The organism is Roseburia hominis (assembly GCA_040702975.1).
Classification (GTDB): Bacteria; Bacillota; Clostridia; order Lachnospirales; family Lachnospiraceae; genus Allocoprococcus; species Allocoprococcus hominis_A.
Window position 1 is genome coordinate 3517543 of sequence record CP159990.1, and the last position, 461373, is coordinate 3978915.

Below are 461373 nucleotides of genomic sequence, written 5' to 3' on the forward strand. Positions count from 1 at the left end.
GGTGAACGCGCCGGTCTTCACCACTGCGACCGCATGCAGAAGAGCCGTCACCGGAGTGGGCGCCACGCCTGCCTTGGGAAGCCAGGAAGAAAACGGCCACATCGCGGTTTTCACACTGAATCCACAGAAACAAAGTACATATATTAATAAAATCACATTCATCTTATCGCCGATTCTGGCCAGATCAAACACGCCGCCCGGCACAAAATCAAGCGTTGTTCCGTAGATCAAGACAAAGATCATTCCGATAAAGGCGAAGGCCGCGCCGCCTATCATATAGTAAAAATAGGTCCGGCTCGCCAGAATCGCCTCACGGCTTAAGGTATGCATGATGAGCGGCAGCGTCACAAGACTCAGCATCTCAAAGAAGAAATACATCGTCAGGATATCCTCTGCCAAAGCAATACCAAGTGTTACTCCAAACGTAATCGTATAGAACATAAAGAAATATTTCTCATGCCCTTCGTGCTTCATATATTCAAAGGCGTAGAGCGTCGCGAGGGGCCAAAGCACGGAGACCATTCCCGCGAACACCGAGCCCAATCCATCGAGCTTAAAGCTGACACTTAGATTTCCGGTGAACCGAAACAGGGTAAACGCCTCCTGCGGACGATTCATCAGCATCGCAAAGACCAAAATGGAGTTAAGAAGCACCATAATTTCTATATAAATCGTCATGTGTCTTCTGTTCCTGAACGGGATCAGGGGAACAAGCACGCCCGACAGCATCGGCAGGAGAACCACGATCATCATAATCATTGCATTCATCTTATCTCCCCCTTTCTACATACAGGCGGAAGCAATCTGCTCCGCATATCTAAGAAGAGCGCCCGGCAGAATTCCCAGAACTACCGCTAAAACGGCCAACACTGCGATCGGAAGTAACATCAGAAGAGGCGGTTCCTTCTTCCCTTCCACAGTCACTGCCTTCTCACCCGGGAAAAAGCCGTGCATCGTGATCGGAAGCAGATAACCCGCCGTCAAAAGTGCGCTCACCAAAAGAACGGCAGGCCCGAACCAGCCAAACGTCCCCACGCCCGCCTCCAGAGCGCCCTTTGCCAAATACCACTTACTCACAAAACCGCTCGCCGGCGGAATTCCAATCAGCGCCAGGGACGAGAAGGTATAACACCACAAAAGAACCGGCATCTGTTTTCCAATCCCCGCCAGCTCGTCGGCACGCCGACATTTACATTTTACCAGAAATACGCCGGCAATCAGGAACAGGCTGCATTTGATAAACGCATGAAATACCGTGTGCAGGATCGCGCCCGTCATCGCCGTCTGAGTCATAAGCGCCAGACCGAACAGGATATAGGATACCTGGCTCACGGTGGAATACGCCAGCCGTTTCTTGAGCACCGGCTCCCGGTACGCCAAAAGCGAACCCATGAACACAGTCAAAAGGGTCAAAACGATCCATGCAGTCTGTACCCAGGTACCGCGCAAAAACTCTGTTCCTACCATATAGTAGACCGTCCGGATCACAGACAGCACTCCGGCTTTTACGATCACGCCGGAAAGCACTGCTGACGCCGGAGACGGTGCCACAGGGTGTGCCGCCGGAAGCCAGGCGTGCAGGGGGAACATACCCGCCTTCGCGCCAAATCCGATCAGCATACAGAAGATGGCAATCAGCAGGATCCCCTTATTTTCCTGGGCAAGATACGGATTTAAACTCCCTCCCGGAAGGAAGTTGAGCGTACTGCAATAGCGGTACAAAAAGAAAATACCGAATAAGCCCATATATGCGCCGCACATCGAATAAAACAAATACTTAAGTCCCGCCATGATGGCTTCCCTGGAACCGTTGTGCAGGACCAGCGGCATTGATGTCAGAGTGAGCAGCTCGTAAAACAGGTACATCGTCACCAGATTTCCGGAAAAATCCAGCCCAATGAGGACCGAATAGACCAGGAGATAAAATCCAAAAAAACGTTTTTCTTCGCCCTCATGCTTCATATACTCAAAAGAATAAAAACCAGCCGCCACCCAGACGATACTTACCATTGTCACGAACAGCCTTCCCAGCTTATCTATGTTAAAATAGACCGGGACCTTCTCCATCAGGTAAAATAAAACCAGCTCTCTCTCACCGCTCCACGCCGCAGCGATGCCGAGCGCCGCGGTGACCACCAAAACGACTCCCACCAGAATGTGCAGCGTCCGCAGGTCACCTTCTTCTATTATTTGCACCGGTGCATGCTCCTTGATTCTCTTCGTCATTCTCAGATGTGTGAGGAACGAAGACACCAAAAGCGCGATTCCGACGACTGCCGGCAAAAGCATCGGCAATATGATCCATCTATCCATGAAATCTTCCTCCTATGCAAACATCTCAAGCCCATTTTGAATCAACCGGATCAGCGGTTCCGAGCTAAGTCCCAGGGCCAGGTTCAATATGATAAAAAGTATCAGCGCCACCGATTTAAACGGCTGCTGCCCCATCGTTATTTCGCAGAATTCCTCCGGCTTACGGCTCATTTTTTCCGTAGATACATACCGGATCGGCGTGTAAAGACGGATCACCGTTTTGATGAAGTAGAACGCATTGAGCACCGTACTGATGGCAAGAGCGATTAAAGTCGGCAGCATCTTATGTGTACTTCCCACCGCCGCCTGCGCGAAGAGCAGCTTGGAAATGAACCCGGAAAACATCGGGAATCCCACCATGGAGAGGGAGCCGACGGTAAACGCCACCCCGGCCAGCTTATTCCGGTACCCGCTTCCGGTCAGATCGAAGAATCTGGTGCTCTTTGCAGACGCATCAGTAATCCCGGACGCCGCCACGAACAGCAAAGACTTGGTCGCCGCGTGGGAGATCACATGATAAATGCTGGCGATCACGCCCGCAGCCGTTCCCAAGCCAAATCCCATATAAATATATCCGATCTGGGCCACAGAGGAATACGCGATCATTCTCCTGATATTGTTCTCCTTGATCGCGTTGACGGAACCCATGATCATGCCCGCCACGCCAAATGCGAACAATACATTGATGACCTTGCTGTCTCTTACGATGTCAAATCCGATCACCCGGAAGAAAATCTTGATGAGCAGGAAAATATATCCCTTTGACACCAGAGAGGACAGGATCGCCGCAGAGGATAAGGTCGAATATCCATAAGCGTCCGGAAGCCACGCGTGGAAGGGATACAGCGCACTCTTGATGGCAAGTCCCACCGACATCAGCCCCAGAGAGACCATCAGCGGAATGTGGTAACTGCCCGTGTCGTGAAGCACCCGCACGGCTTCCTGGATATTGCTCATGAGAAGATGCCCGGTCAGATCATATAAAAAGCAGATGCCCAGAAGCAAAAGTCCCGACCCAAGAAGGCTCATGATCATATAACGTGTCGCCGCCTCAATGGTACGCCCGTTCTGCCGGATCATAATCAGTCCACATGCGGAAATCGTATTGATTTCCACGAATACATAGGCTGTGAATAAGTCGTTAGTATAAATAAGCGCCAGCAGAGAACTGAGCAGAAGATTTACCATAATATAGTAAAGATTCTGTTTGGTGTCTTCTATCTCCGCCTCCCTCTCCTTTTGACCGCCAATCATACTGAGGAGCATGATCACGCAGAAAAACAGAGCCATAAATGCTTCCAGAGGACCCACCCGAATCTCATTTCCCCAGGGCGCCGGAAAATGGCCCATGGTATAAATATACTCCTGACCGGTTCCCAGCACATAGACCAGCACTGCCGCAGACATGGCTCCGATCACGGAGATGACCGCCGCATTAAGAAGCCTCGCCTTCTTTCCACTTAGCACCGAGGAGAGCGGACCCGAAAAAAGGGACAGGATAATGGAAATAAAGGGAAAATTCTGCACAAAATCCATTTACAATCCCTCCTTCTTAAGCCGCGTGGTAATCTCATCCAGATCCAGAGTATGATATCTCCGATACAGACGGATCGTAAGAGAAAGCATAAGCGCCGTCACCGACACCGACACCACAATACCGGTCAGTACAAGACCGCTGGGGATCGGGTTGATATAGGCCTCAACGCTTCGAACCCCGTCCACCACGATAGGTGCCTTCCGCCCGGCAATATAGCCTTTCAATGCAAGAAACAAATAAGTTGCTGTGTCCATAATATTAAGTCCTATAATCTTCTTAATCAGGTTCTTTTGCAGAAGAAGATTGGAGAATCCGATACCAAAAAGAATCATGGCCACAGCCTCTTCATAATTATTCAGCAAATTTGCAAGATTCATTCTAGTATCCTCCTTTCCTGAAAATAGCATAAAATGTATACATCGTTCCGGCTACCACCACACCGACGCAGATGTTCAGAATCAGGATCAGGCCGCTGCTCAAAATGGCTCCCGGCGTTCCCAGTGGGATCATACTCTCGATATGATTGGCTCCGGTATAGAACGAATAGCTCTTTGCCAGCGCATAGCACGCCAGCGCACAAAAGCTCATTCTCTTGTAAATCTTCTCGGTAAAGAACCGCTCCGTCTTTGCAAATCCAAACGCATTCAGATACAGGATCAGTCCCGCACCGATCACCGCACCCCCGGAGAAGCCTCCCCCCGGTCCTAAGTGCCCGCATAAGATCACATAAATTCCAAAAATAAAAATCGGCGGAACCAGGATTCTTGCAACCGTCTGCAGGATAATGTCGTTCTTCGGCTCATGTATCCGGTCATTCGCTTCCATATAATCCTTGCTGTTTTTCTTATCGATCCGAAGCAGGATCAGGACCGTGCAGGTCGCAATGAACAACACATGTGATTCGCCCAGCGTATCAAAGGCCCTGTAATCCAGAATCATACCGGTCACAATATTGACGGCTCCCGTTTCCTCCAGACCGTCCTCAATGTAGCGCCCGGCCACCTCATTATTTACCGGCCTTTCGGCGGCTCCCAGCGTCGGCAGATTGGACACTGCAATGAGCAGCATCAGGACCAGGCTGACGCAGAATATCACGCTGAACACCCGGTAAATTCTCTGGAAAATCCGCATTTCCGCATTGTGTTCCAGATCGTAGACCTTCTCCAGCCGCTGTTCCTTCTCCCTGCTGCGCTGCCGCGCCTTCTCCGGGTCCTCCACAAATTCCTCCTGCGGCTTCATTTCCACCGTGTCGAGGAAGGGGTCCTTCGTTCCGTCAAGCCATTGTTTCAAACGAAAGGATTTCGTTTTCTCATACTGCTCTTTGGACAATTTCCTACTCATGACTCTCCCCCTCCTCTTCCTCATTTTTCATGATCGCATGGATCTTCTTGAGGGTCACAAAAAACAACACAGAGGTCACTCCGGCGCCCACCGCAGCCTCTGTGATTGCCAGATCCGGTGACTCCAGAAGAATCCAGATGATCGACATGATCAAACTATAAGACATAAAAATCAAAATGGAATTCAACAGATTTTTGGAAAGACTCACCGACACGGCGCAAACTACCAGAAATCCTAACAATATACAGGTAAAAAACTGCATCGTCTACGCCTCCTCCTTTTCAAACTGCCCGACTTGCTCTTCCTGCCGGGCGCTCTCTCGCATATCCATTTCCTGCTCTTCCCGCCAGGCGCTCTCTCGCAGGCTCATCTCCTGCTCTTTTCTCTCAGCGTCTCTTTCTTCTCTTAGTTCCTGCTCGAGATCATCAAGCATCACCATTCGATAATGCTTTTCCCTCTCTTCGTCTGTCGTCGCCTCAAGACGGGCGATCAGATGAGACGATGCCGGGGAAGAGAACCACAGGAACACGACCACCAGAAATAATTTCAGCGATGTAAAATTGAATCCGCTCATGATAATAAGCCCCATAAGAGAGAACCCGATTCCCAGAGTATCCCCCATGGCTGCCGCATGCATACGGTTCAGCACATATTTAAACCGAAACACGCCGATCATTTCTATGGCAAATATGGCAAGACCGCAAAGCAGAAGAAATGCGCCTGCCAGAAAACGAACCCACTCAATTACTGCCATTCTTTTTCTCCTCCTCTTCCTTCTTCTCCAAGTACACTCCCATGTATACCTTCGTCAGCACGATAACTGCAAGAAAACTGATCATCGCATAGATCAGACAGATATCCACCAGATACCCTTCCTCCAGCATAAGCGCCAGAATCGCAATGATGACCATGACCATCGTTCCCATCATGTTGACGGACACAATGCGGTCCGCAATCCTCGGCCCGATGATCGCACGAATCAGGCAGAGCACCACCATGACCGCAAGAAAAACCAGCGCTCCCACAAATATTCCGTGATACAGCATTTCCAGTCTCGGAATTCCTCTTCCCATATTTTCGCCTCCTAATCCTCTTCCAATTCCTTAATCTTCTTTACGAACACCGAATCCGCCATTCCCTCTGCCAGACTCTCATCAAGACAGTGGACCACATACTGCGAATCCTTGAGAAGCACGGTGATTGTCCCCGGCGTCAGGGTAATCGCATTGGCCAAAAGAGCCTGTCCCGCCGGCGTCTTCATATCGGATTCAAAACTGACCAGTGTAGGTTCGATCTCTTCTTTTTCAGAAAGGATCATATGAATCACCGCAGCATTAGCTTTTACAATCTCAATCACAAGAACCACGATATACTTCAAAAACTGAAAAGTCTTCTTCAGATTGTGTTTCTCCTTCTCAACACTATAATCCATAAATTTACAGGTAAACGCAAAAATGACTCCTGCAATAATAAGGCCAAAAATACAAATCTCCAAAGTGAAATTTCCATTAAAAATAATCCATAGTAAAAAGTATAGAAGATACATGATTCATTCCTCCATTTTCTCCAAAGTTTTTACCCACAAAGCCAATATCCGGAATTCTTCCTTCCATAGCGCCTGGTTTCTTTAAAAAAATCGGTTATATTGTAACTCTTTCTTTTTATAAAGTCCAGCATTAAAAGAAAAAAATACCCCTTGGGTCCTGTGATACCAGTTCCCAAAGGGTATTCTGCACTTCTATTCAAATTTCTATTAGTGGTGGAACAGTCTGAGCCCTGTAAATGCCATCGCCATTCCATATTTGTTGCAGGTCGCAATTACATTGTCATCTCTCACGGATCCGCCCGGCTGAGCCACATATTTAACACCACTCTTATGTGCACGCTCAATGTTATCTCCAAACGGGAAGAATGCATCTGAGCCCAGTGCTACGTCCGTCATCTGATCCAGCCATTCTCTCTTTTCTTCTCTTGTAAATACGTCCGGTTTAACCGTGAAAATGTTCTCCCAGGCGCCGTCTGCCAAAACGTCCATATACTCATCACCGATGTAGAGATCGATCGCATTATCCCGGTCCGCTCTTCTGATGCCCTCTTTAAATGGAAGATTTAGAACCTTCGGGCACTGTCTCAGCCACCAGTTATCTGCCTTCTGACCAGCCAGACGTGTACAGTGGATTCTGGACTGCTGGCCTGCACCGATACCGATCGCCTGTCCACCCTTCACATAGCATACAGAGTTGGACTGCGTATATTTCAGCGTGATCATAGAAATCGCCAAATCAATCTTCGCCGACTCCGGAAGCTCTTTATTCTCCGTAACCACATTTGCAAAGAATTCATCGTTAATCACCAGCTCATTTCTTCCCTGCTCGAAGGTGATTCCGAATACATCTTTATGCTCGGTCGGCGCCGGTACATAATTCGGATCGATCTCGATCACATTGTAATTCCCGTTTTTCTTCTGCTTCAGGATCTCGAGTGCTTCCGGCTCATATCCCGGAGCGATCACGCCGTCAGAGACCTCCCGTTTGATCAGTCTTGCGGTATCCACGTCGCAGACATCAGACAGGGAGATAAAATCACCAAAGGAAGACATTCTGTCTGCACCTCTCGCACGTGCATATGCACTTGCAAGCGGAGAAAGCTCACCGAGATCGTCCACCCAGTAAATCTTAGCCAATGTCTCAGTAAGCGGAAGCCCTACTGCCGCTCCTGCCGGTGATACATGCTTGAAGGACGTCGCTGCCGGAAGCCCGGTCGCCTTCTTTAGCTCCTTCACAAGCTGCCAGCCATTGAAAGCATCAAGGAAATTGATGTATCCCGGACGTCCACAGAGAACCTTGATCGGAAGCTCGCTTCCATCTTTCATATATATGCGGGACGGCTTCTGGTTCGGGTTACAACCGTACTTTAATTCTAATTCGTTCATAATATTCTGCACCTCATTTTCCAAAAATTGATTATTGATTCTTATTCACGATGCGGCTCTCATATTTTCCGGTCGCAATATCAATGTATCTGACGAACAAAGATACCTTGTTATCAGCATTTAAGCTATTCCAAAGTTTCTCAGTAAACTCGTTCATGTCGTCTGGAATACTGATCAGTTTCGGTTCGCCCTCAAAACTCGGAAGCGGATTCCCATCGCACATATAAGTATGAATGAAATGCCCCTCGCCTGCTGCCGGATTCTCGTACGCAAAGGTATAGCGGTTGCAGCTTTCCGGATTTCCATTGTTACTCTTTAAAATAGACATTGCATAGTTATATTTTCCGTTTTCAATATGCATGATGCCGGAAATACGAGGCGTATAGTTCGGTCCGTCCGGCTCGAACTCACGACTTCTAAGGGACTGCTCAAACGTCAGCTGCTTGTCCATTCCTTCATAGATCGTGTCGGTCTGATCGCCATTTGTAACGATCGTCTTGTTGCCAAGTACCCGCACCGGGGCGTAAATAATAAGGCTCGGGTCCGTCAGCTTGGACTCATCAAATGCCTGTGTACGGATTCCTTCTCCTTCTTCCACAAAAATACGGTTACGGCTGTTCTCGCTTCTTCCCATAATGAAATAAGCGGTCACTGCCTTACTTCCGTCGGCTGACTTGCCGATGATGATTCCTCTTCCCGGATAAGAATTGTTCTGCAGTTCTTTTTCAATACATAACATTTCCATGCCTGATTCTCCTTCTAAATATGTAATAAGGGTATTTAAAAAATTTAACAATACGATTATAACCCGAACATAGGTCAGATTTCCACCCTTTTAGTAGAAAATTTGAAAATCTTGTCCTGATCTTTTTATTATGCCCGCAATCAGGGGACTTGCACAGCCACACTTCCCTTATATATCCCCAAAGGCAGCCAAACACAAATACCTGTCAAAGCCGCCAAAATGCCTCCCATGGCCGCATACGGAAACAGAAAAACAAAGTACGCTGCCTGTGCTTTAAGATAAATGGATAGTAAATACAAAATCCCCGTCCCCAAAGAACATACCAGGCCGGCGGTAGTAAGCGCATATCCCAATCCTTCCGCCAGAAGCATCACCTTTAGCTGCCGGGCCGTCATTCCGATGCTGCGAAGGGCAGAAAATTCCAGTTCCCTGGCAGTAAGGGAGGTCGCCATGATGTTAAAATAATTCATGATTCCCATGAATATAAGCGCCGCACTCAAAGCGCCCATAATGATCCGATTTGTCTGAATCGTCCCCTTCGCTTCGGACATAAGCTCAGATTTTGCAGTCATATGGACTCCCTTTTCATTTCCCGTAAGCAAAAAGGAACTGTTCTCCTCTTTGATCAGCTTTTGCAGAGCCTGCTTCACAATTGGCTCTTTCCCTTTCCTGGCATCAAAAGAAACGGAAAATGTCTTCACACTCTCACCAAGTTTCTCAAAACCTTTCCCGCTCACAAGCAGATAAATCGGAAGACGTTCTTCATCATAATAGCATTCTTCCACGGTTAGCGGTGGGAAATCCTTCCTGCGCGTATCCAGATACCCCGCCACCTTCATCGTCACCGCATTTTCCCACGCCTCCTTTTCTTCAGCTTCCCACTCGTCCTGGTGCCGGTTATCCCAGTCTGCCAACTCCCCCGGCGTCAACCGCTCGATCAGCTCCCGCCGCTCGTCCGCTTCCTCCTTAGACCTGAGCGGGCGAAAGGATAATGGTAGCCCCACCGCCTGATTCCCCAGCTTCTGTGCCTCGGGCGAGAGCCTGTGATCGTGAATCAGAAGGAATCCTTCCCCATCACGCAGCAGATCCATTTCTATATGAAGAGAATGCTTCTTTACAAATTTTTCTAATTTCTCTAAATACGCCTCGTCCGCAATCTGCACGGTCACTCCGTTTCCCCAAATTCCTTTTTCTTTATATTCCTGATAGGCCTTTTCGTCCAAATTTTCAGCACTTGCAAATGGATATAGCGCTGTCCCAAAATCTCTTATCTGAAAATATGCTCCCTGTGTTAATTTTATTGTTTCTTTATTCACTCCATTCATACTTTCAATACTATTTAGCAGATTTTCAGAAATAGGAGAAAACTGATTATGACTACACAAGGTCCAATCCACTCTTGTCTGCGACATTTCATTTGCACTCACCGAGCTGGCAAGTGCGAAGTCCGGCTTTGCCTGAATCTCGTTCGTTTGATCCAGTCCATTTCCGATCACACTTGTGCCAAGAGCCGTAGTAATTCCAAGGAACAGAGAAAAAATGGTAAAGGCAAAACGCCACGGATACCGCAGGAGATTCCTCCCGGCCATGCGCAGGACCTCGCCATATGCTGCTATATGTTTCTTCCTGTTCCTTTTCCCGGCACCGGGAAATGCTCTGCGACGATATGCTTTTTTGCGCGCCCGTCCTGCCTCGCCGATGTAGTGCATCGCCTCCACCGGCGCCAGATGCAAAAGCCTGCGCAGTGTCCACCCGGCGGCGATCCAGATCGTCACTGCCACAAAGAGAATCGATGCGGCCAGGATTTCCGGCCGAAAAATGTAAAGTTCTTTCGCCTTTCCAAAAAACTGCAGATACAGCGCCCCCAAAATCTTTGTAAGCGCCGTCTGAATCAGGAATATCGAAATCATTCCACCCAGCGTTCCCGCGATGACCACGACCCGAAGGACCTGCCGCATAAATATGACCCTTAGCTGCCTTGGCGTCGTGCCGATCGTCTGCAATAATCCATACTGGCGTATTTCCTTCTGCATGGAAAAATGCATGACATTCTGAATCAGCAAAAATACACTCACCAAAATCAATATACCGCAAACAATCGCTATTTTCCAGCCTCCGGTAAATTTTTCCATTGCTTTGTAAGTGAATGTATTTCCTCCAACAAACCGCTGTCCCTTGTCCTGAGTATCAATATCCGCATACAGGCGCTGTTCAATCGTTTCACCGCTGATTCCGTCTTTCTGCAGAATCTGCAGATAATCCGGCCTGTCAAAATCTCCACCCAATTCTTCGGCAAATACCTGCGACACATACCCCAGAGGCTGGCTGGTATCCGGATTCAAATAGTCCGTAAAATATCCCGAAAGCGTAAAGACCTCCTTCTTTTCATAAAACAAACGGTACTCAATCTTAAGCGGGATCTCCATTCCTAGGGCAGGCTCCTCAATCCCTATGGCAGCCAGCGCACGCCTTGAGAGCATAATCTCCTTCCCCTTTTTGGGATATTCCCCCTGTATTTCGGTATAAGCCGGAACCGTCAGCTTTTCCCAGGCCGTCTGATCCAGCGCCCTGATCTCGCCGCAAAACGTTTCCTCAAAATAGGCCCCTCCCACGTCAATTTCTTTTCCCACCTCACGGATATAATCCAGATTTTTAAGCGCACAATACTGCTCCTTACTTCCCCGCTCCAGATATGTCGTTGCGAGACCGCCATTTTCCCGGGCGGCTTTCAGGTATTCTGCCTCCACCTTACCGAATGCTATGGTGAATACGGTGCACAGAACCACGATTCCGCATATGGCAGCCCCGGTAAGAATACGGTTTCTCCCACGATTTGCCTGGTAATATGCCTTTGCCAGTTCTTTTATAATCTCCGTATTTTTATTTGAAATATTTCTGCCTCCAAACATTTTTCCTGCTCACCTTCTATCCATGAAACTGGCAGACCTCTCCGTCCTCGATCCGAATGATTCTGTCGGCCATCTGGGCAACTTCCTCCTCGTGCGTTACCACGATAATGGTCTGATGAAATCTTCTGGCGCTGCTTTTTAACAGAGCCACCACCTCCAGCGTCGTATGCGAATCCAGGTTCCCCGTCGGTTCATCAGCAAGAAGAAGGGCCGGTTTGGTCATAAGTGCCCTGGCAATCGCCGTCCTCTGCTGCTGCCCGCCGGAAAGCGTTCCCGGCATCTTGTCCAGCTTTTCCCGGATTCCAAGCATCTTCACCACTTCCTCAAAAAAATCCTCATCTATCACAGTTCCGTCCAGCTTAAGTGGAAGTAAAATATTCTCGCGCACGCTTAAGACCGGAACCAGGTTGAATTGCTGGAATACGAAGCCGATATTCCTCCTTCGAAAAATGGTAAGTTCTTCACTGTTCATATCTTTTAGGCTGTACCCCCGAATCCATACGCCGCCTGCCGTCGGTACGTCAAGGCCGCCCAGAAGATTCATCAGCGTTGTCTTCCCACTGCCGGAGCTTCCCACCACGGCTACAAATTCTCCTTCCTCTACTGAAAGCGTCACCTTCTTCAGCGCACATACCTGATTTTCTCCACTTCCGTATATTTTTTGCAGAGCTGCCGCTTTTACTATTTCCATGAAAACACCTTCCTTCTTTCCACTATTATACAGGGCAAATCTAACAAACCTCTAACAAATATAAAAATGGCAGCACTCACGCGCTGCCATTCTCATACCTTATGAAACGGCCGAATGGCCATACGGGATGCCCTTTGGGTATACCTTATGAAACGGCCGAATGGCCATACGGGATGCCCTTGGGTATTATAACTGAAACTCTTTAAGCAACTGTTTTTGATACTCCGGTTCATTTGTTGCCCTCACCATATCCTCTATCCGCCCTTGCCTGATCAGTAATGCATTCAAATCATTGATTCTGCTTAAGCCTTCTTTTCTACCTTCTTTTCTACCTTCTTTTCTACCTTCCTCACGTCCCTCTTCTCTCGTCTGGAGCATATGCCGTTCTTCATCATACTCATAAATACTCATATTCTTCGCCTCCGTTCGATATTTTCTCAGAAACTCTCCCAAAATCCCTTCGTTTATACACTCAGTGATTGCCTTTTCCACAGCCTCGGCAAGCGGGATATCCTCCGCGTATCTTCGCACCCGTGCGGTATACTCCGCATAATCTGCCAACGTTTTACACGTTTCCATAATCCCACGATTATAACCCGGATTGATATTCAACATCACCACCCTCACTTCCAACGCCGGGTTTTCTTCCGCTATCGTAAAAGCATCTGATAATTTCAGCTCCACCCTCTCCGGCTGCTCCTCTTCACCATTATAAAATATTACAAACTTTGGAGTAGCTAACCGAATCAACTTTCTTCCATACAGATTATCGTCCCTCGTCAGACCGGAATACAGATCCGACACATACATCAAAAATCGCAACGGCAAATTAGGATTATATGTCGATTGATGCTCGTAAAGTGACAATCTGGAGTCAATAATGAACGAAATGTCGTTGTGCATGGACATATATATTGCATTTTTCAAAGTATTGATTTCTAATAATTCCGGGTCTTTATAAGAGGTCTGATTAATTGCATTATATAGTCCCAACAATTCTCTTTTCTCGCTGAATATCATCTCAAACAGGCGAGATTTATATGTACGGTTTACTGTTATCTCTTTTTCATCTAAATGTTCAGCCATAACGTATCCTCCTGCTCTCTGTGGTATATGCATTCGGATCTCATGGACTTAAGCTAAACCGAATAGCTGAACTTTGTATCACAAACTACTATATCTTGATTTTAACACACTTTCCAAACGCATTCCACAAAAATGTAAATCTAAAATGTCATCAAAAGGAAATCTACGACAGAAAATGTCTTAGAACTCCGAAACTCCCGAAATAGGGTTACCTCAATATACAGCCAGAATTGTGCGAGCAGGCTGTTTTGAAATTGGGGTAGTTCCAGTATACCGCGGAATATCGAAGTATTCAATGTGAAAATACATTTTTTAATCAATTCTTGTAAAGCTTTTATCCATTGACTTTGCCATATCCATGAAGTAATATTTTATATGGACGATTTAAGATAGCTGGATTACCCGGTAATATAAGATAATCCACCATTATCATTAGAATACAGAAATTAAAATGGAGGTACTCCTATGCAAAAGGATTTGACACAGGGCAGTGTGATCCGTAACCTGCTCTATTTTTCTCTGCCCTATCTTCTTTCCTGTTTTTTACAGACTTTTTACGGGCTCGCAGACTTGTTTATTACGGGCCAATTTAACGGGGCAAATGTCATCTCGGCGGTTTCCATCGGAAGCCAGGTGACACATATGCTGACGGTCATTATCGTCGGGCTTGCCATGGGGACAACGGTGACCATCAGCCACGCCATCGGCGCAAAAAAACCGGAGCAGGCGGCAAAAGGAATCGGAAATACCGTCTCCCTTTTCGCAGTATTTTCTCTGCTCCTTACCGTAATCCTGATTCTTTCGCTGGATCAGATCATCGCGGTGATCTCCACCCCGCCGGAAGCGGTTTCCCAGGCGAGAGATTATCTGCTGATCTGCTTTGTCGGCGTTCCGTTCATCACCGCATACAATGTGATCAGCAGTATTTTCCGGGGTCTCGGCGACAGCAAAAGCCCTATGTATTTCGTAGCGATTGCCGGCATCATCAATGTCGTACTGGATTTTTTATTCATCGGTCCTATGAAAATGGGGGCTGCGGGCGCTGCTTATGCGACAGTGATCGCCCAGGCGCTCAGCGTCGTCTTCGCACTTTTGGCCCTGACGCGCCGTAAGCTTGGAATCCCCTTAAAAAAACAGGATTTTCACTTTGACCGCAGTGCGCTTTCTTCTATATTAAGAGTAGGTGTCCCGATTTCCGTCCAGGATGGATTCATTCAGGTATCCTTCCTCGTCATTACCGCCATTGCCAATAGCCGGGGCGTTGTCGCGGCGGCAAGTGTGGGAATCGTGGAAAAGATCATCAGCTTCCTTTTCCTTGTTCCCTCTGCCATGCTCTCCTCCGTATCGGCGATCGCGGCGCAGAATGCCGGGGCCGGGCTGCATGCTCAGGGGCGGAAGGTGCTCAGATACGCTGTTGAAATCTGCGTGGTATTCGGCGGGATCGTAGCAATCATCTGCCAGTTTTGGTCTGAACCGATTCTTGGCCTCTTTGTCCATGACAATCCTGACGTCATCATCATGGGCGGCCAATACCTGAGGGCCTATGTATTTGACTGTATTGTTGCCGGAATCCATTTTTGCTTCAGCGGGTATTTCTGCGCATACAACAAGGCATACCTCTCCTTTATACATAACCTGGTCTCTATTTTGCTGATCCGGATACCGGGGGCTTACCTGGCTTCCGTACATTTTCCGCACACCCTGTATCCTATGGGTCTTGCGGCGCCGCTGGGTTCCCTGCTCTCCGCACTCATCTGTATCAGCGTATTTTTCATACTCAGAAAAAAGGGGCAAATGAAGTGATCCGCTTCATTTGCCTGGCTATTTGGCGCCTGCCGGGAGAACGATTTCAAACATACTTCCAGGGTTCATCATCTTCACTCTTACCAGCCCGCCGTGCCTGCTGACGATTTCCCTCGTCAAATAAAGCCCCAGACCAAATCCCTCCTGATTCGTCACATTTTTGCCGCGATAAAATCTTTTAAATATCTCATTTACTTCCTCTTTAGCAATTCCAATCCCATAATCCCGAATACCAATTCGATAGGACAACTCATTTTTGTCTGTACAGATCTCTATCACACTACCCATTTGACTATATTTCACTGCATTGTCAAGCAGATTGTAAATGGCCTCGCCCAGCCAGTTCTCATCATGGGGAAGTTCTGTCTTTGCTCCCTCGGAATGCCAAATACGAAACTCAATGTCCTTTTCCTTTGCGCGTGTCCGGATACGATCCGCTGCTGCAGACAGCGTACCCTGGATATCATCGCTATTCTTCCGGATCTGAATGATCCTCCCCTCCAGGCGCGCCATTTTCAGGAAACTTTCCGTCAAAAACTGCAACTTCTTCCCGGAATCCGCCACGGCGTTCAGATATTCTCTCTGCTCGTCCTCAAGAGAAGTATCCTCCAAAAGCTCCAGGTAGGTCTGCACATTTGCAAGCGGATTCCTCATCTGATGTGCGATTTCGGCAATCAGTTTCCGAATCTCGTCATAGTCTTTCTGAGATTGCTGCTCAATTCCCTCATACATTTCCTTAAGTCTGGCAAACTGATACCGAATTTTTGACAGCTCTGTATCTGAAAATTCCGCCGGAAAATTCTCCCACTTCGCCTTTGCGCTTTCTGGATTCACAGTACATTTTTTCTTTTGCGCATCATTTTGCCCACTCTTCCATTCTTCTGCAGGGGTACCTTCCCGGTACTTTTTTCTATTCAACATTTCACCCAATATCTGCGAGACAGCCTCCAGCTCACTCTGGCGACGCCGATGTTGAAAGGCCCAAACTATTGCATCATTTATAATCAGTAAAACTGCTCCCGCTATAATCCACTTCAACATACTTTATCTACTCCCCAAAACGATACCCGATTCCAAATATATTCTGAATCAATTTTTCTCCCTCGGGCGCCAGTTTTTTGCGCAGGCGGTTGACCGTCACGCTCACTGTATTTTCTACTACGAACACTCCCTTTTGATCCCAAATATGGTCAAGAATCTGTTCTTTCGTCAAAATCTGTCCGGCATTTTCCACAAAATAGGAAAGAAGGGCGTATTCCTTTGGGCTAAGGCTGATCAGACCGCCCTGGCAGGTCACTTTCCCTGCCTGTAGATTCACTTCAACTTCGCCATATTTGCGGATATCCGATTCCTTCCCGCCTGCCGCCCGGTATCTTCCCAGAACCGCTTCGATCCGCTTAATCAGCACCTTCATGGAAAATGGTTTCACCACATAGTCATCCGCCCCGGCCTCAAAAGCTGACATCATCTCTTCCTCTTCATCCAACGCCGTCAAAAAGATGGCAGGGATTTTCCTCTCTCTCGCAATTCTTGTAAGCAGTTCCCTCCCGTCGCCGCCGGGCAGGTTAATATCTATAAGCAGAAGATCCGCCATTTCCATTCTCCCGTCACAGGCCTCACTGCAGGAAAAAGCGGAGACTGTTTCATAGCCGGATTTACCAAGTGCTGTTTCGAGGGCTTTATTTAATAGTCTGTCGTCTTCTATCAGTCCTATTCTGGCCATAAATCAATCACCCCTTTCGTCTGTTAGCTAACATATATCTCTTTTAAATGTTTTGACAAACCAAAATCTCCTTTTACGCTACACTGCTCAACTACCAGTATACCGTACTATCTATAAAAAGCAATCTTATAGAGATAATCACCAAGAACAAATAAAAAAATCCGTCTGTTCCAACGTCAATCGCCTCATATCTTCCCACCTCACTTCATATTTCCTCTTCCCGCCGCCAAAATTTCATGTTAAAATAATAGCTGGTAGATAAAGCCATAAGGAATGAATCAGAGCATATCCCATCAAATGAAGGATTCTCTATCAAATTTTTCAAACATAAGACAAGAAAGAAGTGACCCGTCTATGAGATCGCAACAGGTAGATTTCGGAGGTGCGAATGTACGGCGCAATATTCTCGCCGTAGCGGCTCCCATGCTTACCGCACAGATTCTGAATCTACTCTACAATATTATTGATCGTATTTATATAGGAAAGATTCCCGGTGAGGGGACCATCGCTCTGGCCGGACTCGGCCTTTGTTTCCCGGTGATCACCATGGTAACGGCATTCGCCAATTTATTCGGAAGCGGAGGGGCTCCGCTATGCTCCATCGCGCGCGGGAAGAAGGATATGGCCGGGGCGCAGAAGATCATGACTAATGCATTTTTTATGCTGATTGTGACCGGACTTGTTCTCACCGTGTTCGGAATGCTGTTTCACCGCCCGATCCTCTATCTGTTCGGCGCGAGCGATACCACCTATCCTTATGCTTCAGGGTATATGATGATTTATCTGATAGGAACCGTCTTCGTCATGATCTCCCTGGGCTTAAATCCGTACATTAACAGCCAGGGATTCGCAAAGACCGGTATGAAGACGGTCATATTGGGAGCCGTAAGCAATATCATTCTGGACCCGATCTTCATTTTCGGGCTGCACATGGGCGTGCAGGGGGCGGCGATCGCGACCGTTATCTCCCAGCTTTTATCCGCTATGTGGGCGCTTCTTTTTCTGACCGGAAAAAAGGCGGAGCTTACTTTATGTTTCAAAGGATTCCGCCCGGATTTTTCCTGTATCGGTCAGATTGTCCGGCTCGGTATTTCCACCTTCGTGATGTCCTTTACCAACGGGCTGGTCCAGGTGGCCTGCAACAGTATGCTGCAGACCTTCGGAGGGGACCTGTACATCAGCGTCATGACGGTCATTAACTCCGTCAGAGAGATTGCAAGCGCGCCGGTCATGGCAATCTCTGACGGCTCTACTCCAATCATCAGCTACAATTATGGAGCGGCCAAATATGATCTGATGAAAAAGGCGATCCGCTTTATGACGCAGCTTGGATTTACATATACCGTAATCATCTGGGGACTGATTTCAGCCTTTCCGGAATTCTTTATCCGGATATTCAACCACGATGCCAAACTGATTCAGACAGCGGTACCGTCCATGCATATTTACTTTTTTGGTTTTTTCATGATGGCGTTTCAGTTTACCGGACAGAGCGTGTTCAAAGCACTGAACAAGGCAAAACAGGCCGTATTTTTCTCCATACTGCGCAAAGCCGTCATCGTGGCGCCGCTTACTTTTATTCTGCCACATATCGGCGGCCTCGGAGTCACAGGCGTCTTTCTGGCAGAACCAATCTCCAATTTTATCGGCGGACTGGCGTGCTACATCACCATGCGGCGGACTGTACTTTCCAAACTATAAAAATGGTTGCTGCAGATATACATTGACACAAATGAACATGGTAAACGAAATCATTTCTTACATACTATGATTCACGTAAAATAAACATATACGAAAGAGGTTTAACACTATGAAACGACGTGATTATTTGAAAGCCGGGCTGCGGGACGGATTCCCGATCGGCCTGGGATACCTGGCGGTTTCTTTTACGTTCGGCATTATGGGAAAAAACGCCGGCATTTCCGCGTGGGAAGCGGTACTCATTTCCGCCACGAACGTGACAAGTGCAGGGCAGTTTGCCGGCCTGTCACTCATGACGGCCCAGGCTTCCTATCTGGAAGTCGCGGTGACACAGTTCATCATTAATCTGCGGTACTGCCTGATGTCCTGTGCCCTGTCGCAAAAACTGGACGCGAAGATGCCCTTCTTCCATCGGTTCCTCATCTCATATGGCGTCACCGATGAGATCTTCGGTGTGACCGTATCCACGGAGGGGAAGCTAAGCCCCTTCTATTCCTACGGCGTCATCGGAATCGCGGTGCCCGGCTGGGTACTCGGTACGTTTCTTGGAATCATTTCCGGAAACATTCTGCCGGCACGGGTGATCAGCGCTTTAAGCGTGGCGCTCTACGGTATGTTCATCGCCATCATCATTCCGCCATCAAGGGATAATAAAGTAGTTGCCGGAATCGTACTGAGCTCCATGGCGCTTAGCTTTGTATTTACCTTTGCGCCTCTGCTTAAGGAGATTTCTTCCGGATTTCGGATCATCATTCTGACGCTTCTGATCGCAGGTGCGGCGGCCGCCCTTTTCCCGATCAAAGATGAAGCAAAGGAGGGACCATCTTATGGAGCATAATATTTACATCTACATTCTGATCATGGCCGGGGTGACCTACCTGATCCGTATGCTTCCGCTGACTCTGATCCGAAAAGAGATCAAGAGCACCTATATCAAATCCTTCCTATATTATGTGCCATACGCGACGCTGGCAGTGATGACCTTTCCCGCGATTCTTAGTGCGACCGCAAATATCTGGTCAGCCGCAGTGGGATTCGCCGTAGCCCTGATTCTGGCTTATCAGAAAAAGAGTCTTATTAGCGTTTCCCTGATTTCCTGCGCCAGCGTATTTCTGGTGGAACTGATCACAGGAATATAAGGGAGTATTCTATATGAGAGAAAAACATGACAATGACCCCAGTCAGATTTTGCTGATCAGTGTCTGTGTTATCATCGGCGCCCAGATTAACATGAATCTTTTTATTGACGATTTTGTGATTTCCATCGGTATCCTTGTGATTCCGGTGACGTTCATTCTGACCGGAAAATATCCTGTGCTGCCCGTTACCTTTCTGTCGGCTGCCGGTGTACTCGCATCGCGAGTACTGGCGCATTGGTTTCGTTATGAAACATTGAATGTGCGCGGCTATTTTCCGGAAATGATCTTCTATCTGGTCTACGGACTTTTGTTTTATTTGTATTGCAAAAGAAGGGAAAACGTAGTAAATGGGCAGGCAATTCCCTTCCTCTTTTTCTTTGATTATTTTTCCAACCTGACGGAATTGCTCCTTCGCCTACACGCGGACGCATTTACCTCGAAAACACAGATCAGCATTCTCCTGATAGCGTTTTCCAGGGCACTGATTCTCTGGGGCACGTTCACAGTGCTCGACCACTACAAATTCAGTCTGTTAAATCGCGCCCACGCTCAGCGTTACCAGCGTCTTCTGCTGCTCATTACCAAACTGAACGGCGAGGTTCTATGGATGAAGAAGAATACCGGGCTTATCGAGGAAACCATGAATTCCTCCTACCGTCTCTATCGGGAGCTTGACGGATATGAACTCCCGCCGGAGCTTTCCAGGGACGCCCTGAGGGTCACCAGAGACATTCACGAGATCAAAAAGGAATATGCCCTGATCCTCCGCGGCCTTTCCGATGCATTAGACCTGAATATGAACGACGAAGGAATGTATTTGGAAGACATTTTAACTGTTTTAAAGAACAGCCTGACGCGCTCATGCCCCGAGGGCAAACAGCTTGAAGTGCATACTGACATCGAGGAAAATCTGTATACCAGAGATCACTATTTTCTCATGTCCATTCTGCGCAACTTGTTCAATAACGCCCTGGAGGCCGCCGACGAGCCGCTTATTTCCCTGATTTTTCGTCAGCGGCAGACTGACGAGCGATATCTCTTTGAGGTGGAAGATCACGGGCCGGGAATTGATCCGGAAGACTTAAGCGAAATCTTCTCTCCCGGCTTTTCCACGAAGATCAACTATGAGACCGGAGAGGTAAATCGCGGTCTGGGACTTGGCATCGTTCAGGATATGGTGGAGAATCAGTGGCACGGCGAGATTTCCGTCACTTCCCACCCGGGACAGACGATTTTCAGGATTCAGATACCCAAAAAATATTGGAGAGGACACAGCGAATGAAATTCTATTTGATTGACGATGACAGAAATGTATTAAACCTTTTAAAAAGAATCATACGTGACCGCGGGTTAGGGGAAATCTGCGGCACCGCGCTAAACGGGCAGGACGCGCTGGAAGACATCGCCACCTTGCGCCCCGACATCATAATCGTGGATCTTTTGATGCCGGAAATGGACGGAATTACCTTTGTCAAAAAAGCGCGCACCCTTCTTCCGGATACCGCCTGCATCATGCTCTCTCAGGTCGTTTCTAAGGATATGATCGGAAATGCCTACGAATGCGGCGTGGAATTCTACATTCAAAAACCGGTGAACAGCATTGAGGTGGAATCCGTGATCAAACGAGTCAGCCAGTCCCTTACAGCAAAGCGCACGCTGGAAAAAGTACAGAATATTTTTATGGAACAAAAGCCAGTTTCCTCCCCCTTATCCCCACCGGAGCCGACGGAGAAACCGCATGTGATCCGCCTCAGGGGTATTCTTCAAAAGCTGGGGATCATCGGAGAAAAAGGGAGCAAGGATATCATAACTCTCGTCGATTATCTGATCGAGCACGGCGAGAAAATGCAGGACGCGACCCTTGAGGAATTGTGCAGGCGTTTCAGCGACAGCCCGAAGACCATGGAACAGCGTATCCGCCGCACCGCCATAAGCGGTATGGTCAATCTGGCAAACCTGGGACTTGAGGACTATTCGAACGATATTTTTGTCACATATGCGAACAGCCTGTATAATTTCGAGCAGGTCCGCCGGGAAATGGACTATATTCGCGGAAAAAGCGAAAAGCATGGCAATGTAAAGATTAAGAATTTTCTAAATTCACTGATGCTTGCCTGCATGGATTCATAATTATTGATATTTTCTATAACAGGTGGTAATTCATTGGCACTTTCGCACAATAGACCACTTGTTTTTTTGTAACTTTTATAGAATAAATTTTCTATTTTGAAACGATTCGTATTTTTTTGAAACCTGCTTCTTATGATATTGTCATCAAAAAAAGAACATGTGATAACAATATTATCGAAGGAGGTTTTTTCTATGATGACTATTCTTTCCGGAGTCGGACTATTACTCGCTACACTCGCAGGGTTCTCCCTGTTCAGTATGAAGATGCCTAAAGGTCAAGAAGCCATGGGTGGTATGGCAAATGCCGCCATCGCTACTTTTCTGATCGAGGCAGTGCATCGCTATATTACTGGCGACCTGCTTGGTCTTGAATTTTTCCAGACACTTGGCACTACTTCCGGCAGCCTTGGCGGCGTCGCAGCGGCAATCACGGTTCCCATCAGCATGGGCGCCAATCCGATATTCGCAGTAGTCGCCGGAGTTGCTGTTGGGGGTTACGGCATACTCCCCGGCTTCATCGCAGGATATCTGGTAGGACTGATTTCTCCGATCCTCGAGCGCAGGCTGCCGGAAGGGTTAAATATCATCGCAGGTGCGCTGATCATTGCCCCCTACGCCAGAATCATCGCTATTTTAGTTGACCCCGTTGTAAATTCTACACTTTTAAAGATTGGCGGAACCATTTCCGCAGCCGCAGAGCAGTCTCCGCTTGTCATGGGCTTCCTGCTTGGCGGTATTATTAAAATGATCTGTACCTCTCCGCTTAGTTCTATGGCGCTCACTGCCATGCTGGGACTTGACGGACTGGCGATGGGAATCGCAGCCATCGCATGTGTGGGCGGCTCCTTTACGAATGGACTTATCTTCGCACGCCTGAAACTCGGCGCCAGAAGTAACGTGATCGCGGTCATGCTGGAGCCTCTGACCCAGGCAGATATTATCACCTCCAACCCGATTCCGATTTACTGCTCCAACTTCTTCGGCGGAGGGCTGGCAGGAATCGCAGCAGCCACACTTGGGATCGTAAATAATGCGCCGGGAACTGCATCCCCGATTCCGGGACTTCTGGCCCCCTTCGCATTCAATCCGCCGCTTACCGTACTTCTGGCTCTGGCACTCGCGATCCTGGGCGGAACCACGGCAGGTCTTGTGGGCTCCATCATTTTCAAAAAGCGATTCACCAGACAAACAGCAGAAGCAGCCTTATCCATTCCGGCCGATGCCGTTCTGGAATAATTCCATAACTTCTTGTCATATGCATGACGCCAGGCTGAATGTTCACCGGACCTTCAGCCTGGTTTTCTCTCTCTACTTAATTGCATAAAAAAAGAACATCACCCTCGATGTCCTCTTTTTTCTTCCTTCTATTCTTTACTTCCCGACTCCGATCCGCTCCCCCATCTTCACATAGGTCTCAAATCCCCGGCGTGTATTTTCCAGAAGATCCGCATCGATCTGTACCGCGTCTTTCTGCAGCATCAACACGACAGTCGAACCGCCGAACTCAAATCTTCCCTTCTCCTGCCCCCTTTTCACCTCACATGCACCGTGGTAGTTCGTGATCTTTCCCACCATAAGCGCACCGACCTCCATCATAAGTATTGTCTTAAAATGGTCGCTTTTAAGCAGGGAATATTCTCTCGTATTCTCTTTATAAATCGGATATACCGCGTTCGCTGCCGGATTCACCGTATGGAAAAATCCCTGAATACGCCGGTTTCTTGATTTCCGGCCGTTGGCCGCATAACAATAACGATGATAGTCGTCCACCGTCAGCCGAAATACGCATACATATCCTCCCTCAAACCTGTCGGCAAGGTATTTAGAGCGCAACAGGGACCGGACCGTATATTCCGTATGCTTAATACAAAATCTGCCCTTTTCCGTCCCGCTACCAATCGGATACACGCTCAGCTTGCCGTCACACGGACTGACCAGCACCCGCTCATCTGCCGGAAGACAGCGCTTCCCTTCCTTTAATTTTCTTGTAAAAAACGCATTATAGGAAGGATATATTTTCTTTTCATAACAACTCATATTAATATGGTTTCTTTTGATAAACGGGCTGATCAGACAGGTGGACCAGCGCTGACCAAGCAGGCGTCCCGCCAGCTTCGACACGCCCGGCCTAATCAAAATACGAATAATCCCCCGTCCCGCGTGATGCGTATACAACCATTTCAGCAATCTGTCCTGCCCGGAATCCTCTATCGTAATATTTCCCTCTCTGTCAATATACTTCATCGGCCTATCCTTCCATACTCTTTCTTCATTTCTGTTATACACCCTTATCTGCCAAATTTTCTGACTTTCCCCATTACACGACCAGCTTTTTCATTCCAAGCCACGGCCACCCCGGATGGAAGCTGATGCGGTAACGGCTGAACATAAAGATCACCATCACTGCCGCCCCTACGATCACAACAAGAAGCGCCAAAGTAGAGTTCTTCGGTTTTTTCAATTTAAAATCAAGGATAAACAGCATACCCACGATCAAAAGCGCCAAATGCAGCAAAACGCGAAATACAAAATCCGGCACAACAAATTGCAAAAGAAACGTCATCGGAAGGACGATTGCCATGGACGTGATCGGAAGTCCCCGGTAGAATTTCTCGCCAGTCTCCGACACAAGCGCATTCTTCGCCTCCATCACATTAAAGAATGCCAGCCGGATCACCGAATTGACACAATACAGCGCGATCACTGCGATTCCGATTGGTCCGCGCACTCCGAGAAGGTAGCAGATCAGAGCCGGAAACGCTCCAAAACATACCACATCACACAAGGAGTCGATCTGAATTCCGAACGCCTTCTCGTCCTCCGTCCGGTTCTTTTTCGTTCTGGCGATCTTTCCGTCAAACATATCACACAGTCCCGAAAGCGCCAGACAGAAAATTGCTGTCCTGAAATAGCCGTGAACTGCCTGCGTCATCCCAAACATGGAAATCGCAAGGCTGATATAGGTCAAAACCACTGTATAATCATAAAATCCTATCATAATCCTTCTCTTCCTTCCAACTGTACTTCCTACTGAACCTCCACCATCATCCTCTATCTTCTGCAACACCTCTCATCCGCCGTTTCCTTTATCGTCAAATGCAGGAAAGCCGTCATCACAGCACTGAATAAAAGCTGCACATAATATGCAATTCCTCTGCTCAGGACCATTCCCGGAAGAAGGAGTCCCCCGGCAAAGACGGTACGGAAAATAATCAGAAACAGATTCTCACTGATTCCCATTCCGCCCGGAAGCGGCAGCATATCAACCGAGACCGATACAATAGCCTGGAGCATCACCACATCATACATACTGGTTCCGTGAAGCCCGAACGCCAGATACACGAACCAGGTCACAAAAAACAGCGCGAACCTCTGAAAAAAGGTAATCAGCATCACGTGGAAAATCACCCTTCCGTGGCTGCCAAGATAGGCCGCGGTGGCATTATACTGATCCATGGATGCCGCAAGCCTTCGCCCTCTCTCCGGCTTTTTCTTCAAAATATGAAAGTGTTCTAATAACGCAAGCCCTTTCAGCATGATCCATTTCGCCAGGGACGAGTGAAATACCAATACCGACATCGATATACAGCACGCCACATTGAGCCCCACCCCCAGGTAGAAGATCGGCAGGATCCCTTCCAGATACCGATGCACAAATCCCCTCTGGAACAAGACCACAAACAATCCGATAAACACAAGGACCATTTTATATGTAATCGTAACGATCATCAACACCAGCGTCGCCACCGGCACCGGTATTTTTTTCTTTCTCATATAGTAGATCTGCATCGGCTGCCCGCCGCTGGCAGAAGGTGTGATCGCACTAAAGAAAAATCCCACACACGAATACTGGAAGCAGGTCCATTTCCTCGTATAAATATCCAGCGTTCCAAGCATATAGTGGATAATGATCGACTCACCCCAGATGAAAACGATCACTCCCGCCACTGCCGGGAGCAGATACCATGGATTCACCCGCGTGATTGCCCGAAGGACACCCCGCAGATCCTCTCCTCTGAATACACTGTACAAGGTAAGAACGAATACGATCGCCAAAAACACGGCATTTAAGATTCTCTTCTTCCTGTCCGGGTAACGATTGGCCGTCTCTTCCTGCTCTTCCCGACTGCTTACCGCATCTGCCACCTCAAGTTCACCCGGTACAGTCAACCTTTCTTTTTCCTGCGCCCTCTTTTTTGCAACACCAGATACGCTCTCACTAAACTTCTGAATTCCATTTAGAATCCCGTCAAACACTCTCTCAAAATAGCGGTACACTCCCGTATGATTGGCCAGATAGTACATCGCTTCCGCCAGGAACACCCCGCCAAACGTATCCACCAGGTAATGCTGCTTCGTCACCAAAGTTGAGATGCAGACCAGAAGCGCGAACACGCAGGAAAACCAGCGATACGCCTTCGGGACATTCTTCCGCCCGCGGATTCCGATATAGCAGAACCAGCTCACCAGACAGTGAATCGAAGGGAACAGTCTGGTCGGCGCGTCCATTTGATAGACAAAATCCAGCATCCGGGTCCAGACATCCGTTCCCGCAAGTGCCGGACGCACATTCGTCGTAGGCAGCACCAGAAAAAATACCGCACACACGATCCGCGACAAAATGTCCGCCGTAATAAAACGCATACAGTGCTCTCTTCCCTGTCTCGCAATCAGAATATAATTCGCGATCCAGAACAAATAGCACCCCAAATAAATAATAGTGAATACCGGTATCACCGGTATCATTCGATCTATCGATAACGTGAGATCGTAATGCCTCCACGTCTCCGTCATTTTCTCAGTTCCAATATAAACTCCGAAATTTACGACCACACACGCCAAAAGCGGTATAATCGCATAAACGGGGATCAAATTCCCTGCTGCTCTCTTCCGTCTCTCCATGAAGCCCTGCTCCTCGTTTGATACATATTTCACACAAGTCTATTATAACAGGGTTTTAGAGACTTGTATCAATTCTTAGCATTTCTTTAGAATTATTAAGAAATTATTTAACAATCTGCTATGAAACCAGGTTTTTCCTGCTCCATCTGCCAGTCAGGTACCAGACGAAAGAAATCATGTAGTTCGCCGCCCATCCCATCGGGATCGCATACCATACTGCCTGCACGCCCCAGATCGGCGCACACACATTTGCCACCACCACACGGATCAACAGATTCACCAGATTGGCAATCATATAGACTCCCACATCACCGGCGCCCCGCAGTACTCCGTCCGTAATGGCCTTCAGTCCGATCAACACAAAAAACCAACAGATAAATGTAGCATACGCATTTCCCACATCAAACGCTTCCCCGCCGCCGGACTCGATAAATGCAGATATGATTTCGTTGTGGAACAGCTTCACCACAAGAAAAATCAGTACATCAAATCCAATGATGATCCCATACGCCGCACGATATCCCTGTTTGGCCCGCTCAGGCTTTCCGGCACCCAGGTTCTGCGCCGTAAATGTGGAAACCGCATTTCCCACAGCGATCATAGGCACGATACAGATCGATTCCACCCGGGTTCCTGCAGAATATCCTGCCAGCACGGAAGAACCGAATCCGTTGACTACCGACTGCACCAGCAGCATACCGATACTCACGATCGACTGCTGCATAATAGAAGGAATCGCGATTCTGGTGCCGCTTTGAAGCATCTTCATATCATACAGCCGCACCTTCTCCGCTTCCTCCACCACATAATTTTTCAGTTATTTTCGGCATCCTGTATAAAAAATACCTATACGATATCATACCCTTTTTTTCGTAAAAAATCAAACTATAGCAACAAAAAAAGCTGAAAGCCATAACACACTCCGCCTCTGGCTTCCAGCTTCCCTTTTTAATTCTTATGAATACTTTCTAACGATCGCCTGCATCTGGTCCCATTTCTGCTCCATGTCTTCCACGAGCCTTAACTGCGTCCGGCAGCGATCCAGATTATGACCTTCTCTGTGAACCTTAAAATAGGTATCCCCCTGCAGATAATCCGTCAGGAAACGCATTCCACATTCATAAGTCATACACTTCGCTCCCATAGGAAGAAGCTCAATCTCCTTCTCGGTCAGCCGTCCCTTACAGCCTTCCAGGAAACCTTTCGTGTAAAGTTCGAACAACTCCATGCTGCACGATACCTTACTCAAATCCTTCTCGTCCTCAGCCGCGGTACTTGCCCCAAACCGAATGGAATCCCCAAAATCATGTACAGCAAGCCCTGGCATAACCGTATCCAAATCAATAACACAGATGCCCTTTCCGGTCTCATTGTCGATCATGATATTATTCAACTTCGTATCATTATGCGTTACTCGAAGAGGAATCTCTCCAGCCGCCTGCAGATCGGAAAAATAATTTGCAATATCTTCCCTGTCGAGAACAAATTGAATCTCTTTCTGCACGGACGCTGCTCTGCCCGCCACATCTTCCTCTACAGCCTTCTTAAATACCGCAAATCTTGCCTTCGTGTCATGGAATCCCTTGATCGTCTCATGCAGCGTCTCCGCCGGATAATCCGCCAGAAGACACTGGAAATTACCAAAGGTTACTGCACTCTGATAAAAATGCTCCGGCTTCTCCACCTGGTCATAACTGGTCGCATCCGTGATGAACTTATAAGAACGCCAGTAATCTCCTTGTGAATCACGATAATAAGATTTTCCGTCCAACGCCTGAATCACATTCAGCGTCTCTCTCTCCGAGTCCCCGCCATTTTCTTTAATCTTATCACGGAGATACGTCGTGACCCCCATAATATTCTCCATAAGTTCCACCGGCTTCTGGAAAATACTTTTATTCATCCTCTGCAAAATGACCTTAATCCTACCCATATCGGCAATCTCAAATATCAGAAGATAGGTGTCGTTGATATGACCGCTTCCATAAACGCCGCCTTTTACCAATCTTCCTTCATAACGAAAATTCGCAATTACCTCAGCAATCTGAATTGGTGATGCCTGATCCATTCCTGTCCCTCCTTAACCCTTGATACCGCCGGTTACGCCACCGATAATCTTCTCGGACAAGAAGAGATATAAGATAAATGTCGGAAGAAATACGATGATAACTGCCGCAAACATTCCGGCCCAGTTGCCTGTGTACTGCATAGACTGCAGCATTCCGTAAAGACCTACCGCTACCGGTCTAAGCTCATTGCTGTTCGCAAAAATAAGTGACAGGAAATACTCATTCCAAATATTAATGAAATTGAAAATGGTTACCGTGACCAGTCCGGACTGTGCCATCGGGAACATGATCTTCCAGAATGTCTTCGTCGGAGGACAGCCGTCAATCGCCGCAGCCTCCTCATAGGTACGAGACAGGTTCGAGAAGAATGTCAAAAGGAAAATCGTCGTATACGGAATGTTGATTCCGATATACAGGAAAATCAAAGTGACCTTACTTGCCGCTACATTGTTCAGAATTCCCATGTTCGCCACAACGCAGAAAAGCGGAAGAACGATCATGGTGATCGGGATACCCATTGCAGATACAAAGCTTGTCTGAATCACTTTATTTCCCAGGAACGTAAATCTGGCAAGTACATATGCTGCCGGCGCACAGATTATGATCAAAAGTGCACATGACGTCAGGGAATACAGAAGTGAATTCATAAAGAATGTTGCAACACCGCCGGAGCCCCATGCCTGAGCATAATTCTCAAAGTGCAGTCCCGTAGGGAATTTCAACGCTTTTCCTGCAAAAATATCTGCCGTTGTAGAAAAGCTCGCCGCAACGATCCACCCCAATAACATAAAGGTAAAGATAATCCATAAAATAATGATGATATATCCAGGAGCCAGTTTCAGTTCTCGTTTCCAGTTAATTTTATCCTTTACTTTGTTTTCTTTTTCTTTCGCCATAACTGTTCCTCCTTTCTAGAATTCCAAATCATCATCTCTGATCAACTTGTTACAAATCGTGAATATAAGGACCACGCACAGGCAAAGAATCAGACCGATTGCCGCGCCGTATCCTGCATTACGCTCTGTTACCGCATTACCTGCGCCGAACGTATGCATATACATGTACTGCACCGGAACGATCGTCGCCTCGTTCGCCGTAACGCTCGAGAACAACTGCGACCAGACGAAGAACGCTGCCGAACTAACAGACCACATGGTAATATTGGTCTTAAATACGCCCTTCAAAAGCGGAAGAGTCATATAACGGAACTGCTGCGGAAGGTTCGCTCCGTCAATGGTAGCCGCTTCGTAAAGCTCCGGGCTGATTCTCTCGATTCCGCTCATCCAGATCAGCATATGATATCCGACCATACCAAAACAATATGCAAATAACAATGCCCAGAACTTATGATCCGTATCCAGCCACGGCGTATCCGCCAAAGAATGAAGTCCCAGAGCATCAAAAAATGTTTTCAGAAGTCCAAACTTCGGGCTATATACATATTGCAGCCACATCGTTGCAAGAGCTACCGCACTTACAATATTCGGCAGATAGATGATAGCACGGAAGAATTTCTTTCCTCTGATTCCGCTTGTAAGAATAACTGCAAAAAGCAGTGATAACACCATTACGACCGCCCCACCGATCGACCATATTCTGAAGATGTTAAACATTGCTTTCCTAAAAATTGCCGTTGTGAACAATTTCTGATAGTTGCCAAGACCAATAAATGTCCAATTCTCCATTGCGTCAGTTACTGAATCAATCTTGAAAAGACTCATCATAATTGTACGGACAATCGGATATAAAAATACGATGAGGAAGATGATGACTGCAGGCGCCAAAAAGCCAACGATCATTTTCTTATTCTTCTTCATGATTTGCCCTCCTTTTCTTTCCGTGAGAAGTGCCTCTCTTAATGCACCGTCCTACGCACCATGAATACCGGGATGAACGTCCACTGGACGTTCACTTAGGCATGCCTGGCAATTAAAAATATGGCGGCAGCGTTTTCATACCGTCCTGCCGCCATATTCATAATTCTTCTACTTGGCAGTGCCGGTTACTATTATTGACCTGCTGCCTTCTTCATTGCTGCAACGAATCCTGCTGCGTCAAGCTTGCCGCCTGCAAGTTCAAGTGTGCTCTCTGACAATGTCGGTGTAAGGTCGTTGTTGCTCTCAACGCCTGCTGCCCAATCATAATAGGTAGTTGTTGAATTGAACGGTCCACTAACTTCCTTCAATTCTGCCGGCCAGTCGGTGTTTGACTTATCAGTCGGGATACACAGAGCCTGCTCTGTCATCTTCTTATCGAACTCGCCTGTTGTAATGTAAGTAATCAGTTCAAACGCCTGCTCAGCCATCTTGGAATCTTTGTTGATACCAAATACCTGGTTTGCAATGTTGTTTGCAGTGTTGTCATCGGTTCCGTTCGGAACTGACGGATAGTTGAAGTATCCCCATTCAAGATCTGATGCTACAGACTCTTTTGCTTCGTTCGGAAGCCAAGAACCACAGATTACCATTGCTGCATCGCCAGGAGCGAATTCCTGATTCTGTCCTGTCGGATATGCGTTAGTAGCGATATTTGCTGAGAAATATCCTTTAGAAGCGAAATCTGCAAAGCTCTCTGCTGCTGCAAGTACTCTCTCATCATCCCAGGTAACTGTTACGCCGTTAACTTCCTTGCCTGTAACAAGAGACTTAACGCCATCCTGTCCGATGTACCTTGCAAGATGATATCCGATGAAGGATGTCATATAAGCGTCATCTGCGGTAATCGGTGTGATGCCTGCTTTTTTTAATTTAGCACAAGCCGCATCAAGCTCTTCCCATGTCTGCGGAGCTGCTTCAACGCCGGCCTTAGCAAATAAGGTCTTGTTGTAGAAGAAACCAAAGATAGACGGCTGATACGGAATAGTATGTAAGGTTGCATCTCCGTCATGAGTCTGGCCATATGCATTACGAGCAATTGCAAACAGGATTTCATTACCATACTTGCTCTCGTAATCTTTTGCAAGTTCTTCCAGATCCAACAGGTAAGCGCCCCATGTACCATTTACACGGTTAACATCTTCATCGAAAAGGTCGATCTGCTGTTTTGCATCAAGTGCCGGCTGAAGACCTTCTCTCTGTCCATTACGTCCCTTGAACTGTAAGTCAACCTCAACGCCGGTGTCTTCCGTATACTTGGCAACTGCTTCTTTGATAACGTTGGCCTGCGGCTCGTTCTCACTCCACATAGCCCAGTACACCAGCTTGTCGCCGCCCTTGCTGTCTCCATCACCGGATTTTCCACCGCATCCAACCAGTGTGGCAGCAATCATTGCTACGCATAATAATGCGCACATGAACTTCTTTTTCATAACTTTTTACCTCCTTAATGTAATTTAACTTTATAGTTATTCTAGTACAAAGTTGCACAAAAATCTTTATCATATCCTCCCCTTAATTTGCACTATATTCGTAAAAATATTGCTTTTTAACAAAAATCAGGTTATAATATTGTATAATATAACCAAAAGCCATTTTTACCATATTTACCGTCTGAAAAAGGAGGGCGCCTAGTGGGTTATAAAGGAACGCTTTTTAAGAATTCTATATCCGTAGGAAAAATATACAGTATCCACTATTTTGAATATATGAGTGACTTTTCTTTTGAGGGAGAATCTCATAATTTCTGGGAGTTTATTTTCGTAGACAAAGGAGAAGTGAAAGTAACTGCCGGTATGAACCAGCTCGTGCTGAAAAAGGGCGAGATTGCTTTCCATCAGCCCAATGAGTTCCACGATGTCAATGCGAACGGAACCGTCGCGCCGAATCTGGTCGTCATCTCGTTCGACTGCAATGACAAGGCAATGGATTTCTTCCGGAAACGCGTCCTTCACATTGACGAGACCGGACGGGAGCTTCTGGCAAATATCATCATAGAGGCACGGCGCTGTTTCGACTGCCGGCTTGACGATCCCTATTTGCAGAATATGCCGCAGAAGGAGCCGGATATGTTCGGAGCTGAGCAGCTGATCCTCATCTACCTGGAACATTTTCTGATTCATATGTTCCGCAAATATTCGACCCCTCTTCCTCAGCATAAATACCCTCCCAAGTACGAGAATTCCAAATCCATCAAGAGAAAAAGCGACACGGAGATTTTCAACCGGGTAACCAATTATCTGGAAAGGCGACTGGATTCTTCCGTCACCATCGATCAGATTTGCCGGGATAACCTGGTCGGGCGCTCCCAGCTCCAGAAAATATTTAAAGAGCGCTCCGATCAGGGGATCATCGAATATTTTTCTGCTATGAAGATCAGTGCCGCCAAGGAAATGATCCGGACGAAACACCTGAACTTTACTCAGATTTCCGAACAGCTTGGCTACTCCTCGATCCATTATTTTTCCCGTCAATTCAAGAGTGTGACGGGTATGACGCCTTCCGAGTATGCGTCCTCCGTGAAGGCAATGGCGGAAAGAGTCCGCGAATGACCGAGATGCCCTATTTACACTTTATACCAGATAATTTCATTCGCTTTCAGATCTACATCAAATTTTGTTCCGTCGCCTTTATATATGGTGGTCTTCTGCGGTTCATAGGTGTTGTTTACCACGCAGTATTTTCCATTTTCCACATATGCGTGAACTTCCACATTATAATTCGTGCTGTACCAGCGATACAGCTCTTCCTCCGAACTGGAAGCCCAGAGTATCGCACGATACAGGAGCCGGCTGTTCTCAAAGCTGTACGGAAGTCCGCTGATGTAGACGCTGCGGCCTTCTCCGAATTCATTGACGGCAAGCTGTACCTCCTGATCGATCTGCCCCAGGATCGTAGCGTCCGCCAGTGCAAAAATATTCTTCTTACCCTCGCCGAAATCGATCTCTCCCTTGCAATCCTCAGTGATAAAATGCTCATGCTCTTCCCAGTTATACTTATCCACATTCAAAGTGAAGCCGGTCTCTTTTTCCACGCCCAGCACATTTGCGAGCTGGAAAAATCTACCCTGCCACTGATATGCCGTCGGCTCACCCACGCCGATAAAGCCGCCGCCCTGGTAGATGAAACGCTTGATCGCCGTCAGTACCGCCTCGTCCTTCCAGTTCTCTCCTCCGGTATATGCAGTGTAGGCATCTCCCACATTCAGAATCACATCTATATCGTCCAGAACTTTCGGATTCTCTCTGATATCGTCAAAGGAGATGTATACCACGTCGAAGGGAGCTCCGCTCAGCGCTTCTATAATCCCGGCGTAGGAATAATTCTGTTTATGGTAAATCGCATGGTGCACCATATGATTCCCCCATGCACGCATCTTGCCCCAGCTATTAAGAACTGCCACCTTCTTGACGCAGTAGGGAACGGTTCCCTTGATATTGTCGTACAGGGTGCGGAATTCCTCACACACCTCTTCCACATAATCGATGAACTCCGGAAATTCCATTGCCAGCTTCAGGTAGCCGCCGTAGCCGATCCGGTCGATCGGTTTTCTAAGAATCGCTCTTCTTGCCGTCACCCAATTCACCTTCGCCTCCCTCACGGGATCGCCGCCCTCGTGGAAGGTATCCGGGAAGAAATACGGAAGGAAACGGCCCTCGATGTATTTTACTCCTTCAATATCACTGAGCAGCCGAAGGGTCGCACCATTTCCCACACTACCCACAACTGCGTCAAGGCCGATCGTCTTGAATTCATCCATGAAAGGCTCCATACCGATCCAGTGGTCACCCAGGAACATCATCGCCTCTTTCCCGCACTCATGGGTAAGATTCACCATCTCTTTGGCGAGCTTTGCCACCTCCCGTCTCTGGAACGCCTGGAAATCACGGAATTCTTTTGTCGGTACACGATAGGTATTGTTCATATAGCCCTGGTCGATAATGTATTCAGGGCGGAACTTATATCCGGCTTCCTTCTCAAACTGCTCCAGAATATAAGGGCTTACCGATGCGGAATACCCATACCAGTCCACGTATTTTTCTCTGGCAAACTCGTCAAAGATCAAAGTAAACTGGTGGAAAAATGTCGTATAACGGATCACATCTATATGCGGATTATCCTGAATATAATTTTTCAAACGCTCCATGGAATACGCCTTCGTCTTCGGCTGGCGCACATCAAAGGTGATCTGCTTCTCCACGTCCTTCCAGCCGTTGGTCACTGCGTTATACATATGTACCGGGTCCCACATGATATAGGCCAGAAAGCTTACCGTGTAATCATGAAACGGCTTCACGCCCGGAATCGTCACGTTGCCCGTCTCCTCGTTATATTCCCAGTCCTCGGCAGGCAGCGGCTCCCCTGTCGTGCGGTCCATGACCTCCCACCATCTTTTGATGTCATCACGGGAATTCACCGCCAGCATATCCGGATACAGATGATTCATCAAATGAATCTCAAGCGGTTCGTCCTTAGCAGTATAAAACGGAGTCATGACGTACATCTGCTGAATCTCGTCCGGATTCGCCTTCGCCCATGCATTGTCTTTTCTCGTCGTATAGTAGGTCGAATATACCTTCGCATCTACCTTTCGCAATGCCTCCGGATACTCCGTTCCGTCACAATCACGGATTGCATCTGCTCCCCAGCGTTCCATCAGTTCCAGAGTTTCCGGAACCACATCTACATCCGTTGGAATCGTTACACGTCCTTTTCTGTGTTCGTTCATCTTTTTCTCCCTTTCTTTTCTCTATTCATTCTTAAACCTCGCAGAACTGTGCTTCGGCAAAAAATTCCGGCCTGTGGAAATCCGGCGTATCCGTGTCTACCAAAGCATAGGAGGCATAATGCTCTATTTCCTTCGTCTCGGATATCTTATAAAAATTGCACCGAAAAAAAGTGCCCGGGCCAAACTTTAATGGTCCATACACATTTTCCAGAATCACAAACGGAATACACAGGCTGACGCTCCACCTTTCTTCCTCGATCCGCGCCTTACATGCGAACTTCCTGCATTCCTCTTCTGTAAAATAAACCCGGTCCGTTCGCCCCTTCCCGTAAGCTGCCAGCAGCGCTCCATTCGCATTCATCTCAAAATTCAGATATATCTGCTCCCCTGCTTCCTTCCGGCCGCCAAACTGGAAAAAAGCTTCTACTGCGCTGTCCCGATACACCGGCTCCTGGTCATTCTGATAGCGTCTCAGCGGATCTTTCTCCTCACACACCAGTTCAAGATAAAGAGCTTTCCCCGGTACATATCCAAGATATCCATAGGTCCTGGGAATCTCTTTGGTCCCCCACAGCAAATGACCGATCCGAAATGCCGCGGCAGCTTCCAGCTCCCAGGGCCCCTTGATCTTCTGCACTTGCAGCCCCATGATCCGTCCCTCCTCCTTTCCTCTTCCGTTCCACATCGGATCCATGTTCATTGACTTTCCTCTGAGTATATCAATTTCGCAAATGGTTGTAAAGCGGTTAATTTGCCCTGCGGCCCTGTTTTGTCTAAAATTCTATTCTGAATTCCGCCCCTATTCCGAATGTACTTTCCTGACGCTGTAAAAACATTTTCAAAAAAAAGAAATGATATCTTGATTTTTAACACTCTTCATGCTATACTGATTCAAGTGTTTTGGATAAGATATAGATTTTCACGTATTTTTGTAAATCATCAATATCCACTGGGCTGATGATTTACAAAAATACGTGATTTTTTCTTTTTTTACCCGTATCACAATCTATATGAAGGAGGTAATCCTTATGAACAAAGGTACTGTAAAATGGTTCAACGCTCAGAAGGGCTATGGATTCATCACAAACGCAGAGACCAATGAAGATATCTTCGTACATTTCTCCGGAATTTCCGGCGAAGGTTTCAAGACTCTTGAGGAAGGTCAGAACGTGACTTTCGACATCACAGAGGGTAATCGTGGTCTTCAGGCAGTGAATGTAACTGTAGCATAATTGACCAAAGACAGCGAGAGGCGGCTTATGCTAACCTCTTATAAGATAAGACGGGTAGGAATGAGGGCGTTCAGCTTTTCATTCAGATATGCTTAAGCACCTAAAAGGGCAGATGCGTTCATCGCACCTGCCCTTTTTTCAATATATCCACTGTATGCGCTCCTGCCCCCATCAGCTCCGGGCGTTCGCAGGTAGTAAAATGATACTGCATGAAAGTCCGGAAGGTTTCCTCGTCCATGGCATTTAACACCGGCCGCATATAATTTGCCGGGCCGTCTGCCGAAATGATCTGTATACGTGACAGTCCCGCCGCCTGATTGTACGCCTCGATGTCCTCCATTCTGACATAATCGTACAGATCCTCCGGCTCCGATAAGACATGAAAATTCTCCGTCAGCTTCCCCTTTTCTATAGATTCCAGCATATGATCTTCCTTAAAGCCATAGGTGAGCACGCTGTATTCGTTCATACAATACGCCACAAAGATAACTCCTTCCGGCCTTGCGACCCGCTTCGCCTCACAGAGGGCTTTTACTTTATCCTCAAAGGTGTACAGGTGGTACATCGGTCCGAAAAGCAGGACCACATCAAAGGTATCCTCCGGGAATCGGCTAAGATCCAGCGCATTCCCCTGGTAAGCCTTCACGCTGCTGTGCTTGGTCTTTAAAATTCCCAGATTATATTTTACCAGTTCCACCGCCGTCACATCATGCCCTTCCCCAGAGAGCGACACGGAATACCTTCCGGTCCCTGCCCCGATATCAAGGATCTGCGCCGGGCGATCCTCTGGCAGATATCGGTGGATATACCGCATGGACGTCAGGAATTCCACCTGACCGTGACGACTGTTCAGGCGTTTTTCCTCATTAAATTTGTTGTAGTATTTTTCCAATTCTGTCTGCTGTTTTGCCATAATCTCTACCTGTTAATGATGCTCCTCATGAAATTCCTGCAGAAAATTATCCAAGATTTCTGCCGCATCGCGGACTGCGCTGATGCATGGGCGGCTGCGATAATACTCCTCCGTGCGGACAGCCGGCTCCGGCAGATCCTCTCCCTGCTTTAATTTCAGCATATCGCGGCAAATGATCGTTCCCTGCCTTCTCTCGAATTCCGCCGCCAGTTCCTGAACGATGTGGTAGAGGGCGATCTTCCCCTCTCTGTCAGTCGGTTCGCCGTAGCCTGCCACATATCCAACTACCATAGTCATACCACTGACCGCGCCGCACACCTCGCGGAGCTTGCCAAATCCTGCCCCAAAGGGACTGGCATGGCGCATGGCCGTCTTAAGCTCCAGTCCCGTCACATCGGTAAATGCTCCGAAAACGGACTGGCAACAGTTGTATCCTTCCCGAAATAGTTGTTCTGCTCTATCTGCTCTTGTCATATTGTACTCCTCTAAATGTATTCAAAGCTTCTTATCTGATATTATACATTATACTCATTTCCAGTCAATGATCCAATGGCCTTTTACAGAAATACAATTTCTTTTGCACCTGTACATGCTCTGATATCCCGTTCCGTCTTTTTATAGAAATCTCGGAATTGTATGTGGGATTCTTCGCCTACGGCGAATCGCTTCAGCGACAAAAAACGCCCTAAGCAAAATGCCCAGGGCGAACTATACATATCCCAACACTCCTTTATCTCAATAATTCCAGCGCAACCTGCAAGGAATCCTCCCCGTAAGGCACTTCCACATCCGGCCGCAGTTGTTTCTGGTCCGCCTCCGCATCAGGCCGTGTCCAACGTCTGCAGGACACATACCCGCTTAGCTCTGTATTGGGTAGTTTAAATGGAAGAATGTCGCCATAGGCACTTGGGCTGTTGCTGCTCCCCTGTCCAACGACGCGTCCCAGTTTTCCGTCCTGCACCCATACGCAGAGCATATTCGCGGAACTATACGTCCACTCATCTGATAGCACAATAAGGTCCACATCTGGATTTGCTACCGCGTCTGATGCATTACCGTCAAATTCCTCCACTTGTGAAACGCTATAGTCTTCATAGTACTCAGGGTACGTTTGCTTTGCAAGCTCTGACACGCGAACCACCATACCAAAACTCGGCGGGGTCATCTGCATGGCCTGCAAGATCTGCCCACAGGCTGCGGAATTTCCTCCTGGATTCCCCCGTACATCGTAGATGACTTTCACCGTTCCCTTCGCGACCGCCTCATTAAGAGCCTCACAGACCTCTTCCAAATTCGGATCCTCGACATCGCACTGGTCCTGATCAATATAAAAGACATCACCTATCATCTTCCAGGAAAGATTTTCCGTCTCTTCTGCGCCTTCATTGGAATCCTTTCTCTTCACCCACTCCACTTTTCTGTCGCTTCCGTCATCTAATGACAGGATAAGCTTACTGTCAAAATCGCACTTTACGCCCGCGCGCTCCAGATAATACACTAATCGTGATCGCGATCGATACATGAGATTCACCGCGGATTCATTTTCCATCGTACAGTACTCTTCAATCGTCCGAAAAACATCCTGAACGTCAACGCCGCCGATTTTCTGCACCTTTCTTTCCGTCGGTTTTCCATTTTCATCGCACAAATACAGGGCCTTTCCATCGGAATACCACTCTACTTTGAGCACATAATCCCCCAATACCTCCGATTCGTCCAAAAATATGTGCCCGTCTTTCAGAGAACAGCAGTATTTTAAACAGATTTCATAAAATTCCTCTTGGTTCTTGACCACTTTCGCCGCTTTCAAATATGCGGCTTTTGCCTCCTTATATCCTTCCGGTATATCATCCAGAACGAAACACGGGTGGGTATTCTCCATAGTCTCAACCAGATACTTGGCGTCCTGCTCATAAATACTCGGCTTATTGTCAAAACTACAACCTGCAAGCAATATCATAGCCACTATGAGTGGCAGGCTTCTTTTCACTATATTCTTTCTCATAAAAACCTCGTTGGTCCCTTCATTTTCGGTTCCCCGATTCGTTCCCGTGCCTTCATTGTCTGTTCCGGGAATATTCCAATACTCCCATCCGGTTTAACGGCCAGACAAGGAAAAATATTTTGCCTATAATTTGTTCCTGGGCTATACATCCCACAGCAGTATTTCGGGAATCCACTGATGTGGCCCGATGGTCCCCCATAACAAAATATCTGTCATCCGGAACCTGATAAGGTAATCTAATATTACAGTCGCCCAACGCTTTTTCTGTGAGGTATGGTTCCTCCAGCCGGGTCTCGTTAACATAGACCGTACCGTTCTCGTCAATATCGATCCAGTCCCCGGGACCGCAAATGATCCGCTTTACCAAAACCTTGTTGTTATGGTAAAAGGCGGCAACGTCACCAGGTCCAAGCTCCGAGGTCTTTAACGTAAGAACAATCTCCCCGTCCTGTAATGTGGGAGTCATGGAAGTGCCGCTGATCTGCAGCACCGGTAACCATAGTGTCGCTATCAGAATGGCGATAGCCGCCACGACAATCAGGGCGTAGACCGTGCTGCGCAGTGCAGAACGATAGCGGCGCTTATATTTCACCCGTTTCAGTTCGGCCCTCAATTGAGAGGCAGTCGGCATCTCCTGAATCCTGTTTTTCTTCATGCTGTCCTCCCCCTTCACCGCTGAGCCGCTGAATATTTTCCAGATATTGCGCGGCAGCGGCCTCTGCCGCCTGAAACACACCGTTTAACTGCATAGCCGCTTCCGCAATGGAGCCGGCCTTGTCAATCATGATCTGTCTGTTGTCAAGCTGCGTCTGCATCTCCTCAATCTGTAGTTTCAGTTTTTCATTTTCCTCCACCTGCACAAGAAGCATTTCCAATAGCTCTGCGCGGCTTAAACGCCTTAATTCTTTATCCGTCATACTAATCTCCCTGCCGCAACTGTATATTCGTTACAGCTATACATCTATTAATAGGAAAAAACAAGATTCGCATATTAAAAAAACCAGTACTTCTGCTGGTCCTAAATCTCAACGCTCCTGCCGACATCCACGGATCTTCTTATATACATTGTTTCAATATTCGCCGCCCTTTGACAGGTTCGTATATTCCTATCCTTTTGTAAATTTGCTACATGATTTGTGTTATGTAATACCTTATAAACAAAACATTATAAATTTTGTTCTGGTTATATTAATATCATATGAGTAACTGCCTGGTTTGTCAAGGAAATGGCCATGAATTGGCCATGAATTTTGGGGCTTTTCTCGAATTGGCGCATAAAATTAAAACCTTGTTGGTTGTTTTCCCAAAAGGTTTTGTTTCATATTGTTCAAATGCGCGTTATCAGTTGCATATTTATCGTTTTCTTCTATGATTTTTCGTGGTATTTGTTGTTTCCATCGTAATCTCCTCCTGAAAGTTCATTTGCCTGTTTTTTTAAACTATCGGCATATATTTATACTATTCAATCTTTCAGGAGGAAATCAAAAAATTTTTTAAAAACATATTCTCATTCTTATGCGGTATGAGTTTTCACCTTGCAGCTGCTTTATACCGGCCCTGCGTCCGTTTTTCTCCTTTGAGATAAACGTCGTAATACCACTTCAGAAATTCACCATATATACGCTCTTCCGCCTCTTTTCGGGCTTTTACGGCATCCTTGATTTCTGTATAGGAACCAAGATAGTACGTTTTCCCTTTAAATGTGATCTGTGCCGCCCATTTTCCGCTTTCTCTTTTCCTGTAAACACCGCTATAACCGCTTGAATTGGTACTGATCAGACGATGGCTGCAACTGGCTTCCAGCATCGTAACGGACGTGCCATCGACCAGCTTCAGGTTCTCTCTAAATACGGTTTTCTGACGACAGCCACAGCTTTTCGTATGCCCTAGAAGCAGATTGTTCTGCCGGACCACCGTTTCGTTTCCGCATTTGCACCGGCAGCGCCAGAAATAGGTTCCCTCCCGGTTGCCATCGTAGGCCACGACTGTCAGATCCCCGAACTGTCTTCCTAAAATATCCTTCGCCGGTGGATTTCCCAGACAGCCGCAGCTTTTCGTCTTTCCGCTCTGCAAAGCGGTCTGACCTACAACTGTCTGATTTCCACAATCACAAATACACAGCCAACGATGAAGTCCTCCCCATTTTCCCGCATACTTCTGCACTACGAGTTTTCCAAACCGTTTCCCGACAAAGTCTTTCAGAGGTGGTCTGCTCAGGCAGCCACAGCTTTTCCGGTAGCCGGCTCTGAGCTGGTGGAGGGGTGTATCCACCTCTCCTCCGCAGTCGCACCTGCAATGCCAGATCAGACTTCCGTCTCTTCCCCGCCCTCCGGTGGGATAGAGCGCCGTCAGTTTTCCGAACTTCTGGCCGGTAATGTCCCGCTGACCGGGCTTTACCGCTGTTTCACAGCCACAGTCCCGGACTGTGCCACGCTGGAGTGTTCTGGTATCCAGGCAGATACTCCCACCGCATTCACAGGTGCAGCGCCATACCTTATATCCGTTTTTCCGCTCCGGGGTCGCCTCTTTGACAGTCAACTTGCCAATGCAGAACCCTGGTTCGATCTGAGATTTTTTGCTTCCTTTCATTTCTTCTATCCCTTCATATCAGAGAGATTTTCTTTTCTTTATCAGCAATCCGATCAGCACGAGGAGTAGTATGGCTGCCGCTCCCCCAACTCCTACAAAAACGGGCAAACGACTCGCCTCTGCTGTACCTTCCTTGCTATTCTTCTCGGAATCGCTCAGATCCAGATTACTCATCGGAGTTTCCTCGTCATCCAGATCATGAAGACTGGCTGGCACCTCTTCATCTTCAATGGTCGTGGTACCACCTTCATCGGTTCCTTCGTTTTCTGTTCCCGTACCCTCATTATTTGTTTCAGGAGTCGTTCCTGTTCCCCCATCACCGGTCGTTCCCGGAGTCGTTGTTCCGGTCTGGTTCTCGCCCTGTTGCGGGGTCTGAGGCGCCACCGGCTCGGTCGTAGTCTGTTCCACATTTCTCGTATATTCAAATACCCAGGCGTTCTCCTGCCCGCGTCTTAGTGTACCCGTTATTGCTTTGTAAACCGGCGTATACCCTTCAAAATACGGCGCGGACACCACCGGTTTTTCTCCGGCTACCCCATAGAAGGTCTGTGCTTCGCTCCCCGGCACCGGATTTGCCGTCCCTGCCAGCACATAGCTGACCGTATACGGGACCATCTTCCCCGGAACTCCATAGGTCACGACGAAGGTCCGGTCGCTCGTCACTGTATAGATCCGGCTCGGGCTGGTCGTGTTCTCCTTGTCAAACGCCTCACTGTTGTCACGTCCGCTCCGCCTGGTTCCCGTTGGCTGGTATTTTCCGCCGTCCTCCGGGTTCAGGTTAATCGCCCCGTTCGTGCTGGACACGTTGATGCTGATCGTGTCCCCGTAATGCAGGCCGGACACCACAATCGTATCCGCTCCCTGAAGCGACGCCTTTCCGGCTCCGGATACACAGCCGGTCCCGTTGAAGGTTCCTTTGTCTCCAGAATAGATCATTACTTTATAGGTAGTCTCATAATCATCTGCCGCTTTGGTCTCCATAGGCCCAAACTGGGTCACTGCAAGAACTACCGCGCAGACCGCTGCAAAGCCTTTCGCAAATCCTTTCCCCGGAGCCCCTTTCAGAAGACCTTTCCGCAGTTGTCCTCCTGCTCTCTGGTCGAGACGGCCTTTTTGTAATACTTCCTTACTCATACGTTCTTCGGCCTCCCTTCCTGTTCGCTCCCCTTTTCCTCTTCTTTTCCTCTTCACCGCGCTTCTTCAGACGCAGGAACACCAGCACGATGCATACGATCCCTGCAACGAGCGCCATGATGGAGAACAACATCACATGGGACGTGTCTCCCGTCTTCGGCGTTGTGACCACATTCCGGTTGGTGTTCGGCGTTGCCGGCGTATTGACAAGCTCCGCTGCAAACCCGAGCTCCACTCTCGCCAGGGTATCCTGGTAGTTATTTCCCTGGGTCTCCCCGTCCAGTCCGATCTTCAGTGTCAGCTGCGCCTTCGCACCTGCCTCCAATGTATCCAGATAAATATATTCCTCATCATCCAGCGCCACGGTCGCCTGCTCAAGACCCTTATTTCCGTCTACTACAGAGCCTTCACCACTCTCCTCGCTTCCGCCGACTGCCTCGCTGTCATATAGCACCCGCGTCTCCTTCGGGCCGATGTAAGTCAGCACGTAGGTGTACGCTCCGCCTTCCGCGATGGACTGCTGGCTCTCCAGCGTCTGCAGCACCTCATTCCTCATGTACCATGCTGTTGTATCTGAAGAACTGTTCCGAAGACTCACCTGAAAAGCCATGGTGTCCCCCGGCTGCAGGTCATTCCTTGCCTCATCCGTGATTCCCCTGGCCGTAAAGCTGTCGGTCATCTTATGGTTCTTCGTGAACTCCACCCAGTTGTCCTGGCTGCTGGTCATATCCTCCGCGCACACACTCCACGGAATCATCAGGAAGATCAGCAGCATGGCGGTCAGACATCTCATACATTTTCTCATACCCTATCCTCCTAATCGATATAGCCCGGATCCACGCCCCAGGCACTGCGGATCGCATCCTTCGCATTATGGTTCTGCACCGCATCCGCATCCACTTCCAGGACGAACTTCCTGCCTTCATAGTCATACGTCGTCTTCACGACTCCATTCCCGACTTCCGTCTTCGTCACCTTCGCCACCGCATCGTCGATGGTGATGCTCTTACAGAAGGTGGCCGCTTTGCCTGTCGGCAGCTCCGAGCGGTAGTACAGCACCGTACACTCATCCGTGCACTCTGCCTCATTTTTCCACCAGCCGCTCTCCTCTAATTCCAGCTTGATCCACTCGGGATCCATGGTGGTCACCTTCACCTCGTTACCGTCCTCATCCTTCCCGGACTCCGGGTCCACCCAGTAGCGGTAGATCCGGACACGCACATACTCCGGGATGGAGCCGGAATTTACTACGGACAATTCCTCCTGATACTTCCGCTCCGGGACCAGGTGTCCATCCGATTCATCCAGCATATGTTCCAATAACGCGCCTTCCTTCGTCGTCCAACCGGTGCTTTTCTCGCCCTGAGCCATCTGGTTCGCATAATCACGGACTGCGATCTCCTTTCCGTTCTCCATCAGGGTGATACCGATATCGTACATACCGATACGCGCTTCGTAGTATTCACTGTAGATCTGCAGCGCCGCACGGGTGCTTCCGATTCCGCTCCCCAGCAGGCATGCCGCCGCGAGCCCTAACAAAAGGAACGTTCCTGTTCTTCCTTTCAGGGCTTTTCTGATCTTCCTCATCATTCATCAGCCCCCTCTCCGCTCACGTCTTTCACTGCCATCGTCCAGTCAACCTCCGGGCTGGTCGGCTCCAGAGAATTTCCGTCCGCATCCGCCTGCACCGGCACACACTCCTGAACGACTACTACATCAAAATCATAGGCATAGCTGTACTCGCCATCTACGCCGAACATATCCTTCGTACCATCCTTTGCCACGATCTGCATCCCCAGCCTGCTGGTCAGGTCCGCGCCGTCCGCCGTTCCTTTGGGCTGCAGGACTTTGGTGTAATACCAGTAATCATCCTCTCCCTGCACCCAGCCGTCTGTCTGGGTCGGCGCCAGGGCAAACAGCTCCGTCCCGGCAAAATACTTCACCCTCACATAACAGGGGTTCTCTCCCGTATTCTGCACCTGCACCTGCTTGATGCGGTTCACCACCTTCTCCTCCTCGATGGTGGTCGTCGTGTCAAAGGATATCTCATAGCCTCCCTTTGCCGTCACATAGGTCGTAAAATACGCCATCGCACTCTTGATGGAAAGGCTTCCCACCAGTACCAGCGCAGCCCCGGACAGCACGAGCGTTTTCTTATTAATTCTGTTCTTCATTCTCCTGCTCCTCCTTTACTGCGCACTCTGCTCTTCTTCCTCCGGCACAGAGCCCTTTCCCGTGGGCCCGCTCTCCGACTCCGCCTCCACGGAATCCGGGAAACATTTCTCCCACTCGTAATGCCCCTTCACTACCAGGTTGCCATCCTCATCCGTATAGGCCTCATCGCCCACAAAATCAAAATGGTTCACAATGCCGTAACCTTTTTTCAGCTTATCGTCATAATCATTTACAAAACTCACCGGCTTCGTCTGGGAGACCCCGTCCTTCGTCGGCTCGATTGTGGTCGTATAGTTTCCGGACACCTCCGTATAGCTCCCGCCGTTATAGATCTCCTTCACCGTCACAATGGTCCCCACCGGGAGCCCCGTGATCTTCACAGTCTGGGTGCCGTTAGGAGTCCCATCGTCGAAATTCATCGAAACAACATTGCTATACACCACTTCTCCGGTGACCGGGTCTGTCCCTGTCACTTCAAAGACAAAGGTCACTTCCCCGAGAGATTCGTTATACGTATTTAAGGTTTTCCGAATCTCCATATCTCCTTCCAGCGGCTCCCTCGAAGGCTTCAGTCCCACCGTCACATCGTAAAGCCACTTGTCGTCTCCACTCCCCTCACCCATGCGGTATTCACTGGTAGGAACAGAGATAAGATAGGGGCTGAACGTGTATTCATAACCGTCATGCCGTACCTTCTCCGCCTTTACCAGATACAGGCCCGGCTCTAAATTCTCTGCCGTTCCACTGCTATGTGCTTCGCCTGCACCGGTAACCGGATGCATTGCTACGGTTGCATTCTCCTTGATGCTGCTTCCCTCTGCCTCAATCTTCTCCGTGATCTTCTGTGCCAGGTCCTTCCACTGCTGGGTCCATGCGGCCCGGTCCTGACCCTTATCTTCGATCACAATATCACTGCCGTAGTTTTTCGTGTCCACCATATAATTTGCCGTCTCATCTATAGAAGCCACCTTATACAGCTTCACCGGAATCTCCCTTACTTTAGACAGCTCCTTTGCGAACTCAATCCCCGTCGTCTCCAGGGTAAGTGAGCAGGTATGATTTTCCAAATCCAGAGCACCTGCCGCTCTCGCCGCCGCAAGATGCATTCCCGACACGGCAAGAATGAGCGCCAGCACTCCGGCTACATATCCTTTCTTTATCCTAGTCCTATTCATCCTTCTCCCTCCTTGATGGGTCTGCTATTTTCTCATGTTTCCTTGTGTCTGATGTTTTCTTCTATCGGATACTTCTTCATATTCCTTTATATCTGATGCCTTCTCATGGTTTCCTGCACCTATCATTACTTGCCATGTTTCCTGTTATATAATGCGATCCGTATCTTCGACAGGAGCAGAATCATCAGTATGATGAACGCCGCCATCATCAGATACAGCATATAGTAGCTCTTTACCGATTCCACCATGCTGTCCACCGGCGCCAGCACTCTCTCATCATCCTCGCCGTTATAGGGAACCCGGGTTCCCCAGCAGCATGCGGTGGCTGTTAATCCCGTAAGGCGTACATGTGAGAAGTGTCATGTAATCCTTCCCTTCCACGATCTGCATCGCATCCGTAAGCGCATCCAGGTCATCCTTATCCACCATCGGAAGGATCTGATCGATCTGGTACGCCAGCACCTCATCCAACACATGGATATAAAATTTATCTCCCACCACCATCTGATCCGCATCCGATAGGAGTTTCGCTGATGGCAGCCCCCGGTGGGCCGCTATGACGCTATGGCAGTTTTCCCCGCCAATGGGGAGCTTCGTCCCCGGAAGGTGTCCTCCCGCAATCTGCAGCACTCCTTCAGAAGTGCCATGGTAGATGGGAAACTTCTGATTAATCTTCGGTATAGATAAATAACCCATGATTCCAGTCTCATCGACATTCAGGACCTTCCAGTATTCGGTGTCTTCCAGCCTGATCTCATCCTTCCGGCTATCTTCGGAAATTTCCTTTTCAGCTGTATTACCTGCCTGATTGCCCCCGGCAGTCTCTATTCCAAAGGTATCTCCGTGAAATGTATTTTCAGTTATCTTAGCGTTATAGGTCCTCGCATCCTCCCAGATCCGGCTGTAATCCTCCTCATTCAGATCCTGTACCGCATCATCATAGGTCGATATCGCCCGGCTTTGGTGCAGCGTATTCCATTGATCCGCTACCTTCGGGTAAGCAAAAATTGCAAGCCCCGCCAGAAATACCAGGGCGCACAGGATACCCGGCAGTCTTTTCTTCATCGAAATCCTCCCTTATTTTTCCATTCCTCCGGCCCTGATCCGCTCCACCACTTCTGCGGCGTCCGGTTTTTCCTTCGCCTTTTTCTCACTCTTTCGCTGATCGATCAGCAGGATGATGAGCAGGATAAATACCATCGGGATCGCCAGTGCGATGGAAACAAGAGTGGAACTGACCCGAGTCGCATCAGCAGGAATGTAAGCTGTCACCTGGCCTTCCGTCCGTATACCCCGGACCAACAGGCGGTGCGAGTTGATGCCATAGGGCGTACACGTCATCAGGGTACAGTAATCCTTGCCGGCATCAATCTCAAGCTCCTTCACCTCTTCCGGAAGAACAATCCTGATCTGGTCTACCTCATAGGTGACCGTCTGGTTCAGAACGGTAATGGAAAATGTATCACCCTCCATCATTTCGTCCAGGTCACTGAAAAGCTTCGCTGAGGGCAGTCCTCTGTGGGCGGAGATCACTGCATGGGTACCGGTGCCTCCCACCGGGAAGCTGGACCCCGCCAGATGTCCGACTGCAACCTGCAGCACCCCTTCATCTGTTCCGTGGTAAATCGGAAGCTCCACACCCAGAATCGGTATCGTCACATACCCCATGATTCCGGTCCCGCTGATGTCCAGTATTTCTTCATAATTCCCGAGGCTCTCATATTCCGTAAAGGGGAAATCCAAATCCAGAAGCGCCCTGTTAAATGCATTCGCTTCCTCAAGCAATGTCTCACAATCTGCTTCGTCCATCTGCGCGACCATGTCACTGTACGTAGCGATAGCCCGGGACTGTGTCCTGGAGTTCCAGTAATCGCTGATAAACGGATACAGCACCACGGAGAGACCAATGAAAAAAATAAAGACTAAAATGGTAGATCCTCTGTCTTTTTTCATCTGTTTTATTAGTTTCATAAGCATCTCCCTAAAGCTGTATTATCGCGGTCTCACGCTTTTTAAACGGGACTTGGCGGTCCAAAGACCGCCCCGTCCGCTTCTTTTATAACAGCATGCCGTTATTCAGACATTCTTTTTCTTGTAACAAGCATCACACCTGCACCAATCATCAGAACTGCACCAACGATATAGAAGATCGTGGTACCGATACCACCGGTGGAAGGAAGAAGAACTCCTGCCTTGTTGACAATTTCTACAGCCTCTGCAGCCAAATCAGTGTAGTTTTTAACAACCGTCTCAGTCTTAGCTGCAGCAGAGGACTCACTTACAAGATTACCGTCGGCATCATAATATCTTGTGCCAGATGTCTCATAGATGGTTTCACCAAGTTTCTGAGGCGTAAGGTCTGTGGTTCCAGTAAGCTTATTATATCCATCAGGAGCCTTAGACTCAGTTACCTTCAGTGTGACACCCTCTTTAAGACCGATAATGTAAAGCTGGCCATCACTGTTAGTGCTCATAGCAGTACTTGGAGTTTCACTGTTTTTATCGTAGGAAACAACTCTATATACACCCGCTTCACCTGCAATGGGCTCTACGCTAAGCCCTGCAACAGTGAATTCCGCACCAGCCAGAGCCTTGGTTCCATCAGTTTTCTTCAACGCTGCACCGTAAGTCTTAACCACCGCTTTATCAGAGTAACTATCCTTAAAAGGCTCACCACCGTTTTTATCCTTATTAGGTGTGATAGTGACTGTATTGGTGTTTCCATTACCATCAATATTAACTGTAGAAGTAATCTTAGCTGTATATTTCATAGTAATCGTGGAACCATTTTTATAAAGGTTTGCACCATTATCGTCAACCCACGGTATAGTGATCTTCTTGTTTGTAAATTCCTCGTAAGAATCTGAGAGATTAACATCCGGATAATGGGGTTTGTCAGTTGTACTTTGAACAATCTTTACTTCTGTAATTACAACTTCTGTTAAAAACTCAGGCAAAGTATCAGAAATTGTATAAGATTTCACCTGCTCCTCGCCAATATAGTTCGCCGTCGTAAACGTCGCTGTATAGGTTACTGTCTCACCAATGCTGGCAGAGCTCACCTTCTCTCCATTGACTTCCTTTTTAGCAGTAGGTGTGGTAACGTTTTTATCAGTGATTTCGACATTAGGCATGGTTGTGTCCACAGAAATCACCTGCTCGCCCTGGCTTGTAGTCACCACATAATAACCGAGATCAAGGTTTGTAAACTTCAAAACCGAGCCGTCACTTACAGCCGTAACAATTGGGGTTTGCGACCCTTTCCATGTAGTAAGAGCGCTCCTCAGACCGTCACTCATACCTTCGCCAGTCCAGTAGTCAGTTGGACCTGTTACCACATTCGTTTTTGCTTCCTCCCCATAATACGTAATTGTTTTGAATGCATCTTTAGTTGCCTGAACATATCCAGAGCCTGTAGATGTCTCTACAAAATATGTTTCAAGTCCTTCCGGCACAGGTCCTTTGTAGGCAACTTTACCGCCTCCCACAGTTGCATCAAAGAGCCTGTAAGCCGAATAAGTCTCACCCTTTGCAGCGTTCTTAATAGTGATTGAACCGGTTCCGCCTTCTTTAGAATCCACATCCTGTGCGAAAGCAGTCATGCTGACCATAGCCAATGCCATGACCATAGCAAGCACCAAAGCCATCATCTTTTTGATTGTTTTCATGGTTTCTCTTTCCTTTCTTAGTTAGATTTGAGTTTTGAAATTAAAACTAATGTTTCTACGCATCAGGAGGATTCGCTCCCCTCCTGATGCATTTATAATATCTTCCCGAAACCCCATTCCTTAAGATTTCGAAAAGTTATATTTTCTATTGATCCAGAACAGGAGCAAGCCTGCACAGATAATCAACAGTCCTCCCACGGTATACGGGATTGTACCGATTCCACCGGTCATAGGCAACTCGTACGTAGCAATAATCACTCCAAGATCCTGATTAGTGTACATCTCCACACCATTGACCAGGCTAACAGTTCCCATTTCGTCAATACTGTGAAGCTTCATGTCAATAGACTCTTTCGAATACTGGATGTAGCAAGCATACTCATTGGGATCAAATGTATCTGCCTCGTTTTTGGCGATTGCCTTGCCGTCGTTGGTGTTGGCATCATTTTGCCCGTTCTGCTGGTAAGTTGTAACGTCAGTGAATTCCTTCAGGGGCTCTCCTTTGAATGCCACGACGTAATCTCCTGCCTCCAGCTTTTCGAAGGAATATGCGCCCGTCTTGTCGGTCGTAACCGTAGAAATTTCCCCTCCTGTCACGTCCTCCTTGCATAGCTCATATTGATCATTCTTGACTTTCTTGAAAAGCGTAGCTGTAACCCCTTCCAGAAGTTCCTCGTCATCGTCTCGGATGCCGTCGAGATTGCGGTCATACCATACGACACCTGATATGCTGCGGGAGATTACCTGCGTTTCCACCTTATTGGAGGTGAGCGGGAGAGTCGCGCTGCCTACAATCCAGCAATTGGCAACGTTTTTGTACCAGTCGTCGGCTTTGTTCCCTTTTGTTTTCACCGTAATCTGCATCTTGATGGTCTGACCCTTTTTCAGATTTTCCACCTTTGCGTACAAGCCGGTGATCTCACTCAGTTCCTTATCCTTGGTCCCATCCAACATCGCCTTAAAAGCTTTGTCATATTCAAACTTACCGTCTGTTACCTTTCCCAGAGGCTGGAAAAGCTTCTCTTCGTTGAGCATATTCTCCACGTTACTCTCATTCATGCCACTTATCTTTCCATTGGCATCCGCAGACCCGCCAAATACCTTCACCTTATCGTAAAGTACCCTATAGTCAGCGGTACTGTAATACACAGTGGCATCTGCCGGAGACGCACCTTCTTCCTCGCTGGATGTAACTTTAACCTCACGGAGCACGACATCCCCATCAAACTTCGAACCACGAATATCATCATTACGGGGAATCATGTCGTAAAAATAGATCTTATCAATCTTGTCGCTACCGCTGTTGGTATATGTGACGTCATAGGTAATTTCATCGTCCAGCTCAATATACCGCGTACTCACGGCCTTGGTCAGATTGGTGCCGCTTCGCATGACAATACCAACAGTGACATTGTCAGTATTGCCCTTTGCCGAATCATACGCTCTGTTATCCCCCGCGCCGCTGATATAAGCGCTGGCTTTGATAGTATCGTTGTTTTTCAGGACAGTTACAGCGGCGAAATTGGCCTGGAAGGTAATATCAGGCAGATGCAGCCCCACCGGAGCGCCCTTGATTTCAAAGGTAACCGACTGGTTATTTTTCTCCGTCCGTGCATAGATTTCGATAGGATACCGCTTGCCATCCGAGGCCACAAATTCAAGCTTAGTAGGATTATTCGGATCAGTGCCAATGGCAATACTTGTTTCCTCGCTCGCCACTTTTCCGTCCGCATCCACTGCATAGCCCATGATTCGATAGGAACCGCCGGAAACAAAGATGCGCTGGGCGTCACCGGTGTAGCCCTCGTCCAGAACCGTCTTGATGGTCAGGGTAGTTGTCGGACTTTTCGACTGACCGGTCAGATCGGAAATTTCTGTTCTGATGTTCTTCAACCGATAGTCCACCACCGTCTCGCCATCGCCCAGGTTGTAGGAACTCATGCCCACCGTATCTTTGTTGTCCACGCCAATGTTGATTCCCGCTTTGTAACTCAAGATCAACAGGCTGTTGCCCGCCAGCGTGCCGCCAGCGTGAGTCCCCTTCACCTGAAGACCATCCTTATACTCGGTCTTTACATAATAGGGAGGGCTATTCTTATTTGAATTAGCAAGTTCGCCGCTATACTGGTCATCCTTAACAGTATTTGTCGGTTCTGGAAATCCTTCCAGTTCATTCTTCCCTGTGCTGGAATTCCATTCGCCATTCTTCCAGCTTATGGCATCCAGATCATAGGACCAGACTCGGAATGTGTTGACTGTAGCGACAGTCTTGCTGACCAACTCCTTATCATTCCCGTTCACCGTGACAGGGATGCGCATGTACTGGTACTTACCGCCCAGCAGATCGCAGCCACGCAGTTCCATCAGTACGCCGACACAGGTATAACCAGCACTTTTCAGTGCCTCTAAACTGGTATAGTAGCACAGATCCTCCTCACGGACGGAATTCATATAAGCCAGTACACCCTCCCTGTTAGTGTCATATCCCCCCGGATACTCCGGGTCCGCGGCATAAAGGAATTTCGCCGTTCCCGGTTTGTCATACTTCTCATCCCAATTCTGATAGACACCGGGCTTCCCTCGAATGCTCAACGCCCTGCTGTCGAACAATTGGAGCAGGTTCATGGAGCGGGTACGATAATCGCCGCCGGAACTCACCATGCCATAGCTGGTGATCCAGATCTCATCCCCGGCAAAGGTACTGCAGTCATAGGATGTGGTCCAATACTCTGTGCCCAGGAAGCCCTCGCTCGTAGTTTTGGGGTCATTTTCCTTATATTTCCCGTTAAACGCGCTGCCCTTAGTCAGGCTTCCGGGTTTGTATAGAACGATCTGGTCACTCAGGGTATTGTCTTTACTGTACACTTCATGATTGATTTTGGTCGTATCATCATCCAATGCCTTCAACTCCTGCCCGGCACGGGTATTCAGATGTAAATTGCTGACCGTCGTGTTCAGGAAGACTTCCACTTCGCTTACCTCCTGCACCATCGGGAACACGCTGAGCACCTGTACGCACCCGGCGGAGAAACACCTGGCATAGGTGTCATAGCCTTCTATATTTCCGGAATTACCTGCATCCCTGGTGGGAAAATGTTGTTTGTCAAAGTCAAAATCATAATCTCTGATCGAGAAGTGATAGGTCGTATCCGCACCAGTTCCCGTCACAACGGTGGGATTTGCAATCTCGTTGAGTTTCTCAAGTGAATCAACTTTCACGCCTTCTCCATTCACCATGGACCAGTCACCGCCATAATAGCAGCCGTCGTGATAAGCAATATAGTTGCTGGGGCCGCCACCCTTGGCGTAGGGTGAACGGGTTTCACCGTCCCAGTAGATGTTGCGCCCGCCGTTACCCTTGCCATCCTTTAGCGTTGTCACCGTCCCTCTGCCTGGATCGGCATAGTTATAGGTATAAGCGGTATTCGCGGGTATATTCTCGTTGTAATCCCACAGGATTGCCGTGTATTCGTCCGGATCAATTTTCTGTCCTTTCACATCGGATTTGGTCTCGGAGGAGAAATTCAGATCGAAGGTGATATCCCCCACCGGCAAGGACAGACCCCTGAGCCCCTTGGCTTCCCGGTTCTTTTCCGGCTCATTGTCCGTATCGTTATAGAGCTGCAGTGTAATACCGTAGCAGGTGAGCCGGCCATAGCGGTAATTGGCGTACTGCTTCTGTAACTCCTCTGATAGTTTCTCGCCATTCCGTGTGAACTCGGCAGGGTTGGATTTGCCATGGTTTTCCTCAAGGCTGGCAAGCCGCACCAGCTCGTCGCGAACATTCCCCGTGACTGCCTGACCGGTGGAGAAGTCAAACCAGTCCTTATAACTCATGTCGTTGTTTTTCTTTACCTGGACATTGAAATTTGTTCCCGCAGAAACTTTGACATCTGAAGCCTTTATTACGTTATCCTCGTCAGGCCGGACAGGGGATATTTGGCCTACTCCTTTTCCTTCAGAACCATAGTTATCCGCATTCCCCTCCACCCACATTTTGAAAGTAGGAGCAAAAATCTCTCCGTTGTCAGCATTACGTACCTCCACTGCTGTTGAAAAGCCTTGCGTACCACTCAGGATACTTTCACCGGGATTGGCTTTAAGTTTGGTCCAGCCAACAAGCCTTTGCTTGACAACGCCTCCGCTGGTAACCCTGTAACTGTTCTCTCCATCAGTGCTTCCGTTTACCTGGGCGTTCATCGAAACCGGGTTCTTTGTATCAGCAGACGCAAAACCGTGTTCATCGCGGCAGACGTTTCCACTACCGTCTGTCTGGGGCAAATAGTACTTCCCGTCGCGATCCATGATCATAATGACATTACCACTATTGTCCAAGTATTCTATACTATAGTTCTGACCCAGCCAAAGCATCTTGCTGACGTCAAACCGAGCAGCGGTGGCGGACTTTTCCAATGTCAGTTCAAAATACACATTGACTTCAGTCTCCGTAATACCCTCCTGCCGCGCCCCGAAGGTTGCCTCCAGATTGTATTGAATGGTGTCATAGGAGCGGACGACCTTATTGCTGTCACCGCTGTCATTGCCCGGATTATCCGTCTTGTCAAAGGGAGCGGAGCCGTCAATGATTTTTTTAATATTCAGCGCATCAACATAGCCCTTCGCCAGCTTCTTACTCACAAATACATAAGGGCCGGCCTGACTTGTTTTAAAGGTGAAGCTTGTGTAGCCCTTATTCTCCACCTTCATATCCTCCACCGAATCTGCACCCAATTCCGTCAGGGAGCCGTCTTCGATGTTGAAAACCAGCAGCTTCCTCTCGCCTGCAAGACCAGGCAGTCTTGCGTCTTCTTTCAAATATTCGATTTTGACCTTAACGTTTCCACTCTCGCTCAGAGGCATCGTTTCCGAATCGGTACCATCCTGTTTAATCCAACAGATGGTATAACACTGCCAACCGTTAACCTCGCCTGCTTTCGCTTGAACCGCCTTCTCATCGGGATAGCCATCCTCGCCCGCTTCCATCTCGCGGATGGAAAGTTTATAACCCTCCGGCGCGGATTGTCCCTCCGGCAGAGTGACGGTAGCCTTTACTCTGGCATCGTTTTCATTTTCAGCGTCGTAGGCAACCAAATCTCCGTTATCCTGCGTTCCGTTATCCTGCGCTTCGTCAGTTGGAACTTCCGTCTCCTCCGGCGCGGCAGGACTCGCATCAACAGCTTCCTGCTGCCAGGCAAAGTCACGCAGCCATTCCAGCGCAGTCAGCCTGTCGACATTCGTCACCTTCGCCTGTTCCTCTTCCGTCAGCGCGTCATAAGCCTCATAGGCTTTTTCAATCTGTGTTTTCAACTCGGCCAGGTAAGCGTCACCGCCTGCCTCGTCTCCGTCTTCCTCAAAGGCCGCTATGCGCTCTTCTACGCTCTGCCGGGTGGGCAGTGCTTCAATCAGTTCGATCACGCTGCATGCGGCGCTATGGGTGTGTTCTTCCAAATTGCAGGAGAGCACAGATTCCTTCGCGGTCCGAAAGCACGCTTCTGTATGCTTATGCTCCAACACCTGCGTTTTACCGCAGATTAAATTGTCGTTTTCATCAAAACATTTGGGACTATGTTCGTGCAGAATAATTTCTTCCTTATCGCAGATCAGTTCCGGCTCGGCAGACTTTGCCGGCTCGGTGGACAGCTTGCAGGTCAGGACCTTATTCCAGGCATAACAATCGTCTGTATGCTGGTGGCCGGAAGTTTCCTCTTTCTGACAGATCAGGCTGTCGTCTTCGTCATAGCATCCCAAATCCTCACTATGTGCGTGGGCTCCTTCCCCTTCCGGAATGGCGCAGGCCAATTCACCCCGCTCCGTGGTATAGCACTCGTCTGTGTGTGTATGCGACGGCTTCGCTTCTACCTGGGTGTAACAACTCTGATCATGAGTGTGGGCTTTCACCTCGGTAAGGGAGCACCATAGTTTCCCATCCGAATCAAAGCAGGCACTGTTATGCTCATGAACGACAAAATCGGAATAGCCACAGCAATATTCCCCGTTTTTATCCAGACAGTCCTTCGTGTGTTCATGCAAATCAAGAGTCTTCGGCGTACATACCGGAACGTTCTCGCTCTCATTAGCGGCCTGGACATAACATGCCTCACTGTGCGTATGTTCTGTTTTTTCGCATTTCTGCGTTTTCTCCAAAGTAAGCGCCGGCAGAATCAATGTATATACGGTGCCAAGCACCACAATGCAAGCCAAAGCGCCGATGATCTTCTTCCTTGTCCGCCGACGGCGATTTCGGGCAAGATATCCCGCCGCTTCCTGCTTCCTTTCTCCCTGCATTTAGCATACCTCCTTCCTTAATGCAACATTCCCATCCGGCTAAGCGGCCAGATGCGAAAAAATAATTTTCCTACAATTTGTTCCTGGGATACACATCCCACCGCAGTGTTCCGGGAATCCACCGATGTGGACCGGTGATCCCCCATAACAAAGTATCTTCCATCCGGAACCTGATAGGGTAATTTAATATTACAGTCGCCCAGTGCCTTTTCCACAAGGTATGGTTCCTCCAGCGGAGTCCTGTTAACGTATACCGTACCGTCCTCATCAATATCGATCCAGTCCCCGGGGCCGCAGATTACCCTCTTTACCAAAACCTTATTATTGTAATAGAAAGCGACGATGTCTCCAGGTCCAAAATCCGCGTTCTTAAGAGAAAGAACGATTTCTCCATCCTGTAATGTGGGGGTCATGGAATGACCGCTGATCTGCAGCACTGGTAACCATAGTGTCGCTATCAGGACAGCGATTGCAGCCACAACAATCAGAGCATAGACTGTGCTGTGCAATACAGAACGATAGAGGCTTTTATATTTCAGCCGTTTCAATTCAGACTCTAATTGTTCGGCAGTCGGTATCTCATGAATCCTTTTTTCCATCATGCCGCCTGCCCCTCTTTGCAGCTTGATCGCTTCAACTCTTTATCCGTCATAATCATCTCCCTGGCGTAGCTGTATATGATAGGAAAGGACAGGGCTTTATTCTCCTATCCTTTTGTAAATTTGATACATAATTCGCATTATGTGGTATTTATAAACAGGACATTACATAATCAGCCCTTTCTATAATATTATAATATGGCCAAATGTCCGATTTGTCAAGACGACAATCCCAGGATTTGTTTGGAATCGGACATAGAGATAAAGCCTTACTGACGATTTTTTCAGAAAGGTTTATTTTTAGTGCCTATTTATGTGACAGCACCTCTGCATTTCTGTTTTTTGCAAGTTTTCTTTGTATAATTTCCATATTTCATACCACATAATGCGAATTATGAGGTAAATTCGCCAGGCTGGTGCAGATGTCATAGAAAGGCGTCCGCGCTCTTTTTTTTGCCTCTTTTTACGCTCAAACCACAAGTCCCAGCACATCCAGCCGGCGACGGTGCTCCGCCCCACTGGAAATGATATAAATACGGGTGGTATTGATGCTGCTGTGTCCCAGAATATCCGCCAGTTTGGCGATATCCTTATCAGCCGAATAGAAACACCGTGCAAACAGGTGACGCAGGTTGTGGGGAAATACTTTTTTTTCGTCCACCTCCGCATCCTTGCAGAGCGCTTTCATCATCTTCCAGATATTGCTCCGGTCCAATGGCCTTCCGGTCCGTGTGATAAAAATCGATCCTGTAGCAATTTTCTCCCGGCGTATATAACCTTTCAATATCTTTTGCAGCTTTTTCGGCAGCAAAATCGCGCGGGTCTTCCCCTTTAGCCGGATCACCGCTTCTCCCCGGCAGACCGCCTCCACGGTGATATATTTCACCTCGGATACCCGGATTCCCGTACCGCAGATGGTCTGCAAAAGGAGTGCCAGCTTTTCATTTTTCTTATTCTTTGCCGCCCTGACCAGTCGCAGATACTCTTCCTTGCTAAGCTCCTTTTCGGCAGAACAATAGACACTTCCCTGAATTTTCAAAAATTTCAGTTTCAAATCACTCCGCCCAATAAAAGAAAAGAAGCTGTTCAGGGCTGACAGCTTCGCGTTCACACTGACGGGCTGATATTCCCGCTCCAATTTTTCCTTATAAGAAAGGACCGCCTGTCTGGTCAGTTCTTCAGTATCCAAAAATGAGAAAAAGCAAAGAATATCCCGACGATACTGACTGATCGTGGCAGGGCTGTGCTCCTCATTTCGCAAATTTTCCAGATAATCTTCTAGCTGTACTATATAATTTGTTGTTCTCATCGCAATCTCCTCCTGATGGTCAGTTTTCCCACTTCTTCTCAAAATATCGGAATATCTCCATATTTTCCACCTTTTTATGGGAATATCAGGAAATTTTTCTAAAATGAATCTTCTTTCGTAGGCAATAAAAAAGGTATCGCAAAATTAAATTAAGCGATACCCTTGAAATACTTACCTCCAAGTTATTTATTTGCCGCCCGCCGGGTGGCGAAAAGTAATTCTTTAAAATATCAATAGCTTTCAACGGAAGGAATTGCATCCGTTTTTTCCTCTTCAAGATAAACTTCGTAATACCACTTTAAAAATTCACCATATATGCTTTCTTCCGCCTCTTTTCGGGCTTTTACAGCATCCTCGATTTTTATGAATGAGCCAAGGTAATAGGTTTTCCCTTTAAATGTGATCTGCGCCGCCCACTTTCCGCTTTTTCTTTTCCTGTAGACCCCGCCATAGCCGCTCGAATTGGTACTGATCAGGCGATGCTGACGGCTGGCTTCCAGCATTGTAACGGACGTGCCATCAATTAGCTTCAGGTTCTCTTTGTATACGGTTTTCTGGCGGCAGCCGCAGCTTTTCGTATGTCCCAGAAGCAGATTATTCTGTTGAACGACCGTTTCATTTCCACACTTGCACTGACAGCGCCAGAAATACGTACCCTCCCGTTTACCGTCATAGGCTATGACTGTCAGATCCCCGAACTGCCTTCCCAAAATGTCCTTTGCAGGTGGATTCCCCAGACAGCCGCAGCTTTTCGTCTTTCCACTCTGCAAAGCGGTCTGGCCCGCAATAGTCTCATTTCCACAGTCACAGATACACTGCCAGTGATGCAGACCCTTCCATTTCCCCGCGTACTTTTGCACCACGAGCTTTCCAAACCGTTTCCCGACAAAATCCTTCAGGGGCGGTCTGCTCAGGCACCCGCAACTTTTCCGATAACCGGCACTGAGCTGGTGGAGAGGTGCATCCACTTCACCGCCACAATCACACCTGCAATGCCAGATTAGACTTCCGTCTCTTCCCCTCTTTTCGGTTGGATAAAGTGCTGTCAGCTTTCCAAATCGCTGGCCGGTAATGTCCCGCTGACCGGGCTTTACCACCGTTTCACAGCCGCAGTCCCTCACGATACCACGCTTAAGTGTTCTGGTATCCAGGCAGATGCTCCTGCCGCATTCACAGGTGCAGCGCCATATCGTATATCCGTTTTTTCGCTCCGGGGTCGCTTCTGTGACGGTCAGCTTCCCGACACAGAACCCGGGTCTGATTTGAATGGATCTTTTCTCTTTCATTTTTCTTTCGGATCTCCTTTCAGCGGTGCTGCAATACCGTGCGGAAGAACCGCAATGTCAATCAGACATAGCTGCTTTTACAGAGATTTCCTTCTCTTAATCAGCACTCCAATCAGTGCAAGGAGCAAAATTACTGCCGCTATCCCAATCCCTACAAATACCGGAAAATGGCTCGCTTCCGCTGCATCTTCCTTGTTGTCCTTCTCGGAATCGCTCAGATTCAGGTTACCAGCCGGGACTTCCTCGTCGTCCAAATCCAGAAGTCCTCCCGGTGTCTCCTCCTCCTCTAAGGCTGTGGTATCACCTTCATTAGTTCCTTCCTCATTGGTTTCCGGGTTAGTTCCCGTACCTTCATTATCGGTTCCGGGAGTCGTACCCGTTGCCTCATTATCGGTCGTTCCCGGGGTGGTCGTCGTTCCGGTCTGGTCCTCACCCTGCTGCGGGGCTTGAGGCGTTGCCGGCTCGGTCGTAGTCTGTTCCACATTTCTCGTATATTCAAATACCCAGGCGTTCTCCTGCCCGCGTTTCAGCGTACCCGTTATTGCTTTGTAAACCGGCGTATACCCTTCAAAATACGGCGCTGACACCACCGGTTTTTCTCCGGCCACCCCGTAGAAGGTCTGTGCTTTGCTTCCCGGCACCGGATTTGTCGTTCCTGCCAGCACGTAGCTGACTGTATATGGGACCATCTTCCCCGGAACCCCATAGGTCACAACGAAGGTCCGGTCACTCGTCACCGTATAGATCCGGCTTGGACTGGTCATGTTCTCCTTGTCAAACGCCTCGCTGTTGTCGCGGCCGCTCCGCCTGGTTCCCGTTGGCTGGTATTTTCCGCCGTCCTCCGGGTTCAGATTGATCGCCCCGTTCGTGCTGGACACGTTGATGCTGATCGTGTCCCCGTAATGCAGGCCGGACACCACGATTGTGTCTGCCCCCGAAAGCGACGCCTCTCCGGCACCGGACACACAGCCGGTCCCGTTGAAGGTTCCTTTGTCTCCAGAATAGATCATTACTTTATAGGTAGTCTCATAATCATCTGCTGCTTTTGCCTCCATAGGTCCAAACTGAGTCACCGCAAGAACTGCTGTGCAGATAGCCGCAAGGCCCTTTGCAAACCTTTTCCGTAGTTTTCTGCCACTTATATTTAGAAGGCTTTTTCGCAGTAGTCTTCCCACTTTCCAGCCTGGAATATCTCTTCTAAACTGTTTCTTTGTTTCTTCATTCAGAAGGCCTTTTTGTAATAATTCCTTACTCATACTTTTGCTGGCCTCCTTTCCTGTTCGCTCCCCTTTTCCTCTTCTTCTCATCATTTCTCTTCTTCAGACGCAGGAACACCAGCACAATACATACGATCCCTGCAATAAGCGCCATGATGGAAAAAAGCATCACATTGGACGTGTCTCCTGTCCTCGGCGTCTTGATCACATCCCGATTCGGGTTCGGTGTGTCCGGTTTATTCGGCGTCGTTGACGTACCGGCTGGTGTATCAACAAGCTCCACCGCAAACCCAAGCTTCACTCTCGCCAGGGTATCCTGGTAATCATTTCCCTGGGTCTCCCCGTCCAGTCCGATCTTCAGTGTCATCTGCGCCTTCGCGCCTGCTTCCAATGTATCCAGATAGATATATTCCTCATCATCCAGCGCTACCGTCGCCTGCTCCAGTCCCTTGTTCCCATCTACCACAGATCCTTCCCCGCTCTCCTCGCTTCCGCCGACTGCCTCGCTGTCATACAGCACCCTCGTCTCCTTCGGACCGATATAGGTCAGCACGTAGGTGTACGCTCCGCCTTCCGCGATGGACTGCTGGCTCTCCAGCGTCTGGAGTACCTCATTCCTCATATACCATGCCGTTGTATCCGCCGAGGTATTCCTGATATTCACCCGAAAAGTCATCGTATCTCCCGGCTGCAGGTCATTCTTTGCCTCACCCGTGATCCCGCCCGCCGCAAAGTTATCCGCCATCTTATGGTTCTTCGTAAACTCCACCCAGTTATCCCGGGTACTGACAATGTCTTCCGCAGATACGCTGGCCGGGAATATCAGGAAGGCCAGCAACATGGCAATCAGGCATCTCATTGATCTTCTCATAGCTCTCATAGCCTACCTCCTACTCCATATAACCCGGGTCAACGCCCCATGCGCTGCGGATTGCACCCGCGGCATTATGGTTCTGTACCGCATCTGCATCCACTTCCAGGACGAACTTCTTACCTTCATAATCATACGTTGTCTTTACGACCCCGTCCTCGACTTCCGTCTTCGTCACCTTAGCAACTGCATCATCGATGGTGATGCTCTTACAGAAGGTGGCCGCTCCGCCTGTCGACAGCTCTGAGCGGTAGTACAGCACCGTACACTCATCTGTGCACTCTGCCTCATTCCTCCACCAGCCGCTCTCCTCTAATTCCAGCTTGATCCACTCAGGATCCATGGTGGTCACCTTCACCTCGTTACCGTCCTCATCCTTCCCGGCCTCCGGATCTACCCAGTAGCGGTAGATCCGGACACGCACATACTCCGGGATGGAGCCGGAATTCACTACGGACAGTTCCTCCTGATACTTCCGTCCCGGAATCAGGCATCCGTCGGATTCCTCCAGCATAGTTTCCAATAGCGCGCCGTTCTTCGTTGTCCAGCCGGCGCTCTCCTCTCCCTGGGCCATCTGGTTCGCATAGTCGCGGACTGCGATCTCCTTTCCGTTCTCCGTCAGGGTGATACCGATATCGTACATACCGATACGCGCTTCGTAGTATTCACTGTAGATCTGCAGCGCCGCACGGGTGCTTCCGATCCCGCTCCCCAGCAGACACATTGCCGCGAGTCCTAGCAGAAGGAACGTTCCTGCTCTTCCTTTCAGGACTTTTCTGATCTTATGCAGGGCTTTTCTGTTGTTATTCAAGGCTTTCCCGTTCTTATTCAGGGCTTTTCTGTTCTTATTCATCACTCATCAGCCCCCTCTCCGCTCACGTCTTTCACTGCCATCGTCCAGTCGACCTCCGGGCTTGTCGGGTCCAGAGGATTCCCCTCTGCATCTGCCTGTACCGGCACATACTCCTGAACGACTACTACATCAAAATCATAGGCATAGCTGTACTCTCCATCTACGCCGAACATATCCTTTGTACCGTCCTTTGCCACGATCTGCATTCCCAGCTTGCTGGTAAGGTCCTCACCATTTTCGGAACCTTTCGGCTGCAGGACTTTGGTATAATACCAGTAGCCGTCCTCCCCCTGCACCCAGCCATCCGTCTGGGTCGGCGCCAGATGAAACAGCTCTGTCCCGACAAAATACTTCACCCTCACATAGCAAGGGTTCTCTCCCGTATTCTGCACCTGCACCTGTTTGATGCGGTTCACAACCCCCTCTTCCTCAATGGTGGTTGTCGTGCCAAAGGATATCTCACAGCCTCCCTTTGCCGTCACATACGTGGTAAAATACGCCATCGCACTCTTGATGGAAAGGCTTCCCACCAGCACCAGCGCAGCCCCGGACAGCCAAAGTGTTTTCCTACTAATTTTCTTCTTCATTCGCCTGCCCCTCCTTTACTGCGCACTCTGCTTAGCTTCCTCCGGCACGAAGCCCTTTCCTGTAGGCCCGGCCTCAGCCTCCGCCTCCACGGAATCCGTGAACCATTTCTCCCATTCATAATGGCCCCTTACCACCAGGTTTCCATCTTCATCCATATAGGCCTCATCGCCCACAAAATCAAAATGGTTCACGATACCGTAGCCCTTTTTCAGCTTATCGTCATAGTCATTGACAAAGGTCACCGGTTTCGTCTGGGAGATTGGATTTCCGCTGTCATCATTTATCGACGGCTCTATCGTTGTCGTATAATCACCAGACACCTCCGTATAGCCGGCGCCGTTATAGATCTCCTTCACAGTCACAACGGTCCCCACCGGAAGCCCTGTAATCTTCACAGTCTGAGTGCCGATAGGCGTCCCATCGTCGAAATTCATCGAAACAACATTGTTATACACCACTTCCCCGGTCACCGGGTCAGTTCCCGTCACCTCAAAGACGAAGGTCACTTCCCCGAGGGACTCGTTATACGTATTTAAGGTCTTTTGAATCTCCATCTCGCCTTCCAATGGCTTCCTGGCAGGCTTCAGCCCCACCGTCACATCGTACAGCCATTCGTCATCGCCAGTCCCCTCGCCCATGCGGTATTCGCTGGTGGGAACTGAGATAAGATACGGACTGAACGAATATTCATACCCGTCATGCTGCACCTTCTCTGCCTTCACCAGATACAGCCCCGGATCTAAGTTCTCTGCCGTTCCCCGGCTGTAGGACGTATCAGTTTCTGCCACCGGATGCATCATGACGGTCGCATCCTCTTTAATGGCGCTTCCTTCCGCTTCAATCTTCTCTGTGACCTTCTGCGCCAGATCTTTCCACTGCTGTGCCCATGCCGCACGGTCATCCCTTTTATCTTCAATCACGATATCGCTGCCATACCGCTCTGTGTCTACGGTATAGCCTGCTGTTCTATCCATGGTAGCCACCTGGTACAGCTTTACCGGAATCTCCGGCACGCCGGACAGCTCCTTTGCGAACTCGATTCCCGTCGTCTCCAGGGTCAGTGAACAGGTATGACTGTCAAAGTCCAGGGTGCCTGCCGCCCTTGCCGCCATAAGATGCATCCCTGATACGGCAAGCACCAGAGCCAGCACTCCGGCTATGTATCCTTTCTTTCTCCTAATCCGATTCATCCTTCTCCCTCCTTGATGGGTCTGCCATTTCCTCTTGTTTCCTTGTATCTGCTATTTTCTCTTGTTTCCTAATGTCCGCTATTTCCTCATGTTTCTTTATATCTGCTATCTTCTCTTGTTTCCTTATGTCCGCTATTTCCTCATGTTCCTTTATATCTGCTATCTTCTCACGCTTCCTGCATCTGTTATTTCCTTTTATGTCTTCTGTTATATAACGCGATTCTGAGCTTTGACAGGAGCAGGATCATCAGTATGATAAATGCCGCCATCATCAGGTACAGCATATAATAGCTCTTTACAGACTCGACCATGCTGTCCATCGGCGCCAGCGCTCTCTCATCTTCCTCGCCGTTATAGGAAACCCGGATTCCCCGCAGCAGCATGCGGTGGCTGTTGATCCCATAGGGCGTACACGTAAGCAGGGTCACATAATCCTTCCCCTCCACGATCTGCATCGCATCCGTAAGTGCATCCAGATCATCCTTATCCACCATTGGAAGAATCTGATCGATCTGGTATGCCAGCACTTCATCCAGCACATGGATGTAGAATTTATCTCCCACCCTGAGCTGGTCCGCATCCGACAAAAGCTTCGCCGACGGCAGTCCTCTATGCGCCGCTATGACACTGTGGCAGCTCTCTCCGCCGATAGGAAGCTTCGTCCCCGGGAGGTGACCCGCTGCGACCTGCAGCACCCCCTCAGAGGTCCCGTGGTAAATGGGGAACTTCTGCTTGATCCTGGGAACAGAGAGATACCCCATGATCCCGGTCTCACCCACATTCAGGACCTTCCAGTACTCCGTTTCTTTCAGCTCGATCTCCTCACCCTTCGGGTCCCCCTTTGCAGCCTCCTGACTGTCTCCGGCACCCACCGCTGTAAAAATATCTCCGCCAAATGTATTGCGTATTATCTTATCATTATAGTTTCGGGCATCCTCCCAGATTCGGCTGTAATCCTTTTCATCCAGATTCTGTACCTCGTCATCGTAGTCCGCTATCGCCCGGCTCTGGTGCAGCGTATTCCACTGGTCTGCCACCTTCGGATATACAAAAATCCCCAGCCCTATCAGAAATATCAGGGCACACAGGATGCTCGGCAGTCGTTTCTTCATTAATATCCTCCCTATTTCTCTGCGGCATCCGGCTTTTCCTTCGTCTTCTTCTCACATCTCCGCTGATCGATCAGCAGGATGATGAGCAGGATAAATACCATCGGAATCGCCAGTACGATGGAAACTGCAGTAGGATTGATCTGCGTCGCGTCCGCCGGTACATAGGCTGTCGTTATCCCCGCCGCATCCGTCCGAATCCCCCGGATCAGCAGGCGGTGCGAGTTGATGCCATAAGGCGTACACGTCATCAGGGTACAGTAATCCTTATCGGCATCAATCTTAAGCTCCTCCACCTCTTCCGGAAGAACGATCCGGATCTGGTCCACCTCATAGGTAATCATCTGATTCAGAACGGTGATATTGAAAATGTCGCCCTCCATCATTTCATCCAGATCACTGAAAAGCTTCGCCGAGGGCAGCCCCCTGTGGGCGGAGATCACGGCATGGGTACCGATGCCTCCCACAGGAAAGCCGGAACCCGCCAAATGCACTGCCGCGACCTGCAGCGCCCTTTCGTCCGTCCCGTGGTAGATTGGGAGCTCCACGCCCAGAACCGGTATCGTCACGTAACCCATGATTCCGGTTCCGCTGATATCCAGAATATCCTCATACTTTCCAAGGCTCTCATACTCCACAAAGGGAAAGGATAACCCCAGAAGTTCTTTATTGTACGCATGCGCTTCCTCAAGCATCGCCTCATAATCTGCCTCATCCATCTGTGCGACCGTGTCGCTGTATGTCGCTATCGCCCGGGACTGATTCCTGGAGTTCCAATAGTCGCTGATAAACGGATACAGCACCACGGAGAGGCCGATGAAAAAAACAAAGACTAAAATGGTAGACCCGCGGTCTCTTTTCATTCGTTTCATAAGCATCTCCCTAAAGCTGTATTATTGCAGTCTCCCGCTTTTTTAACCGGACCTGGCGGTCCAAAGACCGCCTATCCGATTCTTTTTTATTTTTTACATGATCCTGTTATTTGGACATTCTCTTTCTGGTAACCAGCATCACGCCTGCACCGATCATCAGGATTGCACCGATTACGTAGAAGATCGTAGTACCGATACCGCCGGTAGCGGGAAGAAGGGCTCCGGTCTTATTGACAACAACGCCCAGGTCTGTAATGGAGATATTTCCCTCTTCATAGGTGACTCTGATATCGCTCTCTACGTCTGTTACATTTCCATCCTCATCCAGATATCTGGTGATCACAGTTGTAGTAGTAGAGGAACCCGTCCGTGCGGCAGGAACAGTAAACGGTCCATCCAGCTTGTTATAGCCGTCGGGCGCCTTGATTTCCGAGAATTCATAGTCGCCAGGCTCTACGCCTTTGATAACGATCAATCCGGTATCTGTAGTGGTCAGCGTGTTAGTGAGGCCTTCCCCTTCCTCAATTCCGGCGTAGATGTAAGCGCCATCAGCGGCTGGGGCTTCCTTCACATAGAAAGGCAGCTGGAATTTTGCACCGGCAAGTGCAGTTCCCTCGTCGCTCACCTTCTTAAAGCCCAAAGCGTAGGTGTAAACCTTCGCGGAGTCTTCCTCGGTTTCTTTGCCAGGGGTAGGATCATCCGGATTCTCCGGGTTATAGTAGCCATAGGTGAAGGTCGCGGTATTCTCATTACCGTCTCCGTCGATTACAGCATTGTCATTAAGTCTGGCGGTGTAATTGACCACCAGATTTGCGTCCGTATTATAGAGACTGTTGCCATTTTCATCAGCCCACTTGATCGTGATGGGGAATCCATTGCCGGTGGGGGTATAATCAACAGGAGTTCTGTCAACCGTCACACTGTTGATCGCAATGAGATCCAGACCGTCGGGGAAGTTATCACCGATGGTATAGTAGGCAATAGGATTATCATTCTCTTTAGTAAAGTTCTGGGTGATGATGGACAGGCGGAAGTTAACAGTATCACCAATGTTGGCTTCATCGATATCCGCAGTGGTGCTTCCGTCAGTCACAATCGTTTTACCACCTTCGGGATCCCAGAAAGGAACCTCGTAGTTTTTATCGTTCATGACCGCATCAGGCTGGGTGCTGTTGACAGCGACCAATGTGCCATGGGTGCTGGTAACCAGATAGTAGCCGTACTCCAGGCCCGTAAAGGTCAGCTTTGAGCCATCCGCTTCAGCGCTGGCAACCGGATCTCCCTTCAAATTATTCATGACCCAATCAGTTGCAGCTTTGTTCAGGAAGCCCTCACTATCCTTCGCAGCATCGGTAGCTGTGATGGCGCCAGTATTGGCATCCTGTACAAAATATGAATTTGCAGGCAAGGTGCCATTATAGGTATAGGCAATGGCTCCCGTATCGTTGTTATAAGTAGCGTCAAAAATCTTATATACTTCGTATGTTTCGCCTTTCGATGCATTATTAATTGTGATGGTAGCGCTTCCGCCCTTTTCGGCATCCACTTTCTGTGCAAAAGCGGTAATGCCCATACTCAAAACCATAACCAGTGTCAGCAAAAGACTTGCTAATTTCTTCGTATGTTTCATGATTCTTATCATTCCTTTCTTAATTTGATTTTATAAAACTTATGAATTGTGTTACTATGCGCCAGAAGGACGCAAAATCCTCCTTTCTGCGTTTTTTATTGCTATACAATAGGAGTAAGCTGCCGCTATGAACAGCAGTCCTCCAATGGTATACGGGGGTACCTGACCGCCGGTTTCAGGCAGCCTGTAGTCTTGCGGCCTTACCCTACCCTCCTTTTCCGCCTGCGTTGTAAGTAAGAGCTACACATAAGCGCACCGGCTATCAGGCAAAGCCCGCTTAATGTAAACAGGGTAGTCCCTGGGCCACCGGTTGCGGGCAAGACATATCCTGCCTGATTAATGACCTGTATTTTCAAAATAGGACCGTCAGCATCTTCCGAAAGAGTAAGTGTAACCAGATGATTCAATTGATCTGCATTCACAAGTTCAACTGTTTGCGTGTCTGTCTCCTCCTCATCCTTCAATATGAAGTGAATATCTGCAGGAAGCAGATTGTATCCGGCAGGCGCAGCAAGCTCTGAAAGAGTATACTCAATGTTTGGATGAAAAACGCCCGGGAAAACAATACATCCGGATTCATCTGTCGTTCCTGTCAGCGTTTCTGTCGGCTCTTCCGGATTTGTGATAGAAAACTGCGCATCCTTTAGCACGGTCTCGTTTGCATCTGTTTTTACCACTTTTACCCGATAGGTATACTCACCTCTATGATTCACAATGACCCACCGACCAGAGCCGTTGTCATTCCCTGTATAACGAAGATTATGAGGGTCTGCCTGATCCTGCCCCAGCAGGCGGTCCCGATCCTTCGTGTAGCATAATGGAACCGTCCACGTGTTGATCTCAGGCACGCTGTAGTGGGCTGGAGGGTTCAACTCCTTTATCACATAGGTGCCATACGGCAGATTCCGGAATCGGCTGATTTCTCCAGCAACTGTTGTTATGGTACAAGGGGTGCCGTCCGGATTCTCCACAGGCGTTGTCCCATCTGATTGATAGATTCCGAAAACAGCTCCCTCAAGGCTTTGCCCCTTCTCGTTTTCCTTGCTGAATGTGATGTTGTACAGCATACCACGCACTTCTGGAACAGGATATGCTACAGTAAAAGTTTCACTTCTTTCACCGCCAACACTCTCCAAAGGCTCTGTATGATAGGAAAGGATCGCCTCGTTGTTAACTTTGTAGCTTTCGTCTTCTTGAATAGAACTCTCTTTGGAATCCAGCGTGTCTGCGCAGCTTATGAAACCCTCTTTTTCAACATTCAGCTTGACACGATAGACCAGCTGGGTGATATTCTCTTCCCATACGCTGCTCATGGAACCCGGATTTACCTGAGAAATGACATCCTCATTGTCGGCCGGTTTCCATATAATTTGCCTTTGGTCGTCATCATAAGTGAAATCGCCATCTGCACTGACCAATTCCATAAATTCCACATAATCCCCAAGTTGATCAGTGACACTTTCAAACACGGTATTGTACATAACAAGTTCGCTGCTTAAAGGAAAAGAGTCCAGGTAGATTTTCAACTCAAATGGATTGCCGGATCCACCTCCGGTATACTTATAATTCACTTCATGTTGAGCAACCATATATCCCAATCCGGGCACATTCAGAAATACTGTACCGTTAGAGCAGTTCGGTGTCTCTCCATAACGCCAGTCATAGTATGTGTAAAGCGGGGCTACGGAATCCTGGTTCTGATAAACCTGGATATTGACGTAATACTTTCGATCAGCTACTCCCTGCTGGTAGTGCGACATCAGTTCAGATGACATTCCTGCAACAGATTGAACTACCGTCCCAACCGGCTCCTTCGCATACTTATTGGTCGACGTAATCAAAACCGATGATTCGTGTAAAAACTGTTCCCACGTCATTTTTTTATCCATACTTAGATAAACCAGGAATTCATTTTCCACATCTGTCGGAACGGCATTCTTTTGAAGATATACATCCATTTCACCATCGTGATTGTCATCAAAACCGGTCTTATTCTCCTGTCCGCGCCCTGCATACGGCTCTTTTGTAATCTGCCATTCGGTGCTGACCGAAGAATCAGGAATCGTTCCGATATAGTCCGGCGCCGGAGTTGGCGACACCTCAACGTTCAATGTGCTTGCATTATTTTCCGCTTCAACCGGCATTCCGAACAGAGAAGAATTTTGCACGGCTTTCTCTTCAGACTGTACAAGCTTCGGATTCTCCGGGAGTTTTCCGTATCCCAAAATATTGGGATCATCGATATTATGTGTAACATACTGGACACAGTTTGGATTATCTCCCTCAATCGTTCTAATCTGCGCCGTTTCTTCCATTCCTTGTGAAACGGTCGACTGGCCATCCTGGGTGCCCTTAGGTATACTCTCTACAACAATGCCGATGTGGTCTGCTCCATCCTTATCGTCATCGTCAGTCTGAAAGAAAACTAAATCTCCCGGCTGAGGTTCATAGGTTCCACGTGAGAAATACTCATAATATGGTTCCCGGTTCAGCGTCTCGATCCATTTCTGACAGCTTGAATCCACCGGATATCCCTCAACATCTGCATAATGCAGGCAGAAGGAGACGAACATGGCGTCCCAGCCGCCGTAAGGCTCACCATACCAGGCTCCGTAGCGAGTGTAGCCGTTTTTGTTCCCTTTTTCGTCTACCGTATAATTCTTTTCGCTTTCCCGATAGCCCAGCTGGCTTTCCGCCACAGCAACCACATCTTTCCGCCAGTCTCCTGTCAGCTTCATATCGGCCATACTGCTCTCCCATTCCTTCGCAGTCTCCAAATCCGCCTCCGGGTCGGAATAGCACTCCAGTTCATGTGTATGCTCCTCCTTCTCACAAATCAGGGCCTTTGTATAGCACTCATCCGTATGTGTATGTCCGGGTATCTTTTCTCCCTCTTTTTTACCGCACTGCAGCACCTCCTCGGCGCTATAACATTTATCCGTATGAATATGTCCTTCTGTCTCTCCTTCTTTAAAACCACAGATATAAGATTCAACCGTCTCATAGCATTCTTCTGCGTGATGGTGCTCCGGATCCATATCCTGGCATACCAGCTGCTGCTCCCTGACAATACAATTCTCCACATGAGTATGGACAGTCGAGTTCTCTTCCTGCCCACAAGTCAATTTCTGCTGTCTGCCATAGCATGCCGAACTATGTTCATGGACAGTATCCTTCGTCTCCTCCTGCCCACAGGTCAGCTTCTCTTCATAGCATTCTTCGCCATGTTTATGCTCTTCAAACCCGCAATAAGCGGTATTTTCCTTAGTAACAGCAGGCAGAATCAGCGCGTAAGTGGTACAAAATACCACAACACAGGCTAAAACCCCGACCATCCTCTTCCATACCTGTCGGCGGCAGTTCCGGGCAAGATACCCCGCTGCTTCCTGCTTCCTCTCTTCCTGCATTTTGCATACCTCCTTTCTCAATCCAATATTCCCATCCGGTTCAGCGGCCAGATGCGAAAGAATATTTTCCCTACAATCTGCTCACGAGATACGCATCCCACAGCAGTATTCCGGGAGTCCACCGATGTGGACCGGTGATCCCCCATGACAAAATATCTGCCATCCGGAACCTGATAAGGTAACTTGATATTACAATCGCCCAGTGCCTTTTCCACAAGGTACGGTTCCTCCAGCTGAATCCCGTTAATGTATACCGTACCGTTCCCGTCAATATCGACCCAATCCCCGGGGCCACAGATAATTCGCTTAACTAACACCTCGTTGTTATAGCGGAAAGCTGCAATGTCCCCCGGCCCGAAGTCCGATGTCTTGGACGAAAGGACGATCTCATCGTTCTTTAAGGTAGGGGTCATGGAGCTGCCGCTGATCCGCAGCACCGGCAGCCATAAAATCTCTATCAGGACGGCAACAGCGGCCACAACCAGCAGAGTATAGGCCGTGCTGTACAGTACAGAACGGTAGAACTTCTTATATTTCAAACGCTTCAGTTCAGACCTTACTTGTCTGTCCGTCGGCATTTCATGAATTCTTTTTTCGCTCATACCGTCTGACCTTCTTTGCCACCGGGCCCTTTTAACTCTTTATCTGGCATAATAAGCTCCCTACTATAGCTGTATATTCGTCGTAATTGTATATGATCAGGGAAAAATCGAATTGCATATTTCTATGCCTTTACAAGTTAGATACATAATTGACATTATGTAGTGTGAAACGCGTAAACCATATGGAGGGACCATATAAAAAAGCGAAATCTATAAATACCCGCACATGTATATGCGTGTGAATCAAGCCTTTCCGGAAAATAACCAGCAAGGCTTTGTTGTCATGCCCAAAGCCACAAAAAAATCCGAAAATTTCAGATATATGTCCTTGACAAATCAAGTATTCAGCAATACTATATAAATATATCAGGGGCTAATTATGTAATATCCTGTTTGCAAGCACCACATAATGTCAATTATGTGGTAAAGCCCGTCAGGCGGTGTGGATTCCAAAAAGAATGGTATCCGCACTCTTTTTTTGCCCCCTTTTTGTTCAGACTACAAGTCCCAACGCATCCAGACGGCGTCGATGCTCCGCCCCGCTGGAAATAATATAAATGCGTGTGGTATTGATACTGCTGTGTCCCAGAATATCCGCCAGTCTGGCGATATCCTTATCTACCGAATAGAAGCACCGGGCAAACAGGTGACGCAGATTATGGGGGAATACCTTTTTCTCGTCCACATCCGCTTCCCGGCAGAGAGTCTTCATCATTTTCCAGATGTTGCTCCGATCCAGCGGCCGCCCGGTCCGTGTGATAAAGACCGGCCCGACAGATATCTTCTCTCGGCGCAGATAACTCTTCAGCGCTCTTTGCAGCCTCTTCGGCAACAGAATCGTTCGGGTCTTCCCCTTTAACCGGATTATAGCTTCCCCCTGGCAGACTGCCTCCGCGGTGATATATTTCACCTCGGATACCCGAATCCCGGTACCGCTGATCGTCTGCAAAAGAAGAGCCAGCTTTTCATTTCTCTTATCCTGTGCCGCCCTGACCAGGCGCAAATACTCCGCCTTACTTATTTCCTTTTCAGCAGAGCAGTAGGCATTTCTCTGAATTTTCAGAAATTTCAGTTTCAGATCACTCCGCCCAACAAAGGTTAAGAAACTGTTCAGAGCGGACAGTTTCGCGTTCACGCTGACAGGCTGATATTCCTGCTCCAGCTTTTCCTTGTAGAAAAGAACCGCGTCTCTGGTCAGTTCTCCGGTACCCAAAAATGAGAAAAAACATAGAATATCCCGACGATACTGACTGATCGTTGCATGACTGTGTTCCTCATTTCGTAAATTTTCCAGATAGTCTTCTATCTTTACCGCATAATTTGTTGTTTTCATCACAACCTCCTCCTGATGCTCAATTTTCACATTTCTTCTCGAAATTTGAAAATGCACCTGATTTTTTTCGGTATAATTATATAATAGCAGAAATTTTTCTAAAATACAGTCTAAATATCTTTTTTTTCATATATAGCCGTCTGCGTTAACAGACTGACCCGGAGGGTGCTTCCTTGCAGGTCAGCAATATGGTCCGGGATGCAATCAAACCGGACTTAACCATGTTTCTCCATTATGAGACCTTGACGGTAGACGGAAAGAAAATCGTCGCGGTTGATATTCAGCAGGGAATGGAGCGGCCTTATTATATTGCGAAAAAAGGGCTGCGTCCCGAAGGGGTCTATGTCCGTCAGGGATATTCCTCCGTGCCGTCAACCAATACGGCGATCCGGCACATGATTAAGGAAACGGATGGCGACCACTTTGAGGAAAGGCGGTCTTTGGAGCAGAATTTGACCTTTGAGAAAGCCGGAAAAGAATTTGCGGACCGGAAAGAATTTGCCGGATCCCTGTTCCAGCAGATGGATGATGTTTATGATTTTATTGATTTCTGCAATCAGACCCATTCGACTTTTGATAAACTGCGCCGTATCGACAGGCGGGACTACCCGGAGGTCGCTGTCAGGGAGGCTCTTTTGAACCTTCTGGTGCACCGTGAATATTCTTTCCGGGCCAGTATCTTTATCAGCATTTATACAGACAGGATCGAATTTACCTCTATAGGCGGCCTGGTAAGCGGAGTGACCTTAAAGGATTTGACGATGGGAATTTCCGTCTGCCGGAATGCGAAACTGGCAAATGTATTTTACCGTCTGGAGCTGATTGAAGCCTCTGGCACCGGAATACTGAAAATCATGGATGCCTACGAAGGAACCGGGATGACGCCGCAGATTGAAACGTCCGATAATGCGTTTAAGATCATTCTTCCCAACCTGAACGCAAAGACTGAACAGAAAGAAGTGAAAAATGCTGGTTCCGTTGTGATCTGCTCCACGTTTCTCGTATATTCAAATACCCCGGTATTCTCCTGCCCGCGTCTCAGTGTTCCCGTTATCGCTTTGTAAACCGGCGTGTAGCCTTCAAAATACGGTGCGGACACCACCGGCTTCTCCCCGGCCACCCCGTAGAAGGTCTGGGCTTCGCTTCCCGGCACCGGCGTCGTCGTATCTGCCAGCACATAGCTGACCGTGTACGGGACCATCTTCCCCGGAACCCCATAGGTCACCACGAAGGTCCGGTCGCTCGTTACTGTATAGATCCGGCTCGGGCTGGTCGTGTTCTCCTTGTCAAATGCCTCGCTGTTGTCACGACCGCTCCGCCTCGTCCCTGTCGGCTGGTACTTCCCGCCGTCCTCCGGATTCAGGCTGATCGCCCCGTTCGTGCTGGACACGTTGATGCTGATCGTGTCCCCATAATGCAGGCCGGACACCACGATCGTGTCTGCCCCCGCAAGCGACGCCTCTCCGGCCCCGGACACACAGCCGGTCCCGTTGAAGATCCCTTTGTCTCCGGAATAGATGATTACTTTATAGGTGGTCTCATAGGAATCCGCCGCTTTAGCCTCCATAGGTCCAAGCTGGGTCACCGCAAGAACTGCTGTACAGACCGCCGCAAGGCCCTTTGCAAACCTTCTCCGCAGTTTTTGGCCATTTATATTTAATAGACTTTTTCGCAGTAATTTTGTCGTTTTACAGCCTGGAATCTCTCTTCTAAACTGTTTCCATGGAGCCACTCCTGCCCTCTGGTCGAGATAGCCTTTTTGTAACAATTCTTTACTCATACGTTCTTCGGCCTCCCTTCCGGTTCGCTCCTCTTCTTCTCCTCTTCATTTCGTTTCTTCAGACGCAGGAACACCAGGGTGATGCCGATATCGTACATGCCGACACGCGCTTCGTAGTATTCACTGTAGATCTGCAAGCGCTGCACGGGTGCTTCCAATCCCGCTCCCAAGTAAGCATGCTACTGCAAGACCCAGCAGAAGGAACGTCCCTGTTCTTCCTTTCAGGACTTTTCTGATCTTATACAGGGATTTTCTGTTGTTATTCAAATCATTTTCATTCTTATTCAGGGCTTTTCCGTTCTTATTCATCACTCATCAGCCCCCTCTCCGCTCACGTCTTTCACTGCCATCGTCCAGTCAACCTCCGAGCTGGTCGGATCCAGAGGATTCCCGTCCGCATCCGCCTGCACCGGCACATACTCCTGAACAACGACTACATCAAAATCATAGGCATAGCTGTACCCGCCATCTATACCGAACATATCCTTCGTACCGTCCTTTGCCACGATCTGCATCCCCAGCCTGCTGGTCAGATCCGCGCCGTCCGCTGTTCCTTTGGGCTGCAGGACCTTAGTATAATACCAGTACTCATCCTCTCCCTGCACCCAGCCGTCTGTCTGGGTCGGTGCCAGGGCAAACAGCTCTGCCCCGGCAAAATACTTTACCCTCACATAACAGGGGTTCTCTCCCGTATTCTGCACCTGCACCTGTTTGATCCGGTTCACTACCTTCTCCTCCTCGATGGTGGTCGTCGTGTCAAAGGAGATCTCACAGCCTCCCTTTGCCGTCACATAGGTCGTAAAATACGCCATCGCGCTCTTGATGGAAACGCTCCCCACCAAGGCCAGCGCAGCAGCAGACAGAAGGAGCGTTCTCTTATTGAACGTTTTTCTATTGAGCATTCTCTTATTGATCATTTTCTTACTGATCCTGTTCTTCATTCTCCTGCCCCTCCTTTACTGCGCACCCTGCTCTTCTTCCTCCGGCACGGTGCCCTTTCCCGTGGGTCCGCTCTCCGATTCTGCTTCTACGAAATCCGGGAACCATTTCTCCCACTCGTAATGGCCCTTTACCACCAGGTTGCCATCCTCATCCGTATGGGCCTCATCACCCACAAAATCAAAATGGTTCACGATGCCGCAGCCTTTTTTCAGCTTATCATCATAATCATTGACAAACGTCACCGGCTTCGTCTGGGAGACCCCGTCCTTCGTCGGCTCGATCGTCGTCGTATAGTCGGCGGACACTTCCTTATAGCTCCCACCGTTATAGATCTCCTTCACCGTCACCACAGTCCCCACCGGAAGTCCCGTGATCTTCACTGTCTGGGTGCCGGTCGGCGTCCCATCGTCGAAATTCATCGAAACAACATTGTTATATACAACCTCTCCCGTCACTGGGTCCTTCCCCGTCACCTCAAAGACAAAGGTCACTTCCCCGAGGGACTCATTGTAAGTATTCAGAGTCTTCCGGATCTTCATATCGCCTTCCAGCGGCTCCCTCGAAGGCTTCAGGCCCACCGTCACATCATACAGCCACTCATCGTCGCCCTTTCCCTCGCCCATACGGTACTCGCTGGTGGGAACTGAGATAAGATACGGCTGAACGAATACTCATAGCCGTCATGCTGCACCTTCTCCGCCTTCACCAGATACAGGCCCGGCTCTAATTTCTCTGCCGTTCCCCGGCTGTAGGAGGTAGACGCTCCCGCCGCAATCTGCAGCACTCCTTCAGAGGTGCCATGGTAGATGGGAAACCTCTGATTAATCTTCGGTATGGATATATAACCCATGATCCCGGTCCCATCGACATTCACGACCTTCCAGTATTCGGTGTCCTCCAGCCTGATCTCACCCTCCCGGCCATCTCCGGAGGTTTCCGGTTCATTCGTATTACCTGTCTGACTGTCCCCGGCATCCACCGTCCCAAAGGCATCGCCATGAAAGGTATTTTCCGTTATCTTAGCGTTATAGGCCCTCGCTTCCTCCCAGATCCGGCTGTAATCCTCTTCATCCAATTCCTGTACTGCATCATCGTAGGTCGATATCGCCCGGCTCTGGTGCAGCGTGTTCCACTGATCCGCCACCTTCGGATAGGCAAAGATCGCAAGTCCCGCCAGAAATACCAGGGCGCACAGGATACCCGGCAGTCTCTTCTTCATAGGAATCCTCCCTTATTTTTTTATCTCCCCGGTTCCGGTCTGTCCCGCCTTCTCTGTAGAATCCTAGAAGCATCGGGCGAACAGGTGGCGCAGGTTGTGGGGAAATACTTTCGTCGCGTCCACTTCCGCATCCCGGCAGAGTGCCTTCATCATCTTCCAGATATTGCTTCGGTCCAATGGACTCCCGGTCCGTGTGATGAAGATTGGCCCGGCAGATATCTTCTCCCGGCGCATATACCCCTTCAGTACCTTTTGCAGCTTCTTCGGGAACAGGACCATGCGGGTCTTTCCCTTTAGCCGAATCACTGCCTCCCCCTGGCAGACCGCCTCTGCCGTGACATATTTCACCTCGGATACCCGGATCCCAGTACCGCAGATGGTCTGCAAAATCAAAGCCAGCTTTTCATTTTTCCTGACCAGTGCCGCCCTGACCAGGCGCAGATACTCCCCTTTACTAAGTTCCTTCTCGGCCGGACAATAGGGGCTTTCCTGAATTTTCAGACATTTCAGCTTCAAATCACTCCGCCCGATAAAAGAAAAGAAACTGTTCAGGGCGGACAGCTTCACATTCACACTGACTGGCCGATATTTCCGCTCCAACTTTTCCTTGTAGGAAAGGGTCGCCTCTCTGGTCAGTTCTCCGGTATCCAAAAACGAGAAAAACAGAGAATGTCCCGCTGGTACTGCCGGATTGTAGTGGGGCTGTGTTCCTCATTTCGTAAATTTTCCAGATAATCTTCTATCTGTATTGCATAGTTTGTTATTTTCATCATAATCTCCTCCTAAAAGTTAGCTTTCCCATTTCTTCTCAAAATATCGGTATACCTCTATATTATCCAGCCTTTCAGAAGGATGTCAGGTAGTTTTTTAATATATGAAATTTTCACTCTTTTCAATAAATAGAAAAGGCAGCAAAAGCTCTTGCTTTCTTCGGGCGCCCTCTGTTATGCCCGGCTCTGTGTGAGCTATTTTAATTCAAGAGTTTGATAAAAATCGAATTTTCCTATTATATAAATAAAAGATGCCACCCATGAAGGGCAACATCTTTTTAATATGCTGGTATAGCTATTGCAGGATTCCCACATCCATCAGGATATCCACGGGTGCGGCATACCCTCTTTTCTTACAAAGCTAAGGGCGTTTCTTTGATTTTTCACCTTATTCCCACTCAATGGTTCCGCACGGCTTCGGTGTCAGATCATAAAGCACACGGTTCACTCCCGGCACTTCGTGAGTGATACGTTCCGTAATATGCTCAAGCAATTCAAAAGGAACATTTTCCACTGTTGCAGTCATTGCATCAACTGTGTTTACGGCTCTTAAAATGACCGGATATGCAAATGTCCTTGCACCTTCCTTTACACCTACAGAACGGAAATCCGGAACGGCTGTAAAATACTGCCATACCTTGCCTTCCAGTCCATTTTTTGCAAATTCTTCACGCAGAATGGCATCCGATTCACGCACAATCTCCAGACGCTCACGGGTAATTGCTCCAAGGCAGCGAACGCCAAGTCCCGGTCCCGGGAACGGCTGACGGTAAACCATTCCGTCCGGAAGTCCAAGCGCTTTTCCTACGACACGAACCTCGTCTTTAAACAGGAACTTAAGCGGCTCTACAAGCTCAAATTGTAAATCCTCCGGCAGACCACCGACATTGTGATGTGCCTTCACGCCATCACTTTCAATGATGTCAGGATAAATCGTTCCCTGTGCCAGGAATTCAATTCCCTCCTGTTTTCTTGCCTCTTCCTCGAATACACGGATAAATTCTGCTCCGATAATCTTGCGCTTCTTCTCTGGCTCAGCAACACCTGCAAGCTTATCGAGGAAACGGTCAACTGCATCTACATAGATAAGATTTGCATCCATCTGGTTACGGAATACGTCAACGACCTGCTCCGGCTCACCCTTACGCAGCAGACCATGATTTACATGTACACAGACTAACTGCTTTCCAACTGCTTTGATTAATAACGCTGCCACAACGGAGGAATCTACGCCGCCTGAAAGGGCAAGTAATACCTTTTTATCTCCCACCTGCGCGCGAATCGCTTCCACCTGTTCTTCGATAAATGCATCTGCCAGCGCTGCTGTTGTAATACGCTCCATACTGTCTGGTCTTTTATTATTTTCCATAACAACCTGTACCTCCAAAAGAATATTGTTTTCTATCATCTTAGCAAATTCGGAAAATTTCGTCAATGTATTAAAGATAATGCGGCGCATTTATATGTTTGATCGATTCCATATCGTTCTCCTCACTACGGGATTTTGTATATTGTTGCAATTTCCCGTAATTAAGTTCTATCGGCATCTTTTTGGGAAGTCAATCCTCATACTTCTATTATACTCCGGGATATATATAAATACGCTATTTTTAAGCTGTTTGTCAGTTACGTGTTAGTTACTAACATACTTCCACACATTCTCAAACCGTTTTATTTCTAAAATTTCCATTGAATCAAATATGCTCTTATGCTATATTATAGATATAAAAGGAACAACCGCCCAAAGTGGTTTGACCAATGTAGAATGTAGAAAAACCACCCTGTCACTCGCCAAAGTTTCAAGGGTGGTTTTTCTATGCGTAACTAATGACTAATCAAATAAATGAATGTCAGTAGTGCCATCAAAAATATTCCGAACTGCATCAAGTCATTAAAACTAAACTTGTTCTTCATGAGCACCACCCCCATCCTATGTAGAATGAAGGTCAAGCCACCCTGTAACACGATTGTTCCGTATTAGAATTTTATCACATTATCTGTATTCATACAATTTTTTATTTTTGTTATAAACATCATTATATCCGCTGCGTACTGTCTTACATAAGATATAACAAAAACTTTTACTATTTATTAGTTACCGTGAAAATTTTGTGTATTTTGAGGCTGTTTCTCATCGTTCTTAATTTAAGAAAACCCCGAAAACAAAGGGCACTGAAAAAGTCTGATTCTAAAAAAGAATTGGGCTTTTTTAATGTATCCATTATAATAGAATCATGAGGAAGGAGGTTCTGCCATGTTGAAAGACCATTCACAGTTGAAACTTTCATTATCACCCTATCAGGGGATTTATGATGCAATCATTCCAGCAAATCATCTTTTGCGTAGAATTAAAGAAAATATAGATTTTAGTTTTGTAAATCCAATGCTCCGTAAACAGTATTGTGAAAATTTCGGGCGGCCGGCGAAAGAACCGGAGATGATGTTTAAACTGCTTTTTCTGAAAAAGCTGTACGATCTGTCCGATGAAACCCTGATCAGTAGTGCTCAGACAGACATGGCATATAAATTTTTTCTGGATCTGGAACCAGAAGAAAAAATGATAGATCCCAGTCTTCTGACGAAATTCAGAAAGACCCGCATCACGGAAGATATTCTGAAGGAAATGCTGAAAGAAACAATCCAGCAGGCTCTGGACAAAGGTCTAATCAAATCGGGAACGATTATCGTGGATTCTACCCACACAACTGCATCCGTCCGAGCGAAATCCCCCACACAAATCCTGAGGGATATGAGTAAACAACTTCGGAAAGAGATTTATAAAAATGCTTTTGAATTATCAGAAAGATTTCCAGAGAAACCATCTTTGGAAGCAGGATTGGACGAAGAGATCGCCTATACGAAGGAACTGCTCCAGGTTCTGGAGGAAGGGATAGAAACCTGTGGAAATCAAAAGATACAGAAAATCTCTAAAGAGATGAAAGAACTGCTTGAGAACGAACAGATCAGAGAGATCCGTTCCAAAGATGATAAAGATGCACGGTTTGGGCACAAAACGGCGACCAGTACGTTTTATGGGTATAAGAATCATCTCGCAATGACAGAAGGCCGTCTGATTGCTGGGATAAGTGTAACAGATGGAGGAGCACCGGATGGTCAGGAATTGCCGAAACTGATAGAAAAAGCACAGAAAAATGGAATAAAAGTAACAGAAGTTATCGGAGATATGGCATATGTCAGTGATGATAATCTGGAAGTATGCGGAAAAGAGATTGCACTGATTGCCCGAACGAATACAGCTGTAGCGGCGGCTGCAAACGGAAACCTTGCGGAGGGGTTCTGTTTCAATAAAGATGCAGGGTTGCTGCAATGTCCTGCCGGAGAGCTTTCCATGCGAGTGGAAAAGAGAGCTGCCAAAAACGGGAACACCTATTTAAGATATATATTTAGCAAAGTTAAGTGCCGGAAATGCCCACAAAGAGAAAACTGCCGTGTAGGAAAATCAAACTCAAAAGAACGAAGTTACAGTATCACGCAGGCAAGCGCGAAAAACATGGAAAGGCTTAAATTTGAAGAAAGTGAATACTTCCAAGAGAGAATGAAAATCCGGCATAGGATAGAAGAAAAGAATGGAGAATTAAAAGAAGCCCACGGTTTGCGCAGAGCAGATTCAAGAGGGTTATTTGCTATGCATGTTCAAATGTATTTTACCGCATTTACAGCAAATGTAAAAAGGATAGTAAGATTACAGGAATTGGCTATGGCTTAAACCATAGCATTATTCTGTAATCTTATCGAAAAAGAACTGAAAATCACGAAAAATTGTCATAAAAGAAAAACTCCCACTTAAAAAATGGAAGTTTTTCAGTGCCCTTAAAACACAAGGTTTTCGGGGTCTGTCGCTCTTTTGAAATTTTCGCTTGAATTAACGTTTGCTGAACTGCGGTGCTCTACGAGCTGCTTTGAGACCGTATTTCTTACGCTCTTTCATACGCGGATCACGTGTCAGGTATCCTGCTGCTTTCAGAACCGGTCTGTAATCAGCGTCTGCCTGAAGGAGTGCTCTGGCGATACCGTGGCGGATTGCTCCTGCCTGTCCGGTGTATCCACCACCGCGAACATTTACAAGTACATCGAATTTGTCAACAGTCTCTGTTGCTACCAGCGGCTGGCGAACAACGACCTTCAGGGTCTCAAGTCCTAAATACTCATCGATGTCTCTTTTATTGATTGTGATCTTACCTGTACCCGGTACAAGGTAAACTCTTGCGATTGATTTTTTTCTTCTTCCTGTTCCGTAGAATTTTGCGTTAGCCACTTTGATTTCCTCCTTTCAAACCTCTGCCTAAAATGTTAAAACTTCCGGTTTCTGTGCCTGCTGTTCGTGTTCCGGTCCAGCATATACATGAAGTTTCTTGATCATGGTTCTTCCCAAAGGTCCTTTCGGGAGCATGCCTTTTACAGCGATCTCTACTACTGCTTCCGGCTTCTTAGCCATCATCTCTCTTAAGGTAGTCTCTTTCATTCCTCCTACATAGTCGGAATGATGATAATATACTTTCTGATCTAATTTCTTACCGGTCACTTTTACTTTTGCAGCATTTACAACGATTACATAATCACCAGTGTCAATGTGCGGTGTGAATTCCGGTTTATTCTTTCCTCTTAAAACCTTAGCAACTTCTGCGCAGAGACGTCCTAATGTCTGTCCCTCAGCGTCAACTACATACCATTTTCTCTCGATCTTATCTGGATTAGCCATGTAAGTTTTCATTGGTTGACCTCCTATGAATATCCTTTTTACTAATTATTTTCATTGTAGATTCTATGGGAAACCAGCTTACTCCGGGGCTTTGGTTTAAACCGGTTCTTCCTCTTGTCATACTTTATCATTATATTATGGCTATTCTAGTCTGTCAACCATTTTTTCAACTTTTGGGAACATTTTTAGGGGCGTTTTTTGTCGTATTCTCCGCTGACTTTTACCACTGTGCCTGTGAGCGCCAGAAGGGCGATAAGGTTCGGAATCACCATCATTCCATTAAACGCATCCGCCATATTCCAGACCAGCTCCACCTTCAGCGCAGACCCCACAACGATCATCACGCATACGATAATCGCATATACCTTTACCGCTTTGGGTCCGAAGAGATATTTCACATTCGTCTCCCCAAAGAAATACCAGCCGATCACGGTAGAAAATGCAAAGAAAAACATACAGACGGCGATAAAAATATTTCCGAAATGCCCGAACACACTGGAAAATGCGGCCTGCGTCAGCGCCGTCCCGATCAGGGAGCCATCCGGCCGCATTACGCCGGTCGTGATTACCACAAGCGCCGTGAGTGACAACACCACGAAAGTGTCGATGAACACGCTGATGATTGCCACACACCCCTGGTCTCCGGGATGCTCCACATTTGCGATCGCATGTGCATGCGGGGTGGAGCCCATACCTGCCTCATTGGAAAAAAGTCCCCTTGCCACGCCATAGCGCATCGCTTTCTGCACCGTCACGCCAATCACGCCGCCTGCAAGAGCCTGCGGCTGAAACGCGCCCACGATGATGCTGTAAAATGCATGCGGGATCTCACGGAAATGAATTCCGATCACGATCAGTGCACCTATAATATAGAAGAAAGCCATAAGCGGCACCATTTTTTCCGTCACCTTTGCGATCCTGGTAATTCCTCCCGCAAAAATGAAAAATGCGATCGCCGCAACACAGACGCCGACCACCACCGGTTGAATTCCAAATGCCGTTGCAAATGCATCTCCGATCGAATTGGCCTGCACTGCATTTCCCATGAACCCGAGTGCAAATATAATGAGGACTGAAAAAATTGCGGCAAGTATTTTTCCAAACCGCCCCTGAAACGCGCCCCGTATATAATAGACCGGGCCTCCGGTCACTTCTCCGTCTTTTACCACCTTATATTTTTGCGCCATCAAGGCTTCCGCGTAAATGGTCGCCATGCCCAAAAACGCACTTAACCACATCCAGAAGATCGCTCCCGGACCGCCCGCCGCAATGGCCGTCGCAGCTCCGGCAAGATTTCCCGTTCCGACCTGTGCCGCAATGGCCGTCGTCAGCGCCTGGAAAGAAGAGATTCCACCCTTTCCCGCCTTATCCCCTTTTCCAATTAATCCGCCAAAGGTCTTATTCCAGCCATCCTTGAATCTCCTCACCTGCACGAAACGCAGCCGTACCGTAAACCAGATCCCGGTTCCACATAGCAGGAACAAAAGTGCATAATCCCACAAAACCTTATTCATCATCTGCACAACGTTAGAAATCCATTCCATATCATGTATTTCCTCTCTATTCCTTCTATGAAAGATATTCAAAATCGCTGGAAAAAATGCAAATATTCTGGTCATACGCCACTTTCTCTGGTACAATAAGGTGTACTGAGCACAAATTTTCAAATGCAGACAAATTTTACAGAAAGCAGGTACTAATCTATGTGGGCATATGAAGGAATTTTTTATCAGATCTATCCGATTGGATTTTGCGGCGCGCCTACTGCCAATGATGGTGTGACCGTTCCGCGAATTCTTAAATTAAAGAAATGGAGCAGTTATCTAGAAAATTTAGGCGTTTCTTCTATTTTATTAAATCCGATTTTTGAATCAGACAATCACGGCTATGACACCCGGGATTTTAAGATCATCGACTGTCGTCTCGGAACGAACGCCGATTTCGCGGAAGTATGCCGCGATCTACATGCACATAACGTAAAGATCGTCCTCGACGGTGTGTTCAACCACGTGGGGCGCGGCTTCTGGGCGTTCAGGGATGTTCAGGAGAAAAAGTGGGATTCGCCGTACAAGGACTGGTTCTGTATTAATTTCGACGGGAATTCCGCATATAACGACGGATTCTGGTATGAGGGCTGGGAAGGTCATTATGAGCTTGTCAAATTAAATCTCTATAACCCGGCAGTTGTCGACTACCTTCTGGACTGCGTGCGCGGCTGGGTGGAAGAATTTGATATAGACGGTCTCCGCCTGGACGTGGCTTACAGCCTGGAGCGCAATTTTATGAAACGTCTGCGCAGCTTCTGCCAGGAACTAAAACCGGATTTCGCGCTGATCGGCGAGGTGCTTTTCGGCGATTACAATTTGATCGTAAATGACGAGATGCTGCATAGCTGCACCAATTACGAATGCTACAAGGGACTCTTCTCCAGCTTTAACAGCATGAACCTGTTCGAGATCGCGCACTCCCTGAACCGTCAGTACGGTCCGGAGCAGTGGTGTCTCTACCGCGGCAAGCACCTGATGTCCTTCGCGGATAATCACGACGTGACCAGACTTGCCAGCATTCTGACGAACAAGAATCACATTCCGCTGGCCTATGGTCTTCTCATGGGCATGCCGGGAGTTCCGTGCATTTATTATGGAAGTGAGTGGGGCGAGGAAGGCGTAAAAGCCCCGAACAATGACTATGCTCTTCGCCCATGCTTTGAAGAGCCAAAGCCGAACGAACTTACAGAGTTTATAAAGAAACTTATTCATGTACGAACCAACAGTGATGCGCTCAGCTACGGCGGTTATCACAATGTGGTCATCACGAACCATCAGTTGATCTTTGAGCGCAGGACAGATACCGAGCGGATCCTGGTGGCGGTCAATGCTTCCGATGCGCCTTTCACCGCACATAACGGGGAACTAGGCGGCTGCGGAACGGATCTTCTGACCGGAGAGGCCGTGGAAATGAACGGGCAGCTTGAGATGCCGGCATATAGTGTGCAATATATCAAATAGTAAAAACTTATGGCATAGGGAGAATCTTTCGCCTTCCCCTATGCCATAAAATTCTATACCTCCAACACCAGGAATTGATATCCCTTCATCGGAATCACGCTGCCATTCCCGGTCTTCATAACATTTCTTTCGATTGCATTCTCATCATAATTGTCGATGACCACCTTCTTCACGGTATCGGAAATCGCAATATCTCTTGCCTCGCTCTGATAATTTGCCAGAACCAGAAGATTCTTCTCCTTCCCCTGACGATAGAAACCAGTGAAATTGGTAAGTTCTGTAAGGGCAGGAGTCTGTTCTCCATACACCACCGCTTCGGTCTTTCAGGGCCTTTTGGAACCATTCGTGCTGATTGGAACAGTGATTGACCACTAGATCCATCACGATGTACATCTCTCTTTTTTTCGCCTCGCGAAGCAGCTCCTCCATATCCTCCATACTTCCAAACGCATCATCAAGTGCGTAATAATCGAAAATATCGTACCCCTGATCCACAAAGGGCGACTTATAAATAGGAGAGATCCAGATGATATCTACGCCCAGATTCTTGAGATAATCTAACTTTTCTATGATTCCCCGCAAATCTCCGATACCGTCTCCGTTGCTGTCCTTATAGCTTTTTGGATAAATCTGATAGGCCACCTTGTCATGCCACCATTTTTTTGTCATAGCTCGTCACTACCGCTTTTCTTTTTTCTATTATTGTGTTATTATACGGCTAAATATTTGCTTTATCTTCCACTAAAACGAGGATTTATTATATTATTCTGCTATCGTGACTGATATCCGCACAGACGTCATGCGAAAATAGTAAAAAACAGGAGGAAGACTGATATGAAACATTCTGACACCACTCTTCTGCGGGAAAAGACACAGCACGGGGACGCACTGTTTCCGTTTCAGCACTATGACACATCCTTCCACGCGCTTGTGCCAGAGCTTACCATACACTGGCATCCGGAAATGGAATTCACCAAAATCACTGCCGGAAGTGCCATTTATTCTGTCAACCTGCAAGAATTCAATGTATCCGAAGGGGATTTTCTTTTCATATCCCCCGGTCTTTTGCACGCTGCCCGGATTTATCCCCGCGGAAGCATGAGCTCTGAAACCTTTGTCTTCCATGCAGATCTTCTGGGAAATTCTTCTGCTGACATCTGTACGTTGCGCTATTTTTCACCACTTGCAGACGGCACACTGAATTTGTCTCCGTTAATTTCCAGGGAGCACTCCTTTTACCAGAAGACCAGTCAGATTTTTGACCGGTTATGTGAGGTCTCCCACGAAAAAGCATTTGGCTATGAACTTAAAGTCAAGGCTCTGCTATTTACACTTTTGCATGGACTTCTCACCCACGAGACCAGCCGTCCGGCAGACCAGCCTGCTGCGTACAGCCAGAGACTAAAACTGATCTTCGACTACATTCATGCCCATTATGCAGAGGACATTTCTGTGGAAAAGCTGGCGCAGCTCTGCTGTATCAGCCCTTCCCATTTTATGCATTTTTTCAAAGAAAAAAGCGGTACCTCCTTTAGCCAGTACTTGACTCAGTACCGCCTCAGGCAGTCCGCCCTTTTTCTCAGACAAAATATGGAGATTGCAGATGCCGCCTTTTCCTGCGGCTTTAACAATCTGCCTTATTATTACAAACGATTCCGGGAGTATTACCACATGACCCCCAGGGAATTCCAGAAGGCCAGTGTCGGATCTCTCCCTACTTCTTAATTAGTCCAGCTTTTGCCCTTCAAGCGGCATTTTCGGACAACCGAATTTTTTCGCCCATAAACTGGTCAAAAATGGTGCCAGAATACAGCTCACTACTACTGAAGCTGCTACTTGTACCGTTGCGGTTGCCACATAGGGCTCCCACGCGGTATCGACAAGAGCGATTGCTGCCGGAACCGCTACAGCATTGCCGGCAGTTGTTGCAACTGCCCACGCAGCATATCCTGGTCTTCTTGTGATAAATCTGTCGCAAAGTAAAATGAATCCACCACCGACAAATACAGTAATAAGTCCTAAGAGGATTCCCGGGAAACCACCCTTAACTACATTTGACAGGTTGATTCCGGTTCCTAAAGCAAAACCAATAAGCGGAATGATCGCAGTGCCCATCGGTGCGAACAATTCTCTGATTCCCTTATCCAGATTGCCCAGAATCATACCTGCAACTACCGGAATAATCGCCGCCAAAAGAGACTGGAACGGAATATCAGCAAGACCAGATGCTCCTAATGCGACCAATGTAAAAAATGGGCCGTCATTTAAAGCAAGAAGAGGGAAGCATCCACAATCTGCCTCATCGCCATAGTTTCCCATAAGTGTTAAGTACACGCTTCCGTTACTATTGGTAACTGCACTGATAATGGCAAGCGTAGTAAGCCCAAAGATACCTTCCGTACCCCAGATCTTTCCCACCAGAATACCAAGTCCTGCCCCGATTACAAACTTGGCAACAAGCAATACTCCGCCTCGTTTTAAGACTTTTGGCATATCTTTGACCTGCAGCGCTGTTCCCATACAGAATAACTGCGCACCTAATAAAGTATTCGTACCTGCGCTGGAAAATACTGCTGCGGTAAGACCGCCGATGTTAAATATGTTCGGGAAAATCGTTGTTATAAGACTTCCAACCAGCAACGGGATTACCATCATACCTGCCGGAACTTTTTTCATAAAATTTAAAATCATATTTCATTTCTCCTTCCTATCTCATACCTTCAACATGTAGCCGTTTCACAATGTCAACACCAATCTCATCATATCCACAGAAACCGCCTTTCACGATTACTGGCATTCCTTCATATTTTCCAAGGATTCTTCCTACATCTACCTGCGCCACGATATTATCGATAGCTTTGATACAGGAAACCCCAATTTTCCTGCATACGCATTCCATTGTGTCTCCTCCGGTCAACATAAGGCCTACAATTGCAGTTCTTCCATACTCTTCCAGAATCTGATCTGTAATGAGTGCCAAACCTTCATTGATCATTGCCGAGCTTGTCCCAGGCAAATAACCATATTTCTTGTCTTCTTCTTTTAGATCCACTACCGATCCGTGTAGTGCTGTTTCCACGATCACCGACTTCGGCCGCTTTACCTGATCCAACAAGTCTTTGATTCTGCCGACCACTTCCGCAACTTCAGCCTGCATCTGACTGCCGCCCGCAATCAATTTATGAGGTGAAACACTGACACAGACATTTTCCCTATCGGACTTGTAAAGGATTTCCATCTGCGTCTTTGTCGAAGGATTAGCACTGCCTGCAATGATCAGCGCAGTTCGGTTGTCCTCCGGCATACTCTTCTCTTCGGTCTGCAGCTCTCCTCTTTGTGCAATGCCTCTGCTGCACGCCAGCTGCATCGTAAATGGTCCCGGGTCAACCGCAAGAATCTTCCACCCCAACGCCGTACACGCTTCAGCGATTGTGCGCACGTGCTCCATGGTAATCGCATCTACAATTAAGATCTTTCCTCCCTGTTCCCGGCTTTTCTTCAGACTCTCCATCAAACCGGCCTGTCCTTTTTTCACTTCCCGTATCGAAAGAAATTTCACCGGTCTTTTTGACTGACACCCGATCAGATCCGGGACATAGCACTCCGACACCGGAGTCTTTACATCCTGAGCGACCGAAGTCTCTGTGAGAATAACACCATCTATCACAGAATACCCGCCCACACAGACCCGTTTTGACTGTGGCATTGCCGTTACCATCACTGCAACAGTCTCTTCTCCTAAATTATCCAGCATCGCATCAATCTCGTAACCAATTCCACCTCGTAAAGTGGTATCAATTTTTTTAGAAAAGTACTGTACCCCGATCTTTTCCAGTACTTTTACTGCTTTCTCTACTTCCGCATATGCACTGTCCGGCGGCAGGCATCTGCTATTTGAACTAACATAAACTGCCTGAAGCTGATCTGTACCATTAAATTCTTCTACCTTCTGCGCATCAAAGAACAGTCCTGTCTCGACCTGGGCCTTTGCCATTAGCATTCCCGAACTGGCTGTTCCGGTAAAATCATCTGCAACCACACCGATTACCGCCATATTTTCGCCTCCTATTCCTCTGCCTGATGCATTGCACTTGCGTATTTTACAGTAGAGCGTATTGCCGCAATCATGCTCTTATTTGTCGCAATACCCTTTCCAGCCTTGTCAAATGCCGTGCCATGATCCACAGAACCTCTGACAAACGGAAGTCCCAGTGTAATAGAGACCGATTCTTCCAAATCCAATGTTTTACATGGGATATGCCCTTGGTCATGGAACAAAGCTAAAATCGCATCAAACTCTCCTGCCTTTCCTCTGGCAAACAGCGTATCCGGCGAAATTGGGCCGACCACGCGAATTCCCATCTCTTTCGCCGATTCTATTGCCGGATTAATTTCCTTAATCTCTTCATCTCCAAACAAACCACCCTCTCCACAGTGCGGATTCAGCCCGGCCACTGCGATCAGAGGCTTTTTGATTCCTGCCCTCTCAAGCTCCTGATGGATACGAATCACATCATTTAATACATGCTCTTTCGTCACGTAATCGATGGCATTACGAAGTGACATATGCCTGCTTAAATGGAATACCCGCATCTTAAAACAATCGAACATCGTCAGCACAAAAGGCGATTTGGTCAGATCTCTGTAGATTTCTGTATGTCCTTCCTGCCGGATTCCCGCCATTTTAATCGCAACTTTGTTGATAGGGGCAGTCGTAACCGCGTCAATCTTCCCTTCCATTCCCAGGGAAATAGATTTGTAAATTGCATCAATCGCAATTTGTCCTGCCAGCTTTTGCTCCTTTCCCCACACAAGCTGGCTAATATCATAGTCTCCGGTCTCAACTAAGTCTACACTTCCTGCCTGATACACCCCTTCCGAAGGTTCATTGATGACATGAATCACCGGACTTGTCATACCGATTGCTTCCGCCGCACGCTCAAGCACCTTTCGACTTCCGATAACCAGCGGTCGGCAAATATCATAAATCTGTTCTTCCTGCAATGCTTTCAGAACAATCTCCGGCCCAATTCCTGACGGATCTCCGATCGTGATTCCCAGTAGCGGCTTATACTCTCTTTCAATCACAACTTTTCTCCTTTCTTTTTTCTTTCAATCGATGTATTTGTATTGTATAATACTTTTCGACAAAAATCAACATTGTTTTCGATTGAATATTTTACAATTTTCAATCGAAAATTTTGTCAGATTTGCATAAAAATAACTTTTCTTCACAAATTATTGACTCATCGTTCTATTTTAGCCTTCCCCGTACTATACCAGTCAAAGTGCTTCCAAGAAGTATTTTTTTCGAGTGAAAAGGCTCTTTTTATATACAAAATTTTAAAAACATATTATAATGAATATAGAATCTATTTTGAGAAACTTATGAGGAACACATATGAAACAAAGCGAGCGTTTAGAAATTATCATAGACATGTTGCAGAAAAATGGCAACGTTAAAGTGGCCGAACTAAGCCGGCTGATGGATTGTTCCGAAGTCACTATTCGTACTGATATCCGAAAATTAGACGAACAGGGAGTTCTGAAAAAAACCTATGGCGGCGCTGTACAAAAAGAAGAAGGCCTGACTGTATCTTTTTCTCCCGGTGAGTTCTTTTTAAATGGCACTGAAAAGCAACGAATTGTCCAAAAGGCATACGAGTATATTGACAATCGTAATTCCATCATTATTGATGATTCCACCACCGGCTGCTATCTGGCAAAATATATCAAAGAACACCCGGAAAAGCATTTAATCGTAGTTACGAATTCCTTATATGCGGCTGCCATTCTGTCTTCCGCTAAACATGTTGAACTTTTTATAGTAGGAGGTCAGCCCGTAGGCACGCCTCCTTCCACATTAGACAGCTTTGCAATACAGGCTTTCCAGAATTTTAACGTGGATAAGGCTTTTGTCGGTGTAAATGGAATTAATCTTAAAGCCGGACTCACCTCCATCGGAACTCCGCAGATGGAAACCAAACGAGCAATGATTAAGAGTGCCGCACAGACTTATGTGATTGCCGACAGCAGTAAATTTGGAAGCAGCAATCTTTTTACTGTTTGCCCGATGAGTGATATCCATCTCATCATCACTGACAACCGGATTTCCAAAGAACTGCTTCAGACAGCACAGAAAAATCAGATTTCCATTGTTACTGTATAGGGACAAAATTGTATAGGAACCAATAAAAAAGAAGCTCCCTTTCATCAGTCTAAGGTATGGGCCTTTTTCTGAAAAAGAGAGCTTCTTCGCTTACCTTTCTTTTTTTAACTCCTGATAAATCCTGGCGATTGGGAGACCGACAATCGTATTATAATCTCCTTCGATTGCCCGGATATGCACTGCAAATCTTCCCTGAATACCGTATGCTCCCGCCTTGTCCATGGGTTCTCCGGTAGCGATATAGCGGCAGATTTCCTCCACGGACATCGGGCAGACCTGCACATTACTGCACTCGTAAAAGGTGTTCTCCTCCATTTTGCCATCCTGGTAAGACAAGAGTGTAACGCCTGTATATACCTGATGCACCGCATCTTGAAGCATGGAAAGCATGTGATATGCTTCCTCTTCATCTTTGGGTTTTCCCAAAATCTCCTCTCCTACTGATACGACCGTATCGGAACCAATAATCAGGAAATCCTCTGCCGGGTGGGCCTTTTGATATTTCGCATATACGTCTAAGGCCTTCTGCCTGGAAAGATCCATCACCACCATGCGGGGCGAGGAGGAGGTAATCTTTTCCTCACAGGTCGAGGGAATCACGATATGTGCGATCCCCGCCTGTGCAAGAAGCTCTGTTCTCCGTGGAGAGGCCGACGCCAGAATCACTGTTCTGTCTTCAAACATTTCTTAATCCTCTTTGACCAGCACTTTTACAATCTCGCCCATGTACATGGTGTGAAAATCTTTATCTGCATACCATTTATCCACATTTTCCTTGCAATCAAAATTTTCTTCTCCCATGTACTGATGATACACTTTCCGGCATACCAGAACAAGCCGTGCCTCCTCAAATGCTGTTGTGCCGTCTGTGTAGTATGGGGTCAGTCCGGCGTCTTTGATCTTATCCGTGTCCCGTCCGGAAACGGTTCCGCACAGGCTCAAGGCTTTGCGGTAGGTTTCGTCGAATATGGAAAGGGTGAAGTATTCGCTGTTGTCCACAAATTCTTTTGTGTATCTGGATTGTCTGATATAGGCTGTGGCCGTGGGTTTGCTCCACATGATGCCGACTCCGCCCCAACTTGCGGTCATGGTGTTGCATTTCTTTTCATCTCCTGCAGTGATCAGCATCCACTGTTTGCCGATGAGATTGAAAGGGTTGTCTTTTAGTTCCTCTGGGTTGATTTCTTTAAAACTCATTTTATTTGCCTCCTGGGTTTCTTGTTGAATGATTTACTCCGCTGTGCGCAAGCTAACGGACTTTCGTCCGTTCGCTCGCGGGCATTCGCCCTATGAAAACAGATAATAGCAAAGGGTTCTGCAAGCAGCCCCCTTTGTTATTATTCTGTTTTCGCACAGCTCATTACCTTCCGAAAGTTTTTCTTCCCCCGTCTCACCACTTTGCCTTCGCCTTCGAAGTCCTCTTTAGCATAGACAGTAGCGATGTCGCTGACTTTTTCGCCGTCTACGGCTGCTCCGCCCTGCTGTACGGTACGTCTTGCTTCTGATTTCGAAGCAACGAGACCGCTTTTTACGAGGAGGTTCAGGATATCGATTTTTCCATCGACGAAATCTTCTTCTGCCAGCTCTGCGGTCGGCATGTTTGCGGCATTGCCTGCGCTGAATAGTTCTTTAGCGCTTTTCTGGGCTTTTTCGGCCTCTTCTTCGCCGTGAACCAGTTTTGTAAGTTCGTATGCAAGAATTTCTTTTGCCTTGTTAAGCTGCGCGCCTTCCCATGAATCCATCTTGTCGATTTCCTCTAACGGGAGGAAGGTCAGCATACGGATGCATTTTAATACGTCCGCGTCGGCTACATTTCTCCAGTACTGGTAGAACTCAAACGGAGAGGTCTTCTTGGGATCGAGCCATACTGCTCCGGACTGGGTCTTGCCCATCTTTTTCCCTTCTGAATTGAGCAGAAGGGTGATGGTCATGGCGCTTGCGTCTTTGCCCAGTTTCCGGCGGATCAGTTCGGTTCCGCCAAGCATATTGCTCCACTGGTCATCGCCGCCGAACTGCAGGTTACAGCCGTATTTCTGGTATAACATGTAGAAATCGTAGCTCTGCATGATCATGTAATTGAATTCCAGGAAACTAAGTCCTTTCTCCATACGCTGCTTGTAGCATTCTGCCGTCAGCATCCGGTTTACGCTGAAATGTGCGCCGACTTCGCGCAATACTTCAATATAGTTAAGGCCCAGTAACCAGTCCGCATTATTTACCATCAGAGCTTTTCCCTCTGAGAAATCAATAAAGCGGCTCATCTGCTTTTTGAAGCAGTCGCAGTTGTGCTGAATGGTCTCCGTTGTCATCATCTGACGCATATCGCTTCTGCCTGAAGGATCGCCGATCATAGCAGTTCCACCGCCGATCAGTGCGATCGGTTTATTCCCCGCTTCCTGAAGACGTTTCATCAGACATAATGCCATGAAATGTCCTACGTGAAGGCTGTCCGCCGTCGGGTCAAAACCAATATAAAATGTTGCTTTTCCATTGTTTACCAAATCACGAATCAATGGTTCGTCTGTTACCTGAGCGATCAGGCCTCTCGCCTGAAGTTCTTCATAAATTCCCATTCTTTCTTCCTCCTTAATTTCGCGTAAAAAGCCCCGTCCTTACCGTTTGTTATTCGATAAGGACGGGGCGTAATCCCGTGATACCACCTTAATTCACAGCCGGCTCACGCCGTCTGCCTCAGTCAGTAACTCCGTCTCCTTCATTACTGCGGCAGGATAACGTCTGCCACTCCGTCACAGCCTACTCGCCCGCGATGCTTTCGGTGTGAAGCTCCGGGATGTATTCGCAGCCGACTCTTCTTGCACCTCTCATCAACCGGTCACTTTCTGTCTGAGCCTTGTCAGTTGCTACTTCTTCCTTTCACAGCTTTTCCTGATTCAGTTTTAAGCTATGCTGTCATACTAGACTATATTTGAATTTTTGTCAAGTATGCATTTGAATTTTTCCCAATAGGTCAAATACCTCTAGCACTCCCCGATCTCTATTTCATCTTCCCCCTTGAAGCGTGAACGATAGAACACCTCCATCACCCGTTCCATATAAAGCGTATCCTTGATACCTGCCGTCTCATAGGCCGAATGCATCGCAAGCTGGGGAAGCCCGATATCTACCGCCTTTAAAGAAACATGTGCTGAAGAAAGATTTCCCAGCGTACTTCCTCCCGCTTCATCTGAACGATTGGCAAAAAACTGAACCGGAACCCCGGCGCGCTCGCATATTTCTCTGAAAATTCCGATGCTTACGCCGTCGCTGGTATATTTCTGCCCTGCATGAGATTTTACCACTACGCCTTCATTCATATAAGCACAGTTCTCCACATCCGTTTTTTCCGGGTGATTCGGATGAACCGCATGTGCATTGTCCGCACTTAACATAAAACTGGATGCTACTGCCCGATAATAATCCTCTTCTGTCTTGCCAAGCCCCGCGTTGATCCGGTGCAGCACATCATACAAAAAGGTAGAGTCTGCTCCCTGTTTTGAGGCCGAGCCGACCTCCTCATTGTCAAAACATGCATATACGTTCACCGTCTGCGGATGGCCTCCCTCCAGAAATCCTTGCAAAGAGGTGTATGCACACTGTAAATCATCGAGATGCGGTGCGGAAATAAATTCTTCCTTTTCTCCCCATATGGAGGGTTCCATGCGATTGTAGAGATACAGGTCATTGCCATAAATATTTTCCTCGGCAACCCCTAATTTCCCGGCAATCATTTTTTTCAAATCCCCTTTGTGGGTATCCTGTCCTCCAAACAGGGGCAGGGTATCGACCTGCTTATTAATAGCATACCCTTCATTGATTTTCCGGTTCATGTGTATCGCCATACTGGGAATCAGAACCAGATCTCTTTCCATATCCACAAGCCTTACATGAAATTTATTTCCCTCTTTTACAAGGACCCGTCCGGCAACGGAAAGCGGCCTGTCGAACCACGTCGAACAAATCATCCCGCCATAGCCTTCTGTGTTGAGCTGGGTATACTTTCCCCTGATCTCCAGCTCGGCATTTTCCTTGACCTTGAACGTCGGCGAATCACTGTGGGAAGCCGCAATGTTAAAACCATACTCACTCAAATCCGTTCCTATGTGAAACGCGATCACGCTGGAGCCATTGCGTGTTACATAGTATTTACCGCCCGGCTCGATCTGCCACTTGCTTTCTTCCTTTAATTCATGGAACTCTGCTTTTTCCAACTCATCACAAATATTACTTACAGCATGAAATGCTGTCGGACTCTTCTTAAGAAAGTCCAGTAATTCCTTCGTAATTTCCTTGTACATCTCGTTTCTCCTCTTCTTTTGGTTACTATGCATACCTAAATAAAAATCCGGCGAACCTTATCACATCTTTGCTCTCTACAGCTCAAGTATGGCCTAACCACTCCCACTGTCATTAGCGCTATAGGCGGCATACTATTTACCACCTCTGTAAATCAATCCGCTGAATACATCCCCATTATACAACAAATGGCATCAACAGTAAAATACCATATCCAAAAACTTTGTAATTAATAATTTGAGCATAAACATTTATTTTCGACATTTCCGGAGATAAACTAAATAGCTAAGCTGTATGAGCGGATACTGTTTTACTATTTTACAGATTCAGATGAGGCTTTCATTCTATACTCTATATTTTTGGACCAAATCATGCTATACTAATCCAGGACGGAGGATATAGAAAATGCCTAAGAAAAAAGAGATTTTGTTAAAACTATTTACCTCGACCTTTTACCTCAGCATGTTCACATTCGGCGGGGGCTATGTAATCGTGTCTCTGATGAAGAAGAAATTCGTAGATGAACTGCACTGGATTGACGAGCAGGAAATGCTGGACATGGTCGCGATCGCCCAGTCCTCTCCCGGCCCGATCGCAGTAAACGGAGCGATCGTCGTAGGTTATAAATTATGCGGAGCATTAGGAGCACTATCGGCTGTGATCGGCGCTGTACTGCCGCCTTTTTTGATCCTGTCGGCCATTTCCGGCATCTATACACTTGTGAAGGATAACCAGATCGTCAGCGCTATGCTGCTGGGAATGCAGTCCGGCGTAGGGGCGGTCATCGCCTCCGTGACCTACGACATGGCCGCATCTGAGATGAAAGAGAAAAATATCCTGTCAGTCCTCATTATGGTCGGAGCTTTTCTGGCAAATTGGGTCTGGAAGGTAAATGTTGTTTTGATTATTCTTATTTGTGCCGGAATCGGCGTCATACGAACTCTTATCGGTGAGAGGAGGGAGCGTAACGTATGATTTATTTACAATTATTCTTAAGCTTTCTGCAAATCGGAGCATTCAGCTTTGGCGGCGGATACGCTGCGATGCCGCTGATCCAGCATCAGGTCGTGGAACTTCACGGCTGGCTTTCCATGAACCAGTTCACAGATCTGGTGACAATCTCCCAGATGACGCCGGGACCGATCGCCATCAATGCAGCTACCTTTGTCGGGACACAGATCGCAGGGGTGCCCGGTGCGCTTGCCGCTACGGCCGGCTGCGTTCTCCCTTCCTGCATCATCGCGGCAATCCTCGCAAACCTGTACATAAGATACCGGAACCTCAAGGTCATGCAGGGGATTCTGGGAAGCCTGCGCCCGGCTGTCGTCTCCATGATCGCTGCGGCAGGACTGTCCATCTTAATTTCCGCATTCTGGGTGTCCGGTGCATTTAGCCTCGCCGCCTCTAATATCAGGATTCGCTCCGTGATTTATTTTGCAACCGCGCTTTTACTGCTCAGAAAGACCAAACTAAATCCCATCTGGGTGATGCTGCTCTGCGGAGTCGCGGAGGTACTATTTACGCTGGTCGCTACATAATTATCGTATAATTATTTTTCTTTAGGGGTGCAAGAAAATATTTTCATATTTTATAAATCCCCCACAATAATTTGATTGATATAATGGTATAACTTGCCCACAGAGAGGAGGGATACAAAATGCCACAGATCATACCTATTAAAGATTTAAAGAATACATCTGAAATTTCTGATATGTGCCACAAAGCAGATGAGCCCATTTATATTACCAAAAACGGATGTGTCGATATGGTAATTATGAGTATGGAAATATATGAAAGCACTATGCAGCGACTTTCTATATATCGAGATATAGAAATATCGGAAAATCAAATTAAAAACGGGCAGATTAAAAATGCCAGGACTGCCCTGGCAAACATGAGGACAAAATATGGGCTATGATCATTCGGAAAGATACGCAATCCCCACCAGACACAGCCCCCTCGCAGGGGCTGTAACTGCCTCTTTTTTCCGCTCCTTCCCTTCCAGAAGCTCTTTCACCTTCTCAGGCTCATAAAAACCTCGTCCCACACGAATCAACACTCCGGCGATAATCCGGACCATATTATACAAAAATCCATTTCCGGTGACGCGAAGCACGATCTCCTGCCCATCAAACTGCGGCGAAGCAGTAATCTGAATATCCGTGATCGTCCGAACCGTAGTCTTTGCATTCGTCCTGATACAGCAAAATGCCGCGAAATCATGTTCCCCGAGCAAATACTTAGCCCCTTCCCGCATTTTTTCCAAATCCAGATCAAAATTTACAAAACTGGTATAAAGCCGCCTGGTCGGAACCGGCGTTTTGGTATTTAGAATATGATACTCATAGGTCTTCAGGCTGTTCTGATATCTGGGGTGCCAGTCAGTTGGAACCTCCTCTGATGACATCACGATGATATCCTCCGGCAGCCGCTGATTCAGTGCATAGGAAAAACGCTCTGCAGGAATCCGGCTTTCTGTATCGAAAACAGCCACATTTCCCAGAGCGTGTACGCCGGAATCCGTCCGGCTGGCCCCTATGACCGCCGTCCTTGTTCCGGTCAATTTGCTGATGGCGCTATTAAGCACCTCTTCCACCGTGATGCCGTTGGGCTGAATCTGCCAGCCACAGTAATTCGTACCGTCGTATGCGACAATTAATTTGATTCGTCTCATTTTGTTCTCCACTTCGTTGCAATCCTTCTCCGCCCTTATCAACCCTGCAACACTATTTCCCCAAACTAAAATATCCAGATTTTAAACGGTATATATCTCCCCAGAACAAAAGCACCGACAACATAGATTGCCGTGATCAGATACGCGGCGTAATCCCGGCCGCGATACACCAGCGGTTTCATCTTTGTTCTTCCGTCTCCGCCCCGGTAACATCTCGACTCCATCGCCATTGCCAGGTCATTTGCCCGCCGGAACGCCGACACAAAAAGCGGTACCAGAATCGGAATCATAGCCTTGGCCTTCTGAATCAGATTGCCGCTCTCCAGGTCTGCGCCTCTTGCGATCTGCGCTTTCATGATCTTATCCGTCTCTTCCAGAAGGATTGGAATAAAACGCAGTGCGATGGACATCATCATCGCGATCTCATGTACCGGAACACGCAGCTTACTAAGCGGCCGGAGCAGACTTTCCAGCCCGTCCGTCAGTGCATTCGGCGTCGTGGTCAGCGTCATGAGCGAGGAGCCCATGATCAGATAGATGAGCCGTATCGCCATATACACTGCCGTATTCAGTCCCCGCTCCGTCACCTTAAACACCCAGAAATGAAGCAGTAACTTCCCCCCGGGAGTCAGAAAAAGATTGAAGATCACCGTGATCATAAGCAGCATAATGACCGGTTTTAACCCTCTTACAATGTACTTGAACGGTACCTTGGAGAGCCGCACACAGGCTGCCAGAAACAAAGTCGCCAGTGCATATCCGATAATACTTTTAAATGTAAATAATGAAATTAAATACAATAAGGTGCAAACAATCTTCACCCGCGGGTCCAGCCGGTGAATCCTGCTCTCGGCGGGATAGTATTGTCCTATGGTAATGTCTCGAATCATTGTTTTTTACTCTCCTTCGGGCTCTGTGTGAAATGCGCCATGATGGCGTCTGCCGCTTCCTCCACCGTAGTCGCGTCCGTCGCCACATCAAATCCTTTTCCTTTTAATTCGTGCATGATATACGTGACCTGCGGCGCCGCAAGCCCTACTTTTTCCAATTCTTTGTAATGCGCAAATACCTTCTTCGGATCATCGTCAAACATCACTTCCCCGTGATTCATCACGATAATCCGATCCACATATTTTGCGATATCTTCCATACTGTGCGACACCAGAATGACCGTCATATCGCTTTCCTTGTGCAGATAAGCGATCTGATCCAGTATCTCATCTCTCCCCTTGGGGTCCAGCCCTGCGGTCGGCTCGTCAAGCACCAGCACCTTGGGGCGCATGGCAAGAACGCCGGCGATCGCCGCACGACGCTTCTGTCCCCCCGAAAGATCAAACGGAGAATGGTCATAATATTTCTCTTTCAGCCCCACCAGACGCAGCGCCTCTCTTGCCCTCTTCTTGCATTCCTCCGGAGAAAGTCCCTGGTTCTTCGGCCCAAAACAAACGTCCTCAAGGACATTCACCTCAAAAAGCTGATGCTCCGGATACTGAAATACCAGCCCCACCTGATTGCGAAGCTCTTTCATATTATATCCGTCTGCATAAACATTTTCCCCATTGAAATAAATCGCCCCGTCCGTGGCCCTGATAAGCCCGTTCAAATGCTGAATCAGGGTAGATTTCCCGGAACCGGTATGGCCAATCACTCCGATAAACTGCCCATCCAAAATCTCCAGACTCACATCTTTCAGGGCCCTCTTCTCGTATGCCGTTCCCTGGCTGTATACGTAATTTACATGTTCTAACTTAATCGACATAACAACTCCACCAATTCTTCTTTTCTCAAAATCCCCGCCGGTATGTTAAGCCCCCGCTTTCTAAGCTCATCGGCCAGTATCGTCACCTGTGGAACGTCCAGACGGTATGCCTTAAGTTCCTCCACTCGCGAAAAAATCTCCCGGGGAGTTCCCTGCATGACCACATGCCCGTGATCCATCACAATGACTTTATCCGCATCTACCACTTCTTCCATATAATGTGTGATCAGAATAATGGTGATATGCTCTCTTTTCTGAAGCTCCATAACGCTGCGCAGTACTTCCTTCCGCCCGTTGGGGTCCAGCATGGCTGTCGGCTCGTCCAGCACGATACACTTTGGCCGCATGGCCATCACGCCGGCAATCGCCACCCTCTGCTTCTGCCCGCCGGACAGCTTATTCGGCGAATGGTGGCGGTACTCGATCATTCCGACTGACTTAAGGCTCTCCTCCACGCGTTCCCAGATCTTCTCTGTCGGAACGCCCAGATTCTCAGGCCCAAATCCTACGTCCTCTTCCACCACCGTTCCGATGATCTGATTGTCCGGATTCTGAAACACCATTCCGGCGCTCTGGCGTATATCCCACAAATATTCATCTTCCCGGGTGTCTTTTCCGTCTACCCACATGGTCCCTTCCGTCGGCACCAATATAGCATTCATATGCTTGGCAAGCGTCGATTTCCCGGAGCCGTTATGCCCCAGGATCGCGATGAACTGCCCCGGCTCAATATCCAGATCCACCTCGTCGATGGCGCGGCTCTTACCAATCACATTTCCTTCCTCGTCACGCTTCGCATATTCAAATATCAATTTATCTGTTTTTATCATTTTCATGACTGTTCCTCACATTTTCAAAGCACTATTCCAAGTATACAACAAGAAACGGTACATGTCTAACATTAAAATTCATTTACCGGGATAAAGGTCCACCTTTTCCTATTTTGTAGGTTGTTAAGAATCTGGTTTTTCTATCCTTTTTTCTTGATTATAGTGCATTTTCTTCACAATTTCATCACTTATTTGCAGGAATCCCGTGCGTTCTATCCTTTTATTTTCCCGCAGAAACATTCCCTTGGCCTGCAATAACATGAAAGAATCTTAAGTCGTACAAAACAGGAACCCCAGAGGTATACATGCTCCTACTACGCATGCATGCCCCTGAGGTTCCCAAAATCGACTCTCCACTACCGAATCACAATGTCCCCATTTTCACATTTCACACTAATTTGATATGCACCGGCATTCTGTGACTGGAATTTCATGCCGTCGCCGGCGCTTTCCTCGATCGCTCCGTCCGGCAGCACGATCCTGCCATACTCCGTCCCGAGATTGAAGCTATATTCCTCCATTCCTTTTGCCAAGCCCAGCTTCACATCTCCGTACTCGCATTCCGCCATGACCTGGGATGCCTCCACTTCCCCGATCGAAAAATTGCCATTTTCCATCTCCACCGCAAGTTTTTCGCCTGACGCCCGGGAAATCTGAATATCCCCATATTCATTTATGATCTCCGACCGGCCCATCTTGAGCTCTTCGACCCGGAAGTCGCCGTTCGCTGACTCCGCCTGAAGCTGCCCGCCTTCCAGCATTTCAACCTCTGTCCTTCCATATTCATTCTCAAGCTCCACTTTATCCACATGTACCTGCTTCGCACTCACGATTCCATTATCTGTCTTGATCTTAAGCCGCTTTCCACTTAAATTTTCCAGAGAAATGTCGCCGTACTCATTTTCCAGACTGACTCTCTCTGCTTCAAGCGAAGCCAGCTTCACGGTTCCGTTTGATGATTCGACCTTCAGATCTTCAAGTGCAGTCCCCTTCGGCACCTCTATTTTTACAAAATACGACCTGTCCATCTTGCTCCCGATTCTGCCAAAGCCTCCAAAGACTACCCAATAGCGCACGTCCTCTCTTTCCTTAAATGTCAGCTTTCCATTCTCCACCCTGACAACGGGCCTTCCAAACGTTCCGTCCACGCAATACGAAATCGCAAATCGGTCCGACACCGCGATCTCCAGATCTGCACTCTCTAATTCAAGCTCCATACTGGTAAAAGGATCAAGCTCCTTCGCTTCTTCCTCTATGACTGTATCTTCTAACGCTTCATTCGCAGAATGAAAACCATTCCTGTCAAAATAGAATCCCGGCGTACCGCCCAAAAGCCATGCGGCAACCATAAATGCGACTCCCAAACCAACACTAATAAAAGAAAGTATCCAGATCAGTCTCTTATTTTTCACGTTTCTTTCCTCCTACCAGTTTGCCAAACATACGGGTAACTACATTTAAAAACCATTTACTGAGCGCCATGCTGCCGAACACTACCCAGACCCCTACACCCAGACTCACAAGCCCGGCCCCCAGGGTGCCGATTCCGTCTGCAAACGCAACAGTCATCTGGTAAAAGCTCAGCAAAATGCAGGGCACCGAGCATACCATCAGCGCAAATGCCGTGATCCACACGCTGAAGATCAAAGCCCCCACTACGATTACCAGCGCCAAAAGAAGAACGACAACGGCCAGAGCCAGCGGCACCCCGACCGGCACCGCAAACACGGCGAGAACGCCCACCCATACCGCCGAGAGCCCTTTCTTCACACTTGCCGGCGGCTCCTTTGCATTCTCCAGTGCAAATTCCCGGATCAACTGGTCTGCCGCCATCTCCGGCGTCCCAAGATCTTCGATCGCCTGCTGCTCATTCTCCGGTCCGGCATCATCAAAATACTCTTCGTAATATGCCATCGCCTTCTCAAAGTCCTCTTTCGGAAGGCGCTTGAGCCTCCGGGAAAGGCTCTTCATATATTCTTCTCTATTCATTCTGACCTTCTCCTTTCACGATCTCGTCTACGGAAGCCTTATAAGCACTCCACTCCTGTGCCAGCATCTTATAATGCTCGCGCCCGCTGTCCGTAATTCTATAATATCGCCTGTTTCTTCCCTGGAATGGCTGATCGTAAACCGACAGGAACCCTTGCTCCTGCAAACGCTTCAGCACGGGATAGAGCGTAGAATCTTTGGTACTTGCCACCGTCTTGACCACCTGACTGATCTGGTAACCGTAGGCATCTTCCTTAGCCGCAATAGCCAGCACCAGGAGGTCGAACATAGGGGCATTCATAGGAAAAATCATAGCCCATAACTCCTCTCTTATGTTTTTTATGAGTATATTATATTGTATATAGTATACTTTGTCAATACATATATTTCAATTATATATATGAGAACAACCAAAATAAGGTCCACTGGACGTTCACTCAGGTATGCTTGGCAACAAAAAAACTGTCCACCGGCACTATATTTCCGAATGAACAGTTCTTCTATAATTCAACAGTTTCCCCCATCTTACACTATGCTTCCACTGTCTGCCCGATCCGCATCCTTTCTTCCTTCAGAAATACCGATGCATACTGCTCCAGCCCGAATCGTTGAACAAACAATTCACATTTACATAGGAATAAATAATAGGGATTCATACCTTCCCCGTACAAACTTTCAAAATTCCCCTGTCCTTTTGCGAGGACCACATCAGCCGCAAGTAGGGCCTGTCTCGCCTCTTCACTTAAATATTCCAGAACAGTTCCCGGTGCGGCGTTTCCGTTTCCTATACAGGGAACAAGCTCGTCAAGCCCCACCTCCCGGGCGTCCACAAGGGTCGCATCGTTCAGAACACTTTCCCCCCTGACGATCACGGTAATCTGGAGCTTTGGATACCTCTCTTTAATACATTTAATAAACAACTTGTCCAAAACGATTTCTCCACAGTTATCCGTCAAATAGACCAACCGTTCCGCCTTTTCCAAGTCCTGCAGAAAACAGGCATATTCCTCCTCCGAAATTTTCTCCTGCCCTGCTTTTTCCAATAATTGTTCAAACGTATGCTCATTGACATTTTCCACGGCTGAAAAGTCAATGTAGTTTCCCGCACACACATATTTAATACATTCTTTCATCGATTTCTGTATCTGCTTCTCGATTTCCTCTTCCTTTTCCAGCAACAGCCGATTGTATTTTCGTTTCATCTCTGTATAATCGTTAAGCTCTCCCCAAAAATCCCTCTGCAAACAATCAATCTTCTCGGCAAGCTGCGGAGATGACTCACTTTGACCATATTTATATAAAATTTCCAGTACCTGATGCATGTACTCTGATTTTTTATTTTCATCTGAAAAATCTCTTATCATTTTCTCCTGTTTTGCTACAATACAAGAGATACACCTTGCACTTGCACGCATGCACATTTCCCCTCTTTCGTTCAAATTTTTGTTTTCTTACTCTTTACTTGACATATCAGTCTATTTTTCCCTTAGCCTATCAGTCTGTTTTCCTCTGAGTGCGTCAGCCCGTTTTCACTTTAGCCTATCAGCCCATTTCACCTTAACGCGTCAACCCATTTTCACGCATATATAGTCCTACTTTTTTGTAATGGAGCCCGCTGCGGACAAGTTCCGCCTTCTCCTCCTCTGTAAGCTCTCTCTTTACCTTCGCCGGACTTCCCAGCACCAGACTGCCGTCCGGGACTATCGTATGCTTCGTCAAAAGACTCCCCGCGGCTATCAGGCAATTCCTACCAATCTGCACGCCGTCCATGAGAATAGCCCCCATTCCGATCAGACTGTGATCTCCGATACGGCAGCCATGCAGTATCACATTGTGCCCTACCGTAACGCCCTCCCCGATGATGACCGGGTAATCGTCCGCCACATGAATCGTACAATTTTCCTGAATATTGCTGCCTCTGCCGACCACAATCCGATTATGATCTCCACGAAGCGCACTGTAACATAATACCGTGGCCTCCTCCTCTATGGTCACGTCCCCAAGAAGGACTGCCTCTTTCACTACATTTGCCGTTTCGGCAATCTTTATATTATTCTTGCAAAACATACTTAACTCTCCATTCTAAGCACCTGCTCCGCTCCAAAAAGTGCGATCTCTTCCGAATCATGTGTCACAACGATAAGCGTTCTCCCCGCCGTTTTCTCCCTGATATATCCTGCGGTCAGCCGCCTCGTCTCCTCGTCCAGGCCCTTCAAAGGCTCGTCCATCACAATACACTCTTTTCCTGCCAGGACTGCCCGCAGAACCGCTACCCTCCGGCGCATACCGCCGCTCAGCTCCCGCACCGGCTTATGCCCTGCCTCCTTCAGATTCACTGCCCGAAAGGCGTCGCTCAAATCCCGGTCAGATATCTTCTTTTCCGCCGTCAGACGAATATTTGCCGCAGCGCTTAAATTCTCGCAGAGCCGGTCCTCCTGAAATACGACCGCTATGTTTCCCTTCGGTACGCCCTCCACCGTCCCCGCATCGGGCGTACATAATCCAAGCAGAATATTCAGCAGCGTTGTTTTTCCGCAGCCGGACTCCCCCATGATACAGGTAGTCCTTCCCGCCGGAAAACAACAGGAAAAATCCTGCATGACCTGCTGATCACCAAATGCTTTATAAATTGCATTCATTCGGATATCCATCTTTCAAATCTCCTGTATTCTTTCCATTTTTTATCACTTCCGTGAAGCCGCTTCCCGCGTATCTACCGCCGCTCCACGCACTTCACCAGCCAGGTAAGCCCCGCCAGAAAACATTTTTCAAACAAAAAGCTGATCACAATGATCACGATCGTCCATGCAAACAGATCCGGCGTATTCAGATAAATCTTGGCATGATATAATTTCTCCCCGATAGACCCTGACGGAACCCCGATCACCTCGGCTGCTACTCCGGCTTTCCAACAAAGTCCCAGCGCCAGGCGGCAGGCGGTCAGAAGATAGGGCAGAATCTGAGAAAGGTAAATATAGCATATCTTTTTCGCCGGTCCCACGCCAAACACGTCTGCCATTTCCAGAAGTTTCCTGTCAGTTTGCCCGATTCCTTCCAACAAATTGGTATACACCACCGGAAGAACCATAAGAAATGAAATAAACACGGACAGATTCCGGGAGGGAATCCAGATCAGGCACAAAATGATAAAGGACGCTACCGGAGTGGATTTGATCACCGTGATTAAAGGCGCAAGCAAGATCCTCACCACCTTCAGACAACTGGAGAGAACCGCCGCCCCTGCTCCCAAAATAAGGGCCAGCAAAAATCCCAACACGATCCGCGCAAAGCTGAACCAGATCGATTTCCAAAAATCGACTATCATCACCAGATTCCCCAGTTTTTGCATAACAGAAACAGGAGACGCCAAAAGGATCTCCTGTCCCAGCCACTTACTTGCGATCTGCCAGATTCCGATCCAGAATACAGCCGCAAATATCCGCATTCCATATTTTTTTATTCTATCGTTTGTAATAGAATCCTTCATCTGGCTTACTTCCTCCGATTGTCTGCGGGTTCTGTTCCAGCAGCGTGCCCAGATATCCGGAAAGCATGGTCTGCATTTCCTCTCCGTCTATGAACACAATGCTGCACGCAGGAATCGCCTTCACTGCAACTTCCTTTGCCACAATATCATGCGCTCCGATGATCTCAGAAGCCGCCTCCACGTCTTTATTTACGAACTCCACGGACTTCTCATACGCCGTAAGGAAAATCTCCACATCTTCTCCGCGCTCCTCAAGAAATTCCTTTCTCGCAATGACGACGCCTGTCACAAGACGACTGCCATCGTCATTTCCACTCTCCCAAAGCTCATTTAAGTCGAGCGCCACCCGAAGGTTCTCATTCTTCGTCAGCGCCGTCGTCACAAAAGGCTGCGGCAAAAGTCCCACTGCACTCTGATCCGCTGCCAGCGCTGCCACTACCTCTGCGTGTTCTGACTTATACTCAATCGTCACGTCTGATGCCGGATCGATTCCATGTGCCTTAAGCACAGAATTCAGCGCATACTCCGGCGTGGCGCCCTTACCGCTGGCATAAATCGTTTTCCCCTTTAAGTCCTCCACAGACTGAATCGTCTCACCATTCTCGACCAGATACAATACTCCCAGCGTATTGACAGCCAGCACACTTACCTGTTTTTCTGTTTTCTGATACAAAACAGACGCCAGATTTGCCGGAACCGCTGCAATATCCACCTGTCCCTGAACGATCATCGGCACGATCTCGTCAGGCGACGCCACAATAGAAACTTGATAGTTCTCATCATCTAAGATCTGAGCCATTCCCATGGATGTCGGTCCCTTCATGGCGCCGATATTTATCACCTCAGACGGCTTCTTTTCTTCTTCCTTCTCCTCCGAAACCGTCCCGGTCTGCTCTGTCTGCTCTTTCGTATCCTTCTTCTCTTCCCCTGCGCCGCAGCCTGCCAGAAGACTGACACACATACATGCGGCAAGAAGAGATGCCACTAATTTTCTCTTTTTCATAAATCCTTGCTCCCTTTCTGTCTCACTTTGCTGTAAATTCGCCAGAATATCCCGGTCCACTCACCTTTCACCCTGGTTCATCTGCCAAACCCAAGTATAGCACATTTTTCTGCCTTATAAAAGTAGAGAAACTATCGCTCCCACGATAGCAAAGAAATCCAGCATAGAAACAGTAACATGAAAAACCTTTACACTGTCCCCAAATCATGCCATAATGTTCTCGTTAAATCATACGCTGGGTCCAAAAGAACGTACCCCGCAATTTTTATACGCCCGATACGCTGGGCTGCCTCTGGCATGCCTAACAAGCAAAAATTATAAAAATGGAGATTACAATGAGAAAGAAATTATTGAAACCCTTATCTTTCCTTCCCGCCCTCCTCATGCTGGCGCTCATTTTCGGTTTCTCCTCCCAAAATGGAGAAACCTCAGGAAATTTAAGTTCTAAGATCAGCTATAAAATCGTCCAGATCGGCGATGGGCTCCTTGGTGCTCACCTGTCTGAAACAGAACTTGATATCTATGCAGAGAAAATAGAATTCCCCGTCCGCAAACTGGCGCACATGACCGAATACTTCCTGCTCGCCCTCTCCATAGCCCTTCCCTGCCATGTTCACGATTTGAAAGGACGCTCCCTGTTCCTTACCACATTCGCCCTCTGCGTCCTCTTCGCCGCCGGAGATGAGTATCACCAATCCTTCGTTGCCGGCCGCGGCCCCTCCGTCCGCGATGTCCTCATCGACAGCACCGGAGCCGCCCTTGCGCTCATCTGCCTCCATCTGCTCCGGCACCACATACATTTTGGAATATCCAGACCAGGTAAGTCCTAACGTTCAGGGCTTCCTGCTTTTTTCTGGGCGAAGCAGACCCTGATGTTCAGCTTCGCCTACGCCTTAACCAAGAGAAATCTCTTCTATAACACACTGGTGCTTCTTCGTCTTTTTACCGTAATTGCAGAAACGTCAGCCGCCGTGCAGATGGTTGCCAAGCATCTGCACGGCGGCATCCCTTCTCCAATATTCCTTTTTTACACAGTCTCCGGCTCCGGATACTCCTCCCCAAAAGTCTCAACCGTAACCTTCTTCATCCTCTGATCCTCAAGCGGCCTGTCCCTGAAATCTGTGGCCGTCTCTGCGATCTTATTTACCACATCCATTCCCTCAGTCACCTGTCCGAACGCAGCATATGCTCCATCCAGATGAGGAGAAGTCTCATGCATGATAAAGAACTGGGATCCCGCGGAATCCGGGTGCATCGCCCGTGCCATAGAAAGCACGCCCGGCTCATGCTTAAGCTGATTTGCGAACCCATTCTGACGGAATTCCCCTTTGATCGAATATCCCGGTCCACCCATTCCGGTTCCGTCAGGGCAGCCTCCCTGAATCATGAACCCACGAATAACGCGATGGAAAATGAGTCCATCATAAAATCCTTTCTTCACCAAAGAAATAAAATTATTTACTGTGTTCGGTGCAATTTCCGGATACAGCTCTGCTTTCATCACATCGCCGTTTTCCATTTCAAATGTTACAATTGGATTTGCCATATTAAAATCTCCTTTTCTGCCATAATTTCAATACCACTATTGTAACGGAACTTGTCCATTTCGTAAATATATTTCGCAAAATTTCTTGCGCCTTGTTTGCTGATGTGCTATATTTTAAGTAGAAAAGGGAAAACCAGAGAAGCGGCTACCCTAAATAACTTACAACTTTACATCTTTATGATGTCAGCCGTCAGCTACTGCGAATAGTTGGCGGCTACTTTCTATCCTTAAGAATCTGATAAAACAGACTAATAAGGGCAACAATGAATGTACAAAACAAGAAAAAATCCTCATATGTAATCACTGGCAATCCCTCCTTTCTTTCGTCTGGAGGGCAGGCCCTCCAATAAATGAAGGGTAAGCCGCCTGGCTCTCTGGTTTTCCATGCGCCTATCATAGCATAACTTCTCATATCCGGCAATATTTTCTTTTAGGTATTTCTCACCCCGGCCGTTCTATCTACAACATCAAATCAGAAACCCCACAAATTGCAACAGCAATGTTTTACTTCTCTCCATTCTTCACCGTAGAGAGAAACGCCACCCCCAGGATTACGATCCCTCCTATCATCTCGCGCCTCCCCGGTATCTCCCCCAGGAACAGAAACGCGCTCACGATTCCATACACCGATTCCAGACCGGAAATGATCCCGGCAGTCTGCACCCTCACTGTCTTAAGTCCATTAATAAACAGCGAATGCGCCAGAGCCGTAAATACCACACCCAAAACCATCAGCACCGCCAAGTCCTTCCCTGTCATTACCGGTCTCAGCAGAAACATGGTCGGCAACAGTACGACAGAGGCGCTGATCTGCTCATAAAATGAAACCACTGCCGCCTGATAAGTCTTGGTAAATCCCCGATTCATCAGCGACAATACCGCATAGGTAAATGCACTCAGAACGCCCCACAGCACTCCCTGTGTCATCGAATTTCCAAGTTCAAATTCAGGCACGATAAGAACCACTCCCAAAAGCATTCCCACCGCACACGCAAGGTCAAAGCCCCGCAATTTCTCATGGAACACCAAAGGCTCCATAAAAGTAACAAATAGCGGGAAGGTCGAAAATGCCAGGATTCCCACCGCTACCGTCGAGCTCTGGATCGCCTGCATATAACTGGTCCAATGAACCGCCAGGATCACCCCGGCTCCTATCATCAGATAATAATCCTTCCTGTAGCAAAGCCGGATCTTCTGTTTCCTGAAAAACAGAAAACACCACAAAAACGCGGAGGAAAATATCACCCTCCACAATACGATAATGACCGCCGGCAAGTCCACTAATTTGGCAAACAGACCGACTACCCCAAATAATAGTACCGCTAAATGTACGGATATCAGTCCTTTATTCTCACTTTTCTCCATAATATACATTTCTCTCCTGTTTCCTTCAGAAAGCGGCCGCCTACTCCTGCAAACTACTTTCTTGCATCGTCTTTTTGTACGCGCAAAGGCTGGTATTTACGCCTCTTTCCCGACCCGAAAATGCTCCATCAGAATCGGCATATATTCCCTGCTGTACTCCGCCAGCGAATACTCTCCCCGATTCAAACACCAATCCGAGACCAGTGCCCGCTCACAAATAGAATAATACCTGGTGATCTCCCACACCGATTTTTCCCTGCCGATCTGGCCGCGTCTCTGTCCCTCTTCCACGATCCGGTTCACCAGTTTGTAGTAGGTCCGGTTCTGATCCAGCAGATTTCTCGCTCCCTTCGCAATCAACTGGGTAGAATATAAGGAGGCCAGAAGTGACATATCGATCTTCGTCTCCATGAACAAATGTGAATGATAATTCAGATACATCAACTTATCAAAACTATCCATCTCCGGCTGTTTTTCAAGCTCCTTCTCCATCTCGACATACTTCTCATCCAAAATCGTGGCAAGCGTATCAAGCAGAGCATCCTTGCTGCCGAAATAATAATAAAAAGACCCCTTTGACGTATCAGACAGTTTGATAATATCCTCCACCGTCGTATCATCATATCCTTTTTCGTAAAACAATTTCCATGCTGCATCTACAATTCTATTCTTCACACTTGGTTTCCCAGCCATCACTACCTCCTGCTGTAAAAAATACGGCCGCGTGCAAAACGCACCCGGCCGCATAACATTCTCTATCATTTCAAAAGCCTTACCAAGTAGTATACCTTAATTACATTCCTTTTGCAACCCTGGTGCATGCTTCCATCGCCTCAAATACCGCACTTCTAAGTCCTCTGTCTTCCAGCACCCGCACAGCCTCGATCGTCGTTCCGCCCGGTGAACATACCATATCCTTCAGCTCACCCGGATGCTTCCTGGTAGCCAGTACCATCTTCGCACTTCCCAGAACCGCCTGCGCTGCAAACTCATATGCCAGATTACGAGGCATTCCTTCCGCAACCGCCGCATCAGCCATAGCCTCGATAAAAATGAATACATAGGCCGGAGAGCTTCCACTTACAGATACTACCACATCCATAAGCTGCTCCGTAATAATCTCTACCCGTCCAAAACCGGAAAGAATGCGGCATACATAATCAACCTCATCCTTCGTCATGTACTCATTCGGCACTGCTCCGGTCATACCTTCACTCACCATAGCCGGTGTATTCGGCATCGTGCGCACGATCTTTACCTCTTTTGCGAACTGTCCTTTAAGCCAGCTAAGGGTCTTGCCCGGCGCAATCGTGATGATAATCTGCTCCGGTCTTACTACGTCTCTGATATCGGCAATAACAGTCTCATAAAACTGCGGCTTCACAGAAAGTACCACGACCTCCGCTTTTTCTACAACTTCTTTATTACTCTCAGTCACATGGATCCCATAAGTTTTCTGAACATGTTCTCTTCCCTGCGGAAATACATCTGATCCGATGATCTCCTCCGGCTTAAAAATACCATTTGCAATGATACCGCCCATCATTGCGCCTGCCATATTACCACATCCGATAAATCCCAACTTCATACCCTTGTCCTCCTGAAAATATCTTTTCTCGCGCTTTCGATTCGTCTTTAAATTCCATCTTACGACCATCCGAAGAGCCATTTCTATTGTATACAATTTTAAAATTTGTATACAATTCTTTCTGTCTTCAATGTAACACTCCCGCGCTATAAAGTCAACATTTCCAACACAAAAACCTGGGCATTTCTGTCGATAATCCACGTATAATTGTATACAATTTGTCACTGTTAAAATTTCTCAATTTATGATATACTGTTCGCAAAGACGATGTGCCACCACCAATTTTTACAGTAACAAATATATGGAGGAATACCGATGGAACCAAAAAAGACCTCTCTCGCCGACCAGGCATACGCGATTATCAAACAGAATATTCTGAATCTGACCTATCCGCCCGGAATGCCGCTTACCGAAGCCAAGCTCACTCAGGAGCTGGGCATGAGCCGTAATCCGGTGCGCACTGCTCTTAAGATGCTTCAGGCCGAGGGACTGATCGTCAGTGATTTTTACCGTTCTATGAGAGTAAAAGAAATCTCCGACAAAGATATCCGGAACATCTATCAGTTACGCGAACTTTTAGAAGGAGCCGCCTTCAAACAAATCTTTGACAGCGGCAGAGCCGAAGAATACTCCTATCGTATCGAGGAAAAGCTCGTTCACATGTGTGCGGTATCCGGCGACCCCTACGCCTGGGAGATGGCAGATACTAACATGCATCTGGAAATCGTAAGCATTTTCGATAACGAGCGGATCACCAGATTTTACGAATCCAATTTATCCGAACTGATTCGAATCGGACTTTATTCCATAAAGGGCGGCATGCATATCGATTCCACGAATGCCAACCTGAAAAAAATGGTCAAATACATGCGCAAAAATGATTTTGAACATGCATTTGACATTTTAGTAGAAGATCATTTTATGATAGGAAAGGACAGCGCTCTGAAAGAAGAGCGCACCTAAAAAGAACACCTTCAGATTCTTTTCCTGAAAGTGTTCTTCAAATCAACTATTTTTCTATCTCAAACTAAAATAGGAAATTAACAATAAGCGACGCCATCGGAATCGCAATAATCGTTCTCTCTAAGAAGCATACAATAATCTCCCAGAATTTAATCGGTGATTTTGTCGCCATCATAACTGTCGCTGTCTCAGAGAAGAAAATAATCTGACACATAGATACCAGACATACGAACGCTCTTGCCTGCATACCAATCGTCACTGTTGCCGCTGTACTGTTCATAACCAGAACCGGCAGGAACATTTCCGCAATACCAACCGGCATAGACGGAGCGATCGCTGCTGCATCCGGAACCTGACATACCATCAAAATCGGCTGGAAAATATAACCAAGCCACTTAAATACCGGAGTATACTCTGCCAGAATCATAGCAGACACACCGACTGCGGACAACATCGTAAGCACCTGAGGAAGCACCAGAACGCTATCTTTCAGGCTGAGCCCTACATTTTTCGGCACACTGTTGGCAACTGCCGCACGTTTAATGGATCTCTGAATACCTAACGGAATTGTCTTTACAGAATAGCGGGAACCTTCCTTACGTTCCTCTTCTGTCTGTACTTTTCCATTATGATAAACATCTTTCTTCTTAGAAATCGGCGGGATACGCACCGTAACCATCTCAATCAGGAATACCATCACAAAACTAAGTGCATAAATCTTGAAGAAATGACTTCCCATGCCCGCCGTATCAATAACGAGCTGTGCAAATCCAATCGACACTGCGGAGAATCCGGTCATGATTGCTACCATTTCCTTCTCCGTGTATACATTGTTCTTCCACAGACGGTTCGTGATCAGAACTCCAAGTGATGACGAGCTTACAAATGAAGCAGTCGCATCAAGAGCAGACTTTCCAGGAACCTTAAAGAGCGGTCTCATAAGTGGTTCGAGCAATGCTCCGATAATTTCCAGAATACCATAATTCAGCAAAAACGGCATAAATACCGCGCCTGCCAGAAGAATACCAAACACACCTTTTACAATCGGCGGAATTACATTGCCGCCTGTCGCGTCACTTACAATAATCTCCGGCATATTCATACCATGCACTACCCACAGAGTGTAGATCACGATATAAACAACACCTAAACCATATAACACCGTGTGAACTACGGTATCATTTCCATACACATCTGCAAAAGCATTCTTTGTCTTGCCCTTATCGATGTATTTAAAATAGATGTGACAGACAAAATTCCCAACGATTACTGCGGTCAATATCCAGTAGATTGCCTGTCCGAACAAATCTACAAATCCGTTATAAATAAGTCCAAAAATGGTACTTCCATTCACCTGTCCAAAAAAGACTGCAATACCGATGATGGAGCATATCAGGAACAGGATAATCCCCTTCGTCCTGCTGCCACTGTCAAGCTCCACATAGTCAAGCTCGGGCGATGTCATATCCGGATCTGTTACTTCTGCTACGCTAATCATTTTTTTCTTTTCTTCCATTCCACCCTCCATTTCCACACGGCAAAAATGTCATAGTCCGGCACCTTTGCCGTGTCATTCCCCAATACAACCGAATCAAAGGTACCGGGCTTAGTGCTCCTTAAAACCCTCTCTTAAGTACATCTGGCACCAGTCGAAGGCTCATCCGCCCTTCGCTTATGTATGGTGCCAGACAATTATCTTCTCCGGCATATTAACCTACGAAACATGACTGCAAAAGTTTATTTTTTCTTCTTTGCAGCAAGAATGGAAAGATACTCAAATACAATATTTGCAGCAAGGTAAGCTGTCACTTCTCCTGAATCGTAAGAAGGCAGAACCTCAACAATATCAAATCCTACAAAGTTCATATCTTTGATTGCTCTAACTAAAGACAGAGACTCATAAGATGTAAATCCGCCAACCTCTGGTGTACCAGTTCCCGGTGCGTAAGCCGGATCAACAAAGTCAATATCAAAGGTCAGGAATACCGGTTTGTCGCCTACACGCTCCAGAGCCGTCTTAATAAGTGCCTCAAATCCCATCTCACGAACTTTGTGTGCCGGAATCAGGAGCATACCAAGCTCTGCTGCCATCTTGTGCTCGTTCGGATCATAGAGAGATCCACGCATACCAATCTGGATTGAGTGTGCCGGATCGATAAGTCCTTCTTCGATTGCACGTCTGAACGGAGTTCCATGATTGTATTTCTGTCCGAATACTTCATCACACAGGTCAGAATGAGAATCAAAGTGTACCAGAGCTACCGGACCATATTTTTTAGCAACAGCACGAAGCTCTGCCAGTGTAATCGAATGGTCGCCGCCAAGAACGATCGGCACTGCATTCTCTTTCAGAATTCCTGCAACACCTTCTTCAATCGCATCATAAGTCGGATGAATGTAACCCGGAGTTACATTGAAATCACCAATGTCGCCACCTTTCAGATTCTCCATGATGTTTACCTGCAAAATAACATTGTTCGGTTTCATCATCGCAGAGATGTTACGGATTGCATTCGGGCCGAAACGTGAACCGGAACGGAATGAGCTTGCGGTGTCAAAAGGTGCACCTGCGATTGCAAAGTCAAGTCCTTCTGCGGAATCCACCTTCGTCATACGCATAAATGTTCCCATGTTACAAAATCTTGGTGATGATAAAGCACTTGCGGGCTGTTTTACTTCTGCCATATTCAATTACCTCCATTATTCATTTTGGAGAGTCGACTCTTTTGTTAAACCTATTGTAACATGTCTGACAGTTTTGTGGTTATACAGAAAATAGCGGGGGTATGAATGAAATTGTATATATCTATTGCTATGCCTCATTTATTGAAAAAATATATAATTGCTTTTTTATTTATGTCGTATCACTTTCCGCATATTTAGTGACATTTATAAATTTCCTTGATTTTCAGCCAACTACAAAAGAGCAGAAAATTCAAAAAAAATACAGGCTTTATGCAGCCTGTAACGATTATTTTCTCTATTAACCAGTTAAACTCTTAAAGTTTATTTTATCATGTCGAAAAAAGACGTAGTTATACAGGAATTAGCGGGGATATGAATGAAAACACATATGCTTATTCTCTTGATATACTTATTGAAAAAATATATAATAATAAATGGGAAATAGAGAAACGCTATCCTCCATGAAGGAGATGATTACATGAATTTTCACAATCTACAATGTGTTCTGGAAATCTGGAAATGTGGCTCGATCAATAAAGCAGCTAAGAATCTGTTTACCTCACAATCGAATCTTAGCCACTCGATTCGCGCCCTTGAAACGGAACTTGGCTTTCCTCTTTTCGCCCGTAGCAGTAAGGGAATCGAACTTACACAAGAAGGTGAATTGTTCATTCAGTCTGCCCAGATTATCTTGTCGGAACATAACAAGATCAAGAAGATTCCCAGTCAGTTTAAGCATCATGAAAATATTTCCATATCCTGCACAAACTCTGCTCTTTTTATGCAGACCTTCATTCAGTTTTTGAATCAGTCCCCTGCCATCGGATGCCGGGATTCCTTCAAGGAGACAGGACTTATCCAAGTCATACAGGACGTGGTAGAACAACGCTACCGCATGGCTATTTTTTATTGTTTTGAGGACCGTGAGCCTTTTCATCGGCTTACCGCCAACCGCTACCATATGGATTTGGTACCGCTCAGACTACACATTCCGCTGGAAGTCCTTCTGAGCACCTCTCATCCTCTGGCACAGCTTGATTCTGTGTCCTACCAGGATCTTCCGAATCAAAATATTGTCACCTATGAAAACTTTGATCCGGCTGACTGGCTGGAAGTCCTGGGGTTGAACGACGAAGAAAAGATTACTTACATTTTCGACCGCGGCGGACTATTTGACACTGTCAAGACCGGTCAATATATCTCCGTTGTCGTGAAGAATTCCATCTCGATTCCGGAAGGCTCCAAAGTGACCACTCTCCCTTTGGATTTTGACAAATATATTGGGATTTATCTGATGAAATCCCAGTCTTATCAAGTGAGTGTGCGTGAGAAAAAATTCATTCATTATTTGAAAAATCAGCTGAAGATCTGAGCTGATTTCTGGATTTGACGTTATAGTACTACTCTCATATTTGAGTTATAGGCGCTGACACACCTAATACAGATGTCAGCGCCTATAGCATTTTTACAGCCTATTTCCTTTTAAGCAAATACTTCTCCAGCACCTGCCTTGCTCCATCTTCTTCCACCGAAGCCGTGCGGTATTTCGCCGCGGCAAGCGCTGCGTAAGATGCATTTTCCATGGCAAATGAGATGCCCGCGGCCTGCAGCATTTCCACATCGTTATCCCCGTCGCCGATCGCCAGGACCTCCGACATCGGAATTCCCATCTGCCCTGCAATTTCCTTGAGGCCCTCCCCTTTGCATACGCCCTTCTGTGTAAGTTCCAGACAGAACCAAAAAGACCGCGACAAAGATACCAGATCCTTCAGACTTCCCTCCGTCCAAAACTTTGTGACTTCCTCCGCTTTTTCCTTCGTATCGACGACAATCGTAATCTTACTGATAGAATCCCGTCTGATCTTTTCAAAATCAACCTGCGAATACTCCATCTCATCCAGATATTCATCTTCCCCGACTTTGGGGAATGTAGGGCCGGTATAGCCGGGAACCACACAGGTGTGCATGACATTTCTTCCGGAAAACTCAACATAGCATTTAAGGCTCCTGACCTGCGCCCACGCAGCCTCGATGACCGTATCCGGAAGGAGTCTTTCCCGGTACACCTCGTCTTCCCATACAATATAAGCCCCGTTGTTGCAGATAAACGGCCCGGTAAAACCACTTCCGCGTATCAGAGACATCACATGTCCATAATTGCGCCCTGACGCCAGCCCCACGTAGATTCCGTTTTCCACGACCTGCCAGATAACCTCACACAGCTCTGCCGTCATAGTCCTGGATTTGGAAGAATTGACGATCGTACCGTCTATATCCAGCATGACCATTCTGATTCTACGATCCTCTATGTTCATAACGTTTCTCCTAACATACCATCTGCATAACGGCTAAGAATCTCCTTTATCTCCTGCACGGATTCCATCTGAATTACCTGATCCGCCATCTTTATGCAGTCTGCCTCATTCAGGCGCCTTACCAAATACTTAAGACGCGGCAGCGCGGAAGCTGCAACACTCAGTTTCCCCACGCCGCAGCCAATCAAAAACGGCACCATCGGAAGCATTGAAGCCGTCTCGCCGCACACGCTGACAGGAACGCCCGATTTCTTAGCCGTGCGACCGATATGATGCAGCGCGCGCAGTACAGAAGGCTGATATGGATCATACAAATTCTGCACATTTGTATTTCCCCTGTCTGCCGCCATGGTATACTGCACCAGGTCATTCGTACCTACGCTGAAAAAATCAGAATACCTGGCCAGTTGGTCGAGGACCATGACCGCAGACGGGGTCTCCACCATGGTTCCGGCCTTTATATCCTTGTCAAATGAAATCTGCTCTTTAGCAAGCTCCCTCTTGCATTCCTCCAGAACCGCAAGACACGCGCGCAGTTCCTCTGCACCGGTGATCATGGGAAACATGATTTTTACATTTCCAAACGCAGAAGCACGCAGAATGGCACGAAGCTGTGTAGAAAAAAGCTCCGGCCTGTCCAGGCAGATACGAACGGCACGATAGCCTAAAAATGGATTCTCCTCCTCAGGGAGCTCCATATATCCAAGCGCCTTATCCCCTCCGATATCCAGCGTGCGAAATACGACCTCTTTTCCTTTCATCCGCTCTGTCACATCGCGGTACGCTTCAAACAGAGTCTCCTCGTCCGGATAATCATTCTGCTTCATATACAAGAATTCCGTGCGAAACAGCCCTACTCCGTCGCATATGTCCGGATCGAGCGTCTCCGCCGAATCAGAATCACCCGAATTTACTGCGAGATAGACATGGCAGCCGTCCTTCGTACGCGCCTCTCCTTTCGGCTCCCGGTCATAACGCGCTGCCAGCTCTGTCTGTGCTCTTCTTTTTCTTTCAAATTCTTCTTTTTCGCCTGCATCCGCCTGCAAAATGACTGTCCCGTCCGAACCGTCTATGATAAGCTCCATGCCGTTTTCCACACACTTCGTAATTCCCTTCACACCCACGATCGCAGGAATTCCAAGTGTACGCGCCAGAATCACAGCGTGCGAGGTCGTCCCGCCGCTTTCCGTCACAAAGCCTTTCAAATACTTTTTATCCAGTTTCACGGTATCGACCGGAGTCAGGGTATCCGCCACGACAATCGTCGGCCCGGTAAGCTGTACGGCACTTAAGTCTCCTTCCATATGGCCGGCCAGCCGTACCAGCTCCCGGCAGACTTTCTCAATATCCTGATACCTCTCCTTCATATAGGCGTCTTCCATTGCCTCAAATTCAAGACGGCAATTCTCGCATGTTTGAAGAACCGCATGAACGCAGGACAGCTTCTCCTGCCGGATCATCTCTTTGGTTTTACCCCAGAAATGTCTGTCGCACAAGATCATCTGGTAGGATTCTATCAGCTCTGCCGCCTCTTCCCCCGATTCCTCCAGCGTTTTCTCATAAAGCGTCTCCAGCTGCCCCTCCAGCTTCTCCATGCTTTCCTCCAGCAGGGCGACTTCCCCCTCCGGATCTTCTACATGTGCGCCATCTGCTTCCGTGGAAACATTTGAAAAAACGATGTCGTCATCCTTTTTTACGAATGCCACACCCCCTGCGCAGCCTTCCGCACAGCCTGTTCCCTGCATTTTCTTCATAAAATGCTCCTTTCCCGACCTAGTATTCTATGCAAAATACTGTTCCTTTCCCGGCCTGGTATTCTATGCAAAATACTGCTCCATGGCCAGAATTGCCTGCTCCTCATCTTCCCCCTGGGCGCGCACGGTAATCTCATCACCGCACACAATACAAGCCCCCAGCACAGCCATAATGCTGTCTGCGGGAACAATTTTTCCGTTTTTTTCCAACGTCACGTCAGAAGCAAAAGAAGAAGCAAGCTTAATCATTTTCACCGCCGGTCTGGCGTGAAGGCCTTCCTTAAATTTCACTGTAACCTTTACTTCTTTCATACGTTTTCTTCCTTTCTGCTTAATCTTGCATTTACGATGCTTCGAAGCAGATCATGCTCGGAGGTTGCGACCATCGACATGTCCATTGCATGCAAAAGCAGCATAGAAAATGGAATCTCTACGCCGTTATTCTGCGGAGCCATCAGTTTTTCAAATTGAATTCTATGCGCCTCGGCAAGAAATTCCTGCGCCTGGGTCAGCTTTTTATCAGCCATGGCATAATTTTCCGCATTTATCTCATCAAGTGCCTCAAATACGATCGCTCTTCCTTCCCCTGCGCTTGCGATCATCTCCATACAGGCACTGTTTAGTTCTTCCATCGTCATCTTCATATGCATTTCCCCTTTCGTCTGCCATTTAGAGTTTTCCGGCCTCTTCCAATGTTTTCAGCATCATATCCAGAACCGCTTCCCCTTTGGCCAGCCCGTATTCTCTCATGGGAATCAGCATGAACGGCAGATCCTGATACCCTTTTTCTGCCGCAAATTTTTTGATGTCCTGCATCTGTCCCTTGATCTGCGGTGCGATCAGGACGATATCCAGCCCGCCGAAATCAAAGGTTCTATAACGAAGACTCGCCGAACAGCTGACTGTAAGATTAACGCCCTTCTTCGGCGCCACCTTCTTGAGGGCCTCCACGATCATACTTGATGACATAGCCGATGCACAAAGAATCACTGCATGTAGTTCTCTCATAACGATTTCCTCCTTTTCACGGGCTTAAGGCCGGACAACCTCCGGCCACAGCCCTGTTTGGTCTTTTTTCTATTATTCCCACACCTGAAACGAATATGTGAGCAGACTATTTATCGCCTTCAGCTTCAAGATTTGCCTTTTCTTCCTCCACACAACGCTTCTCATATAGTTTTGCAAACGGATACCAGATAATTCCCATAAGCACGATCAAAATTGCCTGTGCAACCACATTTCTCCAGTCGCCGCCGGTGGACAGGTACGGCTGCAGAAGCGGCGGCGTCGTCCATGGAATCTGCACATAGGCAGGACTGATCCAGCCGATTGCTGTCAAAATGTAACCATACATTGTTCCTAATAATGAAGTTAAAAATACAAACGGAACAAACATCAGCGGATTTAATACGATCGGAACACCGAACATTACCGGCTCATTTACACAAAAGATACCCGGAAGGAAGGATAATCTTGCCACTTCACGCAGATGAGATGACTTTGATTTCATCCAGAGAACAACCAGTGATAACGTCATTCCAACGCCGCCGATCATCGTCCAGCTATAGAAAAACGGCTCGGTCAGGATATGCGGCATCGCTTCCCCTGCAGCTACCGCAGCGGCATTGTCCGCGATATTTGCCAGAAGGAACGGATACATCACTCCCCATACGGTAAAGGAACCGCCGTGAATTCCCACGAACCAGAGCAGCTGCAGAAGCAATGCACAGATAAATGCAGCGTACCATGTATCGGTGACCGCCAGAAGCGGGGATACGATCGTATTCAAAAGAGCATTAAGATCAAATCCGATTACAACTCTCAGCAGCCAGAATGCCACCAGCAGAATCGCCATCGGAAGGAGAGACGCAAAGCTCTGGGCAATTCCGGACGGCACCGACTTCGGCAGTCTGATAATAATATTGTGCTTATATGCAAAATGCATGAACTCCGTTACAACGATGGCAACTACAAATAAAGTAAACATTCCCTTTGCCGAGAAACCGGTAACATTTAACGTACCATCCGCCAGATTGACCGGCGCCACCGTGATAATGTAGCATGCCACAGTCACGATACTGACGATCGTAGAGTCCAATTCCTCATACATACGCGCCAGCTCAGACCCCAGCGAGATTGCCAGATACAGAGTCATAAAATTCATCGTCATCGTATAAAGAATGTTCAGCTTCTCTGCATACGGCGCCATCGCATTCGCCCATGACTCCACCGGCAGACTCGTCAGGATCAGCGGCAGAGAACCGATAATGATCAGTGGAATGGTACGAATAAGTGCTGCCCTGATTGCCGCAAAATGTCTCTGATTTCCCATTTTCACCAGAGGCGGCGCGATATAACGCTCTATCCAGCCACTGAATTTGTCCATTGTTGCTTCAAATTTGTTTGTCTTCATAGACTTACCTCCTCACTTTTAAAGTGAAATTCCTTGTTTTTCCTCTCAGTCCCAATCATACACGGGTATGCACTACCTCGGTAAAATCGTTATGTGCATCCCGGTTAGGATCTTCCCCGATCTGTTCCGGCGCGAACACCGAAAGCACCTGCACGGCCAGCGTCATAAGAAGAAGCGACTGCGTCAGGGGCCATGCGGGAATCAGAATCCTGTTTTCCTCTTCCGGAGAATCTCCGGCTGCATCCAGCATGAGAACCTCTTTTGTAACCGTCTGTAAATACCTGAAGGTTTCCTCTGTCAGTTCCTTAAGCGGATGATACGTCCGAAAGAGCAGTACGCTGCTGTTCTCATTTAACGCACGATGCATGCCATGCGAAAATTCCCCGATATCGTTGAACATGGTCGGAATACACATGGTCTCCATCAATTTTAACTGCCCTTCCATAGCAGTGCCGAAATTCATGCCATAGCCAAGAACATAAAGCTCCTTCAGCTGGTTTCCGTAATGCTTCCTCTCACACCAGCTGCAGATTTTCGTGGTCAGCGACGGAAATTGTGCAATCTGACCTCTCAGTTCTCCCAGTACCTCCAGTTCATACGCTTCATCTATGATGCCTTTTTCGCGCCCCAGACTCAGCGCCAGCCTCATAAGCAGCACCAGTGTGGCGCTATACCCCTTCGTCTTGGCATTGCTGTCCTCCGGTCCGCATCCAAGGCTCAGCATATAATCCGCCCCGCTTCCCACGGGAGACGCCCCTGCAGCGGTAATTCCCAGCGTCTTAAGGCCCTGCTTTTTTGCGCTCTCCATCGCTTCGATCACGCCGCTGCTGGTTCCGGTCTGACTGATTGCCGCCACCAGTACCCGTTCTCTTATTTCCTGCGCAATGGAGCCCTCATGATAGCAGAAATTGGCCGGGGTATAGGTATACACTCTGACCCCTCCATACTTCGCCATGAAATCTGACACAGCGACAGAAGCATTGTAGGAACTCCCATGAGCGACGAAATAGACCGCTTCCAGCTTTTTCCCCACATCGGCGGCGAATCTTACGACCTCGTCTGTTTCCAGAAGTTTTTCAAGCACTTCCGGTTCCTCGGCAATATAGTCCCACATAATGCTCTTACCCATCATAGCGTCCTCCCTTCCTTACAGTCCCAGAAGTTTCTCGGCATTTTTCCCCAGCATCAGTTCCAGATGTTCCTCGTTATCGCAGATATACCGGATTTTCTCTATCTCCTGTGCCTCGTCTCCGAACGGTGCGTCCGAAGAATAGAGAACTTTCTCAGGTCCTGCGATTTCATATGCCATCCGAATCACCGGCACATACGCCCCGCAGGTGCTAAGATAGAAATTCGGGATCTCCTTTGCCAACTGGCATGCTCTTTCATACATCATCGGCACGCCGATATGATATAAGATCACCGGCACATCCGGGAATGCCTTTGCCATCTCGGCCCATTTGTCCGGAATGGAAAACATATCTGACTGTCCGTGAACCACCACACATTTGTGATATTTGCGGCAAAGTTCAAAATACGGGTCCAGCACACTGTGCCGGTCTGCACTGTATCCAAACCGGATCGCATTCAGCTTTAATCCATAAAAATGGTAATCTCTAAAGCATCTCTCCAGCTGTTCCTCGCCATCCACATCCCACGGGTTGATCACCGCAAAGCCAATCGTCCTATCAGGGTATTTCACACAGCACTCATGGATATACTCATTATTAATCGTCTCCAGCTGGGAACATATCATACAGCGATCGACTCCCGACTGCTCCATAATCTCCAGTAGAGACTCCACTTTATAATCTTCTCCCTTTTTGACTCCGATATGAGCCAGCATATCAATGATCATTCCCTCACCTCCCGGTCAAGTCCAAAAATTCTGGCTGCATTTTTCCAGAGAACCTTTTCTTCTCCATCTTCAAAATTCTTTGCCGCATTTCTTACCTTTAAGAGTTCCAATGGATAATATCCGGCATCCGGTGTCCCGGTTCCCAGAAGCACCTGATCGATCCCGGCCGTCTTCATCGCACGGTGCGTATTAAAATCCATACTGGATGATGTCTCAAGATAGATATTTTTATGATCTTTCGCCACGCTTACCGCACTTGCGTTATCATATTGAAGTCCCATGCGGCCCATGATAATGTTCACATCCGGATAATCTTCCGCGATTCCTCCGAAAAATACGGGACTTGAGAATACTTCCGCCGCGCCGTAGCACCACACCACTGCGTGATACTTTCTGCAGACGTCCAAAAGCGGATAGAATACCTCATGCTCACAAAGCATATATCCATGCCGCAGCGGATTCATATAAAGCCCTTTGAACCCTTTATTGGCTAACGCATCCTCCAGCTCCTTCGCGCTGCCCTCCTTCCACGGATTCACAGTATAAAGCCCGATAAATCTGTCAGGATACTTTTTGATCGCCTGATATACCGATTCATTATCCTCACTTTCTGCGTAGCAGCTTATGACCGCGACATCGATTCTGGCCTCGTCCATTTTTTCCAGAAGCTCCTCCGCCCTGATTTCTTCTTTAAACCTGTGCTTTCCAATCGTATTTGATACATCAATAATCACATGAACACCTCCTAATGATCCTTTACCCAATCAGGACCAAACAGCATACCCAGCATTGTTTCCGCCGCAACACTCTCGATCAACGGCATCAGTGAATCCCGCACTCTGGGAAGTCTGACCACAAAGACTCTTTCTTCCTCGGGAATATCGGACGTAGTATACAGCATGACCTTCCCACCATGATCAAGAATAAAATGAAACATCTTCATCTCTTTTGTGCCTTCCTCAAACACCGGGAAAAACATCTGCGCCAGGTATTCTTCTCCCATCTTCGCACTGTGATACTGCCCATGAGCATAATCTGCACATTCCCATACTGCCGTACAGTTATGCAGGCCCTCGCGGTATGCCAGGGAAAGCTGCCTTGCTGTTGCCAATGATGTATTGTTCGCCAACAGATCGAAAAGTGTGATTCCCTGAGCAAACTCAAACATGGGACGCGAATTTTCCTCCCAATGCGCCAGCCAGTCATCCGCCCACGCCGCTGCCTGGCCTACCTCTTCCCAGAATCCATCGTCCAGTTCGCCGACGAGCCGATGAGCCAGGATATTTAAGATCAGCATCGTAAGCTCATAGGTTTTACTCGTAATGGAAACCTCTTTCTCAGCGCAGATTGGCAACGTAATATCCGCGATTTGGCTCAAAGCACTTCCTTCATTATTATAGATTCCGACTACGGTCGTAACCTCTTTTGCTTTTTCCACCAGTTCCACTACTTCTGCGGAATTTCCGGACTGGGAAACTGCGATTACCAGAGTCCTGTCGTCCAGTTGTCCAAATTGAAAACGTGATAGTTCAAATGAACTGAACGCAAGCGTCGGAATCCCCTTTCCCGTCAAATAACTGCGCACGGAATCCATAGCATAAAGGGAGCTCCCCATGCCGGTCAAAACGATTCTGTTCATCTTCCTGTCGTCAAATAAACCGGCGATGTGCTCAATCTTCCCGGCACCTTCCCCCCGGTAATACTCGGCAGTCTTATGCAGCAGCTTACCCTGCGTACAGACTTCGTCAATGAATCCGTTCATTCTCTCATGCCTCCTTTTCTTTTATATGTTTGTTTTTGTTCGTTTATGTTTTATTTATACCATTTTGCATCGGATTAGTCAAGATAATTTCACTAATTTATCATTTTTGTCTGTCATTTTTCTTAATTTTTCTACAAAAGTGAACTTTTAAAGTTCGATATAATACATATTTGTTCTTTTTTGTCTCAAACAGATTGTATTCTGCCAAAAGCTATGCTATAATTTTAATAAAAAATAACCAAAAAGTGCCTGATGCAAATACATACAGGCATAATGGGGTATCTCAAAGGAGAATAGTTATGATTCAAAACAAACGTCTGGAATTAATTATGGATATTTTGCAGCAGGAAAAAAGTGTAGACGTGAACCAACTAAGTGAAATGCTCCATGTAACTCCCAAAACCATACGTCTGGATTTAAAGAAACTGGAAAATGCAAATGCCCTGCAGCGTGTACATGGAGGAGCTGTTCTTGCCAATTACCAGGTCTCCTCTTTTCCCATTCTTTCCCACCGGCAAAGATATGCCACAGAGAAAGCTATGATCGCCAAAAAGGCCTTTTCCCTCCTGAAGGAAAATGATGTCATTCTGCTCGATGACGGAAGCACAACGCTGGAGCTGGCAAAACTACTGGGGGATTTCAAAATCACGGTGCTGACAAACGATATCTTCATCATGAACGAACTCATGTACAAAACAAACGTACACCTGTATGTCATTGGCGGGCTTCTGAAAAGAGACGGGGAGTCCTTCGTGATCAATGGAGAAGATTCTATTCAGTTCATAAAAAAATACCGCGTCAATAAGATGTTCCTCGGCGTAAGCACCATCGATATTGAAAACGGATTAATGATCTTCTATTATGGAGACCGTTCTACCAAGCGGGCTTTTATGGCCGCAGCCGATGAGGTAATCTGTATGGCCGATTATACCAAATTCAACCACTCTGCATTTACCCGGATTGCTGATGTGAAAGAGGTCGACACCATCATTACCGACCCCGCCCTCCCGCAGGAGGAAGCAGACAAATACCGTGCCTTAGGCATCAATGTGATTTATGCGGAGGCTTAAATGACAGTTATACCCAAGGGCATCCCGTATGGCCATTCGGCCGTTTCACAAGGTATACCCAAGGGCATCCCGTATGGCCATTCGGCCGTTTCACAAGGTATGCTTGGTAAAAGAAAACGAGATGGCTTTTTGCTCATCTCGTTTTCCATGTATAGTACTTTCTTTATACTACTTGCTTCTATGCAGTTCTTCTGTTCCCGTTCTCATCAATCTTATATTCTTTCCGGTTCTTGAACTCCTCCGTCTTACCATCATTCCAGTTCTGCACCGGTCTGTAGTATCCGGTAATCCTGCTGTAGACCTCCGTCGGCGCTCCGCAGATTGGACAGGTATACTGCTCACCTGTGATATAGCCGTGCTCCTTACAGATCGAATATGTCGGCGACATCGTATAATACGGAAGCTTATAATTCTCCGCGATCTTTCTTACCAGGTTCGCCGCTGCCTTCCAGGACGGCAGTTTCTCGCCCAGGAATGCGTGGAATACCGTGCCTGACGTGTACAGGGTCTGCAGGTTGTCCTGAATATCCAGCGCCTCAAAAATATCATCGGTAAAGCCGACCGGCAGATGTGAACTGTTGGTATAATACGGCGTTCCGCACTCTCCTGCCGCCGTAATGATATCCGGGTACTGCTCCACGTCGTGTTTTGCCAGGCGGTAAGCCGTGGACTCTGCCGGAGTCGCCTCTAAGTTAAACAGATCCTCGTACTCCTCCTGATAGTCAGAAAGCCGCTCACGCATATGATTCAGAACTCTCTTGGAGAATTCCTGGGTCTCCTTGTGCGTCATATCCTTGCCGATCCATTTTGCATTCAGACCTGCTTCGTTCATTCCCACCAGTCCGATGGTAGAGAAATGATTTCCGAATCCGCCAAGGTATCTCTTGGTGTACGGATACAATCCCTCATCCAGGAGCTTGCTGATGATCTTTCTCTTGATGTCCAGAGATCTTGCCGCGATATCCATCATGCGGTCCAAGCGACGCATGAACTCTTCCTCATTTGCAGAAAGATATGCGATTCTCGGCATATTGATCGTAACAACGCCCACCGATCCGGTACTCTCTCCACTTCCAAAGAATCCGCCGGATTTCTTGCGGAGCTCCCGAAGGTCCAGTCTCAGACGGCAGCACATACTGCGCACATCGCTCGGCTCCATGTCACTGTTAATATAGTTTGAGAAATACGGCGTACCGTATTTGGCTGTCATCTCAAAAAGCAGACGATTATTCTCTGTATCAAACCAGTCAAAATCACTGGTAATGGAGTAGGTCGGAATCGGATACTGGAATCCGCGTCCGTTCGCATCGCCCTCGATCATGATCTCGATGAATGCTTTGTTGACCATGTCCATCTCTTTTTTACAGTCCCCGTAAGTGAAGTCCATCTCTTTTCCGCCTACGATAGCCGGCTTATCCTTCAGGTCGTTCGGCACCGTCCAGTCCAGAGTAATGTTGGAAAACGGCGCCTGTGTTCCCCAGCGGGAAGGCGTGTTGACGCCATAGATGAACGCTTCAATGCACTTCTTCACTTCCGGATAGGTCAGATGGTCCGTCTTCACGAACGGCGCAAGGTAGGTGTCAAATGAGGAAAATGCCTGTGCACCTGCCCACTCATTCTGCATGATTCCAAGGAAGTTCACCATCTGGTTGCAGAGCACACTCAAATGCTTAGCCGGAGCAGAAGTGATCTTGCCCGAAATTCCTCCAAGTCCCTCCACAATAAGCTGTCTTAAGGACCAGCCTGCACAATATCCGGTCAACATAGACAGGTCGTGAATATGAATATCCGCATTCTTATGCGCGTTCGCGATCTCATTATCGTAAATCTCGGAAAGCCAGTAATTTGCAGTGACTGCACCGGAATTACTTAAGATCAGTCCCCCGACTGAATAAGTAACCGTAGAGTTCTCCTTCACACGCCAGTCGCTGACCTTCACATAACTGTTCACAATGTCTTTATAATCCAAAAGAGTCGATTTCATGTTACGAATCTTCTCCCTCTGTTTTCTATATAAAATATAGCCCTTAGCTACATCTGCATACCCTGCCTTAATCAGAACCTCTTCCACGCTGTCCTGAATATCTTCTACCTCAATAAGTCCGCCTTTGATCTTGGATTCAAAGTCAGAAGTAACATTGAGCGCCAAAAGATCGATCACCGTCGGGTGATATTCCTTCTCCTGCGCCTCAAATGCTTTCCTGATGGCCTCTGTAATTTTGGAAATATCAAATTCTGCTACTTTTCCGTCACGCTTTGCTACCTGATACATTTATTTATCTTCCCCTTTCTGTCATAGTACTGTTAACGCTGTTCTTTAATGATATCACTGCTTTTCTTCCTTGTCAACACAAAACAACAACATGTAGTGTGCGGTTTTTCAATGCAGAACTACATGTTGTTTCGTTTTTACTGATATTAACTATATTTTTGTAAATTTATCTGACACATTCCCGCTGGCGCCTCTCGGGAAATCCGCCTGTTTTTCCCAGAATTCAGCCATATTCCAGACAAATTTTATATAGCATGCTTCACGGAAAATACTTCAAACTATCTGACAATTTGAAAATATATCCTTTACGCTATATCCACACCCCGCACCGATACCTGCCCCACAAAGGGCCTCAGCATTTCTCTCCATCTGGCAAGATCCTCCGTCTTGCATGCATGGAGCCCTGAACGGATCACATCGCCGGAATCCACGAACTGCTGCAAATAATAGTTCTCTGCCCCCGCGATCCATTCTCCGATCGCCAGCATCGCCTCCTCGTCGTGAAATTCTTCTACCACCGTAGTCCGAAATTCATAGGGAAGGCTCCCTTCCATCAGGAAACTAACGCTTTCCTCCACCGGAGCCGTATCATATCCTTCGATTCCAATTGTCCGGCCATATCTTTTGCGGCTGTTCTTAATGTCCATCGCCACGTAGTCAAGCAGTCCCTTTCCCGCCAGATCCTTCAGCCGCTCGGGAAAACTTCCGTTGGTATCCAGCTTGACCAAAAGCCCCAGCTCTTTGATCTTAGAAATAAATCCTTCCAGGTCTTTTTGCAAAAGAGGCTCTCCGCCCGTGATACAGACCCCATCTAAGACTCCCTTTCGTTTTTTTAGAAATTCCAGGATTTCTTCCTCCGTATATTGGCCATTTTTGCGTGACACAATCGGCTGGATATTTCCCCGGTCAATTACCAGCGAAGCGTTGTGACAAAACGGACACCTGAAATTGCAGCCCCCGGTGAACACCGTACACGCCACCTTTTCCGGATAATCCAAAAGTGTTAATTTCTGCAAACCTTGTATAAGCATCTTCTTTCCTCTTTTCCCAAATTACGATTTTCTAATCTATCATTTTCTGTGCTTTCTCCATCATACACCATTTCCCTTAACATTTAAATTTTATTTTCTTAAAAATATCATTGATTTTCCCTCCGTTATTCTCTATACTCTATTATAGTTGCGCCAAAATGCTGATCTGGCACCCCGGCGCTATATTCTGAAATGTCAAACGGACCTTCAGACTACATAGAAAATTTTGAAAATACAAGGAGGTTTTATTATGCCATCGAATTTACCATTTACAGCCGAGCAGAAAAAGCAGATCTCCGCGCTGGGAATCGCCTGCTTCGGTGCAGTGATGTTTGCCTTCGGGCTTAATGTTCTGATCACACCGCTCTCCCTTTACAACGGGGGCTTTATGGGAATTGCCCAGTTGATCCGTACATTTATCGTAAGTACCTTTCATCTGTCATTAGGGCAGACCGATATTTCCGGTCTTGTGTACCTTCTGATCAATATCCCACTCATTTATCTGGCGTGGTCCAAGATGGGAAAGGCGTTCTTTTTCCGTTCCATCGTCGTGATCATCGTCCAGACAGCGGCACTTACCTTTATTCCGATTCCCAAGACGCCGCTGATCGAAGATTATCTGACAGCCTGTGTCATCGGCGGAATCATTGCAGGCGCCGGTTCCGGTCTGATCCTTCGCGGCGGAAGCTCCGGAGGCGGACAGGACATTCTGGGAATCTATATGACCAAACGTTTCCCCGGCTTCAGCGTCGGCAAGGTCGGACTAATGATCAACATCGTTGTATATAGTATCTGTCTGATGCTGTACAACATCGAGGTCGCGATCTACTGTCTGATTTACGGAGTAGTCTACTCACTGGCCTGTGACCATGTACATATCCAGAATATTAACGTCAGCGTTATGATTTTCACCAAGAAACCGGGCGTGGCACAGGAGATCATGCAGCAGACCGGACGTGGTGTAACGAACTGGGACGGTGCCGGTGCTTATACCAACCAGTCTTCCAACATTTTGATCAGCGTCATTTCCAAATATGAAGTGAACCAGATCAAACGAATCGTCCGTGAAATTGATCCGCAGGCATTTATGATCTTCACCGAAGGATGCCATGTAGACGGAAACTTTGAGAAACGATTGACCTAGTGCGCTGCAAGGCGTACCAAGCTTGGTAATCTCTAAAAAACGCCAACCGCTTATGCGGCTGACGTTTTTTGTTTTACTCAAAACATTCCCAGGGTCTCAGATTTTTTACCCTTTCTCCGGAACATTTCCACCTGTTTTCTATTTTATACCCAAGGGCACCCCGTATGGCCATTCGGCCGTTTCATAAGGTATTATCTTCCCATAAACGCTTCAATATCTTCCAGTTTTTTCGGCACCCCGGAAGTAATACATTGACAGCCATTTTCCGTGATCAGGCAGTTATCCTCCACACGGAAACCGATTCCCCACTCTTCATGGTAAATTCCGATATCCACGCAGAATACCATGCCCGGCTCAGTCATGCGTCCCTTAACGTCCACCACATCGTGTACATCAAATCCCACATGATGCGCGCCGCCATGCCACATATAGGTTCCGATCTCATCATAGCTCTTGCATACACCGGCCGCCTTTAACTGTTCAAAATTATACCTTCTGGCGATCTGATCCACCTCGGCCATCGGAATTCCCGGCTTTAAGATACTGAACATATGCTCAGAGGTATTATATGCACACTGATACAAAAGCTTCTGACGCTCTGTGAATTTTCCGTTACACGGCCAGCCTCTGGAAACGTCATTGATCTCATAATCCCATATTGCTCCCACGTCGTTGAGGATCATATCCCCGTCCTTAGCCTGCCCGCGGTATCCATTATAGTGAATACAGAAGTTATTGTCTCCCGCCGAGATAATGGACGGGAATCCCGGAGCAAGAACTCCGTACTGTGCCAGCGTATAATCAAACTCTGCCTTATACTGATACTCATACATACCCGGCTTTGACGCACGCATCATCGCCTCGATACCGGCCTTGGTGATGGTCGCCGCCTTCTTCATCGCCTCGATCTCACAAGGTTTCTTGATGGTGCGCTGTCTTCTGAGCTGCATATGGATATCTTTAAGCTGAATATACGGCCAATTCTCCTGAATCTTTGCAGCCATGCGAAATGCATCGCTTCCATCCTGACGGAAAGCTTCATCAAAATCCAGATAAACCTGCTTCACATTCCCCGAACGAAGAAGCACGCCCAGCTCCTCCTCGAACTGTTCCACATTACCATATTCCGTAATGCCGGAAATGTCCTGTGCCTCCTGCTCTTTGATCCTTCTCCCCGTCCAGCGCTCTTTTAAAAAATCCGGCGGCAGAATATACAGCTTTTCCTGACACTCGTCATCACCGACCAGAGCGGTAAATACCGTATTAGCCTGTTCAATTCCTGTCAAATATAAGAAGTTGCGGTTCGTAAAATACGGATAATCTTCATCGCTGGTCTTTCGCGGCGCACGCCCGCTGAATAAGATCACCAAAGATCCCGGCTCCACACTCCTATACAATGTTTTTCTGTTTTCTGCATAAAACTCTCTGTTCATACCCTTTTCCTCCATTGTAAAGGGGACAGCCCCCTTTTCTGAACTATCCCCTGTATTTTTTAGTTAAAGCTCTGCTCTGTACGGTTGATGATCTCGTCCTGGAGAGCCTTGCTTAAATTCCGGAAATGATCACTGTATCCGGCAACACGCACGATCAGATCCTTGTACTCTTCCGGATTCTTCTGTGCCGCGATCAGCGTCTCACGGTCGATGACATTGAACTGAATATGATGTCCGTCCATGTTAAAGTAGGAACGAACCAGGTTCGCCATCTGATCCAGCCCCTCCTCGCCTGCTACGACGCTCGGCGTAAATTTCTGATTCAAAAGGGTTCCGCCTGTCATCAGGTGATCCATCTTCGCACAGGACTTGATGACCGCAGTCGGTCCATTTACATCGGCCCCCTTCTCCGGTGAAATACCTTCGGAAACCGGAACGTGAGCCAGACGACCGTTCGCACTTGCCATCATCACGTCGCCAAAGTATACATGACAGGTGGTCGGAAGCATATTTACGCGGTAGGTTCCGCCCAGCATATTCTTTCTGCCGGTCACTTCGCTCTGGAAATACCCAAATACACTCTTCATGATATCATCTGCATAATCATCGTCATTTCCATATTTCGGAGTATGGTTCTTCACCAGGTTCAGGATCCGCTCATGACCCTCGAAGTTGTCATTTAAGGCAGCCATCAGTTCTTCCATGGTGAACTTCTTCTCGTCATAAACGTTATATTTTACAGCAGCCAGACAGTCGGTGATGGTTCCGATTCCTACGCCCTGCAAATACTTGGTGTTATATCTTGCACCACCTGCATTGTAATCCTTTCCTTTGGAAATACAATCGTTTGTAATGATAGAAAGGAACGGAGACGGCATGTATTCAGCAAAAATCTTCTCGATCACATTGCTTCCTTCTACTTTGATATCGATCAGATATTTCATCTGCTTCTTAAACGCGTCGAACAATTCCTCATATGTTGCGAAATCCGTCGCATATCCCAGCTTTAACCCGAGCTGCTTTCCGGTCATCTTGTCAAAACCATTATTCAGCGTCAACTCAAATACCTTCGGGATATTGAAATATCCTGTCAAAATGTATGCTTCATTTCCGAATGCACCGGTCTCCACACAGCCGCTGGTACCGCCGCGTCTTGCGTCCTCCAGGCTCTTTCCTGCATTTAACAGTTCCTGAATGATCGCTTCGGTATTGTAAAATGCCGGCTGTCCCCAGCCCTTCCTTGAAATCTCACAGGCTCTCTTTAAGAACTTCTGCGGAGTCTTGCGGCTGATCTGTACATTGGAGCTTGGCTGAAGCAGTTTCATCTCATCCATACAATCCAGGATCAGATAACTTACATCATTCACGCCATTTTCGCCGTCCGGCGTGATGCCTCCGGTGTTGAGGTTTGCAAAATCCGTGTAGGTACTGCTCTCTTTCAAGGTGATACCTACCTTCGGCGGTGCCGGCTGATTGTTGAATTTCACCCACAGACACTCCAGAAGCTCCAGCGCCTTCTTCTCATCTAAGATTCCCTCTTCCGTATCCTTCACATAGAACGGATTCAGATGCTGGTCAAAACGTCCCGGTGAGTAGGCGTCCCACGGATTCAGCTCCGTCGTTACTCCCAGATGTACGAACCAGTACATCTGAATAGCCTGCCAGAAGGTCTCCGGTTTGTGAGCCGGTACCACATCACAGTTAACCGCAATCTGAAGTAACTCTTCTTTCCGTTTCGGATCCGCCTCTTTTTCCGCCAGTTCTCTTGCATAGGCTGCATATCTCTCGCCCAGCTTCATCACAGCGTCACAGGCTTTCGCCATTGCGCGGAGCTGATTTCTTTTATCAAATGCTTCCACATCGTTCTTGAAATCCAGTGCGTCAATGGCTTTCTGAATCTCTTCCTTATAATCCAGAAAACCTTTCTCATAAATCTTAACAGATCCAACCGTATGTCCCGGCCCTCTCTGCTCCATGAACTCGGTAAAGATACCTGCCTCATAGCAGTCCTTCCATTCCTTGGTCATATTTGCAAGGATCTTGGAACGCGTGGAGCGTTTATCCCAGTACGGGATCACAACCTCTTCCTGATAGCTGTAATCCTCCTCTTTTACGGTAAAGTTAATCAGGTCACGATCATTCATAACATGCATATCTTCCACAGTGTGGCAGCAAAGCTCCGGGAAGGTAGGCGCCGCCTGCGGACTGTCGCCTTTTTCTCCGACAATCAGTTCCCCGTCGCCAAAGTAAAGCGTCTTTGCCGAGAAATAGTCGTAAAGAACCTGGGCACGAAGTTCGGGAATCGATAACTGTCCCTCATACTTCTTGTATGTCTCGGTCTCAATCTTTGCTCTCTCCAGGTCAATATGCGGCTGGGTCGTAAGACTTGTCTCGCGAAGTGCCTGAACTCTTGCATTCATTCCTCTTTTTTCCATTGTACTAACCTCCTATTTTTGTATTATGAAATCCTGCCTGCTTGAATAAATCGGCAAAATGTTCCATTTCTTCCTGATCCGGCGTTCTTAATTCTTCTCCGCCGTATGCTTTCTCCAAACGCCCGTATTTGCTGCTTCCGGTGTTGTGATAGGGAAGCAGATTCACCTGAGCCACCCGGATCTGGTGTTCCTTCAGCCAGTCGATCACAAGCTGCATACTTCTATCGTCCGCATTCACTCCTCCAATGGTAGGAATACGGATATAGATTCTTGCCCCATCGCGGGAGAGTTTTTCCAGATTCTCCAGAATCAAAGTGTTGTCTACTCCAATATATTTCTTATGTACCTCGTTGTCAATCGCTTTTACATCATAAAGGAAAGTATTTGTATAAGGCAGGATTCGTTCAAAACGCTCATAAGGCACATAACCGCTGGTATCGATCGCGACCGTGATTCCCTGCCGGTCCAGCTCTTTCATTAAGGCTTCAATAAAATCTATATCCGAGCACATGACTTCTCCGCCGGATAACGTCACCCCGCCGCCGGACTGTTCATAGAACATCTCATCTTTTTTCAATTCCTTGACCAGCTCTTTCACCGTGTACTCTTTACCCGCCACCTCACGGATATTCATCAGACAATAGTCTACACAGGTGCCGCAGCCGTCACAAAGCCCGTGGTCAGTCACTGCCTTCCCATCTATAATCTGAATCGCCTTCTTCGGACAGGCGCCTGCGCAGGCTCCGCAGCCGGTACATTTCTCACGATTGGTAAGAATCTGGCTTGCAAATAGCTGCGTCTCCGGATTGTGACACCATACACATCTCAAAGGACAGCCCTTGAAAAATACGCTGGTCCGTATCCCGTCGCCATCGTGAATGGAGTATTTCTGTATATTTGTAACTAACGCCATACCGTCGTCTCCTTTTTCTTCTTTAGACCATAGTTTGAACTTTGGTCTAATTATAACATCGTCCCCTATTTACTGTCAATAATATGGGTTGTACTTCATCACAATTTTTGACGGATTTCAGAGAATTTTTTAGAGGGACGGATACCGATCCGTCCCTCTACTGCTTAGCGCCAAGACAAGGTTCCACCATGCCTTCGCTCATGCATGCTTGGCAACCAAATGACAGGCCACCTTGTGTCCCGGCTCTACCTCTATGAACGCAGGCGCCTCTTTTCTACACTTTTCTGTCGCGTAAGGACAACGTGTACAAAACGCGCAGCCTACAAATTTCTCCGTCCTCACCGGCTGCTCGCCGCTCAGTGCTGCGAACTCCTTCCGCTTGATATATGGATCGGGTGCTGATGCGAACAGCGCTTTTGTGTACGGGTGCAACGGCTTTTCAAATAAGCGCTCCGTATCCGTTTCTTCCACCAAAGACCCAAGATACATAACGCCCACTCTGTCAGAAATAAAACGCACCACACCAATATCGTGTGAAATAAAAAGAAGGCTAAGTCCAAGCTCTTTTTTGAGTTTCATCAACATATTCAGGATCTGCGCCTGAACCGAAACATCAAGCGCGGATACCGGTTCATCACAGACGATCAGCTTCGGCTGGATAATGAGTGCACTTGCGATTCCCAAACGCTGCACCTGACCGCCGGATAATTCATGCGGAAACCGGAAATAATGCTCTTCCGACAGGCCTACCCTCTGAAGTGTCATGATTACCTGTTCCCGCCTCTTTGCCGCATCGTGCATTCCATGAATCAACAGGATATCTTCTAAAATATCACCGATACGCTGGCGCGGGTTCAGTGCAGAAAGTGTATTTTGGAACACCATCTGTAATTCCTGTCTAAGAGGACGGAATTCCTTCTCACTTAATTTGCAGATATCTTTTCCACCGTAAAAAATGGAGCCGCTGTCAACCTTTGTAAGTCCAACAATCGCACGACCTGTGGTAGATTTCCCACAGCCGGATTCCCCTACCAGTCCATAGGTCTCTCCTTCTTCAATAAAAAGCGACATATTGTCTACCGCATACATATGCTCTTTCGGCGTAAACAATTTTCCCATCTTCCCATAAATCGGATACGTTTTCTTCAAATTCTGAATCTCAAGCAAATGATTCCCCATGTTTACACCTCCTTTTCCTGCTGACATTCTTTCGCATATTTCCAGCATTTTACGAAATGGCCCGGAACGGCTTCCACAAGTGGCGGCTGGCACTCCCTACATCTTTCATCTGCCTCGCTGCACCTGGTACAGAAATGACATCCCTTGGGGATCTTAGACAGCGATGGTACCGAACCGGAAATCGTCGGCAAGTCCTGCCCTCTTTTTACCCCCAGATGCGGAATACATGCCAATAATCCTTTTGTGTACGGGTGAAGAGGCCTGGCGAACAACTCTTCTGTTTCAGCGTCCTCCACGACCTGCCCGAGGTACATGACTTTTACACTGTGACATAACTGGGACACTGCGCCCATATCATGAGTAATAAATAATACCGACATTCCCAAGCGTTCATTCAGATCACGGATCAAATGTAAAATCTGCTCCTGTATCGTCACATCCAAGGCAGTTGTCGGCTCGTCGGCGATCAACAGCCTGGGTTCACAGGCTAAAGCCATGGCGATCATGACACGCTGCTGCATACCACCGGACAATTCAAACGGATATTTTTTCATGCAGTTTTCAGGATTGGGAATCCCTGTCAGCTTCAACATCTCTATCGCACGTTCTTTTGCCTGCTGCCGAGAAACTTTTTTATGAAGAATCAATATTTCACTTAATTGCTTCTCCACTGTATGCACCGGGCTTAAAGAATTTAGCGGGTCCTGGAATATAATAGAAATCCTGTCTCCGCGGATGTCACGCATTTCAGATAACGGACGTTTCAGCAAATCCTGATTCTCAAAAAGAATTTCCCCCTCATAGCGCACTGCTGTATCATGGTCTCTTAGCCGGAGAATCGATTGTGACATAACACTTTTTCCGGAGCCTGACTCTCCGACCACGCCCGTGATCTCCCCCTGTCTGATGCTGAGGCTGACCCCGTCTACCGCCGGAAGCCATTTCTTATGGACAGGAAATAATACTCTGAGGTTCTTGATTTCCAGCATTGCTTCCTGCAAATGATTCTTACTATTTTCTGCCATTACTTTTTCGCTCCTCCCTTTACTCTCGGATCCATAAAATCTCTAAGTCCGTCACCTAAAAGATTCAGACTCAGCACGCAAAGAATAACTGCAATACCCGGACAGAGCATCGTCCAAGGAGCTTTGGAAAATACCAGTTTGCTGGCCTGAAGCATATTTCCCCAGCTTGCCGCCGGTGCCGGAATACCCGCTCCAAGAAAGCTAAGCGACGCTTCCGAAATAATCGCCTGCGCAAAAATAAACGAAGCCTGAACGGTCAAAGGAGAGATGACTCCGGGAAGAATCAATTTCCACAAAATACGGAAGTTACTAAATCCCTGCACCTTTGCAGCTTCCACATATGCCTGTTCCCGAATTACCATCGCGCTTGCCCGGACAGTCCGCGCGACACTTGGGGTATATACGATCGTAAGCGCTATAATGACATTCCAACTGGACGCGCCAAGCGCTGCGATCAGGGCAATTGCCAGAAGGATGCCCGGTATTGCGATAAGTCCATCACAAATCCGCATCAGAATATGATCCAGAATTTTAAAATAGCTTGCATAAATTCCTATGATAATTCCAAGGACGCACGAGAAAACGGCAACGCATCCGCCAACTCCCAGCGAAACTCTGGCGCCATACATCACTCTTACAAACAGGTCTCGTCCAAATTCATCTGTTCCAAATAAATATTTCCCGCCCGGCGCCTGAAACCGTTCAGTTACAACCATGGCATTCGGGTCCGCCTTGCTTATCATCGGTACCAGAATGGCAGACAACAAAATAACAGCGAATATCGCACCGCCAATAATCAATGCCGGGCTCGCCAATAACCGTTCTTTTCTGATCTCGCGCTGCTCCTTGAAAATCGCCTCACTGACTTCAGAAGTATATTTATGTTTGAATCCCATATCTCCACCTCCTACTTACGTCCCGGCTGTAATCTTGGATCTACAATACCATATAGAATATCAACAGCCAGATTGACTAGAACATACAGTAAGGTAACAAAAAGAACGACTCCTTGAATGACAAACACATCTCTTCGATTAATAGCGCTGATCGTTAACATACCAATGCCCGGAATATTAAACAATGTCTCCGTTACGATTGTTCCTGTAATCAGACTTCCGAAGGACTGCCCTACTGCGGTGAGAATGACAGGAGCTGCATTCTTTAGTCCATAGACCAGAATCACTTTACGCTCCTTTAGCCCTTTTGCTCTCGCAGTATGAATAAAGCTCTTATACAGCACGTCCAGCAGGGACGAACGGGTCATTCTCGTAATGTAAGCAGCCTGCACAATTCCCAGTGATAATGCCGGTACAAACAAATATTTCAGATGTTCGCCTATCCCTTGTTCCAATCCTGCATAGCCGGCCACCGGGAACCAGTGATGAGAAACGCTGAAGAACAACATCAAAAACATACTTAATAAAAATCCAGGTAAAGCGGTTCCGACAAGAGATGCGGTCACCGCTGCCACGTCAACTGCAGTTCCTCTTTTATAAGCTGCTATGATTCCAAGCGGAATCGATAAGACAAGAGAAAACACCTGAGCTAATACCGCAAGACTTAAGGTAGGTGGGAAATATTCACCGATTGCCGCAAGAACAGACTGGTGCAAAAAATAGGAATCTCCCCAGTCCCCATGAAGAACATTTACAATCCAATCTGCATACTGAACCAAAAATGGTCTGTCAAATCCCAACTCTGCGTTCAAAGCATTGATCTGCTCCGTAGTCGCTTCCATACCAAGAAGTGCCGTCGCCGGACCGCCCGGAATCATGTAGACGATCAGGAAGGCCACGCATGACACCACGAACATGACCGGTATCAAGGATAAAATACGTTTAAAAATATAAGACAACATATAAGTTGTACTCCCTTCTCGCAAAAAACGGCGGACTGCTTATGCACTCCGCCGCCATTTATGGTATTATTCTGAAACACTTGTATTCCAGTAAATCTGGAATCTCAAATATTCCATTCCCTCTACATTGGCACCTGTTGCTACTACACCTGTATAATGTCCAAGAACGGTAGCTGCTCCATATTCATATAAGAAAGTCTGTAAGTCTTCCCATGCCTTGGCAGCCTCTTCCTCAGAAGCAGCAGAACGAATTGCAGTGATTCCGTCTGTTACTTCCTGACGGTCTAAGCCAGCCCAGCCCTTATCCAGTACAGACAACTGAATCGGAAGCATGTTGTAGCTGTTGCTCGTTATAAACATAGAGAACTGTTTCGGATCCGCACGGTGTTCCATGAAGGTACTGAAATCATATTGTTCTACTTCTGCGTTAAATCCAGCCTGCTTTAACTGCTCCTGTACAACTAAGGTAGCATTGTACATTTCCGGGTAATCCGGAGTTGTTACAAGGACGATTTTTTCATTATTGTATCCTGCCTCTTCGAGCAGTTTTTTCGCTTTTTCTGTATCCTTCTGATTGTAATATTCCTTTCCTGCATCTGTTCCCCACTGGGCATCTGTCGGATTGCACCAGCCTGCATTTACCTGGTAAAGGTCTTCATTTCCATAGATGGCAAGAAGGATCTCTTCACAATTCAGTGAAGCGAGAGCAGCCTGTCTTACTTTTTCGTTCGCCATGATACCCTCTGTCGTGTTCAGGAACAGGTTGATCGTACCACCCGGCTCTACATTCAATTTAACTGCCGAATTATCTGCTAATTCTGCATAATTATCAAGCGGGATTTCCTCTGCAACATCATACTGACCACTCTGTACACCAGCAATGCGGGTCGCCGCATCTGTAACAACATCAAAATAGATTACATCTGTAACAGCATTTTTCTTACCTGCGAGACCGCTTGATGCATTCTCTGATGCCTGATAGTCTTCATAGCGCTCTAATTTCACATACTGATCCTGTTTCCACTCAGCAACCTTATACGGGCCTGTACCAATATACTCGCTGATTCCTTCCGCGGTAGCTGCTTCTACCACTTCAGACGGATAAATCGCTGCAAACTGGATCGGGCCTGCCAGAATCATAATAATGTCTGAAGATGCCTGATTTACTTTTAATGTTACGGTATAGTCATCTGCCTTCTCAAATACGGAGCCTCCGATCAACGTGTTGGCTTTTGCTGAATTTTCAAGCCAGCGGTTCATAGAAGCCACCACATCATCTGCTTTCATTTCTTTTCCGTTATGGAATTTCACGCCCTGGCGAAGTTTGATGGTATAGACCATTCCATCATCACTTACTTCGTAAGATTCAGCTAAAACAGGTGTCGGCTCATAATTCTCGTTCATTGCAAATAATGACTCATACACATGAGCACCGATGCCGCCTACGATATTGGAATTCACGGTCGGCGGATCAAGTGATGGCGGATTTGCTGCAATCGCAACATGCAATTCTTCCGCTTTCGCTTCTGTTTTCGTGGCTGTGTCCTTAGAATCAGATTTGGTTTCGGATTTCGTGTTTCCACAGCCGGAAAGCACTAATCCTGCACACATAGTAATAGCAACTATGCATGACACTAATTTTCGTCTCATAATAGAACTCCTCCTTTGCTATTATAAGTATTATTTTATGAAAAGAGCATAAATATGTCTAATTGATTTATATCATGAAAAAAAAGATTTATTGATTTTATAAATAATATTTTTTACGATTAATATAAAAGTAGATTAGTTAATGTGATAGACTTTCATCGGATTTATGATAACAGTCTTCTCTGCTGACGTTGCAGCAGGGAAGCTGATAGCTGAACATAACAAAAACGACCGCCATTAGTCCCTCAGAAAGATTAGGCGATCGTTTTGTTTAATCATCTTATTAGGGTAACCATCTATCGGTAACACCTTTTTGTATATTCAATATAGCATAATCTCGTATTGCTTTCAAGTAAGTTTTACGGTAAAATATTCATTTTCTCTTATCTAAAAACATGACACTTTTTCCATTATAATCACACATTTTCCAGCATTCCATTCACCAGCAGCCAATTTGCCCGAAACGGCCTCATCAGATTCCAATACCCAAACCCACGAAATCCGTATTCCGACACCGTCTCTAATTTCGTGCGGATACTCCGCACATCTTCAAACCACACCTCATGCTCCGCCCCCTGGCGCCAGTAGTTATAATACGGACTTTGCGCAGTCTCATCAAACTCAATCTGCGCCCCATTTTCCGACGCAATACGCACTGCCTCCACATTGCCGATCAAATCGGCCCGGCTGACTCCCCGGTTGTATGGCAAAGCCCAGTCATAGCCGTAATTGGGAATTCCCATGATAATCTTCTCGCGCGGAATCGCTGTCACGGCATAATCCAGTACCTGTCTTACCTTGTTGATTGGGGCGACGGCCATCGGCGGGCCGTATGTGTATCCCCATTCGTAAGTCATCAAGAAGACAGAATCTGCGGCTTCCCCCAGAAGCGGATAATCCATTCCCTCATAGAGCAGCCCCCTTTGATCAGCCGAAGTTTTCGGAGCAAGTGCCACCGACACTGTATACCCGTTCGCGCTCATCACTCCCCTGAGCGCCGCCACAAATTCGGCATAGCCCGCCCTGTCCTCCGGCAAAATATATTCAAAATCCACATCTACTCCTGCATACCCCTTCTCACGCACCGTTTGAAGAAGCGCCGCTATCAGATTTTGCTGTACCTGTGAATTTTCGGTCACTAATTTTACCAGGTTATTGTCAAATACTCCTGCCCCCGAAAAGGGAGTAAGCACCAATATGGGACGCACATCAAACTGCACCGCCTCCCGCAGAAGCCAATCCTCCGGAATCTGAGGCGGGATCAGTGCGCCCTGGGCAGTAAATCCGTAAGAGAAAATCAACAAATCGTCCACGTAAAGTAGCGCTTCCCTCAAAATGTATCCTGCCACAAAAGGATACACATAGCCTGTCACCTCTCTTTTTTGCCGCACCGCATCGCCCTCATATGTAATCACAATCTGCTGCCCTGCCGCCAGGTACATCCGGTCCAGCAGAAACGGATTATTCCGATAAATCTGCTTCGCACTCACCTGGTACTCGCCCGCAATCTCCTCCACCGTTTCCCCGGGCTTCACCACATGGACGAGCTCCGGATAAAGGATCAAAAGCGCCTGGCCGGGAACCAGATATTCTTCCGATGCGACCTGATTATCATAGGCAAGTCTGACCGGCGATACCCCAAATGCCCGCGCAATATTATAAAGAGTGTCCCCCGTCCTCACCACATATATTTCCATAAATAACCTCTTTTTTCTTTGATTTTATGCACGACATGTGGTATATTATGAATACGTACTGATTACAAAGGGTCATACCTAAGTAAAAAGGCGCCGGATACAAGAATCTATATCAGAAGACTTGCTTTTTCCAAAAGGCAGCAGTCAAAGCCAGAAGATTATTTATCCTCTTTAGGCTGAGATTTTTGCTTTATAAAACAGAATGTACTATCGCACATTTTTCGTATGCGAGCGGACTGCGTAGCTGATATTTCCTTACCGCGGGCTGTGCATTACCGCACGAAGTGCATTTTATTTCATAGGACGTATTTTCCTATGAAACAGGGAACAGTGTCTTTTTTCATGGTCTGCGCTATCAGTGCAGGCTTTTTTCATTTTATGAACAAGGAGGGAACAAATGACAGAGCAAAATACCAGGATCGCTTTGATCGGAATTATCGTGAGCAGCCACGAGTCCATCGAACGCCTGAATCATCTTTTAAGTGAACATAGCGCCTACATCATCGGACGTATGGGTATTCCTTACCGCGAAAAAGGAATCTCCATCATCAGCATTTCCATTGATGCTCCCGGCGATGTGATCAGCGCATTATCCGGCAAGATCGGTATGCTGCCCGGCATCAGCACGAAAACCATTTATGCCAAAAATGTTTAAGAGGACTACCCATGAAAGATCTTATTCTACAATTAGAAGAAACCCAGACTCTTTCCAGGCAGGAATGGGTCGCCCTGATAGAAGGACGCACCCCACAGCTTGCGGATTTTCTCTTTGAGCGGGCGAGGAAAGTCAGACAACAGTATTATGGAAGAGATGTCTACATACGGGGACTCATCGAATTTACAAATTATTGCAGGAATGACTGCTATTACTGCGGGATACGCAAAAGCAACCGAAACGCCAGACGCTACCGTTTATCGAAGGAAACGATCCTCTCCTGCTGCAGGCATGGGTACGGGCTGGGCTTTCGTACCTTTGTGCTGCAGGGCGGAGAAGACAGCTGGTACACTGATGACCGAATGGCGGAGACCATTCGTGAAATCAAATCGCAGTTTCCCGACTGCGCCATCACTTTGTCCATCGGCGAGAAATCTATTGCATGCTATGATTTATTTCGCAGATGCGGGGCAGATCGCTATCTTCTGCGTCACGAGACTTTTCATGCAGAGCATTATCGACACCTGCACCCGGAAGGCCTTTCCCCCGCCAACAGGCAGAAATGTCTCTATGCCCTTCGCTCGCTCGGCTATCAGGTGGGAAGCGGTTTCATGGTCGGTTCGCCCGGTCAGACGGCCGAATATCTGGCGGAGGATATGCTGTTTCTAAAGAGACTCGATCCGCATATGGTTGGTATCGGTCCCTTTATTCCGCATCATGATACTCCCTTTGCAGACCAAAAAGCCGGAACGCTGGAGCTGACTCTGTATCTTCTGGGGCTCCTTAGGCTTATGCTTCCCAAAGTGCTCCTTCCTTCCACGACAGCGCTTGGAACAATCCACCCGCATGGCCGCGAAATGGGAATCCTCGCCGGGGCAAATGTCGTAATGCCAAATTTATCTCCGCCGGAAAACCGTAAGGATTACAGCCTGTATGACAACAAACGGTGCATGGGAGATGAGGCGGCGGAAGGACTGGAACTTTTGAAAAAGGAAATGAAAGGAATCGGATATCAGGTGGTGACAGACCGCGGGGACTCCCTTGTAGACTGACCCGAGTCCAAAACAAATCAGGAGGAATTGAAAAATGTACAATCCATCATCAAAAAAGGCAGATGAATTTATCAGCCATGAAGAAATATTATCTACTCTCGCCTATGCAGACGAGAACAAGGACAATCTGGAACTGATCGACCAGATCATCGAAAAGGCACGGCTTCGCAAAGGCCTTACCCACCGGGAGGCCTCCGTTCTTCTTGCCTGTGAAAATGAAGAGAAAAATGAAGAGATTTACCATCTTGCGGAGCAGATCAAAAAGGATTTCTACGGAAACCGTATTGTAATGTTCGCGCCCCTTTATCTCTCCAACTACTGTATCAACGGCTGTACCTACTGCCCCTATCATATGAAAAATAAGCATATCCCGCGCAAGAAACTGACCCAGGACGAAATCCGCCAGGAGGTCATTGCTCTGCAGGATATGGGACACAAGCGTTTGGCGCTGGAGGCAGGAGAAGACCCGAAGAATAACCCGATTGAATATATTCTGGAAAGCATCAAGACCATTTACAGTATCAAACATAAGAACGGGGCGATCCGCCGTGTAAATGTGAACATCGCTGCAACTACGGTAGAAAATTACCGGAAATTAAAGGAAGCCGGAATCGGCACCTATATCCTGTTCCAGGAGACTTACCATAAGGAAAGTTACCTTGAGCTGCACCCGACAGGACCGAAGCATGATTATGATTACCATACCGAGGCCATGGACCGTGCGATGGAAGGCGGCATTGATGACGTAGGGCTCGGCGTATTGTTCGGACTGGATAAATACCGCTACGAATTTGCCGGACTTCTGATGCATGCAGAACATCTGGAAGCCGTTTTCGGCGTGGGACCGCATACGATCAGTGTGCCGAGACTTCGGAATGCGGACGACATTGACGCCTCTGCATTTACCAATGGAATTGACGATGATACCTTTGCAAAAATTGTTGCCTGTATCCGGATCGCAGTACCGTATACCGGAATGATCGTTTCTACTCGTGAGAGCCAGAAATGCCGGGAGCGGGTACTTCATCTGGGAATTTCGCAGATCAGTGGCGGGTCTAAAACCAGCGTCGGCGGTTATGCAGAGCCGGAACCGGACGAGGAATCCTCTGCTCAGTTCGATGTGAGTGATACCCGAACACTTGATGAGGTCGTGAAATGGCTGATGGATATGGATTATATCCCGAGTTTTTGTACGGCCTGCTATCGGGAAGGACGTACCGGGGATCGGTTCATGGCGCTTTGCAAGAGCCAGCAGATCCAGAATTGCTGCCATCCGAATGCACTGATGACGCTGAAGGAGTATTTGGTGGATTATGCGTCGCCGGAGACAAAGGCTGTGGGGGATGCGATTATTGAGAAGGAGTTGCGGAATATTCCGAATGAGAAGGTTCGGGCTAAGGTGATGGAACATCTGGAGGAGATTGAGAAGGGAGTGGGGAATGATTTTAGGTTTTAAGGTCGACGCAGAAGGGAGGAATTGGTTTGGGTTTGAATAGTACGCCTTCGGGGGATCGGGTGCATGTTGGGATTTTTGGGCGTCGGAATGCTGGAAAGTCCAGTGTGATTAATGCGGTGACGGGTCAGGAGCTGGCGATTGTTTCGGATGTGCTGGGGACGACTACGGATCCGGTGCTTAAGGCAATGGAGCTTTTGCCGCTGGGACCGGTGGTGATGATTGATACGCCGGGGCTTGATGATGTGGGGGAGCTCGGGGAGCTTCGTGTGAGGAAGGCTTATCAGATTTTGAATAAGACGGATATTGCGGTGCTGGTGGTGGATGCTTCGGTTGGGCTTACACGGGAGGATTTTGAGATTTTGTCCCGGATCAGGGAGAAACGGATTCCTTATGTTGTTATTCGGAATAAGGTGGATCTTTGTAGGAATCTACAGGAGCATTTGATTGAAAATGGAGGGCAGAGGGGGGCTCTCTCAGTAGGTACAAATTCAAAGTATTTGTTATGTGGCGAGGACAGTTTTGAAATTCCTGAGGGATGGCTGACTTCTGAGAATTGTATTGATGTCAGTACGGTGACTGGGCAAAATATTTATGAATTGAAGGAAATGATTGCCAGACAGGTGCCGCATGAAGATATTACTTTGAGGCTTGTCGGTGATCTGCTTGCGCCGGGAGATTTCGTGGTGCTTGTGGTTCCGATCGACTCTGCGGCGCCTAAGGGGAGGCTTATCTTGCCACAACAGCAGACCATACGTGATATTCTGGAGGCCGGTGCTGTTTCTGTTGTCGTCCGTGATACGGAGCTGGCCGAAACCTTGCAGGCTTTGAGCGTAAAGGGGATAAAGCCTAAGCTGGTCATCACCGATAGTCAGGCTTTTAAGCAGGTATCTGCTGTCACGCCAAATGACATTCTGCTGACTTCCTTTTCCATTTTGATGGCGAGATATAAGGGGAACCTGAAAACGAATGTGAATGGGGCCAGAATGCTGGAGCGTCTGAAAGATGGGGACAAGGTTTTGATTTCCGAAGGTTGTACACACCACCGGCAGTGTGAGGATATCGGAACGGTTAAGCTTCCCCGCTGGATTCGAAATTATACCGGGAAAGAATTGGAATTTGTTTTTACCAGTGGAACGGAATTTCCTTTTGACCTGTCCTCTTATGCCCTGATCGTACACTGCGGCGGTTGTACGCTGAATGAGCGCGAAATGAAATACCGCTTGAAATGTGCCGAGGACCAGAAGGTACCGATGACTAACTACGGCATTTCCATCGCCTACATGAACGGGATATTGGAGCGGAGTCTGGAACCCTTTCCTGAGTTCAGATAGCTCATGACCGCTGTGTGAGTCTCTTTATGCAGGTCAATCGCCATATAAATAATGTTTTCTTTTCTCTCTGTTCTGTCTCCATCTACAGGTTAAAAACAGGGTGGCCTAGTGCCACCCTAACCGTGGGGCATTACCTGGAAAATCCGGGCACCCAAAAATATTTCGCCTGCGCATTCCACAGCTCGTAATACTTCCCATTCTGGTCTTCCACCAATTCTTCATGCGTACCGCATTGCACCAATTTTCCTTCCGACAAGACAAGAATCCGGTCACAGAAACGGCAGGAGGAGAGCCTATGTGAAATGTAGATTGCCGCCTTTCCTTTCACTAAACCATCAAACGTCGTATATAACTCCATTTCGGAAAAAGGATCCATAGCCGAGGTAGGCTCATCTAATATGACAAACGCCGCCTCCCGACGGTAAAGCGCCCTGGCCAGGGCCAGCTTCTGCCCTTCTCCGCCTGAAATCTCCACACCAGCGGGATCCCGATCCTGGTACAGCACTGTATGCAGCCCGTACCGTTGCGGGAAACCTACCTGCTCCAAAAGCCGCTCCACTTCGCCTTGTTCATACGCTTCTGCCACTGCCACATTCTCCCCGACAGGCAGGGAATACAGCTTATAATCCTGAAATACCATAGCAAATAATTTCCGATATTCTTCCACGGCATAATGCTGGATATTCTGGCCATCCAACAGGATTTCCCCTGCCGTAGGCTGGTACAGACCGCAAAGTAATTTCACCAGCGTGGTCTTGCCAGAACCATTTTCTCCGACAATAGCCACCTTTTCTCCCGGCCTCAAGGTCAGGGAGATGTCTTGCAAGACAGGTGGATTTTCCCCGTACTGGAAGCTCAGATTCTTCACTTCAAGCGTATGCGATACGCCTTTTACCGCCTTTCCCCCTATCGTGTCCTCCTCAGGGACATCCATAATGGTATAGTATAGCTTTGCTCTGGGCCGCAGATCTCCTACGGTTCCCAGCTCAGCAGATAACATGCGCAGTGCATCCAGCAAAGATACCAGCGCGCCCACATAGATTACAAAATCTCCCACACTAAACAGGCCGCTTAGTGCCTTAACTCCTACCAGAAGATAACAGCAGAAGTTCAAAACCGCAAAAAGAATCACGCCGGTTCCTTCCCCTAACACCTCACGACCGGCAATCTTTCGCTGCATCCGGATTCCTTGATCCAGCAGCTTCTGCGTGGCTTCTTTCTTTATAAAATCCTGCATCCGGAAAATGCGGATCTCCTTTCCCGTCTGATAGCGTGAAATCTCATCGCGGTAATATTCATAAATTCGTTCCAGATCGGCATACTGGTCGCGCAGCCGTCTGCTTCCCCGATTTATCCAATTCTTAAACAAAATCAACGCAACACAGGCGCAAAATGCTCCTGCAATGACGCACATACCAAACCAGCCCGACCCTATAAATCCCGAACCCGTCGTCATAAAAAAACCAAGCCAGAAAGGCCACAAAGCGGCGATGGCTGCCGTCACCCGAAAGACTGCCGTCACAATCGACTCCCAAAAAGCCAGGCACTGACAAAACACGCCTCCCCGCACGGTGGTCTCACCTCTGTGCCGCGCTACATTCCCGGCATATGTACCATTTTCCAAAAAGGAAAATGGCACCCGCATTAACTTTTCTGTAATACTATTTTTCTCCTGCATATCACAGGCATCCGCGTTTTCCATATTGATGTTGTCAAGCCAGCCCAGCAGCAGACGCATAACTGCATTTAGCAGGACCCCCACTCCAACCAGCCAGCCAATCTGCCCAAGACGTTTGCTGCCTGCCAATTCATCCAAAATCCAGGCCGGAAATACCAGATAGACGTAGGGCTGCACAGCGTGAAGCAGGTCGCCCAGGAACTGAAAGAGCAGGATGGAATGTTTCCGTTTCCAAATATCCTGACCGATTCGTAGAATATATGATTCCTTTTTCAAAATTCCACCCCCTCATGATAGTAACGCCCCTGCACATCAAACATCTTTTTATATGCCCCACCCCTGGCCAGAAGCTGCTCATGGCTTCCCTCCTCCAGAACCTGTCCGTGCGACAGGTAGAGGATTCGGTCACAAAAACGGGTGGAGTTCAGCCGATGTGAGATAAAGACGGAGAGCCTTTCTTCTGTCAGATCCCGATAGTTCAGGTAAAGCTGCTCTTCCGCGATCGAATCCAACGCCGCCGCAGGTTCGTCCAGAATCAGAAGCGGTGCTTTCTTAAAGAGTGCCCGGGCAAGAAGAAGCCGTTGCGTCTCGCCGCCGGACAGAGCCAGCGCTTCCGTATCCAGCCTCTTTCCCAACTTAGTGTCAAACCCGATCTGTCCAAGCTTTTCTTCCAGCCCCACCTGTCTTAACACACCTTCCACCTCTTCTTTCGAAGTCTCGGCACCCAAAGTGATGTTCTCCCAGATGCTGGCCGGAAGCACCATATAATCCTGGAAAATAGCGGAGGTCAGGCAAAAATACTGCTCCATATCCAAATCTTTTAAGTCTGTTCCGTTAATCAGAATGGTTCCCTCTGTAGGCCGGTACAGACCGCAGAGCAGCTTAATCAGCGTGGTCTTACCCGCTCCGTTCTCTCCTACAATAGCAATATTCTCTCCCGCGTGAAAGACAAGGTTGATATCCCGAAGCACCGCCTCCCCGGAAGGATAGGCAAAAGACACATGCCGGAACTCAATCCTCTCAATATCCGTGACCCGCGTCTTCCCGGCGCCGCTTTCCGATTCAGGCAGCTCCATGAATACCCGGTAGTGATCACATTCCCATGCGATTCGTGACAAGCTGACGATGTGCCCCGAAATATCGTTGAGCCAGTCAGAAAATCCCACTGTCAAAGTAAAATAGAACAGAAAATCCCCCATTTGCAGGCTGCCCTGAAGAACCGCTGCGATGATAAATGCAAAACTCGCCCCGTCCCGCAGAATCGTACATAGCATCTGTAAAACCGTCAGCTTCGAGACCTTCTTCGTATACCAGTGCATAATTTCCAAATATTCCCGCACAGCCCCTTCTAAATGTCTGAGCAGCCAGCCTGCCGCGCCGCCAAGCCGGATATCCTTTCCTGCCTCTGGGTCTGTTGCCAGACGGTAAAAGTAGAAAAATTGCATTTCCCCTTTCGCCATCTCATTCTCTGTCCGATTTCCATACTGTATGGCCTTATAATACGAATAATATTCCAGAACACAGGAGGCAAAGATAATCACCAACAGCCACGGACTAACCCGGCTAAACAGCGCAGAATAGGTCACGATTCCCACCACACTGGTCAAAAGTCCCACAAGCCGCACCGCCGCCCAGGCGCCGTCGGCGTTGGCTCCCTCAAATGCAAATTTTTTGCAGCGCTGATAGAGGGTCCTGCCCTCGTAACTCTCAAGCGTCTCATACTGCAGATGCAGGAGCTTTTCCATCATCTCTACCGCATAATGCATACTGATGCCCGCCTGGAATGCCTGCAAGTGCGCCTCCAACACCTTATCAAACAGCGCCAAAGCCAAAACCCCCAGGGACAACACTGCCAGAATCTGCACGAACGCCCTCACATCCGTCCCTGACTGGATGGAATCTACCATCGTCTTAGGAACCAATGCCGTTACAACCGGCAGCGCAACCGTCACCGGTATCCGCAAAAATACCAGAAGCGTCCCCCACATATCCCAGCGAATCCAATTACGGGTAATATATCTCATATTTTGCCACTTTGAATAACGTACATCGGTTCCTTCCATTACACGCTCAAACCTCCTACTTTTTCACCACCGGAACCCAGATTTCACTGCGGTAATCCGCCGCTGACATATCTCCGTCCGCATACGCCTCAATATCCATCTCGTAAGTGGGCTGATAAGCCGCCGTCGGGAAAAACTCCGCGCAGATATTGTGCCACAGCTTCTGTATCGCATCCGGCATTGCTCCCTGCGTTTCAAATACCGCCCAGGTCCTCTGCGGAATTTCCGCGATCCCGAAACCTTCCGGCACTTCGGACTTACCATCCCAGACTGCGCCAATACTATAGTCGAAGGTCTTCTGATCGGTCAGATCATTTCCATAGCAAATACCAAAGATGTATTCTTTGTTCGATGTAATCTGCAGAAGTTTCTCAATTGTGCCATCTTCGTGCGCTCTTGTCCAAAATTCCGGTATGGTATTCTTGTTCTGTTCATCAACAATCGTATGCGTTTCTCTTTTTTCAACCACCTTAAACGCCTGTTTTTCAACAATTCTGTAGTTCATTGCATGTCCGCCTTTCAATATAATCTGCACAGAAAAAGGGGAAAATGATTTCAGTTTTGTCCCATCCTTTTTGGCCGCGGATGGCGTAATTCCATGAAATTTCACAAATGCTCTTGCAAAGCTCTCCGGACTTTCATAACCATATTTCAGCGCCGCATCAATTACAGATATGTCCGTACCGGAAAGCTCACTGCCGGCAAGTGACAGCCTTCTGTTCCGGATATACTCTCCCATTGAAATGCCACAGAGAATTCCAAAAATACGCTGGAAATAGAATTCGGAGCACGCTGCTTCCTTCGCAATTTCCCTGTAATCCATCTTCTCCGTGATGTGTGCCTCAATGTAATCCAACGCCCGCTGTATACCGGTCGCCCAGTCCATATTCCTCTCTCCTTTCTGTGTGACTTTATCATAGCACTCCGTAGTCTCTTATTTCCTGATATTTTCTGTTCCTCTGTGCAAGATTTCTCTTTCCAGCTTTCTTCTATAACCTCTTTATAGAATACCTCATTTTGTGATTTGAGTAAACATTTGATATTGTTCTAAAATCAGATTATAATGATTACTTATCATAATTTGGTCACGTTTCAGGAAATCACAAAGTATTTCCATTTTTTTGCACATTTGGTGTGCATCAGTTGTTAATCATATTAGCGGGAGGTGAAAAAGTGGCAAACAGGGGAAAACTTTCTAATTTAACTGCCGGCGAAGTAGAAGCGATCATCCTGAATTCCTATGATGACATCTACAAATATTGCTATTGGAAGATAAAAGATTGCGCAGAGGCCGAGGATTTGACGCAGGAAACATTTTTACGGTTCGTGCAGGCACTTTCCGACTATAAAGAACAGGGAAAGCCCAAAGCTTTGCTGTACACCATAGCAAGAAATTTATGCCTGAACTGGTACAAACAGAGGAAACCTCTTGCATTATCAGAAGCTCCGGATATAGTACCTACAGAGGCAGACACGGAGCATCTGGAAAACCAGATCGTTTTGGAACAATGTATTCAATTGCTGCCACCGGATCAGCAAGAGATACTCCTGCTTCGCTATGGGCAGGAACTGCAGGTGAATGAAATTGCAGAAGTGATGGGGATGAGCCGTTTTGCGGTGATGTACCGTATACGGAATGCGCTTGATGCACTAAACAAAGAATTAAGAAAAGGAGGCGTTTTCATTTGAAAAAAGATATATCGAAAAATAGATTAGAACATACGCTGCGAAACTATTATTCCACCCCGGTAAAATCGCCTTCCCCTGAACGCATGCAACAGACTCTGTCTCAGGCAAGGCGACAAATGCTGAAGCTGGAGGATTTCCATGCGGAGATTTCCTTTTGGACTTTTTTTCTGGAGCAGCTGCATTTTATAAAAAAAGGGGTCTGGTTCAAACAATTTCTCGTCGTTTTGTTATTCGGACTTTATTTATTTCACAATTCCAATATGACAAATACCATCGGCACACTTTCCGCACTGCTGCCGCTGTGCTTCCTGGCCGGGACACGGGAACTGTCGCGCGCTTTTGTGAATCGCACAGTTGAAATGGAGCTATCCACAAAATTTACCCTACAGCAGGTTCTCCTATCGAAAATCACCCTGCTCGGACTATCTGATGTGCTGGTGCTGACCTTGACCAGCATAACGACATCGCTTTATCTGTCCGCCAATTTGCTTCACACCTTTATGTACTTTGGCGTACCGCTTCTCCTCACTTCCTTTGGCTGCCTGTGTATCCTGAATCACACCTGTTCAAAGGACTGTAACTATTACTGCTGGGCGTGGGGCGCTGCCATGATTTTCATCACATTTTGCCTGCCTCTGCGATTCCCTGCCTTATACGAGGCAGCCCTGATCTGGTGTTGGTGTCTGTTATTTACCTTCGCACTCTTCGGAGTGCTGCTGGAATGCCGGTCGCTGATCAAAAATTGCCCCGAAAATATCTTTAAAAACCTTACCTACGAATATCAGGAGGAGCTGAAATGGAACTTACACTGAATAGACTGACTAAAAAATATGGAACAAATGTGGCCGTCGATCAGATACAGGCCACATTTTCCCCCGGCGTATATGGCCTGCTTGGCGCAAATGGCGCGGGGAAAACGACACTTATGCGGATGATCTGCGATGTACTTTCGCCGACGGATGGTGAAATCCTGCTGAACGGGAAAAATATAAATACTTTACGCGAGAATTACCGCAAGGTTCTGGGGTATCTTCCTCAGAATTTCGGATATTACCCCGACTACACGGCTCAGGAATTTATGTATTATATCGCAGTGCTGAAAGGACTTCCCCGGATGCAGGCAAAAAAGCAGACCCGGCAGCTATTAGAGATTGTGTCACTCACTTCTGTGGCAAATAAAAAGATCAAGACCTTCTCCGGAGGAATGAAACAGCGCCTCGGGATTGCCCAGGCGGTATTAGGAAGTCCCCGGATTCTGATACTTGACGAACCCACAGCTGGATTGGACCCCAAAGAGAGAGTCCGGTTCCGCAATCTAATCTCTGATTTTGCCCGAAATAAAATCGTGATTCTGTCAACCCACATTGTATCAGATGTGGAATATATCGCCGACCATATTTTACTGATGAAGCATGGCAGACTGATCATGTCAAAACCCGCAAAGGACAGCGCCCGCGAGATGGACGGCAAGGTATGGGAATGCAGTATTTCACAGGAAAAAATCGACGAATGGAGTTCCCGGTACTGCATCGCAAATCTCCATCACACGGATAATAACAGGATTCTTGTACGCCTAATCAGCGAACACCGACCATCGCCAAATGCCGTCCCCGCAGAACCGACGCTGGAAGATTTATATTTATACCATTTCCAAAACAACCACGCCTAAAATGAAAGAGGTAAAAATATGTACGAATTAATCAAACTGGAACTTAAAAAACTTTGCCGGAAAAGACTTACCATCCTCGTCACCTCCGGCTGCTTCCTGGCAACCGCATTTTTCTTTTTCCTGCCGTTCCTACAGTTCAAAGCCTGGGACGAGACCGGAACCGAACTTACCGGTACCAAAGCACTCTCCTACAAACAGAGCTGTTTCGAGAAACTCTCAGGAACACTCACGGATACACGTATTGAAAAAGACATAAAAGAATATCAGACAATTTATAGCACTCCCGGCAATCTGACCACAGAACGCGGCGGAGAAATTTCCTTTAAAGATGAAATCTTCTACGGTTATCTGACCCCCAGGAGCAATTACCTGAACATGCTCGGAAATACCTATATACATAACCATATGGGACACCTGAACATTCCTGCTATCTCACCGGAAGAGGCCAAAAGTTTTTACCAGACACGAAACAAAAATGTTAATTTATTCCTTGAAACCAATCCTTCTCTTTCCAATGCGGAAAAGAAATACTGGAAAAACAAAAATGCAACAATCACCGAGCCCTACGAATACGGCTACCCTCTGGGCTGGTCCACCTTCGGCGACACCGCCCAAATGCTGGTTCTATGCATGCTGGGAATCTGCATCGCCATAGCCCCCACATTTTCAAACGAATACCAGTCCGGAGCCGACGCCGTAATCCTCTCGACCAGATACGGAAAAAATAAACTGATCCACGCCAAAATTATTTCCGCCCTCCTGTTCGGAACCGTCGTCTACGCCATAAACGCCGCCACAGCCCTCGCCATCCCCCTGATCACCGTCGGCACCCAAGGCGGAAATCTACCCTTACAGATCATGGACAGCTATTGCCCCTACCCCCTCACCTTCTCCCAGGCCACCCTGATCCTGATTGGCACGGGCTACCTCATCATGCTGGGCCTGCTTTCCATAACCCTCCTGTGTTCCTCCCGGCTCAGATCCTCCTTCACCGTCCTGCTCATCGACATCATCCTCATATTTTTACCCGTATTTCTCAGCCCCGGAACCAACAACCTATGGCGCCACATTTGCTCCCTGCTCCCCTACCAGGCAAACTCCGGCCTAGCCGAATTCAAAGAATACCTCTCCTACCAATTCGGCCCCCTGATCCTCACCCGCTTCGAAGCCACCGCCCTATTATACCTAACGCTAACCCTCCTCACCCTCCCCCTGGCCCACAGAAATTTCAAAAAACACCAGGTACAATAATAGAAAAGCCCCCTGCGCCGCGCCTCTATCAACCACCCGAAAACCACCAACAACAAACCACCAAAAAACACTCAAACAACGACTTCCACAAACCAACACCACATCTTCCCCCAGCGACACTCACAAAGGCCTTTGAAGAAAGCCAGCTGCCATGCTGTGATATTGTGCTGCGGGACCGTAAAAAACGACGGCACTTAGATGGCAGGAGTCGCCCATCAAGGCGACAACCTGGCATCTTAGTACCGCTTCGTTTTTTTCCGAGCGAGAGCGAGTCCCGCAACACAATATCACAGCATGGCAGCGTATGTCTTCAACCTTACCTTACCCAACTTCCCCTCTAACACACTCAAGCGCCACTGCCACCACATGATGCATATCAAAATACTTGTACATCCCAAGGCGTCCGCCAAATATCACATTCTTCTCCTTCTTTGCCAACTCCTGATATTTCGCATAAAGCGCATTGTTCTTCTCATCATTCATCGGATAATACGGCTCGTCCCCCTTCTTCCAGGTAGCCGGATATTCCCTCGTGATCACCGTCTTCGGATTTACTTCCCCGCTCTGACAGCCAAATTCAAAATGTTTATGTTCAATAATTCTGGTATATGGCACTTCATACTCCGTATAATTCACGACTGCATTGCCCTGATAATTCTCCTGATCCAATTCCTCCGTCTCAAACCGAAGACTCCTGTACTCCAGTTCACCATAACAATAATTAAAATATTCATCAATCATACCGGTAAACACGATTTTCTCCGCCTGCGCAGTAAGTTTTTCCCTATGCTCAAAGAAATCTGTATTCAGGCGGACCTCGATACCCTCCAGCATCTTCTCTACAATCTGCGTGTAACCACCGATCGGAATTCCCTGATACTTGTCGTTAAAATAATTATTATCATACACAAACCGTACCGGGAGACGCTTGATGATAAAGGACGGAAGCTCTGTCGCTCTTCTTCCCCACTGCTTCTCCGTATATCCTTTCACCAGTTTTTCGTAAATATCGCGTCCAACCAGAGAAATTGCCTGCTCCTCCAGATTCTTCGGCTCCGTGATCCCTGCCTCCCTGATCTGCTCTGCAATCTTTTCCTTTGCTTCCTCAGGCGTTACTATGCCCCACATCCGGCTAAATGTGTTCATATTGAACGGCATATTATACAGCTCGTCTTTGTAGCGCGCGACCGGCGCGTTCGTATACCGGTTGAACTCCGCGAACTGCTGTACATAATCCCATACTTCCTTATTACTGGTATGGAAAATGTGCGCTCCATATTGATGTACCTGAATTCCATCTACCTCTTTTGTGTAAATATTTCCTGCAACATGGTCACGTTTATCAATGACCAGCACCTGCTTTCCCGCTTTTTTCGCTTCATGTGCAAATATTGCTCCGAATAATCCTGCTCCGACTACCAGATAATCATACATGTTCATTTTCCTCCTATATAAACTTACGGCATTTACCTGCTTCTCTTGCATAGTATAACAAATTTCTTGTGTGATTGCTATCTTAAACTGTGAATTCGATTCCTTCTATCGAATCAATAATCTGTTTCATAATGGCAGGCTGCAAATAATTAGGATTCAGCTTTTTCTTATTATATCTCAGGTAACTTTCCCCGGAAACCTGTACCAAAAGTTCTGTAAAATACTGCTCCCAACTAAAATATTTTTCACTTTCTACATATTCTGCCGTATTATCAAGAATCTTCTTAATCTCTGAATTTCTTAAAATCCCAGACTTCAGTAACAGCCATTCAAATGATTCCGGCAGGTATAAATGCAAGAATTGATTCCTCTTCACAAACCTTTCTATTCGATTCATCTGCGAACCGAAGGCTGCTCCGTCTGCGACGATTAAAGTAGGCTGATTTACTTTTCTCTCACATAGGATTTGAAAAATATTAGATTTCCCCTTTGCAGAAATACAAGTCACATTTTCTGAAACGGCAGAAAAAAATTCGTATCCTGAGTTACTATCCTCTATAATCATGTCATTGGGCCGAAGTGGGTAAACTTCTTGTTTGTCAAAATCATAGATGCGATAAAACTGATGATACACTGGTGTCAGACCACCATATTTACCCGAACTTCTAATCCCATAAATCTCATCTACACTAATCGGCAACATTTCTAGATTTTCTCTGGTTACGATTACATAATAATTACTGGTTTTTTTGATTGCCTCTGCAAACTCCAAAGATTTTACAAAACGATTTCCCTCATCAATAAACACAATGGTCTGGTCTGCCTCTGCCAATTGTTCCTTCCACAAATTCCCGGTCAGGACACGACATGCTACATCGCAGGACAAATTCACCCCGCTATCCATACCATTAATCAAATATTCCTGAATCATTTCTACCAAAGTGGTTTTTCCAGTGGCACTATCCCCTTTTAAAACAGTAATGTTTCTTTTTATATCAAATTCATATTTAAGACTTTCGTTTTGCACTATAATATGATGGATTCCGCGCATCTCTTACACATACCTCCCCGCAATTACCGCCAATTCGTCCATATTATGAACAACTGCATCTGTATTGACTACATAGATTTCAAACTCATCTTCTCCAAAATCCATAATATGCCTCAAATTGACCGTAACATCTTTTTCACTTCCCAATTTCAACAACCATTTGGCACAATTATCGCCGCAATTAGATGCATTAAACATCATATCCGGAACATTATCAATCAGAATCAGTGTCTTTACTCCGCCAGACAAACTAGTTGGCGGAATGATTCCCATAACCGGACTGTTGATTGCCCCACTTCCGAGTACTTCTGAAGAATCTATATCATGAATCATAGCAACCGCTTTCGGGCTAACAATCCATTCTTTTTTATACCTGTTTTTAAAATATACCGATGTATTATATATGACATCCTGGGCATCACCAAAATAAACTCTTAACATAGTTATCTTAAATCTCCTTTTACTTGCATGAACTGTTCGGTCTCATTTTTACCCGATTTCCCTTCCAGTATAACATACCGAAAGCTTTTCCTCCATCTGTTCTTTCCAAAGATGTACATATTAATATACATTCCGAAATTTTTCTTGCATTTGGAATACACTAATGCTATGATGTCAAGATAGTCGTCCGCCAGACCTTCATTCTGGCCTGCCCAGCAGCCGGATCCGGAAGGTTGCACATTTTCATGTCGACAAAAACTTTGACTATATTAACGCAGGAAAGGAGCACCCCATGGATACCCAGCTATTAATGACAACCGCTATGCTCGCCGGGAAACTCATGCTTTTAAGTGGAGCTGAGACCTACCGGGTGGAAGATACCATACACCATATTCTGGGGACAGCGGAAAATCTGGAATACGCGGAGGTCCTCGTGATCATGACCGGAATCAGCGCCACGCTGAAAATAAAGGACGAACCCGCTATTTCCCTAATCAAGCGCGTGAACAGCATCGGCACGAACTTAAGCCGAATAGTATCTGTAAATGACATTTCCAGACGTTACTGCGGTGGAGAGATTTCTTTGGAAGACGCCTACACGGAGCTGGATTCCCTGCAAAAAAAAGTTTACCGCCGTTCCCAGTACAGTCTGGCCGTGGTAGGAATCTGCGTCGGCTTCTCCCTTCTGTTCGGCGGAAGCATTTGCGAGATCATTGCCTCCTTTGCCGTGGGCGCTTTTCTGGCAATCTGTATCGCGGCCGGAAAACTACTGAAATTCCACGCCTTCCTGCTGGATATATTTGCCGCTATCGGCGTCGCATTTGCCACGATCATCATGAAATTTATATTCGGCCGGCACATGAGCATGGACGTCGTGATGATTTCGTGCATCATGCCCCTGGTGCCGGGAGTTGCCATCACCAATGCGGTGCGCGATACCCTTCAGGGGGATTACCTCTCAGGGGCTGCCCGGCTTTTGGAAGCCTTTCTGAAAGCGGCCGGCATTGCACTGGGCATCGGTATCGGCCTGGCCCTGTTCAGCGGATTCATTTTAAACGGAGGTGCTATGTCATAATGATCATCAAATTCATTGCCGGAGTGATCGGTGCATTTATCGCCATCTACTCCTTCGCCGTATATATTGAAGTACCAAAAAATTATTTACTGCGCGCAGGGCTTGTCGGCGGCATCGGCGGATTTACCTACCTTTTGAGCATGGAGTTTCAACTGGGAGACGTAGGCGCCTCCTTCCTTTCCGCTCTGGTCGCCGCAATCGTCGCCCACATCTTCGCCCGGCTTTTTAAAGCGCCCGTGACCCTGTTCCTGATTCCCGGAATCCTTCCTACAGTACCGGGCGCAGGTATGTATCGGACCGTATACTACGTGATTACAGGAAATGAAACACTGGCCGGTTACTACCTGATTCAGACCCTTGAGATCGCCGGAGGAATTGCTCTTGCCATCTTCGTCGTGGACAGCTTATTCCGGGCACTGCAAAAAGGTGACTGGAAGCAGAATTCCCTGACATATATCAAGGGGAAATCTGATACACCTAAGCAATAAATTTTGCAAAAGAAGGGCTTAAGATTCTTCCGTGAATCCCAAGCCCTTCTCCAATTTTTCTCATTTATTCCTTTCGATTCTGCTCCGCAATCCGTTCCGCCAGATCATTCAAGTAGACCCATCGCTCCATCTTCTCTTCCAGAAGTTTTTCCGCATCCGCCTTTTCCTCAAGCAGCTCCTTCAGCTTCACAGAATTGGTAGCGTTCTTCATCATATCTGCATCTAAACTCTCCAGCTTTTCCTCAAGGGCGGCGATATCGTCATCTATGGTCTCAAATTCCCTCTGCTCCTTGAATGAAAACTTTAATTTTGCAGGTCTGTTCTGCTTCCATTCCTTTGCGCCGGATTTTGCCGCATCGTCCTTGCCTCCCACATTCCTGTCAGAACCCGCATTCCCCTTTTGTGCAACATTTCCACCTCCAGAAGAAATGTTTTGCTTTCTGTTTTCGCTTAAATCTTGTCTTTCTCTGTTTTTAACTTCCAGATACTCCGTGTAGCCGCCCTCGTACTGGCGGACATCTCCCATCCCATCAAGCTCCAGGATCCGGTCTGCGATATTATCCAGGAAATAGCGGTCGTGAGATACCGTGATCACGATCCCGGAAAAGGAATTCAGGTAATCCTCCAATATCGTCACCGTCGGAATATCCAGATTATTTCCCGCCTCGTCAAGAATCAGTACGTTACTGTTCTGACACAGGACTCCCAGAAGATATAGTCGCCTCTTCTCTCCGCCCGACAGCTTCCCGATCGGGGCATACTGCATCTCCGGCGTAAAGAGGAAACGTTCCAGCATCTGCGAAGCACTGATCCTTCCTTCTTTTGTCGTAATATATTCCCCGATCTCCTTGACATAGTCAATCACATTCTGCCGGTCGTCCATGTGCTGCTCTTCCTGCGCAAAATATCCGATTCTGACCGTCTCGCCAGACTCAATTTCCCCTGTATCCGGCGCTATGATGCCTGCGATCATTTTCACAAGCGTCGATTTCCCACAGCCATTGGGGCCGATGATCCCTACCTTCTGATTCTTCAGGAAAATATAGCTGTAATCTGTTACAATCTTCTTATCCCCAAACGCCTTGCTCACATGTGAAAGCTCTATGGTCTTCTTTCCCATTCTGGTCTCTATGGAATCCAGCTCCACCGTCTGATCACGCACCGGGGCTGCGCCATTTTTAAGTGCCTCCAGCCTTTCCAGACGCGCCTTCTGCTTGGTGCTTCTCGCCCGGCAGCCGCGTTTTGCCCACTCTACCTCCATGCGCAGAATACTCTGGCGTTTTCTTTCCGATGCCAGCTCCATTTCCTCCCGCTCCGCCTTCAGCTCCAGGAAACGGGAGTAATTCGCTTCATAGCTATAAATGCTTCCATGGCTGATTTCCAGAATCTTATTCGTCACCTGATCCAGGAAATAACGGTCATGTGTGACCATAATGATCGTTCCCCTGTACTCCCGCAGATATCCCTCCAGCCAGGAAATCATAGCCGCATCCAGATGATTCGTGGGCTCATCTAACAAAAGTACGTCGAATTCCGACGCCAACACCTTCGCCAGAGCCACCTTACGCCTCTGGCCGCCGGATAAATGCTCGATCTGCGTATCGTACTCCAGAATCCCGAGCTGGCTTAGATTGCTGTATACCTTCCACTGGGTCTCGCCCTCCTGCGCATAGGAGGCTATGGTCGCATGAGGCGGAAATACAGGATTTTGCGGAAGATATGCAATCTTCAGGTTATTCTGCCGCACGATCTGCCCCTGGTCCGGCACCTCACCTCCTGCGATCATCTTAAGCAACGTGGTTTTTCCCGTACCATTGATCCCGATGATTCCGATCTTATCACCCTCCTGAATTCCCACTGAGGCATCTTCAAAAATCGTCTTCTCGCCAAATATTTTACTGATATGTTCTATATTAATGATGTTCATCAGAAGCGCTCCTTTCTTCTCAATCCTTTACTTTATACTGATCCATTTATATTGCCAAATAACATTCTCACTCTTATAAGCGTTGACTTATTTGCCGGGAAATGCTATATTATAAGCAGATAAAGGGGAGACCGGAAGCGGCTCACCTTGGTTAACAACTTACATATGTTTTAAGTCGTCACTATGGCAGTAGTGGCGGCTACTTTTTATCCTTGAAAATCTTATAACAAAGACCTACAAGGGCTACAATGAAGATACCAATCTGAATTAATTCAGTGTATGTAACGTACATTGGAAACCCTCCTTTCTTTCGTACCCATAGGGCATGATATCTGGAGGGTAAGACCCTCCGAATACGGAAGGTGAGCCGCCTCGCTCTGGTTTCCCCACACAAAATATACCACATTCTTCTTTCATAATCAACGAGAAGTTGGCAGCCGAGATGAAGGTCCACAAGGCGTTCACCCAGGCATGCCCGGACATCGAGATAAACCTCCACCAGACGTTCCCTTAGACTTGCCTGGCAATCAAAAGAAGGAACTGCATCTTAGAACAGTTCCTCCCCTTTCCTATTCAAATCCTGCTCCCGGTCGGCTATTACGAAAACCGTGCGAACGGGTTCTCATATTTTGCAATGCCTCCCAGACGGTCCTCAATCCTGAGAAGCTGGTTGTATTTTGCCACCCTCTCGGACCGGCAGGGCGCTCCGGTCTTGATCTGCCCTGTGTTAAACGCCACGGCCAGATCGGCAATAATGGAATCCTCCGTCTCGCCGGAGCGGTGGGAAATAATCGCACTATATCCCGCGCTCTTTGCCATCTCTATGGCGTCGAAGGCCTCCGTCAATGTTCCAATCTGGTTCACCTTGATCAGAATAGCATTTGCGATCTCCTTGATAATTCCGGCATTCAAACGCTTGACGTTCGTCACGAACAGATCATCTCCCACAAGCTGTACCTGAAGCCCCATACGTGTCGTGATCAGCTCCCAGCCTTCCCAGTCCTCCTCGTCCAGCGCGTCCTCAATAGACATGATCGGGAATTCTTCAATCAGTTCTTCATAGTAATCAATCATTTCCTCGGTAGAACGCACCACGCGGTGGCCATGCATTTTCCCTTCTCCCTCAAATACATATTCTCCGGTCTCCTTATTGTACAACTCACTCGCCGCCGCATCTAACGCGATCACGACCTGCTCCTTCGGTTTGTAGCTGGCTTTTTCGATTGCCCGCACGATGAAGCGCAGGGCTTCCTTTGCGTCCGGCAGATCCGGTGCAAAACCGCCCTCGTCGCCTACCGCAGTCTGATACCCGCTGTCGGCAAGCAGGGAACGAAGCGCTTTGTAGATCTCCGCGCACATCTGCAGCCCCTGTTCAAAGCAGCAGGCTCCCACCGGCATGATCATAAATTCCTGGATATCAATGGTGTTATCGGCGTGGCGTCCTCCATTTAAAATGTTCATCATCGGAACCGGCATCTGCTTGGCGTTCACACCGCCCAGATACTGGTACAAAGGAAGATGAACCGCCTTTGCCGCAGCCCTCGCCGCAGCCATGGACACTCCCAACATAGCGTTGGCCCCCAGATTGATCTTGTTGTCGGTTCCGTCAAGCTTCACCAGCAGGTGATCGATCTTTGCCTGTTCAAATACATTCATTCCGATGATTTCCCTGGCAATGCGGTCATTTACATGCTCCACCGCTTTTTTCACTCCAAGTCCCTGATACCTGTGCTGCCCGTCGCGCAGCTCGATCGCCTCATATTTTCCTGTCGAGGCCCCCGAAGGCACCGCCGCCCTTCCCAGGTGCTTTTCCCCCGCGAGCACCTCCACCTCTACCGTCGGATTCCCTCTGGAATCCAGAATTTCTCTTGCGTATATGTCCGTGATCGGCAAATATTTATACATGATGATGTTCCTCCTTTTTCCTACTGCGTTTCCAAACTAATCGCCTCCAAATCAGCCTTATTCTCTGCTTTTGGGTGAAGTGATTACCTTTGAAAAATAAATTAGTTACTATTTTAGTATGTCCCGGGAATTTAATATCATGCCGCTGTCATAATTTACCGCTGCTGCCTGATTCTTTCATCTGAGCTTTCATAACTTTACTATCCGGCCTGCTTGCCAGCCAGCTGTTTTTCCTGCTATTCGATCATTTTCTTTTAAAATATACCCTCTTTTTACAATGTATTTTTGTATCATCGTATACATTAAAAACTTGCTCTCAAACGGTTGACTTTCCTTTTCCCCCGCGTTACAATGCGTGTAGAAATGAGGCTAAACATCAGTATTTATCTGTTATGATATCCTTCATTTTTAAATAAAGGAAACTGGGGAGTATACAAATGAAATCCAAATTAAACAACTTTCTTGTAATGACGGGTGCCACTTTGATTATGTCTGTTGGTGTCTATTTTTTTAAGTTTACAAACAATTTTACGTTTGGCGGTATCACCGGTCTTGCCGTACTCGTTGCACATACCGAACTGCTTTCCGCCTCTGACTTTTCCTTCGTTGCCAACATGGCATTACTCGCGATTGGCGGCCTTTTGCTAGGCAAGACTTTCATTGCCAAAACCGCCTACTGCAGTATTTTGCTATCTATTTCGCTTTCCGTATTAGAACGCTTGTGGCCGATGACTCAGCCGTTCACGGACCAGCCTATGATGGAACTCCTATTTGCCATCGTCCTTCCGGCATTTGGCTCTGCGGTACTTTTCAATATTGGCGCTTCCAGTGGCGGAACGGATATCATAGCCATGATCTTTAAGAAATACACCAGTGTCAATATCGGATACGCATTGATTCTTTCCGATGTTGCCGTCACGATTGCAGGTTTCTTTATCTTTGACATCAAGACCGGACTTTATTCCTGCTGCGGACTTGCGCTTCGTTCTCTCATGGTGGACAACTTCATCGAGAGTTTGAACCTGTCCAAGTACTTTAACGTGGTATGTTCGAATCCGGAACCGATCTGTGACTTCATCGTTCATAAACTGGGGCGAGGCGCCACCGTGTGCGATGCACATGGCGCATTCTCCGGCGCCGAGAAACACATTATTTTTACGGCTCTGAACCGCCATCAGGCGATCCGGCTTCGTAACTTTATCAAGACAGAAGACCCCAGTGCATTCATCCTGATTTCAAACACCAGTGAGATCATTGGAAAGGGCTTCCACAGTGTTTAGTTCTCAAATCCAATTTTCACAAAACAGGGCGATATGCCCTGTTTTTGTTTCATAGGAAAGAGTATCTTATGAAACATAACCAATTCTTTTCATATTTCTTATTTTCTTATTCCACAAAATGTGCTATTATATGAGTAAGAACTTCGGTGGGGGAAACTATTCCTAGTATTTATAGACAAAGAGGGCTAAGTAATGGATCATACAAAACAAAGCGTTCCCTCCGCCGCTCATCTAACGGCTCTGGAGACGCAATGGCTGAACGCGGTCAGTCCGGAAGATTTTGTACAAAATAATAAAGCTTTTAATATGCTAATGATGAAATACCGCTGTGCGATTCGGGAAATTCAGACCAAGCTCGAAGTTCTGAATGATGAATTTTCCGTGACCAATCAGCGAAACCCTATTTCTTCTATCAAGACACGTATTAAGACTCCTGCCAGCATCTACGAAAAACTCAAGCGCAAGAACTTTCCTTTTACGGAGGAAAGCATCATTAAGAACTTAGATGATGTGGCAGGAATCCGCATGATTTGTCCATTTATCAGTGATATTTACACGATGGCAGATCTGATCGGTTCCCAGGACGACCTTACCGTCCTGAAAGTAAAGGATTATATCCAGAATCCTAAAGAGAATGGTTACCGCAGCTATCACATGATCATAGAAGTGCCGGTATTCTTTTCAGAGGGAAAGACACAGATGAAAGCAGAGCTGCAGATTCGTACCATCGGAATGGATTTCTGGGCAAGCCTTGACCACCAGCTCCATTATAAGAAGGACTACGGAGATCAGGATATCTCGTCCATTGAACGGGAACTGCGCCGCTGCGCAGAGACAGTTAACATCACAGATCGGCATATGGAAGAAATCAAAGCAATTATAGGTACATTTACGAACAGCGAGCCGGACTTACAATAACAGTGCCGAGATGAACGTCCACTGGACGTTCACTTAGGCATGCTTGGCAGCCGAGATGAACGTCTACTGGACGTTCACTTAGGCATGCTTGACAGCCGAGATGAACGTCTACCGGACGTTCACTTAGGCATGCTTGGCAGCCGAGATGAACGTCTACCGGACGTTCACTTAGGCATGCTTGGCAACCAAGATGAAGGTTTGTTTAGCAATGAAAAGGCTGCTGTATGGTGACCGAGAACATCGGTATCATACAGCAGCTATATTTTTTCTATATTTCTTCCATCATTCTTTTCGTAAATAAAATGTCATGGTTGATCGTCTTATAGAAGCCTTTTCGGATCTCATCCTCCGACAGATTCTCCCGTCCCATCAGCCACATCAGCTTCGTGATGACCGCTTCCAGCGTCATATCGTATGCCTCAATCAGATTAAAATCCTGTTTGACACGCTTGCCCACCTCGTAAACAGTCATATTGCTGCCCTCGTTGGCCACCTGGGTCGTCATCACCACGAATTTGCCCTGCTCCGCCCATTTTTCCATCTCCTGATAGAACGCTTTTTCCAGCGTCTGCGGGATGCCGCCCACTCCAAAGCTCTCGATTACCAGACAGTCATAATGTTCAAACAGATAGGGCAAAATGTCTGGTTTCATTCCCGGAATCAGCTTCAACACGCACACGCTGTCTTTCATGTCGTAGTAAAAACGTACACGCCCCCGGCACGGAATCTCCGGAATATAGCGCACCAGCATCCCGTCCTGGATCACCGCCGGATACGGGAAATTGATACTGGAAAATGCATTGTAGCTCTTCGCCCTCTCCTTTTTCGCACGGGTCCCCACGATTACTTTCCCGTCAAATACGATATTTACATTCTGTGACTCATCGTCTGCCGCGTAGATAAAGCTGTCCAGAAGGTTCGTCTTCGCATCTGTCACATCCATATTGATCGGCTTCTGCGCCCCTGTGATCACGATCGGTTTCCTGGAATCCTGAATCATATAGGACAGAGCCGCCGCTGTATAGGCCAGCGTATCCGTTCCATGGCAAATAACAAAACCATCATATCTGTCATATTTTTCTTCCAGAACTTCCACGATCCTCTTCCAATTCTCCGGCCCCATGTTGGTGCTGTCCAGATTGCAGACTTGGAGCGTATCCACCTCGCACACGTCCTTCACCGCCGGAATGTACGACAAAATATCTTCCGGTGAAAGTCCCGGCGCCAGCCCATGACCGGTCTGTTTGGACGCGATCGTACCGCCGGTTCCTAACATCAGTATCTTCTTCAACTTTCTTCCTCCTTACTGCCTCTCATTCCCGGCGCCTCTCTTCGTGCGCCGCCTTCTTTCGGATATCCTTCTATTCACCGAAATTCTTCTCAATTAATCTACAATACTCCTGATAAGCGGGAAGCTCTTCAAATGCGTCTTCCAGCGCATCTCTGACCCCCTTATAATACCAGCCGATGGTATTCTTATCCTTCATGCGGAAACGATTCCAGAGTTCTTCGCCTAACACCGGATAGTCCCTGTCGATATCCCGTATGTTGGAGAGCTTGTCCGCAAGTCCGATCATCTGCACCTCGCGGGGCGCATGCTTAATAAATTCTATCGTCGCACTTTTGCGTTCGAGCCAGGTCTTAGACTTATCCTCACTGTCCTGCACAACAAACGATGCTACTCTCGGGGAAAATTTTTCTGCAAGCACTTCTGCAGTCACACCTTCGCAGTCTTCGATGGTGTCATGTAAAATTGCCGCACTGATGATTTCCTCATCCTGGGTCATGGAAGAGACGATGTCCCCCACCTCTACCGGGTGCACAATATACGGGCGTTTCGTCCCCTTACGAAACTGCCCGTCATGTACTTTGGTTGCAAACTCAATGGCCCTGTTTACCATGTCATTTCTCCTCATATTCAGTGTATTGTTTTCCCTGCCGCAGCCTGATCCCCTATCAGACTATAGCTACTTTTTCTCTTTATTTATCATATCACCTGACCTTCCAAATCACAAGAATTTACATGTATTTTTCCTACATTTTTCTAAAAGAAATGAATTTTATTTTACTATGCCGGATTCTCAGAAAAATTTATTGTGTCCCCCTGGTTTCCACTCCTTTTGTTATGTTGCTTTCCCGAAATATGGCGTGTATAATAAGGGATAGAATTAAAATTTCTGTTCCTATTTTATTATGCAAAAGGAGATTTCTGTTATGCATTTCCATAAGAAAACTGTGTTAGTTACCGGAGCTTCCCGCGGAATCGGGAAAGCCTGTGCATTACTATTTGCCGAAAAAGGCTATCATGTATTTCTGAACTGCCGCACTTCCCGCAAAGAGGTGGAAGCGGTAAAAGCAAAAATTGAAAACAATATACCTTATGGTTCCTGTGAAATCGTTATGGGAGATATAGGTAATCCCAATGATGTGCGAAAGATATTCGGGACAATCCATCTGACCTGCCAAGGTCTTGACGTGCTGATAAACAATGCCGGAATTGCTTATATGGGGCTTCTGTCAGATATGACGGACGAGGAATGGAACCGAATGCTTCAGACGAACCTCTCCTCCGTTTTCTACTGCTGCCGCGAGGCAATTCCGCATATGGTCTCGGTAAAACGCGGACGGATCATCAATATCTCCTCCATGTGGGGCACGGTGGGCGCCTCCTGCGAAGCCGCCTACTCTGCCGCCAAATCCGGCATCCACGGCCTGACCCGCGCGCTCGCAAAGGAACTGGCACCCAGCAATATTCAGGTGAATGCCGTCGCCTGCGGGGTAATCGATACCACCATGAACGACCTGCTTGACGCCGAAGAAAAGGCCGCTCTCGCAGACGAGATTCCCGCCGGACGTTTTGGAACTCCAGAGGAGGTCGCCCATCTGGTGTGGGATATGGCAAATGCTCCTGCCTATGTGACAGGGCAAATTGTGGGGATCGATGGGGGGTATATTTAAGATAGGCCGAGAAAATCCAGCCTTTACAAAACACAAATTTCTGTAAAAGCTGGATTTCTATTTTCTCCATCCGCCCGCAAACGCCTCGCTAAGTGTTCATACTATAGTCCCGGATGCCATACAAAGTGACATGACCGCCGCGCATAGCAGGATCAATACCAAATATTTCCTCACCTTATCCCCTCCACTTCCCGGCTTGTCCTCCTGCCGGCACCCGAAATTCTACTTTCAGCCACCGATAGAATCCGCCCATTTCTATTCCCCTTATATCAATAATATATGTGGAAGGTCATGATAAAATGACTATTATCTGAAAAATGTAATTTTTCTTTTGCCATCTATGGTTTACTTAATTCCAGTTCGACATCAAAGCAATATTTACTTGCCTCATAAGTAAGTATCATGTATTCAATCAACTTTCCCTGGTTGTCATATGCCCTACGCTCTATCTGCAAAACAGGCGCATTGACCGGAATATTTAATATCTCTGCCAGCTCCTCCGTAGCGCCTGCCGCCCGGATAATCTGTCTTCCATGTCCAAGAGTAATCCCAAGTTTATTCTGGTAGACCCAATATACAGTCTTTTTCTCAACTTCATCTTTTGAGATCGAACCATAATACTTTCCGGGCAGATACATATCGGCACAGGCAACCGCAACTCCATTGACCGCTACCGCCCTTCGGATAAACAGAACCTGCTCTCCCAACTGCTCCCTCGTCTTTTCGTCCAGCCATTCCGGCGTATCCTGCAGCTCAAATATCGGCACGTACACTTCATTCCCCATATTCAAGCTGCTCATGATATTACTGATTCCGGTCAGATTCTGCAATGGATCTGCGATTGGAGCTCTGCGGACATACGTACCCTTCCCCCTGCGGCTCTCCACCAGTTCCTCTTCCTCTAACATCTCCATCGCTTTTCTGATCGTAATCAGACTGACGGAAAATCTCTCTGCCAGTTGAGACTGAGTCTCCATACAGCCATTCGTGCCATAGCGGTTAGATAGTATGTCTCTTTTCAGTTCATTAGCAATCTGGACGTATAACGGCGTAGACACATTTTTATCAACCATTTATTTTATTCTCCCAATTCTTTTGTTATTATTGCAAAATTCTCCAGGAAACCCTGTATCTGCTCTTCCATAATAACATACGGAGGTTTAAAATACAAAATTTTTCCAGTATGTCCTACTAAATATCCCTTCTTTTTTAATGCCTGAAATACCTGGCGGCAATACTCTTCCTCATAGAATTCAATGGCCGCAACAAGCCCGATTCCCCGACATTCCCGAATCCTAGCATGATCCCGGAATCTTCGAATCCCCGTCTGCAAACATGCTCCCGCCTTCTGAATGTGTGTCAGAAGACCCTGTTCTAACTGTCTGTATACTTCGCACGCCGCCGCACACGCCACCGGGTCGTCTCCCGCACCTCCCGAAAGCGCCGGAAGTGCTTCTTCAGGCGGTCTTTCCTTCACTAAAACAGCCGCAATATGCATTCCATTTCCCAATGCTTTTCCAAGAAGCAGAATATCCGGTTCCAGCTTTTCCTTTTGGTAACAGTACATTTCGCCGGTGCGCCCCATACCGGTCTGGATCTCATCTACAATAAAAAGCATTCCCTTCTCATGCGCCCAGTCCTGGAGGCGTTTCAGATACCCCACAGGCGGAATCCGGATCTCCGCCCCCTGATATGGCTCCACGATCACCGCCGCTGCGTCCTGAGCAGAGGCCATTTTATAGATGCCCTCTGCCATCTGCATGCACTCCTGCGTACACTCACCGTTTACCTTCCTCGCTTTGCATGCCGCACAATCCGGATATGGTAAATGAATCACACCGGAAGCTAACGGGCCATACCCCTTTTTCCGCTTGGGAAGCCCGGACATGGACCCACTCAAATACGTCCTTCCATGAATGCTATTCCAAAAAGAAAATACTTCCGTACTTCCGGTCATCTTTTTTGCCAAACGCACAGCACACTCTACCGCCTCAGACCCCGATGCCGTCAGATGGGCCGCTTCAAAATATCCATCTGTCGTCTCATCAAAATACTGATATAACCTCTCTTTATAGCAAGTCATATTGCCCGTCAGTGAGGTACACCCCTGGAACGCCTCCGCCATCGCTGCTTCAAATTCTTTATTTCCCTGCCCCAGCACTAAGCGCATCTCATTCATGTCAACAAAACAGTTTTCATCTTTGTCGTAAAATGCCGCCCCTTCGGCACGGACATACTGATCAGCCTCTGTCAATTTCAGAGGACTTAACAGATCATATTCCTTATAAGACTTCATGTTTTCCCCCTTCACAGCCTTTCTCTTTCTTCATCGGGATAAATGTCTCCAGAAAATTACAGATATCCTGAACCTGCGCATTCAGAATCTTTTCTCCTTTTTCCTTCGTCGCCAAACAGCTGTTCCCATTAGTGCCGCAAGGCGTGTCCATACGATTCGGCACAAATGCGATACGCCTTCCATTAGAGATACTTCCCGGATACGCACTCGTATACTCCTCCGTCGTATACTCCATATGCACCAGATTCTCCCGCACATACAGCATGGTAGAAGTCTCCTCCTCATCACCATGGCCGCCTTTTTTCTGCTCGCAGATCACATCTGAAACCGATCTTCCAAGCTGAGTAACGTCCGTGACTGCCACAGTAACATCATACCTGTTCAGCATGTCTCTTGCCATATAGCAAAGAGGCGGGTGGGTAGATACTCCACCATCGATAATCAAAAACTTCCAGACTCCGAATCGGATAAAATTCTTCAGAATCTCTTCTACAAAATCCGTAAACTCTCTCTGGCCGACACTGATTGAGCCTTTCCACTCTACAAATGCCGGAAAATACGCATAAGGCAGAGTCGGAAGCGTGATCACATCACATTTTTCCGTAATCTGTTTTGCCGTCCAGTCTACCGTATAGTAATCCGTTCCCATCGGAAGATGATTTCCATGCTCCTTAGAACCTCCCCCGATTGGCAATACCACGACCGTATCTTCCGTAAGCAAAGGCTGCACCTGCCCATATGTCAATTCCTGTATAAAATGTCCCATTTTGTTCCTCCCTTATACCAACCTCATTAAACTCTATGTTCCTCAAACCATTTAATAGCTTCTGCTACCGCCGGCGTCTCTATCTCATTGGCCCGGATCATCTCCGGATTTTCTCTTAACATCGCAAGCATGACCGCACCTCCTATTCCAGTTCGTTCAGTTCTTTGACCCGGTGACATGCCACAAAATGTCCCGGACATACCTCTTCTAACTGCGGCGCACGATTTCTGCATTCTTCTGTTGCATACAGACATCTGGGCGCGAAACGACAGCCCGGCTTCGGGTCGATTGGTGAAACAATTTCACCTTTCAGCACGATACGTTTTGGGCGGTTATCAATATTGATCGTCGGAATCGCAGAAAGCAGCGCTTTAGTATACGGGTGAAGCTGCCTGCTAAACAATTCTTTTCGATCGCACATCTCCACCATATTTCCCAGATACATAACACCGATATCATTTGCAATATGCTTTACCACACTTAAATCATGCGTGATAAAAATATAGGTCAATTTCTTTTCTTCCTGAAGATCCATCATCAGATTCAGAATCTGCGCCTGAATGGATACGTCAAGTGCGGAAACCGGCTCATCACAAACTACAAATCTGGGCTCCAAAGCCAGCGCTCTTGCAATACCAATCCTCTGCCTTCTTCCTCCGTCCAGCTCATGGGGATAAGAATTGGCAAGGCGTTTTGCAAGTCCCACGGTTTCCATGATTTTATCCACCCTCTGATTAAGCTCCGCTCTTTTCATTCCTTTCTCGTAATTCCGGAGAGGCTCCAGAATCGCCTCGGATACCGTCATACGTGGATTCAGCGAGGAAAACGGGTCCTGGAAAATCATCTGCACATTTTTGCGAAACTGCTTTACCTCCGAATGCTTCAGATTCGTTACGTCTTTTCCTTCAAACAGTACCTGTCCGCCGGTGGCACTTAAAAGCTGCACCACAACGCGCCCCAGCGTGGATTTACCGCAGCCACTTTCCCCTACAATTCCAAGAGTTTTTCCTTCCTCGACAGCAAAATTCACTCCGTCCACAGCATGTAACATACCTTTTGGAGTTTTGAAATATTTTTTCAAGTCCTTTACTTCCAGTATCGTGCTCATCTAACGGCTTCCCTCCTTTGCGGTATGATGGCACCGGACAGAATGCTCCCCGGACACCACCTCTAATTGCGGTAGTTCCATGCGGCACTGATCCGTTGCATGGCTGCACCTGTTCGCGAACGGACAGCCTGTAATTTCCACGGTAGCATCCGGAACCATCCCCGGAATCGGCGTCAGACGCTCCACATCATTTTCCAGATCAGGAATCGAACCAAACAGCCCGATCGTATATGGGTGCATCGGACTCTTGTAAATATCCCGCAGCGTCCCATACTCCATGATCATGCCGGAATACATGATGGCCACCTTATCACACATCTCAGACACCACACCCAGGTCATGTGTGATCAAAATCGTAGATGTTCCCATCTCCGATTTGAGCTTCTTCATAAGTTCCAGAATCTGCGCCTGAATGGTCACATCCAGCGCCGTGGTCGGTTCGTCCGCAATCAGCAGCTCCGGATTACAGGCAAGTGCAATAGCGATCACGACCCTCTGCTTCATTCCACCTGAGAACTGGTGCGGATACTCTCCACTCCTCTCGGCTGGGATTCCCACCGTCTCCAGCGTCGCTTTGGCCTTCTCCATCGCTTCTTTGCGGCTGCATTTTTCATGCAATTTGATAACTTCTGCAATCTGCTCCCCCACGGTAAGAATCGGATTCAAAGAAGTCATAGGATCCTGAAAGATCATCGAAATCGCCTTGCCGCGGATTTCCCGCATGGCCGCCTCCCCAATCTTCAGAAGATTGATCTCGTTAAATGTAATCTCCCCCGCCTCAATCCTTCCCTGCGGATTCGGAAGCAGGCGAAGGATTCCAAGTGCTGTCGTCGTCTTTCCTGCCCCAGTCTCTCCCACAAGTCCCAGACATTCGCCCTTTTCCATACTGATATCCACCCCGTTCACTGCATGAACCAGCGCATCATCAGTCTTATATTTAATCACCAGATTTTTAATCTCTAATTGTTTTCCCATATGCTCACCTCTTATCTCTTCATACGCGGGTCAAGGGCATCTCTGAGTCCGTCGCCGATCATATTCAGCGCCAGCACCAAAAGTACAATCGCAATACCCGGGAATACGACCAGATGCCAGTATTGCTGCATATATCCACGCCCGGCGGCAAGCATAGAGCCCCATTCCGGCTGCGGTGCCTGCACACCAAGCCCCAGGAAGCTAAGAGAAGCCGCATTTAAAATTGCAAGCCCCATACTTAAGGTCACCTGCACGATGATATTCGGCAAAATATTAGGCAGAATATGCCTAAGTATGATTCGCACATCGGAGCACCCGGAAAGTCTTGCCGCCTCAATATATTCCTGATCCCGAATTGAAAGAATGGAGGCACGGACAATTCTCGCAAAAGACGGCACGGACGAGATACCGATTGCAATCATCAGATTCCGCATACCGGTTCCCAGAACAGACGCGATCACGATTGCAAGCAGTACGCTGGGGATTGCCATCATAACGTCCACCAGTCTCATGATAATCGTGTCCACCTTGCCTCCGTAGAAGCCGGAAATACAGCCCAGAATACTTCCCAGGATCACAGAGATTCCTACCGAAACGAAGCCGATCTGAAGCGAAATCCTGGCCCCATATATGATTCTGCTGAAAATATCCCTCCCCAGATTATCCGTTCCTAAGATGTGCTCCCTGCATGGAAACAGGAAAATCTGATCCAAATGCTGTTCTGCGTATCCGTAGGGTGCGATCACCTTTGCAAAGACCGCCGACAAAATGAACAGTGCCATGATAACAAGCCCCAGAATAGCAAGCCGGTTCTTTCGGAGACGATGCCAGGCATCTCCAAACATTCCTCTGTTTTTCACTGTTTTTTCCACTACGCCTCACCCCTCTTCTCTTTCTTTTTCCCCTTATACATAGAAGAAATACGAGGATCAATAAAACCATAAATAATATCAATGAGAAGATTGACAACTCCATAGATCACTGCAATAAAAATAACGCCGCCCTGAACGACCGGTATATTTTTGATCGAGCAGGCATCTACCAGGAGCTTGCCCATTCCCGGAATCGCAAAAATCGTCTCTATTACAAATACTCCGCCAAGCATCTTCCCAAACTGCATTCCCATCAAGGTAACAACCGGAATCAACGCATTGCGCAGTGCATGTTTTCCTATAATAATGTTTTCTTTCAGTCCTTTTGCTCTGGCTGTACGGATATAATCCTGACGGATCACTTCCAGCATATTGGAACGTGTCGTTCTCATAATCCCGGCAATACAGCCCATTCCTGTGGCAAGAATCGGAAGAATCATATATTCCACCCCATACCAGCCGGATGCCGGAAGCCAGCCTAATTTCTGCGTAAATACAATGATCAACATCAGTGCAAACCAGAATTCCGGCATGGCCAGGAAAATCAAGGCCAGCACACTGGACGCATTATCTAATAATCCGTATTGATGGCACGCAGATACCATCCCCAATGGAATCCCGATCAGTGCCGCCAGCAGCGTACTGAATATGGCAAGCTGCAGCGTGATCGGAAAACGATCTTTAATCTCTGTCAGGACTGGACGACGGTTGACATAAGATACGCCAAAATCAAACTTTGTAACTATTTTTCCTATGTAGCTGACAAACTGAGTTGGCAGCGGATCATTCAGCCCCATCTCATCCCGCATTTCATCGACTTCTTCCTGGGTAGCCATATCCCCCAGGACCGTTCGGATCGGGTCATTGGGCGACAATCGCAGAATCATAAATACTACGAAAACCACACAAATGATTACGGGAATCATCATCAATATTCTTCGTAAAATATACTTTCCCATACATTTTCCCCTTTTTCGTCTATCATCTGTATTTGCTTTTTTAATAGTCAAAGGGCCCTTGACTGAGAGTATGATATCCAAAAGCCCTTTGTTCTTAAGTATGCCTATTCTGTAAATTTAACTTTCGTAAAATCCGGGCTCTGCGTCGGTAAAATTACAAGACCAGAAACATTGTTCCTGTACGCGTAGAATCTGGAGCCCACATTCAGACCAACCGTTACACACTCATCTGCCAGTAATTTCTGAAGATCCTCTCCGGCTTTATTACGCGCATCCTTGTCCATTTCGGAATTGATCACTTCAATCAGCGCGTCCGCTTCTTCGTTTGCATAGAACGAACGGTTGCCGCCTGAACCGAATTCATTGGAATCAAATGCGCCAAATGCTTCACTCATATCACCTGACGGAATGGTCCAGCCTCCGATATACATCTCCTGCTTTCCATTTACCAATGCATCCAGCCAGTTCGAAAAATCGGTAATATTCAACTTCACTTCAATCCCAATCTCACTTAAGTACGCCTGAATCATCTCCGCCTCTGCCTGACGTGCATTGGAGATCAGCGTGCAGGAGAAACCATCCGGATAACCAGCCTCAGCCAGCAGCTTCTTCGCTTTTTCCACATCGTAGCCCTGATATTCACTTTCTGCTTCGTAATAACCTTCTACCATTGGCGGCAGGAAAGATTTGGCAGTCTCAGCCAGCCCATAATTGGCAGCTTCTACGATTGCATCACTGTCAATGGCAAGTGAAATCGCCTGACGAACCTTAACATTATTAAATGGCTCTACACTACAATTATAAGAAATAAAGCTGGTATTCAGGATTGGCTGCGTCAAAACAGTCACATCTTTTTCCTTCTCAACAGTCTCAATCTCTGCAACCGTGATCTGTGCCACGTCTACTCCACCGGACTGCACCTCCACGGCTCTTGTAGTTGCTTCCGGAATGTAACGAAGCATCAAAGTTTTAAAGTTCAAGCTTCCGCCCCACCATTTCTCATTGGCTTCCATCTTGATATAATCTCCGCTCTTCCACTCTACGAACTTAAACGGCCCTGTTCCAATCGGCTTTTCTGCATATCCCTCCGGGTCTGCTTCCATTGCTGATTTACACACGATACCGGAAATATCGATGGCGCAACAGTTAAGAAATGCCGGATATGGACTGCTAAGTGCCAGCACGACCGTGTTCTCGTCTTCCACTTTGGAATTTGCGATATCGACCGGTCCGATTGTACTTGATGTAGCGGAGGACTCCACACATTTTTCAAATGTATAAAGCACATCGTCCGCTGTCAGTTTCTCACCATTATGGAAATACACATCGTCCCGCAGTTTAAAGCGGTAATGTGTATCATCAATCACTTCCCAGGACTCGGCTAATCCCGGCTGAAGATTCATATCACTGTCCGCTGTGAGCAGCTTTTCATAAATCTGGGAACAGATGTAAGAGGTACCGGTATCGTTCGATTCATACGGAATCAAAGCAGCCGGTTCCATACTGACTGCAACGGTCAGCGTATCCTGACCTGCCTCTTTGCTGCTGTCTGTTTCTGATTTTTCCTTCCCTCCACAGGCAGCCAACGACAATACCATTGCCATTGCTGTCAAAATACATACAAGTTTCTTTTTCATCGTTTTGCCTCCTTTTTAAATATGATTGTTATCTACAACATTATAATATTATATAATGTTATATTCATGTTTTTTGAAAAACGCGCCTGAGCGCGATATTTCCTGCTTATAGCAGAAGGGCGCTTAAAAGAACTCATTCTCTGTAAGCACCCTTGCTTCTTTTTCTTTATTCTCAAGCAATCATCAAGCACTTTTATGTTCCATAAGTCACAAACCTGCAAAAATTCTCATAAAAAATTGCATCTCTTTCCCGCTCAGTCAGATTCGCCTTGAAAACCTGTTCAATCTGTTCCTCCATAATATCTTCTTTGCCTTCCGCATCCATAAAAAATGGAAAGTCTGAACCATACAGAATCCGCTCCGCCCCTACAAGCTCCACCGCCGCTTTGAGCACCTCCGGCTCTCGAATCGTCGACGTATCAAAAACAATATTGGCATATGACCGAAACTCCTGGAATACTGTGCGGCACATTGCCGTGTCCCGCCCTGCGCCACGCCCCATGTGGGCAATCTGGATCTTCAGTTTCGGAAACTGCTTTAAAATACTTTTCACATATTCAACTCGCCTGTCCTTCTGAGAATGCAAAAGAAGGATCAAACCATGCTCTTCCATAAGTTTGAAAATCTCACATTTTTCTTTCGTCAAAATGCTTTCATGAAGTACGATGTGTTCCTTCACTCCCACAATCTCTTTTACATGCTCTTCCAAAAATTCCAGCTGTTTTTCGTCTAACAATATGTATGGAAAATATTTTTCGGGATCTCTTTTTGCGTACTCGATGCACCTCATACTTTCCTGCTTTCGTTCATGTTCACGGAAAACCGAAGGAACCAGCACGGTTTTATCAATGTTATGTTTTTTTAACTGCGCCTCATAGTCCCCCATTTCCTGAAATTGCACGGTTTGGTAACATGGAACCCTATTTCTAAGAGAAGATGATGCCACGATACACTCCATCTCAACAGGATCTCCATAATGTAAATGCGAATCACATATCATAACACACCCTCCTGTTTATGTCACTTTTACACGTTAATATAATCACTTATAAAGTTTATAACATTATATAATATTATATTCTGCATTTCAACATTTTTTTACATTTTTCTGCAAAATTCCAGATATTATCAAGAACTTCCCCGAATTATCACTCAGATATTTCCGAAATCCCTCACAAACTGTACTTTTCCTCAGAATTTGATGCTCCTATAGTGGTCATTGCCTGTTCTGCCGACATTCCTGGTTTTCTATTAAATTTTTAATCTCTTCTGACAATGTAAGAAAAATGTATGGCAGCCACTTTTGACTGCCATACATTTTCCTATCACCGAACCCGAATCCTCTGTCCGGCATATATTTTATTTGGATCTTTAATCCCGTTCAGCTCTGCCAGATATTTTACCGTAGTTCCATACCTAAGAGCGATCCCGCTCAAAGTATCGCCATATTTTATCGTATAATACACAGCCGTATTCCGGCTGCTTTTCGCGTAAGCGTCCCAGGCCTCAGGCGTTCCATAGAAAATATTAAGGTCCAGGTTACCATTGTACCCCGGAAGTCTTCCTGTCGATGAATACTGGTGTATTGCCATCACCGGAAAGGGGCTGACCCCGCCCGCTGCAAACCACGGATTTTCCTGATAGCCGGTCGGGTTGTTATCGGCATACTGTGCCACCCACAATCCATAATTCCCCGCGGCCACCGTCGTCCAGTTAAATGACCTTAGAGTCCTCCGACTCATATAAATCAAAGGACGCACGCTGGTCTTCTCATAGACCCGGTCCAGGAACCTGCGCGCCGGCACCGCTCCCTGGTCATAGATTGGATTCTGCGTCTGCTCCCAATCCAGAACCAGGATTGCCTCTCCGATATATCCCTCAATATTTCTCACAAAATAATCCGCTTCCGCTACCGGGCTTCTTCCGCTGAAATAATGGTAAACTCCTAATTTCTTTCCGAGACGTTTCGCCTGCTGATAGGCACGGTCGCAATCCGGATTGACGTACCCGGTCCCCTGCGTCGCCTTTATGATCACAAAACTACACGGCACCCTGCTTAAATCAATGCCACTCTGCCAGCCGGAAATATCGATTCCATTCATGCTCATATTCTTTCACTTCCTCACGTTCCACGATTCTTCTGTCCGTCGGGGCAGACGCCCCGATTTAATCCCCAGCATATGTTCTGCCATGAGATGTCCCGCACAAAATACAGTGCGCGCAGGATACCTCATGACTTATTTTACTATATGCTTCCGGTCAGAATTCGTTCGCGAAAACAAAGCAAGCCGAAAACATGTCAGATCACGAAGCTGTAGGAGTGAATACCATAAATACAGTTAAGCAGTAAAGATTCACACAGACATTTCCCCTGCCATCCTACCTCAAATCCAACTCAATCGGACAGTGATCCGAGCCCAATACCTCTGTCAGGATCTTTGCGTCTACGAGCCGGTCCTTGAGCGCCTCCGATACGCAGAAATAGTCGATGCGCCACCCCGCGTTCTTCTCTCTTGCCTTAAACTGATAAGACCACCAGGAATAGATTCCCTCCTGATCCGGGTAAAAGTAACGATACGTATCACTAAACCCATTTTCCAGAAGAACCGAGAACTTCTCCCTCTCCTCGTCCGTAAAACCGGCATTCTTGCGGTTTGTCTTCGGATTCTTCAGATCGATCTCCTTGTGCGCCACATTCAGATCTCCACAGAAAACCACCGGTTTCCTCTCCTCCAGTTTTTTCAGATATGCCAGGAACGCCTCTTCCCACTCCATACGGTACGGCAGTCTTGCCAGTTCGTTCTGCGAATTCGGCGTATACACCGTGACAAAATAGAAATCTTCAAATTCCAGCGTGATCACACGTCCTTCCTGATCATGTTCCTTTACACCGATTCCGTATGCCACGCTAAGCGGCTCTTTCTTCGTAAATACCGCCGTCCCGGAATATCCCTTCTTCACCGCATAATTCCAATACTGATGGTAGCCCGGAAGCTTAAGGTCAAGCTGGCCCGCCTGCATCTTCGTCTCCTGAAGGCAGAAAATATCCGCATCTGCTTCCCTGAAAAAATCCAAAAATCCTTTCTGCACACAGGCGCGGATTCCGTTCACATTCCATGATATAAATTTCATTGTCTCTTTCCTCCCTGTAATATCTACAAATAATCATTGTCTTCCTGCTCTGGAAGCCAGGCAGGGAGGCCCTTACCAGAACCTCCCCTGCACGATTTCTATCTGTTCTTATTATAAATAACCCGAAGTCCCTTTAGTAGCAGATCATCGTCCTGAATAATATGCTTCCGGCAATGCGGCACGATCACCTTCGCCAGCCCTCCGGTAGCGATCGAAGTCGCCGGTCTCCTAAGCTCGCTCTCGATCCGCTCGATAATTCCGTCAAGGCATGCAGCATTTCCGTAAATCACGCCACTCTTCATACACTCCACCGTGTTCTTCCCGATGATCCGTTTCGGCGCTTCCAGACTGATTCCCTGAAGCTGGGAAGCATTCGCCGTAAGCGCATTCAGAGAGGTGTTGATCCCCGGGAAAATCATTCCGCCTATATAATTCTTCTTCTCATCTACCACGCAGACCGTAGTCGCCGTCCCCAGATCAAAGATAATCAGCGGCGGCTCATACTCCGCAATTCCCGCGACAGCGTCCGCCACCAGGTCACTTCCTAATTGCGCCGGGTTGTCCATCAGGATATTCAGTCCCGTCTTCACTCCCGGTCCGACCACCACCGTTTCTTTCTTGATGATCTTTTCCGTGGCAATTTTTACCACATTTGTAATCTGCGGCACAACCGAACTAATAATCGCTCCTTCCAGCTTTGCCGGATTGATTCCATGAATGTCCAGCACCATCTTGATGTCAATGGCATATTCCAGCTCCATCTTTGTTTTGATCGTGGAAAGCCGCTCTATAAAATAACTTTTTTTATCGTCCACACAGCCAAGGACAATATTCGTATTTCCAATGTCAATCGCTAAAATCATTTCAAACCTACACTCCTAATCTTTCCTGTACGCCTCTGCGCATCAGTGTTTTCCCCAAAATCAGCGTGATGATCGCTGCCACGACCGCCTCCGGCACCCCGTTGATTCCGATGATGCCCATAATAAATCCATAAACCGCCTTTACGCTCACGCCATTCGCAGCCGCATAGGATTCGCGGAAAAACAGGAAAATCAGGTTCATGACCAGCAAGGTATTGGTAAGCGCTCCTGAAAGTCCCGCCGCGACAAGGCCTGCAGAGGAAACGCCGTCATTCTTACTCAGCTTCTTAACCAGATGATATACATAGAACGGCACGACTCCGATCAGAATACGCGGCACGAAACAGATGATCACACTACCGATTCCTCCGCTGTACTCACCCAGACTATAAAATGGCGTAAATACAAAAGAGGTCAGCGTGGGATTCATCGTGTTATTAATGAAACTGGTCAGGCCAAACACGCCGCCTAACACTGCACCTTTCTTCGGTCCCAGCATCAGCGCTCCGATGATGACCGGTATATGGATAATCGTTGCTCTTGTAAATCCCAGCGGTATATACCCGATAAACGGGGTAAATGCCAGTACGATGATCAGTGCCGAAAAAATAGCCATCTGCACTAACCCCTTTGTTTTTGACATAGATGTAGTTCGTTCACTCATATTTCTTCCTCCTGTTACTATTCTCTCATGAGATACAATACATTTGGTCTCAATATTTTTTCTCTAAATATCTGTTCCTACACAGCCCACACTGCGTCTCTCGGATTTCATTTTTCACGTAGCTTCTTTTCTTTACATCAACTCTAAGATCTTGTCCAGAATTCTTGCCGCCGTCTCTTCCTTGCTGATCAGCGGAAGGCTTGTCTCCTCCGTCTTCGTGATCAGCGTCATGCGGTTGGTGTCTCCCTGGAATCCGGCGCCCTCGTCTTTGAGATTATTTGCCGCGATCATATCCAGATTCTTTTTCATAAGCTTCGCCCTGGAATTTTCCACCATGTTCTCGGTTTCCATGGAAAATCCACACAGGAACTGACCGGGTCTTCTGTTTTCGCCCAGATATTTCAGTATATCATCAGTCCTCTCCATCTCAAGGATCAGCTCCCCGTCCGCTTTCTTCACCTTCTCGTCACTTACGAACTTCGGACGGTAATCAGCTACTGCCGCCGCCTTGCAGATAATATCTGCCTGACCGGCCTCGCGTTTCACCGCTTCAAACATATCCTTTGCCGTGATGACGGGAACGATCTTAACAAAAAGCGGCTTTGGAATCTCCGTCGGTCCCGTGATCAGCGTCACTTCGGCTCCTCTGGCCGCACACACGCGGGCAAGCGCGTATCCCATCTTCCCGGAGGAATGGTTGGTAATGTACCGCACCGGATCCATGGGCTCTCTTGTCGGACCCGCAGTGACAAGGACCCGCTTGCCGGTCATATCCTTCTCATAGGCAATCTGGTGATAAATGTGCTCATACAGGACCTCCGGTTCCGGCATCTTGCCGGCTCCAATATCGCCGCAGGCCAGATAGCCCTCCGCCGGCCGAATCACTTCATATCCATACTTCTCCAGCACCGAAAGGTTATCCTGCACCACCGGATTCAAATACATCTCCGTATTCATGGCCGGCGCAATAATCTTCGGACATTTCCGGCACGCCATCACCGTCGTGGTCAGCATATCATCTGCGATTCCATGCGCCAGCTTGCCGATCACATTCGCCGTAGCAGGCGCGATCATCACGACCTGGGCCCATTTCGACAGTGCGACATGCTCCACACTGAATTCAAAATTCCGGTCAAACGTGTCGACCAGACATTTGTGTTTCGTCAAAGTTTCAAATACAATAGGATTGATAAAATTCGTAGCATTCTGTGTCATAAGGACCTGTACGTCGTGGCCTTTTTTGACCAACATACTGGCAAGGGACGCTATCTTGTATGCCGCGATTCCGCCGGTCACCCCCAGCAATACCCTTTTTTTCTCGCTCACTTGTGTATCCTCCCAAATTTCTATTTTCCTGTCCTTCCCGGCCTTTCTCTGGCTTCAAAGCGGCCGGCCTGACTAAGCCTTCGCTTATCCGAGAATTTTCTTAAGCTCTGCCATGAAGGTCTCCACATCTTTGAACTCCCGGTAAACGGACGCAAATCTGACATAGGCGACCGGATCGAGGGCTTTGAGCCGTTCCATTACGATCTCCCCGATATCGCTGCTGGAGATTTCCTTTTCCTCCCGGCTGAAAATATCCGCCTCAATAGAATCAATTGTCTTCTGAATGTCTGCCGCAGAGACCGGTCTCTTATAGCATGCGCGCAATACGCCTCCCTCAATCTTGGCCCGGTCATACTGCTCTCGATTGTTATCCTTCTTAATAATAATCAGCGGAATCGTCTCCACCTTCTCATAAGTAGTAAAACGCTTGCTGCACGCATCGCAGGAACGTCTTCTTCTAATGGATGCCCCATCATCCGCCGGTCTGGAATCAATGACTCTGGTGTCAATATTCCCACAATATGGACATTTCATCTCGTATCCTCCTCATGTGACTTCTCAATTTTAATATCGTATTTTTGCCCTTTACCAATAGTTATGCCCAAAGGGCATCCCGTATGGCCATTCGGCCGTTTCATAAGGTATACCCATAGGGCACCCCGTATGGCCATTCGGCCGTTTCATAAGGTATAGTATAAATGACGGCTCATACCTTGTCAAATGAAATCCCGCTGACTTTTCTGTTTTATTATGTCTGCAGCTGCGGTTCCCCGGCACGCTTCCCGTTGCGCAGAAATGCCTTATTTGCAAGATTTCAAACATTTTTCCTCATTGATTTCTACTAAAATAATATCCGGCCCTACTTTTTTAATACATTCAAACGGAATCACATATTCGGAATCATACCCCAGAAAGCCGCAGATCTTTCCCGGCCCCGGAATAATGATCGCCTCCACACAGCCGCTACACAGATCCAGCAGCACATCGGTCACGCAGCCTAATCTTTTACAGTTACAGGTGTTAATGACCTCCCTCTCTCTCAGTTCGCAAAAACGAATCCATTCATTTTTCATCGCACATTTTCCTGCAGGTTCTTCTTATTTATACTATATGATACCGGGCACAAAAGGAATACAATGAACTCCTGACCATACCGCAAAAATAGCAGAACAGTAAGAGTTACATGAAACCCCTCCCGATATTTAGAAATAGTTTCGGTTTCTTAAGAAATTTCTTCGGTATTTTTCTTTGAAAACTCAGGTATCTATGCTATGATTGTGTGTGGAAATCCGGAAGATGTAATTGCGCAAAACCTTTTTCATTACTTCCGTTTTTCCCACTTCAAAAATAAGGAGTTACTCTCATGATTGCGTTGATACTTTCACCACTTTACCTGCTTTTGAATTTTTATCTTCTGCGCTGGCTGAACCACTGGATGGACGCCTGTCATTCTTTTCTGCGAAAAAAATGGGTACATATTCTGGTCGATATCATTTACCTCTTTATCTGTACCTCTCTGCTGAGCGCGTTTCTTCTACCCGCAGGGTCACTCAAGCGATTCCTGAAACTGCTGAGCAATTACTGGCTTGGCGTCTTATTATATACGATCCTGACGGTGGTCATTGCTGATCTGATTCGCCTGATTTTTAAGCACAGCAAAAAGATTTCACCGGAAAAGCTGCATTCCCGCAAAGTCTTCGTGACGGGCGGCGGAATCTGTCTGGCCGTGATCCTGACATTCAGTACATGGGGAATCATAAATGCCCGCCATATTCACACGACCCGCTATGATGTGACGATCGACAAACGGGCCGGCTCTTTGGATTCTCTTCGCGTGGTCCTGGTCGCCGACCTTCACCTGGGCTACAATATCGGCTGTTCACACATGGAAAGTATGGTAAATAAGATCAATGCCGAGAATCCGGATATTGTACTGATTGCCGGAGATATTTTCGATAACGAATACGAGGCCCTGGAGGACCCTGACAGGCTTTCTTCGATTTTGCGGGGAATCCAAAGTAAATACGGAGTATACGCCTGCTACGGGAATCATGATATTTCCGAGAAAATTCTGGCCGGCTTTACCTTTGGCGGAAAAAAGAAGAAAATGAGCGACCCGCGCATGGACACCTTCCTCGCCGATTCCGGAATCGCGCTGCTTCAGGACGAGGGTGTCCTGATCGACCAGGCATTCTATGTCTATGGCAGACCGGATTACCAGAGGCCGGGGCGCGGAATTACCTCGCGCAAGACACCGGAGGAAATCACATCTGATATGGACCATTCCAAGCCGATTCTTGTCATGGACCACCAGCCACGCGAGCTTCAGGAACTCTCCCAGGCCGGGGTGGATCTGGATCTGTGTGGGCACACCCATGACGGTCAGCTATTTCCGGGAAATCTGACCATAAAGCTGATGTGGGAAAATGCCTGCGGGTACCTGAAAAAGGGGGATATGCACAATATCGTCACTTCCGGAGTCGGACTGTTCGGACCGAATATGCGGGTCGGCACGAAAAGTGAGATCTGTTCGATTCAGGTGAACTTTGCTCCATAGGGAAATTTCGCTCCATATGTAAACCTCGCTTCATAGGGAGCCTATGCCCAAACCTCTTTCCGGACCATGTCCTCCAGCAACTGTATAGCTTCGGACTGCACAGTATAATGTCCATGATTTCCCCTAAGTTATAATTGCATTTTCCAGAGAAAAATACTATAATTTTTATATCTTAGCAAAATATCTTGCCGAGATGAAGGTCCACCGGACCTTCACTTAGGCATGCTTGGCAACCAAGATGACCTTAAAGGTCATTTTGCTTTTGGGGACGCTTTGTTGTAAGTGCCTCAAATTAGATCCTGACATGACAATATTCTGAGAAACCGAGGTAATGGATATGAAGAAAAAAGTTGTTGTTGCACTTGGGCACCGTGCTCTGGGAACGACTCTTCCGGAACAGAAGGTAGCCGTAAAGAAAACAGCGGCAGTCATCGCTAACCTGGTCGAGGCCGGCTATCAGGTCGTGATCTCGCATAGTAACGCGCCGCAGGTCGGCATGATCCACACCGCTATGAATGAATTTGGAAAAACTCATGATAATTATACAGCCGCTCCTATGTCGGTCTGCTCTGCTATGTCCCAGGGATATATCGGATATGATTTGCAGAACGGGATACGGGAGGCACTTCTTGACCGGGGTATTTTCCGTACCGTCTGCACAGTGATCACACAGGTCACCGTAGACCCGTATGACGAGGCATTCTATTCTCCCACCAAGGTTCTGGGGCGTGTGATGAATGTAGAGGATGCAGCTGCGGAACGCAAAAAAGGTAATTACGTCGTGGAGGTCCCGGGACAGGGCTTCAGGCGCGTCATCGCTTCTCCGAATCCGGTGGACATCATTGAGGTAGATGCGATCCGTACTCTCGTGGAGGCAGACCATGTCGTAATCGCAGGCGGTGGCGGCGGTATTCCGGTACTTGCGCAGAATCATCGCCTGAAAGGTGCAAGCGCCGTAATCGAGAAGGACTTAGTCGCAGGAAAGCTGGCTGAGGCCATCGACGCGGACGAGCTGATTATTCTGACCAGCGTGGAGAAGGTGGGAATCAACCGCGGGGCTGCCAATGAGGAGGAACTTGGGGAGATTTCCGTTGAGGACGCAAAGCGTTATATGGACGAAGGACATTTTGGAGCTTATAATATGCTTCCTAAGTTCCAGGCTTCCGTGGCATTTATCGAGAAGGGAGAAGGACGGAGGGCACTGATCACTTCGTTTGATAAGCTGGGAGATGCTATGAAGGGGAAAACTGGGACGGTTATTTGTTAGATAGTTTTTTTGGAGAAAGGGACGCCGCCGAGGGAGAAGATAGGTATGCGGGACACGCTCTCGCTCGGAAAAAAATGCAGCGGTACTAAGATGCCAGGGCGCCGCCTGGATGGGCGGCTGCTGCCATCTAAGTGCCGGCATTTTTTACGGCCCCGCATACCTATCTTCTCCCTCGGCGGCTGACTTTTCCAAAGGGGGGAAACTTTTGAAGTTGCAATGGGGAGTTTGTTGGAGATGGGTAAAAATGACGTGGTTTTTACTGTTTTACTATTTTTATAGTATCTTCTTTTATAGTTTAACTGTTTGAACGGATATTGGGGGTTACCTATTGTTGCTAAGAGATATGTGGTAAGTAATGAATTTAAATTGAGTGATTGAGTGGACTATTCTGAAGGGCGTTATTTGTTATTGGTCTTTTCTTATATTAATATTAATGAAGATTTTTTATTAATATCAAGGTATTTTCGATGATTTGTAATTTTTATTTCTGCTTTTATTCCCGAAAAATGGTTATGTATTTAATAATAGCATGGAGATTTTTGGCGTTGCTTTTGTCCGAATTGGATTTAGTGCGAGATATAATAGATATTATAAATTTTGATGAGCAGATTAAGAAAAGTGAATATGTCTTTAGAGATGTAATATGATTTTTGATAGTTAATTATTTCCTCTTGATATTGAACGTATGTTCTTGTATAATGTTCTTACAAGGAGGAACATATGTTTGGATTGTTTGATTTTTCATGTTGATGTGAATAGTGCTTTTTTGTCGTGGGAGGCCTGTTATCGGTTGCATCATTTGGGTGGGAGTTTGGATTTGCGGGAGATTCCTTCGGCGATTTGTGGGGATGTTACTTTGCGGCATGGGATTATTCTGGCGAAGAGTCTGCCGGCGAAGCGTTATGGGGTTTATACGGGGATGACGGTCGCGGAGGCCCGGAAGTGTTGTCCGCAGCTTTATATGGCTCCGCCTAATTATTCGCTTTATCAGCGATGTTCTGAAGCGTTTTTGGATATACTAAGGGAGTATACGCCTGATGTGGAAGTGTATAGTATCGATGAGGCGTTTATGGATATGAGTGCTACGATTCATCTGTTTGGCGATGCGGTGGAGACGGCGGAGGTGATCAGGGGCAGGATCTGGGAAGAGTTGGGATTTACGGTGAATATCGGGGTCTCTACGAATAAGCTGCTGGCTAAGATGGCGGGGGAGCTTAAGAAACCGAATCTGGTCCATACGTTGTTTCCGGAAGAGATTCCGGTCAAGATGTGGCCGCTTCCGGTGGAGGAATTGTTTTTCTGCGGCCGGGCTACGACCCGGAAGTTAAAGGCATTGGGGATTCATACCATTGGAGAGTTGGCTGCCTCTGATCCGAAGTTGCTGGCTCTCCACCTGAAATCGCAGGGGGAGATTGTATGGAGCTTTGCAAATGGAATTGATTGTTCCAGGGTGGTCTCTGCGCCACCTCCGCAAAAGGGGTATGGGAATTCTACTACGATTCCGTTTGACGTTGCAGATGCCGGGACGGCGCACCGGGTCCTTCTGGCTCTCTCGGAGACGGTGGCTACGCGGCTTCGCAAGAATCATGTCCGCGCCGAGCTTGTGTCGGTCGGCATCAAAAGCTTTGATCTTCGGTATGCCAGCCATCAGATGCCTCTCGATCATGCGACCGATATCACTCTTGAATTATATCATGCTGCCTGTCTTCTGTTCGACCAGCTCTGGGACCATAGGACTCCGATCCGTCACCTGGGGATTTACACGGGAAGGCTTCGGGAGGGGGAAACGTTGCGGCAGATGAACCTATTTGACCTGACGGATTACAGCCGGCTTGAGAAGCTAGATCAGATGGTCGACGCCATCCGCAAACGCTATGGTATCGATGCGATAAAACGTGCTTCTTTTGTGCAGAGCCGACTGGACCATATGGAAGGCGGTATTTCCAGAGAGAAAAGGACTTTGGATTACTCTACATTACAAATTGATTAAGACAGACCAGGGAGGTGTCATCTATGGGGTTAGGAATCGGAATTAACGCGCAGCAGCCGGATGCGGGAAAGCTGCGGGGACATCAGGAGGCGATTGCCTGCGGCGTCTGGTTTACGAGCACCGGTCAGGCCATGCCTAAGCTGTTAAAATTTCAGGACAAGGATGGGGAGATCCGTACCATTTCTCCCATTCATACTATGAGCTGCGAAAAGAAGAACTACTGTGGGATTCCCACATTGGAGTACCGCTGCAGTGCAGATTTTGAGGGGTGCAGATATTCCTTTTACCTGCTATACTATATAGAGCGACAGGAATGGAAAGTATTATGGAAGGACGTGAAAGCATGTGCGGACGGTATTATGTAGCTTCAGATTTATATGATGAGATCAGAGAATTCATACGAAAAGCCAATGGGAAAGGACCGTCTTCCTACGACGCGGGTTCTTCCTTCCATACCGAATTCTCCGAGGAGCTGGCCGGCCATAACATCGTCCCTGCCACATCCTCTGTAATTATCTCCAGCCAGAAGAATAGCAAAAGTCTCACCGCAGAACCGATGATCTTTGGCTTTCCCGGCTTTCAGGGAAGTAAACGTCTGATCAACGCCCGCGCTGAGACGGTGCTTACGCGCCCTGCCTTCAGTCAAAGTATGCTCTCGCAGAGATGTCTGGTCCCGGCAAGCCGCTATTATGAATGGAATCACCAAAAGGAAAAAGTGACCTTCCATCGGGAAGGTCACTCGATATTCTATATGGCCGGTATCTACCGGATTGATAACGGACAGAAATATTTCGCGATTCTTACCACCGAGGCGAATGCTTCTGTCCGCCCGGTCCATCACCGTATGCCGCTAATCCTTGAGGAAAGTGAAGCAAGAAACTGGCTTTTCGATCAGGAAGCTGCCATCCGTCTGCTGCATAAAGTGCCATTTTCCATGGCTCGCGACCAGGAATATGAGCAGCTTGAGTTATTTCCTCTCGGTTAATCCCTGACGTTTGGCCGCCTTTCCAATGGGAAAATATCCGGCAGTCTTATGCAAAAGTCAACGATACACCGAGATGAACGTCCACTGGACGTTCACTCAGGTATGCTTGGCAACCAAAATAAGGTCCACTGGACCTTATTTCAGGTATGCATGGCAACTAAGCGCGGATCTGCAACAGCTTATTCTTAAGCTCTGATTCCATACGCTGCATCTCTCGCTCTGCTTCCTGACGTTTCTGACGGCCTTCCTGCTGGATGCGCATCACTTCATCCAAAGTGGAGATCAGGGACTCATTGGTGTTCTTAAGTGTCTCCATATCAACAATTCCACGCTCGGATTCCTGTGCCGTCTCAATCGTTGCAATCTTCAGCTTTTCCGCATTCTTTCTGAGCAGTTCATTCGTCATATCCGTCACTTCACGCTGCGCTTTTGCTGCCTGAGCTGAGTGCTCTACGCCAAGCGCCAGTACCATCTGGCTCTTCCAGAGCGGAATGGTATTCACCAGAGTGGACTGGATCTTCTCCACCATCTGCGTATCATTGCCCTGAACGAGACGAATCTGCGGTGCAGTCTGCATCGAGATGGTCCTGGTCAGTTCCAGATCATGAAGCTTCTTCTCAAACCGGGTGCACATACCATCCAGATCTCTTGCTGCCTGCGCATCTTCTGCCAGGCCGCTCACCTGTGCCTTCTGAACAAGCTGTGCCAGCGTAGTCTCCCGTACTTCTTTTAATTTCTTCTTTCCTGCCAGAATGTACATCGTGAGCTCCTTAAAATAAGTCAAATTAAGCTCATACATCTTGTCCAGAATTGCCACATCTTTGAGAAGCTGTACCTGATGCGACTCCAGAACCTTGCTGATCTGGCTCACATTCGTCTCAGCCTTGGCATATTTTGCCTTCATCGCCTGCAATTTATTGGAGGTTTTTTTGAAAATTCCAAGGAAGCCTTTCTCCTCTTCCTCATCAAAATCCTTCAGTTCTTTTACCACATCTGCCAGCAGATCGCCTACTTCTCCCAAATCCTTCGTCTTCACATTTTCAAGGGCGCTTTCAGAGAAATCCGCCATTTTCTTCTGCGTTCCCGCACCATACTGCATGATCATGGTAGAGTTAGTCAGATCGATCTGAGATGCAAATTTCTCCACCGCCGCACGTTCTTCGGGAGATAAGATATTCTCTCCTTGTACCTCTTCCTCCTGTGGCTTAGGTGTGCTCTGAATCTCCTGCTTCGTGTCCATCGCAAACGGCTCCAAAGTCAGTTCCGGTGCTTGTGCAAATGTTTCAAATTCGTTGTTCATTCTTTACCTCCCATTTTCTTCTCCCTGCCGCTTGCCCTGCGTCGGAAGTCATCTTTTTTATTTCTTTAAACCGTCCTCCATCAGACCTTCCTGTGCCAGCATCGTATGCAATACAGAAATATCTGAGGACAGATCCCATGCCGTATCCTGGAACAGATCATCCAGCAATTTTTCAAACGCCATATTCAGCGTATCCAATGTAGCTTCGATTTCCTTTTTGGAGTTCTGGATATTCTCACCACCCACCGGCTGTGCGTCCAGATCCTCATATGCCTCCAACAGCTTAATCGTCGTCGGCAGATAGTAATCCATCAGACGGTGAATATCCGTCACCGACTCCGGACTTTGCTCCACCCGGTCAAAAATACGGTCTACCAGCATCTCCATATGCGAGATTTTGTCTGAAATCTCTTTCCCCGGAATAGCATCGTTACATTTACGAATCTTTTCCACATAAAGATCGCCCTGCTCGATAATCTTCTGCACTTCGGGAGACAGCCTCGACGCGCTGCCGTTTTTCTCCTTCTCGGCCGCTGCCTTCTGTTCATTCTCCCGGCGCAGCTCCTCTTCCTTTTTCTTCTGCTCCATCTGATCTTCCAACTGAAGATATTGATCATATGCCTGGTTCGTCACCATAAGACAGGTATTCTGCCGGTCCAGATGCCCTTGCCTGAACCAGCCTTTCCCTATCATTTTCTGCAGATCCTTCACAATAAATTTTGTGGATTTTTTCTGCTTATCTGCAAGCTCTTTGATATTACAGAATTCTCTTCCATTCAGTTCCCGCACATAGGACCGGAAACGTCCTATTCGTTTTAACATAGAAGTTCCGGTTACTGCCATGGCTGCACAGCCTGCGGTCAGTACTCCCAAAATAGACGAAGAAACCTGAAACGCTATACTGGAAAATTCATGTGCTGCCCCAAAGTAAGCTAACACACTGATAAGTCCCAAAAGCAGCCCGCCTCCGATACCATATCCTGCGATAGCTAAAATGAGTCCGCCCGCCTTCACCGCTGTTCCCGGCTCATAAAGCGGATTCTTCTTCTGGCTGGCACGATAGGTCTGCGTCCGTTTTGCCGCCTCTTCCCAATATGCACCGGAAGAGGCGCCATTCATTCCGCCGCCAAAATGCGTCCCATTCTGTGCAGTCCCCCGCCTATCGGTACCCTGCTGACCGGTGCCCTGTCTATACTCTCCATGGCTGCTTTCTCCATTATATTGTCCAAAGTTTCCATAAGGGCCGCCGTATCGTTCGTTATTTCTATTTCTTCCGGCGTTCTGCCCATAGTTCACAAAACGATCCACATTCTTCGCGGTGCGGTCGATCGTCCGTGCAGCGCTGTTCATCGCCTGATTGATCGTATTTGTAATGGTCTGATTCAAACTCGCAAAATTCCGGGAATCCACCGCGTCCTGTACAGTTCTGCGGATCTCCTCCCCGAAATGTTCAAAATCCTGGCTTCCCATGATATCCTCCTGTTTTTCTGATAAAGTGAGCCTTACAAATCTACTTTTTTACTTCATTATTTCGTAAAACGAATCCTGCTGTCGATTCGGTGTGAAACTATGTACTCATATACACTCTTGGGGACCAGATCACTCCACGGTTCCCCCGCAAGGATCCTCTGGCGAATCTGCGTTCCTGTAACCCCCTTGTCCTTCGTCTCTCTCCTCCAGAGCACCTCCGTCGTAAGTCCCAGTTCCTCAAAAAGCCGCTCATTCGCCCTGGTCCACTCATCGCAGATACTCATAAAATACACTGCTCTTTTCGGAGCATACTGCCTGAGATACTTCGGCCTGTCAATCGGAAAGGGAACAATGTCAAAGGCTTCCCTCGGCACTCCAAAATCAAGAAGAGCCTCCTCTATCATCTCGAAACGTTCAAAATAAGTCATCGGATTGGCGCCCTTCTTCGTCCGGTAATTCAGTTCCTCATCTTCCGGTTTATAGATGTCATCAGGAAATGTAATTCCGATATATAATTTTCTGCACCTCATCTTCGCCGCCAAAATATATTCCATGTGTTTCAAATGAAGTACCTGAAACCTGCCGTATACAACCCCTGTCTCAATCATTCGGTCATTCTCCTCTCTTGTTTCGCCGATTCCCCTGAAATCCCGTTCCTCTACTCTTACTAAAATATTATACTTCATTACCGATAAATTGGAAATAGTTTTATTTGCAAAAATAACACGGATATAAATGATGTTGGGGTCAAAAGGTATTTTGCGGGTCCCAAAGTCATGTATTGACATGCGAGCATGTCATACATGACCTTTTGACCCTGATATCATATAAATTATAGTAGCAGTTTTACTCCACTGATGATACAATAGATAATACCAATGTCAGAACAAATACTATCAATTACTTTAGGAGGACTTTGCAATGCAAAAAGAAAATGGAAAGGCACTGCTTCCGATCGGCGTTTTTCTCGTCATGTACCTGGGGCTGGGAATCCTGTTTGAGTATATCATGAAAATTCCCATGGGCTTCTACAATATCCCCATCGTCGTATCGTTCCTTACCGCGCTCTTGGTCGCCTGTCTCCAGAACCGGAGCCTTAGCTTTGACGATAAGCTGGAGCTGATGGCAAAAGGCGTGGGAGACAAGAATATTATCACCATGATTTTGATTTTCATGGTTGCCGGAATCTTCGTCGGAGTCGTAGGACGCAGCAGCGCGGAGAGCGTAGCCTATTTCCTCCTCTCCATTATCCCGGCGCGGTTCGCCGTACTGGTTCTGTTCCTGGTGAGCTGCTTTGTCTCCCTTGCGATGGGAACCTCTGTCGGGACAATCACCCTGATCACCCCGATCGCTGCCGCCGTATCCGCCGGATCCGGATTTTCCACGCCGCTGTGCGTAGGTGCCGTGATGAGCGGCGCTATGTTCGGGGACAACCTTTCTTTTATCTCTGACACCACCATCGCCGCCTGCAACGGCCAGGGCTGTGCGATGAAAGATAAATTCCGGGAGAATTTCTGGATCGCCCTGCCTGCCGCCATCGCCACTTTGGTCATTATATTCGTAAGAACGCTCGGCCTGGATTCCGGCGCGGCTATCGTCAAAGACTACAACCTGATTCAGATCATCCCTTACGTGCTGGTCCTGATCGGCGGTATCATCGGAATCAATGTATTCGTCGTACTGCTGATCGGTATTGCCTCCGGCTCCGCTATCATGCTGATCACCGGCGCAACCGAAGCAACCGCTCTTCTTGGAAATATGGGTTCCGGCGTCGCCGGAATGTTTGAGACTGCCATGGTAGCGATCCTGGTGTCCGCCCTCTGCGCACTGATCCACGAGTATGGTGGTTTTGCCGCTCTCCTTAGCTTTATCAAGCGCATTTTCAAGGGATACAGCGGCGGGCAGCTCGGAATCGGTCTTCTGGTCGGCGCCATGGACATTGCCACCGCCAACAATACCGTTGCGATCGTTATGGCAAACCCGATCGCGAAAGAAATGGCGGAAGAGTACGATATCTCACCGCGCAAGACTGCCTCCATTCTGGACACCTTCTCCTGTATTTTCCAGGGCGTGATTCCCTACGGTGCACAGATGCTGGTAGCAATATCGACCGTAAATGAACTGGGTTATGAGATATCCGCATTTGATATCATGCCTAATCTGCTGTATCCTTATATGTTACTGCTCAGTTCTTTGGTGTTTATTTTTATAGTTCCGGGGAAAAAACGAAAAAATAACTAATTTGACCAATGTACGCAATTGTTATTTATCCTACTACCGTACACTGTAAGAAATGAAAGAAGCCTGGCACCAAAAAGCAGAAAACAACTTTTCTGTGTTATCCCCCTCCAGACAAGTGCAATAGCAAAAACTTGTCGCTTGGAAGGAAGCATATCACTGACTTTTGTTTCCTGCTTTTTGTAAAATATTCTTTTTATTCAAACTTAAAATATTTATCCTCGCCGGTCACCTTAAATGTTCATCCCAGCGCTTGAAATGTGTTTCAGTTCTTCAAGTCTTCTAAAAAACATATCTTTCCATTCTGTCATATCTTCAAAAATACTACCATCTACCTCTTTCACCTGATGAAGCCCGATACGGTGAACTGCCTCAATCGCGGCCTCGCGCTGTGTCTTTCTCTCAGGATACACGGTCTGGCAGGGCGCACCCTCCAACGTATCATAGCTTCCAAAGCTCTGATTGAAATCCATGATAGGGTACAAAGAAACATATTCATTCGTCTGATTATCGACCAGGAATCCCCAGTTCTCCGGATGCCGGTCTATGTTCCCGACCAGATAATCCAGAATATTCATTCCATAATATGTTTTTTCATCTACTCTTATACACTCTTCCAGTACATTCAGATCATGATTCAGTGCATATATTTCAAACGCCATTTTCGAAATGATAGAATACTGTTTTGAGGTTATAATCCTGCTCTCTGTCACTCTTTCCCCGTCATAAAAACCTTCTTTATACACTACCTGGGGAAAATCAAAACACTGGCACACTCTACTTGCGATCAATTCTCTTTTTACTGCATCATCTCCGCCATCTTTCAACAGAATAAAATCATTCTCTCTTCTAATCCAGGCTTTAGGGAAACAGCCCTTGGTAGACAGATCCGGCGCCAGCTCCTGGTTCGTAACTGTCATAGATTTTCCACGCAACGGCAGTGCCACAAGCGCTTCATTCAATGAATGATCATATAGATTCAGACTATCAAATGAAACTGCTTCATTCTTCTCTCTCACCCAATAAATGTCTGTTAATGACACACAGTGATACGACAAGGATATCTTTGCACGGTCTAAGTCAGTCGTTGCCTGCGCCATACCGATACTATTCAAAATCTCTTTTGCATATTTTCTATCCAGAGATAGCACTCTCGAAGCACACCAATGGTAAAAATTATTCATATTATTGATCAAAGTGTCAAAATCCCTTTCTTCTTCCAGATAAAGATCATAAGGGAAAAATTTTTCTTCCAGAATCGCGGCCTCTCCTCTTGTATTAATCTCTGCCACTTTTTTGTTTCCATGCATGAGCTCATAGCATGTCAGTTTCTTTTGCATTTTCTGGCTTGAAATATTTTCATTCGAATCCACTTTTTTACTGTTCAACAGCAAACCATTTTTCACAACAGCACCTCCAGCAATCAAAACTCTGTCAGCATTTCTTACGGATATCCAAAAGATGATGCTGGCTTCTGGCCTTTTTCTTTTCAAGCGCATATTTCTCCCACCAGGCTCGGCTTTCCTCCGAAAATACCTTAAGGTCTGCATCAATCTTTTCTATCTTCTTTTCCAAAAGTTCTTCTATATAATCCAGAAGTTTATCAGAAAACAGCCCATTAAAATCGTTCAAATTAATCTCATGGCACATTTCATTGTCCAGAACTTCCAGGAGCTTTCCGGCAAACTCCGGACTTTCATCCTCGTTATCTAAGAGCAATGCCTCTACCCAGTCATGGCCTATTTCAGACATGCACATAGACAGTTTCCGCTCCTTTTCAGCATCAGCAACCGTAAATGGAGAATCATCTCCGATATCTTCTGAATCCTCTGCATCAATGACCTGAAACTCCAACCGGCAAACTTTATCCAATATTTCCCTGGCAAGTCCGGATTCTCCCAAACGAAGCAAATCGCGGCATCCTCTGAACGTCCTATCTAAAAAAGGAAATGCTCCCTTGGGGTCATTGTGCCATACCTTCCAGTCATCTATATATCTTCCGTCCGAGTCAAATTCATAATAGTGGGTCTCATATTCTACATAGATTTCTCCAGCCTGTACCTTCTTACAGAATTCGTGAACTACCCATTGTCTAAAGCCAATGGGCTTCCTGCTTCACAGACCTCGTAACCTACTATCTCCACAGGCGTTGATTCGGGCAGTCCCTTCCCTATATATGCTTCTTTTATGCTATCTGCCGTAATCCTTCCGCTAAAATATTCTTTGCCGCATTGATATCCCTGTCATGTTTCGCTCCACATACAGAACATGTCCATTCTCTCACTGACAAATTTTTTGTATCTGTATTCTGATATCCACAGACAAAACACAACTGACTGCTGGCATAAAATGTATCTATTTTGATATATTCCCTGCCATTCCATTTTGACTTATATTCCAGTTGCCTTGTCAGCTCATACCATGATACATCACTTATGGACTTTGCCAGATGATGGTTTTTAACCATGTTTTTTATCTGCAAATTTTCTGAAACTATCACTTGGTTTTCGCTGACAATTTCGTGTGTAATCTTATGCAGATAATCTTTTCTGGTGTTTGTTATCTTCTCATGGCATATTGTGAGTTGTTTCTTTGCTTTATAATAATTCTTGCTGCCTTTTTCCTTATGTGCCAGCTTCCTTTGCTGCCTTGCCAGTTTCCTCTCATATTTCTTTATTGTCCTTGGATTTTCGTACTTTCTCCCATTCGATGTAATGCATAAATCCTTAATCCCCAAGTCCAAACCTATACTTTGATTTGTGTGCGCTAATTCTTCATGCTCTGTTTCTACCAGTATTGACACATAGTATTTCCCACTTGGACCTTGGCTGACTGTAGCTGATTTTATCTGGCCACGGAACTCTCTATGTAGCTTTGCCCTTACCTCTTTTAATTTTGGAAGTTTTATTCTTCCTGTCTCGAAATTTACAGTTATATTCCCATTCGTAAAATTCGTTGTATATGATTTATAATTATCGTGTTTACTCTTAAACTTTGGATAGCCCGAATGTTCCTTAAAAAATTTCTGATAGGCAGAATCCATGTTGTAAATTGCATTCGTCAGGGCAAACTTATCCGCTTCCTTTAGCCATTCATATGATTTCTTTAATTCCCTGTTACAGTAATTGTTACAGTCTGTTTTACTAAAAGACTTTTTCTCTTGCTCATAAGCCTCTTTTCGATATGCAAGTGTCCGGTTATATACAAAACGGCAGCAACCGAATGTTTTTGCAATCTGGGTTTTCTGCCCGTTATCCGGATAAATCCTGTATTTATATGCTTTCAGCATCCGCTTCCACTGCCTTTCTAACCTTGGTTTTCTATGTATTTCCGAAGCATTTCTTCCGAAACATTTCCCACACTGCAAGCAAAATACCCATCTGTCCAAAATGTATGTTCTTTCCAGGAATGCTTTTTGAGATCGTTTGGATATCTCTCCCAAATATGATATGTCGTATAACTCTTTATCAGATTTACGATTTTACTAATAAACATCGTTGGTTCTGTTTCTATCATGTAATGGATATGGTCTTTGTCCGTTTCCATATATCTGATAATGACATTATGTTTTGACATATCTCATAAGAGAACTGTTTTATATCATCTGATATTTGTTTTGATATTAGCAACTTCTTTCTGTATTTGCATACAAAAATAATATGGTACGGTAATAAATATTTGTGTCTGTTTTTCGATTTCCATGTTCCCATAGCGTAAGTATAGCACAAACCACTACTTTTGGCTACCTTAACCCACCGTCTAAAGCCAGTGAGATTGCGGTAGCCCTATTTCAAATCAATTGCTTTATTCTAAGCAATTCCGCGTATTTCAATAATCGTTTATATTGCCGTTCATTATTTCTTACACCATCTATGATTTCCAGCGTGGTTTGTGGCTCCAAACGCCGTACATCACAGATACTGCGCTCAATATCATAAATTTGGTAACATCCAAATTCTGTCTCCTGTCTTCTTATACCAATCTGAAAATTACTATCCGAGAAATAATGTCGCTTTGTCGGAAAATTCATCTTCAACATACTGCGATCTGTTCGCTTTGTAGCCACTGATAAATATTCAGGTTCCGTCTCAATCGCCCTCTGATAGTAAAGCGCACTATCCATACAAATAACAGCCTTCGGATTGCTCAGACATACCTCAACGCACTTGTAGTCCTGTGGTTTCTCATATTGCCCTCCAGCCAGCCAATAATATCCATGAGCGATCTTCTCAAAATAGCCTTCTTCAACCAGAACCGCTATCTGGCGATTTGAAAACCCTTCATCAAGAAGTACCTTTGTCGCCACATAGCCTCTATACCTTTTATATATAGTTTCTAATTTAGCATATGTATTAATTCTCATAAACAGCCTTTCCTTATAATACGTTATATCTCTCAACTTCGCCACTTTCTGTGCATATACATTTCCTCTTAAAGCATTTTTCATTACACATATTATTGCATTTTTTATATCACATGTCAACCCTGTTTTTAAACCGGAAACCTCTCCCGGACAAATTTTTGTATTCATCCATAAATATCTCTTATGGTCCTCTCCGCAATAAAAAACCTCCAAACTGAGTCATTTTAAGTTACATCAGTTTAGAGGTTTGTAAATCCTTCGGGATAATCCCGTCCTAAATCCTATTATTCACTTTTTTCCTTAATAATACCACAAGTACCACAGCTGCAAATGCTAACAATGAAACATAAAGTGTAACAGAAGCCAGATCCCCTGTCTTAGGTACATTATTTTCATTTGATGTATTACTTTTTTCATCAATGACTGCAACATAGTCAGATGCATGTTCAAAAGTCCGGATTCACAAGTGATGTATCCGGTTCCGGCTCTTCCGTGAGATCCGATATAAAATTCCAGCCTTTCACAAATGCCAGACATCTCCAATATAACGGAGTAGCAGAATTCCCCTTTTCAAAGATATTTATCATCCAATTCTGCCGGACAAAGGTCTAATTTTGCAATTTCAAACTAATCTGAGCCATAAAGTTTTCTTTTTCATACATAGTCTGAAAGTCACCGCCGTATTTCCTGGCGATATCCGCCAGAATCTTATGGCCATAGCCGGTTCCCCATATTTTATTCTTATGGTTTTCCAAAGCGGTGTTCTTACATTTTATAATCAGATATTCCTGTGCTATACCGCCATTTAAAGTAATCGCACACTCTTTCCCCTGTTCTCTTACTTCCTTACAGGCTCTGATGGCATTATCCATCAGATTTCCAAAAATCATGCAAAGATCCAGCTCTGCAATTCCTGTCATGTCGGGAATCATCAGATTCAGATCCTGTGAAATGCCTTCCTCTTCGCATACTTTTTGTTTCTCCGTCAAAATGGCATTGACAATCGGAACTGCGCAGAACGGGTATTCCCTTGTGGCGCTTATACGCACGGATAAATCCTGAATCACCGTTTCCGCCTCATCCTTTTTCCCATGTTCCAGCAAATCCAGTATGGATGTAAGAATGTTTCCGTAATCGCAGCGCAGCTTTGCCATCTCCTGACGGCGGACTTCGATCTGTTCATAATGAGCCTTTTTAAGTTCCCCTTCCTGCTGAAGCTTCCTGACCTTCTCCTGTGTTTCACGCTTTTCCAACTGACCGACATAAAGCATAACTAAAGCAAACTCCAAAACAGTATAACAACAAAAATAACTGAAATACAGTTTAAAATCATCACCGCCAGCCTGCGACCATTTTATGGCACATATCATCATAAAGACAAACAGCATCTGAAGCATCACGGCAAGCCATATCGGGCTTATGGTGTGTCTTCTCTTCTTCTGCAGTCTCAGCACAACCACCATATAGGCGATATTCAAAAAAATTGTCAGCGCCGCAACCATGGTACCTCTTTCTGCCATGTAGGGATTGGCGAAGCTTGCATACCGAAGATTCAGCTTTTTCACTTCTCCGAAAACAATATAAAGAATCACATCTGCCAAAACACTTTGCATAATCAGCATACTGACATGCGTAAACTTTATCCACGCCTTATCGCTATAAAAATAAGTCAGCACAAAAACATAAGATAAAGTAATGAGAATAGGATTGATCACATTATAATAATGAGGCGGCATCGCAAACAGGCATTTGATGATTACCCAAACACTGCACAAAATACTCCAGATGGCAATCCTTTTTCTTTTGCCGCCTCTGTCCTCCCTCCCTGTCAACAATCCTTCCATACAGATTCCGCTCACAATAACCGACATAATCTGCACTACTGCACTAATAATCTGATAAATAAAACCACTTTCGCTCATACGGCTCCCTCCCCTGTAAATACAAATTTCATTCCTCCTCCGCAGCACGGATACGCTCCAGCAACTCTTTGATTGCCGCCCCGGCCTCATCGGTTCTTTCATTTTTCACGAGAAACAATACCGATGTCAGGATATTATTGTAATCGTGGCGCAGCTTTGCCATCTCCTCACGGCGGGCCTCGATCTGCTCGTAGTGAACCCTTTCCAACGCCATGGCCTGCGCAAGTCTGGCTTCCTCCGCCTGCATTTCACGCTTTTCCATCTGGCTTAAGTAGAGCATCACCAACGCAAATTCCAGAACCGACCAAATACACAGCAAAATGAAATACCAATTAGAATCCCCGGTTACCACCTGCGGTCCTCTGCTGCCCCATATCATCAAAAGAATAAGAAACATCGGAAGCAGAGCTGCAATCCATAGCGGACTTGCCTGGCCCTTCCCCTTTTTCCTTATTTTGAGTACGATAGCTGTATAAATAACGTTCAACAAAAGACTCAATGACGCAATAATCGCAGACCTCTCTGCCATATATGGATTTGCAAAGTCCAAATGAAAAAGCTCCATTTCCTTTACTTCGCCCAAAACCACAAGAAGGAAAGCATCCGAAAATACATTTTGCAAAATCAGCACACTGGCATGAGCTATCTTAATCCATGGTTTATCACGATAGAAATAAGTCAGCATAAAAATGTAGTACAGCGTCATGCAGATCGGGTTGCCTACAGGAATCCAGGCTCCCCGAGGCGGGAACAGACATTTGGCACACGTCAGGAAGCTTGTAATGGCAACCCAGAATGTAATTCTTTTCCCCCGGGAAGCTCTGTCCTCTCGCCCCGTAAGCAGGTTTTCAAGACAGACGCCTATCGTAACAGCAGCTATGCTCTGCACTACTGCATTTATTATCTGATAAATAAAACCTTGTTCCATCATATTTTTTTACCTAAATGCAGGAAATAACTTTTTCGCACTCTTTCCCGCTGTATTTTACTGACCGGCACCCTCTGCCCATTTTGAAAGCAGATTTCATTTCCTTCCATATATTGAATCCGGTTCATATTCACAAGAAAGCTTTTGTGGCACTGAATAAAACTGGAAGGAAGCTTCTCATGAATGTTGCTGAGTTTATCATAAACAGTGTAGGAACCTTCTTCCGTATGAATGAAAACTCTGTGATTGTCACTTTCCAGATACAGAACATGGTCCGCTGCTATAATATAGGATTTCCCCCTGACGGAAAATGTGAGCACATTCTTCGGAGTCTTCCTCTCACGAATCTTATCCAAATATTGGCTGAGAAGCTCTTTATCAAGAGGCTTCATCAGATAACCGGTAAGATTGGTGTCCGTCAAAAAAATCTGCTGTATGTATTTGTCATGATACCCTGTCACATAAATCAATTGAATGTGAGGTGCTTCCCGGAAAATCTCTCTCACATACTGTATTCCGTTTTCTTCTCTGTCAAATTCTATATCCATGAAAATAGCGTCAAACTCCTTTTCCCCTTTTTCAATCTCCTCCAACAACTTTTCCGGCTTCTCATAAACAACAACTTCTTCTACCCCTTGATCCGCTTCCAATAATTCTCTCATCTCTTGTAAAAATAATAAACTGTCATCGCATACTGCAAGTTTTAACATGTCTCCACCTCATATGTACAATACGTTTTATTATACCATATTCTACATATGTACACAATTTCAACGACAATCCAATTTTGCTGAAAACTGATATATTTTCGTCTTTTTAACTTTATTATGGTAAACTATCCTGCACATACAGTGCTCCCGAGGATGTCAAGTCATTGCCACAAAAATATGCGGCTTTTTTACCAATAAACATTGCTCTCTGTTATAGCTTTCTTTGACTTTTTCTGCCTCCACATTTGCATTTCCTGCATCAATAATATATTTTACCGTAGCAAATCCCATATCGTCATCTCTTCTCCTCGAACTTTCGAAATTCTTCGATACTCATGTAAAGCCTCGACTAAAACTTGTATATCAGAAAAGTATTCTTTAACAAAATTATATTTTTTTACATCTTTATACTTTAAATTTGATTTGCAATAACTACTAGGTTTTAATCTTGGATTTTTTCTCACTTCTTTTTCATAATCCTTGTACTTTCCCTCATTACAAATAATAATTTTTTCAATTTCTGGAGCCGTTATCACATTTTTTACATCAACCTTATCCTGATATGCTTTACTTAAATTAAATTTTTCACCTCTTGAATCCAAAATTCTATATATTGTAATCTTATCTTCAAATTCTTTTCTTAAATATCTTTCTTCAAATACCTTACCACTTCTACATCTTAGTACTTCCTCTTCAAGCAGATCTTCTCGTTCAAAAATCAATTTATGACTATCAAGTAATAAATCCAAAATTGCCCGTTCAGCGCCGCCTTCACAAATACAAGCCGTATATTTAGACATATTACTTTTCATCCTCCCTTATTTCCACACTAGAAAGGACTTTCTTTAATGCCATATACGCCTCATATACTGGTACAGTACCTTCTAGATATCCACTTTCATACGCCTCACTTTTTTTAATATCATTTCTTTTTAAGATAAACGATAAATTTTCTGCATTGATTCCGCCTCGATTTCTAACTATATAAATACAATCATTTCTCTCAAATTCATCTAATAATTCTGCATAATGCGTAGAATAAATCAAAGTAGAACCTTGTCTATTAACCTTTGGATCCATAAAAAATCGTACAAGTGTAGCAACAATTTCCTCATTAAAATGATTCTCTAATTCATCGACAATCAAATAACCACCTTCCACAAAGCAGAATAAGGCATTCATAAATACACTAATTCCTTTTATAGTCCCTGAAGAAAGATATTTTTCAATTTCACTAGGACTTCTCAAAATTATCTCCTCAGAACCGTGAAATTTCAGTCTCAGATCAGTGGATTTTTTCTCAATACTACATTTAAAATACTCTATGCTTGGATCCAAAAAAGTTAAAAGTTCTTTTGGAAATTTACCTAGGACATTCAACATATTATGATTTGTCCACATCGACATGTCTCTTAAAAGAAAACCCGATTGTTTTTCCCTATTTATAGCAATCATAACACTTACATCATCCGACAAAAATTGTTCCTTTTGATTTCTTTCAATCTTTATATCTGAATCTTTAAAATCAAATAAACTTTTCTTTGTTTTAACTTTCTCAGCCTCTTTTTCCCATAGTTTTTCATCCGAAATTACTAATTTCTCGCTTTCATCTATCAAATTAATTTTTTTAGTAATAACTGTCTGAAGCTTATAAACTTTTTTTTGTTCATAAAAGAAACTTGTAATTTTAACATTTTCTCCTTCTAATAAATCATTCAGTATTTCTTTTACCTCAATACTATTAATAGATTCATTGTTTAGCAAATTAATTACAAATGAAATTGTTTTTAATATTGTTGTTTTCCCAGATGCATTAATCCCAATAAACGAAAGAACTGGATTAATATATATATTTGAAAAAACACAATAAAGCCTCTCCTTGTCATCTTCATCAACTCTCTGTCTTGCGATGAAATCTATATCTATATCCCCTTTAAAACGTGGCATATCTTGTATATTAATTTTTAAAAGTTTCATATGGCTACCTCCATTCACGTAATTTATGTTTTTATAATTATATTATGCCACAATCTTATCTTATATTCAATATTATTTACGCCTTTTTTGTTTTTATTTATTTTTTCATCCTTCCATCATCTGTTCCACTGAATTCGGCACATAAGGGTCCTTTACAATATCTCCTGATTTTTCTATAATCTGCCCTTTTTGCGAAGTCGCTAAGATTTTATCTTTGTCTTTTCCAATCAGTAGTCTCTCATACAGAGAACTACCATATTGTCGACCAAGCTCCCTTCTCCCCCAGCCTTCTTTCCATGCCGAGCTCTGGTAAATTCCTTTGCACTGTCAAGTAAGGGCTAATAAAATTTTATACTTTTTTAATATTTTCATCATTCTTCAACGTAATCTCCAACAATTCTGCTGCAACCTCGGCTGATTTTATCCGCATTAGATTATCCCATGCATCCTCCTCGCCAAGCAGATTCATACCTCCATGCCACACCAATTCATCATCCAGAATCGCATAATGCTCTGCCACCTCATCTCTTACAATTACATGAATACTATTCTCTTGCATCTCACAGACCATCTGCTGATAAAAATCGGGATTCCCAAACCGTGTATTCTGCGGTTCTGTCGTTATGACCGTAACCTTCACTCCGGCTTCCTGCCGCGTCTTTATAAGATAAATAAAACGCTCCACTTTATTTTGTGTCAGCCCCGGACTGGAAACAAGGATATTCTTTTCCGCCTCAACAATGTCTCGTTCAAATGCATCTGCATAATTTCCGGAATCGTAAATTGCGTTCGTTGTCTGTTTTGAAAGAACACTATTAGTGATTAACTGAAATCCTGTCCGTTTATAAGTACGCAATCTATTTACATACATCTTGTCAAAGTCTCGAATATGCGAATCTATATAATCATAGACAACTACTTCTTTTTTTCCCTCGTAATCACGGTTCAACCTTCCTATGTACTGTTCCAGCCGTCCGCTAAAAGATACCGGTGCTGCCAGCATGAGTGTATCCAGCCTAGGATAGTCGAACCCCTCTCCAATCTTCTGCCCGGTTGCAACCAGAATCAGGGTTTGTTCCCTTGGTACTTCTTTTAACTTCCTTCTCACATCGGAATTTTTTTTGTCACTGTTATCTCCATATAGAAGGAATACCCTGTCAGCATCCTTTTGCAGATTATCATAAAGATATTTTGCCTGCTTCTTGTATCTCGTCAGAATTACCGGGGTTCTGCCCATCTTTACACAGGCTCTTGTATCTTCAAGAATCATTTCATTTCTGACCAGACTTGTGCTGATCAAAGAATATGCCTCATTAATATTATTTTTACTCTCATTTGTATCAATTACTCTTGTATATCTTGGATATACATAGTGACCGATTCCTTGCTCTGCGGCACGCTCTTTCGCCGTAAACTTATGTCTGATTGGTCCCAAAAGCATATAAATAATCTTTTCCAGATTATCCCCACGTTTCGGTGTTGCTGATACACCATAGACATATCTGGCATTCACTTTCTGCATAACTTCAATAGACGTACTTGAACCGCAATGATGACATTCATCCATAATCACCATACCATACGAATTGATAAATTCATTGAACTTCCCCTTACTGTACATGGAGCCCACCATAGCAACATCAACAATCCCTGTCAGAGTATTTTTACTGCCATGCAGGATGCCAATGACACTGTCTCTGCGCTTTTCTCTTCCGCTTTTGGTTTTGTAAGTGGGAGGCTTTTCATCTATAATCAAAAATTTATTCAGTTCCTCTACCCACTGCTCCAGCAAATCTTTACTTTGAAGCAAAATAAGCGTATTAACCTTACGCTCTGCGATAAGATAACTGCAGACAACCGTTTTCCCAAATGCGGTGGCAGCACTGAGAATGCCATGATCATATGCAAGCAAACGCTCTGCCGCCAGATTCTGCTGAGTTCTCAAATCTCCCTGGAAAACAACTCTTATAGGTCGCCCCTTTTCCCTGTAATCCTCTATCTCAAAATTAATATCAGCCTCTTTACAGGCGCAAACCAGGTTATCACGAAGGCCCCGTGGAATACGAATATAACCATCTATATCCTTTCCCATATAGACAGCGCTGAAATTATAATAGTTGGAATATCCAAGCCTTTTGTTTTTATAAAATACAGGATTGTCAAAGGCTGCCATGCTTCTGATCTGATTCTGCAGGCGCGGCATTAAATTCAACGTATCCACATAGATGGCATCTCCAAGGGCAATATGCATTTTACCGACTACATCTGATTTTACAAAGCCATCTTTTTTCTTCCATGGCTTCGGACGGTTTTGAACATTGGGCAACGCCAGCATTCCCTTTTCATTGGAGAGCTCTGCCTGCCATTTTGTCATACACTTTTCTATCTCATCCAACGTCAGCTTTTCCGTCTGATTCAGCAGGATATCCCACTGATCTGGATACGCATTCCAGTTTTTATCAACAAATGCGCTGTTTCCTTTTTTCAGCGCCTGTCCCTGCAACGGCAATGCGATCAGATTCCCGATACTGCTGGCAACATCCTGAGAGGGATACATCCGGTCATAATAATGAAAAGATTTCAGATTAATCGAAGCAGAACCTTTATCCAGTAGAAGAAATCCGAATTTTCTTGCAAGAGTTGCGTCCACCGGTCTTTTAAAGAAAACCCATACATGCGCACCCCTGCCAGACCTTGAACGTTCCACTAGCGGTGTTATCCCATTACTTTCACAAATGATTCGCAAAGCATCAACTTCTTCATGCCATTCATCATCCACATTTGCAAAATCAGTCTTCTCAGCGCCTTTTTCATGATTGTCAAAATCAAAGACAAGGAAACGGCAAGTACCATCCGGAAGCAGAGGATACACGCCCAATACATCTGCTCCGTCCTCTCTGTATCCAAGAAGATGTTCTACAATTTTCTTCGGATCAAGCCTTGTCCATTCCCTGTGTTCACAGGCTTCACAATTAATTTTTATACCCTGCTGTTTCGGACAGATACGATTATTCCACCTGTTGTTGCACTGCGGAAAATAGCCGCCCTTCGTGCCTCTTTTCGCATATACATCTGTTCTTCCCCAGAACATCGCGAAGTATTTATTAGCTAGATCTTCTGTAATATATTTACTTTGGATTCGTCCGCCTTGATCTGGATCATATTCCTCAATATTTTCGATTTTCTCTTCAAATATATTTTCAGACTCATAGGGAATATCCGCCTTTTCCAATTGAATTTTTAATCTTCTGTTTTCATCTTGAAGACTTCGCACCAACTTGCGAAGAGAATCAAGATTATATGCTTCTATATTCATTTATAATTTCCTCATCATTTCTCCCTGCCACTCCATATTTACTTCTTAATAGACCATTTCCCTTTCTTGGTAGCCCCCTCTCGCACAAGAATCCCTCTGTTTTTCAATTTATTCATGGCATATCTGATTCCATTTTTTGACATCCCTATAATTTCTGCCATTTTATCCTGCGTAATTTCCGGATTCTTTAAAATCAGGCTTACTACTTTTTTCTCTGTATCTGATAAAGAAAAAGACAATTGATTTTCCACCATTTCTATGCCAGTTTCTGTGCCAATCATTCTATTTTCTGTGTTAGCATTTGCTATTTCTATGCCAGTTTCTGCAACTATTTCTGTATTTTCTGTGCCAGTCTTTACATTTGAACGATAAAAATTTACCCGAAACGCATCACCCATGTCAATAAACTCCGGTTCACGAACTCCGTATTCTCTACAGCCCCGAATCATTCTCTGGAGACCTGTTCCCCACTGCTCAATAATACCCATTCGGCTGAATACTTCTGCAATGCAAACATTACGGATTTTTGAACGCCCTGATATAGCCTGTTCCACTGTCAGTCCGCCATACAGCATCCCCGGAGAGGTGATTTCCACTCTGTTATCATAAATCGCAATCTGAACACAAGAATGATCCAAGTAACACCTGTGACAAACAGAATTGATAATTGCTTCCCGAATGCTCTCCGGCGGCAATTCATATTTGTCTTTCCGAACAATCCCCTCAATCGTCGCACCAAGATTAATATGCTTTAATACAAACTGGTAAGCTTCCTCAATCTGATTATAAATCGGCCCGCCAAATTCTCTTCTATCAATAAATACCGCCCTATCCTCTCCTTTAAACAATGCACACTGTATTTTTGCAAATCGAAAAACATTATTTGTACATAATATAAATGCATTTGTTGGAAGATAGTTTTGTCCACTTTTCTTTAAAATCCCCCAGTTTTCCAGATTAGTGACTGTTATCTCCCTCACTTTATTTATTGGAAGTTCACTTGATTCAGCAATATGCATTCGAATATCATTGCACAATTTCAAAGCTTGCTCCTCATCGTAGTCTATTTCAACGTTAACAATTTCGTCGTACGATTTGCCTGTTCCCTGATATTCCAAATCTTTTAATATTGCTTCGTCAACTGGTCTACTGGTTCCCGCCACACGAATATAGGTCCCGTTTTCTTTTCCCATACTTTTGATATAATATGGTCTGTTCTGTCCCGGATATATTTCTATCTGGACGATACATTTCCCTTCTATTGTCTGAAACGTAACGTCAGGAACGATTTGAGGCACACACATGTCAGAAACCGCATTGGCGATTTTATCCATAATCCTAAAAACAGAACTTGGTTCAACACAAACAATATTTCTTGTGACATCATCTATTCCGATGATTATTTTCCCGCCTGCTGTATTTGCATAAGCAACTATCGTTTTCATATACTTTTTGCTGTCATCCGGAAGCATAATTTTAAATTCAACATTTTTTGATTCACCATTTTTGATTTCTTCAAGTGTCATTTTACTTTCCCCCATTCAACTTAAATCACTCTTTAAGCCTTTCAAAAAATCTTCCATTGGATGATCTTCCTTATCATTTCTTTCTTCCATTATCCAATCAATTTCCTTTAATGATATGTAATTTCCCAAATTCCAGATTTCTATATTCATTAAATAAATAATTTTTTCTAAAGATACTCCTTGAGCAAGTAAATACCTCACAAGTGCCCCTCTTATGCTGGCAGGTGTCAATGATTTATAATATTCATCATTCGGATCTATTTTTGTCAGTTTACTAAACACATCATTAATTACATCTTCTCGTATTGGTTCTCCCCCGTTATCTTTAGTGCGGTAAAAAATATAATCACCCCTTACATTAAGAGCCTTCAATTTTTTTAAAGCCCCTATGAGTTCTGCTGGCATATGTATCTCTTTTCCATCCAATTTTAATTTATCCTTTATACTCCCATCTTTACTGTAATCGACATTTTCTTTCCATTTTAAAAAGCGTAATTTTCTCCGTTCCAGGCCAAAAGATAATTCCATCAAGAGCATTGCAACATCTCTTTCCTTGTTTCTACCAGTATCTAAATATTGTATCGCTTTTTTTATTTTATCCAGATTAATAACATTCCGCTTTTCATCCCGTTTTAAAGTTTTAGAAAACCCCTCCAACATTACTTTTGTACTGATATCAAAAGCACTCTTTTCAGACATAAGGCACATAAAATCTTTAATATAGAAAAATACATTTTTTAGAGTATTCTCTTTCTCCAACTTTGTCTTTTTCTCTATATACCTGTAAAAATCTGTTATCTCTATTTTATCATAAACGCTTTCCACCTCATTTTTAAAATAGCATAGTTCCAAATCTATAGAACAGTATTTTAAAAAGCGTTTTAACGATGATGAGTAAGCAGGCCAACTCTTTTCACCGCCTTTATAATAACTATTTCTATATTCCGCAATATCTTTAAAAAAATATGTATTTGGCTCAATGCCACATATATTATCATAAGATAAGAAATCAAAATAATGCTGATCTGAATTTTTACCATAAACAATCTCTAAAACTGTCTTTTTCGTTTGAAAATCCGATATTCCTTTGCCAATACTATTGTTAAACAGCCAAATTCCTTTAGGGCTTATTACCATTCCCCATTCAACTGTACTGTCCTTTACTCCTTTATTTGTATAATCTCTGAATAAACGGTTTACTATACTTCTTTCATCTACTTCATCAAATGTTATTTTGATTTTTAAATTTTCATCTATTATATATACCTGTTGTTCCTTGTCCCAAATAGTTGAAGAGCGATTATATCCCAATTTTTTTCGGAAAATTTCCTCAAACACGCATTGGCGAAATTCCTCTATAGCACTCTCTTTTTCAATCCCCAGAAATCTCTTTGACTCCGCCTCTATACTTTTTAATTCATTTGTATTTCTTCGCATATTCGCCTGCCCCTTTTTCATAAACTATTAATAGAATATCATATACAAGAAGAAATTAAAATACTTGAAATTAACTTTAAAAAGGTTTTGAATGCATAATAATATCTATCCAATTATTTAATAAGCATTTTATTCGACACCACACTTGGCGAATAAAATGCTTATTATCTCCCAAAACTCTGCCACACACAGCAATCTACGCGCCCCAGCTCCACTTTACCCCGGTATACTATCCCTCACACACAGCGCCCCATACCCCACCTGCGGATTGGGATATTCTGTGAACCCCGGAAGTGGCCTCGCCCCGCGTCTTAAGTATGCCTTCACCTTCTCCCCATACAAAAACGAATCATTCCCCCGTACAATCCCCCATTCCATAAGAAGCGCCGCTCCTCCCGTCACAAACGGTGTGGCAAATGAGGTACCGCTCGCTGTCACCGTGCCGCCTCCGGCTGCGGTAGTCGTGACGTTCACCCCCGGAGCCACAAGATCCGGTTTGACCCTCTCCTCCACGCGTGTATACCCCCTCCCGGAAAATTCTGCATAGCTAAGTGTTCGGGCGTCATAGGCCCCCACGGAGATCACCCGGTCCGCGGTAGACGGAATGGTGAGCGTCAGCGTCTCGTTTGGCAGCAGGAAGCCCGTTCCACGATTCAGTACATTCTCGCTCGGCAGCCACATTTCATAAATACCTTCCACGATCCTGACAGGATTTAAAGCAATTTCCCACACACCTTCTGTAACATAGCTTCCCGTCGGCAGAAAATCCAGATAAATTTCCTGAGCAGTATTATAGGGACTCGGCTCGCCGTAATATAGGAGGATCTCTGTTCCTCCAATCCGGAACCTCTGCGGGCCAAGTATCTCCTGAATCGGCCCTACCCGCGTGCCGGAGGGGGAAATCAGGGAAATATCGACCTGATCCACATAAGATTTCCATATCTGCACGTTGAGCGTGGTCTGGCCTTCCTGCACCGCAAGCTGCACCCGCCTTTCTTCTCCCTCAATCAGAATCCCCGAAGTATGCCCCGCCGCAGCCGCCTCGTTTCCGGTACCGATGCAGATTACACTTTTCCAAAAATTAGAAATATCGTCAATAAACCTCTCGAGAAGCGATTTCCCATCATGTGAGCCATACGTCATGCCAATACTGATATTGACCGCCACCGGCATCTGCAGTGCCAGCGCCTGCTCCACCACATAATTCAGTGCCTGCATCAGCTCCGTAGTTCTCGGAAACCCGTCTTCCCTAGCGCGGCCGAGCTTCACGATCAAAAGTCCGGCGCCACTCGCCACTCCGCGGCCAAGCGGTCCGCTTCCCCGTCCGTTCCCCGCCGCAATCCCGGCAACTGCAGTTCCATGTCCCGACGTATCCTCACTGGGGACAATCTGCCTTCTTTCCTCCCGCGTAGACCTTAAAAGCGCCTCATTGATCATTTCCTCGGTGTATTCTGTTCCAAGCGCATACCCCAGGGGCGGATTTCCCGCGATGGTCTGGTCCCACAGACGATAGATTCGGGTACTCCCATCCTCCCACCTGAAATCGTCATTTGCATAATCAATTCCGGAATCCAGAACCGCCACCAGAGTCCCGCGCCCAAACAGATCCGTTACCGCCCCGCCATCTCTTTCTTCCGTATTTCCATTATATTGTACCTGCCCGGGCACTTGCATATCGGGAACCGCCAAAAAACGGGCTGTCTGCACTGAATTAATGCAGGAAGCCCGTCTTCCGTTTTCCACCTGAAAATATAATCGCTTCGGTTTTTCCACATACTCTACCTGAGGAATCAGGGACAGTCTGGGAATGTCGCTCTCTCTTACCACCACGATGGCATACTCATTCTTTAATTCCGTCACCTGCACAGCAAACTCCCGCACTGCCGCCAGAGAGCCGGAATACTTCACGATCAGTTCCCACTCTCTTTCAATCGGATCATACCCGATATCCAGATTCAAGGATTTTTCCCGTTCTTCCTCCGTGGCATCCAGGGCAAGATTCAGAAGATTTTCATTATTTTGGTCCGTCATTTTTACAAATCCTACGCTTCACTTTTATCATAATATATGATATCAGGTGACGCTCATGCATAAAATGTGGCCAGATTTCCAAATCTCCTTTGCAACCAGGACTCAATTCCACTCTTGCCCGCTCTCATTTTTCGCACTCTCTCGCCCACGACTCCTTAAACAACATTCCTCCTAGCAGGTAGCACCGCCAACCACGTTTTTCTCCAGAATCTTCTTCTTGTCAATTTTCTGATTCAACAGCTTATCCTGTACATAGTCAAATCCCAGTCTCGCGATCGTATCCGCAAAACGTTCTCCGGAGATTCCTTCATCGCGGAAGAACAGGATTGCGCTCTCTACCACATCGATCACCTCTTCTTCGGAAGTAAAGATCTTGTCCATCGCACGGCCTTCCGCCACGACCTTGCCCCAGCGTCCGCCGATGTATACCTTATATCCGGTCAGAGATTCATTTACCGCCCCAAACGGGCATTTGTCCACGCAACGTCCGCAATGGTTGCATGCTTCCGGAGCAATCTGAATCTTTCCGTCTTCCAGCTTTGCCACCTTGATCGGACAGCTATTCTGAACCTGGCACATCTTACAGCCCCGGCATTTTGAAAGGTCGATCTCCGGCAGGCGCTGGCCGATGATTCCTATATCGTTCAGGTTCGGTTTTACACAGTTATTCGGGCAGCCTCCCACTGCGATCTTGAACTTATGCGGCAGGGACACATCGTGATAGCCAACATAATACAGCTGATGCAGCTTTTCGGAAAGATCAAAAGTGTCGATCAGACCATACTGGCAGGTCGTACCTTTACAGGATACCACCGGGCGCACCTTGGAGCCGGTACCACCGGTCTCAAGGCCTGCTTCCTCCAGAAATGCAAACAGCGCTTCCAGATTATCATACGGCACTCCCTGAATCTCCAGAGTCAGACGGGTAGTCATCGTGATCTCGCCGGAACCGAAGCGCTCTGCAGCTTCCGCGATTTTCGTCTGCTCCTGGGCCGTTACCTTGCCGTTCCGGGTGATCACACGTACATTAAATACATCATCATATCTCTTATCCTGCAGGCAGCCAAGGCCTTTGACACGTTTAATCTCAGCCGCAGACAGCTTCTTCCCATTACGCGGCACCTTCACTTCATTGAAGAATGCGCCGCCCTCCAGAACCTTCGTATTCGTATAGCCATATGCTTTCAAACGGTTCTGCAGGAAATAGCCTCTCTTGCCCTTCGCACATACAAGCAATAGTTTCGCATCTTTTTCAAGCCCTTCGAGCGGTCCGTCCACCGAGGCCAGATCGATCCAGCGCGCATTCGGAATCGCCGGAGAGGGCTGTACATCCAACACGGTATAGCCTTTTGCAGCACCTTCGAGATACTCCGCGGGACTCATAGATGTAAATATATCGTCTATTTTATTTTCCAGAATATAACATGCAGTGACAAACGGGTGAATCGCAGTAGAAAATGGCGGAGCATAGGCAAAATCAAGGCTATCGAACTCATTAAGCGTCATTTCCTTCGTAATTCCCACAACAGCAATATCCGTCATCTTGTCGACGGCACCTGCACCTAACACCTGAAGCCCCAGCAATTTTCTGGTAGCAGTCTCAGCGATCATTTTCACAACAAAGGAAGAGGCCCCCGGATAATAATGTGCCTTGTCGTCTACCACGCAGATTGCAGAGGTCGTCTCATAGCCTGCTGCCTTCGCCTGCTCCTGGGTAAGTCCGGTCCGTCCTCCATTCAGATTGGAAAGCAGACGCACCACGCCGGTTCCCAGACAGCCGCCGTATCCATTTCCGATTCCGCTTAAGGCTTTTGCCATGGCGCGGGCTGCCAGATTGGCGGTAGACCCCATAGCCGACCACTGATTTTCACCGGTCATCGCATTTTTCACCATAGCACAATCACCAACGGCATAGACATCCGGCAGATTTGTCCGCATCTTTTCATCTACCAGGATGGTTCCCTTGAACATCTCAAGACCGGAATCCTCCAGAAATGCGGTCGCCGGACGGACACCGATTGCCATAATCACAACATCTGCTGCCAGAGTTCCGTTATCGGTGAGGACCTTCTCCGCTTTTTCTACGCCTTCTATCCCTTTCAGACTGGTAGAGGTAAGCACGTGCATTCCCGCTGCTTTTAACTGTCTCTTCGCATAATTTGCCATCTCCGGATCAAACGCATTCGGCATGATCTGCGGCGCCATATCGATCACAGTCACTTCCAGCCCCAGCGCCATCAGATTCTCCGCCACCTCAAGGCCGATGAACCCGGCACCACATACAACGGCTCTGCGGCATTTTTTCTCTTCTATGTATGCACGGGCCGAAACGGCGTCGTCCGGCGTGCGCACACAAAATACACCCGGAAGCTTAATGCCGTCTACAGAAGGTACAAAAGGCACTGCGCCGGTGGCAATAATCAGTTTATCATAGGTATCCGTAAACGTCTCGCCGGTGGCCCTCTTCAGACAGACTGTTTTCCCCGTACTGTCAATTTTAATCGCCTCGCACCCTGTAGCGACCTCTGCACCGGTTAGTCCGGAGTATTTCGCCGGTGTATTGACGATCAGGCCTTCACGGGTCGGGATATCCCCGCCTATGTAGTAAGGAAGACCACAGCCTGCATATGAAATATCCTCACTTTTGGTATAGACCCTTACAACAGCATTCCGGTCGCAGCGTTTCAGCTTCGCGGCCGCTTTCGTGCCGGCAGCTACACCCCCAAGAATCACATACTTTATCATATTTTTCTCCTTTCGCACCTCGGGATTACTAGTTATTTCCATTATAATACTTACCGCCCCCAAATGACAATTGTAAAATAATATGATATCTGCCCCTTATTTTCCAAGCATTTTTTCGCAGCCTCCGGCGATTTTGCCTGCTTTCAATCTGATATTTCCTGGCCTTTTATTTCTGACCTACTATTCCTTCCCCTCATCTTCAATCGCTAGCGCAATCTCGCCAATCACTGCATCGTTTCCCCCTTCCGAAATATCTTGAATTTTCAGCACGAAATCCTCCCCTTCTGCATAAGCAAAGCGCCATAAAGAATCCTGGCTGCCGTACTTGGTAACCGTATTTCCTTCTTCATCATACAGAACCGGCGCCACATGCTCCGAGAGACCATTTTCCGAAAATTTCACATAAATTCCTCCCGGTGTCCGCAAAACATATTCCAGCGAAATCGTACCAGTAACCTGCCGCATTTTCATTGGTTCATTATTTGCCAGGTCAACTGCGACCTGAAAATCAAATTGGAAATATTCCGAAAATTCGCCTGTTTTTTTATCAGTAAGAACAGCGGGCTGTCCCTCTTCCGTCACGATTTCCCTTTCATCGCCAAGATATCCCGCTACCCCTGCCATACAGATATCCACATGCAGATCCTCGCTATTTTCACTTAGCAGCCCATCAGGCAGCATAATGACGGATCGTCCCGCGAACACCCCATTTTCAGCCTTTCTAAGCACCAGATTTTCCTCCGGTAGCACCTCTTTCCCATTTACTTTAAATGCGGATTCTCCCGTTATCTCCAAAGTATCGTCATGAACCCAGTCCGATTCTTTCATACTTTCGTCATCTGTATTTAATACAAAAAATAAATATAAACATTTCCCATCACAAAAATAATCTGTCACCTCCATACTTCCCTTTTCTGCCGTGGCTATTACCGCTTCCGCCGGCTGACTATATTCCCCTGCCTTCTCATATAAAGTCTCTTCCTCTTTCTGCTCCTTCGTTCCCTGCACGGACTGAATTAATAAGGTAAATGTTTTCCCTATGACATTCTTCGCCAGTGCCGTACCGGAAAGCGTAATGCAGCAGATCATCAAAGCTGCCGCGATTGCGTACCGTTTTCCTCCAAACCGTCTCCTAAAGACCTGATTTTCCGGATACGTTTCTTTATCCCGAATCATCTGATAAGTCTCCTGAATCCTCCGTTCTGTATCAGCCGGAATTTTAGGAGAAACATTCGCATTTCCATAATAAATAGAATTTATTTTTTTTCTTCTCATAACCATTTTCACTCCTAACTATTGATCGTTACCCATTCTTTTAATATTGACCGCCCACGCCTGAGTCTGCCGCGAACGGTGTTTTCATTTATTTCCAAAATCTGACTGATTTCGCGCGTAGTCAGGCATTCACCGTAATATAATAGGAAAATCATTCTGGAATCCCCGGGCAGTGCATGCAGCATTTCCCAAAATTCAAGATCACTTTGAAATGCTTCCGCTCTCTCCGGAACTTCAGCTACCGGACTTACACATTTTTGCGTTCGCAGGATCGATTTACACTTATTCATGAGGATCCGAATAAGCCATGTCTTAAAATAAGAGGTCTTTTCCAATTCTCCAATATGCTCATAAGCGGAAAGTATCGTATCCTGCAAAGCGTCTGCAATATCCTGTTCATTACGCAAAAAGCTGCGTGCAATTCTGTACATACTTTCTTTATTCCGTTCCATTAATTGGATAAATGCTTCCTTATCTCCTTTTTGTGCCCTCTTCACTAAGAAAACCATACTATCACCCCCTTTTTTTCCTATCACATTTGCATCTACACTTATTAGATGCCCAAATGTCTCTTTTTGTTTTCCATAAATACAAATTTCATAATACTTTTTGTCACAAAAGCGATTCTTTCCGCCCTCTCATGCCCTATAATTCAAATTGTATATTCCTTTTCAATGTGCCTTACCCTTATGTTTCTTGATGAAAATTTTCGCTCTTTCGCAAATTTTTATATTATTCTACAATTTTTCACAATTATATGCATTTACAACAACTCTTCCTATACTGTAAAATAAAATCGAATATTTTTTAGGCAGCCGCCAAATTTTAAAGTCAAGCAGGAGGTCCCCCTATGAATGTAGATCATAAAAAGACAGCCGTAGATGATGATTCTATTCTCTACCAGAAACGCGACGATTCTTTCAAAAAAGAAGATTTCAGTAATCTTTCCCCAAAACAGAAGTTTGTCTATTTCAAAGATTATTATTTGAAATGGATCATCATTGGTGTCATTGTACTTGCAGTCATTTTTTCCCTGCTGAACACCATGGTCTTTAACCGGTCAAATTATGTTGTATCTCTGACTTTTTTAAATGAATGTGAACTGGAGAAAACCGAAGAATTGTCAGCCGATGTCAAAGATTATCTGAAAGCCACCGGAAAAAATGATACTGTCACAATCAGTAGCTTTAACCTGAACCAGCACCAGATGGAGATGGCATATTTTGCGCAGGCTTCCGCCGGAACCATTGATCTTATCGTATGTTCGAGGGATTATTTTGAGGAGGGCGCCGCGCAGGGCTCATTTGCCGATTTAAGTGAACTTCTTCCCGAACAGATGTATGAAAGCCTCGCTTCCTCAATTTTGAGCGCCAGCGAAGCCGAGTTCGACGATGATGGCAACCCTATCAGTTATCAGGATCCCGCGCCCTATGGAATTGATATCTCCTCAAGCAGCCAGCTTGAAAAATACGGTATTGGCGGGACAGATGTTGTCCTTTGTATAGCCCGCAACGCAGATCATCAGGACACGGCGATAAAAATGGTTTCCTTCTTTACCGATGCCAATTAAATAACGGATGAGCAAAACGCCCCTGCGGCCAAAAATGCGCAGGGGCGTTTATAATATCCATCCTATGATTTTACGAATTCCGGTTTGCAATGAGTGCGCGCGCCGCCTCATAATCCTCTTTCCGCACATAAATCCTATATGCATACTGCATCTTAGAGGCAGTACCCATACTCCCCGTATACGCACGGGAACCACTGATTGGCACCGGAGCATCCATTCGATCATCCGTCACAATCTTATAATCAATATGATTCTGACTCAGAATATCTCTGATCTCCCCCTGATATTTCATGTCGTATGTAATAATGAGTTCCCTGCGGTTTAACATCGTAATCATAGTCTTACTCCTCTCTTCCCGTTTAGCAAAGCTATTTAACGTATAAAATTAGTTCTCTGAAATGGTTCTTTCTCCGGAATACCATATTTCTCTTTTCCCAATGCAATACTCTTCATGAGGAATGCCATATTCTTTGCCAGAGTCCGCATAATCTGCAGCCCTTCTTCATCTTGCACGGCCTCCCCGGCATTATTGCCATGAATACTGTTCCAATACTGGCCGGACGCCACCGGCATACCGGAGATTGTAAAATATTTATTCAACTCATCAAACGTGGAGGAAAGTCCTCCTCTTCTTGCGGATACAACACTGGCCCCTACCTTCATCGTCTTATCAAAACCTGTACTGTAGAACAGCCTGTCCAAAAAGGCAACCAATGTCGCATTTGCGGAAGCATAATATACCGGGCTCGCAACTACCATACCGTCGCACTCCTCAAATTTCACCGCTGTCTCATTGACCAGGTCGTCAAAAACACACTTTCCTGTATTGTAGCAGGATCCACAAGCAATACAGCCCCGGATGGCTTTATTGCCCACATGCACCCATTCCACTTCAATACCTTCTCCGTCGAAAACCTTCTCCATCTCATGCAGTGCCGTATAACAGCTGCCTTTAGCATGAGGGCTTCCGTTAATCAATAATACTTTCATTTGTTTACGTCCTCCTATAAACTTATTTTATTATTTTTTTGTAAATTTTTCTCCCGCGACGCACTTATTCAATACAATACTCTGGTTTACCTATAGTCCATAATGCATGGTTAAACTTTTCCAGACACTCTTTCGGCTCATTCACAATCCTATATAGTTCGTCCATTCCATAAACATCAAAAATAGTTCCCCATATCTCATTTCCCATAGTATATAACCGGGGCTGGGCAAGCAGCTTCTCTACCCCTCCCGGCTCCTCCTGGTGATACAGACTCAGCCAATATTCACAGATCAACGTATCCACCTCGTCCCTGGTTTTGATTTCACCCATATGTATTTTCTGTATTGTACCTTTTAATTCAGAAAATGACTGTTCAAGTTCAAGGTTCAAATAAGCAATAGATTCTTTATCCAATCCAATATTGGACGACAAGTCCTCATACATCTTCTTCGACAAAAGCCCTTGTGCATTGTTCGTGAACTTGATTGCCAGACCTTCTCCTGCAAAACACTGCAAAAAATATCCCTCTATATCCTCAGTCTCAATATGTATATTCTGATTATAAATCAAATGATGCAGTTCGTGAGCAATAATTTCCTGAAAATCTTCCATAATCTCTTGCTCTTTCATAAGCCTGAGTACATCAAAATGAATACCATTTTGATAAGGATATCCAAAAGAACGTCCGATTCCGCAAGTAAAGACCACCTTGCATTCCGGAATCGTATAACCTTCCGGGAACCCCTTTCGCGCCTGTTCATAAGCTGCAAATATCTGTTCGTCATTAAAATTTTCTAAGAATTCACAAATTCTATCCTCATACTCATCAACATGGAAATAAAAATCCAACCAAAAACAATGATGTTGGCAAAGATCCTCGTTCTCTATTTGCCCACTTTTCAAATATTCAAAATTTAAAAAATATCTAATCATCTCTTCCCGTGAAAGACGGCCTTGGTATCTTCCAAATTCAAAAAGATAATCCTCATGGGAGAATACTCTCTCCACCTCTGCCTGGTCTATTTCTTGTGCCTTTTTCTTCCGAAGTATCTGAAGCACTTCAAAAACAGATGATTTGTGAACACTAATCTTCATGATTCCACCTTTTAAATATAGATTTTCTCCCCTAATTTCATAAAATAACACACGCTATGATATCCGGCGTTCTCATACAGCACCGCCACAATCTCCCGCATTTGCTGGTTCAATCTATGATAAACCATCTTCTCTTCCCACGGAATTCCCAGTATATACTCCCTATGACATGCGTTCAGCGTCTCTAAAAACGCATCAAACGAAGCAGCATCTCTCATACGAAGTCCAAAATCGCAGGAAACATACGCCGTTTCCTCTCCGTTTTCTCTGCACTTATTGAGCATATAACCGATTAACTTCCCGTCCTTCGCCTTTGCATACCGATATTCTTTCCAATACACTGCATCGGCAGCATTATTTTTAGAGACCACCCTTCTGAAACTAAGCCTCCCATACTTATCATAGTCTTTCACATAGACAGCCTTTTCCTGCTGCCTTTCGCTCCCCGGCTCCGCCGCCAAAAGAACCTCCGTGTCAAACAAATGCTCCCACACCGTTTTCTGCACCCGCTCGTAAGGGGTCGGAAACGACAGCCTCTTCACAATCTGCTCTACACTATATCCCAAATCCGCCAAATGCCGAATCGCCCCGCCGCTCGCCGCCTCGTGAGTGAAATTAGACAACGCTTCTTTAAAATAATCCTGCTTAGCCATGCCACCTCACCCCAACTTTACTTCTTCTTCCTTCTTTTGATCCGTTCACATGCTGGCAGAACTCCAGGCTTTGACGCCTCATGATGTGATCTGCACGCCTCGCAGTTACCATGCCTTTCGCACCTTCTTCTGCACGGACACTTCTCGTTTAATCTAACCGCGTGATTTTCCATTATAAGTTTCCAACCGCCTTTCCCTTTTCGTCAGAATCTTATTCTTTCCGATCCCCGGCATTCTTAAACCTCTTTTATAGCCTTCCGTTCTTTCCCATCAATATCCCCAAATCTCATACGCCGGATATTCATGGCTAAAATGGTATCCCAACTTTTCCGCCAGTCCTACTGACCATTTATTTTGCGCATCCCAGCTTGGATACAGATTTCTCTTCATACATTCCAGAATGAGCCTCGCCCCGCACACCGATGCAAGGGAACGTCTGCGATACTCCTCCTTTGTATTGATCTCAACCTCAATTCCGCCCCGGTATGTCGAATAGGAAGAGGCACCTGCCACCGGTACACCATCCTTCGTCACCACTACGCCAAGCCCCATCTTTCGGAATTCCTCATACGTGTCATAATGCGATGCCCAATCCTTGCACCATTCCCTCCCCCGGGACCAATTGTATACCTCTTCATCAATCAGCTTGACCTTAAATCCTTCCGGCACCGATTCGGCAATTTGCTGAAGCTTCTCTCTATCGAAAATCCCCGGTTCCTTCTTGATTGCGTACCGGGTCACTGCCTTCGCCTTCTCCTTATAGCAAGATAGAATCAATTCTCCCCATTTTTCATTCTGCGGAACCATAATCATAAAATCCTGGCTGCACCACTTCGGCTTGTACCTCACCAGCTCCTCACAAGGCTCTCCTGCAAAAAAGCTAAAATCCCCCAAGATGGCCATCACCGCTGACGGACGCTCTCTGTCATCTACATACAGTTCTCCCATGACCCCTTGCAAACAGGACCAGATCAGAGATTCCTCCCAGCCTTCAAACAGTTTTTCTGCCCGCCTGGGCTCCTCCAACAAGTAAACCATGCTTCTTCTCCCTCTAATTGAATCCCACAATCCTTTGCGCTACAATATACGCCAAAGAAGATATCTTCCTTCCGGATTTCCCCGGCAAATTCATAGTCTGTCCCAAAATACCATATCGAATCTTCCAGTATGTCCGATAATCCCGCTTTTTCAGATACGTCCAAAGTTCTTTTTTCTTTTCCAGATTTTCCTCTTTTTTTGAACGAATACATAATATAGAAGAAACCGTCATCATGATCGCCAGATAATTCGTCATATATGACCGGAGCTTTTTATTGGTAATCTTACCCATCTCATACATGTCGATCATGGTTTTCGTCACGAAAATCTGCTGGTCCACTCGTCCGATCATCACCTTCTCGTTCACCGACTGGTCTTCCCGCCCAATATAATACCGATAAAAATCCAGGTTCATATAATAAAGCTTCCGCACATGCGGCAGCGGATAATACACATAAATATTATCTACATAAAACGTATGCTTCGGTAATTGCAGCTGGCACAATTTCAGAAAATCCGTCCGATAAATCACCGAATGCATCAAAATATACTGTCCCAGATGAAAACGGCCGACCTCATCCCATTTTATAATCTGATTTTCCGGAAGCACATTCTTATAATCTATCGTTTTCTTGTGCTCCATCCCTTCCTTTTCATAGACATAATTGGCAATCAACATGTCCACTTCCTTCTCCCGGGCCTCAAACTCCTTCATCTGCTGAAGAATCTTCCCGAGAGCCTCTGCATCTACCCAGTCGTCGCTGTCCACGACCTTAAAATATTTCCCCTGCGCATGGCTAAGCCCTACATTCACTGCATCGCCATGCCCTCCATTCTCTTTATCCACCGCATGTATAATGGACGGATATTTTCCCTCGTACTCGTGCGCAATCTCGGAGGTCCGGTCTTTAGACCCATCATTGACAATGATAATCTCCACGTCCTCGCCGCCCACGAGAATGGACTCGATTGCACGCTCCATATATGCCTCCGAATTATAACACGGTATTGCAAATGAGATGTATTTCATACTTTATTTCCTCCAACTTTTACCAATTCCTGGCAGTAATCTACTCAGTTCTAAAGATAGTATAGACTATTTTTACCCGGTTTTCCAACAAATATTGTAAAATTAAGAATTTTCCGATATAGTATTATTAATAAAAGGAGGACATGAATATGAATCATAATCTATTAGTAGGACAATCCGGCGGACCTACCGCCGTTATCAACGGAAGCCTGTACGGAGTAGTTACCGCTGGCCTTAAAAATCCCGACATTGACCGTGTGATCGGAATGGTCAACGGAATCGAAGGTTTCCTTGCCGGCCGCACCTTAGAGATGGAACCTTTGAAAGAAAATGGCGAGCTGGAGCGTATACGCACCACTCCGGGTTCCTTCCTTGGTTCTTGCCGTTATAAACTCCCGGAAGATTTATCTGATCCGGTATACCCGGAGCTTTTCAAAAAATTTGAGGAATACGGCATCGGTTATTTCTTCTATATCGGCGGCAATGACTCCATGGATACAGTCAGCAAGCTTTCCCGCTATGGTGCTTCGATCGGAAGTACCTTAAAAGTAATCGGCGTTCCCAAGACCATCGACAATGATCTGGTAGAAACGGACCACACACCCGGATTCGGCAGCGCCGCAAAATATGTGGCCTCCACCGTTCGGGAGATCGCCATCGATGCCTCTGTCTATGACAACAAAAAGTCTGTAACAATCGTAGAGATCATGGGGCGCCACGCAGGCTGGCTGACCGCAGCCAGTGCCCTTGCCCGCAAATTTGAAGGGGACAACCCGGTGCTGATCTACCTGCCGGAAGTGGCCTTTGATCCGGATGCCTTTATCGCAAAAGTTCAGGAAAAGCTGGAAAGTACCCCGAACCTGGTAGTCTGCATCTCCGAAGGTATCAACGACGGAAAAGGCACCTTCATCTGCGAACTCGCAAGCGATGTGGGCGTGGACAATTTCGGTCACAAGATGCTCACCGGCTCAGGCAAATACCTGGAGAATCTGGTAAAAGAAAAACTCGGCGTAAAAGTTCGCTCCGTAGAGCTGAATGTCTGCCAGAGATGCTCTTCCTCCTGCCTGTCCGCTACCGACTTAAATGAAGCCGTGGAATCCGGCAAATATGCTGTAAATGCCGCTCTTTCCGGCGAAACCGGCAAGATGATTACCTTTGTCCGCAAAAATGATGCTCCGTATGAACTGGAATTCGGCACCGCAGATGTAAATATAATCTGCAACATGGAAAAACCGGTTCCTGCCGAGTGGATCACCGAAGCAGGCTCTGACATCAGCGAAGACTTCATCACCTATGCCAGCCCACTGGTTCAGGGTAAGGTAGAAGTTCCGATGAAAGACGGACTTCCCTACTTCGCATACCGCAAATAATATCTACCGTGTATCCTAAGCACCTCTGGCAAAAAACACTTTGTCGGAGGTGTTCATAATTTGTTCATTTATCTTTCAAAAATCTTTCATTTGTTACACACGTTTTTTTCACAAGTCTATTCTATACTAGTAGTATCAAATGACAGACGATTAGCAGTTAACCATTATTGGAACAAACTTTTTCATAATACATGCCGGGGATTGAGAAATCAGTTGCCCGGCATCCTCCCTTTTTTGGAAACACCTATTTGTATGATTCAGTCTCATACCTCTCTTCCTCCTCTCTATTCAAACATTTTTTCAATCTCACCACAACAATTGCACACCCTGCCGTCAAAATTCCAAATACCAGAATACCTACAGCAACCACTTGCGACACCCCTGCTTCTGCCTTTCTTCCGCCCTTTCCACTGCTTCCTGAAAACCTTTGAAATAAATTCATTGCCGGATCACTGAGTTTATCCAACGTTGTCTTAGCATCCGTAACTTGTATTGAAATCATTTTGTTACTGATATTTCCTGCCGCATCACACGCTTCTGCCTGTATCTCATATGGCCCCGGTTCTTTTAGCGTATTGCTGAACACACCATTCCTCATCTTTTTTTGGCGAACTCCGTTGACCCATATTGTACGAAGCTGATCTGCCGAATCTTCTGTCATGATCTGCAGCTGTAATTCTTCCTCATAAATATCGCCGTCACTAACCTCTTTTTTTGTCCCGGTCTCAATGATCTGTATCACCGGTGCTGTTCTGTCTATTCTAAATTCCGCCCGCTGTTCAGATATGTTTCCCGCCGCATCTACTGCTTTAAAGAACAGGGTGTGTTTTCCTTCTCTTTTCACTGCTTTTCCCGGATAAAACAGTTTCCCATCCAACTCCGCCTGTATAGAAACAGTCGTAAAATCAGTAGCCAGCTTATCCAGTTCCTTTTCCAGATTAAATTCTCTCCTGACACTTCCAGCTATCCCTTCCGGCAGGCACAGCGCAGGCGGTGTCTGATCGATAATCACCTGCCTATCCATTGTACTTGTGTTCCCAACTATATCAGTCGCAACGAGTATTAACTTATAAATGCCATCCTGTTCCAGCGTAATCTCTGCCCTCTTCCCTTTCGAGGTATCTGCCCATGTATCCACTGTATGTGTCTTTTTCTCTCCATCCGGCAAAGTCTGTTCTAGTATAGCTTCCGTGCCGAGTAATTTATTATTATCCTTCACCGAAAATATGGCCTTTATCGTTTTATTCGATATCTGATATTCACCCACACCGCTGATTGTCACTTGCGGTCCTGTCCGATCTATGTACAATTTCATATTCTTTTGTACACTATTTCCAGCAAGATCTACTGCCTTTATAGAAACATTCACCGGTTGTCCATTCCGGGATTCTTCCTGAACCAGAAAAGACAAATCCTTTTTGCTTTTTGAAGAATACTTCTTCCCGCCGCAACTTGCCTCAAAGCTCTTTATTCCACTTCCCTCATCAAAAACAGCAAGCTTTACAGTGATTGCCTTCTGATACCACACCTCTGTATTTTTGGGAGAGACCACTTGCAGAACCGGCACTGTGCCATCCACTTTCCAGCAATATTCCTTTTTCCACATGACTATCTTTTGCATCACATCTTCCTGCTGATTTTCTGTGTCCTTCACCAGAACTTGTTCCTCATCGCCTCCTGTGCTTTCATTTTCTTTTCCGTTTTCTTCCCCCTCTCCCTCATCCTTTTCCGGACTATCTGTTTCACAAGGTATACCCAAGGGCATCCCGTATGGCCATTCGGCCGTTTCACAAGGTACCAATTCGACCTGCAGTTTCCAGATTCCATCCCCGTCCAGTCCAGACCATTTTTTACTACTCTCCTCCCCCTTCAGCACACCTTCTTCTTTTCTTCCATCCGGATAAACCAAGCAATAATGCGTCTCAAATCCCAGGTCCTGGTGAAAGAGCATAATCTGTGGCATATGCAAATAATAACCGTTCTCCCCCTCTGCCTTTTCATATTGCACACGATATCCCTTAATCTCCGGTGTTGGCTGCAAATCCGGCGGGACATCAGAACCAGCCTTATCGTCATCAGGAATTTCTTCATCAATACCAGCTGCTTCTTCGTTGTCCGCCGCCACTACGTTTCGCATCGAATGTGCATACCCATATTTACAACAACAGATCACACAAATTGTCAAAAAAATCAACAACATTTTCATTTTCCTATCCATACTTCTTCCCCTTCTATCTTAATCTCGTACTCCGTTATCAGCTTCTGAAATTCCGGATTCTTTTCCAGCTCAGGTACCGCTTTTATTGCCCTTTTCACTGTTTCCGCACAAATCTCCTTCTCAATACCCTGATCCCTTAAATGCCTTTCGACGTAGCGTGTCCAGATTTGCTCTGAATCCGGCACCTTCTCCACCGACTCCCGGCAAATTTCCCATACTTTTTCCGCATCGTCCAACTCATCATACAAATCTTCCAATTTCAAATATAGTACCTCCAGCCTGGCAGTATCACTCTCTAATTCTTTCACTCTCTCATACTCTGCTACCGCTTTTTCCGGCTGTTCCAGCACCTCATAGGCTTTGGCCAAATATTCTCTTACATTCTGTTCCCTTTTCTTTGCATCCTCTCCCGTTCCCCAACACGCCGCTGCAGCAAGCCTTCCTGCTATTTTCGCCACCTCCTGCCAGGCATCTTTCGTATCAAGAATTCTATATGCCTCCAAAAATGGCAGACCATACAGATATTCTTTACCTTTAATCCAACTGCTTACTTCTTCACTCTCTAATTCTTTTCCGCCTTGTTCCACTGCCTGCTCCAGTTCCCGCTTTACCTGATTTTCATTTTCTCCCTTCTGTATATATTTCTCTATAATCAAATAGACTTCTGCCACCGCAAGCTCCTCTGCTGCCGTTTCCAAATAAGCATTCCCCTGCCCATATTCCTGCATTTCCTCACAATATAAAAGTCCTAATTCCAGCTGTAGCCCTGCTTCCCGGACCGACTGCTCTTCCGCCATACCTTCCCCCTTCTCCTTTTCTTCTGTTCCTGTACCCTCCTCTCCTTCTTTTTTTAACTCTGTTGCTTCCTTCTCCGAAGCACTGTTTCCCATCACAAGAACGTTCTTTTGCTTTGCCTGAGGTCCCTTCTCTTTCCTTCCCCACAAAGTAGCTGCCATTATCACGACTGCCAGTAGGATCAGCCCTGCTTTTTTCCTCCTCACGTACAGATCTCTCCTGCTTTTCCCACCTCCTGGCTCCTGGTACTCCTCTATTTTCCTTACGTTCTCCTCCGTGCGTCCCCGCTGCCTTCCTTCCGCCAACGTGTTAAACTCCCGGCGAAGTTCTTTTAATCCCTTAATTTCTGCTGCTTTCCCTTCCAGGCAGCGACCGATTACTTTTTGTATACTTCGTTCCTCTCTCCTGGTGAACTCTCCTTCAATCCGGCATTTTTCTGTCATGAACTGCAACGTTTTTCCAAGTCCATAGGAATCATCCTCGCGGCTCACTTTTCGGGAACGTACATGCTCCCATTTCACAAACAACGCCCGTACATTTTTCTTCTGCATTCGCTCTACCAGATCCTGATTGTCAGAATCATCTACATCAAGAAGCCTTACTATGCCCTCAGATGTCACAACAACAGCATACGGGTTCATACTCCCATACGCCTTTTGATCTTCCCATTTATAATACCGCTCCAGCTGCTGCAAAAGTTCCACACACCACCTAAGAAATTGCTGTTTCTGAACCGTCCTCGCTTCTTTCACATACTGCATCATCGTCCTGCCTTCTACATAATCACTCACCATATGGCAGTATCCACTTTGATCCACAAACCGGAATACTGCATATTCCGTACGTTCTGCCAATCTATTCCTCCTATTCTACCGTTTACGCCGCTTTTAGGCGTACTATCATCTATGCATACTATAATTGGATAAATAATTCAGAACAATTCTCCGGCGCCTACTATGATAACATTCAGGAACAAACCGATCTTCCCAAATGCGGTCCCGGTAGAACTATATCCGGCATCGACCGGATTCTGACATTCGGATTCTACTGCCGAATCCATCTTGATTTTCTCTTGAATTAGAGAGTTGTTTGAGAGTGATTCATATATTACTACCACTTTTTAGAAATGGCAAGAGAAAATATTGCACAAAATTTCCACGTGAAATCCTTCCAAAATTCCTTTACAAATACCGGAAAAGCCCTTTCCTTCTGGTCTTCACCCCTTTGTACAATCTGCCAGCCCCTGTCTACATCTTCTATTAAGGCCAAATTTCCTCTTGTCCACTGGACACTTAGGTATACCCAAAGGGCATCCCGTATGGCCATTCGGCCGTTTCACAAGGTATGCTTGGCAACAAAAATACCGCATACTTGTCACTCTATCAGCAACAAATATGCGGCAAAATATACATCATTTTCTCTGAATTTTTACATCAATTTCCGGTATATCAAACCCGTATTTACCTCTGCGGCCATTCAGATTTGGCAATCTGCCGGAAAATTCTATTCGTTAATTCCTACTCCGTGGTGACCTGGTTTGTACAGGTGACGCGGAATACCATCTACCATGACCGGAGATACATCTCCCTGAATCAGCGGTTTTACATAGGTAATGAACTCATCTGTTACATAAGTTCCTTCTTCGTTCACCCATTCTCTCGGGACAAGACGCTCATCGTTCGCGATCTTATGCACATCTTTGACCTCAGTTCCGCACTGATACGGATCATCGGAAAGACGAACAAGTACGACCATCTTTCCGCTGTCGCCTTCGTCTGCTGCTTTAACAGCCGCACCACCAACCTGCTGTGCCTCCAGGATATCCACACGGGAACTGCAGTGGGAAGCCGCTCTTTGAAGTGTGCTCAGTTCAATCGCACGAGTCTTGCAGCCAACCTCAGCAGCTACATAATTTGCAAGGTAAGCTGCAGTACCGGAGAGCTGCTTGTGTCCGAATGCGTCTACAAAGTCAGAGCTTGCACCCAGTTCACATACATAGCGTCCGTCAGCCAGCTTGATTCCTTCTGAAACAGCAACTACTACGGATGTCTTCTTAGTAAGCAGGGTTTTGATACGTGACATGAAATCATCAAGATCAAAGGTCAGCTCCGGAAGATAGATCATATCCGGTCCCTGGCAGTCTTCGCCCTGAGCCAGTGCTGCCGCTCCGGTAAGCCAGCCTGCGTTACGTCCCATAATCTCAACGATGGTAACAAGACCTTTTTCATATTCCAGACAGAAGCTGTCGCGGATAATCTCTTTTACAGAAGTTCCGATATATTTTGCAGCACTTCCGAATCCCGGTGTATGGTCAGTCAGTGCCAGGTCATTGTCAATCGTCTTCGGACAACCGATGAATTTCTGCGGATGTCCCTTAATAATCGCGTAATCAGACAGTTTTTTGATGGTATCCATAGAGTCATTACCACCAATATAGATAAATGCTTCGATATCCAGCTTATACAGAATCTCGAAAATCTTATCATACAGTTCCATATTCTCATGAATCTCCGGCAGTTTGTAACGGCAGGAGCCAAGATAAGCCGCCGGTGTTCTTTTCAAAAGTTCTGCATCCAGTTCATTTGTAATGTGCTCGGACAGGTCAATATAGCGCTCTTCCAGAAGTCCCTGGATTCCATGAAGCATTCCGTATACTTTTCCTGCTCCACGGTCTTTTGCTGTACGGTATACTCCTGCCAGACTTGAGTTAATTGCCGCAGTAGGACCTCCTGACTGTCCAACAATTACATTTCCTTTCATAATTCGTACCTCCATATGTCTTTACTTATATAATTCGTATATCCAACACGTCTATTTTAGTGCATGAAGCCGGGTTTGTCCAGTGAAACCCAGCCATTTTCGTTATTTTTCTATCATTTCCCCTGGTTTTTCATCTGTTCCATTCAACATTTCTTACATAAACCATACCTGCTGATTGGTCGTCGATACGGAAAATGCCCCTGCATCCAACGCATTTACCACATCCTCCCGATCTGCGATCAGACCGCCCGCAATAATCGGGACCTTGCTGTCCTTACAAAGTCTTCGGATAATCTTCGGCATCACGCCAGGAAGAATCTCAATAAAATCCGGTTTCACACTCTGCTGCCGCTGTACATTCTCAAGAGCCAGCGAATCCAGCACGAAAAACCTAAGTACAGTGCAAAATCCCAGCTCCTTCGCCCGCGGAATCAGTGGCGGCTTTGTCGTAATGATTCCATCCGCCTGAGTATTCTTCTTGATGAAATCTACTGCAATATCCTTTGCACTTAACCCCTGTATCAGATCCATGTGCACGAACACGGTCTTCCCGGCGTCTTTCGCTTTTTTCACGATCTGTGAGATATTACAGATATCCCCGAACAAAATAAATAAAACCCGTATTTCTTCCGCATCACAGCTTACCTGCAGTCCTTCCTCATCCTTGACAGCCGCAATCACAGGGCTGCCTTCCAACATATCAAAAACTTTCTGATCCATTTTTTTCGCTCCCTTTATCACATTTTCCATAAAAAGCATACCATATAAGAAAATAAAACTCAATTTTTTTGAATAATCAGGGATAGATTTTCTGAATCAGATAGGGTATCCTTAGACTTAGGTGCACCTGGCAGCCATGATGATAATTCACTAAATTTTCACTTTGACATATATGGCACCAAAACACCGATATATTAACCGGCTCAGAAAGGAACCCTGCTATGAATGAAAGTCAGTTCGTTAAACATGAAATCTCTCCGGTATACGACGAAACCTCCCGTATATTAATTCTGGGAAGCTTCCCCTCCGTAAAATCCCGTGAAAACAAATTCTTTTATGGTCATCCCCAGAATCGTTTCTGGAAGGTTCTGGCACAGCTTTTAGAGGAACCGCTCCCCCTTACCATAGAAGAGAAAAAATCGCTCCTTCTCTCCCACCATATTGCACTCTGGGACGTGGTGGATTCCTGTGAGATCACCGGTTCCAGCGACAGCAGTATACGAAATGTGACCCCCTCCGACCTCACCCGGATTACAACCGCTTCGCCTATACGCCACATTTACACAAACGGCGGCACCGCCGACAAATTATATTGCAAATACTGTTTTCCCATGACGCAGATGGCAGCCATACGCCTTCCTTCCACCAGCCCTGCAAATGCTGCATGGTCTCTGGAACGCCTGCTTGGGGAATGGAGGGTCATTCTTCCTGATTTAGTAATTGAATAAAACAGTTGAAAAATAAAAATAAATATTTTAATTTATTACTTGACATTCCAATCATATTGCTTTATAATAATTATTGCTGTTGGATAGAAGCGATTCTAAAAACGGTATGTGCGCTTAGCTCAGCTGGATAGAGCGTCTGGCTACGGACCAGAAGGTCGGGGGTTCGAATCCTCTAGCGCACGTCATAAAAACCTTGCAGATCTCTGCAAGGTTTTTTATTTTCATGTACATATTTGGCCAAAGCCTCATCGCCCCTCATCTTAGCTGCTCAAACACTACCGTCCCCCTTTCAGCCCGGATTCTCTTCCTTAGATTCACAAGCGTTTTCTTATTTTTAAAAGCGCAGATGACAGGCAGGTCCCTAAATACCTGTTTTTCCTGTCATCTGCGCAAAGGATACACACGTTTATTCCACTATTTTCTTCTAAGTCTAAGGCTGCTGAGTCGCTACATACCCCCTGGTGCGCTCGATTGCGCCAATCTCTTCCAGGGTAAGCAAAGTCCTGTATACGGTGGCAAGACCGATATCCGGGTCGCGCTTCGCTGCTTTGTAGTAAAGTTCTTTTACACTGGTACATTCTTCCGCAGTCATCACATCAAGTACAATGCGCCTTTGCTGCGTAATACGTTTGCCCTGGCTCTTCATTTTCCTGATGATCGCTTCCTTCTCCCACATCTTCCTTCCCTCCGTATTCCTGTTTTATTGCTTTTCCGTATGAATATAATGGCAGGCGCCTCCGCAGTGGCTGCAGTCACCGCCGCAGCCCTTCCCCTGTTTTTTATCGTTATGCATGCTGCGGATCGCAAGAGCTACCGCCGCCAAAACCAAAACTCCAACAACTAAAGTTCCCATTATGCTTTCGCCATTCCTTTCATTTTCACTTTCAAAGTCTGACTCTCTTTATGCGGACGGAACAAAAGATATAGGAATGCAATTACAAGCACTACTGCTACTACCGTTCCGACGCCAAATCCACCGCCTGTAAAGAAGGTTCCCAACTGATATACGCAAAGTGATACAATATATGCCAGCCCTGTCTGATATCCGATCGCGAACCAGAACCATTTTGCATTGTTCATCTCTCTTTTGATCGCACCCATAGCTGCAAAACAAGGAGCACACAGAAGGTTAAATACCAGGAATGAGTACGCCGCTACTGCCGTCATACTTCCCGCAAGCTGTCCCCAGATCTCTGCGCCGTCTTCTGCTACTTCTGCAAATCCAAACAGAATACCGAAGGTACCAACTACATTTTCCTTCGCAATAAGACCAGTTACCGCTGCAACTGCCATCTTCCAGTCTCCCCAGCCAAGCGGTGCAAAAAGCGGTGCCACAATACTGCCGATAGAAGCCAGGATACTGCTGTCAAGCTGCTCTGCCTCCAGCATTCCGAAAGAACCATTTGCCCAGCCAAAGCTCATCAGGAACCACAGAACGATGGTGGAAAGCAAAATGATGGTTCCGGCTTTCTTGATGAAGGACCAGCCTCTCTCCCACATGCTTCTAAGTACGTTGCCTACGGTCGGCAGATGATAAGCCGGAAGTTCCATAACGAACGGCGCCGGATCGCCTTCGAACATCTTCGTCTTTTTCAAAATAATACCAGAGCAGATAATTGCTGCGATACCTACGAAATAAGCGCTCGGTGCAACCCATGACGCCCCGTCAAATAACGCACCGGCAATCAATGCAATGATAGGCAGCTTCGCGCCACAAGGTACAAAGGTGGTCGTCATGATCGTCATTTTACGGTCTCTGTCATTCTCGATCGTTCTTGACGCCATGACTCCCGGAACACCGCAGCCGCTTCCAATCAGCATCGGGATAAATGATTTTCCTGACAGGCCAAATTTACGGAAAATACGGTCCATGATAAATGCGATACGCGCCATGTATCCACAGCCTTCCAAAAATGCCAGGAAGATGAAAAGTACGAGCATCTGCGGAACGAATCCAAGTACCGCGCCCACACCTGCAACAATACCATCAAGAATCAATCCCTGGAGCCAGTCCGCACAGTTCATCGCCACCAGAACATTCTCGATTGCCGGCGGAATAATCTCACCAAACAGAACGTCATTGGTCCAGCCTGTGACAAAGTCTCCAACGGTAGAAACCGATACATAATATACGACCCACATTACGACTGCGAAAATCGGGAGTGCCAGGAAACGGTTGGTCACGATCCTGTCAATCTTGTCGGAGGTGGTCATCTGTCCTTTATTAGCTCTCTTGCAGCAGCCGTCAATGATCGATGTGATATAGCTGTAACGTTCATTGGTAATGATACTCTCGGAATCGTCGTCCATTTCCTGTTCCACTGCTGAGATGATTCCTTCCACATTCGGCTGAGCTTTCATCGTATCAGCAATCTTATCATCACGTTCAAACAATTTCACGGCATAGAATCTTCTCTGTCCCTCCGGAATATCACTTCCAAGACAGCTCTCGATTTCCTCCAGCGCGCGCTCTACTCCGCTGTCAAATTTATGTACCGGAGCTTTTGCTGATTTATTCGCAGCCGCTTTTACCGCTTTCTCTGCCGCTTTATCGATCCCCTCATTTTTCAGTGCCGAAATTTCCACGACCTCACAGCCCAGCTTCTTTGCGAGCTGACCCACATTGATGCTGTCTCCGTTCTTACGGACGATATCCATCATATTGATCGCCATAACTACCGGAATTCCAAGCTCCATGAGCTGCGTGGAAAGATACAGGTTCCTTTCCAGGTTGGTTCCGTCTACAATATTCAGAATCGCGTCCGGTCTTTCCGTGATCAGGTAATTTCTCGCCACCACTTCCTCCAGTGTATATGGAGACAGGGAGTAGATTCCCGGCAGGTCCATGATGATCACATCTTTATGATTCTTTAATTTTCCTTCTTTCTTTTCTACGGTAACGCCCGGCCAGTTTCCTACAAACTGATTAGAACCGGTCAGCGCATTAAACAGCGTTGTCTTTCCACTGTTCGGATTACCCGCAAGTGCAATTTTTACTGACATTTGATATACTCCTTCATTCCTTGATGTTATCTTTTGTAATTAGTATTGGCTAACTATCTGCCTTTAAAAAAATGTGCGTTGCACTTTCACTGCACAAAGGTTGTTTATTTAAAATAGAGTGCACTTTCAGGACAAAAGTTAGCACCTGTTAACCTTGAGTTAAATAAATTATTGTACCTCGATCATCTGTGCGTCCGCTTTTCTGAGCGATAACTCATAGCCCCGCACTGTTACCTCGACCGGATCGCCAAGCGGCGCCACCTTGCGCACATAAATGCTGGTCCCTTTCGTAATACCCATATCCATGATCCGGCGTCTCACCGCACCCTCTCCATGAATCTTCACAACAGACACGGTCTTTCCGCACTCCGTCTCACGTAAACTCTTCATAACTGCTCTCCTTCCTGCTGTTTTCTTCTGGTGCAATGTACCTCTGACATTCAGCCAGCAATCTTATGCGGAACGTCAACGATACACGGCACCAGCCAAGTTACAACACTACACCATAATTTTATTCGCCATCTCTTTACTAATCGCGACACGGGATTCCCGGATATTCACGATTACATTTCCTCCTGTCTCCGACACAACCTTCACATCGGATCCTTCCACGAACCCAAGATTCTCCAGAAATCTTCTGACTTCCTCTTTTCCGCCTACACGCTTTATCGTGCCTGCTTCGCCTGTTCTCATCATCGTTAACGGCATCATGAATTCCTCCTTCTCCCATGACTCTTATCAGTAAGTGATAGCTAACCTATTATTCAAAAAATATGGTTAGCTTTTTCTAACCACCTATAAAGTTAGCACAAACTAACTTATTTTGTCAATACCTTTTGAGAATATTTCTTAATATTTGTATTTTTTGTGAAAATGTGCTATTCTTTTAATGTTAGAAATCTTTTATTTGCCAAAATATACAAACACCTTGTTGCCGTTTGTGCTGTTCTAATCCGCCTGTGCATAAGAAGCCACGATGCCTTGGCAGATAACCAGACAAATTTTTCCCGGCACCTAAAAAAGTATTTAAAAACAGGAGAAACATCAAATATGAAAATTCAGGAATCCGCAGAAAACTATCTGGAAACCATTCTGATTTTAAACAAACGTTTAGGCCAGGTGCGTTCCATTGATATTGCCACTGAGCTTGGCTTTTCCAAACCCAGTGTCAGCGTAGCCATGAAAAATCTTCGGCAGAACGGGTACATTTCCGTAGACCCTGATGGCTACATCGCTCTTATGCCGCCCGGACGTAAGATTGCAGAGACCATTTACGAACGTCACACTCTGCTCTCGGAGTGGCTCACTTCCCTCGGAGTAGACGAGCAGACCGCTGTTGAAGACGCCTGCCGCATGGAACATGTGATCAGCGCCACAAGTTTCGAGGCAATCAAGCAACACGTAAATAAAAACAGCTAGACCGAGACGAGTGTCCACTGGACGTTCACTTAGGTATGCATAGCAAACAAAGAAGGATCCGCTGGCCCTTCTTGCAGGTATGTTTATTTTAGTTGTCGAAAACGCGGAGCCTTCACACACAGAAGGCTCCGCATTTTTTATCCGTCAAAACGATTTTTTCTCAAAATATTATCCCAACGCCACGTCCATGACCATCATCAGTACAAATCCGACCGCGAACCCAATCGTAGCAATATTGGAATGTTCCCCTTCCGCTGATTCAGGTATCAACTCCTCCACCACCACATAGAGCATCGCTCCCGCCGCAAAAGACAGAAAATAAGGCAGCAGTGGCTCTATAAACGAAATCATCAGAATCGTAAGCCCTGCCCCCAGAGGTTCTACAGCTCCCGACGCCGCACCATAAAGGAATGCCCGCGTCCGGCTAAGCCCCGCACTTTTCAGCGGCATGGAAATAATTGCCCCCTCTGGGAAATTCTGAATCGCGATTCCCAGCGACAGCGCCATCGCCCCTGCCATGGTAATTCCGGCATGGCCTTCCAGCATTCCGGCATAGACCACACCTACCGCCATACCTTCCGGCAGATTATGAAGCGTCACCGCAAAAATCAACATAGCCGATTTAGAAAAATTACTCTTGGGCCCTTCCGGGCTCTGGCTATCCAGATGAAGATGCGGAATGACCTTGTCCATCAATAATAAAAATGCAATGCCCAAAAGAAACCCTGCTGCCGCCGGAATAAACGACAATTTTCCCATTCCTTCCGCCATATCCATAGATGGAATCAGAAGCGACCACACCGATGCCGCCACCATCACCCCGGACGCAAAACCGAGAAGACTCTTCTGGAGCAGCGGCCTTATCTCGCCTTTCAGAAAAAATACACACGCTGCGCCAAGCACCGTGCCCGCAAACGGTATCATTATCCCTAAAAATAAATTCATGATATCCTCCCACTACATTTATACGTTCGAAAATACCTCAGCAGTGCAAAACAAAAGAGCGTTCCACTCATTGCTTTCGTAAATATTGTACCATACATTCTTCCCTGGCGGTCGCAAAAAATGCCGATACCTGTATAAAAGTACCGACATTTTTTGCAGTAATAGCACCGCTTCTTTATTTTTTTAAACCGCCATTTGCGCTTCCTGGCTTAAGATTTCTGTCAGCGCCGCCCCGCTGCTGGTGTGAGAACGTACCACTTTGGCATTACTCCGCTTCGCTTCGTCAAGTGCGCATTTTACCATTTTATGCGAAACTGTATTGGTAAATAGTACGAACAGATCCGGCGTTCCAATCTGCTTATTCAGATCCGCTGACATATGCGTAAATACCTTCGCTTTACATTTAAACTGCTTACATATTTTCTTATACTGACAGACCATTCGGTCATGTCCTCCTACAATTACTACGCTCATAGACCTTCCTCCTCGTATAATAAGCTTATAGCCCTCTATGCCAGAGTCTATTGACTTATTTTTTATAATTTTGTTCTTGTTTGTTAGTTAGCTTTAACTAACTCATACTCTACTATAACGTTAGGATTTTGTCTATATGTCTAAATGATAACTTTTCGCAATTATAAAGTGCTCTGAAAATCCATTTCAGTTCATTATCTCGCATACTTTCTTCTAAGCCACAGCCCCCCAATTAACAACACCGGGAAAATCACCGCACAAAGAATCCCTTTCCGCAAATCATCCCGAAATACCCCAGACATTATTCCTACATAAGTCGGTCCTCCGGAGCAACCCACATCACCGCCCAGTGCCAGAAGCGCAAACAAAGCCGTCCCTCCTGTCGGCAAAGTAGCCGTCGCCAAAGAAAACGTTCCCGGCCACATAATGCCCACAGAAAAGCCACAGATTCCACATCCCCAAAGCCCAAGCACCGGATTCGGTGACAGGGCAATGACTAAATAAGACGCCAAACAGAGAATCCCACTTCCAAACATAAATTTCTCCAGTGGAAGCCGTTCTCCGAATTTCCCGTAAATTGCACGGGCAGTTCCCATCATAACCGCGAAAAACATAGGCCCCGCAAGGTCTCCGACCGTCTTACTTACACCAAGCCCCTGTTCCGCAAATGTAGAAGCCCACTGGCTGACCGCCTGTTCACAGGCTCCCGCACAGATCATTAAAAATAAAAACAGCCAGAAAAGTTTTGTTTTCAATAGTTTTCCAAGAGACATCCCCTCCTCGCCCTCCTGAATCAAGCTGGCAATCGGTACTTTCGTAAATACAAACATATTTGCAAACGGCACCAAAGCCCAGATCACAGAAAGCATCTTCCAATTTGCAATTCCAAATATGGCAAAAAATCCCGTAGAAATCAGAACGACCCCCACGTGTCCCCAGCAGTAAAACGAGTGCAGAAGGCTCATCGCCGTCTCTTTATTCGGGGTAGGGCAAGCCTCCATGACCGGACTGACTACCACCTCCAGCAGACCACCTCCCACAGCATAGAAGAAAACCGCTGCCATAAGTCCCATATACGGATCTGGCAAAAGTTCCGGCAAGAACGCCAGCCCAAGAAGCCCCAGCGCTGACATACCATGTGCCAGAATCATAGACCTTCGATATCCGATCCGGTCCACAAAGCTGACCGCCAGCAAATCAACGCCCAACTGCATCCCAAAATTCGCCGTGATCAGAAATGTGATTTTTGTAAGCGGAATTCCATATGTATCATGAAATGTCAGAAACAACAGCGGCGCAAAGTTATTTGCAATCGCCTGCACAATATATCCGACAAAACAAGCATAAACAGTTTTTTGGTATCTCTTATCCATATTTTTTTCTCCCTCTTCTTAAATACAACATAATTATAACCGTAATCTCACCGATACGCAAAGGTTAAAGCTATCCCTTTCCTTTTTCGAAAAAATATTGCTATCATATCTGGCGTAGTATATGATAAGTATAAGCATTTACTCTCATCCAGAGATGCCACAAAAAAGCTATTCATTTTAAGGAGGTACTCATGCCTGCACTTCGAAAAATAATCAGCAGATACATGTATCAAATAACAGGCACTTTAATAGTTGTAATATTGGTAATCGTTCTATATATTGAGCTAACAAATGAGCGCGAAATAGCGTATGAAAGTGCGATAAGAACCTTTTCGCAGATGGAGCAAATATTAGAAGAAAATCAAAAAGAGCTTCAGGAAATTCAGGAAGCGTATAAACAAACATGCCTTCATAATGCAGAAGCTATTACCCGTATTATCGAAAGTGACCCGGACGTATTAGATAACATTGAAGAACTGAGAAAAATTGCTACGTTTATGGAGGTAGATGAAATACATATTTTTGATACAACAGGACGCATATTTACAGGAACTCATCCACAATATTACAATTATACCTTTGACTCCGGCGAACAAATGATGGCTTTTAAGCCAATGCTGAAAGATAAAACTCTAAAATTTGTTCAGGACATTATGCCAAATACCGCCGAAAATAAACCAATGCAGTATTCTGCTATTTGGAGTAATAATGGGAAGTTCATTGTTCAAGTAGGTATGGAGCCGGTTAATGTGATAAAAGTCACCGAAAAAAATGAACTGTCCTATATATTTTCTCTGTTTCGCATAAACTCAAGTGTTAGTTATTACGCTATAGATGCAGAAACCGGTGAAATTGCAGGTTCCACAGACTTGGAAAACGTAGGACACAATCTTACAGAAATCGGTTTGACATTTGATGACATAACTGGTGACAAAACGGGATTTTATACCAAAATAAACGACCAGAATTCATTTTGTGTCTTTCAAAAAATAGGTTCAAATTATATTGGGCAAATAATTTTGATCCGCGATCTTTATCAACGTCTACCAACTGTTATGCTCATATTACTAATATGTTTAATAGTAATTGCATTATTATCGGCAAAGTCTGCTATATGGTATATGAACAAATATGTTGTAGATGAGATTCATAATGTAAATAAAAAACTAAAGGCAATTACCAATAAAGAACTTGATGAAACTTTAGATATTCAGACCAGTATCGAATTTGCAGAACTAAGTAAATATATTAATGTGATGGTAAAAAGCTTATTAGACAATAACGCAAAAATGGCCTATGTACTAAGCAAGACCAACATGTATATTGGTGTGTACGAATATAATAAACACATGAAAAAAATCTATTTTACTGATTATATACCCAAAATATTGTCGTTAGATATGGAAACGATGGAGCAATTGTCTCTTGATGCCAACAAATTTGAAGCATTTATCGATAAAATATGTGAGAATCCTATATTAGATGAGCAGGGAATATACAAGATTGGTGAACAATATGTCCGAATTGAAGAAATAAGAAACGATGATGACATCTTTGGTGTTGCCGTTGATGTAACAGCTGAAATAGTAAAGCGCAGAGAAATCGAGATGGAAAGAGATATTGATCCACTTACAGGCTTATATAACAGGCGTGGATTGGATACACAGCTTGCTGTCCTTTTTGACACCCCAGAAAAACTGGGCCACAGTGCGATTATTATGATAGATGCTGATGGTTTAAAAGGAATCAATGACACATACGGACATGAAATGGGAGATATTTATCTTAAAAAGATTTCTGAACTTATTAATAGCTTTGGTGCAAAAAGCAGTATAGCGGCAAGGCAGGGCGGAGATGAATTTGTATTGTTTCTATATGATTATGAGGATGACGATGAATTGAATAAAACGATAGAAACACTTGCACATTTTCAAAATCATAGTTCTGCACAACTTAAGGAAAATCTAAATGTTCCACTTAAATTTTCTTTCGGGTATTGTCTGACAAATGGAAGCACAGATTATAGCAAGTTATTAAAAGAAGCTGATGAAAAGATGTATCAAAATAAGCTGGAACGAAAAAGAACGCTTGTATAAATTTTCTTTTGGACAGGGGCAAGTGCAACACCGAGGAAGGTCGCCGGCACGACCGGGCTGATAAATGTTGCACAGTTCCTGCAAACTACCGTTGCGATAGCGGTGTGTGCCGGATTTACTCCAAAGGCATCGCCGATTCCAATCAGAACCGGAAGCAGTCCAAAAAAGTAGGAATCTGTACAGGACATAAGGGTCAGTGGTACAGACAAAACTCCGATAATCAGTGGAAGGAATCTTCCCATAGACTTTCCCTGATATGTAGATGCATTATATCAAACGGTACTCGCCCCGTCAAGCAAAATTTTCAGGAGAAACAGGCTATTCCCAAAACCGCGCAGACGAAATCCAAATATCCGGAGCGCCTGGTCGTCGCTCCGGATATTCTTTAACCATAATTTCCTCTATCTCTAACATTCTTCCGCAATCTTATCAATCAACCGTTCCGTATCCTCCCAGCCAATGCACGCATCGGTAATAGATTTGCCATGCTCCATATGCGGCCCGATATCCTGCCTGCCTTCCAGCAGATAGCTCTCCACCATCACTCCCTTGATCAGTGCTTTAAGCTCCGGATTAAATTTCCGCGAATGCAGCACCTCGCTCACAATCCTGATCTGCTCTTTATACTGCTTATTGGAATTCGAATGGTTTGCGTCCACGATCACCGCCGGATTCTTCAGATCCTTCTGCTTATACATCATCTCCAGCCTGCGCAGATCCTCATAATGATAGTTGGGAATGTTGGTGCCGTATTTGTCCACGCCGCCACGCAGAATCACATGCGCCAGGTCATTTCCGCCCGTGGTCACGTCCTGCCCACGGTATATAAAACGATGCGGCTTCTGCGCCGCCACCACGGAATTCAGCATCACAGCCAGGTCGCCACTGGTCGGATTCTTCATACCGATCGGAATATCCATGCCGCTTGCCGTAAGCCTGTGCTGCTGATTCTCCACAGAACGTGCTCCAATCGCTTCATAGGACAAAATATCGTCCAGATAGCTTCTGTTCTCCGGGTACAGCATCTCGTCCGCCGCCGTCAAATATGTCTCCTCCATAGCGCGGATATGCATCTTCCGGATCGCTATGATTCCCGCCAGAAGGTCCGGCTCCTTATCCGGGTCCGGCTGATGCAGCATTCCCTTATACCCCTCCCCGGTGGTCCTCGGTTTATTGGTATAAATACGCGGAATCAACATCAATTTGTCTGATACCTTCTCATTCAGACGCGCAAGGCGGTTCACATACTCACATACCGCATCCTCATTGTCCGCGGAACAAGGGCCAATGATCACCACAAATTTATCAGATTTTCCCGTAAAGATATCCCGAATCTCGGCATCTCTTTTCGCTTTCATTTCCTGAAGTTTTGCCGAAAGCGGGTATTCCCGCTTCAGATCTGCCGGCAAGGGCAGCTCATTATTTACTCTCATCGACATGTTGCCTATTCTCCTATTTACTCGTTATTTCTAATCTATATTGTCCATCTTCTGTACGCGGACTATCCCCCGGTCTGATACTTTCCCAAACCATTCTATCCTAACAATAGCGCACCATATCCCGCGTGATCTCCGCCAGAGAATGCGCTCCGCACATCTGCATCGTATCCTTAAGCTCCGCGCCGATTTTCTCAATATAAGCCTTCACGCCTTCTTCTCCTCCGCCGTAAACAGAAACTACGAACGGGCGGCAAATCAGTACACCGTCTGCTCCCAGCGCCAGCGCCTTAAATACATCTCCGCCGGAACGAATACCGCCGTCCACCAGAATCTTCACAGAATCTCCGACTGCGTCTGCAATCTCTTCCAGAACCTCAGCCGTAGCCGGACAGCCGTCGAGCACACGACCACCGTGATTAGATACCACGATAGCTGCCGCTCCCGCCTCTTTTGCCTTGAGCGCGCCGCCCACGGTCATCACACCTTTCACAATAAACGGAATTCCCGCCATCTTCACGATCTCAGACAGTTCCTTCACGTTCTTGCTCCCCGCAGGAGGCGTCATATTTTTAAGGAACGGCAGTCCCGCCGCATCAATATCCATAGCCACCGCAAACGCACCGGAAGCGATAGCCAACTCCATCTTCTCCTTCACCGTATCCAGGTTCCACGGCTTGATCGTCGGAACGCCCACTCCGCCATTTTCTCCAATTGCCGCCGTTGCCGCCTCCATCACGAGAGGATTCGTCCCATCTCCCGTAAATGCCGCGATTCCCGCATGAGCGCAGGCGGAAACCAATACCTGATTATAAGAAATGTCGTTATATTTCTCACTGTAATGCAGGTTCACCGCACCCGCAGGCCCCGCAAAAAACGGATAGGCAAATGTCTTGCCAAAGAGTTCACAGGTGGTATCCGGTTCCCCGCCGTCACAGATCGTATCCATATTCACACGGATATCCTGCCATTTTTTATAATTTCTTATCGCTGTGTCCCCGATTCCCTTAGCCCCCGGCCCCGGAATCTGATTCCCGCAGGCCCTTCCGTCGCAGACCGGACATGCCTTACAATACGCGCCAATCGCAGTTCTTGCCTGTTTTAAAACGTCCTGATAAGTCATTGTATATTTCATCCTTTCCCACATATCGGTATTTCTATATTTTGTATCATATCCTGTATAGCTGAACACTCCTATCATACCATCTTTTTTCCCATAAAACAAGAATTCCCCTTTGCATTTACCCGAGGAAATGTTATACTAGTTGTGTTGAATTTATTTCCATGAACAAGATATATAAAGGAGATAGCAGATGAAATGTCCAAGATGCGGCTCTAAAGTACGCCCGAGCCAGAAAAATCCCGGCTTTTATTTATGCGATACCTGTAGGAAGCGCTACCCTGCCTCCGCAGTGATCGATGACAGCCAGGACGAGTTTTTCGATACTGATGATTTAGATTTAGATATAGATCTTGATACAGATTCACAGGGGTCCCCCAGACAGGCTGCCCCGCGCAACACAGAGACCTCACATTCATCGTCAGGTAAAAGCAAAGCGCGTAAGACTTCTTCTGGCTCTTCCCGGTCCGGAAACAATCGAAAAGCCAGTGATAAGTCCCGGCAAGGCAGCGCTCAGGAACGTCCACGTGAGAATCCCGCAAAAAGCACCTCTTCCGAGGCGCATCCAAGAAAGAGCAGCGCCCAGCCAGCCCGGCAAAGCGCAGGACGCTCTGCAGCCCCTGCCGCTCCTGTCAGGAAAAAACGGGGCGGTATCCTCAAGGTGCTCCTGATTCTCCTACTGCTTGTTATACTCGCAGCGGGAATCGTTTTTGGACTGGTACATTTTAATATCATTGACAATCCGCTTGACCGTTTTAAGAAATCAGAGACCACGAAGACGTCAGACAAAGCTTCGGATAAGACCGACCCGCTTACCACCTATCAGGTAGGTGAAGTTGCTGAGTATAACAACATCAAGGTCACGGCGCTCGGTTACGAAGAATCCCCCGGTGACGACGTGTCAACTCCGTCAGAAGGCAATGTATTTGTATTTGTGAATATGGAAATTACGAACAACACCGAGGATGAGCTTCCGGTCAGCAGCATGGCAAGCTTTGAGAATTATTGCGGAGAGGAGAAGCTGGACTACAGCCCCAACGCATTTACCGCTCTTGCTACCAGTACAGACAGAAAACAGATGGACGGCTCTATTGCCAGCGGCGATACCCTGAACGGTTACCTCTGTCTGGAAGTTCCCGCGGACTGGACTGTCCTGACCATTCATTATGCCAATAACGTCTGGTCCAACGATCAAATGCAGTTTGAGATCAAGAAGCAATAAACAGATGATTAGCAGATATGCTTAATCTATAAAAAGGAGATGTACCCAAGAGGCCGAAGGGACCGCTCTCGAAAAGCGGCAGGTCGGTGATACCGGCGCGAGGGTTCAAATCCCTCCATCTCCGTTTTAATAAGTGCCCTTTTATGAAATAGAAAAACGCCCTTGGATCATTTTACTTTAATCCGCAGGCGTTCTTTCATTTCATAAGAAAATGATATTTATTCCACAGCCTATCTCATATACATTTTTTCTTATTCATCTTTTCTAATCCCTGTGCATAGAGAAGGATTCCTCGTCATAATTGCTCAGGTTCTCGTAGATTCCCCGATTATCCGCTTCTTTAATCAGCGTATCGCGGGACTTCTTTGCCAGCATCTGATCCTTAAATGCACTCGGTCCGCCGACGCAGCCTCCTTCACAGACCATACCTTCGATAAAGTCCTCCGGCAGACGGCCGACCTTCATAAGAAGAAGCGCTTTCTTACACTCGTCCGCACCATTTGCTCTGCACACCTTGACATCTACGTTGTTCTCAGATTCCTTGAGGCTCTGGAGCACTGCTGCAGTAACCCCGCCGGAATTTCCGAATCTCTTACCATATACGGAAGCCTCCTGATAATTATTCTCATCCGGCTTCAGTTCCACGCCCTTGGCACGCATGATTGCCCGAATCTCGCTGTATGTAAGAACATAATCCGCATTACCTTCAATTTTCTGATCCACAACCTCGGATTTCTTGGCCATACATGGTCCGATAAATACCGTAATGGCATCCGGCTCTTTTGCTTTCAGCATACGGGAAACCGCACACATCGGAGAAACTGTCGTGGAAACCGCATCGCTAAGTTCCGGATAATGCTTGCGCACCATATTTACAAAGCCCGGGCAGCAGGAGGTCACCTTCTTCTTTCCTTCCTGATACGCCTCGCGCCACTCTTCCGCCTCATATTTAGCCGTCAGATCTCCTCCAAGTCCTACTTCTACAAAATCGGTAAATCCAACCTCCTTCATAGCCTTCTTCCAGCTTGCCATGGTAATATCTGTGCCAAACATACCCTCAGTCGCCGGTGCTACCATCGCATATACCTTTTTGTCAGATTTGATAGCGTTAATCACGTCCACTATAAATGTCTTGGAGCCGATTGCACCGAACGGACAGCTATGAATACATTTACCACAGCGGATACATTTGGACTCGTCGATTACGGAAAGTCCATTCTCATCATAGCTAATCGCATCCACCGGACAGCTGAATTTACACGGTCTCTTCAAATGCGCGATCGCATTGTAGGGACAGGCCTGCGCACATTTGCCACATTCTTTACATTTTGCCGGATCAATGTGCGAACGCTGGAGTCCGGACTCGATCGCACCGAATTTGCAGGCATTAATACATGCCTTACCAATACAGTTCTGACAGTTCTCCGTCACAGTATAGCTGGAGATCGGACAGTCCTCGCATGCGGAACTGATGACCTGAATCACATTTCCATCGTCCTTCACACCCGCCGACTTACCCTCTGCAAGACGGATTCTCTGACGAATGATCTCACGCTCCTTGTAGATACAGCAGCGGAACTGGGGAAGCGGACCGGGGATCAGCTTCATGGGGATTTCATCTTTACGCTCTTCCAATTCTCCTGCAAAAGCCAGTTTCGCAACTTCTTCCAATACTGCATGCTTGATTTTAATTACATTTGCGTCTGCGTACCTCAAAATTTAGCCCTCCATTAAATTAGAAATTTTGATGTTTGAAACCATATGCTCTTTGTAGTTATCACCTTTTCATCATAGCACGAGTTCTTCTTTTTTCATAGATATTTTTTTAACAATCTCTGTTCTTTTTTCCGGACAATTAGGAGGCGCCCGACATATGCCCACTTCACTTGGTCATAGTCAGGCGCCCAATTTCAAAAGTTTCCGCGCAGTATCAGATTTTCTATATAAAATCTATTTCTAATTTTCCGGTATCAGATTTTGGTTGCGATACACCGATAACAAAAGGCCCATACAAATATATGTGATAAGCATATTCGTTTTTCCTCCGGTAAAAAACGGCATCGCAATCGCCGTGCTCGGCAAATATCCCAAATTAATTCCAAAATACAGGAGGCTTTGTATTCCTACCATGAGCAGGGCTGCCAGTGAAAGTATATAGCCAAGCGGGTTTTTTTGCTTATGTACAAGCACACATAATAAAACGAGAAATGCCGCGACCAGTACAGTGATCAGAATTCCCTGCCAGCTCCCCAGACATTTGAAGACAAAAGTAAACAAATAGTCGCTTCTGATAGAGGTAAGCGTCATCGCGTCTTCATCTAAAATCATAACATTTGCACTGTCATTCATGACCAGAGACATACGCTTTAACATCTCCTCAATATTAAATGGGACATCGCCGGACAACTGCATCGCAGCAATCACCCGATCCTGTTGATATTGTACAAGATAATGGTAGTAGATTCCAATACCGATAAGAGCCATTACCGCCGTCACTCCTACGATCATTCCTACCGTTATCATAGTTTGTTTTGCCCGATTGCCGCCAAACCATTTTTTAACGCTTGCCACGAAAATAAGAATGGCACCTGTCACATAAAATAAGGCGATATAGTTAAAACTCCATCGCAGCCCCGGTAACAGTAAAAAAATTGCGATTATATACCAGCCTACGCATTTGAAAAGTCCTTTTATTCCCTTATCTTTATAATGATAAATCACTCCTGCAAATGACAGAATCAACATACATGACACCACATTCATTCTTAAATACAGTGTTCTACCCATAAACATACCTGCAATTACCTGCAAAACAATAACGCCATTCAATACTGCCCACAAACGCATCGCATATTTTCCCAGAACCCTGTAGTCCATACGGCAAATCATCACCATCAGGATAATTCCGATTCCCATACCGGCAAACATATCCTGTACATACCTTCCATAAAGCCCAAAGCCATCTCCCATCTCGATCAGCTTGTTGATAGCAATCTGAAGGGCTACCCCGATACTGCTAAGACCTATAATAAAACCAATCAGAGGATAGGGAAGTCGCGGCCGGTGAATCTTGTCGAGCTGACGGCCCACCTCAAAGGGATCCCCCATCTCCAGGACTGCAGCGGCCTCTGCCTCCTGCTCCGACATGCCCGCAGCCATAAAATCGCGTTTTTGTTCGTCTATGTGCCCCTGCAACTCCTCCTCGATCATCGGCCATGCCCGCTTACAGCGAATCTGTCCCAAAAGCGCATTCAGATAACTACGCCGGTTCATAACAAGCACCCCCTAAGACATTGGCAACAGCGGTGGAATACTCCTTCCACTCCTCTTTTTTTGCTATGAGTTGTTTCCTTCCGCTTCGCGTCAACTGATAATACTTCCTCATCTTTCCACCGGCTTCCTGATTATATACACTCAGCCACCCCTTTTCTTCCAATGAGTGCAGAAGCGGATATAAGGTCCCTGCTTTCAGTTCAAATACATTGTTCGACTTCTCCCTCAGTGTTTCGATCATCTCATAACCATACATGTCCTTCTTGTCAAGCAGTCCTAAGATCAACATTGTCGTACTGCCTGAAATCAAACTTTTCTCTACCGCCATCTTCTTCAACCCCTTTCTAAACCAAGTTTCCATTAAGCTAAAAATTATCTTCCCTACAGTTCAGCCTGCCCTCCTTTTCTGTTAAAACAAGTTTCTCTTAATCTACACTCTCTACACTTCATTCGGCCTCATAACCAGGTTGGCAGAATCCGTCTTCCGGAATAATCCGCATCTCTTTCGTCATCAATAACAGACTTATTTGAATTTTTCCGCCACCTTATACAGACCCGAAGCAATATATATCGCCTTTCTATATATATAGATACTCGATATATGTTTCATGCTCCAATTATATATCGACTATCTATATATGTCAAGTCCCTATACAGCAAATCCCCTGAAATTTTTCCAACCGCTGTTTGCAAATTTTTTCCAATTTATTCTCTTTCATTTTCCAAAATCTCAACACTTTTTGCACGTATATATTTCTTTCATTTTGTATTTAGAAGTTTTTAAGATTTTTCAAAATTTCTTAAGTCTGCGGTCACATTCTTTCCATAATTACCCTGTATACTAAACGTATTAAATGAAAGGACACCGGCAATTATATATGACAGAACGCTCTGTGTAGCTGTTTGGGTCCGACTAAAAATTCAGGTTTATACCTTTTACTATATATATTTTACCTTTTCTCTCTGGAGTTTTCACACACATTGTCCCAGTAAGGACAAGCGTGCAAAACTCCTTTTCCTTTTTCATTCATTAAATTTGCCTCTTGTATTTTCACATTCTTTAAAAAGATTTATTAAAAAACAATTTAAACACATTCCCATATCAGAAAAAATCAGGTATGATAAAAGAAAACCGAGATAACATTTCTATTAGCTTTCAAAAATAGTGAAAACAAAAAGGGGGACCCAAAATACATGAACACAGAACCACTTGAGAATCAAACAAATCTTAACGATACCGATATCCGGCTAAAGAAGCAATTTGATTTTATTCAGGAGATCGACAAGGAGAAATTTATCGGAAGACAAACTTACCTTTCCGACGGTATTCGAAAGGAAAACGATGCCGAGCATGCGTGGCACCTGGCTTTGATGACAATCCTGCTGGGGGAATATTCCAACGAACCTATTGACGTCCTGAAAACTGTCACTATGGTTTTGATCCACGATATCGTGGAAATTGACGCCGGCGACACCTATGCCTATGATGAAGAAGGGAAAAAGACGCAAAAAGAACGGGAAGAACGAGCCGCCGAAAGACTGTTCCATCTTCTTCCAGAGGATCAGGCCCTGAAACTGTGTGGGTTGTGGGAAGAATTTGAAGCCTGCTCCACGCCCGAAGCCCGTTTTGCACATACCATGGACAATGTGCAGCCCGCCATGCTGAATGCTGCAACAGACGGCAAAGCCTGGGCAGAGAGATCTGTAAGGCTGGGGCAGATCCTGGAAAGGAACAAAAACACCGCTCTGGGCTCGGAACTTCTCTGGGAATATGCAAAGAAGAATTTTATTGATCCGCATGTGGAGAAGGGACATATCATAAACCAATAAAAGATTATGTAGCAATCAAGGAACAAACGATTATATGTGTTTGCTTCTTGATTGCCAAACCACCTAAAGAATCAGAAAAAAATCGCAACCTTTTTTAGGAAAATACTTGCAAAAATAAATATCTTATGGTAATATAATTCTTGGTCACTGTGAAAGCAAGGTGGCTGATGACGCGGCTCCTTGGTCAAGCGGTTAAGACATCGCCCTTTCACGGCGGTAACACGGGTTCGATTCCCGTAGGAGTCATTTAGATAACGTGGACCTTTAGCTCAGCTGGTTAGAGCAATCGGCTCATAACCGATCGGTCCCGGGTTCGAGTCCCTGAAGGTCCACTCTAAAAACATAATATTTGGCCCGATGGCTCAGTTGGTTAGAGCGCCGCCCTGTCACGGCGGAGGTCGTGGGTTCGAGTCCCATTCGGGTCGTTGACATTTTGCATTTGATGAGAGTATTTCAAGTTTAGTGCAAAAGTCCATCTTTGAACTTTGTGAAAAGATGTTTTTTAACTTAATAAGGGATCATAGCTCAGCTGGGAGAGCATCTGCCTTACAAGCAGAGGGTCATAGGTTCGAGCCCTATTGGTCCCATTTATGCCGCAGTGGCGGAACTGGCAGACGCCCGGGACTTAAAATCCCGTGGGTAGTGATACCCGTACCGGTTCGATTCCGGTCTGCGGCATTTGGTTTAAGTGCTTCAAACCCTTGTAAATAGAAGGGCACTGAAAAAGTCTGATTCTAAAAAAGAATTGGGCTTTTTTAATGTATCCATTATAATAGAATCATGAGGAAGGAGGTTCTGCCATGTTGAAAGACCATTCACAGTTGAAACTTTCATTATCACCCTATCAGGGGATTTATGATGCAATCATTCCAGCAAATCATCTTTTGCGTAGAATTAAAGAAAATATAGATTTTAGTTTTGTAAATCCAATGCTCCGTAAACAGTATTGTGAAAATTTCGGGCGGCCGGCGAAAGAACCGGAGATGATGTTTAAACTGCTTTTTCTGAAAAAGCTGTACGATCTGTCCGATGAAACCCTGATCAGTAGTGCTCAGACAGACATGGCATATAAATTTTTTCTGGATCTGGAACCAGAAGAAAAAATGATAGATCCCAGTCTTCTGACGAAATTCAGAAAGACCCGCATCACGGAAGATATTCTGAAGGAAATGCTGAAAGAAACAATCCAGCAGGCTCTGGACAAAGGTCTAATCAAATCGGGAACGATTATCGTGGATTCTACCCACACAACTGCATCCGTCCGAGCGAAATCCCCCACACAAATCCTGAGGGATATGAGTAAACAACTTCGGAAAGAGATTTATAAAAATGCTTTTGAATTATCAGAAAGATTTCCAGAGAAACCATCTTTGGAAGCAGGATTGGACGAAGAGATCGCCTATACGAAGGAACTGCTCCAGGTTCTGGAGGAAGGGATAGAAACCTGTGGAAATCAAAAGATACAGAAAATCTCTAAAGAGATGAAAGAACTGCTTGAGAACGAACAGATCAGAGAGATCCGTTCCAAAGATGATAAAGATGCACGGTTTGGGCACAAAACGGCGACCAGTACGTTTTATGGGTATAAGAATCATCTCGCAATGACAGAAGGCCGTCTGATTGCTGGGATAAGTGTAACAGATGGAGGAGCACCGGATGGTCAGGAATTGCCGAAACTGATAGAAAAAGCACAGAAAAATGGAATAAAAGTAACAGAAGTTATCGGAGATATGGCATATGTCAGTGATGATAATCTGGAAGTATGCGGAAAAGAGATTGCACTGATTGCCCGAACGAATACAGCTGTAGCGGCGGCTGCAAACGGAAACCTTGCGGAGGGGTTCTGTTTCAATAAAGATGCAGGGTTGCTGCAATGTCCTGCCGGAGAGCTTTCCATGCGAGTGGAAAAGAGAGCTGCCAAAAACGGGAACACCTATTTAAGATATATATTTAGCAAAGTTAAGTGCCGGAAATGCCCACAAAGAGAAAACTGCCGTGTAGGAAAATCAAACTCAAAAGAACGAAGTTACAGTATCACGCAGGCAAGCGCGAAAAACATGGAAAGGCTTAAATTTGAAGAAAGTGAATACTTCCAAGAGAGAATGAAAATCCGGCATAGGATAGAAGAAAAGAATGGAGAATTAAAAGAAGCCCACGGTTTGCGCAGAGCAGATTCAAGAGGGTTATTTGCTATGCATGTTCAAATGTATTTTACCGCATTTACAGCAAATGTAAAAAGGATAGTAAGATTACAGGAATTGGCTATGGCTTAAACCATAGCATTATTCTGTAATCTTATCGAAAAAGAACTGAAAATCACGAAAAATTGTCATAAAAGAAAAACTCCCACTTAAAAAATGGAAGTTTTTCAGTGCCCTTGTAAATAGAGGGCTTGAAGCACTTTTCATTTTGTATAAAAAGTTGTACGGTTATAAAAGAAAGTTGACAATATGGCATATATGCCATATACTATGTAATATAAAGGAAGAAAGGATAAAATGCATGCCTAAATTTACAGTGGAATTTTATGAAGATACGCATGGGAATAAACCAATTGAAGACTTTCTTTTATCGTTAAATATGAAAATGCGCGCAAAGTTATTGGGGATTTTAAAAATTCTGGAAGAAAAGGGTAATCAATTAAGAGAACCATATAGTAAACATCTTGAGGATGGGATTTTTGAAGTTCGAGCAAAAGCGGGAACGGATATAACACGAGTATTATATTTTTTCTATTATGATGGAAAGATAATCCTAACAAACGGTTTTGTTAAGAAGACACAAAAAACGCCTGTAAAGGAAATCTAATTAGCTAAAAAACGAAGAAATGAATATATTGGAAGGAGTCAAATCAGATGAAAACATTGAATGAATTTATAAATCAGCAAATGGAGAACCCTGAATTTAAAAAAGAATACGAAGCGTTACAACCTGAAATGGATGTAATCAGAGCAATTGTAGATGCCAGGGTTTCTCAAAATTTGACGCAGAAAGAACTGGCAGAAAGAACTGGGATAAATCAGGCGGATATCAGCAAATTGGAAAACGGAACAAGAAATCCTTCTTTAAACTTATTGAAACGGTTAGCAGAAGGAATGGGAATGGTTTTGAAAATTGAATTTGTACCTAAGGCAAAACTATAATAGTTGTACAAATCTTGTACAACTATCAGCAGAGGTGGCACAATCCCACTTTCTATGCGGTTTGTGAGAATCCGCAGAAGTTCGATTCCGGTCTGCGACATTTGGCTTAAGCGCTTCAAACCCTTGTAAATAGAAGGGCTTGAGGCACTTTTTATTTTGTTTAAAAAGTTGTACAGCCTTGAACACCTTTGAACATCCAGTCTTTTCACTATAACCTTTACTACTCTCCCACCTTAAAACAAGCCTATAACAAAATCTCCGGAAACTCAACCTTTCCATCTATGCCAGGCAACTAAAAAAGCTACCATGCCGAATCTCACAAAAACCGGCATGATAGCTTTCATCTATTCTTTTATTTACTCTCCTCCCGGGCCATCACGTCTTGGGACATCGTCCGGTTTTACATTCTTCGTATTCGTTGTATTTGACTGCTTTTCCCCTGTCACCGCATCGCATTTCGCCGAAAAACGTCCGGGATTCGTGCGTGCAGGAAATTTAGGTTCATGATCCGATTCATTTTTGTTGAAATTCATATCCGTCTTCTACCTCCCTGTTTTCAGATAGTATCTACCTTTAACAGGAAAAATATTCATCTTTCATCAAATAAATTTGTGCCAGGCGCTGACCAGAGCTTTAATCAGTTCATCAACACGTTCTCTCGTCTCCGGATTCAGTTGTTCGATCTGCCTGAGCATTAAACGGATATTTCTAAGACCTCCATCCTGAAGTTCTGTGAGTGTAGAGGCTCCTGTCACCTCCATCACGGAAAAGAAATCACTGATGAGTGCATTTCTCTCCTCTTCTTCCAAATTATGCAGCCAGTTATCCAATGTTTCATTAAACAGTGCCGCTCGTTTATTTAGTGCTTTCTTATATATGAAATCAGGGCCCAATACTTGCCATGTGAATCCGTCATGCTGCCTTACCCCAGTCTGAGAACTGGCTATATATCTGGGTTCCACCGCATGATCCAGAAGCATGCCGATAATCGAACCTTCCGGTATCAGCCTTTCCACACGAGACTTCATACGAAGAAAGCCTTCCTGCTCCAGAAAATTATCGGCAAATCCGGGGCCATCATTATCATACACCTTCAAAATCTTCTCCTGGACCTTTGTTTTACACATAGCCGCAGCATATACGGCAAGGTTCCCGCCTTTAGAATGTCCGCCAATCCTTAATTGCCCCCGGCTAAGTTCTCCGAAATGGTCCAGATAAATAACCGCAGCTTCTTCCGATAAAATGACTCCTTTACTAAGGTTGAAATCTTCTTTCCAGCCCACGATCGTGTCATCGGTTCCTCTGTATGCAATGTAAGAAGTGCCATCAGAGAGACAAATCTCCAATGCTGCAAATTGCAGTTCTTTCTCCTCATCAATGCGATTCACAAAATTTTTGACGACCGCATCCCTATAACGCACTGTCTTAGCCATCTCTTTTATGATCTCCGGAGCTCTGCGGAGAAATGACCTGTCTTTTTTCAACTCTTCCGGACTATATTTTTGAAAAAATATGTCTGACAGTTCCTCTATCGGTATACCTTCTTCTCCCTCGCCTGGAGCAATCCCATCTAAATTAACATAAGATAACTGTGACAAAATCAAGTTATCGACATTATTAAACGGAGACTGCGCAAAAGTCAAATCGCCTCTCCATCTGAGATAGTCAATGATATTTCCCACCACTTCTGCCTCCTTTTTGAAATCTTTTAGTTAACAGCCGAATGCTCTATCTTAACAGGTACTCTTAGGGATACTGTGCAAAGAGAATAAAATAGCTCAAAACAGAGTTTACACAATTCCACTACATAACTCTAATTTTTACTAACAAGTTGCTTCAAATATACAATTACGTGACTGCTCTGTCAAGCACAATCTTCTTCCTGTTCACGTGCACGGCCTTGTGGGCTTGCCGGCACTCTTCGACAATAGAAAAAGCTTCAAATGCATGTGCATGCGGCACATTTTTCCCTTTTTTTAAGTTCCTTCTGCACAATGACTTTTTCTCTCAACTTGATAAGCTAATATTAAGGGAATATTCCAAAAACACAAATAACAAAGAGAAAAAGAAGGAGGGAATTTTCTTATGTCAACCGCAAACACAGACAAAATGTCAAAACTCTCACCAAAACAGTGGCTTCTAATCATCGGTGTCGCCTGTAGTTTTGCCGGCACGGTAGGTATCGGATACTTCTTTACCTACTATTATCAATTGGGCCTGGAAGCCTTTGGTTTCAATGATTCCCAATTAGGCGCGATCATCAGTATCTTCAGCTCCTGTGCAGTAGTCTGCTATCTGATCGGCGGTCCGTTGGCCGACAAAGTACCTTCACACCTGCTGATCCATATCAGTAATCTGGGCTGTTCTGTTCTCGGCATCGCCGTTTGTATGATTCCTGATTACAGCACTATGAGAATGATTTATCTCGGTCTTGGTATCGTAGGCGTTTTATTTACCGCTGGTTCCTGGATGAAAGTTCTGGTCCGCATCGGTACAAGGGAACAGGAAGGCCGTGTATTCGGCTATTACTATATGTTGATCGGTGCCGTTTCTATTTCTACCGGTTTGATCTCCTCTGCAGTAATCGCAGCTACCACGGCTGTGACCGGGCTCCGGGTTATGATGGCTCTCTACATCGTAATGTGTATTGCTTCCAGCCTGATCCTGCACTTCGGTGACAAGGAAAACCGTAAGACCATAGGCGACAAGGCCAACACTTTCAATATCAAGATGATTCCGAAAGTCATCAGCAATCCCATGATGATCTGTCTGCTCATTACCGGCATGGGTCTCACCATGTGTACCGAGGCCACTTCCTACGTTCAGCCTTTGATGAGCACCTATTTCCTGGTACCGACTGCCGTGATTGCCTTTATCGTCACATTCTGTAACCAGGGCATGCGTGTAATCTGTGCACCGCTGGCTGGCCGCCTTACAGATAAATTACACACTGCCACCATCTCTGTACAAGTCGCGTACCTTTGCTTCATCGGTGGACTATTATTACTTTTCTTCTCACCGTGGGGACCGTCCACCGCATTTATCGTAGTCATCGTGATTGTCCTGCTGCGTGCTGCCTTTGGTATTGCCCAGCCTTCCCGGAACTCTATGATCTCCGAGAGTCGTATTCCCAGAGTGACACGTGGTACCGCAGTAGGTATTTTCTCAGCCGTCATGACGATACCGGATACCTTCATGTACATACTTGGCGCCAAGATCCTTGAAAAAGGCGGTTCCACCGTAGGAGCCTACAAAAACCTGATCATCATGTTCATCGGTGCAGCCTTAGCTATGAATGTATTCCTCTGGATCTTCATGGCACTGCTGAAGAAACAAAAGGCCAAAGAAGCCGTTGAGGGCGTCAACCCCGATCTGGAGACAATGTAGACCATAATACTTCCTCTATGGATATGAAAAAATGGAGTCGATCTGACTTCATTTTTTCATATCTTCTCACAACTTCTTACGGGATGCCCTTTGGATATAGATAATGAAACACATTGTAGACACTGATGGCAATAATAATCAATATCAATATCATGAACAATTTATCTATAATCTTATTTTCAATCTTCGCGTTAATCTTACTGCCCACAATTCCCCCTAATACCCCACATAAAATCATAAGCCCAAGAATTTCCTTTCTGAACTCCGGAACACTTTTCCCAAGCAATGTACTTCCAAGACTGGCTATCTGTGAGAACATGATAATATATAAGGAGTATATAGCCGCCTGTTTTGTTTCCAATGAAAAAAAATAAAACAAGACAATCAGATTGATGGGCCCTCCACCAATTCCCAGAAATGAAGACATCATTCCTAAAAGAATCCCTATGACAAATGTAATGATTCGATTATCGATATGCTTTGTTCGAATCCATTGCTTAAATACCGTATAGACAAAAGTCGCAAACGTGATGACCGCCAACACTCCCGCCTGCACCGCTCCTATTTTATTTACGGATGAAAAACATCCTGACAGAACCTGAAATGCGGACTTTCCCGCTATTCCGCCTATTACGCTCCCTGTCGCCAATACAGTAGCAAAACGCTTGTTAAACGCTGTTTTCTCTTCCCTTTTAAAGTTCTTGTACATGGACATGGCCGACATGGAAAGTACTGTACAGCCTGACAGAAAAGAAACCGTATCAACAGCCATGATACCCGTTGCATCCAAAACTGGTTTTATAATGACTCCCCCGCCAATTCCACAAATGGAACCGATCACGGAGGAAAAGAAACAGACCGCAGTGATAATGACATATATGTAAACCATGACAATTCCTCGCATTTCTCATTAATTTTCTCCTGAAAAGGATTTGTTTTTCCGAAAGAATCTCTTGAATTTGTCAATATGCCATGCTATCATTACATATGAAATCAGGAGGAAAGACATGGATATACCCATTAAGCTCAATCATACCAGTCCAACCCCGTTATACTACCAATTACGCCAGCAGATTCGTAACTACATACTGGACGAGACCTGGCCGTATGGCACAGAGATTCCATCTGAGCTAAAGCTGTCCAAAGAACTAAAGCTCAGCCGGGCAACGATAAAACAGGCATATGATGGATTGGTAAACGAAGGACTAATTACAAGAAAACAAGGCAAAGGGACTTTTGTAAGCTACCGCCAATCTGAATTTGATATTATACAAGAACCTAACTTCTATCAACGTATGGATACATTAGGTGCAAAACAGAACTCCAAAATAATTGAGAGCGGTTATATTCCCGCAGACCCTTACATTGCCTCAAAACTTAATATCGCACAGGGAACAGAAATCTGCTATTTTAAGAGAGTCCGTTATATTGATAACATTCCGAGCATTATCCAAACAGTGTATATACGGAAAGACTATTCCGCCAATTTAATCGAAAAGGATTTGGCGTCTATTTCCTTTCATCGCTATTTGGAAGAGAATGCAAACATCTCTCTCAACTGTTTTGATATGAAGATCAATGCCATCACCCTGGATGCACATGAACGAGACTTATTAGAGTCTAAACGCAGTATCCCAGGTTTTCGTTTTCACACGGTTTACTGGTATAATGATATTCCCATCGTTTACAATGAACGGGTATTCCGCGGTGACAATCTGCATCTTGCGCTTCATTTCAATTTTACACGCGATAATTCTTCTATCCCTAAGATCAATTCTTTCGGTGTCTGTAAAGATGAAACATAAAATTGTTCTGCCCAAGAGGTGTCAGTCCCCTTGGGCAGTGTTTTAAAATGAGGGTTAACTATACATTGGCAGTTTGATGCAGACCAATGCACACAAAATGGCAAGCACTACCGCAATTACATTTACTAAAGCACCCTTCTTCAGCATATATGAGGGTTCTACACCTGCGTCAACAGGAATAGCCCTTGTGGCACTCGGGAGCAAATAGGCAAGGTTTCCTCCCACGGCTGCCATATACAGATAAGGAATGGGATTTTGATTCAATGCAGTCATAACGCTGACAACCAGCGGGCAAGCGATTGCACATGCAGAGTTATTGCTCGATATATTGGCAAGTACCGAAGCCATAACAATGAAAATCACGCACAGTAGTGCAGCATTGGTAATACCGGAATTTGCGACAAAATCTGCGACCATGTTGGATGCTCCAGAGGTTGTGATCACTTTCCCAAGTGCAAGACCACCTGCCAATGTATAGAACAGCCCCCAGGAAATCTTAGGTTGGGCATATTTCCAGGTGATCAGCTTTCCATTGCATTCCCCCGGCACACAAAACGCAATAATGGCAAATACAATAAATACATAGGAAGATCCGAGAGAAGGAATCAAGCCCATCCAAAGCTGTCTGGTAAAGGCCATGACAACCGGTATTACAAAAAGAGTAAGGCTGATTGCCTCTGAACGGTTCATTTTACCGAGCTTATTATATTCGGCAACAAAATATTCTTTCGCGCCCGGAAGCATTTTCGTCTCCGATTTCATGGTGAGCATATAGAGGACATTACCAATCGTAATCACGATCAAGATTGGAATCATCAGTTTAACCCACGTCGTATACATATACTCCATTCCGGTCAGTTCCTCAATATAACCAATAACGACCAGATTCATACCCCCTCCCAGAGGAGAACCAAAGCCTCCGATTCCGGATCCCCAGGCAATGGCAAGCAGGATATTTGCCGCACTCAAATGTTCTCCTGGATTTTCTTTTTTTACAGCCTTCAGCATGGCAAGCGCGATGGGAGTCAGCGTTGCGCCTACTACAACATTAGGCAGGAAAATGCTCATCACTGTGGAAGCAATAAACCAAACCGCCAACTGCGATTTTATAGATGGCCCCACCAAAGATAACGCTCTCAAGGCAATTCTGCGGTTCAGTCCGGTTGTCTCCCAAGTCAGAGTTAAAATATTTGCCCCCAAAAGAAGCACTACCAGATCAGAGAAATACTGGGGAATAATATCGCCTACTGCAACAATCCCAAACACCGCGCAAATAAGGATTGGAAGCAGTGAAGTCACGGCCACCCCTACGGGAAGGGTAATCCACCATGCCGCCATCCAAAGAAATAATCCCAATGCGCCGCGAACAGCATAGGGCATAACCGACTCTGGCACAAGCAATAGCACTAACAGAAATAATATAGGTCCAGATAACAATTTCATGACAGTTGATTTGTTCATATTTTCTCATTCCTTTCTTATTATTGGATTACAATCTGTGTCTCTACAGGGGTTTGCAAAGCACGAAGTGCTTTACCTACAATTTCCTCTCTCAATTTCTGCTCTGCTTCGTGGGATAAATCTGGAGCTCCGACCGGATGTGGGATAGCCACCGCCTTCACAATCCGTGTAGTTCCCACTGTCTCTGCAATCGGAAGAATGGTGCATATCTGCGCAGCAGGTATTCCCGCCCGTTCAATTTCTTTTGCTAACATTGCGCCGCAACGTGTACTTGTACCTCATGTAGAAGTCAGGATTACAGCATCCACTTTATCCTCTTTCAGCAGCTCAGCAATCTCACTCCCAAACTTCATAGAATTTACCAGACTTGTCCCATTACCGGTAGTGGAATATATCTTTTCATATACGCTTTCTACTACACCTTTCTTTTCCAGATTACGCATAATATCCAGCGGCACGATAATATTAGGATTCTTATTTGCCAAGCTTGTGTCAAAACCACCATGTACGGAATAAAAATCATCCGGAGACAATTCATCCATCCCTGCAATATCCAATGTGAGAAACTTGCTCGCTCTTGCAGATTCCAGGTGCTGTGTATTGTTCTTATCTGTCAATCCCGCATCTGTCACGAGAGCGATCTTTGCCTTTTGCAGATTCGAAAGAGGCTTGGCCGGCCGAACTGACTCGAACGCCGGCATCTGCATCTCTGTCACATACTTCTCTCCTTTCACTTTTGCAAGCAACATTTCGACAGCTCTCTGTGCACCTGTTTTTTCCACAAAAACGTTGCGTTTAAATCCTTTGCAAAAATAGCGATCTTTCTCCGGATCTGGAAATTCTCTCCCATCCATCACTTTCATGAGCAATCTCGCCATATCCAAAACAGCTGCGCGCATTCCCACGGCAGAATTCTTTGTCTGCACAATATAGCAAGATTTGCGGTAAATCTCGACGCCAGGATTCTCTTGATACATTCCGGTAACAGCAGGTATATTCAGCTTCTCCTGAACACTTTTACATACTGCCCCGCAATTCGCCCCATACCGCCCGGCGTTAAATGCCGGACCTGCAAGAACCGCATCTGCCTTATAATCTCGGATGATTCCTATGATCTCCTCAAGAGTCTGTTCAAGATTGTCCGACATAAAATTGTCCCCGCATATGATAGTGGCGACAATCACATAATCGTCCCTCAGTACAGAAGCAAATGCCATGCCAGGTCCTACGACCCCTTCTTTTACGATCAATGGAATCTCTGCCTTTTCTTCACCTCCTATCTGTGCAAAAAACTGATTGATAAAATGTACAACTCTCCTTTTCTCCTTCACCTTATCACCTCTTTTCTCAATATACTTCCGTAGTCATGGCAGTCGCCCCTAATTGATTTGTTGACGTATACATAATACCGAGCGGTGTCGTAAGTTCATTGTGCGCGTCTTTCGTTTGCTGAATGAATGCCGGATAACCAATCACAGTCTCTGCCTTAGGAAGACGGATCACCTCATCATTATTTCCAGTAGACACGACAGCATCTGCTCTGTTAGAATTAGCTACCAAAGGGGGAAGCTCGCCCTTTGTGCCGGCAATTTCATTAGAAAGTAACACCGTCTTGATTCCCTTCTCTTCACAGGCATCACAGGTTGTCATCAAATCCACATCTGCATGGCCTCCGCCCTCCTGAGTCACAAGAATCCCATCCATACAAAGTTCCTTCGCAATTTCAGCAATTTTTTTTGCATTCTCCTGTTTTTGTTCAAGGGAACTGCTCTCTGTTGAAATAATGACTCCCTGGAACAGAAGACTCTTTCCGTGAAGCGAAAATAATTCATCAATAACTGGATTCCGTTGATGAAGATAAGTTGGGTTTTTCTGGCAGGCAATAATGTAATTTCCACTTACAATCGCTCCATCCAGGATTTTTTGTGGCTCCACCAGCCTTGGCTGCATCTGGACACAATTCTCACCCATATAATGTACATTTCGTAACGGACCCTGTGCTTGTATGAAATATGCATATCCAATCTTTGGAAGTCCTTCCATCTCTGACTGATTATCATATATGAATTCACGCCCGTCTGTTTCTTCTGCAAGAATACTCCCAATATAAACCGCCGCTTGAACATTCATCTGTATAAGATCTTTTGCCAATATTTCTTTGGAAACCTTCTCCTTTAGCAATTTAATCACTATGACCAAATGTATATTTTTTGAAAAAACAGAATAATTGGCTCCCGGCAAAAACAAATCAATAATGCCTTCTTGGATACCCGGATAGCAAAAGCTTTGCGTAATGCACAAATTTGCCGCCTGATGAGTCGTTCCCATACCACACCCAGTTGATGAATTGCTGATCCACCCCGGAAAATTTCCTTCACTTTCTTTATAAGATGGCCTAATAATATCCGTGACATGTATAATTCTCTTACATTCACCTGGTTTTGCTATCGCAAATTCAATATCATAGTCATAAGACACCTGAGAAGTTAAAGCCACCTTACATTCCTGTGGATTTATTGATAATATTCCTTCTTTGTAACCCGATTTTTCAGCCAAAATAACTGATTTAATTTCGTGCTCGATTATTTTTAGTAGCACCGCTTCTTCTCCTTCCATGTTTTCTATTTTACCTGTCTACCGTTTGTTTGGTTGTCCGGTCAACCTGTTCTTTTATTGCATAATACCATATATTTATAAGTAATGCAAACACTTTTTGGTGCTTTATCACATATTTTAATTTTTATTACACTTAAGGTATTTCTGTGATGATTTATTCCACATTAGAAACTCTTAGAAAAAGTCTATAAATTTGCTGAAACTTGTTTTAGATCGCGCCTATTGTACACATAACAAAAAGCCCGTAAATATTGAACTTACGGACTTTCCTAACTCCCCGAGTTGGGTTCGAACCAACGACCCTTCGGTTAACAGCCGAATGCTCTACCGCTGAGCTATCGAGGATTACTTATTTTATTATAACCACTTGCTCTCTTTTTTACAAGTGGTTTTTTCCTTTTTTATTTCATGTACCTTCAAAACAGCATACAAAGAATCTTCTTCCATCCATTAACCTATCCTACCTCTTGGTTATGCCCTCGACCGATTAGTAACAGTCAGCTACGTACATTGCTGCACTTCCACCTCTGTCCTATCTACCTTGTCGTCTTCAAGGGGTCTTACAACTTGCGTTGGGATATCTCATCTTGAGGGGGGCTTCACGCTTAGATGCCTTCAGCGTTTATCCCTTCCTGACTTGGCTACTCTGCCATGCTCTTGGCAGAACAACAGATACACCAGCGGTCAGTCCAGCCCGGTCCTCTCGTACTAAGGCCAGCTCCTCTCAAATATCCTACGCCCACGCCGGATAGGGACCGAACTGTCTCACGACGTTCTGAACCCAGCTCGCGTACCGCTTTAATGGGCGAACAGCCCAACCCTTGGGACCTACTTCAGCCCCAGGATGCGATGAGCCGACATCGAGGTGCCAAACCACTCCGTCGATGTGAACTCTTGGGAGTGATAAGCCTGTTATCCCCAGGGTAGCTTTTATCCGTTGAGCGATGGCAATCCCACTTTATACCACCGGATCACTAAGTCCTACTTTCGTACCTGCTCCACCCGTCGGTGTCGCAGTCAAGCTCCCTTCTGCCTTTGCACTCTTCGAATGGTTTCCAACCATTCTGAGGGAACCTTTGAGCGCCTCCGATACCCTTTCGGAGGCGACCGCCCCAGTCAAACTCCCCACCTGACATTGTCCCCCAGCCGGATCACGGCTGCTGGTTAGAAATCCAATACTGCAAGGGTGGTATCCCAACAGCGGCTCCATGGCAACTGGCGTCACCACTTCTTAGCCTCCCACCTATCCTGTACATACAATATCGAATCCCAGTATCAAGCTGGAGTAAAGCTCCATGGGGTCTTTCCGTCCTGGCGCAGGTAACCAGCATCTTCACTGGTACTTCAATTTCACCGGGTGCATTGTTGAGACAGTGCCCAAATCATTACGCCTTTCGTGCGGGTCGGAACTTACCCGACAAGGAATTTCGCTACCTTAGGACCGTTATAGTTACGGCCGCCGTTTACTGGGGCTTAAGTTCAAAGCTTCGCCTTTCGACTAACCTCTCCCCTTAACCTTCCAGCACCGGGCAGGCGTCAGCCCATATACTTCACCTTACGGTTTTGCATAGACCTGTGTTTTTGCTAAACAGTTGCTTGGGCCAATTCTCTGCGGCCTGTCGCCAGGCACTCCTTCTCCCGAAGTTACGGAGTCATTTTGCCGAGTTCCTTAACAATGCTTCTCCCGTCGGCCTTAGGATTCTCTCCTCACCTACCTGTGTCGGTTTACGGTACGGGTGCAGTATGAACGATAGCGGCTTTTCTTGGCAGCTGGCTCACACACTTCCCTACTTATAGTTCGGTACGCTTAACGTCTTCGGATTGCATGGCGGATTTGCCAACCACGCTCCTACCTCGCTTGCCCCGGGATTCCATTCCCGGTAGTGCTCTCCCTCTGCGTCCCCACAGTTCTGTCATACTGCAGTACAGGAATCTCAACCTGTTGTCCATCGGCTACGTCTCTCGACCTCGCCTTAGGTCCCGACTTACCCAGAGCAGATCAGCTTTACTCTGGAAACCTTGGGTATTCGGCCGGAAGGATTCCCACCTTCCTCTCGCTACTCATTCCGGCATTCTCTCTTCTTAGAGATCCACAGCTCCTTCCGGTACTGCTTCGTCTCTCTAAGAATGCTCCTCTACCAATCTACTTTGTAGATTCCTGAGCTTCGGTAGTGTGTTTCAGCCCCGGACATTTTCGGCGCAGGACCTCTCGACCAGTGAGCTATTACGCACTCTTTTAATGTATGGCTGCTTCTAAGCCAACATCCTGGTTGTCTTTGAAATCCCACATCCTTTTCCACTTAACACACATTTTGGGACCTTAGCTGCAGGTCTGGGCTCTTTCCCTTTTGACTGCCCAACTTATCTCGTGCAGTCTGACTCCCATGAATCATCTTACTGGCATTCGGAGTTTGATATCCTTTGGTAAGCTTTGACGCCCCCGCGGGAATTCAGTGCTCTACCTCCAAAAGACTCTCATGAGGCTAGCCCTAAAGCTATTTCGAGGAGAACCAGCTATCTCCGGGTTCGATTGGAATTTCTCCCCTATCCACACCTCATCCCCACCCTTTTCAACGGATGTGGGTTCGGACCTCCATTGCCTTTTACGGCAACTTCATCCTGGACATGGATAGATCACCCGGTTTCGGGTCTACTCCGACTGACTTCACGCCCTCTTAAGACTTGGTTTCCCTTCGGCTCCGCACCTTGAGTGCTTAACCTCGCCAGCCAGCGTAACTCGCCGGACCGTTCTACAAAAAGTACGCGGTTCATCATATATAGATGTTCCACAGCTTGTAAACACAGGGTTTCAGGTTCTCTTTCACTCCCCTCCCGGGGTCCTTTTCACCTTTCCTTCACAGTACTATGCGCTATCGGTCACTAAGGAGTATTTAGCCTTACGGGGTGGTCCCCGCGTCTTCCTACAAGGTTTCACGTGTCTCGTAGTACTCTGGATACCGCCATGCTGGTTCATCTTTCGCTTACGGGGCTTTCACCCTCTTTGGCTGGCTTTCCCAAAACCATTCTGCTAAACTCACCAGATCATTTATGCGGTCCGAACCCCGTGGTGCACGCACCACGGTTTGGGCTCTTTCCATTTCGCTCGCCGCTACTTTGGAAATCGATGTTTCTTTCTCTTCCTCCGGCTACTTAGATGTTTCAGTTCACCGGGTTCCCCTCCATACGTTATGGATTGGCGTATGGATACTGGAGGTCTGCTCCAGTGGGTTTCCCCATTCAGATATCTCCGGATCGTCGGATATTTGCTCCTCCCCGAAGCTTTTCGCAGCTTATCACGTCTTTCATCGGCTCTTAGTGCCAAGGCATCCACCCTGCGCTCTTTCTAGCATAACCAAACGCTTCCTCTCACGGGAATGAGAGTCGGCTACACATACTAGCGTGTATGTGTTGGCATTCAGGTTTGTTTTTTTACTTCGTTGTCTCGAAGTGTCAGTTAATTGTTATCCTTAAGAACAACAATCACCTCGGATGTCTTTCTCTTCTATTTGAGAATTGATTTATCTTTGTATGCAGTTTTCAAGGTACATAGTTGATGTAACAAAGATTTAAGTTACATCTGTTAGATAATAAAGAGCTTGTTTGTTGAATGATTTAGTCCGCAGCCGAGACTTAGGAACAAGTTCCTCAGTCACGGATATTCTTCGAATATCCTTCTGCCTTCAGCCATGATCCTTCGCTCAAGCGAGCTTGGCTCAGGCTTCTGTCTTCAGGCATCGTCTGCTCTCTTCATTATCTGCGTGGAGAATACGAGATTCGAACTCGTGACCTCCTGCTTGCAAGGCAGGCGCTCTCCCAACTGAGCTAATCCCCCGTATGGGTATGTATTAAAAATATAGATTTTTTAATAATGGGCTTAAGTGGGCCTTGCCTCCTCAGACTCACACTTACCTAAATGAATCTGATTCGTCGGCTCTCTTAAAACAGTGGGCTTAAGTGGACTCGAACCACCGACCTCACGCTTATCAGGCGTGCGCTCTAACCGGCTGAGCTATAAGCCCTTTCTTTCTGAATCTGGCGGCCACCTGCTCTCCCACACCATCTCCAGTGCAGTACCATCGGCCGCTTAGGTCTTAACCATCGTGTTCGGGATGGGAACGGGTGTGTCCCCTAAGCGCATCGCCACCAGATATATTCTGTCAATCAACACCGTGAGTGCCGGCTCTCATCTAGCTCAATTCCGCTCCGCTCCATTTCGCTAGATTCAATCCTTCTTATGCATCTTAGCTGCCATGTGCGCTCCTGAAAGCAAGCTTTCGTCGCACCCCTGCCAGCTAATCTGCGCACTCACTCCTTGATGACTAAATAATAAACAACAACACTTACTTCTTCTTCCTTAGAAAGGAGGTGATCCAGCCGCACCTTCCGATACGGCTACCTTGTTACGACTTCACCCCAGTTATCGGTCCCACCTTCGGCAGCTCCCTCCTTTATGGTTGGGTCACTGACTTCGGGCGTTACCAACTCCCATGGTGTGACGGGCGGTGTGTACAAGACCCGGGAACGTATTCACCGCGACATGCTGATTCGCGATTACTAGCGATTCCAGCTTCATGTAGTCGAGTTGCAGACTACAATCCGAACTGAGACGTTATTTTTGAGATTTGCTTGGCCTCGCGGCTTCGCTTCCCTTTGTTTACGCCATTGTAGCACGTGTGTAGCCCTGGTCATAAGGGGCATGATGATTTGACGTCATCCCCACCTTCCTCCAGGTTATCCCTGGCAGTCTCTCTAGAGTGCCCGGCCTTACCGCTGGCTACTAAAGATAAGGGTTGCGCTCGTTGCGGGACTTAACCCAACATCTCACGACACGAGCTGACGACAACCATGCACCACCTGTCTCCAGTGTCCCGAAGGAAAGCAGACATTACTCTGCCGGCACCGGGATGTCAAGACCAGGTAAGGTTCTTCGCGTTGCTTCGAATTAAACCACATGCTCCACCGCTTGTGCGGGTCCCCGTCAATTCCTTTGAGTTTCATTCTTGCGAACGTACTCCCCAGGTGGACTACTTATTGCGTTGGCTGCGGCACCGAATAGCTCTGCTACCCGACACCTAGTAGTCATCGTTTACGGCGTGGACTACCAGGGTATCTAATCCTGTTTGCTCCCCACGCTTTCGAGCCTCAACGTCAGTCATCGTCCAGCAAGCCGCCTTCGCCACTGGTGTTCCTCCCAATATCTACGCATTTCACCGCTACACTGGGAATTCCACTTGCCTCTCCGACACTCTAGCTGTATAGTTTCCAAAGCAGTCCGGGAGTTGAGCCCCCGCCTTTCACTTCAGACTTACACAGCCGTCTACGCTCCCTTTACACCCAGTAAATCCGGATAACGCTTGCACCATACGTATTACCGCGGCTGCTGGCACGTATTTAGCCGGTGCTTCTTAGTCAGGTACCGTCATTTTCTTCCCTGCTGATAGAGCTTTACATACCGAAATACTTCTTCGCTCACGCGGCGTCGCTGCATCAGGGTTTCCCCCATTGTGCAATATTCCCCACTGCTGCCTCCCGTAGGAGTTTGGGCCGTGTCTCAGTCCCAATGTGGCCGTTCACCCTCTCAGGCCGGCTACTGATCGTCGCCTTGGTAGGCCGTTACCCCACCAACAAGCTAATCAGACGCGGGTCCATCTCATACCACCGGAGTTTTTCCCACTGAGCCATGCGGCTCCGTGGTCTTATGCGGTATTAGCAGTCATTTCTAACTGTTATCCCCCTGTATGAGGCAGGTTACCCACGCGTTACTCACCCGTCCGCCACTCAGTCACAAAAGCTTTCATCCGAAGAATCCGTCTTAAGTGCTTCGTTCGACTTGCATGTGTTAGGCACGCCGCCAGCGTTCATCCTGAGCCAGGATCAAACTCTCGTTAAAAGTGTTTGTATCCAGTTCAGAATCACTGCTTGGCAATTCTGTTCCTGTTTACTGTTCTTAGGTTTCGAATCTTGTCGATTCAACGTTCTTGAAAAATCTCTTTAAAGAATTTTCAGGGTTGTTGTCTATTATTTAATTATCAAAGTTCTCTGTATTAATTGCTTGTCTCTTGCGAGTCAGCTTAGACATCATAGCATTTTCATTTTCAAATGTCAAGCACTTTTTTTGATTTTTTTTGACATTTTTCAAACTGCAATATTCAATGATATATTACCTGCTCTATACCGTTTCAGGCTTACAAGAGAACGGAGAAAGAGGGATTTGAACCCTCGCGCCGCTATTAACGACCTACTCCCTTTCCAGGGGAGCCCCTTCGGCCAGCTTGGGTATTTCTCCAAAACGTCCGTTATTTAATATACACGATAACAAGAGGTTTGTCTAGTCCTTTTTTACTTTTTTTAATTTTTTTATTTTTCTTATCTGCGAAACACAATTCTACCGGGAAGCAAAATTGAAAACGTCTATGATTTCTTGTATAATATTTCTTGTATAATTAAGAAAGAAATTTTTACTGAGAAATCGGGATTTCAGAAAGAAGGCGTTTTGATGAAAAAACATTCTATAATTATAGGCATAATTATATTGGTTATCACTTCATTATTATTTTATTTTCAACCATTGAAATTATCAAATCTTGTAAGTAAAAATAGTGACATCTTAGTAACGCGGGTTGAACTGGGTATTCAAAACGGCGAGGCTTACAATAATTCTTCAACTTATAATGACCTAACTGATGAGCAAAAAAATAGTATTACAAATTTACTTCAGAGCTATTCTTACAGAAGAACATTTGGCACAACCTTGTCAGATGGCTCCTTGTCAGGAATAGGCGACGAAATGATTCATATTTTTATATATGAGGGAAGTACATTTGTTCATAATATCAGCATTTCAACAACCGGAAGCATTTCCGTTGATGATAAAACCTACACAATGAAAAGTGCGGCTCAGTTAATTGACAAAATTGTAGAAATAATTGACAATTAAAGTTAGTTTGAATAAATAATGTAAAACTTACAGTTTATCGCCGCATCAGGTGATAAGTCTTCAGACGTTAAGCAAATATGATTACTACAAAAGAAGTAGAATGTGCTATACTAGAAATGCCGAGATGAAGGTCCACCGGACCTTCACTTAGGTATGCTTGGCAACTAAAATTGAAGGAGGGCAGATAAATCATGGATCTTTTGTTAAAAGTCCAGGCCTATTTTGCCAGTAATCTGACAGAATATCTATCTTGTCTTCGGGCACACCTGGGAATCAGTCTTCTGGCTCTTCTTGTTGCCGTATGCATCGGAATACCGTTTGGATACATGTGCAGCAAGAACAAAAGACTGGGCTACTGGATCACAGGAACGACGCAGGTCCTTCGAATCATTCCGAGTCTTGCGGTACTGATTCTGCTGATCCCGGTCATGGGAACGGGCGTGAAGCCGGCGATGACCGCTCTGGTGCTCCTTGCTCTTCCGCCAATCTTGATGAATACAGCAACCGGATTTGATGAAGTGCCCAAATCTGTGCTGGAGACCGCGGTCGGTCTGGGAATGACCGAGAAGCAGGTCTTTTGGAAAGTCCGGGTTCCTCTGGCTGTACCAATCATTCTGGCGGGAGTAAAGACGGCGATGATCGAAATTATAGCCAGCGCGACGATTGCTTCCAAGATAGGCGCCGGCGGATTAGGAGATATCATTCTCACAGGACTAAGCCTGAACCGGACGGACCTGCTGCTGGTGGGAGGCATTTCCGTGGCCTTGATGGCGTTATTGACGGGGATTGTATTTGAATACCTGGAGAAAATAATTTTAAAATACAAATATGTATAAGAGGAGAAAACAATGAAGAACAGCTTAAAAAAAGTGATAGCAGTTTTATTATGTATTGCAATGGCAGGAACATTGGCCGCATGTGGCAACAAGAAAAAGTCTGAAAAAGATACCGTCATCCATGTAGGCTCTAAGGATTTTACAGAAGGGCTGCTCGTATCAGAGATCTATGCCTTAGCGTTAGAGGATGCGGGCTATGAAGTAGACCGGGTATTTGACATCGCAGGGTCTGTCGTTCACACGGCACTCATTAACGATGAAATCGACCTCTATCCGGAATATACCGGGACCGGACTTCTGACGATTCTCGGAATGGATATGATCACGGACCCGGAAGAAGTGTACAATACCGTAAAAGAAGAATATGAGAAGCAGTTTCAGGTAACCTGGCTTGACTACTCTCAGGCAAATGACGGGCAGGGTCTTGCGATTCGAACCGCAGTGGCAGAAGAATTAGGTATCAAGACCATTTCCGATCTGCAAAAGCATGCGTCAGAGCTCCGTTTCGCATCTCAGGGAGATTTCGACGAACGGGAAGACAGCCTGCCGGCATTAGAGAAGCTGTACGGACCGTTTGACTGGAAATCCAGCAAGGTATACGATGGCGGCCTGAAATACGATGTCCTGCGCAACGATGAAGCTGATGTGACACCGGCTTACACAACCGATGGCCAGCTCGCCAATAAGGATGAGTTTACTTTGCTGGAAGATGATAAAGGGGTGTGGCCTCCTTATAACCTGGCGCCGGTCGTTCGTGATGAAGTGCTGAAAGCAAATCCGGATATTGCGGATGTGCTGAACACGATCAGTGCGACACTTGACACAGGCAAGCTGACAGAATTAAATGCAAAAGTTGATGTGGACAAAGAGGAATATGAAGATGTTGCAAAAGAATTCTATGAATCAATCAAATAAGATAGCAATCGAGTTTCAGACTGTCAGTAAGGCATTTAAGGGCGCGGACAATCCCGCTGTAAATGATGTTTCATTTTCAGTCAGAGAAGGGGAATTCATCACAATACTGGGCTCCTCCGGCTGTGGCAAGACTACGCTCCTTAAGATGACCAACCGCCTGTACGAACCGGATAAAGGGAACATTTTACTATTCGGCCAAAATATCGCGGACGTTGATCCCGTGAAACTGCGCCGGAAGATCGGTTATGTAATCCAGCAGGTGGGACTCTTTCCACATATGACCATAGAGGAAAATATAGCCGTTGTCCCAAAACTTATGCAGTGGGAAAAAGGAAGGACAAACGCACGCGTTGACGAATTGCTCCAAATGGTGGGGCTTGAACCGGGAAAATATCGCAAACGCTACCCCTCTCAGCTTTCGGGAGGCCAGCAGCAGCGGGTCGGGCTGGCGCGCGCTCTGGCAGGAGACCCGCAGCTCATGCTTCTGGACGAGCCGTTTGGGGCGTTGGATGCGATCACGCGGACCGGGCTGCAGAATGAGCTGCAGAATCTGCATCAAAAGATGGGGAAGACATTCTTATTCGTAACACATGACATCAACGAAGCGTTGAAATTAGGAAATCGTGTTATCATCATGAGCGAAGGCTGTATCCGGCAATATGGTACTCCGGAGGAAATCGTGAGACACCCGGCTGATCCGTTCGTGGAGACACTGATTTCTTCGGCACGCAGTCAGGAGAAATTGTGGGACAACCTGCTTGGGGAGGAATAGAGATGTGGGAATATCTGATAAAACATTATGACGATCTGCTGGAAGCACTCCTTGAGCATCTTCAGATCGTGGTGATCACCCTATTTTTCTCGCTGCTTCTCGCAGCCGTACTGACGATTGTTTCTGTATACCTGAAAAAGCTGGGCGAAGTACTGATCCAGCTATCGGGGATCTTATATTCCGTTCCCAGCCTGGCGCTTTTTGCACTGTTGATTCCCGTGACGGGGCTTGGCATGACAACAGCGGTCATCGTGCTGACAGGATACAACCAGTATCTTCTGCTTCGAAACTTTCTGACCGGACTTGCCGAAGTGGATCCGGCAATAACGGAGGCCGCGACCGGGCTTGGCATGAATACGCTTCAGATACTGGTACGAGTTCAGATCCCGCTGGCAAAACGAGCGCTGTTCACAGGGATAAAACTTGCGGTCGTATCGACGATCGGAATTGCAACGATTGCCGCAATGATCAACGCGGGTGGTCTGGGCAGTATATTGTTTGATGGCCTTCGCACAATGAATGTAAACAAAATCGTCTGGGGCAGTCTGTTGTCTGCAGGGCTTGCGCTGGGAATCAACGCATGTTTCAGCGCAGCAGAAAAAAGATTAAATGTAAAAAATTAGGTATTGACTCGCGGAACATTATGTGATACAATCTTAATTGCTCTGAACGAGTAATTGAATAATGTAGATGGAGAGGTATCGAAGTGGTCATAACGAGGCGGTCTTGAAAACCGTTTGTCCGAGAGGGCGCGTGGGTTCGAATCCCACCCTCTCCGTTAAAAAATCCGAAACATTAAGTTTCGGATTTTTTGTTGCTGATTATACTCAATGGCATACTTGAAAAAACTATTTATAAAATACTACTTGCAAACAACTCCCCTATTTTCAAATCCTCCGGCGTCGTGATCTTGATATTTTCATAAGACCCCCGCACCAATTTCACGGCATGCCCCGCCATCATCTCCACGACCATGGCATCGTCCGTCACTTTACTTTCACCCGCTTTCATCAGATCTTCATAAGCCTTTTTTACCAATGCCTTTTCAAACACCTGAGGCGTCTGGATCAGCCAGAGTCTGCTTCTGTCCGGCGTATCCGACACATACTCGCTGTCGTCGGCAATTTTAATGGTGTCTTTGACAGGCATCCCCACCACACAGGCTTTTTCAAGCTTCACCTGTTCATAGACTCTTTCGATGATTTCCACGCTCACAAAGGGCCTCGCTCCATCATGGATAAACACATAGCCGTCTTCCTCCATCGCCTGAAGTCCATTATGAACAGAATGATAGCGTTCTGCTCCGCCGGGAATAATCTTCTTCACCTTTGTGAAACCGTACTTGTCTACAATATTTTCCTGACAGTACGCCTCTTCTCCTTCTCCGGTGACCAGAATGATCTCATCTATGACCGCCGACTCCTGAAATGTTCTCAGCGAATAATAAAGAACCGGCCTGCCCGCCATCTCAAGATATTGTTTATGAACCTTTGTCCCCATGCGGCTGCCTTTTCCCGCAGCCAGCACGATTGCTGTACATGTTTCTTTTCTCATTTGATCCCTGTCACTTTCCTTAACGCTCTCCAAGTTTCAGGTTCGGCACTGCGTTCAGATCCCAGCCGTGCCGCGTCCCCGCCATATATTCATAATAGGCCGCCACACCGATCATTGCCGCGTTATCCGTGCAGAAAATCGGAGAGGGATAATAGAATTCGATTCCATTTTGCGCACATGCATCCTTCATGGCTGAGCGCAGACTGCTGTTTGACGCGACGCCCCCTGCTATGGCAAATTTCTTCAGCCCATATTCATTTACCGCATGCATGGCGTTGCCGACCAGCACATCCATCACGGCTTTCTGGAAAGAAGCCGCAATATCTGCCCTGTTATACTTGATTCCTTTCATAGAACAGCCGTTAATATAATTCAGCACGGCAGATTTCACGCCACTGAAACTGAAATCATACGGGTTGTCCTCAATATGTGCCCGCGGAAACGGGATCGCGTCAGGATTTCCTTCTTTGGAAAGCTTATCGATCTTCGGGCCACCGGGATATCCCAATCCGATTGCCCGAGCCACTTTGTCAAATGCTTCCCCGGCAGCATCGTCCCTGGTGCGCCCGAGTATCTCATAAGTACCGTAATCCCTGACATATACCAGGTGCGTATGTCCGCCCGATACCACCAGGCACAAAAACGGCGGTTCCAGCTCTTTATTTTCAATATAGTTCGCGGAAATGTGGCCCTCTATATGGTGCACTCCTACCAGGGGAAGCCCTTTGGCATAGGCTATGGCTTTTGCTTCCGCCACGCCTACCAAAAGTGCGCCGACAAGCCCCGGGCCATAAGTAACCCCGATCGCATCAAGTTCGTCCAGCGTGACGCTGGCAACATCCAGCGCCTCCTGAATCACCTGGTTAATCTTTTCGATATGCTTACGAGATGCGATCTCCGGCACAACACCTCCGTATAATTTGTGCAGATCAATCTGGGAGGAAATCACATTTGACAGGACCTCCCGTCCATTTTTCACCACTGCGGCGGCTGTCTCGTCGCAGGAGCTTTCTATTGCAAGAATTAAAATATCTTTTTTCTCTGTTTCCATATTCTGCCGCTTCTTTCTATACTGTACTGAATTATATTCCTTCCCCAAAATATGCGAACTGCCCGCCCAAGGCTCTCGCAGCTGCAAACCACTCGCCAAAATTCTTGCAACCACAAACTGCTCGCCCGAGGCTTCCTCAACTGCAGACAGTGCAGGCCGCGCCCCTACTCCGGGAAATCAAGTTCCACAGACATTCCGTCTTTTCCTGCCACTGCGCCCGGGAAGATCGCACGCACCTCGTCCATATAAGGCTCCGGATAAGTGAGAGACGGACTGTAATGCGTCAACCACATTTCGCCAACCTCCGCCTCTTTTGCAAGAGACGCTGCCTCATAAAATGTCATATGCTTATACTCCACTGCCTTGGCCGCTTTTTCCTTCTCTCCATACATACCCTCACAGATAAACAAATCCGAGCCTGCCGCATTCTGGCGGATAGATTCCACCGGCCTGGTGTCCGTACAATACGTCACCTTGATCCCTTTTCTGGGCGGTCCCAGCACCATATCCGGCGTCAGAATCCTGCCGTCCACTTCCAGGGTCTCCCCCTTTTGCAAATGTTTCCAATACTCCTTTGGAATCTCCTGCGCAAGGGCCCGCTGTACGTCAAACTTGCCGGCCCGGTCGATCTCAATGGTATAACCGTAACAGGTCACGTTATGCTTGACCCTGAACGCGGTCAGCCGATACCCGTTCATCTCAAAGCTCTGTCTCGGCTCCGTAATCTCAACAAATTTTAACTCGAACGGCAGCTCCGGAGCGATCACGCGAAGAGCATTCACCACTCGTTCCAGTCCCCTCGGCCCTATCAGAGTAAGGGGCTTCGTCCTGTCTGCATTTCCCATCGTGAGCAAAAGCCCCGGAAGCCCACTGATGTGATCTCCATGATAATGCGTAAAACAGATCACATCAATGGGCTTAAAGCTCCAACCCTTTTCTTTTATAGCGACCTGGGTCCCTTCCCCGCAGTCAATAAGCAGATGGCTTCCGTTAAATCTGGTCATAAGCGCTGTCAGCCATCGATATGGAAGCGGCATCATTCCGCCGCTTCCAAGCAGGCATACATCTAACATATTCTCTCCTATTCTGTCTGCACGGGAATCGCAAAGGAGCTCACCAATTTGTCATAACACTCCTCACACAAATCAAACCGATGAATTTCATTATCCTTCCCGGAAAAATAATTCCATCGTTTTTCGACGGACAACACATCTCCCTTCAGGATTCCGTTCTCCATCTCCATCTCTTTTCCGCACATATTACAAATGATTTTCGTTGTTTCCTTCTTGTCTATCTGAATGTTCTTATACTGGCGCATACCATTCCTCCTGCGTATCTTTTTCAAAAACTTTTTTGCTTCCGGCCTTCTTATGACCGTTTGCAATCCGGTTCGTTACGCCTTTATTATAGTGTGCCTTCGCCGCTATTTCCAGTGGAAACGTCTGGAATCATACGACTCATAAGAACGGCATCCTCCGGGAATTTACCGCCATAATACAGCCTCCGCTCTCCATCGGTCAAAAACCTGTTCTTCTCATAAAAGGAGATGGCAGCACGGTTGCTTTTACGCACATCCAAAAGCATTCTGGTAAGCTGCTTCTCATGACACACCTGCACCATATGATCGAACAGCATCTGTCCGATCCTTCTTCGCCGGTACTCCTCCTTCACTGCAATTCTGGCAATCTCACATTCGTCCAGAACGTAGTAACAGAAATAGTATCCGATCAGGGTATCCCCTTTAAGCGCTGCAGTACAAAAGGTATGATGCTGCTTTACGGTGCTTCGTATCTCATGAAAACTCCACGGATCAGGAAATACCTCCGCCTCCAGATGTGCCGCCTGTTCCATAAGTTCCCGGTCCGCCAGCGTGATCTCTTTTAAAACGATTGCCGCACTGCCGGACACGTCCTGTTTCACTTCCAAACTATTGCTCTTTGGCATGCTTAATCCTTTCCGCGCGTTCCCGCTCCGCCTGCGATGCCCGCAGGTATTCGGGCCTGTGGTCCGCCGCCGATTCTATGATAATCCCCTTATATTCCTCGTCTGCATTTAGTGCGAGCGCACGCCCGAGGTTCGCCAACCCGCTGTCATCTGTGAGAGCACTATGGCAATATTCTGCTGCCAGTGCTCCCACGGCCGCAGCCCTCTGCGCATTCATATGTGCAGGTGCAAATGAAATCTTCCAACCTGCCATCAACTCTTCTTCCAGTTTTTTTCGATGCACCGGCACGCCGTCTCCCAGGAAAATAATTCCTCTGCCCATCGGATATCGGTGCAGTTTCTCAGCCAGTTCTTCAATGCCAACTGCCATCTGGGGCTCAAGCACCCTTATTTTGCAGCCGGCAAACTCATAAATCCCTGTATAGACCTGGCTTCGTCTGGCATCCATGATCGGGCATACAATCTGATCCGTATAGCATAGATTATATGCCATCCCGTCCACCGTCGGGACATGGATCAGCGGTCTATTCAGGGCAAGCCCCAGCCCCTTCGCCGTGGCAGAACCGATACGCAGCCCCGTAAAAGAGCCCGGTCCACCGGCCACTGCGATCGCATCTATGGTGCTTAAATCCAGTTCTGTCATCTTTACGATCTCATCAATCATCGGAAGCAAGGTCTGGGAATGCGTCTTTTTATAATTGATCGTATATTCCGCCACCGTCCTTGATGCGGTATCCACCTCCTTTTCCACCACCGCCGCAGTCGCGACCAAAGATGAACTGTCTATTGCCAAAATACGCATATTCTCTTCCTCTTTTCCTTTATTCGCCTATTGTCCTTGCAATTGTGATTTTCCTATACTCAAATCCCTGCTCCAGATCCTTCTCAATCTGAATCTGCGTCCTCTTTTCGGGCAGAATCTCCTCGATCAGATTGGCCCATTCGATCAGGCTGACCCCTTCGCCAAATACATAATCTTCGAATCCGATCTCGTCCATCTCTTCGATATCGCCGATTCGATAAACATCAAAATGATAGAAGGGCAGCCGCCCTTCCTCATACACCTGTACGATCGTAAATGTGGGGCTGCTGATTGCCTCTTCAATCCCCAGTCCCTTCGCAAGTCCCTGCGTGAAGACCGTCTTCCCCACGCCCAGATCTCCGATCAGGGTATAGACGTCTCCCGGTTTCGCCAGGCGTCCGATCTCTTCTCCCAGCGCAAAGGTCTCCTCTGGACGTCTGGTCTCTATTATTTGCTTCTGTTCTTCCATGTCTTCAGGCTCCATACTTTATTTTCACACTCTTATGATACGCACTCATCTATGCGCTGACATGCCGGATCTTCACTTTCTTCGGCGGCATATGCGTAGAAATCATCTTCACCGTAGCTCCATACTGCTCTCCCAGGGCCTCCCGCGGGAAAATAAGTGCGCGGACTTTGGAAATATACAGAATCACAGATTGGTTCGTGGAAATGGCCTTCTGGAAATCCTTCCATTCATTCACCACGCTTTGGTCTTCCTGTGAAATCTTTACCCCTTCCTCCGTCAGTTCATAGGTAATCGGTTTTTGGAACATCGGCGATTTGCTCACCTGTTCTTTCGAGCGCATCTTAAGTGTCAGTGGGTTTCCGATCAGAAATACCCCCGCAAACAGGAAAAATGTGGCCGCCGTGCTGTAATAGCCCAGCATCGTCTGGCGCACTCCCAAATATAAGGTCACGCCCCCAAAAACTACTCCTATAATACCACTAAGGCTGGTATACGATGTATATAGCATAAAATCAAACATGGCCTTTGGGGTCATCTTTACGTCAAATTTTACGGACATACCGAAAGCCTCCTTTCGCTTCGCTCATTCGTCTTACCAAAGTATACCACACGATTTTTAGGGAAACAATCCTTTTTCTCAAAAGGGGAGACGGTCTTTTTGGACCCTCCCCCCTTAATGATCAGACAATCCCAGTCAAAATTATGACATACTCTCCTGCCTGTTTATGCTTCTCGTCCCATTTTCAAAATCGGACTGATTTTCTTATAAATCAAAAATACGATCAGCGATACCAAAGCACCTTTTAAAATGTTAAACGGAGCTACCGCAAATACCACAAAGGTCAACAGACTGTCAATGGCAGGGTTGACTGCGCTGCCCATTGCTACCAGCGCATCAATCGGCATCTGGAAGGCCTTGGCGTAAGCCGGAAGCAGAACATATGCGTTCAAAAAGCACCCAACGAACGCCATAACAACCGTGCCGCTCAGCATACCGATGACCGCGCCCATTCTGGTGTGCAGTTTCCGGTAAATCAGGGAAGCCGGAAGGCAGAGGCCGCAGCCGATCAGAAAGTTGGCGATTTCTCCCACGCCTGCCGTATCGGTTCCGTTGATCAGGAAATTGAGCAGGATCTTCACCAGCTCAATGAGTGCGCCTGCCGCCGGTCCCATGGTAAATGCTCCGATTAGGACCGGAACCTCACTGAAATCAATTTCGTAAAAGCTGGGTGCAAAGGGAAGGGGAATCTCGAATAACATAAGTACGACCGCAATCGCTCCCAACATTCCGATCTGTGCAATATATTTTACATTTGTTTTCCGTTTTGTGTTTGTGCGTGTGTTTGTATTTACATCTGTGTTCATCTTTTTCTCTCCTTCTGCAGTTTAAAATATAATACTGTATCCGTTCAAACCAATGCAGAAAATTTCTCCTGCACCAGCGTCGGTCTCATCTCACATCTGTCCCAAAAGGTTTACCATCTCAATAGCAGACAGGGCACAGTCAAACCCCTTGTTTCCTGCCTTGCTGCCGGCGCGCGCGATCGCCTGTTCAATATTTTCCGTAGTAATCACACCAAACATTACCGGGACCTTTGTGGCAAGGCTTACCTGGGCGATTCCCTTGGAAACCTCGTTGCACACATAATCATAATGACTGGTATCTCCACGGATTACGGCGCCAACACAGATCACTGCATCATATTTTCCAGACTCCGCCAGCTTTGAAGCCGCGATTGGAATTTCAAATGCTCCCGGGACCCAGGCCGCAGTAATGTTGTCTTCTTCTACCCCGTGACGCACCAGGCCGTCTACTGCCCCGCCGAGTAGCTTGTTCACAATGATTTCATTAAACCGGGACGCCACAATGGCCACCTTCATTCCCTCCGGCGCCACCACTTTTCCCTCTAGTAAGTGGATCTGATTCATTTTTCTCCTCCTTCTTCATACTATGTATCTTCTATTTACAACACAATCTTTTTGAAAATGTGTCCCATCTTTTCCTGTTTCGTTTTCATATAAAATGCGTCATATTGCTGCGGTGCGATCTCGATAGGAACCCGCTCACGAATCGCAAGTCCGAAATCGCTAAGTCCATACACCTTGAGCGGATTGTTTGTAAGCAAACGCAGGGATTTCACGCCCAGGTCGGACAAGATCTGCGCGCCAACCCAGTATTCCCTGAGGTCCGGGGCAAAACCGAGCTGAATATTCGCCTCCACGGTGTCCATTCCCTGTTCCTGAAGCTCGTAGGCTTTTAGTTTATTAATCAATCCGATTCCGCGGCCCTCCTGACGCATATAGAGAATAATGCCGCGGCCTTCCGCTTCCACCCGGCTCATGGCCGTCTGGAGCTGATTCCCACAGTCGCACCGCAGGGAGCCAAACGTATCCCCGGTCAGGCATTCCGAGTGTACACGGCAGAGCACATTTTCCCCATCTCCAATGTCACCTTTTACCAAAGCCACATGATGCTCTCCCGTGATATCGTTGACATAGCCATAGATGCGGAAATGTCCGTATCTGGTCGGCATATCGGCGCATGCTTCCTTTACCACATGCTTTTCGTGTATCCTGCAATAATCCTGCAGCTCGCGAATGGTAATGAACTTGAATCCGAACTTTTCTGCCAGCTTCCAAAGTCCTGGAGCCCTCATCATCGTTCCGTCTTCTTCCATTACCTCACAGCAGATCCCGCATTCCTTCAGTCCTGCAAGGCGCATCAGATCTACCGCAGCCTCTGTATGGCCGTTTCTTACCAGAACGCCGCCTTTCCTTGATACCAGAGGAAATACATGACCGGGACGCCTTAGGTTCTGCGGTTTTGTGTCTTCCTCCACCAGCTTCCTCATCGTATAAGAACGTTCTGCGGCAGAGATTCCGGTGGTGGTATCAATATGATCCACCGATACGGTAAATGCAGTACAGTGGTTGTCCGTGTTTTCCGCCACCATCTGGGGCAGTCCCAGCTTTCCGGCAATCCCGGCGCTCATGGGCGTACAGATCAGCCCTTTGGCGTAGGTTGCCATCAGGTTGATATTTTCCTGAGTCGCGAATTCGGCGGCACAGATCATATCGCCTTCGTTTTCCCGGTCTTCATCGTCCGTTACCAGAATAATCTTTCCGGCCCGCAGATCGTTAAGCGCTTCCTCAATCGTGTTATATTTATATTCCATTTTACTTCCTCCTGTATTGATGCGTATATTACGCGGCTATAAACTGCTCCGTCGTAGGAAATTCCACAACCAATTCCCACAAATATGTCTACCCGATTCATCACCTTACAAATAAATAATAATTTTTTCCTATATTCCATATTTTTCTAAAAACTCCATCGTAAGTCCGGATTTCCGTAAAGGTTTCGCGTCAGTTTCAGTAACTTTCAACAGGCGCTCTACATATTTGCCCACGATATCATTTTCTAAATTCACCAGGTCTCCCTGTCTTCGCCCAAGCAGCGTCGTCTCTTCTCCAGTATGCGGAATAACCGAAACCTGAAACGTATCCTCTCCCACCCCCGCGACCGTCAGGCTGATGCCGTCGATGCAGATAGAACCTTTTTCGACGATGAGCCGTAAAATGCCCCCGGAAGTCTTGATGGTGACCCAAACGGCATTTTCTTCCCGGCGGTAATTCCAAATGGTCCCGATTCCGTCAATATGGCCGGAAACGATATGACCGCCAAATCTCCCGTCTGCCGCCATAGCACGCTCCAGATTCACCAAATCTCCCCGAGCGGCATGTTTCAGACTGCTGCGCCGGACCGTCTCTGCCATAACATCGGCGGCAAATCCATCGCTCTGCACGGAAGTGACTGTAAGGCAGATTCCATTTACCGCAATACTGTCACCAATCTTTGTTCCTTCCAGAACCTTATGCGCTTCTATATAAATCTTTCCTGATCTGCCACATAAATCTATACGACGAATTTTGCCAACCTCCTCTACGATTCCCGTAAACATATAATTTCTTCCCCTTCTTTCAAACAGGTGCCTTGCTTTCCACTTTGTCATAAAAGATATTCAATCAGTAAATCTTCTCCGATTCCGGAAACATTCTGCAGCTTCATGCGCATCGCTTCGTCCGGCGCCGTAGTTCCAAGCCCTCCAACCGGAGAGGGCGCCTGGTAGGAGCCAAATATTTTGGGAGCGACAAACACCTTTACCTCTTTCACAATTCCGGCCTTCAGTGCACTGTCATTCAAGGTTCCTCCGCCTTCCAAAAGTATGCTGTCTATCTTGCGTTCTCCAAGAATCCGCATAAGTCTTTTTAAATCTACTCTGCCATCCGCATCCGGCACCTCCAGAACTTCAATCTGGCATCGACGAAGCGTTTCCTTTTTCTCTGGCGCGCCATCACTACATGCGATGATCGTCGGATATTCTCCGGCTGTCCTCACGATTCTACTGTCCTCGGGAATTCGCAGATGGCTGTCGCAGATGATGCGCACTGGGCTTCGTTTACCTGGAATCCGGACATTTAGCAGGGGATCGTCGGCAAGTACGGTTCCGATTCCTGCCATAATTCCGGAGTAGGTATAACGCATTTCCTGCACCTTCCTGCGGGCGGCCTCTCCGGTGACCCATTTGGAAGCTCCAGTCCGAGTCGCGGTTTTTCCGTCTGCCGTCATAGCATATTTCATCACCACATAAGGGGTTCTGGTCTCAATATAGTGAAAAAATATGAGATTTAATTCATCACATTTTGCCCGCATAAAGTCTTCTTCCACCCGAACGCCCCCATCGCGCAGAATCGCGGCGCCTTTTCCGGACACCTTGGGATTAGGGTCGCGGGAACCGATGACCACTCTCGCGATCTTGTGCTCCAGGATTGCCTCGGTACAAGGAGGTGTCTTCCCATAGTGGCAGCATGGCTCCAACGTCACATAGAGTGTGGCCCCCCTGGCATCTTCGGTAAGAGACGCAAATGCGTTCCGTTCTGCATGCATCTCACCATATTTCGCATGATACCCCTCTCCGATGATTCGCCCGGCTTTTACAATGACGGCTCCGACCAGCGGATTCGGATTGGTCCAGCCGATTCCCAAACGGGCAAGGCTGATCGCACGCTCCATATATTCATGATCTGTCATTTTGCTTCCTTCTTTCGTTTTAAAGTTTTCTGATGGTTTTTAATAACCAAACCAAAGACACCCAAAATGAATGTCCACTGGGCATTCACTTAAGTATGTCTGATCAAAAAATAGCCCTCGCAAAAACGCTGTAGGGCTATCTGTTTTAAGATGTAGTGGACTTCTTGTTTTCTTGATGAAAATGCCGCTCTTATGCGCATCACTGCCCGAGACAAAATCACATGTACAGACACTTTTTTTCTCATACTGCCATGCAGTTAGTATATGCATGGTAATGAAAAAGAATCTGCTCCGCAGGATTCTCCGCCTGCGGCGGGTCACTTTAGCGACATAATTTCCCTTCGCCGCAGTGCGATCCTCGCGGAGCGTTTTTATTTCATAGGACGCACCCTATGAAATAAAAAATGCTCTGAAATGATTCCACCTCAGAGCACTGGTTACATGTTTTCATACAAAAAAATCCATTCGCCTTCTTCTTTCATCCAGACTATACTGTCGGTCTTGGAATTGCACCAAATCGGCCGCTTAAGTGAACGCTTAAACGGTTCGCGGACTATACCGCCGGTCGGGAATTACACCCTGCCCTGAAGAACCATTATTCTATTATGTAGATTATTATACTCCTTTGTGAAGCAGCATACAAGAACTTTTTTTATCATTTGCACCTGTTTCTATCCTGTCATAAGGTTATATGACATTAGACCCATTCTTCAACAGTAACACACTTAATTTCTTTAAACATTCTCAACTGTTTATCATTAGTCAAAAACAAATCACACTCTTGCACACATGCACTTGCCAGTTGCTATGCATCCATCATTTTAAAATCCTTATATTCAGCTCTAATTTTAGCCGCTTTCTTAGCAACTTCCCCATCCACAGAATATAGTGGAATACCACAATCCGATACGAAATCAAAAAACGCCTCTAATTTTTCAGTATTATGAGTTCTATATGGAAACGTTAAATACTCCGCGCAAGTAATGACTGACGTTACAATTTGTTTCTCATCTTCCAAAATCTCCTCCAGAATATTTCTGGCTTTTCTCCCAAAATTCACATCATTATCCAGAAAATAAATAATAGGCGTTGTATCTAAAAACACTTTATTATATCCTGTCATTATCTCGCATCTCCCTTATACTTTCCTGTGCATCTGACTGAAATAGTTTTTCTCCTCTCCCCACATATTTCGTCAAATCGACCTTTTTCCGCTGCTCTTTATATGGATAATCAAGAATAGTAACTATAACATCTTTTCCTTCGTAATTTCTTATATCTCCATCTTCTATAACAACAACATTGCCCTGTATAGTTCCCTTTACCGCCAACATATTACCTGCCTCCTATTCTTTGGGTATACAAAATATTATATGATAACATCACTGAAACTAAAACCATTCTTCATATACTATCTACTACTGCGTTACTATAATATATCATAAACCATTCCCTCTTCCACTTGACTTTACACTAATATTATACCATTCCTTCCTTTGCTAAACAATCCGGACTTTTAGAACAATAAAAAACAATTTAAAAACCAATCTCAATGCGCTTATAGCCTATTGATACTGCCAAACCGTTTTTATCCTAACGCGGTCGTCCTGTTATGACCAGGTTTTCCTGTTTTGTTTAAAAGTCAGATTGTACATTACCAGCCCCGGTGTTAAAATGTAAGTAATTATACAAAAAACACAAAATTCCCGGAGGTACCTTATGTTTAAAGAAGAACAGATTCATTTTCCACAAAGTGAAATCAAAACCATGTTAGTTCCTGTATCAACAGGATGTCCATATAATAAATGTACTTTTTGCGCGATGTACACAGGCGACGCCTACAGCGAAATACCACTTCAGGATATGGAATACGAACTGCTAAACGGAGATCCATACACAGACAGAGTCTTTCTGACCGGCGCAGACCCTCTTGCAGTGGGATTTGAGCGAATGAGTAAGATTTTAAAATTAATTCACAAATATTTCCCATATTGTGGATGCGTGGCCGCCTATGCGTCGGTCAGAACGGTCCACAAATATTCAACGGAAGAGCTTGCAGAATTACATAAAGCGGGTCTCGGACTTCTATATATTGGTTTCGAGACCGGAAGTGAGGAAGTTCTTAAGTTTGTTCAAAAAGGCCATACAGTAGCCCAGGCAGTGGAAACAGGGAAAAAACTGAATGAAGCGAAGCTGCCCTTCAACTCCATTATCATGTATGGACTGGCAGGCGAAGGGAAATGTGTAGAAAATGCCAGGCAGACCGCTGCTATGTTAAATCAGTTCGATTCCAGTAAAATTGTGACCATGAATCTGACCATATTTGAGACAACAGAGCTTTCAGAAATGACGAAAAACGGAACTTTTATTCCTGCAGGTTCGGAGGAGAAGCTGGAAGAATTAAAGACGCTCCTTCAAAATCTGGAAGCGAGAAAAACTACGGAATTCGATACAACGCATGCTACAAATATTATCAAGATGACAGGATCTCTCCCCGGAGAAAAAGAACGCCTGTTGGAGCACATTGAGGATTTGAAGAAATAAAACAGTACCGAGATAAAGGGGCGCCTGCTAACCCAGCAAGCGTCCCCGCATTTTATTCCAAATATTCCCCTGTACAAATTCATAGGCCCTGTCATAAAGCAAAAGCCCGATCTGCCCTGACGCACATATCACCGCAAGCATAACCACTGAAAGTTCCCTTGCAAAAAGTAATTTCTGAAAAAGCAAAATCCCCGGCAGGAACATGCAATTGAAAATGAGGTATTTTGCCGTCCAGAATAAAGCCTGGCGATTGACATTTCCTTTCATTGTCCCGAGTTTTCGATATACCAGTTCTATCGCCAGAATATAAAATCCCATCGCTGCATAAGAAACCACATACAGTTTATTTGGTGAGATCAAAATCCCGAGCAGGACTCCTGCCAGGTAAAATGCCGCCCCGGTTCCGACTCCTGTTTCCCGAAGCATAATTCCAACAAAGAAAGACGCTGCCGCCAGCAGAAACAACGTGTTCATCTCCAGCACGCTTCCCAGTGCGATACAGATCTCTGTCAGGGCCAGCATAAGTCCGCCAAATGCTATTTTCTTTGCTTTTACATGCATGAGCAAAGGTCTCCTCCCATACATTCGCACAACTGATCCGCAATCATCAGATCACAGCACATATTTCCGGTTCCGCAGGGCGTACTGTTGTTGTTCCCATAACCATAACCGCTTCCGTAAGGACTGTTCTGATAACGCTGTGTATTCCAGCTAAGCTGGTTCAACAGCTGCTGATACTGCGGATTGTGAGGTTCCATATTTACCGCCTGGCCTGCGTGATCACGGGCAACGATGTTATTGCCGATATTCGCATTGGCCACAGCACTTAAGTAATACCACTCGGAAGTCCGGTTGGGCATCCGGTTCAGCAGGTTGATCGCATCCTGAAATCTGCGGTTATTGATAAAATTATACGCCGCCTGCATCTCCACATCCTGCGAACCACCGGAAGAAGTATTCCTCTGATAGCCTCCATTATAACCATATCCATAACCATAACTTGAAGAGCTTCCGTAGCCCGAGGAGCCGCCGCGCTCCCGTTCCTTCATTATCGTGTCATAAGCCTCCTGGACTTCTTTGAATTTCTCCTCAGCCAGATCGGCCAGCGGATTGTTCACATTAGCGTCCGGATGATATTTGCGCGTCAGATCCCGATAAGCTCTTTTTATCTCGTCATCTGATGCACTGGGAGACACACCCAGGACATCATATGGATTCTTTGTCATACTTTCTGTTCCTCTCTTTTCTTATCCTGCAATTTATTAAAACGTTTCCACACTCCATCATATAATATATTTCGCAAAATGTCTACGTCTAAAATGCAGGGAAGTTTCTCAAATTCAGCCGTACACTCTCCAATCATCATGCAGAGCATCTCCCGGCAGCGTTCTTCGTAGTCCGCTTCCCCGGAAAGATTCCTAAGCGGATTGTAGCTGCCGGACTTTATATCTTTCTCCAGATCCTCATAGGCATCCATGATATAAATAAATTTCCCCAGATAAAATCCCAATCTGCGAAGCGGCATCTCCCACTGGTCTTTTTTATAGAGGAAAAGTTCTTCCATAAGCCTTCCGAAGCAGCCCGCAGGGCCGTCGATCTCCATGATATTTTCTTTCTCATACCTGGCAAGCTTCTTAAGTTCCCTGCGGATTACCGTACTCTGCCTGGGGTATCTGAGAATCGCCCTTTTCACCTTTCTTCTGAGCGCACAGGTCCCGGCAAAACCGCTGACGCTTTTCTCGTCCAGCCAATCATCTTTCATATGGTAATACGCCAGAATGAGGTTCATGTCCGCAGCGTATTCCGTGATCTCATTCTGCAGCATGGCCTGCTTCTTCACCGGGTGCACCTTGCAGCGATGCGTAGACATCTTCGTGTCGCTCTCATAAAGCGAGGTCAAAAGAAGGATTGCAAAGGTCATATCATAGGTCAGGGTAAGCTGTCCCAAAGTACCGTAGCGATCCTTCAGGCTTTGACAGAGCCCGCAGTAATACGCCTTATATTTTTGAAAATCTTTCACTTTTAATTCCGGTTCATAAGCGGTTACATATCCGAACATAGAACGTCCTCCATTGTCTATTTCTGAATTCCCCGCATGGTGAGCTGAATCCTCTTTTTCTGCAGATCCACACTCATTACCTTTACGTCCACGATATCACCCACGCTGACTGCTTCCAGCGGGTGTTTGATGAAACGGTCTGTAATCTGGGAAATATGCACCAGCCCGTCCTGATGTACCCCGATGTCCACGAACACGCCAAAATCAATGACATTTCTCACGGTTCCTTTCAGCATCATGCCTTCTTTTAAATCCTTCATCTCCAACACGTCTGTCCGAAGGATCGGGCGCGGCATCTCATCTCTCGGGTCACGGGCCGGCTTTTCCAGCTCTTTTACAATATCCCGCAGGGTAATCTCTCCGATTCCCAGTTCCTCCGACAATTTTTTATAGTTTTTGATCGTGAGGGACAGTCCGATTAATTTACCTCCAATGATATCGTTCGGCTTGAATCCCTGTTTTTCCAGCAATTTTGTCGCCGCCTCGTAGGATTCCGGGTGCACGCTGGTCCCATCAAGCGGGTTCTTTCCACCTGTAATCCGCATGAAACCGGCGCACTGCTCGAATGCCTTTGGCCCTAACTTCGGCACTTTTAAAAGTTCTTTCCGATCTTCGAATTTTCCATTTTCTTCCCGGTAAGCTACGATATTTTTTGCCAGCGTACCGGAAATGCCGGAAATATAGGAAAGAAGAGGTGCGGACGCGGTATTTAAGTCAACGCCTACTTTATTTACACAATCCTCTACCACTCCCCCTAACGCTTCACTTAACTTCTTCTGATTCATATCGTGCTGGTACTGTCCCACGCCGATGGATTTGGGATCGATTTTTACCAGCTCGGCAAGCGGGTCCTGAAGACGCCTTGCAATAGAGGTGGCACTTCTCTGCCCTACGTCGAATTTGGGGAACTCCTCGGTGGCCAGTTTGCTGGCTGAATATACGGAAGCACCCGCTTCATTCACAATCACATACTGCACCTTCTGCGGAATCTCCTTCAAAAGCTCCACGATGAACTGCTCAGACTCCCTGGACGCCGTTCCATTTCCCAAAGAGATCAGGGTGACATGATACTTCGGAATGATTTTTTTAAGCAGATCCTTTGCCGCCTGAATCTTCTGCGGCGTGGTGGGGGCAGTCGGGTAAATGACCGTGGTCCCGATCACTTTTCCAGTCGCGTCCACTACGGCCAGCTTACAGCCGGTACGAAAAGCCGGGTCCCAGCCCAGCACGACCTGCCCTACAATCGGAGGCTGCATCAGGAGCTGTTCCAGGTTCTTTCCGAACACCAGGATCGCACCGTCCTCCGCCTTTTCGGTCAGATCATTCCGTATTTCCCTCTCGATCGCCGGGGCGATCAGACGTTTATAGCTGTCCTCTACCACTTCTTTTAACACCGAAGTCGTGTACGGATTGTCTCTTCGGATCACTTTTTTCTCCAGATAGCGGATAATATCCTCCTCCGGGGCTTCGATCTTCACAGTCAGGAATTTTTCTTTCTCTCCACGGTTCAGCGCCAGCACCCGATGCCCTGCAAGTTTTGAGACCGGTTCGGAAAAATCATAATACATCTCATAAACCGACTCCGCCTTCTCATCTTTTGCAACAGATACCAATACGCCTTTTTTCATCGTCATATTTCGGATACGCGTCCTGTAATCTGCTTCGTCGGAAATGGATTCCGCCAGGATATCCTTCGCCCCATCGATAGCTTCTTTGGCATTTGCAACGCCTCTTTCCTCTGATATATAGGAAGCCGCCAGCGCTTCCAGAGGCTCTTTTGCATTTTGCAGAGAAATGAGTACCGCCAAGGGCTCCAATCCCTTCTCCTTTGCGATGGTCGCGCGGGTTCTTCGCTTTGGACGGTAAGGGCGGTAGAGATCGTCCACCAGCACCTGCGTCTGCGCCGCCAGAATCTGAGCCTTAAGCTCCGGCGTCAGCTTGCCCTGCTCTTCAATGCTGGATAACACCTGCTCTTTTTTCTCCTCCAGATTCCGCAGATACGTCAAACGCTCATATAATTTTCTGAGCTGTTCGTCATCCAGCGTGCCATGCGCCTCCTTACGGTAACGCGCGATGAAGGGGATGGTGTTTCCCTCGTCAATCAATTTTACGGCAGCATCTACCTGCCATCTTTGTACGCCAAGTTCCTCTGTGATCTTTTGATTGATATCCATATAATATAACCTCTTTCTATTTTATCGCATTCACTCCACCTAATAAGTCAACTTTGCACAATTAAAAGTATAGACGATTTTCTCCTCTTTCTCAAGCCTTTCTTCTTCCTTGACCTAAAGATGACCTAAAGAGTATTTTTACAATTCCGAGTATACTCTGTTTTCTTGAAATCGCTGAAAAGTTGTGTTATACTGATGAAAGATTTTAACATAAGGGGATTATTACATGAAGAATTTAACAAACGAACCGCTGTCCAGACAGCAGCAGAAATCCAGAGAGACCAAGACCCGCATCTTCCATGCGGCGAAGAAGATTCTGCAAGAGAAGGGTTATGAACAGCTTTCCATAAAGAATATCTGTGATGAGGCGGGCGTCTCCAACGGGAGTTTCTACCACCATTTTAAGACTAAGGACGATTTGCTTTCCTATTATATCGAGGAACAGCCTAGTATTAACCCTGACCTTCTTGAACTGCCGGAGAGCTGGGATGAGGCAAAGATCGCAATTATCCATGTTTACTTAAACTACGCAAGCTACTGTCGGGAATTAGGCGTGGAGTTTATGGCAAATTACTATACGCCGAAAAATCTGGCCTTGAACCCTACAATCCGTACCGAGCGGCCTTACCCGATTGTGACCGTGGAGAATTATCTGAAAAATGCGATAAACGCCGGGATTCTGACGCTGAAGCTGCCTCTGGAACAGATTCTGACCGATATCCGTATGCTGGTAATCGGTAATGTATTTGAGTGGTGTCTGTATAGTGGGGATACTGATTTTGAAGGAAATATCCGCAGGTCTATCGGACATTATCTGGACGGGATCAGTTGATTATTGCAACACATAAAAGTACTATACTTAATAGGGTTAGCGGGATTCCGACATAGAGTGGCAGTAGAATATTATTTCTGTCATTTATAAGTGCATGCTCTGGCTGATCCACATATACTCTGAGCTCCACTTTATCGCCAATATGATATTTTGAGTTTGGAACAATTTCCATATTTTTCCCATACTTAGAAGAGCTAACCCTATGATTTACCTGATAAACGTTATTATTGTAACTATATTCAATTACTGGTATATATCCAATACCATGATATCCTCTATGATAAAATTTGTTTCTATCGCTACGCACAACTTCTCCAATTACCAGTATATATTCTTTCTTCTCATCTCTATAGTAATTTATCAGCGAAGCTATGCCCAGATAGGCACAGCAAATACTGGCAAAAATGATAGGAACCATATTTATCTCCTTGTTTGCAAATATAAACTTATTTCGAATTCATTTCAAATTATACCACTGATTTGCGAAAGATTCTACTTCGTAATCCGGAATAGAACGAATAAAAAAACCTCTTAGGCAAGCGTTCCTAAGAGATTCTTTTAATTTTAGAAGGGAATTTTGCAATTAATTGGTATTGGCTACCTCTTTCTGAAACCTATTATAGCGCAGCCCCCTGCAAAATGTCCAATCACTTATTCTAATATATAAACCGCGCTTATAGATATCTTCTATACGAACTTATACATCGTAACAGTATCGTATGTTTCCCCTTTTTTGCAGATCGGTCCCTGGAAGTTTTCTTTGTGAATAGCATCCGGGAAGAACTGTGTCTCAAAACAGCAGCCCTGGCGTTTGTGGTACTTGGCTCCGCCCTTTCCTTTTTCTTCTATGATGAAGTTACCGCAGTAGACCTGCATGCCCGGAAGATCGGTGTAGACCTCCATCGTGATTCCGCTCTTTTTAGAAGACATCTCAGCAACTTTTGCAAATTGTCCCTCATTTTTCAAAACCCAATTGTGGTCGTAGCCCATACCGAAGTTCAGTGCTTCGTAATCGTCATTAATATCACGTCCCAATGGTTTCTTCGTGCGGAAATCCATCGGCGTCCCTTCTACCGAAAGAATCTCTCCTGTCGGAATCGATTCTTTATCTGCCCGCGTAAATGCATCTGCGTCTACCCATACCTCCTGCTCCATCACATCGCCGGAAGCATGTCCATCCATATTGAAATAGCTGTGATTTGTCAGATTGATCACGGTGTCCGCATCCGGCACTGCATGATAAGTCAGTTTCAATGCATTATCCGAAGTCAAAGTATACGTTACTTCAATATGAAGATTCCCCGGGTAACCCTGATCACCGTCCGGACTGTCAAGAGCAAAGGTCACATGATCGTCCGCAGTCTCTTTTACCTCCCACATACGCAGATGATAAAAATCCGGACCGCTGTGAAGATTGTTGCCGTTATCATTTTTCGCAAGCTCGTAGGTCTTACCGTCTACTTCGATCACCGCACCTCCGATTCGGTTCGCGCTTCGTCCTACGACTGCTCCCAGGAACAGGCCGCCTTCCTCGTAACCTGCCGCCTCATCATATCCCAACACGACATCGCAGGGATTTCCCTCTTTATCCGGCACAATGACCTGTACTAACACGGCGCCGTAATCGCTGACTGCAACCTCCATGCCGTTTCCGTTCGATAATGTGTAAAGCTTTGCTTCCTGTCCTTTTGTGGTTACACCAAAATCTGTCACTTTCATAGTTTTAACGACCTTTCTTTTATTTTATAAGTGTTAATAGTATACCATGAAACTCTTTGTCATGTAAACGCAGAAACATATGCGTTTTCCTTCAGCGGTGTGCCATTATTTGTCCTTTTCTCCTGTTTGTTTCATTCCACAATCATGTTAAATTTTTCACAGTTTTCAGACAATTTGGGCACCACGTTTTTCAACCGATGACTACTGAAAAAACATTCTGACATTTTTTTAACTTTTATTGCACAATTGTACTTTCTCAGGTACAATGTACACATAAGTGTGTCCAAATATTTTTACAAAGAGGAGATTGAAACTATGAGCAGATTAGAAATTCCTACTCCGGGGAAGGCTCAGCTTACAATTGAGGGGCTTTACAAAGATCTGGAGCGAAGAATCGAATCTAGTCCTCCGGGACTATGCCCCGTAGACATGACGCGTGCATTTTTGGAGATGTGCCACGCGCAGACCTGCGGGAAATGTGTTCCATGCCGTATCGGTCTCTGGCAGCTTAAAAACCTGCTGACTGATGTACTGAATGGAAAAGCAACTATGGAGACTTTGGACCTGATGGAAGATCTGGCGCTTGCGATTATGGACGGTGCCGACTGTGCCATCGGTTACGAGGCTGCACATATGGTTTACAAGAGCCTGATGGGCTGCCGGCAGGATTATGAAGAACATATCCACCAGGGGAAATGTACCTGCCAGTACACCCAGCCGGTTCCGTGTGTTTCACTTTGTCCTGCACATGTGGATATTCCGGGTTACATAGCACTTGTTGGGGAAGGCCGCTATGCCGACGCGATCCGCCTGATCAGAAAGGACAATCCGTTCCCGACCACCTGTGGCTTTATCTGCGAGCACCCCTGCGAGGCCCGCTGCCGCAGGAACATGGTAGATGATGCTGTCAATATCCGCGGCCTTAAGAGAATGGCTGCTGATTACGCCGGAAAGGTACCGCCTCCGAAATGCGGACCGTCCACCGGCAAACGTGTAGCCATTGTCGGCGGAGGCCCGGGAGGACTCAGCGCTGCTTATTATCTGCAGCTTATGGGCCACCAGGTGACCGTATTTGAGATGCTGCCGAAACTCGGCGGTATGCTGCGTTATGGTATCCCGAATTACCGTCTTCCGAAAGACAGACTGGACGACGATATTAATGCGATCCTCGAGACCGGCGTGGAAGTTCGTTTCGGCCAGAGAATCGGTAAAGATATGACGATTCAGAGTCTTCGCGAAGAATATGACGCCGTTCTGATCACGATCGGCGCCAGCACCGACAAGAAGCTGGGCATCGAGGGCGAGCAGGCAGAGGGCGTTCTCTCCGCAGTGAAGTTCCTCCGCGACGTAGGCAAGAACGAAAATCCGGATCTGACCGGACAGGAAGTTGCCGTAATCGGCGGCGGAAATGTTTCTATGGACGCCGTTCGTACTGCAAGAAGACTGGGCGCTAAGAAGGTCAGCATCGTTTACCGTCGTAGGGTAGCCGATATGACCGCTCTTCCCGCTGAGATCGAGGGCGCCATCGCAGAGGGTATCGAGGTAAAGACTCTGATGGCTCCTTCCCGCATCGAGACAGATGAGAACGGACATGTCACCGGTATTTATGTGACTCCGCAGATGATCAGCAAGATCAAAGACGGACGTGCCAGTGTACGCCCGACAGGAGAGCCTGATGTATTTATTCCGTGCCAGACACTGATCGTAGCAATCGGTCAGGATATCGAATACCAGCACTTCGAGGAAGCTGGCGTTCCGGTACAGCGCGGTAAGATTCTGACCCAGAAATACGGCGGATTCGACAATATTCCGGGCGTATTTGCCGGCGGTGACTGTGCATCCGGCCCGGCAACTGTGATCAAAGCCATTGCTGCTGCCAAGGTAGTAGCTGCCAATATCGACGAATATCTGGGATTCCACCATGAGATCGGCTGTGATGTGGAGATTCCGGAAGCACGTCTTGACGACCGCCCGCCGTGCGGAAGAGTCAATATAACCGAACGCGAAGCATGCGAGCGTGTATGTGACTTTAACGGTGTAGAAAACTGCATGACCGAAGCAGAAGCAAAACAGGAAGCAAGCAGATGTCTGCGCTGTGACCACTTCGGCTACGGCATTTTCAAAGGAGGCCGGGAAAAATTATGGTAAATTTAACAATAGATAATATCGCTGTTAGCGTACCCGAGGGTACGACGATCATGGAGGCAGCTGCCAGTGTAAATATTCCGATTCCGAAGCTCTGCTATCTGAAGGATATCAATGAGATCGCAGCCTGCCGTGTCTGCGTAGTGGAACTGGAAGGCATGGATAAACTGATTACCTCCTGTAACAACAAGGTAAAGGAAGGCATGGTGATCTACACCAACAGTCCCAAGGTCCGTGCCGCAAGAAAGAGAACGGTGCAGCTTATTCTTTCTCAGCACGATTGCAAATGTGCGACCTGTGTGCGCAGCGGAAACTGTACCTTGCAGAAAATTGCAAATGATTTTAACATTATTGATCTTCCGTTTAAGGAAAGATTTGAAGACACACCGTGGGATAAGACATTCCCACTGATCCGGGATTCCAGAAAATGCGTAAAGTGTATGCGCTGTATCCAGGTCTGTGACAAGATTCAGGACCTGCATATCTGGGACGTAACAAGTACCGGTTCCAGAACCACCGTCGGAGTTTCCGGGAACCGCAAGATTACCGATGCAGACTGCTCTCTCTGCGGCCAGTGTATCACCCATTGTCCGGTAGGCGCTCTGCGTGAGCGTGATGACACCGACAGGGTATGGGATGCGATCGCTGACAAGAAGAAAGTCGTTGTAGCCCAGGTAGCGCCGGCAGTACGTGCCGCATGGGGCGAAGCACTCGGACTTCCGCTTGAGCAGGCTACAGTCGGAAAGATTATGGACTCTCTTAAGAAGCTTGGCGTTGACTATGTATTTGATACTTCCTTCACTGCCGACCTTACCATCATGGAAGAAGGCAATGAATTCCTGGAGCGTTTTACAAAAGGAGAACTGAAATCAAGACCGATGTTCACCTCCTGCTGCCCGGGCTGGGTACGTTTCATCAAATCCCAGTATCCGCATCTGGTTCCGCAGTTATCCACCGCGAAATCACCACAGCAGATGTTCGGCGCCGTAATGAAGACCTATTTCGCTCAGTCGATCGGCGTAAAACCGGAAGATATGTTCACCGTATCCATTATGCCCTGCGTAGCCAAGAAGGGCGAGAGCAATATGGAACTGTTCTACGGAGAATATGCCGGACATGATACCGATGTGGTTCTTACCACCCGCGAACTGACCCGCATGATCCGTTCTGCACATATCAATCCGGAGACCCTCGTAGATCGTGAGTGCGATCCACTGATGAAAGAATGGTCCGGAGCAGGCGTCATCTTCGGCGCTACCGGCGGCGTTATGGAAGCGGCTCTCAGAACCGCACATTATCTGGTAACCGGAAAGAATCCCAAGCCGGACGCATTTAAAGCAGTGAGAAGTCCTGCTTTTGGAACCGGTGTGATCGAGGCGGAGGTGACGCTCGGCGATGCAACGGTCCGCGCTGCAGTTGTCAGCGGCCTTGGCAATACCAGAAAGCTGATCGAGGCTATTGAGCGTGGCGAGGTTCACTATGATTTCGTAGAAGTTATGGCCTGTCCCGGCGGCTGTGTCGGCGGCGGTGGACAACCAATCCACGACGGACAGGAGCTGGCCCATGAACGTGGCGAGAACCTGTATTTCCTGGACGAAAACTGCAAGATCCGCTTCTCTCATGAGAATCCGGATGTCCTGAAGCTCTATGAGGATTTCATGGAAAAACCGCTGTCTCACAAGGCACATATGCTTCTGCATACCGATCATAATGCATGGGAAATGCCGCGGAAACCGCAATAATTTCCCGATGTCGAAGCTAAGGCAAGCGCCGGATGAACATGCAGGCATGTCTTCCCGGCTTGCTGCCAATGAAACTCGGCACATAATATAAAACGGAATGGCGTCTCCTTTTCGGGAGGCGCCGTTTTTTTCATTTTCTCTTATATTACCTATCTCTCTATTGCGAAGTTTTCCAGGATAAAATATAATAGGATAGAAGGCAGATGCCTTGGTAAATATTTGAATTCTGCGTTATAGAAGCATATTCTCATATTTTTCACTTGTCATGCATACAAAAGATTGAGGGGGACAACTTATGTTACATTTTATCGTAAATCCCAGTGCGCGTTCCGGTCTTGGAAAGTCGGTCTGGGAAAACACCAGACAAAGGCTTTCCTGCAGCCAGACTCCGTATCAGGTACATTTTACCGAAGGGCCTCATCACGCCACGGAGCTTGTTTCTAAAATCACGGGGGACGGACGATCCCACACGCTGGTCGTTCTGGGAGGCGACGGAAGCATCGACGAAGCGGTGAACGGAATCCGCTATTCGGGCAAGACCACCCTGGGATATATTCCCTTCGGTTCCGGCAATGATTTTGCACGTGGGCTTGGGATTTCCGTCCATGCCGACCAGGCACTGGCCACAGTGCTTGCGCCCTCTTCTATCCGGCATCTGGATCTGGGAAAGATCCGTTTTGGCCAGACCACCCACCGTTTTGCCGTAAGTGCGGGGATTGGCTACGATGCCGATATTTGCCACAGGCTTGACGCTTCCGGTCTGAAAAAGCTGCTGAACCGCTTTCATCTGGGCAGACTGGCCTACGCAGGAATGGGCCTGGTCCGGCTGATCTGCTACAAGCCTTCTGAGATGACCACCACTCTGGACGACTTAAAAACTCTGCATTTTAAGCGGGCGTATTTTGCGGCTGCCATGAATCTGCGATATGAGGGCGGCGGCTGTATGTTCTGTCCGAATGCACTTCCCGATGACGGTTACCTGGATTTGATCGTGATCGCCGATATTTCAAAGCTCAGGGCTCTGATCACCATTCTTCCTACCGTTTTTACCGGGAAGCATATCCATATGAAGGGGGTACATATTTATCGCTGCAAAAAGGCAGACATTACTTCTTCCCTTGCACTTCCCGTGCACTCAGACGGAGAACCGCTGCCGCCGGTTCGGAAGATCTCGTTTTCAGTAATTCCGGATTTCGTCCACGTAATCGTGCGATGATTTGCGCACTTATATGGACTATATATTTATCATATTTCATATTTTAGAGGAGGCGCTTCATGTTTCTGTTTATCATCATACTCGGCATCCTTATTGGGAGCATTCTGCTTTATTTATACTTGATCATGCCCAATCTGACACGCCGACGTGATATGGTTCCTTTTCTCGGCAGGGACTATGCCCACCGGGGACTTCACAATGCAAATGCCTTGGTTCCCGAGAACTCCATGCCCGCTTTTAAAGAGGCCGTCAAAAGGAATCTGGCCATTGAGCTGGATATCCATATCACCCGTGATAATCAGGTGGTCGTCTTTCATGATGATACGCTGGACCGCATCTGCGGCGTTCCCGGCACCATCGAGGAGTATACTCTGGCAGAGCTCAGAAATCTGCATCTTTTAGGAACCGCAGAGCGGATTCCGCTGTTTTCCGATGTTCTGGACTACATCGACGGGCGCGTACCCCTGCTTGTGGAGCTAAAGCTCCCCTCCCGCGACATGCGCCTCTGCGCTTACGCCTGGGAGCTTTTAAAAGACTATCGCGGGAAATTTCTGATTCAGTCTTTTAATACCCTTGGAGTACGCTGGTTTTATAAAAATGCGCCGCATATCCTGCGCGGACAGCTCTCCAGTGCACTGACCCGCTCTGACAGAAAGCCTCACTATCTGTTTCGGCTCTGTGTACAGTTTTTACTGACAAATATCCTGTGCCGCCCGGATTTTATCTCCTACAAGCTGGCAGACAGCGAGAATCTCAGTCTGCTTTTGGTCCACAGGCTGTTTCACACCCCGATTGCCGTGTGGACGCTGCGCACGCCGAAAGCCTACCAAAAAGCACACCATCAATTTGATATGTACATTTTTGAACTTCCGGCCAAAACAGCCTCGTACACTCATTAAAATATCGATAAAAAAATGTGAATGTTTTATGAAGATGGTTGTTTAGAAACCCGATTGATGATATACTCCCATCTTTGACAGTAAAAATCCGTAGATTGCTGTAAAATCAAGCTTTCTACGGATTTTTTTGTTGTTCAAAATGTAGCTATATATTATTACTTTTTCTTCTTTGAGGCTCGTATTATTTTCCTCATATTTACATCAGTTATGATTTGATAATCGGTACGGAATCCGGCTGTTTCGTGTAGTCTGTCCGTCAGATCCGTCCTTGTATAAACGGGTGTGTACCCCAGTTTCTCACCGGGGCGGGCCATCATCATGTTCTTTAAAGTATCTATGATTTCCTCACATGTATAGGCTTCTTTGAGTTCCTTTTCCAGAATCCTGTAGATAACAAGTGCTATAAAACAAGTGATGAAATGGGCACGGATATGGTCTTCTGTCTGAAGGTATACGGGGCGGGCCCTGAATTCCGTTTTCATGACCCGGAAACATTCTTCAATCTCCCAGCGCTTCTTGTTGATTCTTACGATCTCTTCTACACTCATATCATCCAGGTTCGTGCATACAGCATAGAAACCATCATAACGTTCTTCTTCCCGGATTGCATCTGTATTAAGATACACGATCTCTTCTGAGCAGACTTCTCCATCTTTGGTTGCTTTCTCTCTGGAGATAAATCTGTGCGGGTCATTCTGGTTCTTGGGACGCTGTTTATACTTCCCATCATTAATAAGCTGCTGTGCACGCTCGACCTGCCCGTTCCGGATCTTCCTCTGATAAGCTTTATATTTTGGAGAAAAAGAAACGACCAGATGTTGTTCTAATGGCTGGGCTCCTTTTTTGATCTTCCGTTGGGAGAGGTCCTCTTTGATCCAGCGATCCTTATAAAAAATGTTTTTATAATTCTTTGCTTCATCGATCTCGTTGAGATTAAAGGTTTCATCAGAACCTGGCAGGTGCCATCCGTCTGGATCAAGTGCAAAATCCTTGAGATAGTCAGGCAGCTGTTTTATGGATTGTATGGTAATAAAACTACGGAGCTGTACACCATTAATCTTTCTGTCATTGAACTTCCGGTTTGTCTTGGAAGAAAGCCCTGCATCTGTACAGACGATGATCTGGTCAAGTCCGTAATCGCGGAGTACTTTTTGCTCCAGTGGTTTCAAAGTGGGCTGTTCATTTTTGTTTCCGGGATAAATATCGAAGGCCAGCGGAATGCCGTCGTGATCCATGAACAGTCCCATACCAACGATAGGGAGGGGCTGGTGCTGTTTGGATTTTCCATAGCGGCGCAGATCATCTGCCTCTTCAATCTCAAAGAAGTAATTCGTACAGTCATAATAAAGGACATCTTTCCTGCGTTCGCAGACCTTCTGGCTGTTTTTATAAAGCTGTGCCTGTATAAGATCATTTTCTTCCGAAAGGACAGAAAGGGTCCTGTAGATGTCATGCAGTTCGAATGTGGGCTGCTCAATAAATTTCGTGGCCTGTCTGTTGGAGGACAGTTTTGAAGATGGATAAAGAATTCTTGTATAAATAAGCTTCGAAAGGACATCATTCAAATCATAAGCAAAAGAATGACGGGAGGAAATATCCCTGCATATTTTGTCCAGCCCCAAACTATAATAAATGTTCTGCAGGAAGAGATAACCGCAGTTAAAAAGCTTCTGTTCATTTTTCTTCAGGAGCTTTGAAGGAGAATAGCTGATAAGGATTTCTTTGTTCTCATCATACTCTTTGCGATTTAATTCATTGACATACTCCTGTGCCCATACATAGGGATCCTTACCACCGGCTTTTGCGGTGACTTCTGTCAGGTTGCCAAGTTTTTCAACTGTGACAGTGGTCACACGGCCATCTGGTTTTCGGATTGTTTTCTGTACATAAAAGGATGCAGAATTTTTCGATTTGCTTACTGTAAGTTTCATGGCAAACACCTCCTAATCCTTATTATACCACATATAGCTACAAATAGCCACAACAAAACGAATAAGATTTGACAAAAAAATACAGGCTTTATGGGGCCTGCAAGTACTTTTTCCATTATTTAACTGTCAAACTCCCGAGAAAGCCTCACTATCTGTTTCGGCTCTGTGTACAGTTTTTACTGACAAATATCCTGTGCCGCCCGGATTTTATCTCCTACAAGCTGGCAGACAGCGAGAATCTCAGTCTGCTTTTGGTCCACAGGCTGTTTCACACCCCGATTGCCGTGTGGACGCTGCGCACGCCGAAAGCCTACCAAAAAGCACACCATCAATTTGATATGTACATTTTTGAACTTCCGGCCAAAACAGCCTCGTACACTCATTAAAATATCGATAAAAAAATGTGAATGTTTTATGAAGATGGTTGTTTAGAAACCCGATTGATGATATACTAACCATGATTCTTCGAATCATGGCCCCTCTGGGGGATTTTAGCGCCATATTTCTGCGGTGAACGCAGAAATCTATGCGCAGGTATAATGTCTGCCGACATTATACCACGACGATAAATGAGAATTTTGACGTTTGCATAAGAAATTTAATTTTATTCTAAAAATACTACGCCATCACATATGAGTTTGACATTTTCTATTATGAAGGGGTCCTGTTACTTTGAATACGATTCGATTGACGATAAAACAATTTATCCACAAATACAGTCATGCCTGTATCCTGTTGTACGGGCTGGTCTATATGGCATGGTTCGGTTATCTGGAAAAGACCGTCACCAGCGATTACTTTGTGATCCATTCGGTATTCGATGATTTCATTCCCTTTATCGAAGTGTTCATCATTCCTTACCTGATGTGGTTCGCCTTTATTGCAGTAACGGTGCTTTATTTCCTGTTCACGGATAAGCAAGGATATCTCAGACTGACAACGCTGATGTTTACAGGTATGACCATATTCCTGATCATCTGCACGATCTTTCCGAACGGTCTGAATCTGCGCCCGGAGGTCTTTACCCGGGAAAATATTTTTATCGACCTGGTACGCCACCTTTATGCGGCAGATACGCCTACGAACGTTCTGCCCAGCCTGCATGTGTATAATTCCATCGCATGTTATATTGCAATCTCACACAGCGAGAAGCTCCGGCAATCCCGCCTGGTACAGAAGGGTTCCTTTATCCTGACCGTGCTGATCGTCCTGTCTACCATGTTTTTAAAGCAGCATTCCGTCGTGGACGTGGTAGCGGCCGGCGTGATGGCATATTTCATGTACCAGATTGTATATGTTCCATCGGAGACGAGAATCTCTGTGCTTGCACGACAGACCATTTAACCCGGTCTTACCCTTTCGTCCAGGAAGACACATAGGGTATATAAGCGGAAAATGCCGACGGAATCGCCCAGGTCTTCTGGATCTCCTCAAACGGTGCAAAAAGAAGCGGTTCCGTGCATTTCTTTTCCAGCTCATCGACACGAATCATGTAAGCTTTCATCTGCCACTCAACATGGCTGAATATATGCTTTGCCTCCGGCAATGGCTCCACACGGATCGGACTAAGTCCGATCTTTTTGCTGTATGCGATCACTTCTTCCATCGTAAGATGACCTTCAAGTCCCGGGAATTCATAGAGGCCCGCCAGAAGCCCGCGGGCAGGACGTTTGCGAATCGCAACTTTCCCTCCATCCCTGAATAGCAGGATTGTTCTTGGCTGAATCTTCCGGGCTTTTTCCTTCTTTTTGACCGGGAGCTCCATCTGGCACCCCAGTTCTCTTGCACGGCACAGGTGACTGACCGGACAGATTTCGCATTTGGGCGCCCCGTTCGGCACGCAGATGAGCGCCCCCAGCTCGATCAGGCCCTGATTAAAATCAGAGGGCGCATCGGCCGGGATCACTTTTTCCAGGCTCTCCTCTATCTTCTTCCTTACGGACGCTTTCATGATATCCTCATAGCTTGCCAGAAGCCTTGAAATCACGCGCAGCACATTGCCGTCCACCGCAGGCTTTGGAACGCCGAATGCAAAAGATGCGATTGCCCCCGCCGTATAGCTTCCGATTCCGGCAAGGCTGTATATAGCTTCAAAGCTCCCCGGAATCTCTCCGTGGAAATCCACCATAACCTGTCTGGCCGCTTTTTGCATATTGCGGACACGGTTATAGTATCCCAGCCCTTCCCACAGCTTTAAAAGCCTGTCTTCCTCCGCTTCCGCCAGGTCCTCTACCGTCGGCAGAGCCTCCAAAAAGCGCTGATAATAGGACTTTACCGCCTCCACGCGGGTCTGCTGGAGCATAATTTCCGATACCCACACATGATAGGCTGTCTCCTGCCTGTTTTCATTTGTCTTCCGCCAGGGAAGATCTCGCTTATTCCCGCGGTACCATGTTATGAGCGGGTCTGCAAGAGCCAAAAGACGATCCTTGCCGAGATGAACGTCCACTGGACGTTCACTTAGGCATGCTTGGCAACCGAGATGATCGTCCACCGAACGTTCACTTAGGTATTCTTGGCAGTCCAGCGCTACCGGAATCGAATCCGCCAGCCTGATTGAATCCTGCGTCACCTGGCAGTCATACGCCAGTACCTTCACTCCGGCCTTCGCCGCAGCCTCAAGCGCCTCGGCGAACTTAAGATGCGTGTCCCGATTCGGCGTAAAATAGCGCACGTCCTTCATCTGAATCACAAAAAGGATATATGCCTCATACCCTTCCTCCACCGCCTTTACCAGTTCCTCCACATGCTTTACCGCCCGTTCACTGGGGGCGTCCGGGAAACGCACCCGTCCTTCTTCCTCCAGTGTAACGCCCTTCACTTCAATAAATGTTTTCTTCTGTCCATGCTCCACATACAGGTCGAACCGGGAAGACCCATATGTCACCTCCTGTTTCACCAGAAGGACGTCGGAAAAAAGACCTCCCTCTTCAATCCATTCTTTCACCACATAGTTGGGAATCTGGGAGTCGACATTGATCATCTTCTCCCCTTTTTCCACCCCGATCAGGTCCCATTTCGTCTTTCTTCCGGGACTGTCATTTTCCTGCACATAAACAACTGCACCGGGCACAAAAAGCTCGGCGCAGCGTCCTGTATTCTTCACATGTACGATTTCTTTTTGCCCCTCTATCTCCACATGGGCAATAAACCGATTCGGACGCTCAATAAAACGTCCCCTTTTTATTCTGTCATATCTCATACTCTCTTACCCAGACTCCCGATTTGCCTGAACATCTGCCTTGCCGGAAGCCATTTTCCAAAATCCAGCTGCTATCTGCTCCGTTCTCCTGCGACAACCAGCGGAATCTGTTCCCGTTCTGCTTTTCTCACATATTCCGTCGCAATCTGGGAATCCGTGATGATCTTATACACCTGATTGACCGGACAGATCACCGACACATATCCTCCACCGAATTTGCTGCTGTCCGCCAAAACAAATACCTGCGATGCCGCCTTTAATATAGCACGCTTAATCTGCATCTGCGGAGTCGCGATCGAGGTCAGCCCTACATCAAAATTAATACTATGCACACCGATAAATCCTTTATCTACATGAAACTGCTCCATATTCTGGAGTGCGGAATCTCCCATCGTCGCCGCAAGGTGTCCTCCCACATGCCCGCCTACCATATAAAGCTCTACGTGGCGTACATCCGCCAATTCATTCCCCACCAAAAGGGAATTCGTCACCACGGCAATCCGCTTCTCCGGGTGCTCCTTAATGTACACCGCCAGATAAAAACTGCTGGACGCGTCGTCAATGATGATCGTATCTCTGTCCTCAATGTATTCGTAGGCACAGGCTGCAATCTGGCGCTTGCGGGCCGTATTCCGGTAAATACTCTCCGCGGAGTATTTTCTGTCTACTCCTTTATCCAGGCGGAGTGCACCGCCATGAATCCGCTTCAGCAGCCCCTCCCTGTCCATGACCTTGATGTCATTACGGATCGTCACTTCCGAACAGCCAAGTCGTTTACTCAGATCTGCCACCCTCACTTTACCGTATTCATTTAATTCCTGCAGGATCTCCCGTCTGCGCTCTTCCATCTTAACCTCCGAACGGTGCGGATGTTATCTCATTCTCACATTATTCATACCGAGATGCCTGGCGATCATCTGGAAAATAGGGGTAAATTCCTGACCAAAATCCTGCTTCGGAATGATCAGAGCCCTCTCTGCCTCATAATAGATTCCAATCGTTTTCGGCGTTACTACCGCACGTTTGATCTCTTCCCAGCTATACTGCTTCTCCTGCTCGTTCGCCCATCTCACCGTGATGCCCTCTTCATCCGAAAATGTATACTCCGCAGGACCGTTATATTCCGGATTGACCTCCACCTGCTTCTTTGCCCTCGTCTTGAGCAGGAACGGCGTGTAACCCAGAAAGATCACTGCTGCGACCACATAGAACACCAGATGCAAGGCATCTGTCCTTCCTGTCACATACATGGAAATTCCAAGAAATGCAATGGCAAGTCCCAGTATGTTGGTCAAAAAGCCACTAAATTTTGAATAGGCATGGAATAAAAGAAAATCATATAATGTCTCTTTTGTCATGTGCACCGTTATTTTATTCATAAGTCCTCCTTTATAAAACACTTCCGCCTCAGAAAGTTTTTATAAAAAAGTCCCTTTATATTCTAACATATAAAAGGACTTTTTTGCACCTTATTTACAACATTTTTGCAGAGTGTATGTATAGATTATAATTAGTTGCCTGCTACCTTAGAGTATGCCCAGCCTTCCGGACTGTAGATACCTTTCTGTTTCTTCTGCATATACTTGTCAAATGCTGCCGTGATAAACGGGCAAAGGAACAAAGTAATGATAGAAGCGGTCGCGCACTGCGCGGTTGCCATCGGAACGAATTCTTCCATAGTCGGGTCAGCCTCAGCAACTGCTGCCGGTGTCATAGCAGAGTTCAGAGCGGTCGTACCGATTGCCGCGCCCATTGCATTTCTCTCTTTCTTCGGAAGCAGAAGATTGATAACGAAGAAGAAAAGTACTGCGGTTGCTGCAGAGATCAGACCAAGTAAGATACCAGATGCTCCGGCTGTCAGAATGGTCTTTACGTCTGTCTTTGCGCCGATGGAGATCGTCATGAAGAAAGTAACGATCGGCTGTGCTGTCTTACATGCATCACGGAATCCTTTGTCAAGGTTACCCCAGATAAATCCGATAAGCAGCGGTACTAATACTGCGATCAGAGATTTAATCGGAATGTTTGCAAGTCCCGTTGCTCCCAGAGCAATCAGGGTAAAGAACGGTCCGTCGTTCAGGGACAGGATAGAGATTGCTCCGGTATCTGTCGCATTACCAAACTGAGAAGACAGGGAAATGTACAGAGAACCGTTGGAGTTGGTGATTGCTGCAATCAATACGAACGGTGCGATTCCAAGGAACCCTTCCGGTCCACAGATTGCGCCTACTAACATACCCACAATTACGCCAAGTACGAACTTTGTACCAGTCATGATCACACCTTTGTACAAAGGCATACCAACCTGTTTAATATCAATCATGGAACCACATACAATCAGGAAGAATCCCATCATACAAGAGTTTCCTTCATAGAACAATGCTGTTACATATCCGCCGATCTGGAATACCTGCGGTACGAATGTTGCCAACAGCACTGCGATTACAAGCGGAATGATTACCAGACCACCCGGAAGTGCCTTCATTTTGTTAAGAATGTCAAGGTCCTTGCGTTCCTCTACCTTATTTGTTTTCTCACTCATTAATTTTTCCTCACTTTCCTTTTCTCTACTTTTGTTACCTAGCTGCTTCCCTGAACAGACGGCTCACGATATCGCAAGCTGAGGTATCGACACCTGTAAGTCCACCTTTTCCTACTACCGGAAGCCCTTCATAGTTTCCTACTAATCTGCCGATGTCTGTCTGCGGGATCACATAATCTATTACTTCTATACACTCTACCCCAAGCTGCTGACACACATTTACCATGGTGTCGCCGCCTGTTGTATAAAGCCCTGCTACTTTTTCTCTTCCGACTTTTTCAAGCATCTGAGAAATAATCATTCCAAGTCCGGCATTGATTCTGTCTGCACTCATGCCGCCCGGATAATGTCTCTTGTTATCTTCTTCTGTCAGATTCAAAAGCTCTCCGTGAAGTGCAGTCTCAAAGAGGATCGCTCTGGGCTGTACTTCGCCGTTCATATACTCCATTGCTTTTTCTACTGCTTTATGTACTTCATTTAACGCTGTCTCGCCACCGTCGATCAGTGCCACCGGATCTACGCTGACACGCACATGGCGCGGATCCTGACAGAGCACTTCCATCTGTTTTTTGGTCACCGGAGTTGCACTTCCCGCTGCAATGAGGACCGTTTTTCCTGCCTCATCTGCTTCCGGTGGAATGTTCGGCTCTTCTATTCCGATCAGGCTTCTGTGGTATGCCATTTTTGCGGTGAACGGGCCCGGATCTACCGTGACAACATCCCAGCTAAGGGAAATGCATGCCTGCGCGATGTTTTCCACATCCTCCAGTGTAATTGCATCTACTACGATGACCTGACAGCCTGCCTCTCTTTGCTCTTTGAGTGCCTCTTCGATCACTTCATCGCCTGCAAGTACCTTATCAAGGGTCACAAGACCTACTTTTCTGCGGGTCTGTCCTGCGAGAAGACGTGGGATATAGTTTTCCCTGACCGGTGTTCTTACGTCCTGTGCGACCGGTGTGTTGATCAGCGCAACACCGTCGATCACGGAATATCCTCCCACCAGAATTCTACGGGACTGGGGCATAGCCGGAACGACTACCGCTACTGTATCCTCGCTGAGCTGGTCAAGCATGGCGTCGATTTCTACGCCGATTCCTCCACGCATGGTCGTATCCGTACGTTTCTGGAAGTATTTTACACCCATGTTTTTAAGGGCGATGGTCGCGTCTTTTACCTTGGCATACGCTTCGTTAGCCGGAAGCGGGCGGCTGTTGCTGCTGATTACGATGGCGTCAAGCTCATCAACCGCCTGCGCCTTAGCCGCTGCCTCTACATTAAAGAACACAGCGGTTCTTGCTTTACTTCTTGCAAGGAGGACGCCTGTGGTGGTTCCTCCGGTAAGATCATCTGCTACTACTCCAATAAGCGGCATATCTTCGACCTCTCTTTCTATCTCTAACAACCGTGTTCTACGCTTCTTTTTCGTGCTGCTTTGCAGCGTACTCTGCAACGACCTTTGTGGACTCGATCAGGCTGATGCTGTTTGCGATTCCTTTTCCGGCAATATCAAATGCGGTTCCATGGTCAACGGAGCTTCTGATGAACGGAAGGCCGAAGGTCAGGGTTACGGATTTCTCAAAGTCAAGCGTCTTACATGCAATATGTCCCTGATCATGGTACAGAGAAAGGATTGCATCGTATTTTCCGGATTTACCGATGTGGAATACGGAATCTGCCGGACACGGTCCTACTGCATTGATTCCCATTTCCTGAGCAGCTTTCACGGCCGGGCCCAAATCTGTGATTTCCTCGGTTCCGAAGAGGCCGTTGTCACCATTGTGCGGGTTCAGGCCTGCTACTGCGATCAGCGGATTCTCGATTCCGACTTTGCGGAGCTCTTTGTCAATGTTGATCACGTTGTCAAGCACCACTTCTTTGGTCGCATAGTGGCATGCATCCACCAGAGACATATGACGGCTTACGAAGAATACTCTCAGCTTGTGGCAGGAGAACATCGTCAGCGCATACGGAGAATTGGTCTGATGCTGGTAGATCTCTGTATGTCCCGGCTCTTTAATTCCCACCAGTTTGATTGCACCTTTGTGAATCGGTGAGGTGGAAACGGCATCTACCTTCTTAGCCATTCCAAGCTCAATGGATTTCATGATCCAATCGATTGCCATCTGTCCTGCCAGCGCCTGAACTTCTCCCCATTTGATAGAATCTGTATCATAGTCGCCAGTCTCAAGAACATCAACGGTTCCATACTCGTATTTCGCTTCAGAAGGATCGCTAATCTTATTGTACTTCAGCTCTTTTCCAAGAACCTTTGCTGCTCTGTCCAGGATAGCAATGCTGCCGATTACAAACGGCTTGCAGCATTCGTGAATTCCTTCATCAAGCATTGTTCCTACTACAATCTCCGGTCCGATTCCTGCCGGGTCTCCCATAGTGATGGCTGTTACTGGTTTGAATTTTGTTTCGCTCATTTTTCTCTTCCTTTCGTTTTGTTTTCGTTTACGTTTGCGTTTCTCCTCTTTTCTTGTTATCATTCTATATACTTTTCTTGCGTTTTTCAATAGTTTTTTTCATTTTTGGTATATTTCATATTTTTAAATGCCATTTTTTATGCACATTTCATAATTATTTTGCGCTATTTTTTCGTTTGCTTTCGATTTTTCGTTTGTTAAAAAAATGACATCTTTAGTATTGTGTTTTTTTCGATTTCGTAGTATACTTTAATACAAGGGAATTGGATACAATCATATAGACGTGTTTTATAAGGAGGACATGAAAGCATGCAGAAAAAACTATATTTCGGAAGTAATCTGAAGATGTACAAGACTATTCAGGAGACTGTAGCTTATTTGCAGAAGCTGGTGGAGAACACCAAAGATATCAGCCGCGACGAGATCGAGCTATTTATTATTCCGTCTTATACCACCCTGGAAAGCGCTACCGCTAAGGTAGACCGGAATTATGTGATGTTAGGCGCACAGAATATGTGCTGGGAAGACCAGGGACAGTTTACCGGCGAGATTTCTCCGCTTATGTTAAAGGAACTCGGACTTGATCTGGTCATGATCGGCCATTCTGAGAGACGTCATGTATTCGGAGAGACAGACGTAGAAGAGAACAAGAAAGTAAAGGCGGCTTTAAATCATGGCTTTACGACTTTATTATGTATCGGCGAGACCGCCGAGGAGAAGAATTTCGGCATCAGTGCGGAAGTGCTGCGCACCCAGCTTAAGGTGGGATTCCACGATGTTCCGGCAGAGCAGGCAGGGAAGATCTGGGTTGCTTACGAACCGGTATGGTCCATCGGCGTAAACGGAACTCCCGCAAGTGCAGACTATGCGGAAGAGATGCATAAGGTCATCAAGGGCTGTCTGCAGGAGATCTTCGGCGATGCTTCCAAAGATATCCCGGTTCTCTACGGTGGCAGTGTCAATCCGGGCAATGCAAATGAACTTATCGTTCAGCCTTCAATCGATGGTCTGTTCACCGGACGTGCCGCGTGGGACGCAGACAAGTTCGACAAGCTGATCCGCGATGCAAAGGCTACTTACGAGGCAAAGTAACATCGTATTATATTGAAAAATATGCTGCCAGGGCGGAGGGACGACCTATTTGCTGTCATACACACCAGCTAGTCGCCCCCAGCTTTTCCACCGCCCTGGCGCCGCACTCGTTAGCGAACCGGGCACATTTTTCGACCGGCCAGCCCTCGGATAAGCCGTAAAGGAATCCCGCCGTGAAGCTGTCTCCAGCTCCGGTGGTATCCAGACAATTCACATGTTCCACCGCCGGGACGTATTTCGCGGTCTCATCACTGCAAAGGTAGCACCCTCTTTTTCCACACTTGATGATCACATACTTCGCCCCGCAGCTTCTCAACTTCTCAGCCGCGCATTTTACATCGGTCTCTCCCGTTATCAAAAAGGCCTCTTCCTCATTGGGAATCAAATAGTCCACATAGGAAAACGCTTCTGCCAGCTCCTCTGCCGTTTCTCTATTCTTGCGCTTCGTCATATCCGCGCAGACCGTCATTCCCTGTTTTTTCGCACTCCTGAAGATTGCAGCCAGTTCACCTGCGCCAATTTCCGGAAATACAAATATACTGGCAAAACACAGGATATCCGCCTCATTCGGGAACGGACGCTTTACATCGTCAAGGGTCAGTTTTCTGAGGCTTCCATTTCGATTCGTCAGGAAATTACGTTCCCCGTTTTTTTGTACGAGCACCACATTAACGCCCGTCGTAAGTTCTTCCCGGACGCAGCCTTCTTCCAGTTCAATTCCCAGCTTCTCGCAATGGTTTCGTATCATCTCCCCTGCTGTATCGCTGCCTATAATCGTCTGCAGGCGCACCTGTTTTCCCAAAGCGGCCAGGACCGTGGCCTCATTCAGCGCATCACCGCCAAACGCCATACAGACCTCCTCTGCCGGATAAGAGCCGGTCGAAAACACATCCGCCTCCGCAGGAGATACCAGCACGTCTACAATCGCAGCTCCTATGATCATAATCTTTTTCTTACTCAAGCAGTCCATCCCAGTCACTTCTGCCTCCTTAAAATTTCTTCTGCAATATCTTCCACGCTCTTTAGCGATGTTTCAATTTTTATGGTATCTAATGTTTGATACATCGGAAGCCTGTCAATGCTTCGATCGATAACGTCCGCGGAGCGAATGCCTCGATCAATGTCCCCTTTTAGCCTCTCCTTCAAAGAGGCTTCATCGCAAAGAAGCGAAATTATTTTCACATTGCATTCTTTTATATCGAGATTCTCCACAATGTGATCGATAATGCACTGCTGATGCATGACCCAGCAGAAAATGATGTTTTCATAAGCGGAGCAATGGATAAAATTATTCAGCAAATAGCAAATATTATCCAGTACCATATGCCTGGTTTCTTCTGTGACTTGAAAGGGATTTGCGTCCCAGCACCAATCCCCGTCAAGAAACACGCTGTTATGTAACCTCTGCTGCAGAGACCTGCAGACGGTGGTTTTTCCAACTCCCATCGTTCCACCGATCAGATAAAGTGTTTTCATCAATATGTCTCCCTAATCCCATGTCCACACACTTGACACCGCCATAAATGCGTCTGAACATCTTTTTTATAGCCACAATAAGCAGATTACCATGATTCTTCGAATCATGGCCCCTCCGGGGGATTTTAGCGCCCATATTTCTGCGATAAACGCAGAAATCTATGCGCAGGTACAATGTCTGTCGACATTATACCACACACATAAGCCCATATAGCAATAAACATAGACATATGCTTATTACGTTGAAGATATTGATTTTATAACCTCCATTTAAAGGATTCCACTCCTTGATTTGTTTGTTTTCTAAAAAGAAACCAACTGTCCCACTCACAACACCCGACAGCAGCAATCCGCATATTTTCATGGCAGGTATAGTATTATTCTCAATTCCTTTTATCTCAAATAAGGCAAGCATTATTCCTATTCCAACAAATAACAGAGCGATATATACTACAGCAACTGGAAAACAGCGTTTTGCACGTCTTTTATCGTTATCTTTAAGATATATCCTGTCTATCATTTTATAATTATAAAATTCCACAGCTACAACAAAATTCAATGAATATACGTATATTAGAAGTCCATTTAACCATTCGTTTAACCTTCCAAGCTTTAAATTCGTGCAATTTATGACACAAAGCAAAAATACATATACGGAAGACATCATTCCGGTATGCAAATCAATCTGCACTAACAATTTCTTTACTTCGCATATATTATACTCTATTTTATCATCAAATCCCGCAATTCCGACGAAAGAATCATTTTTTATTGCATTCGCAAAATAAATATGCAGGAATAACTGGATCGGAACGCACAAAACAAACATAGGAATGAATATTCCTACGCTAAAACTCCCTGATGAAACACTTGCTATCATATATCCAACCATGCACAAAAGGGATATCCCTATAAAAATCCATGGCATTTTCCCCATTGATATTTCTTTTTGAGCTGGTAATCTTTCCTGTTCCTTATAATCCAATAATGCATCAACACTTACTTCGTATAGCTGTGCCAGCCTGATCAAATTATCAGAACTTGGCCTGGAGACAGCATTTTCCCATTTGGTCACGGCCTGACGGCTTACGCCCATATATTCAGCAACTTTTTTCTGGGATAGCCCCTTTTTCTTGCGATAATACATAATATTTTTTGCCAATTGATCTGCACTCATGTCACGAACCTCCATTTAATTGATAATGATAATATATCAATTTGTTCAGTTACATTCCACCAACTATATGGCAACTATTAGTTGCAGCTACATTTTAATTATAACACCCAAAAATGGGACAAACAATACAGTGGAAATGTTCATATTTTTGCAGTATAATAAATTCATTATATTGCGATTCTGGGAGGTATATTTCACGAAAGATAGATTGACCCCGATAATATACGCTATTCTCGCAGCCGTGTTTTATGCAATAAACACACCTTTGTCAAAACTATTGCTTACCAGTATTCCATCAACTTTTATGGCAGCGTTCTTATATCTGGGTGCCGGAGCAGGCGTAGGTATCATGTATGTTTTTCACTGGAGAAAGGAAGATAAGACAGAAAGGCTTGGCAAAAAGGACTATCCATATACGGTAGGGATGATCGTACTTGATATACTTGCACCTATTTTCCTGATGCTTGGGATAAAATATGGAACAGCCGCTAACGCTTCGCTTCTTGGCAATTTTGAAATCGTTGCAACAACACTGATTGCGTTTGTAATATTTAGAGAAACTGTCAGCAAACGACTATGGACAGCTATCGCGTTGATTACCATTTCAAGCATTATTCTTTCTTTCGAGGGAACCGGCAACTTCCAGTTTTCTTATGGCTCTTTGTTTGTACTTCTTGCCACAGCCTGTTGGGGATTGGAGAATAATTGCACAAGAAACATTTCAGACAAAAGTACATATGAGATTGTTGTACTAAAAGGAATCTTCTCCGGTGGCGGTGCATTTGTGATAGCACTTTTAATTGGAGAAAAACTTCCCACATTCAGGCATATTGTTCTTGCCATGCTGCTTGGATTTATGGCTTACGGACTGAGTATCTTTCTGTACATTCGCGCACAAAGAAATCTTGGAGCAGCTAAAACCAGTGCTTATTATGCAGTTGCGCCATTCGTCGGCGCCTTCCTGTCATTTATTCTGCTTGGTGAAAAATTGACATGGACATTTTTTGTCGCCTTCTTTATCATGATGGTCGGAACTGTATTTGTAGTGATGGATACAATGGTTAGGCATCATGCTCATCAGCATACTCATTCTTTTTCACATACGCATGATGGTATTACGCATAACCATATTGTCGTTCATTCACATGAGCATAACCATTATGCGTTTAACGATAGACACGGACACCATCATTCACAGCGGGAACTCGAAAATGCAATAAGACATTCATAACAATCTAAAAAACCGCAATTCTCTGATTTCTCAAAGAATTGCGGTATATTTATTGCTTATTAACTCTAAACCAAAGATTACTCGATGATTGTAACAACACGACCTGATCCAACAGTACGTCCGCCTTCACGGATAGCGAAACGAAGACCCTGCTCCATAGCTACCGGGTGAATCAATTCAACTGTCATCTCTACGTTATCACCAGGCATGCACATCTCGGTTCCTTCCGGAAGATCGCAAACACCGGTAACGTCAGTTGTTCTGAAATAGAACTGCGGTCTGTAGTTGTTGAAGAATGGAGTATGACGTCCACCTTCATCTTTGGTCAGAACGTAAACCTGTGCAGTAAACTTGCTGTGGCATTTTACTGAACCCGGTTTAACAAGTACCTGTCCTCTTTCGATCTCGTTTCTCTGAACACCACGAAGAAGAGCACCGATGTTGTCACCAGCCTGAGCCTCATCAAGAAGCTTACGGAACATCTCAACACCTGTTACAACTACTTTACGAGTTTCTTCTTTGATACCAACGATCTCTACTTCATCAGAAACATGAAGAGTACCACGCTCTACTCTACCAGTAGCAACAGTACCACGTCCTGTGATTGAGAATACGTCCTCTACAGGCATCAGGAACGGTTTATCTGTATCACGCTCCGGATCCGGAATGTAGCTGTCAACTGCAGCCATCAGTTCCATGATCTTGTCTCCCCACTCTCCTGACGGATCTTCAAGAGCCTTAAGAGCAGATCCCTGGATAATCGGAGTGTCATCTCCCGGGAACTCATACTCATCAAGAAGTTCACGGATTTCCATCTCAACCAGTTCAAGAAGCTCTTCATCATCAACCATATCACATTTGTTCATGAATACTACGATGTACGGTACACCTACCTGACGAGAAAGCAGGATGTGCTCTCTTGTCTGAGCCATAACACCATCAGTAGCAGCTACAACAAGGATAGCGCCGTCCATCTGAGCAGCACCGGTGATCATGTTCTTAACGTAGTCAGCATGTCCCGGGCAGTCTACGTGAGCATAGTGACGAGCCTCTGTCTCATACTCAACGTGAGCGGTAGAGATAGTGATACCACGCTCTCTTTCTTCCGGTGCCTTGTCGATGTTCTCGAAATCTACAGCAGCGTTACCAGCTACTCTCTCAGCAAGAGTCTTGGTAATAGCAGCGGTAAGAGTTGTTTTACCATGGTCTACGTGTCCAATGGTACCGATATTACAATGCGGTTTGTTTCTTTCAAATTTAGCTTTTGCCATTTTGAATATCCTCCTTAAATATAGCACCCTTTCCGGGCATTTTTAGTTTCGATTTTTTCACTCGGCTAAGTTTGATTATATTTCAAATGCCGTATATTTTCAAGCCTTTTTCGCATTTTTTATGCGTTTTTATTGGATAATACCTTTTCCTGTACTGACTTCGGAACCTGCTCATATCTCTCGAAGAACATTGAGTAGTTTCCACGTCCCTGCGTTCTGGAACGAAGGTCTGTAGAGTATCCGAACATCTCAGCAAGCGGTACATAACCTCTGACAATCTTTCCACCGCCAAGGTCATCCATACCTTCGATACGTCCACGACGAGAGTTGATATCACCGATAACATCTCCCATGTATTCCTCCGGCATGGTTACTTCTACCTTCATGATAGGCTCAAGCAGAACCGGGTCCGCTTTCTTCATAGCATCCTTAAACGCAAGAGATCCTGCAATGTGGAATGCCATCTCGGAAGAGTCGACTTCATGGTAAGATCCGTCGTAGACATTCGCATGAATACCTACTACCGGGAATCCGCCCAGGATACCAGCCTTCATAGCTTCCTCGATACCTTCGCCTACTGCCGGAATGTATTCCTTCGGAATCGCACCACCGACAACGGTAGATTCAAATTTGTAGGTTTCCTCGCCGTTGACATCCATCGGCTCGAATTTAACCTTACAGTGTCCGTACTGTCCACGTCCACCGGACTGCTTAGCGTACTTGCTGTCAACCTCAACAGCCTTGGTGAAGGACTCTTTGTATGCAACCTGCGGTGCACCAACGTTAGCCTCTACCTTGAACTCACGAAGCAGACGGTCAACAATGATCTCCAGATGAAGCTCACCCATACCAGCGATAATGGTCTGGCCTGTCTCCTGATTCGTATGAGCACGGAAGGTCGGGTCTTCTTCTGCAAGTTTTGCAAGAGACTCACCCAGTTTGCCCTGAGAAGCCTTGGTCTTCGGCTCGATCGCAAGCTCGATAACCGGTTCCGGGAATTCCATGGACTCAAGGATTACCGGATGCTGCTCATCACAGAGTGTATCACCTGTTGTAGTGAACTTAAATCCGATTGCTGCAGCGATATCTCCTGAGTATACCTTATCAAGCTCCGCTCTCTTGTTGGCATGCATCTGAAGGATACGTCCAACACGCTCTTTCTTGCCTTTGGTAGCATTCAGAACGTAAGAGCCTGAGTTCATGGTTCCTGAATATACACGGAAGTAAGCGAGCTTACCTACGAACGGGTCTGTCATGATCTTGAATGCCAGAGCGGAGAACGGCTCTTCATCAGAAGAATGTCTCTCTACTTCATTTCCGTCCTCATCCACGCCCTTGATAGCCGGGATGTCGGTCGGAGCCGGCATATACTCAAGAACTGCGTCCAGAAGCTTCTGAACACCCTTGTTCCTGTATGCAGATCCACAGCAAACCGGAACTGCTGTACATTCACATGTTGCTTTTCTCAGAACTGCTTTGAGCTGTTCGTTTGTCGGTACCTCATCTTCAAGGTACATCATCATCAGTTCATCATCAAGCTCGCAGATCTTCTCGATCAGTTCCTGATGATACAGTTCTGCTTCATCCTTCATATCTTCCGGAATCTCGCATACGGTAATATCATCACCCTTATCATCGTTATAGATGTAAGCTTCCATCTCCATCAAGTCGATGATTCCCTTGAAATCATCTTCTTTTCCGATCGGAATCTGAAGCATGATCGCGTTCTTTCCTAATCTTGTCTTAATCTGTTCTACAGCATTGTAGAAATCTGCACCTAAAATGTCCATCTTATTGATGAAAGCCATTCGCGGTACATTGTATGTGTCTGCCTGACGCCATACGTTTTCTGACTGAGGTTCAACACCACCCTTAGCACAGAATACACCTACGGCACCATCGAGTACACGAAGTGAACGTTCAACTTCTACGGTAAAGTCAACGTGTCCCGGAGTATCGATGATGTTAATACGATGTTCGAGAGCACCCTTTTTCGGCTTTGTATGATCTTCCAAAGTCCAATGACATGTCGTAGCTGCTGAAGTAATTGTGATACCTCTTTCCTGCTCCTGCTCCATCCAGTCCATGGTAGCAGTTCCCTCATGAGTATCACCAATCTTATAGTTAACACCGGTATAATATAAGATACGCTCTGTCAGAGTGGTCTTACCTGCATCAATATGAGCCATGATACCGATGTTCCTGGTTCTCTCTAATGGATATTCTCTTCCAGCCAAGATCTTTTCCTCCTAATAAAATAATTAGTAGCACCCGGCGAATCTTAGAAGCGATAGTGTGCAAATGCTTTGTTCGCCTCTGCCATCTTGTGCATATCTTCTTTCTTCTTTACAGATGCACCAGTGTTGTTTGCTGCATCAAGAATCTCGTTTGCCAGTCTCTCTTCCATTGTCTTCTCTCCTCTTTTGCGAGAATACAATGTAAGCCAGCGGAGTGCTAAAGCCTGTCTTCTGTCAGCTCTTACCTCGATCGGTACCTGGTATGTTGCACCACCGATACGTCTTGCCTTAACTTCCAGTACCGGCATGATATTGTTCATAGCCTCCTCGAACACTTCGATCGCCGGTTTGTCAGCCTTTTCTGCAACTCTTTCAAATGCGCCATATACAATCTTCTGAGCTACGCCCTTCTTACCATCAAGCATGATGTTGTTGATAAGCTTGGTAACCACTTTATTATTGTATAATGGATCCGCTAATACGTCTCTTTTCTGAGTATGTCCTTTACGTGGCACGGTCCTTCCCTCCTTATACATATTTGCAAAGCGCTTTGGCTCTGCCTGAATAATTCATCGGTACTCACATGTGTCTCTCTATGTGTCATCGGCTCACGGGACCTCCCAGCTTCCTGCCCTTGGCAGTTTTATCCGGATTAAACCCGCAACCAACTATAATCCTCATAGTTCTGTTTGTGATACGATATCTTTGTGTTACATCGATCGTCCTTCTTATCTGAAGAACCACACTGCACAAAACTTGTGCTGCACCTTTGCCTAAGCTAAAGAATGCTTATTTTTTCTTTGCGTCTTTCGGTCTCTTAGCACCGTACTTAGAACGAGCCTGGCGTCTCTTAGCAACACCTGCTGTATCAAGCGTTCCACGAACGATGTGGTATCTTGTACCAGGAAGGTCCTTAACACGGCCTCCACGAATCAGAACAACGCTATGCTCCTGAAGGTTGTGTCCTTCTCCCGGGATATAGCTTGTTACTTCGATTCCGTTAGAAAGACGTACTCTGGCGATCTTACGAAGAGCTGAGTTCGGCTTCTTCGGTGTAGCTGTCTTAACTGCAGTGCAGACACCTCTCTTCTGCGGTGCAGATACGTCTGTAGCTCTTTTTCTCAGAGAGTTATACCCTTTCTGGAGTGCCGGAGCAGTAGATTTCTTAACAGCGGTTTCACGGCCTTTTCTTACTAACTGGTTGAATGTTGGCATTCCTTTCACCTCCTATGATGTAATAATTGGTTACGTTTTAAACATCTTCTGTTTAAATCGCGCACAAAAATAAAGCTTCGTTTTCATGCACGCTAGGTTATTGTAGTATATACGCGAAAAAAAGTCAAGGCATTCCGATAAATATTTTTACCGAAATGCCTGATATTCTTTGGTTTTTCTATTCTGTTGTGGTGGAATCCTCCAGAACCTCTCCCGCTATTACACGGTCAATCAAATCTTTTATATTCGCTACAGATGTTTCATCGGGTATGGTGACATACAAAAGGGTATCACCGGAAGAATAACAGATATCCTTCGCCCCTATTCCCTCTGCAGCTACGGAATAAATATTCCACTGTGCATTCGTCCTGAGCTGCGTCTTGATCAGCGCCTGAACCTGACTCATACTGAAGTTAGTATCCACGCCACTGCTCACGCTATCAATAATATCGGCCGCACCCCGCAGCATAGACGGAGACATCATCTTCTTGATGATCGCAGTAATCACAGCCTGCTGGTGTCTTCCGCGGGCATTATCGCCATCCGGAAGCGCATGCCGCTCACGGCAGAATGCGAGTGCCTGTTTTCCATTGAAGTGATTCATTCCCTCGTTGACATATACCACCTCACCAGACTCTGTACCAGTCTCGAACTCCGCATCAGACTCTACGTCAAGCCCGCCCAGAGCATCCACGATGCTGATCATGGATGTAAAGTTCACTCTTCCGAAGAACTTGATATCCAGATCATACACCTCCTCCAGGGTCGCCATGGACACGTCCACCCCGTATAGACCAGCATGTGTCAGCTTGTCATTCTGTCCATTTGAAATACCCGGAATCGGCACATAGAAATCACGCGGTGTGGTAACTAAAAGCACCTGATGACTCTTTGGATTCACCACTGCAATGATATTCACGTCACTTCGGCTCTCCTGCGTGATATCTCCATAAACGTCAATACCACTCAAATATACTGCAAACGGTTCTTCCACACTGGCATCTGCGGCTTCATTCGCAATCTCAACTACAATATTGTGTGTATAGATGACCTTAATCTCGTCCTCAAAAGAAGGAATCTGATCGTTCACCACACCCGCCTGACCAGAATTATAGATAATCGCATCTACCTCACCGCCCAGGAGCGCCTTCGCCTCCTCCACTAGGCTGCTGTATTCTACCGTTTCGATCTCTTTTCCCAGTTCTTTTTCCACTTGGTGTACAGCTGACTTCATCTGGTCGCTTCCGGTCGTATACTGAACGCCGAACTGATACATTCTGGTATCTTCGATCCGCTCCGCGGTATCGCTGCTTCTTACGGCAACTACCATCGAACTTGTTTTTTTCGTACTGCTCAAAATATCCTGGAACGCATTATTGATCTTACTTATATAGAAAGAACCTGTTCCAAGAACCACACACAGGAACAGACAGAATATCTTACCGCCGATTCCCTTGCCCTTCGCCCCAATCTGGGTAAGTAACGTAATTCCCAGGAGAATCAAAAGTACCCCCGCAAGGATCAACACATAAGTATCAGTCAACATCCCAAAGAACAGCACATTGACCACCAGTACCACCGACAACACGAACTGAACGATTGCAAGCATGATGCCTAATGTCTTGCTGAACCCATTCTTACGTCTGCCGCGCCTTCTCACATTCCGGTGCTTGTTATCATTTACAGAATTCTTTCTTGAATTTCTCATATCTTCGTCCCTGGTTCTTCGGCGATTCTGGGCATCCGAACGATAAAAGTCGTTCTCCTCCCGACGCCGCATAGCGCTCCTTCTGTCCTCTTCATAAGGATAGCGATCCTTACCCTTTGCCCTGCGGCTCACTTCACGGCTATTGTTAATATTCCTTACATTCCTATTCTCGTTCACGTCTGAAGATCTTCTCTGATCCGAACGCCTTTTTTTCTTCTGATCCATTCCTTCTCCACTTTCGTAAATTTCTGCAGCCTCACTTCCCGGTTTTCCTTACTTCGGCCAGTGATTCACCCGTCATCACACATTTCGTGCAATAATCCTGCCACAATACTTTTGTTACAAAAATATTACGTTCATATGACGCAAAGTTTACAATTACATTCCTCTATATTATCGTCTTTTGCTATACTTGTCAACCAAATTAAGCCTCTTTCCACTCTTCTAATTCTAAAATCTATCTAAACCGCTCGTTTTGCTCTATTCTTCCATCGGTACGACGATCAAATCCTTTGTAAAATGGTTCAGCACCTCACAGCCATCCTCTGTGATCAGGACCAGATCTTCAATCCTGACTCCGATTCCCTCTTCCATCAAATAAATTCCCGGTTCAATAGAAAAGCATTGTCCCACTTTAATAATATCCGTGTTGACGGAAGAAACGTCTCCATACTCATGATCCTCCATGCCGATCGAATGACCGGTACGGTGGGTAAAATATTTTCCATAGCCCTTTTCTTCTATATAGTTTCTGCATGCCAGGTCCACATCGCACATGCGATTTCCCGGTTTTGCCGCCTCAATTCCCCTCTGCTGTGCCGCTTTTACTACCTCGTACACTTCGCGGGCTTTGTCGGAAACCTCGCCCAGGAAAACGGTTCTGGTCATATCGGAGCAGTAATCATTTAAAATACCGCCGATATCCAGCACCACGCTGTCCCCGCGTTTTCCTTTTGTCTCATCCGTCATATGATGCGGATCCGCACCGGATTTACCATATGCGGTGATCGGGTCAAAGGACACGCTGGAATGCCCGCTTTTCTGGTATAACTCACGCACCTTCTTGTCCAGTTCCACCTCAGTATATCCTTTTCCCACCAACGGGATCAGCTGTGCCATCACCCGGTCATTTGCCAGAGAAGCCTCGCGCATAAGCTGCTGCTCCCGCTCATCTTTTACCATGCGGACATAATCCACGATCAGGGAACCATTCACAAATCTGCTCCCCGCTCCCAGCTCCTGCAGCCGCAAAAGGAAACACGCCGGCCAGCATTTATCGATTCCTATCGTCTTATCCTTCTCCACAAATCTGCTCAGGATCTCCACGCCGTCTTCAATGTCATCATACCAGACCAGCTCCACTCCCAGATCCTTCTCCTGCGGGAATAATCGGTTGATCACCAGCTTATGATTTCCATTCACATTCAAATATAACGCAAGAAGACGCTCTCCCGGCATGATCCACTTCCCGGTGAGATAATAAATCGCCGGCGGATCGGAGATGATCATCTGGGGGATGTCCTGCTCTTTCATCGCTTTTATTATACGCTCTAACTTCGTTGTATCCATATCAAAACTCCTCTCTTTACCGCACCATTTTTCACCCTGTGCGGCAAATACACTGGGTTCATTATATCCTCTTTTATTAGTAGTGTCAATGAACACCAATACTTGCCATTAAGGCCTGTGCTGAACGAAAAGCCTAAAAGGCCCTCGCCTGAGATATGCCTTATCGCATGAAGTACGTTTTATTTCATAAAAAATACCATACACTTTAATAAAAATAGCAGGCGATCTCCATTTACGGAAAACGCCTGCTTGTCTCATTTCTATATTCGATACAAAAATTTGTCTTAAGTTCTGCACATTCTGAGTAATCCGAGCTGCCCGCCTAAGCAGGCAGCACCCGGCAGCTTATTTCTCTGTCAGATGACATGCGACCATATGGCCCGGCCGTATCTCCTTAAGCTGCGGCATTTCCTTAAAACAGCGCTCTGTAGCATACTGGCACCGTTCTGCGAAACGACAACAGTTCTTCGGATTAATCGGGCTTGGGATCTCACCTTTGATCGGAATACGCTCATTTGCTTTTGCCTTATGCGGGTCAGCCTCCGGGATAGCGGAAAGCAGGGCCTGCGTATACGGATGCAGCGGATTTGCAAAAAGCTCTTCCGTCTCAGCCGTTTCCACCATGGTTCCCAGATACATAACCACTACACGGTCAGAAATATATTTTACCACGCTTAAGTCATGCGCGATAAAGAGATAGGTAAGACCCATGTTCTCCTGCAGGTTCTTCAGCATGTTGATCACCTGTGCCTGAATAGATACGTCGAGCGCAGAAATCGGCTCGTCACAAATGATGAATTCCGGATCAACGGAAAGTGCGCGGGCAATGCCGATACGCTGTCGCTGTCCACCGGAGAACTCATGCGGGAAACGCGACATATGATCCTTATTCAGTCCTACCGTCTCCAGGAGTTTCTCCACTTTCGCATCTACTTCCTTGGACGACATGCCGTGCTGCCTAAGTCCCTCTCCTACAATCTCCTTGACCGTCATACGCGGATTCAGGGAAGAGTACGGATTCTGGAAGATCATCTGCACTTTCTTGCAGAATGCCTTCTGCTCCGCACGAGACAGCTTGGAAATGTCCTTGCCGTCATAAATGACCTGCCCCTTTGTCAGATCATACAGACGAATCATACAACGTCCAGTCGTGGATTTCCCACAGCCAGACTCTCCAACCAGACTGACCGTCTCACCTTTGTAAATGTCAAAACTCACATCGTCTACGGCTTTCAGAGTCTCATGTCTGCTGATCTGAAAATATTTACATAAATTTTTCACCTGTACGAGAGGCTGTTTTGTTTCATTATTTGCCATTATTCCACCTCTCCTTTCTTCACTGCCTGCGGTTTTCTCATATCATTCTCCGGAGCGAATTCATGCTGCAGCCAGCAGCAGGTCTCGTGCTCATTGGATAAGCAATATGTTTCCGGCGGCATTTCTTTACAAATATCCATGCAGTATTCGCACCGGGCTGCAAACGGACATCCAGCCGGAGGGGAGAACAGATCAGGTGGTGTCCCTTCGATTGGTTTCAGTTTCTCACCCTTTGCGGTATCCAGTCTTGCAATGGACTGCATCAGTCCTTTTGTATACGGGTGACTGGTCTCATAGAAAATCTCGTCAGCCGTTCCCCTCTCCACGATCTGCCCGCCGTACATTACAAGTACACGGTCGCAGAGCTTCGCAATAACACCAAGGTCATGTGTGATCAAAATAATGGATGTCCCCAGTGTTTTCTGGAGATTTTTAAGCAGATCCAGAATCTGCGCTTCGATGGTAACATCGAGGGAGGTTGTCGGCTCGTCAGCGATGACGATACTCGGGCTTCCCACCAGCGCGATTGCGATCATGACACGCTGTTTCATACCACCTGACAATTCGTGCGGATACTGTTTATAACGGCGCTCACCGTCGGAAATACCTACCAGCTTCAGAATCTCCAGGGCCTTCTGCTTCTTCTCAGCCGCACTCATCTGCTTATTGCCCACAAAGACCTCTTCGATCTGTTTTCCAATCCTCATAGTCGGATTCAGAGAAGTCATCGGGTCCTGGAAAATGAAACCGATCTCCGTTCCGCGCATCTGGCGCAGTTCCTTCTTATTCATTTTCAGGACATCTTTTCCTTTATACAGGATCTCGCCGCCCTCAAAGAATCCCGGCGGCTCCGGGTTCAATCTCATGATACAGGAAGAGGTCACACTCTTTCCGCATCCGGATTCACCTACAATACCAAGAATTTCTCCCGGGCGGACCTCAAAGCTCACATCACGTACAGCCTTAACAACCCCCCCATAGGTACGAAAAGAGAACTTCAGATTCTTTACTTCCAATATATTTTCCATCTTCCAACTCTCCTTTCCTATTCTGTTCCTCTAAGTTTCGGGTCAAACGCATCACGAAGTCCGTCGCCAAGCAGATTAAGCGCAAGCATGGTCGTACAAATAAGGACTGCCGGAACGACTACCTGGTACGGATGAATTCTAAGCTGAGCGATGCCGTCCTTTGCGAGAACTCCCCAGCTGCACTTCGGCGGTTTAATACCAAGACCGATATAGCTAAGGAACGCCTCCTGGAAGATTGCTCCCGGGATCGCCATCGTCAGGTTCGTAATAATAAGACCCATAATATTCGGTAAAATATGTTTCACAATGATCACGATATCCGGTACGCCCAGAACTCTCGCTGCCGCCACAAAGTCAGACTCACGCAGCTTGAGTACCTCGCCACGCACGAACCGGCAGCTTCCGATCCAGCCTACACAACACATCGCCATGATCAGAGAATGTACGCCGTTTCCGACTACCAGCATCAAAAGAATCGTCACGATCATACTCGGGATACCGTAAAGCACATCGACAATACGCTGAATCAGCATATCCACCTTGCCGCCATAGAAACCGGAAATACCGCCCATAATAGAGCCGACACAGGCATTGATGATACTTGCCGCAAATCCAATGATGAAGGAAACTCTCGCTCCCATCCATGCACGCACCCAGAGATCCCGTCCCAGAGAATCGGTTCCAAACCAGTGCTTGGTTGAGAAGCTCTGATTCATCTCCGCTACGCTCTGTGACGCAAAATCATATTTACTAAACATCGGTGCAAAAATTGCAAGAAGAATATAAAATACAATCAGGCACAGCGAAAAGAACGCAATTTTATTCTTTCTGATTCGTCTCCACGCATCCTGCCAGTATCCGATGTTCGGACGGGAAATAGACTCCATACTTTTTAAATTTTTACCAATAACCTTAAATTGATCTCTCGTAATTTCAGCCATCCCTGTCACCTACCTTTTCTTACCGCTGAGACGAATTCTCGGATCTACGATACCATATAAAATGTCTACAACCAAAATTGCGAAAACCAGGAAAGCGCCATAGAAGATCGTCATACCAAGTACCATCGTATAGTCATTCATGTTGATACTTTCCACATAATATCTTCCCATACCCGGAATTGCGAACAGCGCCTCAATTACAAACGTACCGGTAAGCACGGATGCAACCGTCGGACCCATGATCGTAATAATCGGAGTGATAGCGTTTCTAATCTGATGTTTGAAGGTCACACGGAACTCAGAAAGTCCCTTTGCCCTTGCCGTCTTCGTATAATCCGAGGTGACTACTTCCAGCATACTTGAACGCATCAGACGGGAAACGGATGCCAGCGTATAGAAGCCTACCGCTATGGACGGCAGAATCGTATGTCTAAAGCTGGTGTACTGTGCTACCGGGAGCACCTGCAATTTAATACCAAAGAAATACTGGAGCAATGACCCCATAATAAAGTCCGGAATCGATGTACCGATAATAGCAATCAGAATGCAGACAAAATCCAGCTTCTTTCCTCGATTCAAAGCTGCGATAATTCCCAAAATAATTCCAAAGAAAAACGCGAAACAAAGTGCACGTATTCCCAGGTCTGCAGAAAACGGGAAGGATTCTGCAATAATTCTGTTAACGGTTCGTCCCTCATATTTCATAGAATATCCCAAATCTCCATGAAGGACATTTTTCATATATGTAACATACTGCACCGGCAGCGGTTTATCAAAACCATAATATGCTTCCAGATTCGCTTTGATCTCCGGCGTCATCTTATCACTCGAAAACGGGTCTCCGGGCATCAGACGTACCAGGACAAATACTACGCTGGTCAGAACAAACAGCGTCACGATAGCAAGCAATACTCTTTTTGCGATATATTTTGCCATGCGCCTCTCCTTTCTCCTTCTTAACTGCCTTGACGGTTTTGATTATCCCACACCACGTCTCTGGATAATCAAAACCGTCAAAGAGGGGGCTGTAATCCAGACCCCCCTCCTGACAATCTCTTCTTTCAGCTGCAGGAAGACTCTGTCAGTCTCCTTTCGCTGTATCTTACTCTATGCTCGTATTAGTTCTCAATATCTGCATAAACCAGGTTGAAGTCATATCCAACGAAGTAAACGTTGAAGTTCTTGATCTTCGGATTTACGAGGTACTGGTCACGACGAAGCTGAAGCGGTACTAAAGCAGCATCTTCTTCCAGGAAGATCTTCTCTGCCTCGAACAGCATATCCTGTCTCTTCTTGGCATCTGTCTCTGTCTGAGAACCTTTCAGTAATTCATCGTATCTCGGATTGTTGTAACCAGAGTGGTTGTACTGTCCATCACTGATCCACAGCTCAAGGTAAGAATAAGCGTCAGAGTAGTCCGGTACCCATCCGGTAACTACCATATCATAATCAAGAACCTGCTCTCTTTCCAGTCTCTGTTTGTAGGTTACCTGATCGATCTCAACAGTGATTCCCAGATTCTTCTGGAACTGCTCCTGAAGAACCTCAGCCTGTTTCTTAGCGCCCTCTGTGTCAGTGGTAAGAAGCGTGATTTTGATGTCTGCTGCAGAAGCTACACCAAGTTCTTTCACTGCTGCATCAATATATTCTTTTGCTTTTGCTTCATCATTCTCAAGCGGGAACGGTTCATACGGATAAGCCTCTCCGTAAGTAGTATCTGCAGATGTTACATTCGGCAGCACCAGTCTCTGTGCCGGCTCATATACATCGTTATTTACCAGAGTGTTGTATTCTTTTCTGTTGATACCATAGTTCAGAGCGAATCTCAGGTTCTTGTTAGCAAGCATCTTACCCTCTGTCTGGTTCAGCATGATATAGTCGTCTGCACCGGTGAAGTAGAATTCAGAATTCTCTTCGTACTGTTTGGTCAGCTCAGTCGGAACAACGGTGATATCAACCTCGCCCTGCTCCCACATAGCAACCGCGGTCTTAGCGTCAGCTACGGTCTTAATGCAGATCTCGTCAAGCTTAATGCTGTCTGCTTCCCAGTAGTCCGGGTTCTTGGAAAGAATAAGCTCATCGCCATGTTTCCACTCAGACATTACGAACGGTCCGTTGTAAGCTGCTTTTTCCGGATCTGCTGCATATTCTGCACCGTATTTCTCAACAAGGTCTTTTCTTGCAGGTCCTAAAGAACACATAGAGATCATGCTTTCAAAGTAAACTGCCGGATGCTCCAGTGTGATCTCAACGGTCTTATCGTCCGGAGCCTTCACTCCAAGTTCCTCAACCGGTACTTCACCATTATTTACTGCTGCTCCGTTTTTCAGGATATAACCGATGAATGCGTAGTCACAAGCAGCCTCCGGGTCCATCAGTCTCTGCATACCATAAACATAATCCTCTGCCTTTACGTCAACACCGTCACTCCATTTCAGGCCGTCACGAAGGTGGAAAGTATATACCAGACCATCATCAGAAACTTCCCATTTCTCTGCTGCGTCGCCTTTTACCTCGCCCTCGACATTTCTGGTAAGACATGCCAGAGTACAGATGTTTGCAGTTGCAGAAGAGATAGAGTTACTGTTCTGCGGGTCCATGGACGGAACATCTTCACGAAGAGTATAAGTAATTCTCTTCTTGCCTGATGCCTCGCCACTGTCTTTCTTGTCGCCGGAATCTTTGGATCCCGGTGTACCACAGCCGGTAAATGTAGCCACTACCATAGCTGCGGCAAGTAATGCGGCTAATAATCTCTTTTTCATAAATAATCCTCCTTTTGTTATATTAGCTTTATGTAGTCAAACGGAAATCCTGTAAGATTCCCGGATCTACCTCTTTCATTCCGTTTAGCGCTTTACCACGTTTTTGCTTCTGCGCGGCTGTGCTTCACCGTACTAAGTTCTAGACCGTAGTCTAGTTTTAAGAAAAGGCGGTGCCATGATCCTTGCCATGACACCGCTTTCTGCATTCTTCATCTGATTTTACAAATAAAATATACATGATATGCCTCATTTTCCACTTGATTAAGTGGAATCCAGCGTCTGCCATCGCAGACAAATCCTAATCCTTCTTCTCGCTTCATCTTCGTATCCACGTCCGATTCGTCGAATGAAACAGGAATAAAATCCTGCTCTTCTGAAATAACCGCCATAATGTACGGTCCATAACGAAGTGCAGCCATCTCCGGCCTATCCGGTGTCCTCAGAATCTGGAAATGGTAGGAGAAAGTCAGTTCATACTCCCTGCCCCCGGAAAAATCTCCGCCGATCTGCAGATACCCATTCTCATCCGGCTGCATATCCAGCGTCTCTTTGCCTTCCAGTATTCTGTGCTCCCTGGCCCATGCGGGCTTCCGGAACTTCAAGGTGCGAAGACCCGCACCTTTTACAAAAACCCGGAAAGTCCCGGAAAAGGCCGTATCTTCCAGTCTGATTAATACATCTCTATCCTCCCACCACATCTCGGACGGGATGAACAGATTCAAATATATGGTATCAGCGTCATAGAAATAAATACCTTCCCGGTATTTGAAATGGCTCTCCATTCCGGTTCCATGACAGCAGCTATTCTCGCACAAAAACTCTTTCTTCATTCCCGGACCCAGCGGCAAAAAATAGGTGCTTTCCCCTGTCGCCCGCCGATCCTGGGTAGAAAGAATGTGGTTCAAAACTGTCGTCTCATAATAATCCATGTAGGAAGCCTTCGGCTGATACTGATACAGTTCTTTTGTCAGCTTCAGCATATTGTAGGAGGCACAGGTCTCCTCCGTATTCTTCGTCAGAAGCGCACCTATCTTGTTCCTTTCATGGAACATCTCTCCTTCACCGGTTCCTCCCGTGGCGTAACTGTGAAATCCAGTCACTGTCCTCCAGAAAAATTCTGAAATCTCAAAAAACTCTTCTTCTCCGGTTGCTTTATACAGCTCCATAGCACCTAAAATCTGCGGGATATGCTGATTCGCGTGCATGGTGCTCAGGGCATCTACCTGCTCCTTCAGCGGATAGAATAATTTGTCGTTATCAAATAACCGGGCGCATGAGAGGAACTCTTCCTTCCCCGTCAGCCGATAGAGCTGTGCCATTACGGCGTTCATACCTCCAAACTCGCCCGCAATATACATACTCCACATCCTGCCAAGCTGTTCGTGCGTAAGTCTTTTCAATCTGCGGCATACCCACTGACCCAGTTTCTCGGAAATCTCCAGTGCTTCCGCTGCCTGTACATACTGATAACAATCCAATAGTCCTGCAAATATCTTATGTAATGTGTAATATGGCGCCCAAATCGTCGGATACGGAGTATATTCTTCCAGCAGATCAAACTGTTCTTCGGAATACCCGCTTAGGAAGCCTTCCTGAATCCCCGGCACATCGGAAAATGCCTTCTGACATTCCCTCATGCTTTTTACCATATACAACGCTTTTTCTTTAATCCTTTTCTCCCCGGTAGCATGGTAGCAAAGCGCGAGAGCCGACATATAATGTCCTGTTGTATGCCCTCTCAGCTGACTGTCCGGAGAATCCCAGCCTTCCATCGGTGATGCCCCACGGGTATCCAGCCCGGAAGCCTTACGGAAATTATAAAGCATCTGCTCATCGTCTACCGATAACAAGAACTCCTTCATCCGCTCCTGAGCGTTGTAGAACTCGCTGCCTTCCAGAAGTCTGATCCTGGCTGACCGGCATTCCTGCACACGCATCTGCGGATCACTTTTTTTCTTCTCCAAGGTCTCTACTGCCCGAATCCTGGCAATCACGGGAACCTTAGTCCCGGTCAGAAAGCCTTCTGCCTGATACTCGCCCGGAGAATCAAAGCATACACTGCCCTCTCCCTCCCAGGATACCGGATACGGTATCGTGTCGCCATCCGGGGTCTCCACAATGGCCGCCTGTGGAAGATAATGCTTCTCACCCGCCTGCGTGACTGCCTTGACAGGGTAAACGCTCTTTACACAGAGCTTATTCTCCTCTTCCAGTATACGCACCTCAAAGGTCTTCGTCGCCACCGCGCTGCCAAAACGAAACGTCGCTAAAAGCGGTACTACTCTGTCTCCCATCCCATAAGTGGGGCGTGTGACCTTGCCCTCACTCGTGAGCAGCCGTTCGTGACCGGATTCCCATGTGATTTCAGAGCCATACTGTCCCTTTTTCGGAAGCGTTAAATCAAATTCTACTGTATTCAGATTCCCAATATATAACGAATCTCTGTCAAGCCGAACCGCTTCTTCTTCCGCAAATACTCTCTTCATGTCACCTAGTCACCCGTATTGTTCTTGTTATATGCAAACCGTATAACCAAAAATATATAAGTATTATAAGCATTTTTTAATTATACCATTTTTTAATTATAGCAGTATTCTATACCCTCGTCAAGAATTTTTATTCACATGTTACAAAGAAGAGGATATCCCAACCGTTTTTCGGCTTTCGGATATCCTCTTCTTATTGTGCTTTATTTCTCAGGGAAGACCCGGGAATCATCTCCCGGTATCTCTATACAGGCACAGGCTACTCCGCCTCTACGCCTGTCAATTCTTCTTCCTCTTCTGCAGCTTCTTCCACTCCGACCATCTCTTCCACAGCTTCCGTCACTTCGGCCATCTCTTCCGCAGCAGCATCCTCCTGCATTTCTTCCTGTGATGCCTCGCTGCTTTCGGTTGCTTCCTCGTCTAATTCCTCAAAGCTGATCTCGTCATCAAGCTCGGTCTCTGTGTTCAGCTTAACGTCGCGGTATTTTCTCATACCTGTTCCGGCCGGAATCAGTTTGCCGATGATAACGTTCTCTTTAAGACCGATCAGATGATCGACTTTACCCTTAATTGCAGCCTCCGTAAGAACCTTTGTGGTCTCCTGGAAGGACGCGGAGGACAGGAAGGATTCTGTTGCCAGAGACGCTTTCGTGATACCAAGCATAATCTGTTCGCCTACTGCCGGCTCCTTGCCTTCAGCCACCAGTTTCTCGTTGGTCTCGTTGAATTCCAGAACATCTACTACGGTTCCCGGCAGGAACTCTGTATCTCCTCTTTCCTCAACACGAATCTTCTTAAGCATCTGACGCACGATCACCTCAATATGCTTGTCGTTGATATCAACACCCTGAAGCCTGTATACTCTCTGTACTTCCTGAAGCATATAATCCTGAACTGCGCGCAGGCCTTTGATCTTAAGCAGGTCATGCGGGTTGATACTACCCTCTGTCAACTCGTCACCGGCCTCAAGAACTGCACCGTCCATAACTTTGATTCTGGAACCATACGGAATCAGGTATGCTTTGCTTTCTCCCGTCTCCGGATTGGTCACAATGACCTCACGTTTCTTCTTGGTATCATTAATGTTCGCAATACCGCCAAACTCTGTAATAATGGCAAGACCTTTCGGTTTTCTCGCCTCGAAAAGCTCCTCGACGCGGGGAAGACCCTGTGTGATATCATCACCCGCAACACCGCCGGTATGGAAGGTACGCATGGTAAGCTGGGTACCCGGCTCTCCGATGGACTGTGCCGCGATGATTCCGACAGCCTCTCCCACCTGAACAGCCTCACCTGTTGCCATGTTGGCTCCATAACATTTTGCACAGATACCTACATGCGATTTACAGGTAAGAATGGTACGGATCTTAACCTTCTTGATCGGGTGATTTCCATCTTCATCTACACCGTATTTCATGATTCTTTCTGCACGTTTCGGTGTGATCATATGATTTGCTTTTACAAGCACATTGCCGTCTTTGTCATAGATCGTATGGCAGGAATATCTTCCCGTAATACGATCCTGCAGGCTCTCGATCTCCTCATTGTTGTCCATAAACGCATGAACATACATACCTGGGATCTCTTCGCCCTTCTCTACACAGTCTACCTCACGGATAATAAGCTCCTGTGAAACGTCAACAAGACGTCTTGTCAGGTATCCGGAGTCGGCTGTACGAAGCGCGGTATCAGAAAGTCCTTTTCTCGCTCCATGAGCAGACATGAAGTACTCCAATACGTCCAGACCTTCACGGAAGTTCGACTTGATCGGCAGCTCAATGGTACGTCCGGTCGTATCTGCCATCAGTCCACGCATTCCGGCAAGCTGTTTGATCTGCTTATCAGAACCACGGGCTCCTGAATCCGCCATCATAAAGATGTTGTTATATCTGTCAAGACCGGAAAGCAGTGCCTCTGTCAGCTCATCGTCAGTCTGCTTCCATGTCTCTACTACTTCTTTGTAACGCTCTTCCTCCGTAATCAGACCACGCTTAAAGTTTCTTGTGATCTTATCCACGGTATCCTGCGCTCTCTGAATCAGCTCCGGTTTCTGCGGCGGCACGGTCATGTCGGAAATAGATACCGTCATGGCGGCTCTCGTAGAATACTTGTAGCCGATTGCTTTTACACTGTCGAGCACTTCTGCTGTCGCAGATGCCCCATGTGTATTGATAACCTTCTCCAGAATCTTCTTGAGCTGTTTCTTTCCTACGTGGAAGTCGATCTCAAGGAGAAGCTCATTGCCTTCCTTCTCTCTGTCCACAAAGCCCAGATCCTGCGGAATGATCTCATTGAAAATGAAACGTCCCAACGTGGACTCTACTATACCGGTCTTTTCCGTACCATCCGGCATCGTCTTTGTCACACGCGCTTTAATTCTGGAATGAAGCGTAAGTGCATTGTTCTCATATGCCAGGATCGCTTCATTCACATTCTTGAAGTATTTGCCTTCGCCCAGCGCACCCGGTCTCTCCTGAGTCAGGTAATAGATACCAAGTACCATATCCTGGGACGGAACCGCTACCGGACCGCCATCAGACGGTTTCAGCAGGTTGTTCGGCGAGAGCAGAAGGAAACGGCACTCTGCCTGTGCCTCAACGGAAAGTGGCAGATGGACAGCCATCTGGTCGCCGTCAAAGTCTGCGTTGAATGCGGTACATACCAGCGGGTGCAGCTTGATCGCCTTACCCTCTACCAGAATCGGCTCGAAAGCCTGGATTCCAAGTCTGTGCAGTGTGGGGGCACGGTTCAGCATAACCGGATGCTCTTTGATTACATCCTCAAGCACATCCCATACCTCCGGCTGGAGACGCTCTACCATTTTCTTGGCATTCTTAATATTGTGTGCAGCTCCGCTTTCTACCAGCTCCTTCATTACAAAAGGCTTGAACAGCTCGATAGCCATCTCTTTTGGAAGTCCGCACTGGTAAATCTTGAGTTCCGGTCCTACGACGATAACGGAACGTCCTGAATAGTCCACACGTTTACCCAAAAGGTTCTGACGGAAACGTCCGGATTTACCTTTCAGCATATCGGAAAGAGATTTAAGTGCACGGTTACCCGGTCCTGTTACCGGACGTCCGCGGCGGCCGTTGTCGATCAGGGCATCTACCGCCTCCTGGAGCATTCTCTTCTCATTTCTCACAATGATATCCGGTGCTCCCAGTTCAAGAAGTCTCTTCAAACGGTTATTTCTATTGATAATTCTACGATACAGGTCATTAAGGTCGGAGGTCGCAAAACGTCCGCCATCAAGCTGTACCATAGGACGCAGATCCGGCGGAATAACCGGGATTACAGTCATGATCATCCATTCCGGTTTGTTACCGGACTCACGGAACGCTTCTACCACTTCCAGACGTTTCACAATACGCGCACGTTTCTGGCCTGTAGCATTCTCCAGACCGCTCTGCAGTTCTTCATATTCTTTATCCAGATCAATAGCTTCAAGAAGCTCTTTGATCGCCTCTGCACCCATTCCTACACGGAACGCATTGCCCCAGTTCTCTCTTGCTTCCTGATACTCGGCTTCAGAGAGGATCTGCTTGTTCTGAAGATCCGTTTCCCCTTTGTCTAGCACGATATAAGATGCAAAATACAGGACTCTCTCCAGAGTTCTCGGAGATAAGTCAAGGATCAGACCCATACGGCTGGGAATTCCCTTAAAATACCAGATATGGGATACCGGAGCTGCCAGGGAAATATGCCCCATACGCTCACGGCGCACGCTGGATTTGGTAACCTCAACGCCGCACCGGTCGCAGACAACGCCTTTATAACGAATCTTTTTGTATTTACCACAGTGGCATTCCCAGTCCTTGCTCGGTCCGAAGATTCTCTCACAGTAGAGACCGTCCCGTTCCGGCTTCAGAGTTCTGTAATTGATGGTTTCCGGTTTGGTCACTTCGCCGTGTGACCATTCCATAATCTTTTCCGGAGACGCCAGACCAATCTTAATCGCATCGAAAGTCATCGGCTGATACGTTGCTTCGTTTTTATTCTCTGTCATATCGGCATCCTCCCTATTCTAAGTCCATATCATCATCATAATCCGGTATATCGCCGTCATCGTACCCGTCGTCAAAATCCAGGTCGTCATCATCCGGCTCTTCTTCAATATCTACCAGCTCGCCATCCTCGAATTCCTGCTGGCTGTATCCGTGCTTACCATAGTCCTCACGGTCCTGATATCTTCTGTCACCTTCAATAATGTGGTTCAGATTCGTGTCGCCGTAATCCGAACTCTCCATAATCTCCACTTCCGTATTGTCATCGCGGAGTACACGTACATCCAGACCCAGAGACTGCAGCTCTTTTAAGAGCACCTTGAATGACTCCGGAATACCCGGTTCCGGAATATTCTCGCCCTTGATGATCGCTTCGTAGGTCTTCACACGTCCTACCACGTCGTCGGACTTCATGGTCAGGATCTCCTGCAAGGTGTAGGATGCACCATAGGCCTCCAGCGCCCATACCTCCATCTCACCGAAACGCTGACCACCGAACTGTGCTTTACCACCCAGCGGCTGCTGTGTAACCAGAGAGTACGGACCGGTAGAACGCGCATGGATCTTATCGTCTACCAGATGATGCAGTTTCAGGTAATGCATGTGTCCGATCGTTACCGGGCTGTCAAAATACTCGCCGGTACGTCCGTCACGCAGGCGGACCTTACCATCTCTGGAAATCGGCACGCCCTTCCAGAGTTCTCTGTGATCTCTGTTCTCATAGAGGTATTCCATTACCTCCGGGAGAAGTTCTTCTTTATGCTTCGCTTCAAACTCTTCCCATGACAGGTTGACATAGTCATTTGCCAGGTCCAGAGTATCCATGATATCATTCTCGTTCGCACCGTCAAATACCGGCGTTGCAACGTTAAATCCAAGTGCTTTTGCAGCAAGGCTTAAGTGAATCTCAAGTACCTGTCCGATATTCATACGGGAAGGCACGCCCAGCGGGTTCAGCACGATGTCAAGCGGACGTCCGTTCGGCAAGAACGGCATATCCTCTACCGGAAGCACACGGGAAACAACACCCTTGTTACCATGACGGCCGGCCATCTTGTCACCTACGGAGATCTTTCTCTTCTGTGCGATGTAGATACGCACTGCCTGATTCACTCCCGGAGACAGCTCGTCGCCGTTCTCTCTGGTAAATACCTTGGCCTCTACAACGATACCGTATTCTCCATGGGGAACCTTAAGGGAAGTATCTCTTACCTCCCGCGCCTTCTCACCGAAGATCGCACGGAGTAGTCTCTCCTCTGCTGTCAGCTCAGTCTCTCCCTTCGGAGTTACCTTACCTACCAGGATATCTCCGGCACGCACCTCAGCGCCAATACGGATAATACCTCTCTCGTCAAGATCTTTCAGCGCATCGTCTCCCACGCCGGGGATATCGCGGGTGATCTCCTCCGGTCCCAGCTTGGTATCACGGGACTCTGCCTCGTATTCTTCAATGTGTACGGAAGTGTAGACATCTTCCTGTACCAGTCTCTCGCTTAACAGTACCGCATCCTCGTAGTTATAACCCTCCCAGGTCATAAATCCGATCAGCGGGTTCTTGCCCAGAGCCATCTCTCCGTTAGAAGTAGACGGTCCGTCTGCAATGACCTGTCCTTCTTCCACACGCTCGCCCTTTACTACGATCGGTCTCTGATTGTAGCAGTTGCTCTGGTTACTTCTAAGGAACTTGGTCAGTTTATATGATTTTCTTGTCTTATCATCCTGTTTGATCACAATCTCAGAGGAAGTAGAGCGCTCTACCACACCTCCCTGCTCTGCCACGATACATACGCCGGAGTCGACCGCTGATTTCACTTCCATACCGGTTCCTACAACGGGAGCCTCGGTCATCAGAAGCGGTACGGCCTGACGCTGCATGTTCGATCCCATCAGCGCACGGTTCGCGTCGTCGTTCTCCAGAAACGGGATCAGGGCTGTCGCAACGGAGAACACCATCTTCGGAGAAACGTCCATGTAATCGAACATACTTCTCTCATATTCCTGTGTCTCTTCGCGATAACGACCGGATACGTTCTTACGGATAAAATGTCCTTCCGCGTCAAGCGCCTCGTTCGCCTGTGCTACATGGTAATTGTCCTCTTCGTCTGCGGTCATGTAGACTACTTCGTCTGTAACCACCGGATTCTTCGGATCTGTCTTATCTATCTTTCGGTACGGAGCCTCCACGAATCCGTACTCGTTAATTCTCGCGTAACATGCCAGAGAGTTGATAAGACCAATGTTCGGTCCCTCAGGAGTCTCGATCGGGCACATTCTTCCGTAGTGGGAATAATGTACGTCACGAACCTCGAATCCGGCTCTCTCTCTTGACAGACCGCCCGGTCCAAGTGCGGACAGACGTCTCTTGTGAGTAAGCTCGCCAAGCGGGTTGTTCTGGTCCATGAACTGGGACAGCTGAGAGGAACCAAAGAATTCCTTCACTGCCGCTGTTACCGGTTTGATGTTGATCAGAGACTGCGGAGAGATTCCTTCCAGATCCTGGGTCGTCATTCTCTCTCTTACCACTCTCTCCAATCTGGACAGACCGATTCTGTACTGGTTCTGCAGAAGTTCTCCCACGGAACGAATACGACGGTTTCCCAAATGGTCAATATCATCATCATTTCCCATGCCATATTCCAGATGCATGTTATAGTTAATGGAAGCAAAAATATCTTCCTTCGTAATGTGCTTCGGAATCAGTTCATGGATATTTCTGCGGATCGCGTCTTTCATCTCATCGATATCTCCGCCTGTCTCCTCCAAAATAGAAGCCAGTACCGGATAATATACAAGCTCTGTCACGCCCACTTCCTTCGGGTCAATATCCACAACTGCTCTCAAATCTACCATCATGCTTGACAGCACTTTGATATCGCGTTCTCCCTCTTCACGCTCGATCCATACATACGGTACGGCCGCATTCTGAATCGCATCTGCCAGTTCTCTGGTAACAGCTATGCCTTTTTCGGCTACCACTTCACCGGTGATAGCACTTACCACATCATCAGCCAGTACCTGTCCGCAGATACGGTTTCTGAGAAGGAGCTTCTTATTAAATTTGTAACGTCCGACCTTGGCAAGATCATAACGTCTCGGGTCAAAGAACATGCTGGTGATCAGGCTCTCCGCACTATCCACTGCCAGCGGCTCACCCGGACGGATCTTTTTATACAGCTCTAACAGACCTTCCTGATAATTCTCAGCAGTGTCCTTGGAAAAACTTGCAAGAATCTTCGGCTCTTCACCGAACAATTCCAGAATCTCCGCATTGGTTCCCACGCCAAGCGCACGAATCAAAACCGTGATCGGCACCTTCCTTGTTCTATCAACTCTTACATAGAAAACGTCATTGGAGTCTGTCTCGTATTCCAGCCATGCGCCTCGGTTCGGAATAACTGTACAGGAATATAACTCTTTACCAATCTTGTCATGCGTGATCGCATAATAAATACCGGGCGAACGTACCAGCTGACTTACGATAACACGCTCCGCACCATTAATTACGAAAGTGCCTGTCTTGGTCATCAAAGGCAAATCACCCATGAATATCTCATGTTCATTAATCTCATCTGTTTCCTTATTGCGAAGTCTCACACGCACCTTAAGCGGGGCTGCATAAGTTGCATCCCTCTTCTTGCACTCGTCGATTGAGTACTTCACCTCGTCTTCGCACAATTTAAAATCCACGAAATCCAGGCTCAGATTACCGCTGTAATCAGTAATCGGCGAAATGTCATCAAACACTTCATTTAATCCTTTGTCCAGGAACCACTGGTAGGAATCCTTCTGAACTTCGATCAGGTTCGGCATTTGGAGCACTTCTTTTTGTCTGGAATAACTCATGCGCATGCTTTTTCCGGTTGTGATGGGACGAATTCTGTTTTTCTCCATTGACGTTTCACTCCTTATATAATTAATTTTCGGGTTATCTCCGCCTATCATTAGGGCGCACTTATGGCGTAAGTGTCCACAATAGCGCATTTTTTAGTTTATCATAGCCTTTTCGGGGTTGTCAAGGACTTTTTCAAAAAGTTTATGCATTGTTTTCTCAATTAGTTTTAGAAATGTTTTCATAAATTGGATGGAATTGGTATTTTCCTACGAAATAAAAAAGGATGCCAATGCAACACCTGCATGGCATCCCCCTATGGATTCATTATGATAAGCCAAATTACTTAACGTTAACTTCTGCACCCTCAGCTTCAAGTTTAGCCTTGATCTCCTCAGCCTCTGCCTTGGAAACAGCCTCTTTAACTGTCTTCGGAGCCTCGTCAACGAGTGCCTTAGCTTCCTTAAGTCCAAGTCCGGTAATCTCACGAACAACTTTGATTACTTTAACCTTAGAAGCGCCTGCTGCTACTAATTCAACATCGAATTCAGTCTTTTCTTCTTCTGCCGGAGCGTCTGCGCCTGCTGCTGCAACTACAACGCCTGCTGCTGCAGATACACCAAATTCTTCTTCACATGCTTTAACTAATTCATTTAATTCTAATACAGATAATTCTTTGATAGCTTCAATAAATTCTGCTGTTGTTAATTTTGCCATTTTATTTTCCTCCATTTGATTTTTGTTTTAATAAAGTGAACTTCACTTTGACTTTAAAATATTCCGTTTCTGAATTACTCAGCTGCCGGAGCTTCCTCTACAGCCTCTGCTGCCTCAGCCGGAGCGCCGTTCTGTTCTGCGATCTGATTAAGAACGCGGGCCAGGTTGGTGATCGGTGACTGTAAGCTTCCAAGTAATTTGGACAAGAGTTCTTCTCTGGACGGAATCTGTGATAATGCATTCACGCCGTCAGCATCGTAAACTGAGCCTTCAACCACACCAGCTTTTACTTCAAGAGCCTTAGCTGTCTTTGCGAACTTGCAGATGATTCTTGCCGGAGCCGTTGCATCGTCTTTAGAAATAGCGATAGCGTTCGGTCCTTCCAGATATTCGTCAAGCTGTGCAAAATCTGTTCCTTCAAAAGCTCTCTTCATCATTGTGTTTTTGCAGACTTTGTAGATCACACCAGCTTCTCTTAACTGTTTACGAAGTTCTGTATCTTCTGCAACAGTTAATCCGCGGTAGTCAACCAGCACGATTGACTGAGCGTCTGTGATATCATCCACGATTGCCTGTACGATTGGTTGTTTTAATTCAACTTTTGCCACGAATAGTGCACCTCCTTATAGTATTTATGAGCTGCCTGGAATAAAAAAATCCCCTTGTCCAAAAGACAGGGAGACGCATAAATTCATCATATCTCGAATTTGTTCTTCCTCGGTAGGCGTTTTAATCCTTACGCTTTTCAGCACCTACTGTCTCTGGCAGTTACTTGAGTATAGTAGCATATCTATGTTTACATGTCAATATATTTTTTAAAAAATGTGCTTTTTAATATTCTCTGCGTGCGAGCCAGTTACATAGCAGCGACTTCTTTTCTACGAGTCGCACATTGTTACCTCCATACGGCTTTCCTTTACCCATAGAGCAGTTTCACCTTACAAAGTGCATTTTGTCCAAAGAACGTACAGCACCTTCCTCGCCGAGATGAACGTCCACTGGACGTTCACTCAGGTATGCTTGGCAATAAAGCAAAAACTCCCCGCAGAATAATCCACAGGGAGTTCATCAAACATGGCTTTTTAATCTAAGCGATTAAACCAGCTTCATCGGGTTGAGCTTCACGCCCGGTCCCATTGTAGAAGTAAGGGTCACACTCTTTAAGAACTGACCTTTTACTGCTGCCGGTCTTGCTTTATTAATAGCGTCCATAAGCGTCTGGAAGTTGTCCGCTAACTGCTCTTCAGTGAAAGAAGCTTTTCCTAATGGCACGTGGATAATGTTGGTCTTATCCAATCTGTACTCAATCTTACCAGCTTTGATATCGTTGATTGCTTTGGTAACATCCATGGTTACGGTACCAGCCTTCGGGTTCGGCATTAAGCCCTTCGGTCCAAGTACACGTCCCAGACGTCCTACGATACCCATCATGTCCGGTGTAGCAACAACAACATCAAATTCGAACCAGTTCTCATTCTGGATCTTCGGTACCAGTTCAGCTCCGCCTACGTAATCTGCTCCTGCTGCTTTAGCTTCCTCAGCCTTAGCATCCTTAGCAAATACAAGGATACGAACTTTTTTACCGGTTCCGTGCGGCAGTACAACTGCGCCACGGATCTGCTGGTCAGCGTGACGTCCGTCACAGCCTGTTCTGACATGAGCTTCGATTGTTTCGTCAAATTTAGCATTCGCACACTTCTTAACCAGTGCGATTGCTTCTGCTTTATCATAAAGAACGCTTCTGTCCACCTGTTTTGCGTTCTCTACATATTTCTTTCCTCTTTTCATGTTAATACCTCCTAGTGGTAATTACGGGATGTCCCTCCCACGTTTTTGTTTACAGTTCAAGTTGCTTTCTTAAGGAAGTTCTCTTCGCTAACCTCATCCTTCGCCTGCGGCTCGGATTCGCTAATCTCAGAGAACGGCCTCGCACTAGGCTCGAAAATACCTCGCCAAGTTGCTTTCTTAAGGAAGTTCTCTTCGCTAACCTCATCTTTCGCCTGCGGCTCGGATTCGCTAATCTCAGAGAACGGCCTCGCACTAGGCTCGAAAATACCTCGCCAAGTTGCTTTCGGCCTACTCTACAACAGTTACGCCCATGCTTCGGCAGGTTCCTTCGATCATGCTCATGGCTGCCTCTACGGATGCTGCGTTCAGATCCGGCAGTTTAAGCTCTGCGATCTCTTTTACCTGAGCTTTGGTGATCTTTGCAACTTTGGTCTTGTTCGGTACGCCTGAACCGGACTTAAGGCCACATGCCTTCTTGATCAGAACTGCTGCCGGCGGTGTCTTTGTGATGAAGCTGAAGCTTCTGTCACTGTAAACAGTGATAACAACAGGAATGATCAGGTCGCCCTGGTCTGCTGTTCTTGCGTTGAACTGCTTCGTAAATTCAACGATATTTACACCGTGCTGTCCAAGTGCCGGACCAACCGGTGGTGCCGGAGTTGCCTTTCCGGCCGGAATCTGTAATTTGATATAACCTGAAACTTTTTTTGCCATTTTAAAGTACCTCCTTGTGGTATTTGCGGGGATTTCCCTCCCACGTGTTCTTTGCCTTGCATAAAGCTACATTTTTTTGACTTCTGCGAAACTGATTTCTACCGGCGTTTCGCGGCCGAACAGTTCAACATTGATCGTCAGGCTCTGCTTCTGTGGATTAATAGACTGGACAACACCGACTGTGCCTTCCCAGGCTCCGGCAGTAACCGTTACGGTATCGCCTTCCTCATAAGCAACGACTATATTCTCTTTGTGGATACCAAGCGGTTCCATCTCAGCTTCCGTAAGCGGAACAGGTTTGGACCCGGGACCTACGAAGCCTGTCACGCCTCTGGTATTGCGGACAACGTACCAGGTATCGTCATTCATGATCATATGAATCAGAACATAGCCCGGGAACAGCTTCTTCTGCGCAGCCTTCTGCACCCCGTTCTTCAGTTCCACGACTTCCTGCATCGGTACGCGCACCTCAAGAATCTCTTCTTCCAGATGGCGGTTCTCGATCGTCTTGTCAATGTTTGCCTTTACTTTGTTCTCATACCCGGAATAGGTATGAACCACATACCATTTTGCTTCTGCCATAAAATCACCTTTCCTGCGTCATCATTTATCAGTATCTTATCTAACCAATAAATCAATTCCGAATTTCACAAGGATATCAGCGATCGTGATGATAGCCCCTAAAATAACGGAAACGGATACGACTGCCGCCGTCTGCTTGGCAAGTGTGGTTTTGTCTGGCCAGATTATCTTCTTAAACTCTGCTTTCAGTCCTTTGAAAAAAGGCGTCTTGCTCGTTTCTTTAGAATCTCCCATAACATTCACTTCCCTTCAGCGACTATTTCGTCTCTTTGTGCACTGTGTGTGATTTGCAGAATCTACAATACTTCTTCGTCTCCATACGCTCAGGATGAGATTTCTTATCCTTCGTCATGTTGTAGTTACGATGTTTGCATTCTGTACATTCCAGAGTAATTCTTGTACGCACAACTTCCACCTCGCTTTTATGTTCTTATTTTCAGTTACACGACAGCTTGCGAGGCTGTCACCAGAGTTCTGTATAGGAACTCCAGGGTGTTAAAAATAGGCATAAAAAAAAGACCTATACTTCCATTCGCTAGGATAGAATACCATACCTGGCCGCTAAAGTCAAGGTCTTTCTTTCAGCTTGTCTCTTTTCTTTTCCTACTATTTTATAAAAGCTATTTTATAAAAGCACGCGTCTCTGTGATTATTTTATCTGCAAACGCATCACCGCAAACGCGACTCCTGCCGTCACTACCTCAGTGATCCAGAACGCATTCCAGGCCCCCACAGGTCCCCAGATTCTGCTTAACGCAAACGCCACCGGGATAATGACCACAATATACCGTGACAGTGAAATTGCCAGAGACGGCGCCCCTTTTCCGAGCCCTTCAAGCGCACCGGAAGCGGTCACGGAAACCGCAGAAATAATAAATCCGGCGCTGATGATCCGCAGTGCCGTCTGTCCCGCCAGAATCGTCTCCTGATTCTCCGTGAACAGACCGATCAGCTGCCCCGGAATCGCAAGACAGATCACCGTTCCCACCGCCATGATCGCACCGCACAGCCCAATCGTCATATAATAGATCTGTTTTACCCTCTTTTTCTCTCCCGCGCCGTAATTGTAACCGATCACCGGGCGCATGCCCTGGATAATCCCGCTTGCCGGCAGATAGAGGAATGTCTGCAGCTTATAGTAAATCCCCAGGATCACTACATAAATCTGCGAATATTCAGAAAGGATCGCATTAAAAGCCGAGATCAATACGGACGGAAGCGCCAGATTCAAAATCGCCGGTACCCCGATCGCATAGAGCTTCCTGTCAATCCCCCCGTTTCGCACGAAATATTTTTTCCTGATCCGCACGCGAATCGGACGCGCCGTATAGACGACCAGGTGAACAGCGGTCGACACCACCTGACCGATTCCGGTAGCAAGCGCCGCCCCGCTGATTCCCATAGCCGGGAATGGACCGAGCCCAAAAATCATGATCGGATCCAAAATAATATTTGTAATACACCCTGCCAGCATACTCACCATACCGACCTTCATCTTTCCTACTGCCTGAAAGACCTTCTCAAAATACAGACATAATGCAAGTACCGGAGAAAATGCAAAGACGATTCTTGAATATTTCATTCCAAGATCCACCACCTGCTCCGCCGATGTAAATCTTCCGAGAAATGCAGGCATCACCGCAATAGAACCTATCATCATCACGATTCCGTGTGTCAGAGACAGCACCAGCCCGTGTACTGCCGTGATATTTGCCTTCTCCTCATCATCCGCCCCCAGATAAAATGCGATCACTGCGTTGATTCCTATTCCAAAACCGATCGCCACCGCACTCACAAAATTCTGGACCGGGAAGACCAAAGAAAGCGCAGTCATCGCGTCCTCGCTGATCTTCGCCACGAAAAAGCTGTCGACAATATTGTATAAAGAATTCACGAGCATCGATATTACCATCGGAAGCGCCATGGACGTAATGAGCGGTAAGATCGGCTTCTCTTTCATAAACGTTTCATTCATGCTTCATTCCTCCTTATTTCCATGATAAATACTGTCTGGCCTCCATCCCTATATGCCGGCAGCTAAAAAACGGCCACCGGTCGTTTTTGCCGTATGCCTGACAGCAAAAAACCACACAATTACAAAAAGTAATTGTGTGGCGAAAAATGGATAGACCAGAAAAATCCACATTTGTTTTTATACTCCTGATGCTAACATCAAACAGCCTGCTTGTCAAGTTCCCTTTCCCAGGAAACTCCAACGCACCCGCTACAAATTCAGGAATTGCAGCAGCATCTCAACCTTAAGCCTGGCAATCCGATCCTCTAACGGCAGATCAAGGATCTCCCTTAATCTGCTGATTCTTTTTCGGATCGTGTTGATATGAACATACATTTTCTCCGCCGTGACGCTGTAATTCATATTATTTTCCAAATACACCTTCAGCGTCTTCAAAAGCTCTCTGTTCTTCTCGTCCTGCATTAGCAGACGGTACTGGCTCAGCATAACTTCCAGTTCCTCCTCCTGGATGTCGAACCACGCATAAGGTCCCAGCATCTCATAATCCCAGATCCGATTCTGCGGAAACAACTGTCGTCCCATCTTCAGCACCTTCTGGCACCTCTGCACACTCTTTTTCAGGGACAGCAGATTGCTCTCCTCACGGTAAATAGCAAACTCCAGCTCCATACCGCCGCATTTTTCTTTTATCTTCTGCCTGAACTCTTCCAGAAGACCGCTTAAATATTCCAGACTGCAAGTAGATTTTTCCTGAATATCCCAAAGGATCAGGCCGTTACTTTCGTCAAGAAATGCCATCTTCCCGTATTTGGAAACGCCGCTGTCCTGAAACGCCCGCACAAAATTCTTCCGCTCATCCCGGGCGTTTACCGTCTCATCCCCGGTCTGGGAAAACAACATGCAGATATACTTTTTAGACATGGATATCCCATGCTGGCTCGCCTGATAAATCAGCCTTTCTTTGTCTTCCTCATCATAATTCAGTGCGAACAATATAAAGTTCTCAAACCCGATATTCCCAACGCTTTGCGCGACCATAATCTGTTCATATACGGATTGCAGCTCCAGAAAGGCAATCCGTATAGAATACTCGTCACAATAATCCAGAAACTCCTTCGACTCCATTACCACAAAAAACGCCTGCGTCACATCGTTCATGATAATCGGAATCAGCACCCAGCTGATTCTGGGACCATCGGGATTCTTCGGATCGATCAGCCGATACCGGATCATATGCATATGCTCGCACAAGGTATGCCTGGTATACTCCATAGAAGGCTTCCAGTAATCCTCGTCTCTCAGATGAAAGGACTCCGAAATCCTCCTGAAATTAGCCGAACTATAGTAGGAGCTTTCCTCATTTACATCGTACAGAAACGCCGGGAAACTCATCTCCGCTTCCACCGCCTGCAGGATCTTTTTGATCTTTCTTTCCTTAAAACTCAGATTCGTAAGCTGAAACACACTGTCATTCTGAATACGAAACCGCTTAAATGCCTGGTTCATCACAGCCACATTTACCTGATTGATGACTTCCATAAACGCGATCTCAAAGGGCATACTGATCAGCGGCACATCGTACTTATCAAAGAGCGCAATGACGTGCTCCGGAATCGTATCGATATAACGCCCTCTTTTTATCATCAGCCCGGCCGATAACTGTGCCGTTCCCTCCAGGAAATTCTGCTCCAGACAGTGCGGTTCCTTTGACAGGGCATACCCCGAAGTTATGATCAGTTCCTTCCCTTTCGTCCACCTGAGCGCGTCGGGTGCGTCCATGACCGCAACTCCCTGCACCTCCTTGGATATTCCCTTTCTTCCCGCCACAATATAAAAATCCTTAAAAAATTCCTGCGCCAATAGTTGATACAATGCTATTCCCATCTTCATTCCATCCTTTGTAATGAAAACAAGTGTAACATCCCCCCTGACTTCCTGTCAAGAAATTGATATTACACTCATTTTTCTCATCTTCCTATGCCTCATACATTGGTGCGTAGTGATCCTTCTTTTCCTCAAATTCCTTCAATATCGCTTCTCTTTCTTCCGGTTTGTTATAAAGATCATATGCAATTCCCGCAATCACCTGTGCCGCGCTAAGTGCGCCTTTTTCACCCAACGCGCTGCCCGCTGCAGCAGTCGCCTGCCAGGTATGCGGCGCTACCCCTGCCGGCCAGCAGGAAGTAGAGATCACGCACATCGGCATCAAGTGGCTGATATCTCCACTGTCCGAAGACGCGGTCAAAGGATTCACCTGATACAGATTTCTTGAACTTAATTTCCACGCCATTGGTTTTCCTTCCGTCTCGTAAAGCTTCTGGGCCTTATCGGCGTCCATCTTAGGCACCGTGTCGACCAGTCTCTGGGCAAAGGCCATCTCTTCTTCATCAAAGACAGGCAGCTCGGCTTCCTTCATATTCTGATACGCAAGATCCCCGTAAGCATGATTTTCCTGCATCTCGCAGCAGCCATAATCCACTTTCATCTCAACCGTCGTCTCGGTCATGAGTGCAGCGCCTTGGGCCACCTTGCCTACTCGTTCCAGGATTTCCTTTACGTCCGTCATGTAAGGCGCCCGCACATAATACCAGGAGCCCGCTCTTGGCGGTACGATATTGGGCGCAAACCCGCCGCTGTCCGTGGTATAATGAATTCTCGCTTTCGAGGTCACATGCTCCCGCAGATAATTCACCCCTACGTTCATCAGTTCCACTGCATCCAGCGCACTTCTTCCAAGCTCCGGCGCAAATGCTGCGTGGGAACTTCTTCCCTTGAACTCAAAATGCGCCGATGCACTTGCCAGATACCCGCTGTCATATACCATATTAGCACTCATTGGATGCCAGCTGATGGCAAAATCACAGCCATCAAACATATGGTAATACGCCATTTTCACCTTGCCACAGAGAAGTTCTTCCTCCGGGCAGCCATAGAACCGCACGGTCCCGCTGACTTTTTCCGCTTCCAGATACCGTTTTACCGCAATCGCACCGATCGCCGCTGCCGATCCGAGCAGATTATGTCCGCAGCCATGCCCCGGTCCGCCCTCCACGATCGGCTCCTTGGCATCTGTTACCTTCTGTGATAATCCGGGAAGCGCATCATACTCTCCCATAATAGCGATCATCGGTTTTCCCGACCCGTACTCTGCATAAAATGCATGTTCCAAATGTTCTTCATTGACGATCCTGAATCCCTCATCACCCAGAAGTTTTCTGAAATAATCAGCAGACTCTTTTTCCGTTCCTCCGACCTCTGGCCTTTCCCAGATGGTTCTGCAAGTGGACTGAAGCAGGGATTCCATTTTTTTCACTTCATTATGAAGCTCTTTCTTTCCCATTTTCATTTCTTCCTTTCGGCTCAAGATTTATTTATTATTTGACAGAGTTGCGATACCTACTGCAATACTGATAAATACGCAGCCTAATGTTCCAAGCCAGTTCGATGCTCCCGGAAGCCAGTTAAATACTCCCATACCGATTGCAAAATAAAGTGCAAATGCGATAACGACCATGATCACGCTGTGTTTGATCATCTTCATACCGAACTGAACCAACAGCGCGCCGAAAAGTGCCGGAAGCAGATAATTCAGAGCTGCCTTCACACTATCCGGAAGCATGGCAAGTACGGATGTACCCAGAATCGCACCAATCGTAAGCACGGACACGTTAATGATGATGGACACTGCCATACCAAGGGTCGCGATAATAGAACCTTTTTCTGTACCCGGCTCCACATCTGCCGCTACCTGCGCCATACTCGCACAGGGAATTCTCATATTGGAAATATTTCCTGACAGGAAAGCCATGTAGGTTCCCGCCGGCCCTACTACCGGGAAATAAGAAATCGGCTCAACAAACCACAATACTCCAAATGCACTGGCGCCGCTGATAAATGCAGTGAGAAGCGCTGCCGGCTTCGGAACGATACCATATACAACCGCCAGCACAAGCGCTGGGGTAAATGCAACCAGAACTCCCAGATATCCGGTTAATTTTCCTATTTTATTTACCTGGGGCATATACTCGTCTTTATAAAAATTGCCATTCATCTTCTCTTCCTCCTTATATAAGCGCTGTGATAATCATCGCGCCAAGAATCGTAATGGTAAGTGACCATTCTTTCAGCCAGCCGATATTTTTCTTATTCGCAATCTGAGTCAGAATGAACATGATCACGGCGCCTAAGATACATGCCATCAGGTTATGCCATGAAGATGACATCGCTGCCGCATCGGCTTTCTGTAACATGGAATAGAATGGCTTGGACAGGTGGCTTGCACACATAGCGGAAAATACACCGATAATTGCCGCAGAGGCGATCGTTGTCAGCGTACCCGCATTTCCCTTGGAAAGCTTATGCTCGATCTTGTCCATCTTATTTGCTGCAAATGTAGAGAACAGCACCCAGCCTATGGAACATAATATCATAGTCCAGACTGCCATGCCAAGCGCTTCGCCCGTCATTGCATCTGTCCCCAGTGTCACGCCTACCGCAGAAGTACCAAGACCTGCCGCGATGGACTCAAACATAACGGAACCGATCATGGAAAGACGCATCCAGCCCACCGGTCCTCCTACCGTTACCAATAAAGAAAGCATACCGCTAAGCACCACGATAGATGGTCCGATCGAAGTAACAGCACTGCTCTTCATCGCCTTCTTCATCTTCTCATCAGAAAGTCCCACTTTCTTTCCGGCGCTATACGCCCCCTTTGCAAAAAGAACCGCCTGAATCACTACGAACACTACCGGAATTCCACAGGCGATCCACATAGGCAATCCATTTGCGATCTGCATTACATCCATTTTTGTCTCCTCCTTTTTATAACTTCTCTCTATAAGTGTTATTAATAATCATACCTGTTCGCGGAAACAGTAGAAATAAAAAAAAGTTCACTTTTCTTCTCATTTCCCTGCACAGTGAATATTATTTCACTTTTTTTCCGTATTTTTTGTACAAATCGACATAATCGAACATTTTTTTCCTCAATCCAGAAAAAATATTTCTTATTCTTTTAAGAATTATAAGGCTATCCTATGTTTGACAACACCAAACTAAGGTCCACTGGACCTTAGTTCAGGTATGCATGGCAACGAACAAGAAACGGGATACCCCGCCACGCTGCAAGGATATCCCGCTTCTTTTATCATTGTAATACTTTATGTTACGACAAATCCGACCTTATCACGCTGCCGCAAATTCTTTTAATTTTTGTTTAGCCTTTGTACTTAAATCTCTGGGAACCTGGATTTGAATCGTCACATACTGATCTCCCCGCACAGAGGAATCCTTCATCGATACAATTCCTTTCCCACGCAGCCGGATCTTACTTCCGGACTGTGTCCCCTCCCGGATCTTGCAGCTGACATTTCCATAAAGCGTCGGCACGATTACCTCACCGCCCAGCACGGCCGTAACAAAAGGAATACTGGCCGTCGTATAGACGTCCATGCCCTTCCGCTCATACCCTGTTTTTCCTTTTACCGTGACTTCCAGCAAAAGATCGCCCGCTTCCCCTCCATTAGGGCCCGGCTGTCCCTTCCCTTTCAGTCGAACCTTCTTCCCCGAGTCAATCCCGGCCGGTATGTGCACCTTAAGAGCCTGCCCGGCGCCCTTTCCGTCTTCAAACCGAATCACTTTATCACAGCCAAATGCCGCCTCGTCAAAGCTGACCTGTACCTTTGCGGTAATATCCTGCCCTTTCCTGCGCAGTGTTCCCCCTCCAAAGCCCTGTCTATGGAAGCCTTGCCCGCCAAACCCGGATCCGCCAAAATTTTCACTGCCAAAGTCCTGACCATAGAATCCGCTGCCATGATAGGTCCCATAACCAGAACTCCCCTGAAATCCATGTCCGAAGAAGTTTTCAAAAATATCCTTCATATCGCCGCCTTCAAAATGAAATTCCTGATAACCCGCATTGGGATTCCCTCGAAAACCAGATGGATCTGCTGCTCCTTCAAACGCACCATGGCCAAACTGATCGTACAACTTTCTCTTCTCCTTATCACTCAGAACATTATAGGCTTCCGTTACTTCTTTAAACTTTGTCTCTGCCTCAGGATTGCCAGCATTCATGTCCGGGTGATATTTTTTAGCCAGCTTCCGGTATGCTTTTTTGATTGCCCCTTCGTCTGCATTCCTGTCAATTCCCAATGTTTCATAATAATCTCTTTTCATTCTTCTCACCTTCTGCCCCCCGTTATAGGAGTTCTTCCTCATCACTCACAAACGTCTTCCATTATGCAAGAAAACGCCCCAGGATATCTCCCGGGGCGAAGGTCCTGCCTTTTATCCTTCGATGGTAATATATTTCTTCTCTTCCACCGCTTTTGCATCTTTCTTCGGAATACTCAGTCTCAGGATACCATCTTCAAACTTTGCATGAATCTCTTCTTCTGTTACATTCTCGCCGATATAAAAGCTCCTGCTCATAGAACCTGCATAACGCTCCTGGCGGATATATTTGCCTTTCTCGTTCTTCTCGTCCTTATCCAGACTCTTTGCTGCTGAAATCGTCAGATATCCATTGTCCAGGCGGAGCTTTAACTCCTCTTTCTTAAACCCCGGCAGATCCACATCCAGTTCATAGCTGCCTTCCTTCTCCCTGACATCCGTCTTCATCAGGTTCTTCTCATGTTTACCGTACAGTGGATTCTTCTGTCCAAAGAATTCTCTCTCAAACGGGAAATCCATCCACGCATTGTCAAACAAGTTCTCTCCAAAAATACTAGGCATCATCATAAGTCATATCTCCTTTCAAAAAGCACATCAATTTTGTTAACTTCGCACGATCGGAGAAATCCGAGGTGTTTCTTCAATTATTGTTTCCAGAACTTTGGGAGTTTATTTTTTCTCTTCCTTTGTTCTATCTGTAATATAACACTCATATTTTCGAATGTCAACAAGAATTTGAATTTTATTTGTGAAGATTCTGTGAAACCATTCTGCAAAACATTGTATGTGCTAGTTTTGCTTTCAGGGGGTGGATAAAGTTCTGAGAATCTTCTATAATAAGAAATAGCATTGCCGACGCAAAATATTTAAAGGGGAATTTTGATATGAGAGACAAGAAATGGTTTTTAGAATTGCAGAAAATCGTCACCATATTTGCAGGTTGTACGCTTTTAGCGGTGGCCTTCAACATGATTTACGCCCCGTGTGAGATCGTAACGGGAGGCGTCAGCGGTCTGGGCATTGTAATCAAAAGCATGACCCGGAATATTTACCCCGGTGGTATTCCGCTGTGGATCTCCACCCTGGCACTGAATGTCCCGATCTATCTTGCCGGACTTTTGCTTCGCGGTAAGAAATTTGTGATAAATACGCTTATGGGAACACTGCTTTTATCCCTGGCTCTGTACCTTGTCCCCACGATCGACATCGTTCAGGGTGACAAGATGCTCGCCTGCATTTTCGGCGCGGTCATTGGCGGAACCGGCGCCGCACTGGTTCTTATGACCATGTCCTCCACGGGAGGAACCGATATGCTCGGCGTCGCACTCTCCAAATTCTACCATGGGCGAAATGTCTCCGAGATCATCGGCCTTCTGGACGGAATCGTTGTTTTGGTCGGCGCAATGGTATTTGGACTTTACTCCACGATGTACGCGATCCTATCCGTATTTATCTATTCAAAAGTATGCGATCTGGTGCTGACCGGACAGCGCGATGGCAAAATGTTCTATATCATTTCCAAGGAAAATGAAGCGATCGCGCAGGAGATTCTGGAAATGGAACGCGGAGTAACGCGAATGAAGATTCAGGGCGTGTATACCGGGGAATCCTGCAGTATGCTGATGTGTGTGGTATACCGCAAAGAGATTGTACCAATCAAAAAAGTAATACGGAAGCATGACCCGAAAGCATTCGTGATCATCAGCGATGTGCGGGACGTGCGCGGGGAAGGATTTATCGAAGATATTCTGGATTCTCAATAAATAAGGACAGTAAAAAAAGGGCAGTTGCTGCATAGACGAGTATTCATCTATGTGGCAGCTGCTCCTTTATCTCCATTTTATGCCCTCGCTTTTGCGTCTGGGCATTTTCCCTGGCTATTTGCAGGTAATCTCCTTCGTTGCGATCACATCAACGCCCGTTCCTGCGATATCTGCCACGATCACGTCCCCGATATGCACCGGAGCTTTCACACAGACGCCCTTAAGTCCTTCCACGCACTCGAAAATCTTCCCTTTCGGGATATCGGACTTTGTCTTAACGGATACCATATCCAGGCTGCCGCCCTCCACCTTGACCGTAGAGGTCACGATTCTTGTCGGATTGGTCACTTCTTTTCTGGCGTAATCGTCTCCACGCTTGCAGGTATTTCCGGTCACGCCTACGATGCCGCCGTTCTCATCTGTTTCTACGACCACCGGGCAGCCCATCGGACAGCCGATACAGGTTAATTCTATTTTACTCATGGCTATTCCTCCTCAATCTTCACTGTGATACTGCCAAGTCCGGCATGCTCTTCAAGCTGCTTTTTCGTGAGTTTGATCTCTTCCATCTCTCCCGGAGCCACGACCGGACGTTTTCTGTGAAGAATACGCTCGTCGTCAAGATAAACGCCGATATAGCAGTTAGAGTAAACAGCGCCCACACGGAAACGAACCTTGAGGCTATCCTCCATATGGCTCACGCGAATCTTCTTCGGCACGGTATAGCGCACGCCGTCGGTCGCGATGATCGGGATTTCTTTCTCATCACTTTCACCGATCTCACCCTTGATATATCTCGCGGCATTCTTTCCTGCCGCCGCTGCCTCTTCGGATACGAAGTCGACCAGATCATGTACATGCAGAACGTTTCCGCAGGCAAATACGCCCGGGATATTGGTCTCCAGGCTTTCATTTACCACCGGTCCGTTGGTGACTGGAGACAATTCCACGCCTGCGTCCTTGGAAAGCTCATTTTCCGGAAGCAGACCTACGGACAAAAGCAATGTGTCACAGGAATAATACTCCTCTGTTCCCGGAATCGGTTTGCCTTTGTTATCTACCTCTGCCAGAGTGATTCCTTTCACGCGCTCTTTTCCATCAATATCTACTACGGTATGACTGAGCTTAAGCGGAATGCCAAAGTCATTTAAGCACTGTACGATATTTCTCTTAAGACCTCCGGAATACGGCATCAGCTCGGCAACTACCTTCACCTTAGCGCCTTCCAGCGTCATACGTCTTGCCATGATAAGACCGATATCACCGGAACCAAGAATAACTACCTCACGCCCCGGCATAAAGCCTTCCATATTTACCAGTCTCTGCGCCGTACCGGCGGAGTAGATACCTGCCGGACGGTAGCCCGGAATGTTCAGGGCTCCACGTGGTCTCTCACGGCAGCCCATGGCGAGGATCACAGACTTTGCCTGAATCTCGAACATTCCCTCTTCCCGGTTCATGGCGGTGACCACTTTTTCCTCGGAAATGTCCATGACCATCGTATGCAGCTTATACTCAATCCCCAATTCCTTTACCCTGTCGATAAAACGCTGCGCGTACTCGGGGCCTGTCAACTCCTCTTTAAATGTATGCAGACCGAATCCGTTGTGAATGCACTGATTAAGGATTCCGCCAAGTTCTTTATCACGTTCCAGGATAATCATATTTTCCACGCCGTTCTTCCTGGCCGCCTCTGCTGCCGCAAGTCCTGCCGGACCGCCGCCCACGATTACTAAATCATATGATTTTCTCATAGCCGCTCTCTCCTTTACTCCATCTCTTTATTCACGCCGACGATCAGTTCCGAACCCCTGCCGCACTTGGTAATCTCAGACATATCAAGGCCAAGCTCTCTTGCCAGGATTTCCATGGTTCTCGGTGAACAAAAGCCCGACTGACATCTTCCCATTCCTGCACGGGTACGTCTCTTCACTCCGTCCAGAGATTTTGCTCCGAGAGGCCTTCTGATCGCATCAATGATCTCGCCTTCCGTCACTTTCTCACAGCGGCAGATGATATTGCCATACGCCGGATTCTCCTTGATTAGTTCATTTCTTTCTTCGATCGACAAGGTCTTCGGATCGAGAATGCCCTTTCTGGTCGCCTTATAATCCTCTTTCTCAGTCGGTTTTAAGATACCTGTCACGATATCCTTCACCATCTCGCCGATGGCCGGAGAGCTTACAAGGCCCGGTGACTCGATTCCTGCACAATCCACGAAGCCCGGTGCTTCTTCCAGTTCTTTAATGATAAATTCATGTCCGTCCTCATGCGCGCGCAGACCTGCAAATGAGGTGATGACCTGGCGCATCGGAATATTCTTCACGGACTTTCCTGCCTGGGTGATGAGCTGATTGATACCAGCCTGCGTCGTTGCGGTAGCCTCCTTGTCCTCCTGGTCGATAGCCGTCGGTCCTACGATAATGTTTCCGTGAACGGTCGGAGATACCAATACACCTTTTCCAAGTGCGCTGGGAAGCTGGAAAATCGTTCTGGAAACCAGATTTCCTGCTGTCTTATCCAGCAGACAGTAGTCTCCTCTTCTCGGTGTAATATGAATTTTCTCATTTGCCATCATATTGTGGAACTTGTCGGCATATACGCCGGCTGCATTTACCACTACCTTCGCCTCGATCGGACCGTTCGTGGTGCTTAAGCGATAACCGCCCTCGATCTTTTCGATTCCTTCCACCTCGGTGTCAAACTTGAATTCTACTCCATTTTCACATGCATTTTCCGCATAGGCGATGTTCAGTATGAACGGGCAGATTACGCCTGCCGTCGGAGCCCAGAGTGCAGCGACCACATCATCAGCCAGGTTCGGCTCCATCTCATGGACCTCTTCCTCATTTAAAATCTTAAGTCCTTCTACACCGTTGGCAATTCCCTGGTCGTAAAGCACCTGTAGTTTACTTGCATCATCACCTTTGGTACAGACAACCAGGGAACCGCAGGGATTGAAAGGTACGTCCAGATCTTTTGCAATCTTCGGCATCATCTTGTTGCCCTGTACATTTAATTTTGCCATCAGCGTTCCCGGCTTTGCATCAAATCCGGCATGTGCGATGGCACTGTTCGCTTTTGAAGTTCCGCAGCATACGTCCTCCTCTTTCTCTACCACACAAATATTCAGATTATATCTGGACAATGCTCTTGCAGATGAAGAACCGGAAACGCCAGCTCCTATGATAACTACATCATACATCATACATTTCTCCTTTTTCTTATTTACTCTTCCCTTTTGGGAAGGAATTTATTTACCAAAACAAGGTCCACCGGACCTTCACTTAAGTATGCCTGGCAACTGGAAAAAGTCAGACAAATAGACCGTCATATGAATTTTTTTCCATATTACCATCTTTTCATCTGACTTTTCTCTACTCTCTAAGTCGTATGCGCCCCGGGGAGACTCCTCTCCCCGGAAACACATTCCCTATTCAATTTTCATTCTGTTTCAGGATATTTCCTACCACGGAATTGCATTGTATAACAGAGCTGCTACAATACCGCCAATGATAGGTCCAATGATCGGAACGATACCATATGCGAAATCGGAGTCGCCTTTTCCTTTGATCGGAAGTAATGCATGAGCAAGACGAGGACCAAAGTCACGGGCCGGGTTGATCGCATATCCGGTAAGTCCGCCGAGAGACATACCGATGGAAACGATGATACCGAATACAAAGAGTTTATCAACGCCTGTTGCGATTCCTTCTACATTGCCGATGCCAAGGATTGCAAATACAAGAACGAAGGTTCCAACTGCTTCACTTAAAATGTTAAGTCCCATGTTGCGGATAGACGGTGCGGTACAGAATACGCCACGTTTGGTCGCCGGATCGTCGGTCGCGTTGAACTGTCCCATGAACAGAAGATAAACGATACATGCGCCTACGAAAGCTCCTGCAACCTGAGCAACGATGTATCCAGGAACCATTGCCCACTCAAAGTTTCCGATACATGCAAGCGCGATGGTAAGTGCCGGGTTAAAGCTTGCGCCTGATGCTGCGCCGAAGATGAATGCCGGAACCAGAACTGCAAGACCCCATGCAATAGTGATCTGTACAGATCCGCCGCCCTTCATTCCTGATTTGTTAAGGTTTACGTTTGCAACAACGCCATCACCTAAAATGATAAGCATCATGGTTCCTAAAAATTCAGCTAAATATGGTAACATAGTTTTACCCTCCATTTCCTTCTTGCGGCTACTGTCCCCTTAAAGGACAGCAGCCTGAAAACTATTATGTCTCATGTAAGTCCTATCTAAATTAATCTTCTTTTGCCCAGCCGAAAGAGTATTTAACAGCCTTTGCCCAGCCTTTGGTTCTTGCTACTCTGTCTTCCTCGTCCATGGACGGATCGAAGATCTTGGAAATCTGCCAGTTCTTGATTACGTCTTCTTTGCTTGCCCAGTATCCAACTGCAAGACCTGCCAGGTAAGCAGCGCCCATAGCGGTCGTCTCTACGCAGACCGGACGGTTAACCGGTGTGCCGAGGATATCTGCCTGGAACTGCATTAAGAAGTTGTTCGCCGATGCTCCGCCGTCTACCTTAAGAGCAGAGAGCTTAATTCCGGAATCTTCTTCCATCGCCTTTAATACATCATAGGTCTGATATGCCAGGGATTCCAATGTTGCACGGATAATATGGTATTTATTAACACCACGGGTAATGCCTACGATGGTTCCTCTTGCATACTGATCCCAGTGTGGAGCGCCGAGTCCTGTAAATGCAGGAACCACATAACAGCCGTTGGTATCTTTTACCTTACTTGCCATGTACTCAGAATCCGGTGAGGTATCAACCAAACGGAGCTCATCTCTAAGCCACTGAACTGCCGCACCTGCTACGAAGATAGAACCTTCCAGTGCGTAGTTTACTTTTCCGTCAAGTCCCCATGCGATGGTAGTAAGAAGTCCATTCTTGGAGAATACCGGTGTCTCGCCTGTGTTCATCAGAAGGAACGCACCTGTTCCATATGTATTCTTAGCCTCTCCTGCTGTGAAACAGGTCTGTCCGAACAGAGCCGCCTGCTGGTCGCCTGCTGCGCCGCCGATCGGAATCTCGCCGCCGAACCATGACTCATCTGCCATACCATATACGCAGCTTGACGGTTTCGGCTCCGGAAGCATACATGCCGGAATATTCATCTCTTCAAGAATCTCTTCGTCCCATTTCAGTTCTGTAATATTGAACAGCATGGTTCTTGCCGCATTACTGTAATCTGTTACATGTACTTTACCTTTGGTCAGCTTCCAGATCAGCCAGGTCTCTACTGTACCAAATAATAATTCGCCTTTTTCTGCTCTCTCTCTAACGCCCGGAACATTGTCCAGAATCCATTTTACTTTCGTTCCTGAGAAGTAAGCGTCAATGATAAGTCCTGTTTTGTCTCTGAATTTATCCTGAAGGCCCTTCTCTTTCAGGCTGTCACAATACTCTGAAGTACGACGGCACTGCCATACGATCGCATGATATACCGGCTCTCCAGTCGCCTTGTCCCAAACGATCGTTGTCTCACGCTGGTTCGTAATACCGATTGCTGCAATGTCCTCTGCCGTTGCCCCGATCTTTGACATTGCCTCAACGGCAACTCCAAGCTGTGTGGACCAGATCTCGTTAGCGTCATGCTCTACCCAGCCCGGTTTCGGGAAGTACTGTGTGAACTCTTTCTGTGCCACACTGCACATCTCACCTTTCTCGTTGAAAAGAATACAACGGTTACTTGTCGTTCCAGCATCCAGCGCCATTACATATTTTGCCATAGTCCATCTCTCCTTTGCTTGATTTATTTTAACAATCCCGTTCCGTACCGGATTGCCAATCACTACTGTTAGTTTACCATGTTTCGACATCAAAGTCTTTAGACACTTTAAAACTTTTGTATAATTTTACTGTTTTTCTTCATTTTATCGTTGTTTTTTCGTTATATTGTTGATTTTCAGGCATATTTTCCCGCAATTATTTTCATAGACTTCTTTTCTTTCTCCGTAGCATAATATCCGTTCCACATATACTCCATCAGAAAGATCATGTGCTGCGCCATTATTTCTTTTGTCCCCGAATGGTATCCGCAGATCCACTTCTGCAAATAATTCGCGCAGGACGAAGCCAGAAAATCTCTCAGGAAGTCGCGTTCCTCCTCCTTTCCCCATTTTGAGTCCGTTGGATTTCTCCGGAAAAATTCACGGCGTATCTCCTTTTTAAATTCCTCTTTAAGTAGCTGTTCCAGAAGCCGCTCGTCAAATTCCAGATAAATCTTCCGGTAGAATTTACGATTGTCCTGCATATGGTCAATCAGCGCCAGTATCCACGCTTTCATCGTGGCAGGTTCAGGTTCCTCCCTGAACAATTCATATGCGCAGGTCCACTCCAATAATTCATAAATATCATGAAAATGATAATAAAATGCCTGACGGGTCATATGACTTTTCTCCACAATGTCATTCACCGTGATCTTTCTGAGAGACTTTTCCTCCATCAACTCCTGAACTACCTGTGCAAATTTTAACTTTGTCTTGTTACCCGCCATTGTTCTACCCCTTTCCTTGTTAAAAATCCAACATCTGTTCGCTTCCACTTTGTTCTCAAGGTTTTGTTCGACATGAGCTCTATTCTCATCACTCATCTTTTTGTGCTCTCTCTGTCACAAAATGGTGCAAATGATAAAATAGAATGTGCGCTCGCACATTCTTCGCGCACGAGCGGGCTGCCAAGCAGTAATTTCCTTCCCGCAAGTTGTGCATTATCGCACGAAGTGCGTTTTATTTCACAGGGACATGCCACACACTTTCCTATGAAATAAAAAAAGACAGGCAAATAAAAGCAATCTCTTGCAATCATTCCCTGTTCTCCGATCTCATGGGTAGCCTTCTTCAATTCATGTAGTTATTATAACACAACCCGTCATTATGTTCAATGGCGGGTCGCAGAGTTTTTCATTTTTCGTCAATTTCAACAGTTATGAGAACCATTTTTTCTTTTCACTGCCCTTATCACATACAATTTCCACAATAGTTTCCACCGTTTTGACTCCCATAATCCGCTCTTCCTCGTTCACGATCGTCACCGGAACACGTTCCAGTTTATACTTCTCCTGCATCTGGGGATAAAGTGACGCATCGACCATATCTGCCGAGATATAGGGCGACAGCATGCACAGTCTCTGACAGGTGATGACCATCTTAGGACAATGATGGCACGCCAGGGACACAAAGGTGCGAAGATGTACCGGTTTCGTCACCTTTTCCAGTTTCTTTAACAGCCGTTTCTCTATGGGCTGTCCTGCGCTTCCTGCATTGTAAATGGCAAAAATCAGTGAATTCAGCTCCTGTCCGCCCGGCACGCCGTAGAATGCCGCTCCGGTGTATTCGCCATTTTCCAGGAACAGGCCACATACCGGACGCATCTGCGGATCAAAAAGCTCCTCCAGCTCTTTCTTACTGCCAGGCTCATAAAGTTCCGCCTTCACCAGTGGGTGCAGACTTCCCAGCACCAGCAGAAGCTCTCCCAGTTCTCTTCCCTTTTCATCAGTGGCGTCTACGATCCCTGTCAGGACCACCTTCTTCTCCAGCTTCTCGAACACGCCAAGGATCTGCCCTTTTAGTTCTTCTGTGATCAGACGGCTTTCTGCCTTGATTCCTTCCATCGCTGCTTCCTCCTACAACATTCCCACCAGATCGAGACTTGGCATCAGGGTTTCCTCTCCCGGTTTCCATTTAGCCGGGCACACCTCATCGCCATGCTCCGCCACGAACTGCGCCGCCTGCAGTTTTCTCAGCAGCTCCGATGCATTTCTTCCGATTCCGTTGTCATGGACCTCATAAGCCTTGACCCTGCCTTCGGGGTTAATGATAAAGGTTCCTCGATACGCCTGTCCTTCCTCCGGAATGTATACGTCCATCATTTTTGCCAGCTTCGCCGTCGGGTCCGCCAGCATCGGATATTCGACGCGGGCGATGGTCTCCGAGGCGTCTGCCCACGCCTTGTGTACAAAATGGGTGTCGCAGGATACGGAGTAAATCTCGCAGCCCGCTTCCTTGAATTCTTCGTAATAGTCCTCAAGGTCACTCAGCTCCGTGGGGCATACAAAAGTGAAATCTGCAGGATAGAAGAACAAAATGGACCAGTGGCCCAGAAGATCCTCCTTCGTAATCCTGCAAAAATCTTTTTTGTAATAAGCCTGTACGCTGAAATCTTCCAATTCAAAATTAATAAAGCTCATAGGTATATCTCCTTTCTGCTTGTCATAAAATCTACTATAGTTTTGCGGGCCTCAAAGTCATAGGGGTTTTTGGCCGCTTCCATGATACCACGGATTGCTCCGCACTTCGTGCTCCCGCAATCCTAAAAACATTCGAAATCCGCCCTATCGGGCTACTTTCTCATGTTTTTGCGGGCCTCAAAGTCATAGGTTTTCATGCAAGCATGAAACCTATGACCTTTAGGCCCTTGGTATCATTATATTTAAAATATTCCTTCAATTCAATAGATATTTCGGCTAAATAGTAAAATTTTATTTAGATTTGTAATATAATAAATTTTTATGGAAAAATTTTGACAGTTTGCCAGTTATGCACATTGCTATTCCACAAAAAACTCACTATAATAATTATATATAATGGGATAAAGGAGGAGATTGCCCATGAGCGAAAAGAAATTAGATATCACGAATTTGAACGGTGTCAGCGACGATGAGGACACCACTTGCGGCATCACTGATATGAATTGTGTTGGCGACAAGGAAGACGAGAGCTGCAGTATTACGGATATGAACTGTGTGGACGGCAAGGACACCACCTGTGACATTACGAATATGAACTGCAACGATTAACAGACGTTTGGAAAAGGACGGCTATCCAGGCGGGGAACCGTCTTTTTCTGATGAAATTTCATAAGTAAGGAGAGTGATTCAAGATGAAAAAAATCATTAACGCAGTGGATCAGGTAGAAAACCAGATGATAGCAGGTATGGTAAAAGCGTATCCACAGTATCTGAAAAAGCTGGATTGCGGAAATGTCGTTGTCCGCGCAGACAAAAAGGAAGGCAAGGTCGCTTTGATCAGTGGTGGCGGAAGCGGTCATGAACCGGCACACGGGGGATATGTGGGCGAAGGTATGCTGGACGCTGCGGTTGCAGGCGCTGTATTTACCTCTCCGACACCGGATCAGGTCTACGAAGGAATCAAGGCAATTGCTACAGATAAAGGTGTACTTCTCGTAATCAAGAACTATACCGGTGATGTTATGAACTTTGAGATGGCCCGCGAGATGGCTGAGATGGAAGGAATCAAGGTCGATCAGGTAATCGTAAATGATGATGTTGCCGTAGACGGAAGTCTTTATACTGTTGGACGCCGCGGCGTTGCCGGTACGGTATTTGTACATAAAATCGCAGGCGCTCTGGCAGAGACCGGCGCTGAGCTTGAAGATGTAAAGGCTGTTGCCGAGAAGGTGATTGCAAATGTGCGCACCATGGGCATGGCGATCCGTCCATGTACGGTTCCCGCAGCAGGGGTACCGGGATTTGAACTGGGCGAGGACGAGATGGAGGTCGGCATCGGGATCCATGGCGAACCGGGCACCCACCGCGAGGCCTTAAAGAGTGCGGACGCAATCGTTGATATGCTGATGGAGAAGATTCTTGCAGATATCGACTACAGCGGAAGCGAGGTCGCTGTCATGATCAACAGCTCCGGCGCAACTCCTCTGATGGAACTGTTCATCGTAAATAATCATGTGGCTGACATTCTGGCAGAAAAAGGCATCAAGGTTTATAAGACCTTCTGCGGAGAATACATGACTTCTCTGGAAATGGAAGGCTTCTCCATTTCTCTGCTGAAACTGGACGACCAACTGAAAGAGCTTTTGGACGCAAAGGCTGATACTCCTGCATTCAAGGCGTAATACATAAAGCAAATTAAAAATGGCAGTGTAGCCGAGATGAAGGTCCACCGGACCTTCACTTAGGTATGCATGACAAAATATTCGCCGGCCCCAGGCTAAGTGCCGGGCCGGCGTTTTTAAAATCTGATCTAAAGTAAGTATATACTCGAAAGGAGATACAACATAATGGACAGTAAAAAAGTATTGGATACCATTTTGGCAATCGGCAAACGGATTGAAGAGGAGAAAGATTTCCTCACTGAGCTAGACAATGTAATCGGAGACGGAGACCACGGAATCAATATGGCCCGCGGGTTCCACATGGTAGCCGAGAAACTTGCGCCGCTTGAAGGAAAAGATATCGGTACTTTGCTGAAAACAACAGGAATGACCCTGGTTTCCACCGTCGGCGGCGCTTCCGGTCCCTTATACGGGACCGCATTTATGAAAGCCGGCATGGTCATGGCCGGTAAAGAAGAAATGTCTCTTACTGATTTCTTTGCATGTATGGACGCAGCGATAGAAGGCGTGAAGATGCGCGGCAAAGGAGATAAAGGCGAAAAGACGATGCTCGACGCCATGATTCCTGCACTTGACGCCATGAAATCCTCTGCGGACGGTGGCGCGGGTGCTAAAGAGGTACTTAAAGCCGGAGTCCAGTCTGCAAAAGAAGGGGTGGAGTATACCAAGACGATCATCGCCACCAAAGGACGGGCAAGCTATGTTGGCGAGAGAAGTATCGGTCATCAGGACCCGGGCGCTACTTCCTTTACGGATATGCTGGAAGTAATCTGCCAGGCATTGTAATCCCAGATACTACCCTACAATTCAAATACCGCGCAGCAAGCTACGGGGTATTTGACCCTCACGGCGGTCGCCAAACCTCCGTGCAAGCATGGCTGCTTGGCTCATTGCTCACGGGAATAAAAGGGAATAACATTTTTCGGTATATTTCAAGCAAGAACAGGAGGATCACATATGGTAGGAATCGTAATCGTATCCCACAGTGCTATGCTGGCGCAGGGAGTTGTGGATCTGACCCGCATGATGGCAGCCGACTGCCCCATCGCAGCGGCCGGTGGATTAGATGACGGAAGCTTTGGAACAAGCTATGAAAAAATCATGAATGCGATCGAGGATGTGCACGGCCCTGACGGCGTTGCGGTTCTCATGGACATGGGAAGCGCCGTAATGACCACGGAAATGGTTTTGGAGGACCTTCCGTATACAGATGTCAAGATGGTAGACTGCCCCATCGCAGAGGGAGCGGTGGCTGCTACCATTGCCTCGGTAGGCAGACTTGATCTGGATTCCGTGATTGCAGATGCCTTGGCAGCGAAGGATATGCAAAAATTTTAGACTTTTCCCTCATATAAAATTATGCTAAACTATTCTTGAAAGGAAGCGATCATCATGGCCTTACCTCAAGAATATTACATCTTAGCATTTGATACTACTACCAGTGTTATGGAAGCCGAGGCTTATTTAAAAAATCATTTTCCCATCACGATCATGCCGGTTCCCCGCGAGATCAGCAAGGGCTGCGGTCTGGCTATCCGTTTTCAAAAGCCTGACGTGGAGACGATTATTGATTTTTTAAAAACCTCTCCCCTTACCTGCACTCTGTATCGTATGGGAACCAAAAAAATCGATGGAAAACACCCCATCGAATCTCTACTTTCTATTGGATAAAAGGCCTGACTGCTATGATACAGTCAGACCTTTTCTTCATAGATATATCCGCGCAAAACTCAGACGGCCGCTTTGACACTTCACATCTTACTGCTACAGTTACTTACGACCATCTCAGTCTAATAAGACACTACGCAATTCTCTCCGCTTCAAATCCCATCTCTTTCAGGATATCCATCGCAACTTCCATGCAGTGATCGCAGTCGCAAACGGACACCTTCTTGCCTTCAAAATCCACCTCGTGATTGATTCCGGCCTCTTCCAGCGCTGCGTCAATTTTCTTCGCACAATTCGGGCAGCAAAGTCCCGGCACACTAAGAACTCTCATTTCAAATTCCTCCTACAGCGTAATGACCTGGTCTACTCCTGCCGGTGCCAGTGCCGCATAAACATTCGGGAAGCAGCCGATTCCTGCCGGTGCGATCAGTTTATCAGCGATATCTCTCTGGTAGCAGCATCTGTCGCATGCCATCAGAAGCATTCCGGTCTTCTCACTCAGCTTCTGAAGCCTTGCAGCGATATCACTTCCTTCTACCAGCATATAAGCATTGTCAAAGAAAAACATCATTCCTACTACCTCTACGCCGTGGCGATCTTCCTCGAGCTGCGGAATGATCATGTTTTCAAGAATCTCTCTTGCATACTGTGATTCAAATAAATAAGCTACTTTCATGGTTAAAAACCTCCTCAATAAAATTCTTTATACTTCAAATGTCGCTTTCGCCTCTCTTACCGCGACATCGATATCTGCCTTGATAAGACCGGCCGGATCAAGCTCCATTTCAGTAACATATTGATCAAATTCTGCACCGCTGCAGAAAAAGTTCATGACGTTTCAGCAGGAACCTGCCCAGTCAGAAATCTGTCCCAACGGGAATGTCAGCGCGTGAAGCGTCTTTGGTGAATACTCCGCCACCTTCCCATCTACTATTTTTACAAAGACTGGCTCGCCCGACACCGCAGACATGGAATGGACCTCCGTATCCTGGTGGAAAGTAAAGGCCGCTCCGATCGCATCAATCGCGCACATAGCGGTAAAGCTCCTTCCGTCGGCCAGCGTCACATGATGATTCGTTGCCAGAGCCGATACCGGATAGATAAAATTCACGTCCCGGTCCTCACTGATCACCATTCCATCCTTTGCAAGCAGTACGCTCACAATCTCCTCATATTCCTGTTCGGACATGGAAAGCGCCTCCAGTACCTTTTCCTTATCCTGATCCAGATTGAACGCTCTCTTCTCATTCACTGTAAATTCGATGATAAACAGCCGCACTTCATTCTGCCTGTCCGTAAATTTCTTATGTACATTCTGTTCCATTTTAAACTGCCTCTTTTTCTTTTTCTTCCTGTCCCTGAATGAATTCCATCAGGTCCTTATCCTCCTGTGTAAACACACCGCCGCTCAGCGCCGCCTTCAAAATCGTCGTCAGGCGGTCTACATACTCATGATACTTCGGATTTGTACGATCCCTTGGTCTTGGCAAATCTATCTTCAAATCCTCAATAATTTTTCCGTGATCCCTGGACATCACCACAACACGGTCGCTCAAATAGATAGACTCGTCCACATCATGCGTGACCATGAGCGCCGTCGTCGTCTTCTGCTGCAGAATGCTTTCAAGCTGCATCTGCAGCATCTGTCTCATCTGAAAATCCACCGCACCTAGCGGCTCGTCCATCAAAAGGACCTGAGGATCACAGGCAATCGCACGAAGCAGTGCGACCCTCTGCTTCATACCACCGGATATCTCATGAATATAGTAATGCTCATAATCCGTAAGCTGGGCAATCTCCAGGAGTTCTTTTAATTTCTGTTTTCGCTCAGACTTGGGCAGCTTCATCTTCTTCATCGGATACTCAATGTTCTCTCCTACCTTCAGCCATGGAAACAGCGCATAGTTCTGAAACATGAACGAACGATCCGGTCCGGGCTTATGTACTTCCTTCCCATTCACCACGATTTTTCCTGCCTCCGGCTTCTGGAACCCGGCCACGATGGTGAGTGTGGTAGTCTTTCCGCAGCCTGACGGACCAAGAAGAGAGACGAACTCCCCTTCCTCAACCTTGAAGGAAACATCCCTCAAGACCACGTTCTCCGGATCTCCTTTTTTTCTTCCTTTAAATGTTTTTGTAATACCTTCTACCGATATCGACATCTCTAATTCCTCACTTCTTCTAATGGTAAAAAATTAATATTTTTATCGGAAAGCCATTCCTCTTCCACTCCCAGTTTTTCTGCAAGATATACAGGCTCATTCAACTTCCTGATTGCTTCATTATAGCTTTTTATAAAGTCAGAAAATGCTTCCGTCTGCACAAATTCCTTATCCACCACCAGGACATAGGAAATGTAATCCTCCTTTGCAAGCGGGTTGCAGGAATACTCCGGCACCTTCGCCGCTTTTGTCAAATCCTGAATGGCAGCATCGACCTGTCCGTTCTCCAGCGAATACAGAATCCCTTTCTGCGTGATCTCCTGAAATTTTTCAATCTGAGGGTATGTCTCCTTTGCCTGTGTCTTCTGCGCCTGTCGTCCCTGGCTTATCCCTACATTCTTCACATTGCCCCAGTCCCCTTTATAGCAGATGACTTCTGCATTCATGATAACCGGGCCATAGATCATAACATTCTCATTCTCTTCAATCGTATGTAAGGCAATGTGGCTGCAATAGAAAGCCACATTGATTTCTTCCGCACTCAGTGCCCACTGAGCAATATTACTTCAGCAATCCTGAAAAGACGAACTTTCCAAATTCTCAGAAACCTTATACTTTTCGCTTAAACCTTCCACAGTCTCATCCATCAGGATTCCTGATATGTCATCTCCGGCGCCGATCCGCACCTCCGCCTCTGCATTTCTTGGCTTTTCCTGCGGGAAAAATACGGTTACAGATAATCCTACAAGAATGATACCTGCAATAAATATTGCAATCTTTTTGTCATTTCCCATCTGTTTATGCCGTTTTCAGCTTTGTTTTTAAATATTTATACAGCGAATATACCGCATATCCGACAAGAATACTGCTGCAGATCCACTCACCCCACTCTGGTATCGTAATCATCAGCTTATTGGCGTGTGCAATGGTATTGGATGTTCTGTCGAAATCCAGCACCGGCGAAAACCCCGGCATCAGCAGCTGATTCGTAATCCACCCCACAAAATTGGAAATAGCAACGACCATCGTAAAGTACATGATCATGGCTCTTTTTCCAATCGTTTTGGTAATCGTCAGAAGTTCCGGGATATTGGTTCCCGCTCCTGCCATCAAAAACGTGATCGCTACGCCCGGAGCCGCTCCGCTTGCCACCAGAGCAGCGATAAACGGAATATGGCCCACTGCACATACGTACATCAGTCCGGCCACCACCGTAATGCCAAGAAGAGAGATCATGCCCGGATTGCCCAGATAATCCTGTACAAACGATTGCGGCACTACTGTAAACAGGAATCCGGCGATTAGCATGCCCGATACGGTATATTTACTGATCGTCACACTCAGCTCCGTCAGCGACCAACGAAGCCCACTCTTTACCTTCTCCCAGAAGGTCGGCTCCTCAAATTCAAGCTGAATCATAGTCGGCCCTTCCTCTTCGTCCATCTCCAGGGAAATCGGCTCTTCCTCTTCTTTTTTATGTATTTTATTGATTCCGATATGCAGTTCATCTCCGGCAAAATGATTAGCCACCACACCAATAATCATAGGAGCAACAAACCCGGTAATAATGTAAATAATCGTAATCTCTTTTCCCAAAAGCCCCCACGCCAGAATCACTGCCAGCGGATTGATCATAGGGGTACTGGTCATAAATGCCAGTGTCGGCCCCAGATACGCTCCGCTATAATACATACTGATTCCCAGCGGAATCGTGCCGCAGCTGCAAATCGGAATAAACATTCCTGATACGGTCGTCCAGAATACTCCACTGATTCTTTTAGAACCGATTGCCGTCTTCTGAATCTTCTCCGGCTTTAAAAATTCATGCAGCAAGCCGGCCACGACAAAGCTGAATATCAGCCATGGCGATGAGCTGTTCAGCATGGACCATGCAGACACGATAATGCTGTATATAAACTCCCATAAATCTGTTATCATATTTTAAGTGCCTCCTCAAATGCCTTTCTTACTGCCGGCTTCGTGAGTTTCGTCACTGCTTTCTTCTCATTGATCACCAACATACTCTTCGTTACCGCGCCATATTTTTTGATATAATCAAAATCCTGCCCCGCACGATAAATCCTGACATTTACTCTTCCCTCATACTCTTTTTCCAGGACTTGAACCAAGTCACCAAACACCTCGCATCATGCGCATGCGCTGATATATTCAATACACGGTTTCTCCACCGCTCACACCTCCATTATCACAAAATCATCTTATAGCACTTGGCGGCCGCATCGCATACTATGCCCGCAATCCAAATGCCACTCTATTATATCCTTAATTTTCCTAAGTTACTTTATTTATCAAAAAATGTAATATTCTGTCATCCCTTTATTCCTTTGTTCGATATTTCTATTCTAATTATTAAAATTTTGTTATTATTTGGCTGTATATAATTATAAGTGAGAGATTCTCAGGGGAGGTGAACTATTGGGAGAGAATAAACAAGTTGACCGTATGATACACGCCACCAAGACAAAGGACAGACAGAACTGGCGTAAGATGGGCGGCAAGAATTATAATGTCGGAGCGATGATTTCCATCGTCATCATCTGTGTGGTATGGTATTTTGCCGCGCACGCGGTGGGTTCCCCCTTCCTGTTCCCATATTTGGAAGACGTGGCTTACCAGATTTACTATTCACTGACAGATATGTATGTGCTGGAGAATCTTGCCATCACCATGCGACGTGTCATAACCGGTTCCTTCTATGCATTTATTATCGGCTTTCCACTTGGAATGATCATGGGATATTCGCCGAAGTTTCTTCAGACGATGTCACCCTTTATCAACTCACTCCGCCAGGTTCCGATCATGGCATGGGTGCCGCTTACGATCGTATGGTTCGGTATCGGAGATGGGCCTACCATTTTCCTGATTGCATTCAGTGGAATATTTACCATTATTTTGAACACGGTCGCCGGCGTGCAGGATATCAGCAAAGACTTTTATAATGCCGCAAGGTCCATGGGAGCAAGTACCTTAAGTCTTATTAAAGACATCGTAATTCCCGGTTCTCTTCCCGGCGTACTTACCGGGGTGCGTCTGGCGATCGGACTTGGCTGGATGTCCGTTATATGAGCGGAATTCATTGCGACAAGTGCCGGGTTCGGTTACATAATGGTGGAAGCACAGGGAAGACTGGAGACCGAGAAGGTCATTGCCTACATGGTAATTGCAGGTCTCATCGGATACCTGATCGATGCCATCTTAGTCCTTTGCGAAAGATTACTGCTTAGATGGAAAGAATAATACGGACGGAATTACGGCATGGCCACCAGGTTGCTGCCGTCTGAAAAAACAGGAGCTTTTCTATATGATTAGTCATTTTTTAGTCATATAGAAAAGCTCCTGTTTTTAATTGCCGGGTATATAATAGAAACTATTTGTATTTTTCCGTACAAAAATCCCGAAGCGCCTGTACCGTATCTGCTGCCGCCTCGCTTAGCTTTCTGTCCTTATGATACATCAGATAGAACTGGCGTCTGGAACTGACGTTTTTAAAGGAAAAGCCCAGGACCTTCTGTCTGTCCAGCGCCTCCTTTGCCGCCATCTTACTGATGAACGCAATTCCGCTCCCCGCTTCGACCGCTTTGCGTACCGGCTCGGAAGTCTCGAACTGCGCCGCCACATGCAGAGCAGAAATATCCAGTTTCAACTCTCTTTCTACATTCTCGTATGCCTTCTTGGTCCCGCTTCCCAATTCCCGGGTAATGAACCATTCTCTCTTTAAACGTTCCACCGGAAATGAACCTTGCAGGTTTCTGTATTTTGCGGTATTCGGCGTGATCAGAATGATCTCATCCTCAAACAAGATCTCAGAATGAATCTTCTCACTTCCACTGGAAAGCCCCCCAATCCCGATCTCCACATCATAGTTCAGAATCTTCTGCAGGACAGATCCGCTATCTCTCTCCACAATCCGAAATATCACATCTGCATTCCTTGCTTTCATATAAGGAAGAAACTGCGGAAACATATAACCGCCCGGAACAGAAGACAAAGCCACAAGAACTGTTCTTTCTGCCTCATTTCCGCTATTACTAAGCTTTTCCAATGCCTTATTTTCCGTCTCCAATAGCTGCAATGCATATGGGTAGAACACCCGCCCCTCCTCCGAAAGGATCACATCCTTCGTGGACCGCACCAAAAGCTGCACTCCAAGCTCTGCTTCCAACTGTTTGATGTGGGTACTGATCGTAGGCTGCGACAAATACAGATATTTCGCCGCCAGTGAAAAACTTTTATAATTAACTACTCCAATAAAACTTCTTACGTACTCTAATCTCATATACTTTTTCTCAACTATCCTTTTATTGCATCTGTAACACATTTCTTACTCTGCATTTCATACAAGCCACAACATGATTCTCTGATTTTATTATAATTTGTTAATAATTTTAAGTCTAATCGAAAAATATGATATCTCTCTTGCTTTTATTTAAATTAGTAATATATTTTATTGACTCTTTTTATTTGCACGTGTATCTGCTATTATAATTTTACAAATATTAACAAATATTAATTTTTACTTTTTCAAACAAAGGAGGACAATTATGAAAAAGAGATTAATTGCCGTGGCTCTGGTTGGTGCCCTGCTATGCTCTCTTCTTACTGCTTGTCATAACAGTAAAGAAAATGCTCATACGGTAGATGTGGAAGCTACTGATTTCGACCCGAAAGAAGCCGTGGCCGACTACGAATTCGGTGAACTAAGTGATGCGGAAAAGAATCATGTAATCGAAATGGGCTATTACAACTGTGACCACATGTGCTGTTCCATTATCGGAGAGAAATCAGGTATCTATGAGGCTCTCGGTCTTAATGTAAACCTCACCAAATCCGGTGAGACTGTAAACGCTCTGATCAGTGGCGCCATGGACGTTGGATATATCTTCTTCAGCAAGAACCTGATGGCAGATACTTCCCCGGTATTCCAGGCAGCCGCTAACCACCTGGGTGGTTCCCGTTATCTTGTAGTAAGTAATGATATTGATATTAATGATCCCAAATCCATCGAGGGAAAGACAATTGCCATGACCGCAGAACCAGAAATCAATCCAGAGTGGAGAAAGTGGTCTGAAGAATACGGTTTTTCTTACAATGCCGCTGACTACAACATCGTTACCATGGGACAAAAGGATGCTATGTTTGCATTAAAAGCAGGACAGATCGATGCTTTTACCTGTTGCGACCCTTATGCATCTCAGGCTGAATTTGAAGGATTTGGAAAGATTATGTGTATCAGTTGGGGCGCAAACCTGGACGAAGGCGAGCTTCTTACGGAGGAAAATGCAGGAACCTGTTGTAGTTATGCTATGTCCGTTGCATTCAGAGAACAGTATCCGGAACTTGCAAAACGTCTAATCTACGCACACATGCTCTCTGTGAAATACTTATACGAGCATCCGTACAATGCAGCTATGATGTTTGCTGACGGATTCGAGGTTGATCCATATGTAGGTCTTCGTACCGTATATATGAAGACGGTTGCGGAGGGTCGTACCATTACCTGGCAGTGGTCTGAGCAGACCATGCAAAATGATGAAGATTTTTCAACCCAGTGGACAAACCCCTCTGTACCAGAAGAAGATATTATTTATGTGGCAGATTCTAAGAAATCTCTGGAGCTTTCCAATGAGATTTTCAAGGAAGCGGGTATTCCTGATTTTAACGAATTTATCAAAGAGTCTGTAGATGACACTTTCCCGCTTGGCATGACTTTCGAGGATTGGTATAATACTGCCAAGACAATCGATAGTATCTCTGACGAAGATGCCATTGATATCACCAAAACGGCTACACCATATTTGAATGAAAATCTGGAAGAGAAAGACAAATAGGCTATTTTCAAAGAAGACCTGCGGTACCTGGTATCCCGCAGGTCTTCTAAATTGCAGAAAAACGTTCTTGCTAAAGTCTAATCCCGGATTCAACCGGACAACACTCAATCCTTTATCTTCGTCACTTTACATGGCACCGACTTATGTGTCAAAAATCCGGTCAACGGATCTGCATATTTCATACTGCAAATCGCATTTACATTGTGATTCTTCCAATCACCTACCATATAGGAGCCTCCAGCCCCCGCGGCAACATGGATACTTCCTTTTGCCATTGGACAGACTCTCACATAGAACTCCCCTTTGCCAAATGCAGGTCTCAAGCTCTGTCAGATCCCCGTCTGCAACACCGTACTCACTTTCTTTCAGTGCTTCTGCCATCTTTTCATTGCCGCCACACATCCAAAGAAGTAGTTCTTCGTCATTCCCAGGATATTTATCACCGAATCCCATCTTTTCAGCAATCGCCTGGAAAATAAAAATATCGGTTCTTGCTTCTCCCACCGGTTCGATGATACGTCTGCGCAGACACATACCACCGGGGACAGAAATCGGTGACTCGTCTTCATAATATGTGGTAGACGGAAGAATCACATCTGTATACTTCGCGTCCTCTGACATAAATCGTTCCAATACTACCAGGCAGTCCAATTTCTTATAGATCTTTTCCCACAATTTCTGATCCGGATAGGTCAGAATCGGAGACGCTGCGCACACGATCATACCACGCACCGGATATGGATCGTCCTCCAATACGGCCTCCGGGATTCTGCAAAATTGACCACTGCCCGTCAGACGGCTAAATAACGGGAATTCTTTTGCGCCGACTGCCTGCTCTACTGCTGCCATCGGCATGAGCGGAACTGTTGGATTCTTTTCCGTCATGATGCAGATACCACCCGGTACATCCACTTTCCCGGTTATGGCAAACAGCGTCTGAATCGCTCTGTTATTCTGAAGACCGCTGAGCTGATATTCCAGACCTGTATAGGAAATCAAAGAAATCTTCGTGGTACTGTAGAAAATATCTACGATTTCATGAATCATTTCTACGGAAATACCACAGTATCCTGACATCTCTTCCACTGTAACCGTCTTTAAATATTCTGCAAATTCATCAAAGCCCTTAGTATAGTTTTCCACGAATTCTTTATCGTATCTTTCTTCTTCAACAATAATCTTAAGCATCGCAATAGCAAGCGCCCCGTCTGCACCCGGAAAAACCGGAACCCACAGATCTGCCATGCCTTCCCCTCTGGGATCGATCACCACGATTCTGGTGCCTCGCGCCTTGGCCTCTTCCACCGCTTTGAGTGCTGTAAGCAATCTTTATCAGGCTCCACCTTTACAATCTTTCCCTCTTCTATTGTAGCAATGACCCGGCATTTATCCGGGCAAATACCACAAAACCCTTTTTTCTTCATCTTTATATCCATTCCTTTCGCGCTGCTCAAGGCACAAAACGTGATGAAAAAACGTTGGACTCTCGCAGCTTTCTTTTTATAATAGTTTCCATAGGGATACTCAGTACACTACAAATCACGGGGAGGTGAGTGGGCTGTCCGAACTATTGGGTGACCGTATTTTTATATGTGTAGAATGCTTTTTCAAGTACAAATAAGTGTGCCTCGAGCACGTAACCTTATCTTTGTTAAAACAACTCTCGTTTTAATCCTAAGCATTCAGTCAATGCTGTTTACTCCCTATAATTCTATCGAACCTATGGTTCTGAAAGGTGGCCCTATGGCTTTAAAAATTGTGTATCAAATTTGTTGTGGTATCGATGTTCACAAGACTTTTGTTGTTGCCTGTATCGCTTCCACTAACAAACAAGGTGTTACCACCTACAAGCGCCATCGTTTCTCAACCTTCACACAAGGGTTGAAGGAATTGTTACAGTGGCTGCTTGACAATCATTGTAAGGATGTCTGCATGGAATCTACTGGCAAATACTGGATTCCAGTTTACAATGTGCTCGAAAAAAGCTGTACAATTGTACTTGCTCATCCCAAATATGTTAAGGCTATCCGTGGTAAAAAAACTGACAAGAAAGACGCAAAATGGATTGCTGACCTCTTCAAGCATGATCTTGTTGCCGGTAGCTTCATTCCCTCTGTTGATATCAGACAACTTCGTGACCTGATGCGCTATCGTTTCAAACTGACCTGCTTTATGTCCAGTGAGAAGAACCGTTTTCAAAACTGTCTCACGGTCTCCAACATTCAGTTGGCTTCCGTTGTCTCGGACACTTTTGGTAAAAGTTCACAACGAATTCTGGATAAGATTCTTGAAAATCCTGAAGATACTTCTTTTGATATTGGACCTTTAATTCATGGCTCCATGAAGAAAAAGCTTCCTGAACTGGAGCTCGCCATTGATGGTTTTATCACACCGGAACAGGCTGGTAAATTAAAGATCATCAAAAAGCATTTTGAAGATTTGGAATCCCGGAAAGCAGAGCTAGAAGAACTGATTCTTGCGCTCGCCAGTCCCTATCAGCAAGAACTCGACCTAATCCTAACCGCTCCATCATTCAAAAATAAATTTACCGCTATCGGAATCATTTCTGAAATCGGCGTGAATATGGAGGCTTTTCCTTCGGCGAAACACTTATGCTCATGGGCTGGACTTACGCCGACCAACAATGAAAGTGCAGGGAAGAAAAAATCTGTCCGGGTTTCCAAAGCCGGATGCTATATCAAACCACTTTTGGTTCAATGTGCCAACTCTGTGGTTAAAAGTGAAAAGCACCCTGAAATCCGCAACCGCTATCTTCGTTTAAGAAAGCGCCGCGGCCACAAGAAAGCAATCATTGCAATAGCAAGAATGCTTCTAACAGCATTATACAACATGCTGAAAAATAAGGAACCCTATAATGCACAACTTTACCGAAAAAGTGATGTTCTTCCTGTCAATCGTGAAATTACAATTGAACAGGCAATTTTAATGGCTCAGTTTCATGGTTATAAAATCAAGTCAGTTGCTGAATAAACCTTAACTTTGCTACATATTCACTTCTTTTCCTCCTCTTCACCAGGCTGCACCACTCTCGGAAAATCTAAGATAAATGTTGTCCCTTTTCCTTCTTTCGTCTTCACACGAATCTGGCCGCCATGTTCTTCCGTCAGTCTTCTCACCACAGTAAGCCCGATACCGGTACCCTCGCCTGCTCCCTTCGTAGTGAAGAAGGGCTGAAATACCTGGCGCTGGATTTCCGGAGCAATGCCGGTTCCGGTATCCTCCACTACCAGGCGCACATTTTTCTCGTCATCTACACTAAGCCCAAACTGTATCCGAAGTGTTCCCCCTTCCTTCATCGCATGGAATGCATTCGTCGCAAGATTCAATATGATCTGATTTAAGGCACCTACCTGTCCATGGATATAATAAGGTGTTCTACAAATATTTTCCTTAAGCTTAATCTGATCGGGAAGCAGTTTTTTTACCATATTTACAGCTTCGTTCACCGCATAGGTCGCATCATAGTCCGTCAAGACCTTCTCTGCCTTGCCCTGGCGGCTGTAACTTAGCAGCTGCCGGGCAAGCTCCTCGCAGCGCGAGGCAGCGCTTTTCAGCTCCGCCACCTCTTCAGGCATCTCCTCACAGACCACCTCGTTTTCTTCCAGTAAATCGGCATATAGCACGATCGGAGTCATCAGATTGTTAAATTCATGCGCAATAGACCCGGTAAGTACACTCATGGTCTTGGAATGATTATATTTCTCCATCAAGCCTTCCTGCTTTTTCATGGTCTCGTTCAACGTCTTTTCATGCTGCAATTCTTTTACCAGCAGCACTTCCTTCTTCTGGTGCTCAGTGATTTTATAAAGAAGCACGATCGTCCAGATCAACACTGCCATTCCCAACAGGCAAAAATAAAGTGCGATCTGATCGATTGGACGAATCACGTTGTCATAATCCTCAATGATGTAAAGAGAAAACTCTTCCTCCCCGACCTTGAACGTCTCATACGCAATCAGTTTCCGCGTTCTGCTCGGCGTGCCGCCTTTTGCTTCATATACCCATTCGATCGTACACCCGTTTCCCGTCGTATGGGAAAGCGAAAGCCCTGTATCTTCATAGTCGCTTGGCATAATAATCGCGCCGTCCGTGCCCTTGACAATACAGTATCTGTTGTCTTCAAGCTGCAGGCCGGAAAGCGCCTGTTCGCCGGCATAGATCTCGTCCAGATTCAGTTCTACCTGTACGTACCCCAGAATACTTCCATTTACTCCGACCGTCTTCGTCATATACAGAATGTAATATCCTTCCTTGGACTGCCTGACAGGGCCAGCGATCACTTCTCCCGGATTCCATGCTGCCATCCTGCAGACCTCCTTCTCCCACTCCTCAAGGGAATCATCCTGCGACATAGGGATGTATTTTCCCTTTTCTCTTAGCCGTATCAGACCGGTTTCAATATCCTCTTCTTCCTTCATATCACCGGAAAAAACTGCATAAATCACATTCCCCTTTGCTTCCAGACTTGCCTTTAAGCTCTGGGCATTTACTTTGGCCAGGCTTTTCAGACTCTTCTGCTCATTCACAACAATCGTACTGCGCACATTGCGATAACAAAAAACGGCAATCGCCAGAAAAAACGCAACTCCAATCATCATGATGATGATCTGCTTTTTTAGTACCTTTTTCTTTTCCATAAAAAACCTCAATAGTATTTGACTTTAAAAATGTCGAAAGCTATAATCTATAATATGATACACGGACAATAAGTGTATGCTGTAATAGCTCCTTTTGGCCCGTAACACTTAAGAAAGGCAGGTCTCCCCGATGAACGATATCTCGGTTCTCATCGTAGACGATGAAATATCTGTTTTGAAAGCAATTTCCTCCGTGCTAAAGCATGAAAGTATAAATGCTGCCTGCGCAAAAAGCAGTAGCGAAGCCTTTCGTTATCTGGAAACGGATACCTTTGATATCATTTTACTCGATATCATGATGCCGGGGCAAGATGGTTTTTCCTTTTTAAAAGAGCTTCGCGAGAGAAAAATCCTGACCCCCGTCATTCTGCTAAGCGGACGGGAAGAGGATTCCGCTCAGGTAGAAGGACTTGGGCTTGGTGCTGACGATTATATGACGAAGCCCTTCAGTAAAGCAGTGCTCGTCTCTAAGATCCGTGCCATCGTCCGGCGCACGCAGCAATATGCCTCTACCGATATGACACTGAATACCACCGCCAGCCGCGGCAGCTTTACGCTTCATTTTGACTCACAGACCGTTCTCAAAAACGGAAAGGAAATCTCTCTTTCCTCCAAGGAATTTGCTTTGCTGTGCTTTTTTATGGAGAATCCGGAGGTACTTCTGACCAAGCAGGAGATTTTTACCAAGGTATGGAAAAGCGAGAATCCTGATGACAATTCCATTCTCGTCTACATCAAGCGGTTACGCGACAAGATTGAAGACACTCCTTCCAAACCGGAACACATCATGACTGTCTGGGGGAAAGGATATAAGTTCTTTCCTTAATATTTATCAAAAAAGTAAGAGCGATGCCGGAGCTTTTCTGCCCGACACCGCCTTTTTCACCGTAATTAGAAATCTCTAATTCAAGAATTCTATCAGCAATCTTCCATCCCTTCTCCGAACAGATTGATCGTTTTCCCATCAGCCACCCGGAAAATACCATAACCTACTTTATTATTTTTCTGTCCCTGAAGGACAAATTCAATCTCATCTTTTTTGTCAATATTCTGGAATTGAATTTTCTGATTCTCCACAGGTGCCGGTATCGGCTCCGTAAATTCATAATTCATTCCATCTCCGGAATCTACCACGACCATCAACCTGACATGCCTGTGATTTCCCAGATCAGTAACCCCCTCATGAATATCATCTTCCTCAATCGTATACACTACAACCAAATCCTTCAGGTCGTCATTCGTCAAATCCTCCTCACACGCGACCAGTACCTCCGCGTCCGGATACTGGGCCTTAAACACTTGTAATATCTTATTATCCTCCGGGACATTCTCGGCGTAGGTCAATTCTCTTCCCACCCTCGTTCCATCCGTATATTCTGTCACTTTGCCTGGTTCTGCCGTTACCTGCTTCTTTTCATATACCTCATCCAGTTTTCCACGAATCAGGAAACCTGCCAGAATAACAACCACCAACAATAAAATCTTCTTTTTCACTTCAGTTTCCTCTATATCTTCTTCACTCTATAGCTTCATTAATATTCTGTAATATATTTTATCTTCATTCGAATGGCTTGTAAAGCATTTCTCCTTTTTATCATGTAAATTCCCCATTTATTGAAAAATCCAATAAATTTTGTTTTAATTATTAACGCATGTTAATTTATATATAGAGACTTAAGACATGGGGAAGAATGCCATACTCCCAGTCGATATGCATGAAAAATATTTACAAGAAGGAGAAAATATGATGCCAACTTCATTACCGGAACATTTTGAAGATTTTGCAGAAGCCCGTCGGGAAGGTTTTCTGCAAGTCAAAACATTAAAAGACAGTGGCAAAGATATCTGCGGAGCATTCTGCCAGTACACGCCGGCCGAGATTATCCGGGCTGCCGGATTGTGCCAGGTGGGACTCTGCGGACAGAGTGCCGCCCCGATCAAAACCGCCGAGACACGGCTCCCTGCAAACCTCTGCCCGCTGATCAAGGCAAGCTACGGACACGCACTGGAAGAGAGCTGTCCTTACGCCTACTTTTCCGATATCGTTGTGGGCGAGACCACCTGCGACGGAAAGAAAAAAATGTATGAGCTTTTGGGGGAATTAAAGCCCATGCAGGTCATTCATTTGCCAAATGTTCCCGATTATGAGCGTTCTCTTGAAATGTGGGTTTCGGAGATCCGCCGCTTTACCAGGGGGCTTGAAGAGCATTTTCATATTACGATTACTGAAGATCAGCTCAATGAAGCCATTGAATGGTGCAACAAGGAGCGGATCCAGGCAGCCCGCATCTATGAACTGGGACGTTATGACCCGCCGGCGATCACCGGAATCAATATGAATAATATCACAAACAACCAGCAATACCTGTTCGATCCGGAAGTAAAATATCAGAAAATAAACGAGATTCTGGATCAATGTGAGGAGAACTGGAAGAACGGGATCTATCCCTATGAACCGGATCCTTACCGTCCCAGACTGATCGTATCGGGCGGAGGATATTTTGGCACGTCCGCAAAGACGGTTGACGTCATTGAAGAGCTGGGCGGCGCGATTGTATGCTATGAGGGCTGCTGCGGCATTTCCTCACGCAGACGGCTGGTAGATGAGGACCGCAGCCGTGATCCGCTGGTGCGCATCGCCGAAAAATATATCGAAGTTCCCTGCGCCGTAGTTTCACCGAATAACAGGCGTCTGGATCAGGTGCGGGAGACAATCACGGAATGGAAGGCCGACGGATACGTGAGCATTACATTGCACTCCTGCAATCCATTTGCCATCGAAACAGAAAATATACGACGTGTCTGCGAGGAAATGGGAATCCCGCTCCTTCATATTGAGACGGACTTCTATCCGGGAGACGAGGGACAGATCCGTACACGAATCGAAGCCTTCCTGGAAATGGTGCGGGAGGCAAAAAAGGAGGCTGCCCATGAATAACCTTGATTTACAAAAGCTGATTTCCGATTGTCATGCAGCCGGGAAAAAGGCCGTGGTTTCTTTCTGTTCACACGTCCCGCAGGAAATCCTGCTGGCCGCTGACGTTTGTTCTCTGCGCATTCCGTATGTGCGGGAGGTCAAAGATGCCGCTTCGCATATCCTGCCGCGCAACGTCTGTCCGATCGTGAGAAATTGCTGCAATATCTGTGAAGATGAGTGCCTGAAGGAGGCCGATCTGATCATCGCAGAAACCTCCTGCGACGGGAAACGAAAAATGTATGAGCTTATTTCCAGGCAGGAGCGGGTCTATTTTTATCAGGTACCCCAGGGAGCAGACCGGGACTATGTGAAGCCTTTGATCCAGTCCGAGTGCCGCTATCTGGTCCGGGAATTGAAAAGGCGATTTGATGCGGATATCACGGAGGAGAAGATTCGCCTGGCGGGAGAACTTCTTGGCCGAGAACGAGAAAGCATCACAAAACTGATGGAAATCCAGCGGCAGGTTCCACCTGCTGCCTGGGGCCAGGAAATTTTCCAGGCGCTTGAGGAGCACCGCAGCCTGCCGGATGTGGAAGCACGGATCGTCGCGAACGAGGAGACGCGAAAGCTGTTGCTGTCCCGTCAATCTACCGTACCAAAAAAAGCAAAACGTATTCTCGTCACCGGCTGTCCGCTCAGCGGTCTTTACAAAAAAATTCTGGAGTCGGTCGAGCAAAACGGCGGAGTTGTCGTATGCTTTGAAAACTGTGAAGTGATGAAGTCTGCTTCCCGCCGATTTGACACCGAAAATCCGGACGTATATGAAGCATTATCTGACTGCTATGCAAATACTGCCTGTGCGATTATGTCGCAGAACAATCTGCGTTTTGAACTGATCCGACGTCTGACTGCGGATTATCAGGTAGATGGTGTCCTTGATGTGACGCTTCAGGTCTGCCACCCCTACACCGTAGAGAGGGATAAAATGAGCCGTCTATGTGAGGATTCCCTGGGAATCCCTTACATGGCCGTGATCACGGACGATTCCGGGGAGGATATCGGACAGCTTACAACCAGGATTGCTGCATTTATTGAAATGCTGTAAGACCTGCAGGATTCTGATGCTGTTTATTTCACTTGATTTTTCATAATATCCATGCTATGATTACCACGAATTTGAATCTACATCTGGAGAAAGTGAAATGAATGCGAAAAACACACTGACCGAGGGGAAGCTATACCTCGCTCTTATAAAATTTACCATACCGTTTTTACTGTCCAGCCTGCTGCAGAATCTGTACGGAACGGTTGACCTTCTTGTTATCGGGAATTTTTCAACAAAGGCGAATGTATCTGCTGTAGCCACCGGAAGCCAAGTCATGTCACTTGTGACCTTCTTTATCCTGGGGCTTACCACAGGCGCGACGGTGCTGATCGGACAGTACCTGGGAGCAAAGCAGTACCGGACGGTCGCAGAAGTCATTGGAAACAGTATCTTCGTATTCGGAGGCCTCTCTGTACTCATGATGGTACTGTTTCTTTTCGTACACCCTCAGATCCTGCGTTTGCTGAATATACCTGCTGAAGCAGAGGCCGCAGCAATAACCTATACGATGATATGCTGCCTGGGAGTTCCGCTCATTGTCGGATATAATACGGTATGTGCTATTCTCCGCGGAATCGGGGACAGCAAAAGTCCTCTGATCTTTGTTGCGATTGCCTGTGTTGTCAATATTGCAGGTGATCTGTTACTTTCAGGCGCTTTGGACATGGGCGCCGCCGGAGTTGCTATTTCCACTGTTGTCGCTCAGGGAATCAGTTTTATCTCCGCATTACTATTTCTAAAGAAAAGGGGAATGGGAATTCCATTTTCGAAAAAAGATATCCGTTTTTCCATGACAATGGCAAGACGAATCATTACACTGGGGATTCCGATCGGAATCAAGAGCATTCTGGTGAATTTGTCCTTTATGCTGATTACTTCTATCATCAATGCTATGGGAGTTACCTATAGTGCCGCTATGGGCGTCGGCGATAAGCAGGATCTGGCCTCCACCTTTCTGGTGCGTGTGCCGGTCACCTACTTCGTAAGCCGCATCGCAGGGGCGACCCTGTTTCAGATAGGGCTTGCGGCACCGGTTGCAAGTATCATGGGAATTGCCATGTGTTTAATTTACCTGAAATCCGGGCGCTGGAAAACCGGATTCTTAACCACTGATCATACAACAGGGGCAGCAGATTAATTCTGCCGCCCCTGTAGCGTCTTAGCCGGCTCATTCCCGCGCACTCTCCCAGTTCAGGTAAGGCGCCGTCACGGACTGCGGGCAGGAACACATCTCTTTGGGAGTGCCGATAAAGAGAAGCCGTCCTCCCTCATCTCCACCTCCCGGGCCGAGTTCGATCACATAATCCGCTGCCCCCAGCACGTCCAGATTATGCTCGATCAGGAAAACCGAATTGCCGGCGTCCACCATTTCCTCGAACAGGCGAATAATATTATGAATATCGTCCATGTGCAGACCGTCCGTAGGCTCGTCCAGAATAAATATTTTCCCTTTGCTGCTCAGATAGGACGCGAGCTTTAACCGCTGCAGTTCTCCACCTGACAGGGTAGAAAGCGCCTGATTCAAATGCAGGTAAGACAGGCCCACCCGTTTCAGCGGATACAAAAGCTCTGCAACGTTCGATCCGGCAAACCACTCTACCGCTTTTTCCACAGTCATATCCATCACCTGCGCGATATTCATGCCGTCCACCTCGTATCCCAGCACTGCCTCGGAATATCGAAGACCGCCGCACGCCTCACAAGTGGTCTCGATTGCGTCCATAAAGGCCATATCAGAAACGATAACGCCTTTTCCGCCGCATACCGGACATTTTCCTTTTCCATTGAATGAAAACAAGCTCGCTTTTGCCTTGCAACGGGACGCAAATATTTTACGAATCTCGTCGGCCGCTCCCAGGTATGTGGCCGGCGTAGAGCGGAGGCTGATCCCGATATTTTTCTGACTGATATAAATCGGCGCCTCTGCGGTGCCACCTGCTATCTGTCCGGCAAAATATTCCATCAGGGAGCTTTTTCCTGAGCCGGCAACTCCGGCGATCACGGTCAGGATTCCAAGCGGCAATTTCACATTGACCTCTTTCAAATTATGATAATTCACATGTTCCAGACTATACCAGCCGACGGGCCTTCGGGTCTCTTTTTTTATCCCGGTATTGCACCGCAGCAGTTCCCCGGTCTTTGTATTACTTTTCAGCAATTCTTCGTAGTTTCCCTCAAATAGGATCGTCCCACCTGCCTGACCGGCTCCCGGTCCCATGTCTACAATGTGGTCCGCCGCACGAATCATCTCCCGGTGATGCTCCACCAAAAGTACCGTATTTCCCCGGTCGCGCAGCCCCTTCACCGCTCGCAGGAGCCTGTCGATGTCATGGCTGTGAAGCCCCACACTTGGCTCGTCCAAAATATAGATAAGGTCTGTCAGCGGGGAATTCATGTATTTTGCGATCTTACAGCGCTGGGCTTCGCCTCCGGACAGCGTTCCCAATCCCCGATCAAGCGCCAGATAATCCAGGCCGATATCAATGAGTGCCTGAATCCTTGCACATAATGTTCTTTTGATATCGACCGCCAGCGGATCGCCAATCCCCTCCAGCCACCGAAGCAGTTCCTTCAGCGGCATGGAAGCTGCCTCGGCTATATTTACCCCATTAATCCGGCAGGAAAGGATCTTCTGGTTCAGACGCGCGCCTCCGCACGCAGGACAGGTTCCGTGATGCGTCATAGGTTCCAGAATCTGACGATGGAGCTTCCCTTCCTCGGAATTTAACACGCTCCGATACATTCGGTGGACCAAGCCTTCATATTTGGCAGTCTTCGGCCACCCCTTGGGTGGATTCTTGAGGCGGATCTGGGGAGAATACAGGAATAACTCCAACTCCTCCTCCGAATAGTCGCGGATCTTCTTATTCAGATCAAACAGGCCGCTATTCGCATACCTGATCCATCTCCACTGTCCCGGCTCGAACGCTACATAATTAATGACGCCCGGATCATTCAGACATTTACCAAAATCCACCAGCTTATGCACGTCCAGCTCGGTAATCTCTCCCAAACCGTCGCACCTTGGACAGCTTCCCTGGGGATGATTGAAGGAAAAGGTGTCGGAATACCCCACGAACGGCTTTCCTACACGGGAAAATAAAAGTCTGAGTAGTGTATAGGTATCGGTATACGTCCCCACGGTAGAGCGCTGATTCGGCGCCGGTTTTTTCTGGTCGATCACGATAGCGGCCGGAAGATTCTCGATCTGTTTCACATGTGGGCGCCCGTATTTAGGGAGATAATTCTGAACGAAGCTGGGAAAGGTATCGTTCAGCTCCCGCCTGGACTGTGCCGCAATGGTGTCCAGCACCATGGAAGACTTTCCGGAACCGGATACGCCTGTAAATACCGTCATCCTGTATTTGGGGATATCTACGGAAATGTGTTTTAAATTGTTCTCGTATGCGTCTATGATATGAATGGTGTCTCTTCTCATTTTTCTTAATCTGCTCCTCCTCTGCTTGCATGGTTTCTTATGTATCAGGAACATTTTCTGCTTCATCATTTATTATAATCTCCTAAATAAATAGGCGCAATTAGATTATTTAAAAAGACAAACCTGACCCATTTTCCAATTTGTATCTCGTAGCCCAGGCATTACTGATGTACTATTGATGTACTTACTGATGTACTTTTCCCCAAAATCCTGCAACTCCCTCTCTCCCCCATAAACGCAAAAAAGCCGCAACCCCTCATATTTCAAGGGCTTGCGACCTGTCCTGCGGATAACAGGAATCGAACCTGCACGGTCTCCCACTAGATCCTAAGTCTAGCGCGTCTGCCAGTTCCGCCATATCCGCATAATATATATGCCAGACCACGCTGACACATAAACTGGGCCAGTTGGATTCGAACCAACGAGTGCAGGAGTCAAAGTCCTGTGCCTTACCGCTTGGCGATGGCCCAATATATTCCCGGAATTCTCCCCGATATAAATCTTCCTATCCAAAGGAATCCTTCCCTCACCAGGAAATCTACCCGGTGATATAAAAAAATGCCGGCATCTCTGCTGGTCATTTTTAAGGGTGGATACAGGGACTCGAACCCTGGGCCTCCAGAGCCACAATCTGGCGCGCTAACCAACTGCGCTATACCCACCATAACGTGCCTGAAGGGATTCGAACCCCCGACCCACGGCTTAGAAGGCCGTTGCTCTATCCAACTGAGCTACAGACACATAAGGTATTCACCTTGGCATACTTTCGCATGCAAAGCGGGTGATGGGAATCGAACCCACGTATCCAGCTTGGAAGGCTGGTGTTCTACCATTGAACTACACCCGCATATTTTTTCGCCTCGGGGTGACAGGATTCGAACCTGCGGCCTCCTGGTCCCAAACCAGGCGCTCTAGCCAAGCTGAGCCACACCCCGACATTTTTTATCTCCGTCTTAATCACTCACGACGCATCTGTTATTATATAATAGAGTATTCAGCTTGTCAACTATTTTTTATTTCTTTTTTACATTTTCTCATTTGCAAAACTAAATTCCACCCTTATTTTCACAACCTTTAAACGTCCTGATTTTTGAATCCAAATTCCCCTTAGAGAAGTATGGCGAAAAGTTAAATTCCCTTTTCGACCATTTTATCTCTATGCTATCGCAAAACAGATTTGTCCGGCATACCTCAAAGAATCACAGATACTGAATCTCGAAATTTGTATCTCCGTTCTCGTCCATCTCCATGATGATAAAACTGCCTTTCCGCCCCTGCTGCCTGGGATAGGACAAACTTCCCGGATTCAACACCGTCATACCATCCACTTCTTCCAGAAACGGTTTGTGGGTATGCCCGTACATGACAATATCTGCCCCACGCGCTTTTCCTTCCTCTATGAGACGCTCCGGCCCCAGGGAAACATAATAATAATGCCCGTGAGTCATAAATGCTTTTTTCTTTCCGAACCGTATCTCCATTTCTTTCGGAAGATCGCTGAAAAAGTCATTATTTCCCGCCAGGATATATGCGGGACAATGACAGATTGATTCAATAAAGAACTCGCCGCCTTCTGTGTCCCCCAAATGCACCAAACAATCGATTTTTCCTGCTTTTTCCAGCGCCAGTTCCAGTCCTGCGTGCCTTCCGTGCGTGTCGCTTACAATTAATATTCGCATATCCGTCTCTCCATTATCTTGCGCATCATCCGAAGCCCCTGTCCTCTGTGACTCAGTTCATTTTTCTTTTCCGGCGAAAGCTGTGCCGAAGTACAGCCATATTCCGGAAGGTAAAAAATAGGATCGTAACCAAAACCATTTTCGCCTGCCTGCTCATAGGCAAGACGGCCTTCCATCGTTCCCCTCACCACTTCCTTATGTCCGTCCGGAAATACAGCCGCAATCGCACATACGAATCTTGCGGTCCTTAATTCATCCGGAACCCCTTTCATGCGGGACAACAGAAGACTGTTTTTAATATCATAGGAAGTCTCCGTACCTGCGTAGCGTGCAGAATAGATTCCCGGTTCCTTATTTAAATAATCTATCTCCAGACCGGAATCATCTGCCAGAACAATGGCGTCCATGGCCTTTACCTCCGGCAGGGCAGCAATTGCCGATGCCTTGATCATGGCATTCTCCTCGAAGGTTGTCCCATCTTCCACCACGTCAATCTCGATCCCTGCTTCCTTCATGGAGAGGATCTCCATTCCCAGATCCGCAAGAATCATACGAATCTCGACCATTTTATTCTTATTTCCGGTCGCAAAAATAATTTTCATAATCTATGCCTCTTTTCTTCCGAATCACACGATCATTTACTCCGTTTTGGCGGCTTGGGTCCTAAAAACTGATAGAAATAGGTCTTCAGCATTCCGTTATAAATCTTTCTGTTCTTATCCGCTTTGCGCCCAAAATACCGCTCAGCATCTTCATAACTGGTAATCATATATGCAGACCACGAATCCAGCTTCTTAAAGCTGTCCCCGAATTCCCTGTACAGCTCCGGCAGATTCCTTTTTTCCTCCAGACGCTCACCGTAGGGCGGATTCGTAATCACAAATCCATATTTTTTCGGATGCCGCAAATCCTTCACTGCCCGCTCCTGAAAATGAATCAGGTGATCTACTCCGGCATCCCGTGCATTCTGTCTGGCGGCCTTGATGGCCTCTCCGTCTATATCATATCCCTGGATATCGACTTCTACGTTCAAATCGACCGCTTCCTGCGCCTCATCCACCGCATCGTACCAGGCTTTTTTGGGAATCAGATTGCTCCACCCCTCAGCGGTAAAAGAGCGATTCATGCCCGGCGCTATATTAGCCGCCATCATAGCCGCCTCAATCGGAAATGTTCCGCTTCCGCAAAACGGATCCACCAGAATCCTGTCTTTTCTCCAGGGGGTAAGCATGATAAGCGCTGCTGCAAGCGTCTCCGTGATCGGTGCCTTTACCGTCATCTGCCGGTATCCCCGCTTATGCAGCGACACGCCGGACGTGTCCAGACCTATGGTCACGATATCCTTCATAATAAATACCCGAAGCGGATATGCCGCCCCGTCCTCCGGAAAATGTTCCAGGCCGTATTTCATTTTCAGCCGCTCTACCATGGCTTTTTTCATGATAGACTGAATATCAGAAGGACTGAATAATTTACTTTTTACAGACGCCGCTTTGGCGACCCAAAAGCGTCCGTCTTTCGGAATATAATCTTCCCACGGAAGCGCCTTTGTTCCCTCAAACAATTCATCAAATGTCTCCGCCCGGAAAGCTGCAACTTTCAAAAGAACTCTCTCCGCCGTTCTGAGAAATACATTGGCATCGCAGATCGCCCTTGCATCTCCCCAGAAGCTGACCTTGCCGTCCTCTACCGCGGAAATCTCATATCCCAGCTCCTGTACTTCCCTTTTGAGTACCGCTTCCATGCCAAAATGACAGGGCGCAATGAGTTCCATTTTTTCCATGTTGTTCCTCCCTTTAGCGGAATCATCTGTAAATCCGCCTTTCTATATATTACGGGTATTCGCCCTCATTTGTCAACACTTCGATAAATTTCCTATGAAACAAAAGAAATGACCCTTCCTCACCGGAAGAGCCATCTCCTTTTTCGCCGCACTCGGTCGAAATCTTTAGCATTCTTCTTGCATTCTACAATTTCTAGTAATCACTGCTATCAAAGCTGTTCTTAGAAGTTGTTGCATTCTTGTTCTGGCCTGACGCATTCTTGTTGGAAGCGTTGCGGTTGCTCTCGTTGGTCGTGTTCTTGTTAGACGCATTCTTGTTAGATGCATTACGGTTGTTTTCATTACCATAAGAAGAGTATGCGTTCTTGTTTGTGCTGTTGTTGTCTGTTGCATTATTGTTCTTTGCCATTTGATTTTCCTCCTGACACATTTTACTCTGTCCGAACATCTTGATCCGGTACAAGCATAGTATCTTTCAAAACAACAATTTTATACACAAATTTCAAATTTCTAAATCATCTTCTTTACAAAAGAATCTATATTTGGTAACTAATAAACAAAAACTTCAGGAACTTCACATTTTGTTAAGATTTTTCTATTTTTAACTTGATTTTTTTTCCAGATTATATTATACTTATCTTCGTAGAAAGGACACTTTCTACAACCCCTTATTAATTATTTATACTCCCCTCAAACGCTCGGTAGCTCCCCTACCGGGCGTTTAACGTTCGCGCAGGCAACGAACGGGACAAGAATAGAAAAGGAAGGGCGTCGGGAGATGCTTGCATATCCCTGCGTCCTTCCTTTTCTATTCTTAGCGTGCGACTGCACGCGACTGAGCAGCTTTGCTGCGAGGTTCCGCGGACTACCCTCCCCAGCTCTCTCTCCATCACACAACCGAGCAACTTTCACTGCAAATTCCCGCGTATTCCTCTTCCCCTACCTTCGTCTCCCCGAAATCATTCTCACAATAATCACCACCACCAGCACCGGAACCAAAATCGGTGCCACCAGTGAAATAATCCCGGTAATGACAGAAAATATCACAAAAATAATCCCGACCACACACAAAATCCCGAGCAGCCGTTTCCACCAGCTATCGAACGCAAACACTCTCACATGTCCCGGTCCGGCCTCCTGGCCTGTATATCCGCGCCTCTCCGCCTCATACTCCGCTCCATCATATGTCTGACTCTGCTCCTTAATATCTATGATCGTCTTCGCGATCAGCCACGGATCGCCCAACTCCTCAAGGACCTCCTGCTCACTTCTCCCTTTTGCCATCTCATCGGCAATATATTGATGATAATAATTCACATTCTCATTCACGACCGCAGATGACACATTTCCATCTAATGCCTGTCTTAACTTCTCCAGAAATTCTACTCTATTCATTGACTGCTTCTCCTTCTTCCACAGACATAAAAATGTCTTCCTCAGGCCGCACTAGCGACACTTTCCTATACCTTGTGAAACGGCCGAATGGCCATACGGTGTGCCCTTGGGTATAAAATATAAAACCTTAGGCTTAGAGTAGCACAAAAATGTGCGAATTCCAAGTCTAAGGTCTTAAATTTCTATTAGGATTTCCTATGATTTTTCTAAACTTCAAACAGCAGGTCGCCGTAAGACGGCATCGGCCATACTTCCTTATCCACGATCATTTCCAGCTTATCTACCGGACTGCGCAGCGCATCCATCGCCGGCACTACACTAAAATGATAGAACCCGGCCTGCGCCTTGCCTTCCTCTTTACCGGCTGCCTCTTCCACGACCGCGGCAAGGGTTTTCACGGCTGTCTTCGCCTCCACCAGAAGCGCGGAAATATCAGAAAGCATCTCTGCCTGAACGGAGGTGTCTGCCCCCACTTCCTTCACTGCGATAATCGTATCGGCAAGCGTTTTTGTATAGCCGACCACTGCCGGAATAATCTGTTTCACCGCAATATCAATCATAGATTTTGCTTCTATATTAATTGCCTTCGCATAGTTCTCATACTTGATCTCTGCACGGGACTGAAGCTCAGCCTCGGTAAATACGCCGAATCGTCCAAACAGGTTTACCGCCTTTTCGGTTGTCAGAGACGGAATCGCCTCCACCATAGATTTCAGGTTCGGTAGTCCTCTTCTCTCGGCTTCTGCGACCCACTCTTCTGAATATCCATTTCCGTTGAAAATGACTCTCTGATGTGCAGACAGATACTCCTTGATCAGGTCATGAACCGTCGTATCAAAATCTTCCGCCTTTTCCAGAACATCCGCAGCCTCTGCAAATGCTTCCGCCACAATGGTATTCAGCACGATATTCGGCCCGGCGATAGAATCTCTCGACCCCACCATACGGAATTCGAATTTATTACCTGTAAATGCAAAAGGTGATGTTCTGTTCCTGTCCGTTGCATCTTTACTCAGTTCCGGAAGTGTGGACACGCCAGTCGTCAGCTTTCCGCCTTTTAAGCTATGTGTCGCGGTTCCGGTCGAAATAAGCTGTTCTACCACATCTTCGAGCTGCTCGCCAAGGAATACGGAAATAATGGCCGGCGGCGCCTCATTTGCTCCCAGTCTGTGGTCATTTCCCGGATCAGCCGCAGATTCGCGAAGCAGGTCCGCGTGGGTATCCACCGCTTTCAGAACGCAGGCCAGCACCAGAAGAAACTGAATATTCTCATGCGGCGTCTTTCCCGGATCAAGCAGATTGATGCCATCATCCGTTGTAATAGACCAGTTGTTATGTTTACCAGATCCATTTACTCCGGCAAATGGCTTCTCATGGAGCAGGCACTTCATTCCATGCTGGCAGGCCACTTTTTTCAGCGTCTTCATAATAATCTGGTTGTGATCGACAGCAATATTTGCCTCTGCATAGATCGGAGCCAGCTCATGCTGTGCCGGAGCGACTTCATTATGCTGTGTCTTCGCCGCAACTCCCAGCTTCCAGAGTTCCTCATTTACATCCTTCATAAATGCCGCAATTCTCTGGCGAATCGTACCAAAATAGTGATCGTCAAGCTCCTGTCCTTTCGGAGGCATTGCCCCGAAAAGCGTCCTTCCGGTATAAATAAGGTCTTTCCTCTTCATGAATTTTTTCTCGTCTACAAGGAAATATTCCTGCTCCGGTCCAACGGACGGTGTCACCTTCCTGGAAGTTGTATTGCCAAACAGCCGAAGCAGGCGGAGCGCTTCTTTATTGATTGCTTCCATAGAACGAAGAAGCGGTGTCTTCTCATCCAGCGCCTCTCCTGTATAGGAACAGAATGCGGTCGGAATACAGAGGATTGCGCCCGCAGCGTCCTTTCTCACAAATGCCGGAGAGGTACAATCCCACGCCGTATATCCTCTCGCCTCAAATGTCGCCCTAAGTCCGCCTGACGGGAAGGAAGAGGCGTCCGGCTCCCCTTTGATCAATTCTTTTCCGGAAAAACTCATCAGCACCTTGCCGCTCGGAAGCGGTGCAGAAATAAAGGAATCGTGTTTTTCTGCCGTCACGCCGGTCAGCGGCTGGAACCAGTGCGTATAATGCGTGGCGCCCTTTTCAATCGCCCACTCCTTCATCTCATGAGCGATCACATCTGCCGTCGCCAGATCCAGTTCTTTTCCCTCCTCGATGGTCTCCTTCAGTTTCTTGTAAACCTTCTTCGGAAGTCTTTCCTGCATCACGCTATCGTTAAATACGTCTTCACCAAAAATGTCTGCTACGTTAAACAATTCACTACTCATAAAACCCTTCCTTTCCCCGGGCCCTCGCCGGGCAGTTTAGTTCCTTAAATCGAGTTCACCATCCCGCAAGCCGTGATAAAAATCCATCTTGCTCTCATTCCGGTATGCCTAGCACTGCTATAAATGTCCTCTAAACATTTACTTAAGTATACTTGACACCAAAAAAGGGCATCCCACCTAAGTGGAACGCCCTCGTTCATTGAATGTCTCTATTTAAGATACGTTTAAGATACTCTCTTTTCCTTAAAAATGCAAGCAAATCTTATAATTTCTGCATATTTGATAAACTCTTTCGGCCTACCTCTGATTTTTTTGACAATATTTACAATTTCCTGTCTTTAAAAATTCATCTGCTTTTTCTACACTTCAAACAGCAGGTCGCCATATGACGGCATCGGCCACATACTCTTGTCCACGATCATTTCCAGGCTGTCGACCGGCGCTCTCAGCGCTTCCATAGCCGGTACTACCTGTTCCAGATAGAAATATGCCTTCGCCTTGCCATCACTGAGCTCCGCCACTTCGTCCGTCACTTTCTCCAGCTTCTCCAGCGCCTGCTTGGTATCATGCAACAGTTCTGACGCCTGCATAAGAAGCTGTTCCTGTACCTGCACACACGCCACAGGGCACGCCTGCTTTACCTGATTGATGGAAGAGGCAAGTGCAGTCACGTACTGAATGACCGCCGGAATAATGTGCTTGCTGGCAATATCAATCATAGAACGTGATTCAATATTAATCGCCTTCGAATATGTTTCGTACTTGATTTCTGCTCGGGACTCCAGCTCTGCACGGCTGAATACGTCAAATTTCTCGAAGAGCTGTACGGTCTTCTCTGTAGTAAGATACTCAATACTCTCCACCATTGTGCGGATATGCGGCAGTCCTCTTCGCTCTGCCTCCTCAATCCACTCGTCTGAATACCCGTTTCCGTTAAATACGATTCTCTGATGCTCAGACGCATATTTCTTGATCAGGTCATGCACTGCCATTTCAAAATCCTCCGAAGCCTCCAGCACATCACAGGCATCGGAAAATGACTCTGCCACGATCGTATTCAGAACAACATTCGGTGCAGCCACGGAATCCCGGGAACCTACCATACGGAATTCGAATTTATTTCCGGTAAATGCAAACGGGGAAGTTCTGTTTCTGTCCGTTGCATCCTTTGCAAAATCCGGAAGGGTGCTTACACCCGTATGTAATCTGCCACCCTTTAAGCTATGTGCCGCCTCACCGGTATCAATAAGCTGCGCAAGTACATCCTCAAGCTGCTCGCCAAGATATGCGGAAATGATGGCCGGCGGCGCTTCATTTGCTCCCAGACGATGATCATTTCCCACGTCCGAAGCCGACTCACGCAGAAGCTCCGCATGGCGGTCTACCGCACGGAGGATACAGGTCAGAACCAGCAGGAATTGAATATTCTCATGCGGCGTCTTTCCCGGATCAAGAATGTTGATTCCGTCGTCAGTCACAAGCGACCAGTTATTATGCTTTCCGGAGCCATTGACTCCGTCAAACGGTTTCTCATGAAGCAGACAGTGCAGATTGTGGCGGTATGCCACCTGCTTTAAGGTCTCCATGACAAGCTGATTATGATCGACTGCCACATTACACTGGGAATAGATCGGAGCAAGCTCATGCTGACCCGGCGCGACCTCGTTATGCTGGGTCTTCGCGGATACACCCATCTTCCAGAGCTCCTCATTGACATCTTTCATAAATTCTGCGATTCTCTCACGGATCGCACCAAAATAATGATCGTCAAGCTCCTGGCCTTTCGGCGGCTTTGCGCCGAACAGTGTACGCCCCGTAAATACTAAATCTTTTCTTTTCAGATACTTGTCCCTGTCTACCAGGAAATATTCCTGCTCCACTCCTACGGACGGCGTCACCTTCTTGGATGTCGTATTGCCAAACAGACGCAAAAGACGCATGGATTGTTTGTCGATTGCTTCCATAGAACGGAGCAGAGGCGTCTTCTGATCCAGCGCCTCACCGGTATAGGAACAAAATGCAGTCGGAATATACAAAATCGCCGTTCCGTCCGGATTCTTCTTAACGAACGCCGGAGACGTACAATCCCATGCCGTATATCCTCTTGCCTCGAATGTAGAGCGTAGTCCGCCTGACGGGAAGGACGATGCATCAGGCTCCCCTTTGATCAGCTCTTTGCCCGAAAATTCCATCAGCACCTTTCCGCTCTCCCTCGGTGCCGATATAAACGCATCATGTTTTTCCGCGGTCGCCCCGGTAAGCGGCTGGAACCAGTGAGAATAGTGGGTCGCGCCTTTTTCGATGGCCCACTCCTTCATCTCATGAGCAATCACATCTGCGGTCTGTGCCTGCAGTTCCTTGCCCTCTTCAATCGTTTTTTTCAGTTCTTTATAAGTTTTTTTGGGGAGACGCTCCTGCATGACAGCGTCATTAAAGACATTTTCGCCAAAAATCTCAGCTACATTTACTATACTACTCATTCTTAGATTCCTCTCCAACTTATATATTTGAAAAGGAGTCTTGCCTTACGCAAAACTCCTTTTATACCGTTTTGGGCGGACATCTTCGTCCATAATCGAAGTGACTATTCAGCCTTTCCTACAGAACCAAATAATTCCATCTTCTCTTTTACTTTGGCAATGATTGCATCTGCGCCCGGTTTCAAAAGTTTACGCGGGTCAAATCCTTTGCCTTCCAGGTCTTTTCCAGCTTCGATGTATTTACGTGTTGCTTCTGCAAATACTAACTGGCACTCTGTATTAACGTTAATCTTAGATACGCCAAGATCGATTGCTTTCTTGATCATATCATCCGGAATACCTGTACCGCCGTGAAGAACTAACGGAAGTGTTCCTGTCAGCTGCTGAACTGCGTCCAGAGTCTCAAAGCTAAGTCCCTGCCAGTTTGCCGGGTATTTTCCGTGAATGTTACCGATACCTGCTGCCAGGAAATCTACGCCAAGGTCAGCGATCATCTTGCATTCCTGCGGATCTGCACACTCGCCCATACCTACAACTCCGTCTTCCTCGCCGCCGATTGCTCCAACCTCTGCCTCGATGGAAATGCCCTTCTCATGGCAGATAGCTACAAGCTCTTTGGTCTTCTCTACGTTCTCTTCGATCGGATAATGAGAGCCATCGAACATAACAGAAGAAAATCCTGCTTCGATACACTTCATACATCCGTCGTAGCTGCCATGGTCAAGGTGAAGTGCTACCGGAACAGTAATGTTCATCTCTTCCAGCATACCGTTAACCATACCTACTACCGTCTTATATCCACACATATACTTTCCAGCACCCTCAGATACACCAAGGATTACCGGTGATTTTGTCTCCTCTGCTGCTGTCAGGATACACTTTGTCCACTCAAGGTTATTAATGTTGAACTGCCCTACTGCATAGTGGCCAGCTTTCGCTTTATCAAGCATTTCTTTTGCTGATACTAACATCTTTCATTCCTCCACTTCTACCAATGGCTTAATTTGTGTCTTTATGTATCAAAAGGAACTCTATTCGAGTTCCTTCTAATCATACGTCTTTTCTTTAAGTAAAAATAGGCTGACCCCCAGGGGAATCGAACCCCTGATTCGACCGTGAGAGGGTCGCGTCTTGACCGCTTGACCAGGGGGCCAGGTTATCTAACTCACTCGGTTAGTATAACGTATTTTTCTCAAATATGCAAGTCCTTTTTACAATTTTTTCTTTCTTTTTTATTTGCTTTTTTGCTTGTGTTTTCTGATAATTTTTCTGTTCTTTCGCGAAGATTTCTATATTACTTTTCATATCTGATAAAATTATCTATAATATAGTTTTTCCACATTAAATTCACACATTTTAAGTAAAATCCTCCAAAGCACAAACTCATACATGTCTGCCTGCGCTTAGGTATACCCAGCCGTCCAAAATTTCATTTACTTTTGGCACACCCCTCTTCCGCGCTACTCTTCTTCCAGACTTTCCACCGGAACCATGATGGACAGCGCTTTATTACAGTTATCGATCACCACATGGTCATGCTGGCCACCGAACTCTCCGTCCAGTGTCCAGGGGATCTCCTCCAGCGATTCAAACTCAATATGGCTGGCCTTAAAGGAATACATATACTTCGTATCGAACTGACTGATCAAAAGGGAAGCCACAATCTCCTGAAGTGCCAGTGGATTCTTCGGTGTCTTAATGAGCGTCACTTCAAATTCTCCGTCATCAAAAATCACGTTCTTCCCCACCATATTACGGAAACCTCCTACGGAGCGCGAATTCGTCACCATACCAAATACGAACTCATCTTCAATCTCTTCCCCGTCATGTATTACTTTCAAATGATAGGAGGGAATGTCGAAGATCCGGGTCACACCTTCCATCACATATGCCAGATGCCCCAGCACATTCTTGATCTCCTGCTTCGTCTGATAGGACACATCCGTAAAGAGTCCAAAGGCCGCAATATATACGAACACGTCCTTATTAAACCTTCCGATATCGCAGGCAAATTCCGTACCATGAACTGCAGTACTGGCCGCTTCCAAAAGCCCCTTGGGGATATGGAGGCTGCTTGCAAAATCGTTCGTTGTTCCGGTGGGAATATAGCCAATCGGTATCTTATGCTCCCGCCTCATCATTCCGGTCACGACCTCATCCAGCGTGCCGTCCCCGCCACTGCAGATCACACGGTCATAATCCTCCGTAAAGCTCTTCACCTTTCTATACGCGTCTTTATAGCTTTGAGTCGGATACACCACGACCTCGTATCCGGCCTTTACAATTATATCAAGAATATCTGAAAGTTTTGGTTTCAAAAGTCCTTTTCCCGCATTAGGATTATAGATAAACAATACCCGCTTCATACAAATACCTCCTTATTCTTCCCGACGATTGAAAAAAGGCATGGTTTCCCACGCCTTTTCGATGTTATTTATCTTTTACATTTACAAGGAAAGATTCTATCCCTTTTGCCGCAGCGTCCTCATCTCTTCCTTCTGCCACAACCGTAATCTCTTCGCCCGGTGTTAACCGCAAACTCATCATTCCCATGATGCTCTTGGCATTCACCTGCTTGTCAGCCACCTCTATGTATACTGAACTGGCATATTGACTTGCCTCCTGCACCAACAGTGCGATCGGTCTGGCATCTAATCCCTCAGAAAATTGAATCGTTATCGGTTTCTTAATCATACTGCTCCTCCTTGATTTGCCTTTAACTCTTCGGCAATTTCACTCAGTTTGCGGAGTCTGTGGTTCACGCCCGATTTGCCCACAGGCGTAGCCAAAAGCCCTCCCAGTTCTTTCAAAGATGCCTCTGGATATGTAAGTCTTGTCAGGGCCATATCTTTCAATCCTTCCGGCAGCTCATCTAATCCCTTCGTTTCCTGAATATATTTTATATCCTCTATCTGCTTCACCGCAGCGGAAACTGTTTTATTGATATTCGCAGTCTCGCAGTTCACCTTTCGGTTCACAGAGTTCCTCATCTCTTTCAGAATCCGAACATTCTCAAATTCCATCAGCGCCACATGCGCCTCCATGACATTAAGCATGTCAACGATCTGGGAACCTTCCTTCAGGTACACCACAAAAGATTTCTTTCTCGGCACGATCTTTGCATCCAGCGAAAAGCACTGCATCAGCTTCTGGACCTGGGATGCCTTCTCATTGCTCGCGCATACGATCTCCAAATGATAGGACTTCTCAGGATTGCTCATGGAGCCGCAGGATAAAAAGACCCCGCGCAAAAATGCCCGCTTACAACACGTCTCCTGGACCACTATATTCCGCACCAACGATAGTTCCTCGGAAATCTCTCCGTATCGGTCTGTCAGCTTCGCCGCTTGCAGCACCCGCATCGTATCTTCATGCTTTTTCACGATCACATGGAAGGTTACGCTGCCCTTGGAACGATTCACCCGAACCGCTGTATCAGTCTCTATATTAAATGTTTTTTTCAATAAAGTAAAGCATTTTCTTGCAACTGCCAGATTTTCCGTGCGGATTTTAAGAAAATACCGCCCTCTGCTGTCAATTACCACCGTTCCACACATGCTGATGATTGCTGCCATTTCCGCAATCTGACAATGCCTGGCAGGGCTTAACTGTCTGGACAGTTCTTCTTTTACATTTCCTGAAAATGACATCGCTTACCACCTACTTTGCCTTCGTAATGGCATCCTTCTCAATATCACGATGCTCTTTTTTTAAGCCATAAGACGCTTCGCGCTCTTCCAGTTTTTCAAACAATGCATTTGCCAGAGTGACCGAGCGGTGCTTTCCGCCCGTGCAGCCAATGGCGATCACAAGCTGATGCTTTCCTTCCGCCACATAATTGGGGATCAGAAATTCTACCATCTCCACCAGTTTCTCCAAAAACTTCACAGCGGTCTCATTTCCCATCACATAATCCTGCACCTCTTTATCGTTGCCGCTTAAAGGACGCAGCTCTTCGATATAGTAAGGATTCGGAAGAAATCTCACATCGAACACCAGGTCCGCATCATTTGGTATCCCGTATTTGAACCCAAAAGATAAAACATTAATATACAGGTTCTTATATTCTTTGTTCTCCATAAAGATTTTATTCAGCTCCGCCTTCAGTTCCCGCGTCAGCATCCGGCTGGTGTCCAGAATATATTCTGCATGCTGCTTCAGGAACTCGATCTTCTGCCGTTCTTTGGCAATCCCCAGTTCAACTCTTCCGCCTCCCGCAAGCGGGTGGTTCCTCCGGGTCTCCTTGTAGCGTTTGACCAGAGACTCATCTGATGCATCGAGGAACAGAATCTCATAGGCGATCCCGCCCTCATCCATCTCTTTTAAAATGTGCTCCATCTCGTTGAGGCTCTGCCCGTTCCGGATGTCAAGTCCAAGCGCGATCTTCGTGATCTCGCCGCCCGGCACCAGCATAAGCTCCGTCAGCTTCGGGACCAGAGGAATCGGCAGATTGTCCACACAAAAATACCCTATGTCCTCCATCATCTTTAAGGTTGTACTTTTACCGGCACCGGACATGCCTGTCACGATCACAAAACGCATCTTAGAATTCTCCTATCCTCTTCACTTCCGGCTCTAATGTCACGCCGAATTTCTCTTTTACGGTATTCACCACGTGCCGGATCAGGTTCACGATATCCTCCGCCGTGGCATCTCCTGTATTGATCACGAAGCCGCAATGCTTTTCAGACACCTGCGCCCCGCCGATCCGCGAGCCTCTAAGGCCCGAATCCTGTATAAGTTTCCCGGCGAAATACCCTTCCGGGCGTTTAAACGTACTTCCGGCACTGGGATACTCAAGCGGCTGCTTCTCCACCCTTCTTTTCCGCAGATCCTCCATCTTCGAGCGGATCTCTTCCCGTTCTCCTCTTTGCAGGCTGATCCGCGCCTCCAGAACAATATAATCCTTTCGGGAAATGATGCTGGTGCGGTACCCCATCTCCAGTTCCGCAAGGGGAAGCTCCAGAATATCCCCGTCCCTTGTGAGCACGGTCGCGGATCTGAGCACGTCCTTCATCTCACCACCGTAAGCACCTGCATTCATCACCACAGCACCGCCTAACGTCCCCGGAATACCCGCCGCAAATTCAAAACCGGTAAGTCCTGCCTCAAGTGCTGTTACCGCAATCTGCGCAAGGGAGCAGCCCGCCTCGGCGCGAATCACATTGCCCTCTACCCGGAGACGGTTCAGGGACTGGTGAAACTTCATCATCACGCCTCGATACCCCTTGTCCCCCACAAGAAGATTGCTTCCATTCCCCAGTATATAATATGGCACGCCCTCCTTGTGGCATAACTGGATCGCGCCTTTTATCTCCTCTGCCTTTACCGGCATCACCAGGTAGTCTGCCGGGCCTCCCACCCTGAATGTCGTGTGTCTTCTAAGCGGCTCGTTCCTGCGGACCCGCTCTTCATCTATAACCGTAAGTAACTGTTCTTCAAAATGATTTTCCATAATCTGCCCCTTATTCTCTTCATTTTTCGCTGCATAAAAAGAAAAGGCGAAAAAGAATCCCGATTATGAGATTCTTTGGGATACCCTTATATGATTATGCAGCAAGCCAGCATTTCAATCACACTTATCATACACTAAATTACTCCTAAGTTCAACGTGCTCTTGCAAAATCCACCAAAATGGATTATATTAAATATCAAATACCAATTTACAAAAGGAGTGATTTTTTACTGTGGACCCTAGTAGTGTCACGCAAATCGTAATTCTATTCATTTTACTTCTGCTGTCCGGCTTTTTTTCATCGGCAGAGACAGCACTGACGACCGTAAACAAGATACGGATGCGTTCCCTGGCGGAGGAGGGGAACCGGCGCGCAGCGACCGTCCTGAATATTACAGAGAATTCCGGGAAGATGCTCAGCGCGATTCTGATCGGCAATAACATTGTCAATCTCTCCGCGGCTTCACTGACTACCACTTTGGCGTACAGTCTGGGCGGCTCGGCAGTTGCACTTGCCAGCGGTATCCTGACTCTTCTGATCCTGCTCTTCGGCGAGATTACCCCGAAGACCATGGCGACGATCCACGCCGAGAGGGTATCACTTTTTTACGCACCTGTTATTCATATATTCATGAAGCTCATGACCCCCGTCATTTTTCTCGTGAACAGTTTGTCGATGGGTGTACTTTTCCTGCTTCGGATCGATCCGAATGCACGAACGGATGTCATGACCGAGACTGAGCTTCGGACCATCGTAGATGTCAGCCACGAAGACGGAGTCATCGAGTCAGAAGAAAAAGAAATGATCTATAACGTGTTCGATTTAGGCGACGCCAAGGCGAAGGACGTTATGGTCCCAAGGATTAACGTAACGTTTGCTGACGTAAACTGCACCTATGAGGAGCTGCTCGAATTATTCCGGGAGGATAAATTCACACGTCTCCCCGTATATGAAGAGTCAAAGGATAATGTAATAGGCACGATCAATATGAAGGACCTGTTACTGTTCGATAATAAGAAGAATGATTTCCACATTCGGAATATTTTAAGAGAGGCATATTTTACTTACGAGTACAAGAATATTTCCGAGCTATTGGTAGAGATGCGACAGGCTTCTTTCAATATCGCTATTGTGCTGGACGAATATGGCGAGACCTCCGGGCTCATCACTCTGGAAGATATCCTGGAGGAGATCGTGGGCGAGATCCACGACGAATACGATGAGAACGAGGAAGAAGAGATCCGCGCCCTGAACGAACGGGAATATGTCGCGGCCGGATATACCAATCTGGACGATTTGAACGACAGTCTGGATATCCATCTGGAATCAGAGGATTATGATTCCATCGGAGGATTTATCATTGGTCTGCTTGACCGGCTTCCGTCTGCCGGCGATGAGGTGACTACCGAGGACGGTATCCGAATCGTGGTAGAAAAGCTGGATAAGAACCGGATCGAGCAGGTACACCTGTATCTGCCACAGCAAAAGGTGACAACAAAGGAAGACAAACGCAGTCATGATACAAGGGAGTCCGACTAATCATAGCGCTATGGCGGAGCGAAGCCCCCTGGGCCATGGCTATGGACAGACGGGATAGTCAACCTGGCAGATGAGTTTTTCATCTGCCTTTTTTATATATAACTTCTCGGGATCTCAATGAAAAAAATAAACCCAGGTGTCCTTTGAGCAAATTGTTAAGAGTTTTTTGAAAAAAGTGGGCTATACTAATCAACGTTCATGGAACAGATAAAAGAGAGGGGATATGGAGGAAATTTCAATGAAATACATGAGACAATTTGGAATCATATTGGGGGTGACCTGTATAGGAGAGGTGCTGAAATATTTTATACCCCTTCCGATTCCTGGAAGTATTTATGGGTTGGTGCTAATGCTGGCCTTTCTTATGCTGGGAGTCATAAAGCTGGAGAAAGTCAAAGAGACTGGAGAGTTTCTGATTGAGATCATGCCGCTGATGTTCATACCGGCGGCGGTGGGACTCATCACTTCATGGGAGCAGCTCAGCAGTATTTTGGTGCCCGTGTGCGTGATTACGGTAGTCACTACATTTCTGGTCATGATCGTGACCGGAAAAGTCACTGATTTGGTCATCTTCAGAAAGAAAGGGGAACAGCGCGATGAATCAACTCATGCTTAATTCTGCAACGGTAGGAATCGTGATCAGCGTACTGGCCTATGAGATCGGAATGGCAGTGAAGAAAAAATGGAAGCTGGCAATTTTGAATCCGCTTTTGATTTCCATCATCCTGGTTATCGGAGTTTTGCTGCTTTTGGATGTGGATTACGAGAGCTATAATGTGAGCGCAAAATATTTGAGTTATCTGCTTACACCTGCAACGGTTTGCCTTGCCATCCCTCTTTATCAGCAGTTGGAGTTATTAAAAAAGAACGCATTTGCAATTTTCGTGGGAATTTTGTCCGGTGTCCTGACCAGTCTGGTCTCCATCTGGGCGATGGCAGTGTTATTCCAATTAACTCATGAGGAATATGTGACGCTGCTTCCCAAATCAATCACAACGGCAATCGGTATGGGCGTGTCGGAGGAACTGGGCGGTTATGCGGCGATTTCGGCTGCAGTCATCATTATCACAGGTGTCCTGGGAAATATAATCGCGGAGACTGTTTGCAAAATAGCCCGCATCAGGCATCCGATTGCAAGAGGACTGGCACTCGGTACGTCGGCACATGCGATCGGCACAGCCAGAGCGATGGAAATGGGAGAGGTGGAAGGCGCCATGAGCAGCCTGGCAATCGTGTCAGCCGGATTATTTACAGTCATAGGTGCGTCCATATTTGCCGGATTTTACTAAAATAAGGTCCATTTGACCTTATTTCGGGTATGCATTGTAACTAAATGATGTGAATCACCTTGCAGTCCCTAGATGGCAAATATGTTGGGGCAGGGGAGAAATCTTTGCATATAGTAATATAGAAAAGATTTCTTGCGAGGGAAAAATTATGCCATATTCAATCATGCTCGATGCCGGTCACGGAGGGGCGCGGGATCCTGGCGCTGTGTATAACGGGCGGCAGGAGAAAGAGGATAATCTGAACCTGGTACTGGCAATTGGTGAGATTCTGCAAAATAATGGACTGGACGTGGAATATACCAGGACGACGGATGTATATGAAAGTCCTTCTCAAAAGGCGAGGGAAGCAAATGAGGCCGGGGTGGATTTCTTCGTGTCGATCCATCGTAATTCCAGCCCGGTTCCGGGACAATACATGGGAGTAGAAAGTCTGGTCTACGATTTGTCCGGAATCAAATATGAGATGGCGCAGAACATTAATGCACAGTTGGAGACGGTGGGATTCGTGAATCTGGGTGTAAAAGCCCGTCCAAATCTGGTGGTTCTTCGCAGAACGCAGATGCCGGCCGTACTGGTCGAGGTAGGATTTATCAATTCCGAGACGGACAACAGGATTTTTGATGAAAACTTTGAGGCAATCGCCCAGGCAATTGCCCGGGGCATATTGGAAACACTGAACCTGGGTGGAACAGAGACAACCGGCCCGGGGGAAACGGAACACCCGCGCGTAAATTACCGTGTGCAGGTGGGCGCATTCCGCCATCAGCCATACGCACAAAGGCTCCTGCGCGAACTGACAGAACAGGATTTTCCGGCAGATATATACGAAGGCGGCCCCTATTACCGCGTACAGGTGGGAAATTATGAAACACTGGACGAAGCAGTGGGAATGGAGAGACGTTTAAAACGGGCAGGGTATCCTACTGTTGTCGTCAGCTCCTAGAAAGAATCACGGTCGGTATTCCCGGTGGCTAAGATTGAGGGGGCCACCGGGAGGTAGGCTTTTCTATCATTGATTTGGAAGGCTGTTGGCAGTATAATAGGACTGTCAGCAGCTATTTTTTTGAAGAAAAGGAGAAAAATTATGGCAGGAAAATTAGAATTTCGCGAAAAACTGGCAGGAATACAAAGCCTTTGCAAAAGCAAAAACAATCAAATAGAAAAAAGCGAAGTAGAAGAATATTTTCAGGAGGACAACCTGTCAAGAGAACAGATGGATCTGGTCTTCGACTATCTACTTTCCCAAAACATTGTCGTAAAGAATTACATTAAGACCGGCGGTGCAGTCATTCAGGCCGAAGAAAACGAAGAAATCGCCCTGTCAGCCGAAGAACAGCAGTACCTTAGCACCTATGAAGAAGAGCTCCGCCAGATGAAAGACAATCCCTTTCTAAAGAACTGCCTCCAAAACGTCATTCAAATAGCCAACGAACTCCATCGTCCCGAAATCTTCCTCGGAGACATGGTACAAGAAGGAAACGTCGGCCTCATGACCGCCATGTCCCAGGAAAACTACACAGAAGCGACCCTTCTTAAGGCGGCCCGCGAAAACATACAAGCCCTCCTGGAGTCCCAGACCGAGACCCGAAAAAAAGACAGACGAATGGCCGACCGCGTAAACGATCTTGACCAGCAAATCCAGCAACTAACCCAGGACCTCGGCCGCAAAATCACCGTAGACGAACTGGCCACCCACCTAAACATCACCGAAGAAGAAATCGCCGATATCCTAAAACTAGCCGGAGAAGACCTCCCTCCAAATGACTAAAATTTTGTTACAAAAAACCATAAATATCACCAATATCTCCCCCACACAACTTCACTATGGCCGTAGAAGAGACACCAGCCGCCGGAGCACCGTCTTACTATGCAGGACCGTAGAAAACGCCGGCACTTACAGGCAGAAGCCGCCCATCAAGGCGGCGCCCTGGCTGTTAGTACCGCTGCGTTTTCTTCCGAGCGAAAGCGTGTCCGGCATAGTAAGACGGTGCTCCGGCGGCGTCCCCCCTCTTCGCTATCCCCGCAAAATCACTCCAACCAATCTCCCCACACATCTCCTCAGCCGCTCTTCCGTTAAATTTCCATTCTCAAGCGCCTCTCGAAGATTCTCATGATCCGTGAGCTGTCCCGGCATGACCAGATCATTTCCGGCATTCATGCACCCGGCCGCAGTACAGTCATCTCCGGCCTCCGTCGTACACCAGTCTGTCATGATCACGCCATCAAATCCCCATTCTCTTCGGGCTGCCTTCGTGCATAGGTCATGATTATTTGCGGAATGAACTCCATTTATAAGATTATAGCTGGTCATAATCGACATGGGGTGAGCTTCCTTTACCGCAATCTCAAATCCTTTCAGATAAATTTCACGCAGCGCGCGCTCGGACAGAATACTGTCAGAACCCATTCGGTTATCCTCCTGATTATTGCAGGCAAAATGTTTGATCGTTGTGCCGCAGCCTGGAAGGCTCTGTACTCCTCGTGTCATAGCGGCGGCAATCTTACCGCTCAAAAGCGGATCCTCGGAGTAATATTCAAAATTCCTTCCACACAAAGGATTCCGATGAATATTCATGCCGGGAGCAAGCCACAGAGTTACGTGGAAACGCTGCATTTCTTCGCTCACGGAAGCGCCGACCTCCTGAACCAGCGCCGTATCCCAGGTCTGAGCCAGCAAAGTGCCCACTGGAAATGCGGTACAAAATTGATAATATTTCTCTCCCTCGCATTTGAAATCCGGGCAGAGAAAACCGCCTTCCAGACTGGCCTCGAACGGGAGAGGAACAATTTCGCCGTCTTTCACGTAATAAGTTTTATTGAGCCGGAGACCTGCCGGACCGTCTGCCAGAATGATATTCGGGATACCCTTGTCCATGGCACAGGAACTGGTCTCGCCGGCAGAACCGGGAACAGAGATTCCGGAAGAACCAAGGTTGTTTCCCGGAAGATTTGCGGGAACTCCGGTAGCTAACTGAATAAGCTGCTCCACGTCCAGGCTCTCCACGACAGGATTGATTTCATCAGCCATATTCGGTTCAGAATAGTCGATGCATTCTGTCTGGACGTTACTTAAATCTAACAAAATGACAGGCACATTTTCTTTCAGCCCTCTTTGAGACCATGTTTCATAGCGGAGATGCCGTTTTTGCGGATCACACTCCAGCTCATGCAAATCCTGCTGAAGCGGACAGATATTTGCAAGCTGAGTCAGCTTTCTCTCTTCATTAAGCCGAAGCATGGCGCAGAGCGTGCTGTCAGGAAGAGAAGCTCCGGACCAGATTCCATAGAAACCGCTCTCTAGCAGCCAGGAAGCGCTGCCCTCGTCATAGGAGGCCATATGGCAGAGTGGGAATGAGATTTCCAGAACCTGGCTTTCCTGCGGAGCAAGCAGGTCTGTTTTGGCGAATCCGCAGAGCCTCCGGTATTCTTTCGGAAGCCTGCCGTCCGGTGCAGAGACATAAATCTGCACGATTTCCCGCCCGCTGTATAAGCGCCCTATATTTTTCACCTCGACGGATACACGAACTTCCGGCGCAAAGCCATCTGTCACACAGACATGTTTTGTCGTGATCCGGAACTGGGTATAGGAAAGTCCATAGCCGAAGGGATAGCGGACCGGTACGTCGAAGGTATCAAAATACCGGTATCCGACATAGATTCCCTCCTCGTAGTATTCCTGCGATACATTCGCGTTATTATGTGAAAATGTTGCCGCATTCGGGTAATCTTCATAGTGAAGCGCCCAGGTATCGGTCAGTTTCCCGCCGGGTGTGACTTTCCCACTCAGGACATCGGCGAACGCATTTCCCCCTTCCATGCCAGGCTGAACAATGTGAAGAAGCGCCTGAATATTCGGGTATTCGTCCAGGAAGGACAAATCTACCGGACCACCGGCATTGATCACTACAATCACATGACGGTAATAGGAACAAACGTCGTCTAACATCTGGTGTTCCTCTTCGGCAAGGAGATAGTCTCCGGCGCTGTATGTGCGGTCCAGTCCCTCCCCGGCATTTCTTGCCAGAACAAAAATAGCGGTGTCGGTATCTGTGTCCTTAGCCTTAGGTCCTACAGGAATGGGGAACGGGGTGGAAGAATAGGCGTTAAAAGGAGGCATGTGTTCTTCGTATAATTTCCGGTGAACTTCCTCTCTCCAGGACAGGCGGGCAGCGGTATAAAGCGTTTCATAATCCTGAATCCATTTTGCGGTCGTGATCGGATAGCCGGCAGCCTTAAGGCCCTGGTAAATCGAAATATGATCTCGTTCGTTGACATCACCGGAGCCGGTTCCGCCCTTCACTGTCCTTGTGGCCCCGGCGCCAAAGAGTGCGAGTCTGGTGCCCGGCTTTAGTGGAAGAAGGTCCGCTTCATTCTTTAGCAGGACCATGCCTTCGGCTGCCGCGCGGCGTGCGAGAGCGCGGTGCAAAAGCTCGTACTCCTGAGGCGCTTCACAGGTAGTTCCGGTAAAAATGTTTGAATCGTTTACTTGAAACATGGTGGGTATTCCTCCTTTGAAAGTATATATTCCTGGAATCTCCGGTCCTTATTTCATAAGGCTTCCAGACAAAATCCGAGCAATCTGTTGTGTTCACTTTCCCCACAATCCGAACGTGATGAAAGATACGATTTCATTATAGCCGCAAATCCGGTGTGATACAATCCTCTTTTTAGATCACATATTACAAACCACGGGATGCCCTTTGGGTATACATACTGGCTACTTTTCTTGCTCTATTTCTCTGATATATATCTTACTAAAGTTCCATATCCAGCAGGAAGGCAGACTGCAGTCTGTCCTTTTTCATCCCGCACACATTCTGTAATCTCTCCAGTCCATGGATCCCAGCATTCCAGACAATATTCTGTAGATAATTGAAGTTCTCTGTTCGTATTATCAAAATTCACAAAATATATCCAAAGATCTCCCTCTTTTTCTATCCTCATAAAGAGAACTCCCCTGACATCCTCTCCATTATGCAGATATGGATCATGGATTACATCTCCATAATAAGGGTTACTGATAGAAGCCTGCAGACATCCGTCGTCAGTTTGAAATGGAAGCGGTGTCCTTTTCCTGATTTCAGTTAAAACTGTGTCGTTTATATCAGTTTGTTTGATAAGTAATCCGCCCTGATTTTCAAATTTGTTCAAAAACTTCTGCATCTTATCATTTACGCACCATCCATTCGGACAAATGCAGGCAGGTGCATACTCCCCTGTCAGTTTATTCCTGATTGTCCCATCGATAACTTCAAAATTTTCCAATGCATCCCTATGTAAAATCTGAAAATCCACATTTTTCATTTGAAGCTGAGCCATCAAAAATTGTAGTTGTTTATCCAATTCTTTTGCCCAGTTCCCGGCTATCCTCGGTCCACAATCATAATAACCATTTTTATAACGTTGATCTCCGACATAATCCGCCCAAAATGATTCTGTGGGCATAACAATTATCACATCGCAAATTCGCTTTCCATTCGCAATACATAAATAGAGACGTCTAAGCATAGCATTTAGCTGTGATGTTTTCTCCCAATATTCCCATTGAAAAAACTGCGATGGAGGCCAATCCTGGGCCCTCTCCTCTCTCAAAGAATAATAATATGCGTGATTTATCAATAAGTTCACTCCCTGATGTACCATCCAACAGAGCATTCTGCGCTGTTCCTGCATAGTAAGTTCATTTCCTGAACCCCCAAAAGCCTCGCACGCCAATAGCTTCCTCCCATAGCTCCTTGCCGCAGAAGATACAAATTTAATATTCTGGCTTCCAATTCCCTTGGCCAAATGATCCACACATGGCACATGGATATAACGGAACTGACAGAGCAAATCACCAGAATAGCGCACCTGACTTGCTAAAGTCTCCTCGCCAAGTAAATGTGCGCACAATTGAACTTGATGTTCCTCGCACCAATCATACAATACTTTCCAATAATTTTGTTGGAATAGCTCAGATACTACTTGAAAATAATCCATGCGAATCCGTGCACTCTTCTTATCGTCACGGACTAAATACGCAAGTTCTGTCAAAATATTATATCCTTTCCTCTTAAAAAACTCCTCTGGAAAATCCATGCACCAGGGATAAGGATTACAGAATCGGCTCTCATCGTTGAAAACTGCAGTAATCGTTTTTCCAAATTCTTCAGAATATCTGTAATAATATTTTTCATATACAGCATTAATGAAGGCACGTGTACACTCTGCATCCAGGTAATTGATAGATCTTCTTCCGCACAGAGCATAAGGATCCACGCAAAGAGTCACAACAACTATCTCTACAGGCTCTAAAGCCATGTATTTCAGAGCATAGGCATACGTTCCATCATATTGTATATACTTTTCTTTAAGCAGATTCTCACTACGACCATCTGAACTAAATGAACACACACATAAAAGATCCACCGAACTAAGATGAATCTGATAAACCTCTCCAGCCTGAAGAAAGTGAGTTTCAAAATTCAAAAAATGCTCTCTATATTCTTCCTTTTTGGTCAATTCTCCATTACACGTTCCGGATGGCCAATCAAATTCATCATACAGCCAAAGCTTTTCCTGATGTTTATTTTTTTCAGATACAATTACGTCTATACTATCAAAGAAATCGCTGCCAAGATATTTTCCAATATAACCTGATCGCGCATGTGCTATCGTATTTTTTATCCCCTGGCCGCGCATAAGTGCAAGCTGGCGTGTTAATTCTTCTCGTTCCAATTGATCATTCAAAAGCCAAAAAGGTATCTGTACACTATCTAATCTATTGTTCTCCGATACATCATAAAAATCTTTTCTTCTTATCATTTTTTCCTCCAGATATTTCAGTATTTCTTCGAAATTCCAGTTCAATATTTGCTTTTCGAAAATTACATTATCCCTATTACCAGCCTCGGATTGACCTTAATCCATTAATAATCTCTAAATCCACTTTCATATCACAGCTTGCCACTGCATCTTCTAAGGTCTCGTGATTGCTAAAAGAAGCAATAGGAACCGATAAATAATCCCGTTCCATTACATAGCGAAGGACATACATTCCAATTTTTCGCGGCTCCTGTATTCTTTCATTTAAATAGGCCGACATCTTTCGGTTCACAGCATTCTCACATAATTCTTCTGTTGACTCTGGAATATGTGCGCTCATTGCACATTTTGTAAAATATCCGCCTGTAATGGCCATATAAGCTGTCACCGCCAGTTTGGTCTGTTCATGGTAATCATGATATACTTTATCAAGAAACAGCAAGTTTCTATTCTTTACAACATTCTCATTGGGAATTGCCAGACAGTCCATAATCTGATTACATGAAAATCCTTTATAGCCCTGCCTCTTAGCATAATCCTGTGCTGCTTTCAAACGTTCTAAAGTCCAATTAGAACACCCATAATAACGGGTTTTTCCTTCTCTTCTAAAACCTTCCAGAGTATCAACCAGTTCTTCCACAGGAATACATACATCATCTCTGTGCAGAATATATATATCAACATAATCCGTTCCAAGATTTTCCAACGTGGCATTCATATCCTCAGCAAGTGCTTTGGCATTCACACGGCTGATATCCATTTGGTCAAAATCAGGGTGACCTCCCTTTCCAATAATAACCAGGTTATGCCGATTCTTTCTTGCTCTCAGCCATCTGCCAAAAATTTTTTCACTTCTCGCCCGCTCACCCGGAATCCAATCACCGTATATATGGGCGCTATCCATAAAATTACCACCATAATCAACAAATCTATCTAATTGCTCAATGGCAAATTTTTCTGTCAGCCATGTGCCATAATTAGACGTTCCCAAACAGAGTTGCGAAACTTTTATATCCGTGCCTCTAATATTTGAATATTTCATATCCTATCCCTTTCTGTCAGCTAAACCTGTACAACACACTAATGAATACAGGCTGCTCAGTTATACTAAGCAGCCTGCTTGTGTTGCCAAGCGTACCTAAGTGGACATTCATCTTGGCATCAAATTCCTTAGTCTTCGCAGGTCCACTCCCAAATTGCATAATTATTTGCATTAAAACTAGCATAATCCAGGTTTCCCAAACGATTGCTAATCGGAATAATTGCATTCGCGCTGTAAAGATAAACATATGTTTGATCCTCATTACAGAATTCCTGAAGTTCATACGCATATTCACGTTTCTCTTCACTTGTCAAACTATCTATCGCTTTTGTAAAGACATCATAATAAGTCGGATCAGATATACAACCAAAATTGACTGCTCCATCTGGATTATAGCAAAGACCGATTCCGCCTGGATTTTCATAAATAGACCCTGCTGAACTCATAAGACCGAGATCATATTCCCCTGCTATCAATGCAGCCATATGCGTAGAATAATCTGAGGTTGAAATTTCAGTTTTTACACCAACAGCTTCCAAATACTGCTGTACCATAAGTCCTGCATTTTGACGAGTCTGATCACCTGTAGGAACTGAAAACGATAAAACACGTTCAAAATCCCAGCCTGCTTCTTCAAGCAACGCTTTGGCTTTTTCAGGATCGTATGTCAAAAATTCCACATCATCTTTATAGTAAAGATTATTCTTCGTGTATGGGGTATAGATGGGAACACCCAGCCCCAACATAGCATTATCCACAATAGCCTGCTTGTCTATCGCATAATTAAATGCCTGTCTAACGCGCACATCTGCAAAATAGTCTTCAGACATGTTCATAGTCATGTAGCAAAATGCAGGCGTTTCCTCGACAATTATTTGCATATTTTCCTGTTTTGTAGCTTTTTCGTAATCTGAAATGGGAAGACCTCCCGGTATATAAGCAATATCCAACTCCCCTGCCATAAATCCTGCCAATATATTAGCCTGATTTACAACTTTAATCACAAATTTATCAAAATCACATTCTCCCAGATGGTAATTTTTATTTACCGTAAATTCTATGCTTTCTCCGGCAATCTGTTGATCATACATCAACGCTCCACATCCAATTGGATGGTTAAAAAATTCATTGACATCCAAGGTCTCCACTGGAGCATCCTTAAGCAAATGCTGAGGCAATATAACAATCATACGTGCATTATTTATGAAGGTCACTTCATCCACAGGTTTTTTCAAAGTAAATTTCACTGTGTGATCGTCGATCTTCTCAACTCCGGCACTGTCTTCTGAAATCTCAACACCGCTATCATCCGTTCCATCCAGGATTGCCACGTACGAACGCCGGGCCGTGGGCAGCTTCTCCTTCGTCTGCAATTTAAAAGTCCAAACCACATCATCAGCTGTCACTGGAGTCCCGTCAGTCCAGGCTGCATTCTCATCCAAATAAAAGGTATATTCATCAAAAGTATCATTAATTTCATAACTTTTCGCCAGCCGCGGTTCCATTTCTCCCTCTGCATTGTAATTAAACAGACAATCAAAAAGCAACAACTGTACAAAGGTATCATAGCCTGCCACCGAATTATAGGGATAAAGACTGGTCCATGAAGACTGCATAGCCATCGTGACTATTTTTTCACCCGTATTTTCTTTCTCCGTTACAACATCCTTTGTCTCCGTCTTACCACATGCGCTAAAAACACTCACTAACAACGTGATAATCATCATCAGACAAAAACCTCTTTTCAACTTCTTCATTTTGTTTCTCCTCCTTTGTTTATTAATATTATTTTTCAAAAAAATTAAATGCTATACAATTAGTTTCCACAATTCATTCTTCTGAATTCCCAATAACAAATGCACAAAAAAACGAATTCCTTCCAATAAATTATCAATGCAGACTGCTTCATCTGCCGCATGCGCAGATCCAAACCGGGACTTTCCCTGGTTCATGATGCCCGGACCTATGGATACTGCATTTGGAAGTTTCCTTGCATGAGTACCACCGCCCATAGTAAAAGGCTTTATCTCTTCCGGATCATAACCATTTGCAACCAGGAATTCGTCTCTTACCTTCAGAATGCCTGCCACAAAAGGTGATTGCAGATCCACATAAAAGGGCTTACTATCAGAGTAGCCTACTGCTTCAAAACCATGCTTCTGACACCGCTTCCTCATACGCTCCATAAGCCTCTCTGAATCCGTACACATAGCATAACGTACATTTACATTCTGCATGATTTTTCCCTCTGCTACGCGAATCATTCCACCAATATGTGTAGTTTTTCCGAAGATTTCATCGTTGCTCTGAATATCCAGCCCTTCTCCATATACATCAGCAAAAGCTTCTGCTAAAAAACCCAGAATCCTTTTTGCTTCCGTATTGGGCAGATTTGTTTTAACCAGACCCGAAGCTAACTTCTGAATCGCATTAACGCTTCCCTGATCAGGGAAAGCAGCGTGTCCAGCCATCCCTTTTGCGTCAAATCGGTATCTTCCCATCCCCAGATTTTCCCACCTCAAATCCTCTTTCCGCAATCTTGCTTCCTCACATAACAGTAAGCTTTCTTCTATTCCTGTTAAAATAACGGATGCTGAATCCGGCACTGAATTAAAAGCGCTTCCTCCTTTAATATCTTCGATATTACTGTCTTGAAATCCCGTTTCCAGTTCTGCACAAAGCATTCCCTTTTCTCCATAACACAGATTCATAACTCCATCGATTACAAGTGAAAAATCCGGAGCCTTATGCTTTTTCAAAAAATACTCCATATCCCGCATACCGTCTTCCTCGTTACATCCCATTAATAAACGTACATCAAACGGAAGCGTTATTCCCTGTTCCTTTATATATCTTAGAGCATATATGGCAGCCATTACAGAACCTTTATTATCACATGCACCGCGTCCTATCACCCATCCGTCAATCTCTACGGGCGAAAATGGGACATAATTCCATCCATCTCCCGGGGGCACTACATCAAGATGACCTACCAATGCAATCTCGCCCTGCCCGGTTCCTTTCAAAATCATGCTTCCACAATAATAATCATCATTTTCTGTCTCAAGTCCCATATGGTTCCCCATCTCCAAAGCGCAGTCCAGGCATTTTGCACATCCTTCTCCCATGCTATATGGTCCATCCTGAAAAATACTGATACTGGGATAGCTGACCAGGCATTTCAAGTCTCGAACAAATTCATCATAATGCGCACTTACCCACTCATTTAAATCATACATCTCACTCCCCTCCTACCATATGGCATGCCACATAATGTCCAGAAGTACTCTCCCGATAGAGAGGCACTTCCTTTGTACAACGGTCGGTTGCATAAGGACATCTTGTATGGAAACGACATCCTTGAGGCGGGCAGACCGGGCTTGGTATATCTCCCTTCAATATGAGCCTTCCACAACTTTTCCCAACTTCCGGCTGTGGAATAGCCGATATCAGTGCCTGTGTGTAAGGGTGCAGCGGATTCGCAAACAACTCCCTTTTATCTGCCACCTCTACCAATTGTCCCAAATACATAACCGCAATCCTGTCACTGATATGCTTGATCACACTCAGATCATGAGAAACAAACAAGTATGTTAATTCCATTTCTTTTTGCAGTTCCCGCATCAAATTCAACACCTGGCTCCGGACCGATACATCCAGCGCAGAAACCGCTTCATCACAGACTACAAATTCCGGCTGCAAAATCAATGCCCGTGCAATAACTACCCTCTGCCGCTGACCACCAGAAAATTCATGCGGATACCGATACAGCCAATCCTCATTAAGCCCTACTTTTTTAATCATTTCATGCAACCTGGCTTCTTTTTCTTCTTCTGTACATATCTCATAGTTATCTAAAGGAGCCCGAATCGCTTCATAAATCGTCATTTTCGGATTTAAAGAAGCATAAGGATCCTGGAATATCATCTGCATACGTCGACGTAATTCACGGACTTCTTTCAACGGCATACGAGAAATATCCTGTCCGTCAAAGGTGATCTGACCCTCGGTTGGTTCCTGCAATCTTAGCAAAACTTTTCCTAAAGTGGACTTTCCACATCCGCTTTCTCCAACTAACCCTAAAGTTTCACCTCGATAGATATCCAATGAAACCCCATCTATAGCATGTACATATGTCCGCCGTAATGGTATTATACTTTTTTGTGAAATAAAATATTTCTTTACATTACGAGCCTGCAGTAAGGCCTCCATCCCACTCATTGCTTCACCTCCGACCCCTTGTCATAACAAAAGCACCTCACACTATGTCCATTCGCCTGGTACAAATCCGGCTTTTGATTCTTACATTTTCCGGTAGCTTCCGGACATCTCTCACAAAACCGGCAGCCTGTCGGCATATCCCACAAAGAAGGGACGGCTCCTTGAATCGAATACAATTTTTCCGTATCCATGTCCAAGCGCGGTATAGACGCCAGTAGCCCCCGCGTATATGGATGCTTTGGATCCGAAAAAATCTCTTCCGCAGAAGCATGCTCCACAACTTCTCCCGCATACATGACCATAATCTCATCGGCCATCTCCGCCACAATTCCCATATCATGAGTAATCATAATAATAGACGTGTTTATACTTTTCTTCAACTCCCGCATTAATTCCAATATCTGAGCCTGAATCGTAACATCCAGAGCAGTAGTAGGCTCATCCGCTATCAGAATCTCCGGTTGGCATGCCAAGGCCATTGCTATCATCACCCGCTGTCTCATTCCTCCACTTAACTGATGCGGAAATGCTTTCATACGTTTCTGTGGTTCCGGAATTCCTACATTGATTAGCATCTCACAGGCCATATTCCATGCTTCGCTTCTCGATACTTTTTGATGTACCCGAATAGTTTCCGAAATTTGTTTTCCAATAGTAAACACGGGGTTTAATGATGTCATCGGATCCTGGAATATCATAGAAATTTCTTTTCCTCGAACCTTGCACATTTGACGATTACTCATTTTTGTCAAATCTTTTCCTTTAAACATAATTCTGGATTCACTGTCAATATGAGCATTTTGTGCCGACAACAGCCCCATGATAGATAGTGATGTTACACTTTTTCCACAGCCGCTCTCACCTACGATTCCAAGTGTTTTCTTTTCCTTGAGCACAAAATCGACACCATTAACCGCAGTCACTAATCCCTTTTTCGTGTCAAAACTTACTTTCAGGTTCTGTACCTGAAGAACTGTTTTTTCCATTCTTCCAAGTTCCTCCTTCCACCTACTCATACTTGCATTTTCGGATCCAAAGCATCACGAAGCCCGTCTCCAAAAAAATTAAAACTCAAGACTGTAAGTAGTAATACAATTCCCGTCGGAACCCAAATCCATGGCTTTGCAGATAGAACCGTTATAGATTGAGCTGCATACAAAATATTACCCCATGAAGCCTGTGGCGGCTGCACCCCCATACCTAAAAAACTCAAAGAAGATTCCTGTAGGATTGCATTAGCGATTCCAAAAGTAAATGATACCAAAACAGGGGTAATCGCATTGGGTAGAATATAGCGGGACATTATTTTAACATCTTTTGTTCCAATTGCTCTGGCTGCTTCTACATAATCTGACTCTCGTACCGAAAGTACTTTGCCATATAACAGTCTGGCAGTGTTAGGCCACCCCATCACCCCAATCACAGCCGTAGCTGTACTTATAGATGGTCCCAGCACAGAAACTAAAACCATAATAAGCACCATGGACGGCAACGACATAAAGACATCCGCCAATCTCATTATAATCATTTCCACAATGCCTCGATAATACCCCGCCAGCAATCCCAACGGTATCCCAATCAACACAGAAATCATCGCCGAAGCAACACCGACAAGAAGTGACACTCTGCCTCCATAGATCAATCTTGCAAACACATCCCGCCCCACATCATCTGTTCCCAGAATATGCGCATCGCTTGGTGCTGCCGTAATTCCGGCAAGAAAATCAGATACATTCGGATTTAACTCCATAATCATCGGCAAAAAACTGACCACCAATACTTCGAATATGATAAAAGCTATGCCGATTACTGCAAGTTTATGTCGAAAAAATCTTTCCACTACATCTCTAAAATAAGAATTCGTCTGTTTTTTCATAACTTGCACCCACCTTATCGATAGCGAATTCTGGGATCCAGAATTCCATAGACTATATCTACGATAATGTTACCAAGTAAAACTGTCCCCGCAATAACAACTGTAACACCCATTATTGCCGGATAATCTCTTGCATTAATCGACAAAACCATTAAACTTCCCAATCCAGGCCAGCTAAACACCTGTTCTATAATAACTGCACCTCCTACCAGCAGAGGGAGCATCGTTCCAAGCTGTGTGACAATAGGAATCAACGAGTTTCGAAACGCATGGATAAAAACCACACTTTTTTCTCTTAACCCCTTAGCCCGCGCAGTTCTTATATAATCATCATTAAGCACTTCCAGCATACTGCTGCGGGTCTGTCGAATAAATACTCCCAACATCTGCAAAGATAAAACACAAGATGGCAAAATCAGATGCGTAAGACAATCACTCATTTGCCGGCCTCCGGCATTGCTGTACATCCCTCCTGTGGGAAGTATACCTAGCTTAATTGCAAACAAATAAATAACTATCAGTGCCATAAAAAAATTAGGAGAAGCAGCGCCCAAAAATGATAGGCCAGCCGAACAATAATCCCATACGGAATACGGCTTATATGCAGCTAACAGCCCAAGCGGAATAGATACCACCAAAGCTATTATCGTTGCCGAAAGTGTCAAAAGCAGCGTAGGGCCCATTCTTTCTGCTACCATTTTAAGCACCGGCTCTGCTGTCCGATAAGAATAACCCAAATTCCCCTTTAAGCAATTTCCCAGCCATCTCAAGTACTGGATAATAACAGGTTGATCTAATCCATATCTTGCAGTGACTTCATCAATAGTTTCCTGAGTGACATACGGATCCTGCAAAAGCATACTAAGAGGCGTTCCAGGCGCCAAAGTAGCAATATAATAAACTAATATTGTAATTCCAATGAAGATCGGAATCGTTAACAAAATTCTTTTTCCTATATATTTGAACATCCAACACCCTCCTATAAATCTTTTTCAACCTTCCCATCTTCATATTTGGATTGTGGGAAACTACTTACACATCACGATATTGCTCCGGTGTCATTCCCGTAATTTTTTTAAAAGTTCTGGTCAGATTTTTGCCATTTCCAAATCCGGTTGCAGATGCAATCGTCTGAATCGACTTTTCTCTTGTCCCTTCCGTTAAGAGTTCTTTCACTTTGTTTACCCGAACACATATAACATATTCATAAGGTGCGACCCCCATAATCTGTTTAAATACTCTTGTAAAATGGTATTTTGACAAGTAGGAAATTTCACTAAGTTTCTCAAGAGTTATTTTTTCCTGATAATGTTTATGGATATATTCCACAGCCCTGCGGATATTTTCATTTTCAATCTTTCCCACTTCCTGCTCATATTTTGCAGAATGCATAACCATGTAGTTCAGAATATAAATCATATCGTTCGAAAAGCACATTCCAGAATTCACATTCATATCTCTTGCATAGATTTCCATTCCATAAATGCGAGCACAAATATCCCTTGCATTCTTTACATTAATGATGGCTACCTCACGACCATTAATTAACTTGTCATAAACAGCAGCTGAAGCTCCTTTAAATTTCACATAAATATATTCCCATTTTTGACAATTTGGCGCCGTCCCATAAAGATGTTTCTGCTTATAATCAATTACAAGGAGATCGTATGGTGCAATTTCAAATTTTCTTTCTTTATAAGTCATTACTCCTTTTCCCGATAAAGAAAGTATCAGCATATATCCATCAGTGTTCCAAAAATCTACAAAAAAGCCCTTATTCGCACTGTAATAACCCCAATGCAATAATACAAACGGAAAATCTCCCAACATTCCATGAGGCGTACATACAGTCGTTCTCGATGTGTAACCTATATCAAGATTATGTTTTAATCCTTGATGCTCTACATTATTACCCTGTGATTTCATATTATTTTTTCTCAATAATCACCTCACAATGGTCATCTCCATTGGCGAAAGTTGTGCTAAACGTACATTTAAGCCCCATCGTATCCATGTGAGCATAATCCCCATGACAGGCAATCTCGCATAATTCCTTACATTTTTCTGTTGAAAGTCCAAGCTCCCGCCATGCATCAACCAATGCGCAGCGTCCCTGAAGGTGAACAATTGCCTTATCCTCCGTCAAAAATTCAAGTGTATTATGCATATGTTCCTGACAGTAATATTCAATTCCCAATGTAGCCGCTTCTGCAAAAGGCCTCACATCTCCCGGATGTCCATCCGTAAGATCTGGTTTCAGCTTGCCATAACTCCACAAGGCCCGATTACATATCTCTGTTGCCTTTTCTTTCCCCATCTCCTCAACCAACGTATCATAAAAACATACCAGATACCGCGCCCGTTCATGAACCGCTCTATCTACCGCTCTCATCACATATTCCCCATTATAAGACTTATTATCAAAGCCTGAATTTTCAATTTTTCTCATATCATTTTTCTCCTTTCATTTTAAAAAATGGATTGTTTTTAATATGACTTCATTTAAGCACATCCCAGTTCCCATATGTTGCTGAACATGATATGAATATTGCTCAACTCGCCGGCATAATGTGAAGGATTTCCCGATCTGTTTGTTGCATTTCATTTTTCATCCCAAATCACACAATGAATTCTTACTAATTTCTGCAAAACATGCACATCACAACAGCTTTCTTTGCGCAAATATTGCTCCTCTATAACAATTTTTCCCCCTTCCACATTGTCTATGCAGTTTAATTTCTGAATCGGGTTTTCTGCAATCATGCCAAATACTGCCAATACTCTAAGGCTTCATAGTTTCAGAAATCCCGGTATATATACACTATGAGCATTTTTTACAAAATCGGGACCGGCGTATATGTCCATATGTTGCGGAATATCCTCCAGAGTTTTTCTTGCTGTATAAGCAACATATGCTACATCCAAACCCTATAATTAATTCGTCCTATAAAATCTCTTAAAAAATTTCTTCTCTTTTTTATCAATCATTCTTCGTCACACCTCAGTTGCCCACTTATTTGATCTGTATATTCTGCATATGCAATACTGTCTTCCCATGAAACCTGTTTACAAAAAAGATCCCCCCTCATAATGCTCTCCTGCACAGCACTAAATTCATACAAATAGCCCTGATCATTTTTCGGCAGCGGAAAACACAATAGTTCACATTTTCCGTTTTTGTTTAGCTCCAGCCGATCCGGACACAAAAAACGTGGTATTTTTATATAACCTTCTGATCCATATATTTCAGCAGTCAATGGCAACTTAAGATCAACACCACAGAGTACATTAACCAACACTCCATTAAGACACTTAGCCGTAAGACTATACCTGATATCCGTTTTTTCCCTCATAACAATATGACATTTTGGTTCTATTCCTTTTAATCCCAACACAGCTTTTAATATTACAGCTGGATATATACTCATTCCCGTGACACTGCCACCTACAGGTGCAGGCTTAAAAATACGTTCTTCTGGTGCATAGTCTATGCCAAGACCAAAGTTTACCGTTACAGCCTGCAAACTTCCAATTTCTCCTATCGATATTAATTCCTGCAATTTTTGATATGCAGGAAAAAAGCATGTCCATACAGCTTCGCACAGAAATACACCCCTCGCTTTTGCTGCCTTAATCATATTCCGTGTCTGTTCCGCATTGATTCCCATAGGTTTTTCACAAACCACATGCTTACCATAAGCAATTGCCAACATAACATTTTCATAATGCAGAGGATGTATTGTAGCAACATAAACTACTTGGACATCTGGATCTTTCATCATTTTTTCGTAGTCATCATACCATCGTTCGATGCCATGTTCCCGGGCAAACTGTTCTGAATTTGACCTTGATGCGATTGCAATAATCCGCGAATGTTCCAGTTTTTTTATACTGCCTATGACGGCGCTGGCTATTCCGCCTGCACCAACAATTCCCCAGTTCAACATTTCAATATCCTCCTCACTATTAAATGCCAGTAACTATAAATACAATCATTATATTTAATGTTTTTTCTCACTTTTTTCTATGCCGCCATTATAACATACGCATTAAATACATATGATGCTATTTAATTCCCCATTGTTGCTCATTAATACCACCAATTTGAAAGGCAAACCGAAAACCAAACAAACAAAAGCCAAAGCTCTCCCTCATTTTAGGGGTGCACAATTCTCAGAAGATATGATATAATGTCCGCATAAATTACATAGGGAGGCCATACCAATGAGCATTGAAATGAAACCTGTAAAAGAGGGAAAAGTCCGTGAGATCTATGATAACGGCGACAGCCTGATCATGGTTGCAACTGACCGTATCAGTTGTTTTGATGTCATCTTAAACAATAATGTAACGAAAAAAGGAACCGTACTGACCCAGATGTCCAAATTCTGGTTCGATATGACAGAGGATATTCTTCCGAATCATATGATTTCGGTCGATGTAAAAGATATGCCGGAATTCTTCCAGCAGCCGAAGTTCGACGGCAACAGTATGATGTGTAAAAAGCTGAACATGCTGCCGATCGAGTGCATCGTGCGCGGCTACATCACAGGAAGCGGCTGGGCAAGCTACAAGGAAAACGGCACAGTCTGCGGCATCAAGCTGCCGGAAGGACTGAAAGAGTCTGACAAGCTGCCGGAGCCGATCTACACTCCGTCTACCAAGGCAGAGATTGGCGACCACGACGAAAATATTTCCTATGAACAGAGCATCACACACCTGGAGAAATATTTCCCGGGAAAAGGCGAGGAATACGCTTCCAAGCTGCGTGACGCTACTATCGCGCTCTACAAGAAATGTGCAGACTACGCGCTGAGTCGCGGCATCATCATCGCAGATACCAAATTTGAGTTTGGTCTCGACGAAGAAGGCAACCTGGTAATCGGTGACGAGATGCTGACACCGGACAGCTCCCGTTTCTGGCCGGCTGAAGGCTATGAACCGGGACACGGACAGCCCTCCTTCGACAAGCAGTTTGCCCGCGACTGGCTAAAAGCAAATCCGGATAACGACTGGACTCTGCCGAAAGAGATCGTTGATAAAACTATCGGTAAATACCTTCAGGCTTACGAGCTTCTTACAGGAGAAAAACTGTAAAGTATGCATGGCAATTAAATTAACAAAACCTCGACTCATAAAAACTGGGCCGAGGTTTTGTTAATTAGTGCAAATACTCATGTAAATAGCAGGCACCGATATATCCTCTATATCGCATCAACTCTGGTGCTTTTTCAGAAGGCTTACGAACAACCGCATATACATATTAAACGCAAATAAAATAAATCCGCCGCTTACAAATATCATAATTTCCGCCACTCTTTCAGGAATCTGCGGGAAAACGATGAGAAATAGCATGACCACATAAAATACAGCCGTACTCAATTTACCATACCATTTTGCTCCGCCATTTACTCCGGTCTTCCAAATCACAAATCCACCGCTCACAGCCACAGTAATCTCTTTAATCAAAAATAACACCAGAACCGGCAGAATGGCCGGATATCTCGACACCATACAAATCAACAGGATAATCTGCGTCAGCTTGTCCGCGATCGGATCCAGAATCTTGCCCAATTCCGTCACCATATCGAACCGCCGGGCGATCTTTCCGTCCAACGCGTCCGACACCGCCGACACCAGAAGAATCACATTCAAATAAATCTGCTGATTCTCCATCTCTCTAAAAAATATAGCAAGAAATGCAAACGCCAAAACAATCCGCAATGCGCTAAGCACATTCGGAATTGTAAATACCTTCGCTTTCTTTTTCTCTTCCATATTATAAGCACCTCTTCTTATCACTCCAGAACCTTTCCTGTTCTTCCGTTAATCTATCTAAAATTTCTGTCTCTATCTACTTCCATGTCCCAAATTTCTCTGCAAATTTTTTCTACGTACCATTATACCCATTCTACGCCTTTGTCGTCTACACACTGTCACAAAAATTTATTCAATTTAAGAAATTTGAAACATATTTTAGAATAACAAGCCTCGGAATTACACTGAAAGACAGAGGAAAAGATTCCTCTGCCTTAATCAGAAGCCTTAAAATTGTAAACAGGTTTCATTACGTCAATGACATCCACCGACTCTCTGATCACATCAATGATGTCCTCAAGGGATTTGTATGCCATCGGCGCCTCATCCAATGTATTTTCATTAATAGAAGTGGTATACACTCCCTTCATAGTTTCTCGGTATTCCTCCATGCTGAGGTTTTCTTTCGCCTTTGTTCTGGACATGAGCCTTCCGGCCCCGTGAGGTGCAGAATAATTCCATTCCGGATTCCCCTTTCCAACTGCGAGAACGCTTCCATCCCTCATATTTATGGGAATCAGCACTTTCTCTCCACTGTGGGCAGCTATTGCGCCTTTCCGTAAAATCATCTCATCTGTATCAATGTAATTGTGGATGGTGTGAAACGCCTCGCCCCCAGTCATACCGGTTCTCTCCAGAATCATCTCCGCCATTTTCTCTCTGTTTCGTCTTGCAAATGCCTGACAAATCTCAACATCATGAAGGTAATCCTCAAGATATTTGCCGGATAAATAGCAAAGATCCTCCGGCATACTTGCCTCAGCCTCATATACCTGGAAGTGAAGCTGTTTTAACGCCTCTTGTATCTCGCTCCTGCGCCCCTGCTCCTTGTAGGTTCTGATAATCTCATCACGTTTTTCCAGATATTCCCCATAGCCTCTGTCCAGATTGACTGCCAGCTTCTGGTAAAGCTCCGCAACCTGCTTACCAAGATTTCTTGAACCAGAGTGAATAATCAAATACTTCGTGCCATCTGCAGCCTCATCAATCTCTATAAAATGATTGCCGCCACCCAGCGTTCCAAGCGACCTCTCTAATCTTTTGGTATCTTTCAACTCCCTGTAACATGCAAGCCTGGTCAGATCAAAACGCTCCTGGCGTCCTTCCCAAACATTCTTTCCTGACGGAATATCATGTGCAGATTCGTCGACCTTTTCAAAATCAATATCCGTCTTACCAAGATTTACCGTGTACATACCGCAGCCGATATCAACTCCGACCACATTGGGAACGGCCTTGTCCGTAATTGTCATTGTAGTTCCAATAGTGCAGCCTTTTCCAGAATGCACATCCGGCATGATACGAACCCTGGCGCCTTCTGTCATAGGATAATCACACATGCGTCTGATCTGCTCTATCGCCTCGTCCTCTACCACTTTTGCGTAGCAGATGGCTGTATTTACTTTTCCTTTTATCTCAATTAAATCCATTTATTGATCCTCATTTCTGTTAATCTACCTTATGAACTGCCCTGCTAATGTCCATACAAGCATGGCATTTTCAACACTACTTACGTAAAAAATACCGCCTACCAAGTGTACTCACACAAGATAAGCGGTTCTAAAATCAATGTATCCAGTTGCCCGTATCTACCCTTTATCCCGGTAGGCCAACATCCTTCACCACAGTATTTCTTCCAAACTTATTCTTATCTGAACACACAGCATCAAAGCCCCACTCTACACAATCGAGCGGTGCATTTTTTAAACTTTCCAGATATACATAACTTGAACGAATAGCTGTAAACATCATCTTTTCCTTTCCCAGACCATTCAGATCCGCTTTTTCTTTCTGTATCATACTTTATCACAAAAATCTTTAGCTGTCATTATACTTGTGGTATAAATTACCATGATTCTTCGCTCATAACCCTTCCGGGGGATTTTAGCGCCCCATTTCATAAATCAGGAACTGCACATTCAACTCTTAAAGCTACTTTTGTCATTCTGCCTTTATTTTAACTTTCTTTCCTGAAAAGGCTATTCCGAGTTTCAGCACCTCCTCTACACCGTCATTGAAGAGTTCTGCTTCATATCTTTTATCTATGATCTGATGCAATGCTTCTTCTGATAATATTTCCAGTTTTTCGTCATCCAGACCGTTTTCGGACTTTAACTCCATTATAATGCCGGGAAGTGTTCTACCGCGCGGAATCAGACTGATATCATAACGCCCGTCACCAGACTCCCTGTTCGATTTAATTTTATAATGATTATCCATTAAAGCTACCAGACCCAGAATTAGTCCATGATAAAAGCCTTCTGCCCCGGAATCATAAAAACTGACAGACTTATCCAGATATTCTGTAATGGCCTGCTGCAGTCTCTTCAAATCATTTGCATATAAACTTTCTGCAATTTTATTTGCTGTTGTGCGAGTGACTGCTCCTATCTGCACTAAATGAGACAGTATTTCGCTTTTATAGACTGCTGCGATCTCTTTGTTCGGGATAGACACTTCGCACAGATAAGTTCCGTCTCCCTGAAGTTCTTTCTTTGGAGCTTTCAGATATCCGGAAACCAAAAGCAAGCTGTATATATTTGCAGGCTCCTCGCTTAAAAATCTGTAGACAACATTCTGATCAACTTTTGCAAATACTTTTTCACCCTGCAAAAGCGAATACAGTCTTTCTGTTATATCTTCTGTAGCAACCGTAAGGACATCTTCCAAAATTTCATTTTTCCCCGTATTCCCCCAATATGCCTGTGGTACACAGCCCTTGGAAATATAATTAATCACTGACCACGGATTAAAGATTTCAGTATTTCCAAAAAGATATCCATCATACCAGTCTTTCAGCTCCGTTTCCTTATTGATCACCTTGTAATATTGCAGCATTCGCAGAACTTCGGGATAAGTAAAGCCAAAATAACTACTGTAATCATCATCCATCACCGAATTAATTGTCAGATTGTTAAGTCCGCTGAAAATACTTTCCTGCGCAATACGCAAAATCCCCGTCAAAAAGCCATAAGCAAGGTGTTTATTATCCTTGAATGCCCCAGAAAAAAAGGTTCGCATGAATCCAACAATCTCTTCATAAAAATCCTTAGAATATCCCTCCTGAATCGGCGTGTCGTATTCATCAATAATTATAACCGGAGCTTTACCATAATGTTCGTCAAGCATTCTGGATAGAATTTCCAAAGCCGAAGACAATTCTACTTCATTTGCCCTGCCTTCCAGCATTTTTGAGAAAAATTCCTTCTCATAAGCAGCTGTTCTTTTACTCTCAAGCAATTCCTGATGCCTGCTAAATTCAGCCTGAAGTAGACTGCTGATTTTGTTTATGGTCGCCCCCCATGAATCGAACTTAACATCTTTAAATGTCAAAAATACAACCGGGTATTTCCCCTGATGTTTCGTATACTCATCGCCGCATTCCCAGATAGCCTTATCTCGAAAATAGACGCTGGTGTCTTCGTCTGATATTTCAAAAAAAACTCTGAGCATATCCATATTTAATGTCTTTCCAAATCTTCTCGGTCTCGTAAATAAAGAAACCAGTGGCTTTTTATCCAGAAATTCCTTGATCAGCAAGGTCTTATCCACATAATAATATTCAGACTGTGCCCGTACATAATCAGAAATCCCGATGGGAAGGGATCTCCGCTTCTCTATTTCTTTCGTTTTTAAATATTTCCCGGATGTGATACGTCCGTCTATCGGTCTATCAGCATAATCCGGTATCTGCCAGCTTTTCCCTTTTTTCACAACACCAGGTATTTTACCCTTTGCGCAAAGATTACTCACTGTGCGTTCAGCAATTCCCCATTCCTTTGCGGCTTGTCTGCAGGTCTTCATACATCTCGTCTCCTAACTCGTCCGTCATAATATCGGGTTACTTACCGGCAAGTATAGCGCAAATACAGCAATATATCAAACCAAATCGATATATTTCCGTATTTTTCATTCCAAAAGCATTATATATGTGCCTATTGTTCTGCCCCCATAATTGTCCTTGCGATTACTTCCGCCGCCAATCGGGTTCCATTTACACTCGGGTGAAATCCATCCTCATTATACAGCTCTATTTCCTCTGCTTTTTCATAAAATGCCTTGCCAACATCAGCAATAAGTGCAGCATTTTGCTCTGCTGCTTCATGATAGGCATCATACATAAGCTGATACATCTCATCGTAGGAGAACTCCATGGAATTCATCTTGTCGCTGCCCTTCTTGTATGCCCACGTAGCATAGAATACCGGCGTGGCGCCGTTTTCTCTTATTTTTTCACAAAGTACTTTCGCAGACTGCAGGAATTTATCCTTCGTAGTTGCCGGGGCGTTGCTCATCTCCTGCAGAACCACATAATCCCACTGTTCTTCTGCAAGTGCCCTTAGAGTCTTTACCCCCATTTCTGTCTCTGGATTGATCTGCTCGGCAAGTCTGGCACCACCGCGGGTATGCGAAGATACTTCCGCGCCAGTAAGTTCGGCCAAAACCGCCGGAAGATCATTGTAATAAATAAAACTGTTTCCAAGCATTAATATACGCATCCTAAAATCTCCTTCCACATTTCGGGCAGAATTCAAAATCCTCCCTTGTCTCAAAACCACAGTTGCTGCACCTTTTGAACACGCTCTGGCGCCCCGCATGCAGCCAGGTCAGGTGTTCCGGCAATATCTCAACATTTTCTCCTCTGGCAATCCGCCTGCCAATTTCCGGATCCAATGCATAAACAGTATTACAACAAGAACTCTGTACATAATACTGCTTATTCCATTTAAAACAGGGAATAAAGAATAGTGACAAACACATGTAGGTCATATAAACCTGATATCTTCCATAGGAACCACAACGATTGCAGATTATCATCTGGTCATAGTTGAAATTTTTTCTTCCCTGGGTAACTCCTATCATCAAAAACATAATCTTCTATACCTCTATTTCAGTATCAGTTCCGGCTTAAACTTCAAATAATCTCCTGAAACCAGTTTATACTCAATTCCATTCACATAGCCCTTAAAGCTGTCATCAAAACGCGCTTTTCCATGGCAATGGGAATAGATCACCTTCGACGCCCCGTACTCCTCTGCCATCAGCGTAAACGGACTTTCCTGCTCCCCGATCGTCGTCGGCGGATAATGCAAAAAGCAAATAAACTTCCTGTAGCCGGCCTCTTTCGCAGCATCAAAAGACATTTTCAAACGATCTACTTCTCTATCCCGGATTTTCAGGAAATGCTCGATCGAATCCTTTCCCTCGTAGCAATACCCCTTAGTTCCCACCAGCGCATAATCTTCGTATACATAAAAATTGTTCTGCAGAAACTCCAGACGTCCTTTAAACTGTTCATTTAATCTGGCAGTTTTCTTCGCATCCCAGAACATGTCATGATTTCCCCGAAGAAGGATTTTCCTTCCGGGAAGCGCCTCAATAAATGCTAAATCCTTTTCACACTCAACAAGATTTCTGCCCCATGAATGATCGCCTGTAATTACCAGCGTATCCTTTGGCGCAATCATCTTGTGGCAATTTTTTTCTATTTTCTTTTCATGGCTTTTCCACTCTCTACCAAATACATCCATGGGCTTGTCCACGGAAAACGACAGGTGGAAATCACCTAATGCATATAGTGCCATACTATTCTTCCCTCTTAGCACATGTCACATACTTATATTTGCAGTACCATAATAATGATACAGCACCGGCTTACATGCAAAATATTTGTGAGCCATCTGGTCATACAGATTCTTCCATAAATCAGTACTATAGTAAACGACCGGTGAATTGCTCCACTCAAATATTGAGCGCTGCCTTCTCCCGATTCATCATATTAGTTTTTGAATTTCAGCAAATTTTGACCTCTCTTTTATACTATATTCGTCCACTAAACTCTTCATCCATTTTAAATCTTCCTGTCTATATGGATCTCTCCAGAAACGTTTGATAAACTTACTTACCTGGCTTCTAAATGCCCAATTCAAATCGGCTGCTTTATTTATTGCATCAAAATCTTTAACTGTCTGCTTGGCATCAACCTCGCCCAAAAGATATCGTAGAATTAAAATATCAGCAAAGGTAAATGGCATAATATCATCTTCAAAATGTAAAAGCGACATATACGGGCCACCTTATTTCGTATCATCCGTAACCAATGAATACGCTCCAAGCGTCTGGGCCAATGAAATAGCATATACTTCGCCCAAATCCCCTGTATCATATAAAAGTCTGTTCTCCTTGACATTGTTCTCAAATATCTTGAAAACAGCCAAATCCTTGAGTTTTTGATTTGTATATATTTCTATCTTACCAGAAGCAATATCTGCATCGACTTTATCCAAAATATCTTTTCCATGATTTTCCAATTCTACATCATGGATTTGTTCATATATAAACACACCCTCCTCAAAGAAGTTTACTGTGAAACATTAACTTCCGGGTAGCCAAAAAGCGCAAACTGCCCCTATCAAGCTATTAAACATTCATTTTGAACTTAGTAGACAGGTCTATGTGGCAACTACAGGAGCCTCCCAGCCAAGTGCTTTTAACTTTTTCAGGTACGCATTGATTTTACGTTCCTTATTGAACTGATTATAGTATTCGGCACCGAGATCTTTGAAAACTACACTATCCTTGAGGATATGATAAATTGCTATCAGCATGGAATGAGCGACAGCAACGTAGGCACGTTTCGGTCCCCGATGTGAACTGATCCGCATAAATTGCGCATAAAAGTAGGACTTTTTATTCTTAACAGCTGCATGCGCACAGGTAATTAAGGTGGTTCGGAGAAGGGCATTCCCTTTCCTTGTTTTACCGGATTTTCGCTTCTTTGCGCTTTCATTGTCTCCGGGACATAGGCCTGCCCATGAAGAAATATGGGCATCCGTGGGAAAACGTTCCATGTCTGTGCCGATCACGGAAATGATTGCCTGAGCGCTGGTATTTCCAATCCCGGTAACATCCTGAATGGCAGCTGATGCTTCCTTTTCCTCCGGCTTCATAAAATTGTCTATCTCACCATCAAGATTCTTGATATGGATATTCAATTCATCCAGATGGTTCAGGAGTTCCTTCATCATCCTGCGCTGAAGCGGGGACATGAAACCATTGAGGTCGTCCACAATCTGCTCCTTTGTTGCTTTGAGATTATGCGCAATAATTTTTTTGTCATACATTTCATCGTACTTTGCACCGTCAATGGATTTACCCGTGAGCAGATATTCGAGGATACTGCGTGCGCTTTTACCATTGATATCGGTGACAGTTCCGGAAAGCTTGATATTTGCACCTTCCAGCATCTTTTGGAGCCGGTTCAGTTCCCGGGTTCGCTCTGCGACAAGGCTTTTGCGGTAGCGGACAAGCTCCCGCAGTTCCCGCTGGTCTTTATCTGGGATATAGCTGGGCCGTAACAGACCATGCTGAAGAAGGTCAGCAATCCATTCAGCATCCTTTACATCCGTTTTTCTCCCGGGAACAGCCTTCATATGGCGGGCATTTACCACCATGGCTTTCAGGTCAGAAGATTCAAGGATGTTATACAGAGGCTTCCAATACGAAGCGGTGCTCTCCATTGCGGTCATTTCACAGCCGCTGTCTTTGAGCCAGTCAGCCAGCATGAGAAGTTCTCTGGTTGTTGCACCAAACTCACGAACTTCCTGCCTGTTGCCTTTTCTAAGGCAGGCAACGATGAGTTTTTTGTGCACATCAATACCACAACAATTGTCGTAAATTTTATCCATCATGATACCTCCGTGGGAAATTTACGGCACGGTTTCCTGTCTGTTATCATTTTACTGTACGTCCTTTTGCCGCAAGCAGCTGGACAGATGGTGGTGCAAATGAGGAAACCTGAAATCAGTTTAGTTAGCGGGCTACAAGCCCAAAGTTAAATCGATCTTTGCCGTTAATACCAGTATAAGTTGCGTCAAAGATAAATTCAATAACCTGTCGTCTGCATAGTTTCATTTATGGTGGTGTCAGGCGTGCGGACATGGGGGTTTAGTAAGATATCCTGACGTCCTGCCTTATAAAAATGTATGATCGCATTTGTATCTAAAGAGGCTCTCAATCTGTCAAACCTCCTATCAAATCATCAAGGTTATCCGCATCTTCACTATGAGATACAAGTCTGTCACTTATATCTTCCATATTCAACTGATAGCACGCTAATACCTTTCCAAGTGTTTCCCGCGGAATGACATTATGATTATAATTGTAAATAGCATACTCAATATACTCATATGGAATCCCTATACTTTCACTAGCCACATTTAACTCAGCATTACCACCAACACTTCTCAGGAGATTGCCTACTCGCTTTTGGTTTCTTTCGTTGTCAAGCTTCAATCGCTCATTTGTCCTAATCTTGCCAAGATTCTCCAAACGATTTAAGGCCATATCAAAGCTAACACCAAATTCTGACATAATCCTGGCTATATCCATCGCCGATAGACCATTATTCTTGAAATCCACAAGCTCCAAATCTAAAAATCTCTCCACATCATCTGCCGGCATCAATAAACAAGCTGCGAAATAATTTGCTTCCTGCTCATTTCCATCAACACTTCTCCCAGAAATAGTGATATTATCATCTATAAAGGAACTTCCTTTATCCATATGAAGAATCACATGACCGATTTCATGCGCTAAAGTGAAAATCTCTCTTGATAAACGGCTGCTACTATTTGTAAAAATGACAGTGTCATTATCCTTTATCATCGTGAAACCAAGATCCGCTTCTTCCCCAAGTGGATATCGGATTAGTTTGTATCCCAATCTCTCACACTCTATAAAAAGATTAATAATTCCATATCTGCTAACTTTGCACTTTTCTCTTACTGAATCCGCTTTAATACGAATTTCTCTTCTTCTTGCCTCCTGCATGCAAACCTCCCTTAGCCTTTCGCATCATTCTGCAATTTAACATACATATGTTTATTGGCATAAAACAAATCGATCATGTCAAAAATCTTCTTCGAAGAAGAATTATCCTCGCCAGCTCTATATGCCACAACAGGCACTTCATCAAGTACCCTTGTAATGTCTCCTACTGACACTCCAAGCACTCCGGCTATCTTAGATAAGACATCAAGATTGATATTATTAGTTCCATTTTCAATACGAGCATACTTCTGTCTACTTATGCCAATTAAATCCGCAACCTGCTCTTGAGTAAAACGCTTCGCATTTCTTAATGCCTTAATACGGCCTCCTAACAATTCGTTCATGATCATCCCTCCATTTCTGCGTACTATAATTCTATCATAAAAACTCTTGATGTCAATATGAAATGTTATGTTTTTGTAACATTTATCTTTTTATATGTTGTTATTTCACAACATTTTTCATGTATTTCACCACTGAATGCAATCTTAAATAGAATTACATACTTTCCAAGATGCTCATTGGTCCTGATAAATCCATATTCATTTTGCTGCAAAATCTCTTGATATTCCACAAATCACACTTCCTAACTTCGATTCCAAACTTCATATCCCTGCCTTCTGGCGGAATCATACACCGGCTGCATATTCTTCTGCAGAATATTATAAAATTCTGTTTCTGAATTTCCCTTTCTATACAGTTCCTGTCCAGCCCATAGCGAATGCAGATTATCTCTGTAGCAGGCCTCATACAATTTTCTGATTCCACTCTTTTCATGGATCAGGCCATACATAATAAACTGGTTCCTTGCAAAACGTTCAAAGAACGGATTCCATTTCGGGAGCCTGTTACTTTTCGATGAGTTAAGAGAAGAATCCATCGGCATCAGATTCCACAGTTCATCATTCATTACAAATGACCAGGGGATAAAATGATCCACATCATATTGCTTCGGCACTACAGGCTGGTCTGTAAATACATCCCTGACCTCATTTACTTCAAGAATACCTTCCCATAATTTACGAACATTATTTAACTTACGCATTCTCTCATCCATTGGCGCGAGCTTGTATATAAGTCCCGGCACCTCCGGATTATTATTCTGCAGCCATTTAACCTTTTCATACTGGACCCAGCCAAGAATCGCTACCGTCTGATCCTGAATCATCTCTACCCAGGCATCCTGAAAATAGACTCTCTTCTTAAGTTTACTTTCAGGTCCTAGTGTATATGGAAGAAGGACCGTATTCTGATTAATCTTCTCTATATATGCAGTCAGCCTGCGGACACTTCCCCAATCTACCGCCTCATCACTTTTATGAAAGAAGCCGGCCAAAGCTCTGTACGGAACCATGTTGGTAAGCTGCTCTTTGAATGTTTTCAACTCGGAATTATGCTCTGAGATTGCATTTCTTATTTCAATCTTAGATGCATTTGCCGGAAGATCTGAAAGTTCCGCCAGCCTGAGAACCGCTCTTTCAAGCCCATCTCTTACCTGTCCATCTGATAACATGCCGCTCAAATGAATGTGGAACTCCCTCACGGAATACCAGGCATTACAGATCATCTCATCTATGATCGCATCAAAGGTGGTCTCCTTAACCCCCTCCGATATCAACTGTACGATTGCCTCCAACCAGTAAAACTTGTAACAGTAAGATGAATCCTTCATCATCAAAGAAAAGGACTTGATATCCAATGTGTTATAATACTTTCCATCAATCGTCAATCTATATCCGGTTTGCACAAAATCAGATTCAGCCATTTCTCATCACCTCTTCCCGGCCTCGCATCCGCTGTAATCCAATACTCTTCTATCTGCAGGTCCTTCATATCTTGTATGTAAGTTTTGAACGTTTCCAATGTAAAATCTGTAAAATATCTGCCATTCCGTTCGCCTTCAAACTCGCTATACTTGAAGGAAGCGTATATTATTCCATTCTCTTTCAATGCAACAACCATCTTTTGCAGAATGAATCTGAGTTCCTCCTTGGGCAAATGCAAAATAGAAGAGCATGCCCAGATGCCATCATACTGGTCATGCGCATCAAGTTCCGAAAACAGCATCTGCTTTACCGCAGCACCTGTATTCTCACTTGCAATCTTACATAATTCTTCGGAGCCGTCAGTTGCATCCACTTTATATCCTTTCGACAAAAAATACTTCGTATCGCGACCGGAACCACAGCCAAAATCCAGGATATAAGAACCTTCTTTCAACTTACTCAGAAATCTTTCCTGATTCTCGACGAGATTTACGGAAAATGTCCTCCGGACAAATTGGTCTGCATTTTGGTTGTAGTATTCTAATGTGTTGTCCATCTTTCGTTCTCCTTATACTGCTGTATCAATCGTTTCATTTCGGTTCTCATCTTCTCCACCACTTCGTCTGGAGAGACAATCTTTACCCCTTCTCCCAGAGAAAATATCCATCCCAGGAACTGCTTGCTGACATGAACCTTCACATTTACTGTAAAATAATTCTCATCTTCCGGAATCATCATCACATCTTTTCCAAAACGGTCAATAATCACGCCCGCAAGATTATTTTCTACCAGAAGTTTCACTTCCTGTTCTTTTCCACCGTACATACCAAAACTTTTCTTCGCATAGTCCGCCATATCCAGCTTTTTAAAATGCTCTTTTCCCTCTCTTTTTTCCTCAGACATTTGGATATGCAGCATTTTATCAACACGGTAATGCTTGATTAGTCCTGCATCAGAATCATATCCTACAAGATAATAGTTTTCGTTATCCCAGGAAAGTCCCCAGGGGCTGATATGATACCAGGCACCATTATGACGCAGTTCCATTTCTTTTTTCACATTCCACTGGAAATATTGAAATTTGATTTTTCTATTTTCGGAGATAGCATTGTGAACAGCATCCACAGTATAGTAAATACTCTCATTCATTGTCTTAATTCTTCCGGAAACGTACACCTGTCGCTGCAGCTTCATTGCCTCATATTTACTGACCAGCTTCTCTAATTTTTTAATCAGGGCGTTGGTTTTCCGTTCTGTGATAAATTTCGATGACTGGATGGCATCCACCAAAAGCTTCAATTCCGGAAGTTCAAAAGGCCTGCTCACTACATGATAGTGATAGCGGTTTCCAACCGGCTCCCCTTCCACTTCAATACCCAGCGTTTCAAGATCTCGCAGATCATTATAAATACTCCTGCGGTCTGCCGTAATATCATATTCTCCCAATGCAGACATAATCTCCGGCATGGTAATATAATGGTCATCATCTGTCTTTTCCAGCATAATTTGCGCAAGACGATACAGCTTGAACTTCTGGTTCGTTCCCCTTGGCATAACATTTTTCCTCCAATCAGGATATAAGCTTATGAATTATATTCAGTATATCATAGTTAGGAAAAATATAGTACATCATACACCGCTTTTTCCTGCCATTATTCTCCTGCCTCCCACTACTCCTCCAGCCATTCTTTATAATCAGTTTCACTGGCAAAGAGCTGATACTTTCCATCGACATACCCCATATACCCGTTGTCTGTATAATAACCTTTCATCGCCCATCGCTCCTTTTCTGATAGTTTTCCCGTTGTGAGTAGTTTAAAGGATAAGCTGTGCGATAAAAATACCACCCATTTTCTACGAATACAGAATAAAAATTGATTTTTCATTTTGAAGGCCAAAAGAAGGTCCACCGACCTTCTTTTAGGTATGCCTGGCAATTATAATTCTAAATAAAACAACTGGTCGCTCACGCTTTCGCACAAACAACCAGTTGCCATTTTTTTCATTATGCCACACCGCTTAACCCAATCTCCATTTACCTCGTCACTTTTCTGGAACCCCAAAACTTCGGTGTAGTAATCCATTTCCTTTTATAATACAACGCTAAAAATATTTCTTAATACAACTTTGCTCCCGCCGGAATTCTGTCATCTACCATCAGCAGATTCAATCCTTCTTTTCCATCTTCCTCATGTACTGCCGAAATCAGCATACCTTCAGAATCAATGCCCATCATCTTTCTCGGCGGCAGATTTACGATTGCGATCGCAGTCTTGCCAATCAATTCTTCCGGCTCGTAATACTCATGGATTCCACTTAAGATCGTGCGTTTCCGGTCTGTTCCATCATTCAGAGTGAACTTCAAAAGCTTTTTGCTCTTCGGTACCGCCTCACATGCTTCAATCTTTACAGCACGGAAATCAGACTTTGCAAAGGTGTCAAAATCAACCGTTTCCTCGAACAGCGGCTCAATCTTCACATTGGAAAAATCAATCTTTTCTGCCGCCTTCTCTTCTGCTGCCGGGGCAGCCTTTTCTACTTTCTTTGTAGTGTCGCTTCCGCCGAGAGTCTTCATCGTCGGGAATAATAAAACATCACGGATCGCTGCTGCATTCGTAAGAAGCATACACATACGGTCAATACCGAATCCGATTCCACCTGTCGGCGGCATACCGATCTCCAGTGCATTCAGGAAATCTTCATCCGTCGTATTCGCTTCCTCATCTCCCTGTGCCAGAAGCTCTTCCTGCGCCTTGAATCTCTCTCTCTGATCGATCGGGTCATTCAGCTCAGAATATGCATTTGCCATCTCCCAGCCATTCATAAAGAACTCAAAACGCTCTACATATTCCGGATCCTCCGGTTTCTTCTTGGTCAGCGGGGAAATCTCAATCGGGTGATCCATGACGAAAGTCGGCTGAATCAGATGCTCTTCCGCAAACTCTTCAAAGAAGAGGCTTAAAATATCGCCCTTTTTGTGTCTTTCCTCATACTCTACATGATGCTGATCCGCCAGCGCACGTGCCTCCTCTAAAGTATGCACTTCATTCCAGTCAACGCCCGCATATTTCTTCACTGCATCTACCATGGTGATACGCTCGAAGGGCTTTCCGAGATCCATCTCTACGCCATTATACACAATCTTTGTTGTTCCCAGCACTTCCTGTGCTACATGACGATACATATTCTCAGTCAGGTCCATCATTCCGTTGTAATCGGTATACGCCTGATATAATTCCATCAAAGTGAATTCCGGGTTATGTCTGGTATCCAGACCTTCATTACGGAATACACGTCCAATCTCATACACGCGCTCCATGCCGCCTACGATCAGTCTCTTCAAATATAACTCCAGAGAAATACGCAGCTTAAAGTCTTCTCCCAATGCGTTAAAATGTGTCTCGAACGGTCTTGCCGCTGCTCCACCGGCATTTGCCACCAGCATCGGAGTCTCTACCTCCATGAATCCCTGTCCATCCAGATACTTACGAATAGAGCTGAGGATTTTGGAACGCTTAATAAAGGTATCCTTCACCTCCGGATTCATGATCAGATCCACATATCTTTGACGGTAGCGAATATCTGTGTCAGTCAGTCCGTGGAACTTCTCCGGAAGCACCTGAAGGCTCTTACTAAGGAGGGTCACTGCGGAGGCATGAATAGAAATCTCACCGGTCTTCGTCTTAAACACTTCTCCAGCAAGGCCTACGATATCACCGATATCCATTTTCTTGAATGCTTTATATTCCTCTTCCCCGACGCTGTCTCTTGCAACATAGGACTGAATATTGCCCTGAAGATCCTGAATATTGCAGAAGGAGGCTTTTCCCATGACACGCTTGGACATCATACGTCCTGCCAGCACTACATGTTTGCCTTCCAGCTCCTCAAAATGGTCTTTTACTTCCTGGCTGTGATGCGTTACGTCAAATTTGGTAATTTCGAACGGGTTCTGTCCATTTGCCTGAAGCTCCGCAAGTTTCTCACGGCGCACCTTTCTCAAATGATTAATGTCCGGTTCCTGTCCATTGTTCTGCTGTGCTCCCACGTTTTCCTCTCCTTTTCTTTATATTTGCGGAATTCCGACTCCGCCGTCTAGTGTACTGTATCCGAAATATTCAACAATCTTATGCCTAACATCACTGATACGCTACCCTAATTATCTTATCATTAAATAGAACGATTGATCTTTAAAACTTCATACTCAATTACACCGGCCTGTGTCTCTACTGCTACTACATCGCCGACTTTCTTACCGATCAGGGCCTTGCCGACCGGTGACTCGTTGGAAATCTTTCCTGCCAGGCTGTTTGCCTCTGTGGAACCTACGAGTTTAAATTCAATCTCCTCGTCAAATTCTCTATCATATACGTCAACAGTACAGCCGATGCTGATCTTCTCCAGGTCTACGTCATCTTCCACAACGACTTCCGCATTCTTGAGAATCTTTTCCAGCTCGTCGATACGGGCCTCAATATCACGCTGCTCATCTTTTGCTGCGTCATACTCCGCATTCTCAGACAAGTCTCCCTGCTCTCTCGCCTCTTTGATCTTGCCTGCAACTTCTTTTCGTTTTACGACCTTCAGGTTCTCCAACTCATCTTCCAGTTTCTTAAGTCCCGTATACGTAAGTAACGTTTTTTTTGCTTCCATTTTACATTCTCCTCTTACCACTTCTGTAGGATAATATCCTTTTTGAGCGGCTGCACCGCCTGTCTTCTTCTGCCATTACTGCATTGTGCAAATATCTTTATCATCCACTCCTGCATGAAATACTTATCAATCCGTACACTATATCATTCATCACAGTATAATATAGAAGAAATCCTGCAAAACAGCCTCTTTTAAAGATACTTTCACAATTTCATAATTATACATAATTTAATATGGCATGTCAATCTTTTTTCCAACCCATTTTTTCCGAAATTTCAAACGCGAAACTTCAAAAACGGAAGTAAAAAGTCAACTTCCACTTTCTTTCTCTCCAACCGGATTTTCAGACTATCTGACGCACATAGCCACCTACTTACCGAAGTTTTTCATCCAACAACGCTTCCAGTTCTTCATAGCTTTCCACGTGATTGATCAGGTCTCTCAGCTTCGCTGAACCTTCCAGCCCTTTCGTGTACCACGCCACGTGCTTGCGCATCTCCCGAATTCCAAGATAATCCCCTTTAAACTCCATCTGCAGCTTCGCGTGCCCAAGCATCATCTCCTTCAGTTCCGCCTTCGTCGGCCGCTCCGGTCTCTTTCCGGTCTCCTCCCAGGAGATCAGTTCTCGGAAAATCCACGGATTCCCCTGGCAGCCCCGCCCTATCATGACGGCGTCGCAACCCGTTTCCCGAAACATCGCATCGGCACTTTCGGCGCCGGTGATATCTCCGTTTCCAATCACCGGAATCGAGACTGCCTCTTTTACCTGGCGGATAATCTGCCAGTCCGCCTTGCCGGAATAATACTGCTCCCGTGTGCGGCCGTGAACCGCAACCGCCGCACCGCCTGCCTGCTCCACGATTTTCGCGATCTCTACTGCATTTACGTGGTCCTCATCAAAACCTTTTCTGATCTTGACCGTCACCGGTTTTTGAATGGCGTGTGATATGGCATACACAATATCATACACAAGATGCGGCTGATTCATGAGCGCAGAACCTTCTCCATTTTTTACCACCTTCGGCACCGGACAGCCCATGTTGATATCCAGAATCTGAAATGGAAGCTCCTCGATCCGTTTCGCCTGCTCACTCATGATTTTCGGGTCCGCCCCAAATAATTGCAGTGACACCGGATATTCCCGGGGGTGGATCGTAAGTAACGCCTTCGTATTTTTATTACGGTACTGAAGGGCCTTGGCGCTGATCATCTCCATGCACAAAAGGCCCGCCCCCTGCTCCTTGCAGAGTAAGCGAAATGGCAGGTCTGTCACTCCTGCCATAGGTGCCAATATATATCTGTTCTCAAGCTCTACATTTCCTATCTTAACTGTCCTTGCCATTACAAATCTTCTCCCAGGAAAAATACTTTATAATAGAGTTCAAGCTGCATCAAAAGCTCCTGTTTTTCCGGGTCATTCTGCATCTTCTTAATCTTGAGCTGACTGCCGATATCATCAAACATCGGATCGCCTTCCTTTGAGCTGACCTCAAACTGAAGCGAACCGTCCTCCTCATACACCAATGTCAATATGCCGCCGACATCATTGACATATAACACACACAGGATTTTCAGCTCATCCTGAATGTGCTGAGGAAGATTTGCAAAATCGGGATTCAGATAGTATTTTTCTTCATATGAATTCGCCCCGCAGAGCACGATCTTATCCTGATACATTCTTCTTACTCCTTACACATATCCGTAAATTCCGCGGACAGATACCTCTCCCGCAAATACCTGGCCTATGCTGCCGTCCTCCCTGCGCACCAAAAGCTCTCCCTTCTCGTTGATTCCAAGGGCCTCGGCACGATACTCTCCTCCCGGTTCCAGAACGCACACCTGTCGATCCCGGTTCACCAGAATCTGATTATAGCCTTCCATAAGGAATGACAGGTCTTTTGCAGCGCAGAACTGTTCATAGTATTCCTCGAATTTCTTCATCACCGCGGCAATAAGCCCCGCCCGCCGCACCCTTTCGCCGCTCTCCAGCTTAAGAGAAGTGGCGGTCTCAGAAATTTCTTCGGGGAAGGACTCCGTATTCGCATTGATTCCCACCCCGATCACTACATAATTGATATAATCCACTTCTGCGCTCATCTCCGTCAGAATCCCGCAGATTTTCTTTTTATTCAGCACCAGATCATTGGGCCACTTGATCCGCACAGTAATCTCTTCCTCTTCCTTTAACGCCATCGCCACACTATATGCCATGATCAGCGTCAGCATAGGCGCTTTTGACGGTTCAAACGAGGGGCGCAGGAGAATACTCATATAAATGCTGCCTGCCCGCAGGCGACTGCCAGCTACGCCCTCTTCTCCCCTTTCCCGCATTCTGCTTTTCAGCCACAAAGAGAGCACCGTGCAAATCCCCTGCCTCTCCCCCAGCCTTAGCCCGGGTATTCGTCGAATCCGTCTCCTCATAAAAAGAAACCTTCTGTCCGGCCCAGCATGTATCCATATGGCTCATGATCTCTTCTCTGGACAAAATATCCGGGCAGCCCGTAATCCGATACCCTTTATTACGGACCGCCTCGATCTCATAGCCTTCCTCTTTTAACTGATTGATTGCTTTCCACACCGCCGTTCGCGATACCTGAAATGTATCACAGATCTGCTGGCCGGATAAATACCCGTCCGTGCGGCGAAGCATTTTCAATATTTCCGCTTTCATTATTCCTCTTCTGTCTCTCCTAAGGTAGCCACCATGATCGCTTTGATCGTGTGCAGACGATTCTCTGCTTCTTCAAATACCTTAGACGCTTCGCTCTCAAATACTTCCTCGGTCACTTCCTTGCCTTTAATCGCCGGCAGACAGTGGGAGAAAATCGTCGTGGATTTGCCGGTACGTTCCATCAAAGCCTGATTGACCTGATAAGGCTTTGCAATACGCTCTCTCTCCTGCTCTTTCTTCTCCTCGCCCATGGAGATCCATACGTCTGTGTACAGCACATCTGCGCCCTTTACGCCGTCCAGATCGTCAGTGATCTCAATCGAGGCGCCGGATTCTTCCGCGTATCCACGGCATTCCATCACAAGATCACGGTCCGGCCAAAGCGCCTTCGGTCCGACGATCGCCACATTCACGCCCATCTTCACAGAACCGATCAGAAGACTGTTCGCAACGTTGTTACGCCCATCGCCCAGGTATGCCACCTTAAGGCCCTTCAAATATCCAAACTGCTCTTTCATGGTCAAAAGCATCGCCAGACACTGGGTCGGGTGATACGTATCCGTAAGGCCATTCCAAACCGGAACGCCGCTATACTCAGCCAAAATATCGGCATAATCCTGCTCAAATCCACGGAACTCGATTCCGTCGAACATTCTTCCCAGAACCCGCGCGGTATCCTCGATACTCTCCTTATGACCGAGCTGAATCTCACTTCCTGCCAGATAGGTGGGGATTCCCCCTTCGTCCTGTGCGCCGATTGTAAACGCACAACGGGTACGCGTAGACGGTTTCTCAAAAATCAGCGCAATATTCTTGCCCTTTAAACTGTTTCCCGTGATTCCCTGTTTCTTCTTCGCCTTCAGATCTGCCGCCAGATCAAGCAGATATTCGATTTCCGCCGGAGTATAGTCCTTGAGTGTTAAAAAATTACGTCCTTTTAAGTTCATCTTCTCTTCCTTCCTCATGCCTGTAATCACATGGACGAACTTCGGCAGCTTCTCCAGCTTTTCCAAAGGGAGCGCTTCATACTTAAGACAAATAGCTTCCCAAAGCTCGTCTACTTTATAGATTCTATATTTTTGAATCCGCATAAGCTTGGCACTGGCCTCCAGCATTCCCAAAAACAACTCTTCATCTGTACTTCCAATCGGGAGCTTCAATTTAAAACGATACTCTGCCTTCTCCAGCTCACTTATCCGGCTCATTATTTCTACATAATAACACTCTTCGCGCGTTTGTTCAATATAATAAATCGTTCCGGACAGCCCATAAATCATTCTTTTTGCGTCATAATACCCGATCATCAGATTCTGACGGCTCCTTTTCGCCGAGAATTCCAGAATACTCCCCAGTCCGACCCGAGGCGATATCTCATGTACGCTCCCGTCTTCCGGAATCACCGCCCGCGGAATCCGCCCCGGTCCAAAGATGCGCACCTGAATAATATGTTTATACCCCCGCTTTAAAAGGGAGCCTGTCGGCAAATTATTTACCATTCCTCCGTCAATATATGTTTTACCATGAAGCGGCTCATTTTTAAAGCCCAGCAGGTATGCGCTCGCAAGGAGAAAATCTTCCAGCTGTCCTTCAGGAATATCCTCAATCCCAAGATCCAGTTCTTTGAAATCCGACAGGGAAAATGTCGTCAGACAGAACTCTTTATTGCAGCTACGTATTTTTTCCTCGTCCACCGTTTCATGAATCAACTCCCTCAGCGGCGTAATATCCACGCCCCCCGCCGTGATCTTGTCCCAAAGTTCAGAAAAAATTTCTCTGGCAGAAGCCTCTCCCTCAAAAAAACCTTCCAGCAATTCATCATCTACGTCCATCACACTGGAAAATGTCATCTCCTGCCAAATGCGCTCTGCCTGTTCATAGTCCCCCATACAAACAAGGGCGCCGTTCAAAGCGCCCACAGAAGTTCCTGCTACCGCGCAGATGTTCACGCCCGCCTCCTTCAGAGCCTTCCACGCTCCGATCTGATAGGCACCGCGCGCACCTCCGCCGTCAAATACCAGTCCATATTCCAAATTCATATCAATTACAGGTCTCAACCTATCACTTCCTTTTTAAGAATGGAACCAGTGACCTCCGATCAACTGTCCAAAATTCCGTCCGTCTCCAAAATAGAGCGCACCTCCCACCGGGCTTACTCCTGCAAGCGCTTCCTGCGCTGCCTGATAACAACTGTCAGTCATTTTTCCACTTGCCAGCACCCGGTCAAGTTTCCCTGTGATCGCCGGACCGAACTGCCCGCTCTGATAAATGACTTCCCGGATACTATTCGGGAAGGAGCTGCTTTTCACCCGATTCATGACGACCGCTCCCACAGCCACCTGGCCCTCGTAAGGTTCTCCGACTGCCTCACAGTAGATGAGTGCCGCCAGCAAGTTCATGTCGCTCGTCGAAGCCGTCACCGCCTGTGGATTCTCCTGAATAGCGCGCTGTGCTTCCTGCGCTCTCGCCTCTTCGGCCTTTCTTGCCGCCTCTTCGGCTGCTTTCTTTTCCTGCATTTTTTGCTGCATCTTTTCTACTGCAGCCAAAATACCGCGGGCAGATTCTTCCAGAACGACCATCTTCTCCGACAGCCTCGCATTTTCTGTCTGCCCTGCATTTTTAAGGATCTCCAGATTTCCTGCCATCACACTGGAACTTCCTGTATAAAACATCATGACGCATGTCATTACCATACACATGAACCTTTTACTTCTACTTGTCTTCATAAAAACCTCCTGAATGTTTTCTCCCAGCCTTTCATGCTTCACACTTAAGTATACGCAAGAATTTTCACAATTATTACATTTGTTACAAAATTATTACGTTTTCAGGAGGAATCTTAACATATCTCCTTGTTACCGTCAACTGACAATATCTGGTGTAGACAATATCTGGATATATGTCCTCTTTCAATATTTAGTTATTCTATTCCTTTCATTCGTTCAGAACATCTGCCGAACCGCTTGCCTCCTCTTAGCCCCTTCTCTGCCTTGCCGCCTCGAAAAGCAGCACGGTCGCGGCCATCGCTGCATTCAGAGACTCGACCTGCCCACACATGGGAATTCGGATATAGGTCCCAGCGCTGTCCGCCACCTCACGGCTCAAGCCATTTCCTTCATTTCCAATCAAAAATGCTGTTCCCTTTTGGTAATTTTCCGCCTCATAGCTATGCGTCCCTTCCAAATGTGCCGCGTAAGTTCCGATTCCAAACTGATTCAATCTGCGGACCATATCCGGAAGGTTCTCAACATAAGCGAACGGAACCCGGTAAATGGATCCCATAGTGGAACGAATAACCTTGGGATTATAGATATCCACACAATCTCTGCTCATAATGACCCCGGTAATTCCCGCTGCCTCCCCGGCACGCAGAATCGTTCCTAAGTTCCCCGGGTCCTGGAGATTATCCAGTACAATCAGCAGCGGACTTTGCTTCTCCCCGCCGCTCCTCTTTCGCCCCTCCTTGGGCCCGGCCGCCCCTTCCAGCATCTGCTCCAGAGCATATCGGCTCTGATCCAACACTGCCAGAACTCCCTGCGGTGTCTGCGTATCAGAAACGTGACCAAAAACGATGTCCGACAAAATGTTAAGTTTTCGTCCCCACTCATCAAGTCTTAATTCCTGATTCTTCTTTCCATAAAAGCTCTCTGAGACATAGATTTCCCGCACCTTATCCTTAGGCGCCTCCACGAACATGCGGATCCCTTCCACCAGAAACACGCCTTCTTCATCTCTGGTCTTCCGCTTTTTCTGCCATTTGATCAACTGTTTTACTTTGTCATTTGCGGTACTGGTTATCATGAATTATACCGTTCCTTCACTAAATTTATTCAAAGTTTCATTTTCACCGATGATAATCAAAACATCGCCATTTTTAAACACCTCATCTGGCAAAATGTTGACCATTACCTTCCCGCCACGGATCATGCCGACCACATTAACACCCAGCGTCTCCCTCACATTCAAACCACGCAGCGTCTCTCCAATCCACTTTTCCGGTATCTGCACCTCCACCATACTATAATCCGGGGAAAGCTCGATCCAATCAGCAAAATTCCGGGTCGCCAGTACATTGGCGATCCGAACCCCCATCTCACGCTCCGGGAACACGACCATGTCCGCTCCCAGTTTTTTGAGAATGTTGGCATGCATATCATTTTTTGCCTTCGCCAGAACAAAGGGCGCGCCCATCTCTTTAGCCTGCATGGTCGCAAGAACACTGATTTCCAGGTTCTCTGCCAGCGCCACGATGACGCCGTCAAGGTTTCTGACGCCCAGGGATTTCATCAGGCCGTCTTCTTTCATCTCCGCACACATGGCTTGAGATACAAAAGGCGCAATCTCCTGCACCCGATCCTCCGATGCATCGACCGCAATCACCTCACAGCCCAGTTTTTCCAGTTCAATTGCCAGGCTGAAGCCAAAACTTCCCATGCCCAGCACTGCATATTGTTTGCCCATTTTTCTTTCTCCTTCCGACACTTATCCAACCATAATTCCTTCTGACGGCAGTCTGCGTATCTTATCCCGCTGGTTCTTCTTCACGCCAAACGCAAGTGCCAGCGTGATCGGGCCAATTCTTCCCAGATACATCAGCAGCATGATCACTACCTTACTGGCCATACAGAGCTGCGGCGTCAGATCCGCCGTAAGTCCTACCGTTCCGATGGCCGACGTTGTCTCATACAAAACACGAATAAACGACACTTCGCCTTCCAGCGAAGCGACGACCGTCGTTCCCAGAAGCAATACCGCAAATGAAAAAAGTACAATACACATTCCGGTCCGGATCTGTTTCATCTCAATCCGGCGTCCAAAACACTCCGTATCCTCGCCGCCACGAATAAATGTCATGCACGCCAGACACAGCATGGCAATGGTCGTCGTCTTTACGCCTCCTGCCGTTCCTCCCGGAGAACCTCCGATGAACATCAGAATACAAGTCGTAAACATCGTCTCTGACTCCAGAGCTCCCTGCGGCACCGTCGCAAAGCCGGCTGTTCTGGTGGAAATAGAATGAAAGAAGGCATTCAACCCTTTCTTCCAGAAGGGCATCGCTCCTATTGTATCCGGATTGGAATATTCCATTACCAAAAAGCCGAGCGCTCCGCTCATGATCAAGATAAGGGTCATGACCAACACTATTTTCGTATGTAAACGAAGTTTTCCCCAGGCACGTTCTGCTTTCAGATTCTTTTTCCACACCAGACGAATATTCTGCACCAAATCCTGCCAGACAGGAAAACCCAGTCCGCTGAGTACGATCAGCAGCATTGTTGTCACACAGATCAGAGGATTCCCGGCATAGCGAATAAAACTGGAATTCCCCAGAATATCCACCCCCGCATTGCAAAACGCAGAGACGGCATGAAAGATGGCGTACCATATTCCCTTTGCCACCCCGAATTCCGGTATGAACTGAATCGCGTAAAGGATAGCTCCCGCCGCTTCCACCGCAAACGTTCCCTTTAAGATCCTTATCACCATGGCGACCATTCCCGACAAGGACTCCATGCTGTAACTTTCCTGTATGATTATCCTCTCCTTCAGGGAAATCCGCTTTCTCATGATCAGGAAAAATGCGGTTACACAGGCAATAATTCCCAATCCACCTATTTGAATCAGGATCAGCAGCACGATTTTCCCAAACAGGGTGAACTGTACCGCCGGAGTCACCGTCACAAGACCTGTCACGCACACGGCCGTCGCAGCCGTAAATAATGCGTCTACAAAGGCAATCGGGCGGGTATTCGATATGGGCAGCCACAAGAGCACGCCGCCCAGAAAGATGAGTCCCATAAACCCTGCCGCCATGAGCTGCACGGTACTAAATCTGATATTCTTCCTTTTCTTCATCATGTCACCTTTTACTACTGATATTCTTATCATTTCCATTACAGTATATATTACCAGATAATCTTACTTTTGAACATGACTTTTTGCCCCTCTTTATCCACCGGACGTTCACTCAGGTATGCCTGGCAACAAAAAAGGCAGAGATAAGTCCAATCCATCTCTGCCCCCCAAACATATTCACCTTCAAGACTACAGTCTAAATCTGGATTTACACCTTAAAGCGATACCCCACTCCCCAAATCGTCTCTATATACTGCGGATTTGAGGTATCATACTCAATCTTCTCCCGGATCTTCTTAATATGGACCGTCACCGTCGCAATATCCCCGATGGATTCCATATCCCAGATCTCGCTGAACAATTCATCTTTCGTATACACATGATTCGGGTGTCCCGCCAGGAATGTGAGCAGATCGAATTCCTTCGTAGTAAAATTCCTTTCCTCTCCGTTCACCCATACTCTTCGCGCCGTAGTATCGATCTTCAGGCCTCGAATCTCGATGATCTTGTTCTCGTTGGCCGCGCTTCCGATCAGCCGCTCATACCTTGCCAGATGTGCTTTCACACGCGCTACCAGCTCACTTGGACTAAATGGTTTTGTCATATAATCATCTGCGCCAAGCCCGAGTCCCCGTATCTTGTCGATGTCGTCCTTCTTTGCAGACACCATAATGATCGGAGTGTTCTTCTCCTCGCGCACCTTGCGGCAGATCTCGAATCCATCTACACCCGGCAGCATCAGATCCAGAATCACCAGATTGAATTCCCCGTTCATCGCCCGGTCAAGTCCTGTGGTGCCGTCATTTGCCACCTCCACTTCAAAACCGCTCAGCTCCAGATAATCCTTCTCCAGATCCGCAATCGCCTCTTCATCTTCTACAATCAATATCTTACTCATAAATTGGTACCTCCTGGTATTTTCTAATCACAAAATACATGACCGTCCCGGTTCCCTCCCGGCTGGTAGCCCAAATCTTGCCGCCATGATCCTCGATAATCTTCTTCACGATAGAAAGTCCGATGCCGCTGCCCCCCTTAGAAGAATTGCGCGACGCATCTGTGCGATAAAAACGGTCGAAAATATTCGGCAAATCTTTCGCGGCAATCCCCTTACCATTGTCTTCCAGCTCTACCTGAATAAAATCTCCCACATCCTTCACCCGCAGGTTGATCAGTCCGTGCTCCCGCTCCATGTATTTCAGGGAATTGCTGATAATATTATTGATAACCCGCTTAAGCTGCTCCGGGTCCGCAATAATCTTATCATCACCCTCCACATAGTTAAAATATCCAAATTCCACATTCTTGGAATTCAGTTCCATCTCCAAATCCTCTGCACAGTCGTCAAAATATGCATTGACGGAAAGAGGCGCAAAATTATAAGGAATCCGGTTCGTATCGATCTTGGAATATAAAGTCAGCTCATTAATGAGCAGATCCATCTCATTAGCTTTATTATAAATGATTCCGATATATTTTTCCATCTTTTCCGGCGTATCCGCCACGCCGTCCCTGATTCCTTCCACATACCCCTTGATGGCCGTGATCGGAGTCTTAAGATCATGAGAAATATTGCTGATCAGCTCCTTACTCTCCCTGTCGCTCCTGAGCTTCTCCTCCGCATTATCTCTGAGCCTTTGGCGCATTTCCTCAAAGGTCTGAATGAGCTGTCCCATCTCATCGTCCTTCTCCGGTTTCAATTCAAAGTCCAGATTCCCCTCTTTTACATTGCGGGCCGCCTCCTGGAGCTTCGCAACAGGGCTTATGATTCCTCCGTAAATCCATAAAACCATAAGCATGGCTGTCAGCATCAGAATCATAACGATGGAGATTCCCGTATGAAACATAAAATTTCTGACTTCCGGCATCTGGCCCAACACTTGCAGAGAATGAGAAAAACTCTTATATTCCGTACCGGTGCTGCCATAGGTCTTCTCGATCACCCCAATCTGATACTGAGCAATCCCCCAGGTAAGCAGCGCCGTCAGTATGACCGGAATCGTAATGACCGTCACAAATGCAACTACCAGTCTGGTTCGTATTTTCATGCTATCTATCCTTTCCGATTGAACATTTTTGTCATATATACTAGAATAGCACAAAAAAGGGTGCTTCTCATCAAAGCACCCATAAATTTTTATAAAAATTCTATAAATACTGTTTCAATGTCTCGACTTTATCCAGCTTCTCCCACGGAAGATCGAGGTCATTTCTTCCGAAATGTCCATAAGCCGCTGTCTGCTTATAAATCGGACGACGCAGATCCAGCATCTTAATGATACCTGCCGGTCGCAGATCGAAGTTCTCACGAATGATATCTACCAGCTTATGATCGGAAAGCTTTCCGGTTCCAAATGTATCCACCATTACAGACGTCGGCTGGGCCACACCGATGGCGTAAGAAAGCTGAATCTCACATTTTTTGGCAAGTCCTGCTGCCACGATATTCTTCGCCGCATACCTCGCCGCATAGGCCGCGGAACGGTCCACCTTCGTACAGTCTTTTCCGGAAAATGCTCCGCCGCCGTGACGTGCCATTCCGCCGTAGGTATCCACGATGATCTTTCTTCCTGTAAGTCCACTGTCACCGTGCGGTCCGCCAATCACGAAACGTCCTGTCGGGTTGATGAAGAATTTGGTATTCTCATCTACCATATCCGCCGGAAGGATCTCATCAAAGATATATTTCTTCACATCCGCATGAATCTGCTCCTGTGAAACCTCCGGATCGTGCTGTGTAGAAAGCACCACTGCGTCGAGACGTGCCGGAACTCCATTTTCATCGTATTCCACTGTGACCTGACTCTTTCCGTCCGGGCGAAGGTAAGGCAGCGTGCCGTTCTTTCTCACTTCGGTCAGTCTCCTCGCCAGCTTGTGTGCAAGCGCGATCGGATACGGCATATACTCTGGTGTCTCATCGGTCGCATATCCGAACATCATTCCCTGATCTCCCGCTCCGATTGCTTCCAATTCGTCCTCTGACATCTTATGCTCCTTCGCCTCGAGCGCTTTGTCAACGCCCATGGCGATATCGGTGGACTGCTCATCTATAGCAGTGATCACGCCACAGTTGTCCGCGTCAAAACCGAATTTGCCACGTGTATAGCCGATTTCTCTTACGGTATCTCTCACGATCTTCTGAATATCTACATAGGCGCTGGTCGTAATCTCTCCCATGACCATCACAAGTCCTGTTGTCGTGCAGGTCTCACATGCCACACGGCTCATCGGGTCCTGCTCCATCAGTGCGTCCAGAATCGCATCGGAGATCTGGTCGCACATCTTATCCGGATGTCCTTCAGTTACGGATTCGGACGTAAATAATAAACGTTCCATCTTTTATTCCCCTTTCTTCTTCTGTCCTCTCTCTTATCTGATTGACGATACCTTTCGTCGCCGTGCGCTGTCACCGCCCCGAACCGGGATAAAAATCCTCTGGACCTTTCTCTCGGTATACTCGGCAAAAAAGTCAGTCCCGAAGGACTGACCTGATACTTCTCATCAATCCTCTTATTGTTCGATTACTCGCTCAGGTTGGCACCTTCCATCAAATGGGGTTGCCGTGGCTTCCCAGGTCCTTTGTACCTCCACCACTCTGAATAAGAGAAAGTTCTATTCAATTTGCTCCGCTACTCATAATAGCACTATATAGTATATCCGTCAATACACTTTTTCATTACTAGCTGACTTTTAATTTAAACTTCTGAATCTCCCGGTCCGTAGACACCTTCTCAATCATAGCCCCCAGGCTTCTGAGCTTCTCCTCGAATCGCTCATATCCCCTCTGGATATAAACAATATCATCCACAAAGGTAAATCCCTCCGCCGCAAGTCCTGCGATGACAAGCGCTGCTCCGGCACGCAGATCCGGCGCGCTGACTCTCGCTCCGGAAAATCTCTTCACGCCCTCGATCGTAGCCGAGTTACCCTCAATCTTGACATTTGCTCCCATTCTTGCAAGCTCACCCAAATATTTAAAACGATTCTCAAAGATACTTTCCGTAATCGTACTTGTCCCTTTACACAGAGCTAAAGTAACGCCAATCTGTGGCTGCATATCTGTCGGGAATCCCGGATATGGCAGGGTCTTCACGTGTGTATTGCGCAAATCTCCCTTGGACACCACGCGTACTGCATCATCCAACTCTTCTACCTCACAACCAATCTCCAACAGCTTCGCGATCGTCGCTTCCAGATGCTTTGGAATAACGTTCGTGACCGTCACATCCCCACGGGTCGCTGCTGCCGCGAACATGAACGTACCAGCTTCAATCTGATCCGGAATAATGGAATATGTCGTCTTATGGAAACGGGAAACGCCGCGAATCTTGATCACGTCCGTTCCTGCGCCACGGATATTGGCTCCCATACTGTTCAGGAAATTGGCAACGTCAACTACATGCGGCTCCTTCGCCACATTCTCCAGAATCGTCTGCCCTTCCGCCATGGAAGCAGCCATCATGACATTGATCGTCGCACCGACACTCACCACGTCAAAATAAATATGCTTCCCGATCAGGCGGTCCGCCTCCGCAATAATCTTCCCATGCTCAATATCCACATATGCGCCCAGCGCACGAAAGCCCTTCAAATGCTGATCAATCGGACGGCTTCCGATATTACAGCCTCCCGGAAGAGCCACCTCCGCTTTCCTGTACTTCCCGAGCAGCGCCCCCAGCAGATAGTAAGAAGCCCTGATCTTCTTTATATAGTCATACTCAATATCAAAGTCTGTAATATTTCCTCCGTTGATCCTGACCGTGTGCCGGTCGACCCGATGTACGGAGGCACCGATTCCTGCAATTGCTTCCAGCAGTACATTGATGTCGTTTACATCCGGGAGATTATCAATCGTTACAGTCTCATCAGTCATGATTGCCGCGGCGAGAATCGCGAGTGCGGCATTCTTTGCACCGCCAATCTCAACTTCACCGACCAGCGGGTTTCCACCCTTAATTATATACTGTTCCATATTGCACCTCTACTGATGGTTTCCTTCCCTTTTTAATTATTTACCCCGTTTATTGTTACCAATCTATTTATTAGTATTGCTTGAAGTTCCAAGCTCATACTATCTTACTTTTACTATTAATGTCAGAAATTTCATAATGCGTTCAAAACGTTTTATCTAGCCGAAAAATGTTTTTACTTTTCGATTATAGCACACTCCGAGCACTTTGTAAAATTTTTTCTGAAGCTATCACAATTGCCTGTAAACATTTTGTAACATTTTTGTAAATTCTACACGAGTTCTTCCAATGCGTCCTGTACTTTCTCTATGGTTTCTTCCAGATTCATTCCATCCTCAGTAATCGTAATATCGGCATATCTCTCAAACAATAAGACTCTTTCATCGTACAAATCTCTTATCGTCTGTCCGTCTCTGAGCGTAACTCCCCGCTTTTTTGCATTCTTAAGCCGTGCACTTATGGTCTCATAAGAAGCCTTCAAATAAATAACGGTTCCAATCTTTTTGTAATGCTCCATAGCCTCCCTGCAGTACACCACGCTTCCTCCCGGTGAAATTACTGCCTTTTCTGCCTCTACGTCACGATTTACCTGATTCTCAATCTCCAGAAAGCCGTCGATCCCTTTCTCCGCAATAATCTCCCGCAGAAGACGTTTCTCCTGCTTTTGAATCAATAAATCCGTATCTATAAATTCATATCCTAATCTTTTTGCAATCACAACGCCTACCGTACTCTTACCCACTGCCGGCATGCCGATAAAAATAATATTCTTCATAGTATCTCTCTCAATCTGTCATCTTCGTGATCTGTCTTTTTCCGTATAGTTACTCTCCCTGCGGCATATTCAGCCGTATGCACCCGCTGATATAGCATATGCCATTTAATATACCCAAGGCACCCCGTATGGCCATTCGGCCGTTTCATAAGGTATACCCAAGGGCATCCCGCATGGCCATTCGGCCGTTTCACAAGGTATACAAGGCGGTCTTTTTGACCGCCTCGCTATTATAGCACATTCATTTCTCATATGGCAACACTTTTCCCTTTTTACTACCGTCACCAGGATGAACATCCACTGGGCGTTTTTGTCGTATGCATGACAGCTAAAATGAGCTCTGTTTCCTGTTCCGTATCTTACCAAAGTAAATTTTTCCGGCATCTGCGGTGATTGCACCGCCTCCGCAACAATTCCTGATAGAGTAAAAGCTCCACCATATCCCGTACCCGGTCCGGCTTTTTGGACTGCCGACGGCGATACGCCTGCCCGATGGCCTCCTCCTGCACGGTATCCGCTCCCCACTCTTCCATCTCCAATTCGTCGAACAGTTCTTCATCCATGACTTTATCATAAATCCGCCGGCACATCAGGCGTAATTGAAGTTTATCCGGATATTCATCATAAATCATGCTGTTATCGTATTCCAGACGGTCACATTCTTCTTCCACATACGGAAGAATCCGTTTTGCCATATCAGGATACATACTTTTTAAGTATTCATAATCCCTTGCTTCCGTTTTGTCATCCGCGAAGAGAAACGGGGTGGGATACGCCATATAAAAAGGCAGTTTTGTTTCCATGGGGACACACTTCCATTTTCTGAGATTATGCTATATTATATGTAAATTCATAGCATAATGTGAACTTTTGCCCTCTCGCCAAAATAAGGTCCATCAAACATGATTTCAGACATACCTGGCAGTCAAAACAAAGACCGCCGGACCTTCACTTAGGCATACCTGGCAACGTCAAAATGCCCGGCAAGAAATATATTCTCCAAATGCATACCCAAGGGCATCCCGTTATAGCCATACGGGATGCCCTTGGGTATGATATTTGAAACCTATTCCTTTACCGGACATCTTTTATGCTATCTGATCTCTAAAAAATGTGTGCCGTAATTAAAACGAATTTCCGCCTAATACATCACTCGTTCAATTACCTGATCCTTCATGTTATCGGCAGTGACCCAGGTATAACCCGTGTCGACCTGCGCTTCGTTCCCCTGCTCCAGAACAGCGCGGGCACACGCGATCACCGTGGCGTAACCGATTCCATACGGGTTCTGAACAATCAAGCCTTCCAGTTTCCCCTCTTCGAGTAATTTGAGTTGATCCTCCCCGCCGTCGAAGCTGACCACTTTCACGTCTGACTTTTCCAGTTCTTCCAGAACGCCGACCACCAGCTTCGCACCGGTCTCATTCGTCGTATAAATCGCTTTTACATTCGGGTGCTGCTGCAGGAGATAGCGGATCACATCCTCCTGGGAAATATCAATTTCCTCATCTTCCGTCTCAGGCATCTCTTCCTGTGTGCCTTCCGGCGCTGCTTCTTCTCCCTGCTCAGTCTCCTCTGAAGAAGGCTTTTGCCCCTCTGTCATCGTTTTCTTCATCTCTTCCAATTCGTCCAGATGATAGCTGACGGCAACAGTCACATTCGGATACTTTTCTTTTAACGCATTTACAAAAGCCGATTCACGCTGTACGGCGGAAGTGGACTTCGTGTCATGTGCAACGATCAGTACTTCTCCTTCATCGCCGATGCTGGCGCTGAGCTTGCTTGCCGCCATCGCCGCTGCCTCCGGATTATTCGTATCTACCATGGATACGATATTCTGATAAGTCGTTCCCGAATCAAACGCTACGACCGGAATCCCATTCTCGACAGCCAGATCAAACTGAACCTCACAGGCTGCTGCGTCCACTGCCGCGATTCCTACTGCCGCCGGGTATCTCGCCAGCTCTTCATCCAGAATATTCACCTGATCGTCCACATCGTCCTCTGCTGCCGGTGCCGAATAAGTCAGCTTTATTTTGTCTTCTCCTTTGTAGCCCAGCATTTCGTTGATCTCGTCCACTGCCGCTTCTGCGCCCTTTCTCACCTCAGACCAATAGGCCGACGATTTTCCTCTTCCAATAATGGAAATATTCGTCCCGGCTTCCAGCTTAAGCCCGTTCACATTCCTATAAGCTGAGGGCTGGATCATATCCAGATTGCCCTGATGAGCCTTCTCCTCTTTCCCCGGCCCCAAATTTGCTCCGCCCTCTTCTTTATCCTCATTCGTCTTACATCCTGTGACAGAGATCACAAGACACATTAGCACAGCCAAAATGCTCCATCGTCTTCTCATAACATTCGCTCCATTCCGTCTGTTCCCGCCAGTGCTTCCTCACACTGGCTATTTGGCATACCATACAGGAAGCTCTGTATTTTCCTGTATCTCTTATCTGTTCCTTATTACGCGGCGTCCGCCTGCCGGCAGCATGTCTCAGAAGCCGTCCGTATAAGTGTGAGTATTCTAATAGTATGCTGATCACTTACCATTTTATCAATCGTACAATACGTCCAAAATTGTACAGTATCAACTATACACTAAAACCATCAAAAAGAGTATAAAAAATTCTTAAGATTTCGTAAATATTCTTTTATGCCCAATTCTTTCCTGAAAATGTACTAAATTTAAAGCATTTTTGCCCTTGTATATTTTGCCCGAATGTATTAGAATAGAGGCATAAAAACAGCCTAAACTGTTAAATAAAAAGGAGGATACATATTATGGCACACGTAATTTCTGATGAATGTGTAAGCTGCGGCGCTTGCGAAAGCGAATGCCCAGTAGGAGCTATCTCTATGGGCGACGATCATATGCAGATCGATGCTGATGCATGTGTAGACTGTGGCGCTTGCGAAGCTGCATGTCCGACAGGAGCTATTTCTGCTGAGTAATCATTCAACTGATCAGACAGACTGGCATGAAGATCCATCGGATTTTCACCAGTTATACTTAGCACCAAGATGAACGTCCACTGGACGTTCACTCAGGTATGCTTGGCAACACAAAGAAGGCCGGATTTTGTGACTAACACATATCCAGGTCTTCTTTTTTATTTGCCACGCACAATTTGTCGAACGATTTTTCCTCCATTTCCCTCATATTGTGTTAAAATAAACTTGTTAAACAACCTGATACATATTCAAAAAGGTTAAGAAATCTAAATAAGGGGGTATCTCGTATGGGCGACGTTCATTACATGATATCGGAAAGCGCCAAACAGGTAGGTGTAGAATCTCACGTTCTTCGCTACTGGGAGGAAGAACTGGATCTTCCTATCGGCCGCACCGAAATGGGACATCGTTACTATACGGAAGAAGATATACAGCTATTTTGCTGTATCAAAGAACTAAAAGAACAGGGTATGCAGCTTAAAGAAATAAAGGAAGTGATCCCGGACATTCTCCGGGCCAAAAGACTACTCAGGACCAAATCCCACACTTCCTCTCTGCCCCAGACAAATCCTCACCAAAACACTCCCGCATCATCAAACACCTCAGAATTTCCATCGGAAGCCTCCGTTTCCGACCAGATAGAAGTCCTGAACACTTCCCCCGACCTGGAGCATATCCGCTCCCTCTTCGGCGAAGTCATACAGGAAACCATACAGAACAACAACAAAATCCTGGAAGAAAACATCTTCAAAAGCATCACCGAAAAAGTGACCAAAGACATGGACTTCCTCCTCCAGGCCAAAGAACGCCAGGAAGAAGACCGCTACCGCAAACTGGACCACCTGATCCGCCAGCAGCAGGCCTCCCGCAAAGAAGCCTCCCGCCCCACCCCCGCCCGCTACCTGCGCCGCATTTTCGGGGAAAACTAAACACACACATTTACATAAGGCCTTGGTATTAGCCCTCCCTAATATCACCCTCTTCACTCAACCATGCTGCGCAGACAAGCCCAACACTTTATGCTCAGCAACCGCAAAAAGAGACAAGCCCCCACGGTGCCTGTCTCTTTTTAAACTCGCTATCCGCTGCCTTGCAAGCCCACCATTTCCCGTCTTATACCTCACATCTCCCGTCTTGTAGCTCATCAGGTCGGCGCAAGGGAATGTATGCGCACCGGACGCCCTACAACACTTATTCCACCACTACCACATTCTCACACTCTTCATACCCCACGACCATCTTCTCCGTAATGATCCTCGTCCCCTGAAATCCTGCAAACGTCACCGAACTGATCTGACCGAACTTAGAGCTGTCGCAAAGCACAAAGCATTCCTTGCACTGTTCCATCGCAGTTCTCTTCACCATCGCCTCATTTGCATCGGGGGTGGTACACCCGCTTTTCTTTGTCACACCATTCGTCCCAAAGAACCCTTTGGTAAAATGATACTCCCGAAGTGTCCGCATAGCCTGATTCCCGACCACTGCCTCCGTCGAACCCTTCAGTTCTCCGCCTACCAGCAGCACCTTCATTCCCCGGGTAACCAACCTCTGGGCATGAGAGACTGCATTTGTCACAAAAGTGGCACTTTTTTCCTCTATATAATCCAACATATGCGCCGTGGTCGTCCCTGCATCCAGGTAGACAAAATCCTCCGGCTCAATAAGAGCTGCGGCATAACGGGCAATCCTGCGCTTCTCCTCCCGGTTCAGATCGCTCTTCTGAGCGACTGTATACTCGTGCGCCGTCACCCGGCTCTCCTTCGCAACCGCCCCGCCGAAGACCTTCACCAGCTTCCCTTCCTTATCCAAAGCCGTAATGTCCCGGCGTACCGTGGATTCGGAGGTGTTAAGGATCTCCTTCACCTCCGTCACGGTAATACTTCCCCTTTCACTAAGAAGTTTTAAAATCATCTCATGTCGCTGCTCTGTTAACATTTATTTTCCCGCCTTATACTCTTCCACGTTGGTTTCCAGCACGATCTTGCGGATTGGAAGAACACTGCCCGGTGAAACAGAAAGTTCATCGACTCCCATGGCAAGAAACTCCCTGGTAAGGCTCATATCTGCTCCAAGTTCACCGCAGATTCCCGCCCAGATTCCTGCCTTGTGCGCATTCTCCACCACCATGGAAATCATACGGAGAATCGCCGGGTGATGCGGATCGTAGAACTCATCCAGTTTCGTATTCTGACGATCGATCGCCAGTGTATACTGGGTCAGATCATTCGTCCCGATACTGAAGAAATCCACTTCCTTCGCAAGCTCGTCACTCATTAAGGCAGCCGCCGGAGTCTCGATCATGATTCCCTGTTCCGGCTCTCCAAAAGCGATTCCCTGTTCCGTAAGTTCTTCCTTCACAGAAGATACCACTTCCTGAATTCTCTTAATCTCCTTCATGCTGGTAATCATCGGATACATAATTGCTATTTTTCCAAAGACACTGGCTCTGAATAAGGCGCGAAGCTGTGTTCTGAACACCTCCGGGCGCGTCAGGCAGATTCGGATCGCGCGATATCCCAGAGCCGGATTCTCCTCATGCTCCAATTCAAAATAGTCGCACTGCTTATCAGCTCCAATATCCAATGTACGAATGATGACTCTCTTTCCCGCCATCGTCTCCGCTACCTGCTTATAAATCTGAAACTGTTCTTCCTCAGTCGGATAGTGATCCTTTTCCAGATAAATGAATTCACTTCGGAAAAGTCCGATTCCTCCCGCGTCATTTTTAAGAACCGTCGCCAGGTCTTTGATGTTTCCAATGTTAGCATACAACATCACTTTTTGACCGTCAAGCGTAACATTTTCCTTCCCCTTCAAGGTCTGGAGTAATTCCTTTTTCTCCTGTTCCTCCATCTGCCGCTTCTTCATATCCGCAAGCGTCTCCTCGTCCGGGTCTACATAGAAAACTCCCTTTCCTCCGTCGACAATTCCCAACTTCCCGTCGATATCCTCATCCAGCGAAAGCGAAGTCCCTATGAGTGCCGGAATCGCCATGGTCCTGGCCAGAATGGCGGTGTGTGAATTTAAGGAACCGTGAACAGTCACAAAAGACAACACCATATCCTTGTCAAGCTGTACCGTCTCCGACGGCGCCAGATCGTCCGCTACAATAATCGCCGGTTCACTGGTATCAGCCGCTGCCCCTGCCTTGCCGTCAAGGACATTCAGAAGTCTTTCAGAGATATCTTTCACATCGGCTGCCCGTTCCCTCATATAATCATCGTCCATCGCGGCAAACATCTGTGCAAAGTTATCACCGGTCGTGGCAACTGCGTACTCTACATTGACCTCCTGGCTGCGAACAATATTTTCAATCGAATCATTGTAATCATCGTCGTCCAGCATCATCTGATGTACTTCAAAAATTGCCGCATTGGCTTCGCCTACTTCCTTAAGCGCTTTATCGTATAACCCCTGAAGCTGCTCCATCGCCACCATCTTCGCTGCCTGATAACGCTTCATCTCTGCGTCTGCGTCCATGATTTTCACACGTTTTACCTGCTGTTCCCCTTTTTTGTAAACACTGATCCTGCCAATGGCAATCCCGCCAAAAACACTCTTTCCATAATATGTGTTCATCTTACATTCTCCTATTGTCATGCCTGCTGATTCCTACACGCTTTGGCCCTATGCGGCTTACAAATTCTCCTGCATAAATTTGCTGATTGCCTCGTAAGCTGCATCCTCGTCTGCGCCGTCAAAAGTCAGAGTTACTTCGTCGCCCTTTTTTGCAGCCAGTCCCATCACGCCGAAAATCGCCTTGCAATTCATTGCCTTTCCACCCTTTGCGATCTTAATATCGCAGGCAAATTCCTTAACTGCCTTTACTAACATTCCTGCCGGACGTGCATGGATTCCTTCCGGGTCTGTGATCACATACTTAAATTCTTTCATGATAATTTCCTCCATTTTCTTATTATTTTTTAATCTTTTATAAACTTTTGTTCACATTTTACCATACTTAAAACATTCAAGCACCGTTTTTAATAAGTCATTTTGTCATTTTGACAGAATTGTATAACTACTCCACTTTTTTCTTTAACACTCCCAGAAGTACCGCAGAAACCACGGTGCCGATAACCAGCGCAAGAAGATACATCAGTGCATTTCCCATGACCGGTACTACGAAGATTCCGCCGTGAGGTGCCATCAGTGTACAGCCAAATGCCATGGATAATGCGCCTGCCACGCCTGATCCGATGATGCAGGCCGGGAGTACATGAAGCGGATCTGCCGCTGCAAACGGGATGGCTCCTTCTGTAATAAATGCGAGTCCCATAATAAAGTTAGTCGGTCCGGATTCTCTTTCTTCTTTTGTAAATTTATTCTTGAACAGCAGAGTTGCCAGTGCGATCGCACACGGAGGCGTCATACCGCCAATCATAACTGCTGCCATAATATCGTAATTGCCTGCCGCGATTGCCGCGGTACCAAACACGTAAGCTGCCTTGTTGAACGGGCCGCCCATATCAATGGCCATCATACCGCCAAGAATCAGACCGAGAATGATCTTGCTGGAACCGCCCATGCTGGTAAGACCGTTGTTCATTGCCGTATTAATTCCGCCCATGATCGGTTCTACCACAAACGTCATCAAAAGTCCAATCACCAGAATTCCCACTACCGGGTAAATGAGTACCGGTGCGATCTTCTCAATCGCCTGGGGCAGCTTATCGCACACTTTCCGGAGTCCTATGATAATGTAGCCAGCCGCAAAACCTGCTACCAACGCTCCGAGAAATCCGGAACTTCCACTTGCTGCCATCATACCGCCTACAAATCCAACTGCCAGCGCCGGCCTGTCTCCGATTGCCATCGCGATGAATCCTGCCAGTACCGGGAGCATAAACCCAAATGCCACGCCGCCGATGTTTTTGAACAAGGCTGCAACCGGTGTGATCGTACCAAAGTTTGCTCTCTCTGCTGCGGAAAGTGCATTCATATCCACCAAAAGTCCATCAATCAGGAATGCGATCGCGATCAGAATACCACCGCCTACCACGAACGGAAGCATATGAGAGACGCCATTCATGAGCTGTGTGTAAAGCTGATGTCCCACACCGCCACTGGATTTGCCCTGTGCTGCCGGTTTTGCAGATGCATTTGCACTATGGTATACCGGTACATCTCCGGAAATAGCCAACGCGATCAGCTCATCTGCCTTGTTAATTCCATCGGACACCTGACGCTCGATCACCTTTTTCCCGTCAAAACGTTCCATCGGTACCTGCGCATCTGCCGCTACGATAATGCAGTCAGCCTCTGCAATCTCTTTATCGGTAAGAACATTCTTCGCGCCGCCGGAACCTCTGGTCTCTACCTTTACGAAACAATTCTTCGCCTTTGCGGCCTTCTCAATTCCTTCTGCGGCCATATAGGTATGTGCAATTCCTGTCGGGCAGGAGGTCACTGCAAGGATCTTCACCTGATCTGCCTGCGCTTCTCCCATATCAGCCAGACGCTCATCTACACTTTTCTTCTCCTCATCGGCTTTATCGATGATCTCCAAAAACTCTTCCGGAGAAGATGCTCCGCGAAGACTTGCCGTAAATTCTTCGTCCATCAACATCATGGACAATTTACTGAGTACGTCCAGATGCACGTTGTCTTTGGTATTCGGCGCTGCGATCAAAAACATGAGCGTCACCGGCTCGCCGTCCAGAGACTCGAATTCCACACCATCTTTTACCACCATCGCTGCAAGACCCGGCCTTGTGACCGCATCACATTTTCCATGAGGAATCGCAATCCCTTCTCCAATGCCCGTGGTACTTTCTTCTTCTCTCGCATACACCTGCTTACGATAACCTTCAACATCATTGATCTTCCCGC

The 461373-nt window shown here is 46.3% G+C and carries 421 protein-coding genes, 19 tRNA genes, 3 rRNA genes, 6 pseudogenes, 2 riboswitches and 1 other annotated feature (2 of these 452 cut by a window edge); of the genes and pseudogenes, 96 read left to right on the top strand and 353 right to left on the bottom strand.

From position 1 onward, the window contains the following. From ABXS75_16210 to ABXS75_16275, 14 genes are all read right to left on the bottom strand, one after another. Positions 1–768, bottom strand: the 5' portion of a protein-coding gene (locus ABXS75_16210) for a proton-conducting transporter membrane subunit (protein XCP84577.1). It extends 708 nt beyond the left edge of the window; the window shows 768 of its 1476 coding nt (coding positions 1–768); the start codon lies at positions 766–768; its stop codon lies beyond the left edge, outside the window. Between the two features lie 15 nt (positions 769–783). Further along, complete coding sequence (locus ABXS75_16215) at positions 784–2313, bottom strand: proton-conducting transporter membrane subunit (GenBank protein XCP84578.1); 1530 nt, start codon at positions 2311–2313, stop codon at positions 784–786. Positions 2314–2325: 12 nt separating this feature from the next. Then, positions 2326–3849: a proton-conducting transporter membrane subunit gene (locus ABXS75_16220; protein ID XCP84579.1), complete on the bottom strand. Its 1524-nt coding sequence runs from the start codon at positions 3847–3849 to the stop codon at positions 2326–2328. After that, on the bottom strand, positions 3850–4227 hold the full coding sequence (locus ABXS75_16225; protein ID XCP84580.1) for a cation:proton antiporter subunit C: 378 nt from the start codon (positions 4225–4227) through the stop codon (positions 3850–3852). A gap of 1 nt (position 4228) precedes the next feature. After that, on the bottom strand, positions 4229–5191 hold the full coding sequence (gene mbhE / locus ABXS75_16230; protein ID XCP84581.1) for a hydrogen gas-evolving membrane-bound hydrogenase subunit E: 963 nt from the start codon (positions 5189–5191) through the stop codon (positions 4229–4231). Continuing rightward, entirely contained in the window at positions 5184–5453 is a 270-nt protein-coding gene (locus ABXS75_16235) for a hydrogenase subunit MbhD domain-containing protein (GenBank protein ID XCP84582.1), read from the bottom strand. The genes mbhE and ABXS75_16235 overlap by 8 nt, the downstream gene beginning before the upstream one ends. A gap of 3 nt (positions 5454–5456) precedes the next feature. Then, positions 5457–5945 carry a monovalent cation/H(+) antiporter subunit G gene (locus tag ABXS75_16240; protein ID XCP84583.1) on the bottom strand — a complete coding sequence of 163 codons (489 nt, stop codon included), beginning with the start codon at positions 5943–5945 and terminating at the stop codon, positions 5457–5459. After that, positions 5932–6264, bottom strand: a complete 333-nt coding sequence (locus tag ABXS75_16245) for a monovalent cation/H+ antiporter complex subunit F (GenBank protein ID XCP84584.1) — start codon at positions 6262–6264, stop codon at positions 5932–5934. The genes ABXS75_16240 and ABXS75_16245 overlap by 14 nt, the downstream gene beginning before the upstream one ends. Positions 6265–6275: 11 nt before the next feature. Continuing rightward, positions 6276–6737: a Na+/H+ antiporter subunit E gene (locus ABXS75_16250; GenBank protein ID XCP84585.1), complete on the bottom strand. Its 462-nt coding sequence runs from the start codon at positions 6735–6737 to the stop codon at positions 6276–6278. 207 nt (positions 6738–6944) lie between these two features. Beyond that, the gene (locus tag ABXS75_16255; protein XCP84586.1) at positions 6945–8123 is read right to left on the bottom strand and encodes a phosphoribosylaminoimidazolecarboxamide formyltransferase; all 1179 of its coding nucleotides are present in this window, start codon (positions 8121–8123) and stop codon (positions 6945–6947) included. A gap of 31 nt (positions 8124–8154) precedes the next feature. Beyond that, entirely contained in the window at positions 8155–8868 is a 714-nt protein-coding gene (locus ABXS75_16260) for an IMP cyclohydrolase (protein ID XCP84587.1), read from the bottom strand. 140 nt (positions 8869–9008) lie between these two features. Further along, a complete protein-coding gene (locus ABXS75_16265) occupies positions 9009–11777 on the bottom strand; it encodes an ABC transporter permease (protein XCP84588.1) in 2769 nt (922 codons plus the stop codon). A gap of 16 nt (positions 11778–11793) precedes the next feature. Next, positions 11794–12468: an ABC transporter ATP-binding protein gene (locus ABXS75_16270; protein ID XCP84589.1), complete on the bottom strand. Its 675-nt coding sequence runs from the start codon at positions 12466–12468 to the stop codon at positions 11794–11796. A gap of 186 nt (positions 12469–12654) precedes the next feature. Next, on the bottom strand, positions 12655–13554 hold the full coding sequence (locus ABXS75_16275) for a hypothetical protein (GenBank protein ID XCP84590.1): 900 nt from the start codon (positions 13552–13554) through the stop codon (positions 12655–12657). Positions 13555–14019: 465 nt separating this feature from the next. Here ABXS75_16275 and ABXS75_16280 point away from each other — a divergent pair, with 465 nt between their 5' ends. Continuing rightward, complete coding sequence (locus ABXS75_16280) at positions 14020–15357, top strand: MATE family efflux transporter (GenBank protein XCP84591.1); 1338 nt, start codon at positions 14020–14022, stop codon at positions 15355–15357. A gap of 18 nt (positions 15358–15375) precedes the next feature. Here ABXS75_16280 and ABXS75_16285 read toward each other — a convergent pair whose 3' ends face one another. Continuing rightward, complete coding sequence (locus ABXS75_16285) at positions 15376–16398, bottom strand: HAMP domain-containing sensor histidine kinase (protein ID XCP84592.1); 1023 nt, start codon at positions 16396–16398, stop codon at positions 15376–15378. Between the two features lie 7 nt (positions 16399–16405). Continuing rightward, a complete protein-coding gene (locus tag ABXS75_16290) occupies positions 16406–17080 on the bottom strand; it encodes a response regulator transcription factor (GenBank protein XCP84593.1) in 675 nt (224 codons plus the stop codon). A gap of 354 nt (positions 17081–17434) precedes the next feature. Between ABXS75_16290 and ABXS75_16295 the strand changes: the two genes are divergently transcribed. From ABXS75_16295 to ABXS75_16320, 6 genes are all read left to right on the top strand, one after another. Further along, complete coding sequence (locus tag ABXS75_16295; GenBank protein XCP84594.1) at positions 17435–18781, top strand: MATE family efflux transporter; 1347 nt, start codon at positions 17435–17437, stop codon at positions 18779–18781. A gap of 109 nt (positions 18782–18890) precedes the next feature. Further along, positions 18891–19619, top strand: a complete 729-nt coding sequence (locus tag ABXS75_16300; GenBank protein XCP84595.1) for an AzlC family ABC transporter permease — start codon at positions 18891–18893, stop codon at positions 19617–19619. Then, a complete protein-coding gene (locus ABXS75_16305) occupies positions 19609–19920 on the top strand; it encodes an AzlD domain-containing protein (GenBank protein XCP84596.1) in 312 nt (103 codons plus the stop codon). The genes ABXS75_16300 and ABXS75_16305 overlap by 11 nt, the downstream gene beginning before the upstream one ends. 13 nt (positions 19921–19933) lie before the next feature. After that, a complete protein-coding gene (locus tag ABXS75_16310; protein XCP84597.1) occupies positions 19934–21202 on the top strand; it encodes an ATP-binding protein in 1269 nt (422 codons plus the stop codon). Continuing rightward, positions 21199–22050: a response regulator gene (locus tag ABXS75_16315; protein XCP84598.1), complete on the top strand. Its 852-nt coding sequence runs from the start codon at positions 21199–21201 to the stop codon at positions 22048–22050. The genes ABXS75_16310 and ABXS75_16315 overlap by 4 nt, the downstream gene beginning before the upstream one ends. A 195-nt stretch (positions 22051–22245) precedes the next feature. Next, a complete protein-coding gene (locus ABXS75_16320; protein XCP87180.1) occupies positions 22246–23286 on the top strand; it encodes a PTS sugar transporter subunit IIC in 1041 nt (346 codons plus the stop codon). 135 nt (positions 23287–23421) lie between these two features. On the opposite strand, the gene ABXS75_16325 is transcribed toward ABXS75_16320, so the two are convergent. From ABXS75_16325 to ABXS75_16365, 9 genes and pseudogenes are all read right to left on the bottom strand, one after another. Next, positions 23422–24294, bottom strand: coding sequence for a phosphatidylserine decarboxylase (locus tag ABXS75_16325; protein XCP84599.1), 873 nt, complete (start codon positions 24292–24294; stop codon positions 23422–23424). Between the two features lie 73 nt (positions 24295–24367). After that, positions 24368–25048, bottom strand: a complete 681-nt coding sequence (locus ABXS75_16330; protein ID XCP84600.1) for a CDP-alcohol phosphatidyltransferase family protein — start codon at positions 25046–25048, stop codon at positions 24368–24370. Between the two features lie 53 nt (positions 25049–25101). Continuing rightward, complete coding sequence (locus tag ABXS75_16335; protein XCP87181.1) at positions 25102–26196, bottom strand: lysylphosphatidylglycerol synthase transmembrane domain-containing protein; 1095 nt, start codon at positions 26194–26196, stop codon at positions 25102–25104. A gap of 147 nt (positions 26197–26343) precedes the next feature. Next, positions 26344–26952 (bottom strand): annotated as a pseudogene (locus ABXS75_16340) (phosphatase PAP2 family protein). A 118-nt stretch (positions 26953–27070) separates the two neighbouring features. Next, positions 27071–27733, bottom strand: a pseudogene (locus ABXS75_16345) (MATE family efflux transporter). A gap of 174 nt (positions 27734–27907) precedes the next feature. Continuing rightward, positions 27908–29020 (bottom strand): aminoglycoside phosphotransferase family protein, encoded by a 1113-nt coding sequence (locus ABXS75_16350; GenBank protein ID XCP84601.1) that lies wholly within the window; start codon positions 29018–29020, stop codon positions 27908–27910. Between the two features lie 12 nt (positions 29021–29032). After that, complete coding sequence (locus ABXS75_16355) at positions 29033–29917, bottom strand: carbohydrate ABC transporter permease (GenBank protein XCP84602.1); 885 nt, start codon at positions 29915–29917, stop codon at positions 29033–29035. A 15-nt stretch (positions 29918–29932) separates the two neighbouring features. After that, positions 29933–30838 (bottom strand): sugar ABC transporter permease, encoded by a 906-nt coding sequence (locus ABXS75_16360; GenBank protein XCP84603.1) that lies wholly within the window; start codon positions 30836–30838, stop codon positions 29933–29935. Between the two features lie 191 nt (positions 30839–31029). Then, positions 31030–32328, bottom strand: coding sequence for an ABC transporter substrate-binding protein (locus ABXS75_16365; GenBank protein XCP84604.1), 1299 nt, complete (start codon positions 32326–32328; stop codon positions 31030–31032). A 201-nt stretch (positions 32329–32529) separates the two neighbouring features. On the opposite strand from ABXS75_16365, the gene ABXS75_16370 reads away from it, so the two are divergent. Next, positions 32530–33447: an AraC family transcriptional regulator gene (locus ABXS75_16370; GenBank protein ID XCP84605.1), complete on the top strand. Its 918-nt coding sequence runs from the start codon at positions 32530–32532 to the stop codon at positions 33445–33447. 14 nt (positions 33448–33461) lie between these two features. Here the strand turns inward: ABXS75_16370 and gnpA are convergent, their stop codons facing one another. After that, positions 33462–35624: a 1,3-beta-galactosyl-N-acetylhexosamine phosphorylase gene (gnpA, locus tag ABXS75_16375; protein ID XCP84606.1), complete on the bottom strand. Its 2163-nt coding sequence runs from the start codon at positions 35622–35624 to the stop codon at positions 33462–33464. A 31-nt stretch (positions 35625–35655) separates the two neighbouring features. Next, positions 35656–36324, bottom strand: a complete 669-nt coding sequence (locus ABXS75_16380) for a carbohydrate-binding family 9-like protein (protein ID XCP84607.1) — start codon at positions 36322–36324, stop codon at positions 35656–35658. A gap of 328 nt (positions 36325–36652) precedes the next feature. Here ABXS75_16380 and ABXS75_16385 point away from each other — a divergent pair, with 328 nt between their 5' ends. Further along, positions 36653–36856: a cold shock domain-containing protein gene (locus tag ABXS75_16385; protein ID XCP84608.1), complete on the top strand. Its 204-nt coding sequence runs from the start codon at positions 36653–36655 to the stop codon at positions 36854–36856. A gap of 118 nt (positions 36857–36974) precedes the next feature. Here ABXS75_16385 and ABXS75_16390 read toward each other — a convergent pair whose 3' ends face one another. From ABXS75_16390 to ABXS75_16535, 30 genes are all read right to left on the bottom strand, one after another. After that, complete coding sequence (locus ABXS75_16390) at positions 36975–37769, bottom strand: class I SAM-dependent methyltransferase (GenBank protein ID XCP84609.1); 795 nt, start codon at positions 37767–37769, stop codon at positions 36975–36977. Positions 37770–37781: 12 nt separating this feature from the next. Beyond that, positions 37782–38243, bottom strand: coding sequence for a C-GCAxxG-C-C family protein (locus ABXS75_16395; protein ID XCP84610.1), 462 nt, complete (start codon positions 38241–38243; stop codon positions 37782–37784). 256 nt (positions 38244–38499) lie between these two features. Continuing rightward, positions 38500–39774, bottom strand: a complete 1275-nt coding sequence (locus ABXS75_16400) for a S41 family peptidase (GenBank protein XCP84611.1) — start codon at positions 39772–39774, stop codon at positions 38500–38502. Between the two features lie 52 nt (positions 39775–39826). Next, positions 39827–40429, bottom strand: a complete 603-nt coding sequence (lepB, locus tag ABXS75_16405) for a signal peptidase I (GenBank protein XCP84612.1) — start codon at positions 40427–40429, stop codon at positions 39827–39829. Then, a complete protein-coding gene (locus ABXS75_16410; protein ID XCP84613.1) occupies positions 40356–40691 on the bottom strand; it encodes a DNA repair protein in 336 nt (111 codons plus the stop codon). Before ABXS75_16410 ends, lepB (ABXS75_16405) begins: the two co-directional genes overlap by 74 nt. Positions 40692–41304: 613 nt before the next feature. Then, on the bottom strand, positions 41305–42363 hold the full coding sequence (locus tag ABXS75_16415) for a hypothetical protein (protein ID XCP84614.1): 1059 nt from the start codon (positions 42361–42363) through the stop codon (positions 41305–41307). A gap of 18 nt (positions 42364–42381) precedes the next feature. Next, positions 42382–43497 carry a hypothetical protein gene (locus tag ABXS75_16420; protein ID XCP84615.1) on the bottom strand — a complete coding sequence of 372 codons (1116 nt, stop codon included), beginning with the start codon at positions 43495–43497 and terminating at the stop codon, positions 42382–42384. After that, on the bottom strand, positions 43490–44302 hold the full coding sequence (locus ABXS75_16425; GenBank protein XCP84616.1) for a hypothetical protein: 813 nt from the start codon (positions 44300–44302) through the stop codon (positions 43490–43492). The genes ABXS75_16420 and ABXS75_16425 overlap by 8 nt, the downstream gene beginning before the upstream one ends. Before the next feature lie 11 nt (positions 44303–44313). Beyond that, entirely contained in the window at positions 44314–45087 is a 774-nt protein-coding gene (locus tag ABXS75_16430; protein XCP84617.1) for a hypothetical protein, read from the bottom strand. Next, a complete protein-coding gene (locus ABXS75_16435; GenBank protein ID XCP84618.1) occupies positions 45084–45671 on the bottom strand; it encodes a hypothetical protein in 588 nt (195 codons plus the stop codon). Before ABXS75_16435 ends, ABXS75_16430 begins: the two co-directional genes overlap by 4 nt. A gap of 15 nt (positions 45672–45686) precedes the next feature. Further along, a complete protein-coding gene (locus ABXS75_16440; protein XCP84619.1) occupies positions 45687–46847 on the bottom strand; it encodes a DUF5979 domain-containing protein in 1161 nt (386 codons plus the stop codon). Between the two features lie 125 nt (positions 46848–46972). Further along, positions 46973–47116 carry a hypothetical protein gene (locus ABXS75_16445; GenBank protein XCP84620.1) on the bottom strand — a complete coding sequence of 48 codons (144 nt, stop codon included), beginning with the start codon at positions 47114–47116 and terminating at the stop codon, positions 46973–46975. Between the two features lie 19 nt (positions 47117–47135). Continuing rightward, positions 47136–47912 carry a class C sortase gene (locus tag ABXS75_16450; GenBank protein ID XCP84621.1) on the bottom strand — a complete coding sequence of 259 codons (777 nt, stop codon included), beginning with the start codon at positions 47910–47912 and terminating at the stop codon, positions 47136–47138. Between the two features lie 12 nt (positions 47913–47924). Next, entirely contained in the window at positions 47925–48818 is an 894-nt protein-coding gene (locus ABXS75_16455; GenBank protein XCP84622.1) for a class C sortase, read from the bottom strand. Positions 48819–48919: 101 nt separating this feature from the next. Continuing rightward, positions 48920–50515, bottom strand: a complete 1596-nt coding sequence (locus ABXS75_16460; GenBank protein ID XCP84623.1) for an isopeptide-forming domain-containing fimbrial protein — start codon at positions 50513–50515, stop codon at positions 48920–48922. A gap of 120 nt (positions 50516–50635) precedes the next feature. Then, a complete protein-coding gene (locus ABXS75_16465; GenBank protein ID XCP84624.1) occupies positions 50636–56800 on the bottom strand; it encodes an SdrD B-like domain-containing protein in 6165 nt (2054 codons plus the stop codon). A gap of 17 nt (positions 56801–56817) precedes the next feature. Continuing rightward, on the bottom strand, positions 56818–57402 hold the full coding sequence (gene lepB, locus ABXS75_16470; GenBank protein ID XCP84625.1) for a signal peptidase I: 585 nt from the start codon (positions 57400–57402) through the stop codon (positions 56818–56820). 466 nt (positions 57403–57868) lie between these two features. Beyond that, complete coding sequence (locus ABXS75_16475) at positions 57869–58708, bottom strand: tyrosine-type recombinase/integrase (protein XCP84626.1); 840 nt, start codon at positions 58706–58708, stop codon at positions 57869–57871. 230 nt (positions 58709–58938) lie between these two features. After that, on the bottom strand, positions 58939–59994 hold the full coding sequence (locus tag ABXS75_16480; GenBank protein ID XCP84627.1) for a transcriptional regulator: 1056 nt from the start codon (positions 59992–59994) through the stop codon (positions 58939–58941). Positions 59995–60071: 77 nt separating this feature from the next. Beyond that, entirely contained in the window at positions 60072–61250 is a 1179-nt protein-coding gene (locus ABXS75_16485; protein ID XCP84628.1) for a hypothetical protein, read from the bottom strand. After that, positions 61243–62091 (bottom strand): hypothetical protein, encoded by an 849-nt coding sequence (locus tag ABXS75_16490; protein ID XCP84629.1) that lies wholly within the window; start codon positions 62089–62091, stop codon positions 61243–61245. The genes ABXS75_16485 and ABXS75_16490 overlap by 8 nt, the downstream gene beginning before the upstream one ends. A 10-nt stretch (positions 62092–62101) precedes the next feature. Continuing rightward, positions 62102–62935 (bottom strand): hypothetical protein, encoded by an 834-nt coding sequence (locus ABXS75_16495; protein ID XCP84630.1) that lies wholly within the window; start codon positions 62933–62935, stop codon positions 62102–62104. Beyond that, a complete protein-coding gene (locus ABXS75_16500; GenBank protein XCP84631.1) occupies positions 62935–63522 on the bottom strand; it encodes a hypothetical protein in 588 nt (195 codons plus the stop codon). The genes ABXS75_16495 and ABXS75_16500 overlap by 1 nt, the downstream gene beginning before the upstream one ends. A gap of 15 nt (positions 63523–63537) precedes the next feature. After that, complete coding sequence (locus tag ABXS75_16505) at positions 63538–64713, bottom strand: DUF5979 domain-containing protein (protein ID XCP84632.1); 1176 nt, start codon at positions 64711–64713, stop codon at positions 63538–63540. 185 nt (positions 64714–64898) lie between these two features. Continuing rightward, positions 64899–65825 (bottom strand): class C sortase, encoded by a 927-nt coding sequence (locus ABXS75_16510; GenBank protein XCP84633.1) that lies wholly within the window; start codon positions 65823–65825, stop codon positions 64899–64901. An 11-nt stretch (positions 65826–65836) separates the two neighbouring features. Then, complete coding sequence (locus ABXS75_16515; protein XCP84634.1) at positions 65837–66694, bottom strand: class C sortase; 858 nt, start codon at positions 66692–66694, stop codon at positions 65837–65839. Positions 66695–66800: 106 nt separating this feature from the next. After that, the gene (locus ABXS75_16520) at positions 66801–68324 is read right to left on the bottom strand and encodes an isopeptide-forming domain-containing fimbrial protein (GenBank protein ID XCP84635.1); all 1524 of its coding nucleotides are present in this window, start codon (positions 68322–68324) and stop codon (positions 66801–66803) included. 200 nt (positions 68325–68524) lie between these two features. Beyond that, on the bottom strand, positions 68525–71731 hold the full coding sequence (locus tag ABXS75_16525) for a SpaA isopeptide-forming pilin-related protein (GenBank protein XCP84636.1): 3207 nt from the start codon (positions 71729–71731) through the stop codon (positions 68525–68527). 17 nt (positions 71732–71748) lie between these two features. Next, positions 71749–72333 carry a signal peptidase I gene (gene lepB, locus ABXS75_16530; protein ID XCP84637.1) on the bottom strand — a complete coding sequence of 195 codons (585 nt, stop codon included), beginning with the start codon at positions 72331–72333 and terminating at the stop codon, positions 71749–71751. Positions 72334–72826: 493 nt separating this feature from the next. Further along, positions 72827–73666, bottom strand: coding sequence for a tyrosine-type recombinase/integrase (locus ABXS75_16535; protein XCP84638.1), 840 nt, complete (start codon positions 73664–73666; stop codon positions 72827–72829). A 173-nt stretch (positions 73667–73839) separates the two neighbouring features. Here ABXS75_16535 and ABXS75_16540 point away from each other — a divergent pair, with 173 nt between their 5' ends. After that, positions 73840–74730: an ATP-binding protein gene (locus ABXS75_16540; protein ID XCP84639.1), complete on the top strand. Its 891-nt coding sequence runs from the start codon at positions 73840–73842 to the stop codon at positions 74728–74730. Between the two features lie 712 nt (positions 74731–75442). Here ABXS75_16540 and ABXS75_16545 read toward each other — a convergent pair. The 8 genes from ABXS75_16545 to guaA form a co-directional block, all read right to left on the bottom strand. Further along, a complete protein-coding gene (locus ABXS75_16545; protein XCP84640.1) occupies positions 75443–75592 on the bottom strand; it encodes a hypothetical protein in 150 nt (49 codons plus the stop codon). Then, a complete protein-coding gene (locus tag ABXS75_16550) occupies positions 75567–75755 on the bottom strand; it encodes a hypothetical protein (GenBank protein ID XCP84641.1) in 189 nt (62 codons plus the stop codon). The genes ABXS75_16545 and ABXS75_16550 overlap by 26 nt, the downstream gene beginning before the upstream one ends. Continuing rightward, positions 75755–76387 (bottom strand): hypothetical protein, encoded by a 633-nt coding sequence (locus ABXS75_16555; protein ID XCP84642.1) that lies wholly within the window; start codon positions 76385–76387, stop codon positions 75755–75757. The genes ABXS75_16550 and ABXS75_16555 overlap by 1 nt, the downstream gene beginning before the upstream one ends. Positions 76388–76402: 15 nt before the next feature. After that, entirely contained in the window at positions 76403–77011 is a 609-nt protein-coding gene (locus tag ABXS75_16560) for a DUF5979 domain-containing protein (protein ID XCP84643.1), read from the bottom strand. Continuing rightward, entirely contained in the window at positions 76969–77607 is a 639-nt protein-coding gene (locus ABXS75_16565; protein ID XCP84644.1) for a hypothetical protein, read from the bottom strand. The genes ABXS75_16560 and ABXS75_16565 overlap by 43 nt, the downstream gene beginning before the upstream one ends. Before the next feature lie 63 nt (positions 77608–77670). Further along, positions 77671–78258, bottom strand: a complete 588-nt coding sequence (locus tag ABXS75_16570) for a tyrosine-type recombinase/integrase (protein ID XCP84645.1) — start codon at positions 78256–78258, stop codon at positions 77671–77673. Further along, the gene (locus ABXS75_16575) at positions 78240–78380 is read right to left on the bottom strand and encodes a site-specific integrase (protein XCP84646.1); all 141 of its coding nucleotides are present in this window, start codon (positions 78378–78380) and stop codon (positions 78240–78242) included. Before ABXS75_16575 ends, ABXS75_16570 begins: the two co-directional genes overlap by 19 nt. A gap of 385 nt (positions 78381–78765) precedes the next feature. Next, positions 78766–79719, bottom strand: coding sequence for a glutamine-hydrolyzing GMP synthase (guaA, locus tag ABXS75_16580; protein XCP87182.1), 954 nt, complete (start codon positions 79717–79719; stop codon positions 78766–78768). A gap of 912 nt (positions 79720–80631) precedes the next feature. Here guaA and ABXS75_16585 point away from each other — a divergent pair. Continuing rightward, on the top strand, positions 80632–82104 hold the full coding sequence (locus ABXS75_16585) for an IS1182 family transposase (protein ID XCP84647.1): 1473 nt from the start codon (positions 80632–80634) through the stop codon (positions 82102–82104). Positions 82105–82260: 156 nt separating this feature from the next. On the opposite strand, the gene rpsI is transcribed toward ABXS75_16585, so the two are convergent. The 3 genes from rpsI to ABXS75_16600 all read right to left on the bottom strand — a co-directional run bounded on the left by rpsI (position 82261) and on the right by ABXS75_16600 (position 84641). Beyond that, positions 82261–82653 carry a 30S ribosomal protein S9 gene (rpsI, locus tag ABXS75_16590; protein XCP84648.1) on the bottom strand — a complete coding sequence of 131 codons (393 nt, stop codon included), beginning with the start codon at positions 82651–82653 and terminating at the stop codon, positions 82261–82263. Between the two features lie 27 nt (positions 82654–82680). Then, the gene (gene rplM / locus ABXS75_16595) at positions 82681–83109 is read right to left on the bottom strand and encodes a 50S ribosomal protein L13 (protein XCP84649.1); all 429 of its coding nucleotides are present in this window, start codon (positions 83107–83109) and stop codon (positions 82681–82683) included. Positions 83110–83282: 173 nt separating this feature from the next. Further along, a complete protein-coding gene (locus tag ABXS75_16600; GenBank protein ID XCP84650.1) occupies positions 83283–84641 on the bottom strand; it encodes a sodium:alanine symporter family protein in 1359 nt (452 codons plus the stop codon). A 159-nt stretch (positions 84642–84800) separates the two neighbouring features. On the opposite strand from ABXS75_16600, the gene ABXS75_16605 reads away from it, so the two are divergent. After that, positions 84801–86105 carry an alpha-amylase family glycosyl hydrolase gene (locus ABXS75_16605; protein XCP84651.1) on the top strand — a complete coding sequence of 435 codons (1305 nt, stop codon included), beginning with the start codon at positions 84801–84803 and terminating at the stop codon, positions 86103–86105. A 318-nt stretch (positions 86106–86423) separates the two neighbouring features. On the opposite strand, the pseudogene ABXS75_16610 reads toward ABXS75_16605, so the two are convergent. Continuing rightward, positions 86424–86774 (bottom strand): annotated as a pseudogene (locus ABXS75_16610) (alpha-amylase family glycosyl hydrolase). 165 nt (positions 86775–86939) lie between these two features. Between ABXS75_16610 and ABXS75_16615 the strand changes: the two are divergent. Then, positions 86940–87830, top strand: a complete 891-nt coding sequence (locus tag ABXS75_16615) for an AraC family transcriptional regulator (GenBank protein XCP84652.1) — start codon at positions 86940–86942, stop codon at positions 87828–87830. Here the strand turns inward: ABXS75_16615 and ABXS75_16620 are convergent, their stop codons facing one another. Genes ABXS75_16620 through pdxA (ABXS75_16630) form a run of 3 tightly spaced genes read right to left on the bottom strand, consistent with a single transcriptional unit; the run spans position 87831 to position 91190 of the window. Then, positions 87831–88796: a 2-keto-3-deoxygluconate permease gene (locus tag ABXS75_16620; GenBank protein XCP84653.1), complete on the bottom strand. Its 966-nt coding sequence runs from the start codon at positions 88794–88796 to the stop codon at positions 87831–87833. A gap of 16 nt (positions 88797–88812) precedes the next feature. Beyond that, positions 88813–90159, bottom strand: coding sequence for a four-carbon acid sugar kinase family protein (locus ABXS75_16625; GenBank protein ID XCP84654.1), 1347 nt, complete (start codon positions 90157–90159; stop codon positions 88813–88815). An 11-nt stretch (positions 90160–90170) separates the two neighbouring features. Then, the gene (gene pdxA / locus ABXS75_16630) at positions 90171–91190 is read right to left on the bottom strand and encodes a 4-hydroxythreonine-4-phosphate dehydrogenase PdxA (protein XCP87183.1); all 1020 of its coding nucleotides are present in this window, start codon (positions 91188–91190) and stop codon (positions 90171–90173) included. A 316-nt stretch (positions 91191–91506) separates the two neighbouring features. On the opposite strand from pdxA (ABXS75_16630), the gene ABXS75_16635 reads away from it, so the two are divergent. Beyond that, a complete protein-coding gene (locus ABXS75_16635) occupies positions 91507–92274 on the top strand; it encodes a DeoR/GlpR family DNA-binding transcription regulator (GenBank protein ID XCP84655.1) in 768 nt (255 codons plus the stop codon). Positions 92275–92364: 90 nt separating this feature from the next. On the opposite strand, the gene ABXS75_16640 is transcribed toward ABXS75_16635, so the two are convergent. The 4 genes from ABXS75_16640 to ABXS75_16655 form a co-directional block, all read right to left on the bottom strand. After that, complete coding sequence (locus ABXS75_16640) at positions 92365–92958, bottom strand: Maf family protein (protein XCP84656.1); 594 nt, start codon at positions 92956–92958, stop codon at positions 92365–92367. 3 nt (positions 92959–92961) lie between these two features. After that, positions 92962–93471 carry a flavin reductase family protein gene (locus ABXS75_16645; GenBank protein XCP84657.1) on the bottom strand — a complete coding sequence of 170 codons (510 nt, stop codon included), beginning with the start codon at positions 93469–93471 and terminating at the stop codon, positions 92962–92964. A gap of 140 nt (positions 93472–93611) precedes the next feature. Continuing rightward, entirely contained in the window at positions 93612–94847 is a 1236-nt protein-coding gene (gene tyrS / locus ABXS75_16650) for a tyrosine--tRNA ligase (protein ID XCP84658.1), read from the bottom strand. A 405-nt stretch (positions 94848–95252) separates the two neighbouring features. Then, a complete protein-coding gene (locus ABXS75_16655) occupies positions 95253–96569 on the bottom strand; it encodes a M18 family aminopeptidase (GenBank protein ID XCP84659.1) in 1317 nt (438 codons plus the stop codon). Positions 96570–96972: 403 nt separating this feature from the next. On the opposite strand from ABXS75_16655, the gene ABXS75_16660 reads away from it, so the two are divergent. The 3 genes from ABXS75_16660 (at position 96973) to ABXS75_16670 (ending at position 98485) form a co-directional block, all read left to right on the top strand. Next, positions 96973–97542, top strand: coding sequence for a chromate transporter (locus ABXS75_16660; GenBank protein ID XCP84660.1), 570 nt, complete (start codon positions 96973–96975; stop codon positions 97540–97542). Beyond that, positions 97539–98105 (top strand): chromate transporter, encoded by a 567-nt coding sequence (locus tag ABXS75_16665; GenBank protein ID XCP84661.1) that lies wholly within the window; start codon positions 97539–97541, stop codon positions 98103–98105. The genes ABXS75_16660 and ABXS75_16665 overlap by 4 nt, the downstream gene beginning before the upstream one ends. A gap of 119 nt (positions 98106–98224) precedes the next feature. Next, positions 98225–98485, top strand: a complete 261-nt coding sequence (locus ABXS75_16670) for a type II toxin-antitoxin system Phd/YefM family antitoxin (GenBank protein XCP84662.1) — start codon at positions 98225–98227, stop codon at positions 98483–98485. Here the strand turns inward: ABXS75_16670 and truA are convergent, their stop codons facing one another. From truA to ABXS75_16730, 12 genes are all read right to left on the bottom strand, one after another. Next, a complete protein-coding gene (gene truA, locus ABXS75_16675; GenBank protein XCP84663.1) occupies positions 98486–99241 on the bottom strand; it encodes a tRNA pseudouridine(38-40) synthase TruA in 756 nt (251 codons plus the stop codon). It abuts the gene before it with no gap. A 65-nt stretch (positions 99242–99306) separates the two neighbouring features. Further along, the gene (locus ABXS75_16680) at positions 99307–100131 is read right to left on the bottom strand and encodes an energy-coupling factor transporter transmembrane component T (protein XCP84664.1); all 825 of its coding nucleotides are present in this window, start codon (positions 100129–100131) and stop codon (positions 99307–99309) included. Continuing rightward, a complete protein-coding gene (locus ABXS75_16685; protein XCP84665.1) occupies positions 100128–101000 on the bottom strand; it encodes an energy-coupling factor transporter ATPase in 873 nt (290 codons plus the stop codon). The genes ABXS75_16680 and ABXS75_16685 overlap by 4 nt, the downstream gene beginning before the upstream one ends. Continuing rightward, positions 100985–101836 (bottom strand): energy-coupling factor transporter ATPase, encoded by an 852-nt coding sequence (locus tag ABXS75_16690; protein XCP84666.1) that lies wholly within the window; start codon positions 101834–101836, stop codon positions 100985–100987. Before ABXS75_16690 ends, ABXS75_16685 begins: the two co-directional genes overlap by 16 nt. Positions 101837–102186: 350 nt before the next feature. Beyond that, on the bottom strand, positions 102187–103242 hold the full coding sequence (locus ABXS75_16695; protein XCP84667.1) for a DUF4097 family beta strand repeat-containing protein: 1056 nt from the start codon (positions 103240–103242) through the stop codon (positions 102187–102189). Next, complete coding sequence (locus tag ABXS75_16700) at positions 103232–103819, bottom strand: DUF1700 domain-containing protein (protein XCP84668.1); 588 nt, start codon at positions 103817–103819, stop codon at positions 103232–103234. Before ABXS75_16700 ends, ABXS75_16695 begins: the two co-directional genes overlap by 11 nt. Next, the gene (locus tag ABXS75_16705) at positions 103812–104132 is read right to left on the bottom strand and encodes a PadR family transcriptional regulator (protein XCP84669.1); all 321 of its coding nucleotides are present in this window, start codon (positions 104130–104132) and stop codon (positions 103812–103814) included. The genes ABXS75_16700 and ABXS75_16705 overlap by 8 nt, the downstream gene beginning before the upstream one ends. Before the next feature lie 217 nt (positions 104133–104349). Continuing rightward, positions 104350–105234 (bottom strand): ARMT1-like domain-containing protein, encoded by an 885-nt coding sequence (locus tag ABXS75_16710; protein ID XCP84670.1) that lies wholly within the window; start codon positions 105232–105234, stop codon positions 104350–104352. A 142-nt stretch (positions 105235–105376) separates the two neighbouring features. Beyond that, positions 105377–105886: a gamma carbonic anhydrase family protein gene (locus ABXS75_16715; GenBank protein ID XCP84671.1), complete on the bottom strand. Its 510-nt coding sequence runs from the start codon at positions 105884–105886 to the stop codon at positions 105377–105379. 2 nt (positions 105887–105888) lie between these two features. Continuing rightward, on the bottom strand, positions 105889–106470 hold the full coding sequence (locus ABXS75_16720) for an ATP-binding cassette domain-containing protein (protein ID XCP84672.1): 582 nt from the start codon (positions 106468–106470) through the stop codon (positions 105889–105891). A gap of 62 nt (positions 106471–106532) precedes the next feature. After that, positions 106533–107306: an ABC transporter permease subunit gene (locus ABXS75_16725; protein ID XCP84673.1), complete on the bottom strand. Its 774-nt coding sequence runs from the start codon at positions 107304–107306 to the stop codon at positions 106533–106535. Beyond that, positions 107281–108309 (bottom strand): ABC transporter substrate-binding protein, encoded by a 1029-nt coding sequence (locus ABXS75_16730; protein ID XCP84674.1) that lies wholly within the window; start codon positions 108307–108309, stop codon positions 107281–107283. The genes ABXS75_16725 and ABXS75_16730 overlap by 26 nt, the downstream gene beginning before the upstream one ends. 383 nt (positions 108310–108692) lie before the next feature. Here ABXS75_16730 and ABXS75_16735 point away from each other — a divergent pair, with 383 nt between their 5' ends. Then, the gene (locus ABXS75_16735) at positions 108693–109139 is read left to right on the top strand and encodes a VanZ family protein (protein XCP87184.1); all 447 of its coding nucleotides are present in this window, start codon (positions 108693–108695) and stop codon (positions 109137–109139) included. A 197-nt stretch (positions 109140–109336) separates the two neighbouring features. Here ABXS75_16735 and ABXS75_16740 read toward each other — a convergent pair whose 3' ends face one another. The 4 genes from ABXS75_16740 to proC all read right to left on the bottom strand — a co-directional run bounded on the left by ABXS75_16740 (position 109337) and on the right by proC (position 112808). Beyond that, on the bottom strand, positions 109337–109855 hold the full coding sequence (locus tag ABXS75_16740) for a peptidylprolyl isomerase (protein XCP84675.1): 519 nt from the start codon (positions 109853–109855) through the stop codon (positions 109337–109339). Positions 109856–110359: 504 nt separating this feature from the next. Beyond that, entirely contained in the window at positions 110360–111220 is an 861-nt protein-coding gene (locus ABXS75_16745; protein XCP84676.1) for a DMT family transporter, read from the bottom strand. Between the two features lie 96 nt (positions 111221–111316). Then, positions 111317–111913 carry a helix-turn-helix domain-containing protein gene (locus ABXS75_16750; protein XCP84677.1) on the bottom strand — a complete coding sequence of 199 codons (597 nt, stop codon included), beginning with the start codon at positions 111911–111913 and terminating at the stop codon, positions 111317–111319. Positions 111914–112013: 100 nt separating this feature from the next. After that, entirely contained in the window at positions 112014–112808 is a 795-nt protein-coding gene (proC, locus tag ABXS75_16755) for a pyrroline-5-carboxylate reductase (protein XCP84678.1), read from the bottom strand. A 315-nt stretch (positions 112809–113123) separates the two neighbouring features. On the opposite strand from proC, the gene ABXS75_16760 reads away from it, so the two are divergent. Beyond that, positions 113124–113771, top strand: coding sequence for a GntR family transcriptional regulator (locus ABXS75_16760; protein ID XCP84679.1), 648 nt, complete (start codon positions 113124–113126; stop codon positions 113769–113771). A gap of 64 nt (positions 113772–113835) precedes the next feature. Here the strand turns inward: ABXS75_16760 and ABXS75_16765 are convergent, their stop codons facing one another. Together ABXS75_16765 and speB are read right to left on the bottom strand one after the other, a co-directional pair. Further along, positions 113836–115287 (bottom strand): nucleoside recognition domain-containing protein, encoded by a 1452-nt coding sequence (locus tag ABXS75_16765; GenBank protein ID XCP84680.1) that lies wholly within the window; start codon positions 115285–115287, stop codon positions 113836–113838. 221 nt (positions 115288–115508) lie between these two features. Beyond that, on the bottom strand, positions 115509–116456 hold the full coding sequence (gene speB / locus ABXS75_16770; GenBank protein ID XCP84681.1) for an agmatinase: 948 nt from the start codon (positions 116454–116456) through the stop codon (positions 115509–115511). 478 nt (positions 116457–116934) lie between these two features. On the opposite strand from speB, the gene ABXS75_16775 reads away from it, so the two are divergent. Continuing rightward, positions 116935–117828, top strand: a complete 894-nt coding sequence (locus ABXS75_16775) for a LysR family transcriptional regulator (GenBank protein ID XCP84682.1) — start codon at positions 116935–116937, stop codon at positions 117826–117828. A gap of 100 nt (positions 117829–117928) precedes the next feature. Here the strand turns inward: ABXS75_16775 and ABXS75_16780 are convergent, their stop codons facing one another. From ABXS75_16780 to ABXS75_16825, 10 genes are all read right to left on the bottom strand, one after another. Beyond that, complete coding sequence (locus ABXS75_16780) at positions 117929–118771, bottom strand: HAD family hydrolase (GenBank protein ID XCP84683.1); 843 nt, start codon at positions 118769–118771, stop codon at positions 117929–117931. Further along, on the bottom strand, positions 118768–120525 hold the full coding sequence (ptsP, locus tag ABXS75_16785; GenBank protein ID XCP84684.1) for a phosphoenolpyruvate--protein phosphotransferase: 1758 nt from the start codon (positions 120523–120525) through the stop codon (positions 118768–118770). The genes ABXS75_16780 and ptsP (ABXS75_16785) overlap by 4 nt, the downstream gene beginning before the upstream one ends. Before the next feature lie 63 nt (positions 120526–120588). Continuing rightward, positions 120589–120837 carry an HPr family phosphocarrier protein gene (locus tag ABXS75_16790; GenBank protein XCP84685.1) on the bottom strand — a complete coding sequence of 83 codons (249 nt, stop codon included), beginning with the start codon at positions 120835–120837 and terminating at the stop codon, positions 120589–120591. Next, a complete protein-coding gene (locus ABXS75_16795; GenBank protein XCP84686.1) occupies positions 120834–121169 on the bottom strand; it encodes a PTS lactose/cellobiose transporter subunit IIA in 336 nt (111 codons plus the stop codon). Before ABXS75_16795 ends, ABXS75_16790 begins: the two co-directional genes overlap by 4 nt. A 25-nt stretch (positions 121170–121194) precedes the next feature. After that, positions 121195–121533, bottom strand: a complete 339-nt coding sequence (locus ABXS75_16800) for a hypothetical protein (GenBank protein ID XCP84687.1) — start codon at positions 121531–121533, stop codon at positions 121195–121197. Between the two features lie 106 nt (positions 121534–121639). Continuing rightward, the gene (locus ABXS75_16805; GenBank protein ID XCP84688.1) at positions 121640–122938 is read right to left on the bottom strand and encodes a PTS transporter subunit EIIC; all 1299 of its coding nucleotides are present in this window, start codon (positions 122936–122938) and stop codon (positions 121640–121642) included. 55 nt (positions 122939–122993) lie between these two features. Continuing rightward, a complete protein-coding gene (locus ABXS75_16810) occupies positions 122994–124070 on the bottom strand; it encodes an SIS domain-containing protein (protein XCP84689.1) in 1077 nt (358 codons plus the stop codon). Between the two features lie 15 nt (positions 124071–124085). After that, a complete protein-coding gene (locus ABXS75_16815) occupies positions 124086–124796 on the bottom strand; it encodes an amidohydrolase family protein (GenBank protein XCP84690.1) in 711 nt (236 codons plus the stop codon). Further along, positions 124793–125530 carry an amidohydrolase family protein gene (locus ABXS75_16820; GenBank protein ID XCP84691.1) on the bottom strand — a complete coding sequence of 246 codons (738 nt, stop codon included), beginning with the start codon at positions 125528–125530 and terminating at the stop codon, positions 124793–124795. Before ABXS75_16820 ends, ABXS75_16815 begins: the two co-directional genes overlap by 4 nt. 11 nt (positions 125531–125541) lie before the next feature. Continuing rightward, a complete protein-coding gene (locus ABXS75_16825) occupies positions 125542–126558 on the bottom strand; it encodes an SIS domain-containing protein (GenBank protein ID XCP84692.1) in 1017 nt (338 codons plus the stop codon). A gap of 299 nt (positions 126559–126857) precedes the next feature. Here ABXS75_16825 and ABXS75_16830 point away from each other — a divergent pair, with 299 nt between their 5' ends. After that, positions 126858–127628 carry a DeoR/GlpR family DNA-binding transcription regulator gene (locus ABXS75_16830; protein ID XCP84693.1) on the top strand — a complete coding sequence of 257 codons (771 nt, stop codon included), beginning with the start codon at positions 126858–126860 and terminating at the stop codon, positions 127626–127628. A gap of 220 nt (positions 127629–127848) precedes the next feature. Here the strand turns inward: ABXS75_16830 and ABXS75_16835 are convergent. Next, positions 127849–129900, bottom strand: a pseudogene (locus tag ABXS75_16835) (ribonucleoside triphosphate reductase). A 305-nt stretch (positions 129901–130205) separates the two neighbouring features. Beyond that, positions 130206–130931 carry an anaerobic ribonucleoside-triphosphate reductase activating protein gene (locus ABXS75_16840; GenBank protein XCP84694.1) on the bottom strand — a complete coding sequence of 242 codons (726 nt, stop codon included), beginning with the start codon at positions 130929–130931 and terminating at the stop codon, positions 130206–130208. Between the two features lie 250 nt (positions 130932–131181). On the opposite strand from ABXS75_16840, the gene ABXS75_16845 reads away from it, so the two are divergent. Beyond that, positions 131182–132075: a YitT family protein gene (locus ABXS75_16845; GenBank protein XCP84695.1), complete on the top strand. Its 894-nt coding sequence runs from the start codon at positions 131182–131184 to the stop codon at positions 132073–132075. Positions 132076–132266: 191 nt separating this feature from the next. Here the strand turns inward: ABXS75_16845 and ABXS75_16850 are convergent, their stop codons facing one another. The 9 genes from ABXS75_16850 to ABXS75_16890 form a co-directional block, all read right to left on the bottom strand. Then, positions 132267–133508, bottom strand: coding sequence for an aminopeptidase P N-terminal domain-containing protein (locus ABXS75_16850; protein ID XCP84696.1), 1242 nt, complete (start codon positions 133506–133508; stop codon positions 132267–132269). 59 nt (positions 133509–133567) lie between these two features. Beyond that, positions 133568–135943: a trans-4-hydroxy-L-proline dehydratase gene (hypD, locus tag ABXS75_16855; GenBank protein ID XCP84697.1), complete on the bottom strand. Its 2376-nt coding sequence runs from the start codon at positions 135941–135943 to the stop codon at positions 133568–133570. A gap of 4 nt (positions 135944–135947) precedes the next feature. Further along, a complete protein-coding gene (locus ABXS75_16860) occupies positions 135948–136856 on the bottom strand; it encodes a trans-4-hydroxy-L-proline dehydratase activase (GenBank protein ID XCP84698.1) in 909 nt (302 codons plus the stop codon). Positions 136857–137054: 198 nt separating this feature from the next. Continuing rightward, positions 137055–138035: an ABC transporter ATP-binding protein gene (locus ABXS75_16865; GenBank protein ID XCP84699.1), complete on the bottom strand. Its 981-nt coding sequence runs from the start codon at positions 138033–138035 to the stop codon at positions 137055–137057. Positions 138036–138037: 2 nt separating this feature from the next. Next, complete coding sequence (locus ABXS75_16870) at positions 138038–139060, bottom strand: ABC transporter ATP-binding protein (protein ID XCP84700.1); 1023 nt, start codon at positions 139058–139060, stop codon at positions 138038–138040. Beyond that, on the bottom strand, positions 139060–139956 hold the full coding sequence (locus ABXS75_16875; protein XCP84701.1) for an ABC transporter permease: 897 nt from the start codon (positions 139954–139956) through the stop codon (positions 139060–139062). The genes ABXS75_16870 and ABXS75_16875 overlap by 1 nt, the downstream gene beginning before the upstream one ends. A gap of 11 nt (positions 139957–139967) precedes the next feature. Beyond that, positions 139968–140918, bottom strand: coding sequence for an ABC transporter permease (locus ABXS75_16880; GenBank protein ID XCP84702.1), 951 nt, complete (start codon positions 140916–140918; stop codon positions 139968–139970). Positions 140919–140984: 66 nt separating this feature from the next. Continuing rightward, the gene (locus ABXS75_16885) at positions 140985–142568 is read right to left on the bottom strand and encodes an ABC transporter substrate-binding protein (GenBank protein ID XCP84703.1); all 1584 of its coding nucleotides are present in this window, start codon (positions 142566–142568) and stop codon (positions 140985–140987) included. Between the two features lie 416 nt (positions 142569–142984). Further along, positions 142985–144265: a glycosyl hydrolase family 18 protein gene (locus ABXS75_16890; protein XCP84704.1), complete on the bottom strand. Its 1281-nt coding sequence runs from the start codon at positions 144263–144265 to the stop codon at positions 142985–142987. Positions 144266–144662: 397 nt separating this feature from the next. Between ABXS75_16890 and ABXS75_16895 the strand changes: the two genes are divergently transcribed. From ABXS75_16895 to hydF, 4 genes are read left to right on the top strand one after another with little or no spacing between them, the layout of a single operon-like run. Beyond that, a complete protein-coding gene (locus ABXS75_16895) occupies positions 144663–144920 on the top strand; it encodes a TM1266 family iron-only hydrogenase system putative regulator (protein XCP84705.1) in 258 nt (85 codons plus the stop codon). An 11-nt stretch (positions 144921–144931) separates the two neighbouring features. Next, the gene (gene hydE, locus ABXS75_16900; protein XCP84706.1) at positions 144932–145972 is read left to right on the top strand and encodes a [FeFe] hydrogenase H-cluster radical SAM maturase HydE; all 1041 of its coding nucleotides are present in this window, start codon (positions 144932–144934) and stop codon (positions 145970–145972) included. Positions 145973–146006: 34 nt separating this feature from the next. Continuing rightward, entirely contained in the window at positions 146007–147428 is a 1422-nt protein-coding gene (gene hydG, locus ABXS75_16905) for a [FeFe] hydrogenase H-cluster radical SAM maturase HydG (protein ID XCP84707.1), read from the top strand. 26 nt (positions 147429–147454) lie between these two features. Continuing rightward, on the top strand, positions 147455–148759 hold the full coding sequence (gene hydF, locus ABXS75_16910; protein XCP84708.1) for a [FeFe] hydrogenase H-cluster maturation GTPase HydF: 1305 nt from the start codon (positions 147455–147457) through the stop codon (positions 148757–148759). Between the two features lie 130 nt (positions 148760–148889). On the opposite strand, the gene ABXS75_16915 is transcribed toward hydF, so the two are convergent. Genes ABXS75_16915 through ABXS75_16925 form a run of 3 tightly spaced genes read right to left on the bottom strand, consistent with a single transcriptional unit; the run spans position 148890 to position 153386 of the window. Then, a complete protein-coding gene (locus ABXS75_16915) occupies positions 148890–150713 on the bottom strand; it encodes an ABC transporter ATP-binding protein (protein ID XCP84709.1) in 1824 nt (607 codons plus the stop codon). Then, entirely contained in the window at positions 150710–152461 is a 1752-nt protein-coding gene (locus ABXS75_16920) for an ABC transporter ATP-binding protein (protein XCP84710.1), read from the bottom strand. The genes ABXS75_16915 and ABXS75_16920 overlap by 4 nt, the downstream gene beginning before the upstream one ends. Positions 152462–152516: 55 nt before the next feature. Further along, the gene (locus ABXS75_16925; GenBank protein XCP84711.1) at positions 152517–153386 is read right to left on the bottom strand and encodes an AraC family transcriptional regulator; all 870 of its coding nucleotides are present in this window, start codon (positions 153384–153386) and stop codon (positions 152517–152519) included. 287 nt (positions 153387–153673) lie between these two features. Between ABXS75_16925 and ABXS75_16930 the strand changes: the two genes are divergently transcribed. From ABXS75_16930 to ABXS75_16945, 4 genes are read left to right on the top strand one after another with little or no spacing between them, the layout of a single operon-like run. Further along, the gene (locus ABXS75_16930) at positions 153674–154189 is read left to right on the top strand and encodes an RNA polymerase sigma factor (protein XCP84712.1); all 516 of its coding nucleotides are present in this window, start codon (positions 153674–153676) and stop codon (positions 154187–154189) included. Further along, positions 154186–155001 carry a hypothetical protein gene (locus ABXS75_16935; GenBank protein XCP84713.1) on the top strand — a complete coding sequence of 272 codons (816 nt, stop codon included), beginning with the start codon at positions 154186–154188 and terminating at the stop codon, positions 154999–155001. The genes ABXS75_16930 and ABXS75_16935 overlap by 4 nt, the downstream gene beginning before the upstream one ends. Next, positions 154986–155858, top strand: a complete 873-nt coding sequence (locus ABXS75_16940) for an ABC transporter ATP-binding protein (GenBank protein XCP84714.1) — start codon at positions 154986–154988, stop codon at positions 155856–155858. The genes ABXS75_16935 and ABXS75_16940 overlap by 16 nt, the downstream gene beginning before the upstream one ends. An 18-nt stretch (positions 155859–155876) precedes the next feature. Then, positions 155877–157109: an ABC transporter permease subunit gene (locus tag ABXS75_16945; protein XCP84715.1), complete on the top strand. Its 1233-nt coding sequence runs from the start codon at positions 155877–155879 to the stop codon at positions 157107–157109. 321 nt (positions 157110–157430) lie between these two features. Here ABXS75_16945 and glf read toward each other — a convergent pair whose 3' ends face one another. The 3 genes from glf to ABXS75_16960 form a co-directional block, all read right to left on the bottom strand. Further along, complete coding sequence (gene glf, locus ABXS75_16950) at positions 157431–158543, bottom strand: UDP-galactopyranose mutase (GenBank protein XCP84716.1); 1113 nt, start codon at positions 158541–158543, stop codon at positions 157431–157433. Positions 158544–158625: 82 nt separating this feature from the next. Continuing rightward, complete coding sequence (locus ABXS75_16955; protein XCP84717.1) at positions 158626–159594, bottom strand: translation initiation factor 2; 969 nt, start codon at positions 159592–159594, stop codon at positions 158626–158628. A 3-nt stretch (positions 159595–159597) separates the two neighbouring features. After that, positions 159598–160035, bottom strand: a complete 438-nt coding sequence (locus tag ABXS75_16960) for a DUF4869 domain-containing protein (protein XCP84718.1) — start codon at positions 160033–160035, stop codon at positions 159598–159600. Positions 160036–160327: 292 nt separating this feature from the next. Between ABXS75_16960 and ABXS75_16965 the strand changes: the two genes are divergently transcribed. Continuing rightward, complete coding sequence (locus ABXS75_16965; GenBank protein ID XCP84719.1) at positions 160328–161110, top strand: threonine/serine exporter family protein; 783 nt, start codon at positions 160328–160330, stop codon at positions 161108–161110. Further along, a complete protein-coding gene (locus tag ABXS75_16970) occupies positions 161110–161598 on the top strand; it encodes a threonine/serine exporter family protein (GenBank protein ID XCP84720.1) in 489 nt (162 codons plus the stop codon). Before ABXS75_16965 ends, ABXS75_16970 begins: the two co-directional genes overlap by 1 nt. Positions 161599–161662: 64 nt before the next feature. Here ABXS75_16970 and ABXS75_16975 read toward each other — a convergent pair whose 3' ends face one another. The 3 genes from ABXS75_16975 to eno form a co-directional block, all read right to left on the bottom strand. Beyond that, entirely contained in the window at positions 161663–163525 is a 1863-nt protein-coding gene (locus tag ABXS75_16975) for an ABC-F family ATP-binding cassette domain-containing protein (GenBank protein XCP84721.1), read from the bottom strand. 199 nt (positions 163526–163724) lie between these two features. Then, positions 163725–163817: a putative holin-like toxin gene (locus ABXS75_16980; GenBank protein XCP84722.1), complete on the bottom strand. Its 93-nt coding sequence runs from the start codon at positions 163815–163817 to the stop codon at positions 163725–163727. A gap of 305 nt (positions 163818–164122) precedes the next feature. Continuing rightward, a complete protein-coding gene (gene eno / locus ABXS75_16985) occupies positions 164123–165430 on the bottom strand; it encodes a phosphopyruvate hydratase (protein XCP84723.1) in 1308 nt (435 codons plus the stop codon). Between the two features lie 437 nt (positions 165431–165867). On the opposite strand from eno, the gene ABXS75_16990 reads away from it, so the two are divergent. Together ABXS75_16990 and ABXS75_16995 are read left to right on the top strand one after the other, a co-directional pair. Then, on the top strand, positions 165868–166710 hold the full coding sequence (locus ABXS75_16990; protein ID XCP84724.1) for a YitT family protein: 843 nt from the start codon (positions 165868–165870) through the stop codon (positions 166708–166710). A 192-nt stretch (positions 166711–166902) separates the two neighbouring features. Beyond that, positions 166903–167628 carry a GTP pyrophosphokinase family protein gene (locus tag ABXS75_16995; protein ID XCP84725.1) on the top strand — a complete coding sequence of 242 codons (726 nt, stop codon included), beginning with the start codon at positions 166903–166905 and terminating at the stop codon, positions 167626–167628. Between the two features lie 268 nt (positions 167629–167896). Here the strand turns inward: ABXS75_16995 and ABXS75_17000 are convergent, their stop codons facing one another. Both ABXS75_17000 and ABXS75_17005 read right to left on the bottom strand, forming a co-directional pair. After that, the gene (locus tag ABXS75_17000; protein ID XCP84726.1) at positions 167897–168919 is read right to left on the bottom strand and encodes an asparaginase; all 1023 of its coding nucleotides are present in this window, start codon (positions 168917–168919) and stop codon (positions 167897–167899) included. Positions 168920–168989: 70 nt separating this feature from the next. Continuing rightward, on the bottom strand, positions 168990–169529 hold the full coding sequence (locus tag ABXS75_17005) for an HD domain-containing protein (GenBank protein ID XCP84727.1): 540 nt from the start codon (positions 169527–169529) through the stop codon (positions 168990–168992). Between the two features lie 313 nt (positions 169530–169842). Between ABXS75_17005 and fabG the strand changes: the two genes are divergently transcribed. After that, positions 169843–170586 carry a 3-oxoacyl-ACP reductase FabG gene (gene fabG, locus ABXS75_17010; GenBank protein XCP84728.1) on the top strand — a complete coding sequence of 248 codons (744 nt, stop codon included), beginning with the start codon at positions 169843–169845 and terminating at the stop codon, positions 170584–170586. A gap of 338 nt (positions 170587–170924) precedes the next feature. Here fabG and ABXS75_17015 read toward each other — a convergent pair whose 3' ends face one another. The 16 genes from ABXS75_17015 to ABXS75_17090 form a co-directional block, all read right to left on the bottom strand. Further along, positions 170925–171659: a GntR family transcriptional regulator gene (locus ABXS75_17015; protein ID XCP84729.1), complete on the bottom strand. Its 735-nt coding sequence runs from the start codon at positions 171657–171659 to the stop codon at positions 170925–170927. Between the two features lie 5 nt (positions 171660–171664). Beyond that, a complete protein-coding gene (locus ABXS75_17020) occupies positions 171665–172882 on the bottom strand; it encodes an aspartate aminotransferase family protein (GenBank protein XCP84730.1) in 1218 nt (405 codons plus the stop codon). Further along, complete coding sequence (locus ABXS75_17025; protein XCP84731.1) at positions 172869–173648, bottom strand: creatininase family protein; 780 nt, start codon at positions 173646–173648, stop codon at positions 172869–172871. Before ABXS75_17025 ends, ABXS75_17020 begins: the two co-directional genes overlap by 14 nt. Before the next feature lie 142 nt (positions 173649–173790). Then, positions 173791–174756: an oligopeptide/dipeptide ABC transporter ATP-binding protein gene (locus ABXS75_17030; protein ID XCP84732.1), complete on the bottom strand. Its 966-nt coding sequence runs from the start codon at positions 174754–174756 to the stop codon at positions 173791–173793. Continuing rightward, entirely contained in the window at positions 174757–175731 is a 975-nt protein-coding gene (locus ABXS75_17035) for an ABC transporter ATP-binding protein (protein ID XCP84733.1), read from the bottom strand. Between the two features lie 11 nt (positions 175732–175742). Beyond that, positions 175743–176576: an ABC transporter permease gene (locus ABXS75_17040; protein ID XCP87185.1), complete on the bottom strand. Its 834-nt coding sequence runs from the start codon at positions 176574–176576 to the stop codon at positions 175743–175745. Positions 176577–176602: 26 nt separating this feature from the next. After that, the gene (locus ABXS75_17045; protein XCP84734.1) at positions 176603–177562 is read right to left on the bottom strand and encodes an ABC transporter permease; all 960 of its coding nucleotides are present in this window, start codon (positions 177560–177562) and stop codon (positions 176603–176605) included. Positions 177563–177666: 104 nt separating this feature from the next. Then, the gene (locus ABXS75_17050) at positions 177667–179199 is read right to left on the bottom strand and encodes an ABC transporter substrate-binding protein (protein XCP84735.1); all 1533 of its coding nucleotides are present in this window, start codon (positions 179197–179199) and stop codon (positions 177667–177669) included. Between the two features lie 193 nt (positions 179200–179392). Continuing rightward, entirely contained in the window at positions 179393–180199 is an 807-nt protein-coding gene (locus ABXS75_17055) for an amidohydrolase family protein (GenBank protein XCP84736.1), read from the bottom strand. A gap of 325 nt (positions 180200–180524) precedes the next feature. Beyond that, on the bottom strand, positions 180525–181307 hold the full coding sequence (locus tag ABXS75_17060) for a GH25 family lysozyme (protein ID XCP84737.1): 783 nt from the start codon (positions 181305–181307) through the stop codon (positions 180525–180527). A gap of 271 nt (positions 181308–181578) precedes the next feature. Continuing rightward, complete coding sequence (locus ABXS75_17065; protein XCP84738.1) at positions 181579–182331, bottom strand: exodeoxyribonuclease III; 753 nt, start codon at positions 182329–182331, stop codon at positions 181579–181581. Positions 182332–182429: 98 nt separating this feature from the next. Continuing rightward, positions 182430–183194 (bottom strand): type III pantothenate kinase, encoded by a 765-nt coding sequence (locus ABXS75_17070; protein ID XCP84739.1) that lies wholly within the window; start codon positions 183192–183194, stop codon positions 182430–182432. Between the two features lie 7 nt (positions 183195–183201). Beyond that, positions 183202–183858: an ECF transporter S component gene (locus ABXS75_17075; protein XCP84740.1), complete on the bottom strand. Its 657-nt coding sequence runs from the start codon at positions 183856–183858 to the stop codon at positions 183202–183204. 132 nt (positions 183859–183990) lie between these two features. Continuing rightward, complete coding sequence (gene coaBC, locus ABXS75_17080) at positions 183991–185184, bottom strand: bifunctional phosphopantothenoylcysteine decarboxylase/phosphopantothenate--cysteine ligase CoaBC (protein XCP84741.1); 1194 nt, start codon at positions 185182–185184, stop codon at positions 183991–183993. An 84-nt stretch (positions 185185–185268) separates the two neighbouring features. Further along, a complete protein-coding gene (gene nrdR / locus ABXS75_17085; GenBank protein ID XCP84742.1) occupies positions 185269–185718 on the bottom strand; it encodes a transcriptional regulator NrdR in 450 nt (149 codons plus the stop codon). 266 nt (positions 185719–185984) lie between these two features. After that, entirely contained in the window at positions 185985–186242 is a 258-nt protein-coding gene (locus ABXS75_17090) for a YlmC/YmxH family sporulation protein (protein XCP87186.1), read from the bottom strand. A gap of 305 nt (positions 186243–186547) precedes the next feature. Between ABXS75_17090 and ABXS75_17095 the strand changes: the two genes are divergently transcribed. The 5 genes from ABXS75_17095 to ABXS75_17115 all read left to right on the top strand — a co-directional run bounded on the left by ABXS75_17095 (position 186548) and on the right by ABXS75_17115 (position 191983). Continuing rightward, entirely contained in the window at positions 186548–187741 is a 1194-nt protein-coding gene (locus tag ABXS75_17095; GenBank protein ID XCP84743.1) for a metallophosphoesterase, read from the top strand. 337 nt (positions 187742–188078) lie between these two features. Next, positions 188079–189008 carry a carbamate kinase gene (gene arcC, locus ABXS75_17100; GenBank protein ID XCP84744.1) on the top strand — a complete coding sequence of 310 codons (930 nt, stop codon included), beginning with the start codon at positions 188079–188081 and terminating at the stop codon, positions 189006–189008. A gap of 724 nt (positions 189009–189732) precedes the next feature. Then, entirely contained in the window at positions 189733–190998 is a 1266-nt protein-coding gene (locus tag ABXS75_17105; protein ID XCP84745.1) for a DNA polymerase IV, read from the top strand. 23 nt (positions 190999–191021) lie between these two features. Beyond that, positions 191022–191363 carry a hypothetical protein gene (locus ABXS75_17110; GenBank protein XCP84746.1) on the top strand — a complete coding sequence of 114 codons (342 nt, stop codon included), beginning with the start codon at positions 191022–191024 and terminating at the stop codon, positions 191361–191363. Next, positions 191324–191983 carry an SOS response-associated peptidase gene (locus tag ABXS75_17115; GenBank protein XCP84747.1) on the top strand — a complete coding sequence of 220 codons (660 nt, stop codon included), beginning with the start codon at positions 191324–191326 and terminating at the stop codon, positions 191981–191983. Before ABXS75_17110 ends, ABXS75_17115 begins: the two co-directional genes overlap by 40 nt. A 157-nt stretch (positions 191984–192140) precedes the next feature. Here ABXS75_17115 and ABXS75_17120 read toward each other — a convergent pair whose 3' ends face one another. From ABXS75_17120 to ABXS75_17130, 3 genes are read right to left on the bottom strand one after another with little or no spacing between them, the layout of a single operon-like run. After that, positions 192141–193283, bottom strand: coding sequence for a toxic anion resistance protein (locus tag ABXS75_17120; protein ID XCP84748.1), 1143 nt, complete (start codon positions 193281–193283; stop codon positions 192141–192143). Between the two features lie 57 nt (positions 193284–193340). Next, positions 193341–194753 carry a 5-bromo-4-chloroindolyl phosphate hydrolysis family protein gene (locus tag ABXS75_17125; GenBank protein ID XCP84749.1) on the bottom strand — a complete coding sequence of 471 codons (1413 nt, stop codon included), beginning with the start codon at positions 194751–194753 and terminating at the stop codon, positions 193341–193343. A gap of 56 nt (positions 194754–194809) precedes the next feature. Continuing rightward, positions 194810–195361, bottom strand: a complete 552-nt coding sequence (locus tag ABXS75_17130) for a nicotinate-nucleotide adenylyltransferase (GenBank protein ID XCP84750.1) — start codon at positions 195359–195361, stop codon at positions 194810–194812. 313 nt (positions 195362–195674) lie between these two features. Between ABXS75_17130 and ABXS75_17135 the strand changes: the two genes are divergently transcribed. Next, a complete protein-coding gene (locus ABXS75_17135; GenBank protein XCP84751.1) occupies positions 195675–196994 on the top strand; it encodes a Na+/H+ antiporter NhaC family protein in 1320 nt (439 codons plus the stop codon). A 230-nt stretch (positions 196995–197224) separates the two neighbouring features. On the opposite strand, the gene ABXS75_17140 is transcribed toward ABXS75_17135, so the two are convergent. From ABXS75_17140 to ABXS75_17230, 19 genes and pseudogenes are all read right to left on the bottom strand, one after another. After that, positions 197225–198397 (bottom strand): hypothetical protein, encoded by a 1173-nt coding sequence (locus ABXS75_17140; protein XCP84752.1) that lies wholly within the window; start codon positions 198395–198397, stop codon positions 197225–197227. A gap of 28 nt (positions 198398–198425) precedes the next feature. After that, positions 198426–198902, bottom strand: coding sequence for a hypothetical protein (locus ABXS75_17145; protein ID XCP84753.1), 477 nt, complete (start codon positions 198900–198902; stop codon positions 198426–198428). A gap of 274 nt (positions 198903–199176) precedes the next feature. Then, positions 199177–200280, bottom strand: coding sequence for an IS200/IS605 family element RNA-guided endonuclease TnpB (gene tnpB, locus ABXS75_17150; GenBank protein ID XCP84754.1), 1104 nt, complete (start codon positions 200278–200280; stop codon positions 199177–199179). A gap of 17 nt (positions 200281–200297) precedes the next feature. Then, positions 200298–200701 (bottom strand): annotated as a pseudogene (gene tnpA, locus ABXS75_17155) (IS200/IS605 family transposase). A gap of 80 nt (positions 200702–200781) precedes the next feature. After that, positions 200782–201522: a hypothetical protein gene (locus ABXS75_17160; GenBank protein XCP84755.1), complete on the bottom strand. Its 741-nt coding sequence runs from the start codon at positions 201520–201522 to the stop codon at positions 200782–200784. A gap of 106 nt (positions 201523–201628) precedes the next feature. After that, positions 201629–201814, bottom strand: coding sequence for an LPXTG cell wall anchor domain-containing protein (locus ABXS75_17165; protein ID XCP87187.1), 186 nt, complete (start codon positions 201812–201814; stop codon positions 201629–201631). Between the two features lie 148 nt (positions 201815–201962). Next, positions 201963–203276 carry a GHKL domain-containing protein gene (locus ABXS75_17170; GenBank protein ID XCP84756.1) on the bottom strand — a complete coding sequence of 438 codons (1314 nt, stop codon included), beginning with the start codon at positions 203274–203276 and terminating at the stop codon, positions 201963–201965. A gap of 28 nt (positions 203277–203304) precedes the next feature. Further along, a complete protein-coding gene (locus ABXS75_17175) occupies positions 203305–204207 on the bottom strand; it encodes a hypothetical protein (protein XCP84757.1) in 903 nt (300 codons plus the stop codon). Beyond that, positions 204204–204914 carry a LytTR family DNA-binding domain-containing protein gene (locus ABXS75_17180; GenBank protein ID XCP84758.1) on the bottom strand — a complete coding sequence of 237 codons (711 nt, stop codon included), beginning with the start codon at positions 204912–204914 and terminating at the stop codon, positions 204204–204206. Before ABXS75_17180 ends, ABXS75_17175 begins: the two co-directional genes overlap by 4 nt. A 156-nt stretch (positions 204915–205070) precedes the next feature. Then, positions 205071–205205, bottom strand: a complete 135-nt coding sequence (locus tag ABXS75_17185) for a hypothetical protein (GenBank protein XCP84759.1) — start codon at positions 205203–205205, stop codon at positions 205071–205073. Then, positions 205187–205714 carry a hypothetical protein gene (locus ABXS75_17190; protein XCP84760.1) on the bottom strand — a complete coding sequence of 176 codons (528 nt, stop codon included), beginning with the start codon at positions 205712–205714 and terminating at the stop codon, positions 205187–205189. Before ABXS75_17190 ends, ABXS75_17185 begins: the two co-directional genes overlap by 19 nt. 1 nt (position 205715) lies before the next feature. Beyond that, complete coding sequence (locus ABXS75_17195; protein XCP84761.1) at positions 205716–206891, bottom strand: AAA family ATPase; 1176 nt, start codon at positions 206889–206891, stop codon at positions 205716–205718. A gap of 349 nt (positions 206892–207240) precedes the next feature. After that, a complete protein-coding gene (locus tag ABXS75_17200) occupies positions 207241–210207 on the bottom strand; it encodes a DEAD/DEAH box helicase family protein (protein ID XCP84762.1) in 2967 nt (988 codons plus the stop codon). A 38-nt stretch (positions 210208–210245) separates the two neighbouring features. Beyond that, the gene (locus ABXS75_17205; GenBank protein ID XCP84763.1) at positions 210246–211733 is read right to left on the bottom strand and encodes an ATP-binding protein; all 1488 of its coding nucleotides are present in this window, start codon (positions 211731–211733) and stop codon (positions 210246–210248) included. A 15-nt stretch (positions 211734–211748) separates the two neighbouring features. After that, positions 211749–213170 (bottom strand): hypothetical protein, encoded by a 1422-nt coding sequence (locus ABXS75_17210; protein XCP84764.1) that lies wholly within the window; start codon positions 213168–213170, stop codon positions 211749–211751. Positions 213171–213386: 216 nt separating this feature from the next. Continuing rightward, the gene (locus tag ABXS75_17215; GenBank protein XCP84765.1) at positions 213387–215201 is read right to left on the bottom strand and encodes a S8 family peptidase; all 1815 of its coding nucleotides are present in this window, start codon (positions 215199–215201) and stop codon (positions 213387–213389) included. 171 nt (positions 215202–215372) lie between these two features. Next, positions 215373–217943 carry an FAD-dependent oxidoreductase gene (locus ABXS75_17220; protein ID XCP87188.1) on the bottom strand — a complete coding sequence of 857 codons (2571 nt, stop codon included), beginning with the start codon at positions 217941–217943 and terminating at the stop codon, positions 215373–215375. A gap of 183 nt (positions 217944–218126) precedes the next feature. Beyond that, a complete protein-coding gene (locus tag ABXS75_17225; protein XCP84766.1) occupies positions 218127–219221 on the bottom strand; it encodes a DUF4179 domain-containing protein in 1095 nt (364 codons plus the stop codon). 14 nt (positions 219222–219235) lie between these two features. Beyond that, a complete protein-coding gene (locus tag ABXS75_17230; GenBank protein XCP84767.1) occupies positions 219236–219730 on the bottom strand; it encodes an RNA polymerase sigma factor in 495 nt (164 codons plus the stop codon). A 341-nt stretch (positions 219731–220071) separates the two neighbouring features. Here ABXS75_17230 and ABXS75_17235 point away from each other — a divergent pair, with 341 nt between their 5' ends. Beyond that, entirely contained in the window at positions 220072–220791 is a 720-nt protein-coding gene (locus tag ABXS75_17235; GenBank protein ID XCP84768.1) for a hypothetical protein, read from the top strand. A 70-nt stretch (positions 220792–220861) separates the two neighbouring features. On the opposite strand, the gene ABXS75_17240 is transcribed toward ABXS75_17235, so the two are convergent. The 6 genes from ABXS75_17240 to ABXS75_17265 form a co-directional block, all read right to left on the bottom strand. Then, on the bottom strand, positions 220862–221128 hold the full coding sequence (locus ABXS75_17240) for a hypothetical protein (GenBank protein XCP84769.1): 267 nt from the start codon (positions 221126–221128) through the stop codon (positions 220862–220864). A 35-nt stretch (positions 221129–221163) separates the two neighbouring features. Beyond that, positions 221164–221781 carry a flavodoxin family protein gene (locus ABXS75_17245; GenBank protein XCP84770.1) on the bottom strand — a complete coding sequence of 206 codons (618 nt, stop codon included), beginning with the start codon at positions 221779–221781 and terminating at the stop codon, positions 221164–221166. A gap of 64 nt (positions 221782–221845) precedes the next feature. After that, positions 221846–222877: a DUF5700 domain-containing putative Zn-dependent protease gene (locus ABXS75_17250; GenBank protein XCP84771.1), complete on the bottom strand. Its 1032-nt coding sequence runs from the start codon at positions 222875–222877 to the stop codon at positions 221846–221848. 11 nt (positions 222878–222888) lie between these two features. Then, positions 222889–223530 (bottom strand): hypothetical protein, encoded by a 642-nt coding sequence (locus ABXS75_17255; protein XCP84772.1) that lies wholly within the window; start codon positions 223528–223530, stop codon positions 222889–222891. 270 nt (positions 223531–223800) lie between these two features. After that, the gene (locus ABXS75_17260) at positions 223801–224568 is read right to left on the bottom strand and encodes a GNAT family N-acetyltransferase (protein XCP84773.1); all 768 of its coding nucleotides are present in this window, start codon (positions 224566–224568) and stop codon (positions 223801–223803) included. Between the two features lie 13 nt (positions 224569–224581). Beyond that, positions 224582–225598, bottom strand: coding sequence for a glycosyltransferase family A protein (locus ABXS75_17265; protein ID XCP84774.1), 1017 nt, complete (start codon positions 225596–225598; stop codon positions 224582–224584). A 149-nt stretch (positions 225599–225747) separates the two neighbouring features. Between ABXS75_17265 and ABXS75_17270 the strand changes: the two genes are divergently transcribed. Continuing rightward, positions 225748–226968 (top strand): 6-phosphofructokinase, encoded by a 1221-nt coding sequence (locus ABXS75_17270; GenBank protein XCP84775.1) that lies wholly within the window; start codon positions 225748–225750, stop codon positions 226966–226968. Between the two features lie 244 nt (positions 226969–227212). Here the strand turns inward: ABXS75_17270 and ABXS75_17275 are convergent, their stop codons facing one another. The 5 genes from ABXS75_17275 to ABXS75_17295 all read right to left on the bottom strand — a co-directional run bounded on the left by ABXS75_17275 (position 227213) and on the right by ABXS75_17295 (position 233461). After that, positions 227213–229186 carry an Ig-like domain-containing protein gene (locus ABXS75_17275; GenBank protein ID XCP84776.1) on the bottom strand — a complete coding sequence of 658 codons (1974 nt, stop codon included), beginning with the start codon at positions 229184–229186 and terminating at the stop codon, positions 227213–227215. After that, positions 229171–230835, bottom strand: a complete 1665-nt coding sequence (locus ABXS75_17280; protein ID XCP84777.1) for a hypothetical protein — start codon at positions 230833–230835, stop codon at positions 229171–229173. The genes ABXS75_17275 and ABXS75_17280 overlap by 16 nt, the downstream gene beginning before the upstream one ends. A gap of 77 nt (positions 230836–230912) precedes the next feature. Then, positions 230913–231041 carry a hypothetical protein gene (locus tag ABXS75_17285; protein ID XCP84778.1) on the bottom strand — a complete coding sequence of 43 codons (129 nt, stop codon included), beginning with the start codon at positions 231039–231041 and terminating at the stop codon, positions 230913–230915. A 443-nt stretch (positions 231042–231484) separates the two neighbouring features. Continuing rightward, positions 231485–232741 carry a 6-phosphofructokinase gene (locus ABXS75_17290; protein ID XCP84779.1) on the bottom strand — a complete coding sequence of 419 codons (1257 nt, stop codon included), beginning with the start codon at positions 232739–232741 and terminating at the stop codon, positions 231485–231487. Positions 232742–232894: 153 nt separating this feature from the next. Further along, complete coding sequence (locus tag ABXS75_17295) at positions 232895–233461, bottom strand: glycerol-3-phosphate responsive antiterminator (GenBank protein XCP84780.1); 567 nt, start codon at positions 233459–233461, stop codon at positions 232895–232897. Between the two features lie 221 nt (positions 233462–233682). On the opposite strand from ABXS75_17295, the gene ABXS75_17300 reads away from it, so the two are divergent. Both ABXS75_17300 and ABXS75_17305 read left to right on the top strand, forming a co-directional pair. Further along, a complete protein-coding gene (locus tag ABXS75_17300) occupies positions 233683–234189 on the top strand; it encodes a DNA-deoxyinosine glycosylase (protein ID XCP84781.1) in 507 nt (168 codons plus the stop codon). Between the two features lie 108 nt (positions 234190–234297). After that, positions 234298–234371: transfer RNA gene (locus ABXS75_17305), tRNA-Arg, on the top strand. A gap of 248 nt (positions 234372–234619) precedes the next feature. Here the strand turns inward: ABXS75_17305 and ABXS75_17310 are convergent. The 5 genes from ABXS75_17310 to ABXS75_17330 all read right to left on the bottom strand — a co-directional run bounded on the left by ABXS75_17310 (position 234620) and on the right by ABXS75_17330 (position 237903). After that, positions 234620–234865 carry a transcriptional repressor gene (locus ABXS75_17310; protein XCP84782.1) on the bottom strand — a complete coding sequence of 82 codons (246 nt, stop codon included), beginning with the start codon at positions 234863–234865 and terminating at the stop codon, positions 234620–234622. A 24-nt stretch (positions 234866–234889) separates the two neighbouring features. Then, complete coding sequence (locus tag ABXS75_17315; protein XCP84783.1) at positions 234890–235042, bottom strand: FeoB-associated Cys-rich membrane protein; 153 nt, start codon at positions 235040–235042, stop codon at positions 234890–234892. Then, positions 235042–237192, bottom strand: coding sequence for a ferrous iron transport protein B (feoB, locus tag ABXS75_17320; protein ID XCP84784.1), 2151 nt, complete (start codon positions 237190–237192; stop codon positions 235042–235044). Before feoB ends, ABXS75_17315 begins: the two co-directional genes overlap by 1 nt. A 168-nt stretch (positions 237193–237360) precedes the next feature. Next, positions 237361–237582 carry a ferrous iron transport protein A gene (locus ABXS75_17325; protein XCP84785.1) on the bottom strand — a complete coding sequence of 74 codons (222 nt, stop codon included), beginning with the start codon at positions 237580–237582 and terminating at the stop codon, positions 237361–237363. Between the two features lie 108 nt (positions 237583–237690). Continuing rightward, entirely contained in the window at positions 237691–237903 is a 213-nt protein-coding gene (locus ABXS75_17330; protein ID XCP84786.1) for a FeoA family protein, read from the bottom strand. Positions 237904–238242: 339 nt separating this feature from the next. On the opposite strand from ABXS75_17330, the gene ABXS75_17335 reads away from it, so the two are divergent. Continuing rightward, on the top strand, positions 238243–238611 hold the full coding sequence (locus ABXS75_17335; protein XCP84787.1) for a metal-dependent transcriptional regulator: 369 nt from the start codon (positions 238243–238245) through the stop codon (positions 238609–238611). Between the two features lie 168 nt (positions 238612–238779). Here the strand turns inward: ABXS75_17335 and ABXS75_17340 are convergent, their stop codons facing one another. The 3 genes from ABXS75_17340 to ABXS75_17350 form a co-directional block, all read right to left on the bottom strand. Next, positions 238780–239556, bottom strand: coding sequence for a ZIP family metal transporter (locus ABXS75_17340; GenBank protein XCP84788.1), 777 nt, complete (start codon positions 239554–239556; stop codon positions 238780–238782). Between the two features lie 183 nt (positions 239557–239739). After that, entirely contained in the window at positions 239740–240030 is a 291-nt protein-coding gene (locus ABXS75_17345) for a DUF2325 domain-containing protein (GenBank protein XCP84789.1), read from the bottom strand. 194 nt (positions 240031–240224) lie between these two features. Continuing rightward, the gene (locus ABXS75_17350) at positions 240225–241403 is read right to left on the bottom strand and encodes an MFS transporter (protein ID XCP84790.1); all 1179 of its coding nucleotides are present in this window, start codon (positions 241401–241403) and stop codon (positions 240225–240227) included. Between the two features lie 191 nt (positions 241404–241594). Between ABXS75_17350 and ABXS75_17355 the strand changes: the two genes are divergently transcribed. Then, a complete protein-coding gene (locus ABXS75_17355) occupies positions 241595–243499 on the top strand; it encodes a GGDEF domain-containing protein (GenBank protein ID XCP84791.1) in 1905 nt (634 codons plus the stop codon). On the opposite strand, the gene ABXS75_17360 is transcribed toward ABXS75_17355, so the two are convergent. The 3 genes from ABXS75_17360 to ABXS75_17370 all read right to left on the bottom strand — a co-directional run bounded on the left by ABXS75_17360 (position 243463) and on the right by ABXS75_17370 (position 246058). After that, on the bottom strand, positions 243463–243741 hold the full coding sequence (locus tag ABXS75_17360) for a hypothetical protein (protein ID XCP84792.1): 279 nt from the start codon (positions 243739–243741) through the stop codon (positions 243463–243465). The genes ABXS75_17355 and ABXS75_17360 overlap by 37 nt on opposite strands. 165 nt (positions 243742–243906) lie before the next feature. Then, complete coding sequence (locus ABXS75_17365) at positions 243907–244947, bottom strand: 3-deoxy-7-phosphoheptulonate synthase (protein XCP87189.1); 1041 nt, start codon at positions 244945–244947, stop codon at positions 243907–243909. Positions 244948–245038: 91 nt separating this feature from the next. After that, complete coding sequence (locus ABXS75_17370; protein ID XCP84793.1) at positions 245039–246058, bottom strand: alpha-hydroxy-acid oxidizing protein; 1020 nt, start codon at positions 246056–246058, stop codon at positions 245039–245041. 190 nt (positions 246059–246248) lie between these two features. Here ABXS75_17370 and ABXS75_17375 point away from each other — a divergent pair, with 190 nt between their 5' ends. Both ABXS75_17375 and ABXS75_17380 read left to right on the top strand, forming a co-directional pair. After that, the gene (locus ABXS75_17375; protein ID XCP84794.1) at positions 246249–247277 is read left to right on the top strand and encodes a DUF4352 domain-containing protein; all 1029 of its coding nucleotides are present in this window, start codon (positions 246249–246251) and stop codon (positions 247275–247277) included. A 35-nt stretch (positions 247278–247312) separates the two neighbouring features. Further along, positions 247313–247401, top strand: a tRNA-Ser gene (locus tag ABXS75_17380). Positions 247402–247541: 140 nt separating this feature from the next. On the opposite strand, the gene ABXS75_17385 is transcribed toward ABXS75_17380, so the two are convergent. The 3 genes from ABXS75_17385 to ABXS75_17395 form a co-directional block, all read right to left on the bottom strand. Further along, entirely contained in the window at positions 247542–248993 is a 1452-nt protein-coding gene (locus ABXS75_17385) for a 4Fe-4S dicluster domain-containing protein (GenBank protein XCP84795.1), read from the bottom strand. A 240-nt stretch (positions 248994–249233) separates the two neighbouring features. After that, on the bottom strand, positions 249234–250550 hold the full coding sequence (locus ABXS75_17390) for a permease prefix domain 1-containing protein (protein ID XCP84796.1): 1317 nt from the start codon (positions 250548–250550) through the stop codon (positions 249234–249236). After that, positions 250537–250878, bottom strand: coding sequence for a helix-turn-helix transcriptional regulator (locus ABXS75_17395; protein ID XCP84797.1), 342 nt, complete (start codon positions 250876–250878; stop codon positions 250537–250539). Before ABXS75_17395 ends, ABXS75_17390 begins: the two co-directional genes overlap by 14 nt. Positions 250879–251744: 866 nt before the next feature. On the opposite strand from ABXS75_17395, the gene ABXS75_17400 reads away from it, so the two are divergent. From ABXS75_17400 to ABXS75_17440, 9 genes are all read left to right on the top strand, one after another. Further along, positions 251745–252380, top strand: coding sequence for an HD domain-containing protein (locus tag ABXS75_17400; GenBank protein ID XCP84798.1), 636 nt, complete (start codon positions 251745–251747; stop codon positions 252378–252380). Positions 252381–252554: 174 nt separating this feature from the next. Next, positions 252555–252626, top strand: a tRNA-Glu gene (locus ABXS75_17405). A 12-nt stretch (positions 252627–252638) separates the two neighbouring features. Beyond that, a tRNA-Ile gene (locus ABXS75_17410) sits at positions 252639–252712 on the top strand. Positions 252713–252731: 19 nt separating this feature from the next. After that, a tRNA-Asp gene (locus tag ABXS75_17415) sits at positions 252732–252805 on the top strand. Positions 252806–252894: 89 nt separating this feature from the next. After that, a tRNA-Val gene (locus tag ABXS75_17420) sits at positions 252895–252967 on the top strand. A gap of 5 nt (positions 252968–252972) precedes the next feature. Continuing rightward, positions 252973–253058 (top strand) — tRNA-Leu (locus tag ABXS75_17425). A gap of 122 nt (positions 253059–253180) precedes the next feature. After that, complete coding sequence (locus ABXS75_17430) at positions 253181–254653, top strand: IS1182 family transposase (protein XCP84799.1); 1473 nt, start codon at positions 253181–253183, stop codon at positions 254651–254653. Positions 254654–254882: 229 nt separating this feature from the next. Further along, on the top strand, positions 254883–255188 hold the full coding sequence (locus ABXS75_17435; protein XCP84800.1) for a type II toxin-antitoxin system RelE/ParE family toxin: 306 nt from the start codon (positions 254883–254885) through the stop codon (positions 255186–255188). 47 nt (positions 255189–255235) lie between these two features. Then, entirely contained in the window at positions 255236–255523 is a 288-nt protein-coding gene (locus ABXS75_17440) for a helix-turn-helix transcriptional regulator (protein ID XCP84801.1), read from the top strand. A 356-nt stretch (positions 255524–255879) separates the two neighbouring features. On the opposite strand, the gene ABXS75_17445 is transcribed toward ABXS75_17440, so the two are convergent. Further along, the gene (locus ABXS75_17445; GenBank protein XCP84802.1) at positions 255880–256056 is read right to left on the bottom strand and encodes a hypothetical protein; all 177 of its coding nucleotides are present in this window, start codon (positions 256054–256056) and stop codon (positions 255880–255882) included. Between the two features lie 66 nt (positions 256057–256122). Beyond that, positions 256123–257205, bottom strand: a complete 1083-nt coding sequence (locus ABXS75_17450) for a DUF2974 domain-containing protein (protein XCP84803.1) — start codon at positions 257203–257205, stop codon at positions 256123–256125. A 403-nt stretch (positions 257206–257608) separates the two neighbouring features. Here ABXS75_17450 and ABXS75_17455 point away from each other — a divergent pair, with 403 nt between their 5' ends. Further along, positions 257609–258910 (top strand): MFS transporter, encoded by a 1302-nt coding sequence (locus tag ABXS75_17455; protein XCP84804.1) that lies wholly within the window; start codon positions 257609–257611, stop codon positions 258908–258910. Positions 258911–258986: 76 nt separating this feature from the next. On the opposite strand, the gene ABXS75_17460 is transcribed toward ABXS75_17455, so the two are convergent. Continuing rightward, positions 258987–259799, bottom strand: coding sequence for a sulfite exporter TauE/SafE family protein (locus ABXS75_17460; protein ID XCP84805.1), 813 nt, complete (start codon positions 259797–259799; stop codon positions 258987–258989). Positions 259800–259917: 118 nt separating this feature from the next. Between ABXS75_17460 and ABXS75_17465 the strand changes: the two genes are divergently transcribed. Beyond that, positions 259918–260715, top strand: coding sequence for a GntR family transcriptional regulator (locus ABXS75_17465; protein XCP84806.1), 798 nt, complete (start codon positions 259918–259920; stop codon positions 260713–260715). Between the two features lie 54 nt (positions 260716–260769). On the opposite strand, the gene ABXS75_17470 is transcribed toward ABXS75_17465, so the two are convergent. The 10 genes from ABXS75_17470 to ABXS75_17515 all read right to left on the bottom strand — a co-directional run bounded on the left by ABXS75_17470 (position 260770) and on the right by ABXS75_17515 (position 271078). After that, on the bottom strand, positions 260770–262176 hold the full coding sequence (locus ABXS75_17470) for an SLC13 family permease (protein ID XCP84807.1): 1407 nt from the start codon (positions 262174–262176) through the stop codon (positions 260770–260772). Between the two features lie 20 nt (positions 262177–262196). Further along, positions 262197–263507, bottom strand: coding sequence for a glycine/betaine/sarcosine/D-proline family reductase selenoprotein B (locus ABXS75_17475; protein ID XCP84808.1), 1311 nt, complete (start codon positions 263505–263507; stop codon positions 262197–262199). Between the two features lie 16 nt (positions 263508–263523). After that, on the bottom strand, positions 263524–264774 hold the full coding sequence (locus ABXS75_17480; GenBank protein ID XCP84809.1) for a glycine/sarcosine/betaine reductase component B subunit: 1251 nt from the start codon (positions 264772–264774) through the stop codon (positions 263524–263526). Between the two features lie 291 nt (positions 264775–265065). Then, positions 265066–265137: transfer RNA gene (locus tag ABXS75_17485), tRNA-Asn, on the bottom strand. 122 nt (positions 265138–265259) lie between these two features. Continuing rightward, a 23S ribosomal RNA gene (locus ABXS75_17490) occupies positions 265260–268146 on the bottom strand. A 405-nt stretch (positions 268147–268551) separates the two neighbouring features. After that, positions 268552–268624 (bottom strand) — tRNA-Ala (locus tag ABXS75_17495). A gap of 113 nt (positions 268625–268737) precedes the next feature. After that, a tRNA-Ile gene (locus tag ABXS75_17500) sits at positions 268738–268811 on the bottom strand. An 11-nt stretch (positions 268812–268822) separates the two neighbouring features. Beyond that, positions 268823–268940 (bottom strand): 5S ribosomal RNA (gene rrf / locus ABXS75_17505). 210 nt (positions 268941–269150) lie between these two features. Beyond that, positions 269151–270682, bottom strand: a 16S ribosomal RNA gene (locus ABXS75_17510). Together the 16S, 23S and 5S rRNA genes with 4 tRNA genes alongside form the textbook arrangement of a ribosomal RNA operon. A 306-nt stretch (positions 270683–270988) precedes the next feature. Then, positions 270989–271078 (bottom strand) — tRNA-Ser (locus tag ABXS75_17515). Positions 271079–271288: 210 nt separating this feature from the next. Between ABXS75_17515 and ABXS75_17520 the strand changes: the two genes are divergently transcribed. From ABXS75_17520 to ABXS75_17545, 6 genes are all read left to right on the top strand, one after another. Further along, complete coding sequence (locus ABXS75_17520) at positions 271289–271729, top strand: hypothetical protein (GenBank protein ID XCP84810.1); 441 nt, start codon at positions 271289–271291, stop codon at positions 271727–271729. Positions 271730–271920: 191 nt separating this feature from the next. Continuing rightward, positions 271921–272565, top strand: coding sequence for an ABC transporter permease (locus ABXS75_17525; protein ID XCP84811.1), 645 nt, complete (start codon positions 271921–271923; stop codon positions 272563–272565). A 12-nt stretch (positions 272566–272577) separates the two neighbouring features. Beyond that, positions 272578–273480, top strand: a complete 903-nt coding sequence (locus ABXS75_17530) for a glycine betaine ABC transporter substrate-binding protein (protein ID XCP84812.1) — start codon at positions 272578–272580, stop codon at positions 273478–273480. Then, a complete protein-coding gene (locus tag ABXS75_17535; protein ID XCP84813.1) occupies positions 273446–274252 on the top strand; it encodes an ABC transporter ATP-binding protein in 807 nt (268 codons plus the stop codon). Before ABXS75_17530 ends, ABXS75_17535 begins: the two co-directional genes overlap by 35 nt. A 2-nt stretch (positions 274253–274254) precedes the next feature. Further along, positions 274255–274875, top strand: a complete 621-nt coding sequence (locus ABXS75_17540) for an ABC transporter permease (protein XCP84814.1) — start codon at positions 274255–274257, stop codon at positions 274873–274875. 69 nt (positions 274876–274944) lie between these two features. Next, positions 274945–275030 (top strand) — tRNA-Ser (locus tag ABXS75_17545). Positions 275031–275104: 74 nt separating this feature from the next. Here the strand turns inward: ABXS75_17545 and ispD are convergent. From ispD to ABXS75_17620, 15 genes are all read right to left on the bottom strand, one after another. After that, positions 275105–275806, bottom strand: coding sequence for a 2-C-methyl-D-erythritol 4-phosphate cytidylyltransferase (gene ispD, locus ABXS75_17550; GenBank protein XCP84815.1), 702 nt, complete (start codon positions 275804–275806; stop codon positions 275105–275107). A 19-nt stretch (positions 275807–275825) separates the two neighbouring features. After that, positions 275826–276857: a tRNA (adenosine(37)-N6)-threonylcarbamoyltransferase complex transferase subunit TsaD gene (gene tsaD, locus ABXS75_17555; GenBank protein XCP84816.1), complete on the bottom strand. Its 1032-nt coding sequence runs from the start codon at positions 276855–276857 to the stop codon at positions 275826–275828. A gap of 164 nt (positions 276858–277021) precedes the next feature. After that, positions 277022–277930 (bottom strand): ribonuclease Z, encoded by a 909-nt coding sequence (locus ABXS75_17560; GenBank protein XCP84817.1) that lies wholly within the window; start codon positions 277928–277930, stop codon positions 277022–277024. Between the two features lie 8 nt (positions 277931–277938). Further along, positions 277939–278175, bottom strand: coding sequence for a hypothetical protein (locus ABXS75_17565; GenBank protein ID XCP84818.1), 237 nt, complete (start codon positions 278173–278175; stop codon positions 277939–277941). Positions 278176–278261: 86 nt separating this feature from the next. Continuing rightward, complete coding sequence (gene rimI, locus ABXS75_17570) at positions 278262–278801, bottom strand: ribosomal protein S18-alanine N-acetyltransferase (GenBank protein XCP84819.1); 540 nt, start codon at positions 278799–278801, stop codon at positions 278262–278264. Beyond that, complete coding sequence (tsaB, locus tag ABXS75_17575) at positions 278785–279603, bottom strand: tRNA (adenosine(37)-N6)-threonylcarbamoyltransferase complex dimerization subunit type 1 TsaB (GenBank protein ID XCP84820.1); 819 nt, start codon at positions 279601–279603, stop codon at positions 278785–278787. Before tsaB ends, rimI begins: the two co-directional genes overlap by 17 nt. A 19-nt stretch (positions 279604–279622) precedes the next feature. Beyond that, positions 279623–280072, bottom strand: coding sequence for a tRNA (adenosine(37)-N6)-threonylcarbamoyltransferase complex ATPase subunit type 1 TsaE (gene tsaE / locus ABXS75_17580; protein ID XCP84821.1), 450 nt, complete (start codon positions 280070–280072; stop codon positions 279623–279625). Between the two features lie 49 nt (positions 280073–280121). Further along, positions 280122–280631 (bottom strand): YcxB family protein, encoded by a 510-nt coding sequence (locus tag ABXS75_17585; GenBank protein XCP84822.1) that lies wholly within the window; start codon positions 280629–280631, stop codon positions 280122–280124. A 164-nt stretch (positions 280632–280795) separates the two neighbouring features. Then, positions 280796–281437, bottom strand: coding sequence for an ECF transporter S component (locus ABXS75_17590; GenBank protein ID XCP84823.1), 642 nt, complete (start codon positions 281435–281437; stop codon positions 280796–280798). A gap of 90 nt (positions 281438–281527) precedes the next feature. Beyond that, on the bottom strand, positions 281528–282001 hold the full coding sequence (gene ribE / locus ABXS75_17595; GenBank protein XCP84824.1) for a 6,7-dimethyl-8-ribityllumazine synthase: 474 nt from the start codon (positions 281999–282001) through the stop codon (positions 281528–281530). Positions 282002–282036: 35 nt separating this feature from the next. Then, complete coding sequence (locus tag ABXS75_17600; protein XCP84825.1) at positions 282037–283248, bottom strand: bifunctional 3,4-dihydroxy-2-butanone-4-phosphate synthase/GTP cyclohydrolase II; 1212 nt, start codon at positions 283246–283248, stop codon at positions 282037–282039. A gap of 129 nt (positions 283249–283377) precedes the next feature. Continuing rightward, positions 283378–284034 carry a riboflavin synthase gene (gene ribE / locus ABXS75_17605; protein ID XCP84826.1) on the bottom strand — a complete coding sequence of 219 codons (657 nt, stop codon included), beginning with the start codon at positions 284032–284034 and terminating at the stop codon, positions 283378–283380. 47 nt (positions 284035–284081) lie between these two features. Continuing rightward, positions 284082–285164 carry a bifunctional diaminohydroxyphosphoribosylaminopyrimidine deaminase/5-amino-6-(5-phosphoribosylamino)uracil reductase RibD gene (gene ribD / locus ABXS75_17610; protein ID XCP84827.1) on the bottom strand — a complete coding sequence of 361 codons (1083 nt, stop codon included), beginning with the start codon at positions 285162–285164 and terminating at the stop codon, positions 284082–284084. 466 nt (positions 285165–285630) lie between these two features. Continuing rightward, a riboswitch (FMN riboswitch) is annotated at positions 285631–285760 on the bottom strand. A gap of 209 nt (positions 285761–285969) precedes the next feature. Further along, positions 285970–286287 carry a type II toxin-antitoxin system VapC family toxin gene (locus ABXS75_17615; protein XCP84828.1) on the bottom strand — a complete coding sequence of 106 codons (318 nt, stop codon included), beginning with the start codon at positions 286285–286287 and terminating at the stop codon, positions 285970–285972. Next, on the bottom strand, positions 286274–286498 hold the full coding sequence (locus ABXS75_17620; GenBank protein XCP84829.1) for a hypothetical protein: 225 nt from the start codon (positions 286496–286498) through the stop codon (positions 286274–286276). Before ABXS75_17620 ends, ABXS75_17615 begins: the two co-directional genes overlap by 14 nt. A gap of 385 nt (positions 286499–286883) precedes the next feature. Here ABXS75_17620 and ABXS75_17625 point away from each other — a divergent pair, with 385 nt between their 5' ends. Then, a complete protein-coding gene (locus ABXS75_17625) occupies positions 286884–287708 on the top strand; it encodes a radical SAM protein (GenBank protein ID XCP84830.1) in 825 nt (274 codons plus the stop codon). A gap of 27 nt (positions 287709–287735) precedes the next feature. Here ABXS75_17625 and ABXS75_17630 read toward each other — a convergent pair whose 3' ends face one another. Genes ABXS75_17630 through ABXS75_17645 form a run of 4 tightly spaced genes read right to left on the bottom strand, consistent with a single transcriptional unit; the run spans position 287736 to position 291941 of the window. Further along, positions 287736–288269, bottom strand: coding sequence for a hypothetical protein (locus ABXS75_17630; protein ID XCP84831.1), 534 nt, complete (start codon positions 288267–288269; stop codon positions 287736–287738). Beyond that, positions 288260–288934, bottom strand: a complete 675-nt coding sequence (locus tag ABXS75_17635; protein XCP84832.1) for a J domain-containing protein — start codon at positions 288932–288934, stop codon at positions 288260–288262. Before ABXS75_17635 ends, ABXS75_17630 begins: the two co-directional genes overlap by 10 nt. Then, positions 288931–289767, bottom strand: coding sequence for a DUF5685 family protein (locus ABXS75_17640; GenBank protein XCP84833.1), 837 nt, complete (start codon positions 289765–289767; stop codon positions 288931–288933). The genes ABXS75_17635 and ABXS75_17640 overlap by 4 nt, the downstream gene beginning before the upstream one ends. A 17-nt stretch (positions 289768–289784) precedes the next feature. After that, the gene (locus ABXS75_17645; GenBank protein XCP84834.1) at positions 289785–291941 is read right to left on the bottom strand and encodes a Tex family protein; all 2157 of its coding nucleotides are present in this window, start codon (positions 291939–291941) and stop codon (positions 289785–289787) included. Positions 291942–292167: 226 nt separating this feature from the next. Between ABXS75_17645 and ABXS75_17650 the strand changes: the two genes are divergently transcribed. Beyond that, positions 292168–292773 carry a TetR/AcrR family transcriptional regulator gene (locus ABXS75_17650; GenBank protein XCP84835.1) on the top strand — a complete coding sequence of 202 codons (606 nt, stop codon included), beginning with the start codon at positions 292168–292170 and terminating at the stop codon, positions 292771–292773. Here the strand turns inward: ABXS75_17650 and ABXS75_17655 are convergent. Continuing rightward, positions 292766–293191, bottom strand: coding sequence for a DUF3592 domain-containing protein (locus ABXS75_17655; protein ID XCP84836.1), 426 nt, complete (start codon positions 293189–293191; stop codon positions 292766–292768). The genes ABXS75_17650 and ABXS75_17655 overlap by 8 nt on opposite strands. A gap of 269 nt (positions 293192–293460) precedes the next feature. Beyond that, the gene (locus ABXS75_17660) at positions 293461–294492 is read right to left on the bottom strand and encodes an aldose epimerase family protein (protein ID XCP84837.1); all 1032 of its coding nucleotides are present in this window, start codon (positions 294490–294492) and stop codon (positions 293461–293463) included. A gap of 315 nt (positions 294493–294807) precedes the next feature. Here ABXS75_17660 and ABXS75_17665 point away from each other — a divergent pair, with 315 nt between their 5' ends. From ABXS75_17665 to ABXS75_17680, 4 genes are all read left to right on the top strand, one after another. Continuing rightward, positions 294808–296640: an NAD(P)-binding protein gene (locus tag ABXS75_17665; protein XCP84838.1), complete on the top strand. Its 1833-nt coding sequence runs from the start codon at positions 294808–294810 to the stop codon at positions 296638–296640. Further along, positions 296634–298379 carry a [FeFe] hydrogenase, group A gene (locus tag ABXS75_17670; GenBank protein XCP84839.1) on the top strand — a complete coding sequence of 582 codons (1746 nt, stop codon included), beginning with the start codon at positions 296634–296636 and terminating at the stop codon, positions 298377–298379. Before ABXS75_17665 ends, ABXS75_17670 begins: the two co-directional genes overlap by 7 nt. 295 nt (positions 298380–298674) lie before the next feature. Beyond that, positions 298675–299595, top strand: coding sequence for a diacylglycerol kinase family protein (locus ABXS75_17675; protein XCP84840.1), 921 nt, complete (start codon positions 298675–298677; stop codon positions 299593–299595). Between the two features lie 59 nt (positions 299596–299654). After that, the gene (locus ABXS75_17680) at positions 299655–300494 is read left to right on the top strand and encodes a glycerophosphodiester phosphodiesterase family protein (GenBank protein XCP84841.1); all 840 of its coding nucleotides are present in this window, start codon (positions 299655–299657) and stop codon (positions 300492–300494) included. Positions 300495–300649: 155 nt separating this feature from the next. Here ABXS75_17680 and ABXS75_17685 read toward each other — a convergent pair whose 3' ends face one another. Beyond that, a complete protein-coding gene (locus ABXS75_17685) occupies positions 300650–302425 on the bottom strand; it encodes an IS1634 family transposase (GenBank protein ID XCP84842.1) in 1776 nt (591 codons plus the stop codon). 672 nt (positions 302426–303097) lie between these two features. On the opposite strand from ABXS75_17685, the gene ABXS75_17690 reads away from it, so the two are divergent. Then, complete coding sequence (locus ABXS75_17690; GenBank protein XCP84843.1) at positions 303098–303769, top strand: phosphatase PAP2 family protein; 672 nt, start codon at positions 303098–303100, stop codon at positions 303767–303769. 7 nt (positions 303770–303776) lie between these two features. Here ABXS75_17690 and mutY read toward each other — a convergent pair whose 3' ends face one another. The 6 genes from mutY to pdxA (ABXS75_17720) form a co-directional block, all read right to left on the bottom strand. Beyond that, positions 303777–305627, bottom strand: a complete 1851-nt coding sequence (gene mutY / locus ABXS75_17695; GenBank protein ID XCP84844.1) for an A/G-specific adenine glycosylase — start codon at positions 305625–305627, stop codon at positions 303777–303779. Between the two features lie 71 nt (positions 305628–305698). Further along, entirely contained in the window at positions 305699–306475 is a 777-nt protein-coding gene (locus tag ABXS75_17700) for a DeoR/GlpR family DNA-binding transcription regulator (GenBank protein ID XCP84845.1), read from the bottom strand. 24 nt (positions 306476–306499) lie between these two features. After that, the gene (locus ABXS75_17705; GenBank protein XCP84846.1) at positions 306500–307006 is read right to left on the bottom strand and encodes a YcxB family protein; all 507 of its coding nucleotides are present in this window, start codon (positions 307004–307006) and stop codon (positions 306500–306502) included. 131 nt (positions 307007–307137) lie between these two features. After that, positions 307138–308169: a 2-keto-3-deoxygluconate permease gene (locus tag ABXS75_17710; protein XCP84847.1), complete on the bottom strand. Its 1032-nt coding sequence runs from the start codon at positions 308167–308169 to the stop codon at positions 307138–307140. A 34-nt stretch (positions 308170–308203) separates the two neighbouring features. After that, positions 308204–309544: a four-carbon acid sugar kinase family protein gene (locus ABXS75_17715; protein ID XCP84848.1), complete on the bottom strand. Its 1341-nt coding sequence runs from the start codon at positions 309542–309544 to the stop codon at positions 308204–308206. A 37-nt stretch (positions 309545–309581) separates the two neighbouring features. Further along, positions 309582–310601: a 4-hydroxythreonine-4-phosphate dehydrogenase PdxA gene (gene pdxA / locus ABXS75_17720; GenBank protein XCP84849.1), complete on the bottom strand. Its 1020-nt coding sequence runs from the start codon at positions 310599–310601 to the stop codon at positions 309582–309584. A 309-nt stretch (positions 310602–310910) separates the two neighbouring features. Here pdxA (ABXS75_17720) and ABXS75_17725 point away from each other — a divergent pair, with 309 nt between their 5' ends. After that, entirely contained in the window at positions 310911–311693 is a 783-nt protein-coding gene (locus ABXS75_17725) for a triose-phosphate isomerase (protein ID XCP84850.1), read from the top strand. 55 nt (positions 311694–311748) lie between these two features. Here the strand turns inward: ABXS75_17725 and ABXS75_17730 are convergent, their stop codons facing one another. The 3 genes from ABXS75_17730 to ABXS75_17740 all read right to left on the bottom strand — a co-directional run bounded on the left by ABXS75_17730 (position 311749) and on the right by ABXS75_17740 (position 314346). After that, positions 311749–312663, bottom strand: coding sequence for a carbohydrate kinase family protein (locus tag ABXS75_17730; protein XCP84851.1), 915 nt, complete (start codon positions 312661–312663; stop codon positions 311749–311751). A 5-nt stretch (positions 312664–312668) separates the two neighbouring features. Further along, positions 312669–313169, bottom strand: a complete 501-nt coding sequence (locus tag ABXS75_17735) for an AAA family ATPase (protein XCP84852.1) — start codon at positions 313167–313169, stop codon at positions 312669–312671. Positions 313170–313356: 187 nt separating this feature from the next. Further along, on the bottom strand, positions 313357–314346 hold the full coding sequence (locus ABXS75_17740; GenBank protein XCP84853.1) for a helix-turn-helix transcriptional regulator: 990 nt from the start codon (positions 314344–314346) through the stop codon (positions 313357–313359). A gap of 136 nt (positions 314347–314482) precedes the next feature. Between ABXS75_17740 and ABXS75_17745 the strand changes: the two genes are divergently transcribed. Further along, positions 314483–315577, top strand: a complete 1095-nt coding sequence (locus ABXS75_17745) for an EamA family transporter (protein XCP87190.1) — start codon at positions 314483–314485, stop codon at positions 315575–315577. Positions 315578–315654: 77 nt separating this feature from the next. On the opposite strand, the gene tuf is transcribed toward ABXS75_17745, so the two are convergent. The 28 genes from tuf to ABXS75_17885 form a co-directional block, all read right to left on the bottom strand. Further along, the gene (tuf, locus tag ABXS75_17750) at positions 315655–316848 is read right to left on the bottom strand and encodes an elongation factor Tu (protein XCP84854.1); all 1194 of its coding nucleotides are present in this window, start codon (positions 316846–316848) and stop codon (positions 315655–315657) included. A 119-nt stretch (positions 316849–316967) separates the two neighbouring features. Then, a complete protein-coding gene (fusA, locus tag ABXS75_17755) occupies positions 316968–319085 on the bottom strand; it encodes an elongation factor G (protein ID XCP84855.1) in 2118 nt (705 codons plus the stop codon). A 44-nt stretch (positions 319086–319129) separates the two neighbouring features. Next, on the bottom strand, positions 319130–319600 hold the full coding sequence (gene rpsG, locus ABXS75_17760) for a 30S ribosomal protein S7 (GenBank protein XCP84856.1): 471 nt from the start codon (positions 319598–319600) through the stop codon (positions 319130–319132). 274 nt (positions 319601–319874) lie between these two features. Then, positions 319875–320300 (bottom strand): 30S ribosomal protein S12, encoded by a 426-nt coding sequence (gene rpsL / locus ABXS75_17765; protein XCP84857.1) that lies wholly within the window; start codon positions 320298–320300, stop codon positions 319875–319877. Between the two features lie 178 nt (positions 320301–320478). Further along, positions 320479–322233: an LCP family protein gene (locus tag ABXS75_17770; protein XCP84858.1), complete on the bottom strand. Its 1755-nt coding sequence runs from the start codon at positions 322231–322233 to the stop codon at positions 320479–320481. 255 nt (positions 322234–322488) lie between these two features. Further along, the gene (locus ABXS75_17775; protein ID XCP84859.1) at positions 322489–323577 is read right to left on the bottom strand and encodes a Xaa-Pro peptidase family protein; all 1089 of its coding nucleotides are present in this window, start codon (positions 323575–323577) and stop codon (positions 322489–322491) included. 345 nt (positions 323578–323922) lie between these two features. Beyond that, positions 323923–324894, bottom strand: a complete 972-nt coding sequence (locus ABXS75_17780) for an ABC transporter ATP-binding protein (GenBank protein XCP84860.1) — start codon at positions 324892–324894, stop codon at positions 323923–323925. Further along, positions 324894–325922, bottom strand: a complete 1029-nt coding sequence (locus tag ABXS75_17785) for an ABC transporter ATP-binding protein (GenBank protein ID XCP84861.1) — start codon at positions 325920–325922, stop codon at positions 324894–324896. The genes ABXS75_17780 and ABXS75_17785 overlap by 1 nt, the downstream gene beginning before the upstream one ends. Positions 325923–325939: 17 nt before the next feature. Continuing rightward, complete coding sequence (locus ABXS75_17790; protein XCP84862.1) at positions 325940–326863, bottom strand: ABC transporter permease; 924 nt, start codon at positions 326861–326863, stop codon at positions 325940–325942. Between the two features lie 9 nt (positions 326864–326872). Continuing rightward, the gene (locus ABXS75_17795) at positions 326873–327799 is read right to left on the bottom strand and encodes an ABC transporter permease (protein ID XCP84863.1); all 927 of its coding nucleotides are present in this window, start codon (positions 327797–327799) and stop codon (positions 326873–326875) included. 182 nt (positions 327800–327981) lie between these two features. Next, complete coding sequence (locus tag ABXS75_17800) at positions 327982–329628, bottom strand: peptide ABC transporter substrate-binding protein (GenBank protein XCP84864.1); 1647 nt, start codon at positions 329626–329628, stop codon at positions 327982–327984. Positions 329629–329837: 209 nt separating this feature from the next. After that, complete coding sequence (locus ABXS75_17805) at positions 329838–332114, bottom strand: beta-L-arabinofuranosidase domain-containing protein (protein ID XCP84865.1); 2277 nt, start codon at positions 332112–332114, stop codon at positions 329838–329840. 259 nt (positions 332115–332373) lie between these two features. Then, the gene (gene rpoC / locus ABXS75_17810) at positions 332374–336123 is read right to left on the bottom strand and encodes a DNA-directed RNA polymerase subunit beta' (GenBank protein ID XCP84866.1); all 3750 of its coding nucleotides are present in this window, start codon (positions 336121–336123) and stop codon (positions 332374–332376) included. Positions 336124–336136: 13 nt separating this feature from the next. After that, positions 336137–340012, bottom strand: a complete 3876-nt coding sequence (locus ABXS75_17815; GenBank protein XCP84867.1) for a DNA-directed RNA polymerase subunit beta — start codon at positions 340010–340012, stop codon at positions 336137–336139. Positions 340013–340292: 280 nt separating this feature from the next. Then, complete coding sequence (gene rplL / locus ABXS75_17820) at positions 340293–340667, bottom strand: 50S ribosomal protein L7/L12 (protein ID XCP84868.1); 375 nt, start codon at positions 340665–340667, stop codon at positions 340293–340295. Between the two features lie 74 nt (positions 340668–340741). Then, positions 340742–341275, bottom strand: coding sequence for a 50S ribosomal protein L10 (gene rplJ / locus ABXS75_17825; protein XCP84869.1), 534 nt, complete (start codon positions 341273–341275; stop codon positions 340742–340744). Between the two features lie 34 nt (positions 341276–341309). Next, positions 341310–341450, bottom strand: a sequence feature (ribosomal protein L10 leader region). 312 nt (positions 341451–341762) lie between these two features. Continuing rightward, the gene (rplA, locus tag ABXS75_17830) at positions 341763–342455 is read right to left on the bottom strand and encodes a 50S ribosomal protein L1 (GenBank protein XCP84870.1); all 693 of its coding nucleotides are present in this window, start codon (positions 342453–342455) and stop codon (positions 341763–341765) included. 288 nt (positions 342456–342743) lie between these two features. Then, the gene (rplK, locus tag ABXS75_17835; protein XCP84871.1) at positions 342744–343169 is read right to left on the bottom strand and encodes a 50S ribosomal protein L11; all 426 of its coding nucleotides are present in this window, start codon (positions 343167–343169) and stop codon (positions 342744–342746) included. A gap of 66 nt (positions 343170–343235) precedes the next feature. After that, positions 343236–343751: a transcription termination/antitermination protein NusG gene (nusG, locus tag ABXS75_17840; protein XCP84872.1), complete on the bottom strand. Its 516-nt coding sequence runs from the start codon at positions 343749–343751 to the stop codon at positions 343236–343238. A 36-nt stretch (positions 343752–343787) separates the two neighbouring features. After that, positions 343788–343985 carry a preprotein translocase subunit SecE gene (gene secE, locus ABXS75_17845; GenBank protein XCP84873.1) on the bottom strand — a complete coding sequence of 66 codons (198 nt, stop codon included), beginning with the start codon at positions 343983–343985 and terminating at the stop codon, positions 343788–343790. Between the two features lie 22 nt (positions 343986–344007). Then, a complete protein-coding gene (gene rpmG, locus ABXS75_17850) occupies positions 344008–344157 on the bottom strand; it encodes a 50S ribosomal protein L33 (protein XCP84874.1) in 150 nt (49 codons plus the stop codon). A gap of 243 nt (positions 344158–344400) precedes the next feature. Then, positions 344401–345726, bottom strand: a complete 1326-nt coding sequence (locus ABXS75_17855; protein ID XCP84875.1) for an MATE family efflux transporter — start codon at positions 345724–345726, stop codon at positions 344401–344403. Positions 345727–345975: 249 nt separating this feature from the next. Then, on the bottom strand, positions 345976–347610 hold the full coding sequence (locus ABXS75_17860; GenBank protein ID XCP84876.1) for a PucR family transcriptional regulator: 1635 nt from the start codon (positions 347608–347610) through the stop codon (positions 345976–345978). 91 nt (positions 347611–347701) lie between these two features. Then, a complete protein-coding gene (locus tag ABXS75_17865; protein ID XCP84877.1) occupies positions 347702–349066 on the bottom strand; it encodes an amidohydrolase in 1365 nt (454 codons plus the stop codon). A gap of 27 nt (positions 349067–349093) precedes the next feature. Further along, on the bottom strand, positions 349094–349777 hold the full coding sequence (locus tag ABXS75_17870; GenBank protein XCP84878.1) for a hypothetical protein: 684 nt from the start codon (positions 349775–349777) through the stop codon (positions 349094–349096). Between the two features lie 13 nt (positions 349778–349790). Beyond that, positions 349791–350534: a DUF5058 family protein gene (locus ABXS75_17875; protein XCP84879.1), complete on the bottom strand. Its 744-nt coding sequence runs from the start codon at positions 350532–350534 to the stop codon at positions 349791–349793. A gap of 379 nt (positions 350535–350913) precedes the next feature. Continuing rightward, positions 350914–351906, bottom strand: coding sequence for a DnaJ C-terminal domain-containing protein (locus ABXS75_17880; protein ID XCP84880.1), 993 nt, complete (start codon positions 351904–351906; stop codon positions 350914–350916). A gap of 111 nt (positions 351907–352017) precedes the next feature. Continuing rightward, positions 352018–352470 carry an Hsp20/alpha crystallin family protein gene (locus ABXS75_17885; GenBank protein XCP84881.1) on the bottom strand — a complete coding sequence of 151 codons (453 nt, stop codon included), beginning with the start codon at positions 352468–352470 and terminating at the stop codon, positions 352018–352020. 317 nt (positions 352471–352787) lie between these two features. Here ABXS75_17885 and ABXS75_17890 point away from each other — a divergent pair, with 317 nt between their 5' ends. Further along, positions 352788–353666 carry a YitT family protein gene (locus ABXS75_17890; GenBank protein ID XCP84882.1) on the top strand — a complete coding sequence of 293 codons (879 nt, stop codon included), beginning with the start codon at positions 352788–352790 and terminating at the stop codon, positions 353664–353666. 114 nt (positions 353667–353780) lie between these two features. On the opposite strand, the gene ABXS75_17895 is transcribed toward ABXS75_17890, so the two are convergent. From ABXS75_17895 to ahpC, 8 genes are all read right to left on the bottom strand, one after another. Continuing rightward, positions 353781–354149, bottom strand: a complete 369-nt coding sequence (locus ABXS75_17895) for a DUF1667 domain-containing protein (protein ID XCP84883.1) — start codon at positions 354147–354149, stop codon at positions 353781–353783. 2 nt (positions 354150–354151) lie between these two features. Further along, positions 354152–355420: an FAD-dependent oxidoreductase gene (locus ABXS75_17900; GenBank protein XCP84884.1), complete on the bottom strand. Its 1269-nt coding sequence runs from the start codon at positions 355418–355420 to the stop codon at positions 354152–354154. Between the two features lie 14 nt (positions 355421–355434). After that, complete coding sequence (locus ABXS75_17905) at positions 355435–356871, bottom strand: NAD(P)/FAD-dependent oxidoreductase (GenBank protein ID XCP87191.1); 1437 nt, start codon at positions 356869–356871, stop codon at positions 355435–355437. Positions 356872–357132: 261 nt separating this feature from the next. Continuing rightward, positions 357133–357843 carry an MIP/aquaporin family protein gene (locus ABXS75_17910; protein ID XCP84885.1) on the bottom strand — a complete coding sequence of 237 codons (711 nt, stop codon included), beginning with the start codon at positions 357841–357843 and terminating at the stop codon, positions 357133–357135. A 91-nt stretch (positions 357844–357934) separates the two neighbouring features. Then, positions 357935–359431 (bottom strand): glycerol kinase GlpK, encoded by a 1497-nt coding sequence (glpK, locus tag ABXS75_17915; protein ID XCP84886.1) that lies wholly within the window; start codon positions 359429–359431, stop codon positions 357935–357937. Between the two features lie 176 nt (positions 359432–359607). Then, a complete protein-coding gene (locus ABXS75_17920) occupies positions 359608–360198 on the bottom strand; it encodes a TetR/AcrR family transcriptional regulator C-terminal domain-containing protein (GenBank protein XCP84887.1) in 591 nt (196 codons plus the stop codon). Between the two features lie 429 nt (positions 360199–360627). Further along, on the bottom strand, positions 360628–361314 hold the full coding sequence (locus ABXS75_17925) for a thioredoxin family protein (GenBank protein XCP84888.1): 687 nt from the start codon (positions 361312–361314) through the stop codon (positions 360628–360630). A gap of 12 nt (positions 361315–361326) precedes the next feature. Then, positions 361327–361890 (bottom strand): alkyl hydroperoxide reductase subunit C, encoded by a 564-nt coding sequence (gene ahpC / locus ABXS75_17930; GenBank protein ID XCP84889.1) that lies wholly within the window; start codon positions 361888–361890, stop codon positions 361327–361329. 420 nt (positions 361891–362310) lie between these two features. Between ahpC and ABXS75_17935 the strand changes: the two genes are divergently transcribed. The 5 genes from ABXS75_17935 to ABXS75_17955 all read left to right on the top strand — a co-directional run bounded on the left by ABXS75_17935 (position 362311) and on the right by ABXS75_17955 (position 365243). Beyond that, complete coding sequence (locus ABXS75_17935) at positions 362311–362499, top strand: hypothetical protein (protein XCP84890.1); 189 nt, start codon at positions 362311–362313, stop codon at positions 362497–362499. Positions 362500–362582: 83 nt separating this feature from the next. Then, positions 362583–363572, top strand: coding sequence for a dihydroxyacetone kinase subunit DhaK (gene dhaK / locus ABXS75_17940; protein ID XCP84891.1), 990 nt, complete (start codon positions 362583–362585; stop codon positions 363570–363572). Positions 363573–363734: 162 nt separating this feature from the next. Beyond that, complete coding sequence (gene dhaL / locus ABXS75_17945; GenBank protein XCP87192.1) at positions 363735–364358, top strand: dihydroxyacetone kinase subunit DhaL; 624 nt, start codon at positions 363735–363737, stop codon at positions 364356–364358. A 171-nt stretch (positions 364359–364529) separates the two neighbouring features. After that, positions 364530–364910 carry a dihydroxyacetone kinase phosphoryl donor subunit DhaM gene (dhaM, locus tag ABXS75_17950; protein XCP84892.1) on the top strand — a complete coding sequence of 127 codons (381 nt, stop codon included), beginning with the start codon at positions 364530–364532 and terminating at the stop codon, positions 364908–364910. Between the two features lie 54 nt (positions 364911–364964). After that, a complete protein-coding gene (locus tag ABXS75_17955) occupies positions 364965–365243 on the top strand; it encodes a DUF3343 domain-containing protein (GenBank protein XCP84893.1) in 279 nt (92 codons plus the stop codon). Between the two features lie 130 nt (positions 365244–365373). Here ABXS75_17955 and ABXS75_17960 read toward each other — a convergent pair whose 3' ends face one another. From ABXS75_17960 to saoT, 7 genes are read right to left on the bottom strand one after another with little or no spacing between them, the layout of a single operon-like run. After that, entirely contained in the window at positions 365374–365571 is a 198-nt protein-coding gene (locus ABXS75_17960; GenBank protein ID XCP84894.1) for a heavy metal-associated domain-containing protein, read from the bottom strand. A gap of 12 nt (positions 365572–365583) precedes the next feature. Beyond that, positions 365584–365916 (bottom strand): DsrE-related protein SaoD, encoded by a 333-nt coding sequence (saoD, locus tag ABXS75_17965; GenBank protein ID XCP84895.1) that lies wholly within the window; start codon positions 365914–365916, stop codon positions 365584–365586. 27 nt (positions 365917–365943) lie between these two features. After that, positions 365944–366564, bottom strand: coding sequence for a MerB-like organometallic lyase SaoL (gene saoL / locus ABXS75_17970; protein XCP84896.1), 621 nt, complete (start codon positions 366562–366564; stop codon positions 365944–365946). Between the two features lies 1 nt (position 366565). Continuing rightward, positions 366566–367402, bottom strand: coding sequence for an ABC transporter ATP-binding protein SaoA (saoA, locus tag ABXS75_17975; GenBank protein ID XCP84897.1), 837 nt, complete (start codon positions 367400–367402; stop codon positions 366566–366568). A 2-nt stretch (positions 367403–367404) separates the two neighbouring features. Next, positions 367405–368196 (bottom strand): ABC transporter substrate-binding (seleno)protein SaoB, encoded by a 792-nt coding sequence (saoB, locus tag ABXS75_17980; protein ID XCP84898.1) that lies wholly within the window; start codon positions 368194–368196, stop codon positions 367405–367407. 4 nt (positions 368197–368200) lie between these two features. Continuing rightward, positions 368201–369340 carry an efflux transporter SaoE gene (saoE, locus tag ABXS75_17985; protein ID XCP84899.1) on the bottom strand — a complete coding sequence of 380 codons (1140 nt, stop codon included), beginning with the start codon at positions 369338–369340 and terminating at the stop codon, positions 368201–368203. Further along, positions 369337–369591, bottom strand: coding sequence for a thioredoxin-like (seleno)protein SaoT (saoT, locus tag ABXS75_17990; protein ID XCP84900.1), 255 nt, complete (start codon positions 369589–369591; stop codon positions 369337–369339). Before saoT ends, saoE begins: the two co-directional genes overlap by 4 nt. Before the next feature lie 247 nt (positions 369592–369838). Here saoT and saoP point away from each other — a divergent pair, with 247 nt between their 5' ends. Next, positions 369839–370660, top strand: coding sequence for an ABC transporter permease subunit SaoP (gene saoP / locus ABXS75_17995; GenBank protein ID XCP84901.1), 822 nt, complete (start codon positions 369839–369841; stop codon positions 370658–370660). Positions 370661–370790: 130 nt separating this feature from the next. Here saoP and ABXS75_18000 read toward each other — a convergent pair whose 3' ends face one another. Continuing rightward, positions 370791–371699 (bottom strand): selenium metabolism-associated LysR family transcriptional regulator, encoded by a 909-nt coding sequence (locus ABXS75_18000; GenBank protein ID XCP84902.1) that lies wholly within the window; start codon positions 371697–371699, stop codon positions 370791–370793. Positions 371700–371964: 265 nt separating this feature from the next. Here ABXS75_18000 and saoX point away from each other — a divergent pair, with 265 nt between their 5' ends. Beyond that, on the top strand, positions 371965–373251 hold the full coding sequence (gene saoX, locus ABXS75_18005; GenBank protein ID XCP84903.1) for an ABC transporter substrate-binding subunit SaoX: 1287 nt from the start codon (positions 371965–371967) through the stop codon (positions 373249–373251). Positions 373252–373355: 104 nt separating this feature from the next. On the opposite strand, the gene ABXS75_18010 is transcribed toward saoX, so the two are convergent. Further along, on the bottom strand, positions 373356–373478 hold the full coding sequence (locus tag ABXS75_18010) for a hypothetical protein (protein ID XCP84904.1): 123 nt from the start codon (positions 373476–373478) through the stop codon (positions 373356–373358). Next, a complete protein-coding gene (locus ABXS75_18015) occupies positions 373468–374577 on the bottom strand; it encodes a molybdopterin-dependent oxidoreductase (GenBank protein ID XCP84905.1) in 1110 nt (369 codons plus the stop codon). Before ABXS75_18015 ends, ABXS75_18010 begins: the two co-directional genes overlap by 11 nt. Before the next feature lie 417 nt (positions 374578–374994). On the opposite strand from ABXS75_18015, the gene ABXS75_18020 reads away from it, so the two are divergent. Continuing rightward, complete coding sequence (locus tag ABXS75_18020) at positions 374995–376242, top strand: IS110 family transposase (protein ID XCP84906.1); 1248 nt, start codon at positions 374995–374997, stop codon at positions 376240–376242. Positions 376243–376262: 20 nt separating this feature from the next. On the opposite strand, the gene ABXS75_18025 is transcribed toward ABXS75_18020, so the two are convergent. Further along, complete coding sequence (locus ABXS75_18025; protein XCP84907.1) at positions 376263–377909, bottom strand: HAMP domain-containing sensor histidine kinase; 1647 nt, start codon at positions 377907–377909, stop codon at positions 376263–376265. A gap of 130 nt (positions 377910–378039) precedes the next feature. Here ABXS75_18025 and ABXS75_18030 point away from each other — a divergent pair, with 130 nt between their 5' ends. Next, a complete protein-coding gene (locus ABXS75_18030; GenBank protein XCP84908.1) occupies positions 378040–378735 on the top strand; it encodes a response regulator transcription factor in 696 nt (231 codons plus the stop codon). A 92-nt stretch (positions 378736–378827) separates the two neighbouring features. Here the strand turns inward: ABXS75_18030 and saoC are convergent, their stop codons facing one another. Next, a complete protein-coding gene (gene saoC / locus ABXS75_18035; protein ID XCP84909.1) occupies positions 378828–379403 on the bottom strand; it encodes a Cys-Cys-COOH (seleno)protein SaoC in 576 nt (191 codons plus the stop codon). A 250-nt stretch (positions 379404–379653) separates the two neighbouring features. On the opposite strand from saoC, the gene ABXS75_18040 reads away from it, so the two are divergent. The 3 genes from ABXS75_18040 (at position 379654) to ABXS75_18050 (ending at position 383069) form a co-directional block, all read left to right on the top strand. Further along, positions 379654–380847 carry a double-cubane-cluster-containing anaerobic reductase gene (locus ABXS75_18040; GenBank protein XCP84910.1) on the top strand — a complete coding sequence of 398 codons (1194 nt, stop codon included), beginning with the start codon at positions 379654–379656 and terminating at the stop codon, positions 380845–380847. After that, positions 380840–381931 (top strand): 2-hydroxyacyl-CoA dehydratase family protein, encoded by a 1092-nt coding sequence (locus ABXS75_18045; GenBank protein ID XCP84911.1) that lies wholly within the window; start codon positions 380840–380842, stop codon positions 381929–381931. The genes ABXS75_18040 and ABXS75_18045 overlap by 8 nt, the downstream gene beginning before the upstream one ends. Positions 381932–382028: 97 nt before the next feature. Continuing rightward, a complete protein-coding gene (locus tag ABXS75_18050; protein XCP84912.1) occupies positions 382029–383069 on the top strand; it encodes an MATE family efflux transporter in 1041 nt (346 codons plus the stop codon). A gap of 30 nt (positions 383070–383099) precedes the next feature. Here ABXS75_18050 and ABXS75_18055 read toward each other — a convergent pair whose 3' ends face one another. From ABXS75_18055 to murB, 21 genes are all read right to left on the bottom strand, one after another. Beyond that, the gene (locus ABXS75_18055) at positions 383100–385439 is read right to left on the bottom strand and encodes an excinuclease ABC subunit UvrA (GenBank protein ID XCP84913.1); all 2340 of its coding nucleotides are present in this window, start codon (positions 385437–385439) and stop codon (positions 383100–383102) included. Between the two features lie 215 nt (positions 385440–385654). After that, positions 385655–385734 (bottom strand) — tRNA-Leu (locus ABXS75_18060). 34 nt (positions 385735–385768) lie between these two features. Next, a tRNA-Gln gene (locus tag ABXS75_18065) sits at positions 385769–385840 on the bottom strand. Between the two features lie 118 nt (positions 385841–385958). Beyond that, positions 385959–386032, bottom strand: a tRNA-His gene (locus ABXS75_18070). A 5-nt stretch (positions 386033–386037) separates the two neighbouring features. After that, positions 386038–386111: transfer RNA gene (locus ABXS75_18075), tRNA-Arg, on the bottom strand. A gap of 35 nt (positions 386112–386146) precedes the next feature. Beyond that, a tRNA-Gly gene (locus tag ABXS75_18080) sits at positions 386147–386217 on the bottom strand. A 13-nt stretch (positions 386218–386230) separates the two neighbouring features. Then, a tRNA-Pro gene (locus ABXS75_18085) sits at positions 386231–386305 on the bottom strand. A 264-nt stretch (positions 386306–386569) separates the two neighbouring features. Continuing rightward, positions 386570–387049: a metallophosphoesterase gene (locus ABXS75_18090; GenBank protein ID XCP84914.1), complete on the bottom strand. Its 480-nt coding sequence runs from the start codon at positions 387047–387049 to the stop codon at positions 386570–386572. Continuing rightward, positions 387037–387651 (bottom strand): RdgB/HAM1 family non-canonical purine NTP pyrophosphatase, encoded by a 615-nt coding sequence (gene rdgB / locus ABXS75_18095; GenBank protein ID XCP84915.1) that lies wholly within the window; start codon positions 387649–387651, stop codon positions 387037–387039. The genes ABXS75_18090 and rdgB overlap by 13 nt, the downstream gene beginning before the upstream one ends. A gap of 32 nt (positions 387652–387683) precedes the next feature. Next, on the bottom strand, positions 387684–388832 hold the full coding sequence (locus ABXS75_18100; protein XCP84916.1) for a class I SAM-dependent RNA methyltransferase: 1149 nt from the start codon (positions 388830–388832) through the stop codon (positions 387684–387686). Between the two features lie 193 nt (positions 388833–389025). Continuing rightward, positions 389026–389241: a hypothetical protein gene (locus ABXS75_18105; protein XCP84917.1), complete on the bottom strand. Its 216-nt coding sequence runs from the start codon at positions 389239–389241 to the stop codon at positions 389026–389028. 530 nt (positions 389242–389771) lie between these two features. Next, the gene (locus ABXS75_18110) at positions 389772–390227 is read right to left on the bottom strand and encodes a DUF1700 domain-containing protein (protein ID XCP84918.1); all 456 of its coding nucleotides are present in this window, start codon (positions 390225–390227) and stop codon (positions 389772–389774) included. Positions 390228–390433: 206 nt separating this feature from the next. After that, entirely contained in the window at positions 390434–392548 is a 2115-nt protein-coding gene (locus ABXS75_18115; protein ID XCP84919.1) for a glutamine synthetase III, read from the bottom strand. Positions 392549–392907: 359 nt separating this feature from the next. Further along, on the bottom strand, positions 392908–395028 hold the full coding sequence (locus ABXS75_18120) for a glutamine synthetase III (protein ID XCP84920.1): 2121 nt from the start codon (positions 395026–395028) through the stop codon (positions 392908–392910). A 104-nt stretch (positions 395029–395132) separates the two neighbouring features. Then, on the bottom strand, positions 395133–395999 hold the full coding sequence (gene fba, locus ABXS75_18125) for a class II fructose-1,6-bisphosphate aldolase (protein ID XCP84921.1): 867 nt from the start codon (positions 395997–395999) through the stop codon (positions 395133–395135). 110 nt (positions 396000–396109) lie between these two features. Then, a tRNA-Glu gene (locus tag ABXS75_18130) sits at positions 396110–396181 on the bottom strand. 307 nt (positions 396182–396488) lie between these two features. Then, on the bottom strand, positions 396489–397394 hold the full coding sequence (locus tag ABXS75_18135) for a diacylglycerol kinase family protein (protein XCP84922.1): 906 nt from the start codon (positions 397392–397394) through the stop codon (positions 396489–396491). A 64-nt stretch (positions 397395–397458) separates the two neighbouring features. Further along, the gene (locus tag ABXS75_18140) at positions 397459–397722 is read right to left on the bottom strand and encodes an HPr family phosphocarrier protein (protein XCP84923.1); all 264 of its coding nucleotides are present in this window, start codon (positions 397720–397722) and stop codon (positions 397459–397461) included. After that, complete coding sequence (whiA, locus tag ABXS75_18145; protein ID XCP84924.1) at positions 397719–398678, bottom strand: DNA-binding protein WhiA; 960 nt, start codon at positions 398676–398678, stop codon at positions 397719–397721. The genes ABXS75_18140 and whiA overlap by 4 nt, the downstream gene beginning before the upstream one ends. Positions 398679–398688: 10 nt before the next feature. Beyond that, positions 398689–399570: an RNase adapter RapZ gene (gene rapZ / locus ABXS75_18150; GenBank protein ID XCP84925.1), complete on the bottom strand. Its 882-nt coding sequence runs from the start codon at positions 399568–399570 to the stop codon at positions 398689–398691. A 1-nt stretch (position 399571) separates the two neighbouring features. Continuing rightward, positions 399572–400483 (bottom strand): UDP-N-acetylmuramate dehydrogenase, encoded by a 912-nt coding sequence (gene murB, locus ABXS75_18155; protein ID XCP84926.1) that lies wholly within the window; start codon positions 400481–400483, stop codon positions 399572–399574. 232 nt (positions 400484–400715) lie between these two features. On the opposite strand from murB, the gene ABXS75_18160 reads away from it, so the two are divergent. The 5 genes from ABXS75_18160 to ABXS75_18180 all read left to right on the top strand — a co-directional run bounded on the left by ABXS75_18160 (position 400716) and on the right by ABXS75_18180 (position 405080). Beyond that, complete coding sequence (locus tag ABXS75_18160) at positions 400716–402023, top strand: hemolysin family protein (protein XCP84927.1); 1308 nt, start codon at positions 400716–400718, stop codon at positions 402021–402023. A 238-nt stretch (positions 402024–402261) separates the two neighbouring features. Then, on the top strand, positions 402262–402639 hold the full coding sequence (locus ABXS75_18165; protein ID XCP84928.1) for a CidA/LrgA family protein: 378 nt from the start codon (positions 402262–402264) through the stop codon (positions 402637–402639). After that, on the top strand, positions 402620–403312 hold the full coding sequence (locus ABXS75_18170; protein XCP84929.1) for an LrgB family protein: 693 nt from the start codon (positions 402620–402622) through the stop codon (positions 403310–403312). The genes ABXS75_18165 and ABXS75_18170 overlap by 20 nt, the downstream gene beginning before the upstream one ends. 148 nt (positions 403313–403460) lie before the next feature. Beyond that, positions 403461–404255, top strand: coding sequence for an N-acetylmuramoyl-L-alanine amidase (locus ABXS75_18175; protein XCP84930.1), 795 nt, complete (start codon positions 403461–403463; stop codon positions 404253–404255). A gap of 141 nt (positions 404256–404396) precedes the next feature. Beyond that, the gene (locus ABXS75_18180; protein XCP84931.1) at positions 404397–405080 is read left to right on the top strand and encodes a sigma-70 domain-containing protein; all 684 of its coding nucleotides are present in this window, start codon (positions 404397–404399) and stop codon (positions 405078–405080) included. A gap of 246 nt (positions 405081–405326) precedes the next feature. On the opposite strand, the gene ABXS75_18185 is transcribed toward ABXS75_18180, so the two are convergent. The 13 genes from ABXS75_18185 to ABXS75_18245 form a co-directional block, all read right to left on the bottom strand. Then, a complete protein-coding gene (locus tag ABXS75_18185; protein ID XCP84932.1) occupies positions 405327–407807 on the bottom strand; it encodes a glycoside hydrolase family 3 C-terminal domain-containing protein in 2481 nt (826 codons plus the stop codon). 236 nt (positions 407808–408043) lie between these two features. Beyond that, entirely contained in the window at positions 408044–410116 is a 2073-nt protein-coding gene (locus ABXS75_18190) for a glycosyl hydrolase (GenBank protein ID XCP84933.1), read from the bottom strand. Between the two features lie 76 nt (positions 410117–410192). After that, the gene (locus tag ABXS75_18195) at positions 410193–411158 is read right to left on the bottom strand and encodes an aldo/keto reductase (GenBank protein XCP84934.1); all 966 of its coding nucleotides are present in this window, start codon (positions 411156–411158) and stop codon (positions 410193–410195) included. Between the two features lie 128 nt (positions 411159–411286). Further along, entirely contained in the window at positions 411287–412915 is a 1629-nt protein-coding gene (locus ABXS75_18200; GenBank protein ID XCP84935.1) for an ABC transporter substrate-binding protein, read from the bottom strand. 51 nt (positions 412916–412966) lie between these two features. Next, positions 412967–414397 carry a Sapep family Mn(2+)-dependent dipeptidase gene (locus ABXS75_18205; GenBank protein XCP84936.1) on the bottom strand — a complete coding sequence of 477 codons (1431 nt, stop codon included), beginning with the start codon at positions 414395–414397 and terminating at the stop codon, positions 412967–412969. 1 nt (position 414398) lies between these two features. Then, entirely contained in the window at positions 414399–415379 is a 981-nt protein-coding gene (locus ABXS75_18210) for an ABC transporter ATP-binding protein (GenBank protein XCP84937.1), read from the bottom strand. Beyond that, positions 415376–416365: an ABC transporter ATP-binding protein gene (locus ABXS75_18215; protein ID XCP84938.1), complete on the bottom strand. Its 990-nt coding sequence runs from the start codon at positions 416363–416365 to the stop codon at positions 415376–415378. The genes ABXS75_18210 and ABXS75_18215 overlap by 4 nt, the downstream gene beginning before the upstream one ends. Positions 416366–416391: 26 nt before the next feature. Continuing rightward, on the bottom strand, positions 416392–417255 hold the full coding sequence (locus ABXS75_18220; GenBank protein ID XCP84939.1) for an ABC transporter permease: 864 nt from the start codon (positions 417253–417255) through the stop codon (positions 416392–416394). 14 nt (positions 417256–417269) lie between these two features. After that, on the bottom strand, positions 417270–418223 hold the full coding sequence (locus ABXS75_18225; GenBank protein XCP84940.1) for an ABC transporter permease: 954 nt from the start codon (positions 418221–418223) through the stop codon (positions 417270–417272). A gap of 64 nt (positions 418224–418287) precedes the next feature. Then, on the bottom strand, positions 418288–419181 hold the full coding sequence (locus ABXS75_18230; protein ID XCP84941.1) for an AraC family transcriptional regulator: 894 nt from the start codon (positions 419179–419181) through the stop codon (positions 418288–418290). A gap of 1 nt (position 419182) precedes the next feature. Further along, a complete protein-coding gene (locus ABXS75_18235) occupies positions 419183–419704 on the bottom strand; it encodes an L-2-amino-thiazoline-4-carboxylic acid hydrolase (protein XCP84942.1) in 522 nt (173 codons plus the stop codon). Between the two features lie 152 nt (positions 419705–419856). Beyond that, entirely contained in the window at positions 419857–420018 is a 162-nt protein-coding gene (locus tag ABXS75_18240; protein XCP84943.1) for a hypothetical protein, read from the bottom strand. Between the two features lie 221 nt (positions 420019–420239). Beyond that, complete coding sequence (locus ABXS75_18245) at positions 420240–421202, bottom strand: Gfo/Idh/MocA family oxidoreductase (protein XCP84944.1); 963 nt, start codon at positions 421200–421202, stop codon at positions 420240–420242. Positions 421203–421491: 289 nt separating this feature from the next. Between ABXS75_18245 and ABXS75_18250 the strand changes: the two genes are divergently transcribed. Continuing rightward, positions 421492–422352 carry a phosphoribosylaminoimidazolesuccinocarboxamide synthase gene (locus tag ABXS75_18250; protein XCP87193.1) on the top strand — a complete coding sequence of 287 codons (861 nt, stop codon included), beginning with the start codon at positions 421492–421494 and terminating at the stop codon, positions 422350–422352. Between the two features lie 117 nt (positions 422353–422469). Here ABXS75_18250 and ABXS75_18255 read toward each other — a convergent pair whose 3' ends face one another. The 34 genes and pseudogenes from ABXS75_18255 to ABXS75_18420 form a co-directional block, all read right to left on the bottom strand. Continuing rightward, positions 422470–423033, bottom strand: a complete 564-nt coding sequence (locus tag ABXS75_18255) for a CDP-alcohol phosphatidyltransferase family protein (protein XCP84945.1) — start codon at positions 423031–423033, stop codon at positions 422470–422472. A gap of 254 nt (positions 423034–423287) precedes the next feature. Beyond that, complete coding sequence (locus ABXS75_18260) at positions 423288–424502, bottom strand: RtcB family protein (GenBank protein ID XCP84946.1); 1215 nt, start codon at positions 424500–424502, stop codon at positions 423288–423290. Positions 424503–424668: 166 nt separating this feature from the next. Continuing rightward, positions 424669–424872, bottom strand: a complete 204-nt coding sequence (locus ABXS75_18265; GenBank protein ID XCP84947.1) for a hypothetical protein — start codon at positions 424870–424872, stop codon at positions 424669–424671. Positions 424873–425013: 141 nt separating this feature from the next. Next, positions 425014–426876, bottom strand: a complete 1863-nt coding sequence (locus ABXS75_18270) for an AAA family ATPase (GenBank protein ID XCP84948.1) — start codon at positions 426874–426876, stop codon at positions 425014–425016. Between the two features lie 131 nt (positions 426877–427007). Next, positions 427008–427571: a DUF4886 domain-containing protein gene (locus ABXS75_18275; GenBank protein ID XCP84949.1), complete on the bottom strand. Its 564-nt coding sequence runs from the start codon at positions 427569–427571 to the stop codon at positions 427008–427010. A gap of 1 nt (position 427572) precedes the next feature. Next, a complete protein-coding gene (locus tag ABXS75_18280) occupies positions 427573–427944 on the bottom strand; it encodes a zinc ribbon domain-containing protein (protein ID XCP84950.1) in 372 nt (123 codons plus the stop codon). Between the two features lie 14 nt (positions 427945–427958). Beyond that, a complete protein-coding gene (locus tag ABXS75_18285; GenBank protein ID XCP84951.1) occupies positions 427959–428657 on the bottom strand; it encodes a metallophosphoesterase in 699 nt (232 codons plus the stop codon). 24 nt (positions 428658–428681) lie between these two features. Then, the gene (locus ABXS75_18290) at positions 428682–428843 is read right to left on the bottom strand and encodes a nucleotidyltransferase domain-containing protein (protein XCP87194.1); all 162 of its coding nucleotides are present in this window, start codon (positions 428841–428843) and stop codon (positions 428682–428684) included. A 3-nt stretch (positions 428844–428846) separates the two neighbouring features. After that, positions 428847–429137 carry a hypothetical protein gene (locus tag ABXS75_18295; protein ID XCP84952.1) on the bottom strand — a complete coding sequence of 97 codons (291 nt, stop codon included), beginning with the start codon at positions 429135–429137 and terminating at the stop codon, positions 428847–428849. Positions 429138–429149: 12 nt separating this feature from the next. Further along, positions 429150–429416, bottom strand: a complete 267-nt coding sequence (locus ABXS75_18300) for a hypothetical protein (GenBank protein ID XCP84953.1) — start codon at positions 429414–429416, stop codon at positions 429150–429152. Between the two features lie 108 nt (positions 429417–429524). After that, positions 429525–430763 (bottom strand): IS110 family transposase, encoded by a 1239-nt coding sequence (locus ABXS75_18305; protein XCP84954.1) that lies wholly within the window; start codon positions 430761–430763, stop codon positions 429525–429527. A gap of 322 nt (positions 430764–431085) precedes the next feature. Continuing rightward, on the bottom strand, positions 431086–431904 hold the full coding sequence (locus ABXS75_18310) for an ImmA/IrrE family metallo-endopeptidase (GenBank protein ID XCP84955.1): 819 nt from the start codon (positions 431902–431904) through the stop codon (positions 431086–431088). Positions 431905–431915: 11 nt separating this feature from the next. Further along, a complete protein-coding gene (locus tag ABXS75_18315) occupies positions 431916–432248 on the bottom strand; it encodes a helix-turn-helix transcriptional regulator (GenBank protein ID XCP84956.1) in 333 nt (110 codons plus the stop codon). Between the two features lie 65 nt (positions 432249–432313). Then, entirely contained in the window at positions 432314–432478 is a 165-nt protein-coding gene (locus tag ABXS75_18320; GenBank protein ID XCP84957.1) for a hypothetical protein, read from the bottom strand. A 12-nt stretch (positions 432479–432490) separates the two neighbouring features. After that, on the bottom strand, positions 432491–433669 hold the full coding sequence (locus ABXS75_18325) for an HNH endonuclease domain-containing protein (protein XCP84958.1): 1179 nt from the start codon (positions 433667–433669) through the stop codon (positions 432491–432493). Beyond that, the gene (locus tag ABXS75_18330; protein ID XCP84959.1) at positions 433630–434226 is read right to left on the bottom strand and encodes a methyltransferase domain-containing protein; all 597 of its coding nucleotides are present in this window, start codon (positions 434224–434226) and stop codon (positions 433630–433632) included. Before ABXS75_18330 ends, ABXS75_18325 begins: the two co-directional genes overlap by 40 nt. Further along, a complete protein-coding gene (locus ABXS75_18335) occupies positions 434211–435224 on the bottom strand; it encodes a WYL domain-containing protein (protein ID XCP84960.1) in 1014 nt (337 codons plus the stop codon). The genes ABXS75_18330 and ABXS75_18335 overlap by 16 nt, the downstream gene beginning before the upstream one ends. 562 nt (positions 435225–435786) lie before the next feature. Next, positions 435787–437718, bottom strand: a complete 1932-nt coding sequence (lysS, locus tag ABXS75_18340) for a lysine--tRNA ligase (protein XCP84961.1) — start codon at positions 437716–437718, stop codon at positions 435787–435789. 122 nt (positions 437719–437840) lie between these two features. After that, positions 437841–438323 (bottom strand): transcription elongation factor GreA, encoded by a 483-nt coding sequence (gene greA, locus ABXS75_18345; GenBank protein ID XCP84962.1) that lies wholly within the window; start codon positions 438321–438323, stop codon positions 437841–437843. 373 nt (positions 438324–438696) lie between these two features. Beyond that, positions 438697–439665, bottom strand: coding sequence for a tRNA dihydrouridine synthase DusB (dusB, locus tag ABXS75_18350; GenBank protein XCP84963.1), 969 nt, complete (start codon positions 439663–439665; stop codon positions 438697–438699). Further along, positions 439665–440000 (bottom strand): DUF6145 family protein, encoded by a 336-nt coding sequence (locus ABXS75_18355; GenBank protein XCP84964.1) that lies wholly within the window; start codon positions 439998–440000, stop codon positions 439665–439667. The genes dusB and ABXS75_18355 overlap by 1 nt, the downstream gene beginning before the upstream one ends. A gap of 12 nt (positions 440001–440012) precedes the next feature. Next, a pseudogene (locus tag ABXS75_18360) lies at positions 440013–440994 on the bottom strand (biotin--[acetyl-CoA-carboxylase] ligase). Then, positions 440994–443048: an ornithine carbamoyltransferase gene (gene argF / locus ABXS75_18365; GenBank protein ID XCP84965.1), complete on the bottom strand. Its 2055-nt coding sequence runs from the start codon at positions 443046–443048 to the stop codon at positions 440994–440996. The pseudogene ABXS75_18360 and the gene argF overlap by 1 nt, the downstream one beginning before the upstream one ends. A gap of 15 nt (positions 443049–443063) precedes the next feature. After that, positions 443064–443717 carry a cell wall hydrolase gene (locus ABXS75_18370; protein XCP84966.1) on the bottom strand — a complete coding sequence of 218 codons (654 nt, stop codon included), beginning with the start codon at positions 443715–443717 and terminating at the stop codon, positions 443064–443066. 247 nt (positions 443718–443964) lie between these two features. After that, entirely contained in the window at positions 443965–444792 is an 828-nt protein-coding gene (locus ABXS75_18375; GenBank protein XCP84967.1) for an RNA methyltransferase, read from the bottom strand. Between the two features lie 3 nt (positions 444793–444795). Continuing rightward, positions 444796–445452, bottom strand: coding sequence for a TrkA family potassium uptake protein (locus ABXS75_18380; protein ID XCP84968.1), 657 nt, complete (start codon positions 445450–445452; stop codon positions 444796–444798). A gap of 21 nt (positions 445453–445473) precedes the next feature. Beyond that, the gene (locus ABXS75_18385) at positions 445474–446850 is read right to left on the bottom strand and encodes a potassium transporter TrkG (protein XCP84969.1); all 1377 of its coding nucleotides are present in this window, start codon (positions 446848–446850) and stop codon (positions 445474–445476) included. Between the two features lie 205 nt (positions 446851–447055). Continuing rightward, a complete protein-coding gene (locus ABXS75_18390; protein XCP84970.1) occupies positions 447056–447745 on the bottom strand; it encodes a response regulator transcription factor in 690 nt (229 codons plus the stop codon). After that, positions 447738–448895 (bottom strand): HAMP domain-containing sensor histidine kinase, encoded by a 1158-nt coding sequence (locus ABXS75_18395; protein XCP84971.1) that lies wholly within the window; start codon positions 448893–448895, stop codon positions 447738–447740. The genes ABXS75_18390 and ABXS75_18395 overlap by 8 nt, the downstream gene beginning before the upstream one ends. A gap of 100 nt (positions 448896–448995) precedes the next feature. Then, the gene (gene metK, locus ABXS75_18400; GenBank protein ID XCP84972.1) at positions 448996–450183 is read right to left on the bottom strand and encodes a methionine adenosyltransferase; all 1188 of its coding nucleotides are present in this window, start codon (positions 450181–450183) and stop codon (positions 448996–448998) included. A gap of 171 nt (positions 450184–450354) precedes the next feature. Continuing rightward, positions 450355–450453, bottom strand: a riboswitch (SAM riboswitch). Positions 450454–450526: 73 nt separating this feature from the next. Then, positions 450527–451819: a UDP-N-acetylglucosamine 1-carboxyvinyltransferase gene (locus ABXS75_18405; GenBank protein XCP84973.1), complete on the bottom strand. Its 1293-nt coding sequence runs from the start codon at positions 451817–451819 to the stop codon at positions 450527–450529. A gap of 269 nt (positions 451820–452088) precedes the next feature. Next, on the bottom strand, positions 452089–452592 hold the full coding sequence (locus ABXS75_18410) for a shikimate kinase (protein ID XCP84974.1): 504 nt from the start codon (positions 452590–452592) through the stop codon (positions 452089–452091). Between the two features lie 359 nt (positions 452593–452951). After that, a complete protein-coding gene (locus ABXS75_18415; GenBank protein XCP84975.1) occupies positions 452952–453395 on the bottom strand; it encodes a hypothetical protein in 444 nt (147 codons plus the stop codon). 338 nt (positions 453396–453733) lie between these two features. After that, positions 453734–454945, bottom strand: a complete 1212-nt coding sequence (locus ABXS75_18420; GenBank protein ID XCP84976.1) for a substrate-binding domain-containing protein — start codon at positions 454943–454945, stop codon at positions 453734–453736. 425 nt (positions 454946–455370) lie between these two features. On the opposite strand from ABXS75_18420, the gene ABXS75_18425 reads away from it, so the two are divergent. After that, positions 455371–455541 carry a 4Fe-4S binding protein gene (locus tag ABXS75_18425; GenBank protein XCP84977.1) on the top strand — a complete coding sequence of 57 codons (171 nt, stop codon included), beginning with the start codon at positions 455371–455373 and terminating at the stop codon, positions 455539–455541. 287 nt (positions 455542–455828) lie between these two features. Beyond that, positions 455829–456470 (top strand): MerR family transcriptional regulator, encoded by a 642-nt coding sequence (locus tag ABXS75_18430; protein XCP84978.1) that lies wholly within the window; start codon positions 455829–455831, stop codon positions 456468–456470. 262 nt (positions 456471–456732) lie between these two features. Here the strand turns inward: ABXS75_18430 and ABXS75_18435 are convergent, their stop codons facing one another. From ABXS75_18435 to ABXS75_18450, 4 genes are all read right to left on the bottom strand, one after another. Beyond that, entirely contained in the window at positions 456733–457476 is a 744-nt protein-coding gene (locus ABXS75_18435) for a DeoR/GlpR family DNA-binding transcription regulator (GenBank protein ID XCP84979.1), read from the bottom strand. Continuing rightward, a complete protein-coding gene (gene ptsP, locus ABXS75_18440) occupies positions 457477–459120 on the bottom strand; it encodes a phosphoenolpyruvate--protein phosphotransferase (protein XCP84980.1) in 1644 nt (547 codons plus the stop codon). It abuts the gene before it with no gap. Positions 459121–459177: 57 nt separating this feature from the next. Continuing rightward, positions 459178–459435: an HPr family phosphocarrier protein gene (locus ABXS75_18445; protein ID XCP84981.1), complete on the bottom strand. Its 258-nt coding sequence runs from the start codon at positions 459433–459435 to the stop codon at positions 459178–459180. 127 nt (positions 459436–459562) lie between these two features. Continuing rightward, positions 459563–461373: the 3' portion of a fructose-specific PTS transporter subunit EIIC gene (locus ABXS75_18450; GenBank protein XCP84982.1), read on the bottom strand. 103 nt of this gene lie beyond the right edge of the window; 1811 of the gene's 1914 nt are visible here — the last part of the coding sequence; the start codon falls outside the window, past its right edge; it ends in the stop codon at positions 459563–459565.

What these genes read in the sequence shown, in the direction of transcription:
- ABXS75_16215 (XCP84578.1), bottom strand. Translation starts at nt 2,313, where the DNA reads ATGGATAGATGGATCATATTGCCGATGCTTTTGCCGGCAGTCGTCGGA.
- ABXS75_16220 (XCP84579.1), bottom strand. Translation starts at nt 3,849, where the DNA reads ATGGATTTTGTGCAGAATTTTCCCTTTATTTCCATTATCCTGTCCCTT.
- ABXS75_16225 (XCP84580.1), bottom strand. Translation starts at nt 4,227, where the DNA reads ATGAATCTTGCAAATTTGCTGAATAATTATGAAGAGGCTGTGGCCATG.
- mbhE (XCP84581.1), bottom strand. Translation starts at nt 5,191, where the DNA reads ATGAGTAGGAAATTGTCCAAAGAGCAGTATGAGAAAACGAAATCCTTT.
- ABXS75_16235 (XCP84582.1), bottom strand. Translation starts at nt 5,453, where the DNA reads ATGCAGTTTTTTACCTGTATATTGTTAGGATTTCTGGTAGTTTGCGCC.
- ABXS75_16240 (XCP84583.1), bottom strand. Translation starts at nt 5,945, where the DNA reads ATGGCAGTAATTGAGTGGGTTCGTTTTCTGGCAGGCGCATTTCTTCTG.
- ABXS75_16245 (XCP84584.1), bottom strand. Translation starts at nt 6,264, where the DNA reads ATGGGAAGAGGAATTCCGAGACTGGAAATGCTGTATCACGGAATATTT.
- ABXS75_16250 (XCP84585.1), bottom strand. Translation starts at nt 6,737, where the DNA reads ATGTATCTTCTATACTTTTTACTATGGATTATTTTTAATGGAAATTTC.
- ABXS75_16255 (XCP84586.1), bottom strand. Translation starts at nt 8,123, where the DNA reads ATGAACGAATTAGAATTAAAGTACGGTTGTAACCCGAACCAGAAGCCG.
- ABXS75_16260 (XCP84587.1), bottom strand. Translation starts at nt 8,868, where the DNA reads ATGGAAATGTTATGTATTGAAAAAGAACTGCAGAACAATTCTTATCCG.
- ABXS75_16265 (XCP84588.1), bottom strand. Translation starts at nt 11,777, where the DNA reads ATGTTTGGAGGCAGAAATATTTCAAATAAAAATACGGAGATTATAAAA.
- ABXS75_16270 (XCP84589.1), bottom strand. Translation starts at nt 12,468, where the DNA reads ATGGAAATAGTAAAAGCGGCAGCTCTGCAAAAAATATACGGAAGTGGA.
- ABXS75_16275 (XCP84590.1), bottom strand. Translation starts at nt 13,554, where the DNA reads ATGGCTGAACATTTAGATGAAAAAGAGATAACAGTAAACCGTACATAT.
- ABXS75_16280 (XCP84591.1), top strand. Translation starts at nt 14,020, where the DNA reads ATGCAAAAGGATTTGACACAGGGCAGTGTGATCCGTAACCTGCTCTAT.
- ABXS75_16285 (XCP84592.1), bottom strand. Translation starts at nt 16,398, where the DNA reads ATGTTGAAGTGGATTATAGCGGGAGCAGTTTTACTGATTATAAATGAT.
- ABXS75_16290 (XCP84593.1), bottom strand. Translation starts at nt 17,080, where the DNA reads ATGGCCAGAATAGGACTGATAGAAGACGACAGACTATTAAATAAAGCC.
- ABXS75_16295 (XCP84594.1), top strand. Translation starts at nt 17,435, where the DNA reads ATGAGATCGCAACAGGTAGATTTCGGAGGTGCGAATGTACGGCGCAAT.
- ABXS75_16300 (XCP84595.1), top strand. Translation starts at nt 18,891, where the DNA reads ATGAAACGACGTGATTATTTGAAAGCCGGGCTGCGGGACGGATTCCCG.
- ABXS75_16305 (XCP84596.1), top strand. Translation starts at nt 19,609, where the DNA reads ATGGAGCATAATATTTACATCTACATTCTGATCATGGCCGGGGTGACC.
- ABXS75_16310 (XCP84597.1), top strand. Translation starts at nt 19,934, where the DNA reads ATGAGAGAAAAACATGACAATGACCCCAGTCAGATTTTGCTGATCAGT.
- ABXS75_16315 (XCP84598.1), top strand. Translation starts at nt 21,199, where the DNA reads ATGAAATTCTATTTGATTGACGATGACAGAAATGTATTAAACCTTTTA.
- ABXS75_16320 (XCP87180.1), top strand. Translation starts at nt 22,246, where the DNA reads ATGACTATTCTTTCCGGAGTCGGACTATTACTCGCTACACTCGCAGGG.
- ABXS75_16325 (XCP84599.1), bottom strand. Translation starts at nt 24,294, where the DNA reads ATGAAGTATATTGACAGAGAGGGAAATATTACGATAGAGGATTCCGGG.
- ABXS75_16330 (XCP84600.1), bottom strand. Translation starts at nt 25,048, where the DNA reads ATGATAGGATTTTATGATTATACAGTGGTTTTGACCTATATCAGCCTT.
- ABXS75_16350 (XCP84601.1), bottom strand. Translation starts at nt 29,020, where the DNA reads ATGGATCAGGCATCACCAATTCAGATTGCTGAGGTAATTGCGAATTTT.
- ABXS75_16355 (XCP84602.1), bottom strand. Translation starts at nt 29,917, where the DNA reads ATGGCGAAAGAAAAAGAAAACAAAGTAAAGGATAAAATTAACTGGAAA.
- ABXS75_16360 (XCP84603.1), bottom strand. Translation starts at nt 30,838, where the DNA reads ATGAAGAAGAATAAGAAAATGATCGTTGGCTTTTTGGCGCCTGCAGTC.
- ABXS75_16365 (XCP84604.1), bottom strand. Translation starts at nt 32,328, where the DNA reads ATGAAAAAGAAGTTCATGTGCGCATTATTATGCGTAGCAATGATTGCT.
- gnpA (XCP84606.1), bottom strand. Translation starts at nt 35,624, where the DNA reads ATGAACGAACACAGAAAAGGACGTGTAACGATTCCAACGGATGTAGAT.
- ABXS75_16380 (XCP84607.1), bottom strand. Translation starts at nt 36,324, where the DNA reads ATGAACATGGATCCGATGTGGAACGGAAGAGGAAAGGAGGAGGGACGG.
- ABXS75_16385 (XCP84608.1), top strand. Translation starts at nt 36,653, where the DNA reads ATGAACAAAGGTACTGTAAAATGGTTCAACGCTCAGAAGGGCTATGGA.
- ABXS75_16390 (XCP84609.1), bottom strand. Translation starts at nt 37,769, where the DNA reads ATGGCAAAACAGCAGACAGAATTGGAAAAATACTACAACAAATTTAAT.
- ABXS75_16395 (XCP84610.1), bottom strand. Translation starts at nt 38,243, where the DNA reads ATGACAAGAGCAGATAGAGCAGAACAACTATTTCGGGAAGGATACAAC.
- ABXS75_16400 (XCP84611.1), bottom strand. Translation starts at nt 39,774, where the DNA reads ATGAGAAAGAATATAGTGAAAAGAAGCCTGCCACTCATAGTGGCTATG.
- lepB (XCP84612.1), bottom strand. Translation starts at nt 40,429, where the DNA reads ATGAAGAAAAACAGGATTCAGGAGATGCCGACTGCCTCTCAATTGAGG.
- ABXS75_16410 (XCP84613.1), bottom strand. Translation starts at nt 40,691, where the DNA reads ATGACGGATAAAGAATTAAGGCGTTTAAGCCGCGCAGAGCTATTGGAA.
- ABXS75_16415 (XCP84614.1), bottom strand. Translation starts at nt 42,363, where the DNA reads ATGAAAGGAAGCAAAAAATCTCAGATCGAACCAGGGTTCTGCATTGGC.
- ABXS75_16420 (XCP84615.1), bottom strand. Translation starts at nt 43,497, where the DNA reads ATGAGTAAGGAAGTATTACAAAAAGGCCGTCTCGACCAGAGAGCAGGA.
- ABXS75_16425 (XCP84616.1), bottom strand. Translation starts at nt 44,302, where the DNA reads ATGAGAAAATGTATGAGATGTCTGACCGCCATGCTGCTGATCTTCCTG.
- ABXS75_16430 (XCP84617.1), bottom strand. Translation starts at nt 45,087, where the DNA reads ATGATGAGGAAGATCAGAAAAGCCCTGAAAGGAAGAACAGGAACGTTC.
- ABXS75_16435 (XCP84618.1), bottom strand. Translation starts at nt 45,671, where the DNA reads ATGAAGAACAGAATTAATAAGAAAACGCTCGTGCTGTCCGGGGCTGCG.
- ABXS75_16440 (XCP84619.1), bottom strand. Translation starts at nt 46,847, where the DNA reads ATGAATAGGACTAGGATAAAGAAAGGATATGTAGCCGGAGTGCTGGCG.
- ABXS75_16450 (XCP84621.1), bottom strand. Translation starts at nt 47,912, where the DNA reads ATGAAGAAAAGACTGCCGGGTATCCTGTGCGCCCTGGTATTTCTGGCG.
- ABXS75_16455 (XCP84622.1), bottom strand. Translation starts at nt 48,818, where the DNA reads ATGAAACTAATAAAACAGATGAAAAAAGACAGAGGATCTACCATTTTA.
- ABXS75_16460 (XCP84623.1), bottom strand. Translation starts at nt 50,515, where the DNA reads ATGAAAACAATCAAAAAGATGATGGCTTTGGTGCTTGCTATGGTCATG.
- ABXS75_16465 (XCP84624.1), bottom strand. Translation starts at nt 56,800, where the DNA reads ATGCAGGGAGAAAGGAAGCAGGAAGCGGCGGGATATCTTGCCCGAAAT.
- lepB (XCP84625.1), bottom strand. Translation starts at nt 57,402, where the DNA reads ATGATGGAAAAAAGGATTCATGAGATACCGACTGCCGAACAATTAGAG.
- ABXS75_16475 (XCP84626.1), bottom strand. Translation starts at nt 58,708, where the DNA reads ATGAGAACAACAAATTATATAGTACAGCTAGAAGATTATCTGGAAAAT.
- ABXS75_16480 (XCP84627.1), bottom strand. Translation starts at nt 59,994, where the DNA reads ATGAAAGAGAAAAGATCCATTCAAATCAGACCCGGGTTCTGTGTCGGG.
- ABXS75_16485 (XCP84628.1), bottom strand. Translation starts at nt 61,250, where the DNA reads ATGAGTAAGGAATTATTACAAAAAGGCCTTCTGAATGAAGAAACAAAG.
- ABXS75_16490 (XCP84629.1), bottom strand. Translation starts at nt 62,091, where the DNA reads ATGAGAGCTATGAGAAGATCAATGAGATGCCTGATTGCCATGTTGCTG.
- ABXS75_16495 (XCP84630.1), bottom strand. Translation starts at nt 62,935, where the DNA reads ATGAATAAGAACAGAAAAGCCCTGAATAAGAACGGGAAAGCCTTGAAT.
- ABXS75_16500 (XCP84631.1), bottom strand. Translation starts at nt 63,522, where the DNA reads ATGAAGAAGAAAATTAGTAGGAAAACACTTTGGCTGTCCGGGGCTGCG.
- ABXS75_16505 (XCP84632.1), bottom strand. Translation starts at nt 64,713, where the DNA reads ATGAATCGGATTAGGAGAAAGAAAGGATACATAGCCGGAGTGCTGGCT.
- ABXS75_16510 (XCP84633.1), bottom strand. Translation starts at nt 65,825, where the DNA reads ATGAAGAAACGACTGCCGAGCATCCTGTGTGCCCTGATATTTCTGATA.
- ABXS75_16515 (XCP84634.1), bottom strand. Translation starts at nt 66,694, where the DNA reads ATGAAACGAATGAAAAGAGACCGCGGGTCTACCATTTTAGTCTTTGTT.
- ABXS75_16520 (XCP84635.1), bottom strand. Translation starts at nt 68,324, where the DNA reads ATGAAACATACGAAGAAATTAGCAAGTCTTTTGCTGACACTGGTTATG.
- ABXS75_16525 (XCP84636.1), bottom strand. Translation starts at nt 71,731, where the DNA reads ATGCAGGAAGAGAGGAAGCAGGAAGCAGCGGGGTATCTTGCCCGGAAC.
- lepB (XCP84637.1), bottom strand. Translation starts at nt 72,333, where the DNA reads ATGAGCGAAAAAAGAATTCATGAAATGCCGACGGACAGACAAGTAAGG.
- ABXS75_16535 (XCP84638.1), bottom strand. Translation starts at nt 73,666, where the DNA reads ATGAAAACAACAAATTATGCGGTAAAGATAGAAGACTATCTGGAAAAT.
- ABXS75_16550 (XCP84641.1), bottom strand. Translation starts at nt 75,755, where the DNA reads ATGAATAAGAACGGAAAAGCCCTGAATAAGAATGAAAATGATTTGAAT.
- ABXS75_16555 (XCP84642.1), bottom strand. Translation starts at nt 76,387, where the DNA reads ATGAAGAACAGGATCAGTAAGAAAATGATCAATAAGAGAATGCTCAAT.
- ABXS75_16560 (XCP84643.1), bottom strand. Translation starts at nt 77,011, where the DNA reads ATGGGCGAGGGAAAGGGCGACGATGAGTGGCTGTATGATGTGACGGTG.
- ABXS75_16565 (XCP84644.1), bottom strand. Translation starts at nt 77,607, where the DNA reads ATGAAGAAGAGACTGCCGGGTATCCTGTGCGCCCTGGTATTTCTGGCG.
- ABXS75_16575 (XCP84646.1), bottom strand. Translation starts at nt 78,380, where the DNA reads ATGATGAAAATAACAAACTATGCAATACAGATAGAAGATTATCTGGAA.
- guaA (XCP87182.1), bottom strand. Translation starts at nt 79,719, where the DNA reads ATGGAGCGTATTACAACAGCAGCGCTGGCAGATGCATTTATCGAAGAA.
- ABXS75_16585 (XCP84647.1), top strand. Translation starts at nt 80,632, where the DNA reads ATGTTGAAAGACCATTCACAGTTGAAACTTTCATTATCACCCTATCAG.
- rplM (XCP84649.1), bottom strand. Translation starts at nt 83,109, where the DNA reads ATGAAAACTTACATGGCTAATCCAGATAAGATCGAGAGAAAATGGTAT.
- ABXS75_16600 (XCP84650.1), bottom strand. Translation starts at nt 84,641, where the DNA reads ATGGAATGGATTTCTAACGTTGTGCAGATGATGAATAAGGTTTTGTGG.
- ABXS75_16605 (XCP84651.1), top strand. Translation starts at nt 84,801, where the DNA reads ATGTGGGCATATGAAGGAATTTTTTATCAGATCTATCCGATTGGATTT.
- ABXS75_16615 (XCP84652.1), top strand. Translation starts at nt 86,940, where the DNA reads ATGAAACATTCTGACACCACTCTTCTGCGGGAAAAGACACAGCACGGG.
- ABXS75_16620 (XCP84653.1), bottom strand. Translation starts at nt 88,796, where the DNA reads ATGATTTTAAATTTTATGAAAAAAGTTCCGGCAGGTATGATGGTAATC.
- ABXS75_16625 (XCP84654.1), bottom strand. Translation starts at nt 90,159, where the DNA reads ATGGCGGTAATCGGTGTGGTTGCAGATGATTTTACCGGAACAGCCAGT.
- ABXS75_16635 (XCP84655.1), top strand. Translation starts at nt 91,507, where the DNA reads ATGAAACAAAGCGAGCGTTTAGAAATTATCATAGACATGTTGCAGAAA.
- ABXS75_16640 (XCP84656.1), bottom strand. Translation starts at nt 92,958, where the DNA reads ATGTTTGAAGACAGAACAGTGATTCTGGCGTCGGCCTCTCCACGGAGA.
- ABXS75_16645 (XCP84657.1), bottom strand. Translation starts at nt 93,471, where the DNA reads ATGAGTTTTAAAGAAATCAACCCAGAGGAACTAAAAGACAACCCTTTC.
- tyrS (XCP84658.1), bottom strand. Translation starts at nt 94,847, where the DNA reads ATGGGAATTTATGAAGAACTTCAGGCGAGAGGCCTGATCGCTCAGGTA.
- ABXS75_16655 (XCP84659.1), bottom strand. Translation starts at nt 96,569, where the DNA reads ATGTACAAGGAAATTACGAAGGAATTACTGGACTTTCTTAAGAAGAGT.
- ABXS75_16660 (XCP84660.1), top strand. Translation starts at nt 96,973, where the DNA reads ATGCCTAAGAAAAAAGAGATTTTGTTAAAACTATTTACCTCGACCTTT.
- ABXS75_16665 (XCP84661.1), top strand. Translation starts at nt 97,539, where the DNA reads ATGATTTATTTACAATTATTCTTAAGCTTTCTGCAAATCGGAGCATTC.
- ABXS75_16670 (XCP84662.1), top strand. Translation starts at nt 98,225, where the DNA reads ATGCCACAGATCATACCTATTAAAGATTTAAAGAATACATCTGAAATT.
- truA (XCP84663.1), bottom strand. Translation starts at nt 99,241, where the DNA reads ATGAGACGAATCAAATTAATTGTCGCATACGACGGTACGAATTACTGT.
- ABXS75_16680 (XCP84664.1), bottom strand. Translation starts at nt 100,131, where the DNA reads ATGATTCGAGACATTACCATAGGACAATACTATCCCGCCGAGAGCAGG.
- ABXS75_16685 (XCP84665.1), bottom strand. Translation starts at nt 101,000, where the DNA reads ATGTCGATTAAGTTAGAACATGTAAATTACGTATACAGCCAGGGAACG.
- ABXS75_16690 (XCP84666.1), bottom strand. Translation starts at nt 101,836, where the DNA reads ATGAAAATGATAAAAACAGATAAATTGATATTTGAATATGCGAAGCGT.
- ABXS75_16700 (XCP84668.1), bottom strand. Translation starts at nt 103,819, where the DNA reads ATGAATAGAGAAGAATATATGAAGAGCCTTTCCCGGAGGCTCAAGCGC.
- ABXS75_16705 (XCP84669.1), bottom strand. Translation starts at nt 104,132, where the DNA reads ATGATTTTTCCTATGAATGCCCCTATGTTCGACCTCCTGGTGCTGGCT.
- ABXS75_16710 (XCP84670.1), bottom strand. Translation starts at nt 105,234, where the DNA reads ATGCGTGCAAGTGCAAGGTGTATCTCTTGTATTGTAGCAAAACAGGAG.
- ABXS75_16715 (XCP84671.1), bottom strand. Translation starts at nt 105,886, where the DNA reads ATGTTTTGCAAGAATAATATAAAGATTGCCGAAACGGCAAATGTAGTG.
- ABXS75_16720 (XCP84672.1), bottom strand. Translation starts at nt 106,470, where the DNA reads ATGGATATCCGAATGAATGCAATTTATAAAGCATTTGGTGATCAGCAG.
- ABXS75_16725 (XCP84673.1), bottom strand. Translation starts at nt 107,306, where the DNA reads ATGAAGGATTCTATTACAAACGATAGAATAAAAAAATATGGAATGCGG.
- ABXS75_16730 (XCP84674.1), bottom strand. Translation starts at nt 108,309, where the DNA reads ATGAAAAAGAGAAAATTAGTGGCATCTCTTCTTGCCGCATGTATGTGT.
- ABXS75_16735 (XCP87184.1), top strand. Translation starts at nt 108,693, where the DNA reads ATGCTGGCGCTCATTTTCGGTTTCTCCTCCCAAAATGGAGAAACCTCA.
- ABXS75_16740 (XCP84675.1), bottom strand. Translation starts at nt 109,855, where the DNA reads ATGGCAAATCCAATTGTAACATTTGAAATGGAAAACGGCGATGTGATG.
- ABXS75_16745 (XCP84676.1), bottom strand. Translation starts at nt 111,220, where the DNA reads ATGGAGAAAAGTGAGAATAAAGGACTGATATCCGTACATTTAGCGGTA.
- ABXS75_16750 (XCP84677.1), bottom strand. Translation starts at nt 111,913, where the DNA reads ATGGCTGGGAAACCAAGTGTGAAGAATAGAATTGTAGATGCAGCATGG.
- proC (XCP84678.1), bottom strand. Translation starts at nt 112,808, where the DNA reads ATGAAGTTGGGATTTATCGGATGTGGTAATATGGCAGGCGCAATGATG.
- ABXS75_16760 (XCP84679.1), top strand. Translation starts at nt 113,124, where the DNA reads ATGGAACCAAAAAAGACCTCTCTCGCCGACCAGGCATACGCGATTATC.
- ABXS75_16765 (XCP84680.1), bottom strand. Translation starts at nt 115,287, where the DNA reads ATGGAAGAAAAGAAAAAAATGATTAGCGTAGCAGAAGTAACAGATCCG.
- speB (XCP84681.1), bottom strand. Translation starts at nt 116,456, where the DNA reads ATGGCAGAAGTAAAACAGCCCGCAAGTGCTTTATCATCACCAAGATTT.
- ABXS75_16775 (XCP84682.1), top strand. Translation starts at nt 116,935, where the DNA reads ATGAATTTTCACAATCTACAATGTGTTCTGGAAATCTGGAAATGTGGC.
- ABXS75_16780 (XCP84683.1), bottom strand. Translation starts at nt 118,771, where the DNA reads ATGAACATAGAGGATCGTAGAATCAGAATGGTCATGCTGGATATAGAC.
- ptsP (XCP84684.1), bottom strand. Translation starts at nt 120,525, where the DNA reads ATGAAGAAAATGCAGGGAACAGGCTGTGCGGAAGGCTGCGCAGGGGGT.
- ABXS75_16790 (XCP84685.1), bottom strand. Translation starts at nt 120,837, where the DNA reads ATGAAAGAAGTAAAGGTTACAGTGAAATTTAAGGAAGGCCTTCACGCC.
- ABXS75_16795 (XCP84686.1), bottom strand. Translation starts at nt 121,169, where the DNA reads ATGAAGATGACGATGGAAGAACTAAACAGTGCCTGTATGGAGATGATC.
- ABXS75_16800 (XCP84687.1), bottom strand. Translation starts at nt 121,533, where the DNA reads ATGAGAGAACTACATGCAGTGATTCTTTGTGCATCGGCTATGTCATCA.
- ABXS75_16805 (XCP84688.1), bottom strand. Translation starts at nt 122,938, where the DNA reads ATGAAGACAAACAAATTTGAAGCAACAATGGACAAATTCAGTGGCTGG.
- ABXS75_16810 (XCP84689.1), bottom strand. Translation starts at nt 124,070, where the DNA reads ATGATGGGTAAGAGCATTATGTGGGACTATATTGCCGAGGAACCGGAA.
- ABXS75_16815 (XCP84690.1), bottom strand. Translation starts at nt 124,796, where the DNA reads ATGATCATTGATATGCTGGCTCATATCGGAGTCAAAAAGGGAGAAGAT.
- ABXS75_16825 (XCP84692.1), bottom strand. Translation starts at nt 126,558, where the DNA reads ATGAACGGATTCATTGACGAAGTCTGTACGCAGGGTAAGCTGCTGCAT.
- ABXS75_16830 (XCP84693.1), top strand. Translation starts at nt 126,858, where the DNA reads ATGATTCAAAACAAACGTCTGGAATTAATTATGGATATTTTGCAGCAG.
- ABXS75_16840 (XCP84694.1), bottom strand. Translation starts at nt 130,931, where the DNA reads ATGCTTATACAAGGTTTGCAGAAATTAACACTTTTGGATTATCCGGAA.
- ABXS75_16845 (XCP84695.1), top strand. Translation starts at nt 131,182, where the DNA reads ATGCCATCGAATTTACCATTTACAGCCGAGCAGAAAAAGCAGATCTCC.
- ABXS75_16850 (XCP84696.1), bottom strand. Translation starts at nt 133,508, where the DNA reads ATGAACAGAGAGTTTTATGCAGAAAACAGAAAAACATTGTATAGGAGT.
- hypD (XCP84697.1), bottom strand. Translation starts at nt 135,943, where the DNA reads ATGGAAAAAAGAGGAATGAATGCAAGAGTTCAGGCACTTCGCGAGACA.
- ABXS75_16860 (XCP84698.1), bottom strand. Translation starts at nt 136,856, where the DNA reads ATGGCGTTAGTTACAAATATACAGAAATACTCCATTCACGATGGCGAC.
- ABXS75_16865 (XCP84699.1), bottom strand. Translation starts at nt 138,035, where the DNA reads ATGGGGAATCATTTGCTTGAGATTCAGAATTTGAAGAAAACGTATCCG.
- ABXS75_16870 (XCP84700.1), bottom strand. Translation starts at nt 139,060, where the DNA reads ATGGCAGAAAATAGTAAGAATCATTTGCAGGAAGCAATGCTGGAAATC.
- ABXS75_16875 (XCP84701.1), bottom strand. Translation starts at nt 139,956, where the DNA reads ATGGGATTCAAACATAAATATACTTCTGAAGTCAGTGAGGCGATTTTC.
- ABXS75_16880 (XCP84702.1), bottom strand. Translation starts at nt 140,918, where the DNA reads ATGTTGTCTTATATTTTTAAACGTATTTTATCCTTGATACCGGTCATG.
- ABXS75_16885 (XCP84703.1), bottom strand. Translation starts at nt 142,568, where the DNA reads ATGAGACGAAAATTAGTGTCATGCATAGTTGCTATTACTATGTGTGCA.
- ABXS75_16890 (XCP84704.1), bottom strand. Translation starts at nt 144,265, where the DNA reads ATGGAAATATATGTGGTGAGGACGGGGGACACTCTTTATAATATTGCG.
- ABXS75_16895 (XCP84705.1), top strand. Translation starts at nt 144,663, where the DNA reads ATGACAGAGCAAAATACCAGGATCGCTTTGATCGGAATTATCGTGAGC.
- hydE (XCP84706.1), top strand. Translation starts at nt 144,932, where the DNA reads ATGAAAGATCTTATTCTACAATTAGAAGAAACCCAGACTCTTTCCAGG.
- hydG (XCP84707.1), top strand. Translation starts at nt 146,007, where the DNA reads ATGTACAATCCATCATCAAAAAAGGCAGATGAATTTATCAGCCATGAA.
- ABXS75_16920 (XCP84710.1), bottom strand. Translation starts at nt 152,461, where the DNA reads ATGAGATATATTACCCGTAATTGGATTCGCTGGGATATGTGGGGGACG.
- ABXS75_16925 (XCP84711.1), bottom strand. Translation starts at nt 153,386, where the DNA reads ATGGACTGGGCGACCGGTATACAGCGGGCGTTGGATTACATTGAGGCA.
- ABXS75_16940 (XCP84714.1), top strand. Translation starts at nt 154,986, where the DNA reads ATGGAACTTACACTGAATAGACTGACTAAAAAATATGGAACAAATGTG.
- ABXS75_16945 (XCP84715.1), top strand. Translation starts at nt 155,877, where the DNA reads ATGTACGAATTAATCAAACTGGAACTTAAAAAACTTTGCCGGAAAAGA.
- glf (XCP84716.1), bottom strand. Translation starts at nt 158,543, where the DNA reads ATGTATGATTATCTGGTAGTCGGAGCAGGATTATTCGGAGCAATATTT.
- ABXS75_16955 (XCP84717.1), bottom strand. Translation starts at nt 159,594, where the DNA reads ATGCGCGGAATCCATCATATTATAGTGCAAAACGAAAGTCTTAAATAT.
- ABXS75_16960 (XCP84718.1), bottom strand. Translation starts at nt 160,035, where the DNA reads ATGTTAAGAGTTTATTTTGGTGATGCCCAGGATGTCATATATAATACA.
- ABXS75_16965 (XCP84719.1), top strand. Translation starts at nt 160,328, where the DNA reads ATGGATACCCAGCTATTAATGACAACCGCTATGCTCGCCGGGAAACTC.
- ABXS75_16970 (XCP84720.1), top strand. Translation starts at nt 161,110, where the DNA reads ATGATCATCAAATTCATTGCCGGAGTGATCGGTGCATTTATCGCCATC.
- ABXS75_16975 (XCP84721.1), bottom strand. Translation starts at nt 163,525, where the DNA reads ATGAACATCATTAATATAGAACATATCAGTAAAATATTTGGCGAGAAG.
- ABXS75_16980 (XCP84722.1), bottom strand. Translation starts at nt 163,817, where the DNA reads ATGTACGTTACATACACTGAATTAATTCAGATTGGTATCTTCATTGTA.
- eno (XCP84723.1), bottom strand. Translation starts at nt 165,430, where the DNA reads ATGTATAAATATTTGCCGATCACGGACATATACGCAAGAGAAATTCTG.
- ABXS75_16990 (XCP84724.1), top strand. Translation starts at nt 165,868, where the DNA reads ATGAAATCCAAATTAAACAACTTTCTTGTAATGACGGGTGCCACTTTG.
- ABXS75_16995 (XCP84725.1), top strand. Translation starts at nt 166,903, where the DNA reads ATGGATCATACAAAACAAAGCGTTCCCTCCGCCGCTCATCTAACGGCT.
- ABXS75_17005 (XCP84727.1), bottom strand. Translation starts at nt 169,529, where the DNA reads ATGGTAAACAGGGCCATTGAGTTTGCAACCAAAGTACATGACGGGCAG.
- fabG (XCP84728.1), top strand. Translation starts at nt 169,843, where the DNA reads ATGCATTTCCATAAGAAAACTGTGTTAGTTACCGGAGCTTCCCGCGGA.
- ABXS75_17015 (XCP84729.1), bottom strand. Translation starts at nt 171,659, where the DNA reads ATGGTTGATAAAAATGTGTCTACGCCGTTATACGTCCAGATTGCTAAT.
- ABXS75_17020 (XCP84730.1), bottom strand. Translation starts at nt 172,882, where the DNA reads ATGAAGTCTTATAAGGAATATGATCTGTTAAGTCCTCTGAAATTGACA.
- ABXS75_17025 (XCP84731.1), bottom strand. Translation starts at nt 173,648, where the DNA reads ATGGGACATTTTATACAGGAATTGACATATGGGCAGGTGCAGCCTTTG.
- ABXS75_17030 (XCP84732.1), bottom strand. Translation starts at nt 174,756, where the DNA reads ATGAGCACGATACTGGAAGTAAAGGACTTGAAAAAATATTTCAAAACT.
- ABXS75_17035 (XCP84733.1), bottom strand. Translation starts at nt 175,731, where the DNA reads ATGGGAAAACAATTAGAGATTAAAAATCTGGTGATTAAATATAAGACT.
- ABXS75_17040 (XCP87185.1), bottom strand. Translation starts at nt 176,576, where the DNA reads ATGTTTGGAGATGCCTGGCATCGTCTCCGAAAGAACCGGCTTGCTATT.
- ABXS75_17045 (XCP84734.1), bottom strand. Translation starts at nt 177,562, where the DNA reads ATGGGAAAGTATATTTTACGAAGAATATTGATGATGATTCCCGTAATC.
- ABXS75_17050 (XCP84735.1), bottom strand. Translation starts at nt 179,199, where the DNA reads ATGAAAAAGAAACTTGTATGTATTTTGACAGCAATGGCAATGGTATTG.
- ABXS75_17055 (XCP84736.1), bottom strand. Translation starts at nt 180,199, where the DNA reads ATGATATGTGATTCGCATTTACATTATGGAGATCCTGTTGAGATGGAG.
- ABXS75_17060 (XCP84737.1), bottom strand. Translation starts at nt 181,307, where the DNA reads ATGAGCATGAATGGAATCGATATTTCCGGCTGGCAGAGTGGCATTGAT.
- ABXS75_17065 (XCP84738.1), bottom strand. Translation starts at nt 182,331, where the DNA reads ATGAAATTTATATCATGGAATGTGAACGGAATCCGCGCCTGTGTGCAG.
- ABXS75_17070 (XCP84739.1), bottom strand. Translation starts at nt 183,194, where the DNA reads ATGATTTTAGCGATTGACATTGGAAATACGAATATTGTCCTTGGCTGT.
- ABXS75_17075 (XCP84740.1), bottom strand. Translation starts at nt 183,858, where the DNA reads ATGAGTGAACGAACTACATCTATGTCAAAAACAAAGGGGTTAGTGCAG.
- nrdR (XCP84742.1), bottom strand. Translation starts at nt 185,718, where the DNA reads ATGAAATGTCCATATTGTGGGAATATTGACACCAGAGTCATTGATTCC.
- ABXS75_17095 (XCP84743.1), top strand. Translation starts at nt 186,548, where the DNA reads ATGATTGCGTTGATACTTTCACCACTTTACCTGCTTTTGAATTTTTAT.
- arcC (XCP84744.1), top strand. Translation starts at nt 188,079, where the DNA reads ATGAAGAAAAAAGTTGTTGTTGCACTTGGGCACCGTGCTCTGGGAACG.
- ABXS75_17110 (XCP84746.1), top strand. Translation starts at nt 191,022, where the DNA reads ATGGGGTTAGGAATCGGAATTAACGCGCAGCAGCCGGATGCGGGAAAG.
- ABXS75_17115 (XCP84747.1), top strand. Translation starts at nt 191,324, where the DNA reads ATGGAAGGACGTGAAAGCATGTGCGGACGGTATTATGTAGCTTCAGAT.
- ABXS75_17120 (XCP84748.1), bottom strand. Translation starts at nt 193,283, where the DNA reads ATGAACAACGAATTTGAAACATTTGCACAAGCACCGGAACTGACTTTG.
- ABXS75_17125 (XCP84749.1), bottom strand. Translation starts at nt 194,753, where the DNA reads ATGGGAAGCCAGGATTTTGAACATTTCGGGGAGGAGATCCGCAGAACT.
- ABXS75_17130 (XCP84750.1), bottom strand. Translation starts at nt 195,361, where the DNA reads ATGATTGAGACAGGGGTTGTATACGGCAGGTTTCAGGTACTTCATTTG.
- ABXS75_17135 (XCP84751.1), top strand. Translation starts at nt 195,675, where the DNA reads ATGCAAAAAGAAAATGGAAAGGCACTGCTTCCGATCGGCGTTTTTCTC.
- tnpB (XCP84754.1), bottom strand. Translation starts at nt 200,280, where the DNA reads ATGCTGAAAGCATATAAATACAGGATTTATCCGGATAACGGGCAGAAA.
- ABXS75_17160 (XCP84755.1), bottom strand. Translation starts at nt 201,522, where the DNA reads ATGAATACAAAAATTTGTCCGGGAGAGGTTTCCGGTTTAAAAACAGGG.
- ABXS75_17170 (XCP84756.1), bottom strand. Translation starts at nt 203,276, where the DNA reads ATGAGCGAAAGTGGTTTTATTTATCAGATTATTAGTGCAGTAGTGCAG.
- ABXS75_17175 (XCP84757.1), bottom strand. Translation starts at nt 204,207, where the DNA reads ATGATGGAACAAGGTTTTATTTATCAGATAATAAATGCAGTAGTGCAG.
- ABXS75_17180 (XCP84758.1), bottom strand. Translation starts at nt 204,914, where the DNA reads ATGTTAAAACTTGCAGTATGCGATGACAGTTTATTATTTTTACAAGAG.
- ABXS75_17185 (XCP84759.1), bottom strand. Translation starts at nt 205,205, where the DNA reads ATGGGATTTGCTACGGTAAAATATATTATTGATGCAGGAAATGCAAAT.
- ABXS75_17190 (XCP84760.1), bottom strand. Translation starts at nt 205,714, where the DNA reads ATGTCTAAATATACGGCTTGTATTTGTGAAGGCGGCGCTGAACGGGCA.
- ABXS75_17195 (XCP84761.1), bottom strand. Translation starts at nt 206,891, where the DNA reads ATGAAACTTTTAAAAATTAATATACAAGATATGCCACGTTTTAAAGGG.
- ABXS75_17200 (XCP84762.1), bottom strand. Translation starts at nt 210,207, where the DNA reads ATGAATATAGAAGCATATAATCTTGATTCTCTTCGCAAGTTGGTGCGA.
- ABXS75_17205 (XCP84763.1), bottom strand. Translation starts at nt 211,733, where the DNA reads ATGACACTTGAAGAAATCAAAAATGGTGAATCAAAAAATGTTGAATTT.
- ABXS75_17210 (XCP84764.1), bottom strand. Translation starts at nt 213,170, where the DNA reads ATGCGAAGAAATACAAATGAATTAAAAAGTATAGAGGCGGAGTCAAAG.
- ABXS75_17215 (XCP84765.1), bottom strand. Translation starts at nt 215,201, where the DNA reads ATGACGGACCAAAATAATGAAAATCTTCTGAATCTTGCCCTGGATGCC.
- ABXS75_17225 (XCP84766.1), bottom strand. Translation starts at nt 219,221, where the DNA reads ATGAGAAGAAAAAAAATAAATTCTATTTATTATGGAAATGCGAATGTT.
- ABXS75_17230 (XCP84767.1), bottom strand. Translation starts at nt 219,730, where the DNA reads ATGGTTTTCTTAGTGAAGAGGGCACAAAAAGGAGATAAGGAAGCATTT.
- ABXS75_17235 (XCP84768.1), top strand. Translation starts at nt 220,072, where the DNA reads ATGAATGTAGATCATAAAAAGACAGCCGTAGATGATGATTCTATTCTC.
- ABXS75_17240 (XCP84769.1), bottom strand. Translation starts at nt 221,128, where the DNA reads ATGATTACGATGTTAAACCGCAGGGAACTCATTATTACATACGACATG.
- ABXS75_17245 (XCP84770.1), bottom strand. Translation starts at nt 221,781, where the DNA reads ATGAAAGTATTATTGATTAACGGAAGCCCTCATGCTAAAGGCAGCTGT.
- ABXS75_17250 (XCP84771.1), bottom strand. Translation starts at nt 222,877, where the DNA reads ATGAAGATTAGTGTTCACAAATCATCTGTTTTTGAAGTGCTTCAGATA.
- ABXS75_17255 (XCP84772.1), bottom strand. Translation starts at nt 223,530, where the DNA reads ATGGCTAAGCAGGATTATTTTAAAGAAGCGTTGTCTAATTTCACTCAC.
- ABXS75_17260 (XCP84773.1), bottom strand. Translation starts at nt 224,568, where the DNA reads ATGGTTTACTTGTTGGAGGAGCCCAGGCGGGCAGAAAAACTGTTTGAA.
- ABXS75_17265 (XCP84774.1), bottom strand. Translation starts at nt 225,598, where the DNA reads ATGAAATACATCTCATTTGCAATACCGTGTTATAATTCGGAGGCATAT.
- ABXS75_17270 (XCP84775.1), top strand. Translation starts at nt 225,748, where the DNA reads ATGAATCATAATCTATTAGTAGGACAATCCGGCGGACCTACCGCCGTT.
- ABXS75_17275 (XCP84776.1), bottom strand. Translation starts at nt 229,186, where the DNA reads ATGGATAGGAAAATGAAAATGTTGTTGATTTTTTTGACAATTTGTGTG.
- ABXS75_17285 (XCP84778.1), bottom strand. Translation starts at nt 231,041, where the DNA reads ATGGATTCGGCAGTAGAATCCGAATGTCAGAATCCGGTCGATGCCGGA.
- ABXS75_17290 (XCP84779.1), bottom strand. Translation starts at nt 232,741, where the DNA reads ATGAAAGGAAATGTAATTGTTGGACAGTCAGGAGGTCCTACTGCGGCA.
- ABXS75_17295 (XCP84780.1), bottom strand. Translation starts at nt 233,461, where the DNA reads ATGGATCAGAAAGTTTTTGATATGTTGGAAGGCAGCCCTGTGATTGCG.
- ABXS75_17300 (XCP84781.1), top strand. Translation starts at nt 233,683, where the DNA reads ATGAATGAAAGTCAGTTCGTTAAACATGAAATCTCTCCGGTATACGAC.
- ABXS75_17310 (XCP84782.1), bottom strand. Translation starts at nt 234,865, where the DNA reads ATGTGGGAGAAGGAAGCGATCATCAGGAAAATGAAGAGCCAGGGCAAA.
- ABXS75_17315 (XCP84783.1), bottom strand. Translation starts at nt 235,042, where the DNA reads ATGGGAACTTTAGTTGTTGGAGTTTTGGTTTTGGCGGCGGTAGCTCTT.
- feoB (XCP84784.1), bottom strand. Translation starts at nt 237,192, where the DNA reads ATGTCAGTAAAAATTGCACTTGCGGGTAATCCGAACAGTGGAAAGACA.
- ABXS75_17325 (XCP84785.1), bottom strand. Translation starts at nt 237,582, where the DNA reads ATGAAGAGTTTACGTGAGACGGAGTGCGGAAAGACCGTGTCTGTTGTG.
- ABXS75_17330 (XCP84786.1), bottom strand. Translation starts at nt 237,903, where the DNA reads ATGATGCCGTTAACGATGATGAGAACAGGCGAAGCAGGCACGATAAAG.
- ABXS75_17335 (XCP84787.1), top strand. Translation starts at nt 238,243, where the DNA reads ATGAAAATTCAGGAATCCGCAGAAAACTATCTGGAAACCATTCTGATT.
- ABXS75_17340 (XCP84788.1), bottom strand. Translation starts at nt 239,556, where the DNA reads ATGAATTTATTTTTAGGGATAATGATACCGTTTGCGGGCACGGTGCTT.
- ABXS75_17345 (XCP84789.1), bottom strand. Translation starts at nt 240,030, where the DNA reads ATGAGCGTAGTAATTGTAGGAGGACATGACCGAATGGTCTGTCAGTAT.
- ABXS75_17350 (XCP84790.1), bottom strand. Translation starts at nt 241,403, where the DNA reads ATGGATAAGAGATACCAAAAAACTGTTTATGCTTGTTTTGTCGGATAT.
- ABXS75_17355 (XCP84791.1), top strand. Translation starts at nt 241,595, where the DNA reads ATGCCTGCACTTCGAAAAATAATCAGCAGATACATGTATCAAATAACA.
- ABXS75_17360 (XCP84792.1), bottom strand. Translation starts at nt 243,741, where the DNA reads ATGGGAAGATTCCTTCCACTGATTATCGGAGTTTTGTCTGTACCACTG.
- ABXS75_17370 (XCP84793.1), bottom strand. Translation starts at nt 246,058, where the DNA reads ATGACTTATCAGGACGTTTTAAAACAGGCAAGAACTGCGATTGGCGCG.
- ABXS75_17375 (XCP84794.1), top strand. Translation starts at nt 246,249, where the DNA reads ATGAAATGTCCAAGATGCGGCTCTAAAGTACGCCCGAGCCAGAAAAAT.
- ABXS75_17390 (XCP84796.1), bottom strand. Translation starts at nt 250,550, where the DNA reads ATGAACCGGCGTAGTTATCTGAATGCGCTTTTGGGACAGATTCGCTGT.
- ABXS75_17395 (XCP84797.1), bottom strand. Translation starts at nt 250,878, where the DNA reads ATGGCGGTAGAGAAAAGTTTGATTTCAGGCAGTACGACAATGTTGATC.
- ABXS75_17400 (XCP84798.1), top strand. Translation starts at nt 251,745, where the DNA reads ATGAACACAGAACCACTTGAGAATCAAACAAATCTTAACGATACCGAT.
- ABXS75_17430 (XCP84799.1), top strand. Translation starts at nt 253,181, where the DNA reads ATGTTGAAAGACCATTCACAGTTGAAACTTTCATTATCACCCTATCAG.
- ABXS75_17435 (XCP84800.1), top strand. Translation starts at nt 254,883, where the DNA reads ATGCCTAAATTTACAGTGGAATTTTATGAAGATACGCATGGGAATAAA.
- ABXS75_17440 (XCP84801.1), top strand. Translation starts at nt 255,236, where the DNA reads ATGAAAACATTGAATGAATTTATAAATCAGCAAATGGAGAACCCTGAA.
- ABXS75_17445 (XCP84802.1), bottom strand. Translation starts at nt 256,056, where the DNA reads ATGAATTTCAACAAAAATGAATCGGATCATGAACCTAAATTTCCTGCA.
- ABXS75_17455 (XCP84804.1), top strand. Translation starts at nt 257,609, where the DNA reads ATGTCAACCGCAAACACAGACAAAATGTCAAAACTCTCACCAAAACAG.
- ABXS75_17460 (XCP84805.1), bottom strand. Translation starts at nt 259,799, where the DNA reads ATGGTTTACATATATGTCATTATCACTGCGGTCTGTTTCTTTTCCTCC.
- ABXS75_17465 (XCP84806.1), top strand. Translation starts at nt 259,918, where the DNA reads ATGGATATACCCATTAAGCTCAATCATACCAGTCCAACCCCGTTATAC.
- ABXS75_17470 (XCP84807.1), bottom strand. Translation starts at nt 262,176, where the DNA reads ATGAACAAATCAACTGTCATGAAATTGTTATCTGGACCTATATTATTT.
- ABXS75_17520 (XCP84810.1), top strand. Translation starts at nt 271,289, where the DNA reads ATGAAAAAACATTCTATAATTATAGGCATAATTATATTGGTTATCACT.
- ABXS75_17525 (XCP84811.1), top strand. Translation starts at nt 271,921, where the DNA reads ATGGATCTTTTGTTAAAAGTCCAGGCCTATTTTGCCAGTAATCTGACA.
- ABXS75_17530 (XCP84812.1), top strand. Translation starts at nt 272,578, where the DNA reads ATGAAGAACAGCTTAAAAAAAGTGATAGCAGTTTTATTATGTATTGCA.
- ABXS75_17535 (XCP84813.1), top strand. Translation starts at nt 273,446, where the DNA reads ATGTTGCAAAAGAATTCTATGAATCAATCAAATAAGATAGCAATCGAG.
- ABXS75_17540 (XCP84814.1), top strand. Translation starts at nt 274,255, where the DNA reads ATGTGGGAATATCTGATAAAACATTATGACGATCTGCTGGAAGCACTC.
- ispD (XCP84815.1), bottom strand. Translation starts at nt 275,806, where the DNA reads ATGAGAAAAGAAACATGTACAGCAATCGTGCTGGCTGCGGGAAAAGGC.
- tsaD (XCP84816.1), bottom strand. Translation starts at nt 276,857, where the DNA reads ATGGAAACAGAGAAAAAAGATATTTTAATTCTTGCAATAGAAAGCTCC.
- ABXS75_17560 (XCP84817.1), bottom strand. Translation starts at nt 277,930, where the DNA reads ATGTTAGATGTATGCCTGCTTGGAAGCGGCGGAATGATGCCGCTTCCA.
- ABXS75_17565 (XCP84818.1), bottom strand. Translation starts at nt 278,175, where the DNA reads ATGCGCCAGTATAAGAACATTCAGATAGACAAGAAGGAAACAACGAAA.
- rimI (XCP84819.1), bottom strand. Translation starts at nt 278,801, where the DNA reads ATGCCAAAGAGCAATAGTTTGGAAGTGAAACAGGACGTGTCCGGCAGT.
- tsaB (XCP84820.1), bottom strand. Translation starts at nt 279,603, where the DNA reads ATGCGTATTTTGGCAATAGACAGTTCATCTTTGGTCGCGACTGCGGCG.
- tsaE (XCP84821.1), bottom strand. Translation starts at nt 280,072, where the DNA reads ATGGAAGAACAGAAGCAAATAATAGAGACCAGACGTCCAGAGGAGACC.
- ABXS75_17585 (XCP84822.1), bottom strand. Translation starts at nt 280,631, where the DNA reads ATGTCCGTAAAATTTGACGTAAAGATGACCCCAAAGGCCATGTTTGAT.
- ABXS75_17590 (XCP84823.1), bottom strand. Translation starts at nt 281,437, where the DNA reads ATGAACACAGATGTAAATACAAACACACGCACAAACACAAAACGGAAA.
- ribE (XCP84824.1), bottom strand. Translation starts at nt 282,001, where the DNA reads ATGAATCAGATCCACTTACTAGAGGGAAAAGTGGTGGCGCCGGAGGGA.
- ABXS75_17600 (XCP84825.1), bottom strand. Translation starts at nt 283,248, where the DNA reads ATGGAATATAAATATAACACGATTGAGGAAGCGCTTAACGATCTGCGG.
- ribE (XCP84826.1), bottom strand. Translation starts at nt 284,034, where the DNA reads ATGTTTACGGGAATCGTAGAGGAGGTTGGCAAAATTCGTCGTATAGAT.
- ribD (XCP84827.1), bottom strand. Translation starts at nt 285,164, where the DNA reads ATGACAGATCATGAATATATGGAGCGTGCGATCAGCCTTGCCCGTTTG.
- ABXS75_17615 (XCP84828.1), bottom strand. Translation starts at nt 286,287, where the DNA reads ATGACAGGATATAATAAAGTGTTTTTAGATACAACGCCTATTATTTAT.
- ABXS75_17620 (XCP84829.1), bottom strand. Translation starts at nt 286,498, where the DNA reads ATGTTGGCGGTAAAGGGAACTATACAGGGCAATGTTGTTGTTATAGAA.
- ABXS75_17625 (XCP84830.1), top strand. Translation starts at nt 286,884, where the DNA reads ATGTTTAAAGAAGAACAGATTCATTTTCCACAAAGTGAAATCAAAACC.
- ABXS75_17630 (XCP84831.1), bottom strand. Translation starts at nt 288,269, where the DNA reads ATGCATGTAAAAGCAAAGAAAATAGCATTTGGCGGACTTATGCTGGCC.
- ABXS75_17635 (XCP84832.1), bottom strand. Translation starts at nt 288,934, where the DNA reads ATGACAAAGAATCCATATGATGTCCTGGGTGTGTCTCCCAGTGCATCA.
- ABXS75_17640 (XCP84833.1), bottom strand. Translation starts at nt 289,767, where the DNA reads ATGTTCGGATATGTAACCGCTTATGAACCGGAATTAAAAGTGAAAGAT.
- ABXS75_17645 (XCP84834.1), bottom strand. Translation starts at nt 291,941, where the DNA reads ATGGATATCAATCAAAAGATCACAGAGGAACTTGGCGTACAAAGATGG.
- ABXS75_17650 (XCP84835.1), top strand. Translation starts at nt 292,168, where the DNA reads ATGAAGAATTTAACAAACGAACCGCTGTCCAGACAGCAGCAGAAATCC.
- ABXS75_17655 (XCP84836.1), bottom strand. Translation starts at nt 293,191, where the DNA reads ATGGTTCCTATCATTTTTGCCAGTATTTGCTGTGCCTATCTGGGCATA.
- ABXS75_17660 (XCP84837.1), bottom strand. Translation starts at nt 294,492, where the DNA reads ATGAAAGTGACAGATTTTGGTGTAACCACAAAAGGACAGGAAGCAAAG.
- ABXS75_17665 (XCP84838.1), top strand. Translation starts at nt 294,808, where the DNA reads ATGAGCAGATTAGAAATTCCTACTCCGGGGAAGGCTCAGCTTACAATT.
- ABXS75_17670 (XCP84839.1), top strand. Translation starts at nt 296,634, where the DNA reads ATGGTAAATTTAACAATAGATAATATCGCTGTTAGCGTACCCGAGGGT.
- ABXS75_17675 (XCP84840.1), top strand. Translation starts at nt 298,675, where the DNA reads ATGTTACATTTTATCGTAAATCCCAGTGCGCGTTCCGGTCTTGGAAAG.
- ABXS75_17680 (XCP84841.1), top strand. Translation starts at nt 299,655, where the DNA reads ATGTTTCTGTTTATCATCATACTCGGCATCCTTATTGGGAGCATTCTG.
- ABXS75_17685 (XCP84842.1), bottom strand. Translation starts at nt 302,425, where the DNA reads ATGAAACTTACAGTAAGCAAATCGAAAAATTCTGCATCCTTTTATGTA.
- mutY (XCP84844.1), bottom strand. Translation starts at nt 305,627, where the DNA reads ATGAGATATGACAGAATAAAAAGGGGACGTTTTATTGAGCGTCCGAAT.
- ABXS75_17700 (XCP84845.1), bottom strand. Translation starts at nt 306,475, where the DNA reads ATGGAAGAGCGCAGACGGGAGATCCTGCAGGAATTAAATGAATACGGT.
- ABXS75_17705 (XCP84846.1), bottom strand. Translation starts at nt 307,006, where the DNA reads ATGAATAAAATAACGGTGCACATGACAAAAGAGACATTATATGATTTT.
- ABXS75_17710 (XCP84847.1), bottom strand. Translation starts at nt 308,169, where the DNA reads ATGAGTGAGAAAACAAATAAGGTAGAGGAACGCAAGGACCTTGACATT.
- ABXS75_17715 (XCP84848.1), bottom strand. Translation starts at nt 309,544, where the DNA reads ATGCCGCTTATTGGAGTAGTAGCAGATGATCTTACCGGAGGAACCACC.
- pdxA (XCP84849.1), bottom strand. Translation starts at nt 310,601, where the DNA reads ATGAGCGAAACAAAATTCAAACCAGTAACAGCCATCACTATGGGAGAC.
- ABXS75_17725 (XCP84850.1), top strand. Translation starts at nt 310,911, where the DNA reads ATGCAGAAAAAACTATATTTCGGAAGTAATCTGAAGATGTACAAGACT.
- ABXS75_17730 (XCP84851.1), bottom strand. Translation starts at nt 312,663, where the DNA reads ATGGACTGCTTGAGTAAGAAAAAGATTATGATCATAGGAGCTGCGATT.
- ABXS75_17735 (XCP84852.1), bottom strand. Translation starts at nt 313,169, where the DNA reads ATGAAAACACTTTATCTGATCGGTGGAACGATGGGAGTTGGAAAAACC.
- ABXS75_17740 (XCP84853.1), bottom strand. Translation starts at nt 314,346, where the DNA reads ATGAGTGCAGATCAATTGGCAAAAAATATTATGTATTATCGCAAGAAA.
- ABXS75_17745 (XCP87190.1), top strand. Translation starts at nt 314,483, where the DNA reads ATGTTCATATTTTTGCAGTATAATAAATTCATTATATTGCGATTCTGG.
- tuf (XCP84854.1), bottom strand. Translation starts at nt 316,848, where the DNA reads ATGGCAAAAGCTAAATTTGAAAGAAACAAACCGCATTGTAATATCGGT.
- rpsL (XCP84857.1), bottom strand. Translation starts at nt 320,300, where the DNA reads ATGCCAACATTCAACCAGTTAGTAAGAAAAGGCCGTGAAACCGCTGTT.
- ABXS75_17770 (XCP84858.1), bottom strand. Translation starts at nt 322,233, where the DNA reads ATGGATCAGAAGAAAAAAAGGCGTTCGGATCAGAGAAGATCTTCAGAC.
- ABXS75_17775 (XCP84859.1), bottom strand. Translation starts at nt 323,577, where the DNA reads ATGGATACAACGAAGTTAGAGCGTATAATAAAAGCGATGAAAGAGCAG.
- ABXS75_17780 (XCP84860.1), bottom strand. Translation starts at nt 324,894, where the DNA reads ATGGCAAATAATGAAACAAAACAGCCTCTCGTACAGGTGAAAAATTTA.
- ABXS75_17785 (XCP84861.1), bottom strand. Translation starts at nt 325,922, where the DNA reads ATGGAAAATATATTGGAAGTAAAGAATCTGAAGTTCTCTTTTCGTACC.
- ABXS75_17790 (XCP84862.1), bottom strand. Translation starts at nt 326,863, where the DNA reads ATGGCTGAAATTACGAGAGATCAATTTAAGGTTATTGGTAAAAATTTA.
- ABXS75_17795 (XCP84863.1), bottom strand. Translation starts at nt 327,799, where the DNA reads ATGGCAAAATATATCGCAAAAAGAGTATTGCTTGCTATCGTGACGCTG.
- ABXS75_17800 (XCP84864.1), bottom strand. Translation starts at nt 329,628, where the DNA reads ATGAAAAAGAGATTATTAGCCGCATTACTTGCCGCAGCTATGGTAGTG.
- ABXS75_17805 (XCP84865.1), bottom strand. Translation starts at nt 332,114, where the DNA reads ATGAAGAGAGTATTTGCGGAAGAAGAAGCGGTTCGGCTTGACAGAGAT.
- rpoC (XCP84866.1), bottom strand. Translation starts at nt 336,123, where the DNA reads ATGACAGAGAATAAAAACGAAGCAACGTATCAGCCGATGACTTTCGAT.
- ABXS75_17815 (XCP84867.1), bottom strand. Translation starts at nt 340,012, where the DNA reads ATGGAGAAAAACAGAATTCGTCCCATCACAACCGGAAAAAGCATGCGC.
- rplL (XCP84868.1), bottom strand. Translation starts at nt 340,667, where the DNA reads ATGGCAAAATTAACAACAGCAGAATTTATTGAAGCTATCAAAGAATTA.
- rplA (XCP84870.1), bottom strand. Translation starts at nt 342,455, where the DNA reads ATGAAAAGAGGAAAGAAATATGTAGAGAACGCAAAACAGGTGGACAGA.
- rplK (XCP84871.1), bottom strand. Translation starts at nt 343,169, where the DNA reads ATGGCAAAAAAAGTTTCAGGTTATATCAAATTACAGATTCCGGCCGGA.
- nusG (XCP84872.1), bottom strand. Translation starts at nt 343,751, where the DNA reads ATGGCAGAAGCAAAATGGTATGTGGTTCATACCTATTCCGGGTATGAG.
- secE (XCP84873.1), bottom strand. Translation starts at nt 343,985, where the DNA reads ATGGGAGATTCTAAAGAAACGAGCAAGACGCCTTTTTTCAAAGGACTG.
- ABXS75_17855 (XCP84875.1), bottom strand. Translation starts at nt 345,726, where the DNA reads ATGAATGAAACGTTTATGAAAGAGAAGCCGATCTTACCGCTCATTACG.
- ABXS75_17860 (XCP84876.1), bottom strand. Translation starts at nt 347,610, where the DNA reads ATGGGAATAGCATTGTATCAACTATTGGCGCAGGAATTTTTTAAGGAT.
- ABXS75_17865 (XCP84877.1), bottom strand. Translation starts at nt 349,066, where the DNA reads ATGGGAAAGAAAGAGCTTCATAATGAAGTGAAAAAAATGGAATCCCTG.
- ABXS75_17870 (XCP84878.1), bottom strand. Translation starts at nt 349,777, where the DNA reads ATGAATGGCAATTTTTATAAAGACGAGTATATGCCCCAGGTAAATAAA.
- ABXS75_17875 (XCP84879.1), bottom strand. Translation starts at nt 350,534, where the DNA reads ATGGATGTAATGCAGATCGCAAATGGATTGCCTATGTGGATCGCCTGT.
- ABXS75_17880 (XCP84880.1), bottom strand. Translation starts at nt 351,906, where the DNA reads ATGAAAAGAGATTATTATGAAACATTGGGAATTGACAGGAATGCAGAC.
- ABXS75_17885 (XCP84881.1), bottom strand. Translation starts at nt 352,470, where the DNA reads ATGATGATGCCTAGTATTTTTGGAGAGAACTTGTTTGACAATGCGTGG.
- ABXS75_17890 (XCP84882.1), top strand. Translation starts at nt 352,788, where the DNA reads ATGAGAGACAAGAAATGGTTTTTAGAATTGCAGAAAATCGTCACCATA.
- ABXS75_17895 (XCP84883.1), bottom strand. Translation starts at nt 354,149, where the DNA reads ATGAGTAAAATAGAATTAACCTGTATCGGCTGTCCGATGGGCTGCCCG.
- ABXS75_17900 (XCP84884.1), bottom strand. Translation starts at nt 355,420, where the DNA reads ATGAGAAAATCATATGATTTAGTAATCGTGGGCGGCGGTCCGGCAGGA.
- ABXS75_17905 (XCP87191.1), bottom strand. Translation starts at nt 356,871, where the DNA reads ATGTATGATGTAGTTATCATAGGAGCTGGCGTTTCCGGTTCTTCATCT.
- ABXS75_17910 (XCP84885.1), bottom strand. Translation starts at nt 357,843, where the DNA reads ATGTTACCATATTTAGCTGAATTTTTAGGAACCATGATGCTTATCATT.
- glpK (XCP84886.1), bottom strand. Translation starts at nt 359,431, where the DNA reads ATGGCAAAATATGTAATGGCGCTGGATGCTGGAACGACAAGTAACCGT.
- ABXS75_17920 (XCP84887.1), bottom strand. Translation starts at nt 360,198, where the DNA reads ATGGCGGGTAACAAGACAAAGTTAAAATTTGCACAGGTAGTTCAGGAG.
- ABXS75_17925 (XCP84888.1), bottom strand. Translation starts at nt 361,314, where the DNA reads ATGGAAGGAATCAAGGCAGAAAGCCGTCTGATCACAGAAGAACTAAAA.
- ahpC (XCP84889.1), bottom strand. Translation starts at nt 361,890, where the DNA reads ATGAGCTTTATTAATTTTGAATTGGAAGATTTCAGCGTACAGGCTTAT.
- ABXS75_17935 (XCP84890.1), top strand. Translation starts at nt 362,311, where the DNA reads ATGAGCGAAAAGAAATTAGATATCACGAATTTGAACGGTGTCAGCGAC.
- dhaK (XCP84891.1), top strand. Translation starts at nt 362,583, where the DNA reads ATGAAAAAAATCATTAACGCAGTGGATCAGGTAGAAAACCAGATGATA.
- dhaM (XCP84892.1), top strand. Translation starts at nt 364,530, where the DNA reads ATGGTAGGAATCGTAATCGTATCCCACAGTGCTATGCTGGCGCAGGGA.
- ABXS75_17955 (XCP84893.1), top strand. Translation starts at nt 364,965, where the DNA reads ATGGCCTTACCTCAAGAATATTACATCTTAGCATTTGATACTACTACC.
- ABXS75_17960 (XCP84894.1), bottom strand. Translation starts at nt 365,571, where the DNA reads ATGAGAGTTCTTAGTGTGCCGGGACTTTGCTGCCCGAATTGTGCGAAG.
- saoD (XCP84895.1), bottom strand. Translation starts at nt 365,916, where the DNA reads ATGAAAGTAGCTTATTTATTTGAATCACAGTATGCAAGAGAGATTCTT.
- saoA (XCP84897.1), bottom strand. Translation starts at nt 367,402, where the DNA reads ATGTCGATATCGGTAGAAGGTATTACAAAAACATTTAAAGGAAGAAAA.
- saoE (XCP84899.1), bottom strand. Translation starts at nt 369,340, where the DNA reads ATGATAACAGATTTATGGGAGTTTATATACAGCATTATCGTGTCTGCA.
- ABXS75_18000 (XCP84902.1), bottom strand. Translation starts at nt 371,699, where the DNA reads ATGAGATTAGAGTACGTAAGAAGTTTTATTGGAGTAGTTAATTATAAA.
- saoX (XCP84903.1), top strand. Translation starts at nt 371,965, where the DNA reads ATGAAAAAGAGATTAATTGCCGTGGCTCTGGTTGGTGCCCTGCTATGC.
- ABXS75_18010 (XCP84904.1), bottom strand. Translation starts at nt 373,478, where the DNA reads ATGGTAGGTGATTGGAAGAATCACAATGTAAATGCGATTTGCAGTATG.
- ABXS75_18020 (XCP84906.1), top strand. Translation starts at nt 374,995, where the DNA reads ATGGCTTTAAAAATTGTGTATCAAATTTGTTGTGGTATCGATGTTCAC.
- ABXS75_18025 (XCP84907.1), bottom strand. Translation starts at nt 377,909, where the DNA reads ATGGAAAAGAAAAAGGTACTAAAAAAGCAGATCATCATCATGATGATT.
- ABXS75_18030 (XCP84908.1), top strand. Translation starts at nt 378,040, where the DNA reads ATGAACGATATCTCGGTTCTCATCGTAGACGATGAAATATCTGTTTTG.
- ABXS75_18040 (XCP84910.1), top strand. Translation starts at nt 379,654, where the DNA reads ATGATGCCAACTTCATTACCGGAACATTTTGAAGATTTTGCAGAAGCC.
- ABXS75_18045 (XCP84911.1), top strand. Translation starts at nt 380,840, where the DNA reads ATGAATAACCTTGATTTACAAAAGCTGATTTCCGATTGTCATGCAGCC.
- ABXS75_18050 (XCP84912.1), top strand. Translation starts at nt 382,029, where the DNA reads ATGAATGCGAAAAACACACTGACCGAGGGGAAGCTATACCTCGCTCTT.
- ABXS75_18055 (XCP84913.1), bottom strand. Translation starts at nt 385,439, where the DNA reads ATGATGAAGCAGAAAATGTTCCTGATACATAAGAAACCATGCAAGCAG.
- ABXS75_18090 (XCP84914.1), bottom strand. Translation starts at nt 387,049, where the DNA reads ATGCGAATATTAATTGTAAGCGACACGCACGGAAGGCACGCAGGACTG.
- rdgB (XCP84915.1), bottom strand. Translation starts at nt 387,651, where the DNA reads ATGAAAATTATTTTTGCGACCGGAAATAAGAATAAAATGGTCGAGATT.
- ABXS75_18100 (XCP84916.1), bottom strand. Translation starts at nt 388,832, where the DNA reads ATGGAAAAAATGGAACTCATTGCGCCCTGTCATTTTGGCATGGAAGCG.
- ABXS75_18105 (XCP84917.1), bottom strand. Translation starts at nt 389,241, where the DNA reads ATGGCAAAGAACAATAATGCAACAGACAACAACAGCACAAACAAGAAC.
- ABXS75_18110 (XCP84918.1), bottom strand. Translation starts at nt 390,227, where the DNA reads ATGAATAGAGTAGAATTTCTGGAGAAGTTAAGACAGGCATTAGATGGA.
- ABXS75_18115 (XCP84919.1), bottom strand. Translation starts at nt 392,548, where the DNA reads ATGAGTAGTGAATTGTTTAACGTAGCAGACATTTTTGGTGAAGACGTA.
- ABXS75_18120 (XCP84920.1), bottom strand. Translation starts at nt 395,028, where the DNA reads ATGAGTAGTATAGTAAATGTAGCTGAGATTTTTGGCGAAAATGTCTTT.
- fba (XCP84921.1), bottom strand. Translation starts at nt 395,999, where the DNA reads ATGTTAGTATCAGCAAAAGAAATGCTTGATAAAGCGAAAGCTGGCCAC.
- ABXS75_18135 (XCP84922.1), bottom strand. Translation starts at nt 397,394, where the DNA reads ATGAAGCGGGTATTGTTTATCTATAATCCTAATGCGGGAAAAGGACTT.
- ABXS75_18140 (XCP84923.1), bottom strand. Translation starts at nt 397,722, where the DNA reads ATGATTAAGAAACCGATAACGATTCAATTTTCTGAGGGATTAGATGCC.
- whiA (XCP84924.1), bottom strand. Translation starts at nt 398,678, where the DNA reads ATGTCATTTTCAGGAAATGTAAAAGAAGAACTGTCCAGACAGTTAAGC.
- rapZ (XCP84925.1), bottom strand. Translation starts at nt 399,570, where the DNA reads ATGCGTTTTGTGATCGTGACAGGCATGTCCGGTGCCGGTAAAAGTACA.
- murB (XCP84926.1), bottom strand. Translation starts at nt 400,483, where the DNA reads ATGGAAAATCATTTTGAAGAACAGTTACTTACGGTTATAGATGAAGAG.
- ABXS75_18165 (XCP84928.1), top strand. Translation starts at nt 402,262, where the DNA reads ATGAAATACATGAGACAATTTGGAATCATATTGGGGGTGACCTGTATA.
- ABXS75_18170 (XCP84929.1), top strand. Translation starts at nt 402,620, where the DNA reads ATGAATCAACTCATGCTTAATTCTGCAACGGTAGGAATCGTGATCAGC.
- ABXS75_18175 (XCP84930.1), top strand. Translation starts at nt 403,461, where the DNA reads ATGCCATATTCAATCATGCTCGATGCCGGTCACGGAGGGGCGCGGGAT.
- ABXS75_18180 (XCP84931.1), top strand. Translation starts at nt 404,397, where the DNA reads ATGGCAGGAAAATTAGAATTTCGCGAAAAACTGGCAGGAATACAAAGC.
- ABXS75_18185 (XCP84932.1), bottom strand. Translation starts at nt 407,807, where the DNA reads ATGTTTCAAGTAAACGATTCAAACATTTTTACCGGAACTACCTGTGAA.
- ABXS75_18190 (XCP84933.1), bottom strand. Translation starts at nt 410,116, where the DNA reads ATGATAAGAAGAAAAGATTTTTATGATGTATCGGAGAACAATAGATTA.
- ABXS75_18195 (XCP84934.1), bottom strand. Translation starts at nt 411,158, where the DNA reads ATGAAATATTCAAATATTAGAGGCACGGATATAAAAGTTTCGCAACTC.
- ABXS75_18200 (XCP84935.1), bottom strand. Translation starts at nt 412,915, where the DNA reads ATGAAGAAGTTGAAAAGAGGTTTTTGTCTGATGATGATTATCACGTTG.
- ABXS75_18205 (XCP84936.1), bottom strand. Translation starts at nt 414,397, where the DNA reads ATGTATGATTTAAATGAGTGGGTAAGTGCGCATTATGATGAATTTGTT.
- ABXS75_18210 (XCP84937.1), bottom strand. Translation starts at nt 415,379, where the DNA reads ATGAGTGGGATGGAGGCCTTACTGCAGGCTCGTAATGTAAAGAAATAT.
- ABXS75_18215 (XCP84938.1), bottom strand. Translation starts at nt 416,365, where the DNA reads ATGGAAAAAACAGTTCTTCAGGTACAGAACCTGAAAGTAAGTTTTGAC.
- ABXS75_18220 (XCP84939.1), bottom strand. Translation starts at nt 417,255, where the DNA reads ATGAAAAAACAGACGAATTCTTATTTTAGAGATGTAGTGGAAAGATTT.
- ABXS75_18225 (XCP84940.1), bottom strand. Translation starts at nt 418,223, where the DNA reads ATGTTCAAATATATAGGAAAAAGAATTTTGTTAACGATTCCGATCTTC.
- ABXS75_18230 (XCP84941.1), bottom strand. Translation starts at nt 419,181, where the DNA reads ATGAAATCACAGGGTAATAATGTAGAGCATCAAGGATTAAAACATAAT.
- ABXS75_18235 (XCP84942.1), bottom strand. Translation starts at nt 419,704, where the DNA reads ATGAGAAAAATTGAAAATTCAGGCTTTGATAATAAGTCTTATAATGGG.
- ABXS75_18240 (XCP84943.1), bottom strand. Translation starts at nt 420,018, where the DNA reads ATGATTGCAGAAAACCCGATTCAGAAATTAAACTGCATAGACAATGTG.
- ABXS75_18245 (XCP84944.1), bottom strand. Translation starts at nt 421,202, where the DNA reads ATGTTGAACTGGGGAATTGTTGGTGCAGGCGGAATAGCCAGCGCCGTC.
- ABXS75_18250 (XCP87193.1), top strand. Translation starts at nt 421,492, where the DNA reads ATGAAACCTGTAAAAGAGGGAAAAGTCCGTGAGATCTATGATAACGGC.
- ABXS75_18255 (XCP84945.1), bottom strand. Translation starts at nt 423,033, where the DNA reads ATGGAAGAGAAAAAGAAAGCGAAGGTATTTACAATTCCGAATGTGCTT.
- ABXS75_18260 (XCP84946.1), bottom strand. Translation starts at nt 424,502, where the DNA reads ATGGATTTAATTGAGATAAAAGGAAAAGTAAATACAGCCATCTGCTAC.
- ABXS75_18265 (XCP84947.1), bottom strand. Translation starts at nt 424,872, where the DNA reads ATGATACAGAAAGAAAAAGCGGATCTGAATGGTCTGGGAAAGGAAAAG.
- ABXS75_18270 (XCP84948.1), bottom strand. Translation starts at nt 426,876, where the DNA reads ATGAAGACCTGCAGACAAGCCGCAAAGGAATGGGGAATTGCTGAACGC.
- ABXS75_18275 (XCP84949.1), bottom strand. Translation starts at nt 427,571, where the DNA reads ATGCGTATATTAATGCTTGGAAACAGTTTTATTTATTACAATGATCTT.
- ABXS75_18280 (XCP84950.1), bottom strand. Translation starts at nt 427,944, where the DNA reads ATGTTTTTGATGATAGGAGTTACCCAGGGAAGAAAAAATTTCAACTAT.
- ABXS75_18285 (XCP84951.1), bottom strand. Translation starts at nt 428,657, where the DNA reads ATGGCACTATATGCATTAGGTGATTTCCACCTGTCGTTTTCCGTGGAC.
- ABXS75_18295 (XCP84952.1), bottom strand. Translation starts at nt 429,137, where the DNA reads ATGTCGCTTTTACATTTTGAAGATGATATTATGCCATTTACCTTTGCT.
- ABXS75_18305 (XCP84954.1), bottom strand. Translation starts at nt 430,763, where the DNA reads ATGATGGATAAAATTTACGACAATTGTTGTGGTATTGATGTGCACAAA.
- ABXS75_18310 (XCP84955.1), bottom strand. Translation starts at nt 431,904, where the DNA reads ATGCAGGAGGCAAGAAGAAGAGAAATTCGTATTAAAGCGGATTCAGTA.
- ABXS75_18315 (XCP84956.1), bottom strand. Translation starts at nt 432,248, where the DNA reads ATGAACGAATTGTTAGGAGGCCGTATTAAGGCATTAAGAAATGCGAAG.
- ABXS75_18325 (XCP84958.1), bottom strand. Translation starts at nt 433,669, where the DNA reads ATGGCTGAATCTGATTTTGTGCAAACCGGATATAGATTGACGATTGAT.
- ABXS75_18330 (XCP84959.1), bottom strand. Translation starts at nt 434,226, where the DNA reads ATGGACAACACATTAGAATACTACAACCAAAATGCAGACCAATTTGTC.
- ABXS75_18335 (XCP84960.1), bottom strand. Translation starts at nt 435,224, where the DNA reads ATGCCAAGGGGAACGAACCAGAAGTTCAAGCTGTATCGTCTTGCGCAA.
- greA (XCP84962.1), bottom strand. Translation starts at nt 438,323, where the DNA reads ATGGAAGCAAAAAAAACGTTACTTACGTATACGGGACTTAAGAAACTG.
- dusB (XCP84963.1), bottom strand. Translation starts at nt 439,665, where the DNA reads ATGGCAAGGACAGTTAAGATAGGAAATGTAGAGCTTGAGAACAGATAT.
- ABXS75_18355 (XCP84964.1), bottom strand. Translation starts at nt 440,000, where the DNA reads ATGTATCAGGATAAGATCGTGCTCTGCGGGGCGAATTCATATGAAGAA.
- ABXS75_18370 (XCP84966.1), bottom strand. Translation starts at nt 443,717, where the DNA reads ATGAAGACAAGTAGAAGTAAAAGGTTCATGTGTATGGTAATGACATGC.
- ABXS75_18375 (XCP84967.1), bottom strand. Translation starts at nt 444,792, where the DNA reads ATGATAACCAGTACCGCAAATGACAAAGTAAAACAGTTGATCAAATGG.
- ABXS75_18380 (XCP84968.1), bottom strand. Translation starts at nt 445,452, where the DNA reads ATGGGCAAACAATATGCAGTGCTGGGCATGGGAAGTTTTGGCTTCAGC.
- ABXS75_18385 (XCP84969.1), bottom strand. Translation starts at nt 446,850, where the DNA reads ATGATGAAGAAAAGGAAGAATATCAGATTTAGTACCGTGCAGCTCATG.
- ABXS75_18390 (XCP84970.1), bottom strand. Translation starts at nt 447,745, where the DNA reads ATGAGTAAGATATTGATTGTAGAAGATGAAGAGGCGATTGCGGATCTG.
- ABXS75_18395 (XCP84971.1), bottom strand. Translation starts at nt 448,895, where the DNA reads ATGAAAATACGAACCAGACTGGTAGTTGCATTTGTGACGGTCATTACG.
- metK (XCP84972.1), bottom strand. Translation starts at nt 450,183, where the DNA reads ATGGAACGTTTATTATTTACGTCCGAATCCGTAACTGAAGGACATCCG.
- ABXS75_18405 (XCP84973.1), bottom strand. Translation starts at nt 451,819, where the DNA reads ATGGAACAGTATATAATTAAGGGTGGAAACCCGCTGGTCGGTGAAGTT.
- ABXS75_18410 (XCP84974.1), bottom strand. Translation starts at nt 452,592, where the DNA reads ATGAAGAATATTATTTTTATCGGCATGCCGGCAGTGGGTAAGAGTACG.
- ABXS75_18415 (XCP84975.1), bottom strand. Translation starts at nt 453,395, where the DNA reads ATGGAAACAAAACTGCCTTTTTATATGGCGTATCCCACCCCGTTTCTC.
- ABXS75_18420 (XCP84976.1), bottom strand. Translation starts at nt 454,945, where the DNA reads ATGAGAAGACGATGGAGCATTTTGGCTGTGCTAATGTGTCTTGTGATC.
- ABXS75_18425 (XCP84977.1), top strand. Translation starts at nt 455,371, where the DNA reads ATGGCACACGTAATTTCTGATGAATGTGTAAGCTGCGGCGCTTGCGAA.
- ABXS75_18430 (XCP84978.1), top strand. Translation starts at nt 455,829, where the DNA reads ATGGGCGACGTTCATTACATGATATCGGAAAGCGCCAAACAGGTAGGT.
- ABXS75_18435 (XCP84979.1), bottom strand. Translation starts at nt 457,476, where the DNA reads ATGTTAACAGAGCAGCGACATGAGATGATTTTAAAACTTCTTAGTGAA.
- ptsP (XCP84980.1), bottom strand. Translation starts at nt 459,120, where the DNA reads ATGAACACATATTATGGAAAGAGTGTTTTTGGCGGGATTGCCATTGGC.
- ABXS75_18445 (XCP84981.1), bottom strand. Translation starts at nt 459,435, where the DNA reads ATGAAAGAATTTAAGTATGTGATCACAGACCCGGAAGGAATCCATGCA.